Annotated in this window: 315 protein-coding genes, 1 tRNA gene, 7 pseudogenes and 1 riboswitch; of the genes and pseudogenes, 130 read left to right on the top strand and 193 right to left on the bottom strand. The window is 64.8% G+C overall.

All coding sequences use genetic code 11. The annotated features are described in order from the left end of the window. Positions 1-438 precede the first annotated feature (438 nt). Positions 439-696, top strand: a complete 258-nt coding sequence (locus BMY71_RS11055; RefSeq protein ID WP_430715326.1) for a hypothetical protein — start codon at positions 439-441, stop codon at positions 694-696. A gap of 127 nt (positions 697-823) precedes the next feature. Here the strand turns inward: BMY71_RS11055 and BMY71_RS11050 are convergent, their stop codons facing one another. The 3 genes and pseudogenes from BMY71_RS11050 to BMY71_RS11040 form a co-directional block, all read right to left on the bottom strand. After that, positions 824-1,135, bottom strand: coding sequence for a hypothetical protein (locus BMY71_RS11050; protein ID WP_092683672.1), 312 nt, complete (start codon positions 1,133-1,135; stop codon positions 824-826). 201 nt (positions 1,136-1,336) lie between these two features. Beyond that, a complete protein-coding gene (locus tag BMY71_RS11045; protein ID WP_430715324.1) occupies positions 1,337-2,506 on the bottom strand; it encodes a DUF2778 domain-containing protein in 1,170 nt (389 codons plus the stop codon). 431 nt (positions 2,507-2,937) lie between these two features. Then, positions 2,938-3,621: pseudogene (locus BMY71_RS11040) on the bottom strand (DUF899 family protein); the annotation flags it as partial. 126 nt (positions 3,622-3,747) lie between these two features. Between BMY71_RS11040 and cowN the strand changes: the two are divergent. Beyond that, positions 3,748-4,026, top strand: coding sequence for a N(2)-fixation sustaining protein CowN (gene cowN / locus BMY71_RS11035; protein WP_011502634.1), 279 nt, complete (start codon positions 3,748-3,750; stop codon positions 4,024-4,026). A 12-nt stretch (positions 4,027-4,038) separates the two neighbouring features. On the opposite strand, the gene BMY71_RS11030 is transcribed toward cowN, so the two are convergent. The 3 genes from BMY71_RS11030 to BMY71_RS11020 all read right to left on the bottom strand — a co-directional run bounded on the left by BMY71_RS11030 (position 4,039) and on the right by BMY71_RS11020 (position 10,169). Further along, entirely contained in the window at positions 4,039-5,748 is a 1,710-nt protein-coding gene (locus tag BMY71_RS11030; RefSeq protein WP_092683668.1) for an IlvD/Edd family dehydratase, read from the bottom strand. A gap of 164 nt (positions 5,749-5,912) precedes the next feature. Next, a complete protein-coding gene (locus tag BMY71_RS11025) occupies positions 5,913-7,343 on the bottom strand; it encodes an aldehyde dehydrogenase family protein (protein WP_011502632.1) in 1,431 nt (476 codons plus the stop codon). A 429-nt stretch (positions 7,344-7,772) separates the two neighbouring features. After that, positions 7,773-10,169 carry a transketolase gene (locus BMY71_RS11020; RefSeq protein ID WP_092683734.1) on the bottom strand — a complete coding sequence of 799 codons (2,397 nt, stop codon included), beginning with the start codon at positions 10,167-10,169 and terminating at the stop codon, positions 7,773-7,775. 132 nt (positions 10,170-10,301) lie between these two features. Between BMY71_RS11020 and BMY71_RS11015 the strand changes: the two genes are divergently transcribed. Next, on the top strand, positions 10,302-10,763 hold the full coding sequence (locus BMY71_RS11015; protein WP_092683666.1) for an Lrp/AsnC family transcriptional regulator: 462 nt from the start codon (positions 10,302-10,304) through the stop codon (positions 10,761-10,763). Between the two features lie 136 nt (positions 10,764-10,899). Here the strand turns inward: BMY71_RS11015 and BMY71_RS11010 are convergent, their stop codons facing one another. From BMY71_RS11010 to BMY71_RS11000, 3 genes are all read right to left on the bottom strand, one after another. After that, a complete protein-coding gene (locus tag BMY71_RS11010; protein ID WP_092683664.1) occupies positions 10,900-11,847 on the bottom strand; it encodes a DMT family transporter in 948 nt (315 codons plus the stop codon). 176 nt (positions 11,848-12,023) lie between these two features. Beyond that, entirely contained in the window at positions 12,024-12,869 is an 846-nt protein-coding gene (locus tag BMY71_RS11005; protein ID WP_011502628.1) for an aldo/keto reductase, read from the bottom strand. A 15-nt stretch (positions 12,870-12,884) separates the two neighbouring features. Then, complete coding sequence (locus BMY71_RS11000; protein ID WP_092683662.1) at positions 12,885-13,793, bottom strand: intradiol ring-cleavage dioxygenase; 909 nt, start codon at positions 13,791-13,793, stop codon at positions 12,885-12,887. A gap of 260 nt (positions 13,794-14,053) precedes the next feature. Here BMY71_RS11000 and BMY71_RS10995 point away from each other — a divergent pair, with 260 nt between their 5' ends. After that, positions 14,054-15,316: a serine hydrolase domain-containing protein gene (locus tag BMY71_RS10995; RefSeq protein ID WP_092683660.1), complete on the top strand. Its 1,263-nt coding sequence runs from the start codon at positions 14,054-14,056 to the stop codon at positions 15,314-15,316. Between the two features lie 29 nt (positions 15,317-15,345). Here BMY71_RS10995 and BMY71_RS10990 read toward each other — a convergent pair whose 3' ends face one another. The 12 genes from BMY71_RS10990 to BMY71_RS10935 form a co-directional block, all read right to left on the bottom strand. Beyond that, on the bottom strand, positions 15,346-16,800 hold the full coding sequence (locus tag BMY71_RS10990) for a hypothetical protein (RefSeq protein WP_092683658.1): 1,455 nt from the start codon (positions 16,798-16,800) through the stop codon (positions 15,346-15,348). 95 nt (positions 16,801-16,895) lie between these two features. After that, complete coding sequence (locus BMY71_RS10985; protein WP_092683656.1) at positions 16,896-18,434, bottom strand: class I adenylate-forming enzyme family protein; 1,539 nt, start codon at positions 18,432-18,434, stop codon at positions 16,896-16,898. 184 nt (positions 18,435-18,618) lie between these two features. Next, a complete protein-coding gene (locus tag BMY71_RS10980) occupies positions 18,619-19,398 on the bottom strand; it encodes an enoyl-CoA hydratase/isomerase family protein (RefSeq protein WP_011502623.1) in 780 nt (259 codons plus the stop codon). 12 nt (positions 19,399-19,410) lie between these two features. After that, positions 19,411-21,387, bottom strand: a complete 1,977-nt coding sequence (locus BMY71_RS10975; RefSeq protein ID WP_092683732.1) for an acetyl/propionyl/methylcrotonyl-CoA carboxylase subunit alpha — start codon at positions 21,385-21,387, stop codon at positions 19,411-19,413. Between the two features lie 11 nt (positions 21,388-21,398). Continuing rightward, positions 21,399-23,021, bottom strand: a complete 1,623-nt coding sequence (locus BMY71_RS10970) for an acyl-CoA carboxylase subunit beta (protein ID WP_092683654.1) — start codon at positions 23,019-23,021, stop codon at positions 21,399-21,401. Between the two features lie 165 nt (positions 23,022-23,186). Further along, a complete protein-coding gene (locus BMY71_RS10965; protein ID WP_092683652.1) occupies positions 23,187-24,791 on the bottom strand; it encodes an AMP-binding protein in 1,605 nt (534 codons plus the stop codon). 166 nt (positions 24,792-24,957) lie between these two features. Then, the gene (locus tag BMY71_RS10960) at positions 24,958-25,824 is read right to left on the bottom strand and encodes a beta-keto acid cleavage family enzyme (RefSeq protein WP_092683650.1); all 867 of its coding nucleotides are present in this window, start codon (positions 25,822-25,824) and stop codon (positions 24,958-24,960) included. Positions 25,825-25,953: 129 nt separating this feature from the next. After that, positions 25,954-26,781 carry a helix-turn-helix domain-containing protein gene (locus BMY71_RS10955; RefSeq protein ID WP_011502618.1) on the bottom strand — a complete coding sequence of 276 codons (828 nt, stop codon included), beginning with the start codon at positions 26,779-26,781 and terminating at the stop codon, positions 25,954-25,956. 163 nt (positions 26,782-26,944) lie between these two features. Continuing rightward, positions 26,945-27,595, bottom strand: coding sequence for a glutathione S-transferase family protein (locus BMY71_RS10950; RefSeq protein WP_092683648.1), 651 nt, complete (start codon positions 27,593-27,595; stop codon positions 26,945-26,947). Between the two features lie 128 nt (positions 27,596-27,723). Then, the gene (locus BMY71_RS10945; RefSeq protein ID WP_011502616.1) at positions 27,724-28,878 is read right to left on the bottom strand and encodes an acyl-CoA dehydrogenase family protein; all 1,155 of its coding nucleotides are present in this window, start codon (positions 28,876-28,878) and stop codon (positions 27,724-27,726) included. Between the two features lie 138 nt (positions 28,879-29,016). Next, on the bottom strand, positions 29,017-30,156 hold the full coding sequence (locus tag BMY71_RS10940) for an acyl-CoA dehydrogenase family protein (protein WP_011502615.1): 1,140 nt from the start codon (positions 30,154-30,156) through the stop codon (positions 29,017-29,019). 109 nt (positions 30,157-30,265) lie between these two features. Beyond that, positions 30,266-30,580: a c-type cytochrome gene (locus tag BMY71_RS10935; RefSeq protein ID WP_011502614.1), complete on the bottom strand. Its 315-nt coding sequence runs from the start codon at positions 30,578-30,580 to the stop codon at positions 30,266-30,268. A gap of 186 nt (positions 30,581-30,766) precedes the next feature. On the opposite strand from BMY71_RS10935, the gene BMY71_RS10930 reads away from it, so the two are divergent. Then, positions 30,767-32,884, top strand: a complete 2,118-nt coding sequence (locus BMY71_RS10930; protein WP_011502613.1) for a hybrid sensor histidine kinase/response regulator — start codon at positions 30,767-30,769, stop codon at positions 32,882-32,884. A 318-nt stretch (positions 32,885-33,202) separates the two neighbouring features. On the opposite strand, the gene BMY71_RS10925 is transcribed toward BMY71_RS10930, so the two are convergent. The 5 genes from BMY71_RS10925 to BMY71_RS10905 all read right to left on the bottom strand — a co-directional run bounded on the left by BMY71_RS10925 (position 33,203) and on the right by BMY71_RS10905 (position 37,716). After that, positions 33,203-33,688 carry a hypothetical protein gene (locus tag BMY71_RS10925; RefSeq protein WP_092683646.1) on the bottom strand — a complete coding sequence of 162 codons (486 nt, stop codon included), beginning with the start codon at positions 33,686-33,688 and terminating at the stop codon, positions 33,203-33,205. A gap of 152 nt (positions 33,689-33,840) precedes the next feature. After that, entirely contained in the window at positions 33,841-34,662 is an 822-nt protein-coding gene (locus BMY71_RS10920; protein ID WP_092683644.1) for a COG3904 family protein, read from the bottom strand. A gap of 13 nt (positions 34,663-34,675) precedes the next feature. After that, positions 34,676-36,058, bottom strand: a complete 1,383-nt coding sequence (locus BMY71_RS10915; protein ID WP_092683642.1) for a hypothetical protein — start codon at positions 36,056-36,058, stop codon at positions 34,676-34,678. A 136-nt stretch (positions 36,059-36,194) separates the two neighbouring features. Further along, positions 36,195-37,067: a DUF6662 family protein gene (locus BMY71_RS10910; protein WP_347336027.1), complete on the bottom strand. Its 873-nt coding sequence runs from the start codon at positions 37,065-37,067 to the stop codon at positions 36,195-36,197. A gap of 484 nt (positions 37,068-37,551) precedes the next feature. Beyond that, entirely contained in the window at positions 37,552-37,716 is a 165-nt protein-coding gene (locus tag BMY71_RS10905) for a Flp family type IVb pilin (RefSeq protein ID WP_244526025.1), read from the bottom strand. Between the two features lie 301 nt (positions 37,717-38,017). Between BMY71_RS10905 and BMY71_RS10900 the strand changes: the two genes are divergently transcribed. Both BMY71_RS10900 and BMY71_RS10895 read left to right on the top strand, forming a co-directional pair. Further along, entirely contained in the window at positions 38,018-39,142 is a 1,125-nt protein-coding gene (locus BMY71_RS10900) for an acyltransferase family protein (protein WP_092683636.1), read from the top strand. Between the two features lie 196 nt (positions 39,143-39,338). Further along, positions 39,339-41,666, top strand: coding sequence for a Tex family protein (locus tag BMY71_RS10895; RefSeq protein WP_092683634.1), 2,328 nt, complete (start codon positions 39,339-39,341; stop codon positions 41,664-41,666). Between the two features lie 79 nt (positions 41,667-41,745). On the opposite strand, the gene uca is transcribed toward BMY71_RS10895, so the two are convergent. From uca to BMY71_RS10835, 12 genes are all read right to left on the bottom strand, one after another. Then, positions 41,746-45,297 (bottom strand): urea carboxylase, encoded by a 3,552-nt coding sequence (gene uca / locus BMY71_RS10890; protein ID WP_092683632.1) that lies wholly within the window; start codon positions 45,295-45,297, stop codon positions 41,746-41,748. Between the two features lie 2 nt (positions 45,298-45,299). Continuing rightward, complete coding sequence (locus tag BMY71_RS10885; protein WP_092683630.1) at positions 45,300-45,935, bottom strand: urea amidolyase associated protein UAAP2; 636 nt, start codon at positions 45,933-45,935, stop codon at positions 45,300-45,302. A 2-nt stretch (positions 45,936-45,937) separates the two neighbouring features. Further along, positions 45,938-46,780, bottom strand: coding sequence for an urea amidolyase associated protein UAAP1 (locus BMY71_RS10880; RefSeq protein WP_092683628.1), 843 nt, complete (start codon positions 46,778-46,780; stop codon positions 45,938-45,940). Positions 46,781-46,819: 39 nt separating this feature from the next. Further along, a complete protein-coding gene (locus BMY71_RS10875; protein WP_092683626.1) occupies positions 46,820-47,611 on the bottom strand; it encodes an ABC transporter ATP-binding protein in 792 nt (263 codons plus the stop codon). Further along, positions 47,608-48,426, bottom strand: coding sequence for an ABC transporter permease (locus BMY71_RS10870; RefSeq protein ID WP_092683624.1), 819 nt, complete (start codon positions 48,424-48,426; stop codon positions 47,608-47,610). The genes BMY71_RS10875 and BMY71_RS10870 overlap by 4 nt, the downstream gene beginning before the upstream one ends. Before the next feature lie 33 nt (positions 48,427-48,459). Next, positions 48,460-49,530 carry a putative urea ABC transporter substrate-binding protein gene (locus BMY71_RS10865; protein WP_011502600.1) on the bottom strand — a complete coding sequence of 357 codons (1,071 nt, stop codon included), beginning with the start codon at positions 49,528-49,530 and terminating at the stop codon, positions 48,460-48,462. A gap of 74 nt (positions 49,531-49,604) precedes the next feature. After that, a riboswitch (guanidine-I (ykkC/yxkD leader) is annotated at positions 49,605-49,711 on the bottom strand. A 632-nt stretch (positions 49,712-50,343) separates the two neighbouring features. Next, positions 50,344-50,419, bottom strand: a tRNA-Lys gene (locus BMY71_RS10860). A 170-nt stretch (positions 50,420-50,589) separates the two neighbouring features. Further along, positions 50,590-51,222, bottom strand: a complete 633-nt coding sequence (locus tag BMY71_RS10855) for a Spy/CpxP family protein refolding chaperone (RefSeq protein WP_092683622.1) — start codon at positions 51,220-51,222, stop codon at positions 50,590-50,592. Between the two features lie 120 nt (positions 51,223-51,342). Next, positions 51,343-52,668 (bottom strand): TRAP transporter large permease, encoded by a 1,326-nt coding sequence (locus tag BMY71_RS10850; RefSeq protein WP_011502532.1) that lies wholly within the window; start codon positions 52,666-52,668, stop codon positions 51,343-51,345. Beyond that, a complete protein-coding gene (locus BMY71_RS10845) occupies positions 52,665-53,249 on the bottom strand; it encodes a TRAP transporter small permease (RefSeq protein ID WP_011502531.1) in 585 nt (194 codons plus the stop codon). The genes BMY71_RS10850 and BMY71_RS10845 overlap by 4 nt, the downstream gene beginning before the upstream one ends. A 127-nt stretch (positions 53,250-53,376) precedes the next feature. Continuing rightward, complete coding sequence (locus BMY71_RS10840; RefSeq protein WP_011502530.1) at positions 53,377-54,381, bottom strand: TRAP transporter substrate-binding protein; 1,005 nt, start codon at positions 54,379-54,381, stop codon at positions 53,377-53,379. A 176-nt stretch (positions 54,382-54,557) separates the two neighbouring features. Further along, on the bottom strand, positions 54,558-56,132 hold the full coding sequence (locus tag BMY71_RS10835) for a 2-isopropylmalate synthase (RefSeq protein WP_011502529.1): 1,575 nt from the start codon (positions 56,130-56,132) through the stop codon (positions 54,558-54,560). Positions 56,133-56,642: 510 nt separating this feature from the next. Here BMY71_RS10835 and bioB point away from each other — a divergent pair. Together bioB and BMY71_RS10820 are read left to right on the top strand one after the other, a co-directional pair. After that, positions 56,643-57,671, top strand: coding sequence for a biotin synthase BioB (bioB, locus tag BMY71_RS10825; protein WP_092683620.1), 1,029 nt, complete (start codon positions 56,643-56,645; stop codon positions 57,669-57,671). 9 nt (positions 57,672-57,680) lie between these two features. Beyond that, complete coding sequence (locus BMY71_RS10820) at positions 57,681-58,931, top strand: glycosyltransferase family 87 protein (RefSeq protein ID WP_175557650.1); 1,251 nt, start codon at positions 57,681-57,683, stop codon at positions 58,929-58,931. Here the strand turns inward: BMY71_RS10820 and BMY71_RS10815 are convergent. The 4 genes from BMY71_RS10815 to BMY71_RS10800 form a co-directional block, all read right to left on the bottom strand. After that, entirely contained in the window at positions 58,898-59,614 is a 717-nt protein-coding gene (locus tag BMY71_RS10815; RefSeq protein WP_092683618.1) for an NUDIX hydrolase, read from the bottom strand. The two genes, BMY71_RS10820 and BMY71_RS10815, sit on opposite strands and share 34 nt — an antisense overlap. 11 nt (positions 59,615-59,625) lie before the next feature. After that, positions 59,626-60,651, bottom strand: a complete 1,026-nt coding sequence (locus BMY71_RS10810) for an ABC transporter substrate-binding protein (protein ID WP_175557649.1) — start codon at positions 60,649-60,651, stop codon at positions 59,626-59,628. 55 nt (positions 60,652-60,706) lie between these two features. After that, positions 60,707-61,504 (bottom strand): ABC transporter permease, encoded by a 798-nt coding sequence (locus BMY71_RS10805; protein ID WP_092683614.1) that lies wholly within the window; start codon positions 61,502-61,504, stop codon positions 60,707-60,709. 94 nt (positions 61,505-61,598) lie between these two features. Further along, positions 61,599-62,417, bottom strand: coding sequence for an ABC transporter ATP-binding protein (locus BMY71_RS10800; RefSeq protein WP_092683612.1), 819 nt, complete (start codon positions 62,415-62,417; stop codon positions 61,599-61,601). Positions 62,418-62,519: 102 nt separating this feature from the next. Here BMY71_RS10800 and BMY71_RS10795 point away from each other — a divergent pair, with 102 nt between their 5' ends. Both BMY71_RS10795 and BMY71_RS10790 read left to right on the top strand, forming a co-directional pair. Further along, the gene (locus tag BMY71_RS10795) at positions 62,520-63,311 is read left to right on the top strand and encodes an ATP-binding cassette domain-containing protein (RefSeq protein WP_092683610.1); all 792 of its coding nucleotides are present in this window, start codon (positions 62,520-62,522) and stop codon (positions 63,309-63,311) included. Further along, positions 63,308-64,867, top strand: a complete 1,560-nt coding sequence (locus BMY71_RS10790; protein WP_092683608.1) for an ABC transporter permease/substrate-binding protein — start codon at positions 63,308-63,310, stop codon at positions 64,865-64,867. Before BMY71_RS10795 ends, BMY71_RS10790 begins: the two co-directional genes overlap by 4 nt. Positions 64,868-64,882: 15 nt before the next feature. On the opposite strand, the gene BMY71_RS10785 is transcribed toward BMY71_RS10790, so the two are convergent. Further along, positions 64,883-65,734: an SDR family NAD(P)-dependent oxidoreductase gene (locus BMY71_RS10785; protein WP_092683605.1), complete on the bottom strand. Its 852-nt coding sequence runs from the start codon at positions 65,732-65,734 to the stop codon at positions 64,883-64,885. 207 nt (positions 65,735-65,941) lie between these two features. Beyond that, complete coding sequence (gene ilvC, locus BMY71_RS10780) at positions 65,942-66,961, bottom strand: ketol-acid reductoisomerase (protein ID WP_011502519.1); 1,020 nt, start codon at positions 66,959-66,961, stop codon at positions 65,942-65,944. A 376-nt stretch (positions 66,962-67,337) separates the two neighbouring features. On the opposite strand from ilvC, the gene BMY71_RS10775 reads away from it, so the two are divergent. Continuing rightward, the gene (locus BMY71_RS10775; protein WP_011502518.1) at positions 67,338-67,736 is read left to right on the top strand and encodes a host attachment family protein; all 399 of its coding nucleotides are present in this window, start codon (positions 67,338-67,340) and stop codon (positions 67,734-67,736) included. Between the two features lie 10 nt (positions 67,737-67,746). Here BMY71_RS10775 and ilvN read toward each other — a convergent pair whose 3' ends face one another. The 3 genes from ilvN to miaA all read right to left on the bottom strand — a co-directional run bounded on the left by ilvN (position 67,747) and on the right by miaA (position 71,572). After that, on the bottom strand, positions 67,747-68,289 hold the full coding sequence (gene ilvN / locus BMY71_RS10770) for an acetolactate synthase small subunit (protein ID WP_092683603.1): 543 nt from the start codon (positions 68,287-68,289) through the stop codon (positions 67,747-67,749). 206 nt (positions 68,290-68,495) lie between these two features. Continuing rightward, on the bottom strand, positions 68,496-70,274 hold the full coding sequence (locus BMY71_RS10765) for an acetolactate synthase 3 large subunit (RefSeq protein WP_011502515.1): 1,779 nt from the start codon (positions 70,272-70,274) through the stop codon (positions 68,496-68,498). A gap of 362 nt (positions 70,275-70,636) precedes the next feature. Then, positions 70,637-71,572 carry a tRNA (adenosine(37)-N6)-dimethylallyltransferase MiaA gene (miaA, locus tag BMY71_RS10760; protein ID WP_092683601.1) on the bottom strand — a complete coding sequence of 312 codons (936 nt, stop codon included), beginning with the start codon at positions 71,570-71,572 and terminating at the stop codon, positions 70,637-70,639. Here miaA and serB point away from each other — a divergent pair. Next, entirely contained in the window at positions 71,571-72,464 is an 894-nt protein-coding gene (gene serB / locus BMY71_RS10755; protein WP_092683599.1) for a phosphoserine phosphatase SerB, read from the top strand. The genes miaA and serB overlap by 2 nt on opposite strands. Positions 72,465-72,531: 67 nt before the next feature. On the opposite strand, the gene BMY71_RS10750 is transcribed toward serB, so the two are convergent. Beyond that, positions 72,532-73,077 (bottom strand): hypothetical protein, encoded by a 546-nt coding sequence (locus BMY71_RS10750; RefSeq protein WP_011502512.1) that lies wholly within the window; start codon positions 73,075-73,077, stop codon positions 72,532-72,534. A 440-nt stretch (positions 73,078-73,517) separates the two neighbouring features. On the opposite strand from BMY71_RS10750, the gene BMY71_RS10745 reads away from it, so the two are divergent. From BMY71_RS10745 to BMY71_RS10690, 11 genes are all read left to right on the top strand, one after another. After that, positions 73,518-75,266 (top strand): ATP-binding protein, encoded by a 1,749-nt coding sequence (locus BMY71_RS10745; protein WP_011502511.1) that lies wholly within the window; start codon positions 73,518-73,520, stop codon positions 75,264-75,266. A gap of 86 nt (positions 75,267-75,352) precedes the next feature. Then, positions 75,353-75,934, top strand: coding sequence for a peroxidase-related enzyme (locus BMY71_RS10740; protein WP_041805873.1), 582 nt, complete (start codon positions 75,353-75,355; stop codon positions 75,932-75,934). A gap of 30 nt (positions 75,935-75,964) precedes the next feature. After that, complete coding sequence (locus BMY71_RS10735; protein WP_175557648.1) at positions 75,965-76,498, top strand: MgtC/SapB family protein; 534 nt, start codon at positions 75,965-75,967, stop codon at positions 76,496-76,498. Between the two features lie 174 nt (positions 76,499-76,672). Continuing rightward, entirely contained in the window at positions 76,673-77,005 is a 333-nt protein-coding gene (locus tag BMY71_RS10730; protein WP_092683596.1) for a hypothetical protein, read from the top strand. A gap of 167 nt (positions 77,006-77,172) precedes the next feature. Then, the gene (locus BMY71_RS10725; protein WP_011442233.1) at positions 77,173-77,454 is read left to right on the top strand and encodes an acyl carrier protein; all 282 of its coding nucleotides are present in this window, start codon (positions 77,173-77,175) and stop codon (positions 77,452-77,454) included. A 27-nt stretch (positions 77,455-77,481) separates the two neighbouring features. Next, complete coding sequence (locus BMY71_RS10720; protein ID WP_011502507.1) at positions 77,482-77,955, top strand: 3-hydroxyacyl-ACP dehydratase FabZ family protein; 474 nt, start codon at positions 77,482-77,484, stop codon at positions 77,953-77,955. A gap of 7 nt (positions 77,956-77,962) precedes the next feature. Then, positions 77,963-79,171, top strand: coding sequence for a beta-ketoacyl-ACP synthase (locus tag BMY71_RS10715; protein ID WP_041805256.1), 1,209 nt, complete (start codon positions 77,963-77,965; stop codon positions 79,169-79,171). Positions 79,172-79,199: 28 nt separating this feature from the next. After that, on the top strand, positions 79,200-80,480 hold the full coding sequence (locus BMY71_RS10710) for a beta-ketoacyl-ACP synthase (RefSeq protein WP_092683594.1): 1,281 nt from the start codon (positions 79,200-79,202) through the stop codon (positions 80,478-80,480). Positions 80,481-80,514: 34 nt separating this feature from the next. Further along, positions 80,515-81,537, top strand: a complete 1,023-nt coding sequence (locus BMY71_RS10705) for a zinc-binding dehydrogenase (RefSeq protein WP_011502504.1) — start codon at positions 80,515-80,517, stop codon at positions 81,535-81,537. Continuing rightward, positions 81,537-82,469 carry a lipid A biosynthesis lauroyl acyltransferase gene (locus BMY71_RS10700; protein ID WP_011502503.1) on the top strand — a complete coding sequence of 311 codons (933 nt, stop codon included), beginning with the start codon at positions 81,537-81,539 and terminating at the stop codon, positions 82,467-82,469. The genes BMY71_RS10705 and BMY71_RS10700 overlap by 1 nt, the downstream gene beginning before the upstream one ends. Before the next feature lie 575 nt (positions 82,470-83,044). Further along, positions 83,045-84,904: a B12-binding domain-containing radical SAM protein gene (locus tag BMY71_RS10690; protein ID WP_244526024.1), complete on the top strand. Its 1,860-nt coding sequence runs from the start codon at positions 83,045-83,047 to the stop codon at positions 84,902-84,904. A 12-nt stretch (positions 84,905-84,916) separates the two neighbouring features. On the opposite strand, the gene BMY71_RS10685 is transcribed toward BMY71_RS10690, so the two are convergent. The 9 genes from BMY71_RS10685 to BMY71_RS10645 all read right to left on the bottom strand — a co-directional run bounded on the left by BMY71_RS10685 (position 84,917) and on the right by BMY71_RS10645 (position 94,253). Next, positions 84,917-86,029, bottom strand: coding sequence for a polyamine ABC transporter substrate-binding protein (locus BMY71_RS10685; RefSeq protein WP_011502500.1), 1,113 nt, complete (start codon positions 86,027-86,029; stop codon positions 84,917-84,919). Positions 86,030-86,040: 11 nt separating this feature from the next. Continuing rightward, positions 86,041-87,195 carry an aminotransferase gene (locus tag BMY71_RS10680; protein ID WP_011502499.1) on the bottom strand — a complete coding sequence of 385 codons (1,155 nt, stop codon included), beginning with the start codon at positions 87,193-87,195 and terminating at the stop codon, positions 86,041-86,043. A 7-nt stretch (positions 87,196-87,202) separates the two neighbouring features. Next, positions 87,203-87,529 (bottom strand): rhodanese-like domain-containing protein, encoded by a 327-nt coding sequence (locus BMY71_RS10675; protein ID WP_011502498.1) that lies wholly within the window; start codon positions 87,527-87,529, stop codon positions 87,203-87,205. A 327-nt stretch (positions 87,530-87,856) separates the two neighbouring features. Then, entirely contained in the window at positions 87,857-88,678 is an 822-nt protein-coding gene (locus BMY71_RS10670) for an OmpA/MotB family protein (protein WP_011502497.1), read from the bottom strand. Between the two features lie 30 nt (positions 88,679-88,708). Next, positions 88,709-89,482 (bottom strand): motility protein A, encoded by a 774-nt coding sequence (locus BMY71_RS10665; RefSeq protein WP_011502496.1) that lies wholly within the window; start codon positions 89,480-89,482, stop codon positions 88,709-88,711. Positions 89,483-89,732: 250 nt separating this feature from the next. After that, positions 89,733-90,452, bottom strand: a complete 720-nt coding sequence (locus BMY71_RS10660; protein WP_092683588.1) for an RraA family protein — start codon at positions 90,450-90,452, stop codon at positions 89,733-89,735. Positions 90,453-90,605: 153 nt separating this feature from the next. Then, positions 90,606-91,475, bottom strand: a complete 870-nt coding sequence (gene pssA, locus BMY71_RS10655) for a CDP-diacylglycerol--serine O-phosphatidyltransferase (RefSeq protein ID WP_011502494.1) — start codon at positions 91,473-91,475, stop codon at positions 90,606-90,608. 75 nt (positions 91,476-91,550) lie between these two features. Further along, positions 91,551-92,249 carry a phosphatidylserine decarboxylase gene (locus BMY71_RS10650; RefSeq protein WP_011502493.1) on the bottom strand — a complete coding sequence of 233 codons (699 nt, stop codon included), beginning with the start codon at positions 92,247-92,249 and terminating at the stop codon, positions 91,551-91,553. Positions 92,250-92,297: 48 nt separating this feature from the next. Continuing rightward, the gene (locus tag BMY71_RS10645) at positions 92,298-94,253 is read right to left on the bottom strand and encodes an ABCB family ABC transporter ATP-binding protein/permease (RefSeq protein ID WP_092683586.1); all 1,956 of its coding nucleotides are present in this window, start codon (positions 94,251-94,253) and stop codon (positions 92,298-92,300) included. Positions 94,254-94,447: 194 nt separating this feature from the next. On the opposite strand from BMY71_RS10645, the gene BMY71_RS10635 reads away from it, so the two are divergent. After that, positions 94,448-95,047, top strand: coding sequence for an LOG family protein (locus BMY71_RS10635; RefSeq protein ID WP_011502491.1), 600 nt, complete (start codon positions 94,448-94,450; stop codon positions 95,045-95,047). 345 nt (positions 95,048-95,392) lie between these two features. Beyond that, positions 95,393-97,468 (top strand): c-type cytochrome, encoded by a 2,076-nt coding sequence (locus BMY71_RS10630; protein ID WP_092683584.1) that lies wholly within the window; start codon positions 95,393-95,395, stop codon positions 97,466-97,468. Between the two features lie 39 nt (positions 97,469-97,507). Here the strand turns inward: BMY71_RS10630 and BMY71_RS10625 are convergent, their stop codons facing one another. The 7 genes from BMY71_RS10625 to cysS all read right to left on the bottom strand — a co-directional run bounded on the left by BMY71_RS10625 (position 97,508) and on the right by cysS (position 104,660). After that, positions 97,508-98,917, bottom strand: coding sequence for an FAD-binding oxidoreductase (locus BMY71_RS10625; RefSeq protein ID WP_092683582.1), 1,410 nt, complete (start codon positions 98,915-98,917; stop codon positions 97,508-97,510). 10 nt (positions 98,918-98,927) lie between these two features. Then, on the bottom strand, positions 98,928-100,484 hold the full coding sequence (locus tag BMY71_RS10620) for an acetolactate synthase large subunit (RefSeq protein ID WP_175557647.1): 1,557 nt from the start codon (positions 100,482-100,484) through the stop codon (positions 98,928-98,930). A 180-nt stretch (positions 100,485-100,664) separates the two neighbouring features. After that, positions 100,665-102,263 (bottom strand): citramalate synthase, encoded by a 1,599-nt coding sequence (gene cimA, locus BMY71_RS10615; protein ID WP_011502487.1) that lies wholly within the window; start codon positions 102,261-102,263, stop codon positions 100,665-100,667. Continuing rightward, on the bottom strand, positions 102,260-102,769 hold the full coding sequence (locus BMY71_RS10610) for a GNAT family N-acetyltransferase (protein ID WP_092683578.1): 510 nt from the start codon (positions 102,767-102,769) through the stop codon (positions 102,260-102,262). Before BMY71_RS10610 ends, cimA begins: the two co-directional genes overlap by 4 nt. Positions 102,770-102,772: 3 nt before the next feature. Continuing rightward, the gene (locus BMY71_RS25435; protein WP_011442253.1) at positions 102,773-102,904 is read right to left on the bottom strand and encodes a hypothetical protein; all 132 of its coding nucleotides are present in this window, start codon (positions 102,902-102,904) and stop codon (positions 102,773-102,775) included. Next, positions 102,901-103,215, bottom strand: a complete 315-nt coding sequence (locus tag BMY71_RS24890) for a hypothetical protein (protein ID WP_092683576.1) — start codon at positions 103,213-103,215, stop codon at positions 102,901-102,903. The genes BMY71_RS25435 and BMY71_RS24890 overlap by 4 nt, the downstream gene beginning before the upstream one ends. Next, on the bottom strand, positions 103,212-104,660 hold the full coding sequence (gene cysS / locus BMY71_RS10600; protein ID WP_092683574.1) for a cysteine--tRNA ligase: 1,449 nt from the start codon (positions 104,658-104,660) through the stop codon (positions 103,212-103,214). The genes BMY71_RS24890 and cysS overlap by 4 nt, the downstream gene beginning before the upstream one ends. A 308-nt stretch (positions 104,661-104,968) precedes the next feature. Between cysS and BMY71_RS10595 the strand changes: the two genes are divergently transcribed. From BMY71_RS10595 to BMY71_RS10580, 4 genes are all read left to right on the top strand, one after another. After that, positions 104,969-105,277 (top strand): hypothetical protein, encoded by a 309-nt coding sequence (locus tag BMY71_RS10595; protein WP_011502483.1) that lies wholly within the window; start codon positions 104,969-104,971, stop codon positions 105,275-105,277. 184 nt (positions 105,278-105,461) lie between these two features. After that, the gene (locus BMY71_RS10590; RefSeq protein ID WP_092683572.1) at positions 105,462-106,607 is read left to right on the top strand and encodes a DUF2865 domain-containing protein; all 1,146 of its coding nucleotides are present in this window, start codon (positions 105,462-105,464) and stop codon (positions 106,605-106,607) included. Between the two features lie 209 nt (positions 106,608-106,816). Next, on the top strand, positions 106,817-107,080 hold the full coding sequence (locus BMY71_RS10585; RefSeq protein ID WP_041805867.1) for an antitoxin: 264 nt from the start codon (positions 106,817-106,819) through the stop codon (positions 107,078-107,080). Further along, a complete protein-coding gene (locus tag BMY71_RS10580; protein ID WP_092683570.1) occupies positions 107,077-107,490 on the top strand; it encodes a type II toxin-antitoxin system VapC family toxin in 414 nt (137 codons plus the stop codon). The genes BMY71_RS10585 and BMY71_RS10580 overlap by 4 nt, the downstream gene beginning before the upstream one ends. Before the next feature lie 40 nt (positions 107,491-107,530). Here BMY71_RS10580 and BMY71_RS10575 read toward each other — a convergent pair whose 3' ends face one another. From BMY71_RS10575 to rpiA, 6 genes are all read right to left on the bottom strand, one after another. After that, entirely contained in the window at positions 107,531-109,288 is a 1,758-nt protein-coding gene (locus tag BMY71_RS10575) for an NAD+ synthase (RefSeq protein ID WP_092683568.1), read from the bottom strand. Between the two features lie 44 nt (positions 109,289-109,332). Further along, entirely contained in the window at positions 109,333-109,686 is a 354-nt protein-coding gene (locus BMY71_RS10570; protein ID WP_041805865.1) for a diacylglycerol kinase, read from the bottom strand. Positions 109,687-109,737: 51 nt separating this feature from the next. After that, a complete protein-coding gene (locus tag BMY71_RS10565; protein WP_011502477.1) occupies positions 109,738-111,126 on the bottom strand; it encodes a class II 3-deoxy-7-phosphoheptulonate synthase in 1,389 nt (462 codons plus the stop codon). A gap of 177 nt (positions 111,127-111,303) precedes the next feature. Beyond that, positions 111,304-112,689 (bottom strand): glutathione-disulfide reductase, encoded by a 1,386-nt coding sequence (gor, locus tag BMY71_RS10560; RefSeq protein WP_011502476.1) that lies wholly within the window; start codon positions 112,687-112,689, stop codon positions 111,304-111,306. A gap of 36 nt (positions 112,690-112,725) precedes the next feature. Further along, on the bottom strand, positions 112,726-113,235 hold the full coding sequence (locus BMY71_RS10555; protein ID WP_011502475.1) for a DUF2059 domain-containing protein: 510 nt from the start codon (positions 113,233-113,235) through the stop codon (positions 112,726-112,728). A 24-nt stretch (positions 113,236-113,259) separates the two neighbouring features. Beyond that, positions 113,260-113,958: a ribose-5-phosphate isomerase RpiA gene (gene rpiA, locus BMY71_RS10550; RefSeq protein ID WP_011502474.1), complete on the bottom strand. Its 699-nt coding sequence runs from the start codon at positions 113,956-113,958 to the stop codon at positions 113,260-113,262. Positions 113,959-114,107: 149 nt separating this feature from the next. Between rpiA and BMY71_RS10545 the strand changes: the two genes are divergently transcribed. The 5 genes from BMY71_RS10545 to BMY71_RS10525 all read left to right on the top strand — a co-directional run bounded on the left by BMY71_RS10545 (position 114,108) and on the right by BMY71_RS10525 (position 119,193). Beyond that, a complete protein-coding gene (locus BMY71_RS10545; RefSeq protein ID WP_011502473.1) occupies positions 114,108-114,785 on the top strand; it encodes an HAD family hydrolase in 678 nt (225 codons plus the stop codon). Positions 114,786-114,948: 163 nt separating this feature from the next. Beyond that, on the top strand, positions 114,949-115,410 hold the full coding sequence (locus BMY71_RS10540; RefSeq protein ID WP_011502472.1) for a PEGA domain-containing protein: 462 nt from the start codon (positions 114,949-114,951) through the stop codon (positions 115,408-115,410). Positions 115,411-115,516: 106 nt separating this feature from the next. Beyond that, positions 115,517-116,551 (top strand): GTP 3',8-cyclase MoaA, encoded by a 1,035-nt coding sequence (gene moaA / locus BMY71_RS10535; protein ID WP_092683566.1) that lies wholly within the window; start codon positions 115,517-115,519, stop codon positions 116,549-116,551. Between the two features lie 169 nt (positions 116,552-116,720). Then, on the top strand, positions 116,721-117,314 hold the full coding sequence (locus BMY71_RS10530) for a TRAP transporter small permease subunit (RefSeq protein ID WP_092683564.1): 594 nt from the start codon (positions 116,721-116,723) through the stop codon (positions 117,312-117,314). A gap of 37 nt (positions 117,315-117,351) precedes the next feature. Continuing rightward, a complete protein-coding gene (locus tag BMY71_RS10525; RefSeq protein WP_092683562.1) occupies positions 117,352-119,193 on the top strand; it encodes a TRAP transporter large permease in 1,842 nt (613 codons plus the stop codon). A gap of 112 nt (positions 119,194-119,305) precedes the next feature. Here BMY71_RS10525 and BMY71_RS10520 read toward each other — a convergent pair whose 3' ends face one another. Together BMY71_RS10520 and BMY71_RS10515 are read right to left on the bottom strand one after the other, a co-directional pair. Beyond that, a complete protein-coding gene (locus tag BMY71_RS10520) occupies positions 119,306-120,394 on the bottom strand; it encodes a TRAP transporter substrate-binding protein (protein WP_011502468.1) in 1,089 nt (362 codons plus the stop codon). A gap of 219 nt (positions 120,395-120,613) precedes the next feature. Continuing rightward, on the bottom strand, positions 120,614-121,732 hold the full coding sequence (locus tag BMY71_RS10515; RefSeq protein ID WP_092683560.1) for an Mrp/NBP35 family ATP-binding protein: 1,119 nt from the start codon (positions 121,730-121,732) through the stop codon (positions 120,614-120,616). Positions 121,733-122,040: 308 nt separating this feature from the next. Between BMY71_RS10515 and BMY71_RS10510 the strand changes: the two genes are divergently transcribed. The 4 genes from BMY71_RS10510 to BMY71_RS10495 all read left to right on the top strand — a co-directional run bounded on the left by BMY71_RS10510 (position 122,041) and on the right by BMY71_RS10495 (position 125,483). Next, the gene (locus BMY71_RS10510; protein ID WP_283804815.1) at positions 122,041-122,925 is read left to right on the top strand and encodes an NAD(P)-dependent oxidoreductase; all 885 of its coding nucleotides are present in this window, start codon (positions 122,041-122,043) and stop codon (positions 122,923-122,925) included. A 172-nt stretch (positions 122,926-123,097) separates the two neighbouring features. Further along, positions 123,098-124,690 carry a sensor histidine kinase gene (locus tag BMY71_RS10505; protein ID WP_092683558.1) on the top strand — a complete coding sequence of 531 codons (1,593 nt, stop codon included), beginning with the start codon at positions 123,098-123,100 and terminating at the stop codon, positions 124,688-124,690. Positions 124,691-124,735: 45 nt separating this feature from the next. Further along, positions 124,736-124,942, top strand: coding sequence for a DUF1289 domain-containing protein (locus tag BMY71_RS10500; RefSeq protein ID WP_092683556.1), 207 nt, complete (start codon positions 124,736-124,738; stop codon positions 124,940-124,942). A gap of 10 nt (positions 124,943-124,952) precedes the next feature. Next, positions 124,953-125,483: a TIGR02281 family clan AA aspartic protease gene (locus tag BMY71_RS10495; RefSeq protein ID WP_011502463.1), complete on the top strand. Its 531-nt coding sequence runs from the start codon at positions 124,953-124,955 to the stop codon at positions 125,481-125,483. Between the two features lie 55 nt (positions 125,484-125,538). On the opposite strand, the gene dusA is transcribed toward BMY71_RS10495, so the two are convergent. The 6 genes from dusA to BMY71_RS10460 all read right to left on the bottom strand — a co-directional run bounded on the left by dusA (position 125,539) and on the right by BMY71_RS10460 (position 134,068). Continuing rightward, entirely contained in the window at positions 125,539-126,525 is a 987-nt protein-coding gene (gene dusA, locus BMY71_RS10490) for a tRNA dihydrouridine(20/20a) synthase DusA (RefSeq protein WP_283804814.1), read from the bottom strand. Between the two features lie 149 nt (positions 126,526-126,674). Continuing rightward, positions 126,675-127,244 carry a hypothetical protein gene (locus tag BMY71_RS10485; protein ID WP_244526023.1) on the bottom strand — a complete coding sequence of 190 codons (570 nt, stop codon included), beginning with the start codon at positions 127,242-127,244 and terminating at the stop codon, positions 126,675-126,677. A gap of 120 nt (positions 127,245-127,364) precedes the next feature. Continuing rightward, the gene (locus tag BMY71_RS10480; RefSeq protein WP_092683729.1) at positions 127,365-128,558 is read right to left on the bottom strand and encodes a patatin-like phospholipase family protein; all 1,194 of its coding nucleotides are present in this window, start codon (positions 128,556-128,558) and stop codon (positions 127,365-127,367) included. 310 nt (positions 128,559-128,868) lie between these two features. After that, positions 128,869-131,925, bottom strand: a complete 3,057-nt coding sequence (locus tag BMY71_RS10470) for an efflux RND transporter permease subunit (protein ID WP_092683552.1) — start codon at positions 131,923-131,925, stop codon at positions 128,869-128,871. Continuing rightward, complete coding sequence (locus BMY71_RS10465) at positions 131,922-132,995, bottom strand: efflux RND transporter periplasmic adaptor subunit (protein WP_011502457.1); 1,074 nt, start codon at positions 132,993-132,995, stop codon at positions 131,922-131,924. The genes BMY71_RS10470 and BMY71_RS10465 overlap by 4 nt, the downstream gene beginning before the upstream one ends. Then, entirely contained in the window at positions 132,992-134,068 is a 1,077-nt protein-coding gene (locus BMY71_RS10460) for an efflux RND transporter periplasmic adaptor subunit (protein ID WP_283804813.1), read from the bottom strand. The genes BMY71_RS10465 and BMY71_RS10460 overlap by 4 nt, the downstream gene beginning before the upstream one ends. A 96-nt stretch (positions 134,069-134,164) precedes the next feature. Here BMY71_RS10460 and BMY71_RS10455 point away from each other — a divergent pair, with 96 nt between their 5' ends. From BMY71_RS10455 to BMY71_RS10445, 3 genes are all read left to right on the top strand, one after another. After that, positions 134,165-134,785, top strand: coding sequence for a TetR/AcrR family transcriptional regulator (locus BMY71_RS10455; RefSeq protein ID WP_092683548.1), 621 nt, complete (start codon positions 134,165-134,167; stop codon positions 134,783-134,785). Between the two features lie 171 nt (positions 134,786-134,956). Beyond that, on the top strand, positions 134,957-136,477 hold the full coding sequence (locus tag BMY71_RS10450) for a helicase HerA domain-containing protein (RefSeq protein ID WP_011502454.1): 1,521 nt from the start codon (positions 134,957-134,959) through the stop codon (positions 136,475-136,477). Between the two features lie 215 nt (positions 136,478-136,692). Next, positions 136,693-137,802: an S-(hydroxymethyl)glutathione dehydrogenase/class III alcohol dehydrogenase gene (locus BMY71_RS10445; RefSeq protein WP_092683546.1), complete on the top strand. Its 1,110-nt coding sequence runs from the start codon at positions 136,693-136,695 to the stop codon at positions 137,800-137,802. Positions 137,803-138,127: 325 nt separating this feature from the next. Here BMY71_RS10445 and pqqE read toward each other — a convergent pair whose 3' ends face one another. The 5 genes from pqqE to pqqA form a co-directional block, all read right to left on the bottom strand. Continuing rightward, the gene (pqqE, locus tag BMY71_RS10440) at positions 138,128-139,315 is read right to left on the bottom strand and encodes a pyrroloquinoline quinone biosynthesis protein PqqE (RefSeq protein ID WP_092683544.1); all 1,188 of its coding nucleotides are present in this window, start codon (positions 139,313-139,315) and stop codon (positions 138,128-138,130) included. Further along, on the bottom strand, positions 139,312-139,620 hold the full coding sequence (gene pqqD, locus BMY71_RS10435) for a pyrroloquinoline quinone biosynthesis peptide chaperone PqqD (protein WP_092683542.1): 309 nt from the start codon (positions 139,618-139,620) through the stop codon (positions 139,312-139,314). The genes pqqE and pqqD overlap by 4 nt, the downstream gene beginning before the upstream one ends. A 9-nt stretch (positions 139,621-139,629) precedes the next feature. After that, positions 139,630-140,394 (bottom strand): pyrroloquinoline-quinone synthase PqqC, encoded by a 765-nt coding sequence (gene pqqC, locus BMY71_RS10430; protein WP_175557646.1) that lies wholly within the window; start codon positions 140,392-140,394, stop codon positions 139,630-139,632. Next, positions 140,391-141,317, bottom strand: coding sequence for a pyrroloquinoline quinone biosynthesis protein PqqB (pqqB, locus tag BMY71_RS10425; RefSeq protein WP_092683538.1), 927 nt, complete (start codon positions 141,315-141,317; stop codon positions 140,391-140,393). Before pqqB ends, pqqC begins: the two co-directional genes overlap by 4 nt. Positions 141,318-141,435: 118 nt before the next feature. Continuing rightward, positions 141,436-141,516, bottom strand: a complete 81-nt coding sequence (pqqA, locus tag BMY71_RS10420) for a pyrroloquinoline quinone precursor peptide PqqA (RefSeq protein ID WP_041798311.1) — start codon at positions 141,514-141,516, stop codon at positions 141,436-141,438. A 490-nt stretch (positions 141,517-142,006) separates the two neighbouring features. Here pqqA and BMY71_RS10415 point away from each other — a divergent pair, with 490 nt between their 5' ends. From BMY71_RS10415 to BMY71_RS10365, 11 genes are all read left to right on the top strand, one after another. Next, positions 142,007-142,738 (top strand): GntR family transcriptional regulator, encoded by a 732-nt coding sequence (locus tag BMY71_RS10415; RefSeq protein ID WP_092683537.1) that lies wholly within the window; start codon positions 142,007-142,009, stop codon positions 142,736-142,738. 135 nt (positions 142,739-142,873) lie between these two features. Beyond that, complete coding sequence (gene frc, locus BMY71_RS10410; protein ID WP_011502446.1) at positions 142,874-144,151, top strand: formyl-CoA transferase; 1,278 nt, start codon at positions 142,874-142,876, stop codon at positions 144,149-144,151. A 205-nt stretch (positions 144,152-144,356) separates the two neighbouring features. Next, the gene (locus tag BMY71_RS10405; RefSeq protein WP_175557645.1) at positions 144,357-145,370 is read left to right on the top strand and encodes a Bug family tripartite tricarboxylate transporter substrate binding protein; all 1,014 of its coding nucleotides are present in this window, start codon (positions 144,357-144,359) and stop codon (positions 145,368-145,370) included. A gap of 82 nt (positions 145,371-145,452) precedes the next feature. After that, entirely contained in the window at positions 145,453-145,950 is a 498-nt protein-coding gene (locus BMY71_RS10400; RefSeq protein WP_011502444.1) for a tripartite tricarboxylate transporter TctB family protein, read from the top strand. A 27-nt stretch (positions 145,951-145,977) separates the two neighbouring features. Beyond that, positions 145,978-147,510 (top strand): tripartite tricarboxylate transporter permease, encoded by a 1,533-nt coding sequence (locus BMY71_RS10395; RefSeq protein WP_092683535.1) that lies wholly within the window; start codon positions 145,978-145,980, stop codon positions 147,508-147,510. A 121-nt stretch (positions 147,511-147,631) separates the two neighbouring features. Then, positions 147,632-148,606, top strand: a complete 975-nt coding sequence (locus BMY71_RS10390; RefSeq protein WP_092683533.1) for a 2-dehydropantoate 2-reductase — start codon at positions 147,632-147,634, stop codon at positions 148,604-148,606. A 153-nt stretch (positions 148,607-148,759) separates the two neighbouring features. Further along, positions 148,760-149,545, top strand: coding sequence for a fumarylacetoacetate hydrolase family protein (locus BMY71_RS10385; RefSeq protein ID WP_092683531.1), 786 nt, complete (start codon positions 148,760-148,762; stop codon positions 149,543-149,545). Between the two features lie 248 nt (positions 149,546-149,793). Continuing rightward, positions 149,794-150,789, top strand: coding sequence for an NAD(P)H-dependent flavin oxidoreductase (locus tag BMY71_RS10380; protein WP_092683529.1), 996 nt, complete (start codon positions 149,794-149,796; stop codon positions 150,787-150,789). A gap of 27 nt (positions 150,790-150,816) precedes the next feature. Further along, positions 150,817-151,785 carry a quinone oxidoreductase family protein gene (locus tag BMY71_RS10375; protein WP_092683527.1) on the top strand — a complete coding sequence of 323 codons (969 nt, stop codon included), beginning with the start codon at positions 150,817-150,819 and terminating at the stop codon, positions 151,783-151,785. Between the two features lie 132 nt (positions 151,786-151,917). After that, the gene (locus BMY71_RS10370; RefSeq protein ID WP_011502438.1) at positions 151,918-153,297 is read left to right on the top strand and encodes a cation diffusion facilitator family transporter; all 1,380 of its coding nucleotides are present in this window, start codon (positions 151,918-151,920) and stop codon (positions 153,295-153,297) included. Between the two features lie 203 nt (positions 153,298-153,500). Beyond that, positions 153,501-155,816, top strand: a complete 2,316-nt coding sequence (locus BMY71_RS10365; RefSeq protein ID WP_092683525.1) for an ATP-binding protein — start codon at positions 153,501-153,503, stop codon at positions 155,814-155,816. Positions 155,817-155,976: 160 nt separating this feature from the next. Here BMY71_RS10365 and BMY71_RS10360 read toward each other — a convergent pair whose 3' ends face one another. Beyond that, the gene (locus BMY71_RS10360; RefSeq protein ID WP_092683523.1) at positions 155,977-159,447 is read right to left on the bottom strand and encodes an autotransporter domain-containing protein; all 3,471 of its coding nucleotides are present in this window, start codon (positions 159,445-159,447) and stop codon (positions 155,977-155,979) included. A 414-nt stretch (positions 159,448-159,861) separates the two neighbouring features. Between BMY71_RS10360 and BMY71_RS10355 the strand changes: the two genes are divergently transcribed. Continuing rightward, positions 159,862-160,875: a helix-turn-helix domain-containing protein gene (locus BMY71_RS10355; RefSeq protein ID WP_092683521.1), complete on the top strand. Its 1,014-nt coding sequence runs from the start codon at positions 159,862-159,864 to the stop codon at positions 160,873-160,875. Positions 160,876-161,007: 132 nt separating this feature from the next. Next, positions 161,008-161,298, top strand: a complete 291-nt coding sequence (locus tag BMY71_RS10350) for a hypothetical protein (RefSeq protein WP_092683519.1) — start codon at positions 161,008-161,010, stop codon at positions 161,296-161,298. 3 nt (positions 161,299-161,301) lie between these two features. Here the strand turns inward: BMY71_RS10350 and BMY71_RS10345 are convergent, their stop codons facing one another. The 4 genes from BMY71_RS10345 to BMY71_RS10330 form a co-directional block, all read right to left on the bottom strand. Beyond that, positions 161,302-164,271, bottom strand: coding sequence for a bifunctional [glutamine synthetase] adenylyltransferase/[glutamine synthetase]-adenylyl-L-tyrosine phosphorylase (locus BMY71_RS10345; RefSeq protein WP_092683517.1), 2,970 nt, complete (start codon positions 164,269-164,271; stop codon positions 161,302-161,304). Further along, complete coding sequence (locus tag BMY71_RS10340) at positions 164,268-165,731, bottom strand: sensor histidine kinase (RefSeq protein ID WP_092683515.1); 1,464 nt, start codon at positions 165,729-165,731, stop codon at positions 164,268-164,270. The genes BMY71_RS10345 and BMY71_RS10340 overlap by 4 nt, the downstream gene beginning before the upstream one ends. Then, entirely contained in the window at positions 165,715-166,395 is a 681-nt protein-coding gene (locus tag BMY71_RS10335) for a response regulator transcription factor (protein ID WP_041805859.1), read from the bottom strand. The genes BMY71_RS10340 and BMY71_RS10335 overlap by 17 nt, the downstream gene beginning before the upstream one ends. Positions 166,396-166,680: 285 nt before the next feature. Next, positions 166,681-168,261, bottom strand: a complete 1,581-nt coding sequence (locus BMY71_RS10330) for a Do family serine endopeptidase (RefSeq protein ID WP_092683513.1) — start codon at positions 168,259-168,261, stop codon at positions 166,681-166,683. Between the two features lie 350 nt (positions 168,262-168,611). On the opposite strand from BMY71_RS10330, the gene BMY71_RS10325 reads away from it, so the two are divergent. Further along, positions 168,612-169,517, top strand: coding sequence for a 2Fe-2S iron-sulfur cluster-binding protein (locus BMY71_RS10325; RefSeq protein ID WP_011502429.1), 906 nt, complete (start codon positions 168,612-168,614; stop codon positions 169,515-169,517). 68 nt (positions 169,518-169,585) lie between these two features. Beyond that, entirely contained in the window at positions 169,586-170,074 is a 489-nt protein-coding gene (locus tag BMY71_RS10320) for a ferritin-like domain-containing protein (protein ID WP_011502428.1), read from the top strand. 38 nt (positions 170,075-170,112) lie between these two features. On the opposite strand, the gene BMY71_RS10315 is transcribed toward BMY71_RS10320, so the two are convergent. Further along, positions 170,113-170,604 (bottom strand): hypothetical protein, encoded by a 492-nt coding sequence (locus BMY71_RS10315; protein ID WP_092683511.1) that lies wholly within the window; start codon positions 170,602-170,604, stop codon positions 170,113-170,115. A 401-nt stretch (positions 170,605-171,005) separates the two neighbouring features. On the opposite strand from BMY71_RS10315, the gene BMY71_RS10310 reads away from it, so the two are divergent. The 3 genes from BMY71_RS10310 (at position 171,006) to BMY71_RS10300 (ending at position 174,952) form a co-directional block, all read left to right on the top strand. Beyond that, entirely contained in the window at positions 171,006-171,656 is a 651-nt protein-coding gene (locus BMY71_RS10310) for a hypothetical protein (RefSeq protein ID WP_092683509.1), read from the top strand. Positions 171,657-171,803: 147 nt separating this feature from the next. Beyond that, positions 171,804-173,840 (top strand): M13 family metallopeptidase, encoded by a 2,037-nt coding sequence (locus tag BMY71_RS10305; RefSeq protein WP_175557644.1) that lies wholly within the window; start codon positions 171,804-171,806, stop codon positions 173,838-173,840. Between the two features lie 53 nt (positions 173,841-173,893). Continuing rightward, complete coding sequence (locus tag BMY71_RS10300) at positions 173,894-174,952, top strand: DUF389 domain-containing protein (RefSeq protein WP_011502424.1); 1,059 nt, start codon at positions 173,894-173,896, stop codon at positions 174,950-174,952. Between the two features lie 89 nt (positions 174,953-175,041). Here the strand turns inward: BMY71_RS10300 and BMY71_RS10295 are convergent, their stop codons facing one another. The 25 genes and pseudogenes from BMY71_RS10295 to BMY71_RS10170 form a co-directional block, all read right to left on the bottom strand. Next, positions 175,042-175,539 (bottom strand): cytochrome c-type biogenesis protein, encoded by a 498-nt coding sequence (locus BMY71_RS10295; RefSeq protein ID WP_092683505.1) that lies wholly within the window; start codon positions 175,537-175,539, stop codon positions 175,042-175,044. A 14-nt stretch (positions 175,540-175,553) separates the two neighbouring features. Beyond that, positions 175,554-177,536, bottom strand: a complete 1,983-nt coding sequence (locus BMY71_RS10290) for a heme lyase CcmF/NrfE family subunit (protein ID WP_011502422.1) — start codon at positions 177,534-177,536, stop codon at positions 175,554-175,556. Further along, positions 177,533-178,027 (bottom strand): cytochrome c maturation protein CcmE, encoded by a 495-nt coding sequence (gene ccmE, locus BMY71_RS10285; RefSeq protein WP_092683503.1) that lies wholly within the window; start codon positions 178,025-178,027, stop codon positions 177,533-177,535. The genes BMY71_RS10290 and ccmE overlap by 4 nt, the downstream gene beginning before the upstream one ends. 124 nt (positions 178,028-178,151) lie before the next feature. Then, complete coding sequence (gene ccmI / locus BMY71_RS10280; protein ID WP_092683501.1) at positions 178,152-179,255, bottom strand: c-type cytochrome biogenesis protein CcmI; 1,104 nt, start codon at positions 179,253-179,255, stop codon at positions 178,152-178,154. Positions 179,256-179,416: 161 nt separating this feature from the next. Then, entirely contained in the window at positions 179,417-180,817 is a 1,401-nt protein-coding gene (locus tag BMY71_RS10275; protein ID WP_092683499.1) for a hypothetical protein, read from the bottom strand. Positions 180,818-181,029: 212 nt separating this feature from the next. After that, entirely contained in the window at positions 181,030-181,551 is a 522-nt protein-coding gene (locus tag BMY71_RS10270; protein ID WP_011502418.1) for an RT0821/Lpp0805 family surface protein, read from the bottom strand. A 103-nt stretch (positions 181,552-181,654) separates the two neighbouring features. Beyond that, complete coding sequence (locus BMY71_RS10265) at positions 181,655-183,052, bottom strand: sensor histidine kinase (protein ID WP_011502417.1); 1,398 nt, start codon at positions 183,050-183,052, stop codon at positions 181,655-181,657. Positions 183,053-183,105: 53 nt separating this feature from the next. Beyond that, a complete protein-coding gene (locus BMY71_RS10260) occupies positions 183,106-183,780 on the bottom strand; it encodes a response regulator transcription factor (RefSeq protein ID WP_011502416.1) in 675 nt (224 codons plus the stop codon). A gap of 95 nt (positions 183,781-183,875) precedes the next feature. Then, on the bottom strand, positions 183,876-184,448 hold the full coding sequence (locus BMY71_RS10255; protein ID WP_011502415.1) for a 3TM-type holin: 573 nt from the start codon (positions 184,446-184,448) through the stop codon (positions 183,876-183,878). Positions 184,449-184,450: 2 nt separating this feature from the next. Next, positions 184,451-185,188 carry a glycoside hydrolase family 19 protein gene (locus BMY71_RS10250; RefSeq protein WP_011502414.1) on the bottom strand — a complete coding sequence of 246 codons (738 nt, stop codon included), beginning with the start codon at positions 185,186-185,188 and terminating at the stop codon, positions 184,451-184,453. 121 nt (positions 185,189-185,309) lie between these two features. Further along, positions 185,310-186,944 (bottom strand): DUF2793 domain-containing protein, encoded by a 1,635-nt coding sequence (locus BMY71_RS25110; RefSeq protein WP_210185059.1) that lies wholly within the window; start codon positions 186,942-186,944, stop codon positions 185,310-185,312. 12 nt (positions 186,945-186,956) lie between these two features. Continuing rightward, positions 186,957-190,808 carry a baseplate multidomain protein megatron gene (locus tag BMY71_RS10235; RefSeq protein ID WP_092683497.1) on the bottom strand — a complete coding sequence of 1,284 codons (3,852 nt, stop codon included), beginning with the start codon at positions 190,806-190,808 and terminating at the stop codon, positions 186,957-186,959. A 259-nt stretch (positions 190,809-191,067) separates the two neighbouring features. Continuing rightward, positions 191,068-191,511, bottom strand: coding sequence for a C40 family peptidase (locus BMY71_RS10230; RefSeq protein WP_092683725.1), 444 nt, complete (start codon positions 191,509-191,511; stop codon positions 191,068-191,070). A gap of 40 nt (positions 191,512-191,551) precedes the next feature. After that, positions 191,552-192,475, bottom strand: a complete 924-nt coding sequence (locus BMY71_RS10225; protein ID WP_092683495.1) for a DUF2163 domain-containing protein — start codon at positions 192,473-192,475, stop codon at positions 191,552-191,554. Between the two features lie 214 nt (positions 192,476-192,689). Then, positions 192,690-192,938: pseudogene (locus BMY71_RS10220) on the bottom strand (IS5/IS1182 family transposase); the annotation flags it as partial. 188 nt (positions 192,939-193,126) lie between these two features. Beyond that, entirely contained in the window at positions 193,127-193,807 is a 681-nt protein-coding gene (locus BMY71_RS10215) for a CerR family C-terminal domain-containing protein (RefSeq protein WP_011502408.1), read from the bottom strand. A gap of 55 nt (positions 193,808-193,862) precedes the next feature. Further along, entirely contained in the window at positions 193,863-195,224 is a 1,362-nt protein-coding gene (locus tag BMY71_RS10210) for a M24 family metallopeptidase (protein ID WP_210185058.1), read from the bottom strand. 312 nt (positions 195,225-195,536) lie between these two features. After that, on the bottom strand, positions 195,537-196,172 hold the full coding sequence (locus BMY71_RS10205) for a DUF2460 domain-containing protein (RefSeq protein WP_092683493.1): 636 nt from the start codon (positions 196,170-196,172) through the stop codon (positions 195,537-195,539). 87 nt (positions 196,173-196,259) lie between these two features. Continuing rightward, positions 196,260-196,826 carry a phage tail tape measure protein gene (locus BMY71_RS10200; protein WP_092683721.1) on the bottom strand — a complete coding sequence of 189 codons (567 nt, stop codon included), beginning with the start codon at positions 196,824-196,826 and terminating at the stop codon, positions 196,260-196,262. Between the two features lie 2 nt (positions 196,827-196,828). Beyond that, entirely contained in the window at positions 196,829-197,026 is a 198-nt protein-coding gene (locus BMY71_RS10195) for a rcc01693 family protein (RefSeq protein WP_092683491.1), read from the bottom strand. Next, positions 197,023-197,340, bottom strand: coding sequence for a gene transfer agent family protein (locus tag BMY71_RS10190; RefSeq protein WP_092683489.1), 318 nt, complete (start codon positions 197,338-197,340; stop codon positions 197,023-197,025). The genes BMY71_RS10195 and BMY71_RS10190 overlap by 4 nt, the downstream gene beginning before the upstream one ends. A gap of 7 nt (positions 197,341-197,347) precedes the next feature. Beyond that, positions 197,348-197,755, bottom strand: coding sequence for a phage major tail protein, TP901-1 family (locus BMY71_RS10185; RefSeq protein WP_092683487.1), 408 nt, complete (start codon positions 197,753-197,755; stop codon positions 197,348-197,350). A 13-nt stretch (positions 197,756-197,768) separates the two neighbouring features. Beyond that, entirely contained in the window at positions 197,769-198,179 is a 411-nt protein-coding gene (locus BMY71_RS10180; protein WP_092683485.1) for a DUF3168 domain-containing protein, read from the bottom strand. A gap of 72 nt (positions 198,180-198,251) precedes the next feature. Next, positions 198,252-198,581 carry a head-tail adaptor protein gene (locus BMY71_RS10175; protein ID WP_092683483.1) on the bottom strand — a complete coding sequence of 110 codons (330 nt, stop codon included), beginning with the start codon at positions 198,579-198,581 and terminating at the stop codon, positions 198,252-198,254. Continuing rightward, entirely contained in the window at positions 198,578-199,147 is a 570-nt protein-coding gene (locus tag BMY71_RS10170) for a head-tail connector protein (RefSeq protein ID WP_092683719.1), read from the bottom strand. Before BMY71_RS10170 ends, BMY71_RS10175 begins: the two co-directional genes overlap by 4 nt. Positions 199,148-199,209: 62 nt before the next feature. Here BMY71_RS10170 and BMY71_RS10165 point away from each other — a divergent pair, with 62 nt between their 5' ends. After that, the gene (locus BMY71_RS10165; protein WP_092683481.1) at positions 199,210-199,974 is read left to right on the top strand and encodes a S1 family peptidase; all 765 of its coding nucleotides are present in this window, start codon (positions 199,210-199,212) and stop codon (positions 199,972-199,974) included. A 254-nt stretch (positions 199,975-200,228) separates the two neighbouring features. Continuing rightward, positions 200,229-200,546, top strand: a complete 318-nt coding sequence (locus BMY71_RS10160; RefSeq protein ID WP_092683717.1) for a hypothetical protein — start codon at positions 200,229-200,231, stop codon at positions 200,544-200,546. A 99-nt stretch (positions 200,547-200,645) separates the two neighbouring features. On the opposite strand, the gene BMY71_RS10155 is transcribed toward BMY71_RS10160, so the two are convergent. From BMY71_RS10155 to BMY71_RS10145, 3 genes and pseudogenes are all read right to left on the bottom strand, one after another. After that, positions 200,646-200,888, bottom strand: a complete 243-nt coding sequence (locus BMY71_RS10155; protein WP_041805247.1) for a hypothetical protein — start codon at positions 200,886-200,888, stop codon at positions 200,646-200,648. Between the two features lie 191 nt (positions 200,889-201,079). Further along, positions 201,080-201,451 (bottom strand): DUF2019 domain-containing protein, encoded by a 372-nt coding sequence (locus BMY71_RS10150; protein ID WP_092683479.1) that lies wholly within the window; start codon positions 201,449-201,451, stop codon positions 201,080-201,082. Positions 201,452-201,596: 145 nt separating this feature from the next. Further along, a pseudogene (locus BMY71_RS10145) lies at positions 201,597-201,794 on the bottom strand (phage major capsid protein); the annotation flags it as partial. Between the two features lie 118 nt (positions 201,795-201,912). Here BMY71_RS10145 and BMY71_RS10140 point away from each other — a divergent pair. Next, positions 201,913-202,512 carry a ComF family protein gene (locus BMY71_RS10140; protein ID WP_092683477.1) on the top strand — a complete coding sequence of 200 codons (600 nt, stop codon included), beginning with the start codon at positions 201,913-201,915 and terminating at the stop codon, positions 202,510-202,512. Next, the gene (locus BMY71_RS10135; protein ID WP_092683475.1) at positions 202,509-203,066 is read left to right on the top strand and encodes a hypothetical protein; all 558 of its coding nucleotides are present in this window, start codon (positions 202,509-202,511) and stop codon (positions 203,064-203,066) included. The genes BMY71_RS10140 and BMY71_RS10135 overlap by 4 nt, the downstream gene beginning before the upstream one ends. A gap of 202 nt (positions 203,067-203,268) precedes the next feature. Here BMY71_RS10135 and BMY71_RS10130 read toward each other — a convergent pair whose 3' ends face one another. From BMY71_RS10130 to BMY71_RS10100, 7 genes are all read right to left on the bottom strand, one after another. Then, positions 203,269-204,525, bottom strand: a complete 1,257-nt coding sequence (locus tag BMY71_RS10130; protein ID WP_092683473.1) for a phage major capsid protein — start codon at positions 204,523-204,525, stop codon at positions 203,269-203,271. 115 nt (positions 204,526-204,640) lie between these two features. Further along, positions 204,641-205,021, bottom strand: coding sequence for a hypothetical protein (locus BMY71_RS10125; protein ID WP_092683471.1), 381 nt, complete (start codon positions 205,019-205,021; stop codon positions 204,641-204,643). A 28-nt stretch (positions 205,022-205,049) separates the two neighbouring features. Then, on the bottom strand, positions 205,050-205,814 hold the full coding sequence (locus BMY71_RS10120; RefSeq protein ID WP_139202624.1) for a hypothetical protein: 765 nt from the start codon (positions 205,812-205,814) through the stop codon (positions 205,050-205,052). A gap of 64 nt (positions 205,815-205,878) precedes the next feature. Then, positions 205,879-206,535: an HK97 family phage prohead protease gene (locus BMY71_RS10115; RefSeq protein ID WP_092683467.1), complete on the bottom strand. Its 657-nt coding sequence runs from the start codon at positions 206,533-206,535 to the stop codon at positions 205,879-205,881. A gap of 188 nt (positions 206,536-206,723) precedes the next feature. After that, a complete protein-coding gene (locus BMY71_RS10110; protein ID WP_011502387.1) occupies positions 206,724-206,906 on the bottom strand; it encodes a hypothetical protein in 183 nt (60 codons plus the stop codon). Positions 206,907-206,915: 9 nt separating this feature from the next. Further along, on the bottom strand, positions 206,916-207,134 hold the full coding sequence (locus tag BMY71_RS10105) for a hypothetical protein (protein WP_011502386.1): 219 nt from the start codon (positions 207,132-207,134) through the stop codon (positions 206,916-206,918). Positions 207,135-207,174: 40 nt separating this feature from the next. Beyond that, on the bottom strand, positions 207,175-208,350 hold the full coding sequence (locus BMY71_RS10100) for a phage portal protein (RefSeq protein ID WP_011502385.1): 1,176 nt from the start codon (positions 208,348-208,350) through the stop codon (positions 207,175-207,177). Between the two features lie 139 nt (positions 208,351-208,489). Here BMY71_RS10100 and BMY71_RS10095 point away from each other — a divergent pair, with 139 nt between their 5' ends. Next, positions 208,490-208,777 carry a GIY-YIG nuclease family protein gene (locus BMY71_RS10095; RefSeq protein ID WP_011502384.1) on the top strand — a complete coding sequence of 96 codons (288 nt, stop codon included), beginning with the start codon at positions 208,490-208,492 and terminating at the stop codon, positions 208,775-208,777. Between the two features lie 104 nt (positions 208,778-208,881). Here BMY71_RS10095 and BMY71_RS10090 read toward each other — a convergent pair whose 3' ends face one another. From BMY71_RS10090 to BMY71_RS10055, 8 genes are all read right to left on the bottom strand, one after another. Then, the gene (locus BMY71_RS10090; protein ID WP_092683465.1) at positions 208,882-210,153 is read right to left on the bottom strand and encodes a DNA-packaging protein; all 1,272 of its coding nucleotides are present in this window, start codon (positions 210,151-210,153) and stop codon (positions 208,882-208,884) included. After that, the gene (locus BMY71_RS10085) at positions 210,146-211,021 is read right to left on the bottom strand and encodes a hypothetical protein (protein WP_244526020.1); all 876 of its coding nucleotides are present in this window, start codon (positions 211,019-211,021) and stop codon (positions 210,146-210,148) included. Before BMY71_RS10085 ends, BMY71_RS10090 begins: the two co-directional genes overlap by 8 nt. 103 nt (positions 211,022-211,124) lie before the next feature. Next, positions 211,125-211,292 (bottom strand): hypothetical protein, encoded by a 168-nt coding sequence (locus BMY71_RS24885; protein ID WP_175557643.1) that lies wholly within the window; start codon positions 211,290-211,292, stop codon positions 211,125-211,127. 296 nt (positions 211,293-211,588) lie between these two features. Beyond that, the gene (locus tag BMY71_RS10075; RefSeq protein WP_011502380.1) at positions 211,589-211,723 is read right to left on the bottom strand and encodes a hypothetical protein; all 135 of its coding nucleotides are present in this window, start codon (positions 211,721-211,723) and stop codon (positions 211,589-211,591) included. 271 nt (positions 211,724-211,994) lie between these two features. Then, positions 211,995-212,162: a Flp family type IVb pilin gene (locus BMY71_RS10070; RefSeq protein ID WP_011502379.1), complete on the bottom strand. Its 168-nt coding sequence runs from the start codon at positions 212,160-212,162 to the stop codon at positions 211,995-211,997. A 179-nt stretch (positions 212,163-212,341) separates the two neighbouring features. Then, positions 212,342-213,736, bottom strand: coding sequence for a TAXI family TRAP transporter solute-binding subunit (locus tag BMY71_RS10065; protein WP_041805834.1), 1,395 nt, complete (start codon positions 213,734-213,736; stop codon positions 212,342-212,344). Positions 213,737-213,920: 184 nt separating this feature from the next. Next, positions 213,921-215,516, bottom strand: coding sequence for an MDR family MFS transporter (locus tag BMY71_RS10060; RefSeq protein WP_092683463.1), 1,596 nt, complete (start codon positions 215,514-215,516; stop codon positions 213,921-213,923). Between the two features lie 214 nt (positions 215,517-215,730). Then, complete coding sequence (locus tag BMY71_RS10055) at positions 215,731-216,027, bottom strand: hypothetical protein (protein ID WP_092683711.1); 297 nt, start codon at positions 216,025-216,027, stop codon at positions 215,731-215,733. 386 nt (positions 216,028-216,413) lie between these two features. On the opposite strand from BMY71_RS10055, the gene BMY71_RS10050 reads away from it, so the two are divergent. Then, positions 216,414-217,481 (top strand): linear amide C-N hydrolase, encoded by a 1,068-nt coding sequence (locus tag BMY71_RS10050; RefSeq protein WP_092683461.1) that lies wholly within the window; start codon positions 216,414-216,416, stop codon positions 217,479-217,481. A 421-nt stretch (positions 217,482-217,902) separates the two neighbouring features. Here BMY71_RS10050 and BMY71_RS10045 read toward each other — a convergent pair whose 3' ends face one another. From BMY71_RS10045 to BMY71_RS10035, 3 genes are read right to left on the bottom strand one after another with little or no spacing between them, the layout of a single operon-like run. Then, on the bottom strand, positions 217,903-218,412 hold the full coding sequence (locus tag BMY71_RS10045) for a YcgN family cysteine cluster protein (protein ID WP_011502374.1): 510 nt from the start codon (positions 218,410-218,412) through the stop codon (positions 217,903-217,905). After that, positions 218,409-220,430 carry an AAA family ATPase gene (locus tag BMY71_RS10040; protein ID WP_092683459.1) on the bottom strand — a complete coding sequence of 674 codons (2,022 nt, stop codon included), beginning with the start codon at positions 220,428-220,430 and terminating at the stop codon, positions 218,409-218,411. Before BMY71_RS10040 ends, BMY71_RS10045 begins: the two co-directional genes overlap by 4 nt. Continuing rightward, a complete protein-coding gene (locus BMY71_RS10035; RefSeq protein WP_347336028.1) occupies positions 220,427-221,458 on the bottom strand; it encodes a hypothetical protein in 1,032 nt (343 codons plus the stop codon). The genes BMY71_RS10040 and BMY71_RS10035 overlap by 4 nt, the downstream gene beginning before the upstream one ends. 444 nt (positions 221,459-221,902) lie before the next feature. Between BMY71_RS10035 and BMY71_RS10030 the strand changes: the two genes are divergently transcribed. From BMY71_RS10030 to BMY71_RS10020, 3 genes are read left to right on the top strand one after another with little or no spacing between them, the layout of a single operon-like run. Further along, the gene (locus BMY71_RS10030; RefSeq protein WP_011502372.1) at positions 221,903-224,155 is read left to right on the top strand and encodes a transglycosylase domain-containing protein; all 2,253 of its coding nucleotides are present in this window, start codon (positions 221,903-221,905) and stop codon (positions 224,153-224,155) included. Positions 224,156-224,186: 31 nt separating this feature from the next. Beyond that, entirely contained in the window at positions 224,187-224,765 is a 579-nt protein-coding gene (locus BMY71_RS10025; protein ID WP_011502371.1) for a DUF1214 domain-containing protein, read from the top strand. Then, entirely contained in the window at positions 224,762-225,325 is a 564-nt protein-coding gene (locus BMY71_RS10020; RefSeq protein ID WP_092683455.1) for a DUF1254 domain-containing protein, read from the top strand. The genes BMY71_RS10025 and BMY71_RS10020 overlap by 4 nt, the downstream gene beginning before the upstream one ends. 13 nt (positions 225,326-225,338) lie before the next feature. On the opposite strand, the gene BMY71_RS10015 is transcribed toward BMY71_RS10020, so the two are convergent. Both BMY71_RS10015 and BMY71_RS25240 read right to left on the bottom strand, forming a co-directional pair. Continuing rightward, positions 225,339-226,115 (bottom strand): hypothetical protein, encoded by a 777-nt coding sequence (locus BMY71_RS10015; RefSeq protein WP_011502369.1) that lies wholly within the window; start codon positions 226,113-226,115, stop codon positions 225,339-225,341. A gap of 14 nt (positions 226,116-226,129) precedes the next feature. After that, positions 226,130-226,330: a hypothetical protein gene (locus BMY71_RS25240; protein WP_080506322.1), complete on the bottom strand. Its 201-nt coding sequence runs from the start codon at positions 226,328-226,330 to the stop codon at positions 226,130-226,132. A 170-nt stretch (positions 226,331-226,500) separates the two neighbouring features. On the opposite strand from BMY71_RS25240, the gene BMY71_RS10005 reads away from it, so the two are divergent. From BMY71_RS10005 to BMY71_RS09995, 3 genes are all read left to right on the top strand, one after another. Next, entirely contained in the window at positions 226,501-227,016 is a 516-nt protein-coding gene (locus BMY71_RS10005) for a hypothetical protein (protein ID WP_092683453.1), read from the top strand. A 79-nt stretch (positions 227,017-227,095) separates the two neighbouring features. Then, the gene (locus BMY71_RS10000) at positions 227,096-228,142 is read left to right on the top strand and encodes a polysaccharide deacetylase family protein (protein ID WP_092683451.1); all 1,047 of its coding nucleotides are present in this window, start codon (positions 227,096-227,098) and stop codon (positions 228,140-228,142) included. Positions 228,143-228,392: 250 nt separating this feature from the next. Next, positions 228,393-229,364, top strand: a complete 972-nt coding sequence (locus BMY71_RS09995) for a DUF2336 domain-containing protein (protein ID WP_092683449.1) — start codon at positions 228,393-228,395, stop codon at positions 229,362-229,364. A gap of 132 nt (positions 229,365-229,496) precedes the next feature. Here BMY71_RS09995 and BMY71_RS09990 read toward each other — a convergent pair whose 3' ends face one another. The 3 genes from BMY71_RS09990 to BMY71_RS09980 all read right to left on the bottom strand — a co-directional run bounded on the left by BMY71_RS09990 (position 229,497) and on the right by BMY71_RS09980 (position 232,555). Beyond that, positions 229,497-229,844 (bottom strand): DUF1491 family protein, encoded by a 348-nt coding sequence (locus tag BMY71_RS09990; RefSeq protein ID WP_011502365.1) that lies wholly within the window; start codon positions 229,842-229,844, stop codon positions 229,497-229,499. Between the two features lie 94 nt (positions 229,845-229,938). Then, positions 229,939-230,739 (bottom strand): peptidoglycan-binding domain-containing protein, encoded by an 801-nt coding sequence (locus BMY71_RS09985; RefSeq protein ID WP_011502364.1) that lies wholly within the window; start codon positions 230,737-230,739, stop codon positions 229,939-229,941. Then, a complete protein-coding gene (locus BMY71_RS09980; protein WP_092683447.1) occupies positions 230,732-232,555 on the bottom strand; it encodes a sensor histidine kinase in 1,824 nt (607 codons plus the stop codon). Before BMY71_RS09980 ends, BMY71_RS09985 begins: the two co-directional genes overlap by 8 nt. Positions 232,556-232,956: 401 nt before the next feature. On the opposite strand from BMY71_RS09980, the gene BMY71_RS09975 reads away from it, so the two are divergent. Together BMY71_RS09975 and BMY71_RS09970 are read left to right on the top strand one after the other, a co-directional pair. After that, a complete protein-coding gene (locus BMY71_RS09975; RefSeq protein ID WP_011502362.1) occupies positions 232,957-233,361 on the top strand; it encodes a DUF5330 domain-containing protein in 405 nt (134 codons plus the stop codon). A 111-nt stretch (positions 233,362-233,472) separates the two neighbouring features. Next, positions 233,473-233,901, top strand: coding sequence for a SufE family protein (locus tag BMY71_RS09970; protein WP_041805242.1), 429 nt, complete (start codon positions 233,473-233,475; stop codon positions 233,899-233,901). A gap of 22 nt (positions 233,902-233,923) precedes the next feature. Here BMY71_RS09970 and BMY71_RS09965 read toward each other — a convergent pair whose 3' ends face one another. The 3 genes from BMY71_RS09965 to BMY71_RS09955 form a co-directional block, all read right to left on the bottom strand. Beyond that, positions 233,924-234,526 carry a DUF6456 domain-containing protein gene (locus BMY71_RS09965; protein ID WP_092683445.1) on the bottom strand — a complete coding sequence of 201 codons (603 nt, stop codon included), beginning with the start codon at positions 234,524-234,526 and terminating at the stop codon, positions 233,924-233,926. A gap of 231 nt (positions 234,527-234,757) precedes the next feature. After that, a complete protein-coding gene (locus tag BMY71_RS09960; RefSeq protein WP_011502359.1) occupies positions 234,758-235,174 on the bottom strand; it encodes a Ros/MucR family transcriptional regulator in 417 nt (138 codons plus the stop codon). Between the two features lie 171 nt (positions 235,175-235,345). Then, the gene (locus BMY71_RS09955; protein ID WP_092683710.1) at positions 235,346-236,254 is read right to left on the bottom strand and encodes a hypothetical protein; all 909 of its coding nucleotides are present in this window, start codon (positions 236,252-236,254) and stop codon (positions 235,346-235,348) included. A gap of 308 nt (positions 236,255-236,562) precedes the next feature. On the opposite strand from BMY71_RS09955, the gene BMY71_RS09950 reads away from it, so the two are divergent. Beyond that, the gene (locus tag BMY71_RS09950; protein ID WP_011502357.1) at positions 236,563-237,342 is read left to right on the top strand and encodes a class II aldolase/adducin family protein; all 780 of its coding nucleotides are present in this window, start codon (positions 236,563-236,565) and stop codon (positions 237,340-237,342) included. 289 nt (positions 237,343-237,631) lie between these two features. Here the strand turns inward: BMY71_RS09950 and BMY71_RS09945 are convergent, their stop codons facing one another. Next, positions 237,632-239,038, bottom strand: a complete 1,407-nt coding sequence (locus BMY71_RS09945) for a M20/M25/M40 family metallo-hydrolase (RefSeq protein WP_092683443.1) — start codon at positions 239,036-239,038, stop codon at positions 237,632-237,634. Between the two features lie 22 nt (positions 239,039-239,060). Further along, positions 239,061-240,671 carry a helicase HerA-like domain-containing protein gene (locus BMY71_RS09940; RefSeq protein WP_092683441.1) on the bottom strand — a complete coding sequence of 537 codons (1,611 nt, stop codon included), beginning with the start codon at positions 240,669-240,671 and terminating at the stop codon, positions 239,061-239,063. Between the two features lie 314 nt (positions 240,672-240,985). On the opposite strand from BMY71_RS09940, the gene BMY71_RS09935 reads away from it, so the two are divergent. Further along, the gene (locus BMY71_RS09935) at positions 240,986-241,369 is read left to right on the top strand and encodes a hypothetical protein (RefSeq protein WP_092683439.1); all 384 of its coding nucleotides are present in this window, start codon (positions 240,986-240,988) and stop codon (positions 241,367-241,369) included. Positions 241,370-241,388: 19 nt separating this feature from the next. After that, positions 241,389-241,796, top strand: a complete 408-nt coding sequence (locus BMY71_RS09930) for a DUF4332 domain-containing protein (RefSeq protein ID WP_011502353.1) — start codon at positions 241,389-241,391, stop codon at positions 241,794-241,796. A 261-nt stretch (positions 241,797-242,057) separates the two neighbouring features. Here BMY71_RS09930 and BMY71_RS24365 read toward each other — a convergent pair whose 3' ends face one another. After that, entirely contained in the window at positions 242,058-243,419 is a 1,362-nt protein-coding gene (locus BMY71_RS24365) for a hypothetical protein (RefSeq protein ID WP_139202621.1), read from the bottom strand. Between the two features lie 4 nt (positions 243,420-243,423). Next, positions 243,424-243,846, bottom strand: coding sequence for a hypothetical protein (locus tag BMY71_RS09920; protein ID WP_041805240.1), 423 nt, complete (start codon positions 243,844-243,846; stop codon positions 243,424-243,426). Between the two features lie 506 nt (positions 243,847-244,352). Here BMY71_RS09920 and folP point away from each other — a divergent pair. The 9 genes from folP to BMY71_RS09875 all read left to right on the top strand — a co-directional run bounded on the left by folP (position 244,353) and on the right by BMY71_RS09875 (position 252,414). Beyond that, positions 244,353-245,222 (top strand): dihydropteroate synthase, encoded by an 870-nt coding sequence (gene folP / locus BMY71_RS09915; RefSeq protein ID WP_092683708.1) that lies wholly within the window; start codon positions 244,353-244,355, stop codon positions 245,220-245,222. Then, entirely contained in the window at positions 245,219-245,596 is a 378-nt protein-coding gene (gene folB / locus BMY71_RS09910) for a dihydroneopterin aldolase (RefSeq protein ID WP_011502350.1), read from the top strand. The genes folP and folB overlap by 4 nt, the downstream gene beginning before the upstream one ends. Beyond that, positions 245,589-246,080, top strand: coding sequence for a 2-amino-4-hydroxy-6-hydroxymethyldihydropteridine diphosphokinase (gene folK / locus BMY71_RS09905; protein WP_092683437.1), 492 nt, complete (start codon positions 245,589-245,591; stop codon positions 246,078-246,080). The genes folB and folK overlap by 8 nt, the downstream gene beginning before the upstream one ends. Positions 246,081-246,203: 123 nt before the next feature. After that, complete coding sequence (locus tag BMY71_RS09900) at positions 246,204-248,075, top strand: methylmalonyl-CoA mutase family protein (protein ID WP_092683435.1); 1,872 nt, start codon at positions 246,204-246,206, stop codon at positions 248,073-248,075. Beyond that, positions 248,072-248,536, top strand: coding sequence for a GFA family protein (locus BMY71_RS09895; protein ID WP_011502347.1), 465 nt, complete (start codon positions 248,072-248,074; stop codon positions 248,534-248,536). Before BMY71_RS09900 ends, BMY71_RS09895 begins: the two co-directional genes overlap by 4 nt. 234 nt (positions 248,537-248,770) lie before the next feature. Continuing rightward, the gene (scpA, locus tag BMY71_RS09890; protein WP_092683433.1) at positions 248,771-250,930 is read left to right on the top strand and encodes a methylmalonyl-CoA mutase; all 2,160 of its coding nucleotides are present in this window, start codon (positions 248,771-248,773) and stop codon (positions 250,928-250,930) included. 35 nt (positions 250,931-250,965) lie between these two features. Continuing rightward, positions 250,966-251,280, top strand: coding sequence for a nucleotidyltransferase family protein (locus BMY71_RS09885; RefSeq protein ID WP_092683431.1), 315 nt, complete (start codon positions 250,966-250,968; stop codon positions 251,278-251,280). Position 251,281: 1 nt separating this feature from the next. Next, positions 251,282-251,626: a HepT-like ribonuclease domain-containing protein gene (locus BMY71_RS09880; protein ID WP_092683429.1), complete on the top strand. Its 345-nt coding sequence runs from the start codon at positions 251,282-251,284 to the stop codon at positions 251,624-251,626. Beyond that, positions 251,623-252,414 (top strand): DUF3298 and DUF4163 domain-containing protein, encoded by a 792-nt coding sequence (locus BMY71_RS09875; protein ID WP_092683427.1) that lies wholly within the window; start codon positions 251,623-251,625, stop codon positions 252,412-252,414. Before BMY71_RS09880 ends, BMY71_RS09875 begins: the two co-directional genes overlap by 4 nt. 6 nt (positions 252,415-252,420) lie before the next feature. Here the strand turns inward: BMY71_RS09875 and BMY71_RS09870 are convergent, their stop codons facing one another. Then, complete coding sequence (locus tag BMY71_RS09870; protein WP_092683425.1) at positions 252,421-252,900, bottom strand: SRPBCC family protein; 480 nt, start codon at positions 252,898-252,900, stop codon at positions 252,421-252,423. A 180-nt stretch (positions 252,901-253,080) separates the two neighbouring features. Between BMY71_RS09870 and meaB the strand changes: the two genes are divergently transcribed. The 4 genes and pseudogenes from meaB to BMY71_RS09850 all read left to right on the top strand — a co-directional run. Next, complete coding sequence (gene meaB / locus BMY71_RS09865) at positions 253,081-254,073, top strand: methylmalonyl Co-A mutase-associated GTPase MeaB (protein ID WP_092683423.1); 993 nt, start codon at positions 253,081-253,083, stop codon at positions 254,071-254,073. Beyond that, positions 254,070-254,717, top strand: coding sequence for a pyroglutamyl-peptidase I (locus BMY71_RS09860; RefSeq protein ID WP_092683422.1), 648 nt, complete (start codon positions 254,070-254,072; stop codon positions 254,715-254,717). Before meaB ends, BMY71_RS09860 begins: the two co-directional genes overlap by 4 nt. 114 nt (positions 254,718-254,831) lie before the next feature. Beyond that, positions 254,832-256,184: a TIGR03808 family TAT-translocated repetitive protein gene (locus tag BMY71_RS09855; RefSeq protein WP_092683420.1), complete on the top strand. Its 1,353-nt coding sequence runs from the start codon at positions 254,832-254,834 to the stop codon at positions 256,182-256,184. A 166-nt stretch (positions 256,185-256,350) separates the two neighbouring features. After that, positions 256,351-257,127, top strand: a pseudogene (locus BMY71_RS09850) (methyl-accepting chemotaxis protein); the annotation flags it as partial. A 107-nt stretch (positions 257,128-257,234) separates the two neighbouring features. On the opposite strand, the gene BMY71_RS09845 reads toward BMY71_RS09850, so the two are convergent. The 4 genes from BMY71_RS09845 to BMY71_RS09830 all read right to left on the bottom strand — a co-directional run bounded on the left by BMY71_RS09845 (position 257,235) and on the right by BMY71_RS09830 (position 262,374). Then, positions 257,235-259,301, bottom strand: coding sequence for a methyl-accepting chemotaxis protein (locus BMY71_RS09845; protein WP_011502337.1), 2,067 nt, complete (start codon positions 259,299-259,301; stop codon positions 257,235-257,237). Positions 259,302-259,870: 569 nt separating this feature from the next. Continuing rightward, on the bottom strand, positions 259,871-260,413 hold the full coding sequence (locus BMY71_RS09840; RefSeq protein WP_092683416.1) for a TIGR03809 family protein: 543 nt from the start codon (positions 260,411-260,413) through the stop codon (positions 259,871-259,873). 570 nt (positions 260,414-260,983) lie between these two features. Continuing rightward, positions 260,984-261,808 carry a hypothetical protein gene (locus BMY71_RS09835; protein ID WP_011502335.1) on the bottom strand — a complete coding sequence of 275 codons (825 nt, stop codon included), beginning with the start codon at positions 261,806-261,808 and terminating at the stop codon, positions 260,984-260,986. Next, the gene (locus tag BMY71_RS09830) at positions 261,805-262,374 is read right to left on the bottom strand and encodes a sigma-70 family RNA polymerase sigma factor (protein WP_011502334.1); all 570 of its coding nucleotides are present in this window, start codon (positions 262,372-262,374) and stop codon (positions 261,805-261,807) included. The genes BMY71_RS09835 and BMY71_RS09830 overlap by 4 nt, the downstream gene beginning before the upstream one ends. Positions 262,375-262,786: 412 nt before the next feature. Here BMY71_RS09830 and BMY71_RS09825 point away from each other — a divergent pair, with 412 nt between their 5' ends. Beyond that, positions 262,787-263,932 (top strand): GGDEF domain-containing protein, encoded by a 1,146-nt coding sequence (locus BMY71_RS09825; RefSeq protein ID WP_092683414.1) that lies wholly within the window; start codon positions 262,787-262,789, stop codon positions 263,930-263,932. A gap of 37 nt (positions 263,933-263,969) precedes the next feature. Beyond that, entirely contained in the window at positions 263,970-265,085 is a 1,116-nt protein-coding gene (locus tag BMY71_RS09820; protein ID WP_011502332.1) for a DUF2336 domain-containing protein, read from the top strand. A gap of 397 nt (positions 265,086-265,482) precedes the next feature. Here BMY71_RS09820 and BMY71_RS09815 read toward each other — a convergent pair whose 3' ends face one another. Continuing rightward, positions 265,483-266,121, bottom strand: coding sequence for an NrsF family protein (locus BMY71_RS09815; protein ID WP_092683412.1), 639 nt, complete (start codon positions 266,119-266,121; stop codon positions 265,483-265,485). A 2-nt stretch (positions 266,122-266,123) separates the two neighbouring features. Then, entirely contained in the window at positions 266,124-266,669 is a 546-nt protein-coding gene (locus BMY71_RS09810) for a sigma-70 family RNA polymerase sigma factor (protein WP_041805239.1), read from the bottom strand. Between the two features lie 214 nt (positions 266,670-266,883). Here BMY71_RS09810 and BMY71_RS09805 point away from each other — a divergent pair, with 214 nt between their 5' ends. The 3 genes from BMY71_RS09805 to BMY71_RS09795 all read left to right on the top strand — a co-directional run bounded on the left by BMY71_RS09805 (position 266,884) and on the right by BMY71_RS09795 (position 270,124). Next, on the top strand, positions 266,884-267,636 hold the full coding sequence (locus BMY71_RS09805; RefSeq protein WP_244526032.1) for a hypothetical protein: 753 nt from the start codon (positions 266,884-266,886) through the stop codon (positions 267,634-267,636). Positions 267,637-267,723: 87 nt separating this feature from the next. Next, positions 267,724-268,503, top strand: a complete 780-nt coding sequence (locus BMY71_RS09800; protein ID WP_011502327.1) for an enoyl-CoA hydratase — start codon at positions 267,724-267,726, stop codon at positions 268,501-268,503. A 202-nt stretch (positions 268,504-268,705) separates the two neighbouring features. Next, on the top strand, positions 268,706-270,124 hold the full coding sequence (locus BMY71_RS09795; RefSeq protein ID WP_092683411.1) for a TolC family outer membrane protein: 1,419 nt from the start codon (positions 268,706-268,708) through the stop codon (positions 270,122-270,124). Positions 270,125-270,428: 304 nt separating this feature from the next. On the opposite strand, the gene BMY71_RS09790 is transcribed toward BMY71_RS09795, so the two are convergent. The 6 genes and pseudogenes from BMY71_RS09790 to BMY71_RS09765 all read right to left on the bottom strand — a co-directional run bounded on the left by BMY71_RS09790 (position 270,429) and on the right by BMY71_RS09765 (position 278,803). Continuing rightward, on the bottom strand, positions 270,429-270,707 hold the full coding sequence (locus tag BMY71_RS09790; protein ID WP_244526018.1) for a hypothetical protein: 279 nt from the start codon (positions 270,705-270,707) through the stop codon (positions 270,429-270,431). Positions 270,708-271,001: 294 nt separating this feature from the next. Then, positions 271,002-271,253 (bottom strand): annotated as a pseudogene (locus tag BMY71_RS25235) (efflux RND transporter permease subunit); the annotation flags it as partial. Positions 271,254-271,599: 346 nt separating this feature from the next. Continuing rightward, the gene (locus BMY71_RS09780; RefSeq protein ID WP_092683409.1) at positions 271,600-272,997 is read right to left on the bottom strand and encodes a CoA transferase; all 1,398 of its coding nucleotides are present in this window, start codon (positions 272,995-272,997) and stop codon (positions 271,600-271,602) included. Positions 272,998-273,185: 188 nt separating this feature from the next. Beyond that, the gene (locus tag BMY71_RS09775) at positions 273,186-276,518 is read right to left on the bottom strand and encodes an error-prone DNA polymerase (protein ID WP_092683407.1); all 3,333 of its coding nucleotides are present in this window, start codon (positions 276,516-276,518) and stop codon (positions 273,186-273,188) included. A 13-nt stretch (positions 276,519-276,531) separates the two neighbouring features. Beyond that, positions 276,532-278,127, bottom strand: a complete 1,596-nt coding sequence (locus BMY71_RS09770; RefSeq protein WP_283804812.1) for a Y-family DNA polymerase — start codon at positions 278,125-278,127, stop codon at positions 276,532-276,534. Continuing rightward, the gene (locus BMY71_RS09765) at positions 278,018-278,803 is read right to left on the bottom strand and encodes an ImuA family protein (RefSeq protein WP_092683402.1); all 786 of its coding nucleotides are present in this window, start codon (positions 278,801-278,803) and stop codon (positions 278,018-278,020) included. Before BMY71_RS09765 ends, BMY71_RS09770 begins: the two co-directional genes overlap by 110 nt. Positions 278,804-278,970: 167 nt before the next feature. Between BMY71_RS09765 and BMY71_RS09760 the strand changes: the two genes are divergently transcribed. The 4 genes from BMY71_RS09760 to BMY71_RS09745 all read left to right on the top strand — a co-directional run bounded on the left by BMY71_RS09760 (position 278,971) and on the right by BMY71_RS09745 (position 284,703). Next, positions 278,971-280,209, top strand: coding sequence for a putative DNA modification/repair radical SAM protein (locus BMY71_RS09760; RefSeq protein WP_011502319.1), 1,239 nt, complete (start codon positions 278,971-278,973; stop codon positions 280,207-280,209). A 96-nt stretch (positions 280,210-280,305) separates the two neighbouring features. Further along, entirely contained in the window at positions 280,306-281,748 is a 1,443-nt protein-coding gene (locus tag BMY71_RS09755) for a UdgX family uracil-DNA binding protein (RefSeq protein WP_092683400.1), read from the top strand. Positions 281,749-281,920: 172 nt separating this feature from the next. Next, complete coding sequence (locus BMY71_RS09750; protein WP_011502317.1) at positions 281,921-283,156, top strand: ABC transporter substrate-binding protein; 1,236 nt, start codon at positions 281,921-281,923, stop codon at positions 283,154-283,156. Between the two features lie 266 nt (positions 283,157-283,422). Beyond that, complete coding sequence (locus BMY71_RS09745; protein ID WP_092683398.1) at positions 283,423-284,703, top strand: glycerate kinase type-2 family protein; 1,281 nt, start codon at positions 283,423-283,425, stop codon at positions 284,701-284,703. 157 nt (positions 284,704-284,860) lie between these two features. Here the strand turns inward: BMY71_RS09745 and BMY71_RS09740 are convergent, their stop codons facing one another. Then, positions 284,861-285,370: a DUF3124 domain-containing protein gene (locus BMY71_RS09740; RefSeq protein WP_139202618.1), complete on the bottom strand. Its 510-nt coding sequence runs from the start codon at positions 285,368-285,370 to the stop codon at positions 284,861-284,863. 123 nt (positions 285,371-285,493) lie between these two features. Between BMY71_RS09740 and BMY71_RS09735 the strand changes: the two genes are divergently transcribed. Beyond that, the gene (locus BMY71_RS09735) at positions 285,494-287,218 is read left to right on the top strand and encodes a cation:proton antiporter (RefSeq protein WP_092683396.1); all 1,725 of its coding nucleotides are present in this window, start codon (positions 285,494-285,496) and stop codon (positions 287,216-287,218) included. A gap of 21 nt (positions 287,219-287,239) precedes the next feature. Here the strand turns inward: BMY71_RS09735 and BMY71_RS09730 are convergent, their stop codons facing one another. Together BMY71_RS09730 and BMY71_RS09725 are read right to left on the bottom strand one after the other, a co-directional pair. Then, a complete protein-coding gene (locus BMY71_RS09730; protein ID WP_011502313.1) occupies positions 287,240-289,645 on the bottom strand; it encodes a bifunctional diguanylate cyclase/phosphodiesterase in 2,406 nt (801 codons plus the stop codon). A 173-nt stretch (positions 289,646-289,818) separates the two neighbouring features. Beyond that, positions 289,819-290,337, bottom strand: coding sequence for a MarR family winged helix-turn-helix transcriptional regulator (locus BMY71_RS09725; RefSeq protein WP_092683394.1), 519 nt, complete (start codon positions 290,335-290,337; stop codon positions 289,819-289,821). Between the two features lie 170 nt (positions 290,338-290,507). On the opposite strand from BMY71_RS09725, the gene BMY71_RS09720 reads away from it, so the two are divergent. From BMY71_RS09720 to BMY71_RS09710, 3 genes are read left to right on the top strand one after another with little or no spacing between them, the layout of a single operon-like run. Next, positions 290,508-291,548, top strand: coding sequence for a branched-chain amino acid ABC transporter permease (locus tag BMY71_RS09720; RefSeq protein WP_011502311.1), 1,041 nt, complete (start codon positions 290,508-290,510; stop codon positions 291,546-291,548). Positions 291,549-291,553: 5 nt separating this feature from the next. Beyond that, positions 291,554-293,323 carry a branched-chain amino acid ABC transporter ATP-binding protein/permease gene (locus tag BMY71_RS09715; RefSeq protein ID WP_092683392.1) on the top strand — a complete coding sequence of 590 codons (1,770 nt, stop codon included), beginning with the start codon at positions 291,554-291,556 and terminating at the stop codon, positions 293,321-293,323. Continuing rightward, positions 293,320-294,039, top strand: coding sequence for an ABC transporter ATP-binding protein (locus BMY71_RS09710; RefSeq protein ID WP_092683390.1), 720 nt, complete (start codon positions 293,320-293,322; stop codon positions 294,037-294,039). Before BMY71_RS09715 ends, BMY71_RS09710 begins: the two co-directional genes overlap by 4 nt. 99 nt (positions 294,040-294,138) lie before the next feature. Here the strand turns inward: BMY71_RS09710 and BMY71_RS09705 are convergent, their stop codons facing one another. The 5 genes from BMY71_RS09705 to BMY71_RS09685 all read right to left on the bottom strand — a co-directional run bounded on the left by BMY71_RS09705 (position 294,139) and on the right by BMY71_RS09685 (position 300,271). Continuing rightward, positions 294,139-295,296, bottom strand: coding sequence for an ABC transporter substrate-binding protein (locus tag BMY71_RS09705; protein WP_092683388.1), 1,158 nt, complete (start codon positions 295,294-295,296; stop codon positions 294,139-294,141). 83 nt (positions 295,297-295,379) lie between these two features. Further along, positions 295,380-295,799 (bottom strand): acyl-CoA thioesterase, encoded by a 420-nt coding sequence (locus BMY71_RS09700; protein ID WP_011502307.1) that lies wholly within the window; start codon positions 295,797-295,799, stop codon positions 295,380-295,382. 150 nt (positions 295,800-295,949) lie between these two features. Further along, entirely contained in the window at positions 295,950-297,857 is a 1,908-nt protein-coding gene (locus BMY71_RS09695) for a feruloyl-CoA synthase (protein WP_092683386.1), read from the bottom strand. A gap of 1 nt (position 297,858) precedes the next feature. Then, positions 297,859-298,665 (bottom strand): crotonase/enoyl-CoA hydratase family protein, encoded by an 807-nt coding sequence (locus tag BMY71_RS09690; protein ID WP_092683384.1) that lies wholly within the window; start codon positions 298,663-298,665, stop codon positions 297,859-297,861. A gap of 580 nt (positions 298,666-299,245) precedes the next feature. After that, positions 299,246-300,271 (bottom strand): TRAP transporter substrate-binding protein, encoded by a 1,026-nt coding sequence (locus BMY71_RS09685; RefSeq protein WP_092683382.1) that lies wholly within the window; start codon positions 300,269-300,271, stop codon positions 299,246-299,248. A 190-nt stretch (positions 300,272-300,461) separates the two neighbouring features. Here BMY71_RS09685 and pobA point away from each other — a divergent pair, with 190 nt between their 5' ends. Together pobA and BMY71_RS09675 are read left to right on the top strand one after the other, a co-directional pair. Then, positions 300,462-301,634, top strand: coding sequence for a 4-hydroxybenzoate 3-monooxygenase (pobA, locus tag BMY71_RS09680; protein ID WP_092683380.1), 1,173 nt, complete (start codon positions 300,462-300,464; stop codon positions 301,632-301,634). Between the two features lie 202 nt (positions 301,635-301,836). After that, positions 301,837-302,271, top strand: a complete 435-nt coding sequence (locus BMY71_RS09675) for a PaaI family thioesterase (RefSeq protein ID WP_092683378.1) — start codon at positions 301,837-301,839, stop codon at positions 302,269-302,271. A gap of 89 nt (positions 302,272-302,360) precedes the next feature. Here the strand turns inward: BMY71_RS09675 and BMY71_RS09670 are convergent, their stop codons facing one another. Together BMY71_RS09670 and BMY71_RS09665 are read right to left on the bottom strand one after the other, a co-directional pair. Beyond that, entirely contained in the window at positions 302,361-303,047 is a 687-nt protein-coding gene (locus BMY71_RS09670) for a DUF2848 domain-containing protein (RefSeq protein ID WP_092683376.1), read from the bottom strand. Further along, positions 303,040-304,389: an amidase gene (locus BMY71_RS09665; protein WP_092683706.1), complete on the bottom strand. Its 1,350-nt coding sequence runs from the start codon at positions 304,387-304,389 to the stop codon at positions 303,040-303,042. The genes BMY71_RS09670 and BMY71_RS09665 overlap by 8 nt, the downstream gene beginning before the upstream one ends. A gap of 425 nt (positions 304,390-304,814) precedes the next feature. Here BMY71_RS09665 and BMY71_RS09660 point away from each other — a divergent pair, with 425 nt between their 5' ends. From BMY71_RS09660 to BMY71_RS09650, 3 genes are all read left to right on the top strand, one after another. Further along, positions 304,815-305,228 (top strand): Zn-ribbon domain-containing OB-fold protein, encoded by a 414-nt coding sequence (locus tag BMY71_RS09660; RefSeq protein WP_092683374.1) that lies wholly within the window; start codon positions 304,815-304,817, stop codon positions 305,226-305,228. Between the two features lie 5 nt (positions 305,229-305,233). Then, the gene (locus tag BMY71_RS09655) at positions 305,234-306,373 is read left to right on the top strand and encodes a thiolase C-terminal domain-containing protein (protein ID WP_092683704.1); all 1,140 of its coding nucleotides are present in this window, start codon (positions 305,234-305,236) and stop codon (positions 306,371-306,373) included. A 133-nt stretch (positions 306,374-306,506) separates the two neighbouring features. Then, positions 306,507-307,421, top strand: a complete 915-nt coding sequence (locus BMY71_RS09650; protein ID WP_011502297.1) for an SDR family NAD(P)-dependent oxidoreductase — start codon at positions 306,507-306,509, stop codon at positions 307,419-307,421. A gap of 156 nt (positions 307,422-307,577) precedes the next feature. Here BMY71_RS09650 and BMY71_RS09645 read toward each other — a convergent pair whose 3' ends face one another. The 3 genes from BMY71_RS09645 to BMY71_RS09635 form a co-directional block, all read right to left on the bottom strand. Then, on the bottom strand, positions 307,578-308,882 hold the full coding sequence (locus BMY71_RS09645; protein WP_092683372.1) for an OmpA family protein: 1,305 nt from the start codon (positions 308,880-308,882) through the stop codon (positions 307,578-307,580). A gap of 311 nt (positions 308,883-309,193) precedes the next feature. Next, positions 309,194-311,995 carry a phosphoenolpyruvate carboxylase gene (gene ppc, locus BMY71_RS09640; protein ID WP_092683371.1) on the bottom strand — a complete coding sequence of 934 codons (2,802 nt, stop codon included), beginning with the start codon at positions 311,993-311,995 and terminating at the stop codon, positions 309,194-309,196. 97 nt (positions 311,996-312,092) lie between these two features. Further along, positions 312,093-312,953, bottom strand: coding sequence for a hypothetical protein (locus tag BMY71_RS09635; RefSeq protein WP_092683702.1), 861 nt, complete (start codon positions 312,951-312,953; stop codon positions 312,093-312,095). Positions 312,954-313,189: 236 nt separating this feature from the next. Between BMY71_RS09635 and BMY71_RS09630 the strand changes: the two genes are divergently transcribed. The 3 genes from BMY71_RS09630 (at position 313,190) to BMY71_RS09620 (ending at position 318,079) form a co-directional block, all read left to right on the top strand. After that, entirely contained in the window at positions 313,190-314,248 is a 1,059-nt protein-coding gene (locus BMY71_RS09630) for a YeiH family protein (protein WP_092683700.1), read from the top strand. Beyond that, positions 314,245-315,126 carry a LysR family transcriptional regulator gene (locus tag BMY71_RS09625; protein WP_092683698.1) on the top strand — a complete coding sequence of 294 codons (882 nt, stop codon included), beginning with the start codon at positions 314,245-314,247 and terminating at the stop codon, positions 315,124-315,126. Before BMY71_RS09630 ends, BMY71_RS09625 begins: the two co-directional genes overlap by 4 nt. A 154-nt stretch (positions 315,127-315,280) precedes the next feature. Continuing rightward, positions 315,281-318,079: an ATP-binding protein gene (locus BMY71_RS09620; RefSeq protein ID WP_347336026.1), complete on the top strand. Its 2,799-nt coding sequence runs from the start codon at positions 315,281-315,283 to the stop codon at positions 318,077-318,079. On the opposite strand, the gene BMY71_RS09615 is transcribed toward BMY71_RS09620, so the two are convergent. Both BMY71_RS09615 and BMY71_RS09610 read right to left on the bottom strand, forming a co-directional pair. Continuing rightward, entirely contained in the window at positions 318,027-319,601 is a 1,575-nt protein-coding gene (locus BMY71_RS09615; protein WP_092683367.1) for an acyl-CoA synthetase, read from the bottom strand. The two genes, BMY71_RS09620 and BMY71_RS09615, sit on opposite strands and share 53 nt — an antisense overlap. A 149-nt stretch (positions 319,602-319,750) precedes the next feature. Then, on the bottom strand, positions 319,751-320,563 hold the full coding sequence (locus BMY71_RS09610) for a crotonase/enoyl-CoA hydratase family protein (protein WP_011502289.1): 813 nt from the start codon (positions 320,561-320,563) through the stop codon (positions 319,751-319,753). 115 nt (positions 320,564-320,678) lie between these two features. Here BMY71_RS09610 and BMY71_RS09605 point away from each other — a divergent pair, with 115 nt between their 5' ends. The 3 genes from BMY71_RS09605 (at position 320,679) to BMY71_RS09595 (ending at position 325,903) form a co-directional block, all read left to right on the top strand. Beyond that, complete coding sequence (locus BMY71_RS09605; protein ID WP_092683365.1) at positions 320,679-321,551, top strand: SDR family oxidoreductase; 873 nt, start codon at positions 320,679-320,681, stop codon at positions 321,549-321,551. Between the two features lie 224 nt (positions 321,552-321,775). Then, complete coding sequence (locus tag BMY71_RS09600) at positions 321,776-323,353, top strand: fatty acid--CoA ligase (protein ID WP_092683363.1); 1,578 nt, start codon at positions 321,776-321,778, stop codon at positions 323,351-323,353. Positions 323,354-323,758: 405 nt separating this feature from the next. Next, positions 323,759-325,903, top strand: coding sequence for a methyl-accepting chemotaxis protein (locus tag BMY71_RS09595; protein WP_092683361.1), 2,145 nt, complete (start codon positions 323,759-323,761; stop codon positions 325,901-325,903). A 178-nt stretch (positions 325,904-326,081) separates the two neighbouring features. Here BMY71_RS09595 and BMY71_RS09590 read toward each other — a convergent pair whose 3' ends face one another. Beyond that, positions 326,082-327,356, bottom strand: coding sequence for an acyl-CoA dehydrogenase family protein (locus tag BMY71_RS09590; protein ID WP_041805233.1), 1,275 nt, complete (start codon positions 327,354-327,356; stop codon positions 326,082-326,084). A gap of 126 nt (positions 327,357-327,482) precedes the next feature. Between BMY71_RS09590 and BMY71_RS09585 the strand changes: the two genes are divergently transcribed. Then, the gene (locus BMY71_RS09585; RefSeq protein WP_011502284.1) at positions 327,483-328,262 is read left to right on the top strand and encodes an enoyl-CoA hydratase-related protein; all 780 of its coding nucleotides are present in this window, start codon (positions 327,483-327,485) and stop codon (positions 328,260-328,262) included. A 127-nt stretch (positions 328,263-328,389) separates the two neighbouring features. Here the strand turns inward: BMY71_RS09585 and BMY71_RS09580 are convergent, their stop codons facing one another. The 3 genes from BMY71_RS09580 to BMY71_RS09570 form a co-directional block, all read right to left on the bottom strand. After that, positions 328,390-328,764, bottom strand: coding sequence for a DUF6285 domain-containing protein (locus BMY71_RS09580; RefSeq protein ID WP_011502283.1), 375 nt, complete (start codon positions 328,762-328,764; stop codon positions 328,390-328,392). 70 nt (positions 328,765-328,834) lie between these two features. Then, positions 328,835-329,824: a phosphotransferase family protein gene (locus BMY71_RS09575; protein WP_092683359.1), complete on the bottom strand. Its 990-nt coding sequence runs from the start codon at positions 329,822-329,824 to the stop codon at positions 328,835-328,837. Positions 329,825-329,830: 6 nt separating this feature from the next. Then, positions 329,831-330,631: an enoyl-CoA hydratase/isomerase gene (locus BMY71_RS09570; protein ID WP_092683357.1), complete on the bottom strand. Its 801-nt coding sequence runs from the start codon at positions 330,629-330,631 to the stop codon at positions 329,831-329,833. 165 nt (positions 330,632-330,796) lie between these two features. On the opposite strand from BMY71_RS09570, the gene BMY71_RS09565 reads away from it, so the two are divergent. Then, positions 330,797-331,576, top strand: a complete 780-nt coding sequence (locus BMY71_RS09565) for an SDR family NAD(P)-dependent oxidoreductase (protein WP_092683355.1) — start codon at positions 330,797-330,799, stop codon at positions 331,574-331,576. Positions 331,577-331,704: 128 nt separating this feature from the next. Here the strand turns inward: BMY71_RS09565 and BMY71_RS09560 are convergent, their stop codons facing one another. Beyond that, positions 331,705-333,369 (bottom strand): flavin-containing monooxygenase, encoded by a 1,665-nt coding sequence (locus BMY71_RS09560; protein WP_092683696.1) that lies wholly within the window; start codon positions 333,367-333,369, stop codon positions 331,705-331,707. 250 nt (positions 333,370-333,619) lie between these two features. On the opposite strand from BMY71_RS09560, the gene BMY71_RS09555 reads away from it, so the two are divergent. Then, on the top strand, positions 333,620-334,753 hold the full coding sequence (locus BMY71_RS09555) for a nitronate monooxygenase (protein ID WP_092683353.1): 1,134 nt from the start codon (positions 333,620-333,622) through the stop codon (positions 334,751-334,753). A 127-nt stretch (positions 334,754-334,880) separates the two neighbouring features. Continuing rightward, positions 334,881-336,392 carry an acetyl-CoA acetyltransferase gene (locus BMY71_RS09550; RefSeq protein ID WP_092683351.1) on the top strand — a complete coding sequence of 504 codons (1,512 nt, stop codon included), beginning with the start codon at positions 334,881-334,883 and terminating at the stop codon, positions 336,390-336,392. A 201-nt stretch (positions 336,393-336,593) separates the two neighbouring features. On the opposite strand, the gene BMY71_RS09545 is transcribed toward BMY71_RS09550, so the two are convergent. The 4 genes from BMY71_RS09545 to ltnD form a co-directional block, all read right to left on the bottom strand. Further along, on the bottom strand, positions 336,594-338,285 hold the full coding sequence (locus tag BMY71_RS09545; RefSeq protein ID WP_011502276.1) for a methyl-accepting chemotaxis protein: 1,692 nt from the start codon (positions 338,283-338,285) through the stop codon (positions 336,594-336,596). A gap of 208 nt (positions 338,286-338,493) precedes the next feature. After that, on the bottom strand, positions 338,494-339,771 hold the full coding sequence (otnK, locus tag BMY71_RS09540; protein ID WP_092683349.1) for a 3-oxo-tetronate kinase: 1,278 nt from the start codon (positions 339,769-339,771) through the stop codon (positions 338,494-338,496). Beyond that, positions 339,768-340,550: a 2-oxo-tetronate isomerase gene (otnI, locus tag BMY71_RS09535; protein ID WP_092683347.1), complete on the bottom strand. Its 783-nt coding sequence runs from the start codon at positions 340,548-340,550 to the stop codon at positions 339,768-339,770. Before otnI ends, otnK begins: the two co-directional genes overlap by 4 nt. Positions 340,551-340,570: 20 nt before the next feature. Next, positions 340,571-341,485: an L-threonate dehydrogenase gene (gene ltnD, locus BMY71_RS09530; RefSeq protein WP_092683345.1), complete on the bottom strand. Its 915-nt coding sequence runs from the start codon at positions 341,483-341,485 to the stop codon at positions 340,571-340,573. Between the two features lie 90 nt (positions 341,486-341,575). On the opposite strand from ltnD, the gene otnC reads away from it, so the two are divergent. Beyond that, positions 341,576-342,238 (top strand): 3-oxo-tetronate 4-phosphate decarboxylase, encoded by a 663-nt coding sequence (gene otnC / locus BMY71_RS09525; RefSeq protein ID WP_092683343.1) that lies wholly within the window; start codon positions 341,576-341,578, stop codon positions 342,236-342,238. A 183-nt stretch (positions 342,239-342,421) separates the two neighbouring features. Then, positions 342,422-342,649 (top strand): annotated as a pseudogene (locus BMY71_RS09520) (ABC transporter substrate-binding protein); the annotation flags it as partial. Between the two features lie 31 nt (positions 342,650-342,680). Here BMY71_RS09520 and BMY71_RS09515 read toward each other — a convergent pair. From BMY71_RS09515 to BMY71_RS09490, 6 genes are all read right to left on the bottom strand, one after another. Next, a complete protein-coding gene (locus tag BMY71_RS09515; protein WP_092683341.1) occupies positions 342,681-343,385 on the bottom strand; it encodes an ABC transporter ATP-binding protein in 705 nt (234 codons plus the stop codon). Then, on the bottom strand, positions 343,369-344,103 hold the full coding sequence (locus BMY71_RS09510) for an ABC transporter ATP-binding protein (RefSeq protein WP_011502270.1): 735 nt from the start codon (positions 344,101-344,103) through the stop codon (positions 343,369-343,371). The genes BMY71_RS09515 and BMY71_RS09510 overlap by 17 nt, the downstream gene beginning before the upstream one ends. Next, the gene (locus BMY71_RS09505) at positions 344,100-345,086 is read right to left on the bottom strand and encodes a branched-chain amino acid ABC transporter permease (protein WP_175557641.1); all 987 of its coding nucleotides are present in this window, start codon (positions 345,084-345,086) and stop codon (positions 344,100-344,102) included. Before BMY71_RS09505 ends, BMY71_RS09510 begins: the two co-directional genes overlap by 4 nt. Next, positions 345,086-345,964 carry a branched-chain amino acid ABC transporter permease gene (locus BMY71_RS09500; protein WP_092683337.1) on the bottom strand — a complete coding sequence of 293 codons (879 nt, stop codon included), beginning with the start codon at positions 345,962-345,964 and terminating at the stop codon, positions 345,086-345,088. The genes BMY71_RS09505 and BMY71_RS09500 overlap by 1 nt, the downstream gene beginning before the upstream one ends. A gap of 131 nt (positions 345,965-346,095) precedes the next feature. Then, a complete protein-coding gene (locus BMY71_RS09495) occupies positions 346,096-347,346 on the bottom strand; it encodes an ABC transporter substrate-binding protein (protein WP_092683335.1) in 1,251 nt (416 codons plus the stop codon). A 56-nt stretch (positions 347,347-347,402) separates the two neighbouring features. Continuing rightward, positions 347,403-348,221 (bottom strand): putative hydro-lyase, encoded by an 819-nt coding sequence (locus tag BMY71_RS09490; RefSeq protein WP_092683333.1) that lies wholly within the window; start codon positions 348,219-348,221, stop codon positions 347,403-347,405. Between the two features lie 117 nt (positions 348,222-348,338). Here BMY71_RS09490 and BMY71_RS09485 point away from each other — a divergent pair, with 117 nt between their 5' ends. From BMY71_RS09485 to BMY71_RS09470, 4 genes are all read left to right on the top strand, one after another. Beyond that, positions 348,339-349,286: a LysR family transcriptional regulator gene (locus BMY71_RS09485; protein ID WP_092683331.1), complete on the top strand. Its 948-nt coding sequence runs from the start codon at positions 348,339-348,341 to the stop codon at positions 349,284-349,286. A gap of 69 nt (positions 349,287-349,355) precedes the next feature. Beyond that, on the top strand, positions 349,356-350,603 hold the full coding sequence (locus BMY71_RS09480) for a Zn-dependent hydrolase (RefSeq protein WP_092683329.1): 1,248 nt from the start codon (positions 349,356-349,358) through the stop codon (positions 350,601-350,603). 27 nt (positions 350,604-350,630) lie between these two features. After that, the gene (locus BMY71_RS09475) at positions 350,631-351,545 is read left to right on the top strand and encodes an NAD(P)-dependent oxidoreductase (protein WP_092683327.1); all 915 of its coding nucleotides are present in this window, start codon (positions 350,631-350,633) and stop codon (positions 351,543-351,545) included. Positions 351,546-351,678: 133 nt separating this feature from the next. Beyond that, positions 351,679-352,548, top strand: a complete 870-nt coding sequence (locus BMY71_RS09470) for a hypothetical protein (RefSeq protein ID WP_092683325.1) — start codon at positions 351,679-351,681, stop codon at positions 352,546-352,548. Positions 352,549-352,616: 68 nt separating this feature from the next. Here BMY71_RS09470 and BMY71_RS09465 read toward each other — a convergent pair whose 3' ends face one another. Continuing rightward, entirely contained in the window at positions 352,617-353,744 is a 1,128-nt protein-coding gene (locus BMY71_RS09465) for a tartrate dehydrogenase (protein WP_430715323.1), read from the bottom strand. 240 nt (positions 353,745-353,984) lie between these two features. Here BMY71_RS09465 and BMY71_RS09460 point away from each other — a divergent pair, with 240 nt between their 5' ends. Beyond that, positions 353,985-355,361, top strand: a complete 1,377-nt coding sequence (locus tag BMY71_RS09460) for a GH1 family beta-glucosidase (RefSeq protein WP_011502260.1) — start codon at positions 353,985-353,987, stop codon at positions 355,359-355,361. Between the two features lie 55 nt (positions 355,362-355,416). On the opposite strand, the gene BMY71_RS09455 is transcribed toward BMY71_RS09460, so the two are convergent. Continuing rightward, entirely contained in the window at positions 355,417-356,529 is a 1,113-nt protein-coding gene (locus BMY71_RS09455; RefSeq protein ID WP_011502259.1) for an SbmA/BacA-like family transporter, read from the bottom strand. Between the two features lie 134 nt (positions 356,530-356,663). On the opposite strand from BMY71_RS09455, the gene BMY71_RS09450 reads away from it, so the two are divergent. The 5 genes and pseudogenes from BMY71_RS09450 to BMY71_RS09430 all read left to right on the top strand — a co-directional run bounded on the left by BMY71_RS09450 (position 356,664) and on the right by BMY71_RS09430 (position 362,070). Further along, a complete protein-coding gene (locus BMY71_RS09450; RefSeq protein ID WP_092683323.1) occupies positions 356,664-358,097 on the top strand; it encodes an amidase in 1,434 nt (477 codons plus the stop codon). Between the two features lie 132 nt (positions 358,098-358,229). Next, positions 358,230-358,439, top strand: a complete 210-nt coding sequence (locus BMY71_RS09445) for a ferredoxin (protein WP_011502257.1) — start codon at positions 358,230-358,232, stop codon at positions 358,437-358,439. Positions 358,440-358,534: 95 nt separating this feature from the next. Beyond that, positions 358,535-359,734 carry a cytochrome P450 gene (locus BMY71_RS09440; protein ID WP_011502256.1) on the top strand — a complete coding sequence of 400 codons (1,200 nt, stop codon included), beginning with the start codon at positions 358,535-358,537 and terminating at the stop codon, positions 359,732-359,734. A 97-nt stretch (positions 359,735-359,831) separates the two neighbouring features. Next, a pseudogene (locus tag BMY71_RS09435) lies at positions 359,832-361,056 on the top strand (bifunctional alpha/beta hydrolase/OsmC family protein). Between the two features lie 48 nt (positions 361,057-361,104). Beyond that, positions 361,105-362,070 carry a fatty acid desaturase family protein gene (locus BMY71_RS09430; RefSeq protein ID WP_092683322.1) on the top strand — a complete coding sequence of 322 codons (966 nt, stop codon included), beginning with the start codon at positions 361,105-361,107 and terminating at the stop codon, positions 362,068-362,070. A gap of 643 nt (positions 362,071-362,713) precedes the next feature. Here the strand turns inward: BMY71_RS09430 and paaZ are convergent. Beyond that, positions 362,714-364,750, bottom strand: coding sequence for a phenylacetic acid degradation bifunctional protein PaaZ (gene paaZ / locus BMY71_RS09425; protein WP_092683320.1), 2,037 nt, complete (start codon positions 364,748-364,750; stop codon positions 362,714-362,716). Between the last annotated feature and the right edge of the window lie 56 nt (positions 364,751-364,806).

The following is a 364,806-nucleotide window of genomic DNA, read 5'->3' as shown; positions in this document are numbered from 1 at the left end:
GCCGGGGAGAGCACGACATAAGCCGTTAACACCATCGCGTGCGGAACGCCGGACGATGTTCGGCGTGACCGTGGTGACTAACTCGTGTGCTTTTTTACTATGCACACGAGGCCGCGGACGCGTCGTGCGTCCGGCGTTCCGCACGCCCTCTTGTTCGAGAGGGCGGAACGAACCTCGCAAAGCCCGGGCGCAGATGCGTCGCGGAAATGCGAGCGCTTGAGTTCTTGAAACGTGGCTGTTTGAAATTCGAAGATCGTTTGCGTGCGAGCCTATCCGCACAGATGGGCGTCATCCTCAGAGCCTGCTGCCAGCACCACCAAATCAGCACGCGATCGCTCGCGCCGCTTTGTCGCCATGGTTCCTTCACCTTCAATTCAGCTCGCCGTGATGAAAGTGGCGCGAGGTCAGCAAGACCGCATGATCATCCGACTGAGGAGAATGCTTGTGAAGAAATTTGCCTTCGGCGTGGCTGCCGCGATTGCACTGGGTCTGGGCGCGTTGAGTGCTCCCGCGTCGGCCGCGACTCCGGCACCGGCGACGTCCGCCGTAGTGGCGCCGATGACCGACATCTCGGCGCAGCGTTACATCGAGCGCCGCCGCATGATCCGCCGCGGCCCGGTGTGCACCGTGCGCACGGAAGTGCGCCGCGGCCCCTATGGCCGCCGCGTGGTCACCAAGACCCGCGTCTGTCGCTGAAGATTCAGCGGTGAACCGAGCGGTGGAGCTGCCAAGCTCCACCGCTCGGCAGGAGCGGCCACCGAGCCGCCCTGCCCTTATCTTTCGGCGTGAGCCTTCCGCCACGCCGACACGCGCTCGTGCGCTGTCACTGGTCCTCGACGTCCTCGACCTGCTGCTGTGGCGGACGCTGCTGGCGTCGCACCGTGCGCATCGGCGGCGCTCTGGTCTCGCTCGGCGGATGGAACACCACGTAGCAAGCCTGGCTCAGCCGCGGCCCGGCGTCACGCAGGCAGCTCTCGATCCGCCCCGCATCAGGAATGTACTGGCTGCACAGCCGCAACGCGTCGGGCGTGCAGGCTTCGCGCTGCGCCTCCGATCCCCGCTCCTGAGCCAGAGCCGCGCCGCTGCCAAGCAGCGTGGTCAGAGCAATTGCGCTGGTGAGTGTTCGTGAGGGCATGGCCGATCTCCAATGAGATCGACCAATCGCGAGCGCCGGGACAAAGTTCCGGAACCGCGATCACACATTGTAGAGAAGGTCGATTGTGAAGAAGGTCGATCGCGAAGTAACGCCGATCATGGCGAACGCCGATCCTGACCAACCACCGCAGCACCCGCGCGCTGCAGCGAACCCGGCCCGCGGCAGCGCCGCGCGCCGGCGTCAGCTCATGCTGGCGACGACAACGAGGCGCTTGACCTCGCCGCGTTTGAACGCCTGCAGGAAGGCGTTGTAGTCCTTGAACGACACGCAGCCGTTGGAGTCGCCGCGCGGCCCGAGCATGTAGGTGTGCGCCAGCAGGCCGGTGCGGCCGTGGATCATGTCCTCGCCGCCGACCGGCGTGAGACGGATCGCGGCGACGCCATGGAACAGCGCTTCGCGCATCTTCATGTCGTAGATGTGCGGCGGGGTCGCGCCGTGCATCCGGATGTTGACGTGACGCGGATCGTCCATCTTCGGGCCGAGCCCGGAATGCGCCTCGAGCTTGCTGCCGTCCGGCATGTACACGGTCTTGGCGGTGATGTCGTAGACCGCCGTGTAGCGATCGTCATCGGACGGGCTGAAGGCGTTGTCGCGCGGCTCGCCGGTGCTGGTGACGCCGGCCTCGGCGGAGGCGTAGGCGAGCGCCGGGGCTTCGGGCTTGCCGAACAGCTTGTCGAAGAAGCTCGACTTGCTCTCCGACTTCGCCGCCATCAGCGCCGCCTTGGCGCGGGCCACCAGCGCTTCCTGGCTGAACGGATTGCGGGTCGGGCCCGGTGCGACGCGGGCGGCGGCGGATTTGCGGTCCGGCGGCATCGGCACCGCCATCGCCAGCTTCACCGGCTGCGGCGGCGGGGCCACGCCGGCCTTGCCGGCGGCGTCGGCCCTGGCCCCATCGGACGGCACGGCGGAATTATTTTGCGCCGGCCTGAACCTGTCGGGCTCGAAACCGAACGAATAGTTAGCGTCGAGCAGAGCGTAATAGCGGTGACCGGATTTGGTTTGCGGCGGCGCTGCATGGGCGGCCTGCACGCTGGAGGTGACCGGGACGTCGCCCGGATCGGCGGACGCGACCTGCACCGGCGCGGCGCCCTGCTTGGCCATTGCGTTCTTCAACGCAAGATGCGCCATCAGCTTCGGCGCATTGGCGGCAGCGCCGGCGAGCGGCTCGAAGCGCGACGCGAAATTGGACCGATCTTGCCGGTTGAATTCTTGACGGCTGATCGGTTCGTCGCCCCAGGCGCCGACACTCGGATAGATGCTTGCGCCCACGGTGTTGGCGTACACCGTCCAGACACAGCCGATCACCGGCAGCGCAATGGCGATCGCGCCGAGCGATTTACGAAAACCCATAGACCGGGCCCCACGATGATTGGGCAGAGTACGCGCCCCCGTACCAACACTCATTCGCCTAGCATCCAGACTTGCCCCATTGCCTGCGGTGCTTCAACCGGAGAATCCGCATGGAGATGTGGCAGAACAGAGGAGCGCGATTAAGGCGGGTTTGAGTTAAATGCCGCTTAAGTTGCTCAGAAACCGACCATGCGCCGCGATGGTTAACGCTTGGTTACCGCGCCGGGCCGGACAATAACCCAATGAATTCAATACACTGGAGAAATTCGGGCGGGCCTGCGGTATCCAGATAACCGCCTCCCCCGCGGCCGCCAGCCCTGGCCCCGTAACCCTACGCGCACCACCCCGCCTTTCCGCCCGGCAAAGAAATTCGTGTTCCGACCGGCCTGGAGGCGCCCGGCAGGGCCCCCGGAGCGACTCAGCCGTAGCTCAATTTGGGGGTACCAATCGGAACCGCGGCCCTCCGGCGTGGTGTCCAGGATGGTCCAAAGCGGCATCAGATCCGGGGCGCCGCGCGAATCCTGGCCCGGATCGGCAGTGGCGGCGAACATCTCGCCGCCCCAGAAGTGCCGGATGCGGCCATCGCGGCGGCTGAACACGTTGAAGGCCGCGCCGTCGCCGCCGTCCGGGCTCAAGCCATGATAGTCGCCACTATAGGCGCCGGTCAGGTCGGTGAAGAGCGGCAGATGCCGCCAGCCCCGAGCCCGCTTGACCGCGACCAGACGCTCGATCGGCGAGCGCGCCACGATCGCCAGCGCCACCCGCTGGGTGATGTCCGGCGCCTCGCCGTCCCACGCACTCAGCAGCGAGGTGCACATCGGGCAAGGCTCGGCGCGCTGCGGGCCGAACATGTAGCTGTAGACGACCAGTGTCGGCTTGTCGCCAAACAGCCCCGCAAAGTCGGTCCGGCCCTGCTCGCCCTCGAAAGCGTAAGGCGTGGTCACCTCACCGCCTGGCGGCAACTGCCGGCGCTGCTCGGCGACCCGCTCGATATGGCGGCGTAGTTCGATCTCCTCAGCGAGCAGCGCCGTGCGGGCGCGGCGATACTCGGCGCTTTCGTTGGGATAGCGGGCGGCGCTGATGCGTGCGAGTTCCACGGCGGGCCTCAGGGTCATGACGCTTCTCCGGAATGTGAGCCTAGATCCAGGACGAACGACGTGGCCCCGATCCGACACACGGCGCAGTGCGCTCCATGGCATGTCGCTTGCTTACTAGACCCGCCAACATCTTTGGAGTTTGGAATGTCGGGTTCGTTCGATCGCTATGTCAGCTTCAAGAATTGCGATTGGAAGGTTCGGTCGGAACGGGTGATGGCGCGATTGCAGAGGCACATCGACGCCGCGGAAAATCCGTTCTGGGCCTATTTCGCGCAGAAGCGCACCGAGCTGCGCGAGAAACAGGGTCTCGACGATCTCCGCGTGCTGCATAATTATCTGCCGACGCTGCGCGAACTCCTGGAAGACAATGGCGACCTCGAAACGCTGGCGATGCTCGAAGAGCTCGAAGTCAACCTGATGTGAGCGTCGTTGCGCTCAGCGCGCGCTGCGCCCCGCCGCGGTGAGGAAGTCGAAATCGCAGCCTTCGTCCGCCTGCAGGATCGTGTCGTGGAACAGCTGCGCATAGCCGCGCGGCGGCCGCGCTGATGCGGACGATGGCAGCGCGGCGCGGCGCCGATCCAGTTCGGCGTCGTCGACCAGCAGATCGATCCGGCGCGCCGCGACGTCGAGCGTGATGCGATCACCATTCTCCACCAGCGCCAGCGGACCGCCGTCCGCGCTCTCCGGCGTGATATGCAGCACGATGGTGCCGAACGCGGTGCCGCTCATCCGCGCGTCCGAGATGCGCACCATGTCCTTCACGCCGGCGCGCGCGAGCTTCAGCGGGATCGGCAGATACCCCGCCTCCGGCATCCCCGGCGCACCGCGCGGTCCTGCATTGCGCAGCACCAGCACGTCGGAGGCGTCGACGTCGAGATCCGGATCGTCGATCCTCCGCGCCATGTCCTCGACCGACGAGAACACCACCGCGCGGCCGGTGTGCTGCAGCAGTTGCGGCGACGCCGCGGAATGCTTGATGACCGCGCCGCGCGGCGCGAGATTGCCCGACAGCACCGCCATCGCGCCTTCAGGCCGGATCGGATTGTCGCGCGCACGGATCGCGTCCTGCCCGGGCACGTCTTCCGCGAGAGCAACGACATCGCGCAAGCTCGCGCCGGTGATGGTCTTCGCGTCGAGATCGATCAGCTCGCCGAGCTGGGCCATCAGCTTCGGCACGCCGCCGGCGTGGTGGAAATGTTCCATGTAGTGCGCGCCGGACGGCTTCAGATCGACCAGCACAGGCACGTCTCGGCCGAGCCGGTCGAACGCCTCGGGGTCGATGCGATGCTGGGTGCGGCCGGCGATCGCGGTGAGATGGATCAGCCCGTTGGTCGAGCCGCCGATCGCCTGCAACACCACCTGCGCGTTGCGGAACGCGGCCGGCGTCAGCAACTCGCTCGGCTTCGGCCCCTTCGCCCTGGCCATCGCGGCCGCCACTTTGCCGCTCTCCTCCGCCGAGCGAAACCGTTCGGCGTGCGGCGCGGGAATCGTCGCGCCCATCGGCAGCGACAGGCCGATCGCCTCGGTGATACATGCCATCGTCGAGGCGGTGCCCATCACCATGCAGGTCCCGACGGAGGGCGCGAGCCGGCCGTTGACGGCTTCGATCTCGGCCTCGTCGATCTCGCCGGCCCGATATTTCGCCCACAGCCGCCGGCAGTCGGTGCAAGCGCCCAAAACTTCGCCCTTGTGATGGCCGACCACCATCGGCCCGACCGGGATCACCACGGTCGGCAGATCGGCCGACACCGCCGCCATGATCTGCGCCGGCAATGTCTTGTCGCAGCCGCCGATCACCACCACCGCATCCATCGGCTGGGCGCGGATCATTTCCTCGGTATCCATCGCCATCAGATTGCGCAGATACATCGAGGTCGGATGCGCAAAACTCTCGGCGATCGAGATGGTCGGGAACACCATCGGCATTGCGCCCGCCAACATCACGCCGCGCTTCACCGCCTCGATGATCTGCGGCACGTTGCCGTGGCACGGATTGTAGTCGCTGTGGGTGTTGGTGATGCCGACGATCGGCCGCTCCAGCGCATCGTCGGAATAGCCCATCGCTTTGATGAAGGCCTTGCGCAGGAACAGCGAGAAGCCGGCATCGCCATAGCTGGTCAGTCCCTTGCGCAGTCCGTCGGCCATCCGTGCTCCTCCTCAGTCCGCATCAATCGCCGTGCGCTCGCGCAATTGTCGTCACGCGATGATAGCAGACGCCGCGGGCCAATACGCAACCACGCGACAGCAAAACGCCGGGATGGCGGACCATCCCGGCGTCGATGATTGCCGAAAAGCTTGCGAGACAGGCGTTACGCGGCGTTGAAGCCGGCGATCGCCTTGACCTCGAGATATTCCTCGAGGCCGAACTTGCCCCATTCGCGGCCGTTACCGGACTGCTTGTAGCCGCCGAACGGCGCAGTGCGTTCGTTGGGAACGCCCTGCAAATTGACGTTGCCGGCGCGGATCTGGCGACCGACCTTGCGCGCCCGCTCGACCGAACCGGCCGAGACATAGCCCGCGAGGCCATAGGGCGTGTCGTTGGCGAGCTTGACCGCCTCGTCCTCGTCCTTCGCACCCATGATCACCAGCACCGGCCCGAAGATTTCCTCGCGTGCGATGGTCATGTTGTCGGTGACGTCGGCGAATACGGTCGGGCGGACATAGAAGCCCTTGTTGACGCCCTCCGGCAGGCCAGGGCCGCCGGCGACCAGCGTCGCGCCTTCCTCGATGCCCTTGTTGATCAACGACTGAATCTTGTCCCACTGGCCGCGATTGACCACCGGACCGATCGTCGTGCCCTCGCCGCGCGGATCGCCCGCCTTGGTCTTCTCCGCGACGCCCTTGGCGATCGCGGCGACCTCCTTCATCTTCGACAGCGGCACGATCATCCGGCTCGGCGCATTACACGACTGGCCGGAATTGTTGAACATGTGCATCACGCCGCCGGTCACCGCCTTGGTGAGATCGGCATCGTCGAGGATCACGTTCGGCGATTTGCCGCCGAGTTCCTGGCTGACGCGCTTCACCGTCGGCGCGGAGCGCTGCGCGACGTCGATGCCCGCGCGGGTCGAGCCGGTGAACGAGATCATGTCGATGTCGGGATGCTCGCTCATCGCGGCGCCGACCTCCGGGCCGAGGCCGTTGACCAGGTTGAACACGCCCTTCGGCACGCCGGCTTCATGCAGGATCTCGGCGAAGATCAGCGCCGAGGTCGGGGTGAATTCCGACGGCTTGAGAATCATGGTGCAGCCCGCGGCGAGCGCCGGCGCGACCTTGCAGGCGATCTGGTTCAGCGGCCAGTTCCACGGCGTGATCATGCCGACGACGCCGATCGGTTCACGCACGATCATCGCCGAGCCCAACGGCTCCTCGAAGGCATAATTCTTCAGCACGTCGAGCGTCGACATGATGTGGCCCAGGCCGGCGCCGGCCTGCATCTTCTCGGCCATCGGCAGCGGCGCGCCCATCTCGTCGGACACCGCGGCGCCGATTTCCTTCATCCGGCCCTTGTAGATCCCGATGATCTTCTCGAGCAGCGCGATGCGCTCCTCGCGGCTGGTCTGGGAGAAGGTTTCGAACGCACGCTTGGCCGCTGCGACCGCCTTGTCGACATCGGCCTTGGAGCCGAGTGCAATCTCATACATCGCCTCCTCGGTCGCCGGATTGACGACCGGCGTCGACTTCTTGACGACGGGATCGACCCAGGCGCCGTCGATGTAGAATTGCATGCGGTTGACCATCGTAAACCTCTTCTTTTGATTTTGATTGCGGTGGTGGGTGGGAGTCGACGCGGACAGATCCGCTGCATCACGGGAGCATCCTCGCCGTGAGCTGCGGAGCGAATTCGAGGCCCGCCATCTGCGAGCGAGTTGTATATAAAAACACTGCCATGGGAGGAGCAAGGCCGGGACGCACAATTGCGCGTGTAAACCGCATGCGATTTGCATCCAGACCACCTGCGCGTTGCACGCAGCGTACGGCGCGCGCGGAAATGCTGCGATGCAGCATTCATAATCAGGCCGCGATCGCCAGCGGGACGGCGCTTTGGTGCGACTGATGACGTCGCAATTCTCTGCGATCAGTGAGGCTAGTCGATCAGATGCCCGCGCTTGGTCGCAACCTTCACGGTCGAGACCCGTAGGCTGATTCCCGCGTCGACGTCAGCCGCGCTACACGGCCATCTTCCGATGCAGCACCGGCGCGCCGGCGACCAGGCTCTCGGCAGCGTCGATGATCGCGTTGGCGTCGATGCCGTAGTGCCGATACAGATCGGCGATGCTGCCGGTCTGGCCGAAATGCTCGACGCCGAGCGCCTCCATGCGATGGCCGCACACCGCGCCGATCCAGCCGAGCGTTGCGGGATGGCCATCGAGCACGGTGACGATGCCGCAGCTCCGCGGCAGCGGCGCCAGCAGCGTCTCGATATGGCTCGCACGACGCGATCCGCGATGCGCGCGACGCAACCGCCGCGCCGCGGTCCAGCCGGCATGCAGCCGGTCGGCGGAGGTGATCGCCAGCAGACCGACGTCGCGACGGCTGTCGCCGAGCAACCCGACCGCCTCGATCGCCTCCGGCGCGACCGCGCCGGTGTAGGCGATCACCAGCTCGCAATTCGACCCCGGCTCGCGCAGCCAATACGCGCCGTCGACGATCGCCTTCTGCAAGGCGGGGGTCATCATGCGCTGCGGCTGCTCGATGCTGCGCGTCGACAGCCGCAAGTAAACCGAACCGCCGGCGCGCATTCCGTCGGCGGCGTCACCACCCTCGATGTCGTCGCGCTGCATGTGCTCGAAGCCCCAGCGCATGATCGTCGCGACTTCGTCGACGAAGGCCGGCTCGAACGACGCGAGCCCGTCCTGCGCGATTCCGATCAACGGCGTCGCGATCGACTGGTGCGCGCCGCCTTCCGGCGCCAGCGTGATCCCCGACGGCGTCGCCGCCACCATGAAGCGCGCGTCCTGGTAGCAGGCGTAGTTCAAGGCATCGAGGCCGCGCTGGATGAACGGATCGTACAGCGTCGCGATCGGCAGCAGCCGCTCGCCGTTGATCGTATGCGAAAGCCCGAGCGCCGACATCAGGATGAACAGATTCATCTCGGCGATGCCGAGCTCGATGTGCTGCCCCTTCGGCGAGAAGTCCCAGTTGAAGGTCGTGGGGATTTTCTCGCTGCGGAAAAGATCGGCCTTCTCGGCCCGCGCGAACAGGCCCCTACGATTGACCCAGGCGCCGAGATTGGTCGAGACGGTGACGTCCGGCGACGCGGTGACGATGCGCGACGCCAGTTCGCTCTCGCTGCGCGCCAGTTCGTTGAGGATCAACCCGAAGCCCTGCTGGGTCGACATCTCCGGCGCGGGCTTGAACGACAAATGCTGCGGCACCTCGACCGCCGGTGCGCTCAGCCGGCGATCGCCGCCGGCATTGATCGGCGCCGCCTTCAGCAACACGTCGAGCGCCGCGGCATCCTGCGTCAGCCCCTCGAACCGGTCCCATTCATGTCCGGTACGGATATTCTGCGCCCTGCGATAGGTCTCGATCTGGGCTGGCGTCATCAGCCCGGCGTGGTTGTCCTTGTGGCCCTGGAACGGCAGGCCGACGCCCTTGATGGTGTAGGCGATGAAGCAGACCGGCCGATCATGGTCGATCGATTCAAACGCCTCGAGCATGCTCGCCATGTCGTGGCCGCCGAGATTGGACATCAGCGCCAGCAGTTCATCATCGCTGCGCGAGTCGATCAGCCGCGACACCTCCGCCTGATCGCCGATCTCGTCCTGGAGCCGCTTGCGGAACGCCGCCCCGCCCTGGAAACACAGCGCCGCGTACATCTGGTTCGGGCAGGTGTCGATCCAGCGCTTCAGCGCCTCGCCGCCCGGTTCGGCGAACGCCTGTTGCATCAGGCGGCCGTATTTCACGATCACGACGTCCCAGCCGAAATTACGGAACATCGTTTCGAACTTCTCCCACAATCCTTCGCGCACGACGGCGTCGAGGCTCTGGCGATTGTAGTCCACCACCCACCAGGTATTGCGCAGGCCGTGCTTCCAGCCTTCGAGCAGCGCTTCGAAGATGTTGCCCTCGTCCATCTCGGCGTCGCCGACCAGCGCGATCATCCGGCCTTCGCGGCGGCCCTTCATCCAGCCATGCGCCTTGACGTAGTCCTGGACCAGCGACGAAAACAGCGTCTGCGCCACGCCGAGGCCGACCGAGCCGGTCGAGAAATCGACGTCGTCGGCGTCCTTGGTGCGCGACGGATAGGACTGCGCGCCCTTGAAGCCGCGGAAATTCTCCATCCGCGCGCGGCTCTGCCGTCCGAACAGATACTGAATGGCGTGGAAGATCGGGCTCGCATGCGGCTTCACCGCGACGCGGTCCTCCGGCCGCAGCACTGAAAAATACAGCGCCGACATGATGGTCGCGAGGGACGCGGACGATGCCTGATGGCCGCCGACCTTCAACCCGTCGGCGTTGGGACGGATATGGTTGGCGTGGTGGATCATCCAGGTCGAGAGCCACAGCACCTTGCGCGACAACGCGTTGAGCAGGTCGAGACGTTGCTGGGTCTGCGGCATGGCGATCACCTCGTGTTCGATCCGCCGATTTTAGGCCGGATCGCCCGGCGTGACTTCTCAAATCCTGGCGACAAAACCGGAAGGATTGGGATAATCTGCCAATGCAGACCCTCATTCGGCGAATTCATCCCAATGCCCGAGCTCGACGCGATCGACCGCAAAATCCTCGCCAGCCTGCAGGCCGACGGCCGCACCACCATGCAGGAACTCGCCGACAAGGTCGGATTGTCGGTGTCGCCCTGTCATCGCCGGGTGAAGCTGCTGGAAAGCCGCGGCGTGATTACGCGGTACACCGCGCTGGTCGATCAAAAGGCGATCGGCCTGCATGTCAGCGTGTTCATCTCGATCAAGCTGGTGCGGCAGAAGGAAGAAGACCTCAATCGCTTCGCCCGCGCGATCTCGAAATGGGACGAAGTGCTCGAATGTTATCTGATGACCGGCAACCGCGACTATCTGCTACGCGTGGTCGCCGCCGACCTCGCCGCCTATGAGGCGTTCCTGAAGAACAAGCTGACCCGGCTCGACGGCATCGCCTCGATCGAGTCGAGTTTCGCACTCAGCCAGGTGAAATACTCGATCGCGCTGCCGGTGTAAGCGAACCATCGGAGGTCTTCGCTTCGCCATTGCGAGGAGCGAGCGAAGCGACGAAGTCATTCCGAAAGCGCCTGCCCGGCGCTGGATGGCTTCGCTTCACCCGCAATGATCGAGCTTCAATTCCGGCGCTACGGCCCTACGGGTTCGGATTCGGCTCGGCCGGCGCCACGTTCTGCTTGCGCCGCAGTCGCTCGCGATGGGCGATGTAGACGCCGCTGCAGATGATCACCACCGCGCCGACGAAGGTCCACGCATCCGGGATCTCGCTGAACACCGCGTATCCAAGAATCGTGACCCACAACAGCTGGCTGTAGGAGAATGGCGCCAGCGCCGATGCGTCGGCGTAGCGGAACGCCAGCACCACGATCCACTGCCCGATGGTCGACGCCAGTCCGACGCCGAGACCGATCGCGATGTCGGTCCAGCTCGGCGTCACCCAGACGAACGGCACCATTGCGCTCAGCGCGAGGAAGCCGACCAGCGCGGAAAACGTCATGGTGACCACGGCGCGATCGGCGCCGCTGATCATTCGCGTCAGGATCAGCGTGATCGCCCAGCACAACGCCGAGAGGATCGGCAGGATCACCGCGGGATTGAAGGTCGACGAGCCCGGCCGGATCACGATCAGCACGCCGATCAATCCGACCAGCGTCGCCACCCAGCGCCGGATGCCGATCGCCTCGCCGAGCAGAACGATCGACAGCGCGGTGACGAACAGCGGCGCGACGAACGAGGTCGCCGAGGCCTCGGCGATCGGCAGGAAGCGCAGGCCGGTGATGAACAGCACCGACGACGCCACCAGCGCCAGCGCCCGCAGCACCTGCAGCTTCGGCCGCACCGAGCGCAGCGGCGATTCCGACGATGCCAGCGCCACCGGCAGCATGATCAGCAGAAACACCAGAAATCGGATCCAGCCGATCTCGATCGGCGGCAGCGTGCGCCCGAGATACTTCGCCAACGTGTCGGAACAGGCGAGAAACACCGTGGAGGCGACGATCAGCGCAATGCCGCGCAACGGATGATCGGCATGGCGCTGGGTCAGGCGACGAGCGGCGTCGGTCACAGGTGGCGAGGTGATGGTCACGGGTCCAAAAGCGCAATGACGAGGGAAAATCGATCGGGCCGCAGGCGACGGACTATTCAAGTAACAATCCGACAAAACGATGTCTGGGTCCGCGGCGCAAGCGTGGAAATCAGGACTCGGCTATGCAACCGGCGGCGCTTTGGCCTCCCGCGCGGAGGCCGCCGCGCCGTCGCCGTTTACAGCATCGGCAGGCTGGCCGGCTCCGGCCCCAGCGGAAACGCCTGATCGATCGCCGCGATCTCTTCGTCGGAGAGCCGCAGCGAAGCGGCCGCGGCATTGTCGGCCGCATGCGCCGCATCAGCCGCCTTCGGAATCGCGAACAGCGACGGTCGGCGGGTCAGAAATGCCAGCGCCACCTGGCGCGGCGTCGCGCCATGGGCTCCGGCGATCGCCTGCAACAGCCGCCCCTCGGCGCTACGTGGTTCGGGAAACTCATCGTGACCGAATGGTGAATAGGCCGTGACCGCGACGCCGTGGGCCTCGCACCACGGGACCACCGCGTGCTCGATCGCGCGTTCGCGCAGATGATAGAGCACCTGATTGCAGGCGATCCTGCCCGGCCCCGCGACTTTGAGCAGTTCCCACAAATCGCCGGCGTCGAAATTGCTGACGCCCCACGACCGAATCTTGCCGGCGGCGACCAGTTCCTCGAACGCGGCGACCGTGTCCGCCAGCCGAACCTTTCCACGCCAATGCAGCAGATAGCAATCGAGCCGGTCGGTCTTCAGCCGTTTCAGCGAGCGTTCACAGGCCGCGATGGCGCCGCTGCGCGAGGCGTTGCTCGGCAGCACTTTCGAGACGAGAAAGACCTCGTCGCGCCGACCGTCGATCGCCTCCGCCACCAGCGGCTCGGCGTCGCCATACATCTCGGCGGTGTCGATATGGGTCATGCCGAGGTCGAGGCCGCGCCGCAGCGCGGCGATCGCCGCCGTTCGGTCACCCCGATCGATGTACCAGGTGCCCTGTCCGATCGGCGCAATCTCCGGCCCGCCCCGGCCGAATCTGCGCGTGTCCCAACTCACTGTGAACTCCCGTCTCTACTCCGCAGCAGCCGCCAAGATCGGCTTCGGCGCCGCGCCCCTGCCCGGCTTCAGCCGGAATTCATAGGTCATCAGATGCCACGGCCCCGGCGCCTCGCGGCCATCGGGCATCACCGCATCATTGCGCAATTCGATGGTCGAAATCAGGTCGTCCTTGACGCCGAACACGACATCGCTTTCGAGATATTTGTCGCCCTCGATGAACACATGCGTGATCAGCGGCTCGTATCCCGGCGCGTTGACCAGAAAATGCACATGCGCCGGGCGCATCGGATGCCGCTGCGTGGCGAGGATCAGATCGCCGACCGGACCGTCGATCGGGATCGGATAGCTGCACGGCAGGATGGTTCGGAACGTGAACCGCCCGTCGGAATCGGTGATGAACCGCGCCCGCAGCGACGGGCCGGCCTGCGCGTAAGACGGTTTCTGCGTATCGTAGAAACCGTCGTCATCGGCGTGCCAGACATCGATCGGCACGCCGGCCAGCGGCGCACCGGCAAGATCGGTGACGCGGCTTTCGACATACATCCGCTCCCCCTCGACGCCCTCGGAGATATCGGCGCCGTGCGGCATCAGCCTGTGCTCGCCGACATAGAACGGTCCGAGCACCGTCGTTTGGGTCGCGCCATCGCGCTCGCGATGATTGACCGCGTCGACCAGCATCGAGACGCCGAGCACGTCCGACAGCAGGATGAATTCTTGCCGGCTCGGCGAGCATTTCTGCCCGGTGCGGGTGAGGAAATCGATCGCCTTTTGCCATTCATCGAAGGTCAGCCCGGTGCGGCGAACATAGTCGTGCAGCGAGCGGACCAACTCGCGCATCAGGTGCTTCAGCCGCGGATCAGGCGTCTCGTCGAAGCTTGCGACGACCGCTTCGGTCAGTCCGGTCTCGTCGAATTGAGGCATATTGCATTCCCGGTTGGCATTGACCGAACGCTACACCAAGCCTTCCGTCGTGATAAGCGTACACCCTGCAGACCGGTCTGCACGGACGGACATTGCTGAAGATCGGATCAAGTGCTCAATTTCGTACAGATTCAGCGTGATCAGCTTCGGGCACGATAGAATGGTTTCGGCTTTTCCGTTATCAGATTGCCGAAGGCGCGCAACGGCCCGCGGCGGCGCGATGCGCTGATTGACCTTTCCATGCAGTGACGGAGCGTCGAATGCAGGCCCAAGCCCAGAAGCCTCGATCCCCCGCAACCGGCTCGGCCGCTAGCGCTGGCATGTCCGAGACGGCGCTGAAGCGGATCGACGATCACCTGAAGCGGGTCTACGTCGATCCCGGCAGGTTCGCCGGCGCCCAGACGCTGGTCTATCGCCGCGGCCAGATCGTTTATCAATCGTCGCTGGGCTACGCCGACCGTGAGCGCAAAGCGCCGATCAAGGACGACACCATCTTCCGGATCTATTCGATGACCAAGCCGATCACCTCGGTCGCGCTGATGATGCTGTTCGAGGAAGGTCGCATCCAGCTCGACGATCCGGTCGCGAAATACATTCCGGAATGGGCCAATCTCGGCGTATTTCAGGCCGGCATCGCGCCTGCGTTTTTGACCAGACCGCCGGCGCGGCCGATGCAGATCGTCGATCTGTTGCGGCATACGTCGGGCCTCACCTACGGCTTCCAGAACCGCACCAATGTCGACGCCGCCTATCGCGACAAGGGGATCGGCGCGTTCGAAAAGGCCGGCACGCTGGACTGCTGGATTGCCGATCTCGCCAGAATTCCGCTGGAGTTCTCACCGGGCGAGGCCTGGAACTACTCGGTGTCGACCGACGTGCTCGGCAACATCATTCAGAAGATCAGCGGCATGCCGTTCGAGCAATTCGTCAGGCAGCGAATTCTCGATCCGCTCGGCATGACCGACACCGACTTCTTCGTCCCCGAAGCGAAAGCGCACCGCCTCGCCGCCTGCTACTCCGCCGATGGCGAGGGCGGCATGACGTTGCAGGATGATCCAGCCACCAGCAGCTTCCTCGCGCCGCCCGATCTGATCTCCGGCGGCGGCGGGCTGGTCTCGACCACGGCGGACTATCTTGCATTCTGCCGCGCGCTGCTCAATGGCGGCGAACTCGGCGGCGTCCGCCTGATCGGCCCGAAGACCCTCAGGCTGATGACTACCAACCACCTCCCCGGCAATCGCGACCTCACCGAGATGTCGCGCTCGATGTTCAGCGAAGCAACCAATGCCGGCATCGGCTTCGGCCTCGGCTTCGCCGTCAACATGAACCCGGCCTCGACGCTGCTTCCCGGCAGTGTCGGCGAGTATTATTGGGGCGGCGCCGCCTCGACCGCGTTCTGGATCGATCCGGCCGAGGACCTGATCACCATCTTCATGACCCAGCTTCTGCCGTCGAGCAGCTATCCGATCCGCCGCGAGCTGCGCGCGCTGGTCTATGGCGCGATCACCGAGAGCAATCTCTAAAGTATGCCCCCCAAAAGTGGGGGCTGCGATCAGAGGCCGTCGCGCACATGCACGACGGCGATGTCGTCGGCATGGAGGCGACGCCAGCCGGGACGACGGTCCATCAGACCGACGATCGGCTGCTGCGCCGGCAGCAAGGTGGCATCGACATTGTAATTGTCGACGAGCCGATCGAGTGCGCCTGCATCGCGGCCCGCCGCGGCGCGGAACATGTCCATCACCATCGCCTCGCCATACAGCTCGGCGCGGCCGTCGATGAATACCGGGACATGACGGGAAATCAGATAGCCGCCGAACTCATAGGCATTCAGAATCCGCTTGGCGCCGTGCTGCTGCGCTGCGGCCAGCGCCTGCTCCGGAATCTGCGTCGCGACGAAGCGATAATTCAGCCGCGGCGCGACAGCGACAGTTGCGGCGATGATCGTGACCGCAGCCGTCGCGACGGCCCAACCGGGCAGCGCAAATTCGCTTCTGGCGACAGGCGGCGCAACGCTGCGCGGCGCAAGCTGCTCCGCCCATGGCCGCGCCAGCACAATTGGAACCAGCAACGCGAACGTCTCGACGCTGCGGATGTGGCCGAGCGCCATGTGCAGCAGCCCGAGCACCAGCAGCAGTCGCGGCCAAGGCAATGTCAGCCCGCGCCACAGCGCGACGCCGAACAGCGCCAGGATGCTCGCCTCGAACGGGCCGAACCGGCCGAAATCCGGCGGCGACCATTCCGCCACCGTCGTCAATACCTCGCCGAGGCTGAGGATCTTGCTGGCCGCGATCAGCGTGTTCCAGCCATAGGGCGTGGCGCAGCATGCAACCAGCGCGGCGACGCCGAAGGCGGCCCAGCGCAATGCCAGGAACAGACGTTGCGCCGGCGCCGCCTGGCGCAGCGCCTCGAGCGCGGTCGGCCCGATCAGCACCAGGCCAAGCCCGAATCCGCCATGGATGTTCGCCCACAGCGCGATCACGATCAGCAGCGGCCATCGCGGCGCGGCCTTGCGATCGGCGGCGTCGATCAGTCCGATGAACCATGCGACCAGCAACGGCAGCGCCAGCACGTGCGGCCGCGCTAACAGATGCGGCACCGTCAGCGCCACCGCGAGCAGCGTCAGCGCCGTTGTCAGCAGCGCACTCGCATGGCGTTCGAGATAGGCGGCAAACAGCGCGAACGCAGCCGCCGCCGCCAGCGCCGTCACGATCACCGGCCCGGCCCAGCCCGCCTGCATCGCGAGCGCGAAAATCACCTGCGCCAGCCAGGAGCTCGACAGCCATGGCGCGCCGGCTTTGGTGAACGAGAACAAATCGGCGGTCGGCACCGCGCCGTGCGCGAGAATCCAGCGGCCGGTCTCGATCTGCCAGAAGATGTCGGAGTCCTGCAGCAGCGCCTCGCCGGTGACCAGCAGGAACACCAGCACGCCGCAGCCGATCAGCAAGGGCAGCACGCCGCCTTTGGATCCGGCAGTCTCGGACGATTCCATCGCCTGAATGGTCACGGCAAAGCTCGCAGCAATCGGAGGATTGCCGCGAGTAAGCCATGCGTGGCGATAAGTTTCGGTTAACCGGTCGTTTACGACCGGTCAACGCGTGCTCAGATCTTGCGGTCTCGGCCCTGCCAGAACGGATCGCGCACCGCGCGGCGCAGCAGCTTGCCGACCGGGCTCTTCGGCACCTCGTCGATGAACTGCACCTGCTTCGGCACCTTGTAGCCGGCGAGCCGCTCGCGCGCGAAGGCGATCAACTCGGCATCCTCGGCGCTTGCCTCCTTGCGCAACGCGACGAAGGCCGCGACGGTCTCGCCCCATTTGTCGTCGGGCAGGCCCACGACCACCACCTCGCGCACCGCCGGATGCGCCGCTAGCGCATCCTCGACCTCGCGCGGATAGACGTTGTAGCCGCCGGTGACGATCATGTCGGAGGTGCGATCGACCAGATACAGATAGCCGTCCTTGTCGAACCGGCCGACGTCGCGGGTGCGCAGCCAACCGCCGGGCAGGAACATCTGCGCATTCAGCTCCGGCGCGTTGTAGTAGCCCTTCATCGCGAACGCCGTGCGCAGCGCGATCTCGCCGGCCTCGCCGGGCGCGACATCGTCGCCCTCTTCATTGACCAGCTTGATTTCGCAATCGATCGATGGGCGTCCACAGGAAGCCAGCCGCTGCTCCGCATCGGGGCCGACGTGATCCTCCTTGGTCAAATTGGTGATGAAGATCGGCGCCTCCGACTGGCCGTAATATTGCGCGAAGCGCGGGCCCCAGAGTTTCAGCGCGCGATGCATCGTCGGCCGCGGCATCGGCGACGCGCCGTAAATGATGCTCTTCACAGAAGAGAAATCCGCCTGCTCGATGCCGGGATGGTCGAGCAACATGCCGATCATCGTCGGCACCAGATTGAGCGCGGTCGGCTTCCAGCGCTCGACCGCATCGAGATAGCTCGCGGGTGTAAACCCCGGCAGCACCGCCGCGACCCCGCCCCGCAACCAATACGGCACGATGAAGCAACCGGAGGCATGGATCATCGAGGCGGCGTGCAACATCACGTCACCCTCGCCGATCTCCATGTTGATCAACACGTTGGTCGCCATCGCCGCCCAGCTCGCCTGGGTATGCTCCACCGCCTTGAGCTTTCCTGTGGTGCCGGAGGTGAAGATCGTGATGACGACGTCGTCGGGCTCCGCGGTACGCGCCGGCGGCGCATCGGATTGCGCCTGCGCGAGTTGCAGGAGATCGTCCGGATCGGCGCGATTTCCGACGCTGATCAGCTTGAGCTGCATCGCCTGCGCGAGTTCATGCGCGCGCTCGGTCAGATCGGTGCCGTGGATCAGAATCTCGACGCCAGCCCCCTCCAGCATCTGCTGCTGTTCGGCCGCCGACAATCGCGAATTCATCGGCACCCGCGACAACCGCGACTTCACGAAGCCGAAGTCGATCGGCAGCGTGTAGATCGAATTGTTCAGCAACATGCCGACCCGGCTGCCGACCTCGAGCTTGAACGTCTCGATGAAGACGTTGGCAATCCGGTTCGACAGCAGGTCGACCTCGGTGAAGGTCATCGTCTGATCGCCGAACATCACAGCCGTCTTCGGGCCGTGATAGATCGCACCACGCCGGATCATCTCGCTCGCCAACATTTCCGTTCACTCACCTTGTCCCGCCCGCCGCTTTTTGCGGCGTGGCTTATTGATTTCCCACCGATCAACCCGTCATTCCGGGGCGCTCACGAAATGAGCGAACCCGGAATCTCGCCGTCACAAGCTCGGGATTCCGGGTTCGCGCGTCGCGCGCCCCGGAATGACGAACGAGAGACTGCCCCTGTCACTTCCCCGGCCAGGTCGGCTTTCGCTTCTCGGCGAACGCCTTCAGGCCCTCTTTCGCATCCTCGGTCATCGCCAACAGCGCGATCTGGCTTTCGGTATAGGCGATGCTCTCGTCGAACGACATCGATGCGATCGCGCGCATCGCGTATTTTCCGCGCCGGATCGCCGTCGGGGATTTGTCGGTCAGCCGCTTCACCAGCCAGTCGACCTTGGAGTCCAGCTCGGCGCCCGGCACTACGTAGTTCAGCAAGCCGGCGTCGCGTGCGGACTGCGCGTCGAACGGTTCGCCGGTCAGCGCCCATTCGTTGATCAGCCGACGCGGAGCGATGCTCTGCAACAGGCTCATCACCTGCATCGGGAATACGCCGACCTTGACCTCGGGAAGCCCGAACTGGACATGATCGGCCGCCACCGCCATGTCGGTCATGCACAACAGGCCCATGCCGCCGGCCATGCAGGTGCCGTTGACGCGGGCAATCGACGGTTTGGTGGCATTCTGAGACAGCCGCAGCAGATCGGCGTAGTCGACATTCGGTTTGGAAAAATCGAACGCGAAGGCGGCTCCGGTCGATTGCAGATCGGCGCCGGCGCAGAACGCCTTGTCGCCGGCGCCGGTCAGCACGATCACGCGCACCGACGGATCGTCGTGCGCCTGACGCCAGCCGCGCGTGATGCCTTCGACCACGCCGGCATTGATGGCGTTGCGCTTGTCGGGACGGTTGATGGTGATCCACAGCGCCTGGTCGCGCGTCTCGATCACCACAGGAGAGTCGGTCATTGTCTTGCTCGTTTACGCGGGTTGGGTTTCAGCCTCGATCTCGGCGACGATGCGGCCGGTAGTCACCTGCTCGCCCTCGGCGACATCGATAGCGATGATGCCCGACGCCGGCGCCAGATGCACGTGCTCCATCTTCATCGCCTCCAGCGTCAGGACCGGCTGTCCGGCCGCGACGCGTTCGCCGGGCTTGACCAGCACCGCCACGACGCGGCCGTTCAGCGCGGCGCGCAGCTTGCCGTCGCCGCCGGCCGCCGCCGCACGCTGCGGAGCCGCGCGGGTGAGATCGACGATCGTGTTGCCGACGCCGAGCCGCTGCACGAACAGCCGGTCGCCGTCGCGGTGATACACCGCAGATTCGCTCAGGCAATTGGCCTGAAAGCGGATCCTGTCACTGGCGAGCTCTTCGATTTCGAACGTAATCGCACGGCTGTCATGTGTGACGCGATAGCTGCCGTCGCGCTCGCGGACGACCTCGCAGGTCTGCGGCTTGCCGTCGATGTCGATCCGCAGCTGCGTCGGAAACACCGCGGCAAGCGAGCGCCCCGGCCGATGCGGGGGCGCGTGGCGGTCGGTGACGTAGAGCAGCAGCGCCGCCACCGCGGCGGCCGGCACGGCATCCTCGGGCAATGCGCGCGTCAGGTCGTCGCGATTCTGCGCGATGAATGCCGTGGTCGCCTCGCCGTTCGCGAAGGCCTCGTGCCGCAGGCAGGCGGCGAGGAAGCCGCGATTGGTGGTCACGCCGAATGCGAAGGTGGTGTCGAGGCCGTGGATCAGCTTGCGCCGCGCTTCGTCGCGGCTGGCTCCGGTCGCAATGATCTTGGCGATCATCGAGTCGTAGTACGGCGGAATCTCGGAGCCGGATTGCAACGCGTGCTCGACGCGCAGTTCGCCCGGCATCCGCCACAGCGCCATCCGCCCGGATTGCGGCATGAAGTCCCTGTCGGCATCTTCCGAACACAGCCGCACTTCGATGGCATGGCCGTTGAACTTGACGTCGTCCTGCCGCAGCGGCAGCGGCTCGCCGGCCGCAATCCGCAATTGCAACTCGACCAGATCGAGCCCGGTGATCGCCTCGGTCACCGGATGCTCGACCTGCAGCCGCGTATTCATTTCCATGAAATAGAACTGGCCCTGCGCGTCGAGCAGAAACTCCAGCGTGCCGGCGCCCTCATATCCGATCGCCTTCACGGCGTTGACCGCCACAGTGCCCATCTGCTCGCGCAGCGCTTCGGACACAGCCGGCGACGGCGCCTCCTCGATCAGCTTCTGATGACGACGTTGCACCGAGCAGTCGCGCTCGCCGAGATGGATCGCATGACCATAGCGATCGCCGAATACCTGAATCTCGATGTGGCGCGGATCGACGATGGCGCGTTCGAGGATCACGGTCGGATCTCCGAACGCGCTTTGCGCCTCGGATCGCGCGCTGCGCAGCGCATCCGGCAGCGCGGCTGCGTCCTTGACCAACCGCATTCCCCGGCCGCCGCCGCCGGCGACCGCCTTGATCATCACCGGAAAGCCGATCTTGCCAGCCTCCGCGATCATCGCCGCGTCGCTCTGATCGGCGCCCTGATAGCCCGGCACGCACGGCACGCCGGCCTTGATCATGATCTCCTTGGCGCCGGCCTTGTTGCCCATCGACGCGATCGATTCCGCCGACGGGCCGATGAACACCAACCCGGCGTCACGGCAGGCCGCCGCGAAATCCTCGTTCTCGGCGAGGAAGCCGTAGCCCGGGTGCACCGCGTCAGCGCCGGCGATCTTCGCGGCTTCGATCAAAGCCGGAATGTTGAGATAGGATTGCGACGGCTGCGCGCCGCCGATCGCCACGGCTTCATCGGCCTCGCGAACATGCGCGGCATCGACGTCGGCGTCGGAATACACCGCGACCACGCCATAGCCCATCCGGCGCGCGGTGCGCATGACGCGCAGCGCGATCTCACCGCGATTGGCGATCAGGACCTTGGTGAAGGGAGTCGGTTTCAACATGCGCGTCACGTTCATGCCCGTGACACCGCGAATTGCATACGCTGAGGTTCGCGCGCCTCGCTTTCGCGGCAGATCGCCAGTACTTCGGCCAGCACCGCGCGGGTATCGCGCGGATCGATCACGCCGTCGTCGAGCATCCGCGCCGAGGTTGAAAACACGTCCATCTGGCCGTTGAACACCGCGGTGATACCAGCCTTCATCTGGTCGAGCTTCTCGCGATCGACCGGCGCTCCCTTCCGCGCCGCAGCCGCTTCCGTGACGATCGCCATGGTCTCGGCGGCCTGTTCGCCGCCCATCACCGCGGTCTTGGCGTTCGGCCACGAGAAGCAGAACCGCGGATGGAAGCCGCGGCCGCACATCCCGTAATTGCCGGCGCCGAACGACGCGCCGCAATAGATCGTGATCTGCGGCACCGACGCCGACGTCACGGCCTGGATCATTTTCGACCCGTGCTTGATCATGCCGGCTTCCTCATAGGCTTTGCCGACGATGTAGCCGGTGGTGTTGTTGAGATACAGGATCGGCGTCCGCGACTGGCAGCACGCCTGAATGAAATGCGTCGCCTTGTTGGCGCCGGCGGGATCGAGCGGACCGTTGTTGGTGATGATGCCGATCGCCTGACCGACGATGCGGGCATGGCCGCACACCGTCGCCGGGCCGTAATTCGGGCTCATCTCCGTAAAGTCGGAATCATCGACGATCCGCGCGATCACCTGGCGCATATCGACCGGCCGCTTGTGATCCATCGGCATGATGCCGAGCAACTCTTCCGGATCGTGCACCGGCGGATGATAGGTCGCGGGATCGGGTCCCGGTCCGGAACGGTCCCACGGCAGACCCGCCATAATATCGCGCGCGATCCGCAGCGCGTCGCGGTCGTCTTCGGCGAGATAGTCGCCGAGCCCGGAGATCGCGGTGTGCATCTCGGCGCCGCCGAGTTCTTCCTCGGTCGCGATCTCGCCGGTCGCGGCCTTGAGCAGCGGCGGTCCGGCGAGAAACGCCCGCGTCCGGCCGCGCACCATCACGATGTAGTCGGACAGGCCAGTCTGATACGCGCCGCCCGCCGTGGACGAGCCGTGCGTCACCGTCACCACCGGCAGCCCCGCCGCCGACAGCCGTGCGAGATTGCGGAAGATGTTGCCACCGCGAACGAAGTCCTCGACGCGGTAACGCAACAGATTGGCGCCGGCGCTTTCGACGAGTTGCACGAACGGAAGCTTGTTCTCCAGCGCCAGTTCCTGGATGCGCAGCGTCTTGTCGAGGCCGTAAGGCTGCAGCGCGCCGGCATCGATGCCGGAATCATTGGCGCTGATCATGCAGCGAATGCCCGCCACATAGCCGATGCCGCCGATCACGCCGCCGCCGGGCACGCTCTTCTCGGCATTGGCGGTGTCGAACATATAGCCGGCCAGCGTGGACAGCTCGATGAACGGCGTGCCGGGATCGAGCACCAGCGCGACCCGCTCGCGCGGCAACAATTGCCCGCGCTTGTGAAACCGCTCGGCGGAGCCGGCCGACGCGGTACGCGCACGGTTCTCCAGCATCCGCATCCGCTCGATCAGCGCCAGCATTCCGGCCTGGTTGGCCTTGAAGCCTTCGCTTCCCGGCGCGACGGTGGATTCAATCAGTGCCATTCGATGTTCCTTGCCATTCCGGGACACATCACTGCGCCCCGAAATCCCTCGCCTGTTGCTTCGTCATTCCCGGGCGCGAACACAGTTCGCGAACCCGGACTCTCTGATCGATTCGTCATTCCGGGGCGCGCGCAGCGCGAACCCGGAATGACGACAGTGATTCCGTCACCCCGTCTGCGCCATCGCGAAGTAATCCGTGAACTGGTTGCGCAGCTCGATCTTGCGGAGCTTGCCGGTCGCGGTCATCGGCATCTCCTCGACGATCCGCACCATCTTCGGAATCTGGAAACCGCCGAGCGATTTGCGGCAATGCTCGATGATCTCCGTCTCGGTCGCGGAGGCGCCGGGCTTGAGCTTGACGAAGCCCGACACCGCCTCGCCCCATTGCGGATGCGGCAGACCAACGACCGCGGCGTTCATCACCGCCGGATGCGCGAGCAAGGTCTCCTCGATCTTGACCGACGCGACGTTCTCGCCGCCGGACTTGATCATGTCCTTCTTGCGGTCGACGAACAACACCTCGCCATGCGCATCGATCATCGCCAGATCGCCGGTGTGATGCCAGCCGAACTTTCGGGCCGCTTCGGTGGCCTCGGGATCCTTGTAGTAGCCGAGCATCACGTTGGGACCGCGATGCACCAGTTCGCCGATCTCGCCGGGCGGCAGCAGGTTTCCGGCATCGTCCATGATCGCGGTCTCGTTGACCATGGTCGATTCGCCCCAGTAGTTGCCGAAGCGCGCGAGCTGGCGATCCGGCTGCGACATCGTGGTCGCCGGATACATTTCGGTCTGGCCGCTGGGCTGGACGAAATTCGGGCACAGTTCGGCGATCGCGCGCTCGAGCAATGGCCGCGGCATCGGCGCCATGGTGTAGATGCAGCATCGCAGCGTCGAGAGATCGAACTCCTTGCGCCGCAGATGGTCGAGGATCACCTGATACATCAGCGGCAGTCCGATGAAGACGCTGAGCTTGTCGCGCTGGATCGCCTCCATGCAGGCGACGGGATCGAAGCCGCGCATCAGCGCCATCTTTCCGCCGACCACCAGATAGCTCAGCAGCAGCACGTGCGCGGCGCAGTGAAACAGCGGGAACTGCCCGGTGATGCCGTCCTTGCGCGACAGCTGCAGCTCGATCGCATTGCTCATCACCGCCATCGTCACTGCGAGGTGGCAATGCATCGCCCCCTTCGGTCGCGACGTGGTTCCGGACGTGTAGATGATCATCGCCAGATCGCGGTCGTCGAACGCGACCTCCGGCTCGATCTCGGACTGCCCCGCGATCAGTTCGTTGAAGCTCTTCAGCCCGGCCTCGCCGGCCTTGCCGGTGAGGTCGACCGCGACCAGCGCGATGCCGCGCTGCTCGAGCGCCGAGCGGCGATCGGGCTGGCCGTGCAGATTGTCGTCGATCAGCGCGAATTTCACGCCGGCATGGTCGAGGATGTAGCCCATGTCGTCGGGGCCGAGCATGGTGTTGATCGGCACCCAGACGAGGCCGGCGCGGTGAATGCCGAACAGCGCTTTGACGAACTCGATCGAGTTGTTGCAGATCGTCGAAATCTTGTCTCCCGGCTTCAGGCCGCGCGAGACGAGGTAGTTCGCGAAGCGATTGGCGTCGCGTTCAAGCTCGTCATAACTCACCTGCCGCGCGCCATCGGTGAGCGCGATGCGGTCGCGAAACCGCAGCGCCGATTTCCGCAGGATATCGCCGATCGCGACCCGGCCGATCCGGCCCGGTCCCGGCACGCCGCCGGTTGCTTCAAGACTGGTCATGCTTCACTCCCTCGGTGCAAGGCAGCTCTTCCGGCTGCTTGTTCTGTGGTGCCTATCGGACTGTCGTTCCGCGGCGCGCGCAGCGCGAACCCGGAACATGATACAAGCAGAGCATCTCGGGATTCCGGGTTCGCGCGTGATGCGCGCGCCCGGAATGACGGCGTTGTCAGTGCAGCACGCCAAAGATCTTGCGCGCCTCGGCGGGACTGGCGATCTCTCGGCCGGCGCGGCGGGCGCAGCCGGCGATCTCCTCGATCAACTGCCCGTTCGAGGTCACCTTGTCGCCGTTGGCGAGATAGAACGTGTCCTCGAGCCCGGTGCGGAGATGGCCGCCGAGATCGGCGCAACGCTGATGCAGCGGCCAGATCTCGGAGCGGCCGATCGCGGTGACCTGCCAATGCGCCTCCGGGCGCTTCAGCTTCAACAGGATCGGCAGCAGCTCGGGATCGGACGGCATGCCCGACGCGACGCCCATCACGAAATTGTACTCGAGCGGGCCGCTATACATCCCGGTCTCGACATACATATCAACGCAACGGACGATACCGACGTCGAAGCATTCGAACTCCGGAATGGTGCCGGCGTCCTTCATCGCGTCGAGGAAGTCCTGGATTTTCTCGACCGCGTTGTCGAACATCATCGGCGGCCAGGCCCATGTCTTGTCGGCCTTCACCTTGAGATAGTTCAGCGAGCCGGCGTTGCAGGCGGCGATCTCCGGCTTGGTCTCGCGAATGCAGGCGAGCGGGCCAGCGTAGTTCGCGCCGGAGGTGCCTGAGGTGTGGTTGATGATGATGCCCGGACAGGCTTCGCGGATCGCCTGCTGGATCTCGCGCGACACCGCGACATCCCAGCTCGGCAGGTGCCCCTTGTTGGGCGCCTGATTGCGCAGATGGATGTGGACGACGGCGGCGCCGGCGTCATAGGCCGCCTTGGCTTCGCGGGCCATCTCTTCCGGCGTCACCGGAACGTGGTGCTGCTTCGGGTCGGTCAGCACGCCGTTCAGCGAGCAGGTGATCACGGCCTTGTCGCTCATTCCTTGTCAGCCCTTTCGGTGATGCTGCACCCGCGAGGATCGCGCGGCGCAAACCGTTTCGAGCGGAATGATGCGTGGGCCGTGCGAGCGCATCTTGCGTGCACGCGCTGCCGCCGTATCGGCGTCTGGTCAGGGCCTTCCCTGGCGGAATTCCGCAACGCTCGCAGCCCGCGGATCGCTGCGCCAGATCGCGAGATCGCGCGATCCGGAGAAGATGGCGCGCGGCTGCAGCCCGTAGAACCGCCGGATCGAATGGCTGAAGTGAGTCGAATCCGGATAGCCGATGTCCTGCGCCAGATGCGCGAGGTTGATATCGGCGTTGACGAAATGCAGCAGATGCCGCGCGCGTTTCCAGGCGCGCAGCGCGCGGAACGAGACGCCGGTCTCGTCCTTGAACAGATGCAGGAAGCGCGATTGCGACAGGTTGGCCGCGGCGGCGCAATCCTCGGCGGTGACCGCCGCGCCGGACACGTCGTTGAGCCGGGCGACGGCGCCGGCAATGCGCCGGTCGATCTTCCGCGCCGGCAGGGTTTCACCGAAGAACAGATTGTCGAATTCGGACGTGGTGAAGCCGTCGCGCCGTCCGGTCGCAACCAGGGTCTGATAGGCCTGTCGGATACGGCACGCGAGCGCCGCTGCGCCGCCGGAGCCGCCGATCCGCGCGCCGAGCGCCGCCATTGGCGAGTTCAGCACGCTCTCCGGCTCGATCACCAGCGCGATGACCGAGCGGCAGTCGCTTTCAACGTTGTGAGCGAGATAAGGCGGCACATAGGCCATTGCGCCGGCCTGCCCGGCCTGGCCCTCGATGGCGACCCGCAACTGCCCTTGCAGTGCAACATAAAACGTAAAGCCGCCAAAGCTCCGCCGCCGCGGCCGGCCCAACAGACCTGCATAGAAGACACGCTCAGGGCTGATCAACATCAGGCGTCCGGCATCCGGACATTCGTCGTCGCTCATCGTTCCTCCCGGGGCGGATGCCGCCCTTCTGCTGCATCCCTGCAGGGCTCTCTTGAGGAGCGCGTTGGACAATACAGCAAACCCGGTTGTTGTCACCGGGCGAGATGACGCGGAACTGCGCGCAATGGTAAGCCGTGGAGGCTGCTTCGTGTCGCCCGCCGCCTCAGGCGCGGCGCGCGACCTTCTGCTCGTCGCCGGCGCGAATCTCCGCCTCCAGCGCTCGGCGATAGCCCTCGCGCTGTTGCAGCCTCTGCCAATAGGCGGCGACGTTCGGACCGAAATCCTTCGCGAGTCCGAGATTTTCCGCGAGCCGCAGCGCATAGCCGATCACCACATCGGCAGCGGTGAAGCGCCCTGCGCACAGCCATTCGGTCTGGCCTGCGGCCGCCTCGACCGCACGCAGCCGGCCGAGAAACCACTTGGCGTAGTCCTCGACCACCTGCGGCTGCCGGCGCTCGTTCGGCTCGAGCGTGCTGTAGCGCAGCACGAGCGTCTGCGGAAAGGTCAGCGTCGCATCGCTGAAGAACATCCAGTTGAGATACGCGCCGTACTCCCGCTCGCCGATATCGAGCACCAGCGGCGTCGGGCCGTATTTGGAGCCGAGGTAGTGGCAGATGCCGGAGGACTCCGTCATCCTGGTGTCGCCGTCGATCAGGAACGGGATGGTGCCGAGCGGGTTGATCGCAAGATACTCCTTGGCGAACATCCGCGGCGGGAACGGCAGCATCTTCAACTCGTAATCGAGCCCGAGTTCTTCCAGCATCCACAGCGGCCGGAACGAGCGCGCGCCATGGCAATGGTACAGCGTGATCATGTGGTTTCCGTCCCTTTCGTTGTTGTTGTCGCCATCGATGACGTCGCCTTATAGCATAGCGCGCCCGTCTCCCCGCGTCCGGGGAGACGTCAGCTCCGCGATCAGTGCGACCGCACCTTCGGAAACGATCACTGTTTCCCTGGCAGCGTCCCCATCATCTTGCACAGGATGCCGAGCATCACTTCGTCGGCCCCGCCGCCGATCGACGTCAGGCGCGAGTCGCGATAGGAACGGCTGACCAGCGTCTCGTTCATGAATCCCATGCCACCCCAGAATTGCAGGCAGGCATCCGGTAGTTCGCGGCCGAGCCGGCCGGCGCGGAGCTTGGCCATCGTCGCGAGTTGCGTGACGTCCTGACCGGCGACCAGCGCTTCGGCGGCGCGATACACCAGCGCACGCAGCAATTCGACCTCGGTCTGCAATTCGGCGAGTCGGAAATGGATCACCTGATTGTCGAGCAGCGGCTTGCCGAACGCCTTGCGGTTGCGGGTGTACTCGATCGTCTCCTGGATCGTTCCCTCGTGCGCCTTCAGGCAGGCAGCCGCGCCCCATAGCCGCTCCTCCTGGAATTGCACCATCTGATAGGTGAATCCCAGTCCCTCTTCGCCGATCCGGTTGCGCTTCGGCACCCGCACCTCGTCGAAGTGAATCTGCGCGGTGTCGGACGAATGCATCCCCATCTTGTCGAGCTTGCGCGCGATGGTGACGCCCTTGCTGTTCATCGGCACGCAGATCAGCGACTTGTTGCGATGGATCGGGCCGTCCCCGGTGTTGCACAGCAGGCAAATCCAGTCGGCCTGAGTGCCGTTGGTGATCCACATCTTGCCGCCGGTGATGACATAGTCGTCGCCGTCGGAGCGCGCGGTGGTCTTGATTGCGGCGACATCGGAGCCGGCTCCGGGCTCGGACACGCCGATGCAGGCGACCATGTCGCCGGCGATCGCGGGCGCCAGAAACTCGCGACGCAATGCGTCGGAGCCGAACTTCGCCAGCGCCGGCGTCGCCATGTCGGTCTGCACGCCGATCGCCATCGGCACGCCGCCGCAATTGATGGCGCCGAGCTCTTCGGCCATCATCAGCGCGTAGGAGTAATCAAGTCCCTGCCCGCCATATTCAACCGGCTTGTTCAGCCCGAGAAAGCCGAGATCGCCGAGCTTCTTGAACAGTTCGTGCGCCGGAAAGATGCCGGCCTTCTCCCATTCATCGACATGGGGGTTGATTTCGGCGGCGATGAATTTCTGCAGGATGCGGCGGGGTTCTTCGTGATCGGCAGTGAACAGCATCTGATTTCTTCCCTGGTCATTCCGGGCGCACGCCGTAGGCGGGCGAACACGGAATCTCGGTTGTTGTTGTCGTTCGTGGTTATCACCGCGGGATTCCGGCTTCGCGCTGCGCGCGCCCCGGAATGACTCCCCTTGGCGCTAAAGCCCCATCTGCCGGCTGGCGAGATCCTTCATGATCTCTTCGGTGCCGCCGCCGATGGCGTTGACCTTGACCTCGCGGTAGATGCGCTCGACCTTGACGCCGCGCATGAAGCCGGCGCCGCCGAAGATCTGCACCGCCTCGGATGCGCAGAACGCCATGGTCTGCGTCGCCTGGTTCTTCAGCATACAAATTTCGGCGATCGGACTTTCGCCCTGCTGCACCCGCCAGGCCAGCAGCTCCAGCATCGCCTGCGACGCCGCGATCCGCTGCGCCATGTCGACCAGCTTGTGACGAATCACCTGATGCTTGGACAGCGGTTTGCCGAAGGTCACGCGCTCCTTCGCGTAAGCCGAAGCCTCGTCGAGGCAGACCCGCGATGCGGCGATGCAGCCTGCCGCCATCGACAGCCGCTCGCTGTTGAAGTTCAGCATGATGATCATGAAGCCGGCGCCTTCCTGCCCCAGCAGATTGCCGGCCGGCACGCGGCAATTGTCGAAATGCAGCGTCGCGGTATCGGACGCCCACCAGCCCATTTTCTTCAGGGACGTCCGCGTCAGCCCGGGCGTATCGCCCGGAATCAACAGCAGGCTGACGCCGCCGGGGCCGTCACCGCCGGTCCGCACCGCGGTGGTGATGTAGTCGGCGCGCATCCCCGAAGTGATGAAGGTCTTCTCGCCGTTGACGATGTAGTGGTCCCCGTCGCGCTTCGCGGTGGTGCGCAGATTGGCGACGTCGGAGCCGCCCGACGGTTCGGTGATCGCCAGTGCCGAGATCTTCTTGCCGGACAGAATCTCGGGCAGCACCCGCGCCTTCAGTGCGGCGGAGCCCGCGCGCGCGATCGGCGGCGCGCCGATCGAATGGCTGTTGAGGCTGGCGCTGACGCCGCCGGCGCCGGCCCGCGCCAGTTCCTGCGTAGCCACGATCCACATGAACTGGTCGGTCGGCGTGCCGCCGTATTCTTCCGGAAAGCCGAGACCGAGCAGTCCGATCGCCGCGGCCTTTTCGTATAGTTCGCGCGGAAAGCCGCCGGCCTCGTCCCACTCAGTGGCGTAAGGCTCGATCTCCTTTTGCACGAAGCGGCGCATCACGTCGCGGAAGGCGATGTGATCGGCGGTATAGAAGAGAGAGTTGGTCAATGTTGCACCCGCGAGCAGTCCGAGGACCGCGAAGATGCCGGGAAAGTGTCAACCTCACTTGCGTCGAGACGCTGACAGAGGCGCGTGGTTCAGCCGACGCGCGCTCGGCTCACGGCCGCTTCTGCTCGGCGATATAGGCGGCGAGGTTCTTGGTCTCGGTGCGGCTCAGCGCCATCCCGGACATTTTCGGATGCGGTTCGAGCAGGAAGGTGGCGAGCGTATGCTCATCGAAACCCGGCCGGGACGCGATCGAGGCGAAAGACGGTGCGAGGTCTGAGCCCTTGCGCTGCTCGTCCGAAACCACGTGGCAGCTGGTGCACCAGCGCTTGGCCAGCGTTTCGCCGTTGTCGGCGTCAGCCGCGAACGATGGAGTGCAAACGCCGGCGAGCAGCAGCAACGGAAGCCCGAAAGTCAAGGCGCGCATGACAACCCCCTCGTGCGGCGGTCCGGCAGGCGTCCGCGCAGAATCAAACCAGAATCATCGCCGCTGTGTACGGCAACTGCTTCTGGGAATAGCACCATGCCTGCCGGTGGCGTACAACAGTTTCCTGCAATGGCGAAAGGTGCTTAATTGACAGCCAATGGCAGCAAACTTCGTCCCTCGTGACCCATGCTGACGGCCCAACGCGATTCGCTTCGTCTGTTGCGCGCGATCCTGATCGCGTCGGCGGTGCTGCCGGTGGCGCTGTTCGGTTACGCGGCCTGGCTCGCCTACCGCTCCAACGACGCCAGCGCCGACGGGCAGATCGACAAGACCCGCGACATCATCACCGAACATGCGCTGAAGATCTTCGAATCGGTGGAGCGCTCGATCGCGGAAACCGGCGAGGTCATCCGCGACATGACGGACGATCAGATCCGCGCCAATGAGGGCGCGCTTCACGCCCGGCTGAACCGATTGGTTGGCGGCTCCGATCAGATCAAGTCGATGTGGATATTCGACAAGGACGGGCAGACGCTGGTCAACACCCTGCTTTACCCGTCGCCGCGAACCCAATTCTCCGATCGCGACTACTTCAAAGCGCATGTCGGCAAGGATATCGGCCTGTTCGTGGGCCGCGCGCTGCAGCCGCGCCCGCCCTATGGCGGCGCCCCGTTCTTCAGCGTCAGCGTGCGCCGCAACGCGCCGGACGGCAGCTTCGCCGGTGCGATCCAGACTTCGATTCTGCCCGAGTATTTCGAGCGCTTCTACGCCAAGGTCGGCCGCGAGAGCGGCAGCTATGCGGCGCTTGTTCGCGAGGACGGCGCCATCCTCGCCCGCTTCCCCGCCATCGAACGTCCCGACCTGACGGAGAAGTCGGACGGCCTGATCGGCAGCGCGATGACCGCCGGCAGCATCGAGGGCACCGTGACCCAGGTCTCCCCGCTGGACGGAATCGAGCGGCGCGTCGCCTATCGCAAGCTGCCGAAACTTCCCGTCTATGTGTATGCAGGGCTGGAGACCAAGGCGATCCGGACAACGTGGCTGTCGCAGCTCGGCGCCTATCTGCTGGTCGGCCTGCCTGCCACCGCCGCACTGATTGCGATCGTGATGCTCGCGCTCGCACGAACGCGCCGGCTCTATGAAGAAGCCAGCCGGCGCGAGGTGGCCGAGAACGCGCTGAAGCAATCCCAGCGCCTGGAATCGCTCGGCCGCCTCACCGGCGGCGTCGCGCATGACTTCAACAATCTCCTGATGGTGGTCGGCGGTTCGGTTCAGAAACTACGGCGGCGGCACAACGATCTGCAGGACCGCCGGACCTTCGACATGATCGATTCCGCAGTCGCCAAGGGCGCCGGCCTGACCAGGCAATTGCTGTCGTTTTCGCGCCGCCACAATGTCGCGGCCAAGCTGGTCGACCTCGGTGACAGCGTCACCAAATTCGCCGACGTCCTGCGCCAGTCGGTGCGCAGCGACATCGCCATCGAAATCGATCCGCCTGACGAACCGATCATTGTCCAGATCGATCCCAATGAATTCGAGATCGCGCTGCTCAACCTCGCGCTCAACGCCCGCGATGCGATGCCGGACGGCGGCCGTATCACGATTTCGATCAGGACGGAGACACTGAAGAACTTCGGGCCGCGCCGGCTGACCGGCGACTATGCCGTTCTCGGATTCGCCGACACCGGCTTCGGCATTGCCGAAGAGATCCGCGACCGCATCTTCGAACCTTTCTTCACCACCAAGCCGGTCGACCGCGGCACCGGCCTCGGCCTCAGCCAGATCTACGGCTTCGCTCAGCAGTCGAATGGGGCGATCACGGTCGACAGCCACATCGGTCGCGGCACGCGCTTCGACCTTTTCCTGCCGCGTTCGACGGAGCGCCCGGAACAGGATCCCGACGTCCCCGATGCGGCGCCCGCGCAGGCGAAGTCGTCGACGCTGCTGCTGGTGGAGGACCATCCGGATGTGGCGGCAATCGCCACCGACTATGCGGAGCAATGCGGCTTCACAGTCGTCAAAGTCAGCTCTGCGGAAGACGCGATCGATCTGCTCAACAAGCGCAAGGACATCGATCTGGTGTTCAGCGACATCGTGATGCCGGGAATGAGCGGGCTCGAACTCGGGCGACTGATCCGCGAACACCATCCGGAGACGCCGGTTGTGCTGGCTTCGGGTTACAGCGACCGCAGCGCATCCGCGCTGAGCGAAGGATTCCCGCTGCTGCAGAAGCCTTACACGCTGGAGACGTTGCGCAAGGCGCTGATCCTTGCGCTGCAAAGCGCAGAGACGACACATATCTAGATCAGGATGACTGATCTTCGAACCGTCATCCTGATCCAAGCTCCTGTTTGGGGATGATCATTTCCTGAAAACCGGGGTTCAATTTCGGTGTCAATTTTTTCTGTAGCGTTTTCGAGCGAAGTGGACACCGGTTCGCGTGCAGAAAATGCGTCAGAACAAAAGATAGAGCTCCGGTTTGATTCGATCAGAACCGGAAACGCTTTAGGCACGCGCCAGGAAAGAACAAGCGCCTAGAACGACCGAAGGCGGCAGCGCTGTGCGCTACCGCCTTCGGTTTCACGAGATCGGCTGAGCCGATCCCGCGCAGTTTCCCGGTGCTTACCAGTGGCGATGATGATGATGACCATGTCCGAACCGGCCGCCGATATGGCCGGCGCGGATCACGGGCGCACCGTAGTAACCATAGGACTGGCGATAGCCGCCATAGGGCCGGTAGTAGCCGCCGCCTCGGTAGTAGCCACCGCCTCGGTAATAGCCGCCACCGCCGTAGTAGACTGCCCGCGGACGGGCATAGTAACGCGGACCGGCATAACCCCAGCCACCGCCGCCATAATAGCCCGGGCTGCCATAGTAGCCGGCGTATCGCGGACCGTAATAGGACGATCGGTAATACGGCCCCCCGCCATAATAGCCGTAACCAGGACCATAGGCGTAGGAATTGGACGCGACGCCGGCGATCAGCGCGCCGGCTGCGAGCCCGCCGATCAGGCCGGGGCCGAAACCGTCATACGCCTGTGCAGGCGCCGAGGCTGTCGCCACCACGAAGGTGGCCGCAGCGCCAAGAACCAGAGCTGTCTTCTTCATGTCGAAACCTCATGCAACGTTGCCGTCGATCGATAACCGCAAGGAACTTCAAAAGTTGCGGGAACCCGGCGCAAGACACCCACAAAAAGTGTTGTTTGAATGGAAATCCGAGCGAAAAGCCGCGACACGTCGACGCGACCGCGAGCGGGATGCTACGGCTTCTGCGATGGCGCCGGCGGCTGGGCGGTGACGATGGCGAATTTTTTCAGCTCGTCCGGCTTGAACACGAACAGCCGATCCTTCGGCGTCTCCATTGCGTGGATCCAGACCTGAAGGTCGATTCCCATGTCGGCCAGATAACGCTGGCAACGCGCAGAGATTCGCTGCGCGTCGCTCATCTCGTCGCGGGGCATCGGGCCAGACGTCGCGGTTTTCGCCGCGAAGACCTGATGCACACCGATTGCGGCCTTGTCGCCGGCGCGGCGCTCGACGCCACCGAAGAACACCAGTGGACAGGACGACGCGCAATATCTGCCGGCCTCGACGAAGGTCGCGAGCTTGCGGTCGCGGATCAGTCGCCCCATCGTCAGCGCATCGCTGACCGAGCCGCCCGGCGAATTCAGCACCACGGTCTTGATGTACTCGCCATGACGCTCGATCGCCTTGGCGAAAGCCTCGGCCGTGCCGGGCGTGATCGTGCCGGTGGCGGTGAGCCGCCCACCGCTGACCAGTTCGAACGTCATTCCCTTGCCGAGCACGCCGTCCGGTTGCGGCAGCGGCGCGAGGCGATCGCCACCCGGCAGCCAAGGCGACAGGATCGCCGGCAGCGCCGGCAGATCGCCCGGCATGATCTCGCGTTGTTCGGCGGGCGTCGACGCCAGATCCGCCGGCGCAATCCAGCCATTAGCGCTGGCGAGATCGAACGCCAAGGCGCCGATCGAGACTGCGACCAGCCCACGGAACAGCAAGCGCAGCACCGCATCGTCCGGATTGCCGGCCATCCATTGCTGGAAGCGCTCCGCCATGCCGCCCATCGACCGACCGCGCTTACTTGACGTGCCGCGCTGACGACAGCGCGGTGACGTTCTCGTCCAACGCTGCGACAGCCGGCTCGGCAGGTGCCGCCGCCGGCGCCGTGGCCGGTTCGCTGACCCCCGGCTCGACCGGCGCATGCGCGGCGCGGCTCGCCTGCTCGACCTCGCGCGCCATCCTCAGCGCCGTCATCATCTCGGCCGCGGTCATCGCAGATGCGCTCGCTGCCGGCAGGCCCTCGCGCCGGATGGCGGCGTGTACGACGCACAGGATCAGCACCAGCACCGCAGGCATCAGATCGATCGAGATCGCGCCAGCCCAACTCGGAATGAAATCGCCGGCATAATGCAGCACGGCTTCGGCCGGCGACATCGCCTGGAACCGCGCCGACTCGATCCGCGGCATAGCGAGGATCTTGTCCGCGGCGCCCGCGAGCGACGCCGCCTGCGCCGCGATAGCGCTCTCGACCTTGCCGACCACCGCCGTCTGGCGTTCGGCGAGATCGGCGCTGCGGCCGCCGGCCGCGGGCGCGATGAACGACGACGACAACGAGGTCGCCGCCCGCCTGACTGCGGGCGCGACCGAAGTCTGCTGCAGATTGGCGATGACTCCCATCAGCGCCAGGGATTCGGTCGCGAAGCCGTCGCTGCGCTCGCTGATCGGGCCGCGGTCCGACACCAACTCGCGCATCTTGGCGAGGTGTTTTCCGCCCTCCTCGAACAGCGCCGAGACGCGCTTGCCCGAAGCTTCGACTTCCTTACCGAGGCTGTCGAGCTGGCCGGACATCTGGGTCAGAAGCTGCACCACCGTGCCCGATCCTGACGTACCCGTGAGCGAGCCGGCGCGTTCGGCGTCGGCCAGCTTGGCAAAGCGTGACGACGCGATCTGGATATCCGGCAGCAGCCCCTGCGCGGCGATCGCGTTGGTGTTGGCGGCGTCGAGATCGCGGGTGTAGTTCTGCACCGTGATCGCCAGATGCTGGCGGATCGCGGCGGCGCCGGCCAGCGCCGAGGCGTTCAACCAGGACGACATTGCCACGATCATCAGCGAGCCGAGAATCATGCAGCCGAACATCAAGGCGCGGCCGGTTCGATCGACGACATGCGGCATGAACTGCATCAGGAACACCCAGAAGGCGTAGATGCCGACCGACACCGCGACCGAATAGATCAGCGCCGCGAAGAACACCGTGGTCGGGCTGCCGTTGAGCAGCTCGCGCACGCCGAGATAAGTGTAGACGCCCGCGGCCAGCGCCAGGATCGCCGTGGTGAGCTTGAGCATCACCTCGAGCCGGGCGACGCCGCGCGACAGCAACAGCGACGCGGGAACTGGTGCCCCGACGGAATGCGAGTTCGTTGAGGACGACGGAACAGCGGCCGGATCGGCGGCAAGGGGCATGGGCATATCCGAATGGTGCGACACTGCGCACGACCAACGCCCCCGTGGGTTCGTACGCCGCAACGCTTAGTTGCGGAATCGGACCAGATTATGGTGACGCCGCAACAGCGCCATGCGTGAGAACGCCTTCGGTCGCTCAGAAATGCGCGTTGATCCGCAGCATCGCCTGATGGCGCTCGAAATGATCGAGGTTGAACCGCCGGCCGTCGCCGATCGCGCGGCCCGCGACCTGGACCTGCCAGGTGCCCGACAGCCCAAGTGTATGGGTGAGATTGTAGGAGAAGGTCGGACCGACATAGACCGCTTCGCCGGCGAGACGGTCGAGTCCGCCGCCCGCATAGCTGCGCAGGTAGCGTGTCCCGACGCCGACCACCAGGCCCGGCTCTATCTGGTAAGACAGCGCGCCGTGCAGCGCGAATTCGGAATCGTGAGCGCTGAGGCCGGTCGCAAGCTCGCGCGTGACGCCGGTCGCATACCAGACGTTGAACGCGGCGAACCAGCGATCGGTGACCAGTTCCCGGTCGAACAGAGCCGCAAACTCGCCGCCATATTGCTCGACGCGCCGGCCACTGGCGTCGTCGACCCAACTCCATCCCGGCTGCGCGTGCAGCGTCAGCCCGAACGGTGCGGTCGCGCGGTCGACGAGCTTGTAGCGGAACTCCATCGTCGCACCGTTAAAGCTGACATGGTGACGATCGTCGAAGCCCGCGACGCCGTCGATCCGCTGCGCGCCGATCGCAAAGCCCGGCGCAATCCGGAATCGATCAGTCAGGGTGTATTTGACCTGGTTGAGCGTCGCCAGCGTCGCGTAGCTGCCGTCGCGCTTGCCAAACGCCCCGACATTTTCCATCTCGAGTTCGACCTCGCCCGTTCGCCCGATGTCCGACCCCATACTGAAGCCGAAGATGTGCTCCGTGTCGACGTCGTCCGCATGAACCGAGGCCGCGGCATTCCCCGAAGGCTTGCCGCCAGTCGGCAATGCCAGGATCGGTTTGCCCCCGGCGCGCAAGGGCTCCTCCTGCCCGGCGAAGGCCGGCACAGCGCCGGGCAAACCGAGGAACAGCGTGGCTGCGGACAGGAGCGCCGTCAGCGCGCGCGGACATCGCAGGGCCGCCGCAACGGCGGTCAGGGGGCCAGACGATAACCTTTCCGTCGGAGCGACGGCGTCGAATTCCCACAAAAACCTCATATTATGCAGCATTATCAACTGCATCGACCTTCCCCACGGCGATTGTCGACTTGATCTTTCTTGCATATGCAAATCATTAGCATAAAGGAGTGGAACTGGAAAGCGATCATGACGTCCCGCTCTACGGCCCCGCAACGGGGCATCGAACGCTCGCCTCACGGAAATTGATAGTCGAAAAAGAAAGCCCCGGGGCTGGCGGGGAAAGCCCCGGGGCTGGTCACCGCCGACCGGGGGAGGTCTCGGCGCTGACAAATCGGCGCACTGCGCGTCGGATCAGATCATTCCGATCCAGGCCAGCAGGCGGCTATTGCAGAGAGCTGGCGACATTCGTGTACATCGCCCCGGTTTGCACCCCGAGACCGTTGACGACCGAGACGATGACCAAACAAATCCCGCCGGCAATGATGGCGTACTCGATCGAGGTGGCGCCGCGGCGGTCCGCGAAAAATCGGTTGAGAAGCGAACCCATGACCATTTCCTTTTCCGAGCACGGAGGTGATGCACCTCCGCTGCGGAAAGGGAAAGCGAGAGCTTTGAGGGTGGTTGGCCGGCTGCTAACCAACAGCGCGCGATGAGAGGCCGTGAATTTACTTGAAATCAATGCGCGCTGAACCGACAAAGCGCCCGCAACGTATCGACCCGAACGCAACCTGTCCCCTGCTCCACCCGATTGCGATTCGTCAGCATACGAATGGCTCCGGCCGCACCCTTTACGCACGCAGCCCCGCCCAATACCGTCGTTTTTCCGATCCTTTGCGGTGCATCTCCGAATGAGCCGAGCCAGCAGTTTCATCCCACGCCTCGAATCGATGCGCGGCGTCGCCGCACTGCTGGTCGCGGCGTCGCACGTGGTTCAGGCGCCGACGGGGGCGAATACCGGATTGCTGACCAACCCCGGCATCGAACTCGATGAGTTGAGCCGTTTCGCCTACCGGACGATCGTGCATTGCGTCGACGGGCTTCAGGCGGTGATCTTCTTCTTCGTCCTCAGCGGGTTCGTGCTGACCCGTTCATTGGCGAAAGAAACCCACCCGTCGTTTGCGCAAGCGGCGGACTTCGGGATCGCACGGCTGTTCAGGCTGTATCCGGCGATCATCTTTGCGATCGGCCTGTTCGCCATCGCGATGGCGCTCGCCGGCGCGACCATCCCGCTGTCCACCGTGCTGAAGAACATGGCGCTGATCGACACCTCGCTCAACGGCGTGATGTGGTCGCTGCAGCTCGAGATGCTCGCGATCCCGTTGATCTACACGATGTATTGTCTGCTGATCCGCCGCACAGCGCTCGGCATCACGCTGTCGATTGCGATCTCGCTGACCCTGGTGGTCGTGTCGTTCGATCCGGCCATCCACAAAATTCTCGGCGATCCGCCGCTGCAATTCTACTACGCCTTCACCTTCGGCTGTTTCTGCGCCGTAGCGTCGGGACGGCTGGCGTCGCGGCTGTCACCGACCCAGGTCAATGTCGCGCTCGCGGTCTTCCTTATTCTGTTCTTCACAGCGCGTCCGCTGCTGGGCCCCGCCTCGACCTGGCGCTTTCTGGTCAATTCAATGTGCGCGTGGATGCTGATCCATCTGGTCGCCTACGGTCCGCGCGCGTCCTTGCTCAATCTCCTCGATCATCCGATCGCGCATTGGCTGGGCAAGCTGTCGTTCAGCTACTACCTGTTCCATTTCCTGACGATCACGCCGGTGTGGAATCATCCGGAGTTTCTGATCTGGATGATCCAGGATGTCGGACTGCCGCGGCTGGTGGTCGCTCTTCTGCTCTTCGTCGTGAGCACGGCGGTCGCGTTGGCGCTTGCCAACATTTGCCACAATTTCGTCGAACTGCCCGGAATTCGCCTTGGGCAACGCGTCCGCGCCCTGCTCGTCCCGCGGCCGCCGGCGGGCTGAAGTCTGGGGAAAAGATTCGCCGGTCTCCGATTGCGGCGGCGCCTGCCCCCGTGCGCCCCGGCGTGCGCGCAGACGGCTGTGGGCCGCCGCACGGACGCCGTCCACCTCGATCCCGAGATGTCGTACGGTGCCTTCGATTCGCCGCGCATGCGGTGATCATATCGATCTCCTCGCCCACCCTTTCGAGAGACCTTCAGTGCCGAAAATCGCGTCCGTCATCGCTACAGAACTCGCCGTCCGTGAAGAGCAGGTCCAGGCCGCCATCGACCTGCTCGACGGCGGATCGACCGTCCCGTTCATCGCGCGATATCGCAAGGAAGCGACGGGGATGCTGGACGACTCGCAATTGCGGACGCTGGAAGAACGGCTGAGCTATCTGCGCGAGATGGACGCGCGCCGGATCACGATCATCGACAGCATCAAGCAACAGGGCAAGCTGACACCCGAGATCGAGAAAGCCCTGCTTGCGGCGGACACCAAGGCGCGGCTCGAAGACATCTATTTGCCGTTCAAGGAGAAGCGTCGCACCAAGGCGCAGATCGCACGCGAGGCCGGGCTCGAGCCGCTCGCCGAGATGCTGCTGTTGAATCCCGACAAGCATCCGGAGACCGAGGCCGCGGCTTACGTAAAAACCGACGGCGAGCATCCGGTTGCGGACGTCAAGGCCGCACTGGAAGGCGCCCGCTCGATTCTGGTCGAGCGCTTCTCCGAGCACGCTGACCTCACCGGCAGTCTGCGTGAAGCGATGTGGAGCCGCGGCAAGATCAAGGCCTCCGTTCGCGACGGCAAGAAGACCTCCGGCGCGAAGTTCGCGGATTATTTCGATTTCTCCGAGCCCTACGAGAAACTGCCGTCCCACCGAATTCTGGCGCTGCTGCGCGGTGAGAAAGAGGAGGTGCTGGCGCTGGATTTCGGCGACGGCGAGGATCCCGATTCGAAAGAGCCGACACAATACGAGAACCGCATCGCGGCGACTTTCAGCATTTCGCGCAAAGGCCGGCCGGCAGATTCCTTCCTGTCTGATTGCGTGCGCTGGGCGTGGCGCACCCGAATCAAGACCGGGCTTGCGCTCGACATGCGGATGCGGCTTTGGCAGCAGGCCGAGAAGGAAGCGGTGCGGGTGTTCGCCGCCAATCTGCGCGACCTGTTGCTCGCCGCCCCCGCAGGCGGACGCGCGACGCTGGGCCTCGATCCGGGCTTTCGCACCGGTGTGAAGGTCGCCGTGATCGACCAGACCGGCAAGTTCGTCGACCACACCACGATTTATCCGCACGAGCCGGCGCGAAAATGGAACGAGAGCATGTTCGAGCTCGCGCAGCTCTGCGTGAAGCACCGCATCGAACTGGTCGCGATCGGCAACGGCACCGCATCGCGCGAGACCGAAAAGCTCGTCGCCGACCTGATGAAACTCAAACCTGAACTGAAGCTCACCAAGGCGATCGTCTCCGAAGCCGGAGCTTCGGTGTACTCGGCGTCCGAATTTGCCTCCAAGGAGTTTCCCGATCTCGACGTCTCGATCCGCGGCGCGGTCTCGATCGCGCGGCGGCTGCAGGACCCGCTCGGCGAACTCGTGAAGGTGCCGCCGCAATCGATCGGCGTCGGTCAGTATCAACATGATCTCAATCAGTACACGCTGTCGCGCGCGCTCGACGCCACGGTTGAAGACTGCGTCAACGCGGTCGGCGTCGATCTCAACACCGCCTCGGCGCCGCTTCTCGCACGCGTCTCCGGCATTGGCGACACCCTCGCGACGAACATCGTCGCGCACCGCGACGCCAACGGCCCCTTCCCGAGCCGCGCCAAGCTCAAGGAAGTGCCGCGGCTCGGCCCGAAGGCGTTCGAGCAATGCGCCGGCTTCCTGCGGATTCGCGACGGCGAGAACCCGCTCGACGCGTCCGGCGTGCATCCCGAGGCCTACCCGCTGGTGAAGAAGATTCTGGCGGCGACCAAAAGCGACATCAAGGCGCTGATCGGCCAGACCAGCAAATTGAAGTCGCTGCAGCCGGCGTCCTTCGCCGACGACAAATTCGGCATCCCGACGGTGACCGACATTCTGAAGGAACTGGAGAAGCCCGGCCGCGATCCGCGCCCCGAATTCAAGACGGCGACTTTCCAGGAAGGCGTCGAGAAGATCACCGACCTCAAGCCCGGCATGATCCTCGAGGCGACGATTACCAACGTCGCGGCATTCGGCGCCTTCGCCGATATCGGTGTGCATCAGGACGGCCTGATCCACATCTCCGCGATGTCCGAGCGGCGCATCAACGACCCCCGCGAGGTTGTGAAGCCGGGCCAGGTGGTGAAGGTCAAGGTTCTGGAGGTCGACGTGCCACGCAATCGGATCGGGCTGACCTTGCGGCTTGCCGATCCGATTCCAGCGGCCGGCGAACGCCGGCAGAGCGGCGGCGGCGGCAACGCCAAGCTGGTCGAGCGCCATCGTCCGCGCCCCGAGCCGGCGGGCGGTGGCGCCCTGGCCGCCGCGCTGGCAAAGGCCGCCGAAAGCAGCAAGAACCGATCGAAGTAACCTGCAAAGCGGGCCGCCGCGGTCCTGAGACGTGAAAAGGCATCGCCGGCTATGCCGGCGACGCTGTATCCAAGTTACGTCACGCCGTCTCCAGAGCGCACAGGAGGTCGCCGGCGCGCAGGGTCTGGCCCGGCCGGGTGTGCAACACCCGGACGATGCCGCAGGCGGTTGCAGCGATGGCGATCTCCATCTTCATCGATTCGATCACGGCCAACGTCTGGCCGATCTCGACGCGCTCGCCCTCGGCGACAGAGAGCTTCCAGACATTGCCCGGCGCCTCGGTGAACTGGCCGATGCATCCGTCGGGGATGTCGCCGCCGGAGCCGAGCGCAGAGGCGGATTCATCCTCCACCACCTCTTCGATCCGGGTGTCGCGCCAGCGCTGCCGCTCGGCCTCGAACGCAGCCTGCTGACGTGCCTTGACGGTCGTGACGCTGTCGACCTCGCGCGCCAGGAACGCCTTGTAGTCCGCGTAGCAGAACGTGGTCTCCTCGATCTTCAACGGATAGGCGCCATGCGGAAACGCCGCACGCGCCTCGAGCAATTCGTCCGCCGTCACCGGGAAGAACCTGATCTGGTCGAAGAACCGCAGCAGCCAGGGATGACCGGGCGCGAATTCCGGCGTCGAGCGCCACGAGTTCCACATCTGGATGGTGCGGCCGAACAGCTGATAACCGCCCGGCCCTTCCATGCCGTAGATGCACATATAGGCGCCGCCGATGCCAACCGCGTTCTCCGGCGTCCAGGTCCGCGCCGGATTGTACTTGGTGGTCACCAGGCGGTGCCGCGGATCGACCGGCGTCGCCACCGGCGCGCCGAGATAGACGTCGCCGAGGCCGAGCACCAAATAGCTCGCGTCGAATACGATACGCTTGACCGCCTCCTCGTCGGCAAGACCATTGATGCGGCGGATGAACTCGATGTTGGACGGACACCAGGGCGCGTCCGGCCGCACCAGCTCCTGGTATTTGCGCATCGCCAGCACCGCCTGCGGATCGTTCCACGACAGCGGCAGATGCACGATGCGGCTCGGCACCTGCATCGCATCGACCGGCGGCAGGTCACGCTCCAGCTCAGCCAGCGTATCGAGCAGCTTGCGGCGCGACAGCCGGGTGCTGTCATAGTGAATCTGCAACGAGCGGATCCCCGGTGTGAGATCGATCAGCCCAGGCAGCTGCGCCCGCGTCACCGCCTCTGCGAGCACATGCACCCGCAGACGAAGCGCGATGTCCAGCTCCATCGGCCCGTATTCAACCAGCAGATTGTCGTCGCCGGCGCGGCGATACACCACTGGAATTTCGCTATCGTCGTGGCGGCCGACGATCGCCGAGCCGAGTTCGGCCGGCGCACGCATCACCGTAGGCCCCACCACCGGATCGTCCGCGCGCTGCACCGGCACGAAGCGAAGCTTGTCGCCGGGCTTGAGCTGACCAATCTTCCACAACTCCTCGCGCGCCACCACTGCCGGACAGACGAAGCCGCCGAGACTCGGCCCGTCGGGACCGAGGATGATCGGCATGTCGCCGGTGAAATCGATCGACCCGATCGCATAAGCATTGTCGTGGATATTGGACGGATGCAGCCCTGCCTCGCCGCCATCGGTCCGCGCCCATTGCGGCTTCGGACCGATCAACCGCACGCCGGTCCGCGCCGAATTGAAATGCACCTCGTAATTCGCCTCGAACAGCGTCGCGATGTCGTCCTCGCGGAAGAAGTCCGGCGCGCCGTGCGGGCCGTAGATCACACCGAGACGCCATTCGCGGGTGAGCGGCGGAAGCTCTGCCGGCGATGCGGCCCGCGGCGCCGGCAGCGAGACGTGAGGCGTCGCGATGTGCAGCACGTCACCGGCCTTCAGCGCGCCGGTCGCATGGCCTCCGAACGCACCAAGCATGAACACCGCGCGCGAGCCGAGGAATTCCGGCGCATCGAAGCCGCCGCGCACCGCGAGGTAGCAGCGCTGGCCGGGTCCATCGACCTTGCCGATCGCCAGCGTCTGGCCGGGCTTGATGGCGAGCGGCGCGTGATGCGGAACCTCGACGCCATCCAGCTTCGCAATCATCCGCGCACCGGCCAGCGCCACCACCGCCTCGGTATTGAAGCGCAGCGTCGGGCCGTTCACCGTCAATTCCAGCGCGGCGGTGGTCTCCGGATTGCCGACGATGCGGTTGGCGAGCCGGAACGAGCGCTCGTCCATCGGCCCGCTCGGCGGCACGCCGACATGCCATAGATGCAGCCGCCCCGGCAATTCCTGCAGCCCCGATTGTGCGCCCGGCGCCAGCACGTCGATGGTGTTCGGCGCAAACCCGAAATTCGCCAGCACATTGGTGGCGACACGGCCGCTCTGAAACACTTCGGCGGCGACGATCGCGCGCAAGTAATCGATGTTGGTTTCGATGCCTGCGACGATCGACCGATCCAGAGCATCGATCAGCTTCCGGATCGCGCGCGGTCGGTCCTCGGCATGAACGATGATCTTCGCCAGCATCGGATCGTAGAACGGCGTCACCTCGACCCCCGTCTCGATCCAACCGTCGATCCGCGCAGTTTCCGGAAACGACACTCGGGTCAGTCGGCCAGCGCTGGGGCGGAAGCCGGCGTTGGGATTTTCGGCGTAGAGCCGCACTTCGATCGCCGCGCCCTCGGGTTCGCGCGGCTTGTAGCTGACGAGCGGACTATCTCCAGCGGCCTGCCGCACCATCCATTCCACCAGGTCGATACCGAACACCGCCTCTGTAACCGGATGCTCGACCTGCAGTCGGGTGTTGACCTCGAGGAAATAGAAATCCTCACGCTCGACGTCGTAGATGAACTCCACGGTGCCGGCGGATTCGTAAGCGACGCTCTGCCCGAGCGTCACCGCGGCCTGATGCAACCGTCGGCGCATCTCTTCCGAAATGCCCGGCGCCGGGGTTTCTTCGACCACTTTCTGATTGCGCCGTTGCAGCGAGCAGTCGCGCTCGCCGAGCGCCACCACATGACCTTTGCCGTCGCCAAAAATCTGCACCTCGATATGGCGGGCGATCGCGACGTAGCGTTCGAGATAGACCCGCGCATCGCCAAAACTGGCGCGCGCGGTGCGCTGCACGGTGGCGAAGCGCTCGCGCAGCGTTGCTTCATCATGGCAAAGCTGCATGCCGATGCCGCCGCCACCGGCGGTGCTCTTCAACATCAAGGGAAAGCCGATCCGCGCGGCCTCCACCAGCGCGTCATCGATCGTCTCCAGCAAATCCGAGCCCGGCAGCAGTGGAACGCCACTTTGCTGCGCGATCTCACGAGCCTTGTGCTTCAGGCCGAAGGCATCGAGATGCTCCGGCCGCGGGCCGATAAAGGCGATGCCGTGCTGCGCAAGTCGTTCGGCGAAGCCACGGTTCTCCGACAGAAAGCCGTAGCCGGGATGCACCGCTTGCGCGCCAGTGGCGAGGCAGGCGTCGACGATGGCGTCGACATTGAGATAGCTCTCCGCCGCGGGCGCAGGCCCGACCCGCACCGCCTCATCGGCGTCGCGCACGGCGCGGGTGAAGCGGTCGGCGTCGGAATAGACCGCCACCGACGCGATCCCCATCCGGCACAGCGTGCGGCCGATCCGCGAGGCGATTTCGCCGCGGTTGGCAATCAGAACCTTGACGAACATGATCAGCCCTCGCTCGTCTCGTAGATCACCACCTGGATCGGCGTCGGAAAGAAGCCGTTGCAGGGATTGTTGACCTGCGGACAGTTCGAGATCAGGCAGAGCACATCCATCTCGGCGACCATCTCGACATAGTCGCCGGGCCTGGAGACGCCGTCGACCACGGTGAAATTGCCGGTGGGATCAATCGGTACGTTCATGAAGAAGTTCAGGTTCGGCACGATGTCGCGCTTCGACAGGCCGTGCTTGGCGGCCTCGATCAGGAAGTTCTCACGGCAGGCGTGCAGATATTTGGTCTGGTGGCCGAACCGCACGGTATTGCTCTCGCAGGAGCAGGCGCCGGCGGAGGTGTCGTGCAGGCCGCAGCTATCGACGACCATGCGCAGCATGGTGCGCCCCTCGGTCGACATGATCCGCGTGCCGGTCGAGACGTAGGCTGCGCCCTGGGCGCGCAACGTGTCCTGGCCGCTATAGCGTTCGCCGAAATCGTCGGCCGCAAAGAACAGCGTGTCGACAGCCTGTTGGCCGTGACTGTCGACAATCCGCAAGGTCTGTCCCTTGCGGATCGTCGCCGACCACGGAGCGCGGGCGGGAACGGTGGCATCGAGCACGATGCGGGCGGAAGCGGGAATCGGGGCCATGATCAAATCCTCCCCGAGACGCCGGCGGCCAGCCAGAACGCATTGTTCTCAAATGCGCGCTTGGCTTCCAGACTCACCGTGCGGCACAGATCGTCATCTTCAGGTTCGGGCGCCTGGTAACGCACGATTTCCACCTGTCCCGGCGCGTAGTCCGGAGATGGATCGAGTGGATGCGGACAATTCGAGAGAGCAACCAGCAGATCGAGTTCGGCGCGCAGGTCGACAAAGTCGTCCGGGTTGCGGCGCTCGCCCTGCCATTCGAAGCGCCCCTGCGCATCGACGCTGACCGGCGCAAAGAAGGTGATGCAGGGATGCACGTCGCGACGGTCGAGCCCGAGCTTTCCAGCCGCGAGGATGAAGTTATCGCGGGTGTTGCGGAAACTCCCGGCGCCATAGCGTGCGGCGTTTGTTGCAGCATTGGAGCCGCCGGCCAGCGTGTCATGCGCAGCGCCGCTGTCCTGGATGATCGAGAACAGCACGCGCCCCATATCGGACAGGATCACACGGCCTTTGCGCAACGAAGCGGCCCATTGCACTTTGATCGTGTCGGCGTGGTTCAGCCGCTCGCTCGGATCATCGGCATTCCAGGCCTGGATGCTGACGCAGGCCTTGCCGCTCGCGTTGACGATCCGCAGCGCTTCGCCGCGGTTGAGCTTGGTCACGGTGTACCAACCGCCGGGGATTACTTCGCGATGAATGATCGCATCCGCTGAAATCGGTGCGCCGTCGCGCGGCGTCGGCGGCGGCAACGCCTTCGAGGCCTGTTGCTGGCCCATCGCCTTGTGCTGTTCGTAACGTCGGCGGTTGGCTTCGACTTCGGCCTTATCTTGCTCGGTCAGGATCATGGATGTCCTCACATCAGACAAACGCCGGGTCGTCCCGGCTCATGCTCCCTGTTCGGCCGGGTCGTCCCGGCCGGAGCGGATCGAAAGCGGCGGCCTCGGCTGCGCCGTGCGCCGCGGATAGATCTCGAGATCGCGGGAAATGGTGGCACCGTAGCGCTCGCGCTCCTCCGGGCGGTTGCGATGACGCTCGAACGCGACCACCCGGCTGGCCAGCCGGAACGCTTCGCTGAGATCGTGCGTCACCATCACCACGGTGAGTTCGGTCTCGTTCCACAGCCGCTTCATCAGTTCGTGGATCTCGCTGCGGATGCCGGGATCGAGCGCGCCGAACGGCTCATCGAGCAGCAGGATTTTCGGCCCGCGCATGATCGCCTGCGCCAATGCCAGTCGCTGTTGCATCCCGCCGGACAGCGCCGAAGGATATTTGTCCTCGTGGCCCTTCAGTCCAACTTCATCAAGCAACACCATCGCCTGCTCTGTCGCAGCGCGCTTCGCCCCGCCGAACAACCGCCCGAGCCATTTCGACTCTTTCAGCTCGCGGCCAAGTAATACGTTCTGCAACACGGTGAGATGCGGAAACACCGAATAGCGCTGGAACACCACGCCGCGGTCGGCGTCGGGCTCCGGCCGCAACGGCTTTCCGTCGATCAGGATGCGGCCACGGGTCGGCGTCTCCTCGCCGAGCAGCATACGCAGGAAGGTGGTCTTGCCGCAGCCGGAGGGACCAACCAAAGCGACGAAAGCACGTGGCGCCACGTCGATCGTGATGCGCTCCAGCACGATGTGGTCGCCATATTCCTTCCAGACGCCGTCGAATCGGATCGCGCTCATTCCGCCCTCACCGACGCGAACCAGGGAAACGTCTTGCGCTGGATGAGCCGCAGCGCGAAATCCATCGCGAAAGCCAGCAGCGTGATCCAGGCGACGTAGGGGATGATCACGTCCATCGCCAGATAGCGCCGCACCAGAAATATCCGATAGCCGAGCCCGGAGTCGGACGCGATCGCCTCGGCCGCGATCAGAAACAGCCAGGCCGGTCCGAGTTGCAGCCGGAGGGAATCGATCAGTCGCGGCATGATCTGCGGCAGCACCACGCGCAGCGCGATCTGCCAGGTCGAGGCCCCGAGCGTCTGCGCCTTGATCAGTTGCTCGCGCGGGAGTTCGAGCACTTTCATCGCCAGATCGCGGATCATGCACGGCAGCGTGCCGATCACGATCAGCGCAATCTTGGCGTTTTCGCCGAGCCCCATCACGATGAACAGGATCGGCAGCAGCGCCAGCGGCGGCACCATCGACGTCACCGAGACAAAGGCGCCGAGCATCGCGTTCGCAGCCGGCAACAATCCGACGACGATGCCGAACAGCAGCGCCAGCGAGGTCGAAATCGCGAGCGCCGAGAGCAGGCGCACGAGGCTCGCGAATGTATCCGACCACATCAGGTAGCTGCCGGTACGGGCGTCGACCTGAAACGCCATCTGCTTCACGGCCTGCGCCATGCTGGACAGCGCAGGAAGTAATTTGTCGTTGGGGTTCTCCGCCAACCGCGCCTCGGAGCCGAGGACGTAGGCGATCGCCACCAGCACGAACGGCAACGCGGCCATGTAGAAGGCCAGTTGCCGTCCGGGTCTGAGATTGATGAGGCGCATCGCCACGCTCCGAATCTGCCTTGCGCTACCGGCTCACAGCTTGCCCTTGGCGGCGGCGTCCATGTAGGTCGCGTCGAAGCGCAGCTTTACGTTCGACTTGTCGCCGAGCACCGTCTTGTCCGCCAGTTCGATGCCGACCGCGTCAGCCGACTTCGCGCCCTTGCCGAGCAGGTCCTTCTCGAACAGGAATTTGCGGACGCGATCCATGGTCGTGCCGACCGTGGCGCTCCTGGTGAACGCTTCCGCCTCCGCAGCCTTGTCGAACAATTTGGTCGAGGCGAGCTGGCTGTCGAAGCCGGCGAGATCAGTGCCGGAGGCTTTCGCCATCGCTTCCTTGGCGGCCTTGCCCTCGTCGCCGGTCGCGTTCATCTTGGCGATAGTCTCGTACCAGATCCCGACCAGAGCCTTGGCGAAGTCCGGATTGTCCTTCACCACTGCGCTGTTGGCGACCATCAGATCCATGATCTCGCCGGGGATTTGCGAGGAGTCGAATGCCTTCTTGGCGTCGGGAGCGGACAGGATTTCCGAGACGATCGGATTCCAGGTAACCACAGCGGTGACGTCCGCCGTCTTGTAAGCCGCGGCGAGGTCGGCGTCGGAGGTGTTGACGACCTTGATGTCCTTCTCGCTGAGCTGCTTGCTCTCCAGCGCGCGCGCCAGCAGATAGTGCGAGACCGAGAATTCGACCAGGTTGACCTTCTGCCCCTTGATCGCGGCGAGATCGGCCTTGCCCTTCAGGATCACCGCGTCGTTGCCGTTGGAGAAGTCCCCCATCACCACGGCGGTGGTATCGACGCCACCCGCGGCGGGGATCGACAACGCGTCCATGTTGGTGATCGTCACCGCGTCATAGGCGCCGGCGGTGTATTGGTTGATCGACTCGACGTAGTCGTTGAACTGCTTCACCTCGATGGTGATGCCGTATTTGTCGGCCCATTTTTTGACGATGCCGGTGTCGGCGGCGTAACCCCACGGCATCCAGCCGACATAGATCGACCAGGCGACCTTGAAGTCCTTCTTCGGGGCAGCCGAGGCCCCGGCCGCGGAGAGCGCGACGATCGAGCCGGCGATGATCAGGGAATAGATCAAGCTAGGTTTCCGCATCGGTCAATTCCTCACAATCGAGTACAATGAGGAATTGAAACGGACCATCGTTTGCCAATTCCTCGGCTTACGAGGCCTCCCGGGCTTTTGTCCCGCCGTGCGTCCGAAGGATTTCTCCCTTCGGGGGGCAGCTCTCGGACCAGCGCCTTCAGACAAGGCCGGAACCCTAGCTACCAACTCTCTGTTATCGACTGTGCCTCAGCTAACAGGTGTTGGGAAGCGCACCCCGGCTCAAACAATGAGCAACCAACGACGCTTGTTTGGTCAACGCGGTGAAAACCTAGCCACATCCATCCAGCTCGCCCGGATCGCACCCCGAAGCTGTTTGGTTCTGATGGAATCACAATCAGAGCTGACAACTTGGCTTGCCGCGTTTTCTTCACGTGGACTGGTATCATGTTAGTTCGGCGCCGCTCTCGGACCCGGATTGACTCCGACCGAGGCGCGTCAACCCGCGTAACCTCCCGAACACAAATCAAGAAAGAGCCGGGATACGTTGTGCGCGCATCGCAGGATCCCCGAGCCATGACGGCAAGCCCTGGCGAGCGTGCTTGAAGCCGGATCGCGGCCACGGCTTCACCAGCGTCGATCTTTTCGACAACTGCGCTGCCAGGGCCGGGCACTCCAACTTGTTGGCCGGCCGCGACCACGCGCACGGCAGTTACCGACCCATGCGAAGCGCAAGGAGGAAACTGGCGTCAGCCTGCGCAGAAGCGCTGCACAGAAACGACGAATAAGGGTGACTTGTCCGAACAGCGGATGATCGACTTGTCCGAATGGACAGCGGAGATTCCGCGAAGTCTTTCACTTGAATGGTGGGCGCACCAGGGCTCGAACCTGGGACCCGCTGATTAAGAGTCAGCTGCTCTACCAACTGAGCTATGCGCCCGGAGCCGATCCGGAATTTCCCGTTCGGGACGGCTGCGTTTAGCAAAGCAGCCCGGGGATGTCCAGCAAGCCGGGCGACTTTTTCCTTCTTCGGATCGATCTTTTTCAGCCGCGGAAAAACTACCGGAGATTCGGCGGTTTCCGCGGCTGATTGAGGCTGTGGACGGTTGGTTACAGCCGGTTGGGGCCCGGTCCGTCGTCGATGCCGTCGCGGTCTTCCATCGCGCCGGGACGAGGTCCGGGACCCTGCCCCGGGCGGCGGTCACGGTCGCGATCCCAACGCGGGCCACGGTCATCGTCGTCGCGATGCATCCGCTGATGATGATGGCGATGCTCGCCCCAGCCGCCGCGGGAGCCCTCGAAATGCGTCAGCATGCGCAGCCGGCGCTTCTGGCCCTCGTCGAGCGACTTGTAGAGCGGATCGGCGGCGTCGACGATCTGCTTCATCGCAGCCGCCGTAGCGGCCATGGTGTCGGCGCGGTCGCGCAGCCGCGCCACAGGATCGGCGTCGCGATCCTCGTCCCGCGCCTTGACCCGCGCCTCGGCGCGGTCAATCCGCAGCTTGGCAAAATCCCTCACCGCAGCCTCGAGCGGCGGCCACATCTTTTCCTGGTCAGGCGTCAGCTTGAGCCCTGCCCTCACAGCCGCGATCCGCGCATCGGCGAAAGCGGTGCGATCCTCCACGCTGGCCCAGGGTCGACGATGGTCGCCGTCACGGTCGAACCAGCCGCGGTGATCGGCATAGGCCGCGGTCGAACCGGCGAGAACCAGTGCGGCGGCGCCAGCGAGCAGAACCTTCTTCATGACAGCCTCCTTGAAAGGTGGCTTCGAAGATGGGTCCAGGCCCTGCCCCGTGCAACTTAAGGTTTGGACAGAAACCGCTTGGTTACCAAGTTGTAACCAAGCGCACCCTGTTCGCCGCGCCTACAACATCCCAAGCATACGCGGCAACCACAGCGAGATTTCCGGCACATAGGTGACGACGCCGAGGAACGCGATCATGGTCAGCAGCCACGGCATCACCGCGACGGTCAGCTCGGTGATCCCCATCTTGGCGATGCCTGAGGCGACGTACAGATTGAGCCCCACTGGCGGGTGGCACATGCCCACTTCCATGTTCACCACCATCAGGATGCCGAGATGCACCGGATGGATGCCGAGCTGAACCGCCACCGGAAACAGGATCGGCGCCATGATCAGCACGATCGAAGTGGCTTCCATCACATTGCCGGCGAGCAGCAGCAGGACGTTCACCACCAGCAGGAACACCACCCAATTGACGCCAGCGGTCGACATCCAGTTGGCGATCTGCTGTGGAATGTTTTCGTTGGCCATCAGGAACGAGAACAGCACCGCGTTGGTGATGATGTAGAGGATCATCGCGCTCATATTGGCGGAGCCGAGCAGCACCCGTGGCACGTCGCGCAGGCCCATGTCGCGATAGACGAACACCGCGATCACGAAGGCATAGACCGCGCTGATCGCCGCGGCCTCGGTCGGGGTGAACAGGCCGGCATAGATGCCGCCGAGCACGATCACGATCAGCAGCAGGCCCCAAACGCACTTGCGGAATGCGTCGAACCGCTCCGCCCAGTTCGCCTTCGGCAGCCGCGGATAATTATGCTTCCAGGCGCGGTAGAAGGTGGTGAGGCCAAGCAGCGAAGCCAGCATCAAGCCGGGGATCACGCCGGCCATGAACAACTGCCCGACCGAGGCCGACGACACGCGATTCCCGGCCGGATCGAGCGCGATCGAGCCGCCGGTGGCGACCGCATAGACCACCATGACGATCGATGGCGGGATCAGAATGCCGAGCGCGCCCGACGTGGTGATGACGCCGGCGCCGAACCGCTTCGGAAAGCCCTGCTTCACCATCGCCGGCAGCATGATCGAGCCGATCGCAATCACCGTGGCCGGCGACGAGCCCGACACCGCGGCAAACAGCGCGCAGGCCATCACGCCGGCGAGCCCGAGGCCGCCGTGCCAGTGGCCGACCATCGAGGTGGCGAAATTGATCATGCGGCGGGCGACGCCGCCATGGGTCAGGAAATTGCCGGCCAGGATGAAGAACGGGATCGCCATGATCTCGAAATTCTCGATGCCGGTGAACAATTTCAGCGACACCGCCTCGATCGGCACATTGGTCATCAGGAAGACGAATGACAGCACCGTCAGACCGAGCGCGATCGAGATCGGCATCCCGGTCAACATCAGGGCGATCAGAAGCCCGAAGATGATCGCCGTGTTCATCGCACCGCCTCCGCCGCCGCAGCAGCAGAGCCGGGCATATGCGGGTCGTCGACCCCCTCGACATGGCTGTGATCATGATGCGGAAGATGGTCGTGACGCCAGAAGTGGTAGGCGACCTGCAGGAAGCGGAAGCACATCAGATACGACCCGAGCGGAATGCAGAGGTAGACGATCCAGCTCGGGATTTCGAGATCCGGCGAGGTCTGGTTGGTACCCATCAGTCCGTAAACGAACTTGGCGCCCATGGTGCCGATGATGGAGGTGAACAGCGCGCCGCAGAACAGCCCGAACAGGATCACCGCCTTGCGGATGTTCGGCCGGATGATGTTGACCAGCACGTCGACGCCGACATGGATGCCGGTGCGCACGCCGTAGGCGGCACCGAACTTCGCCATCCACACGAACATGTAGATGCACAGTTCCTGCGCCCAGGACAGGTCGATCGGGAACAGGATCGGATAGAGGAACGGCACACCGACCAGATAGCGGTGCATCACGGCGATGAAGATCAGCAGCGTGGCGCCGCCGATCATCGTCGCGATCAATATCTCCTCAAGCCGGTCGAGGATGCGCATCAACATTCATTCCCCCCGTATCGATCGGCTGGTCGTCAGGCAGATTAGTAACCACGGACACTGATGCCGGAACTGGAAGCAGAATTCCAGAAAATGGCGAGCACCCGGCGATGCGCGGGTGCTCGCTGTCGAACTACTTCGTCGGACCGCCGCCGCTCTCTTTCAGGAACTCTTCGATGAGCCCCTTGCCGATGCGCCCCGAGACGTCGTCATAGACCGGCGCCATCGCCTTGCGCATCGCCGAGTTCTGCTCCGGCGTCAGCGTGATCAGCTCGGTCTTGCCGGACTTCTTCATTTCCGCCAGCGCGTCGTCGTTTTCCTTCTGCGATTGGCTGTTGCCGAAGTCGGTGGCCTCGACCATCGCCTTGTCGAGTTGGGTGCGGATTTCGGCCGGGATACCGTCCCAGAACTTCTTGTTCACGATCACCGCGTAGCCGATATAGCCGTGATTGGTCAGGGTGGTGTACTTCTGCACTTCGTGCATCTTCTGCGTGTACATGTTCGACGGCGTGTTCTCCTGGCCGTCGACCACGCCGGTCTGCAGCGCCTGGTACACTTCCGAGAACGCCATCACCTGCGGGATCGCGCCGAGCGAGCGGAACTGGGCGTCGAGCACCTTCGAGGACTGGATCCGGAACTTGAGGCCCTTGTAGTCCTCGGGAGTCACGAGCTTCTTGTTGGCGCTCATGATCTTGAAGCCGTTGTCCCAATAGGCGAGACCGGTCATGCCCTTGGCGTCGAGCAGCTTGAACAGCTTGGTGCCGACCGGACCGGTGGTCACCTTGCGCAGCGCCGCGATGTCCGGAAGGATGTAGGGAAGATCGAATACCTCGAATTCCTTGACCCCCGCCGGACCAAACTTCGAGATCGACGGTGCCAGCATCTGCACCGCGCCGAGCTGCAGTGCGTCGAGTTCTTCCTTGTCCTTGTAGAGCTGGGAGTTCGGATAGACTTCGACCTTGACCTTACCCTCGGTGTACTTATCCGCGAGCTCTTTGAACTTCTCCGCCGCCAGTCCCTTCGGCGTGTTCGGCGCCACGACATGGCTGAACTTAATGACGATCGGTGATTGTGCTGCTGCCGGCCCGGCCAGGGCAAGCATTGCGGCCGACGCCGCGGACAGAATCAGCTTACGCATGGGACGTCCCCTATTTTTGTCGATGCGCGCTAGCCGCGCTACGTGTTGCTCGCCCCCAATACAGAGACTCGCCAATAAAAGCCATTGCCAGTTCGCAGGGGGCATTGCTGCGGCGCAAAAACGCAGCGCCGAAGCGCTGCGTTTGCGTTTATTGCATAATGCGTCGCGCGGACTGATCAGCCGGCCACCGCGACTGCGGGCGCGTCTTGACGGACGTCGCGCTGACGCTTGGCGACAATCTTATTCAGCGCGCCCAGATAGGCTTTCGCCGACGCGACCAGCGTATCGGGGTCAGCGGCGCGGGCCGTCATCGAACGGCCCTCATGCGACAGCCGCACCGAGACTTCGGCCTGCGCGTCGGTCCCTTCGGTGACGGCATGTACCTGGTACAACTCGAGCTTGGCGTCGTGCGGCACCAGGGCCTTGATGCAGTTGAACACCGCGTCCACCGGACCGTTGCCTTCGGCTTCCTCGATCCGGAGCTGGCCGTCCACGTCGATCTTCATGGTCGCGCGCTGCGGGCCGTGGGTACCGGCGATCACCGTCAGCGACTTCAGCCGGATCAGGTCCTGACCATGCAGCAACTGCTCGTCGACCAACGCCTCGATGTCTTCATCGTAGACGTCCTTCTTGCGGTCGGCCAACGCCTTGAACCGCACGAACACATCCTCGATCTGGTTCCGTGACAGCTTGTAGCCCAGCTCTTCCATCTTGTGGATCAGACCGGCGCGACCGGAGTGCTTGCCCATCACCAGCGAGGTGCCCTTCACGCCCACCGTCTCCGGCGTCATGATCTCGTAGGTCTGGGCGTTCTTGATCATGCCGTCCTGATGGATGCCGCTCTCGTGCGCGAATGCGTTGCGGCCGACGATCGCCTTGTTGTACTGCACCGGGAACGAGGTCGCCGCCGACACCGTCTTCGAGGCGTGCGTCAGCATCTTGCTTTCGATCCTGTTCCAGTACGGCACCTTGTCCTGCCGCACCCGCATCGCCATCACCACTTCTTCCAGCGCGGCATTGCCGGCGCGCTCGCCGATGCCGTTGATGGTGCATTCGATCTGACGCGCCCCGCCCTGCACGCCCGCGATCGAATTCGCCACCGCCATGCCGAGGTCGTCGTGACAGTGCACCGAGAACCGCGCCTTGTCGGCATTCGGCACGGTCTCACGCACCTTGCGGAACATTTCGCGATATTCCTCGGGCACCGCATAGCCGACGGTGTCCGGCAGGTTGATGGTGGTGGCGCCGGCCTTGATCGCGGCCTCGATGCAGCGGCACAGGAAGTCGAACTCGGTGCGGGTGGCGTCCTCGGCCGACCACTCGACGTCGTCGGTGTGGTTGCGCGCGCGCGTCACCGACGAGATCACCATCTCGTAGACCTGCGCGGCTTCCATCTGCAGCTTGTACTTCATGTGCACCGGCGAGGTGGACAGGAAGGTGTGGATACGGCCGCGCTCCGCCGGCTTGATCGCCTCGGCGCAGCGGTCGATGTCCTTGTGCGCGGCCCGTGACAATCCGCAGATCACCGAATTCTTCGAGCGCTTGGCGATCTCGTGCACCGCCTCGAAGTCGCCGTCAGAGGCGAACGGATAGCCCGCCTCGATCACGTCGACGCCCATCTCGTCGAGCATCGCGGCGACGTTCAGCTTCTCCTCGAAGGTCATGGTGGCGCCGGGGCACTGCTCGCCGTCGCGCAAGGTGGTGTCGAAAATGATGACGCGGTCCTGCTCGGACTTCGGGGTCGTGGTCATGAAAGAATTCCTTTGGTCGGGCGCCGTCCGGGCGCATAGGGGGTCTGGCGTTCGTGCGATCCCCTGAGTGCCCAGGCGCAAATGCCCAGACGGCCCTCAGGGGCAAATAAGCAGAAGCAGCCCGCCAAGCGCGAGGGTCTCGAGCGCAACAGCCTCGAGAGCAGGGGTCGGAGCCGGCGCAGCCGGAATCGCGGACGCAGCGAAAATCGCCGCCCCTTCCGTTCCCGACCTGCCACTGCGAATCGTCATACCCGACACCTTCAGGTCCACATCGTCGACGGCAACCATTGAAAGAGGGTTGACGCAAGAGTCGGACGAACCGGACCGCCATTCTTCTAGACGACCTCGCTATGGGTTCGCAACGCTAAATGATGGACAAAACCCACGATAAAGCGTCAGAAATCCTGACCTAACCAATCGTCGGCCCTCGCCCGACCGGCAGTGGGTTTCCTCCCCCACCGAAACGCCGTATGGCATTGCGAGCTGAACGACACAGCATGGAGCGCCGCGTTGAATTCGATCGATCTGCCGTCTTTGGCCCAAGCTCTCGCCGATTCCACCCCGACCATCCGCCACGACTGGACGCGCGAGGAAGCCGCCGCGATCTATCACGCGCCGTTCGCGGATTTGATCTTCCGGGCGCAGACCATCCACCGCCAGAGCTTCGACGCCAATGCGGTGCAGTGCAATCAGCTGCTCAACGTCAAGACCGGCGGCTGCGCCGAGGACTGCGGCTATTGCAGCCAGTCGTCGCATCACGACACCGCCCTGCCCGCCTCCAAGCTGATGGACCCGGCCAAGGTGATCGAGGGCGCCAAGGCGGCGCGCGACGCCGGCGCAACGCGCTATTGCATGGGCGCGGCGTGGCGCTCGCCGAAGGACCGCGACATGGCGCCGGTGATCGAGATGGTGAAGGGCGTCAAGGCGCTCGGGATGGAAGCCTGCATGACGCTCGGGATGCTGACCGATGATCAGGCCAAGCAGCTCGCCGACGCCGGCCTCGACTACTACAACCACAACATCGACACGTCCGAGGGGTTCTATTCGTCGGTGGTCAAGACCCGCAGCTTCGGCGACCGGCTCGAGACGCTGGAGAAGGTGCAGGACGCCGGCATCAAAGTGTGCTGCGGCGGCATTCTCGGCCTCGGCGAAAAGCCGACCGACCGCGTCGAGATGCTGCGCACCCTCGCCAACCTGCCGCAACACCCGGAGAGCGTGCCGATCAACATGCTGATCCCGATCGAAGGCACGCCGATCGCGGCGACCGCCACGCCGGTCGATCCGTTCGAATTCGTCCGCACCATCGCGCTGGCGCGGATCATGATGCCGAAGTCCGATGTCCGCCTCGCCGCCGGCCGCACCGCGATGAGCGACGAGATGCAGGCGCTGTGCTTCCTCGCCGGCGCCAATTCGATCTTCATCGGCGACACCCTGCTGACCACGCCGAACCCCGGCGACAGCAAGGACCGTGCGCTGTTCGCCAGACTCGGCATCACCCCGCGCGACGACCTCGGCGTTCACGCCCACGGTAACGCGTAGGCTATCACCATGTCGCCAGCGCCGTCGCCGAAATGGGGCCCGGTGGCGCTGGTGGTGCTTCCGACCTTTGCGCTCGCCACCCTGTACGGCTGGGCAGTGCTGGGCTCGACCGCGTTCAAGCCTGGCTTCATCGGCCTGAACCACATCGCGCTCGGCACCGACTGGGCGGTGTTCTGGGGCGCAATCCGGGCGATGCTCGACGGCAACCTGCCGCTGATCATGGACGGCGACCGGTTCACCGCCTTCCTCAACGACAGTCTGCGCGACTGGCTGACCGTGCCGCTGGCCTATCGGCCGTGGTTCTACCCACCGAGCTTCCTGGTGCTGCTGCTGCCGTTCGCGCCGCTCGGATTCATTGGCTCCTATTTCGCGTTCCAGATCGTTACCGCCGCAGCGCTGGTTGCTGCACTGCTGGTCGGCGCCGACCGGCCCGATCGTGCGCGCTTCGTCGCACTCGCGGCGCTGCTGTCGCCTGCCGCGGCGATCACCCTCGCCGACGGCCAATGCTCGTTTTTGGTCGCGGCGCTGATCGTCGCCGGATTTCGCGCGCTGCCGGATCGGCCGCTGCTCGCCGGCGCGGTGCTCGGCCTGCTGAGCTTCAAACCGCAATTCGCCGTGCTGATCCCCGTCGCACTCATCGCCGCCGGGCAGTGGCGCGCGCTGCTTGCCACGGCCGGCTCAGCGCTGGCGCTGGCCGCGGCGAGCGCGCTGATCTTCGGCCTCGACATCTGGATCTGGTGGCTGCCGAAGTTGATCGAGAACATGGTCAGCGCCGATCCGAAATGGGTGAGCTATGGCCGGATCTGGGGCCACAGCGTCTGGGCCTGCGCGAGATTGCTCGGCGCCGGTGAGACGCTCGCGTCGACGCTGCAAGCCGCGGCCTTGGTCGTTGCCGTGGTGATCACCGCCCTTTCCTTCCGCATCCGCGGCATGCCGGATCTGCGGCTCGCGGTCCTGCTGGCCGCGACGATCCTCGCCGCGCCGCATTCCGGCCCCTACGACGCGCTGCTGCTGGTCGTGGCGCTGACGCTCTGGTTTGCGTCGTTCACATCGACACCCGGACCGTTGCCATGGCTGGTCGCGACTGCGATCTGGGTGGTGCCGCTGGCAAGCCCTGCGGTCTACGTCGAAGCTGGCCGGTTCGCACCGCTCGCCACGCTGGCGATGATCGGGCTGATTTTCCAAGGGCTGCGCAGGAGCGACGCGTCCGCGGCCTCCCCCGCCTGTCAGTCGTCGCCGTCCAGCAGCATCGTGAGATAGGCGGTGACGAAGCGCGGCATCGCCGGGAGGAAATCCGCCTCCGACCGCACCAGGTGCACCCGGCTGAACTCCGGCAATTCATCGCGCGCGAGATGCGCCTCGATCCGTGACTTCAGCGCTTCGGCGGGGAGATAGACATCCAGGATACGCAGCATCGCCACGAATGAACCGGCCTCGACGCAGTGCCAATCATCAGCTGCGCGGTAGTCGAACCGGGACAACCCGGTCTCTTCCTGAACCTCGCGTGTGACGCTGGCGGCGATGTCGAGCCGATGGTTACGAACATCGGACGGATCCGGCGTGCCGCCGGCGAAATACACCTGACCGGCGTTGGATGTATGCGCGCCCATCTCGCCGAGGACGATCGCGCCGTCTTTGCTGCGGATCACGCCCATTCCGAAACCATTGAACACCGACGCGTCGGGGAAATCCCATTCCCGCCAGCACAGGAAACTGGCGAAGTCGGTCTCGAAGCACTCGGCACTGAACCGCGCGCCGTCAAATCGCGGCCGCCGCCCCAACAGCACGCGGCCGTTCCACAGCTTCGGCTGCTCCAACTGACGCGCGGCGAAATAGCCATCGATTTTCGACCGGTGCCTTTCTGTGAACGGCCACACATAGTCGCCGACCCACAGGTCGAGATGGGTCACGCGGTGGATCGTGACCGGCACGGACGCGCTCATGGCCGACGCCGTTACTTCGCCGCACCCGACGTCTTCGCCGCCTGCTCGACGAAAGCGTTGGTGTAGGTCTTGGTCACGTCGATATTGGCTTTCGCGACCTCGGGCGAGCCGACGCTGAACACCGCGAGCACCGCATCGGCGCCCTTCGGGTCCATCAACCCGGTGGTCGAATACATCGGAATCGTGTTTTTCAACGCGGCGACATATTGCGCCCTGTCCTTGCCGACGATGTTGGGCGGCATCCTGTCGGCGATCTCGTCCGCCGAATGCGTGTGAATCCAGCCCAGCGTATTCAGGATGGCGTTGGTCAGTCCCTGCGCCTCCTTCGGATGCGCCTTGATCCAGGCCACCGTCGCGTACAGCGCGCCGCCGGGATAGTCACCGCCGAACACCTCGCGGGTGTCGTGCTCGGTCCGCGTATCGCTGAGGATACGCAAATCAGCGTGGGCGCTCTGCAGAATCGTCACCGCCGGATCGAGCATCACCGCGGCGTCGATCTGGCCCTGCTGCATCGCCGCCACCGCGGTGGCGCCGAGGCCGACGCCGATCACCGACACGTTGTTCGGATCAACGCCGTTCTTCTTCAAAAGATATTTGAGAAAGAAATCGGTCGACGAACCCGGCGCGCTGACGCCGACCTTTTTGCCGGCGAGGTCCTTGATCGACTTGATCTCCGCCGTGTGCCCAGGCGAAACCGCCAGCACCAGCCCCGGATAGCGATCATAAACCACGAACGACTGCATCTCCTGCTTCTTGGCGGCGAGATTCACCGTGTGATCGAAGTAACCCGACACCACGTCGGCGCTGCCGCCGAGCACGGCCTTCAGCGCATCCGAACCACCCTTGAGATCGACCAGCTCGACGCTGAGCCCGGCCTTCTCGTATTCGCCGAGTTGCTTCGCCAGCACCGTCGGCAGATAGCAAAGGCATGCCCCGCCGCCGATCGCGATCGTCACCTTGCTCTGCGCAACGGCGAGCGTGGTGGTGAGCAACAGCGCCGACAGCATCGCGGCGAGTCTGGCGATTATTGTTTTCACGACGTTTCTCCCGGGACCAAGCGGCGCCCACGATAGGCGAAAGCGACGAAGGACTCTAGTCGGTCTGTTGCAGCGTTCCCGAGGGTCGCGGCCGCCAGACCAGCAGTCGCCGCTCCACCAGACTGACCGCCAGATCGATCACGATCACGAACACCGACAGCACGAACATTCCGGCGAACACGCCGGCGACGTCGAACGTGCCCTCGGCCTGCTGGATCAGATAGCCGAGGCCGGCGGCTGCGCCGAGATATTCGCCGACCACCGCGCCGACCACGGCGAAGCCGATCGCGGTGTGCAGCGACGAGAACATCCACGACAGCGCCGACGGCCAGAACACATGACGCATCATCTGCCGTTCGCTCATCCCGAGCATCCGCGCGTTGTCGACCAGGGTTCCGCTGGTTTCCTTGACGCCCTGATAGACGTTGAAGAACACCACGAAGAACACCAGCGTCACGCCGAGCGCGACCTTCGACCAGATGCCGAGGCCCAGCCACAACGTGAAGATCGGCGCCAGCACCACGCGCGGCAGCGCGTTGAGCATCTTGACATAGGGATCGAACACCGCGGCGACGCGCGGCTGCCGCGCGAACCAGAAACCGACCAGCACGCCCGCGACCGAGCCGATCACGAACGCCAGCAGCGACTCCCACAGCGTGATCAGCAGGTGCTTCCAGATCAAGCCCGACGCGAACCAGGCAAATACTTGCTTCGCCACATCGACCGGATTGGAAAAGAAGAACGGCGGCAACAGCAGCCGGCCGGCGACCGGCACGGTGGTGAAGAATTGCCAGATCGCCAGCGCGACGATCGCGACCAGCAGCTGCAGCGTCAGGAGCCTCATGCGGGACATGGCAAGGCCCCTGCGTACTCCCCTCCCCCTTGCGGGGAGGGGTCGGGGGTGCGGGTCGACAGGCAAGGTGTCGGTGGATCGTACAACGACACCATCACGCCACCGCCTGCCCGGCCTGAGCGTAGCCCTTCATCACCTCATCGCGCAGCACGCCCCAGATCTCGCGATGCAGCGTATGAAACTCGTGGGTCAAGCGAATCTCGAAAATGTCACGCGGCCGCGGCAGCGCCACGCGCCAGTCGCCGATGATGTGGGCGGACGGCCCCGCCGACATGATCACCACCCGATCGGCAAGCGCGATTGCCTCTTCGAGATCGTGGGTGACGAACAACACTGCCTTGCGATGCGCGCTCCATAATTGCAGCAACAGATTGCCCATGATCTGCCTTGTCTGCGCGTCGAGCGGGCCGAACGGCTCGTCCATCAGCAAGATTTTCGGATCGCGGATCAGCACTTGCGCGAGCCCGACCCGCTTGCGTTGGCCGCCCGACAGCATGTGCGGGTAGCGGCCCGCAAAGGCGCCCAGACCAACGGTATCGAGCCAGCCTTGCGCGCGCGCCAGCGCCTCGGCGCGCGGCGTGCCCGAGATCTCCAGCCCGATCGCGACATTGTCGATCGCGGTCTTCCACGGGAACAGCGCATCGGCCTGAAACAGATAGCCGGCATCGGCATTGAGCCCGGCGAGCGGCCCGCCGAATATCCGCGCCTCGCCCGACACCGGGCGCAGCAGCCCGGCGGCGACGTTCAGAAGCGTGGACTTGCCGCAACCGGTCGGTCCGACGATCGCTACAAACTCGCCGTCGGCAACGTCGAGCGACGCCTTCTCTACCGCGGTGTAGATGCGTCCGTCCGCAAGGCGGAACGCCACGCTCGCCTCCCGCAGCGCGATTGCCGTCGATGCTTCTCCGCCCACGCATCCGCCTCCGTTTCTGCGCGGACCATTCAACGGTGCGCGGCAAACTGCAAGCACCGCTTACGCTTTATCGCAGCCGACCGCCGTGCTAGGGCGGCAAGGATGAGCGACGCCCCGCCAATGATCGCCTATGCCCGCGTCGCCAAGACTTTCGGCGGCGGCCGGATCAAAGCGGTCGACGGCGTGTCGCTGAGCGTCGCGCGCGGCGAGTTCCTCGCGATCGTCGGCGGCTCCGGCTCCGGCAAAACCACGCTGCTGCGCCTCGCTAACCGGCTGATCGACGCCGACGCCGGCTCGATCGCGATCGAGGGCGCAGACGTCCGCAGCACCGACCCGATCGTGCTGCGACGCCGGATCGGAACCGTGTTCCAGGCCGGCGCGCTGTTCCCGCACCTCACCGTCGCCGGCAATATTGGGATCACGCCGAAGCTACTCGGCTGGCCTGCCGCAAAGATCGCAGCTCGGGTCGACGAACTGCTCGATCTGGTGCGGCTCGATCGCGCGCAGCATCGCGGGCGCTTTCCGCACGAACTCTCCGGGGGCCAGCGCCAGCGCGTGGGCGTCGCCCGCGCGCTCGCGGCGAAACCGAGCATCGTGCTGATGGACGAACCGTTCGGCGCGCTCGATCCCTTGACCCGCGATGCGCTCGGCGACGACTTCCGCGCGCTGCACGACCGGCTCGGGCTGACCACGATGCTGATCACCCACGACATCACCGAGGCACTGCTACTCGCTGACCGCATCGCGGTGATGCGGGCAGGACAATTGATCGCACAGGGCGCCGCTGCCGAGCTGGCGCATAGCACCGATCCCTATGTCGCCGAATTACTGCAGACGCCGCGCCGGCAGGCGAAGCGCCTCGGCGAATTGCTGCCGCGGGACGCCGGGACATGAGTATCTTCAGCGACCCACGCTGGACCGAGGCGCTGGCCAATCTGCCGGACTATCTCGGCAGCCATGTCCGCGTCAGCGTCGCGGCGCTGGGGCTCGGCCTCGCCGTCAGCCTGCCGCTCGCGATCCTCGCGCGCCACCGGCCGGTGTTGCGCGGCGCCCTGCTCGGCTTCGCCGGCATCGTGCAGACCATTCCGGGCCTTGCCTTGTTGGCGCTGTTCTATCCATTATTGCTGGCGCTGGCGGCGCTGACGGCAAGCGCTATCGGCGTCAGCTTCTCCGCTTTCGGCTTCCTGCCCGCGGTGCTGGCGCTGGCGCTGTATTCGATGCTGCCGGTGCTGCGCAACACCATCACCGGGCTCGCCGGCGTCGACCCGGCGCTGATCGAGGCTGCACAGGGCGTCGGTATGACTCCACGGCAGACGCTGACGATGGTCGAGCTGCCACTGGCGCTGCCGGTGATCATGGCCGGCATCCGCACCAGTGCGGTGTGGGTGATCGGCACCGCGACGCTGTCGACGCCGATCGGTCAGACCAGCCTCGGCAACTACATCTTTGCGGGACTGCAAACCCAGAACTGGGTGCTGGTGCTGTTCGGCTGTGCCGCAGCCGCTGTGCTGGCGCTGGCGGTCGATCAATTGTTGGCGCTGATCGAGACTGGCCTGCGGCTCCGCAGCCGGCTCCGCGTCGCGCTCGGCGGCCTCGGGCTCGCCGCGCTGGTGATCGCGACGCTGGCGCTGTCGCTCGCGTCGTCGAAATCGACCTATGTGGTCGGCGCCAAGACCTTCACCGAGCAATACGTCTTGGCGGCGCTGATTGCGCAGCAACTCGACGACCGAGGTCTTCCCGCCACGATCCGCGCCGGCCTCGGCTCCAGCGTAATCTACGACGCGCTCAAAAGCGGCGATATCGATGCTTACGTCGATTATTCCGGCACGCTGTGGGCCAACCAGTTTCACCACCCCGGCATCGCCGCGCGGGACCAAGTCTTGAGCGATCTGAAAGGCGACCTCGGCAGAGACGGCGTCACGCTGCTCGGCGAACTCGGCTTCGCGAACGCCTATGCGCTGGTGATGCCGCGCGCCAGAGCGGAAGCGCTCGGCGTCCGGTCGATCGCTGATCTCGTTGCGCGCGCGCCGCAGATGACGATCGCTGGCGACTACGAATTCTTCTCGCGCCCGGAATGGGCCGAGCTGCGCAGGACTTACGGGCTTTCGTTCAAGACCGAGCGGCAGATGCAGCCGGACTTCATGTATGCCGCCGTGGCCTCCGGCGAGGTCGATCTGATCGCCGGCTACACTTCGGACGGACTGATCGCGAAATACGATCTCGTCGTACTCGACGATCCGCGACAGGCGATTCCGCCTTACGACGCCGTGCTGCTGGTGTCGCCGAAGCGCGCCGGTGACACGAAGCTGCGCGACGCGCTCAGCCCCCTCGTCGGCCGTATCGACATCGCGGCGATGCGAGCGGCCAATCTCCGGGCCGCTTCCGGCGGCGGCACAGGCACGCCGGATGTGGTGGCGCGTGCGCTGTGGGACAGCGTGAAGCCGCGGTGAGCGACGGCCGCGGGCTTACTTCGCCGGCCTCAGCCCGAGCCGCCTGGCGACGATCTTGTCGACCCACCGCGGCGGCAGCTTGGTCGACAACCAGAACTGCAGCGGTCCGGGTGTGATGACGTCGTGCGCTTTCGGCGACGCCGAGGTCAGCCCATCGAACACGTGCTGCGCGATGGTCTCCGGCGGCAGGCCGCTTTCGTCCATCTGCGGCAGCATCGCGCGGATCTTCTGCAGCGCAGGGTAGAATGGCGAGTTCGCGAAGCGCGAGATGTCTTCCTGCTCGGCCTTGGCCCAGATCGGCGTCTTGACCGCGCCGGGCGCGATGATCACGACATCGATGCCGAACAGCATCATCTCGCGACGCAGCCCGTCCGACAGGCCGTTGAGCGCGTGCTTCGATGCCGAGTAAGCCGCCATCAGCGGATTGCCGAACTTCCCCGCGATCGACGACATCATGATGATCCGACCCGGCGGCCCGCGCAGCGTCGAATCGGTGCCGAGCAGCGGCGCGAACGCCTGCGTGGCAATGATCGGGCCGATCACATTGACCTCGAACTGCCGGCGGAAATCATCGGCCGACAGGTCCGTCACCGCACCCGACACCGCGATGCCGGCATTGTTGACCAGGCCCGCCAGCTTCTCACCGCCGAGCGCGGCGCGTACCTCTGCTGCCGCCGCGCGCACCGCGGCCTCGTCGGTGACATCGAACAGTAGCGGCGTGAAGGCGTCGCCGAACTGCTGCTTCAACCGATCCGCATCGGCCTGCTTGCGCACGCTGCCGAACACCCGAAAGCCGCGCTCCAGCAGCAGCTTCGCGGTGGCTTGGCCGATCCCGGTCGACGCCCCGGTGATAACAATGGATCGCATGGCAGGCTCCTTTGTGCACCGCAATCCTAGCACAAAACGAAACCGGACCGCGTTGCCGCGATCCGGTTTGTGAGTTGCCGTCATCCCGAGATGCGCACCTGTTCGGAACGCCGCGAAGGATGACCGAGCACAGCGCCTGCGGCCCATCCTTCGAGGCCGCCGCTTCGCGACGGCGCCTCAGGATGACGCCGGACCCGTCGCGTCGGCTCAGTTCTTCGTCTTGTCGACCAGCGCGCCCTTCTTGATCCAGGGCATCATCTCGCGGAGCTTGGCGCCGACTTCCTCGATCGGGTGCTGCGCCAGCTTGGCGCGGGTGGCCTTGAACGAGGTCTGGTTGACCTTGTTCTCGAGCATCCAGTTGCGGGTGAAGATGCCGTTCTGGATGTCGGCCAGAACCCGCTTCATCTCCGCCTTGGTCTCGGCGGTGACGATGCGCGGGCCGGTGACGTATTCGCCGTATTCCGCGGTGTTGGAGATCGAGTAGTTCATGTTGGCGATGCCGCCTTCATAGATCAGGTCGACGATCAGCTTCACTTCGTGCAGACACTCGAAATACGCCATCTCCGGCGCGTAGCCGGCTTCCACCAGCGTCTCGAAGCCGGCCTTGATCAGCTCGACCAGGCCGCCGCACAGCACGACCTGCTCGCCGAACAGGTCGGTCTCGCATTCTTCTTTGAACGAGGTCTCGATGATGCCGGCGCGACCGCCGCCGATCGCCGAGGCGTAGCTGAGGCCGAGGTCGTGCGCATTGCCCGACGAGTCCTTGTGGATCGCGATCAGCGAGGGCACGCCGCCGCCGCGCTGATACTCCGAACGCACGGTGTGGCCCGGGCCCTTCGGCGCGACCATCAGCACGTCGAGGTCTGCGCGCGGCTCGATCAGGTTGAAGTGGACGTTGAGGCCGTGGGCGAACAGCAGCGCCGCGCCCTGCTTCATGTTGTCGTGCAGGTGCTCGCGATAGATCTCGCCCTGCAACTCGTCCGGAGTCAGCATCATCATCACGTCGGCCCACTTCGCGGCCTCGGCGACTTCCATCACCTTGAACCCGGCGGCTTCCGCCTTCTTCGCGGTCGCCGAGCCCTTGCGCAGAGCGATCGCGACGTCCTTGACGCCGGAATCCTTCAGGTTCAGCGCATGGGCGTGGCCCTGGCTGCCATAGCCGACGATGACGACCTTCTTGCCCTTGATCAGGTTCAGATCGGCGTCGCGATCGTAGTAAACTCGCATCCTCGTTCCTCTCGTTCGGCGGCCCGTCCCGCCCCCTGCTATGGTGATCGGGCCACTCGCGGCCGACCGTGAAATTGCTGCCGGTTTCTAGGGCGCTAGGTGTCCTGAGACAAGCCCGCAGCAGTGTTTTGTGGCTGCGGCATGGCTGCCGCACTGCGAAGCGAGGGCTTCGACGACTTTCAGGCGGTCTCCGGCAGAGTCGGCCCGGCGCGGCCGTACAGCACTATGATGGCGAGGCCGGCGACCACGATCAGCATTCCGGCCCACGATAACGCATCCAAAACCGCGGAACGAAGCACGGCTCGACCTGTTGCCCCACAGCGCCGGCGTCGCCACCACGGCGGCCAGCCGATCGATTGGGAGGAAGAACCGTACCATGACCCTCATTCCGCATAACGCACTCATTGTCGTGGCAGACGGCGGCGGCGCGATCCTGCTTCGCAACGCCGGCAAACCCGGCGCCATCAGCTTGCGCGAGGAACGCCGGCTGGAGCCGAACAACCTCGACAATGACGGCCCGTCAGGATCGCGGCCTGGCGACCAGACCCAGAGCCAAACCGACGAGGCCACTTTCGCCAAGCAGCTCAGCAACGCCATCAACAAGATGAAGCTTGACGGCGAGTTCGAGAAGCTGGTGCTGATCGCGGACCCGCAGACGCTCGGTCAAATGCGTCCGATCCTGCACAAGACCGTCGAAGCCTCGCTGATCCGCTCGCTGGCGAAGGACCTCACCAACCACTCGTTCGACGACATCGCCGAGGCGATCGCGGTGTAGCGGCGGGCGATTACATCCCCTCGGCGCCGCGGCCGATCGCGGCGACGCCGGTGCGAACCACCTCGACCAGGCCTAGCGGGCGCATCAGTTCGATGAACTGGTTGATCTTGGTAGTGTTGCCGGTGATCTCGAACACGAAGCTCTCCGTCGACGCGTCGATCACGCGGGCGCGAAACGCTTCGGCAAGCCGAAGCGATTCGACCCGGTGGTCCCCGGTGCCGCGAAGCTTGACCATCGCCAGCTCGCGCTCGATCGCGCGTCCGGTCAGCGTCATGTCGACGACGCGATACACCGGGACCATGCGATCGAGCTGATGCTTGATCTGCTGGATCACCATCGGCGTGCCGGTGGTGACGATGGTGACGCGCGACAGGTGCTTCTGATTCTCGGTCTCCGAGACGGTGAGGCTCTCGATATTGTAGCCGCACCCCGAAAACAGCCCGATCACCCGCGCCAGAACGCCGGGCTCGTTTTGCACCAGCACAGACAGCGTGTGAGTCTCGTTGGGGTCGTGGCGCTCTTCCATGAAGTAGGCGGATGCGGGCTGGTTCATCTGAATTCCCTGTCGATCTTGGGTCCGGTTGCGTCGGACATTTCGGTTGCGCGCGGCGCCGCCTCATCCACTGCCGTCATCCCCGCGAAAGCGGGGATCCCGTATTCCAGAGCCTCGCCGTAACGACGCACGCTCTGGCATACTGGGTCGCCCGGTCAAGCCGGGCGATGACGGCGGCTGTGGGGCCGCCCCTGGTATCGATCACGTCACACCAGCGCCTTGCCGCCAGCGAAGGCGGCTGCGGTGGCTTCGTCGGTCGCTTCCGACGGCAGCAGCATTTCATTATGCGCCTTGCCGGACGGGATCATCGGGAAGCAGTTCTCGAGCGCTGCGACGCGGCAGTCGAACAGCACCGGCTTCTTCACCTTGATCATGTCCATGATCGCGCCGTCGAGATCGCCGGGCTTGGTCACCTGCATGCCGACGCCGCCATAAGCCTCGGCGAGCTTGACGAAGTCAGGCATCGCCTCGGTGTAGGAATGCGACAGCCGGTTGCCGTGCAAGAGCTGCTGCCACTGCCGCACCATCCCCATGTACTGGTTGTTGAGGATGAAGATCTTGATCGGCAGTTCGTACTGCACCGCCGTGGCCATCTCCTGCATCGTCATCTGCACCGAGGCGTCGCCGGCGATGTCGATCACCAGACTGTCCGGATGCGCGACCTGCACGCCGAGCGCGGCCGGCAGGCCGTAGCCCATGGTGCCGAGGCCGCCCGAGGTCATCCACCGCTTCGGCTGTTCGAAGCCGAAGAACTGCGCCGCCCACATCTGATGCTGGCCCACTTCGGTGGTGATGTAGGTGTCGCGGCCCCGCGTCGCCTCGTACAGCCGCTGGATCGCGTATTGCGGCATGATCAGGTCGTTGTTCTTCTTGTAGGCGAGCGAATTGCGCGCGCGCCAAGTCGCGACCTGCTGCCACCACGGCTTGATGTCGGGCTTCTTCGCCTCGGCCTTGAACATCGCGAGCAGATCGCCGAGCACGTTGGCGACGTCGCCGATGATCGGCACGTCGACGCGGATGTTCTTGTTGATCGACGACGGATCGATGTCGATGTGGATTTTCTTCGAGTTCGGCGAGAACGCGTCGGTGCGGCCGGTGATACGGTCGTCGAACCGCGCGCCGATGCACAGCATGACGTCGCAATCATGCATCGTCATATTGGCTTCGTAGGTGCCGTGCATCCCCAGCATTCCGAGCCAGTTCTTGCCGGACGCCGGATAGGCGCCGAGCCCCATCAAGGTCGAGGTGATCGGGAAGTCGGTGACCTCGACCAGTTCGCGGAGCAGCCTGCAGCCCTCGTCGCCGGAATTGACCACGCCGCCGCCGGAATAGATCACCGGCCGCTTCGCGCCGGCCAACAGCGCAACCGCCTTGCGGATCGCGGCGGGATCGCCCTTCACCTGCGGCGTGTAGGAAATATGCACGTCGGCCTTGCGCGGCGGATGATAGGTGCCGACCGCGAACTGAACGTCCTTCGGCACGTCGACCACCACCGGCCCCGGCCGTCCGGAGCTGGCGACGTAGAACGCCTCGTGCAGCACGCGGGCCAGATCCTTGATGTCCCGCACCAGCCAGTTGTGCTTGGTGCAAGGACGGGTGATGCCGACGGTGTCGCATTCCTGGAAGGCGTCGTTGCCGATCAGATGCGTCGGCACCTGGCCAGTGATGCACACCAGCGGGATCGAATCCATCAGCGCGTCGGCAAGCGGCGTCACCATGTTGGTTGCGCCGGGACCGGACGTCACCAGCACCACGCCGGGCTTGCCGGTCGAGCGCGCATAGCCCTCGGCGGCGTGGCCGGCGCCCTGCTCGTGGCGGACCAGGATGTGCTGCAACTGATCCTGCTGGAACAGCTCGTCATAGATCGGAAGGACCGAGCCGCCCGGATAGCCGAAAAGATGCTGCACGCCATGATCGATCATCGCGCGAACGATCATCGCGGCGCCGGTCATCTGGTTCGGATCGTGGCTCTTGGACTCGCTCATGTTGGGCTCCGGATGCGCCATCTGGCGCTCGACTGTCGGGTGGTTCGGGTCTCGGTTGTTTGGACGCTTAGCTTTCGGACAATAAAAAAGGGCCCTCGAAGGCCCTCAGCGCACCGTCCGTTCGCGGGATGGACTCTAGCCATCCCCGGCGGTGCGCCTGGGTACGATGACGAGAAGCAGATTGGAAATTTTGTTTCGCATAGATCGCTCGGGCTTCCCAAAGGTTGCGCGGGACCATACCGCTCAAACTTCCAATGTCAAGGCGGTGAAACGCCCTAAGGATCAGACCTTAGCCGGATTTCGGCACGGTCGCGAGCAGTAAATAGGTGCACTTGCTGCGCCGCAACGCCTCGCTCCGGCGCTTACGTCCCGAGCAGTCCGCTCTCGGCCTGTTCCGGCGTCACCCAGCGAAATTCAGGTAATTGGTGCCGGAACCAGGTGAATTGCCGCTTGGCATAGTGTCGCGTGTCGGCGGCGCCGATCGCGGCGGCCTCCTCTAATGACAGCTCCCCGCGAAAATGCCGGATCAGCGCCGGCACGCCGTGGGCCTTCATCGCCGGCAGCAGCGGGTCGAGGTTGCGTGCGGCCAGCGCCGCGACTTCCTCCAGCGCGCCCGCCTGCAGCATGGCCGCAAAGCGCGCGTCGATCCGCCCATACAGCGCCTCGCGCTCCGGCGCGAGAAACATGGCGACGAAGCCCTCCGGCGGCAGCAGCGGCGGCGACGCCTGATTATGCCAGTCGGCCAATGGCCGACCGGTGGCCAGGACGACTTCCAGCGCGCGGGCGATCCGGGAGCGGTCAGCCGGTGCAAGCCGCGCGGCTCCGGCGGGATCGTGCCGGGCCAGTTCGGCGTGCAGCGCCAGCACGCCGTCGCGGTCGAGCCGCAGCCGAACCGCGTCGCGCACCTCGGCAGCAACCGGCGGCACCGCCGAAAGCCCGCGGGTCAACGCCTTGAAATACAGCCCGGTGCCGCCGACAAAGATCGGCAACCGCCCGGCAGCGCGGGCTTCCTCCAGCGCGCCGGCGGCCGCCTCGACATAGGCGCCGGCGGAGAAATTCACCGCAGCGTCCACACTGCCGTACAGCCGATGCGCCGCCAGCGCCTCCTCTTCGGCCGTCGGGCGGGCAGTGATGATCCGAAGGTCGCGGTACATCTGCATCGAATCGGTGTTGATAACGACGCCGTCTCGCGCCTGCGCCAGCCGTAACGCGAGCGCCGACTTGCCGCTGGCGGTCGGCCCTGCGATAAGCACGGCCGCCGGCCCTTGCCCTGGCTGCCCCGGATCCGACCCGTTCATGTCGCTCGTCGCCACGCTCATCTGCAATCCGAACATTCCCGCGCTCGATTCCGCGGTGATCGAAGGCGCGCGCGCGGTGCTGCCGCAGCCGAACAAAGCGGTTTGGCTCCACAACGAGGTCGCCGCCGACATCACCTTCCGTAGCACCGAGGATGCGCTGGTCCTCGCGGACCGGCTGCGCGCCGCGCGGGGCGATCTGCCGATCGACGTCGTGGTGCAGCCTGAAGCCACGCGGCGCAAGAAGCTTTTTCTGGCCGACATGGATTCCACCATGATCGGCCAGGAGTGCATCGACGAGCTCGCCGATTTCGTCGGGCTGAAGGAGCATGTCGCCGCGATCACCGAGCGCGCGATGCGCGGCGAGATCGAGTTCGAACCGGCGCTGCGCGAGCGCGTCGCGCTGCTCGCCGGCCTGCCGCTCGACGTCATCGACAAGGTGCTCGACTCGCGGATCACGCTGAATTCCGGCGGCCGCGTTCTGGTGCAGACGATGCGGGCGCACGGCGCCTATACGTGCCTGGTCTCCGGCGGCTTCACCCAATTCACGCACGTTGTGGCCGAGCGGCTCGGCTTCGCCGAGCACCGCGCCAACGAACTGCTGACCGAGGGCGGCAAGCTCACCGGCAAGGTCGCCGAGCCGATCCTCGGCCGCGAAGCCAAGCTCGCGACGCTGCTGGAGCTGCGCGAAGCCGACGACCTCGATGCCATCGATACGCTGGCGATCGGCGACGGCGCCAACGATCTCGGCATGATCCAGGCCGCCGGCCTCGGCATCGCCTACCACGCCAAACCCGCCGTCGCAGCCTCGGCCCACGGCCGCATCGACCACGGCGACCTCACCGCGTTACTGTATGCGCAAGGCTACAAGCGCCTCGAATTCGTGGCTGATTGATCCGGCGTTGTCGCACCGCGTGGCGGCATGATGATGCGGCGCCGATACAAGAGGCGCCGAGGACGGGCTACGACATCAGCAGTTCGCGGCGATAGTGCTCGCGCACATCGGCCAGCATGACGCCGGACACGGTCATCATCGCATGGACGTGCAGCACGAACGCTTCCGGCGGTGAAAATACCTGCGCCCTCGCCAATTGCTCCAGCAGTTCTGCGGCTTCGCGGCCACCGCCCGCAATCTGCTCGCAGCGGAGCATCGTCGTCGTCGTCCGCCGCGGCATCAGCTCGGCGACGACGGCACCGAACGGGAGCGCGCCTTCGGCAAGCATTCGTCGGATCGCCACCGGCAGCCGCTGCGGCACGTACCAATTTTCGGCCTCGGACACGACCCGCTGACCCCATCTGAGCAAGACGCGGCGGCACTGAATCGTCTCGCCGGCGCAAGGCCGCAGCGGACCTTGGTATTCCCCCGGCTGCGCGACCCGGTCGCTGAGCAGCGTGACCGCCAGATCGTCTGCGCCGCGGCCATCGTAGCGCCGGCACCACGCGACGAGCGCAGCCGTGGCGGTGTCGTGGCCCTGTAGAAACTTCTCGAATTCGACGACGCTGGTCAACGACGTGGCTCTGAATGTGATGGGACTTCAACCGCCATTGAACGGACGGCGGCGGCACGGGTATCGCTATCGTCCCGCGCCGGGGATTTCGCCATTGACCTATTCTCCAACTCGGACATTAATCCTACTCACCTGTCCGTGAGGGCGCTTCGCGACGATGCTTGGGAAGCGGGACAGATCTGAACGCCGTTCGCGCAAACCAGATCGATCGCCTGCTGACGCAACGCAGCGCTCCCGGCCCCGCCGCCCCCCAAAGTCGACAATGGTCAATGCCACGTTAACGCAGGCGAACGCGATCGCGCCGAATTGCCAGTAAAAGCAGCGATTAGGTAGCCCGCAGCGCGGGTGCGTCAGCGAGCCGCGGCGCCAGACTTAACAATTTCTCAGCAACGGCCCCGCATAGTCGCGCCTTGAATAGAAAATCGCGTGAGTTTACGATAATGGCAGAAGCTGTTTCCGCTCCGGCGTTCGGCAAGATCATCTCGGTGCGCGGGTCGATGGCGCGCGCGGGCCTGTTGCCCGAAAAGCACCTGTCGCCTGCCGCAATCCGGGCCACGGTCGGCCGCTTCATCAGCATCCGTACGGCGAGTTCCACCATCATCGCGATCATCACCGAAGTATCGTGTGAAGACGTGGTCGGCGACCAGTACAGCGCCAGCGCCTCGGTCGATCTGCTCGGCGAAATCCTGCCCGGTCCGGCGCGCGCGAAGTTTCAGCGCGGCGTCACCAACTATCCGACGATCGGCGACGCGGTCGAAATGATCACCAGCGAAGACCTGCGCGTCGTTTATGCGCCGACCGGCTCCGACCAGATCAATGTCGGCACGCTGCAGCAGGACCCGTCGGTGATCGCCTATGTCGACATCGAGGAAATGCTGTCGAAGCACTTCGCGGTACTCGGCTCGACCGGCGTCGGCAAATCGACCGGTGTATCGCTGCTGCTCAACGAGATCCTGAAATCTCGGCCGGCCTTGCGCGTCTTCCTGCTCGACGTTCACAACGAGTACGGCCGTTGCTTCGGCGATCGCGCGCTGGTGCTCAACCCGCGCAACCTCAAGCTGCCGTTCTGGCTGTTCAACTTCGATGAAATCGTCGACGTGCTGTTCGCCGGCCGCCCGGGCGTTCCGGAAGAACTCGACGTCCTCGCCGAGGTGATCCCGATCGCGAAGGGCCTGTACGTGCAGTACACCAACGCCGACCGGATCGGGCTGAAGCGAATGGATCCGAAGTCGGTCGGCTATACCGCCGACACTCCGGTACCGTATCGGCTGGTCGATCTGATCTCGCTGATCGACGAGCGCATGGGCAAGCTCGAGAACCGCTCGTCGCGCATCATCTATCACAAGCTGATCTCGCGCATCGAGACCGTGCGCAACGACCCGCGCTACGCTTTCATGTTCGATAACGCCAATGTCGGCGGCGACACCATGGCGGAGGTGATCAGTCACCTGTTCCGGCTGCCCGCTAATGGTCGCCCGATGACGATCATGCAGCTCGCCGGCTTCCCGGCCGAGGTCGTCGACTCGGTGGTGTCGGTGCTGTGCCGGATGGCGTTCGATTTCGGGCTGTGGAGCGACGGCGTCTCGCCGCTGCTGTTCGTCTGCGAGGAAGCGCATCGCTACGCGGCCGCCGACCGTTCGATCGGTTTCGGCCCGACCCGCAAGGCGGTGTCGCGGATCGCCAAGGAAGGCCGCAAATACGGCGTCTATCTCGGCTTGGTGTCCCAGCGCCCGGCGGAACTCGACGCGACGATCCTGTCCCAGTGCAACACGCTGTTCGCGATGCGGCTCGCCAACGACCGCGACCAGTCGCTGCTGCGCTCGGCGGTGTCGGACGCTGCCGCCAATCTGTTGTCGTTCGTGCCTTCGCTCGGAACCCGCGAAGTGCTGGCGTTCGGCGAAGGCGTCGCGCTGCCGACCCGGCTGCGCTTCAAGGAAGTGCCAGTGCAGCAATTGCCGCGTTCGGAAGCGGCGATCTCGACCGTGCCGTCGGCGACCGCGGGCCACGACATGCATTTCGTCAGCGCGGTGCTGGAACGCTGGCGAGGCGCCACCTCGCATCGCGACATTCCGAACGATCCAGGCGTGGTCGAGCGGCCGCTGGCACGCACCATGGACGCTCCGATGCTGCAGCCCTCGCTCGGGCTCGATCCCGACCGTTTCTCGCTGCTGAAGAAGCCGCTGCGCTGAGCCGCCGACGATTGGGCAGGCGCTTTGCGCCGGCGTAATCATCGCTTAAGTTCGCGAGGCGCATGTCGCGCCTCGCGGAACCATCGATGACCTCTCCTGCAATCTCCCGCTTTGCAATTCCCTCGCTGGCCGAAATGCCCGACGACATCCGCACGCGCATTCTCGCCGTACAGGAAAAGTCCGGCTTCGTGCCGAACGTGTTTCTGGCGCTGGCCGCGCGGCCGGACGAGTTCCGTGCGTTTTTCGCCTATCACGACGCGCTGATGGAGAAGGACAGCGGCGTGTCGAAGGCCGAACGCGAGATGATCGTGGTCGCGACCTCGGCGGCCAATCAGTGCCAATATTGCGTGATCGCGCATGGCGCGATCCTGCGGATCCGGGCCAAGAATCCGCTGATCGCCGACCAGATCGCGGCCAACTATCGCAAGGCCGACATCACGCCGCGGCAAAGAGCGATGATCGACTTCGCGATGAAGGTCAGCCGCGAGGCCGAGGCCGTCGGCGACGCGGATTTCGATGCGCTGAAACGTCACAGCTTCAGTGAGGACGATATTTGGGACATCGCGGCGGTTGCCGCGTTCTTCGCTCTGTCCAACCGCATGGCCAACGTTACCGCCATGCGGCCCAACGACGAATTCTATCTGATGGGACGGCTGCCGAAGACATGACGCCGCCGATCGAACCGGGAGGTTGATGCGGTGCTGCCTTGGTCGGAGATTCTGTTGCGCCTTGGCGCCGCCGCGTTCGCCGGCGGGTTGATTGGGCTCAATCGCGATCTCCAGGGCAAGCCGATCGGGATGCGCACGCTGGCGCTGGTCGGCGTGGCCTCGGCGCTGCTGGTCGCGCTCGCCGACCAGAGCGCCGACCTTGCCCACGTTTCCGACGCGACCAGCCGCGTGATCCAGGGCATCCTCACCGGGATCGGCTTTCTCGGCGCCGGCGTGATCGTTCACACCGGCGGCCATCAGGACGTGCACGGCCTGACCACCGCGGCCTGCACCTGGCTGACAGCCTGTATCGGCATCGCCTGCGGCGCCGGCCAATGGCCGGGCGTCCTGGCCGCAATGGTGATCACGCTCGCCGTGCTGACCGGCGGCCACCGGCTGGAGGGCCTGCTACATCGCCTGCTCGGCGGCAAGGATTCCGCCAACGGCAAATCTGAGGAGAAGTCGGATCACAAGACTGAGAAGCACGACGCCGAAAACAAGGGGGTTGCCGCGGCGGAAGATTGACGCCGGCGCGGTTCGGTCGCCGACGCCAGCGGCGGATCGGCAATCGAACATATTGAGAAGGCTGCACAGCCCGCAGGCCGAGCCGTCGGTTCCGTCGCGTTGTGGAGTTGGCCTCACGCCCGGCATCGACTAGGATAGATTGCGCGATCAATCCGCCGTCTTGGGCCGGCAGCCATGAAAAACCACAGCCTCCCCCTCCCCGGCGATGAAGACCACCGCGTCTTGCAGTTCCAACCGCGCATCCCGCCCTCCCGGGCGCTGGCGGCCCATGGTCGACAGCTTCCGCCGGTTCAGACCGATTTGTCTCGCTACGAACACGGCGGCGACGAATCGCCTGACGATTTCAGCCACCGGATGCTGACCAACATCGCCGGCCTGGTCGTCACCATTGTGCTGACGGCGATCGGTTTTTGGCTGGCCACGAGCATCGCCGACCTTCGCAAGACACAGGATTGCGTGTTGATGGGCCGGCGCGACTGCGCAAACATCGCTATCCTGCCGGGCTGATTTCCTGCAACCTGCGAAAGGTGGCCAAAGCTGAGCCAAAAGGCGGTTGGTCCCCCCGCCATTGAACTCCGGGCAGCGCTCCGATATACGGGCATCCACCTGTCGTCACGACCACGGTCGCGCCCGGCGCGGACGGCCATTTCCGACAAACTTTCAAAGGCTTAATGATGACTTCCACATTCGATCGGGTGGCCACCATCATCGCGGAAACCTGCGACATCCCGCGCGATACCATCACCCCGGAGAGCCACGCGATCGATGATCTGGGAATCGACAGCCTGGATTTTCTCGACATCGCCTTCGCGATCGACAAGGCGTTCGGTATCAAGTTGCCGCTGGAGAAATGGACCCAGGAGGTCAATGACGGCAAGGCGACCACCGAGCAGTATTTCGTGCTGAGCAACCTCGCCGCGCGCATCGACGAATTGGTCGCCGCCAAGGGCGCATAGCGTGGCGGTCGAGAGCCCGCCCGCGCCATGAACCTCGAATATTTCCATCTGATTGATCGGATCGCCGACCTTCGTCTCGAGCAGCGCAGCATCACGGTCGAAGCGCGGGTGCCCGAAAAGAGCACCATCTTCGAGGGTCACTTTCCCGGCTATCCTTTGATGCCGGGCGTGCTGCTGATCGAGACGATGGCGCAGACCTCAGGCTGGTTGCTGATCGCGCTGATGCAATTCCAGCGTATGCCGTTCCTGGCTGCGGTCAAGGAAGCCAAGATGCGCAGCTTCGTCACGCCGGGCGAGACGCTGTCGGTCGAGGCATCGGTGATCCATGAGGGTTCGGGCTACACCATGACCGAAGCGAAGATCAAAAGCGGCGGCAAGCTGGCGTGCAACGCGACGCTGACCTTCCGCCATGTGCCCTTCCCCAACCCGGATTTACGCGGGCACATGGAAGCGATGGCCAAGCAGATCGGATTTCCGGAGCAGATGATCACCCATGACTGAGACGGAAATGGCTGACACGGAAACACAACGCAAACAACCGGCGGAAGCCTGGATCACCGGCATCGGCCTCGCGACGTCGCTGACCGAAGGCCTCGACGCGCATTGGGATGCGCTGGCGCAGCGCCGGGTCAACGCCGACGCGACGAGCTTTGCGCCCTACATCGTGCATCCGCTGGCGCCGCTCAGCTTCGATCAGCAGATCCCCAAGAAGGGCGATCAGCGCCAGATGGAAGCCTGGCAGCGGATCGGCACCTATGCGGCAGGCCTCGCGCTGGATTCGGCGGGCATCAAGGGCAACACCGAAATCCTGTCCCGGACCGACATGATCGTCGCGGCCGGCGGCGGCGAACGCGACCTCGCGGTCGACTCCGCTGTGTTGAACTCCGAGGCCCAGGGCGACTCTCCGCCCGGCGCGCTGAACGACCGGCTGATGAACGATCTGCGGCCGACGCTGTTTCTGGCCCAGCTCTCCAATCTGCTCGCGGGCAATATCGCCATCGTGCACGGCGTCACCGGCTCGTCTCGCACCTTCATGGGCGAAGAAGAATCCGGCGTCGACGCCGCCCGAATTGCGTTGGCGCGCATCGCCGCCGGACAGAGCGACATCGCGCTGATCGGGGCGGCGCAGAACGGCGAGCGCAAAGACCTGCTGATGCTCTACGAGTTCGGCGATTTCAATCTCAAGGACAACTACGCGCCGGTGTTTGCGCGCGGCCCGAAGGGCGGCTTTGCGCTCGGCTCCGGCGGTGCCTTTCTGGTAATCGAATCGAAGGCGCATGCGCAGGCGCGCGGCGCAAAGCCGTTTGCGCGGCTGACCAATGTCGTCGCCGACATGTCGCGCCGGCGCGCGCCGGGCGATATCACCATGTCGATGGACAAGCTCTGGGCGCAACTCGGCCCGCTGCACGACAACACTGCGATCATCACCGGCGCGACCGGCGCTGAGCCCGCGACGGCGGAGGAAGCCGCGTTCCTGCGCGCCCATCCCGATCATCCGGTGCGCGCCACGGGGACAGCGTTCGGCCACGTCATGGAAGCGCAGTTTCCGCTCGGCATCGCGCTCGCGGCGTTGTCGCTGTCGCGCGGCGCGCTGTTTCCTCCGAACGATCCGAGCGGGTTGGAGATTGAAACGGCGAAAGCCCCGGACCAGATTGTGGTGATCGGCGCCGGCCATTGGCGCGGCGAAGGCATGGCGCTGGTCGAGGCCATTCGGTGAGTTCGACCGACCGAGCGAGGGGAACGCGATGACCGCGATGCACGACAAATTCGGCAGGCCGATCGTGGTCGTCACCGGCATGGGCGTGGTGACCTCGCTCGGCGCCGGCAAGACCGACAACTGGACCAAGCTGACCGCCGGCGAATCCGGCATCCGCACCATCACGCGGTTTCCGATCGACGGGCTGAAAACCACGATGGCCGGCACCGTCGACTTCGTCCCGGTCGAGCCGTTCTCCTCCACCGTGCTCGGCGAGAAGCTCGCCGACATCGCCACCGAGGAGGCGATCGCGCAGGCCGGCATCGGCCACAAGGGCGACTTCCCCGGCCCGCTGTTTCTCGCCGTGGCTCCGGTCGAACTCGAATGGCTGCCACGGCAGGAGCTGGCGCGCGCCACCGGCGCCAACACCGCGATCGACTACGACGCGCTGCTCCGCGTCAGCGGCGGCGGACGGTTCACGCACTATCACCACCGCTTCCAGTTCGGCTCGGTCGCCGATCATCTCGCCGAAACGTTCGGCACCAAGGGCTCGCCGATTTCGCTGTCGACCGCCTGCGCCTCGGGCGCGAGCGCGATCCAGCTCGGCGTCGAAGCGATCCGCCGCGGCGAGGCCGACGCCGCTTTGTGCGTCGCCACCGATGGCTCGGTCAACGCCGAGGCGCTGATCCGGTTCTCGCTGCTGTCGGCGCTGTCGACCCAGAACGACCCGCCGCAGGCCTCGGCCAAGCCGTTCGCCAAGAACCGCGACGGCTTCGTGATGGCGGAAGGCGCCGGCGCGCTGGTGCTGGAAAGCTACCAATCCGCGGTGGCGCGCGGCGCGGCGATTCTCGGCGTCGTCGCCGGTTGCGGCGAACTCGCCGACTCGTTCCACCGCACCCGCTCGAGCCCGGATGGCAAGCCGATCATCGGCTGCATCAAGAAGACGCTGGCCGACGCCGGCCTTGGCGTCGAGCAGATCGACTACATCAACGCCCATGGCACCGGGACGCCCGAGAACGACAAGATGGAGTATCTCGGCATCTCCAGCATGTTCGGCGAACGCGCGTCCACCATTCCGGTGTCGTCCAACAAATCGATGGTCGGCCACACGCTGTCCGCCGCCGGCGCGGTCGAAGCGATCTTCTCGCTGCTCACGCTCGAGCATCAGCGGATTCCGCCGACCATCAACTACGACGTGCCCGACCCGGCAATTCCGCTCGACGTGGTGCCGAATAAGGCGCGCGACGCCCGCGTCACCGCCGTGATGTCGAACTCGTTCGGGTTCGGCGGCCAGAACGCTTCCCTGATCCTGACGCGCGAGCCGGTCTAGCCGCGCCAGGACGCAACCGCTTCGGACACGATTCATGCGCGCGCTCACTCTCGTTGCCGATCGCGATCTCGCGGTCTCCGATCTGCCGCCGCCCCCGCCGCCTGCGGCCGGCGAGGTGCAGATCCGCGTCGCCGCGGTCGCGCTCAACCACATCGACGTCTGGGGCTATCGCGGCATGGCCTTCGTCAAGCGCAAGCTGCCGATCGTGGTTGGCGCAGAAGCGTCGGGCACGATCGAGGCGGTCGGCGACGGCGTGACCCGATTCACGCCCGGCCAGAAGGTCGTGATGTACGGCGCGCTGACCTGCGGCCACTGCAAGGCGTGCCTCGAAGGCCGCGATAATTTCTGCGAGAATGTCGGCGGACTGATCGGCTTCCACGTCGACGGCTTCGCGCGCGAACTGATGAACATCCCTGCTCGGCTGGTGATTCCGGTCCCGGACGGCGTGAGCCTGCGCGACGCCGCCTGCGCGCCGATCGCGTTCTCCACCGTGCAGCACATGCTGTTCGACAACGCCAAGCTGCAGCCGGGAGAGACCATTCTGGTGCACGCCGGCGGCTCCGGCATCGGCACCGTCGCGATCATGATGGCGAAAGCGATCGGCTGCACCGTGATCACCACGGTCGGCGACGACAGCAAGATCGAAGGCGTCAAGAAGCTCGGCGCGGACTACGTCATCAACTATCGAAACGACCGCTTCGAGCACGAGACGCGAAAGATCACCAAGAAGAAGGGCGTCGACGTCGTATTCGAACACGTCGGCGCCGACACGTTCAACGGCTCGCTGCTGGTGATGAAGCGCGGCGGTCGCCTCGTGACCTGCGGCTCGACCTCCGGCCCGACCGCGACCATCAACCTGATGCAGCTGTTCCAGCAGCAGTACCGCATCTTCGGCTCGTTCGGCGCGACGATGACGAACATCGCCGAAAGCCTCGACAAGATGGCGGCCGGGATGCTGCCGGTGATCGACACGGAAGTATCGCTCGACGACGTCGGCGCCGCGCTGAAACGGATGGAAAGCCGCCAGGTGTTCGGCAAGATCATCGTTCACTTCTGATGAAATTGCATCTGCTCCGCGCCAAGCTGCGTGCGCAACGCGCAGCCAAGACCGCGCTCGGAAATGTCGCCGGTTCGGCGGCGATCGGCGCGTTGCATCTGGCGCGGAAATTCGACCCGACAAAGACCGCCGACTTCTTCGGCGCCCTGGTGCGCAAGCTCGGTCCGCGATTGCCCGAGCAGCGCATCGGCCGCGCCAATCTCACCGCCGCCTTTCCGGAGAAGTCAGCGGAAGAGATCGAAGCCATCCTCGCCGGCGTCTGGGACAATCTCGGCCGCTCCGGCGCGGAGTTCGCGCATCTGGATTCGGTCTGGGACTACGACCCCGAGCATCCGGAGCGCAGCCGGATCGAAGTGACTCCACGCTCGCTCGAATTGTTCGAGCAGCTCCGCACCGACGGCAAGCCGGCGCTGATCTTCGCCAGCCATCTCGGCAATTGGGAGCTGCCCGCCGTCGCCGCCGTCGCGCACGGGCTCGACACCGCGGTGCTGTATCGCAGGCCGAACATCAAGGCCGCGGATCGCATCGTCGAGGACATCCGCTCGGTCAAGATGGGCCAGCTGGTCGCCGCCGGCGGCACCGCGCCGTTCAAGCTGGCGCAGGCTCTCCAGGAGGGCAAACACGTCGGCATGCTGGTCGACCAGCATTACACCAGGGGCGTCGACGTCACCTTCTTCGGCCGCACCTGCAAGGCCAACCCGATGCTGGCGCGGCTGCTGCGCCAGATCGACTGCCCGCTGCACGGTGCCCGCGTCATCCGCCTGCCCGGCCACCGCTTCCGCGCCGAACTCACCGAGGAAATCCCGCCGGTCCGCAATGCGAACGGCGAGATCGATATCCAGGGCACGATGCAGGCGGTGACGTCGGTGATCGAAGGCTGGATTCGCGAGACGCCCGAGCAGTGGTTGTGGCTGCATCGAAGGTGGCGGTGAGAGGCGTTTTCGTGAGCGCTTCGATGTCACGACCACGGTCGAGAAGCCTACATCCTAAAGTCCTGGACTGCCCCATGCCGTGGAGATCGGCCCATGCGAGTCCAGTCCAATCCGCCAATACAGCGGACGGTGCTCGTGCTGAACGAAATAAAGGTCTGCGCCTCCCACGCGCGGGGTGACGAATTCCAGGCGGGCATTGTGCTGGCGAGCGCGCGAGGTAGTCCGAAGACTGAATTTGCATACCGAGAACGGCACTCGGCGACAGATCGCAAGCCATCCCCAGATCGGGCTGCTTGCTCGAATTAGGATCGAGGCCGAGACTACGTCAGCGGCGCAACTCGTGTGCGCTGGGAAACGCTCGGGCAGCTCATGTCCGACGATCGCACCAGACAGCTGTCGACTTGACCCACAGGTGTATTGATCTCACACTGAAACTATAACGAGTTCGGCAAGGGACGAGGCCCGACATGGAGCTTCCACGGCGTGCCCGCGGTGACGAATTGCTGGTCCCCGGGAAGATGACGGCCTTGCGAGAGCGGCTGCGACATCTTCCCGGAAAGCCGGACCTCGCGACGGTGATCGTCAGCGCCTTCGACCACAGAACCCGTGTCCTCCCCTTCATTCTTGCCGATACGCGCATGGCCCCCGGCGGCGTGCGGGCGATCGGTTCAGCGCTTGTGGATGTCGGCTTCGACAAGACGCGGATTGTCCTGCAGCAGTGGAACCGTAGTTTCAGTCCGCTGCACATGCGCCTCGATGGCCGCATCCCGGACCTCTTCATGATTTCGAGCATGCATCTGCATTCGGCGGAATGCGACCGGCTGATCCGGGAGGTTTGCCGGATCGAGCCGGACAAGCGTCCGCTGATCATGGTGGGCGGTCCGCGGATCCGGTACGAACCCTGGCACGCCTTCGGTGCTGACCCGAACGAGAATTGGGCCGCGGACGTCGCCGTCACCGGCGAGGAGTATGTTTTTCTCGAACTGCTGGAAGTGCTGCTGTCGATGCGGGCGGCCGGCGAATCGATGCGATCGGCATTCGCGCGCGCGCGTGACAGCGGCGCACTCGATGAAATTCCGGGGATCGTTTACGCGCGCAGAGCGCCGCGCGGCGGACCGATCGAGGAGTTGGTCGACACCGGCGTCCAGCGCCTGCTCGGCGATCTCGATGAATTACCGGACTCGGTCCACGGTTACAAACTGCTAGAGCCGCCCAGCAACCAAATGACGCTGGCGAGCCAAGCGTTGCCCGCCAATCGTGTGAGAAAGTACAGCCCGATCGCCGGAATCGTCATGACGGCCGGCTGCAAGTTTCGTTGTTCGTACTGTCCGATACCCGCCTACAACCAATCGCAGTTTCGGGCCAAGAGCGGCGAGCGCATCGCGGAAGAAATCGGGCAGATCGCCGAGACCTTCGGCCTCTATCACTTCTTCGGCGCCGACGACAATTTCTTCAACAACACCAAACGCGCGCTCGATATCGCGGGAACCTTGGCCCGCAAGGCCCGGGCCGGCAGGCCGCACTGCAAGGTCCGCCTCGGAACCGAAGTCACCGTGCACGACACGGTCGGCATACGCGATCACCTGCCGCTGATCCGCGACGCCGGATTTGCAGCGGTGTGGCTCGGCGTGGAGGACATGACGGCGACGCTGGTCAAGAAGGCGCAGGACAAGGACAAGACCGAACTCGCTTTCCGATTGCTGCGGGAAAACAACATTCTGCCGATGCCCATGATGATGCATCACGACAGCCAGCCGCTGGTGACCTGGAAATCGAACTACGGTCTTCTCAACCAGATCAGGTTGCTGCGAAAGGCAGGATCGATCACCACGCAAGTGATGATGCTGACGCCGGCGCCCGGATCCAAATGGTACGAGAACGTGTTCGATTCAGGGATGGCTTTCAGCAAGGCTGGCGACGTCGCGGTGGAGCCGCACATCATGGACGGCAACTACGTCGTTGCCTCGAAACATCCCCGCCCTTGGATCAAGCAGGTCAATCTGCTGATCGCCTACACCTATTTCTTCAATCCTGTTCGCCTGCTGGCCGCATTGATGTTCTCGAAATCGGCAGGGGTGTTCTCGAGCGCGGAAACCAGGCCCGCGGATGAGGTCAAGGATTTCTCTGCCGCCAAAAAGATGCGCCGCCGCGCCGAGCTCAGAGTGCGGGCCCATCTGATCGATGCCGGCGCCCAGATCTACGGCATGATCGGACTTTTCCAAACTTACCGCCGCACGGCCGGATGGGCATGGCGACTGTTTCGCGACGATATCGGGAGATACGACCGGGTGCCCGTCAGTCCGATTCCGATGCGTGGTGTCGGCGACAAGCCTTCCGATCACGCTCTTCCCGGGACGATCAATCTGAGCGCTCCCGGAAAGCCTGCCGTTCGCGAAGCATCTGCGCCGGACCTGGCGGGGACCCTTACCCACTGACCAAAGGCGGCTTCACCGTCCCGTCTTCACCCGCGTCCACAGCCGGTTGATCGATCGCTGGATTGCCGGATCGCGCGCCGTGATCACGAACAGCCGCGCCTGCATCGCCTCGTCAGGATAGATCGTCTTGTCGCTCAGCACGCGGGCATTGACGAATTCCTGGCTGGCCTTGTTGCCGTTAGCGTAGGACAGGAAGTCGGAATTGCGCGCAGCGATGTCCGGGCGATACAGGAAGTTGATCAGCTCGTGCGCCTCAGCAACGTTTTTGGCGTCGGCCGGGATCACCAGATTGTCGAAGAACATCTGCGCGCCCTCCTTCGGGATCGCATAGCGGATATCAACACCGTTCTTGGCCTCCGCCGCACGCGACTGCGCCTGCTTGATGTCGCCGGACCAGCCGACCACGAGGCAAATCTCGCCGGTGGCGAGCGCGTTGAGGTATTCGGACGAGTGAAACTTGCGGACTGACGGCCGCACCTTGGCGACGACGTCGGCGGCCTTCTCCAGATCGGGCTGCTTGGTCGAGTTGGGGTCGAGGCCGAGATGGGTCAGCGCCGCCGGCAGAATGTCGTCCGCCGAGTCCAGCATCTGGACGCCGCAATCCTTGAGCTTCGCCAGATTCTCAGGCTTGAAAACGATGTCCCAGCTGTCGATCACCGCATCGGGACCGAAAATCTTCTTCACCGCCGCGACGTTGTAGCCGATCCCGGTAGTGCCCCACATGTAGTTCGCGGCGTATTGATTGCCGGGATCGTACAGCGCGAGCTTCTTCGTCACCACGTCCCAGGCGTTCTTCAAGTTCGGCAGCTTGGACGCATCCAGCTTCTGGAACACCTTCGCGCCGATCTGGCGTTGCAGGAAATAGGCGGTCGGCACCACGACGTCGTAGCCGGACTTTCCGGCAAGAAGCTTGGCTTCCAGCGTCTCGTTGCCGTCGAAGGTGTCGTAGACCACCTTGATTCCGGTCTCGCGCGTGAACTCTTCCAGCACGCCCGGGGCGACATAGTTCGACCAGTTGTAGAAATTGACCACGCGTTCCTGCGCCAGCGCCGGCGCGTTCAGACCCGCGATCAACACGATCGCCGCGCCTCCCAAGCGCAGCCGCCGGTAGCAATTTTCCCGCATCGTCGAAAGCCCTAGCGCCCGTGCACTGCGACCGACAGACGCTCGAGGGCAGTGTCGAGCGTCTGGTCGTTTTTGGCGAAACAAAACCGTACCACCGAAGTGACCGGTTCTTCCTCATAGAACGCCGACACCGGAATCGCAGCCACCTTGTAGTCTTTGACGATCCGCTTGCAGAATGCCTCATCGGTCTCGTTGAGACCGAGCGGCGCAAGGTCGACGGTGAGAAAGTATGTACCCTGCGATTTGATCACAGGAAAGCCGATGCTGGCCAACCCCTGCGCCAGCCGGTCACGGCTTCGGGCGAGATCCTTGCGCATTGCGAGGAAGTAGTCATCGCACTTACCAAGGCCGTAGGCCACAGCGACCTGCAGATTTGGTGCCGTCGTGAAAGCGAGAAACTGGTGCACCTTGGCCGCTACCCGCAACAGCGGCGGCGCGGCGCAGACAAAGCCGACTTTCCAGCCGGTCAGCGAGAAAATCTTGCCTGCCGAGCCGATCTTGATGGTGCGTTCTCGCATGCCCTCGATCGAGATCAGCGGGATATGACCGAGGCCATCGAAGGTGACGTGCTCCCAGACCTCGTCGCAGATCGCGACGGCGTCGTACTCCTGACAGAAACGCGCCAGCAGTTCGAGATCCTCACGCGGATAGACCACCGCTGCGGGATTGAGCGGGTTGTTAAAGACGATGGCCTTCGTCTTGTGATTGAAGACCTCGCGCAATGCTTCCTCGGTCACCCGCCAATGCGGCGGTTCGAGCCGGACCAACCGCGGAATGCCGCCGGCCTGCCGGATGATCGGTAGATAAGAATCGTAGACCGGTTGAAACACGATGACTTCGTCGCCCGGCGAGACCACCGACAGGATCGCGCTCGCCAGCGCCTCGGTCGCGCCCGAGGTGACCATCACTTCGGTCATCGGATCCAGATTGACGCCGTGCCAATGCCCGTAATGGGTCGCGATCGCCTGCCTCAGCTCGGGGATCCCCATCATCGAAGGATATTGATTATAGCCGTTGAGCACCGCGTCCGCGGCAGCGCGACGGATATCCTCCGGCCCCGGATCGTCCGGGAACCCTTGTCCGAGATTGATGGCATTGTTGTCGCGCGCAAGCTGCGACATCGCCTCGAAAACGGTGACGGGCAGATCGGCGAAGACCCTGTTCATCGTCCGATCAGTGGCCCGATTTGGTCGGCAGGCCCGCCGCTTTCCAACCGAGGATGCCGCCGGCAAGGTGCTTGTTGTAGGCGAGTCCCGCGGCCTGCGCCGCCTGCGAGGCGGTGACCGAACGCTTGCCGGAGCGGCAGGCGAACACGACCTGCTTGCCGGCCGGATCGGGGATCAGCTTGGGGTCGAAGCCCGACAGCGGAACCACCACGGCGTCCGGATAGGCTTCCGCAGCCACTTCATTCGGCTCGCGGACATCGACCAGCAGGTAACGTCCCTCGGCAATTCCCTGGGCGACATCCTGCGGCGTCAAATCTTCAACCTGGCCTACCACTTTCGAATCTCCCGCGATTGCACTGTCCGGACCCAATTGCGCAACAACGAGGACGAAGCTCGGCCATTGCGCCGCCAAAGTCGCGCCTAAGGCGAGGAAAATCAAGCTTTGGAAACGGGTTGCGGTCATGTCTGCTGGATCGTCCTCCAGCGGCCGGATTGCATCGTCCATTGGTCGAACGCGGGCGGGCAAATCGTAACATTAGGCCGGACCACAACAAGGCGGTCGGCGCGTAGTCCGGATCGCAGGTCAGACCATGGCCGAGCCAGGACCGGGCGCGGCGGTCGCTTCTTCGAGCGGTCGATCAACTCAGTCCCGGCCTTGGATTTAGGGCTTGAGGCCCGGCGGCAATGCCGGGCTCTCGCGCATCAGCGTGATGGTCACCCGCCGATTTGCGGCGATCGAGGGATCTTCCGGAAACAGCGGCTGGGTGTCCGCCTTTCCGGTCACAGCGAAGATATGTGAAACCGGCAGGCCTTCCCGTTCGAGAATCTGCCGTACCACGTTGGCGCGATCGGCGGACAGGTCGAAACCGTTATAGTCGCTCCGCTGCGACACCGATCCCGCCGATGTGTGCCCGACGATGCTGACCCGCAACGGCGTCGCGCGGAGCGGCGCTGCTAGTCGCTGTAGCAACAGCCGCGTACGCTCGAACGGCGCCTTGGAGCCGTCAGCGAACATCGCCCGCCCGTCCTGGTCCATGATCTCGAGGTTGAGTCCCTGCTTGGTCTCTTCGAACATCACGTTCTTGGACAGTTCGGAAATCTCCGGCAAGTCCTGCAGCGCTTGCCGCAGCGATGCGGAGGCCAACGCGAATTCACGTTCCTCCTTAGTGTTGACCCCCTCGTCGCGGGTCACTTCGCCAGGCGCGGGCTTACTGGTCGACAATTCCGGATTGACGTGTTCGGTGTTCTTGACCTTGCCGCGGGTCGGCAGACCGTCGTTCTCGATGATGCCTGAGTAGCGCGAGTCGTTTTGTACGCCGAACGCTTCACGCATCGAGCCCGCGACGATTTTGAGCTTGTCTTTGTCCTGGGTGGAGAAAGCGACGAGCATCACGAAGAACGCGAGAAGCAGCGCCATCAAGTCGGCGAAGGTCACGAACCAGCCGTGACCGCCGTGTGCTTCCTCACGCTTCTTCTTGGCCATGGCTCGCTTTCCGGGCTACCCTCGCCCCGACTAAGCCGGAACGCTTTCGCCCTCTTCGTGGCGATGCTTCTCGGGCAGATAGGCGAGCAGCATTTCCCTGACCAGCGTCGGACTCTTCGAGTCGCGGATCATCAGGATCCCGTCGATGATCAACGTGCGGTTGGTTTCCTCATCGACCAGCTTGCCGTGAAGCTTGTCGGCGATCGGCAGACAGATCAGGTTGGCCACGACGGCGCCGTACAGCGTCGCCAGCAGCGCAACCGCCATGAACGGGCCGAGCTTCGAGGGGTCCGACATGTTTGAGAACATTTGCACCATGCCGAGCAGCGTACCGATCATGCCGAACGCCGGCGCGCAGTCGCCGATCGCGCGATAGATCTTCGAGCCTTCGTTGAGGTGCAGCAGGAAATTGTCGCGATCGCGTTCGAGATTGTCGCGGATGAATTCGAGGTCGTAGCCATCGGCGACGTAGCGGATGCCCTTGGCCAGGAACGGCTCGTCGGTCTCCACTTTCTCGAGGCCGACCGGACCAGATTTGCGGGCGATCTCCGCAATCCGAGCCAGTTCGTCGACCAGGTCGCGCGCCGAAAGACTGCTCATGGTGAAGGCGAACTTTGCGCCGAGCGGCAGGCCGTGCAACATCGCCGACAACGGAAAGCGGATCAGGGTCGCCGCGAACGAGCCACCGAAAATAATAATCACCGCGTGGATGTCATAGAACATCCCGAAATTGCCGCCCATCAGAATGAGCGTCGACACGACGATAACGCCCGCGACCAGGCCGATAAGTGTGGCGATATCCATCTTGTACTCCGACACGCGCACACGCGCGCCAGCCCGCGCTGGCGGCGGCGCAACTCATTCTGCGCTGCGCGGATTGACCGTAAGCAGCCGCCATTAAAGACGCGTAAAGGTTAAACGGCCGGTGCGAGGGAAAAGCCGTGCTAACCGCTCCCTGAATTAGAACCGACAGGGAGATAGGCGCTCGGCAGCGAAGCGCGGTGTGGCGCGTCAACTTTTTGATAACTATTTGGGGGCGACCAGGTACTTATACTTAGTGAATCTCCCCGGACCGGATCATCGCCTCGCGCAACCGCTGCAACGAAAAAGACGGATCGCGCGCGATCTCCAGGATCGGCACTTCCCGCCGCCCGCATAGTTCGGCCGCTGCCGGCAACTCCTCCGCGAGGTGATGCGGGATCACGATCGCTCCGTGGCTGTCGGCGTGGATCAGGTCGCCGTCCCGCACCGTCATGCCGGCGACACGGATCTCGGCGGCAAAGCCGGTGACGTGGACGTGGGCGTGCGACGGTCCGAGCGAGCCGGCAAGCGCCTGGAATCCAGGCGCCCATTGCGGGACGTCGCGGATCGAACCGTCGGTCACCACGCCAACGCAGCCGAGCGCCTTATGGACCGCACTGTTGACCTCGCCCCAGAACGCGCCGAAGCCGGCGTCGGGTCCGTCGATGTCCTGGATCACGCTGATGCGCGGGCCGTGGCCGGAGCCGACATATTCGTAATACGCCATGCGCCTCGCCTGTTGCTCGGCCGCCGGCAGGTCGGAGGCGACCGTTGCGCGGATGGTCGCCGTGCGGGCGTAACCGACGATCGGCGGCAGTTGCGGAAACGGACAAATCAGCGGGCGGGTGGTGAAGCCGATGGCGCGGCGCTCGGGCGCGACGATCTCCATCGCATTGCAGATGGTCGGGGTGTCATAGCGCGCCAGAGCTTCCAGAACGGCTGCAGGCAGCGCTTCGGTTTTGGGCTGAGACACGGGTTTCCTCCAGCGTCCCCGGACCCGGCCGTCTCATCGCGGAGGCCGTTCAGACCGAGCTAACGCACCCGCCTATAGCGAATTTCATGGAGCGCCCCAAGGGCACACGTTCAAACCGCCTGCAGACCTGCGTTAGCTGACACGCAGAAATGTTCAGTTCAACCGCGTGGGCCGATCGTCCTGCTGCGGCGGTTCCGGGACCACCAGCGTCGGATTGTTGCCGGGGGCTGCAGCGACAGGAGCCACCTGCGTGGCGGCATTGCGCTGATGATCGCGATAGGATCGCCAGCCGAGCGGCAGGCTGAGCAGATACAGCACCGAGCACGCCGACAGGATGTGCCACGGATAGCCGATCAGCAACGCGATAAACAGCACCACCGAGACGAACAGCGGAAGCACCATCTCGGGCGCCACCCTCATCCTCACGGTCTTGCCGGAGAACACCGGCAGCCGCGACACCATCAGGAAGGCGATCAGCAACGTATAAATCGCGGTCAGAACCGCGGGCGGCGTCGGCGCGCCGAGGAACGCCATGTACACCGGCAGCAGCACCGTGATGGCCCCCGCGGGGGCCGGAACGCCGGTGAAGAAATTTGCTGCGAATGCGGGCTTGTTCGGGTCGTCCATCGTGGCGTTGAAGCGCGCCAGCCGCAGGCCGCCGCTGATCGCAAAGATCATCGCCGCGATCCATCCGACATTGTTGAGGTCGTTCAGCTGCCAGAAATACAGAATCAGACCCGGCGCCACACCGAAATTGACGAAATCGGCGAGGCTGTCGAGTTCGGCTCCGAATTTCGACTGGCCCTTGATCATCCGGGCGACGCGGCCGTCGATGCCGTCCAAAACCGCGGCGAAGACGATCGCCGCGACCGCGAGCTCCATCCGGCCTTCCGTCGACAGCCGGATCGCCGTCAAGCCGGCGCAGATCGCCAGCAGGGTGATGACATTCGGCACCAGCATTCGCACCGGAATCGGACCGAATCGGCGGCGCGGCATTTCGGGAGGTTTCTGGTCGAATTGCATTGGCATCGCCCTGATCTAGCAACCCTCAGCCTGGGCCGCCATCGTGGCGGCCTTCGGGCCGATACCCGAGAAATCTCAATCGGCCCGGTAGGTCCGGCCGCCGTCGCCGAGATTGAAGTCCGCCAACACGGTTTCTCCGGCGATCGCGGTCTGCCCCTCGGACACTAACGGCTTGGCGCCTTCCGGCAGGTAAACGTCGAGCCGAGAGCCGAACCGGATCAGGCCGAACCGCTCGCCGGGCGCCAGCGTTTGACCTTCCCGCACGAACGAGACGATCCGACGCGCCACCAGACCGGCGATCTGGACCACGCCGATCTGCCCTGCGGGGGTCGAAATCACCATTGAATTGCGCTCATTGTCCTCGCTGGCCTTGTCGAGTTCGGCGTTAATGAACTTGCCCGGAGAATAGATGATCCGCTCGACCCGGCCGGCGACCGGGCTTCGATTGACGTGACAATTGAACACGCTCATGAAAATCGAGACGCGCGGCAGCGGCTTGTCGCCGAGCCCGAGCGCCGGCGGCGGGATCATCTGCACCACCATCGAGACGCGCCCGTCAGCGGGAGCCACCACCAGGCCCTCACGCACCGGCGTGACGCGCACAGGATCCCGGAAAAACAGCGCGCACCAGATCGTCAGCACCGTGCCGATCCAGCCGAGCGGGGCCCAAATCAGGAACAGAACCAGGGTGGCAAGCGCGAACGCGCCGATGAACGGATAGCCTTCCCGATGAATCGGCGGGATCTGGGCGCGGATGGATTTGACGACGGACATGGGAAGTCCCCTAACTTCAAAAGCGGATAGCCGGATGCTGCAACACGATTACTCTGCCGCCGCGGAAGTTGCCAGATCATCGTCGATGATGGCGGAACGAACCGGTGAATCCTGGTCCCCAATCATCGCCAGTCGCTCGCGGGCCTCTTCGGCCTCGCGCTGCCGATTCCACATGCTCGCGTAAAGGCCGCCATGTTCAAGCAGTTGGGCGTGCGTGCCGCGCTCCGAGATCCGGCCCTGATCGAGCACGATGATCTCGTCGGCGCCGACGATTGTCGAAAGCCGGTGCGCGATCACCAGCGAGGTGCGGTTCTGTGACACACGCTCCAGCGCGCCCTGGATCTCGTGCTCGGTATGACTGTCGAGCGCCGAGGTGGCTTCGTCCAAAACCAGGATCGGCGGCGACTTGAGAACGGTTCGCGCGATCGCGACGCGCTGCTTCTCGCCACCCGACAGCTTCAGGCCGCGCTCTCCGACTTCGGTTTCGTAACCCTTCGGCGACGCCTTGATGAAGGCGTCGATCTGCGCGGTCTGCGCCGCCTCTTCGACTTCAGCGTCGGAGGCGTTCCAGCGGCCGTAGCGGATGTTGTAGCGGATGGTGTCGTTGAACAGCACGGTGTCCTGAGGCACCATGCCGATCGCCGCCCGCAGCGATGTCTGAGTGACGTCGCGAATATCCTGACCATCGATCCGGATATGGCCGCCTGAGACGTCGTACAGGCGGAACAGCAGCCGCGAAATCGTCGACTTGCCGGCGCCGGAAGGCCCGACGATCGCAACCGTCTTGCCGGCAGGAACCTCGAAGCTGAGGCCCTTGAGGATCGGGCGGGACGGGTCATAGGCGAAGCGTACATCCTCGAACTTCACCACGCCGTCGGTGACCACCAGCGGCTTTGCGTCGGCCTTGTCCTGGACTTCGGGATTGCGCGACAGCACGGCGAACATCTTCTCGATGTCGATGATCGCCTGCTTGATCTCGCGATACACCATGCCCATGAAGTTCAACGGCTGATAGAACTGGATCATCATCGCGTTGATCATCACGAAATCGCCGACGGTGTTGGTGCCGTTGCGGATGCCGACGGCGCACATCAGCATCGTCGCCGTCAGACCGCAGGTGAAGATCACCGCCTGCCCCGCATTGAGCACCGCGAGCGACGTATAGGTGCTGACGCTGGCGTCCTCGTAGCGCTCCATCGACTTGTCGTAACGCCGCGCCTCGCGCTCCTCGGCGCCGAAATACTTCACGGTCTCGTAGTTCAAAAGCGAGTCGATCGCTTTCTGGTTGGCGTCGCTGTCGGAATCGTTCATCCGTCGCCGGATCGCGATCCGCCACTCGGTCGCCTTGTAGGTATAGAACATGTAGACCACGACGGTGACCATGATCACCGCGACGTACCGCCAGTCGAACTGCCACAGCAGCACGCCCATCACCAGCGTCAGCTCGACGATCGTCGGCACCAGTTGCAGGATCACCATGCGGACGATCACTTCGATGCCGAGACGGCCGCGCTCCAGCACCCGCGTCAGGCCGCCGGTCTTGCGCTCGAGGTGAAACCGCAGCGACAATTCATGCATGTGCACGAAAGTGCGATAGGCGAGCTTGCGTACCGCATGCATCGCGACCTGGGCGAACAGGCCGTCGCGCCATTGCGTCAGCAACGCCATCAGCACCCGCACCAGACCGTAGCTCAACGTCAGGAGAAGCGGCGAAGCGAACAGCCACAGCATCCAGTTCGAAGGCTCGATCGGCGCGGTGTCGGCGCCGGTGAGCGCGTCGATCGCCCATTTGAACGTGAACGGAACAATCAGCGTCGCCGCCTTGGCGACGAGCAGCAGCACCACCGACCACAACACCCGCATCTTCAGGTCGACCCGGTCGCCCGGCCAGATATACGGCCACAGGTGCACCAGCGTGCCGCCCAAGGTCGCCTTCTGCGCGACAGCGTCCTCAGGAATCGCGGCCGCGGGGCCGCTCTGCGAGTGCGAATGTGGGTGAGCCATTAATCATGCCTGAAGCAGCCCACGGCCGGAACGCGGCCGCGGAGGGATAATCCCGTCGGGTCCGCCTTCATATAGTGTTTCGCCCCCGCCGTGCACCCCGAGATGACGATTCTTTCCGTCATAACAGGCTGTTGCGCCGCGCAAACCTCAACGACCGTCTTGACGCTGTGATCCTGCGGTGCCACATCGCGAGCATGAGCGAAATCAAAACAGTCTGCGTCTATTGCGGCTCCGGCCCCGGCACCAATCCTCATTTCATCGAGGCGGCCCAAGCCTTCGGCAAGGACCTCGCCGAGAGCAGCGTGAGCTTGGTCTATGGCGGCGGCGCGATCGGGCTGATGGGCGCGGTTGCCAATGCGGTGCTGGACCACGGCGGCACGGTCACCGGGATCATCCCGGGCTTTCTCCGCACCAAGGAGATTGCACTCGACCGAGTCCAGGAATTGATCGTCACCGACGACATGCACGAGCGCAAGCGGCTGATGTTCGAACGCTCGGACGCTTTCGTGGCGTTGCCTGGCGGTATCGGCACGCTCGAGGAACTTGTCGAGCAGATGACTTGGCAGCAACTCGGCCGCCACACCAAGCCGATCCTGATCGCCAATATCGACGGCTTCTGGGACCCGTTGCTCGGGCTGCTGACGCATATGACCGAGACCGCTTTCATCCGCGCGTCGCTCTCGGTCAAGGTCCTCACCGCCAATTCCGTCAGCGAAATCTTGCCGAAGCTGCGCGCCGCGGCGGCGCCTGAACGTGCCAGGACGATGCCGCCGGAAATCGCGCGGCGCCTTTAGAGCTTTTTCGGTTCTGATTGAATCAAAACCGAAGCTCTAACTTGATGTTCTGACGCGTTTTCTTGACGCGAACCGGCATCCAGTTCGCTCGAAAACGCTATCGTCAATCAACCCATCTGCGTTCGCTGATGCTGTCTGTGACGGTCGCTCGTGACGTCACGGCGGCTTCTCAATGGCATCGCGGCAACTCGGACCTCTGCCGAGTGCGCTTCGCTTGCGCTGGCTCAAATCAGCAAATCGATGATGTGAGATTGAGAGTTTGCCATGGGGGATCGTGCCGAGGTGCTCCCCTCTGCCCCGCCTGACCTCCCCGCCAAAAAAGAAACGACCGGAATCCAAAAACTCATGACTGCGAACAAAAGCCAGCTCGTCAAACGCTTCGGAATCGTCGCTGCGGTCGCCATCGTTGCGATCGGCGGCGCGATCGCCTGGGTCATGCAGCCCCCGCCGATCGAACGCAACGATCCGGGTTTCGGCGCCACTGTCGATCCCGCACTGGTGGCGCGTGGCGAGTACGTCGCGCGACTGGGCGATTGCGTCGCCTGCCACACCACCGAAGGCGGTCCTGTCATGGCTGGCGGCCGGGCGCTGGAGACACCGTTCGGCACGGTGTGGTCGACCAATGTGACGCCGGATTCGAAAACCGGGATCGGGCAATGGTCGTTCGGCGCGTTCGACCGCGCGATGCGCAAAGGCGTGGCCGCCGACGGTCACAACCTGTATCCGGCGATGCCCTACCCGTCCTACGCGAAGATGACGGACGAGGACATGAAGGCGCTCTGGGCCTATCTCATCAAGGGCGTCGCGCCGGTCGAGAAAGCCAATCGCGCAGCCGAGATGCGGTTTCCATTCAACATGCGCGTCGGCCTCGCCGCCTGGAATGTCGCCTTTCTTGACGCGACGCCGTTCAAACCCGATCCGGCGAAGGACGCCGTGTGGAACCGCGGCGCCTATCTGGTCCAGGGTCTCGGCCATTGCGGCGCTTGTCACACGCCGCGCGGCATCGCTTTCCAGGAGAAAGCGATGAGCGACGCCGGTCCGGACGGGCGCTTCTATCTTGCCGGCGCGAAGGTCGAGAACTGGAATGCCGTAGAGTTGCGCGATCTATGGACCGTCAAGGACACCGTCGAGCTGCTGAAGACCGGACAGAACCGCTTCGCCACCGCTTCCGGCAGCATGACCGAAGTCATCCTGCATTCGACGCAGCACCTCGCCGATGACGATCTGACGGCGATCGCAACCTATCTCAAGGCGCTGCCCTCCGACCGTCCCAAGGCCGAGCCGCGGATCGTCTCGACCGAAGCGCCTGCGAACACCTTCACCAGCCGCGGCGGCCTCGGCTACGCACAATTCTGCACCGACTGCCACCGCCCCGACGGCGCAGGTGTGAGAGGCGTATTCCCGCCGCTCGCGGGCAATCCGACGGTCACCGCGAAAGACCCGGCGACGCTGGTCCATATCGCGCTGACCGGCTGGAAGACCACCGCGACCACCACCCACCCGCGGGTCTGGACGATGCCGGCCTTCGCCCGCCTCGCCGATCGCGAGATCGCCGAAATCCTGTCCTTCGTGCGCGAGAGCTGGGGCGAAGGCGCCGGGCCGGTCAGCACCGCCCAGGTGGCGGCAGCGCGCGCCGAGCTTGATCCGAAGATCGACAAGTCGCTGTTCGAGACTCCGCGCATCGCCGATCTGTTGTCGCAGCCGAACGCCGCCCAACTGGTTCGTGGCATGCGGCTCAACGCGGAGACGCGCGCGCTGCTGCCGAACCATGTCGGCGACGATCTCAACTGCGCCTCGTGCCACCTCAACGCCGGAACTGTTGCGGACGGCAGCCCCTATGTCGGCGTCTCGGCGTTCTTTCCCAGCTACGCGCCGCGCGCCGGTCGCGAGATCACGCTGGAGGACCGCATCAACGGTTGCTTCCTGCGCTCGATGAACGGCAAGCCGCTGCCGGTCGACGGCGCCGATATGAAGGCGATGGTGGCCTATTTCGACTGGATGAAGGGCGCGACCAAGCCGGAAGACAAGGTGGCGGGACGCGGCGTCGGCAAGGTCGACACCAGCCTGAAGCCCAATCCCGAGAACGGCAAGACGATCTACGCGGCGCAATGCGCTGTCTGCCACGGCCAGAACGGCGAAGGCCTGAAGGACGCCGCGGGACGCCTGGTCTATCCACCGCTGTGGGGCGAGCGTTCGTTCAACATCGGGGCCGGCATGGCCCGCACCTTCACCGCCGCGGCCTTCGTCAAGCGCAACATGCCGATCGGCACGCACGAGAAGTTTCCGCTCGGGCAAGGCGGCCTGACCGATCAGGAGGCGATCGACGTCGCGGAGTATTTCACCCACATGGAGCGGCCGGACTTCGCCGGCAAGGTCAAGGACTGGCCGAAGGATCCAAAGCCGAAGGACGCGCGCTACTGATCGCGTCCAAGACGCTACTCTCCAACGACCGGCGTCGGATCAGTCCGCGCCGGCCGCGGGATGGCGATCGAAGATCTTGCCCGGGTTGAGAATGCCCTTGGGATCGAGCGCGGCCTTCAGCGTGCGCATCAGCGCGATCTCTGCGGGGCTGCGGCTGACGCAGAGATACGGCTTCTTCTCCAGCCCGATGCCGTGCTCGGCCGAGACCGAACCGTTGCAGGCCGCCAGCGGCCGATACACCAGCGCTTCGATCTTCGGGCGGAGCGCGAGATAGTCCATCGGCTTGACCTGCACCACGACATGCAGATTGCCGTCGCCGAGATGGCCGAAGATCCAGAGCCTGTGCTCGCCGATCTCGCTGGCGAGCGTCGTGCGCAGGGTGTCGGCGTAGCCTTCCATCGCCGCGATCGGCAGCGAGATGTCGAACACCACCGGCATCCCGCCCTGCAGCACCTGACCGACGTCGTCCCGCAACGCCCAGAACGCCCGGCAATCCTGTTCGGATTGCGCGATCGCGGCGTTCGCGACCAGTCCCGCCTCATGCGCGGCCTCCATCGCCGCGTTGAAGCGCCTCGTATCAAGCTCCTGATCGGCGCCCTGGCTTTCGACCAGCACGTAGTAGGCATGATCCTGCGAGATCGGCGGTCGGCCTTTCGCCGGCGCCGTCGTCACCAGCCGGTAGAACGACTGCCACATCACCTCGAACGCCGACAGCGTGCCGCCGAGCGAACGGTCGATGTGCTTCAGAAATTTCGCGACCGCGTCGAAGCTGTCGAACCCAACCAACGCCATGTTGGTGGCAAGCGGCTTTTCCCGCAGCCTCAGCACCAGCCGCGTGATCACGCCGAGGGTGCCTTCCGAGCCGACGAACAGCTGCTTGAGATCGTAACCGGCATTGTTCTTGATCAGGGTGTTCAGCGACGACAGCACGGTGCCGTCGGCGAGCACGACTTCGAGGCCGAGGATCATGTCGCGGGTCATGCCATAGCGGATCACGCGATTGCCGCCCGCATTGGTCGCGGCGTTGCCGCCGAGCGTCGCGCTGCCCCGCGCGCCGAGATCGAGCGGAAACGCCAGATCGTGCCTGTCGACTTCCTCCTGCAACGTCTGCAGCACCACGCCCGCCTGCACCGTCGCGGTGCGCTGCTGCGGATCGATGTCCTCGATCGCGCGCATCCTTTCCAGGGACAGGATCACCTCGCCCGGATCGGCATCCGCGCCGTGCACGAGACCGGTCAGCCCGCCATGGGTAACGACTGATACGCCGTTGGCGTGGCACCAGCGCAGGATATCGGAGACCTGCTGCGTCGAGCTTGGCCGGACCAATGCGCCGGCTTTCAGCGTGTCGAACCGATAAGTGCCGGCCGAGCGTTTGCCGAGTTCGGCGGCGTCGAGCACGCCGCCGTCGCCGACGATGGTTCGAAGTGCAGTGACGAGATCAATGGACATTGCGGTCGCCTCAAATCAGCGCTTCGATCAGGCGCGGGCCGCGCTGGCTCATCGCCGAGGCGTATTGCGCGGCGAACTCCTCCGCCGTGGTGGCGCGGCTCGCCTCGACCCCGAGGCCTTCGGCGATCTTCATCCAGTTCATTTCCGGATTGTGCAGGTCGAGCATCGACAGCGCTTTCGATCCCGCACCCGACGCGCCGACGCGCTGCAATTCGACATTGAGAATGGCGTAGGACCGGTTTGCGTAGATCACGACGGTGATGTCGAGCTGCTCTCGCGCCATCGTCCACAGCGCCTGCATCGTATAGGCCGCGCCGCCGTCGCCATGCGGACACACCACTTTGCGGTCGGGTGCGGCGATCGCCGCGCCGATCGCCAGCGGCAGCCCCTGCCCGATCGAACCGCCGGTGAGCGGCAGATGCGTATGCGGCCGCGCCCGCGGCACGATCATCTGAAACGGCAGGCCCGACGTCGCTGCTTCCTCGGCGTAGATCGCGTGGTCGGGCGTATGATGCGCGATCACCTGCGCGACGCCGAGCGAATTCAGCTTGCCCTTGGGCAGATCTGGCAAAGCGAGTTGCGTGCGCGTCTTGGGCTCCGCCGGCGCATCAAGCGCGGCGGCGAGGTCATGCAGCGCCTGCGCGCCGTCCTCGTGCGGCTGCGCCAGATACTCGAACTGACAGCCGTCGGGCGCGCCCCAGCTCGGCTTGCCCGGATAGGCGAAGAACGACACCGGCGGTTTGGCGCCGACCAGCACAAATTGCTCAACGTCTTTCAGGAACGCAGTGATCTGTTCCGAGAAATACGGGATGCGCTCGAGCGGCACGCGGCCGGCGCCGAGTTCGGTTTGCGGCGCGAAGGTGTCGCACATCAGCCGGGCGCCGCATTTCGCCTGGATCCGCCCTGCCGCTTCAAGTCCCGCGCCCAGCAACGCATTGCCGCGTAGCAACAGCGCCGACTTCTTGCCGTTCGACAGCAGCTTCGCGACGGCCTCGATCGTATCAGCGTGCACGCGCGCCGGCCCATCATCGACGAGCGGCTGCGCGGCGCGCGCCGCGGCGTTCCAGGCAACGTCGGCGGGCATGATCAGTGTTGCGATTGCGCCCGGCGCAGCTTTCGCCGCCTGCACCGCGCGCGCAACGTCGCTGGCGACCGCACCTGCACTCTTCGACTCGACGATCCAGTTCGAAACCGGACGAGCAAAGCCGACGATGTCGGAGGTCAGCGGTGCGTCGTATTGCAGATGATGCGCGGCGTGGTCGCCGACGATGTTGACGATCGGCGTCGCGGCGCGGCGGGCGTTGTGCAGATTAGCGAGGCCGTTGGCGAGACCGGGTCCGAGATGCAGCAGGGTCACCGCCGGCTTGCCGGCGATCCGACCGTAGCCATCGGCGGCGCCGGTCACGACGCCTTCGAACAGGCACAGCACCGGCCGCATCCCGCTGACCGTGTCCAGGGCCGCGACGAAATGCATCTCGGAGGTGCCGGGATTGGCGAAGCAGACTTCGACGCCGCAATTGACCAGCGTCTGCACAACCGACTGTGCACCGTTGATGGTGTCGCCCACTGAACCGTCTCCCTGTCCCTGTCGCATTTTGTGTGTTTGATTGCACACATGTTGTCAGCGCGGACCAGCAATGACAACTGCGACGATACGACAAGGCTCACCGCGCGAGCGGTACGCGCTTACGGAAACAACGGATGGACGGCGACGCCGGTCACGGCGGCAATTGCGCCGCCGCAATACTCACGCCGGCGCGTTCGACTTCACCAGCTTGTAGACCACCGAATCCATCAGCGCCTGGAACGAGGCGTCGATGATATTCGGCGATACGCCGATCGTGGTCCAGCGCTCGCCGAGTTCGTCCTCGCTCTCGATCAGCACGCGCGTCACCGCTTCAGTGCCGCCATTGAGGATACGGACGCGATAGTCGATCAGCTTCAGGTTCTCGATGTACTTCTGATACTTGCCGAGATCCTTGCGCAAGGCGACGTCGAGCGCATTGACCGGGCCGTTGCCTTCCGCGGCCGAGATCAGCGTCTCGCCATCGACCTCGACCTTGACCACCGCCATCGCCACGGTGACGCGTTCGCCGTGCGAGTTGTAGCGCTGCTCGACATTGACGTCGAACTGCTCGACGCGGAAGAATTCCGGCACCTTGCCGAGCGTGCCGCGCGCCAGGAGATCGAACGAAGCGTTGGCGGATTCGTAGGCGTATCCGGCCGCCTCGCGCTCCTTCATCTTCTCGATCAGGCGGCCGAGCTTCGGATCGTTGCGGTCGAACTCGATCGTAGTACGCGACAATTCCGCCACCACGTTGGAGCGGCCGGCCTGATCCGATACCAGCACCTTGCGATGATTGCCGACCGATTCCGGCGTGACGTGCTCGTAGGTGTGCGGGTCCTTCATCACCGCCGAGGCATGAATCCCCGTTTTCGTGACAAAGGCGCTGCCGCCGACATAGGGCGCGTGCGGATTGGGTGCGCGGTCGAGAATATTGTCGAGCGCGCGCGACACCTGCACCAGCGTCGCCAGCTTGTCGTCGGACACGCCGATCTCGAATCTGTCGGCGAATTCCTTCTTCAGCTTCAGCGTCGGGATCATCGACACCAGATTGGCGTTACCACAACGCTCGCCGAGCCCGTTCAGCGTGCCCTGGATCTGTCGTGCGCCGGCGCGCACCGCGGCGAACGACACGGCCACGGCCTGTTCGGTGTCGTTGTGGGCGTGGATGCCGACATGGCTGCCCGGGATATGCTTCACCACCTCGCCGACGATCGCCTCGACTTCGTCGGGCATGGTGCCGCCATTGGTATCGCACAACACCACCCAGCGAGCGCCGGACTCATAGGCCGCCTTGGCGCAGTCCAGCGCGAACGCCGGGTTCTCCTTGTAGCCATCGAAGAAGTGCTCGCAATCGACCAGAACTTCGCGGCTTCTGTCCTTGGCGATCGCGACGCTGTCACGGATCGAGGCGATGTTCTCTTCGTTGGTGGTTTCGAGCGCGACGCGGACCTGATACTCCGACGATTTTGCGACATAGCAGATCGCATCCGCCTTGGCGTCGAGCAGCAGCGCGACGCCGGGATCGTTCGAGGCCGAGCGGCCCGGCCGCCGCGTCATGCCGAACGCCGCGAAGGTCGCGCGCTCGAGCTTCTGCTCGGTGGCGAAGAACTCGGTGTCGAGTGGATTGGCGCCGGGATAGCCGCCTTCGACATAATCGATGCCGAGGTCGTCGAGCAGCCCCGCGATCAGCCGCTTGTCGTGCAGCGTGAAATCGACGCCGTTGGTCTGCGCGCCGTCGCGCAACGTGGTGTCGTAGAGATACAAACGTTCCCGACTCATTGATCCGCTCCCGGCGCCGCGACATCCGCGAACGTCTTTTTCATCGAGGTGTTGGCGAGCCATTCGCCGTTGATCGTGACGGTGTTGCGCCGGGTCGCGGCATAGCCGCGCCGCGCGAAGAAATCGGCCGCATTGTCGCTGGCGTCGACGGTGAGCGCAGGAACGCCCCGCGCACCCGCGAGCTTTTCCAGCGCGTCGATCAGCGTCGCGGCGACGCCCTGTCCGACGAAATCCGGATGCACGTAAAGCATGTCGATGTGATCGGCACCCTGCAGCGACGCAAAACCCACCGGCGCGCCACCGAGCGTCGCGATCAGCGTGAGCTGCGAGGCGAGTTTTGCACCGAACGTCTCATCGTCATCGACCGCCGACGCCCAGGCTTCCTGCTGGGCCTCACTGTAGTCGTCGGCCGTGAGTTGCTCGATCGCCGCGACGAAGATCGCCGCGACGATCTCGGAGTCCTCGGGCAGATACGGCCGCAGCGCCGGTTTGGAATTCGCGTTCATCAGTCACCAGAAATTATACAGCTTCAACACCAGCGCCGTCGCGCCGGCGAGCAGCGCGATCTTGATGGCGATGTAGTACAGCCAATGCTTCGGGAACGGCGTGTCGGGGCGATGCGAGGGTTGTGGGTCGGTCATTGGATGAACTCCGGTTGGGCTATCTCGGCTTTGGCTCTTGCTACGCCAGACAGCCTCACGTTCGTCATTCCGGGATACGCCCCGCCAGGGGCGTAGACCCGGAATCCATACTCCCTGCAGGGGTTATGGATTCCGGGCTCGCGCTGCGCGCGCCCCGGAATGACGTCGGTGAGACGCAGTGCGGCCCCCCAAACACCACCGTCATGCGCGGGCTCGACCCGCGCATCCATCGAAAGAGAAAGCGCCGCGCTTCTGAGTTGATGGATTGCCGGTTCAAGCCCGGCAATGACGACCGAGGGGGCGCCGCTCATCGGGCGATCTCCCAGGTCGTCACCGGCTTGCCGTCTGAATCCTTGCCGTCCTTGATCGCGATGCCCATCGCGGCGAGTTCATCGCGGATGCGATCGGACTCCTTGAAGTCTTTTCGCGCGCGGGCGGCGGTGCGGGCTTCTATGAGTGGTTCGACCTCGTGACGGCTTGGTCCATCCCCAACGTCGTACCCGTAGCCGTAGATATCGTCGGTTCTTTCACCATTCCATATGCCCATAAACTTCATCGCTCGATGAAGCTTTTCAGCCGACTCTGGACTGTTTCTCGCTTCCTTATTGAGGCCGTGCATAACAGCAATCACCCCCGGCGTGTTGAGGTCGTCCTCAAGCACGGAGAGCAATTCATCGGGAGGTTCAAGGCTTTGAGGTTCCGTGCCGTAGGCCGTATCGATCCAATCTCTAAGAGACTTCCGAGCTTCTACAAGCCGCTCGATCGTCCAATCGATCGGTTGCCGGTAGTGAGCTGTCAGCATCGATAGGCGGAGTACATAGCCATGCCACTTATTCGAACCAAACGAACGCTGTCGTAGCAACTGATCAATTGTAAAGAAATTCCCCAGGCTCTTCGACATCTTCTCGCCTTCGACCTGCAGGAAGCCGTTGTGCATCCAGGTCTGGGCCATGCGCTCGGTGTGGAAGGCGCAGCACGACTGCGCGACCTCGTTCTCGTGATGCGGAAACACCAGGTCGATGCCGCCGCCATGGATGTCGAAGGTTTCGCCGAGATGCTTCCACGACATCGCGGAGCATTCGATGTGCCAGCCGGGCCGACCCTGCGTCGCGATACCGGCCGGCGACTGCCAGGACGGCTCGCCGGGCTTCGACGGCTTCCACAGCACGAAGTCGGTGGCGTCGCGCTTGTAGGGCGCAACGTCGACGCGGGCGCCGGCGATCATTTCGTCGAGCGAGCGATTGGCGAGCGCGCCGTAGCGCGGCAACACGCTATTGGCGGCGTTCATCGCGCCGGGCGAAAACAGCACGTGATCATCGGCGACATAAGCGAAGCCGCCTTCGACAAGCCGGTCGATGATCGTCCGCATCTCGCCGATATGCTCGGTCGCGCGCGGCTGGACGGTCGGCCGCAGGCAGCCCAGCGCATCGACGTCGTCGTGGAATTGCCGCTCGGTCTGCTCGGTGACCTTACGGATCGACTCGTTCAGCGGCAGGCCGGGATAGTCACGCGCGGCGCGGTCGTTGATCTTGTCGTCGACGTCGGTGATGTTGCGGACGTATTTGACGTGGTTCTCGCCGTAGAGATGCCGGAGCAGCCGGAACAACACGTCGAACACGATCACCGGCCGCGCATTGCCGATATGGGCGAAGTCGTAGACCGTCGGGCCGCAGACATACATCCGCACACGCGAGGGATCGAGCGGCGCGAAGTCGCGCTTCTCCTTGGTCAGCGTATCGTAGAGGCGCAATGCCATGGATTCCCGTCCCCTGCGGCCGGGCGTCCAGTGATCTCATGAGAGAAAAGACGGCCTCAGCCAGCGTTGAGCTAGCTCGTAATCTCGCGGCAAATGCCACAAATCGAGAAAAGACCGTTCATTGGCGCACCATGGCCAGCCACTCGGATGGCGTCAAGCCCGTCGAATGCCCTAAGCAACCTTCCCGACCGATTTCCGCCATGATCCGCGCCTAGGCCCCGCGCATCGGGCTCCCCCCATGGTTAACGATTCTTTACCGATTCACGACTAATGATTCGGGGGTCGACGCCCCTGTTCACCGGTGTCCCATGAAACTGATTTCCGCCTTTCTTGCCTGCGCGGCGCTGCTGTCCGCGTCCGCCGCATTGGCCGACAGCCGTGTCTTCATCATCGCCAATCAGCCGGACGGCTACGGCATCGATCGGTGCCTGGCCAAAAGCGAACGCTGCGGCGCTCATGCCGCCCTGGCCTATTGCAAGGCCCACGATTTCATCCAGGCAACTGAGTACCGGCGGGTCGATCCCGACGAGGTGACCGGCGCGGTGCCGAAAACCGTCGGCGCCGCCTGCGGCCGTGGCGGCTGCGACGAATACGTCGCCATCACCTGCCAGCGCTAGCAGCCTGAAATCGCCTGTGGCTCCGCCACACAGACGCCCCGGAAACGACGTGACGATGCCGCGAGAAGCCGTTAAGACGTGGATTACCGTCGCGGTTTCAACGGATTGCCCGACGGAATCGATCGTGCGGGTTTGCTGAGACGATTCGGCGGACGCCGATAAAAGATCCGCTCGGAATTCCTGAATGCCGGACATGTTCGAGACCGCGAGTTGCTTCCGCCGCCGGTTTGTGGCTGGCGCTGTGCTGTTCGCCGCTGTGCTTTTGGACATGGCGACGCTTGGCTCCGGCGCGAGCGCGCAGCAGGGCTATCCGCCTCCGGGCGGCGCGCCGCAAGCCGCGGTCAATCCGGTCTGCCCGCGGCTCGAGGCACAGCTCGCCTCGATCGACCGCGGCGGCGCCGACCCGGCGCGCGCCGAGCAGATCCGGCGCTACGAGGATTCCGTGAACCGCCAGCAGGCCGAGCTCGATCGGGTCACGATGCAGGCGAAGCGGATGGGCTGCGACAGCTCCGGCTTCTTCTCGCTGTTCAACGGCCAGTCGGCGCAATGCGGCCCGGTCAATAATCAGATCCAGCAGATGCGCGGCAATCTCGACCAGATGACCTCCGGCCTCGAGCGGCTACGCGGCGGCGGCCCTGGCGGCGGCGAGCGCGACAACCAGCGCAGGTCGGTGCTGATGGCGCTGGCGCAGAACAATTGCGGCCCGCAATATGCCGCGGCGGCGCAAGGCGGCGGCGGTTTTCTCGATAATCTGTTCCGCGGCAACCCTCAGGGCGCTCCCGGCGCGCTGCCCGATTTCAACACCGACTCCGGCACCTTCCGCACGGTCTGCGTCCGCACCTGCGACGGTTTCTACTTCCCGATCTCCTTCGCCACCGTGCCGGCACGCTTCGCCGATGACGAGAAGACCTGCAAGAACCTGTGCCCGGCGTCCGAAGCGGCGCTTTACGCTCACCGCAATCCGGGCCAGGACATGAACCAGGCGGTATCGATCAACGGCCAGCCCTACACCTCGCTGCCGGCAGCATTCCGCTATCGTCAGGAGTTCAACCCGGCTTGCTCGTGCAAGGCGGCGAATCAGAGCTGGGCGGACGCGCTGAAGGGCGTCGACGATACCTCTGCACGCGAACACGGCGACATCATCGTCACTGAAGAGAGCGCGAAGCGGATGGCGCTGCCGCCAGCGCAACGGGCGGCAGCCCAGCGCAAGGGCACCACCGCAGCGCCTGCGCCCGCAACCGGCGACGCCAAGCCGCCGGCGACGACGGGGTCGTCCGATCCGAACACGATCCGCTCAGTCGGCCCGACCTTCCTGCCGAAGATGCAGTAATATCAGCGTCCTTCTATCGCGACCTGTTCCCGCAGACGTCATCCTGAGAGCCTGCATCCTGAGAGCCTGCCCCGGACTTGATCCGGGCTGCGAGCGCACGAGCCTCGAAGGATGACGCTTCTGCGCGACCGCGCTCGCCTGCGAGCGAGCTTCCTTGATGGTGGACTTCCGTGATATATACCATGGTAGCTATCGGCATGGAGACCGCCATGACATCCCGGACCGCAAAGATCTTCACGACCGGCCGCAGCCAGGCCGTCCGGCTGCCGGCAGAGTTTCGCTTCGAGGGCAGCGAAGTCTACGTGCGCCGCGATCCCAAAACCGGCGACGTGATCCTGTCCCGCAAGCCGGATTCCTGGGACGGCCTCCTGGAGCTGCACGTTCGCGATGAGGCGCCCGACGACTTCATGAGCCCCGCCGATCGAAGCCAGCCGTCGCAGTCCCGCGATCCGTTCGAAGGTTGGCAGGAATGACCGCCTGGATGCTCGATACCAACATCGCGAGCCACATCATCAAAGGCGACCGTCCGGAGATCATCAATCGGCTGGTGTCGCTCCCGATCGCCGACGTCGTCATCTCGTCCGTCACCGAAGGCGAACTGCTCTACGGTCTGGCCAAGCGCGGCTATCCGAAGGCTCTGTCCGAACGCGTCCGGCAATTCCTGCTCCGGGTCGACGTGCTGCCCTGGGATCATGACGTGACCCAAACCTACGCCGACCTGCGCGCAGCGTGCGAAGCGAAAGGCGTCACGCTTTCGCCACTCGACCTGATGATCGCCGCCCATGCCACAGCCACCGAAGCTACGCTGGTCACGCGAGACAAGGGGTTCGCCCGCGTGCCTCACGACGCGCTGAGGATCGAGGACTGGACGGAGGCGACGTGAGGATCGCCGGTCCGATCGGTCCGCCAGCCTCAACTAACCCCTACCGCTCGAACGCCTCACTCGACGCCCGATTGGCGCGCACCAGCAGCGCTTCGTCGGGCGCAGCCAAAGGCTCGGCCTTGTCGCGGAACCGGTTGGTGATCGGATAGCGGCGGTCGCGGCCGAAATTCTTGCGCGTCACCTTCACGCCGGGCGCGGCTTGGCGGCGCTTGTATTCGGCGATGTTCAAGAGCCGGTCGATCCTCACCACGGTGTCGCGGTCGAAGCCTTCGGCGACGATTGTCGCCAGCGGCTCCTCGCGCTCGACCAGCCTTTCCAGGATGGCGTCGAGCACCTCGTAGGGCGGCAGCGAATCCTGGTCGGTCTGGTTTTCACGCAGCTCCGCAGTCGGCGGCCGCACGATAATGCTCTCCGGAATCACCTCGCCGTCGGGGCCGAGCGCACCGTCCGGCTTCCAACGGTTGCGCAGGCTGGACAGCCGAAACACTTCCGTCTTGTAGATGTCCTTGATCGGATTGAAGCCGCCGTTCATGTCGCCATACAGCGTGGCGTAGCCGACCGACATTTCCGACTTGTTGCCGGTGGTCACCACCATCGCGCCGGTCTTGTTCGAGATCGCCATCAACAGCGTACCGCGGGTGCGCGCCTGCAGATTCTCTTCGGTGATATCTCGCTTGAGGCCGGCGAACGGCTTCGCCAGAATGTCCTCGAAGCCGTTGACCGCGGCGGCGATCGGCAGCACCTCGTAACCAAACCCCAGCGCACTCGCGAGCCCGTCCGCATCATCGAGCGAGATCTGCGCGGTGTAGCGAAACGGCAGCATCACGCCGCGCACCTTGTCGGCGCCGAGCGCATCGACCGCGATCGCCGCGCATAGCGCAGAGTCGATGCCGCCGGAAATCCCGAGCAGCACGCCCGGAAAGCCGTTCTTGCGGACGTAGTCGCGGAGGCCCAGCACGCAGGCGGCGTAGTCGCCCTCGTCGCCGTCGAGCGTCGGCGCCACCGGACCGTCACAGCGCCAGCCCGACGCCCCCTTCTGCCAATGCAGAGTGGTGATGGACTCGGCGAATGCCGGCAATTGCGCCGCGAGCGATCGGTCGGCATTGAGCACGAACGACGCGCCGTCGAACACCAGCTCATCCTGCCCGCCGACCTGGTTGAGATAGACCAGCGGCAGATCGCTCTCGGTCACCCGCGCGACCTGCACCGACAGCCGCAGATCGCTTTTGCCGCGCGCATAGGGCGAGCCGTTCGGCACGATCAGGATTTCGGCGCCGGTCTCGGCGAGACATTCGACGACGTTCTCGTAATCCTCGGACTCCTCGAGCCAGGTGTCCTCGCAGATCGGCACGCCGACGCGCACTCCGCGGATGGTCATCGGACCGGAGACGGGGCCACGTGAAAACACCCGCTTCTCGTCGAACACGCCGTAATTCGGCAGATTGACCTTGGTGCGGATCGCAGCGATCCGGCCGCCGTCGAGCAGCGCGCAGGCGTTATAGAGCTTGCCGCCGTCGAGCCATGGCGAGCCGATCAGCATCGCCGGTCCACCGTCGGCCGTCTCGCGCGCGAGGTCTTCGACCGCCGCGCGGCAGGCCGTCTGAAACGCCGGCTTCAATACCAGATCTTCCGGCGGATAGCCGGAAATGAACAATTCGGGAAAGACAACAAGCTCGGCGCCCTCGGCGGCTGCCTGGGCGCGCGCGGCGCGCGCCATCGCGGCGTTGCCGGCGATGTCGCCGACCGTCGGATTGAGCTGGGCGAGCGAGATCGTCAAACGGGCGGCTGTGTCAGTCATGTCCGAGATTTAGCCGCCCCCTGCCCGCTTCGCAATTGGCCGAGCTAAAACACACCCATGCGCTCGCCGAGCGCGAACAGCCAGAACACTCCGGCCATCGCCAGCGCGACGCCGACGGCGGCCGATCCCATGTCCTTGACCCGCCCGATCTGCGGATCATGCTCGGTGGTGAGGCGGTCGGCGAGCTTCTCGATCGCGGTGTTCAACAGCTCGACCACCAGCACCAGCACGACAACCGCGACCAGTTCCACGCGGCGCATCGTCGTGATCCCGATCAGCCAGGCGGCGGGAACGGCCAGCGCCAGCGCGATCAGCTCCTCGCGGATCGCCTGCTCGGAACGGATCGCGAAGGCGAGTCCGTTCCGCGAGTTGATCGTCGCCCGCCAGAACCGCAGCAACGGCCTCATCCTTCGAGATGCATCCGTCGGATACTCAGGATCAGCGAGTTCTCACAGTCCCGCGGCGACCGGCAGCGGGCTCACCTTGCCGTCGCGGCCCTGCTTCAGCAGATCCGCAATCAGGAACGCCATGTCGATCGACTGCTCGGCATTGAGCCGCGGATCGCAGGCGGTGTGATAGCGGTTGTTGAGGTCCTCGTCGGTGATCGCGCGCGCGCCGCCGATGCATTCGGTGACGTTCTGCCCGGTCATCTCCAGATGCACGCCGCCGGCATGGGTGCCCTCTGCGGCGTGGATCGTGAAGAACGAGCGAACTTCCGACAAAATGCGGTCGAACGGCCGGGTCTTGTAGCCCGAGGTCGAGGTGATGGTGTTGCCGTGCATCGGATCGCACGACCACACCACCTTGCGGCCCTCGCGCTGTACGGTGCGGATCATCGCCGGAAGGCTGTCGCCAATCTTGTCGGCGCCGAACCGGCCGATCAGCGTCAGCCGGCCCGCCTCGTTCTCGGGATTGAGCACGTCGATCAGCTTCAGCAGCTCATCGGTCTTCAGCGACGGACCGCATTTCAGGCCGATCGGATTCTTGATGCCGCGGAAATACTCGATATGGGCGTGATCGAGCTGACGGGTGCGATCGCCGATCCAGATCATGTGGCCGGAGGTCGCGTACCAGTCGCCGGTTGTCGAATCGATCCGGGTCATCGCCTGCTCGTAGCCGAGCAGCAGCGCTTCGTGGCTGGTGTAGAAATCGGTGGTGCCGAGCGCGCTGTCGACCGCGAAGGTCAGGCCGCAGGCGCGCATGAAATCGAGCGCGCCTGAGACCCGGTCGGCAAGATCGGCATAGGCCTTCGACTGCGGACTGTCGCTGACCGACTGCAGCATCCAGCGGTGAACGTTCTCCACGCTGGCGTAGCCGCCCTTGGCGAAGGCGCGCAGCAGGTTGAGCGTCGCGGCGGACTGGCGATAAGCCTCGAGCTGGCGGCGCGGATCAGGCCGGCGCGCGTCCTCGGTGAAGGCGATGTCGTTGACGATGTCGCCGCGGTAGCTCGGCAGTTCGACGCCGTCGCGCTTCTCGACTGGCGCCGAGCGCGGCTTGGCGAACTGACCGGCGATGCGGCCGACCTTCACCACGGGCGAGGCGCCCGCATAGGTCAGCACGATCGCCATCTGCAAGAAGACGCGGAACAGGTCGCGGATGTTGTTGGCGCCGTGCTCGGCAAAGCTCTCGGCGCAATCGCCGCCCTGAAGCAGGAAAGATTCGCCAGCCGCCACGCTCGCCAGCGCCTTCTTCAGGTTGCGCGCCTCACCTGCAAAAACCAGCGGCGGAAAGGTCGACAGCTGCGCCTCGACATCGCCCAACGCCTTCGCGTCCGGGTAATCCGGCATCTGCTGAACCGGCTTGCTGCGCCAGCTATCGGGTGTCCAACGTTCGGACATGAGACCAACTCCTGAGGACCTGCCGCTCCATATAGGCGTGCGCGGAGGCCGCGTTATACACAGGGTCTCCGCCAGCCGCTAGTTGCAAATCGGCGTCAGAATACAACCCGTTGCGGAGAAAGCTCAATTCGCTTTGTCGAAGCGGCCGGCAGCCGGTCCGCGCCGCCGAGCCCTGCCTTATTCGGCGGCGTCCCGGCCGTACCGCACGGTGGGCGTCCGCATCGTCACCAGCTCTTCGGCAGCGGTCGGATGCAGCGCCATGGTGGCGTCGAAATCGGCCTTGGTGGCCTTCATCTTCACGGCGATGGCGATCACCTGGACCAGTTCGCCGGCCTCCGGACCGACGATGTGGCAGCCCAGCACGCGATCACTGTCGCCGTCGACGATCAGCTTCATCAGGGTGCGGACCTTGCTACCCGACAGCGTCGCCTTCAACGGGCGGAAGTCGGCCTTGTAGATGTCGACGCGGGGGTAGAGCGCGCGAGCCTGCGACTCGGTCAATCCGACCGTGCCGACCTCCGGCTGCGAGAACACAGCGGTCGGGATATCGGTGTAGTCGACCTGCACCGGCCGTTTGCCGAACACCGTATCCGCGAAAGCGTGGCCTTCGCGGATCGCCACCGGGGTCAAATTCATGCGATGGGTCACATCGCCGATGGCATAGATATGCGGCACCGAAGTCTGACAGAACTCATTAACCGCGATGCCGCCATTGTCCGGATTCATCGCGAGGCCGGCTTTCTCCAAACCGAGATTGGCGACGTTGGGATGCCGCCCGATCGCGAACATCACCTGGTCGGAGGCGACGCTCGATCCACTCGACAGATGCGAGGTGAACTCATCGCCGAGCTTCTCGACTTTGGCGACCGTGCAACCGGTCAGGATCGTGATGCCCGCCCGCTCCATTTCGGTTCGGACATGGGTACGGACGTCCTCGTCGAAGCCGCGCAGGATATTGTCGCCGCGATACACCACGGTGACGTCACAGCCGAGGCCGGCGAAGATGCAAGCGAATTCCAGCGCGATGTAACCGCCGCCCTGGATTAGAATCCGCTTCGGCAGCACCGGCAGATGAAACACCTCGTTCGACGAGATGACATGCTCGATGCCCGGGATCATCTCGCCGTGATTAGGCGCGCCGCCGGTCGCGATCAGGACGTACTTCGCGCGAACGGTCTCGCCCGTTGATAAGCGCAGTGTGTGCGGATCTTCGAATACGGCGCGCGCCTTGACGATGCGAGCGCCGGACTTCTCGACATTGGCTGCGTAGATCGCCTCGAGTCGCGCGATCTCCTGATCCTTGTTGGCGATCAGCGTCTGCCAGTCGAAATGCGCCTCGGGGATTGTCCAGCCGAAGCCGGCGGCGTCGCGAATATCTTGATGGATGTGGGAGGCGTAGACCATCAGCTTCTTCGGCACGCAGCCGCGGATCACGCAGGTGCCGCCGAAGCGGTACTCTTCGGCGATCGTGACGCGGGCGCCATGGCCGGCGGCGATCCGGGCGGCGCGCACGCCGCCGGACCCACCACCGATGACGAACAGATCCGTATCGAATTCAGCCATGTTCGCCCCGTAGCCGTCGGCCTTGTCGTGGCCGTATCAGATCGCCTTGCCGCGCTTGCGCATCTCGGCGCGGAACTGGCCGTTGACCTCCTCGGAGAAGGTCTGCGCCCACTGGTTCATGTACTGCATGCTGGCGGCGATCGCCTTCGGCTCCTCGTTCAGCAGCTTCTGGCCGAGCGGCGTCTTGTAGAACGCCACCAAATCCTTCAGCTCCTGTTCGGTGAAGTCCTGGGCGTAGATCTTCGCCATGCCGTCGCCGATTTCCTTCTCACGTCCCGCCAGGTTCTTGGCGACGACCGAGGCGACTTCCTTGAGGTCCTGCTGATAGTTCAGATTGGTCTGCATCAAGGTGTCCATTGTGCGCTGGACGATGCCGGGCACGGCGTTGGCATAGATCGTGTTGGCGCGCTTCAGCTCCAGGATTTCCTTGGCCGCCGCAACCGCCGCCGGCGTCGGCGGTTTGGCCTGCGCCATCGCATGTCCCGCGGACAATGCGATTCCCAGTGCCAGCCCAGTGGCCAGCAAAGCGTTCGATAGAAGTTTCATTTCCAATTCTCCTGGATTTCGGCGCTACGCCCGTTCGACAGTTCGAATTCCTTCGGTCCCCGCGAGCACCACCGTGCTGGCGATCCCGATAAACAACCCATGCTCGACTACGCCCGGAATCTCGGACAACAACTTGGCCAGGCGAGGAGCATCCGGTATCCGCCCGAGATGGGCGTCGACGATCCAGTGGCCACCATCGGTGACAAAAGCATGGCCGGCCTCGCCATCGCGAAGCTTTAGTTGCCCTGCCGCCCCGACTTGCGTGAAGGCCTTTTCAATCGCGCGCCGGGTCGCCGCGAGTCCGAACGGGATCACCTCGACCGGAAGCGGAAACTTGCCGAGACAGTCGACCCATTTCGATTCATCGGCAATCACGATCATGCGATCGGATGCGGCCGCGACGATCTTCTCGCGCAACAGGGCGCCGCCGCCGCCCTTGATCAATTCGAGGCGGGTATCGACCTCGTCGGCGCCGTCCACCGTCAGGTCGAGCCGGTCGATTTCGTCGAGGGTGGTCAGCCGGATACCACAGCGCTCAGCGTCGGCGCGGGTCACCTCGGAGGTGGGCACGCCGATGACATCGAGTCCGCCGCGGACCTTTTCCCCCAGCAGTTCAACGAAATGCCTGGCGGTCGAGCCGGTGCCGAGGCCGAGCTTCATACCGCTGCGAACCTCTTCCAAAGCCCGCGCTGCGGCCTGTCTCTTCAAATCTTCCTTATCCATCGGAATACCTACCCCCGCTCCCCACCGACCGTCTCCGGCGCAGCGCGGGCATATCTAGCGACGTTTGCCGCATAACAACAGGGCGGAATCTGTCGACATCCCGGCCCGGGCCGGTTGCGGAAATCCGCCGGGAACGCTAGCCCTCTCGCATGAGCACATCCCGCACCGTTGTTTTCGACCTGGACGGCACGCTGATCGATACGGCGCCCGACCTGATCAACGCCCTGAACTACATCCTCGTCCGCGAAGGTATGCCCGCGGTCCCGTTTGCGTCTGCGCGCAATATGATCGGGCAAGGCGCGCGGCGATTGCTGGAGCGCGGCCTCGAGCTTGATGGCCGCGTCATCAGCCCGGACGACGTCAACCGGCTCGCCGTCGACTTCATCGACTATTACGCGGCCAACATCGCCGTCGAGTCGCGGCCGTTCGAGGGGCTCGAAGCCACGCTGGATGAGCTCGCTGGCCAAGGCTACCGTTTTGCGGTTTGCACCAACAAGCTGGAATGGCTGTCGAAGCTGCTGCTCGACCAACTCGGCCTAAGCTCGCGCTTCGCCGCGATCTGCGGCGCGGACACCTTCGGCGTCGCCAAGCCCGATCCAGCGATTCTGCGCGAGACCGTGGCCAAAGCCGGCGGCGATCTGTCGTCGGCGGTGATGGTCGGCGACGCCGGACCGGACGTCGGCGTGGCGCGGCGGGCCGGCATCCCGGTGATCGGCGTCGAGTTCGGCTACACCGAAGTTCCCATCGCGGAACTCAATCCGGACCTGTTGGTCGGCCATATGCGGGACCTCCCCGGCGCAGTCGCGCGCCTGCTGCCGCCGGCATGACGCACCTAGTTCTATAACGCTGACAAACCACGACAATTCGCGCACGCGCGATGTCGATCCAACCAATACTTAAGATTGTACCTGATCCGGTTGCAAGCCCCCGCCGAGGCTCATATGGTCTCCGCGGGACTGTGGCTGATGGCCGCACCAAGGGTGGTGTCATATGCGTCGTTTCGTTGTCATTGCCGCGACAGGCTTGAGCCTTGCCGGCTGTTCGTCGTTGTCGTTTGACGCCTTCAAATCGGCGCCGCCGACTGTCACGGTGCAGCTCGACTCGGTGCCGCCCGGCGCCGAGGCGCTCACGTCCGGTGGCCAGAGCTGCAAGACGCCCTGCTCGATCACCGCGCCGGCGGCCGACTTCAGCGTGACCTTCTCCCAGAACAAGTTCCAGCCTGCGACCGTGCCGGTGCAGGTCGTCGTGAACCCGGGCGATTTCACCACCTCCGCCACCGCGACGGCCACACCGAACCCGGTGGTGGCCGAACTGCAGCCGGCGACGCCGGTGCGCAAGCGCAAGCCGGTGGTCAAGCGCGTGAAGAAGCCGAAGCCGGCAGCCGCCGCAACCACTGCCCCCGAGGAATCGTCTCCGTTCCCTGCCCCGGCTGCAGCCGCGCCGGCACGCTGAGCCTTCCGCACTGCAGCAAGTCGCACGATTGTGTGCGGCGCTCATCATGCTTAGATAGTGGCGAGCGACATGCCGCCACGGCGGCGCTTGTAACAGGCCTCGCCGGATGAGCAGTGCAGTGATGACTCCACCGACCGTCGGCGCTTCGGCGATGACCGATCCGTTCGGCCGGACGATCAGCTATCTGCGGGTGTCCATCACCGACCGCTGCGACTTTCGCTGTGTCTACTGCATGTCGGAAGACATGACCTTCCTGCCCCGCGCCGATCTTCTGACGCTGGAGGAACTCGACCGGCTCTGCTCGGCCTTCATCGCCCGCGGCGTCCGCAAGCTTCGGCTGACGGGGGGGGAGCCACTGGTCCGGCGCAACATGATGTCACTGGTGCGCTCGCTGTCGCGCCATCTCGGCACCGGCGCGCTCGACGAACTCACCCTCACCACCAATGGCTCGCAGCTCGCCCGGTTCGCCGAAGAACTACGCGACTGCGGCGTCCGCCGCATTAACGTCTCGCTCGATACGCTCGATCCCGAAAAATTCCGCGCGATCACCCGCTGGGGCGACCTCGACCGGGTCTTGGCCGGAATCGAGGCGGCGCGCGACGCCGGCCTCGCCGTCAAGATCAACGCCGTGGCGCTGAAGAACATCAATGAGGACGAGATTCCGTCACTCATGCAATGGGCCCACGGCCTCGGCATGGGACTGACGCTGATCGAGGTGATGCCGCTCGGCGAGATCGGCGAAGGCCGGATCGATCAATATGTTCCGCTGTCGCTGGTTCGCGCGAGGCTTTCGAACAACTACACCTTGACTGATTTGCCAGATAGCACCGGCGGCCCAGCCCGCTACGTCCGGGTCGATGAAACCGGCGGCAAGCTCGGCTTTATCACGCCCCTCACCCATAATTTCTGCGAATCATGCAACCGGGTGCGGATCACCTGCACCGGGACCTTGCACACCTGCCTCGGACAGGAGGATGCGTCCGACCTGCGCCGGCCGCTCCGCGCATCGCCGGACGACGATCTGCTCAACGCCGCGATTGATCGTGCGATCGGCCACAAGCCGAAGGGGCACGACTTCATCATCGACCGCAAGCACAACCGGCCCAGTGTCGGCCGTCATATGAGCGTCACCGGCGGCTGATGCAGCAGCGGCGTGCTGCCACATCAACCTTTCGACTTGTCACCAGATTGCCATTTTCCATTGACGGCGTCGCTATGCGCTGAGATGGTGCCATCGCTTCGCGCCCCCGGCTGTGAGAGCCTCTTCTCGCACGTCACGTAGACCGGGCGGAAACGGGAGGAGACCAGCGTTGCAGGCGTTGCTCGGACTGAGCCGGAAGATCGACGCGTTCAACACCCTGGTTGGGCGATGGTTGTCGTGGATGATCGTCCTGGCGGTGATCATATCTGCCGGCAACGCCGTTATCCGCAAGACATTCGACATGTCATCTAACTCATTGCTCGAGTTGCAATGGGTGCTGTTCAGCATCGTGTTTCTGCTGTGCTCGCCCTGGACGCTGCTCAGCAACGAACACATCCGCATCGACATCATCAATCACAGCCTCCCGCTGAAGTTGCGCGGGTGGATCGATATGATCGGCCACGTCTTCTTCCTGATGCCGTTCGCGATCGTCCTGCTGTGGTGGTCGATTCCGTTCTTCCTGGTGTCCCTGAGTCAGAACGAGCAGTCGTTCAGCGCCGGCGGCCTGCCACAATGGCCGGCGAAGTCGCTGATCATGATCGCCTGCTTGCTGCTGATCATTCAGGGCATCTCTGAGATCATCAAGCGCGCCGCGATGCTGGCGGGGGTGATACCCGACAGCAACGTGCTGCAGGGGGCGCAGCACGCCGCTGAACTCGAGGCCGAGCGGCTGGTGATGCATATCGGCGGCGACAAACTTTGAGAATAACAGTGGTCATTGCGTTGGGGAGCCGGTTCGTATGACCGCTATGTTTATTCACTACATGGCGCCGATCATGTTCGGCTCCCTGGTGATCTTCCTGCTGCTCGGCTATCCGGTCGCTTTCTCGCTCGCCGCCAACGGCCTGATGTTCGCGTTCATCGGCATCGAACTCGGGTTGTTCCGGCCCGATTTCATGCAGGCCCTGCCCGATCGCGTCTATGGCGTGATGAACAACGATACCCTGCTGGCGATTCCGTTCTTCACCTTTATGGGGCTTGTGCTTGAAAGATCCGGCATGGCCGAGGACCTGCTCGAAACCATCGGGCAGTTGTTCGGCTCGATCCGCGGCGGCATCGCCTATGCGGTGGTGTTCGTCGGCGCGCTGCTCGCGGCCACCACCGGCGTGGTCGCCGCATCGGTGATCTCGATGGGCCTGATCTCGCTGCCAATCATGCTGCGCTACGGCTACGACCGCCGCGTCGCCACCGGCGTGATCGCCGCATCGGGCACGCTGGCGCAGATCATCCCGCCGTCGCTGGTGCTGATCGTGATGGCCGACCAACTCGGCCGTTCGGTCGGCGACATGTACGAAGGCGCGTTCATTCCCGGCATCGTGCTGTCGCTGCTTTACGCCGGGTACATCTTCCTGGTGACGGTGTTCGCACCGAAGGCCGTGCCCGGTCTGCCGCTGGAAGCGCAGACCCTGCGCGAACACGGCACCCTGCAGAGCCCGATGATCCTGCCGCTCGCGGCGATCTCGGCAGCCGCCGCCTCCTATTTTTTCGCGGTGCATCTCGACGGATTCAGCTGGAGCATGCCGGCGTTCGACAAGGTCGGCCTGTCCACGCTGGTGATGCAGGGCTTCTGGTTCGTGATCCTGCTCGCGGTGCTGTTCCGGCCGTTCATCGGCCTGATCCGCACCATGACGACCTCGCTGTACCTGGTCGTGGTGTTGTCGACCACGATTGGCATCATCGCGATGCGCTACACCGAGGTGAAGAGCGGCGCGGACTACGTCGTGCTGACGATGTCGGTGACCGTCGGGCTGTCGTTCGTCATCGCCGTGATCAACCGGTTTCTCCGCCTGAAGCTGCTGTCCAAACTCGCCGAGCAGGTCGTGTTCGTGATGGTGCCGCCGCTCGGGCTGATCTTCCTGGTGCTCGGCACCATCTTCATCGGCGTAGCGACCCCGACCGAGGGCGGCGCGATGGGCGCCGCGGGCGCGGTGATTCTCGCGCTGATGAAGGGCCGGCTGACCTTCGACCTCACCCGCCAGGCCACCGAGGCGACCGCCAAGCTGTCGGCCTTCGTAGTGATGATCCTGGTCGGCGCCCGCGTGTTCTCGCTGACCTTTTACGGCGTCGACGGCCATCGCTGGGTCGAGGAACTACTGGTCGGCCTGCCCGGCGGGCAGCTCGGCTTCCTGATTTTCGTCAACGCTTTCGTGTTCGTGCTGGCGTTCTTCCTCGACTTCTTCGAACTGGCTTTCATCGTCATTCCCCTGCTTGGACCTGCTGCAGAGAAGCTCGGCATCGACCTGATCTGGTTCGGCGTCATCATGGCCGTGAACATGCAGACCTCGTTCATGCACCCGCCGTTCGGCTTCGCGCTGTTCTATCTGCGCTCGGTGGCACCGAAGGAATCCTATCTCGACAGGGTCACCGGAAAACGGATGGCGCCGGTCACCACCGGACAGATCTACTGGGGCGCCGTGCCGTTCGTGATCATCCAGCTGATCATGGTCGCCCTGGTGATCACGTTCCCGGCGATGGTGATGCACTACAAGGGCGTCGCCAGCACGGTCGATCCGTCCAAGGTGCAGATCGATATCCCGCAGATGGAGACCCCGCAGCTCGACTTCGGCCCACCGAAGTTCTGAGCACCCTGCTCGGCTGGCGGCGATAACGCCGCCGCCTTCCATCTCACCCCCTCAGCCAAATAAAAAACCCGGCCTTCTTTCGAAGGCCGGGTTTGTTGTTTCAGGCGTCGGATCAGCCGCGGGTGCGCGAGCGAATCATGAAGCTGTCGTAAGTGTATTCGGCGACCTGCCACCACAGATACTGGTCGGAGCGATAGGCCTGCATCGCGTCGATCGCCTTCTTGAAGTCGGCGTTCTTCGCCGAGATTTCGCCCCACAGCTCGTTGGTGGCCTTGAGGCAGGCATCGAGGATTTCGTTGGAGAACGGACGCAGCTGCGTGCCGCTCGCCACCAGTCGCTTCAACGCGGTCGGATTCTGCATATCATAGCGTGCCGCCATCCAGGTGTTGGTTGACTCGGCGGCGTTGGCCAAGATCGACTGATAGTTCTTCGGCAGCGCATTGAACTTTTCGAGGTTCGCGAAGGCATGCACGGTCGGGCCGCCTTCCCAGAAGCCCGGATAGTAATAGTACTTCGCGACCTTCTGGAAGCCGAGCTTCTCGTCGTCATAGGGGCCGACCCATTCGGCCGCGTCGATGGTGCCCTTTTCCAGCGCCGGATAGATGTCGCCGCCGGCGATCTGCTGCGGCACAACGCCGACCTTCTGAAGCACCTGACCGGCGATGCCGCCGATCCGCATCTTCAGGCCCGACATGTCTGCGACGGTCTTGATTTCCTTACGGAACCAACCGCCCATCTGGGTGCCGGTGTTGCCGCAGGGGAAGCCGACCACGCCGTGCTTCTTGTAGAATTCGTTGGCCAGTTCGTTGCCGCCGCCTTGATACAGCCACGAGTTCTGCTGCCGCGCGTTGAGACCGAACGGCACCGACGCGAACACCGCGAAGGTCGGATCCTTGCCGACATAGTAGTAGGAAACCGTGTGGCTCATCTCCACGGTGCCGTTCGACGTGGCGTCGAGCGCCTGCAGACCCGGAACCACTTCGCCGGCGGCGAACACCTGGATTTGGAATTTGTTGTCGGTCATCTCGGCGACCTGCTTCGCGAGATATTCCGCACCGCCATAGATCGTGTCGAGAGACTTCGGGAAGCTCGAGGTCAACCGCCACTTCACCTCGGGAGACGACTGAGCGATCGCCGGCGAGGCCACCGCCGCGACCGCGGCGCCGGTTGCTGATACTTTCAGAAAGTCACGACGTTTCATAAGGCATCTCCTTGTTGCCGGCGTTCCCGGATTCCTTGGCTTGCGTTTGACGGAAGAAGCGATCCGCACGAAGCCGCTTGGTGAAGCGTCTCTATCACGGATGGCTGGCGGCGGGAACGCCGCGGCGGGCATGAACGTGGAGATTAAACCAAAGTCGAAGGCGAATATTCTTTGCGGCTGCGCGCGGTCCTTTGCGGCACCGCGCGCAGCGCCCCTGCGTCAGATTGCTGCGGCGGTCTTCAGGCGATCACGGACCTGACCTGCGATAGCGCGATAGATCCCCGCATGCGGACCGTTCGGCTCGCTCTCCACCACCGGTCTGCCGGCGTCGGAGGCGGCGCGAATGTCGATGTGCAGCGGGACTTCGCCGAGGAACGGCACGCCCAGCCGCTCAGCCTCATGGCGGGCTCCGCCGTGGCCGAAGATATCGGACCGCGTACCGCATTCCGGACACAGGAAGTAGCTCATGTTCTCGATGATGCCGAGCACCGGCACATTGACCTTGGTGAACATCGCCAGCCCGCGCCGCGCGTCGATCAGCGCCAGATCCTGTGGCGTCGAGACGATCACCGCCCCTTTCAGCGGCACGTTCTGCGCCAATGTGAGCTGAGCGTCCCCGGTACCCGGCGGCATGTCGACCACGAGGACGTCGAGCTGCCCCCAATCGACGTCGCGTAGCATCTGGGTGATCGCGGACATCACCATCGGCCCTCGCCAGATCATCGGCGCTTCCTCTTCGACCAGGAAGCCGATCGACATGATCGACAGTCCGAAGCGCTTGATCGGGATCATCCGGCGGCTGTCGTCGAGCTGCGGCTTCTCCTGGATGCCGGTCAGTCGCGGCACCGACGGGCCGTAGATGTCCGCGTCCAGCAGCCCGACCCGCAGGCCGAGATCGCGCAGCCCGAGCGCCAGATTGAGCGAGGTGGTCGACTTGCCGACGCCGCCCTTGCCGGACGCCACCGCGATCACCGCGCGCACGCCGGGAATCTCCGCCTGCTTCGACATCGGCGACTGCGCGCCGCCGGCCGGCGCCGGCCGATGCGCCGCGGCCGGCGCGACGCCGGATCGTGGCGGCTGCGCCGCGCCAGGGCGGCGCTCGGCGGTCAACGCGGCGAGCGCGCTGGTGACGCCGGGAACCGCACGCACGGCCGCCTCGGCCGCGGCCCGCACGCTTTCCCAAGACCGCGCCTCGGCGGCATCGACATTGATCGAGAAATAGACCTTGCCGTCGGTTACCGCGATTTCAGACAGAACATCAGCTTGCGTGAGTGCCACGCCGCGCGGCGTCATCACCTTGGCCAGGCTGTCGCGAATCTGTTGTTGCGTCACGCTCAATGGACTTCTCCTCCGCCGATCCGCGCCAGACCGAACATATGGGGTGGTTGGGTTCAAGGACAGAATTCAACTCTCACCCGCCCTCGCCATCGTTACGGCTGGTCTTACAGCAGCGGATGATCTCGGCGAAACGGTCTTTTGCACTGCAAGAGATACGGCCCCAGCAATTCGATCGAAGACAATTGCCCCCGTCAGCCCCTTGCCCGTCGAGCCTCGCGGCCTATGCTGACTCACCTGCCGCGGGCCTGCATCAGGCTACGCTGACTGCCTCAACTCGATTCGGCCGGCATTCGATCGGGCCGCGCAATCTGAAGGGTACAGACATGGCCAAAGTCGCTTTCCTCGGTCTCGGCGTGATGGGTTTTCCGATGGCCGGACATCTCGTCAAAAAGGGAGGGCACGACGTCACCGTCTATAATCGTACCGCCGCAAAAGCAAAGAGCTGGGCCGATCAGTTTGGAGGCCGCACGGCGGCGACGCCGGCTGAAGCGGCCAAGGATCAGGACTTCGTGATGGCCTGCGTCGGCAACGACCACGACTTGCGGGCAGTGACCACAGGCGACGACGGCGCGTTCGCGGCGATGAAATCCGGCGCGATCTTCGTCGATCACACCACCGCGTCCGCCGAGGTCGCGCGCGAGCTGGATGCGGCCGCGACCAAGGCCGGCTTCGCCTTCATTGATGCGCCGGTGTCGGGCGGCCAGGCCGGCGCCGAGAACGGCGTCCTGACGGTGATGTGCGGCGGCAGCGACGGGGCCTATGCCAAGGCCGAGCCGGTGATCGCGTCCTATGCGCGGATGTGCAAGCTGCTCGGACCGGCCGGCTCCGGCCAGCTCACCAAGATGGTCAATCAGATCTGCATCGCCGGGCTGGTCCAGGGGCTGTCGGAAGGCATCCACTTCGCCAAGAAGGCGGGCCTCGACGTCAACGCCGTGATCGACACCATCTCCAAGGGCGCCGCGCAGTCCTGGCAGATGGAGAACCGGCACAAGACGATGAACGACGGCAAATACGATTTCGGCTTCGCGGTCGAATGGATGCGCAAGGACCTGTCGATCTGCCTGGCCGAGTCCCGCCGCAACGGCGCCAGCCTGCCGGTGACCGCGCTGGTGGATGCCTTCTACGCCGAAGTCGAAAAGATCGGCGGACGCCGTTGGGACACCTCCAGCCTGCTGGCACGGCTCGAACGCTGAGGCGCCGGGCTCACAATTGTCTGAGGATCGCGGTTTTCACGGCGCGGTAACCTCGATCATTAGCCAGTCGTTAACCGGAATATCTTTCCCTCTAAGGCTGCTCTTAAGGATTTGAAGCCAGATATAGGCTGATGTAACTGCGCGCGTTTTTGCGCTGGAATTGTGTTGGTTGATGAGTGAGTCCGCCGAAAAGCCCGAAGTGTTCCAGCTTCCGGCCGAGAGCCCGGTGGTCGCCCCGGCACGTAACCGGCGCGCTGCCGCGCAGCGCGTCCGCGAAGCTCGCGATCGGCTGACCTCGACCAGCGGCACCCGCCCGGCCTTCGATCACGAACTCGTCCGGCAATACGCGCAGACCCGGCTGTCGGCGTCCTTCGTCATCATGCTGCTGGTGGTCGTCACCGGCGCGCTGTTCGGAGTCTGGCTCGATCCGATCACTGCCGGCGCCTGGACCGTCGGGATGCTGTGCGTCCATGCCGTGGTGATCCGCAACTGCAACCGCTTCCTGCAGGAACCGGCCTCGCCGCCCCGCACTCGCGGCTGGCGGCGGCGCTTCGTAGCGCTCGATCTGCTGTATGGCCTCGCCTGGACCACGATCCTGGTGCACCCTCTCGGGCTCACTGTCGTCTCCAACACGCTGCTGATGTTCTTGATGCTGCTGGTGGTCGCGGTCTCCAGCATGCTGGCCGCGAGCCTGCCGATCGCGGCGCTGGCGACGACGGTGCCGGTGACCTGCGCGATCGCGTTGAACTTCATCCTCGGCGGCACCTTCGACAGCTACGTGCTGGCGGCGCTCACGGTCGCGGCCGAGGGCTATTTCGCCCTGCTCGCCCATCGCCTGCACTCGACGACGCTGGCGACCCTGGAAGCGCGCGCCGAAAAGGACGCGCTGATCGGCGAACTCGAACAGGCCAAGGCGATTTCGGACGAGGCGCGGCACCGCGCCGAAGCCGCGAACGTCGCCAAGTCGCGGTTCCTCGCGCAGATGAGTCACGAACTGCGCACGCCGCTCAACGCCATTCTCGGCTTTTCCGAAGTGATGAAGAGCGAAATTTTCGGCGCGCACGCCGTGCCGGTCTACAAGGACTACTCGGCGGACATCCACAATTCCGGCGTCCACCTGCTCAACCTGATCAACGAAATTCTCGACCTGTCGCGGATCGAGGCAGGCCGCTACGAGCTCAACGAGGAAGCGATCTCACTTGTCCATGTCGTGAGCGACTGTCACCACCTGCTGAAGCTGCGCGCCTCCAGCCGCGGCATCACCATCCACGAAGTTTTCGAACAAGGCATGCCGCGGATCTGGGGCGACGAGCGCGCCGTGCGTCAGGTCGTGCTCAATCTGCTGTCGAACGCGATCAAGTTTACGCCGCAGGGCGGCGAGATCTGGCTCAAGGTCGGCTGGACCGCGTCGGGCGGTCAATATCTCAGCGTCAAGGACACCGGCTCGGGCATCCCCGAGGAGGAAATCCCGATCGTGCTGGCCTCGTTTGGGCAAGGCTCCAACTCGATCAAATCTGCCGAACAGGGAGCCGGCCTGGGACTGCCGATCGCCAAGAGCTTGGTGGACATGCACGGCGGCACCTTCACGCTGAAGTCGAAATTGCGGATCGGCACCGAAGTGATCGTGACCTTCCCGCCAGAGCGTGTGATGTCGGCGCTGGCGCCGATGGCGGACGAAGCGCCGCTGCAGCCGAGCCTCGTCGAGACCGACGAGCGCAGCCGTGTTCGCGGCAAGCCGATCATGAACGCCGGCACCGGGCTGTAGCGATGGGGACTTGCGGGAATCGTCCAATGTCCGTCACGATCCAGTATGAGCATCGAGACGCCCTGCATCGCGGTCTGCCTGATCGATCCGCACACCGACTTGTGCTTCGGCTGCGGTCGCACCATGCCGGAGATCGCACGCTGGCATCGGCTCGCGCCAGACGAGCGGCTCGCGATCATGGCGACGCTGCCCGGTCGAATGGCCGAGGCCGGCCTGAAACCACCCAAGCCGCGCATGGATCGCACACCCTGACAGGTGTTCCGTGAGCCGGATCCTGCTCGTGCTCGTGGTGTTGCTCGGGACAGCGGGCGCGGTGGTTGCCTATGGCGATCCGAAGCGCATCTCGGACGCGGGCGATGCGATGTCGACCATGCTGCGCAATCGTGTCGCCGCGGCGACCGCCGCCACCGGCCATCGCCGCGTCGTGCAGATTCCGCGCGGCACCGGCGGTGAGTTTGCCCTGCGCGCGAAGGTCAACGGCGTCAGCGCCCCAATGGTGATCGATACCGGCGCGACCTCGGTCGTCCTCACTTATGAGACCGCAAAGGCGGCCGGGCTGCCGCTCGAGATTCTCGATTTCAACGTCGATGTGGAAACCGCGGGGGGGCGCACCCGCGCCGCCAGGCTGTCGCTCGACAGCATCGCGATCGGCAGACTGGTGGAACGCTCGGTGCCGGCGCTGGTGGTGCCGCGCGGCCAGATGAAGACCAATCTGCTCGGCATGAGCTTCCTCGACAGGCTGGAGAGCTGGGAAGTGCGCGCCGATCAGTTGCGGATGCAAGGCTATCCGTGACGAAGCTATCCGTGAGGTAGCTACCGACGGCGAGGCTATCCGTGCCCCGGCAGGATCACGCCGCCTCGGACGTCCTCTCTCCGACCGCGACCATCGCCTTTGCCAACACGCTGACGTCGGCGTCCGGCTTCACCCCGAATTCGGACAGATAGCGCCGGAAAGCCCGCGCGCCGGGCACGCCCTGATACGCGCCGATGAGATGCCGAGTGATCGCATGCAGCCGCACGCCCTGCGCGAGCTGATCCTCGATATACGGCATCAACGCTTCGAGCGCGTCTTTCATCGTGGCGTGGGGCGCAGCTTCGCCGAACAGCTCGGGATCGACGTCGAGCAGCCGCCAAGGCTCCTGATAGGCGGCGCGTCCAAGCATCACGCCGTCGACATAAGCGAGATGTTGCTTCGCCTGCGCGATGCTGGTGATACCGCCATTGATGATGATCGGAACCGCGGGCATCGCCCGCTTCAGCCGATACACCCGGTCGTAATCGAGCGGCGGGATGTCGCGGTTCTCTTTCGGCGACAGGCCATTGAGCCAGGCCTTGCGGGCATGGACGATCAGCGCATCGACGCCGGCCGCGACGACGCTTTGCGCCAGATTGTCGAGCGCCGTCTCCGGATCCTGATCGTCGATGCCGATCCGGCATTTGACCGTCACCGGAATCGTCACCGCTTGTTTCATTGCGGCGACGCAGTCCGCGACCAGCATCGGCTCCGCCATCAAGCAGGCGCCGAACCGGCCTTCCTTCACCCGATCGGACGGACAGCCGACATTGAGATTGATCTCGTCATAGCCAAAGTCTTCGCCGATCGTCGCGGCGGTCGCGAGGTCGGCCGGATTGGAACCGCCGAGTTGCAGCGCCACCGGATGTTCAGATGCGTCGAACCCGAGCAGCCGCTGCCGGTCGCCACGGATCACCGCGCCGCAGGTCAGCATCTCGGTGTAGAGCCGGCCGCGTCTGGTCAGCAGACGATGGAATACGCGGCAGCGCGTATCCGTCCATTCCATCATCGGCGCAGTGCAGAATTTCCACTTATCGACCAATGACTTCGTCCGCGGATCGGTGACACCAGATTTGATCGTGGCAGCGATACATGAAGCAGGAGATTATTTCCAGTTACATCATGGGCTTGGGCTCGCCCCAGGATGGCCCGTATGAACTGGCGCCGCTGCGGCGGTCGGCTGGATATCGCTCACGCAGGCGCGCGTAGCGCGCCATCGCTGACCGGATTCTCCGTATCGAGCCGCCTTCCCCGCTTATCGCGGTCCGCACGGATCACGATCTCCTTAAGCTCACCGTTGGAAACAACAACCACCACGAACACCAATCTGCCGCCGGCGTGGTGAAGCCCTGCACTGATCGCATTGCCAGGGCCGTATTTCTCGGCAATCGCAATCGCTTCGGAAAGAGCCATCCTCGATCGCTTGAAGTCGTCGATATTCCTCCGGTCTTCGCCGTGCAGGTCGGACGTCGACATCACCATCGCGGACCGAACGATCTGTCGTGTCGTGGCGTCGACCACGGTGTTCCAGATCCTGTCGCCGCGATAGGATTTGACGTCGAACGATGGCGCGGCGCCGTCGCCGTTGAAGCTGAGATCATAGACCCTGAATCCGATCAGGTTCTTTTCCACGATCCGGACAATGTCCGCGCCGGATCCGACGATCGGTCCGGCTTGTTCCTGGTTGGACGTCCCGGCCGGATCTTCAATTGCATCCGGAAGCTCAAGCGCGGAATGCACAACGGACGCCTGACCGAGCAACAGCAACGCCGTCGTCAGCGCTGTGAGAGCCATACGCACAGACATACCCGCCTCAATTCACTGGTCGATGAGTCATTGGTCCATGATGCGGCGGCCTGCCGCCGCATCGCCAGCGTTGGTTCAGTTCGCGCCGGCCAAACGCCGGACTGGCGCCGTGTCGGCGACGGGCGCCACCGCCGGACCAAGCGGGGGAGGCGATTTCGACCACGCATGGCCCGACCTCGCCCTGTCGTAGCCGTATTGAAACAACGCGCGCATGTAAGCGGTGTCGAATCCGGCTGGGGACGGTGGCCGCTCGGTTTCGATGTAGGTCAGGTTGAAACCGTATTTGTTGCGGCGGGCAAAATCATAGGTGGTGTAGAGGATCGAGCGGGTCTGCGCCTTGATCAGCGTCGACGACGACCGCGCCGCGATCTCGAGCGTCCGGTTCTGAACCACCTGGAATTCCGGTTCGATCTTGTTGTTCATGAGGATGTAGAGCTGCAGGTCCAACGATTTGCCCCATGACGCGTTGCGCAGCAAATAGGCCTCGGGCAGCGTCAGGACCGGCGCGGTCACACCGCCGTCGACATGCATCTCCTGAAACCGGACGCCAGCGGCTTGCGCATTCACCAGCATCGGCGGAAACACCGCCGGCAGACTCGCTGATGCGGCCACCACGTCTCTGAAAAGGTTGAGGCCTTCCATCGTGTGCAGCGAAGCGATCCGCCCCAGATTCCAGATCACCGCACGCTGGGAATCCAGATTGGTCGTCACAACGAACAACAATCGCCCTTTGGCGTGCTCGGCGGCCACTGCCGCCACGAAATCCGCGTCGATGTACTGAGCAACCAGTTCGCGCAACCGGGTGTTGCCGAACAAACCCGACCCGAAGATCGCATTGAACGGGTTCAGCGAGTCGAGCAGGCTCTCGGCGATGCCGCTGGTGTAGAACTCGCGCAAGGTCGGGTCGTATTGCGGACCGAGAAACGCAAAGGGCGCGATCAGGGCGCCGGTGCTGACCCCCGAGACGATCGAGAACGAGGGACGCGTGCCCGTCTCCGTCCATCCGTTGAGCACGCCCGCGCCATAGGCGCCGTCGGCGCCGCCACCCGACAGCGCCAGATAGGTGCGCGGCCCTGCGATCAATTTGTCGTCCCGGAACGCCGCCGCCGGCTCGTCGGCATAGCGCCGCAGGTTTGTAAGATCGAGAACCCGTGCATCGGCCGCCTCCGCGGCGGTGTACGGCACGCGCGGTTGCGATGCACACCCGGCCAGCAGCCCGCTCAGCGCGATGACGAGAGGGACGACAAGCGACCGTTGAATGTTACGCATGACCATACCCACACAATCGGAGAAAAGACTTAAGGATTTGACGAGGCAGCGCGATGCCGGGCAGCCCTCGGATCGGCGGATTGAGGAGGCGACTGCGTCGACCGGGGAACACGTTCGAGGTAATCCTGATGGATGGCCTGAATGGTCTTGCGGTCATCGAATTTGACCCTCCAACTGCTCGGAGAGCCCTGGCCCACAATCAGCCCTTCCCGATCGCCGTATTTGGGATGGCGGGCTCGTCCGAGCGCGCTCATCCGAACACGGGCGCCGCGACACAGCGACGGCAGCGAGGAGTCCAAGTCTTTACGTGTCATGCAGGCGCGCCTTCTTCGGGCATCTTGATACGGAACCACGCAACGTAGAGCGCGGGCAGGAACAGCAGCGTCAGAACCGTTCCGACGATGATGCCACCCATCATCGCGTAGGCCATCGGCCCCCAGAACACCTCGCGCGCGATCGGGATCAGCGCCAGGCTGGCCGCGGCGGCGGTCAACAGGATCGGTCGCATACGATGTTCGGTCGCCTCGACCACCGCTTCCCATGGCGGCTTGCCCTCACTGCGCAAATGTTCGATCTGCACGATCAGAATGACCGAATTGCGGATCAGAATTCCGATCAGCGCCAGCACGCCGAGGATCGCGACGAAGCCGAGCGGCGCCCCACTGGGTAACAATGCCGCGACGACGCCGATCAAAGCCAGCGGTGCGACGGCGAACACCAGAAACAGCCGGCTGAAGCTCTGCAGCTGCACCATCAGGATGGTCGCCATCGCGAACAGCATGATCGGCACGACCGCGGCGATCGGCGCCTGGGACTTTCCACTCTGCTCGACGCTGCCGCCTACCGCGACGGAATAGCCGACCGGCAGCTTCGAGGAGAATTCGGCGATCGGCGCCTTCAACTGCTGGACGACAGTCGCCGGCTGAACGCCATCCCGAATGCTTGCCTTGATGGTGATCGTCGGCAGACGCGACCGCCGCCAGATCGTCGGCTGCTCGAGCTCGTAGCGGAACGTTGCCACCGCCGCGAGCGGAACAGACTGTCCGCTGCTGCCCGACAATTGCAGATTGCGCAGCGTTTCAATCGAACCGCGCTCTGCAGCGTTGGCGCGGCCCAGCACCTTGACCAGATAGATGTCGTCGCGAACCTGAGTGATAGATACGCCGTCGACGATGCTGTTGAGCGTAGACGCGATGTCTTCAGAGGTCACGCCGAGCTGCCGCGCCTTGTCTTGCAGCACGTCGACCTTGACGACCCGCGCGGGCTCCATCCAGTCGAACACCACGTCGCCGAGATGCAGGTTGCCGGCAACGATGCCAGCGAGCTCGCGCGACAGGGCACGTACTTTTGCAATGTCCGGGCCGCTGAGACGATACTGGACCGGCCGCCCGACTGGCGGGCCGATGTCGAGCAGATTCACCAGTGCGTCGGTCCCGGGGAACGTCTTTTTCAGATAGCCCTGCAACTCGCCCCTCAGCCGGTCCCGGTCAGCCAGGCTTCTGGTCACGATCACCATCTGCCCAAACGAGAAATCCGCGGGTTGAACATCGAACGACAACACGAAACGCGGCGCCCCCTGACCGACATAGGTCGACCAGTGATCGATGCCGTCCTTACCCTGCAACGCCTCGCGCTCGAACTGCGCCATCTGCGCGCTGGTCTCGGCAATCGAGCTGTTCTTGGGGAGATTCCAGTCGACGATGAGTTCCTTGCGATCGGAAGATGGGAAGAACTGCTGCTGGACGAACCGCATCCCGACGATCGACAGCGCGAACGCTGCCAGCGTCACCGTGATCGTCAACCAGCGCCGCCGCATGCAAAAAATCAGCACGCGACTGAAGCCGGTCGAAAACCATCCTTTGTTCTCGTGATGGCTCTTCATCTTGTCCGGCAGGATGGTGACGCCGAGCAGAGGCGTGAACAGGACCGCGACGATCCACGATGTCAGCAGCGACACCGCGATCACGACGAACAGCGTGAAGGTGAATTCGCCCGCCGCGCTGCTGTTGAGGCCGATCGGGATGAAGCCCGCGACCGTCACCAGCGTGCCTGTCAGCATCGGAAAGGCAGTCGAGGTGTAGACGTAGGTTGCGGCCTTGGCGAGCGTGTCGCCGACCTCGAGCCGGGCCACCATCATTTCGACCGCAATCATTGCGTCATCGACCAGAAGGCCGAGAGCGATGATCAGCGCCCCCAGCGAAATCCGCTGCAACGAGATTCCGGAATAGGACATCACCATGAAGGTGATCGCCAGCACCAGTGGAATCGAGATCGCGACAACGAGGCCGGCACGCATTCCGAGGCTGATGAAACTGATCGCCAGCACGATGACGACCGCTTCGAATAGAGCCCGGGTGAAGCCCGAAACTGCGTCGTCGACGATCTGCGGCTGATCGGATACCAGATGAACTTCGGCGCCGACCGGCAGGTCGGCTGAGATCCGCGTCATCTCCTTCTTCAGCGCTTGGCCGAATTCGAGCAGATTGGCGCCGGCCTTCATGCCGATCGTCAAGCCGATCGCGGGCTCACCCTTGAACCTGAACAGCGACGTCGGCGGATCGGAATAGCCGCGGCGGATGGTGGCGACGTCGGTGAGCGGAAAGAACCGATCATTGACGCGCAAATTGATCGCTTTGAGGCTCTCCTCCGAGGTGAACTGCCCACTGACCCGCACGCTGATCCGCTCCGGCCCGGCTTGCAGCACACCGGACGGAGTGATCGCATTCTGCGCCTGGAGCGATGTCAGGATCGAACGCTGGTCGAGACCAAGGGCCGCGACTTTGCGGGTCGAGAACTCGAGAAAAATCACCTCGTCCTGCGCGCCGACGATGTCGACGCGGCCGACATTAGGCACCTGCAGGACCTGGGCGCGGACTTCCTCGACCTTGTCTCGCAACTGCCGCTGGGTCAGGCCGTCGCTGGTGAAGGCGTAGATATTGCCGAACACGTCACCGAAGCGGTCGTTGAAACCCGGTCCGATCACGCCCTCCGGAAAGTCACCCTTGATGTCGTTGATCATATTGCGGACGCGGACCCAGGTGGGCGTGACGTCGCGCGCCTTGGTGGTGTCGCGCAGATTGACGAACACCGTCGTCTGTCCGGGCGTGGTGATGCTCTTGGTGTAGTCCAGAGACTCCAGTTCCTCGAGCTTCTTCTCGATCCGGTCGGTGACCTGTCGCGTGGTTTCTTCAGCCGAGGCGCCAGGCCACTTGGCCTGGATCACCATGGTCTTGATGGTGAAGGCAGGGTCTTCTTCGCGTCCGAGCTCGAGGTAGGAGAACAGCCCGGCGAACATGAACGCGATCATGAAGTACCAGACCAGCGAACGATGTTGCAGAGCCCAGTCGGAGAGGTTGAAAGACTTCACGAGACGCTTCCCTCTTCGAACCGGACCTTCTGGCCTTGCTTGAGATGATGCACGCCCGCCGTCACGATACGCGCGCCGGCCTCGATTCCCTCGACGACATCGACCGAACCGTCGTCATTGGTCACGACCTGCACCTTGCGCTTGGTGACCGATTTGGCGGCGGGATCGATCATCCAGACGCTCGATTGGCCGCCCTCCGTCAGGATCGCCGTTGCCGGCAAGCGAAATCCCCGCGCCGGTTTCCCCGGAATGAGCGTCGTAATCGTGGATCCCAGCCGGAACGTCTCCGGCGGATTGTCGAGAGTGATGCGGATCCGGCGTGCTCGGGTCACCGGATCGGCTTGCGGCGAAATCTCACGCACTCTGCCCTCGACGCGGATTCGGGGATCCAGTTGCAGTGCCACCGTCAGCGGCATGCCGGTCCGCAGAACGCCAGCAAGATCGTCGGCGACGTCGATCACCGCCTCGCGGATATCCGGTCGTGCAACCGTCACCACGGTCTGACCGGGATTGACGACTTGTCCGACCTGCACGCCGACTGCGGTGACGACCCCGGCATATTCGTTTTCGAGCTTGGTGTAGCTCAGTTGTTCGCGCGCCTTGGTCAGGCTTGATTGGGCACGAATGACCGCAGCTTGCGCGGCCGAATTGCTCTGCTCTGCGGAATCCAGCGTCGCCTTGGTGGTCGCGCCGGTTTCGATCAGCGTTCGCTGGCGGTTGGCGGTGGCGTTGGCGTTCGCCAATTGCGCCTGAGCCGTCGCAACGTCGGCCAGCGCCGAGCGGACGGCCAGTTCCGCCGCGAACGGATCGATCGCAGCGAGCGCCTGCCCCTTCGAAACGACGTCGCCGATATTGACCGGCCGCGCGATCAGGCGCCCGAGTACACGAAAGCCGTAATCCGTCTTGAACTGAGGTTCGACGGTGCCGACCACGGCCAGGCTTGTTGCCTCCAGCGGCGCGACGACGGTCGACAGCACCGGCCGGATCGGTTCCGGTTGGCTGGCCTTCTCCTGGCAGCCGGCGACCAGCGCGCAGACTGCGATCACGCCAATGATCCGCGGCGAGGTCATGAGTTTTCCCCGTCATAGGTGACGATTTGTGCCGGCCGGAGCAGCTTGCCGCCGTCGACGACGACCCGCTCGCCGGCGGTGAGACCGCCGCCGACCACGATCGAATTGGTTTCGTAGCTCTCGATCACGACATTCTTGAGCGCCACCGCGCGGGTTTTTGGATCGACGACCCAGACGGCCGGCCCAGTGAGATTGGCGTTCAGGGCACTCCAGGGCAGCACGATCTTGTCGACCGGCCTGCCGCGCCCCTCGCCGGTCACGATGCTGCCGAGCGTCATCGCCGCCGGCGGATCTTCGATCGACAGCTTGACCCGGACGGCCCCACTCTTCTGGTCGACCGTGGGAGAAATCTCGCGCGGACGCGCGATCGCGCTGATCGACGGGTCCGACACCATTGTCAGCTTGACGGTGCTGCCCTCGAGCGGCGTCAGGAAGATCGACTCGTTGACGTCGAACACGGCGTCACGGGCGTTATCCTCGGCGAGTGTGTAAGCAGACTGGGCGGATTGCGCGACCTGACCGACCTCGATGTTGCGCGCAGTGATGATCCCCGCAGCGCTGGCCCGAAGCTCGGTATAGCTCAGCGCATCGGTGGCGATGCCCAACTGCGCCTTGGCCGTGTCGAGCGATCCTTCCGCGGTCCGCAACCCCTCTTGCGCCTGATCGAATGCCACCCGGGTGGTGAAGCCGCTGGCCATCAGCGACTTCTGCCGCTCGAAGGTCGCCTTGGCGAGACGCAATTGAGCCTCCGCAGCCGCCACTGCCGCCTGCGCGCCGACAAGGTCGGCGCGTTGCTCGGTCGGATCGATCCTCGCCAGCACGTCGCCGGCCTTCACATGGGCGCCGACATCCACAAGGCGCTCGATCACCCGCCCACTCACCCGGAATGACAATTCAGTGCTGACGCGCGCCTGAACGTCGCCGGTCAGACGAATGACGGTCTGCCGGGGCTGCAACCGCACGAGCTCGGTCTTGACCAAGGCCGCCGGCCGATTCTGGGGAGCTTCTTCACTGCAGCCCGCCAGCACCACGCAAACAGGCAGCCAAAGGACGTTCCGGAGCGAAGGGAGCATGAGGGATCGGCTCATTTGAACAATAGCATAGGCATTTGCTTACTATTGACTGACTCGAAAGTCAATAATATGATGCAGGTGAATGGAGTTCCCATAATGCCTCCTGAAACAAAGAAACGTGCCCGGCGCAAAGCCGAGCGGCCGGCAGAGATCCTCGACGCGGCCTTCGAGGAATTCGTGAAGCACGGCTACTCAGCGGCTCGTCTCGAGGACGTCGCCGCCCTCGCCGGGGTGACCAAGGGAACGATCTATTTTTACTTCGACACCAAGGAACGCGTGTTCGAGGAAATGGTCCGGCACAAATCCAACGAGTTTCTTCCGAATCTAAAAGACTACGCCCTCACCCTCGGAGGTTCGCACACAGAACGCCTGCGTGCATTGGTGATCTTCACTTATGCGCACATTGCGGAGAACCGGGCGTCCCGCGAGATCCTGCGCTTCCTGATCTCCGAGGGAGGCCGATTCCCCGGGCTGGTCGACCGGCATTTTGACGAGTTCGTCGAGCCGATGATGCAGCAGTTCAAGAATGTGATCGATTCCGGCGTCGCCGCCGGCGAGTTCCGCGACGCCCCCGCAACCGCGTTCACCGAAATCGTCATGAGCCCCGCGCTGCTGCTGAGCCTGTGGTCATTGCTGTTCGGCACACGGAGACAATTCGACATGAGCGCCTTCACGGAAGCCAGCATCGATCTCATCATGCGCGGCCTTGCCAAATGATCGGGCCGCTGCATGCGTGAAGCGGCCAGACAGAACGGCTGGCGCATGATCGGGTTCCACGGAACTCGCGGCAACCAGCCGTGCATAACAATGAGCCGAGCGCCCGCGGCGCTCGACGGGTTGCGCTCGGATTGTTAAGCCCGCCCCTCCGAAAGGAGAGTCGGCTGAGCCATGACCGTTGCGATCGAAATGGGGCAAACCACGGCGGGCGGATCGGCGACACTCGACCTCGAGGAATTGCTGGCGACCCGCCTTCTGGTGCAGGGCAATTCCGGCTCCGGCAAATCGCATTTGCTGCGCCGCCTGCTGGAGCAGAGCGCGCCATGGGTGCAACAGGCGATCATCGATCCCGAAGGCGACTTCGTGACCCTGGCCGAGCCGTTCGGCCACCTCGTCATCAATGCCGAAGACCACACCGAGCGCGGGCTGCAGGTTGCAGGTGAGCGCGCGCGTATCCATCGTGTCTCGACCGTGCTGAATCTCGAAGGGCTCGACGCCGAGAATCAGATGCGCCGCGCGGCGGCCTTTCTCGGCGGCATGTTCGACACCGCACGCGACCACTGGTACCCGATGCTCGTGGTGGTGGACGAAGCGCAACTCTTCGCCCCCGCTGTCGCCGGCGAAGTCTCGGACGAAGCGCGCAAGCTGTCGCTCGGCGCAATGACCAATCTGATGTGCCGCGGCCGCAAGCGCGGCCTCGCCGGCGTGATCGCGACCCAGCGTCTGGCAAAGCTCGCCAAGAATGTCGCCGCCGAGGCGTCCAACTTCCTGATGGGCCGCACCTTCCTCGATATCGACATGGCGCGCGCCGCCGACCTGCTCGGCATGGAGCGGCGCCAGGCGGATGCATTCCGCGACCTCGAGCGCGGGCAATTCATGGCGCTCGGCCCCGCATTGTCCCGCCGCCCGCTGGCGCTGCGGATCGGGCCGACCGACACCCACCCGCGCAACGCCACCCCGCGGCTGATGCCGCTGCCCGAAGCGGCGCTGCAAGACGCCCGCGCCATCATCCTCGCCGAACCGCCGCCCGAGACCGTGATGCGGCCGCAGCGCCGCTCTGCGCCCGATCTGCTGAGCCAGCTGATGGCGGCGAAGTCCGCCGCGCTGGAGGTTCGTCCGGAGCCGGTCGAGCAGCCGCTCAGTGCCGAGGAGTTGACGGCGCGCCGCGAGCGGCTCGACCGCATCCTGCGCGCGATCCTTGCCGAACCCGACGCCGGCTTTCGGGCCATCGGGGTGCTGTATCAGGAGTTTGTGGTGCGCTGCCGGATCGAAGGCCTGGTGGCGTCGGTCCCCGACATGACCGATTTCCGCCGGATGCTGACCCACGCCCGCGCCGGTCTCACCACCGAGGACATGGCGGACGACGACGGCTGGCAGGACGTCTCGATCCGCGCCGGGATGCTGCCCGAGGACATGCAGGGCGTGTTCATGATGATCGCGCGCGCGGCCAAGGAAGGCTGGCCCTGCCCTGGCGACGCCGCGATCGCCCGCGCCTATGGCACACACTCACTCCGCCGGGCGCGGCGGCTGCTGACCTATATCGAGGAACAGGGGCTGATCGTCTGCCAGTTCGACGGCACCGGCCGGCGCACGGTGACGCTGGTCGAACTCGCCTGGGCGACCGCGCCCGGGGACCCCAACGCCGCCGAAGAGATGCCGGCCGAAGACGCCTGCGACGCGCCGTCGGTTTGAAGCGGCCCCCGCGCGCTGTTCAGAATCGCTCGCCAAAAAACGGTTCCGGTCCCGCCGCCGATTTGCGATACCTATAGCGTTTTCGAGCGAAGTGGATGCCGGTTCGCGTCAAGAAAACGCTTCAGAACATCAAGTTAGAGCTTCGTTTCCGATTCAATCAGAACCGGAATAGCTGTAACGCCAGTCGAAGCAAAACTGATGCAGGGAGAATCGTCATGAAGACACGGGCCGCCGTGGCGTTCGAAGCCAAGAAGCCGCTCGAAATCGTCGAACTCGATCTCGAGGGGCCGAAGGCCGGCGAGGTGCTGGTCGAGATCAAGGCGACCGGCATCTGCCACACCGACGCCTACACGCTCGACGGCTTCGACAGCGAAGGCATCTTCCCCTCGATCCTCGGTCACGAGGGCGCCGGCATCGTCCGCGAGATCGGCCCAGGCGTCACCTCGGTGAAGCCCGGCGACCACGTCATCCCGCTGTACACGCCGGAATGCCGGCAGTGCAAAAGCTGCCTCAGCCAGAAGACCAATCTCTGCACCGCGATCCGCGCGACGCAGGGCAAGGGCCTGATGCCCGACGGCACCTCCCGATTCAGCTACAACGGCAAGCCGATCTATCACTATATGGGCTGCTCTACCTTCTCGAACTTCACCGTGCTGCCCGAGATCGCGGTGGCGAAGATCCGCGACGACGCGCCGTTCGACAAGAGCTGCTACATCGGCTGCGGCGTCACCACCGGCGTCGGCGCGGTGGTCAACACCGCCAAGGTCACGCCCGGCTCCAACATCGTGGTGTTCGGGCTCGGCGGCATCGGCCTCAACGTGATCCAGGGCGCGCGGATGGTCGGCGCCGACAAGATCGTCGGCGTCGATATCAACGACGACAAGGAGGAATGGGGCCGCCGCTTCGGCATGACGCATTTCGTCAACCCGAAAAAGATCGACGGCGACATCGTGCAACACCTCGTCGGCCTGACCGACGGCGGCGCGGACTACACGTTCGACTGCACCGGCAACACCACCGTGATGCGGCAGGCGCTGGAAGCCTGCCATCGCGGCTGGGGCGTCTCGGTGGTGATCGGCGTCGCGGAAGCCGGCAAGGAAATCTCGACGCGACCATTCCAGCTCGTCACTGGCCGCGTCTGGAAGGGATCGGCCTTCGGCGGCGCTCGCGGCCGCACAGATGTGCCGAAGATCGTCGACTGGTACATGAACGGCAAGATCGAGATCGACCCGATGATCACCCACTTGCTCAAGCTCGAGGACATCAACAAGGGCTTCGACCTGATGCACGAGGGCAAGTCGATCCGGTCGGTGGTGGTGTTCTAGGCACGTCCTATCGACGTGTCATTCCGGAATGCGCGCCCTTGGCGCGCAGACCCGGAATCCGAAGCGACTACACACCTCTCAACGTCATTCCGGGGCGCCGCAGCGAAGCTGCGGACGAACCCGGAATCCGATACAACGACATACCTCTCCGGTCGTCATTCCGGGATGCGCTGCGTAGCAGCGCAGACCCGGAATCCATACGCCCCGTGCTCTCGTTTACGCGCGGCCGTTGTCACTTCTTCAGTAAAGCATCAATTCCAGGGGCTATGGATTCCGGGTTCACGCTGCGCGTGCCCCGGAATGACGAACGAGAGATTTGAGCCGATCACGCCTCCGCCGTCCCGCCGGCGAAATTGCGATACAGGAAGCGGTCGCTGCCCTGCGCCGCTTCCGCCTCCGCTGTCTTGAAGATGCGCACGTGCAGCGGCGACAATGCGCAGGCCGGATCGGTCGCCGCAGCATCACCGGTGAGCGCAAACGCCTGACAGCGGCAGCCGCCGAAATCGATGTCCTTGAAGGCGCAGCTTGCACACGGCTGTTGCATCCAGCCGGTGCCGCGATAGCGGTTGAACGCTTCGGAGCTGCGCCAGATCTCCGCAATCGATTTGCCGCCCCGCACCGACTCGAATGCGAGGCCGGTGATGGTCTCGGCGGCGTGGCACGGCAGCACCCTGCCGCTCGGCGAGATGTTGAAGAACTGCCGGCCCCAGCCGCCCATGCACTTCTTCGGCCGCAGCGCGTAGTAGTCCGGGATGACGTAGTCGATCGCCAACACGCCCTTCAGCCGCTCGCGCGCCGCCTCCACGATCGCCGTGCAGCCCTCGATCTGCTGCAGCGTCGGCATCAGCGCAGCGCGGTTCTTCAGCGCCCAGCCGTAATACTGAACATTGGCGACTTCGAGTCGATCGGCGTCGAGTGCGACCGCCATCTCGATGATGTCGGGCAGTTGATGCAGATTCTGCCGATGCATCACGGCATTGACGGTGAGCGGCAGATCGAGCTCGCGGGTCCAGCGCGCGACTTCGATTTTCTTCGCATGAGCGCTGGCGAAACCCGCGACGCGATCGGCGACGGCCGGCTCGTTGCCCTGAAAGCTGATCTGGACGTGGCACAGCCCGGCGTCGGCAAGCGCCGCGAGGCGCTCGCGCGTCAGCAGCACCGCCGACGTGATCAAATTGGTGTACAGCCCGACCTCGCTGGCGTGCCGCACCAGTTCGTCGAGATCTTTTCGCGCGGTCGGCTCGCCGCCGGAGAAATGAATCTGCAGCACGCCGATCGCGGCGAGTTCGCTCAACACCCGCTTCCATTCGTCGGTCGACAGCTCCGTGCCGCCGCGCTCCAGCTCCACCGGATTCGAACAATACGGGCACTGCAGCGGGCAGCGATGCGTCAATTCCAGCAGCACCGCGAGCGGAATGCCGAAGCTCTCCGCGACCGAGCCGCGGGTTTCCAACACCGCGACGCCATCGGCTGGATCAACCGCGCTCGTCGGGCGATCGATCGAAGCGCTCATGGCGCGCTCTCCCGCGCCTCGGTGAGAAATCCCTTGTCGGCGAGGTCCTGCAACATCGCGACGACATCGGTTCCGATCTCGGCGCGATCGGCGGTGTACTTGGTCGCGAGCTGGTCGATGATCGCCGAAACGCTGCGCGCGCCATCGCAAAGCTGCAGGATCTCGACGGCGATGTCATCCGGCGCCAGCACGCGTTCGGGCGCGAGGATCACCCAGCGCTGCCGCGTCTCGTCGAACCGCAGCTTCGCGTGCCGCGGCAGCACCGGCCGGCTCACTTCGCTGACAATGATGTTGCGCGACGCCATCGCCTGCCCTCACCCGGCCTGCGGCACGAATGCGCCGGGCGGGATGTGGCCGTCGACATAAGCGTGGTGCAGCGCGTCGAGCTGCGCCCACAGCACGTTGGTCTTGAAGATCAGCGCGTTGCACACCGCCTCGCGCTCGGCCGGCGTGGCGGCATGGCGCTTGACGTAGTCCAGAGCGAAATCGGCGTCGCGCGGCGCTTGCGCGAGCCGGCGCTTGAAGTAGCTCATGATCTCCGGGTTGACGAAATCATAATGCGCCAACATGCCGGAGATGCGCTCCTCGTGCAGGTTCGGCGCGAATAATTCGGTCAGCGACGATGCGATCGCTTCCAGCGGCGTCCGGTCGCGGACGAAATGCACATAGGCGTCCACCGCAAACCGCGTCGCCGGCAGGATGCCTTCGGTCGATTCGACATAGGCGCTGTCGAGTCCGAGCCCTTCGGTCAGCTTCAGCCAGCGCTCGATGCCGCCCTCGCTGCCGATGTCGCCATCGTGATCTTCGATCCGGTGCCGCCATTCCACTCTTGTCGCGCGGTCGCGGAAGCGCGAGATCACCACCGCGTCCTTGATCGGGATCGTGCTCTGATAATAATAGCGGTTCAGCGCCCAGGCCTGCACCTGCCCCTTGGTCAGTTGGCCACCGTGCAACAGCCGATGAAACAGATGCAGATTGTGATAGCGCGCCGCGCCGATCTGCCGCAGCGCGGCTTCGAGTTCATCTGCGCTTCGCAGCGAGGCTGCGCCGTTGATCGAAAACGCGGTCATCGCATTCACAGCGTCACCTCCGTCCCGTCGGACGGGATTTCCCAACCGGCTCGCTCGGCAGCTTCACGCTCGGCGGAACAGCACAGCAGCGCAGGGTTGGAGTTATTGATATGCACGAATAGTTTTCGCGCAATGTCGAGGTCGCCGAGCGCGGCAATCGCACCGGCGTCGCCCGACATCGCGATGTGGCCCATCGCCTGCCCGGTCTTGTGGCCGAGCCCGGCGGTGATCAATTCGTCGTCGCGCCACACCGTTCCGTCGAACAACACCAGCGGCGCACCGGCGAGCCGCGCTTTCAGATCATCGGTCACGCGCGCACAGGCTGTAAGCACGTGGATGGATTGGCCAGTCGCCTTGTCGGTGATCGTCAGCCCGAGGGTATCGCCATCGGCCACATCACCGCCCGGGTGCGCCTGCCCTTCGAGATACCACGCGCCCTTTCCGGGAACCGCGAAAGCAACGACGCCGAGACCCGACGGCGTTCCGTCCGGCAGCGTCGGCTCGAACCGCCGATCGGTCTCGATCGGCCGACGCGACACCAGTTTCTCGTTCAGCACATTGAAGATGCTGTTGGCCTTCAGGATCGCCAGCACCTTGGCGTGAGCGTAGATCGCAAATGGAGATCCCTCGCGCATCGACAGCAGCCCCGCCACCGCATCGACTTCGCCATTGGTCAGGATCACGCCCGCAATCGGCGAATGGCGCAGGGCTCCCGGCTTTGGATGGAGCTGCGGCGTCGCGATCACCTGCTGGCGCAGATCGGGCGACGCGTTGATCAGGAACCAGTGATCGCCATCCGCGCTGACCGCCAGCGACGCCTGGGTGCGTCGAAGGTCACGATCGGCAAAGGCGGCGCGACAAACGGAGCAGCCGCAATTCCATTGCGGCACGCCGCCGCCGGCCGCCGCTCCAAGAACGACGACCCGCATCATCGGGAGCCTCCGCTCGCTAAGGAAATCCGCCGGATGCACCAAGCACGCGGTGAAAACGAAAGCAGCCGGCGTGGATGCGCCAGCTGCCTGCGCTCGTCACAAATCGCGCCGCTGTCGATTACTTGCGCACCGCGCAGGCGTACATGTTGATTTCCATGCCGACGGAAACTTCAACGATCGCAGGTTTCTTCCAGGCCATGATGTCCTCCCGAGGATTGCAGAACTATCGTCGCAATGTCTTGAAGATAGGTCCCGGATCGAACGCGTTCAAGCAGTCTGGCGACACGCGATCCGCAATCAGCACAAGGCACGGGGTGAACGGAAGATATGCACCGCGACACAATCTGCGCACTGCAACAAACTGGTGCGATGCGACACTCTCATCTCGCGGTCGCAACAATCCGATACAAGCCCTGGGTCCCGGCTTCGCGGCCATCGGCCGGAACCCGCCGGTGGCAGAACTGCAATCCGCTCGCGACGCCTCGGTCCGCGGCGATCGCTCACCGTCAATGAGGAGTTCCCGGCCCTCCCGGCGGCTCCCAGCGCCTGTTTTGACGGTTGGCATCCCAGGAAAAGGCCTGCGGCTAAGTGCTTCATTGCCAAAGCAGAGGCCTCGCCTTGACACTCTGGCATCTGGTATGCCAGTTGAGCCGCAGACGTCGTCCTTTCTGGATCTGCATGGAAGATCAATGGTCGCTCGCGCCCGCACCAGTTCGATGGACCTGATGGCCGAGCCGAATCTCGCGATAACGCCGCTGGCGCCCGAGGCCAGCTACAAGGCCAAGGCTTACCAGGCGCTGAAGCAGGCCATCCTCAAGATGGACATCTACACCACGCCCGAGCCCGTGATGCTCGACGAGCGCGCTCTGTCGGACAAGCTCGGCGTCAGCCGCACGCCGATCCGCGAGGCGATCGCGATGCTCGAGCAGGATGGCCTCGTGAAGGCGGTACCGCGCCGCGGCATCATCGTGGTGCGTCGGACCAAGGCGGAGATCGTCGATATGATCCGCGCCTGGGCGGCGCTGGAGAGCATGGCAGCGCGGCTGATCACCACGATGGCGCGCAAGCGCGATATCACCGCGCTGCGCGATGTATTCAAGGCATTCGGTCCCGATCACCTGCCGCAGGACTACATCGAGGAGTATTCCCGCGCCAACATCGTGTTTCATCAGGCGCTAATCTCGCTCAGCGAGTCCCAGGTGCTGGTCGACATGACCAACGACATCCTGCTTCACGTACGCGGTTATCGCCAGCTCACGATCGGCCGCAAGGAACGCATCGCGGCCTCGCTGCCCGAGCATCTTGCGATGATCGAGGCGATGGAGGAACGCGACACTGAACTCGCCGAGAAGCTGGCGCGCGACCACACCTTGCGCCTCGCCGCTTATGTCGAGGCGCACGGACAGGAATTGTTTGCTTGACGGCGCCGGCCAGCGCCTGAGGCGTCCACACGACGCGACTGAAAACACGTCCCGGCGCGCAACATCGCATCGGGAACCACGATTGGGAGAGATGTCGCGTCGCGCGCGCATCGGGATAACAGACGGAGCACGACCATGACCAAGGCGCTCGACGGCGTTCGCATTCTTGACTTCACCCACGTCCAGTCCGGACCGACCTGCACCCAGTTGCTGGCGTGGTTCGGCGCCGACGTCATCAAGGTCGAGCGCCCCGGCACCGGCGACATCACCCGCGGGCAATTGCAGGACATCCCGAAGGTCGACAGCCTTTACTTCACGATGCTCAACCACAACAAGCGGTCGATCACGCTCGACACCAAGAACCCGAAGGGCAAGGAGGTCCTCACCGCGCTGATCCGCTCCTGCGACGTGCTGGTCGAGAATTTCGGCCCCGGCGTGCTCGACCGGATGGGCTTCACCTGGGACAAGATCCAGGAGATCAACCCGCGAATGATCGTCGCGTCGATCAAGGGTTTCGGACCGGGTCCGTATGAGGACTGCAAGGTTTACGAGAACGTCGCGCAGTGCACCGGCGGCGCCGCCTCGACCACCGGATTCCGCGATGGTCCGCCGCTCGTCACCGGCGCGCAGATCGGCGACTCGGGCACCGGCCTGCACCTCGCGCTCGGCATCGTCACGGCCTTGTATCAACGCCAGCACACCGGTCGCGGCCAGCGCGTCACCGCCGCGATGCAGGACGGAGTCCTCAATCTGTCGCGCGTCAAGTTGCGCGACCAGCAGCGTCTCGCCCATGGCCCTCTGAAGGAGTACAGCCAGTTCGGCGAAGGCATTCCGTTCGGCGACGCGGTTCCGCGCGCCGGCAACGATTCCGGCGGCGGCCAACCCGGCCGCATCCTGAAGTGCAAGGGCTGGGAGACCGATCCCAACGCCTACATCTACTTCATCACCCAGGCGCCGGTGTGGGAGAAGATCTGCGACGTGATCGGCGAGACCGGCTGGAAGACTCACCCGGACTACGCGACGCCGCCGGCGCGGCTGAAGCACCTCAACGACATCTTCGCCCGGATCGAACAATGGACGATGACCAAGACCAAATTCGAGGCGATGGACATCCTCAACAGCGACGACATCCCCTGCGGGCCGATCCTGTCGATGAAGGAACTCGCCGAGGATCCGTCGTTGCGCGCCACCGGCACAGTGGTCGAGGTCGATCATCCGACCCGTGGCAAATACCTCTCCGTCGGCAACCCGATCAAGCTGTCGGACTCACCGACCGAGGTCAAGCGATCGCCGCTGCTCGGCGAGCACACTGACGAAGTGCTGCGTGAGGTGCTTGGATTCAACGATCATCAGATCGCCGAAATCCACGATTCCGGAGCACTTGCACCGCCGCGCAAGCAGGCCGCGGAGTAATCACCACGCGTCAGGCGAGGCTGGCAGCCTCGCCTCGCGACAAAACAGCGCTTGCCCGAATTTTCACGGCGCACCGGTTGAGATTTCTGCGTTTTTGTTTGCAAGCTTCGCTGGTTGATGGAAACATTCGAACCAAAGCGATGCGTATCCGAGGAAAAGCCGGCGAAGATCGGCTCCTCATATTTCGAGTTCAGGGGAGAGAAATATGAAGGGTGGAGCGACTCGAATTGCGTCCGGCGTGATCGCCGCCATCTGCGCCGCGAGCTGGATCGCACCGGCGAATGCCGACTGGCAGCCGACGCGACCGGTCGAATTTATTGTTCCCGCCGGCACCGGCGGCGGCGCCGACCAGATGGCGCGCACGCTGCAGGGCATTGTCACCAAATACAATCTGATGAAGCAGCCGCTGGTCGTGGTCAACAAATCGGGCGGCGCCGGCGGTGAAGGCTTCCTCGACGTCAAGATGGCGGCGAACAATCCGCACAAGATCATCATCACGCTGTCCAACCTGTTCACGACGCCGCTCGCAACCGGCATCCCGTTCGGCTGGAAAGACCTCACCCCGGTCGCGATGCTCGCGCTCGACGAGTTCGTGCTCTGGGTCAACGCCGATAAGCCCTACAAGACCGCGCAGGACTTCATCGACGCCGTGAAGAAGGCCCCCGCCGGCAGCATCAAATTCGGCGGCACCGGCTCCAAGCAGGAAGACCAGATCATCACCGTGGCGCTGGAGAAGGCGACCGCGTCGAAGCTCACCTACATCCCGTACAAGGGCGGCGGCGAAGTCGCAGTTCAGTTAGTCGGCAATCACATCGACGCCACCGTCAACAACCCGATCGAGGCCGTGGCGCAATGGCGCGGCGGCAAGCTGCGTCCGCTCTGCGTATTCGACGCCAAGCCGATGGACTACAGCGAACCGATCGCGGACGGCCAGGCCTGGAAGGACATTCCGACCTGCAAATCGCAGGGGCTCGACATCGAGTATCTGATGTTGCGCGGCATCTTCATGGGGCCGAAGGCGACGCCTGACCAGGTCGCTTATTATGTCGACCTGTTCAACAAGGTGCGCGAAACCTCGGAATGGAAAGACTTCATGAAGAGCGGTGCGTTCAACACCACCTTCCTGACCGGCCCCGATTTCACCAAATGGATCGAGACCGAGGACAAGCGACACGAGAGCCTGATGCGCGAAGCCGGCTTCCTGGCCCAGGCCAACTGATCAAGGCGACTGACCAAGCTACTGACATCGGCTCCGGCGTGGAGCATCAGCCCACGCCGCCTCTCCTGTCGGGAATGTTCTCATGTCTGCATCGACTGACGGCAACCTCGGTCCCTCGCACAAACTGGTCGAGGCCGGCGTCGCGTTGCTGATCGGCATCGCCGGGATCGTGGTGATCATCGGCAGCATCAAGGCCGGGATCGGCTGGGGCGCCGACGGGCCGCGCGCCGGCTTCTTCCCGTTCTATATCGGGCTGTTCATCGTGGTCGCCAGCGTGATCAACCTGATTACAGCGCTGCGTTCCCGCAACCATCATCTGTTCGCCGAATGGAGCCAGCTCGGCCATGTGATGAGTGTGCTGATCCCGAGCGCGCTGTTCGTCGGCGCGATGCCATTCGTCGGCCTCTACGTCTCGTCGTCGCTGTTCATCGGCTGGTTCATGCGCTGGCTCGGCAAATATCGCTGGCTGACCGTGCTGGCCGTCGCGATCGGCGCGCCGGTGATCACCTATCTCGTTTTCGAACGCTGGTTCCTGGTCCCGCTGCCCAAAGGGCCGCTCGAGGAATGGCTCGGCCTTTAGCGCTCTCGCATTTCAGGACCTCACCGAATGGAAGAACTCGCCAACCTGTTTCACGGCTTCTCCGTCGCGCTGATGCCGTTCAACATCCTGGTGATGGTCATCGGCATCGTGCTCGGCGTCATCATCGGCGTGCTGCCGGGCCTCGGCGGCGCCAACGGCGTCGCAATCCTGCTGCCGCTCACCTTCAGCATGCCGCCGACCTCGGCGATCATCATGCTGTCCTGCATCTATTGGGGCGCGCTGTTCGGCGGCGCGATCACCTCCATCCTGTTCAATATCCCGGGCGAGCCTTGGTCGGTCGCGACCACGTTCGACGGCTATCCGATGGCGCAGCAGGGCAAGGCCGGCGAGGCTTTGACCGCAGCTTTTACGTCGTCCTTCGTCGGCGCGCTGTTCGCGATCGTCATGATCACGCTGGTGGCCCCGCTGGTCGCGCGCTTCGCGCTCGAGTTCGGCCCGCCGGAAAAATTTGCGGTGTACTTCCTCGCCTTCTGCAGTTTCGTCGGACTATCGAAAGAACCACCCTTCAAGACCGTCGCGGCGATGATGCTCGGCTTCGCGCTCGCCGCCGTCGGGCTCGATTCGATGACCGGGCAGCTCCGGCTGACCTTCGGCTTCACCGAGATGCTGAACGGCTTCGACTTCCTGATCGCGGTGATCGGCCTGTTCGGCATCGGCGAAATCCTGCTGACGATGGAAGACGGGCTCAGCTTCCGCGGCAGCAAGGCCAAGATCAATCTGCGCGTCGTGCTGCAGACCTGGAAGGAGCTGCCGCGCTACTGGATGACGTCGCTGCGCTCCAGCGTGATCGGCTGCTGGATGGGGATCACGCCCGCCGGCGCCACGCCGGCGTCATTCATGAGCTACGGCATCGCCAAGCGGATGTCGAAGAACGGCCAGAATTTCGGCCGCGGCGAGATCGAAGGCGTGATTGCGCCGGAGACCGCGGCGCACGCCGCAGGCACCGCCGCTCTGCTGCCGATGCTGTCGCTCGGCGTGCCCGGTTCGCCGACCGCCGCGGTGCTGCTCGGCGGCCTCCTGATCTGGGGCCTGCAGCCGGGGCCGATGCTGTTCGTCGAGCAGAAGGAGTTCGTCTGGGGCCTGATCGCCTCGATGTATCTCGGCAACGTCGTCGGCCTGCTGATCGTGCTCACCTGCGTGCCGGTGTTCGCCGCGATCCTGCGGATTCCATTCAGCATCGTTGCGCCGCTGATCCTGGTGCTCTGCGCGATCGGCGCCTATTCGGTGCACAACTCCACCTTCGACGTGATGCTGATGCTGGTATTCGGGGTGATCGGCTACCTGCTGAAGAAATGCAACTATCCACTTGCGCCGCTGGTGCTCGCGATCGTACTCGGCGACAAGGCGGAGGAAGCGTTCCGGCAATCACTGCTCGCCTCGCAGGGCGCGCTCGGCGTGTTCTTCTCGAACGGGCTGGTCGGCACGATCATGGCGCTCGGGCTGATCGCGCTGTTCTGGTCGCTGATCAACGAGGGCTACGTCCGGCTGCGTTCCGCGGCGACCGGACGGCCGCGAGCGGCTGGCCCGGATTACGAATAACCGAATGAAGATGGCGCGCTTGAACCACGCGCCGATCTGACCGATAACCGCCGCACCGCCTCTTTCGCGGCTGCAGTCTCCACGATCGCCAGGCGTTCTGGCGTTGAGCCCAGGAAGTTCGATGAAAGTCTGTATCTACGGCGCCGGCGCGATCGGCGGATATCTCGGCGTGCAACTCGCGCAATCCGGCGCCGACGTGAGCCTGGTGGCGCGCGGCGCGCATCTTGCGGCGATGAAGGAGAACGGCCTGAAGCTGCTGATCGGCGACGAGGAGCGCGTGGTGAAAGTCCGCGCCACCGACACCCCGTCCGAACTCGGCGTGCAGGACTTCATTATCATCTGCCTCAAGGCGCATTCGATCACCGGCGCGATCGACGCGATGAAGCCGCTGCTCGGCTCACACACCCGCATCGTCACCGCCGTCAACGGCGTGCCGTATTGGTACTTCTACAAGCACGGCAATCAGTTCGAGGGTTCGACGCTGGAGAGCATCGATCCCGGCGGCCGGCAGTGGAAGGAACTCGGCCCCGAGCGCGGCATCGGCTGCATCGTCTATCCCGCCACCGAGCTCGAAGCCCCCGGCGTGATCCGCCACGTCTATGGCGACAAATTCCCGGTCGGCGAAGCCTCCGGCGAGACCACCGCCGACGTGCAGAATCTGTCCAAGCTGCTGGAGGCCGCCGGCCTGAAGGCGCCGATCCTCGACCGGATCCGCGACGAGATCTGGCTGAAGCTGTGGGGCAATGTCTGCTTCAACCCGATCAGCGCCCTCACCCACGCGACGCTCGACGTGATCGCGTCCGATCCCGCGACGCGTGCGCTGTCGAAGGCGATGATGCTGGAAGCGCAGGCGATCGCCGAAACCTTCGGCGTCAAGTTCCGCGTCGACGTCGAGCGGCGGATCGAGGGCGCGCGAAAAGTCGGCGCGCACAAGACCTCGATGCTGCAGGACCTCGAGCGCGGCCGCCCGATGGAGATCGATCCGCTGGTCACCGTGGTGCAGGAGATGGGCCGCATGACTAATATCCCGACCCCGGCGATCGACGCCGTGCTCGGCCTGGTGATCCAGCGCGCCAAGGTGGCGGGGCTGTACTAACTGGCGCCGTAGCAACGTCATTCCGGGGCGCTCGCGCAAGCGAGTGAACCCGGAATCTCGAGGTTGCTCGTACGCCGATCCCATCGAGAGTCCGGGTTCGCGCGTTTCACGCGCGCCCCGGAATGACCCGCATTGTTGAGGAGAACACCCGCCATGACCAAATGGGTTCGCTTCCGCGCCAACGGCGCGATTGGCTTCGGCACCATCGCACAATCCGACATCGCCGTGCATGACGGCGAGATGTTCGGTGCCAACAAGCCGACCGGACAGACATTGCAACTCGGCGATGTCGAGCTGCTTGCGCCCTGCGCGCCGGCGAAGATCATCGGGTTGTGGAACAATTTTCACGCACTGGCCGCCAAGCTCAATCAATCGGTCCCGCCGGAGCCGTTGTACTTCCTGAAGGCGACCACCAGCGTCGCCGCGCATGGCGCCGTCGTCGATCGTCCGGCCTCGTATGACGGCAAGGTGGTGTATGAGGGCGAGCTCGGCGTCGTGATCGGCAAAGAGTGCCGGGGCGTCTCCGAGGCCGACACGGCTTCGCACATTTTCGGCTACACCTGCGTCAACGACATCACCGCGGCCGACATCCTCAATCGCGACCCGAGCTTCCCGCAATGGTCGCGCGCCAAGAGCTTCGACGGCTTCGGCCCGTTCGGGCCGGCGATCGTCACCGGCCTCGATCCCGCAACGCTGTCGATCCGCACCATTCTGAACGGCGCCGAGCGGCAGAACTATCCGGTTGCGGACATGATCTTCAGCCCCGCGAGGCTGGTCAGCCTGATCTCGCGCGACATGACGCTCGAGCCCGGCGACCTGATCTGCTGCGGCACCTCGGTCGGCGTCGGCGTGATGAAGGAGCCGGTCAACAGCGTCACCATCGCGATCGAAGGTATCGGCGAGTTGCACAATGAATTCCGTCAGACAGTGAAAGCGTAACACGCCTCGCCTGTCCTCCGTCATTCCGGGGCGCGAACGCAGTTCGCGAACCCGGAATCTAGCGGTTGTTGCGCACTCGTTGTCTTTTCCCTTCGAGATTCCGGGTTCGCTCGCTGCGCGAGCGCCCCGGAATGACCAGGCACGCAGTCTCCCTCCCCATTAGACATTTCGTCGCCGGTTCGGCATCCTGCCGGCGTCACAACAGCAACAGGCGCGCGAGGCGCCGCGAATGTCCGAGGGATAGAGCCATGATCAAGACGCGTTTTACCGAAACATTCGGCATCCAGCATCCGATCGTCCAGGGCGGGATGCAGTGGGTCGGCCGCGCCGAACTCGTGGCCGCTGTCGCCAATGCCGGCGCGCTCGGCATGATCACCGCGCTGACACAGCCGACGCCGGAGGATCTCACCAAGGAGATCGCGCGCTGCCGTGACCTCACCGACAAGCCGTTCGGCGTCAACCTCACGATCCTGCCGGCGATCAAGCCGCCGCCTTATGCGGAGTATCGTCAGGCGATCATCGAGAGCGGCGTCAGGATCGTCGAGACCGCCGGCAACAAGCCGCAGGAGCACGTCGAGGAATTTAGAAAGCACGGCGTCAAGGTTCTGCACAAATGCACCAGCGTCCGCCACGCGCTGTCGGCGGAGCGGATGGGCGTCGACGGCATTTCGATCGACGGTTTCGAATGCGCCGGCCACCCCGGCGAGGACGACACGCCCGGCCTGATCCTGATTCCCGCCGCCGCCGACAAGATCAAGGTCCCGATGATCGCCTCGGGCGGCTTCGCCGATGGGCGCGGCTTGGTCGCGGCGCTGGCGCTCGGCGCCGACGGCATCAACATGGGCACGCGATTCATGTGCACCAAAGAGAGCCCGATCCATCAGGCGGTGAAGGAAAAGATCGTCGCCAATGACGAGCGCTCGACCGACCTGATCTTCCGCACCATGCGCAACACCTCGCGCGTCGCGAAGAACGCGATCAGCCAGCAGGTGATCGAGCTGGAGAAGCAGGGCGCGACCTTCGAGCAGGTCCGCGAACTCGTCGCCGGCGCCCGCGGCAAGATGGTCTACGCCACCGGCGACACCGATGAAGGCGTGTGGTCGGCCGGTCAGGTGCAGGGCCTGATTCATGACATTCCGAGCTGCGCCGAGTTGGTGTCGCGGATCATGCGCGACGCCGAGGCGATCATCCGTGCGCGGCTCGAAGCGATGCTGTCGGGCGGCCAGCGCGAAGCCGCCGAATGACGACCATGAGACACCGAGCGAGCTGAAATGAAGGCCTATGTCTATGGCGCCGGCGGCGCCGCCATCACCGACATCGACAAACCGGCCCCACGGGGACCGCAGGTCCTGATCCGCGTCCGCGCCTGCGGCCTCAATCGCGCCGACCTGGGCATGACCAAGGGTCATGCCCACGGCGCGGCCGGTGGCGGCGGCGCCGTGCTCGGCATGGAATGGGCCGGCGAGATCGAAGCGGTCGGTGACGAGGCCTATGGCTGCGAGGTCGGCGACCGCGTGATGGGCTCGGGCGCCGCGGCGTTCGGCGAGTACACGCTGGCCGATCACGGCCGGCTGTTCCCGATACCGGATGGCGTGAGCTTCGAGGATGCCGCCGCCCTGCCCGTCGCGCTCACCACCATGCACAACGCGCTGATCGCGGTCGGCAAGCTGCGCGCCGGCCAGTCCGTGCTGATCCAGGGCGCGAGCTCAGGCGTCGGGCTGATGGCGCTGCAGATCGCCCGGCTGAAGGGTGCCAAGCTGGTGATCGGCTCGTCGACCGACAACAGCCGCCGCGACCGGCTGCGCGAGTTCGGCGCGGACCTCGCGATCGATTCGTCGGGAAGCGGCTGGGTCGATCAGGTGCTCGCCGCCACCGGCGGCGCCGGGGTCGATCTGATCATCGACCAGATTTCCGGCAGCGTCGCCAACCAGAACCTCGCCGCGACCCGCGTGCTCGGCCGCATCGTCAATGTCGGCCGGCTCGGCGGCGCCCACGCCGATTTCAATTTCGATCTGCATGCGGCGCGGCGGATCGACTATGTCGGCGTCACCTTCCGCACCCGCAGCATTGAAGAGATTCGCGAAATCTTCCGCCAGGTGCGCGGCGATATCTGGCCGGCCGTCGAAACACGCAAGCTGAAGTTGCCGGTGGACCGCGTCTTCGCGTTCGCCGAGATCGACAAGGCCTTCGCACACATGGAGGCGAACCGTCATTTCGGAAAGATCGTCGTAACGCTCTGATCGTCTCCTGCGAGCACGCAACGCAACCGATTTAGCTAAGAACAAATTGCAATTGCAGCGGACGCGAAATCACAACGAGGTTCCGCATTCCTCGGCTTTTATGTTCGGGATCGGGCTGCTACACCGCAGCCTATGAGTAATTACGCCAGCACCAAATCGCGTGTGGCCGCGGTCTCCGTCCTGGCGAGCGCCAGCATGGCCGCGGCGAAATTCGCCATCGGCATCGCGATCGGATCGCTGGCGCTGATTTCCGAAGCGCTGCACAGCTCGATCGATCTGATTGCGACCATCATCACCTGGTTCGTGGTACGCGTCTCCGATCGCCCGGCCGACGATGTGCATCACTATGGCCACGGCAAGATCGAAAGCCTGTCGGCGCTCGGCGTCATCGCGCTGTTGTATGTGCTGGCGGGCGGCATCCTGGTCGAGGCGGTCACCCGGCTGCGCGAGGGCGCTCCGCCGCCGGCGTTCTCGCTGCTGGCGTTCGCCGTGCTCGGCGTCGACATCGTCGTCAATCTGTGGCGCGCCTGGGCGCTGCACCGGACCGCGGTCGCGACCAAGAGCCAGGCGCTCGCCGCCGACGCGCTGCATTTCGCCTCCGATGTGCTCGGATCGTTCGCGGTGATCGGCGGATTGTCGCTGTCGGCGATGGGCTTCGCCTGGGGCGACGCCGGGGCCGCGATCGGCGTCGCGGTGATGATCTCGATCCTCGGACTGCGGCTCGGCCGCTCGACGATCCAGACCTTGCTCGACCGCGCTCCGGAGGGCGTCTCGGAGAAGGCGCGCGAGGTGATCGGCGCGGTGCCGGGTGTCGTCGGCATCGAGCGGCTGCGGGCGCGGATGGTCGGCCCGACGCATTTCATCGACGCGCTGGTCGAGGTCCCCCGCACCTACCCGATCGATCGCATCGACGAGATCAAGCGTCGCACCGACGACGCGCTGAAACTCGCCTTCGAGGACGCCGACCTCACCTTCACCGCGATTCCAGTGGCGCGCGACAACGAGACCGTGCGCGAGCGCATCATGGTGATCGCGCGCAATTCCGGCCTCGCCGTCCACCACGTCACCGTGCACGACCTCGGCTGCAAGATCACCGTCAGCATCGATCTCGAGGTCGACGGCAACATGCCGCTGATCGAGGCCCATGACATCGCGCATGAACTCGAGAGGCACATTCGCGACGATTTCGGCACCGACGTCGAAGTCGACACCCATATCGAGCCGCTCGAGCCGGAGATGCCGCACGGCGCCGACGCGTCGCCCGCGCGCGTCGAGGAGATCAGCGGCGCACTGATCAAACTCGCCAGCGACGGCGTCATCCATCACATCCACAACGTCCGGGTCCGCGACACCGAGGCCGGCGAGATCGTCAATTTCCATTGTTACGCCGAACCCTCGCTCAGCGTCATCGCAGTGCACGAACACGTCGACGAGATCGAGCGCAGGTTGCGCCGCGCCTTCCCCACCGTGAAGCGCGTGATCAGTCACGCCGAGCCGCCGAACGCCGACTGAGACAAGTACGAGTCGTCGTTCCCGTTTCGGACTCGACTCACGCACAAATGAGCGCGCGATTCATCTTTGGATAAGAAATTTTCCGATCTGCCGAATCGTTGACTCTCGACAGCCCGACAAAAGTGGATTCAAATCAGGCCATGATTCGAACGGCAAAAATCGTTCGAACGGACACTGACAGACATTTTGGTGAGGGCCACGGTATGGCGCGCGTGCAGGCGGCGAACGCTTGCGTTCAATCCGATTCAATCAAGGGATTGGCGCAATCGATCGCTAAACCGGCCTACCATCGGCTGCTGACGGCCGAGCCGGTGCTCCGCCGCGCCGTCCCGATCCTGATCATCGCTTTCCTCGTGACCATCTGCTTCGGCGCCGCGGTTCAGGTCATCGACCAGAGCCGGCAGAAGCGCGCCGCGCTCAATCGCGACCTCTCCGCCCTCGCCGACCTGCTCGCGGAACGGCTCGAACATATCGGTGTGGTGCGGCTCGACCGCGCGGCGTCGATCGAACGCCTGCAGAGCCTGCTACCCGGCCTCGTTCCATCGTGGGGCATCGCCGCGGGACGGCATGTCATCGTCACCGGCGCCGATCAACGCGTGCTGGCGCGGGTGCCGGGCGATGAAGGCGCCAGCGCCGCCAACAGATTCCTCGACATCATCAGCGCCACGCCGACGCTGACGAAGTCCTCACAGCAAGGCGTCCTCAGCGAGATCACCTTGCCGAGCGGTGCCTCGGCGCTGGCGACGCTGCACACCATCAAGTCGTTGCCGGGCCAGGTCATCATCATCCAGGAAGATACCGGCTCGATCCTGCGCTCCGATGCGGCGCTGCAGATCACCCTGTCGGCCACCACCGGCTTCGTCGTGCTGATCCTCGGCTTTGCCTTCCACTGGCAGTCGACCCGCGCGCGCGAAGGCGATCTGATCAACGACGCGGTGCGCAGCCGGATCGACACCGCGCTCAATCGCGGCCGCTGCGGCCTGTGGGATTGGGACCTGTCGCGCGGCCGGATCTTCTGGTCGCAGTCGATGTTCACCCTGCTCGGCCTGGAGAGCCGCAACGACCTCCTGACCTTCGGCGAGGTCAACGCACTGGTGAACAGCGACGACATCGACCTGTTCACGATCGGCGACGAACTGATCGCCGGCGCCGCCGATCACATCGACCACAGCTTCCGGATGCGGCACGCCAACGGTCACTGGATCTGGCTGCGGATGCGTTGCGAGCTCAGCCAGGAATCGCCCACCGAAAACAAGCATCTGATCGGCATCGCGGTCGACGTCACCGAACAGAAGAGCCTCGCCGAACGCACCGTCGAAGCCGATCTGCGGCTGCGGGACGCGATCGAAACCCTGCCCGAGGCGTTCGTGCTGTGGGACTCCGACAACCGACTCGTGCTGTGCAACTCGCACTTCCAGCGGCTGCACAAGCTGCCGGATTCCGCAATTGCGCCCGGCACGTCCTATGAGACGGTGATCGAGGTCGGGCAGATGCCGGAAATCCGCACCCGGCAATGCGACGTCGGCGCGGGGTCGCCGCCCGGCGCGCGCACCTTCGAGGCGCAACTCGACGACGGAAGCTGGCTGCACATCAGCGAACGCCGCACCAAGGACGGCGGCTACGTCGCGGTCGGCACCAACATCACCCGCATCAAGGCGCACGAGCAGAAGCTCGTCGACAACGATTTGCGGCTTCGCGCAACCGTCGCCGACCTGAAAATCTCGCAGGTCAAGCTGGAGCGCCAAGCGATCGAACTCGCCGATCTCGCGCGAAAATACTCCGAGGAAAAAACCCGGGCCGAAGAAGCCAACCAGGCCAAGTCGAAATTCCTCGCCAATATGAGCCACGAGCTGCGCACGCCGCTCAACGCGATCATCGGCTTCTCGGAGATTATGGGCAGCGGCATGTTCGGCACGCTGGGCTCGGAGAAGTATCAGGAATACTGCCACGACATCATGACCAGCGGTCACTATCTGCTGGAGGTGATCAACGACATTCTCGACATGTCGAAGATCGAGGCCGGCCGCATGCGGCTCGAGATGGAGGAGCTCGATCTCGCCCGAACGCTCGGCGAATCGCTCAAGGTCGTCGCCGGTCGCGCCGACAACAAGCATCTCGAGCTTCGCGCCGAAATCGAGGACGGCATCCCGATCGTGGCTGATCGCCGCGCGATCAAGCAGATTCTGATCAACCTGTTGTCGAACGCCGTGAAATTCACCCCCGACGGCGGGCGGGTGACGGTGCGCAGCCGGACGCTGGAAGATTCCATCGTGATGATGATCGCCGATTCAGGCATCGGTATCGCCCCGCAATCGCTGCGAAGGCTCGGACAGCCGTTCGAGCAGGTCGAGAGCCAGCTCACCAAGACCTATCACGGCTCCGGGCTGGGTCTGGCGATCGCCAAGTCGCTCACCCGGCTGCATGGCGGCTCGATGCGTCTGCGCTCGACGCTCGGCGCCGGAACGGTGGTGATGGTCACGCTGCCGCGCGACTGCCAGAAGCGCCGGATGGCGGCCTGACCTCCGCGGTTTGTCGGCGTCGATCCACGAGCAAAGCCGTGGCCGGCGATGCTAAGTGAAAGCCGGACGGGTCCGCGCGACGACAAGGCGTCGACACCGGAAGCCGCAGCTTCGGTCCTGATTCAGTCAGAACCGAAACTTCTCCGGACGAAACCACCCCTCACCAGTTGAAGCGCGCCCCAGCCGACAGCTGATGGCTGATCGCATTGCTGCGGTACTCGCCATTATAGGCGGCGAACATCCGGAAAGTTTCGGCGCGCCAGCCGGAGATCTTGGCGCCGACCAGCGCCGCGTTGCGGCCGGGTTGGGCCGCCGAGACCACAAAGCCTTCATCCAGCAGGGCGGCCTGGCTGATCAGCGTCGTGTCGCGCAGATCGTAGCCCCATCCGACTTTGAGTTCCGGCATCAAGGTGGCGCCATCGGCGGTGCGCAGACGCGCACTCAGGGCGGCGCCAGCGGTCGTCGTCAGCTTCTCGTAGGTCTGCGCGGCGTAGACGAGACCGATCGGCTGCTGGCTTTCGCTGTAGCCGTCGCGCCGGAAGCCCTGCCAGCTCAGGCCGGCGAACGGCTTCAAGGTCACGTCGGGCGCGAGCGCGACACGATACCCCGCCTCCAGCGCGGTCCCGACGCCGACTCCGTTGGAATTGCCTTGCAGGCCGTTGGTCGCCAGCAAGATCTGGCGGCTGGTCGACATCTGGCTCGGACCGGCCGCGATCCGCCAATCGAACACCGCCGCCCCCGGCATCCAGCTGGCATAGGCTGCGCCGGCGTAAGTATCCGCGTTACCGCTGATATCGGTGCTGGTCGCGGTGGTCCGCGCGTAGCCGAACGCGCCACCGGCGACGAGACTGTTCGAGAACCAGCGATCGGCGCCGAGCGTAAAGCCGGCGCTGACGGCTTTTGAGCCGGCCAGATCCCCGGCGTCGCCGACCCGGCTGGTGCGACCGAAGCCCTGCCCCCACGTCGCCCAACCGTCGCGCACGCGCTCTGCCGGATTGATGCTGGCGAAAGCGTTAATGGCCGAATTCGTCTCGGCGCTCATCATGGTTCGACCGGCATAGTTCAACGCAAAGGATTGCGCCGTGCCGTTCTGCCCCTGCTCACCGCCGAGCGCCATCATATCCTGGCGGTCTCCGATCGCGCCGAGGAAGCCTGCAAACGCGTGCAGCGGCGCGCTCGAGATCGCGGGCTGGCCCGGCCCCGCCAGCTGCGTCAGAGCCTTGTCGAGCGCCGCTTCCGAATTCAGTTTGTAGAGCGCGTCGTACAAGGCCTTTTCAGACGCCAACGGCATCACGCCCGAAGCTGCTCGCTCATTGTCGAGAATACGGGCGACCGACCGTTGGTTGGGGCCGAGCTGATCGGCAATGGCGACGGCACTGAAGCTCGCCGGCGTCACCACCAGGGTGATCGAGGTCGGCTGGTAGATCAGATCGAAGCGGCCATTGGCCGGCAGGCCCGACGTCGGCTGCACCAGAGAGGAGAAACTTCCCGCCGTGCTCGCCCCATTTTGCGCCTGCACGAACGCGAACTCGGCGCCGATCGCAGGCGTGTAGTTGCTGACGGTGCCGACGCTGCCGCGCAGGACAGGCGTGAGCGTACCGGCCGCATAGAACACGTTGCCTGCTCCCGTGACATAGATCTTGTCATAGGTGCCGGGACCGCCGGGGACGAGCAGCGAGCCGTCGATGTCGATCATCGTATTGGCGGTCGATGTCAGCGTCACGTTGCCGTTGAAGGTCAGCGTGCCCACCGAATTGCCGTTCAGCACCGTGCCCGCGGGCACGACATTGTTCGCCACGAGGTCGCCGACATTTGCCATCTTGCCCGGCGAGAGCGTGCCCGCGATGCTGGTATCGCCGACGACGGTGCCGAAGCCGGCCAGCGTTGCAGGCTGGGCGACGGTGAGCCTGTTGCCCGCCGCCATCGTCAGCGTACCGTCCACCGCGAGCGTGCCGAGCTGCGCGAACACATTGCCGCCGGCAGTGGTGCGGCCGGAGATCGTGAGAATGCCGTCACCCGCCTTGCTGAAATCGCCTTGCGTGGTGAGCAGCCGGCTCCAATAGGAGGTCTGGCCGGCTGCCACGTCGACCGTGGAGTTCGCGGCCAGCGACGTCGGACCATCGGTCGCGCGGTCGAGACGGATCAGGCCGTAGCCGAACACGGCGTCGACGCCGGCCGCGCCCAGATCTTCCGTGGTCGAGAACAGCAGATTCGCGAGGTCCCGAGCATTGTAGCTCGGGTTGGCCTGGATCAGAACCGCGATCGCGCCCGACACGGTCGGCGCAGCCATCGAGGTGCCCGACTCGAACGCATAGGTGTTTTGCGGGACGGTCGAATAGACTTCCGCTCCGGTGCGATCGTCGCCCCCTGGCGCAGCGACGCACCAGCTTGCGGCGACGCCGCAGAGGTTCGAGTACCAGGCCGCCGCTTTGGTAATCCCGACCGACATCACGGCGATGATCTGACCATTCTGACGTTGCAGCACGGTTCCGTCGAGTTGCTGCCCCTGATCGTCGTAGACGCCGAGGCCGGCATGAGCAGGATTGAGAAACGGCAGCAGCGCAAGACCCGAGGGATTGTTGGCCGCGATCGGATTTGAGCCGCGGTCGTTGCCGTTGGCGGCGACGACGAGCTTGCCGGCGCGAAGCGCATTGAGTGCTGCATTGCCCTCGTCGGCGATGTTGCCGACCGTCCACCGGGTCAGGTTGGTGAAGTCGTTGAAGTTGGGGCCGTAGCTGGCATTGTAGACCATCGTTCCGGTCAAACCAGCGAAGTAGTTCAGCGCGCTTGCCGACGAGTCGCCGTCTCCCACGACGGAATAGCCGGCCGCGGTCAGAATGCGCAAAGGAATGACGCGCGCGTCATAGGCCACGCCGTGGGCGGCGACGTTGTCGAATTTCTCCCCCGCGACGATGCCGGCGACGTGCGAACCATGAATATCGGTGCCGGTCAGCGGCGTCAGTTCGTTCGGGTCGTAGGTCGTCCCGTCCTTGACGACGTAGTTGCGGCCGACACTGGTCACCAACCTGTTGACGAGGCCTGCATTGGTGACATCGAAGCCGGTGTCTGCGACGGTCACTTTGACGCCGGCGCCGGTGAAGCCGCGGTCATATGCAGCCGTCGCGCCGATCAGGTCGAGATTCCAGGTCTGCGCCTGAAGACTGGGCATCGGGCTTGGAAGATTCGGCGAGTTGTTCACCGCCGCCGCGACGTTCTGATAGGACCTCGCGCCGAGCCCGGACGCGGCCGCAGTCCCCGTCGACAAAACCTGTGCGGCGTTCGGGGCCAACGTCATCCGCTGACCCGACGTCAGCACCCCGAGATCGGCCGCGGTTGTGACGTCGCGGAGCGCCGCGGGCGACAGCTCGGACGCATAGTGAACGACGGCATTGCGCAGGCCGGGATTGCGGTAGGTGCTGTCATAGGCCTGCGCGATCAGCTCGCGTTCGCCTAGCCGAACGGCCTCGGCCAAACTCGACTTCAGGTCGGAAGGCAACGACGATTTTGCGATCGGCTTGTGCTTTGCGCCGGTTTCCGCGGCGTACAGCGCGGCGGAAACCGGCGCGCTCACGAGAAACGTCGTGCAGAGAAACAGCGTCGAGAGATTGCGAAAATGCCTGCCAGCGCCCACGGATAGTGCCTTTCCTCAGCAGAGCGCGCCTCGAGCCGCGCGCATCCTCCCCGTCAATCCCGGCACATCAATGCTCGTTCGAATGCCAGTGACCTCATTGAGCGCGCTTCTAGAACGGAGGCGGATGGGTGGAACAGTCCGGTGTCGACCTGGACGCCCCGCAAGCGGCGTTTTCCTTTGACCGAGCGTCTCAATTGCAGCGATGCCTCGCCCCTGTTCCGGGAGCCGGGCCGACACTCGCGCAGAAGCAGCACCGAACAAGCCGGCGGCCGCGCGGGCTTTCGCGGTGATTCAGTGCGCGGCAACCGACATATCCATCGTGTCCCGCCGGAACATGCGTTAGATTGGAAGCGGTTCGGACGCGGCATAGCCCCAGACGATCCAAAGGAAGTTACAGTCCCCTCATCGCCGGTCATGGTGTCCCTACCCCGCCTGTTTTACGTCACCTCCGGCCTCGACGAGGCCACCGCTTTTGCGACCTGGAGTGCGGTGATTTCGCCGCTGTTTGAACCTCGCCCGTGCCGCCCCGGCACCAAGACGCCCACCGGATCGGCCTCCGGAATCATCATCGGCGATCTCATCATCGCGAAGGTCGCATTCAATGCGCAGGACTTCGTGCGCGACGATCAGCGTATCGCCGCAACGCCGGATCACCTGTTGCTACAGCTCTACGTCACCGGCGGCTTCAACGGCATCGTCACCCGGCAGCAGACAGCTATCGGGCCCGGCAAGGTCGCGCTGATCGATCTGGCGCATCCGATCGCGACCCGTGCCTTCGCATCCAGCACGGTCTGCCTGATCGTTCCGCGCAAACTTCTCGGTGACCTGCGGTTAGACGGGCTCAAGCCGCGGCTCGATGCGTTCCGCAACAATCTGCTCGCAGCGCAGATGCTGTCGCTGCAGGAACGCAGCGCGCAATTGACCGAGGCGGACGTGGCGCGCACGATCGCCGAAACGACGGATTTCCTGAAACGGCTGCTTGCTCCCGCGCCGGACGATACGCTGGCCACGCAAAACGGAAGCGACGAGACGATCCTGACGCTCACGGAAGCACTGATACGCGACAACCTCGCCTTGCCCGAACTGTCGCCGGATTGGCTGGCGCAGAAGCTCGATGTCTCGCGCGCGTCGTTGTATCGCCTGTTCGCGGACCGTGGCGGCATCATGCGCCATGTACAGGAACGCCGGCTCCTCGCCGTTCAGGCGGCTCTGAGCGATCCGATCGAAACGCGGCGTCTGTCCCGCCTCGCCTCCGACCTCGGGTTCAAGAGCGAAGCGCATTTCAGTCGGAGCTTCCGCGCCCGCTTCGGCGTGACGGCCAGCGCGCATCGCAAAGCGCAACTCGACGCATCCGCTGCGATCAAACTCACCAGCCCGGCTGTGGTGCAACAATGGTGGACGGCGGTCGGTTCGACTTCGCGAGACTGAGGCAGGATCGCCGGCACGGATGTCGAGCGAACAGCGACCCGCCCTAACCCGCCCTGCCTAGCCGAATTCAGTATTGTGCGGTTTCGTCACCGGCGTGTATGAGCGGATGGTCCGTCCGCGGAGGGATCGGCGTTGAACTTCAGTGCGCTTTTCCATCAGTTTGCAACGTGGTCGTTCCGGGCCGCGATCCTGGGCGGCCTGCTCGGCGTCGTCTATCTCGCGATGCGCGGCGATGCCGACATGCCGGGCGCGCGGCTGGTCGCGTCGCAGGCGGGAACGCCGAACACACAGGTCGGCGACTTCGCCCCATGCCAGCCGATCGGCCAAACCGCGGACGGCGAGTTGGTGTATTCGATGGATTGCGAGCAGACTCCGGCCGAGCCGGTTGCAGGCACGCCTGCATCCGCGACGAGCGCGAAATAGCGCTTACGCGCTGTCGCCGCCGATCAGCCGGTTGAAGATCGCCCGGACCTCGGCCTGGGTCTCCTTCACGCGCGCTTCCAGCGAGGAGAAATCCGGCGCATCGCCGGCGCGCACCAACACCCGCAGCAAATCCTCGCCGGCCGTCTCGGGCTTGAACTTGTCGCTGACGCACAGCCGCAAGATCTGCGTGAGGTCGTGATACAGCCGCGCCGCGGGGCGCAGCACATCCGCATCGGACTGCGCCAGCACACCGAGCCTGGCTGCATTGTCGATCGCCCCCAGCGTGCTGACGCCGAGGATCTCCGGTGTCGCGGCGGCGTGCACGAGTTGCAGATACTGGGCGATGAAGTCGATATCGACCATGCCGCCGGCGGCGTATTTCATATCCCAGACGTCGTCCTCGCCCTTCTCCTGCGCGATCGCGCGGCGCATTTCGGCGACGTCGTTGGCGATGATCGCGGCGTCACGCGGCCGCGTCAGCACGGCGCGGATCACTTGTTCGATCCGCTCGCGGAATTCCGGAGACGCCGAGATCACCCGCGCCCGGGTGAGCGCCAGATGCTCCCAGGTCCAGGCCTCGACCTCCTGGTACTCCGCAAACGAGTCCAGCCGCGACGCCAGCGGGCCGGCGCGTCCCGAGGGACGCAACCGCATGTCGACGTCGTACAGCACACCGTAATTGGTGCGCGTGGTGAAAGCCGAGATCAGCCGCTGGGTGAAGCGGGCGAAATACTGCGCGCCTTGCAGCGAGCGTTCGCCGTCGCTGTCCGGCTGCTCGTGATCGAAATCGTAGATCAGGATCAGATCGAGATCGGACGACGCCGTCATCTCGCGACTGCCGAGCTTGCCCATCGCCAGGATCGCGGTCTGCTGATCCTTGATCCGGCCGTATTGCGAGATGAACTGCTCGCTGACGAGATCATGCACGGTGCCGACGATACCTTCGGCGACGTCGGCGAAGGCGACGCTGGCCTGCTGGGTCGATACCGTGCCGGAGAGAATCCGCGTGCCGATCAGGAACAGGCTCTCCTGCCCGAACAGCCGCAGCCGGTCGAGGAATTCCTCATAGGGGCCGGCGTCGGCAAGCGTCGCCGCGAGCCGCGCGGACAGTTCGGCGCGGTCGGGCATCGCACCGAAGAAGCGCGGATCGATCAGCCCGTCCAGGATCTGCGGCTGCCGCGCCAGCATGTCGCCGAGCCGCGGCGCCGCGCCGAGCACCAGCGCGACAAGCGTCAGCAGATCGCGGTTCTGGCTCAGCAGCGAAATCAGCCGGCCGCCGCGATGCAGCGCCTGCAGCAGACGGTCGAACGCGTTCACCGCATTGTCGGGCTCTTCGGCGCGCGCCAGTTCCTCGATCAGCATCGGCACAAATTCGTGGAATGCGCGCTGCGTCGTCTCGACCTTCAGGATGCGATAGCCGCCGGTCATCCATTGCTGCAGCGTGGTCGCGACCATCAGCGGTTTCTTGTAGCCGAGGCCATGCAGATGATCGAGCAGCCCCGTGTCGTCGGGACCTCCGGCGTAGTCGATCGGCAGCTTGACGGTGCCGGTCGGGTCGCCCTCGAACAGCTTGCCGTAATGGCCCTGCACGCAGTCGAAATACGCCAGCAGGTCACGCGCGAACGCCTCCCTGCTTTCATAGCCGAAGAATCGGGAGAACCGCTCCACCGCCTCGACGCTGTCCGGCAGCGTGTGGGTCTGCTCGTCGGCGATCATCTGGATGCGATGCTCGACGCGGCGCAGGAACTGATAAGCCACCGACAGCTCGTCACGCGCCTGATAGGTGATCCAGTCGCGCGCGGCGAGGATATCGAGCGCGGCGAGCGTCGCCCGCACCCGCAATTCCGGATGCCGGCCGCCGGCGATCAATTGCTGGGTCTGCGCGAAGAACTCGATCTCGCGAATGCCGCCGCGGCCGACCTTGACGTTGTGGCCCTCGACAGCGACCTCGGTCTGGCCGCGGAAAGTCTGCATCTGCCGCTTCATGTCATGCACATCGGACAACGCGGCGAAGTCGAGATGTTTGCGCCAGACGAACGGCGCGATGTCGCCGAGCAGCGCGTCTCCGGCGACCAGATCGCCGGCGCAGGCGCGCGCCTTGATCATCGCGGCGCGCTCCCAGGTGCGGCCCTCGCGCTCGTAGTAGTTCAGCGCCGACACCGTCGACAGCGCCACCGGCGTCGAGGCCGGATCGGGGCGCAGCCGCAGATCGACGCGGAACACGTAGCCGTCGTGCCGGCGCTGCTGCAGGATGCGGCTGAGACCTTGCGTCACCCGCACGAAGAACGGCTGAGGCTCGATGTCGGGCGCCAGCGTCGGCGCATCGAGATCGTAAAACACGATCAGATCGATATCGCTGGAGTAGTTGAGCTCGCCCGCCCCCATCTTCCCCATCGCCAGCACGACGAGGCCGCTGCCCTGTTCCGGCGCGTCGCTGTTCGGAGGAATGATGCGGCCGCGCGCCGCCTCCTGCCGCAGCAGGAAGCGCAGCGTCATCTGCACCGAATTCACCGCGAGGTCGGTCAGCGCCTGCGTCACCTGCATCACCGGCCACAGCCCGCCGATGTCGCACAGCGCGATCGACAGCGCTGCCTCCGCCTTCATCTTGCGGAGCACCGCCATTACCTCGGCCTCGTCGGATGCGGCGGCGACCGCAGCCGAGGCGCGGTCCAGCAACGCCACGAAGCCGGCTTCCGGATCGGAGCGCAGCAGGCTGAGCAGCCGCGCCGGATCGGCGCGGATCAGGTCGAACAGATAGGGCGAGGCTTCGGCGATCGACCGCAACGCAACGCCGACATGCGGATGGCGATCGGCGACAGAGCGGATCGCGCCGGCGAGGTCCGCCGGAACATCGCCGAGCCAGTCAGCCAGGCGCTTCTCCGCCTCTTCCGGGGCATGGAGCTGCGGTCCGGCGGCAAAGCGTGCGGCCAGTGCGGAGGGAGGAATGTCCGCGTCGATCGCGGAAGAATTCATGCTGGCGTCGGTTCTGGAGTTGTGTTGGCCGAAGCCAGTCCTTCGCCCGTGTGCGCCGGAATTGCAAGCGTGGCGCGCAAACCCGGTTGCGCGTCCGACAGCCTCAATTCGCCGCCATGCAGCGTCGCCACCGCGGAGGCAAGGCTGAGACCGAGCCCGGAGCCCGGCTGGGTGCGGCTGGCCTCGAGCCGCACGAAACGCTCGACCGCGTGTTTGCGATCGGTTTCCGGTATTCCGCGGCCATGATCGGTGACGCTGAGCAGCACCTGATCGCCGTCACGCCGCGCCTCGATCAGGATCACGGCATCCGGCGGCGGGTTCGGCTCGGCGCCCGGCGCCGCCAGCGCGAGCTGCGGCTGGCCATATTTGATGGCGTTCTCGACCAGATTGGCGAGCGCCTGGCTGATCAAATCGCGATTGCCGCGGACCGGCGCCGGTTCGCTCCTGGCCTGCAGCGTCAGGCCGTTGTCTTCCGCCAGCGGCTCGTACAGCTCGTGGATGTCGCGCGCGGTGTCGGCGGCGTCGAACGTATCCATGTCGCCGCGCGAATGCCCGGATTCTGCACGGGCGATCATCAGCAGCGCGTTGAAGGTGCGGATCAGCCCGTCGGATTCCTCGATGGTGCGCTCCAGCGCGGCGCGGTAGTCGGCCTCGCTCCCGGACTGCGCCAGCGCCTCCTCGGCGCGATTGCGCAGCCGTGTCAGCGGCGTCTTCAGATCGTGGGCGATGTTGTCGGAGACCTCCTTGAGGCCGTTCATCAGCGCCTCGATCCGCTCCAGCATCGCGTTGAGATTTTCCGCGAGGCGGTCGAGTTCGTCGCCGCTGCGGCCGACCGGCAGCCGGCCGGAGAGATCGCCGGCCATGATCCGCTGCGTGGTGCCGGTCATCGCGTCGATCCGTCGCAACACGCGGCGGGCGACGAAGATGCCGCCGCCCAGGCCCAGCACGACAACGATGAGCACCGACCATTGCGCCGCCGAGCGCACCACATTGAACAGCCGCCGGCGTTCCTCCAGATCGCGACCGACCAGCAGCCGGAAGCCGCTCGACAATTCGCTGACGCGAACCAGGGCCCGATGCTGGGCGCGATCCTGATCGTCGAGCCGGCGATAGAAGGTTTCGGTCCAGCCGGTGGTGCTCATCACGCCGGGCGCCAGCGAGCCGACATTACCGGCGACCGCCTGCCCTGCCGGCGTGGTGACGAGATAGAGATTGGCGCCGGGTCGCAGCGCGCGGCTCTCGATGGTGTACACCAGCCCGCGCAGCCCGCGCCGCGTATAGATCTCGTCGATCTCGCCGATCTCGGCGTTCACCGTGGTGGTGATCTGATCGGTGATCAGCCGGCGGGTGTTCCAGGCGAAGTACCCCAGCAGCGACGCCGCGAACAGCCCGAACAAAAACAGATAGACCAGCGTCAACCGAAACGCGGTGGTTCGGATCAGCTTACCGAATGCCGTCACGGATCATGTACCCCGCCCCGCGGATGGTGTGCAGCAGCGGCCGGTCGAAGCCCTTGTCGATCTTGGCGCGCAGGCGGGAGATGTGGACGTCGATGACGTTGGTCTGTGGGTCGAAATGATAGTCCCAGACGTTCTCCAGCAGCATGGTGCGGGTCACCACCTGGCCGGCATGCTTCATCAGATATTCGAGCAGCCGGAATTCGCGCGGCTGTAGCGTCAGTTCCTCGCCGCCGCGGGTGACGCGGTGCGACAGCCGGTCGAGTTCAAGGTCGCCGACGCGGTAGCTGGTCTCCTCGGCGGGGCCGCCATGGCGGCGCGACAGAACTTCGACGCGCGCCAGAAGTTCGGCGAAGGCGTAGGGCTTCGGCAGATAGTCGTCGCCGCCGGCGCGCAGGCCCTTGATGCGGTCGTCGACCTGGCCGAGCGCGGACAGGATCAGCGCCGGCGTGCGGTTGCCTTTCTCGCGCAGCGTGCCGATCACCGACAGGCCGTCGCGCTTCGGCAACATCCGATCGACCACCAGCACGTCGTAATCGCCGCTGTCGGCGAGCGCCAAGCCCTCTTCGCCGTCACTGGCGAGATCGGCGACGTGGCCGACTTCACGAAACGCCTTCACCAGATAATCGGCGGATTCGCGGTCATCCTCGATGATCAGCAGGCGCATATTGGCATCGGATTCGCTCAAGGGCTTCAGACTTTCTCGCACCATGGCGGGACTTCAACCTCCATGCAAGGCGGCAGGACGCGCCCTCTGAACATGAAAGCGGGCGATGGAGCTGGGGAAACTCCACCGCCCGCCTGACCTTCCGACGGAGGGGGGCTTGCTCCGGACGGAAGGTATAAGCAGGGACGGGCTGTTCACCCGTCCCCCGGAAAGCGCCGCCAGCGGGGGCGACATTGCCGGCGACACTCTCCAACTCGACCCGGCGCGGGCCGCTCGACGCTGGGCTCAGCCCTTGGCGGAGATCGGCACCGCGACGAAGCGCGACGAACCACCCGAGCGGACCCGGATCAGCACGCTGTTCTTGTTGTCGGCCTTGGCGGTGTTGATCGCCTCGCGAACATCGCCGGGGCTGGCCACGTTCTTGCCCGCGACCTCGAGAATCACATCGCCCTCCTTGAAGCCGCGGTCGGCTGCGGCGCTCTTGGGATCGACGTCGGTGACGACGACGCCGTCCTTGCCGGCGCCTGCGACCGAACTGGCCGGCGCGACCGTCAGGCCGAGCCTCGGCACCTCGGTGCCGCGGCTGGAACTGTTGCCATTGTCGCCACCATCATTCACCTTGGCCTCGACCTGGTTCGGCAATTGGCCGAGCGTCAAATTGAGCTCGCGGTCCGCGCCCTTGTGCACCACGGTGAGCTTCACCGTATTGCCCGGCGCGAAGCCGCCGATGGTTCGGGCGAGTTCGCGCGCGTCCTTCACCGGCGTGCCGTTGACTGCGGTGATGACGTCGCCGGATTCGATGCCCGCCTTCGCCGCCGGACCATTGGGCTGCGGCTCGGCGACCAGCGCGCCGTCGGGCTTCTTCAGACCGAGGCTGTCGGCGATCTCCGGCGTCACCGGCTGGATCTGCACGCCAATCCAGCCGCGGCTCACCGAACCCTTGTCCTTGAGCTGCTGCACCACCGTCTTGACGGTGCTGGCGGGGATCGAGAACGCGATGCCGACGCTGCCACCGGATGGCGAGTAGATCGCGGTGTTGACGCCCATCACTTCGCCGTTGGTGTCGAACGCCGGGCCACCGGAATTGCCCTTGTTCACCGGCGCGTCGATCTGGATGAAATCGTCATACGGACCGTTGCCGATGTCGCGGCCGGAGGCCGAAACGATGCCGGCGGTGACAGTGCCGCCGAGGCCGAACGGATTGCCGACCGCGAGCACCCAATCGCCGATCCGCGGCTTGCCCTCGGACAGCTTGGCGAACGGGAAGTCGGTGCGGCCCTCGGCCTTGATCAGCGCCAGATCGGTGCGCTGGTCGGTGCCGATGACCTTGGCCTTGTAGGTCTTGCCGTCGTCGGTGGTGACCTCGACCTTGTCGGCGCCGTCGACGACGTGATTGTTGGTCACGGCGTAGCCGTCAGCCGAGATGAAGAAGCCCGAGCCCTGCCCGGTCATCGTGCCGCCGCCGCGATGGCCGCGCATACCGGGGGGCATCTCACCGCCGAAGCGGCGGAAGAAGCGCTCCATCGGGGAGCCCGGCTGAAACGGCGAGTCTTCGGCGCGATCCTCGTTCTTCGCCGTCTTCTCGGCGATGTTGACCTTCACCGAGATCACCGACGGCTTCACCTTCTCGACGATATCGGCGAAGCCCACCGGCTGCTGCGCCTGGTTGACCTTGTTGCCGACCTGCGCATGCGCCGGCGTGCTGAACAGATCGACCGGCGTCGAGGTCTGCGACAGGCCGAACGCGCCCGCGCCGAGACCGGCGACCACCGAGGCCATCAACGCGAGTTTGCGCGCTGACAGCAGCGATCGGCGATCCGGCTGGTGGGACGGCTGCGAGGGAAGATCGGTATGTCGGTCGGTCATGCAAAGGGCTCCAGAACCATGAATTTGTGAGGGGCGAACGATCGCACCAACGGGTCTGAAGATGGGGGCTCGCGCCTTACAGCGCGCTGGATGACGAATTAAACTTCTGTAACTTGGCGGTAATCCGCCGCGACGCTTGGTCGCGCGTGCGACGGCCCGCCCCTCACGGTTTTGTCAACACTCATACATTTGTGTCGGAGTTCGATCGGCAGCCGATTGCGGCGGCGATCGCCGCGCACCTACCAACTACCTGATTTATCAAACGATCTGCGATGGCCTGCTTCTTGCCAAGGCGCTCACTAAGGACGCCGTGCGGCGTCGATCCCGGTCCCAGCTAACAGGAGCGCGCCTTGGCCAACATTACCTTCTCTTCGCCCGTGATGGCGAAGGACGTCACCGTCTACGCCGTCGCCGGCGATCGCGGCACCATTCTCGCCGTCGCCAAGGCACACAAGATTCCGATCCCGTTCGACTGCCAGGACGGCGAATGCGGCTCCTGCCTGGTGCAGGTCGAGCACTTCAATCCGAAGGCCAAGTCCGCCGTGGCGCTGACCGAGAAGGAGAAGGAAGTGCTGCGCCAGCTCGGCAAGATCTCCAAGGACGAGATCGCCAACGCCGAGGTCAACGACATTCCGCCGCGCTACCGTCTCGCTTGCCAGTGCTTCGTTCGCAACGAGGACATCATGGTGCGGTTCGAAGGCGACAAGACCCAGCCGCAGAAACTCGCCGTCACGCACGCCGCCGCACGCTTCAAGGGCGGCCTCGAGATCGCGACGCTGCCGGAGTTCTTCAGCTACGCGGCAAAGGTCGAGGAAGACGCCGCCCTGCACTACGACCAGCTCGCCAAGGCGATGGCGGAGGCCGGCAACAGCGCCGTAGCCAAGCTGTTCGCGCAGCTCGCCGATTTCTCGCGGTTGCATCTCGCCGAGGTGAAGTCGCGCGCCGGCAATATCGATCCCGGCAAGTCGGTGCCGCCGGATTACGCGTGGCCTGATCACGCCACGCCGGAGCGCGCCGCGGTGTGGGCGTCCGACACGACGATGACCCGCCTCGGCGGTCTGAAGGCGGCGCTGCAGGGCGAGCGCCGCGGCTACGAGTTCTATCGCGCGGTCGAAGCCACCACCAAGTCGCCTGAGGTCGCGGCGGCGGCGAAGGAATTCGTCGGCGAGGAAGCCGAGCACGTCCGCATCCTCGAAGCCTGGATCACCCAGGAAGAATGGTCGCTCAAGCACGCCAGGGCGGCTGAAAACGCCTGACGAGAACGTCCGACAATGGAGACGGCCGCCGTCGACCCGTCGGCGGCCGAACAACGAAGGATCATCACATGGAAACGGTCGAACAGTTTCTGGCGCACTCCATCCGCCTCGAGCAAGAAGCGGCGCTGCGGTTCGGTCAACTCGCCGACGCAATGGACTCCTGCGGCAACAAGGAAGTCTCGAAGCTGTTCCGGCAGCTCGCGGACTACTCACGGATGCATCAGGCCGACGCCCAGGCGCGCGCCGGTTTCCGCGACATCCCCGAGATGGAATCCGGCGATTTCAAATGGCCGGGGATCGAGAGCCCGGAAACCGCGGCGATCTGGGGTACCGACCCCTTCATCGGCCGCGACCTCGCTCTGGAAATCGCGCTCGAAGCCGAGACCGGCGCCTACGATTGGTACAAGAACGTGCTCGACACCACCGACAATCCGGAGATCAAGGCTCTGGCGCAAGAGTTCGTCGCCGAGGAAAGCGGCCACGTCGCCGAGCTGCATCGCTGGATCGCCCTGCACAAGGCCGGCAAGCCGCTGCCGATGGAGATCGTCCCGTTCTGAGGGCGCGGCCCGTCAGCGACGCCCTTCGTCTGGTCCGATTACGACAGTGAGCCGCTCGCGCTGGTGGTCTGGCGCCCGGCTGCTTGCGTCTGCGCGATCATTCGCCTGATCGCCTGAACGGTTTCCGACGAGAGGTGCTTGTGCGCACCGAGCGCGACGTAGAGCGCGTCGAGGGTGTTCTTCCGGATTTCCGGCGCAATCGAAATCTTGCCGCGTGGGCCCTCGGCGAGTCCGAACACGGCCTGAGCGGCGAGATCCAGATCGTATCTCCAGACCCAGCACCACAGCCTGACGGCGGTCGACCAGCCCCGGTGCAGCGTGCGAAGCGCCGTGCCGACCTCGAACAGAGCTTTCAAGGCGGCGTCCCGCTCGTCTTCGCTCGCACTCATGTCGACGTTGTAGTAGCGCTCGGCAACTTTCAGTGCCTCGAGCCGATTCTCCTGAAGCGCGACGACCGGCTTGCCGACGAAATAGACGGCAAACCATGCCGCCACCGCGACACCTGCACTCGCCAATAGATCCTGCATCATATCATCCTGACCCGGCAGACGCCGTGAAGCCCGTCACGATGCAAGTGTTACCTGTCTATTCAACGCCGCCGGAATAGTACTTCCGTCTGCCCTCTGCTCGATCCGGGCTTGCCGCAGCGCGAATTCGCCGTCGCGCGCGACCAGAACGTCCCGCACTTCAGTGATGTCGCCGGATCGCTCGCTCGGCAAGCTGTCAGATCAGCCGCCTTCGCCTGTCATTCGCCGAACCTCGTAGATTTCCTAGGCGCTATTCACAACGATCGACTTGCTGTCAGAACTCTCGTCTGAGTCGCTGGCGGCATGGTGTTTCGCTTGCACACGAGCAAGCTGATCTCGCCCTCTCTTGTGCGCCGAACTCGCCTCCGTCAGAATGCCTCGACAAAAGTTGGATCGAGCCATTCATGCTGACGTCGCGACACCTCATCGTCACTACGATGCTTCTCGGTCTCGCAGTCGGCTCCGCGAGCGCCGGCGACGCGGAGCGGAAGCTGACTTTCCCGCAGGGCGCGACCGCTACAAAAGTGGCCGGCAAGATCTCGGGGCGGAACGGTGTCAATCACCTCGTCGCGGCCGGAGCCGGACAAACCATGCAGGTGCTCTTCGCGCCGTCGAATCGATCCTGCTACTTCAACGTTTTCGAGCCGGGCGCCGCTGAAGCGGCTCATATCGGATCAACCGCCGGCAATGAGTTCGGCGTTGAGCGGACCAAAGCGGGCACTTACCGGGTGCAGGTCTACCTGATGCGCAATGCGGCTCGACGCAACGAGGTCTGCCGCTATCAGCTCTCGGTCGAACTCACCGGCGCACCGGGCGGTGTCTCTGCAGGCGTCTCCGACCGTATCAAGCAGGATGTCTGCAAGGCCGAGGCGGCCGGCATGTATGGCGTCGACCAGCGACGGATCGCTGTCGGCCCGGTCCGGACCTCCCCCCGTGGCTCAGAAATCGACGGGACCGCCGACAAACAGGCAGACGGAATCAAGAAGCTGCGCTGCATCTTCAAGGCGGACGGCAGCTTCGACCACATCATGGCCATGACCCCGGACGGAGAATAAGCGCGCATCGCAATCTGCGGCGGTCGAGGCATCCTCACAGCTCCGCCCCTGTTTCAAGGCTGTCTGATTTCAGAATGGCCATCACCACCTCCGATGATGCGATCGGAAGGCGCTGAAGGCCGCGGTTTCAACGATCTGGAGTTCATCATGCGCCGCCTCGCTTTCGTGTTGTTCGTGATCTCCCCGATAGTGACCCTCACCGCGCCTGCGCGCGCGGGAGACAAGCCGGTGCTCGGGAACTGGGGGGTCGAGACCCAGACGATTTCCGCGACGGTCCGGCCCGGTGACGACTTCTATCGCTACGTCAACGAAGGCTGGCTCAAGACCGCCGCGCCGCCGCCGGGAATGGCATATGCAAATTCCTTCGTGGATGCCTATCAGCGCACGCAGGGACAGCTTCAGAAGCTGATCGACGGCATCCTCGTTTCGACGCCAGCCCCGGGCAGCGACGAGGCCAAGATCGCAGCGCTGTACAGGAGCTATATCGACGTGGCTGGGCGCAACCAGCGCGGCCTGTCGCCGATCAAGAGCGATCTCGACTCGATCTGGGCGATCAAGACCCACGAGGACGCCGCCCGGCTGCAGGGCCAGCCGTTCTTCAAGTCACCGATCGATATCGGTGTCGTCACCGACGACAAGAAGCCGGAACGCTATGTGATCGGCGCAATGCAGGCCGGCCTCGGCCTGCCCAGCCGTGAATACTACCTCACCGCCGGCGAGCCCTTCGACGGCCATCGCGCCGCCTATCTGGCCTATGTCGCCGACATCTTCAAACGCGTCGGCGTTGCCGATGGCGGCGATCGGGCGAAGGCCATCCTCGCCTTCGAGACCCGTCTCGCCGAGGCGCAGTGGACCGCGCCCGAACAACGCGACCCGGTGAAGAGCTATCGGCTGCTGTCGATCGCCGAGCTTCAGGCCTACGCGCCTGCGTTCCCGTGGCAGATCTATCTTGAGGCGGCCGGCTTCAGCCGGCCGACCGAGCTGGTGCTGACGACGGACACGGCGATCCAGAAGAGCGCCGAGATCTTCAAGGCGACGGATATCGAATCCATCAAATCCTATCTCGCCTTCCACCTCGTCGATGATTTTGCCCCCAACCTGACCGAGGAACTGGATCGGGCCAGCTTCGCCTTCAACAGCACACGGCTTCACGGCGTCCCCGAGCAGGAAGCGCTCGAGAAACGCGCCCAGACTTTCGTGACGTCGACATTCGGCGAGATCTTCGGCCGGGCCTATGCCAAGGCCTATTTCCCGGAAAACTATCGCGCCAAGATGGACCGGATGATCGCCAACATCCGCGCAGCCTTCCACAAGCGGCTCGACGCCAATCCCTGGATGGACCAGGCGACGCGCAAGGCGGCGATCGTCAAGCTCGAGGCGATCGTCAAACATGTCGGCTATCCGGACCGCTGGCGCGACTGGTCGTCGGTCGCGTTCGACCCGACCGATCTGGTCGGCAACCGGCGCAAGGCCGAGGCGTTCGCCCGGGCAGACGCCATCGCCAAGCTCGGCGAGAAACGCCGCGAATGGCAGTGGAGCTATCCGGCCACCGACATCAACGCCGGCTACAGTCCGCAGATGAATTCGATTACCTTCCCCGCGGGCATTCTGCAGCCGCCGTTCTTCGATCCGAATGCCGACGACGCCGTCAATTACGGTGCGATCGGCGCCGTGATCGGCCATGAGCTCGGCCACGCGTTCGACGATCAGGGCAGCCAGTCCGACGCGACCGGCGCGCTGCGCAACTGGTGGACGGAGGTATCACGCGCGGAATTCAACAAACGAACCGCCGTGCTGGTGCAGCAGTTCAGCGGCTACTCGCCGCTTCCGGGCATGCGGGTGAACGGCGAACTGACGCTGGGCGAGAACATCGGGGATCTCGGCGGCATTACGATCGCCCATGAGGCGTATCGGATGCTCGTCGATCAGGAGCATGGCGGCAAGGCGCCGGTGATCGACGGCTTCACCGGTGACCAGCGCTTCTTCCTGTCCTGGGCGCAGGTTTGGCGGGATTTCACGACTCCGGACCAGGCCCGCCAGAACCTGCTCTCGGATGCACACAGCCCGAGCGAATTCCGCGTCAACGGCGCGCTGCGCAACGTCGACGCGTGGTACGCAGCCTTCGGCGTGAAGGATGGCGACAAACTCTATCTGCCGCAGGACAGTCGCGTCCGGATCTGGTGAAGGCCGGGCAGTGAACGACGTTTTCTGATGTCTGGATTTTGATCGCGCCAACCATGTCCGAGACTCCACAATCCTTTGCCGGCGCGGCTCTCAAGCTGTTGCCGATCGATCGTGAGGCGTTTTTCGACCTCTCCGAGACGCGGCAGGCTGTCGCCGCCGGTGCCCAGCTGTCGATCAGCTACCTGCTGATGAATGCGGCGGCGACGCTGATCGCCGGCTACGGGCTGCTGGCCAATTCGGAGGCGGTCGTCATCGGCGCGATGCTGATCGCGATGCTCTACGGTCCGATTCTGGGGATTGGGCTGGCACTCGCTGAACTCGACGTCAGGATGCTCGCGGGCGCGCTGGCGACCGAGATCGTCGGCGTCGTGTGGGTGCTGGCGATCGGCACGGGAATCGGGTGGTTGCACGACAACGTGCCGATCAGCGAGCAATTGCTGGCGCGCACCACGCCCAACCTGCTCGATATGATGATCGCGCTCGTCGGCGGCGCAGCCGGCGCCTACGCGGCCGCATCGCGCCGGATCAGCGGCGCCGTGGTCGGCGTCGCGATCGCGACCGCGCTCTGTCCGCCGCTCACCGCCTGCGGCATCCTGATCGCCCGCGGCTATTTCCAGCTCGCCGGCGGCGCCTTCGTGCTGTTCCTGACCAATCTCACGGCGATCTCCGCAGCAGCCATGGCCGTGTTCCTGGTGATAGGCCACCGCGCTCAAACCGTCGGGCCGTCGTTTCGCGCGACCTGGTCGGCCCGCCTGGTGCCGCTGATCGTGCTGGCAGTGCTTGGGACCTACCTCGTCGATGCCTTCAGGAGGAATATTGACGAGAGTTCAGTGCGAAGCAGTGTGCAGCGGGTTCTCGAGGAGGGCCTGATCACGCAGCCGGGCGCCCGGGTGATCGAAGTCCGACTGACCACGGAAGCCGGCAAGCGACTGGCGTTCGCCGTGGTCAGAACCCCCGAGTTCCTGACCGCCGAGACCGTTGCCCGTCTGAATGCAAAAATCGACGAGGTGACAGGCCGCGACATCGTCCTTCATGTCCGCAGCGTGCCGATCCAGGAAATGACCCGCGATGGTCAGGTGTCCTTTGGCCGCGTAAGCGGGTCGCGATTTTAGAGCGAAGTGGAAACCGGTTCGCGTGAAGAAAACGCGTCAGACCAAGAAGTCAGAGCTCCGGTTCTGATTTGATCAGAACCGGAAAAGCTCTAGTCGGACCTTGCCGACCCATCAGCCATCAGCCGGTCCAGCCTTGCCTGCTCATCGGCAGTGAGCGGCTGCGCTGTGTCCAGCGCCCGAGGTGCATTGCGGGCGCGCCGACGCACGTTCAGCCACAGCGCCAGCCCGCCGCCGATCAGCACAAGTGGCATCACCAGCCACAGCACCAAGGTGTGCAACTCGAACCGCGGCTTCAGCAGCACGAATTCGCCGTAGCGCGCCACCAGATAGTCCAGCACCTGGTTGTTGCTGTCGCCGGCCGCGATCCGCTCCCGCACCAGGAGCCGCAGATCCTTGGCGAGCGTCGCATCGGAATCGTCGATCGACTGGTTCTGACAGACCATGCAGCGCAACTCGCGCGACAACTCCCGCGCCCGGGATTCCTGCGCCGGATCGGCCATCACCTCGTCGGGCTGCACCGCATGCGCCAGTGGCGCGGCGAAGGCCGACGCGATCACGATCGAAACGATAGCAAGCAGTTTTCTCATCTCCGGCCTCCGCCCTACTCCGCCGGCTGCAGCGTACGCTGCGGCTTGGCCGGTTTCGGTGCACCGACGCGCAGGCGGCGGTCGGACAGCGACAACAGGCCGCCGAACGCCATCAGCAGCGGGCCGAACCAGATCAGCAGCACCATCGGCTTGTGATAGATCCGCACCGTCACCGCGCCCGCGGCGTCGATCTCGCCGAGCGAGACGTAAAGCTGGCTGAAGCCACGGGTCAGCAGTGCCGCCTCGGTGGTCGAGGTGCCGCGGGTGGTGAAGCTGCGCTTCGACGGCGTCATGACGCCGACCGGCTGGCCGCCCTCGCTGATCGAGAAGCGCGTCTCCAATTCGCGAAAATTCGGCCCCTGGCGCTGCATCGCGCCTTCGAATTTGAGTTCGTAGCCGGCGATCCGCGCTGTATCGCCCTCCTTCATCGCGGCGATATGCTCACTGTTCCAGGTGGTCTCGCAGACGATGCCGATCAGCGCCATGCCGACGCCGGCATGGGCGAACATCGTGCCCCAGGCCGAGCGCGGCAGCCCGCGCGCACGGCGCGTGGAGATCGACAGCGGGTTGCGGAACAGTCCGATGCGTTCGGCGATGTCGGCAAGCGCGCCCGCGATCACGAACACCGCGAGCCCGATCGCCAGCGGCGCCAGCACCGGGCCGCCGGTGGTCCAGGCCCAGACCAGGGCGACCGTCAGCAGCGCCACGACGCCGGCCGCGATCAGCCGCTGCGCCGCGCCGACGATGTCGCCGCGCTTCCACGCCAGCAGCGGCCCGAACGGCATCGCCAGCATCAGCGGCACGAACAGCGGCCCGAAGGTGAGATTGAAGAACGGCGCGCCGACCGAGATTTTGTCACCGGTGACGACTTCGAGCGCCAAGGGATACAGCGTGCCGACGAACACCGTGGCGCAGGCGGTGGTGAGGAACAGATTGTTCAGCACCAGCGCGCCCTCGCGGGAGATCGGTGCGAACAGCCCGCCCTGCTTCAACGCCGAAGCGCGCCAGGCGAACAGCGCAAGACTGCCGCCGATGAAGACGCAAAGAATTACCAGGATGAACACGCCGCGCGACGGATCGGTGGCGAAGGTGTGCACCGAGGTCAAGACGCCGGAGCGCACCAGGAAGGTGCCGAGCAGCGACAGCGAGAACGTCAGGATCGCGAGGAGGATGGTCCAGACCTTCAGCGCGTTGCGCTTCTCCATCACCAGCGCCGAATGCAGCAGCGCGGTGCCGGCGAGCCAGGGCATCAGCGAAGCGTTCTCGACCGGGTCCCAGAACCACCAACCGCCCCAGCCGAGTTCGTAGTAAGCCCAATACGAGCCCATCGCGATGCCGAGTGTCAGGAAGATCCACGCCATCAGCGTCCACGGCCGCACCCAGCGCGCCCAGGCGGCGTCGAGCCGGCCTTCGAGCAGCGCAGCGGCGGCGAAGGAGAACGAGATCGAGAAGCCGACATAGCCGAGATAGAGCAGCGGCGGATGCACCGCGAGGCCGATGTCCTGCAACACCGGATTGAGGTCACGCCCCTCGATCGGCGGATTGGGAATCCGCAGGAACGGGTTCGAGGTGATCAGGATGAACAGATAGAACGCACTGGCGACCCAGGCCTGCACCGCCAGCACATGGGCGCGCAGCGACAGCGGCAGATTGTTGCCGAATGCAGCGACCAGACCGCCGAACAGCGCCAGGATCGCGACCCACAGCAGCATCGAGCCTTCGTGGTTTCCCCACACGCCGGTGATCTTGTAGAGCAGCGGCTTTGCCGAATGCGAGTTCTCGTAGACATTGAGAACCGAGAAGTCCGAGGTGACGTTGAGATAAACCAGCGCGCCGAACGACGCCGCGACGAAGGCGAATTGTGCGAGCGCCGTGGAGCGCGCGACATTCATCAGGCCGCCGTCGTTCAGCCGCGCGCCGAGGATCGGCACGGTCGACTGGATCAACGCCAGCGCAAGCGCCAGCACCAGCGCGTAGTGCCCCGCTTCGGCGATCATCGCGACGGCCCCGCGGCGTCGGCGGAGGCCCCCGAGGCGCCGGGCGGCTTCTTCTCGTAATCGTCCTTCCAGTGGCCCTGCTTCTTCAGCGCGTCGGCCACTTCCTTCGGCATGTAGGTCTCGTCGTGCTTGGCGAGCACGGTGTCGGCCTTGAACACGCCGGCGGTGTCGAGCGCGCCCTCGGCGATCACGCCCTGCCCCTCGCGGAACAGATCCGGCAGAATGCCCTTGAACGCCACCGGCACGGTGGCGGCGCCGTCCGACACCTTGAACGACACCGCAAGCTGATCGCCGCGGTGCAGCGAGCCGGGTTCGACCACGCCGCCGAGCCGGAAGCGCGTGCCGGCGCCGATCTGCTGTTCGGACACCATCTTCGGCGTCGAGAAGAACACGATGGAACCGCGCATCGCGTTCAGCACCAGGCCCACCGCAACGACGAGCACGACGCCCGCGCCACCGATCATCAACAATCGCCGCTGTTTACGCGTCATGGTCAGCCTTCTTGTCGGCGTCCTGAGTGCCGGCGTCGCGATACGCCCGAACTGTGCGCCTCGCCCCCGCGCAATGATAGCCGGATGATTTTGTCGGAAAAGGGCATGCGAACCGGGCGCGCCCTCATCCGTCGAGCCCGAGGTTCTTGAGCCCGTCATTGAGCTGCTTGAGCCGCTCGGCGTTGCCGGCCACCGCCTGCCGCGCCTGCGCCTGCGCGCTCCTGGCCTTGTCGGCGTCGCCGAGCACCATGTAGGCGCGCACCAGCCGCAGCCATCCCTCGACGTCGTCGCCGTTCTGCTGCAACCGGGCGGCGAGCTTGTCGACCATGCCGCGGATCATCGCGTTGCGGTCGCCCTCGCTCATGCCTTGCGCCGATGCGATCGTGTCGTCCGGCAACGCCGGCAACGGCGTTCCCTCGAGGCGCGCGAGCTGCGCCTGCAGCATCGGCTTCCACGGCGCCTCGGCCGGCGCCTTCTCCAGCATCGCCCGCCAGATCGCCGCGGCATCCTTCGGCCGGCCGTCCTGCTCGGCGGCGAGGCCGAGGAAGTAGCGCGCCTTCGGGTCGTCGGCGTTCAGCTTCACCGCGCGCTCGAATTCCGACTTGGCCTCGGCGGTGATCACGCCGCCCGCCGCCATCGACAGCACCTCGCCGAGATCGGCGCGCCGATCCGCTGTCTCGCCGGCGTAGTTGATCGAATTGCGGTAGGCGCGCGCGGCGTCCTCGAAGCGGCTGAGCTTGAAGAGCACCGGCGCCAGCACGGTCCAGCCGCGGCCGTCGGTCGGGTTCTTCTCGAGATGCGCCTCGACCTGCGCCACCAGATTCTCGAGCGGCTGCGACGCCGCCGCGGTCTTGGTGCGCTGCGCCAGCGGATCGTCGCCCTGCATCGGCGAGCCGAGCGGCAGATATACCGCCAGCGCAAGCGCCGGCAGGCCGATCAGCGCGAACACCGCGACGCCCCGCCGCAGCCCGCGGCTCGTTGTGAACAAAGCCGGGCGTTCGACCTCGGCGCTGGCGAGCAACCGGCGTCCGATCTCGACGCGCGCGGCGGATGCTTCGGGGGCGCCGATCAGCCCGGCTTCGGCGTCGCGATCGACCTCGGCGAGCTGGTCCTTGTAGACGTTGGCCTCGGTGCCTTCGCGCAGCGTCCGGACGCCGCGCCCGAGCGGCCACAACACCGCGAACGCCGCGATGGCCGTCATGATCGCGAACACAAACCAGAGCGCCATAAGATTGGGGGTTCCGGGTGATAATGCGCCAACGCGGGACTGCGGCGCGTTCATAATCCGGGCGGGTTACACCATGGCCGGAGCGCGGGCGCAATTGACATTTGCGACACCGGATACCGGCCTTGCCGGGTTCAAACTTGATGTGAATCAAGCGCCGGGGTTTACCCCGCCCGGGCCGGCTTGCGGTCGACCACGACCATCGCGCTTTCCACCGCCCGGCGCATCAGCTGGGCATAGTCGTGGCCGAACAGCACCTCGCAGAACCGGATCGCGGCAAGCGCCTGCATGTGCCGGAACGGCCGCACCCGCGGATCGCAGCCGCGCAGCGACTGCACCAGCGCCTCGGTGGACTTCTCGACATATTGCTGCAGCTCGGAATAGGTCCGCAGCGTCATCTCGTTGATCGCCAGTTCGCTCGCGTAGTTGCGACAGATCGCAACGAAGTCGATCAGCGCCGCGGCTTCATCGACCTCGGTCTGGTCGATCCGGCTGTTGGCCGAGATGTCCTTGTCGGGCCGTTGCCGCAGCAACCGGCGCACACGGCCCGGAACGCTTTCGATCTCGGATTTCAGCGCGTTGGAAATGTCGACGCGGATCGCCGCGAGCCGCTTGCCCCAGGTCGAGTCGCTGCGGATATCGAGTTCGGTCCGCAGCCCGCGCACGCCGTCATGGACCAGTTTCAGTTTCTCGGCGACATTGCTGTAATGGCCCCGCTTGATCTCGTCCCGCAGGTCGGCGGTGAGCTGGGCGACGTCGTGGATCGCCATGGTGACGGCGACGCCATAGGGCGTGGCGGCGACCCTGATCTCGTCGTCGGAGCCGGCGACTTTGAGCGCCAGCCGGACGATCTGCCACGGCTGGGTCAGGTGGGCGAGGATCATCGTCAGCGCGAACGGCAGCATGGTCGGGGTTTGCAGCGCCGGAACGTTGAGCGACGCAATCATCGACGTGACCTGCGAGTCGCCGAACGCCCTGAGATTCGACGACAGCTTGGCGTCGAAGGTTTCGAGCGCCTCGCGGTTCTTGAGCACCGCGCCGATCGCCGGCAGATCCTCGACCGCCGATGGCGGCCCGACCCGCGCCATCGCGCGCTGCCGGTCGATCCCCGGCTCCGGATTGATCACCTTGTCGATCGCCTCGGCCGCCACGGCCTGCAACTTGCGCACCAGCGCGTCGATCTCGACGGCGGAGCCCTTGCGCAACCTGATCAGGTCGGCTTCGAATTCCCGGACTGGCGTGGGGATTCCCTCGCTCACCAGCCATTGCCAGATCGAGCTCAGCGACGCGCGGCGGATCTGGCCCGGCCGAGGCTGCTGGTTATTGTCGATCAGAAACGGCTCGAGCGAGCGGAACATCAGCCGCGCCGGATCGTCGGTCCGCGGCGCGGATTCTTCATCGGAACCGCGGACGATCTTGCGCAGCTCTTCGAGCACGAAGCTGGCCACGGCGACCTCCTCGCCACGCTCCAGCGCACGCTCGAACTCCCGCATCAGCAGCGCCTGCGACTGAGGCGGGAGCTGGGCGAGGTACTCCCTCAGCCGTTCGGTCGGTGTCTGGCTCATGCGCCCGATAATCTGCAAGCTTGCGATCGCGCCCGCCGCACGACGTGCCCGCCAAGGCGCTGTCCTCAGAGATAACAGGGGCGGTGTTAAGAAGGAGTTGAGGCAGACAAATGCCGAACCGGATTCAGGCTCCACATCAATCGCAACCGAACGTCGCAACTAATTGGCGATACTTGAAAATCGGGATTTTGGCAGACTTCCGCGCGGCGCTGTTAACCTGCTGCCGTCCAGGCGCCGTCCTGCATCCGGCAGGCGGTCGCGCGCGCGATCTCGAGTTGGCCACCGACAGTCACGGTATGTGAGAACCCGCGACAGGTCGCGCCCTGCTTGGCGTAGGCCGGACCCGGCACGATGTTGCCGTAGCGGCCGGAGGACGGATTTTTCCACGGAACCGGCGCACCGGACTCGCCGTGATCGAGCGCTTCCAGCTCGGCCGCATAGGCCAGCCGGCGATCCTCGGCGTTCAGCAACGCGCCGATCTTGGTGCCGATCAGGCCGCCCATCGCGGCGCTGTCCACCGCGGCGGCAGCGCCGTCGCCGGATCGACCGAAATCCGACCCGACATTGCTGGTGAAGGAATCGACCCGCGCCGCAAGGTTGGTGGTGCGATCGCAGCCCGCCAGCGCCAGCGCGGCCAGCAACAGCAGCGCAGCCGACCGCTTGGAGGCAAACGGCTTCACAGCGCAAGGCGTCAAAGCGCAAGGCTTCGCGGAGCACGACGTCGCAAGCTTCATTCCGGTCCCCAATCGATTTGCGGCAGGATCCTACCCCGAAAATCCTAACGCGCGTGGCAAAGGAGCGGCAAAATTGGGCGATGCTGTGGCAGTGGCTGGTTCGTTACGCCGCAGGCAACCTCAGTTCGGCCCGCAGGCCGCCGATCGGGGCGTGAGCGAGCTTCAGCTCGCCGCCGTAAAGTGCTGCAAGATCGACGACAATCGCGAGCCCGAGGCCGGAGCCCGGCTTGCTCTCGTCGAGCCGCTGACCACGGCGGGCGGCCTGGGCCCGCTCCGCCGCCGACAGGCCGCGACCGTCATCGTCGACGATGATGCGGACCAGCGGCGTCGGGCCGCGCTCGGCGGTCACGTCGATGAACACCCGGCTCACCGCCCATTTGCACGCATTGTCGACCAGATTGCCGACCATCTCCTCGAGGTCCTGTTTTTCACCGCGGAATTTGAGGCCGCTGGCGACCTCGGAGCGGACCAGGATGTCGCGGTCGCGATGGATCTTCTCCATCGTCCGGCGCAGCGCCTCGATCACCGGTTCGACCTCGGTGACAGTGCCGACCACGGTCAGCCGTGCTGCGATCCGCGCCCGCTCCAGATGATGCGTGACCTGGCTGCGCATGATTTCGGCCTGCTCCAGCACCTTGGCGGCGAACGGATCGCCACTCCGCGCGGCGGCTTCGTTGACCAGCACCGAGAGCGGCGTTTTGATCGCATGGGCGAGATTGCCGACATGGGTGCGCGAGCGTTCGACGATCTCGCGATTGGCCTCGATCAGTGCGTTGGTCTCGCGGGCCAGTGGCGCGATCTCGACCGGGAACTTGCCTTCGAGCCGCTCGGCGCGGCCGGAGCGGATGTCGGCGATCGAGTCGGAGATCCGTTTCAGCGGCGCGAGGCCGAACCGGACCTGAAAGATCGTGGTCAGCACCAGCCCGATCGACAGCGCGATGAAGGTGCCGGCGAGGTAATAGTCGAAGGTCCTTGTTTCCTCGAAGATTTCGCTGCCGTCGCCGGCCACCGTCACGACGAATTTGCCGTCGGCGCCGAGATCGACCGGGCGCTCGACCATGCGCAGGGTCTGGCCTTCCGGTCCCTCGACATAGCCTTGACGGACACCGGACGCGCCGAGTTCGACGCCCTGGTCCTCGAGCTTCGGCAGCTTGCGGTCCCATAGCGAACGCGAGGCGCGCGGATCGATCTTGTCGGTGTCGGTGCGGACGATCTGCCAGTACCAGCCCGACAGCGGCAGATCGAACAGCGGCTCGCCGATCGACTGGAACTGGTCCGGCGCGGCTTCGGGCGTCGCGACTTCGGCGATGATGGTGCGCAAATAGAGATTGAGCCGGCGATCGAACGCGCGCTCGGACGCCTGCCGATACACCGAGGACAGCACGATGCCGGTGATCGCCAGGATCACCACCACCCAGGCGGTCGCCGACAAAAACAGTCGCGTGGCGAGCGAGCTGCCACTACGGCGCGGCGGTTTGACGAGAACGGCCGGGCTCGCCATCAGCCCGGCTTCTGCGACGACACCCTGCCCCGCCTGGCTGTCACGGGCGGTCGCTAATGGGCGTCGGCCGGCGGCGGCGTCAGCAGATAGCCGAGGCCGCGCACGGTCTGGATGATATCGACGTCGAGCTTCTTGCGGATGCGGCCGACGAACACCTCGATGGTGTTGCTGTCGCGGTCGAAATCCTGGTCGTAGAGATGCTCGACCAGTTCGGTGCGCGACACCACCCGGCCGGAATGGTGCATCAAATAGGCGAGCAGCCGGTACTCGTGCGAGGTCAGCTTGACCGGATGGCCGCGGACGCTGACGCGGCCGGTGCGGGTGTCGAGCGCCACCGGGCCGCAGGTCAGTTCGGACTGGGCGTGGCCGGCGCTCCGGCGCAGCAGCGCGCGGATCCGCGCCAGCACCTCTTCGAGGTGGAACGGCTTGGCGACATAATCGTCGGCGCCGGCGTCGAAGCCCTGCACCTTGTCGCTCCAGCGGTCGCGCGCGGTGAGGATCAGCACCGGCATCGCGCGGGCGTTGCGCCGCCAGGCCTCCAGCACGGAAATGCCGTCCATCTTCGGCAGGCCGATGTCCAGCACCACCGCATCATAGGGTTCGGTATCGCCGAGGAAATGCCCTTCCTCGCCGTCGAAGGCGCGGTCCACCACATAGCCGGCGTCGGTCAACGCGGTGGTGAGCTGGCGGTTGAGATCGGGATCATCTTCGACGACGAGCAGCCGCACCTTGAACTCCGCTCTTTCGATTCACTGGCGTTGTTACCTGCGTGAAGATGAGCGGCGACGGCGTGAATACGCGATGAACAACACCGCCTCACGCGTTACTTTTTCTTAACAACCGCTTTCACCAGCTTCTCGACCACGCCGGGGCTGTCCTGCCCGGTTGCAGCGCAGACCTTTTCGCGGGTCCGGCCACTGACATAGACGCCTAGCACGCCGAACCGGAAAGCCCAATAGGTCGCCAGCAGCGCGGTGGCGCCGATCAGGGCGTTGATGGTCTGGATGTCGCCGGTCCAGAATTCGTGCACCAGCACGACCCACAGCGCCGCGCATTCCAGCGTCAACTCCCAGGCATAGGCCGGCCGCCACCAGCGCTGGATCGCATCGTTCGATGCGATCTCGGCGCGGATCGTGGCGTTGGTCTCGCTGATCGCGGTGCGCTGGGTCTCGGCCTCGGCGCGGATCGCCTCGGCCCAGCGCGCCTCCGCCTCCGCGATCCTGTCCGGATCGGCGGCGGGCAGCGAACTCTGCACCGCGGCGGGCGTCGGCGATTCTGCGCCCAGCACCTCGGACAGGATCTTCCCGGCCGCGCCGCCGAGCGGGCCGCCGAGCGCCGAGCCGAGCATCGGCGCGCCGAGCGTGATCACCTGTTTGGCGAGATCACCCCATTCCATGGTCAGCTCCTTTTGCAGGCCGCGACCAGCGCGGCGATCAATGTCTGAAAGCGAGACGCTCCGGCTTGCGGCTGCGGCAGCGCGGGCGCGACCGGCGGCGATGCGACGCGCGGGGCGTCGCGAAGCGCCGCCTGCCATTTCGCCAGCCACGCCTTGCGCTGTGCGAGCCCGATCGTGCCGCCGTTGAGCCTGCGGGTGACGCCGACGACGTCGTCGGCCTGCGCGTAAGGCAGGCAGCCGCAGGCGATGAAATCGGCGACGCCGCACGCAAGGAAGTGCTGCGGCTGATTGACGAGATCCGGCTGCCGTAGCAGGTCGAGCCCGGTCGCCTTGGCGAGCCGCGCATAGCCCTCGCGGCCGGTGGTCTGCGCCGCGCCGCGGCCGCGGAAATTCCAGCCGTCGTCGGAGCCCGGCCGATTGCCCATCCGGCCGTTGTAGACCTTGTTGGCGAGCGCGCGCGGATCGTGCGCGTAAGGCGCGGCGCTTTCCAGCGTCCGGAAACGCGTCGGCCACACCTGCATCATCCGCGCCGCCGTGTAGTTCAGATTCTCGACCACGTCGCGGCCGGCGCCGCATTCGTGACTGATCTGCGCCATCACATGCGCGACCAATTGCGGCGTGGTGATCGCGTAGCGCGCGAACACGCTGGCCGAGGCCGCGGCGACGCCGCTGGTCAATCCGGCGACACGGCAATCGCCCTGCGGCCACATCCGCCGCAGCATCGCTTCGTCGATTTTCATGGGACACCCAGAGCTTCAGCCGTCATTGCGCGAAGCGAAGCGGCGACGCTGTCCAGGGTCCGGCACGGCGCCCCGGATCGCGTCGCTTCGCTCGCACTGACGGAATGGAATTTGGAGGCGACTAACCGATCAGTCCGCGCGAGCCGAGCAACGCCGCCGGCTCGCAATACATCTGCACCAGCGCCACGCTGACCGCGCCGGCGCTGGTGCCGTTGTTCATCCACAGATGCGGCGTCAGAAACTGCGTGTTGACGGGCAGATTGGTCGTCACAACGCCGCTGGCGACGTCGCCGGAATTCAGCCGCTCGACGCGGTAGCGAACCTCACTGCCGTTCGGCTCGGCCGACAGCAGCAGTTCGTACAGGTCTTGTCCGCCGGTGGTCGGAAAGCCGGCGCCGAGGCCCGTCTTGGTCGCTGCGCCGCTGCCGTCATTGCTGATCAGCGACAGCGTCGCGTCGCCGGAATCGAAGCCGACGCCGATCAGGTTCGACAACGTGCTCGGATTGACGTTGCCGATCGCGCCAGCGGAGCCGACCAGCCCGGCGAACAGCCGGCAATTCGACTGGAACGTCTCGATGCCGAACCGCATCAGCAGATAGAAACCGCCGAGACCGCCGCCGTTGCCGCGCCACAACGTCAGCGCCGATCCGTTGACGCCAGCGCTGGCGCCGGCCGTGGCGGCGGAGTTGAAATCGAGCCGCGGGGCCGACAGAAACAGATTGCCCGACGACGGCGACACCGCGGTCGCGGCGCCGGTGATCGACGCGCCAAGCCCGATGCTGTCGAGCATGGTGCTGCCCGGCCGCGGCGACCAATGCATCGGCTGCCTGCGCCGCGCATCCTTGATGTCGAGCCGGCCGTGCAGCGCCGACCACGCCCGAAGTCCTGCGTAGTAATTCGCGGCGTCCGGCGTCACCTTCAGCGAAAAATCGTCGAGCCCGAGCAGGCCGAACAGCGCCTTGGTGCTGTAGTTGGTCTGCAGATACAAAGCGGCGTCGTGGGCCGTGGCGGCCTTGCTGAAGGTGAAGGAGAACCCGCCGGCGCTGTTGCTGAACAATGCGTTCGAGCCGGCGACCTGCAACGCATTGCCGCCGCTGCTCGGCGCGGTGCGGATGCCGACATTGCCGGTGGTCCTGTCGATCTGGATCGCATCGGTGAACGCAGAGCCGTTTGCGCTGACCTTGATGTGGAAATTGTCGTCGCCGAGCAGCCCGAGCTGCGCCCGCGTGCTCCAACTATTCTGCAGCGTCAGCCCGGCGTCTTTCGCCGCGTCGCTCTTGTTCAATGTGACGCGGACGTCGCCGCTGCCCGGGGTGACGTCGTCATTGCCGAACAGCACGCCGTCGGATTTCACCGCAAGCCGATTGCTCGCATCGGCGGTGGTATTGAGGCCGAACATCGGCAGGTTCTGAAACGCCGCCAGCGCGTTCACCCAGGCTGCGCCGGTCCACGCCAGCAGCGTCTGCGTCGCGAGATTGTAGGCGAGCCAACCCGGCCGGGGCGCGAAGAACCGCCAGCCGCCGTCGTACCAGGCCGCGATCTGCGCGGCTTTCCCGGCCCACGCGCCGCTCGCGCCGGCCGGCACGATCCAGCGCTCGCCATCGTCCGGCGAGGCCGGCGGCGTCGCCAGCGCCGCCGACAGCACGGCGAGTTGAACCTGGCCGTCGAGGCTGAACAGCGCCTCGTTGTGGGTGACGTGCTTCTGCGCCTGGCTCGCCGCGATGAAGGGCAATCCGAGATTGGCGGTGACGGTCATGGCGAAGCCTTTCTACAGCGCGAGCGTGGCGTCGGCGGCGAAGCCCGGACCGACGGTGGCGGAAAGCTGCGCGACGCGGATGCGCAGCGCGGTTTGCGGCGCGCCGAAATCGGCGATCTCGTCGGCGGTCGTGTAGAGCGCTTGCGGCGCAGCGGTCGTGATCGAGCGGACGACCGCCCCGCTCGGCGCGAGAATGTCGAGCGCATAGGCCTCGGACTCCTCGCCGAGCGGCGCCTCCCCGCTCCAGCCATCGCCGCCGATCCGGGTGCGGCGGATCCAGCTCAGCGCGATGCCGGCGGTCGTGCGCACGGCCTTCAGGTGCACCGGCGCGAATGGCCGCAGCGCGGTCGGGCCCGGCGTCACCGCCAGCGCCGTTGCGCTCGGATCGTCATGGCTGCGGCCCGCACCGACGACGCGGAGTTGCAGCGGCCGCCCGAGCGCGTCGACGCCGCGCGCCAGCTGCACCAGATGGCTGTCGAGCAGCACGAATGGCGCAGCCGCGGGCAACGAATCGCGCATCGCCTGCTCGCTGCCGGCCTGGCCGCGCAGCAGCCGCGACAATGCATAAATGTTGCCGTCGACCAGTTCGGCATTGGCGAATTGCAGGACCTCCCATTCGCCGTCGGGATTCTGCACCGCCGCCGCGTTGCCGCCATTGAGCACGCTGGCGTCCGACAGCGACGACAACGCGCCGCCATAGATCCGCACCCGCACGCGATTGCGGCGGTCCCACAACCCGAGCGGCCCGCGCGGCAACGGATCGAGCGTCTCGCCGAGGATCGCGCGCGCGGTCGCGCTCGCCAGCGGCTGGTAGCTCGCGCCGTCGTCGGAGGCGTAGATAAGCTCCGCGCCGGGCCAGGGATTGGCGAACACCGCGAGCCGCGTCAGCACCTCCGGCGCAGCGGCGTCGATCACCGGCAGATCGAGCGCCACGACATGCGCCGGCCCGAGCGCCGCGGGGATTTGCGGCGCGCCGAGGCGCGGCGCCCGCTGCGGCAGCGCGAATACTTCCGGATCGATGCTGCGCGCCTTGACCGCGCGCGAGGTCGTGTCGACCAATTCGCCGATCTCGAACAGCCGCCGCCGGCCGTTCAGCGTCAGCGCCACGACGTCGCCGGGCGCGAGCGACAGATGCGACAGCCCGAGCGCGAAGCTCGCGGTCTCGCGCCCGGCCCACAGGTCCTGCAGAAAGATTTCGGCGCGCCGCGCCGCCGCGGCGTCGTCGGTCACCACCGCGAGATCGGCGTGAACGATGCGGGCCGCGCCGCCGACCAGCCGGCGCGACGCCGCCGCCGAGCGGCGATAATCCGCAATCGCATCCGAGAAGCCGAACGCGACCTCGCGCGGCAGTTCGGTCTCCTGCGCGCGCGTCAGCCGCGACAGCGCCGCTCTGTCCGGCAGCACCAGATCGTCCTCGTCGAGTTCGACAACCGGCGCGCCGCCGCGCTGCACGAAACGAAGCGTACCGTCCGCGGCGGTGGCGTCGAACGCATAGGCCATCGCCAGCGGCTCGATCATCGCCCGCGGCGTCATCGGCCGGTCGACCACATAGCCGTCGCAACACTCCTGCAGCGCGCTGGAATCGACGCCGCCGACGCCGCTGTCGGACAACAGCCGCGCCACCAGCGCATCGAGCGGCGCGCCGCCGAGCCGTCCGGTCAGCCAATGCCCGATCTGCCAGTTCGGCGCGTCGCTCCACACCTCGTGCGCGGCCGGAAACACCGGATAGGGCCGCGCATCCCAGGTCCACAGATGGATCGCGGACGGATCGACCATGCGGCCGCCATAGACCGGCGACACCGGATTGCGCGCCTCGCTCGCGCCGAATACGGGATCGAACGCCGCGATGATGGTCTCGAGATAGCGGCGCTGGATCAGATCGTCGCGGTCGCCGCTGGAGAAATACGGCGCGAAGTTCTCGCTGGATTTCGGATCGGGAAACACGCTCGGCTGGTTGGCGCCCTTGTCGACCGCGGGGCAGCCGACCTCGGTCAGCCACACCGGCTTGCTCATCGGCGCCCACGCCGTCGGCGATGTCAGCTCTGCGCCGCCGACGCGTTCATAATGCGGCTGCGACCAGAAATTCCGGATGTCCTTGACCCGGAAGGTCCACGGCTTGCCGAGACCGTCGGTGATCGGCGCGCGGCTTTGGGCGGCGCGCGCGGCATCGTCCGGGTAGTACCAGTCGAACGCCTCGCCGCCGAACACGTTGCGATCGAGATAGGCGCGGTCATAGGTCGAGGTGGCCGCCGCTGCGTCGAGATGACCGGCGTCGTCGCGCCAGTCGGCGAGCGGCGCGTAGTAATCGATCCCGATCGCGTCGATCGCAGGCGACCCCCACAGCGGATCGAGCGGAAACCGCACCTCCGAGGCGTCGGCGGTGACGACGTCGGCGCCGTATTCGGTCCAGTCCGCGCCATAGGTGACGAGCGTGCCGCCGCCGACGATCGCCTTGACGTCGCTGGCCAGCGCGACGAGATGCTGCACCGCCGGATAGACGCCCGGGCCCGAGCGCACCCGCGTCAGCGCACGCAGCTCCGAGCCGATCAGAAACGCATCGACGCCGCCTGCGGCCGCGCAGAGTTGCGCGTAGTGCAGGATCATCCGGCGATAATTCCACGTCCCACCGGCGAAGAAGCTTTCGACCTGCGCCGCCGCGGCCGCGGTGCCTTGCGGCGATCCCGCCTGCCCGGGCGCCGGATCGCAGCTGATGCGGCCGCGCCAGGGATAAGGCGGCTGCGGCGCAGCGCCGGTCCACGGATTCGGCAGGCCGTTGCCGGCCGGCACGTCCATCATCACGAACGGATAGAAGGTGACCTTCAGCCCGCGCGCTTTCAGCTCGCCGATCAGATGCACCACGCTGTCGTCCGACGGCGTGCCGCCGAACGCCGGCCGGCCGTCGACCTGCGACACCAGCCAGGCGTCGGCGCGGGTCGCGCCGGCGACGGACCAGATCGCGCGATCGACCCATTTATCGCGGCTCTCGACGCCGGGCCGCACCGAGCATTGCCCGGCGCGCAGATCGGAGCCGAACCACGCCACCACCACGGCCACGCGTTCGAGCCGCGGGCATACGCCCTGCAATTCGTCGAGCGAGTCGACGACGTCGGAGGCGGCGTGCGCGACATGGCGGTTTTCCGGCATCGTGCTGCCTTTGCCGGAGATCTGCACCCGCGTCGACGGCTCGTAGCCGAATTCCGTGGTGCTGGGGATCAGCGTCACCGCGCGCAGCATCGCTTCCAGCCCGCCGATCGGCCGGACGATCTCGAACGAGAGTTGCGGAATCCGGTTGCCGTAGGCAGCCAGCGGCAGTCGCTCGAACACCACATAAGCGAGCCCGCGATAGGCCGGCGCATGGCCGGCGCCCTGTTTCGCGACGATCAGATCATCCGGGCTCTGGTCCTCACTGCCGCGATGAACGCGGACATTGAGGCCCGACAGGTCGAGCGGCTTGCCGTCGGCCCAGATCCGCGCGACGCGGCCGATCGGCCCCTCGCACAGCCCGACCGCGAAATTGGCGAAATACGCGTAGGTCGTCGTCGTGGTGGTCGGGCCGCCGAAGCCTTTACCGCCCGATGAACTCTGTTCGTTCGAAATCACTTCCTCGAGCTGCGTCGCCCAGATCACCTGGCCTGCCAGCCGCGCCCGACCATAGACGCGCGGGATCGGCGCGCCTTCGGTCGACGCCATGATGTCGAGATCGGCGAGCCGAGGCCCTTCGACGTTGCGGTCGCCGCCGCCGAGCAGCGCGTGGTCGAGCATACTGCCGGCGAGCGCGCCGGCGATCCGCCCGGCAATCGCGCCGACCGGCCCGAACAGCGCGCCGACCGCGCCGCCGGCGATGGAGAGGACGAGGGCTGCCATGGATTGTTACTTCGTGTGAGAGATCAGCGCCAAGGACGCGATCAGGAAAAATGAAAGCCACGACCGAACAACAGCCGCAGCGCACCCCCTCTCCCGCTTGCGGGAGAGGGCTGGGGTGAGGGCGAGCCGAACACTGATCAGCTACCCGCCGAGAGCCCCTCCCCAACCCGGATCGCTTCGCGATCCGACCTCCCCCGCAAGCAAGAGAGGTTAAGCAAGGCTCGGCTACGCGTGGCGGAGTGACGATGATGCCCCGCTATCACTCCACCATCCCCGGAAAGCTGAACGCATACGCCAGCCGCCGCCGCCACCACGGCGCGATCGCGATCTCGCAGACCGCGGCGCCGTCATGGGCATGGATCATCGTCGTCGCCGAACTCGCGATCGCGACGTGCTTGGCGACGCAGCTCTCGGTCCAGCGAAACAGCAGCACGTCGCCGGCGCCGAACGCCTCGCGCGCGATCGGTCGCAGGTGCCGCAGCGCCGCGTCCGCAAGCGCCTCCTCTCCGCGCGCTTCCGCCCAATCCGGCGCGTAAGGCGGCGGCGCCTCGGGTTCGTCGCCGATGCAGCCGCGCCAGACGCCGCGTACCAGCCCCAGGCAATCGCAGCCGACGCCCTTGAGCGAGGCCTGATGCCGATAGCGCGTGCCGACCCAGCCCCGCGCCTCGGCGACCAGAGCGTCGCGGGTGAGAACTCTGTCCATGGTGATCTCGTCCGTGAAATCAGGATCGCAGCCGGCGCGCTTAGCCGATGCCGCCGCCCCCGCCGCCGCCGCCACCACCGATCGAGCCGCCGCCATGTCCGGGCGTGCCGGGCACCGGATAGCTCACGACGAAATCATTGCCGGGGATCTGCGGGAAGCCGCGAAAATTGACGGCGTTGCCGAAGCAATCGCGACAGGTCGAAAACTGCTTGTCACAGCCGGCCGTGACCACGAAGCCATCGCCGGCCGCGATCGGCTCGGCCATCGCCTGCCACAGCGACAGCCGCACCTCGCCGGCCACGATGCGATGCTGCTTGATCTCGATCGCGCAGCCGGCATTGGCGCCGCTGATCCAGCTCAGTCGTCCGGCGCTGAACAATCCCGGCGCGTAGCCTTCCAGTCCGGACACCGCGACGGTCGACGTTCCGAACGCGGCCGCGACGCTGCCTGCGCCGCGCCACGCCGCGCTGGCGAGATCGACGCGGCAGCGGCCGTCGCCGAGATCGGCGCCGCAACTCGCGGTGTAGAGCCGGCCGCTTTCCTGCGACAACAGATCGGCAAGCCCGCGGAGTTCTGCGGTGAAAGCCTGTCCCTCGCGCCGCACCTCGCCGAGCGCGCCGCGCGCGATCAGCACGCGCAGCATCGGATCGCTCCAGTCGACCAGCCAGGTCTCGATCGTCGCGGCATCGTAGCGTCCCGCGGCGAGATCGGCCTCACTCAACAGATCGTCGGACAGCGCGCCGGAAATCTCCGCGCCGTCGACCGACAGATCGAACCGCTGCGACGCTTCCGATGCGGCGAAACCGGTGCCCGCCCGGCAGACCACGCCGTCGACGATCAGATCACGATCGTGATCGGTGAAGCCCAGCACCGCGCCGTCGCGCCGCCGCACGATCCAACACTCCGCCAGCGTGGTCACGCCTGAGTTGAGCTTGGCCTGCAGGGCGGATGGAATCGCGCGCATGGACGATCACCTGTTTGTTCCCTCTCCCCTTGCGGGAGAAGGAGGCTTACCAACCCACCATTTTACCTAGGAATTTTCGACCCTAGATGAGCTGTGTCGAGGCTGTGCAGTCGGGAGGGGGATATTCCTCGCTCCCTCTACGCCCCGCTCACATCGCGACCATGACCGATGGTTGCGTATTTTGGCATCACGTCGCTTCGCAGGGATGCGGCTAGGCGAAGAAGGCCAGGCCCTTGTTGGCGCCAGTCCAGCGCGAGGCCGGATCGGCCGGTGAGATGAACTTGGGCGTCACCGAGGTCGCGCCGCCGAAGGCCGCGTCGTCCAGCACGGCCAGATACTCGTCGATAGCGCGGCTGGCGGCCTCGGACCGCAGGCCTCCGTCGCCGGGCACGCAACGTCGGCGGTTGGCGTCGGCCTTGATCAGGCTGGCGTCGACGGCGAAGCCCTCGCCGCCGACCAGAAGCGAGGCGAAGTCGATCCCGATCTCGACCCCGAACGTGTCCCGCAGGATGGGATGGCAACCTGATTCCGGAACCGAATGCTCCGGCTGTTCTGGCTCGCCGTTGTCGATGCGAGACGGGCTCTGCCGAGACGCTAACCTGCAAATCGCAGGATCCCGCAGGCTTGCGGTTATTGAAGGCCGCGTTGTTCTTAGCGCCCGCTGAAGTCCGCAGATACTACTGCCATTTCAGATATGACATCGGCAATTTCTTCCACCTTGTCGAGCGACAGTTTGGAATTCTTCGATCGCATCAGATAGGAGTGTTGAGCTACAGCAAACGATAGAACTTGGCCGATGATCGCATGTGCCCGTATTATCGTGACCTCACTGTCGGCACGATCATCGTTCAGTCGGGCAACTATGCTGCCCACGGTCTTGTGTATCGGCTCAATGAAGCTTTTGAAAAGGTGATTGAAGTTTTCTGTCGGTCGAAGCTGCTCCCTGACGATCAGAAGGGTGCGGTCCGTAGATCGGCCTGGCGATAGAATCAGAATAGTGAAGGCTCGGATCAAGGCGCGGAGGTTTTTCAGGCATCGATCTCGCGACATTGTTTTGCCCTCCGCGGCGGACATCTGCAGCAGGCCAGTAGCGGCCAACCCATCTGCGATTTCCCTGGCGATTTCTTCAATCACCGCTCTGTAGACGCCGTCCTTGCTGCCGAAATGATAGGGTATTGCCGACTGATTGACCCCTGCAACCTCGGCCAGCGCGCGTGTTCGCACGCCGTCCATACCGAGCTCGGCAAAGAGCTTTAGGCCTGCCTCAATCAGTCTCTCGCGCGTCGCTTCCGAAGATTTGTTCTGTATCTCGATGCCGCTGCTTATCTTCATGTCTGGTGTCTCGCCTGAAGCCTGGCCGTGGGTTCGACCAGGCGTCAGACTCGTGTCAACCTGCTCTCATCACGTTGGTCGAGTTGCTGTTGAGCTCAATGCCCCCGTCCGAGCCGACAAGAACAGTACCACCCAGATTTGCCAGATGCCTGCCAAACGCACAATTCGTTTCGAAGGCGAAAGACATGCCTTCCTGCAGCGGCAGATCGCGCCAGGTCGTGGGAAGGCGTCCGATCGAGCCGTATGCCGATGCTTCGGGCAGGGATTCCGGCCCGGGAGCCGAACCAAAGCCGATCGGACCGTAAGGATTGATGCTGTGGATCAGGGGATGGACATGCCAACCGCCAGAGGCGATCAGGGGGGCTTCCATGATCTCCACCACTTCGCCGAACGTGCGTCCGGGACGCAGAGCCTGCAGCCCCTCTTCGTAACAGGCTCTCGCAACGGCTGCAGCCCGTTCAAACTCCGGATGCGCCTTTCCCACGGTTATGGCGGGTTGATGCTGGGTTTCGTACATGCCGTAGAAGGCGAAAACCTCTGCAAGCACCACGTCTCCCTCTTCGATGATTCTGGGCGGTTGGGCGCGATAGGTCCAGGGGGCGGGACCCCAGCCGATGAATTCCCTTCCGGATCCGAAAAGCACCTCCGCGGTAAAGCCGGCATTGCGCAGGCATTCCGCTGTAGTCGCGGCCACGATATCGGCTTCGGACGCGCCAGGCTTCGTCGCTACCCTCATCGCTTCGCACATCTTTTCGCCGATGCCAGCGGCATGCCGGATGAGAGCCAGTTCCTCCGCACTGTGCGCGGCGGTCAACATAAAGTATTCGCGATATACCGGCTTGAACTCGGCCTTTGGAAAGGCTTCCCGGACGGCATTCCATATACCGAAGGGAATGGCCCCGTCGAAATAGAAGGGTGGATAGGGTTCCAGGCCGATCACGCCGATCTTTCCTGTCAGGCCAATGCGATCGAGGAGGGAAACTAGGTGAGCGCCGCTTTTGCCGACAAAGATCTGCTTTGGCTCGAGCCACTGTTGGTCGCCTCGCAGACGGGCCTGCATGTGATCGGAGACAGCCATCGGGGCAAACGCAAGCACCACCGGTGGTTCGTCTCCTTTAAACACGACGATGGACCCCAACCGATCATTGGTAAAATAGCTGTCGGGAGAGAAGGGGGCCGGAGCGGAGGATTCCCTGTCTCCATAGACAATGAGCCCCTCGACACCTGCCGCCTTCATAATGTCGCGCGCCATCTTCCAGCGCCGGTCGCGTTCGGTCATCGAAAGACGTGGCGCCTTGTCTAGGTGCAGGTTCGATGAAGTAGCATCCATAGCTGGAGTTGTGTTGTTGGCATCGGCCACGGGCAGATTGCTCAGCATGGCTGCCGCGGACAGTCCCAAAAATTCTCGTCGTTTCATGGCATCCTCATAGAAGCACTGAACTTCGCTTGATTTAATTCATTTGAATGAATGAATCAAGTGTTTGATTTCTGGGGTGGTTGCTTGCGGCGTTGCCTCGCAGCCCGATTTTTCGAGAGCCGTGTGATCGGGAAAGCCCCGCTCAAGCCAAAGCGCATCAGGGCCCAAATCCTTGACTCTCCATGGGCTGGATAGACCCTGAGCAGGCCTTGAGCGTGGACAAATCTGAAGAGAAACAAACCCGTAACATCACCCCCTCTCCCCTTGCGGGAGAAGATGAGAGGCGCCTCCCCGCTCCCGTAGAGCGTGACGTCACACCCTGATCTCGATCACCGGGATGTTCGGGATCGCGCCGGCCGCGAACGCCGACAGATCGACTTCGAGATAATCGGTGTCGAACCGCACCGGCACGTCGAACTGATAACCCGCCGTCACCGCCGCGCCCGGCGGCGGAATGCGGCCGGCGGCGAACGTCACCACCCCGCGCGTCGCATCGACGGTGAAGCCGCCCGCCGCCTCGACACCGCCGACCGCGACGCGCACCGAGCCTGCCACCGGCTTCGTGATCCGCCGCGCATAGGGCTCGAAACCCGCGCCGTAGCTCTTCACCAGTTGGTAGTTCGCAGTGACGCCGTCGCCGATGCCGATACCCTGATCGAGCGGCGACGGCGGATGCCCAGGCGCCGCCGACGAACTGTCGAGCCGGTCGCGCCAGCGGAAGCCAAAGAGCTGGCCGCGCCGCTCCTCGAAGAACGCCACCACCGCCTGCAACGCCTCCAGCGTCTTGACGCCGTAGCCCGCATCGTAGCGTCGCCGCGACTCCGCCCAGCGCGCGTTGCGCTGCTCGCGGCCGGAGCCGAACGACACGATCTCGGTCCGCCGCTCCGGCCCGCCCGCGCTTTTCAGCGCGACATCGAGCGGAAACAGGACTTCATGAAATGCGGTCATGGCGTTGCTCGCAACAGAGGAGCCGTGATGCCGAGGCGCGCGCCCGAAAAACAGGCCTCGTAGCACGGCCGCGTCGTGTATCGTCGATCAAAGCCCGCGCCGCCCGCGCGCAACCGCCCGGGCGATCTGGCCGGTGACGTAGGTCTCCGAACGGCGAAAGCTGTCGGCGTCGGGCGTCGCGATCTGGATGTTGACCACGCTGCCGCCGCCATGGCTCGCGACGCCGAGCCTGCCGTCCGGTCCGCGCTGAAGCGGCATGATCGCTTCCGGCCCCGCCTCGCCGGCGAGGCCGACGCCGCCGCCGATCATCGGGAAGTAAGTCGGCGTGCCGATCACCCCGCCCGATGCGAACGGCTTGACCGCGCCGTTGGCCGCCTTGACGTCGCCGCCGAACAGCCCCGAAAACAGGCCTTGCAGGCCGGTCGCCAGACTGTTCTCGAGCGGCTTGAACGCCATCTTCACCGCGAGATCGGAGATCCGCAAGGCGAGCGACTTCAGCACGTCGTCGAACTGCTTGCCGCCGGTGATCGACGACGCGAACGCCGCGCTCATCGCCCGTGCGAAACTGTGAGCGCCGCTGGCGAGCGCCTGGGTCTTGAGGTTCAGCGCGTCGAGCGTCTGCGCCGCATCGAGCGCGTTGGCGTCGTCGATCATCGTCATCCTCCTCGCTGGTCGGGATAGCGCCGCAGCAAATCGTCGAGCCCGCCGCGATCGAGCGGCGCTACGACGCGGCCCCGCACCGCGACGATGGCCGACGCCAGTTCGCGCGGGGTCATCCGCCAGAACTGATCCGACGACAGCCGCAGGACGCCGAAGCCGAACTGCATCGCCTCGCTCCACGGAAACGGCGTCATCGCGCCGCTTCGCCGAAGGTCGCGGCGATCAGTTCGGCCGCGATCATCGCATAGCCGGTGGCGCCTCCCGCGACCGTCATCGCCGCGACCTCGTCGTCGCCGACCGCCTCGCCTGCGCCGCGCAGCCCCGCCCCGATGATCCGCGCGAGATCGCGCGCCGACAGATGTCCGCTGCCGAAGCGCTGCGCCAGCGCCACCAGATCGTCGGCGCCGAACGCGCTCTCGAGCTCCGCCAGCGCGCCGAGCGTCAGCACCAGCGTGCGGCGCTGGCCGCCGATCTCCGCTTCGATCTCACCGCGATGTTTGTTGGCCATAGCGTCCTCACAAGGTTGCAAAGCCGAGCGCGCCGGCGCTCTCCAGCGTGACGTCGAACGTCACCTCGCCATTGTGCTCGCCGGCGAATTCGAGGCCGGCGATCTGGAACGGTCCGCTGATCGTGCCGAAGTCGGGAACGATCACCTGACAATCGCTGATCAGCCCGTTGAAGAACGCCTGCCGTACCAGCGCGTCGGAGGCGGCGTCCTTGAACAGGCCGCGGCCGGAGATCGAGGCGCGGCGGATGCCGGCGCCGGCCAGAAGCTCGCGCCAGCGATCGGCGGATTCGGCGTGGGTGATGTCGACCAGCTCGGCGTTGAACGCGATCTTGCGGCTGCGCAAGCCGGCGACGGCGACGTAGGTCGCGCCGTCGTGGATCTTGATCAGCAGATCCTTGCCCTTCTGTGCGCCCATGGCTGTCCTCCGATCAGTTCGCGGGTTCGGTCACGGCGCGGAACCGCACCGATGCGTGATAGGTGCGGCCGTCGGCCTCGCGGCGGATGTCGGCGATCGCAAAACGCAGATTCACCAGGCGATGGCCGGCGGGCGACAGTGCCGCGTCGTCGAGCGCCTGCAGCAGCGCACCGGTGATGACATGCGCTTCCTTGTGCCCGCCCTGCCGCGACCAGGCGTGCAGCGTGAGCTGATGCTCCTGGGTCGGCCCGTCGTCGGCGGAGACGTCGCTGATCCGCGCCTCGCCGAGCGTGACGTAGGGAAACGCCGCGTCGCGCGGCGGCTCGTCATAGACCCGCGCCCCGCCGAGCGCGGCGACGAGGCCGCTGTCGGTGGTCAGCGCGCGATGAATGGCCGCGCGCAGCGCGGTGGTCGCAGTGGGCATGGCGAAGGTCCTCGATGGCAATGCGCCCGTCATCCGGCGATGCGAGCGCGGCGAGCGGCTGAGCCAGGCTCGTCAGGATGACGGTGACTGATGAAGCTCCGCGTCGATCTCGATCAGCGCGCCGTGATCACGCTCGCGCCAGGCGATGATGCGATAGATCTTCGCGCCGTCGACCAGCCGATGCGCCCGCGTCAGCGCGACGCCGCCGCGCAGCGTGATCGTGATGCGCAGCACCGCGCCGTCGGCGTCCGCCGTGACGCCCTCGCGCGCGGCGCGCGGCGCGAGCTGCGCCCACACCACATTCTGCGGCGCGAAGCTGCGCACCACGCCGCCCTGCCCGTCGCCGCTTTCGACCGGCGTCTCGAGCGTCAGCCGTGTGTTCAATTTCCCCGGATCGATCATAGCGACAGCACCCGGAAGCTCGCGATCATCGCCGCGACGCTGCCCGGCAGCATCGCCACGCTGGCGCCGATCGCGGCGAGCCCGCGGTTCTCGTACCAATGCGCCACCAGCGTCCGCACCGCATGGCGCAGCAGCTCCGGGACGTCCGACCCAACCGCGCCATAACCCAGCTCGACGTCGAGCGCGATCCCCGCAAGGCTGCGCCCCGGCTGCGGCAGCGACCACGCCGGCGCGGCGATCACGCCGTTCGCAGCGTCGATCACGAAACAATCGAGACCGATCGGATGCGCGACGCCCTGCGCATCGAACACCACCGCCGCGGTCAGGCTCCGCAGCGGCCCGATCCGCAGCGCGATGCGGCCGTCGTCCGGCCAGCCGTCGCGCAAAACGCGCCAGCGTTGCGCCAGCAGCGCGCGCCGCGTCATCGCCTCGATCTGGCCGCGCGCCGCGGCGAGTAGCGCCGCGATCACCGCATCGTCGTCATCGTGCGCGACCCGCAGGAACGCTTTCAACTCGGCAACCGTCCACGGCTCCACCGCCGGTCCCGCCAGCAACATCGCCGACATGCTCATCCCTCCGATATCGTCCGGTTGACAGCGCCGCGGCGGCGAGGCTCTTGAAGCCCGCCATGATCCGCACCTTGAAACTGATCCTGCTGCTGACCGCCCTCGCCACCCCCGCCGCCGCGATGGTCGGCGGCGCGCGCGAGAGCGACGATGGCATCGGCCGCGCCGTCGTCACCATCGTCGGCTCGCGCGGCAATTTCTGTTCCGGCGCGCTGATCGCGCCCGATCTGGTGCTGAGCGCGGCGCATTGCGTCGGCCCCGGCGCGGACTACAAGATCGTGCAGCTCGACGCAGAGCGGCGGCCGCAGCTGCGCGACATCCGCCGCGTCGCCGCGCATCCGCAATTCGATCGGCGGGCGATCGAGGCCAATCGCGCCAGCGCCGACGTCGCGCTGCTGCAGCTCGCGGCTCCGCTGCCCGGCAAGACGCCGCTGCCGATCGGCGCGCCGGGCGATCCTTTGGCGGCGGGGCAGAGCTTCACCATCGCCGGCATCGGCGTCGCGCAGCGCGGCGACGGCCGCAGCGGCGGCGTGGTGCGGAGCGCGCAACTGATCGCCACCGGCCGTCCGGGCCGGCTGCAGATCCGCCTGGTCGATCCGGCCACCCATAATGCGCGCGACGGCCTGGGAGCCTGCACCGGCGATTCCGGCGGACCCGCGCTGCAGGAGCAGAACGGCCGCGCCGTCATTATCGGCGTAGTGTCGTGGTCGACCGGCGCCGCCAATGCCAGCGGCTGCGGCGGCCTCACCGGCGTCACGCCGCTGACGCTGTATCGCGACTGGATCGTCTCGACCGCCCGCAGCTGGGGCGCCGCGCTGCCGCCATAGCCAAGCACAGCCGTCGCACAGGCGCTCCTGATGCGCACACTGCTGCGCCTCGCAGCGTCAACCTTTTGCACGCATTTGCGCGCCTCAAAGGCGTCCACCTGAGATGCGAGCGCAGCGCGCCTCGAAGGATGCCGACAAGCACCGCCCCTCGCCGCATCACCCTGCGCCGCCCGCTGCGCATCGCGGCGTCGCCCGATCGTTAATCTTTGTTAACCATGTTGCGCCACGATGCGGCCGGAAACCGGAGTCCTGTGATGCTGCGCCTTGCCGTTCTGTTCCTCGCGCTGACCGCCGCAGCGCCCGCGCGCGCCGCGGATCTGCCCGCGCGCGGCCGGATCGGCGAGATCTTCGCGGAGCCCGTTCAGCGGGGCCGAATCGTCGCCGAGGTGCCGCCGCCGCGGGCGATCGTCACCGGCTCGCCGGTCTATGCACCGGAGGTCGACATCCCGCCGCTGGTCAACGGCTATTACGGCAAGCCGAATTCCTATTACTACTTCAATTATTACGGCACCGCGCCGCTGGCGATCTACGGCCGCCTGCCCTACGCCTGCGGCTGGCACGGCTACTGCTGAGACGCTGTCGCGCGCCTGCGCCGTCGACCGCGCACGAGCAACCCGCGACGCAACCCGAGATCACAGCCGAGCAGCGCGCGTCGACCGCATCACGACCGCTCACCCCCTGGGGATGGGCCTGGTGCGCTGATACGGCCCGAGCTTGCGGCGCGGATACACCGCAGGCGGGGTGGTGTAAGGCTGCTGCAATTGCTCGCGGGATTCCTTCAGCCGGCGCTGATAGCCCGGCGAGTCCATGATGCTCGCCGCCCCGCCGCGCGCGAACGCCTCGCCGACGCCGGACACCGCAAGAACGACGAGCGCCGCGGGCAGCACGGCCGAAAGCCGGATCACATGCGTCATGGTCCGATGTCTCCCCAATGTCGATTCGCTCCCGATCGCGCCGATGCGACGCCGCTGGTGCAAAATCTTGCCTAGCATATTCGTTCCCGACCTGCGCTACGACGGGGAGATGGTCCGGCCGCAACGAAGCGGTCACCCATGAAACGCCAGGGCATTGAGCCCTTCCGATGCCGCTCAGCTGAGCAGCCGGTCTAGCCTGCCCGAAAGATGCCCCGATCGAGGTTGGACAGGCTCATGCCGGCGTCGCCGGCTTGTGGAAACCATTGCGTCTCTGCAATCGCTTCGAGCTGCTTGCGAGCCTCGATGGGCGCGACAGCGAGGGTCAACTTTGCGGCCTGCACGCGTACCTGCATGTTGGGATACTGAAAGAGAGCGAGCAACGCGCTCCGTTGATCGCCGTCACGACTCTTCAATTCATTGGAGATCGCCATCATCTCTGCGAACAGCCGGTTGAAACGCGCTCGCTGGCCTCCCAGCAGCGCCTCATCTTGGCCAACCACGACCTCGGCGAAATAGGCGACCAGCTCATCAGTGCTCGCTCTCGTCAATTGATAAGCCCTCATGGCGCCAGCACCTTGAATTTGATCAACGCATCCATTCCCAAACGACGTCTTTCGTCCCAACTCTTTCCCTTGAGATACTGCCTCGGAGTCAATCCATCAAAGTCGACATTTGGCGTCATATACCATCCCGTGATCTGATCGTGCTTCAGTTTCGGGATACTGACAAGACTACGCGCTTCGTCGAGTAGAACAGCATAGTGGACTTGGCGGTATACGGGACGCGCAGGACGCGGACGCCTCGGCGGTCGACGATCAAATAGCCGCGGCGGAAATCGCCGAAGGCGATCGCGAGCGAATTGGCGGCGATGTACGGCATATCCTCTGCCTCGACCGGCGCGAAGCCGCTCGCTGCTGTGTCCGGCAAGGTCCCGTCTTGCCATCGCGACAACAATCAGCGCTATCTACCTAGGGTCGCATTGGCAGCGCAACGCCGCTTATGGCTGTTCTTAGGAAATAGAGAAATGCGGGTCGCGCTTCGCCCTTTAACGGGCAACTGGGATTTGGGCTACGCGCTCCACAAACACATCATTTCAAGCATCCATCTCGGAAAAGACGAACATGGGCATGACCGGTTCGACAACACGAGATCGGAGCCAGGCGAAGCGCTATTCCAGCTCAAATACCGAAATGATTGGGTGCAAGTGCAGCCACTCGCGGAGCAGCTGCGCATATCGCTGCTACCGCTGCTTCCTGATGTCGGCCTGATCGTTCCGATGCCGGCCTCCGCGGCGCGCGCGCGGCAACCCGTGACGGAGATCGCCCGGGAACTTGGGCGGCTGGCAAATATTCCTATGTACGAGACGGTCGTGGCCAAAGCGGCTGCTCCTGCGGGTGCGCCGCAGCTCAAGAATTTGACCACGAAAGACGAGAAAGCGGCTGCCCTCGCCGGCCGTTTCACGGTAAATGATGTCATCCCCGCCGAGGGCAAATGGAACGTGCTGCTGCTCGACGATTTGTTCAATACTGGCGCTTCGATGGAAGCCGTCTGCGCCGCGTTACGCACCTATCCGAAGATCGGAAAGATCTACGCCGGCGCAATCACACAGGGACGCAACTCGTGACCACGGTCTTCATCGCAGGTTCGATTTCGATCAGCCGCCTCGACGCCAAGGTCAAGCAGCGCATCGCGACCATCGCGGCTTCCGACCTCGATGTCGTCGTCGGCGATGCGGATGGTGCCGACACGTCGATTCAGGCTTGCCTGGCGGAGAATGACGCGCTGCGCGTGACGGTGTATTGCAGCGGAGACGAACCGCGCAACAATGTCGGCGGATGGCCGGTGAAATCCGTGCATCCAAAGGCGGCGCCCGGCAGTCGCGCGTACTTCACCGCGAAAGATCTGGAAATGGCCCACTTCAGCGACGTCGGCCTGATGATCTGGGACAGCAAGAGCACCGGCACGCTGAGCAACGTCGTCGAACTCCTCGATCGCGACAAGAAGTCGGTGGTGTTCGTCAACAAGATGAAGGATTTCGTGACCGTCGGCGATGTCGCGGGATTGCAGCATCTACTGACGATGATGTCGGATCACGCGCGCGCCAAGGCCGAGGACAAGATCGGGCTCGGCGCGCGACTGCAAGGTCTGTCGCAGAAGCAGCTTTCGTTGGCGATCTGATCAAGTCATGCGAGCGGCCCCGCCGTAGCGTAGCCCGCCATGAGCGCAGCATTTTGCTGGTGGCTGCGTCCCGGATGGCGCTTCGCTTATCCGGGCTACGAGACTGCGCGCCTAACCTGACCGTCCGATCGCAGCGCCGTGGGCGGGGGGTCCCACCCCGGCCCTCCCCCGCAAGCGAAAGAGGGAGATCGGACGCCGTGCGTCAACTCCCCCCGAACTTCAACACCTTGATCGCGTCGAAATCCTGCACGCCGCCGCCGACGCGCTTCGTCGTGTAGAACAGCACGTAGGGCTTGGCGGAATACGGGTCGCGCAGGACGCGGACGCCCTGGCGGTCGACGATCAAATAGCCGCGGCGGAAATCGCCGAAGGCGATGGCGAGCGAATTGGCGGCGATGTCCGGCATGTCCTCGGCGTCGGCCAGCGGGAAGCCGATCAGGCTGGCGCGGCCCGAGGCGGTGGCCGGCGGCTGCCATAGATAGACGCCGTTATTGTCCTTGAACTTGCGGATCGCGGCTTGCGTCCGCCGGTTCATCACGAAGCTGGCGTTCTGCCGGTAGCCCGGCTTCAGCGCGAACATCAGGTCGATCAGCACGTCGGACGGATTGCTGGCGGGGAATGCGCCGGCGGCGCCGGTGGCGACGAAGCCGAGATTGCCCCAGCTCCAGGCGGCGTTCGCCACCGTCGGCGCGGCGAGAAAGCCTTTCGGTTTGTTGATCCCGTCGCCGGAGACGAAGGCGGCGCCCTCCTGCTCGGCGAACACGGTGTCGATCTCGCCGGTGAGCCAGTCGTCGAGATTGACCGCGGCATCGTCGAGCAGCGTCGCGGTCGCGGCCGGCATCGCATACAGCTCCATCGCCGGGAACGACAGCGCATCGAGCGTCGGCGAACTGGTCTGCGGCCGCGCCGCGGTCTCGCCGACCCAGCCGGTCGCAGGACCCGCGGTCATGAACGGCTTCTTGTAGACGCTGCCGGAGATCTGCCGCACCGAGGCCAGGCTGCGGATCGGTGAGATCGCACCGAGCCGCGCCGCGATGCTGCGCTCCAGCTCCTCCGGCACCAGATATCCGCCGTCCGGATTGGAGCCGACCGACAGCGCCTTGGTCTCGATCTGCCGCAGCGGCGACGCATCGCCAGAACGGATGTACGCCTCGAACGCGCTCTTGTGCTCGCGGCTGGCGCCGATCGTCTCGACGCGGCGACCATCGAGCTGCGGCCGCGCCTGCTTCAGCGCAAAGTCCTCGATCCGCTTCAGCCGCGCGTCGATCGCGTCCGAAATGCGATCGACCTTCTCCTCCAGCAACACGTCGCCGCGGCGACGCTCGAGTGCGGCGAGCCGCTCATCATTGGCCGATTTGAACTCCTCATGAGCGCGCAGCAGCTCGTCATGCGCGTCGCGATCGGCGGGGGCGAAGCCGGCCTTGGTTTCCGGCGCAGTGGTGGCGATCTCGTAGTCCATCTGGTTCTCCTGGGTGGGATGTCGGGAAGGCGCGCAAACGAAAACGCCGCGGCGGAAGGCCACGGCGTTGAACGATCTAGGGACGGAGGCGGTGAGCGACGGGCGATGCCGCCGCCTAGTCCGGCCGCGATCCCTCGTAGTGCAGGTGCTGATAAGCGGGCGGCAGCGCCCAGCGCTTCAAGCCGTCGACGATCTGGCCTTTGACAAGCGAAATGCCCATGCGCGGCCAATCGATCCCGCGTGGCGCGACGACCGCAACGGTGATTGCGAATTCCGGATATCCGTTGAGCAGGTCACGAAGTCCGTAGATGACTTGCGGCTGCAACAGATCGAGGTCCATGATCTCGACCTGGACAAGAAACAGGCCGAAATCGTCGTCAACCACCCAGAAATCCTTGTCGCCGAACGCATCAATGGTCTTCCCGAGGCTCTCGAGATAGGCAATGACGCGATCACGCAGCTCATTCCAAACCCTCAGAAATTCCTCGTCCGTCATCGACGCCCATCCCTTACTGCCTGCTCGGCTACTCGCGTCCCCTGCCCAATCGGAATATGCGCCGCAGCATCCGGATCGCACGGTTGTAATCTCTGATCTCCGGAATATCGGAGTCTCGGATGCGTGTCAGGAGCTGCCGGGCATGATCAGGCGTCATCATCTCTGATGTTAGTCGATTCTCCGACATGAAGCGCTCACTCAGCTCCTGAACGGCGTTGTTGTACCTGGCATGGGCTCCATTCGGTCCGTCCCAGTAATGGCCCCGTAGCAGGCCTTGGTCCGTCTCGATACGGGTCCCCGTAGCAAGCGATCCAGTTGTTGATCGATTGAATACCCGTTCAGTCTCGGGTCGCAACTCCCACTTCGTGTAGACTCCTCTCGGCATTTCGTGATGGCCGCCGGTTGCGTAGTAGGGAAGCCCATCTGCGTCAGTGACGGAACTCCCGACCTGAGCCAGTTGAACGTCAGCGGCCCGTTGCACATCCTGTCGATCGTCGACATCCGTCGGATTGACGGCCCACCGGGCGCTTGGGCCGCCATTCGTCCACTGCCCGCCATCCGAGTTTCCCGCCGGCACCCGCGGCTGGCTCGGACTGTATTTGCAGTCGAGCGCGGGGAAGATGGATGCCGGATCTGTCCCCGGCGCGAGAAAACGCGCGATGTCCGACCTGATCCAACGTTCTGCGTCCGGGCGCATCCAGCGCGCCGCATCGGATTGCATGAAGCGCGCGCGCTGATGCGCGGCATAGGTCCCGGCAGAGCCCTGCATCGGTTGTGCCTCGATGATTGGCAAATGATGGTCTGTGCGAGCGGCGCCCGTCCCTCGCGACCTTTGCGAGGAGACGCTGGAAATCCCCTCATCGGCTCCGGCTGACTCTTGCCAACGCCTGTTTGCGATCGGCGCGGGAGGACAGCGTCAAAGCCGTCCGCCCGCGCCGCGTCGGCAGCGCCGGTGCATCCGCGGCGCTGGCCGATTCCGATGCTGCGTTCTGCACGCCCCGCCACGCCGCTTCCGCGGCGCGACGCTGCAGCGACTGACGCGGCGTTTGCTTGACGGTCGAAACGCGCGCGCCATTCAGCAGCGGAAAGGTGACGATCGAGATTTCCCAGAGGTCGACCTGATACAGCCGCCGCACCCGGGTCTTCGGATCGATGATGCCTCGCACGGTGCGATAGCCGATCGACAGCCCGTCGATCGCGCCTTCGCGTAGCAGCGCCAGCAGCTCGCGCCCGCGCGCGACGTCGGGGATCAGCCGGCCGCGGGCGCGCAACCCGCGAAAATCCTCGGCGAGTTCGAGCCAGACCCCGACCGGCTCGCTGGGATCGTGCTGAAACAGCATCGGGATTTTTCGCAGGCCGCGGCTCTTCAGCGTCTGCGTGAACGCGCCGGGCATCACCATGTCGCGCGCCTGGTCGATCTCGCCGAACAGGCTGGCATAGCCCTCGACCGAGCCGTCGCTCGACAGCGACAGCCGCGACGGCGGCGAAACCGGATCGGACATCGGGGCAAGCATCGGCGGCCTCGTGAGAGTGAATGAATCAGAAGTGAGTTGAATGGGCTGCGTCGCCGGACGGCACGGCGTGCACGGCGGCGCCTCACCGTCCCCGCAGGGAGGCGATCGCAGACGAGACATTGCGATTTTTGCGACGACCCCCCTCCCCTGGAGGGGGAGGTGAAGAAGGCGCTGCACGCGCCACTCGATTACTTCGTCCGCTTCGCCGCGCGGCGGCGCGGGGCGGCGGCCTTGAGGCGCGGGCGTTTGGCCGGCGGCTTGCGCTGCGCCTGATCGACATGGCTGAGGAATTCGCGGAACACGCTGGCGGGGTTCTTGGCCGACTTGGTCTCGGTGCGGATCGCGCTCAGTACCTGGTGCAATCTGTCCATCGCGGGCTCCTAATCGTGATCGCGGCCGATCTCGTCCGGCGCACGGCGACGCCGCGCGCGACGGTTGAACAGTTCGAGCGCGTGGACGAAATCGTCGAACCGCCGCGACGCCGCCGCCATCTCGCGCAAGCTGAACCACAGCCCCGCCGAGGCCGCGCAGGCCCACAGCAGCAAGGCCAGATGAGCGAGGTCGCCGCGCTCGGTGAAAATCTTGATCAGATCGGACATCGGCAGCCTCGCATCGCGATGGCGCCGTCGGGCGCCGCCCTCACCCCAGCCGGTCGCCGCCCGCGATCGGGGCGTAGCCGACCGCTTCGCGTTTTTCGTTGAGCGTCAGGAACGGCGCGCTGCTGACGCGCTCCCACAGCGCGGCGCGGTCGGCGGACAGCGCGTCGATCCGGTCGGTGTCGATCACCAGCCGCACGCCGTCGCCGAATTGCGGCGCGAGCCACTGCGCCAGCGCATTGCCGACGCGGGTCGCCAGCGGCAGCACGCTCTGGCGGAAGAAGCAGCGGTTGGCTTCCTGATAGTTCGCGTAGGTGTTGTCGCCGGGAATGCCGAGCAGCATCGGCGGCACGCCGAAAGCGAGCGCGATCTCGCGCGCCGCGGCGTGCTTGGCCTCGAGAAAGTCCATATCCTTCGGCGTCAGCGCCATCGCCTTCCAGTCCAGCCCGCCTTCGAGCAGCAGCGGCCGGCCGGCATTGGCGGCGCCCTCATAGGTGGTCTCCAATTCGCGCTTCAGCCGATCGAACTGCGCGTCGCTCAGCAGCGCGCCCTCCGGCCCGGAATACACCAGCGCGCCGGAGGGCCGCGCCGAATTGTCGAGCAGCGCCTTGTTCCAGCGCGCCGCGGCGTTGTGGGTGTCGACCGCCACGGCGGCGGCTTCCAGCGGCGCGAGGCCGTAGTGATCGTCGAGCGGATGGAAGAACGTCAGATGCAGGATCGGCGGCACGCCCGGCGCGTGCTGATCGAACCGCACGCTGCGGCCGCCGACGCTGTAGTCATAGGCCTCGGCCCAGCCGTCCGGCCCGGGCGCGACCTTGATCCGGTCCGGCCGCAGCGCATAGAGTTCATGCACGGAGTCGCCCAGCGCCACCGCCTCGACATAGGCGTTTCCGGCGAGCAGCAGATGCGCATACAGCGTCTCGAACAGCGCGGCACCGTCCTGCCGCGGATTGGGCCGCGCGATCAGCTGCGCCAGCGGATGCGCGTCTTTCTCCTGCGCGCCGTCGAACACCAGGAAGGTGCAAGCCGCCGCGTTCTCGGCGATCAGCCGCACCGAGCGATGCACGATCGCATTCGACAGATAACCCTCGCGCGCCAGCGCCGCGTAGTCCCGCAGCGTCCAGCGCGGCTGCCCTCCCCCCTGAAACGCCAGCAATTGCGCGGTCCGCGAAGCCTTGGCTTCGGGCGGGGCGAGAAAAGCCTTCAGACGATCGAGCATGGCGGACTCCGTTTCCTTCGTGCCCCGGTTGTTAGTTTGATTTCATCCAAGAACCGGGGTCCCGCATCTGCGGCGCAACGCTTGCGCATTGCGCCGCGCGCGGGACACGGGCACTATTGGGCGTTTGGAGCGCGCCACGATGAGCCGGTCGTACGACGTCTACATCCTCGCCAGCCGCTATCGCGGCACGCTGTATGTCGGCGTCACGAACGACCTGCCGCGCAGGATCGCAGAGCATAAAGCCGGCGCCGCAGATGGCTTCACCAAGAAATACAACATCAAGATATTGGTGCACGTTGAAGAATATTCTTCGATTCTCGAAGCACGCACCCGCGAACATGTGCTCAAGCGTTGGCGCCGTGACTGGAAGATCGCGCTGATCGAAAAACTCAATCCAGATTGGCGCGATCTATCGAACGATCTGTGATCTACGTGCCCCGGACGCGACGCGGTACGAAGTACCGCTTCGCAGATCCGGGGCGCCGGTTCTCTTTGGACCACGGTAGAAACCGGGATCCGCATCAGCTCCGTTCAAAACATCCTGATCCGCGGCTCGGCCGCGCGCGGCGTGAAGGCCAGCGTCGTGACGGCCCAGACCATCGCGTCGAGGCGGTCGGGCGAGCGGCCGTTCGACAATCCCGAAGCGCCGAAATCGCACATTTCGTCCTCGAGCGCGGCGAAGCAGCCGGCGTGTTTGACGCGGCCCTGCTCGTACAGCGTCGCGACCGGCTCGGCGCGCAGCCACTTGCCGCGGAACGCGCGCACCGGCGTCACCGGCACGCTGCCGTCGACTTCGCCGATCACCGTCTTCACCATCTCGCCGCCCTGGTTGATCTCCACCACCAGCGCGTCGGCGCAGAGCCTGCGCCACAGCGCGATCGCCTTGTTGGCCCACAGCGACGGCGTCGCCGCCGCCACGCTGTCGTCGGCCAGCACATAGACGACGCCGCTCTCCGCAATGCCGGCGGCGACGATGCCGCAGCAATCTGCGCGCTTGCCCGACGACACCGGCGGGTCGACGGCGACGACGAGGCGCTGCAGCGGCGGCGCGTCGGCGACGCGGCAGGCTTCGATCAGCGCGCGCGACCACAGCGCGTCCGGCCGCTCCTCGATCAGTTCGCCGTCGAGTTCCTGACGCCCGAGCCGGGTGCCGGCGTAGCGCGCCATCACGGCTTGCAGGAATGTCGGCGCAAGGTTCAGCGCGTTGGCGCGGGTCGGCGCCCGCGTCGTCACCGCCGACGCATCGCCGAGCAATCGCTTCAGCAGCGTGCTCGGCCGCGGCGTCGTGGTGATCAATTGCCGCGGCTGCGCGCCGAGCCGCAGTCCGAATTGCAGCATGTCGAACGCCGCCTCCGCATAGCGCCACTTCGCCATCTCGTCGGACCACGCGCAGGAAAATTGCGGCCCGCGCAGACTCTCCGGATCGTCGGCGGAGAACGCCTGCGCCACTGCGCCGTTGCTCCATTCCAGTCGCTTGCGCGAGGGCAGCCAGTTCGGCCGCTGATCCGGCGGATGCACCGCGAGCAGCCCGGACACGCCTTCGATCATCACCTCGCGGACGTCGTGCTCGGTCTCGCCGACCAGCGCGATCCGCGCCGCCGGGACGCTCGCAAACGGCGGAAGCCCGAGCGCCTGGCAGCGGACCCATTCGGCGCCGCCGCGGGTCTTGCCGGCGCCGCGGCCGCCGATCATCAGCCAGGTCAGCCAGGGCCGGCCGTTCGGCGCAAGCTCCGGCGGGCGCTGATGATCATGGGCGAACACGTCCCATTGCGCGTCGAGAAACGCCAGCTCGGCCTCACTCATCCCCTGCAGCAAGTAGTTGCGTTGCGCTGGCGACCATCTGTTCCAGTCGTCGCGAAAGCGCGCGCCGTAACTCGTCGAGGTCTCGGGGGATGGCGTCGTCATCGAGCGGCCTCTTGCGCTCCTCGTCGCTGCGCAATCTGCGCACTTCGGCGAGTGTACGGGCGAGCGACGCCAGCGTGCGCGCGCGCCGTTCGGTTTCGGTGCGCTCGCCTTTCTTGGGGCGAACGCCGATGATTTTCTCGATCGCGCAGAGTTCGCGCTCGATCGATTGCGAGACCCGATCGATCAGCACCAGCCCGGCGGCGGGCTCGGGATCGTCGAGGCGCTCCACGGCGCTGCGTTTCTTGCGCGCCGAAGGCCGCGCCGGGCTGTCGGCGGCCGCGTGCGCAGCGTCCTGCCGCGCAATCTGCTGCGCGAGACCATCGATCGCCTGCGCGTCGCCGGGGTCGGTCGGCACGCTGCGCAGATCGCCGCGAAACGTCACGCGCTGCAGCGTCGCATTGCGCTTGGCGACGTTTGCGTCGCCGTTCGCTTTCGGGTCGCTGAGTTCGGCCGGCGTCGGCTTGATCGCCGACTTCTTACGCGCCGACGTCCCGGCAGATTTGGTCGACTTTGCCGACTTGATCGCCGTCGCAGGTTTGGTCGCCTTCGGAGCTTTGACCGACTTCGCAGGCTTCGTCGCCTTCGCAGCCTTGACCGACGTCTTTGCTGAGATCGTTTTCTTCGTCGTCTCGGTCGTGACCGCCTTGGCGGTCGGTTTAGCCTTCCCGGCCGTCGATCCGGCGGCCTTGGCCGGTTTCGCGGCGAGACTCACACGTCCAGCCCGCGCCGGTTTTGCTCCCGGCCGGGCGGATCGCTGCGTCGTCATGTCATGATTATCCCTGCGGACATCAGCCGCATCAGGCGTTGCGTGTCGTGGCGTTGAGCGTCGTTCGGATCAACGCAATCGTCGAATGTGCGTCAGCGCGTCCTCAGCCGACGCCTTCGACGCGGAACCAGACGAACCAGATCACGCCGAGAATGAGGACGGCAAGGCCTGTGCTCACCATCAGCAGCGCCAGCACGGACGAGCCACGCTCTCCCTGCCTTGCTTCGGTCGCTGTCGTTTCAACGACGCGGTCCTCTTCCTTGATGACCATGGCTGCCCTCCTGCTGATCGTCCCGATGCCTTGAGCGGCATCCTCGAACGGCCAACGCATCATCACCTGTGATGTTCCTGCGCGGCACCAAGGGCGCGGCAGCGCGCGACGCAGTGATTTGCCGATGATTCAAGGAGTTCGTGGGTGCGGAGCTGATTCGTCGGAGCTGGACGCCGCCGTCCCGCGAACCCAACTCTGGAGCATGTCCGAACCCTACTGCGGCAGCGTCACGCTGTCAAGGACTATTTTCCTGCGACAGGTTCCGAGACCGCCGCCGGCGGCCGCGCGTCAGACGATCAGACGATCAGCAGCACCAGCAGGCCGATCACCGGCGTGAGCAGCAGCGCGATTCCGGCCATCGCCAGCGAAGCCAGGATGTCGCCCTTGGTCAGTCGGCCGAACGGACCGGGATGAAGTTCGATCTGCTGCATCGTGCCCCCGCACATTCTTGTTTGCGGAAGCGTTGATAATGGCCGGGTCTGAAAATTGCCGTCGCGAAATCGCGAGGATTGCCGCCGCCATTGTCAGCGCCGCTTAACCATCGGCCACAGCTTCGCCACCGATCGCCGCGCAACGCCGGGCGACTGACGGCGCTGTCGCGCGAAGGCGGCGCCGGTTCGCGTGACGACGACGCGTCGAAGTAACAATCGAGAGCTCTGGTTCGGATTCGATCGGAGCCTGAAAAGCTCTCACGCTGCGCGGTTACTTGATCGCGGAGCTGACCGAGTCATAGCTGGAGTTCAGCTTGGTGCCGAGGCCGTTGACCACGCCGATGATGACGATGCTGATGCCGACGGCGAGAATTGCGTATTCGATCGCGGTGGCGCCGCTGGTGTCGGAGACGAATCGCGAAATCAGCCGTCGCAGCATCGTCTTCTCCTGGCTCGCCCGAATGCGGGCAGGCGCGGTTCCTTCCGCGCCGGAACGGAAAACTACGGGGGATTAGTTACCGGAGCGTTGACACGGTTCCATCCAGGCACAGCGTCCGTCGAAGGTCGCAGGGCCGCCTGCAGAGGCCCTTTGGCGACGTCGCCCGCCGCGACCGTCCGCTAGTCGCCCGGGACGCCGACGGTTTCGGGGTGCGACGGCGCAATGCCGGCGCTCGGCATCGTCAGCGTCTTGCGCCGATCGACCAGAGCGTTGTGGAACTGATCGAGCACCAGATTGAATGGCGCCAGATCGTCGATCGCGCCGTCGTCGTAGCAATCCAGCATGTCGCGTACGATGCGATCGATCTCGTGCTGCATGTGGTCGAGTTCGTCGAGCGAATTGGCCTTGCGCGCCTTCGCGACCATCGCCAGCGCGCGGTCGCGCATCCTGGCGCTTGCGGCGCGTTCGTCGCGGGTGACGTAGGACCGAAACCACGCGCCGGCCGAGCCGAGTCCGGACAGCAGCACCACCAGGCCCCAGATGTAGTCGCTGTTGCGCTCCATGAAGGTGCGCTCGGTGCCGTCGATGAAGGCGGCGGCGCCGCGATGCGCCGGCAGCGCTGCGGCCTTGTCGGTGTCGGGCGCCTCGATCTTGCCGGCGGTCGGCAGTTCGCGCGCGAGCTGCTGCCGCGCGGCGAAGATCTGCCGGGTGAGCTGCGCGACGGTGACGCTCGACAGCGCGCGCTTGGCGATGATCAGATGGTTGACGCTGACGGTGTCGACCTTGTCCTCCGGCCGCGCCGGCGCGGTCGAGAAGGTGCTGCCGGGGATCTCCTCGGAATCGTAGATCGGATACTTCTTGGCGATCGAGTCGCCGACATCGATCGGCAGGAAGCGTGGCTCGCCGCGGGCCTTCGCGGTGGCGGCGATCGCTTCCGCCGTGGTCTTGCTGTCGAGCGGCCCGACCGCCAGATAAGCGGCAAGCGACTCGTCGCGCGCCATCTCGGCGATCGCCGTGGTGGCGAATTGCTCGGTCTGCACCTTGTCCGGCGCCACGCCCGACTCGGACAGGATAACCTGGAGCAGCTTGACGTTGGCCGGGGTGCGGCCGATGACGCCGACCTTGCGGCCGGCGAGATCGGCAATGCTTTTCACCGTGCCGGATTTCTTGCTCTTGCCGGGCACCGACCACAGCGTCACGACGTTCTTGCGCAGGATCGCGACCGATTGCGCGTCGGTCGGCAGATCGAGATCGCCGCGGGTGACGGCGAGGTCGGCGTTGCCCTTGGTCCATTCGCCCAGACTCGGCGTCGCGCCGTCGGTGACCACCGGCGTCAGCCGCACCGAGCTGCGGTCGCGCGCGAAGGTCTGCGCCAGAGCCTGGATCAGCTTGATGTCGTCGCTGCCCTGCGGCCCGACCGCGATCCGCAGCGTCACCGGCCGCAGCTCGTAAAGCAGCACGCCGAGCGCGCCGGCCACGAGCCCGACCACGGTCAGCACCGTCGCCAGCATCAGCCGGGCGCGGTTGCGCCTGCGTCGCTTGCGCAGGGAGTCGCCGCCGTCAGGCGATGCCATCGCGGTCATCCGGTGCTGCCATCCGCTACTGTCATTCCGTTGGTCTCAGCCGGCGCGCGTGATGCGCGCCATTGTCGAGCGCCCTGCGACCCCCGAAAGGCGGTTCTGCGGCAGACTAATCATTTTTGACAAAGAATGTCGGAATTCCGCGAGGCTGCGGATCGGTCGCGGCGGCCGGGCCGCCCTACTCCGCCAGCTCCAGCGGCGGCGGCGGTGTGTTGTCCGGGCCGGCGAGCCGGCGCTCCTCCATGATCGCGACGCAGATCGCCGAGCCGGCCAGCATCAATGCCGCCGCGGCGAACACCCAGCGGAACGCCGCCACCATGTCGGTGGAGGCGACGCTGCCGACCGCGTGGCGATGCTCGACGCCGCCGAGCTGGATCTCGCCGCCGAACGTGATCAGCAGCACCGCGGTGAACGCCGCCACCGTGAACGACGACATCAGCGCGCGGAAGAAGTTCATCGCGCCGGTGGCGGTGCCGATCTGCGGTCGCGGCACCGCGTTCTGGATCGACACCATGCTGACCGGAAACACCGTGCCGAGGCCGAGCGAGAACAGCGACAGCAGCGTCAGGAACGCCCACAGCGGCAACGGCGTCAGCAGCGCGATCGCCGCCGCCATCAGCGCCGAGAAGCCGGTGCCGATGATCGCGATGCGCTTGTAATGATCGAGATGCGTCATGGCGCGGCCGGTGAACGCCGCGCCGAACACCGAGACCGCGGCGATCGGGATCAGCGCCAGACCCGAGGCGCTGGCGCTGAGGTGATACACCGCCTCGTAATACAGCGGGATGTGCACGGTGAGCCCGATCATCGCGCCCATCGCGAAGCCGCCCGCCGCCATCGCCCACGGCACCACCGTGCCGCCCATCAATTGCAGCGGCAGGAACGGCTCCGGCTCGCGCAGCGCGTGCCAGATGAAACTCGCCGCGAACAGCACCGCGCCGCCGGCGAGCGCCAGGATCACCGGCGACAGCCACGAAAACCGCGTGCCGCCCCAGGTCAGCACCAGCATCACCGCCAGCGCCGAGGCCATCAGCAGCACGCCGCCGAGCCAGTCGACCTTGCGACGGCGGTGATACACCGGAATCTTCGCCATCTTCGGCAGCAGCAGCGCCAGCGCGCCGATCGACAGCGGCAGATTGATCCAGAAGATCATCGACCAGTGCAGATGCTCGGCGAAGGCCCCGCCGAGCACCGGGCCGCCGATTCCCGCCGCCACCCAGACGCCGGAGAAATACGCCTGATACTTGCCGCGCTCGCGTGGGCTGACCACGTCGGAGATCACCGTCTGCACCACCGGCATGATCCCGCCGCCGCCCAGCCCCTGCAACGCGCGGCCGAGGATCAGCACCAGAACGCTCGGCGCCAAGGCGCACATCACCGAGCCGGCGATGAACAGGCTGAGCACCGCGATGATCGTGGCGCGGCGGCCGTAGATATCGCAGAGGCTGCCGAACACCGGCGCCACCGCGGTCGACGACAACAGATAGGCGGTGATCACCCAGGACAGATTCTCGACGTCGCCGAACTGCCGCCCGATCGTCGGCAACGCGGTCGCCACGATGGTCTGGTCGAGCGCGGCGAGGAACATCGCCAGCAACAGGCTCAACAGGATGGTGCGGACCTCGTCCGTGGTCAGCGGCGCCGACGGCGCCAGCGGCGGCGCATGGCCGAGATCGATCACGTCCGTGGAGCTGTGCGAGAGTTCCGCCGCCGCTTCGTCGGGCGACAAGGGCCGGCCGGCAGGTTCGCGGCTTTGATGCTCGGACATGCTCATGCGGACGTGAAATCTCGTCGGGCTGACAATGCGGGGAGATCGCTATTGAACTTCAATAGCGCATCAAATGCCGACCAAACAGCCATTCCGGCGCATGGGTGGTTCGCATACGCAGGGGTGGCGCGCGGCGCGGCCCAACATCCGCTGAAATCTCCCGCAGCACGGAATAGCCGATGCCGTGCGACAGCCGATTTCGGACCACGGCGTCTCGCCGCTATTTCGCAAACGGGATGTACTTCTGATACTCTTTCGGAACCGAGCTGCGGTAGCGCGACGGCACCGTGCGGGTGTCGATCGCATGCTCGATCTCCTGCCGCCGCGTCATCGTCTTCGGCTCCTTCTTCGGCGCGGCTTTCGGGTCGGCAGCCGTCGCAGGCTTGGCCTGCGCCGCGGCCGATGGCTTAGGCTTGGCCGCTCCCGCCTCCGGGGCGGTCTGCGCCTGCGCAACAGCGGGGACCGACAGCATCGCCGCGGCGGCAACCCTCGCCGCGAGGCGCGCAAGCGCGAACATCAGGACATCCTCCAACAGGACTCGTCGTGCGCGAAGCTTAGAGCATGATCCCGAAAAGTGGATGCCGGTTTTCGGAAAACATCATGCTCCATCGAGAAACGAGAGCAGGATTCGCGCACGGGCCGCGATTGAGTTCAGAACCGGTCCGGGCAATGTCCGGCGAAGGGATCGGGCAGCAGCGCGCCCGCTGATCCGCTCGATCATAGCGTCCTTCGCCGAACGCATCGACGAATCCTTAACGATCACTGTTCTGGCGCATTGATTTGTCGCACTGTCGTGCAACGCTCGTTGAACCGGCGATGCAGCGAACGGCGCGGGATCAATCGTCACCCCAGCCGTTCTCCTGTTCGACCGGATGAACTCAACCCGTCATCGGAGTCGCAGCCATGGTCCCGTTCAGGCGTCGTTTCGTCACCGCATCCGCCGCAGCGCTTCTGATCGGAGGCGCCCTGCTTCCGCCGGTGGCGCAGGCGTGCACCCGTCTGGTCTATCTCGGCGCCGACAATCAGGTGATCACCGCCCGCTCGATGGACTGGTCGCGCGACATCGGCACCAATCTCTGGATCTTGCCGCGCGGTATCAAGCGCTCCGGCGAGGCCGGGCCGAACTCGCTGCAATGGACCGCGCGTTACGGCAGCGTGATCGCCTCGGCCTATGACATCGCGACCTCGGACGGCGTCAACGAGGCCGGACTGGTCGCGAACGTGCTGTGGCTCGCGGAATCGACCTATCCGAAACTCGACGGCAGCAAGCCGGGTCTCGCGCTGTCGCTGTGGCCACAATATGTGCTCGATAGTTTCGGCACCGTGCAGGAGGCGGTCGAGGCGCTGGCGAAACAGCCGTTCACCGTCGTCACAGCCCAGTTGCCCGACGAGAACCGGCTGGCCACAGTACATCTGTCGCTGTCGGATTCGACCGGCGACAGCGCCATCATCGAATATATCGATGGCCAGCAGGTGATCCATCACGGCCGGCAATATCAGGTGATGACCAATTCGCCGACCTTCGATCAGCAGCTCGCGCTCAACGCCTATTGGAAGCAGATCGGCGGCACCGTGATGCTACCCGGCACCAACCGCGCGGCCGACCGCTTCGCCCGCGCGTCGTTCTATGTCGACGCGATCCCGAAGGCGGAAAACCCGGTCGAAGCGATCGCCAGCGTGTTCGGCGTGATCCGCAACGCCTCGGTGCCTTACGGCATCACCACGCCCGATCAGCCGAACATCTCCTCGACGCGCTGGCGCACCGTCGTCGACCACAAGCGCAAGCTCTACTTCTTCGAATCCGCGCTGACCCCGAACGTGTTCTGGGTCGACCTCACCCGGATCGATTTTTCCGCCGACAAAGGCGCGGTCAAGAAGCTCGACCTCGGCGCCAACCAGACCAACACCTTTTCGGGCGTGGTCAATGATCAGTTCAAGGTCAGTCCGCCGTTCAAATTTCTCGGGCTGTGAAGTCATCGCGCGACACGATGCGCTGCCTCATCGCCAAACCAGCACCTAAAAACCAGCACATAAAAAGGCCCGGTCGCCAATCGGCGCCCGGGCCAAGTCAAGGGAGGAAACGCCCCAAGGAAGGGGACCGCGACGCACTGCACCGCGGATGTCACCTTTGTCTCACAATCGGCGCGTGTGTACTATTTAGGATAGTCCCGAGCCGTAGTTTTACGGAGGTGCGGAACCGGTGCGTGGGAACCTGTCGCGTTTTCGTGCGCAGCGGACACCGCTTCGCGTGAAGAAGACGCGTCACAACATCAAGTTGAGCTCCGGTACCGATTCGATCGGAAGCAGAAGAGCGCTACGAGTTCTACCCATCAGCACGTTGCAGAGCGGCGCATCGCGTCGCCGCCGGCCAAGAGAGGCGCGAACGCTCACCTCACGCCGGCCGCTTCTTCAGCTTGGCGCGCCGCGGCAGCAGCGCCGGCCACGACACGATGTGGTCTTCGAGGTCCTCGACCGGAATCTCCGATTCGCTCGCCTCGACCCGCCCGCGCACCGAGACGCCGGCGTCATGGACCGTGTTCGGGTCGCCGGAGATCAGCGGATGCCACCAATACAGATCGCGCCCCTCGGCGACGAGGCGATAGCCGCAGCTCGGCGGCAGCCAGCTCAGCGTGCGGACATTCTCCGGCGAGAGCCGGACGCAGTCCGGCACCCGGTCCGACCGATTCGCATAGTCCCGGCACCCGCACGACTGGCCATCGAGCAGCCGGCAGCCGACATGGGTGAAATAGATCCGCCCGGTGTCCTCGTCCTCGAGCTTCTCCAGGCAGCAGCGCGCGCAGCCGTCGCACAGGCTCTCCCACTCGGCCGCGGACATCTCTTCCAACGTTTTGGTTTTCCAGAAGAAACCGTCCTGGTCGGAGATTTTTTGCGGCTTTGTCATGCGGTCTGGCGTTTGCGCGGCGGCCTGCCACGTTTCCGCGCGGGCTTGTCGGGAGTTGACGGGGATCTGTCCGAACGTGAGTTCAGCCAGCGGAAAATCGACTCGGCCGGTTTACGGATCTCCGGGCTGAAGTCCAGCAGGAACCGCTCGCCGCGCACGAAAGCGACGAAGGCCGCATAGACCGGCGCCCGCCGATCCGCCTGCCCGGACTGGTTGAACCATTCGATCAGCTTCTCGCCATAGCCGCGCTGCGCCGCGATCCGGAGCAATCGAAGCAGATCGTCGGAGAAGGTCGCGTTCAGTTGCTCCTGATCGCCGTTCAACGCCTGCTGCAAATGCCCCGTCGCGTCGCCGAAATTGTCTTGCACGAGCGCGCGCGCCGCATCGAGCAGCGCGCGGCCGACCGGATCGAGCTTGGTCAGCGCGGATTCGAGCGAGGCGATTTCCGACAACCGGCCCGAGGCGAGAAGTAGCCACGCCAGATTGGCCTCTGCGATCACTCGATCGCCGGAGATCGTCATTGCCTTCCGATAAGCAGCCTCGGCTTCGGCGGGATGTCCAGAATGGTCTGCAAGGATACTACCGAGCAAGGACCAACCGTCATAATTCGTCTGATCGCGCTCGACCCAATGGCGGACAATGTGCTCCGCCTCTCTAAACAGATCGCTCGACTTCCCAATTTGCGATGTCTCGACAGAGGGCTCTGGCACTGCAGCCCGCGCCAAGCTCCCACTCTCCTCACCGGCAGCCTCCAGCGCCTCACGATAGAACGGATGCAGCGACGCGCTCCCGCCGGCGATCAGCTCAGCCTTCATCTTCATCAGCTCGGCCGGTGCATAGAAACTGCTCAGAAACGCAGTCAACCAGGCGATCTTCTGCCGGGTACGGCGGGTGCCGTGGCGTATCAAATACCAGATGTTGAAGAACCGCTCGACGAGCTGATAGCCGGCGCGCGCGCCGGAAGTCTCGACCTCCTCGATCAGCCCGTCATTCTTCAGCCGATTGAGCTGCGACGAGATCGTGGTGACCTCGACCGCGGTGATGTCGCTCAGGCGGCTCGACGTGATCGGATGCCAGTGCAGTGCGATGGCGTCGATCACCGCGCGCTGCAGATCGGTCTGGTAGTCCTCGATCCGCGCCTTGTAATAGGGCGTCAACTGATCGAGCAGCACTTCGAGATCGCGGAACACGCTGTCGCTCTCGCTGCGCTCGAGCAGTTGATAGACCAGCGTCAGCACCCGCGGATTGCCGCCGGTCAGATTGTGCAGCGTGCGGATACGTTCCGGCTCGCGGTCGAGCACATCGAGGACCGGCTTGCCCAAATCGCCGCGCGCTTGCGCCAGCCGGGGCATGCAGTGCCGCAACTCGCTTTCGGAGAGTGGATGCAACATGTGCGGGTGAAAGAACTCGTAGAACGCCGCGTCGCGGTCGGCGCTCTGTCGCAGCATCTGCGTGGCGGCGCCGAATACGATCGGTCCGCCGGGTGCCTGCAGCGTGCGCCGCAGCTCCCAGTTCTGCTGCGGCGACAGCGCGTCGAGGATCAGATCGAGATTGTCGACGAACAGCACCGGCCGGCCGCCGAGCCGCTCGCACAGAGCGAGGAAAGCCTGAACCGCGGAGTTCGACTCGTGCCATTCCGCGCGCGACAGGCTGCGGTCGATATCGTCGGCGATCTCCTGCCGGCCTTGATCCTCGCACCATTCGGCGAGCGACTCGGCGCAGTTTCTCCAGAACGCATCGAGCGCGCGGACATTGTACTGCTCCTCGCGAAAACTCAGCGGAATGAAGCGCGCGCGCAGCGCGGGCTCCTCCGAGATCCCGATCGCGAGACGCCGCAGCAGGCTGGTCTTGCCGATGCCGCGCGGGCCGACGATCAGAAAATGCTCGCCGAGCTCCGGCATCCGGCGAAGCTTGTCGAGCAGGAAGTCGACGAAATCGCCCCGCGCCACGAAGCCTTTGAGGAAGGTTTCGGGATCGAGCCGACGCGGATCGTAGATGGCGATGCCGAGATTGCTCATGTGCAGATGTACTTCATCCAATAGCGCCGCAGCAGGCCGGAGCGGAACCGCCAGCGGTCGCCGACTTCGGCGACGAAGCCGTCATGGACCAGCGCGGACAACAGATTCATCAGGTTGCGGCGCGACAGCGAAGGATAATTCCGGCCGACCGAGGCAAGGATGGTCGCCTCGGTCTCGCCATCGGGGCGAACGCAACAGCAATCGAGGATCGCATACAGCAGCTCGCTTTCGGGCTTCGGGAAGTTCTTGTTGAGGTGCTCTTCCCAGGCGGCGAAGTAGTTGCGATACGATGGCCCCAGCAATTCCTCGAAAGCGCGATCGATGTCGGCTTTTGTCGGAACGGCAACGCCTCCGGCGTCCTGCGTTTGCACGTTGATGCGATCGGCGATCATGTCGAGATAATAGGGCGACAGCCAGCCCAGTTGCTCCGCGAGGTGATCGAAGCTCGGGTCATCGAGCACGAAATGCCACCGCACCCGACGCTCGGCGCATAAGGCGTCGATATAGGCGCGGGCTTCCTTCGCCGAGAACGGTTCGAGCGGAAAGATTGCAAGATCGAGCAGCGCGCCGCCGAGCTCCCACCGCCGCGCGACCACATCGAGTCCGATCGATCCCGTCAGCAACCACCGAACATTCGGATAGGATTGGTTCAGCTTCCGCAAGTGATACAAGAAGGCCTTGGCCGATTCCGGAGACTTCGCGATCAACGCTGATACCAACAGCGAAATTTCATCGACGAGAATCAAAACCTTCGGATGGTTGTCGTGAAGCGAACCGACCAAAGCGTCCGAGAACTGCTTGACGTCGACACGGCCGATCGCATTGGCGAGGTTGCCCTCGAACGTTGCGGACATCAATTGTCCGAGCCGATGCTTGATCTGTTCGAGCACGCGCAATTTGACCGTGCCCGCATCCTCGATCTTCCTGCAGAGGTCGCGAAGAAATTCGTCCTCGCTGCCCATCCCTTCGACGTCGCAAAAGATCGTGAGCCAGCCGTGCGGCGCCAGCTGCCGCTCGACGTCGCGCATCAGCCAGGTTTTGCCGACGCGTCGCGGCGCGAGCATCTGGATGCTCTTCCCGGATTCGAGCAGCCGAACAATTTCGCTGACCTCATTGTCGCGATGAGCCATGACAGCCCCTAACTTCAAAAATAAACTACGCAATAGGCCGATTTATTCATAAATGAATTTATTCGTCAATTGATAATTCCTCAAAACCCTGCGTACCTCGACACCAGTGGCTCCAACAATTCGCGGCCCCCATCAGGCCGGGCCGGAGTCGGCGAGTTTGAACGCGTCGCCTGCGATGATCCCTGAAAATTCCCTGCGCGGCCATTGGTGTAGAGGCGGCCCTCGGCTACAAGGAGGGAGATTCCTCAGGATTGCCGCAAGCGCCTTGGGTTTGCCGCAACGCTGCCGCAAGACGGATTGAGGCGCCCTGCCCGGCGTCCTTACGCGATTGGTCAAAGCCCGGTGCCGAAGATTCTGCCAGACCGTTGGAAGCAGCGAATCCGGAACCGGCTTCTGGATTTCGACGCGCGGATCGACTCGACGCTGTTCTCCTCCGCGGTCGGCATCCGCGAATTGTGGGAGCGCTTCTCCACGTTCATGGACCGTTTCTATGTCGGTCGCTGGAAGCGCTGGGTGTTCATCGAACCGCTGTCGGAAGCCGCCACGATCGGCGCCGGCGGGTTGTTAGTTCTGCTCGCGCTGGCGCAGCCGGCGTTCCGCGAAACCGCCGACGAGGACTGGCTGAAGAAATCCGACCTCGCCGTCACCTTCCTCGATCGCTACGGCAATCCGATCGGCAGCCGCGGCATCAAGCACAACGACTCGATCCCGCTGGAAGATTTCCCCGACAGTCTGATCAAGGCGACGCTCGCCACCGAGGACCGCCGCTTCTACGATCACTTCGGCATCGACATCGCCGGCACCGCGCGCGCGCTGGTCACCAACGCGCAGGCCGGCGGGGTGCGCCAGGGCGGCTCGTCGATCTCGCAGCAACTCGCCAAGAACCTGTTTCTGTCGAACGAACGCACGCTTGAGCGCAAGGTCAACGAGGCCTTCCTCGCGATCTGGCTCGAGACGCGACTCAGCAAGAACGAGATTCTCAAGCTCTATCTCGACCGCGCTTACATGGGCGGCGGCACCTTCGGCGCCGACGGCGCGGCGCATTTCTACTTCAACAAATCGGTGCGCGACGTGAACCTCGCCGAGGCCGCGATGCTGGCCGGCCTGTTCAAGGCGCCGACCAAATTCGCGCCGCACATCAACCTGCCCGCCGCCCGCGCCCGCGCCAATGTGGTGCTCGACAATCTGGTCGACGCCGGCTTCATGACCGAGGGCCAGGTGTTCGGCGCGCGGCGCAATCCCGCTTCGGTGGTCGATCGCCGCGACGAGAATTCGCCGAACTACTATCTCGACTGGGCGTTCGACGAAGTCCGCAAGGTCGTCGAGACGTTCCCGAAATCCTACACCGAGCGCGTGTTCGTGGTGCGCACCACGATCGACACGAACGTGCAACGCGCGGCCGAGGCCGCGATCGAAAACCAGCTTCGCCAGTTCGGCCGCGATTATCACGCCACCCAGGCGGCGACCGTGCTGTCCGATCTCGACGGCGGCGTGCGCGCCATGGTCGGCGGCCGCGACTACGGCTCCAGCCAGTTCAACCGCGCGGTCGACGCCTATCGCCAGCCCGGCTCGTCGTTCAAGCCGTATGTCTACACGACGGCGCTGCTCAACGGCTTCAAGCCCACCTCGATCGTGGTCGACGGCCCGGTCTGCATCGGCAACTGGTGCCCGCAAAACTACGGCCACTCTTACTCCGGCTCGGTGACGCTGACGCAGGCGATCACGCGCTCGATCAATGTCGTGCCGGTGAAGCTCTCGATCACGCTCGGCGGCAAGGCCGGGCCGAAGGCCGGCCGCGCCAAGATCGTCGAAGTCGCGCGCCGCTTCGGCATCAAGGCGCCGCTGATCGACACCCCGTCGCTGCCGATCGGCTCGACCGAAGTCACCGTGCTCGAACACGCCGTCGCCTACGCGACCTTCCCGAACAAGGGCAAGGCGCCGACGCCGCATGCGGTGCTGGAAGTCCGCACCGGCGCCGGCGATCTGGTATGGCGGTTCGATCGTGACGGCCCGAAGCCGCGACAGGCGATCCCCGCTTCGGTCGCCGCCGACATGGCCGGCATGATGAGTCACGTCGTCAGCGAAGGCACCGCGCGGCGCGCCGCGCTCGACGGCATTCCGACCGCGGGCAAGACCGGAACCACGAATGCTTATCGCGACGCCTGGTTCGTCGGCTACACCGGCAATTTCAGCTGCGCGGTGTGGTACGGCAACGACGACTACTCGCCGACGAACCGGATGACCGGCGGCTCGCTGCCGGCGCAGACCTGGCGCGACATCATGATCGCGGCGCATCAGGGCGTCGAGGTCTCCGAGCTGGCCGGCGTAGGCATGGGCACCAGGCTTCCTGCCTCGCCGGCCCAGGCCAATGCGCGCGCTGCCGATGACGACGCCAAGCCGGCGCCGCCGCCGGTGCTGACGCGGCGCGGCGCGGACATTCTGGCGCGCTTGGAAAAGATGCTCGACGACGCGGCGAAGGCGATAGACAAGACCGAGCCCGGCAAGCCGGTGTCGTCGACCACTGTCGGATTCCCGGACAACTTCGCGGCGGCGTCGCCAGGCGGAGCGCCGGCATCCGGACCGCGCAAGAACTGAAGGCCGCGGGAAGCGCAAGGACAATTGCAACGTGCGGCTGATCTTCTTCACTTTGCTGGCGCTGATCATCGCTGCGGGCGTCGGCGTCGGCGCGACCTGGATGACGGCGACGCGCGGCACCGATTTCGGCACGCTGACGATCGGCGCGTGGACCGCACGGCCGCGCGCCGGCACGGCCGAGATTGATCCTTATGCCCGCGCCGCGATCGCGCGCAGCGGCGAATTACCGATCGGCGCCGGCGACGGCATCGCCTTCATCGCCACGGCCGATGACAGCAAGCGCCCGCTCGACGGCCGCTGCGACGTCGAGGTCAGCGGCGTCACGCCGGCGGCGCGATTCTGGACTCTGACGCTTTACGATCCGCGCGGCTATCTGATCGCCAACAGCCTCGAGCGCTACGGCTTCACCAGCCAGGAAATTCTGCGCGCCGCCGACGGCGAGTTCAAGATCCGCGTCGCGGCGCGGTCGCGATCCGGCAACTGGCTGCCGACCGGCGGCGTCGATCGCTACATGCTGGTGCTTCGGCTCTACGACACACCGGTCGGCGTCGCGACCCGCACCAAGCGCGACGCGCCGATGCCGACGATCGCCACACTGGGCTGCCCATGATCCGGCTCCTGACCACCATCATCGCAGGCATCGTGCTCGGCGGCATCGTGCATCTCGTCAGCGTGCTGGCGCTGCCGCGGATCGCGAGCCAGGACGCCTATGCGCGGCTCACGCCGCTGACCAAGGTCAACGAGGTTTCGCAACTCCCACAGACGTCGCCGGACAACGCGCCGCTGCCGTTCCTCGATCCGGCCTTCGCCGTCGCAGTGTGCCGCTACGATCTGTCGAACGGTCCCTTGAAACTCACTGTTCCGATCAGCCAGGCCTACACCGCTGTGTCGTTCTACACCCGCAGCGAGGTCGCCTATTACGCGATCAACGACCGCTCCGCCGGCCGCAAGATCATCGAACTCGACCTGATGACTACGGAGCAACACGGCAATCTGCCGGAAGACGAAGACGTCACCGCCGCCGACCGGCTGATCATCGACTCGCCGAGTACTACGGGTCTGATCGTAATGAAAGCGCTGGCCTCGGAGCCCGGCCTGATGCCGCAGGCGCGCGCGGCGCTGAGTTCGGCGAGCTGCAAGGTGCAGCCCGAGCCGCAGGCGAAGTCGTGAGGAGATTGCGTGCTCAGCCGCCGACTTTGAGCACATGCCCCCTCGCCGGCCCCGCCGGGACTGACAGGTTCGACGCCTGCGCCTCGAGCTCGACGATCAGGCGGTCGGCATCGGCGGCGAGCGTGTCCGGGGCCATGATCACCAGCCGCTCCAGCCCCCAGCGATAGGACGCGACCCGGCGGTGGAGGCACTGCTGCACCCACTGCACGATCAGCGCGTTCTCCTCCATCCGGCCGATCGCATCGGCGCGCTCGCGCGGCGACAGGTCGGAGATGTATTTCAGCGCCGCGTTGCGCTTGCGGTCGAGTTCGATCACCCGCATCGCGGTGAATTTGAACGGCTCGAATCGCGTCAGGTCGTTGCGGATGTCCTCGCTTAGCGCGGCGTAGCGCGAGGTGTGCGAGCGATGCGGCTCGTCGACCAGCATCTTGCCGTAAGCGGTGCGATCAAACGGCGGTGCCTGCCGCCAGGGTGCTGCGATCGGCTGATAGTCGCCGAACACGGTCTTCCATGCCGGCCGCTGCCGTGGCGGCTCGATCAGCGGATAGGCCATGTCGCGCAGCGTGCGCTCTTCGTCGGTGAGCTGGAAGTCGGACGGCCGTGCGCCAACGCTTCCGGTCGCCTCGATGCCGACCCAGCGATGCATGTCGTCTGTGACGAAATCCCCCCGGGTTCGACCGAAATCACCTCCGGCGCAGCCGCCGAGGGTCACGCCGAGCAGCGCGAACAACAGGACTGGAAGCCGGACGCGATCATCCCGGACCAAAGCCGGTTTGCTGATCGTCCGCATTGCAATGACCGGTTTCAGGATCGAACGCGACGGCGGCGGGGGCGGCGCGGCGCATCACCCTGCCCCGGCCCGCCGTCGTCACGGGTCTCGGCATGGCGTTCGATCCGGACCACCGGCAGGATCAGAACCTTCGCGTGGTGGTCCGGCGGGGGGACCATAGTTGAGCCCGACCTCCGCGATGCCGCGTTCGCCGGAAATTCAATGATGGTGCCCATTTCGACCTCTCACAGCCCTTCCTGATCTGGTGGGATGCGACTCATTAAGTCCCGTTATGGTTAATGCAGTGTTAATGGAGAGCCCCAGGCGGTTGCAGCTCCCACGCGCAAAATGCTATTTTGTCGCGGTGGGTGGGGAACTTCACACGGACGCGAGGCTTGTGACGTCCATGACCGAGATTCCGCCGTCAGACTTCCGGTCCCGCGCCATGGCGACGATCGGCGCGCAGCCGATCGCCATCGCGGCAGCAGCCTTGGTGCTGATCATTTCCGGCATCGGCGCAATCTTCCTGTGGCGGGTGGCCACCGGCATGACACCCGAAACTGAGCGCGTCGCCGCCGGCCGTCAGGTCCAGGCGCGGGTTGCACAAACCTCCGAACAGATCATGGAAAAGGCCAAGGGCCTGGAGATGTCGCAACAGGAGTCGATCGACCAGTTGCAGGCCGTTCAGGACCAGCTTCGCGCGATCCAGCTCCTCGTCGCGGCGCAGCGCTCGGAAACCAAGAAGCTGTCGGAGCAGGTCGGAGAGATCGGCAGCAATCTCGACGGCCTGCGCCATTCGTTCGCCTCGACCCAGCCCGGCGACACCGCCGAGAAGCCAGCTGCACGTTCCAAACCTGCGGCCCGGAGTTCCCGGGCCCAGGCGAAGAAGTCCTTCCAAAAACGAACGAAGTCGCGCCGCTAGGTGGCGAAGCAAACCCGAGCTTAACCATTTTCCGAGCAAGTTGAAGTTTGCGAGCGGAAATCAGGTTCGGGAGTTGAGTATGCGTAAAGTTGTGGCGTTGACGGCAGGCTGCAGTGCCCTGGCCGTTCTGGTTGGCCTCGGTGCGGGACGCGCTTATTTCTCGGCCCCGAGCGCGCAGACTGTTGCGGCCTCCTCCGAACTCACCACCGGCGCGATCGCGTCGCGCTGGCCGACCCCGACCTCCGAGTCGTCCAAGGCGCCGGCGCCGACAATTCAGCCCGCCGTCGCCAGGGAGCCCGCAGCGATGCCTGCGCCTGCGCCGGCCCCCGCGCCTGTCCAAGCCTGCAACAATCCAGACGCGCTCGGCATCTCGCGCACCGTCGAGATCGACACCAATGGCGGACCGGGTCTCGGCATGTCGCAATATCGCGACTACGACTTCCTGCAGCCCGGCGAAGTCGCGCTGACCTTCGACGACGGTCCGTGGCCAGTGAACACGCCGGCGGTTCTCGCGGCGTTGGCGGCGCAGTGCGTCAAGGCGGTGTTCTTCCCGATCGGCAAACATGCCAGCTGGCATCCTGCGATCCTCAAGCAGGTCGTGGCCGCGGGCCACACCGTGGGTTCGCACACCTGGTCGCACGTCAATCTCGCGACCAAGCCGTTTGCGGACGCCAAGACCGAGATTGAAAAGGGCATCAGCGGCGTCGCGCTCTCGGCCGGGCAGCCGACCTCGCCGTTCTTCCGCTTTCCGCAGCTTCGGCAGACGCATGATCTCAAGGCCTATCTCGGCGAGCGCAACATCGCGACGTTCTCGATCGACATCGACTCCGAGGATTTCCGCATCCACAAGCCGGATCAACTGATCACCGCGGTGATGACCAAGCTGAAGAAGGCCGGCAAGGGCATCCTGCTGATGCACGATTTCCAGCAATCGACCGCGCAGGCGCTGCCCGAGTTGCTCGCGCAGCTCAAGGCCGGCGGCTACAAGATCGTGTTCATCACCGCCAAGGACAAAGTGAACACGCTGCCGGAATACGACGCACAGGTCGCCCCTGCGCAGCCGGCCGTCAGCAATGCGCGGCCGATCGGCAACGTGATCCGCACCGTCGGCGGCAACGCGAAGTAAGCACGACATCTATAGCGTTTTCGAGCGAAGTGGATGCCGGCCCGCGTCAGGAAAATGCGTCGGAACATCAAGTTAGAGCTTCGGTTCTGATTCAATCAGAACCGAAATAGCTTTAGTGACGTCAGAAGCAGTCGCGCTCCGCCGCACGCCTGACCTCGAGCGCGTCATCCGCCTTAACGAAGGATTTTACTTAACGCGCCATTAAACTCGGCGCGGTAGGTTTGTCGTAGTTGTCCTGCTTTGCGACGCCATGATCACACCTGCACCATTTCCCGGATTCGACGGTCTGATGGCGCTCTCGCATCGCGAGGGCGTCGACATTCGGCCGACGTTGCTGCGGGTCCTGACGGATCTGTATGTGCAGAGCGCCTCACATACCCGCGAAGAAGAGCAGCAATTCGTCGAACTGACGTCGCGGCTGATCGACGAGGTCGACGACGCGACGCGTGCGGTGGTGCGCGCGCGGCTGTCGATCTATCCGCACACGCCGCCCGCGATCGCGATGCGGCTGGCGTTGCGGACATCGGCCGAGCAGCGCGTGCCGCAGGCCGCAAAGATCGACGTCGCATCCTTCGAGCCACCTGCCCGGTCGGCGCGTCCGCCGACCGACGCCGAGCAGCGCGCGGCGAGCCTGCAGATGCAGCCTGAAGACGCCGCGCAGCTCAACGAGATGTTCTTCGCAGCGTCCACCCGGGAGCGCACGCTGATCCTGCACAATCTCGCCGAGGCGCCGCTGCGTCCGGCAGCGCGGATCTACGCGCCGCGGGCGGCGCGCGCGATCGAGACGCTGCACATGGCGGCTTATGCGTCGGACGCCGAGAACTTCACCCGCGAACTCGGCGATGCGCTGATCCTGTCGACCAACACCGCCGAGCGAGTGGTGGCCGATAGCAGCGGCGAACCGCTGGCGTGCGCGATGAAGGCGCTCGACATGCCGGGTCCGGTATTCGAGCAGGTGCTGATGTTCCTCGACCCGGAACTCGGCGCGTCGGTCGACCGGGTCTATCGTCTGTCGCGGCTGTACGATCGTCTCGGCGAACGCACCGCACTGATCATGTTGGCGGCCTGGCGCGGCGCCACCGTCGCGACAGCGCGCGCGAAGTATCGCTCCGCGCTGTATGACGACGAACGCCATCGCGCCCGCGCCGCGACGCCGCAAAGCGGCCGCCCAGCGGTGCAGCCGGGATCGGCGATGCCGACACGCACCGGCACCGATCGCTAGAGCTTCTCCGGTTCTGATAGAATCAGAACCTGAGCTACTCTTTATTCTGACGCGTTTTCTTGACGCGTACCGGTATCCACTTCGCTCGAAAACGCTATAGACGCCAGATTTCTCAGTTCGCTCGGAGCCGCCCTAGCTCTGCTTGGCGAGATCGAGGAAGTGCCGTCCGGCGCGGTCCTCGGTCTCGACGATCCAGACATCCGGATCGAACCGGATTTCCTTGGCGAGACGCTCGTCCACCGCGGCTTCGGCCTGCGGCTGCGGCGACACCGGCACGAAAACGCGCTCGAACGGCCGGCTGTCGTCGTAAGCGGTCTGCGGCGCAGGTACGTAAAGCATAGCGGTGCGGTCGGGCAGCACGACCTTGACGAACACCGCGCCCGCTTCCTCGGCGCCACGCCGGCTCACCGCGCCGAATACGCCCTCGGACTGGCACCGGCGCAGATAGGCCGACACCCAAATTGAACTCTTCAGTCTCATGGAGCGAGGCTTACAGCGTTTTCGAGCGAGTTGGATACAGCTTCGCGTAAAGAAAAGCGTGCCAGAGCAACAATCCAGAGCAGGCCGCGGAGAGTTAGTCGATCGGGCGACCCGTCACCACGGCGAGTTCACGCACCAGCCGGTCCGACATCTGCCCCGTGACCGGCATCCGGCGTGAGCGCTCGAAGCGCTGGATCGCGGCTTGTGTATCGGAGCCGACCGTACCTGTCGGCTTGAGCTGGCCGTAGCCGTAGTCAGTTAGCGCGCGCTGCACGGAGGCGACGCGCCGCGACGATGTGATCGTGTCGCCGAGCGAATCTCGCGCCGCGGTCGGGATCGACCCCGGAGGACGCGGAACGCCAGATGCGGCTGGCGCCGGCGCGGGCGCGCGTGACGGCGAAGTGTTGCGGACGAGATTGCCGAGCGGATCATTCGGATCGGCATCGGCGGTGCGAACCCGCGGATGCGGATCGGCACGCTTGGTTTCGGCAGGCCTGATGTCGATGTGCTTCGGCTCGACCGGCCTGGCCTCGACCGGCTTCTGTTCGGCGGCCTTCAGCTCGGTCACGCTCGGTTCGAGCAGCTTCTGATCGAACGCTTTGGTGTCAACGCGCGGGTCGGCCGGGCGCGGACGCGGCAGCGTCACCACGGACACCGAGGACGAAGCCGCGCTGCGGCCGAACATCGGCGACGGATGCTGGCCCGCCTGCATCAACATCGCATTGCTGACGATGGCGATGACCGCAGCGGATGCAAACATCGCGGCGATCACGTCCTTCGGGCTCCGCGTCAGAAGCCGCATCGCCAGACCGCGCTCGTCGCCGTCCGCGACGACCACTGCACCGGCGCCGCGACGCCGCCGCGGCGCGTCATCGTCGTTTCTCGTCTTAGGCACTCTTCTTCACCTGATAGTCTTGCAATTGAGGCTCGGCCGGCTGTGGCGGCTGCAGCGTCGTGACGTTGCACGGCGCCGAAGGCGCCAACGGCAGCGATATCGTCACGATCGTGCCCCGATCAACCTCGCTCGTCACGTCGATCTTGCCGCCGTGAAGACCGACCAGGCTCTTCACGATCGAAAGGCCGAGCCCGGTGCCCTCATGGCGGCGCTGATACGTCTTTCCGGCCTGGAAGAACGGATCGCCGATCCGTTTCAGGTCTTCCGCCGCAATGCCGACGCCGTTGTCGCGGACCCGCAGCACCAGCCGCGCCGCTTCAACGGCGGCTTCGACGGAGACGGTGCCGCCGCGCTCTGTGAACTTGATCGCGTTCGACACCAGATTGAGCAGGATCTGCTTGAACGCGCGCGCATCGCCGACGATCTCCGGAAGATCTTCAGGCGCGCGCGTCACCAGCTCGATGCCATTCTCGCGGGCCTTCAGCGCCAGCAGATTGCAGCAATTCAGCAGCGCCGGTCGCGGCGCGAACGGCTCCGGAACGATCTCGAAATTTCCCGATTCCATCTTCGACATGTCGAGAATGCCGTTGACGACCGACAACAGGTGCTGACCGGAATCGTTGATGAGCTGCGCATATTCCTTGCGCCGCTCCGGCGCGAGCATCAGCTCGTCTTCGTGCAGGATCATGTCGGAGAAGCCGATGATCGCATTCAGCGGCGTGCGCAGCTCGTGGCTCATGGTGGCAAGGAAGCGGCTCTTGCTGGCGTCGGCGCGGCTCGCCTCGGCGCGCGCCTGTTCCAGGGCCTGTTCCTGCAGCTTGCGATCGGTGACGTCGCGCATCACCGCGACCACGCCGGTCTCGCAGGCGGCCGACGATTGAGTGCCGGGTGCAAACGGGCGGCAGCGCATTTCAAGCCAGATGAATTCCGGTGCCGTCGGCCGGCCGCGATCATCGCGCGCAACCTCGCGGCGAACGCGGAACTCGACGCTGCGTCCCTCGCCGCCAAGGCCTGCGTCCGACAGCGCCTTGAGATAGGCTGGCCGATCGGCGACGTGGACCCGATCGAACAGGCCGTGCCCCGCGAGCCGAGCCGCAGGCAGACCGAGCAGGGTTTCGACGGCCGGTGAAATGAACTGCACCGCGCCGTTGCGGCTGTGGCGCGAGATCACATCGCTCATGTGAAGGGCGAGCAGCCGGTAGCGCTCCTCCTCGACGCTGAGCAGCGTGTCGCTGGTGCGCGCCAGCGATTCCGCGCCGAACGCGAGTCCGGCCGCGTACAGCGTCGCGGATGCGACACTGAACGCCATCAGCGTGCCGTGCGACACGTCGGCGCCGGTGGGCGTCGGAAGCCAGCCGAACTGACCGGTCGCGATCAGCGCCGCGGCGCAACCCAGCGCGAGCGCTGCGGCGAAGCTCACGACACGGCGCGACGCCGACAGCGCGGCCTCGAGCGGCACCAGCACCAGCCAGATCGCGGCGAAAGATGAAATTCCGCCGGTCTGCGCCGCGACGATCACGATCAGGCTCGCCAGCGACAGCGAGGACAGCACATGGGCACTACGATAACGGCCGGTGCGTGACAGAAACCACGACAGCAGAATCGGCGCGATCAGCCATGCGAACGCCAGCGCTTCGAGCGCACTCGGCGCGCCCCGGAGCACGAGGTAGATCGGGAACGCAGCGAAGGCGACGAGGCTGCCGAGCAGGCGAGGCGCAATGAACGCGCGATGACGCGCGCTCGCCAGCGCGTCGTATCGCGCCGACGGATGCAGCAATGCGTCGAGGCACTCGCTGATGATGTTGGATACTGCCACGCTGTCCGCGCTCGCTGTCGCCGTGTGACGGGAGGTAGCGCTCCCGTCTTTGGTTGGCCCAACGTGTCAGAGCGACCTTAAACGAACGCTAAGGCATCCGATCACCGCGCGACGCCACCGGATTTGTGCTGCGATCACGGTCGCATTCGGCACGGATGGTGAATGCATGGTTTCGAAATTCGCGGCGGTATGGTTTCGAAATGGTGGACGCGCAATTCGCACGAAACGAAATACCGTGACGCGTCAATCGAATGTTTACGCCGAATCGCTTCGACGTTTTGTTTTTAAGGATTTTCCTCGAATTGTAAGTAACCAGAACACTCCGAATTCATTGCCGATAGCTAAGGAAGGCTTGGATTGCGAGGTCAATCGCAACGGGATTTGGACGACGGGGTCGCGCGATGTTCTTTCTGCTTCGGTTGACGTTTTGGCTCGGTCTCGTCCTGGTGTTGTTGCCCCGGGAGAAGACGCCGGATTCCGAAAAGCTCCCGCAGATCGGCGCGTCCGAAGCGGTGTCTGCCGCGAGCGCAGCCGTCTCCGATTTCAGCCAGTTCTGCAAGCGCCAGCCCTCGGCCTGCGAGATCGGGGAACATGCCGCCACCGTGATCGGGCATCGCGCCCAGGAGGGCGCGCGTAAGATCTACAAGATCATCATCGACAAGCGCAGCAGCGATCAGACCGGTTCGATCGATGGCGTCGAAGGTGTCGACGAGCAACTGATCGGCTACGCGCCGCGCGACACGCTGAACCCCGACGACGTCAAGGTCGAATGGCGCCTGCGGGGTTCCGAAACCGCCGCCAACTGACATCGACTTTCAGTCGAAAGAGGCGGATATCGCTTTCGAGCGAACGTGATCCAATATATCTGTGAGGCATCGGGTTCCGTAGGGGACCGCGGCAGGCAGATACGGATCATGATGACGATCGACGAAATCAGGGACAATTTCGCACTGCTGGACGATTGGGACGATCGCTATCGTTACGTGATCGAGCTCGGCCGCACGCTCGATCCGATGCCCGAGGAGCAGCACTCGTCCGCCAACAAGGTCAATGGTTGCGCCAGCCAGGTCTGGCTGTCGCGCAAGCTGACGCGGAGCGCCGACGATGAGCCGGTGCTGAACTATCTCGGCGACAGTGACGCGCACATCGTCCGCGGCCTGATCGCGATCCTGCTGTCGATGGTGTCCGGCCGCACGCCGACAGAGATCCTTGCAGCGGAGCCGATCAAGGTGTTCGACGAACTCGGCTTTCGGGAACATCTCACGCCGCAGCGCTCCAACGGCCTGCGCTCGATGATCGAACGGATCAAGCTCGACGCGCACGAAACACTCGCCGCGTCGAGCTGAAGGCGACGTCGATCCGAGGAAATCAGGTCACCACGAATTCGGCATCCTCGGCGAGCCAACTCCGCATTTTCGGTTTCGCGTCGCTGGACCGCGGCGCAAGGCCGTAGTGCCGCGCCAGGCGGTCGAGCGCCAGTTGCAGCACGACCTTGGCCGAACGCGACGGCCAGCCACGCTCGCGCTCGACGTCCTCAAGCCCGTGCAGGAAGCAGCAAACATCCAGTAGGATGCCGGAGAATTCCGGCCCGCATGCGGTGATCGCGTGCTGCACGCGCTGACGCGAGGCCACGACCAGATCGGTCATCTCGCCGGCCCCGCGGCTGCCTGCCCGGCCGGTCGGCGCGCCCCAGTTCGAGGTCACCCGCGGCGACAGGTTTCCGCGCGTGAAGTCCGCGCGCAATCGCTCGCCGGCGACGAACTGGTGGCTGCTGATCAGGCTGCGTCCATCGCGGCCCTTGCGGCGTGCGAGCCACGCCAGCGGGCTTTCCCCGTCATCGATCGTGACGCTGGCGATGCCTTCCGCGGTCATGATCTGCCGCTCCGCCAACGTCAAATGCTGGGCGCGGAACGAGTCGATCTCGGCCTTGCCGGCTGCGCGAGTGGTCGGATTGCGATCGCGCCGTTTCATTGCACGGCCTCCGCACCGGCCGGCAACGGCCGCAACAGGCCTGCTCGAAAGCGCGATTGCCGAGAGGCGTTCGAAACTGGGAAGGACCAAGCGATCTGCAACATCGGACGAGCACTCCAAGAAAATTCCTGATAGGAAAATTTTCTCAGAATATTGATCGCCCTGCGAGCCCCTCGACGGCCTACTTGCGGATTTTTTTCCTCGACGGGGTCAGCCGGTCGGACGCAAAGGCTATTTTCGCCGCCGGCGCTGCTGCCCGAGCCCCATCTTCTTGGCGAGCTGCGAGCGCTCCACGGCGTAGTTCGGCGCGACCATCGGGTAGTCGGCCGGCAGTCCCCATTTCTCGCGGTATTGCTCCGGGGTCATCTTGTACTGCGTGCGCAAATGCCGCTTCAGCGATTTGAAGCGTTTGCCGTCCTCCAGGCAGATCAAATATTCCGGCGTCATCGACTTCTTCAGCGGAACCGCGGGCTTCGCCGGCTCCAGCGCCGGAGTCTCGGGGCGGCCGCTCGACAGCCGCTGCAAAGCGGCGTGCACCTGCCCGATCAGGCCGGGAATCTCGCCCGCCGGCGTCGGATTGTTGCTGACATAAGCGGAGACGATGGTCGCGGTCAGTTCGATGAAGCTCTTGCCCGCGGGGTCGCTCATGAAGGATCGTCCAATCGGATCAGGGCCGGCTGCGGATAGTCCGCGCGCCGCGCCGGTCGAATCTTGTCGGTTGCTCGATGATCGGCAGGCCGCGCCCGAAACGCAACAAAGACCTCGCCAATACAAGACTGTATTTCGCGCCCTTCAGTCGACGCAAGGTAGACCAAGAGCTTAAGTGCGCTGGTCGAGGTGGTCGCGCAGCTCGTCGATCGACGCGAACCGCATCATGCCTTCGGGCATCTGCGCCTCGATCGAGCCGTCGGAATACAGCGAATACGCCATCCCGTCGACGACGCCGGACTTCAGCACCGTCACCTCGGTCGTCTCCTCGCTGCGCGGCGCGGGCGTGCGCTCCGGCGACTTGGGACGCTCCGGCTCCGCGGGTGCGGGCTCACGCGCGTCACCGCCGCCGAACAGCGATCGACCACGGCGCGCGCCGGAATCGCCACGCGGCCGATCGGATTCCGGCCAGGCTTCCTCGAAAGTGCGCGGCGGGATCGCCGGTGCGGAAGAAGCAGGCTCGGGTGCGGTCCCCTCGGGCTCGATCGGGTCGCCCGATTTGGCGGCGGCGCGCTCGCGCTCCTTCCGTGACGAGGACGAAAACAGAAGATTGCGCTTCTTGGTGTTCGATTCGGCAGGCGGAGGCGGCAGAACAGCAGCCTCGGAGCCACGCGGGCGGAGGCGGTCGCGCGTGGCTGCCTCGTCCTGCCACGGCGGCGAGGAGCCGGGCCCCGCAGCCGCAGACCCGGCGGATGGCGCATCCAGATCGGGCTCAGAACGATCGCCTGGGAACAGCTGGCCGTCCTTGCTGTCGGCCTCGCCCGCAGACGCCGGCGGCGGAAACACCGGCCGAGGCTTGGCAGGAGGTTGCTGCGTCGCGGCGCTGGCCACCGCGGCCATTGCCCGAATCTCGCGGACGACGACGTGCAGGCCAAGCAGGATCGCGCCGGTGCACCCACCCGCGACACCCGAAAGAATCAAGGTATTGCCGAAGCTGAATTCCTTCACCGGGACGCCGAATATAATCGACGCCAGCCCGGCCAACAGGAAGCCAATCCCAGCCACCAGCAGAAAAACCATCCCAAACTCCAGTCCGCCGCTGCGCGCGGCGGTCGTCCGCGCCACGATAACGTCATATGATCGGCATCGGCAATCGCCGTTCCGCTTTGCAAACAACTTGTTGGGCGCGGTTTTGGGAGTTTTGCCGACGCCGGCGGCCGCCGATCACCGAGCGGGCGTCCCCGCCCCGCGCCGCCAGGCTCCCGGCGCCCCGCGTGGCAATCGCCGACCGGGAATCATGGCTGCCGCGCGCGCGGCGGCTTGCTGCAAAACATTCGCAGGACTAACCTCGGCGGCAAGCACTAACCAACCCCCAAGAGGAAACGGCCATGTCGCCAGCCGAAGCACGCCTGAGAGATGCGCCCTCGGATATGACGGAGGCCGAGTGGGAGCAGCGGGTCAACCTTGCCGCCTGCTATCGCCTGGTCGCCTATTACGGCTGGGACGATCTGGTCGACACTCACATTTCGGCACGCGTGCCCGGGCCTGAGCATCACTTCCTGATCAATCCCTACGGCCTGATGTTCGACGAGATCACCGCGTCCAGCCTGGTCAAGGTCGACCTCGACGGCAATCAGCTCACCCAGAGCCAGTACAAGATCAACCCGGCCGGCTTCACCATCCACTCGGCGATCCACGAGGTCCGCGAGGACGCCGGCTGCGTCATGCATCTGCACACGCCCGACGGCACCGCGGTGGCGAGTTGCATGGAAGGCCTGCTGCCGACGAACCAGACCGCGCATTTCGTCACCGGCGACCTCGCCTATCACGACTATGAGGGCGTCGCGCTGGATCACGACGAGCGGCCGCGGCTGCAGCGCGATCTCGGCAACAAGAACCACATGCTGCTGCGCAATCATGGCACGCTGACGGTGGGCCGTTCGGTCGCCTCCGCCTTCGAGCGGATGTATCATCTGGAGCGTTCCTGCACGATGCAGGTTCGTACGAAGATGCTCGGCCCGACCGCCTACCCGATCGAGAACGTGGTGATCGACAAAAACCACACGCTGATCGCCAACCAGGACGCGATGGAACTGCGTTCCACCAAACTGGTCTGGCCGCCGCTGCTGCGCAAGCTCGACCGGATGGATCCGAGCTACCGCAATTGAAACCGCGACGGAATTGATGTAGTCTTCAGCCACACACCCTCTACGCGATCTGAATCCAAACGCCGCCCAATTCCGGGCGGCGTTTTTGCGTGGGGCGATGCGTGGGTCGCCGTTCTTCGGCGCTCAGTTCGGGGCGCTGCGGCGACAACGCCCTCTCGTTCGTCATTCCGGGGCGCGCGAAGCGCGAACCCGGAATCCATAACCACCGAAGTCAGCGGCGAGAATGGTGTCAGTGCAGGACAAAACTTATTACTTCGCTCCCGCCTCGCTTTGCTGGACCGTTATCCTGCTACTTCGCCCTCTCCGCCAGCGCCGCCAGAATCCGCACCCAGGAACGGATGCCCTTCTGGAAGCTGCGCAGGTCGTACTTCTCGTTCGGCGAATGGATGTTGTCGTCGTCGAGGCCGAAGCCGATCAATACGCTGTCGATGCCGAGCGTGCGCTTGAAATCGGCGACGATCGGAATCGAGGCGCCGGAGCCGATCAGCAGCGCGTCCTTACCCCACTCCTCCGTCAGCGCGCGCTTTGCCGCCGCCAGCGGCTTCATATTCCAGTCGAGCGCGATCGCGGGGGCGTTGGAGTGATCGAGAAACTCGGCGCGGCAGTCGCCCGGCAGCCGCGCCGTGACGAACGCGCGGAAGGCGTCGCGGATCTTCTTCGGGTCCTGGCCCTCGACGATCCGGAACGACACCTTTGCGGAGGCCTCCGCCGCGATCACCGTCTTCGAGCCTTCGCCGGTGTAGCCGCCGACGATGCCGTTGATATCGCAGGTCGGTCGCGATGAAATCTGTTCGATCAACAGCCGATCGTCCTCGCCCGCCGGAAGCGACAGGCCGATCGGCTTCAGGAAGCTCTCGGCGGTGAGGTTGAGGCCCTTCCACTGCGCCAGAATATCCGGGGGCAGATCCTTTACGCCGTCGTAGAAGCCGGGAATGGTGATGCGGCCGTGCTCATCATGCAACCCGCCGAGAATCCGCGTCAGCACGCGGATCGGATTTTGCGCGCCGCCACCATAGACGCCGGAGTGCAGATCGCGGTTGGCGGCTTTGATCTTCACTTCCTCGTAGACGAGCCCGCGCAGCGAGGTGGTGATCGCCGGCGTCGACGGGTCCCACATGCCGGTGTCGCACACCAGCGCGAAGTCGGCGGCGAGGTCCTGCTTGTTGGTCTCGAGGAACGGCACGAAGTTCTTCGAGCCGACCTCCTCCTCGCCTTCGATGACGATGGTGAGGTCGATCGGCAGTTCGCCGGTGACGCTCTTCCACGCCCGGCAGGCCTCGACGAAGGTGGAAAGCTGGCCTTTGTCGTCCTGCGCGCCGCGCGCGACGATGATCTTGCGACCGTCGGCGTGATCGGTCACCACCGGCTCGAACGGCGGACGATGCCACAGCGCGAGCGGATCGACCGGCTGCACGTCGTAGTGGCCGTAGAACAACGCATGTGGCCGCTTCCCGGTATTGCCCTTGGCCTTGGCGACGATCGCCGGATGGCCCGCGGTCGGCTTCACTTCGGCGTCGAAGCCGATCGAGGCGAGGTCGGCAGCCAGATGCGTAGCGGCCGCCTTGCAGTCGGCGGCGAACGCCGGATCGGCGGAGATCGACTTGATCCGCAGCAGCGCGAACAGCCGCTCCAGCGCGTGATCAAAATCGGCGTCGGCGCGATCGAGCACCGCTTGTAGCTGCGAAGTGGCGGGCATTGCAGTTTCCTTGTGAATGAGATCAGCGGCGCAGCAGACTGCCGAGCGTACCGCGGACGATCGAGCGCCCGACCGATCCGCCGAGCGAACCGCCGACGCGCTTGCCGAGATCGGCGGCGATGCCGCCGATCACCGTGTTGGTGACGCTGCGCGCGACATTGCGCGCCACCACCTGCCCGGTGGTGAGCTTGCCGCGCGGCGCGCTGGTGCCGAACACGGTCGAGACGATGCTGCCGAGCTGGCCGAGAATGCCGCCTTCGGCCGGCGCGCCTTCGGCGCCCGCATTCTTGTTCTCAATGCGATCGCGCAACTTCTCATAGGCGGATTCGGAATCGATTGCGGTGTCGTACTTTCCCCTCACCGGGCTCGCGGCGATGATCGCCTTGCGCTCCTCCGGCGTGATCGGCCCGATACGGGCCGCAGGCGGTCGGATCATCACGCGCTCGACCATCGCCGGCGTGCCGTTGCCTTCGAGGAACGATACGAGCGCCTCGCCCTTGCCGAGTTCGGTGATCGCCTTGGTGGTGTCGAGCTTGGGATTGGGTCGGAACGTGGTCGCCGCCGCCGCGACCGCCTTCTGGTCGCGCGGGGTGAATGCGCGCAACGCGTGCTGCACCCGGTTGCCGAGTTGCGCCAGCACGCGATCCGGCACGTCGATCGGGTTCTGCGTGACGAAGTAGACGCCGACGCCCTTGGAGCGGATCAGCCGCACCACCTGCTCGATCTTGTCCATCAACGGCTTCGGAGCATCGTTGAACAACAGATGCGCCTCGTCGAAAAAGAACACCAGCTTCGGCTTGTCCGGATCGCCGACTTCGGGCAACTCCTCGAACAGCTCCGCCAACATCCACAGCAGGAAGGTCGCATACAACCTGGGATTGGTCATCAACTTGTCTGCGACCAGGATGTTGACGAGACCGCGGCCCTGATTGTCGGTGCGGATGAAATCCTTCAACTGCAATGCGGGCTCGCCGAAGAAACTTTCGCCGCCCTGATTCTCCAGCACGAGCAACTGACGCTGAATGGTGCCGACGGTCTGCTTGGTGACGTTGCCGAGCGCCTGCGCCGCCTGCCTGATGTCGGCGTTGACGTCGCCGTTCTCGGCGACCTTCGCGGCGATCGGCGCGATCGCATCGAGCATCGCGCGCAGATCTTTCATATCCACCAGCGGCAAGCCCATGTCGTCGGCGACACGGAACGCGACGTTGAGCACGCCTTCCTGCACGTCGTTGAGATCGAGCATTCGCGACAGCAGCAGCGGTCCCATCTCCGAGACAGTGGCCCGCACCGGATGGCCCTGCTCGCCGAACACGTCCCAGAACACTGTGCTGAACTGATCAGGCTGAAAAGCCAGACCCATCTCCTTCGCGCGCTTGAGGATGAAATCTTTCGCCTCGCCGGTTTCGGCGATGCCCGAGAGATCACCCTTGATGTCGGCGGCGAACACCGGCACGCCGGCGCGCGCAAAGCCTTCGGCCATCACCTGCAGCGACACTGTCTTGCCGGTGCCGGTGGCGCCGGTGACGAGGCCGTGGCGATTGGCGAGGCCGAGCGTGAGCCATGCCGGCTGCTCGCCCTTGCCGATGAAGATCTTGCCATCGATATCGTCGTGGCCGGTTTCGCTCGCCGTCATCGTGCCGTTTCCCCGCGCGCAGAAACAATCGAGCCGTCAGCGGCTCCTGCTTCGCATATCCTGCATATCGATGAAAACTGTTCAACGATCATTCGGCGCCGCCGCAATCCGACGTATCGGCGGCGCGAAATTCGCCGTCTTAATCTCTTGGTAGAGCTGCCCGGGCCAGAACGCTCTTGCAATGTTGCAACACTCGCGAATCGAATCTGGCGGAACAGCGGCTTCGCGTGCGCGCGTTGCTTGTGTTTCGGAACGTGGAAGATCAGGATAATGAGACAAGTACAATCCGGCAGACAACCGGCGGTGGGGGCGTAATGGACGAGTTGATTGAACGGCTGGCCGACAAGGCCGGCCTGGACAAAGCCGTTGCTGGCAAAAGCGTCGGCATCATCCTCGGCTTTCTCCGCAACGAGGGTCCGCAAGAACCCGTTCAGGCCCTGATCGACACCATCCCGGGCGCCGAAGCCGCGATCGAATCCGCAAATGAATCGCGCGGCGGGCTCAGCCGGCTGATGGGCTCGAGTCTGATGGGCGGCGGCGTGATGGCGATGGGCGCACGGCTGATGGGGCTCGGCCTCGGTATGGCCGACATCCAGAAGCTCGCGCACGAGCTGTTCCACATCGGCCGCGAAAAGATCGGCCCGGATCGGATGAAGACGATCATCGCCGAGACGCCGGGCCTTCGCCAATTCACGTGACACTTCAGTTCTGAGTAAAATGACATACCCCATCTCCCAGATTGACGGCATGACCGCAGCGGCAGCCGCCAAACTGAAATCCATCGGCATCCGCACCACCGAAGCCCTGCTCGAAGCCGCCCGCACCATGCGCGGCCGCAAGGCGCTCGCCACCAAGACCGGCCTCACCGAACAGCAGCTGCTGGAATGGGCCAACATCGCCGACTGCATGCGCATCCCCGGCATGGGCAAGGCCAAGACCGAACTGCTGCGCGCCGCCGGCGTCTCCACCCTGCGCGAATTCACCCACCGCAACCCGGCGCGGCTGGCGCAGAACATGAAAGAAGCCAACCTCAAGCGCAAACTCGTCCGCGCGCTGCCGTCCGAAAAGGAAGTCGGGCAGCTCATTGAGGAGGCGCGGAAGCTGCCGCTGAAGATTAGTTATTGAGGGGGGACGGCGTGAGGCTTGACGTCCTGCGATCATCGCCCGTTTGGGGGGCGCGGTTAACGAAGCCCACATGCGCCTCTTTCAAGACTCGCGGAGCGGAATGAAGCAAGACACAGTGTCATTTATTGCTGATTAGCGACCTTGACCACCAACACCCGAATTGCAAGCACCGACCGTTTCGACGCCGCCTGGTTTCCACTCAACATTGTCAAAGCCTCTGCTCTATGAATCGAACACCTACTCTGCGTCGAGAATGTCTGTTCATTTGCATGCTGGATTGCCTTGGGAAGCAACTCCGGGGGACTCGTCAGAAAAACCACGATCGATTAAGTATCCGGCCATCCTTTGCTGCAAATTTTCCAGATCGCCGTCAGGAATGCGATTTTCGAGGTAGCGAGTATCTGCGGGAGGTTGGCTAGGCGGACTCATTGCGAAGAAACCCTCCTGAATTTGCAGCACGATGCCGACGGCATCATCGCTAGTCAGACTCCTGTGCAGGAGAAATTGCATAACTATTTTTTCCCAGCGATTTGGATCACAGCGCGCTAGTGCGAGGCCTTTGATTTCGAAGCGGTAGAAGAATGGCGTATTATCGATCAGCCTTTGAACGCTGCCCGACGCTTCGAAATTCGGCCGCCGACGCCCTGCGAAAGAGAGCATCAGCCTCTGAAATTCACGCGATAGCTGGGCGTCGCGAACGTCGACGCTCCGCCTATCGTGAGAAACCACCTGCATGAAATTCTTTGAGCTCGTCGTGAGTGCAAGCGCGCCGGGACCAGCAGGAAGTACGACGACATCAGCGGATATGACCAGGCCGCTTGACGCAATCTTCGCTGCTGACCAGCTCTCGAGCAACGGCACGACATCAATTTCTTCGTCGAGAATTGGGACTCCGCAGCGATTAGCCGCGATGTCGTCTAGCACTGGTCTCGCACTAATGATTCGCAGGAATCTATTGAGGTCGCTGACTTTCGATGAATTGACGCGCACCTTGACTTTACCGGGATCAATACCGCCATCTCCACCAGATCGCGTGGGACGCCTCAGTTCCTCGCGGAAGGCGTGGGCGAGAGACATAGCTGCAAGCCTTCTTTGACGCCTCGTTGTTTTAGCAACTTTTTCCGCTTCCGCTGCTGGAATCTCTGAAAGGTCTATTGAATAAACCTCGGGTGACGGCTGCTTTGATGCGCCATCATTATCTTCCTTTCGTTCCGGCGGAGAAAAACTCCAGTGAGTCGAATCAAACTCGGTTGCAACATCGGAGGTCTTTTTGAATTCAAGCAGCCCAGCTCCGACGCCGAGATCTTCGAGGCCATTCAATCGCATGTAAATACTTCCGCCCAGGCCCTTATGGCCGGCTATTACCAAAGGCTGCCGCCTCCCTTTGAGACACAGATGCCCCTCGACAATCTCACCGGAACTTGAAAACTGCAAACGCGCGTAGCCGCGCCACAATTCACCTTCCAGCGGGTGCACAGATGAAGAGATGTCGGTTCGGAAATAGGAGACCTCCAACGACCAAGCCGGCAGCAGACCGGACATCAAGTCAGCAATCACGACAACGAATAGAATAAGATATCCGCGCACGCCGCCTCGGAAAAAACATCCACTGGACAACATCATTTGCTTAGTCCTTCGGGTGAGAACCAAACAGGCTTTCGATTAAGCTTCCAGTATACAGACCGAGAGCCGTCTCGAGTATGCCCAACGTCGTCTTCAAATCCTGAGTCGTAGCTATGCCTTGATGAATAAAGCTCAATAGCGTCGCTGGAACAGATACTGCGAATATGGTTGCAACCACGATCGCGAGGACTGCAAACAAAGGATGCACAGGCGTTGCATCCCAATTCTGTGTCATCAGTGAGCTGATTTTTCGGACAATAGCAGCCACGTAGACAGCGAATATTGGCCCGATGATGAGCGACACATCGACCCTCTCTTGAAGAGTTGCCACATTTGAGGAACTCAGTATTAGATAAAAGGAAAGAAGATGAGCCGCGATGATCGGCGTTGCAACAGCGAAGCGAAGCGCATCAATACTCGGACGCATGGCAATCTCTTTCTCATCAAAAACCGTACGTATAGATCAAGGCTCAAGCACGATTGCAGATCAACCTGCATGAAAACAGCCAGCTATTGAATCTTGGCGCTGGTCAAACGTCAATTTATTCGCCCTCTTACTGATGATTAGTAAGGCCGCCAAAAACTCGGAGCGCACCATTTCGACCATCAGAGGCGGGAGCTATCGTGGCCCGGGGAATCGCGAGCGTCAACACCGACAAATTCATCGCGGCAAAGGGGAAAATGGCGCGCCGCACAAGCCATGCTTCCATCGCATCCGATGATAGACCATGCGCCATTCCACCTAGTAGCGTCCTCCTGCCCCAAAGTGGCGCCATCCCCTGCAATGACGCGTCAGCTATCAAGCCTCAACAGACTAGAGCGCTTCGTGAGCCCAACGCTGGCCGCGATAGTTCCAACACGAATTGCCTCGACCACAGCCTTCCTCCCCACCCCCGCTTGACAGCCCGCCGCTTCCCGCGCAAAGCGCTTGCCATGAGCGCAGCGCAGCAAACTCCAGCGCCTCCCACCGCGACCGGCGGCGCCGCCGCGTTGCGGGCGTTGCTCGCGCGCCCGGTGCCGGCGGTGATGGGCATTCTCAACGTCACCCCTGATTCCTTCTCCGACGGCGGCGACTTTCTCAGCCCGGAGCGGGCGCGCGAGCATGCGGCGCGGATGATCGCGGACGGCGCCGACATCATCGATATCGGCGCGGAATCCACCCGGCCCTACGGCTCGACGCCGGTGTCGGCCGCGCAGGAATTGCAGCGCCTCCGTCCGGTGCTGGCGGCGGTCGCGGCGCTCGGCACGCCGGTGTCGATCGACAGCATGAAGGCCGAGGTGGCGGCGTGGGCGCTCGACAATGGTGCGTCGATCGCCAACGACGTCTGGGGCCTGCAGCGCGATCCCGGGATGGCCGATGTCGTCGCCGCGCGCGGCGCGCCGGTGATCGTGATGCATAATCGCGACGACGCGGATCCTGCGATCGACATCGTCGCTGATATCAACGCCTTCTTCGAGCGCTCGCTGGCGATCGCCGCCCGCGCCGGCATCGCCGAGGCCAACATCCTGCTCGATCCCGGCATCGGCTTCGGCAAGACGCCGCAGCAGAGCATGATCACGCTGGCGCGGCTCGACGCCTTCGCGCATTTCGGGCTGCCTGTTCTGGTCGGCGCTTCACGAAAGCGCTTCATCAGCACGGTGTCGCCGTCCGAGCCCAAAGAAAGAATCGGCGGTTCGATCGCCGCGCATCTGATCGCCGTGCACAACGGCGCGCGGATCATCCGCGCCCACGACGTCGCCGAAACCGCGCAGGCGCTGCAAGTCGCCCACGCCATCACGACCAGCATCGAGGACAACCGATGAACGACACCATCTTCATCACCGGCCTGGTGCTGCATGCGCGGCACGGCGTGATGGATCACGAGACCGAAGTCGGCCAGCGCTTCGTGATCGACCTCGCGCTGACCGCCGACCTCACCGAATCCTCGCGCACCGATCGCCTGTCCGACACCGTGTCCTATTCCAACGTGGTGGCCTGCGCCACCGCGGCCTTCAAGGACACCAACTACAAACTACTCGAACGCGCCGCCGGTGCGGTCGCCGACGCGATCCTGTCGGCGTTCGACAAGATCACCGCGGTGAAGATCACCGTGCACAAGCCGCACGCGCCGATCGCGGCGATCTTCGACGACGTCGGCGTGATCATCACGCGGCAGCGGCAGCCTTCGCATGGCTGAGGCGCTGATCGCACTCGGCGGCAATGTCGGTGATGTTCGCGCGACCTTCGAAAAGGCGATTGCCAACATCTGCGGCATGACCCAAGGCGAGTTGCTGGCGCGCTCCTCGGACTATGCGACCCCGCCCTGGGGCGACGAGCAACAGGACCGCTTCGTCAACGCCTGCATCGCGATCGACACCGCGCTCGATCCGATGGCGCTGCTGTACACCCTGCACAAGATCGAGAAGCGGTTCGGCCGCGACCGCGCCCACGAGCGGCGCTGGGGGCCGCGCACGCTCGATCTCGACCTGCTCGCCTACGCCGACGCGGCGATCGAGCGCCCCGACCTGACGCTGCCGCATCCGCGATTGTTCGAGCGCGCCTTCGTGCTGGCGCCGCTGGTCGAAATTCGGCCGGACGGAATGGTCGCTGGAAAATCGTTGAAACTGGCTCTGGCGGCGCTTTCCACCGACGGAATCGAGCGTCTGCCGCCGCGCGGCTGAGCGCAGCGCACAAGCAACCGCGTCCTGCGCCTATCGGCCTGAAACAACTGTTTGGCATAGCGGGCTGGGCGTGGCATTTTCCGGCCAAATCGAATTGTCATTCTCGGGAGCCCGATTTCCACGATGTCTTCTGCAAGCAAGGAGCTGCCGCTCGCCGCCGATTTCGCTCCGGCCGGCTATGACGACTGGCGCAAGCTGGTCGACGGCGTGCTGAAAGGCGCGTCGTTCGAGAAACTGGTCGGCAAGACCTATGACGGCGTCAAGATCGACCCGATCTATCCGCGGGCGCGCGACGCGGCGCCGGTGGCCGGCCGTGGTCCCGCGGAGCCGTGGCAGATCATGCAGCGGATCGATCATCCGGACGCCGCGCAGGCCAATGCACAGGCGCTGCAGGACCTCGAGAATGGCGCAACCGGGCTGACGCTGGTGTTCGCCGGCAGCGTCGGCGCGCGCGGCTTCGGGTTGCCGGGCACCAAAGACGCCGTCGCCAAGGCCCTGGAGGGCATCCACCTCGACGCCGGCATCGCGATCGAGTTGCAGTTCCCGCCGCAATCCTGCGACGTGGTTCGCCATCTCGTCGACCTGATCAAGAGCCGCGGCACCGATCCGGCCGCATGTGACATCCGCTTCGGCATCGACCCGCTGGGCGCGCGCGCCATGCAGGGATCGAGCCCGACCGATTGGAGCGAGATCGCGCGTGGCGTCTCCGAGGTCGCCACTGGCCTCGCAGGCACCGGCTTCAAGGCGCCCTTCCTGGCTGCCGACGGCCGCGTGATCCACGACGCCGGCGGCTCGGAAGCGCAGGAGCTGGCTTACGTGCTCGCGGCCGGCGTCGCCTATCTGCGCGCACTGGACAGCGCGGGCGTGCCGCTCGATCAGGCACGCAGCATGATCTATGCGCGGCTCGCGGCGGATGCCGATCAGTTCCTGACGCTCGCGAAATTCCGCGCCCTGCGGCTGTTGTGGGCGCGGATCGAGCAGAGCTGCGGCCTCGCGCCGAAGCCGCTGTTCGTCGCGGCGGAAACCGCGTGGCGAATGCTGACCCAGCGCGATCCGTCGGTGAACATGCTGCGCGCGACGGTCGCGACCTTCTCGGCCGCGCTCGGCGGCGCCAATTCGGTTCTGGTGCTGCCGCACACGCTGGCGATCGGTCTTCCCGATGCGTTTGCGCGCCGCGTCGCCCGCAACACTCAATTGATCCTGCGCGAAGAGTCCAACCTCGACAAGGTCGCCGACCCCGCCGCCGGCTCCGGCGGCATCGAGGCCTTGACCCGCGAGCTGTGCGACGCGGCGTGGCTGCAGTTTCAAGAGATCGAGAATGCCGGCGGCGCGTTCGCGGCGCTCAGCGGCAATGCGATCCAGCCCAAGGTGGCGGCGACACGCGCCGCGCGCGACAAGAACATTGGCAAGCGCCGCGACGTCCTGACCGGCGCCAGCGAATTTCCGAATCTGCACGAGGCGCGGGCGACCGTGCTCGACGCCAAGCCGGTCGCAGCGCCGTCCGACAGCGAGGCCAAGATCCATTTCGAGGCGCTCGCGCCGATCCGGATCGCGAAGCCATTCGAGACCCTGCGCGACAAGTCCGACGCCCGCCTCGCCGCCAAGTCAGCGCGGCCAAAAGTGTTCCTTGCCAATCTCGGCAGCGCGGCGGATTTCACCGCGCGCGCCACTTTCGCGAAGAGCTTCTTCGAGACCGGCGGCATCGAGGCGATCGACAACGACGGCTTCACCGATCCGCAGGCGCTGGCGGAGGCCTTCAAGGCTTCCGGCGCATCATTTGCGTGCCTGTGCTCCTCGGACAAGGCCTATGCCGTCCATGCCGCTCCGGCCGCGCAGGCGCTGCGCGACGCGGGCTGCGCGCGGATCTATCTCGCAGGCCGTCCAGGCGAGCAGGAAGCAAGCTTGCGCGATGCCGGCGTGCAGGACTTCATCTTCGCCGGCAGCGAAGCGCTGGCGATGCTGAACGACGCCTGGCAGCGAATCGAGGCGGCATGACCGCGACCGGCAAACCGGTGCTCACCGGCGGCTGCCAGTGCGGCGTGATCCGCTATGCACTCAGCGCGCCGCCGCTACGGGTCACGCTGTGCCACTGCCGGATGTGCCAGAAAGCGACCGGCGCCCCGTTCGCGTCGATGGCCGAAGTCGCCCGCGAGCACTTCGCCTGGACCCACGGCAAGCCGGCATCGTTCAAATCCTCGTCGCTGGCCGAGCGCGACTTCTGCAAGGCCTGTGGCACGCCGCTGAGCTATCGTCAGAATGACGGCACGAGCATCGAGATCATGACCGGAACGTTCGACCGCCCCGACCGCGTGGTTCCGACCGTGCAACTCGGCGCCGAGTCTCGGCTGGGCTGGGTCGGCGCGATCGCGAACCTACCGAGCAAGACGACGTTGCAGATTTACGGAGCCGAGAAGCTGTCCCAAGTGTTCAGCTATCAGCAGCCGGACCATGACTGAGGCCGACAAATGACGCGCTTAGCCGGCCGTGCTATAAACGCATCAGCGGCCGGTCGAGTTGAAGAGATTGCGATCTACCGAGGTCATCATGATCGGTGTGATCTGGGATCTGATCACATGGTGGTTCTGGGACAGGTGGACGTCGAACCTGTCGAGGGACTATCGAAACGACCCCGCCTACAAGAAGAATGTTAGCGGCTTGATCGAACGACATCGAGAATTTGAGAAAAAAGAATGACCAAGATTCCGAACTTCGCCGAGATCGCGTTTCAGACCGCCGGCACCGCCGCTCCTGCGGGGCGGGCCGAGCCGTGGCTGACGCCCGAGGGCATTCTGGTCAAGCCGGGCTACAGCGAGGCCGATCTCGAAGGCATCGATTTCCTTGATACCTGGCCGGGCCTCGCGCCATTCCTGCGCGGCCCCTACCCGACCATGTATGTCAATCAGCCGTGGACCATCCGGCAATATGCCGGCTTCTCCACCGCGGAAGATTCCAACGCGTTCTATCGCCGCAACCTCGCCGCCGGCCAAAAGGGCCTGTCGGTGGCGTTCGACCTCGCCACCCATCGCGGCTACGACAGCGATCATCCGCGCGTCGCCGGCGACGTCGGCATGGCGGGCGTGGCGATCGACAGCATCTACGACATGCGCACGCTGTTCGCCGGCATCCCGCTCGACCAGATGAGCGTGTCGATGACCATGAACGGCGCGGTGCTGCCGATCCTGGCGCTGTTCGTCGCCGCCGCCGAAGAACAGGGCGTGCCGCCGGAGAAACTGTCAGGCACCATTCAGAATGACATTCTGAAAGAGTTCATGGTGCGCAACACCTACATCTATCCGCCGACGCCCTCGATGCGGATCATCTCCGACATCTTCGCCTATACCTCGACGAAGATGCCGAAGTACAACTCGATCTCGATCTCCGGCTATCACATGCAGGAGGCCGGCGCGACGCAGGACCTCGAGCTCGCTTACACGCTCGCCGACGGGGTCGAGTATCTGCGCGCCGGCATCGCCGCCGGGCTCGACGTCGACCGCTTCGCGCCGCGGCTGTCGTTCTTCTGGGCGATCGGCATGAACTTCTTCATGGAAGTCGCCAAGATGCGCGCGGCGCGGCTGCTGTGGGCCAAGCTGCTGACCCAGTTCAACCCGAAGGATCCGAAATCGCTGTCGCTGCGCACCCATTGCCAGACCTCCGGCTGGTCGCTGACCGCACAGGACGTCTACAACAACGTGATGCGCACCACGATCGAGGCGATGGCGGCGACGCAGGGCCACACCCAGTCGCTGCACACCAACGCGCTGGACGAGGCTTTGGCGCTGCCGACCGACTTCTCGGCGCGGATCGCGCGCAACACTCAGCTGTTCCTGCAGCAGGAGAGTGGCACCAACCGGATCATCGATCCGTGGGGCGGCTCCTACTATGTCGAGCGGCTGACCCACGATCTCGCGGTGAAGGCCTGGGGCCACATCCAGGAGGTCGAGGCGCTCGGCGGCATGGCCAAGGCGATCGAGGCCGGTGTGCCGAAGCTGCGGATCGAGGAAGCCTCGGCCAAGACCCAGGCGCGAATCGATACCGGCCGGCAGTCGGTGATCGGCGTCAACAAGTACAAGCCGACCGACGAGGCGGCGATCGACGTGCTCAAGGTCGAGAACTCGACCGTGCGCCGGCTGCAGATCGACAAGCTGAAGCGTCTGCGCGGCGACCGCAGCCAGGCCGATGTCGACGCGGCGCTCGCGGCGCTGACACGCTCGGCCGCGGACGGCAACGGCAATCTGCTGGCGTTGGCGATCGATGCCGCACGGCTGAAGGCCACCGTCGGCGAAATCTCCGACGCGCTGGAGAAGGTCTATGGCCGGCATCGCGCCGAGATCAGGTCGATCACCGGCGTCTACAAACGGGAGGTCGCGGGCATGGCAAACCGGATGGAGCGAGTGCAGGCGCTGATCGATGCGTTCGAGGACGCCGAGGGACGACGGCCGCGCATCCTGGTCGCCAAGATCGGCCAGGACGGCCACGACCGCGGCCAGAAGGTGATCGCCTCGGCCTTCGCCGACATCGGCTTCGACGTCGATATCGGGCCGCTGTTCGCCACCGCCGAGGAAGCGGCGCGGCAGGCGGTGGAGAACGACGTCCACATTCTCGGCGTGTCGTCGCTCGCCGCCGCGCATCTGACCGCGGTGCCGGAGCTGAAGGCGGCGCTGAAGCAGCAGGGCCGCGACGACATCATGGTCATCATCGGCGGCGTGGTGCCGCCGCAGGACTACGACGCGCTGATCAACGCCGGCGCCGAGGCGATCTTCCCGCCCGGCACGGTGATCGCCGACGCCGCCGAGGAGCTGATCCACAAGCTCAACGCCCGGCTCGGCCACGCCAGCCAGGCGGCGGAGTAGCTGCGGGACGGTCGGCGATGTGCTAGCATCGGCGCATGACGACCGTCGCCGACATGCCACTGGAGACGATCCTCGCGAAGCTTCGCGAGCGATCTGATGCGCTCCAGCGCGAGGGCGTCGCGAAGCTCTACCTGTTCGGCTCCCGCGCCCGCGGCGACGCCCGGCCGGACAGCGACCTCGATGTTCTGGTGGAAGTCGCGCCGGATGCCCGCTTTTCGTTGCTCGATCTGATCGGCGTTGAGCACATCATCGAGGACGCCACCGGCCTGAATGCCCAAGCGACGATGCGCCGCTCGATTCCAACGGCGTTCGCCGAGCGAATCGCGGACAATATCGTCGAGGTCTTTTGACGTGCCTCCCCGCCTCGGAGATCGACTGAATCACATCGCGGCAGCGATCCACGACATCCGCGATGCCCTGGCCGACCGCGATTTCGCCGGTTTCCAGTCGGATCCGCTGCGGCTTGCCGCGATCGAGCGTTTCCTGGAAAAGATCAGCGAAGCGTCGCGGCATATTCCCGACGATTTGAAGGCGAGTGATCCATCGATCAATTGGCGCAGGCTCGCCGACCTCGGTAACTGGCTTCGTCACGCGTACCACGCGACAGACGCAGGCTTGTTGTGGGACATGATCCAGCGCGATCTCGAGCCGCTTCAGCAGTTCATCACGCGCGTGAGCAAGGAATCCGACCGTTGAACCTTTTGACCCTCAGGCGAAGCGCCCTGACTTTCACTTTCGCTTCTCTGCTGTTCTCCCCCGCCGTCGCCGAACCTGCGAAGCCCAAGCCCGATTTCGCGGTGAAGACCAAAGCGATCGACGCCAGCGTCACGCTGGACGCGCAAATCAAGGCCGATCCGAAACTCGCCGAGAACTGCCTCGCCGAAGGCAAGAAATGGATCGCCGAAAACCGCGCCGAGGCCGAGCAGGAATTCAAGAGCGATCCGGAACTGTTCCGCAACGGCGCGTGGACCTATGAGCGCAGCTACGCGACCTCGTCTCTGGTCGCGAACCGCTATCTCAGCATCCTGCGCACCGACTACAGCTACACCGGCGGCGCACATCCCAACACCGACACCAACACCATTCTGTGGGACAAGACCCAGGCCAAACGTATCAGCATCCGGCCGTTCTTCACCGAGACCGCCGATGGCGGCCCGGCGATGAAGGCGATGGTGGCGGGCGTGCTCGCCTCCTTGAAGGCCGAGAAAAAAGCGCGCGACATCGACGACAGCGACACCGACTACGTCAAGAGCATCGAGCCGAGCCTCTTGAAGATCGGCGCAGTGACTCTCACGCCGTCGACCGAAGCCGGCAAGAGCGCCGGCCTCACCTTCCACTACCCGCCCTACGCGGTCGGCGCCTATGCCGAAGGCGGATACACCGCCTTCGTGCCGTGGCAGACATTGAAGCCGTATCTGTCGGCGGAAGGCTCCACGATCTTCGCCGGCGAGCGGCCGAAGGGCGACGAGAACGGCGGGCAGTAGACGCCTTTACAGCTGATTAGCTGATTGCCGCGCCAAGGCCCTGGTCAGAGAGCCGCACCAGTCGGGTATCCAGGATTCGAACTGCGCGTGCCATCGATCGGCGTCGGCCGGTGCTGTTTCCAGCTCCACCCACCAGGCGATGAAGGTCCGATTGCCGTCGACCACCGGCATCAGCTGAATGGTTCCCTTGTAGTCGGTCGGCGCCGGGACGTCACCGCCCTCAGCTTCGGGAAACGACAGCGGCTCAAGACCTGAATAGGTCAGCGAATGGTCGTCGTCGGAGTGCGCGACGAGACGCTGACGGACCCAGTTGTGCAGATAGCAGAACCGCCGGACCGCGCCGACCTCGTCGCCGCGCTTGTCGTCCTCGATCACGCTCTCGGTCACGCCTTCGATATAGGCCGGGTAGTTGTTGAAATCGCGGACCAGCGACCACACGGTCGCCAGCGGATGATCGAGGACGGCGCTGTAATAGGCTTTGGTCATGTTCGGACTCCGGACATTGGCTGACGGTCGAGCACGCGATATGGCGTCAACCGCATCCACCACCCACCCGATTTCCGACCGCAGACCGGCGGCGCGCCCTGCTCCGTGCGACTGCGGCACTTGATCTCCCACACCTCCACAGGCCCTCGCCTGTCCGGCTGGACCGTTGTAAAGCAGGGCATGATTCATAAGACGCCGACTCCCCCCGACATTGCAGCGCGCGCCAAGGAAATCCGTGCCGGCAACCGCGCCGCGCTGGCGCGCGCGATCACGCTGATCGAAAGCCGCCGCGCCGATCATCAGGCCGCTGCGCGGGCGCTGGTGCAGGAGCTGTTGCCGGCAACCGGCCGCGCCATCCGCGTCGGCATCACCGGCTCGCCCGGCGTCGGCAAGTCGACCACCATCGACGCGCTCGGCATGTACCTGATCGAACAGGGCCACAAGGTCGCGGTGCTCGCGGTCGATCCGTCATCGGCGCGCACCGGCGGCTCAATCCTCGGCGACAAGACCCGGATGGCGCGGCTGTCGGCCGAGCCGCACGCCTTCATCCGCCCCTCGCCCTCCTCCGGCACGCTCGGCGGTGTCGCGGCGAAGACGCGGGAGGCGATGCTGCTGTGCGAGGCCGCCGGCTTCGACGTGGTGCTGGTCGAAACCGTCGGCATCGGCCAGTCCGAGACCGCGGTCTGCGACATGACTGACTTCTTCCTCGCGCTGATGCTGCCGGGGGCCGGCGACGAGCTTCAGGGCATCAAGAAGGGCCTGGTCGAGCTCGCCGACATGATCGCGATCAACAAGGCGGACGGCGACAACATCGCCCGCGCCAATCTCGCCGCCGGCGAGTATCGCGCCGCGCTGCACATTCTCACCCCGCGCTCGCCGCATTGGCAGCCGCCGGTGGCGACCTATTCGGCGGTGACCGGCAATGGCATCGCCGGATTGTGGCAAAGCATCCTCGACCATCGCAACGCCACGCAGGCGCCCGGCGAGTTCGACGCGCGGCGGCGCGAGCAGCAGGTGAAGTGGATGTGGACAATGCTCGAGGATCGCTGGAAGGCGCGGCTGAAGAGCGATCCGGCAATCCGCACCAAGGTGAAGCACACCGAGGCGGCAGTCGCCGAGGGCCGCATCACGCCGGCGATCGGCGCCGATCAGATCGCGGAGCTTTTGGCGTGAGCGCGCTGCGCATCCTGATGACGGGCTTCGGGCCGTTTCCCGGTGCGCCCTACAATCCGACCCCTGCGCTGGTCGAACGCCTCGTCGAATTGCGGCGCCCGGCCTTCGACACGATCGAACGCATCGGCCACGTCTTTCCGGTGAGCTATCGCGCGGTGGATCGCGAGTTGCCGGACCTTCTCGCGGCGCATCGCCCCGATGCGTTGCTGATGTTCGGGCTCGCTGCGCGCACGCGGCATCTGCGGATCGAAACCCGCGCCCGCAATGCCGTCACCACGCTCTGGCCCGACGCCGACCGGATCAAACTGCGCACAACATCGATCGCGCCCGGCGCAAGCGCGCGGCTGTTCGGCCCGCATTGCGCGAGGCTCACCCGCGCCGCGCAGCTGACCGGGATCGACGCCCGGGCTTCGCGCGATGCCGGGCGCTACCTGTGCAACTATCTCAGCTGGCGCGCGATCGAGGCGACGCAGACCTCAGACGGACCGCGGCTCGCCGCCTTCGTCCACGTGCCGTTGACAGCGCGCGATGGGTGCGCATGGCCCGGCAGCACGATCACCGCCGAGCACCTCGTCGATGCCGGCGAGGCGATACTTTTAGAGTTGATGAAGCTCGCGCGGCAAGGCAAGTGCCGTCCAGCCTGATCCAGGTTAACCCTACCGCCAAACATCGTCGTCATGCGACAGCGCCGCAACCCGTGTCGCGGAGGATTCTACGTTAATTCTGGGAGTGAATTCGCTCACCGAAAGGACGCGGACATGGCTCTCGACCGGCGTCGACTGATCGGATTAGCAGCCGCAGCGCTGACGCTATCGGCAACGCCTCTACGTGCGGCCCCGACCTCGCAACGCGGCCGCGACGCTGCGCAGCTCGGTGTTCGTCCCGACAGCTCTGACGACCAGACCGCGGCGCTGCAACGCGCAATCGACAATGCCGCACGCGCCCGCGTCCCGCTGGCGCTGCCGCCCGGCAATTATCGCACCGGTACCCTCCGATTGCCGTCAGGCGCACAGCTCAGCGGCGTCCGTGGCGCAACGCGCTTGATCTTCACCGGTGGACCGTCGCTGTTCGACAGCGCCGGCGCCGAGACGCCGACGCTGAACGGCCTCGTGCTCGACGGCGGCGCGATCCCGCTGCCGGCGCGGCGCGGCCTCGTACATGTCGTCGGCGCACGCAACCTGCGCATCACGGATTGCGAGATCACCGCCAGCGGCGGCAGCGGCGTCTGGCTCGAAACCACCTCCGGCGCGATCACCGACAACCTGCTGACCGCGATCGCGGTGACCGGCGTGGTGTCGTTCGACGCCAAGGGCCTGAGCGTCTCACGCAACGTCGTCATCGGAGCCAACAACAACGGCATCGAGATCCTGCGCACCTCGATCGGCGACGACGGCAGCATCGTCACCGGCAACAGAATCGAGAACATCAAGGCCGGCCCCGGCGGCTCGGGCCAGTACGGCAACGCCATCAACGCGTTTCGCGCCGGCAACGTCATCGTCAGCGGCAACCGGATCAAGAACTGCGATTACTCCGCCGTACGAGGCAATTCGGCGTCGAACATCCACATCACCGACAACAGCGTCAGCGACGTGCGCGAGGTCGCGCTGTACTCCGAATTCGCCTTCGAGGGCGCGGTGATCTCGGGTAACACCGTCGACGGAGCCGCGCTCGGCGTCTCGGTCTGCAACTTCAACGAGGGCGGACGGCTCAGCGTCGTGCAGGGCAACATCATCCGCAATTTGTTGCCGAAGCGGCCGATCGGCACCGCGCCGGACGACGACGCCGGGATCGGCATCTATGTCGAGGCCGACACCGCCGTGACCGGTAATGTGATCGAGAACGCGCCGTCGTTCGGCATCGTCGCCGGCTGGGGGCGATATCTGCGCGACGTCGCAATCACCGGCAACGTCGTGCGCAGGGCGTTCGTCGGCATCGGCGTGTCCGTCGCCGATGGCGCCGGCACCGCTACGATCAATGGCAACGTCATCGCCGAGGCGCCGCGCGGCGCAGTCGTCGGGCTCGATCACGCGCGGCCGGTGACGCCGGACCTGACCGCGCCCGGGGCAGCGCGGTTCGCCCAGATCGCGCTCGGCAGCAATTCGGTACGGTGACGACGCGCACCTCGGAAGCACCCGGGGCCGAGCCCGCCAGGGATTGGCGCTGCCGCTTTGCGGCCCAAAGAGACGCTTGATTGATCGCACCCCGTCACGACGGCTCGCGAAACTGATCGAGACCGGCGCGTCAGGCGCCTGCGAAAATCTTTAACAATCGCAATCGACCGCGGCCTCCACCGAACTCGAAGCGTCGGCCTCCGCTCTGACAAACACCGCGGAGAGAACCCAGCAGGTCAGCAACAACGTCGCTTCGGCTTCCGAACAGGCTTGCGCCAACGTCGAGTCGGTCGCGTCTGCGAGCGAGCAATTGTCGTCGATCGCGGAGATCAGTCGCCAGGTTCAGGAGTCGGGACGGATCGCCAGCATCGCAGTCGAGCAAGCGCGGATGGCCAACGATCGGGTCGGCGAACTGACCGGCGCAGCCGGCCGCATCGGCGACGTCGTCGAACTGATCAACACCATCGCCGGACAAACCAACCTGCTGGCCCTCGACGCCACGATCGAGGCAGCGCGCGCTGGCGACGCCGGACGCGGCTTCGCGGTCGTCGCCTCCGAGGTCAAGACGCTCGCCGAGCAGACCGCCAAGGCGACTGGTGAAATCGGCCAGCAGGTGACGAGCATCCGGAGCGCGACCGAGATTTCGGCAAGCGCAATCCGCGAGATCGGGACGACGATCGAACGCATCTCCGAGATCGCGGCGGCGATCGCCTCGGCGGTCGAGGAGCAGGGAGCCGCGACCCAGGAGATCTCGCGCAACGTGCTGCAGGCCGCCACCGGAACGAAGCATGTCGGCGCCAATATCATCGACGTTCAGAGAGGCGCGAGCGAAACCACGTCGGCGTCGAACCAGGTGCTGGCGGCGGCGCAGTCGCTGTCGCGCAACAGCAACGTATTGAAGAAGCAGGTTTCCGATTTCCTGGCCACGGTTCGCGCAGCCTGATCGATGGGTCCGGCTGAAGCAGGATGACTCATCTTCGAGTCGTCATCCTGCTCCAGCTTGTTGTTCGAGCTATCCCGAAAAGCGGAGTCCGCTTTCGGGATCATGCTCTACGCCGCACGCACCGTCTCGACAAAGCGGCTGACCTCCTGCCGCAGCAGGCCACTGTCGCGCGACAACGATTGCGCGGCGGCGAGGACCTGAGAGGAAGCCGAACCGGTCTCGGTGGCGCCGCGCTGCACGTCGGTGATGTTGGTCGAGACCAGGTGGGTGCCCTGCGCCGCTTGTTGCACGTTGCGGGAGATCTCCTGGGTCGCAGCTCCCTGCTCCTCCACCGCCGAAGCGATCGTCGAAGCAATCTCCGACATCCGCTCGATGGTACCGCCGATTTCACGGATGGCACCGACCGAGTCCTGCGTCGCCGCCTGCATGCCGCTGATCTGCTGGCTGATCTCTCCGGTCGCCTTGGCAGTTTGCTCGGCAAGCGCCTTGACCTCAGAGGCGACCACCGCAAAGCCGCGACCAGCGTCGCCGGCGCGCGCCGCTTCGATTGTGGCGTTCAGCGCCAGCAGGTTGGTCTGTCCCGCGATGGTGTTGATCAGGTCGACGACATCGCCGATCCGGTTCGCCGCCTCGGAGAGGTGGCCGATCCGCTGGTTGGTCTTGCGCGCCTGATCCACCGCTTCTCCGGCGATCCGCGCCGATTCCTGAACCTGGCGGCTGATCTCGGAGATCGACGACGCCATCTGCTCGGTTGCCGAGGCGACCGACTGCACATTGGCCGACGCCTGCTCGGACGCCGCCGCAACCGAGGTCGCGAGCTCCTGCGAGCGATCAGCCGTCGACGTCAGCGTGCCGGCAGAGGCTTCCAGCTCGGTCGAGGCCGAGGTGACGGTCTGGATGATCTGGCCGACTGCGCCTTCGAAATCATCGGCCAGCCGTCGCATCTCCGCCTTGTGCTCCTCGGCGACGCGCTGCTCGGCCGCCTCCTGCTCGACCTTCAACCGCCGGACGTCGAGCGCATTGGTCTTGAACACTTCGACGGTGCAGGCCATCAGGCCGATCTCGTCCTGCCGCCCCGAACCGGCGACGGCGACGTCGAGATTGCCGGACGCAAGCTCCCGCATCGTGTCGGAGATCTTCACGATTGGGCGCGACACCGCCCGACCGATCAGCCAGCCGAGCACGAAGCCGAGCAACTGAGCCGCGATGGTGATGATCAGCGTTTGGTACCTTGTATCCGCGACCAGCGCTCTGGTCTCATCTCCGATCTGCTTCTGCTCGGCGACGCCGGTCTGATTGATTCGCACGGCCGAAGCGGACAGCGACTGCGCGATCTGGGCCATCTCGCCGATCTTCGCCTCGACCGCACTGACGTCACGCGACGCCCGACGGAAGCCGTCGGAATACAGCGCGAGATCGGTCTCGATCGCGCCGATCTGTTTCTGCTCCGCGTCGGTGCGGAGCGACGTCTTCAGCGCCGACATCGTGATCTTCAGCTCCGACAGCGCCTTCTCGGCAGCGGTCGACGCATCCTTCTCGATCCGGATCCCCAGCACCTTGACGACGGCAAGCCGCATCAACAGGACCTGCTTCAACGCCTGCCCGACCAGCAGCGCGTTGCCGCTATTGCCATCGCCGGCCATTGTCGTGCTCTGCAATTGCTCGAGCTTGGTCATGATACGTTGGCCGACCGGACCGAGCACCTCGAGCGTCAGCTGGTTCTGACTCTGCCGCAGCTTGATGACCTCAGCGAACTGCATGCTGTAAGTGCCGAACTGTCGGCCGATATCGGCCATGACAGCTTGGGTCTCGGGACTCTGGATATGCCGCGAGCCCTGCGCGATGCTGTCGGCGAGCTGTTGCTTGCGCTGCTCCGCTTCGCCGAGCAGGGCGTCGTCTCCGGTCAGGCCGTATTCTTGCACGATGCTGCGGAAGGAGCCGAATCCGCGATCGATCCCGTGAGCGACGTCGACGACCTCGACGCGTTGACCGAACGACGTAAACGCCGCCCCAATCGTACCGAAGCTGGAGTAGTTCATGACGGCGAGCACTGCCATCAGCACCTGAAGGGCGGCGAAGCCGATCGAAATCTTGGTGCCGATCTTGAGATTGGTAAACAGTGCGAGGAGTCTGAAAGACTCTGGTGCGGCAATCGACTGGGTTGTGCGGGTCATGACCTGACTTTCACTGCGAGCGCGGAATCGGCGGTTTGTCGGCAACCGTTCGGGTCACGCCAAGCACCGATCCACCGCAACGCGTACCCAGTTTGAGTCGTCGCGGCAGATCTCCCTGGCGTGCATGTTCTGAGCGGAAGGCGACATCCGCACGCGAGCAGTGCGCCGAATTCCATATAAAACGTTTAACGAGGCGTGCGGTATGAATCGCAAATTGAATGATTGGTCGGATTCGCGACGCAGCAGCGGCGAACGCCGGGCGATTGATCCCAATCAAAACGAGCAACTCAAAGCCTTATTCCCGTTGTACTTGTTGACAGCACACGCCTCTCTTGATCGACCGCGCACGGTCTGTTCACTCCTACGCGGATGGTTTTCCTTTCGCCGAAAGTTTTAGAAGCTACTCGATTGGTCGCAGCGACAGGTCGCCGCATATCGAACAATCTGCTCGCCGATGCGTCGTATCGAGACCTCCGCGCGTCGGATGCCTCATTCCTAAAATTGAAAATCCTGTTCGCTGTAGTTGTCAGGCCGATGCAGACCACTACGGCCGATCCTGCGCGCGCGGCCTACCCCGCCTTGCGCAGCAAGGGATAGCGCTCTGCAAGTTGCCCAAGGTCGAGTGCATGCTGCCAGGCCGGCGGCTCGTCGGGTTGGGTCAGTTCGACGACATCCGGATCGATCGCAAAGTCTGGCTCGACCGACGCCACGATGCTCAGACGCGGCGGGCTCGGCTCTTCGTCGATCTCGATTGATGCACATGCCGAAGCCGGTGCAGCCGACGGCGATGCGAATCGACGGGTCTCGGCAAAATCAGCCGCGGTCTCATCGCTGAGATAGAAGATCGGGCGAGGCGGCAGATTCTTGTTGCGGCCGAGCCAGGACAGGTCGGCCGGCTGATTGCCGACAGAGGCCTCGCGATCGAGAAGATCGCGCCAGGTCTCGACCGCGGCCTTGGCTTCCTGAATGTTCTCCAGAAAAGCGACCTCGCTGAAGAAACGCCGCCAGCGGCCGGTTTCGAACAGTTCGGTGAGATATTCCAGCCGCTGTTCGGCGAGCACACACCAGCGCTCGACAATCGCGCGGCCGCGCGATGCGTCGGTCAGTTCCATATTCTATCCGCCAGATGATGGGGGAAACGGACGCACGCAACTCACGAATCGACGCAAGCATAGGAGACATTTTGTTAACAAAAATTTACCAAGTCCAGACGGATCGGTGCCCCCGTAGTGCCACGAAGTCGGAATTGCGATTGGAATCGAATCAGCGCCCCTCGCGCGGCTTCAAGCGCCGACATCGGGTCTGCAAGGACTGCGTGATGGCGGGATTGATGCGCCGCTAAAACGAAATGACCCGCCCGGGGGGACAACCGGGCGGGTCAAGCCATATTGGCGCTGGGGTGGATGGGCGCTCGCGCCGAATACAGCCTCGTTGGGGAGGGGCTTTCCGCTCCCACAACGATTTGTCAGCGGGCCAACGCCAAACGTTCAACGCGGTTGCGAATTTTTCGCGATCTTTTCTGCGGCCGGTGCCGCAACCCGTCACAGCGCGAAGAAGTGCCCCGAGCAGAGGTTCAAATCGTCGATTCCGACAACAGATGGCCGCGCTGCGGGAAGGTTCGCCGTTCAAATGAAATGATCAGCGTGGCGGCGCAGGGCGAAACGCGTCGCCTATCAAGCCTGCTACGGCGCTGGCAGCACCGTGCCCACGATCGCCTCATTCTGCAGGCGGGCGATCAACCTGTCATGATCCTGTTTTGAAATCTGTCCGGCGGCGAACTGCAGCCGGAACACGCCGCCTTTGCCGCTGTCGACGACCGAGGCCTGATATGCGTCCAGCAACGCCGCAATCTCCGATGCGCGCGCATCCGGCACGAAGCGGACGAAGGCGCGCAGGCTGCTTTCCGCGCCGAGGCTGCGGGTCAACGGCGCGGAGCGTTGCACCGCAGCGGGCGGCGGAGCCACAAGCGCGGGCGCCGGAACCGTAGGCGGCGCGGCCGGCCGGACAGTCTCGGCACGCGCTGCAGGCGCAACGTCGCCCGCCGGCGGATAAGACGCCGTTTCCGACATGCCGCCAGGCGTCCACGCCACCATCGCCCCGATCAACCCAGCCTGCAGCACCAGCGCCACACTGGCAGCCGAGGCGGACCAGGCCAGCACCTTCGGCGACAGGCCTTCAAAAAAGCCCGTGAAACGCGCGCCGAACCCCTGCCCCGGTTGCTGCGACACCGCCTGCGCCGGACGTGCCGGCTCTGCGTCGATCGCTGCGAACAGCTTCTGCATCGCCTTCGACGACGGCGCGCCGAGGCTCTCATTCAGCTCGATGGTCGCGGCATATTCATCAAGCGCCACAGCGTATTGCTTCGCGAGTTCCGGATCGCGCTCCAACGCTTCGGCAACCCGGCGGCTGTCGCGGACGTTCAGCGTTCCCGCGGCATACCAGGGCAGAAGCGCCTCGATGTCGCCCGGCTCCTGATGCTCGCGCATCGATTTGCTCATCGCCATCATGGCCAGCCTCGCTGCACGCCGGCTGCCTGCAGCAGATCGGCCAGTTTCTTGCGCGCATAGAACAGTCGGGTCTTCACAGTATTCTCCGGAATTCCGACGATATTTGCGACCTCCTCCACCGATTTTTCATGGTAGTAGACGAGATCGACGATTTCCCGATGGTCGGGCGAAAGTCCCTCGAGGCACTTTCGCAACACATCGCTCGTGTCCTTTTTCTGTACCGCCAGTTCCGGACCATCGGACGGATCCTCGATCGCAGCGGCGGCCTCATCATCCAGTTCGGCGTCTTTGCGGCGTCTCAGCGCAGACAGCGCCTTGAACCGTGTAATCGCCAGCAGCCAGGTGGAAACAGAAGACCGACCCTCGAACTTTCCCGCTTGGCGCCACACGTCGAGGAACACCTCGCTGACAAGGTCTTCCGCGACCTGTTCGTTCCGCACCAGCCGCAGCCCGAAGCGAAAAATCCGAACATGATGCCTGCCAAAGAGGACTTGCATCGCCGCGCGATCGCCACAGGCAATGCGGGTAATCAGAACCTCGTCCGCAGTCGCCTGCTTGGTAATCACTGGCCGTCTCGCACAATATGTCGGCTGACACCCGCGGAAGGTTCGACAGACAAAGGCAAATTCATCATCTTAGCCACGTGCCATAGCGCTTCTGTGAGGTCGAGCACAGAACTATGAACCCTGCGTCACTCCGAGCCCGAGCTGCTCGGACCTTGGTCCACGATCCCGACCGGGGCCACAAGCGATCCGACTCGAATCTTTAGCAGCCGCCGAAGAATTGCGCGACCAATCGGCGCGTCGAGCCGGAAGGTATCCAGTAGCGACTGGTTACTGGATACCTTTATCCATAATTTAATCCCTATTATCATAGACTTATGCGGGGGAAACTCCGGAGGCGCACAGTCTGGCCGGATACCAAACCTAAAGGCTTTTCCCCGTAAGTTCCCTTAACTCAAAGGCATTGAAGCGGACGATGGGATCAACTGCCGCGATTTCAGGCATACCAGCGAGCCAAGCGGACGGAGCCGAACAGGCTCGGACGCTCGCGGTCCGTGCGCGCAGGATGAAGCAGCGCCGCTACATGTTTGATCTGATCGCGGCGAGCTACCTGGCCGACGCCGCGCTGCTGCAGATCTACGTCTTCGCCGAGACGATTCCGCAGATCGTGGTCCCCGCTTATATCGGCTGCGGCTTCGCCATCGTCGTCGCCAGCATCGCGTTGTCGGAAGTCGGTTTTCACGATCGTTTCAAGGACCACTATCTGGTCTTGCCGACCACCTTGCTCAATCTGGCGCTGGTGATGGGCTTCAGCCTGTGGGCGCCGCAGGTCGCGTTCCTGTTCATTTGCTCGCTGTTCATCATCTTCAGCTTCGTCCCGCTGCGCGCGACCGCACGCCAAAGCGTGATCTGCTGGACTGCGATGACCGGCATGCTGATGGTGCTGTTCATTTCCACCGATACGCCGTTGGCGATGCCGCACGGATCGCTGCTGGAGCGGCTCGCGACCATGCTGGTGCTGGTCCTCACCGTCGGCCGCTGCATGTATATCGGGATGTACTCCAGCGCGCTGCGGGAGTCGCTCTACAAGCGCGGCCTGCAGCTGCGCGAGGCGTATCAGCGAATTGAAGAGTTCGCCGAGCTAGACGAGCTGACCGGTTCGTACAATCGGCGCTGCATCATGCGCATGCTCGACGACGAGATCGCCCGGGCCGACCGCAGCGCGGCGCCGCTGTCGCTGGCGCTGATCGACCTCGACTGGTTCAAACGGATCAACGATAGCTTCGGCCATCCCACCGGCGACGAGGTGCTGCGGACCTTCGCGATCACCATCTTCGCCAACATCCGCAGCTTCGACCGGTTCGGCCGCTACGGCGGCGAGGAATTCCTGCTGCTACTGCCCAATACCTCGCGCGACGAGGCCCATAAGATGCTAGACCGCCTGCGTGAGATCGTCGAGGAGCTCGACTGGACGGCATTCTCACCGGGGATGCGGGTGACGCTGTCGGCCGGCGTCACAGCGATGGCGCCGAACGAAACCGCCGAAGCCGTGCTTGCCCGCGCCGACCGCGCGCTCTACGCCGCCAAGGAAGATGGACGAAACAAGATCGCGACAACCTGAAGGACTCAGGTTCCTATCGTGACTCTAGGACAGAGTGATGAGTTCAAAATCGGCACTATCCGCCGCCAATCTTCTCGATGAACTGCAATCCACGCTCGCGCACGGCACGGTCGCCCGGCGCGTCGAAACATTGCGCCGGGTCACCGATCTGTATCTCGACGGCGAGGTCGACTACACCGAGGATCAGATCTCGGTATTCGACGATGTCTTCAACTGCCTGGTTCGGAACATCGAAACCAACGCAAAGGTCCTGCTGGCCCAGCGGCTCGCCCCGGTGAACGCGCCGCCGCGGATCATCCATCATCTCGCCTTCGAGGACATGATCGAGATCGCGGCGCCGGTGCTCACGCAGTCCGAACAGCTCGACGACGCAACGCTGATCGCCAATGCCCGCACCAAGGGACAGGGCCATATGATGGCGATCTCGAACCGCAAATCGCTAAGTGGCGCGGTAACCGACGTGCTCGTCGAGATCGGTAATCAGCAGGTGGTGCAGAGCACCGTCAAGAATCCCGGCGCCGAATTCTCCGACAACGGCTATTCGATGCTCGCCAGACGAGCCGAGCAGGACGACGACCTCGCCACCGAACTCGGCAAGCGCGCAATCCCGCGCGCACAATATCTCAAGCTGATCGCCATCGCGTCGGCCTCGGTGCGGACGAAGCTCAAGGCGGCGAATCCGACCGCCGCCTCCGAGGTGTCGAGTGCGGTGAAGAAAGCGACTTCGCTGGCGCGCTCTGCTCACTCGACGGTGAGCCGGCAAACCAACATCGCCCATGGCTTGGTACGTGCCCTGTTCGAGGACGGCCGCATCAACGAAGACCAGATATTCCTCTTCGCCAACGAACAGAAGTTCGACGAGATCAACCAAGCGATCGCCTGCCTCGCAGGGACATCAGTGGAAACCGTCGAATCAATGATGGTCGAGTCCCGCGACGAAGGCCTGCTGATTCTCGCCAAGGTCTGCAACTTCTCCTGGTCCACGGTGAACGCGATCATTCATATGCGCGACGAACTGACCGGGACCAGATCGGGCGATCTCGAGGAATGTCGCCTCACCTATGATCGGTTGCGCAATTCGACTGCGCAGCAGGTGCTGCGCTTCCACCGTATGCAGCAATCGACCGCGACCGCAAAGCCGCCGGCCGCCTGAGCAGACCGCTCACCAGAGGGTGCCGATATTGCGCGGCTGAGCGAACGCGACGTTACCGGCAGCCGCGCTTTCTGGTGAGGTCGAGTTGGACCGGCGATTGCGCGGCGAGTAGCGCACTGGCGGGGATCACGTTGAGCAGGAGCGCGTAGGCGGCCGCCCAATCCGCCATCGGTGCAATCACTCGCCGTCGTGAATGTTCATTCACAGCCGCATCCTCGGCCATTCTTGTAGCATGGCCGGCCGGCTAGAGCTTTTCCGGTCTGATAGAATCAGAACCGGAGCTCTAACTTTTTGTTCTGACGCGTTTTCTTCACGCGAACCGGTTTCCACTTCGCTCGAAAACGCTCAAATCATCCTCGCTCGCGACTCGAAAGTTGCCCGCTGTGGCTGGTCCGTCTCAGTAGCGCAACAGCCGCCGACCCGCGAGCGCGCCGATCGCCGCCACCACCGCAGTGGCGAGCGTGTACCAGGTCGCGACGAACAACGGTGAATCGTCGACACAATGCATCGCGTAAAGCGTGGCGGCAAAGCCGGCCGCGATCATTCCAGCGAGCGCCCCCGCCAACGTCGGGTTGGAAGGCGCACCGCGACGCAGGCCGATCAGCGCGGCGATCAGCAACGGCAGCGACAAGACGGGAATCGCGCCGAGGCACAGCATCGAATTGTGGCCGACCAGCCGCGTCATCATCGAACTACGCTGCGGCAACATCGCCTCGCCTCCGATCGCAAGACCGAGGATCGCCAGCGGCGCCAGCAATAGCAGACGCCAACCTCTTGCCGTCGCCTCCGGCCGCGACAGATGTAACGCGACGATGATCGCAGACAGTGCCAGCGCCAGCGTCACCACGAATTTCAGATCGAAGAACGGATTGGCGACCGCGTTCGCGATGTCCGGCCGCAGGCCGAGCGTCGATAGCAGCATCGCCGCCGATACCGGGAGCGCGACCAGCAGCGACGCCGCGAGCGCCTGCCCGACCGGACGTTCGCGCTGGCCGACATCGACCGCCAGGGTGTTGATGAACTGATCCGTATCCATCGTCAGACCGATCTCATCTTGGCTGCGAGCGCCGACAAGCCGCGATGCAGCGCCACCCGCACCGCGCCCTCGCTCATCGACAGCTTCCTTGCGGTGTCCTTGATCGAGACGCTGTCGACCGCGATCGATTGCAGCACCTCGCGTTGGCGCTGCGGCAGCGCCTCGAGGTGGCGCGTCACTTCGCCGGCCGGCAGCGTCTCCTGCGCCTGTTCGCTCGGGATCGTCTCGGCGAAATCGTCGATATTGACGAACACACGCCTTCCGCGGCGGCGCAGCGCGTCGATCAGCTTGTTGCGCGCGATCGCGAACAGCCAAGGCGCGAACGGCGCACTCGGATCCCAGGTGTGTCGCTTCAGATGCACGGCCAACAGAATATCCTGCACGATGTCCTCGGCTTGATCGACCGGCTGCCCGGCCCGCACCAGACCGCGGCGCGCGCCCGCCCGCAGAACAGGCGCGACGGCCATAAGCAGCCGCCGATACGCGACGCCGTCGCCGGCATTGGCCGACCGCATCAGGTCGGTCCACTCGTCGTCACGTCCGCGCACACACGCTCCCACAAGCCAATTCGGCGTCAAACTGAATTTGTTACGCGCCAGGCCGAATGATCACGGCAGCGTGAAGACAATCTGGCTGCAAGTTCCAACCTCGCGCGATCTTCCTTGGCGGCACGAGCGGCGGGCTTCACATTAAGGCAGGCGGCCCCATTGGTTGCCAAGATATTGCCCCGGGTCCGCGACGATTCCCCATTTTTTGGCCGCGGTGACGCCATTGCCGCAGAGGCATTCTGCCGCCGGGTTGGAAATTGGGGAGATTGCCATGAAACGCGAGGCCAGCGGGCGCTCGGCATTGATATTCGCAATAGCACTCTGCGCGTGTTTTTCGGGACCGATGCTGCCGGCAGCCGGCGTAGCTGCGCCCGCCGCATCGCAGGACGCCGCGTCGCCTGCTGCGAAAAAGAAGACCGTGAACGCTCACACCCCCCAGAAACCACCGCCAGCAAAACCGACCGCCGAAAAGACCAAGGATGCCAGCAGGTTGGACAGCGTGGCCACGACTCCCGCCGAGGTAACCCCGGAGGGCGCCATCGAGACCACGGCTCCAACCGCAATTGCGCCCCCATCCGCCGCGTTGGCCCCTTCTATAGCCAATGCCAATGCGCAATTTCCGCCGGTCACCCACGACGCTGCGTCGAGCGACGCAATCGTTTCGCAGGCGACGCCCGATCCGTCGCGCGCTCATCAAACCGCCGACGATCGCCACGTGGTCGCGCCCGACGAGGTCAACGAGCTCGACCGCGCCGCCGGCGATACGCCTCCGCCCGCCGTGATGGCCGCATCGACCACCGAGCCAACCATAGCTGCGCCGGCTCCGACGACCGTCGGCGCAGCGCAGGTCTCCTCGGCGACCAGCAACGATGGCGCCTGGGATAAGGCGTCGTTGATCGGCAAGATCTTCATCGCCGCCGGCGGCCTGCTGACGCTCGCTTCGGCAGCGCGGATGTTCATGGCCTGAGCCGTGCCATCGGCATCCCCTTGAAGCCGGTGCCGCCAGCGGGCAGATTGCCCGCGGCCGCGACCGGCCCTCAAGCGGGAATGCATCATGAGCAATTTTGAATTCATCATCGTCGAGCGCCAGAACGCAGTCGGCATCATCAAGCTTAACCGTCCGAAGATGCTCAACGCGCTGTCGTTCGGCGTGTTCGGCGAGATCGGCGCGGCGGTCGAGGACCTCGAAGCCGACGATGCGATCGGATGCATCCTGATCACCGGCAGCGAGAAGGCGTTCGCCGCCGGCGCCGACATCAAGGAGATGCAGCCGAAAGGCTTCATTGACATGTTCAACGAGGACTTCACCTCGATCGGCGGCGACCGTTTGGCCCGTTGCCGCAAGCCGACCATCGCCGCGGTCGCAGGTTACGCGCTCGGCGGCGGCTGCGAACTCGCGATGATGTGCGACATCATCATTGCGGCCGACAACGCGAAGTTCGGCCAGCCTGAAATCACCCTGGGAACGATTCCGGGTATCGGAGGTACTCAGCGACTCACCCGTGCGATCGGCAAGTCGAAGGCGATGGATCTTTGCCTCACCGGTCGAATGATGGACGCGCAGGAAGCCGAACGCGCCGGCCTCGTCAGCCGTCTCGTGCCGGCCGACAAGCTGATGGAAGAGGCGCTCGCCGCCGCCGAGAAAATCGCATCGATGTCGCGCCCCACAGCTGCGATGGCGAAAAGCGCCGTGAACCGTGCGCTGGAAACCACGCTGGCCGAGGGCCTCGCGATCGAACGCGATCTCTTCCGCTCGACCTTCGCACTGGAAGATCGCTCCGAAGGCATGGCCGCGTTCATCGAAAAGCGCAAACCGAACAACAAGAACCGCTGACAGCGACCTGACGGGCGCGGGTCGCGACGGCTTCAAAGCCGTGTGATGACACGCGCCCGATCGTCGCAGCGTTGCTGCATCACCACAGTGCAGCGTGCAAAGGCGGCCACCACCCCCGGACGGTTTGCGTCACACTGCAGCGCGTTCTAAACAAGCGTAGATGTCGGCGGGGGCGGATGTCCAAGGATTGCTGCGGGACCGCATGGATTGGTGGACTGGAATTATCAGCAACGCGGGAAGCGCTGCACGTCGTTCGTCCGCGGGACTTTGTGCCGCGGCGATCGGTGTCGCGCTGACAGGACCGGTATCTGCCGAGGGGCTCCCCGACGCACTTGCCAAGGCCTATCAGTTCAATCCGCAGCTCAATGCCGAACGCGCCCGGCAGCGCGCGACTGACGAGAACGTGCCGGCGGCGCTATCCGGCTACCGACCGCAGATCGTCGCCAGCCTCGGCACCGGGTTGCAGGCGGTTCGCAATCTGCTGCCCGACAACACCATTCAGACCGCGACGCTGAAGCCGTGGACCATCGGCGTCACCGTGACGCAGACGCTGTTCAACGGCTTCAGAACCGCCAACAGTGTGCGGGTCGCCGAGCTGCAGGTGAAATCCGGCCGCGAGGCGCTGCGCAATGTCGGCCAGGGCGTGCTGCTCGACGCGGTGACCGCCTACACTAACGTGCTCGCCAATCAGGCGCTGGTGGCGGCGCAGAAGTCCAACGTCGACTTTCTCGGCCAGACGCTCGACATCACCAACAAGCGGCTGAATGCCGGCGACGTCACCCCGACCGATACTGCGCAGGCCGAAGCGCGGCTGAATCGCGGCCGCGCCGATCTCAACGCCGCCGAAGTGAACCTCGCGGTCAGCGAGGCAACCTATGCGCAGGTGGTCGGTAACGCGCCGTCACGGCTCAGCCCCGCATCGCCGGTCGACCGGCTGCTGCCGCGGAGCCGCGAAGACGCAGTTTCGTTGGCGATGCAGGGTAATCCCGCGGTGCTGGCGGCGAGCTTCGACGTCGACGTCGCGACCACGACGATCAAGGTCGCCGAAGGCAGCTTATTGCCGTCCATCACCTTGCAGGGGAGCGCCAGCCGAAGCCGCGCCACCGATTCGACTCTCGGCAGCCAGGGCGTTGACCAAGCCTCGGTCGTCGGCCAGATCGCCGCGCCGATCTACGACGGCGGATTTGCCGCGGCGCAAACCCGGCAGTCCAAGGAAATCGCATCGCAAAGCCGGCTTGTGCTCGATCAGATCCGCAACCAATCGCGTACGGCTGCGATCGGCGCCTGGGTGAGCAATGAGGGCTCCAAGATTGCTGTCAGCGCCTCGGAATCGGAAGTTCGCGCCGCCGAAATCGCGTTGAAGGGCGTCAGCCGCGAGGCCCAGGGCGGTCAGCGGACCACCGTCGATGTGCTGAACTCACAGCAGGATCTGACACAGGCGCGGGCGCGTCTGATCGGCGCCCAGCGCGATCGCGTGATCGCCTCCTACACCCTGCTCAGCGCAATCGGCCGACTCGACGTCAAGACGCTCGGGCTGAACACGCCGGACTATCTGCCGGATGTACACTATCACCAGGTTCGTGACGCTTGGCATGGCCTGCGCACGCCGTCCGGTGACTAATACCAATTTGCCTTGCACCGTGACCTTCTCTCGCGGTCGTCCTGAGAGCCTGCCCCTGACTTGATCCGGGGTGCGAGCGTAGCGAGCCTCGAAGGATGCGGGCGACAGGCAATGTGGCTCATCCTTCGAGGTCCGGCATGTCGCGCAAGAGCGCAGCGTACCGGACACCTCAGGATAACGCTGAGCAGGTCGAGATTTAGGGCCTTTGGTATAATCACAAAGAGCATCCTGCGACCGCAGCAAAGCCGCCGCGCTGCAGCATTCTGCACGCGCTGCTGCCAGCGTGATCTCGATCGATATGAGTTCAGTGCGCCTTGGCGTGGTCGCCGGCCAGTGCCGCAACGGGTCGTGGGCTGTACGCATCGGCATCGCGCTGCACACCGATGCGATCACCGCTTCCCCTGATTTGATCCGGCGGAAAGGTGGGGCCATGCGTCGTCGTCGTCGCCTCGACACGATCGCCGAGCGCCCGTCCGGTCTCCACGCAGATGAAATGCTGCTGAGAACAGGCGAGACAAAAAACCAGCTCATAGGTCAGCCGATCTCCGCCCACGACTTCATCGGCGAGCCAGGTCTGTGTCATCAGACCATTTTGAGGACATCGGTACACCAATTGCCTAGCCATGACTGCATAGTGCCACGCCGTTCACGTGCGCCGATTGACCCAAATCAATCGCGGCGTGCACCGAACTGACGTCACAATCCCGACATCATCAAGTTATCGCACCGCAACAGAGCAATTCTGCTGATTTTACGGCGTTTTCGGCAACGAGCTACTCGCGAGCCCCCGCGCAACTACGAGCCAGCTAAGTAATCATCCGAGCCGACGACGCGAGAAGTGCGAAATCAACACCGGCAGGGTGATGAGAATTACGCACGGGCTGAGGATGTTGCCCGCGACGCCGGACAGCCTGAACAGCGGCAGAAACGCCGCAAATGATGATCGCGGCAGCAAAAAAATCGGCGTGATGCGTCGGCAGCGGCGCTGAGAAGGGCATGATGCTTCATGCCCATGACGGTCTCTGCGGAGATGTGGCTGCGCTTCTCCGCCGACAATGCGGTGGTATGCGACAATCGGCGGAAGATCGCCTCCACCATGATCACGGTAGCCGTCGACGATCAGGCCGAATCAATCGCGCCGACGACATCCCACAAAAAGCGAGATCAACCTGAACTCGCATCAATGTTGCAACGCACCACCTTGGCAACCACGGCCGGACCAGATCGGCGTGCTAACGGGCGGAACCTGAATGGTGGATTAGCCGAATCGAACTTCTGTACTAAGTGCATGATCCCGAAAAATACCCCCGTTTCGTTCAAACAAGAACCTAGAGGGGGATGACGACTCGTCGATAAGTCCTCCTGCTTTAAGTGCACGACTGCTTACTCAAACCGTGAACTGGCCAATCGATTTCGGCTACGTCCCAGAGTCGCACAACAAACCGCCGTGCCGGCAGTGCTGGATGCCCCTCTTGCTAGCCCTGCGCCGGCCAACGCGGCGGGTCGGTGCCGAGCGGCACGGCAGGCCGCGCCCAATACGCCCGCGTCTCCGACAGCATCGCCGCGTGGCGCACCGCTGTCAGCTGTCCGAAACCGGACAATGCCTGATCGAGAAACGGGACCGCTGCTACTTGCGCAATGTCCGGAGCGGCGAGCCCTTCTGCCAGCCGTCCCATCTCCCAAAGCCATTTGCCGGTGCGGGCGAGCGAGACCTGGACATGCCAACTACCGCCCTCCCGCGCCTGTCGCGCCTTGGCGATCATCGCGCCGAACGCCATCAGATAGCCGGTGGCATGGTCGAGGACCTGCATCGGCAGTTCCTTCGGCCCCGCGACGCCAGCCGCCTGCCCCTCGGCATGGTTGAAGCCGGTGGCGCATTGCACCAGCGAGTCGAAGCCGCGTCGCGTCGCCCACGGACCGCTGCGGCCATAAGCGGACAGCGACACATAGACGATACCCGGATTGAGTGTTGCCGCCTCCTCCGGCGAGAAGCCGAGCGCCGCCAGCGATTGCGGGCGATAACCCTGCGAGAAGATGTCGGCGTCGGTAAGCAGATCGCGCAGCGCGGCGTGGCCCTCCGTCGTGGTGAGATCGGCGAAGCTAGACAGCTTGCCGCGGCCGGTGTCGATCACCAGCCACGGAATCGACGGCAATCTCTCGCTCGACACCAGCATCACCTCGGCGCCGTGGGCCGCGAGTGTGCGGCCGGTGACCGGCCCGGCGATCACCCGCGACAGGTCGAGCACGCGCAGACCTGCGAGCGGCCGCTCGCCCGCCGGCCACGGTTTTGGCGCGGCGTCGCCGATCTTCGTGATTTCCACAAGCGGTAGCGCGTCGAGCGCGGCGGCCTGCGGCAGCGCCTGCCACTCCTCGCGCGACCGCATCAGCGCGACGACGCCACCCGCTCGATACGCGGCGGTCTCGAACGCCTCGCCGTCCCAATGCAACAACGCGACCTGCACGGCCTCGCGCTCGGACTTGCAGCCGAGCACCTCGCAAACGGCCGCGCGATGATGCGGAAAATTGGTGTGTAGCCGGACGTAGCGGCCTCCGCTGACCTGGTAGACGCCGGCGATCGGGTCCCACATCGGCGGCGGCGGTTCGCCGTCACGGCGTAGATAGCGCTCGGAGCGGCACTCGATCGCAGCGTGGCGGGTGTCGACGCTGACGGTTTGCGCGCGTCCGCTGCGCATCCGCCAGATCTCCGCCGCGGCAAGCCCGCTCGCGGCAATCGACACCTGCGCCGCGGCATCGCCCCGAAACGACGACGGCAGTTGCGGCTCGTCACCGGTGAGCGTCACGCGATCGAGCGCAGCGCCATCGCCGCCGACCGAGGTCCACAGTCCGGCGAGTAGTTCGCGGGGCGTTTGCATCAGCAGTCTTTCTTGGACATGTGGAATTCGCATGATCCGACAGAGCGCGACGACTATCACATCCTCGGCGTCATTCCCGGGCCTGACCCGCGCACCCATGATGTTTTGTCATCCATCGTTCGAGGCGCGCAAGTGCATTTACACAAGAGCATATACATCGAAATGACGATTCTTGCGCCGGGATTACTTCAATGAAAATCCCGCGACGGCGGCAGGATGCGGACGTCTCGGGGGTGGCGGATGCGCTGGGCGGGGTTGTCGGGATGCTCGCGGCGGTCATCGTTGAGCGGCTCGTGCAATTCGCCGAGCCGCGGCGCCGCGAGATTGTCGGACAGCCGCGTCATCTCGAAGCTGCGGTCGCTCAGGCGCTCGGCGACCAGATGCACCACGCCTTCCGGACTCGCCTGGATTCGGCCCTCGACCCACAGCAGCCGCGCACCCATCACCTCCTTGCGAAACGTCTCCATCACCGCCGGCCACACCACGAGGTTGGCGATTCCGGTTTCGTCCTCCAGCGTGATGAACACCACGCCTTTGGCGCTGCCCGGCCGCTGCCGCACCAGCACCACGCCGGCGCAGCGCATCCGCTGGCCGCTGACGCGGGACTCCGATATCGAGCGGCAGGTCACGACGCGCTCGGCCGCAAACAGCGGGCGCAAAAACTCCATCGGGTGCCCCTTCAGCGACAGCCGCACGGTTTGATAATCGGCGACGACGTGCTCGGCCGTCGGCATTTGCGGCAGCGGCGCTGCATTCTCATCGAGTTGCTCGGATGCGCTGGCGGCCTCGAACAGCGGCAGCGGCACGTCGTCGGGCAGTCGCCGCACCGCCCACAACGCCGCGCGGCGATCGAGCCCGAGCGAGCGGAACGCATCGGCATCCGCAAGCAGGATCAGCGCCCGCTTCGGCAATGCGGTCAGGCGCGCGAACCGCTCAAGCGAATTGAACGGCCCCCGCGCACGCGCCGCGACAATCCGCGCCGCCCAATCCTCGCTGGGCAGAAGTCCTGCCTCCCGCCGCACCCGCTCCTCATCCGGGTCGGCCCAGACGAAACCGTCGATCTGGCGAAAGCCGAGCCGCACCGCGTGATGCTTGCCGCAACGTTCCTCCAGCGTGCACTGGCCGTCGCTGAACGACACGTCGACCGGCCGCACCTCGACCTCGTTGGCTCGCGCGTCGCCGACGATCTGCGCCGGCGCATAGAATCCCATCGGCTGCGAATTCAACAGCGCGCAGCAGAACGCGTCGGGATGCTCGCACTTCATCCAGGCCGAGACATAGACCAGCTTGGCGAAGCTCGCAGCATGGCTCTCGGGAAAGCCGTAAGAGCCGAACCCCTTGATCTGCTCGAAGCAGTTCTTGGCGAACACCGGATCATAGCCGCGCGCCACCAGATTGCCGACCATCTTGCTCTCGAACTTTCCGATGGTGCCGACATTGCGGAACGTCGCCATCGCCCGGCGCAACTGATTGGCTTCGTCCGGCGTGAAATGCGCGGCCTCGATCGCGATCCGCATCGCCTGCTCCTGAAACAACGGCACGCCGAGCGTCTTGCCGAGAATAACTTCGAGTTCGTTGGCGTCGCCTGCGTGACCAGCCGGCGCGGGATACACCACCGGCTCCTGCTTGTTGCGACGGCGCAGATAGGGATGCACCATGTCGCCCTGAATCGGGCCCGGCCGCACGATCGCAACCTCGATGACGAGGTCGTAGAAACATTTCGGCTTCAAACGCGGCAGCATGTTCATCTGCGCCCGGCTCTCGACCTGAAACACGCCGATCGACTCGCCGCGCTGGAGCATCTGGTAGACGGCGTTGTCGTCCTCCGACTTGATGTCGGACAGCGCGTAGCGCACGCCCTTGTGCTGCGCGATCAGGTCGAACCCTTTGCGGATGCAGGTCAGCATGCCGAGCGCCAGCACGTCGACCTTCATCATCTTGATGGCGTCGATGTCGTCCTTGTCCCATTCGATGAAGGTACGACCCTCCATCGCCGCGTTGCCGATCGGCACGTAGCTGTCGAGCCGGTCCTGGGTCAACACATAACCGCCGACATGCTGCGACAGATGCCGCGGAAAGCCGATCAGCTCGGTGGCGAGTTCGACCGCACGCCCGATCAGCGGGTTGTGCGGATCGAGCCCGGCCTGCTTCACCTGCATCTCGCTCAGGCCCTTGCCCCAGCTTCCCCACACCGTATCGGCCAGCGCGGCGGTGACGTCCTCGCTGAGGCCCAGCGCCTTGCCGACGTCGCGGATCGCCGAGCGCGGCCGATAGTGGATCACGGTAGCGACGATCGCAGCGCGGTGGCGACCATAGCGGCGATAGATGTATTGCATCACCTCTTCGCGGCGCGAATGCTCGAAATCGACGTCGATGTCCGGCGGCTCGTCGCGCTCCTCGGAGACGAAACGTTCGAACAGCAAGTCGATCTCTGTCGGATCGACGCAGGTGATGCCGAGGACGTAGCACACCGCCGAATTGGCGGCCGAGCCGCGCCCCTGGCACAGGATGTCCTGCGACCGCGCGTAGCGAACGATGTCGTGCACGGTGAGGAAGTATTGCGCATAGCCGCGATGCGCGATGATCCCCAGTTCCTTGTCGATGGTGGCGTGTAGCTTATCGCTGATGCCAGCTGGAAAATATTCGGCGACGCCTTCCCAGGTCAGATCCTCGAGATGCTGCTGCGCGGTCTTGCCGGGCGGCACCGGCTCGTCGGGATAGTGATATTTCAATTCGTCCAGGGTGAAAGAGATGCCGGCGGCAAAGCGCAACGTCTCGGCGATCGCGTCCGGGTCCGCGCGGAATAGCCGGGCCATTTCGGCTGCGGGTTTCAGATGCCGCTCGGCATTCGCCTCCAGCCGCCGCCCGATCTTGTCGATCGTGGTCTTCTCGCGCACGCAGCTCAGTACATCCTGCAGCGCGCGGCGCTCGGGGTGGTGATACAGCACGTCGTTGGTGGCGATGCCCGGCACCCGGGCGGCCCACGCCACGCGCTTCAGCCGCGCCAGCCGCCGCTTGTCGTCGCCGCGATAATACGGCGTCAGCCCGAGCCAGACTCCGCCGGATTCGAGCGCGGTCAGACGCTGCAACGCGGCGGCGATGGCGCTGGCCTGGAAACGATAAGGCGGCATCAGCACCAGCGACAGGCCCTGACTGAACGCTTCGAGATCGGCGACGGCGAGATGGCATTCGCCCTTCGCACCGCGCAGCTTGCCGACGCTGAGCAAACGGCACAGCCGCCCATAGGCGGCCCGATCGACCGGATAAGCGAGCACGTCCGGCGTGCCGTCGGCGAACACCAGCCGCGCGCCGATCAGCAGCCTCGGCTTATGGATGAGGTCCTCATTGCCGAGTTCGCTATAGGCCCGCACCACGCCGGCCAGCGTGTTGCGGTCGGCGATGCCGATCGCCTCCAGCCCGAGCCGGCTCGCCTCGTGAACATAGTCCTGCGGATGCGAGCCGCCTTCGAGGAACGAGAAATTGGTGGTGACGCCGATCTCGGCATAGGCCGGGACCTTCATGCGACCGGCCTTTTCACGCGAACAGACCGTGCATGTACCAGCGCGGATGACCGCTGCCGTCCGTCTGCGGCATCATCTCGCGGCCGTAGAGCCCATCCCGGAACAGCCAGAATCGTGAGCCTGCATCATCCTCGACGCGAAAGTAATCGCGTGTCAGCTCCGGCGAGGCGGCGCGCCACCATTCCATCGCGATCCGCTCCGGACCTTCGGCGCGCGCCACCCGATGGGTGACCCGCCGCCAGATGAATTGCGCCGGCGGACCGTCCGGAACCCCGGCCAGCACCTCGATCGGCTCCGGCTGCTGCAGCAATCGCAACGGCCGCAGCGGCGGCTCATCGGTGCGCGCCGGCCACGGCGCATCGGCCCCATCGGGCGGGCAATGCTGCACCGGCACCGCGAGCGCGGCGCGTTCGGGAATGTGGGTGTCTTGCGGCAGATACCGGATCACCCGCCGCGCCCCGAGCCGCGCCGACAGCGTATCGGCGAGCGCGGCGACATCTTCAGCCTGATGCGCGGTGGTGTCGAAACCGCGCTGCGCCTCGGTGATCGTCACGCTGTGACTGGCCGCGAGCCGGATCAGGTCGAAGCCGAAGCCGGGATCGAGCGGATCAGCCAGCGCGTCGAGCTTTTCGGCGAACAGCCGTTCCACCACTTCGACTCGTGTCACCGGCTGCCCGGCCTCGACTGTGATGCACCGCACCGCGCCGTCGCTGCGGAAGAACGACGCCGTGAGCTGCCGCGCGCCTTTGCCGCCCCGTTCCATCGCGCCGATCAACAGCCGCGCCAGCTTCACCAGCGTCGGCATGATCACCTCGATCGTGGCGATCGGCTCAGGGAAGCGCTTGTCGACGACGTAGTCCGGCGCCGGCTTGCGCGGCGAAATCGGCGCGTCGTCTTCACCGCTGGCGCGGCGCAGCACTGCGACGAAGGCTTCGCCGAAGCGGGCGGCGAGTTCGGACGGCTGCCGCGCGAGCGCGTCGCCGATCGTCGTCAGGCCGGCGCGGCGCAGGCCGCGCACGATCGCCTCATCGACGCCGAGCGCCGCCACCGGCAGCGGCGCCACCGCGCCCGCCTCCTCACCCGGCGCGACAATCTTGCCCGGCGCACCGCGTGTCAGCGCCCGCGCCGCCACCGCAGTGCCGGCGATCGCCGCGCTCACTGCAAAACCTTGCCGCATCAGCGCAGCCGACAACATCGCCAGCAGTTCAGCCTCGTCGCCGAACAGATGCGCGCAACCGGTGATGTCGAGTAACAGCCCGTCCGCGCCGTCGAGCGCGACCAGCGGGGTGAAGCGATCGCACCAGTCGGCGACCGCCGCAAGCAGCGCGGCGTCGGCAAAGGGATCGTGATCGATCACCTCCAGCGCCGGATGCATTGCGCGTGCGGTGGCAAGCGGCATCCCCGGCATCAGCCCGCCTTGCGTCGCGTACGCATCGCAGGCGACGACCACCAGCGCGTTGTCGCGCTTGGCGGCGACCACACGTGGCGCGCGCGCGCCCTCAGCCGGCGAGGCGCTCGGGGGCGGCGACCTCCGTTCGATACGATCGGTCGACAACCGCGGCAGCCATAGGCCGAGGATGCGTCTGCGGTTCACGGAAGCGGCACGCATCACAATTCCATTCCATGATCCAGCGGCCGGTTGGGCCGTGACGATTGCGGATGAGCGAAGTTTCGAGCACCGGCGCGCCCCACCCTTCCACCGGCGGCGAATGCGCCGCGCGCACCACCCAGCGCGTCTCGGCGGTCGAGGCCTGCGGCATCGCGGAGATCCGCAGCATCAGCGCGGTGACGCCGGACTGCATCGACGCCAGCGTCAGCTTGCGCGACGCGACGAGATCGAAGGCGCGGGTCTCGCCCCATAGCTCGGTGACCACCGCGCCGAGCCCGTTGCAGGCGAGCGCGTCGGCGGCGGCGCGTAGCGCGCGGTCGGCATCGGGCGCGCGCACCAGCACGATGCGCCGCGGATCAAGCCCGAGTTCGGCGAAGCCTTCCATCGCCAGATCGCCGTTTTCGCGCGCGGAAAAATCCGGCCGGATCCACAGCAGAAAACGCTGCTCAGCCAGACGACGCGCCAGCCCCGCGACGAACCCCGTCGCCGCCGCGCTGTGGCGGCCGCCGTCTGCGAACACCTCGTGCAACGCGCCGAGCGCCAGGCCGCCCTGCAGCGTTGCGTCAGCTTCCGCGTGACCGAGCGGAGCGCGCCGGACGATCTCGGCCGTCCCGCTTTCGAGCCGGTCGATGGCGCCTTGCAGGCGCGCAAGCGTGTCTTGGCGCGCGCCGTTCATGCGCCGCTCCTTTTTGACTGCCGTTTCGAGATTCAATTGAACCCGTTGCCGGCTCATTTGTTCATGATATGTTCTAATAAAGCCCTAGCGTGGTGGGGAGTCAATCGGGATCGCACCGAGGTCCTGCGCCATTTTTTTTCGCGAGTTGAATCAAGGAGATTCCAAGCATGGACGTGCAGCGCAAGCTGGCCATTCTGGCGGATGCGGCGAAATACGACGCCTCCTGCGCCTCGAGCGGGACGGAGAAACGCGACAGCCGCGACGGCAAGGGGCTGGGCTCGACCGCGCCCGGCATGGGGATCTGCCATTCCTATGCGCCGGACGGCCGCTGCATCTCACTGTTGAAGGTACTGCTCACCAACGCCTGCAACTATGACTGCCTGTATTGCGTCAACCGTGCTTCGTCGAACGTGCCGCGCGCGCGCTTCACCGTCGACGAGGTGGTGCAGCTCACGCTCGACTTCTATCGCCGCAACTACATCGAGGGGCTGTTCCTGTCGTCGGGCATCATCCGCAGCGCCGACTACACCATGGAGCAGATCGTCGAGGTGGCGCGGCGCTTGCGGGAGGAGCACCATTTCCGCGGCTACATCCATCTCAAGACAATCCCGGAGGCCGACGACGCGCTGATCAGCAAAGCCGGCCGCTATGCCGATCGCCTCAGCATCAATATTGAAGTGCCTGAGGAGCAAAGCCTCGCCGCGCTGGCGCCGGAGAAGAACGTCCGCGCCATCCGCCGCACCATGGGGCGGCTGCGGCTGAAGCTCGACGAGGCCAAGGAGGCGCGCACCGCGCCGAGCCGCGCCAAGCCGCCGCGCTTCGCCCCGGCCGGCCAGAGCACACAGATGATCGTCGGCGCCGACGCCGCCACCGACCAGACCATCCTCGACACCAGCGCCAATCTCTACGGTTCCTACAATCTCAAGCGGGTGTACTACTCGGCGTTCAGCCCGATCCCGGATTCCAGCCGCGCCCTGCCGCTGCAGGCTCCGCCGCTGATCCGCGAGCACCGGCTGTATCAGGCCGACTGGCTGATGCGGTTCTACGGCTTCGACGCCGGCGAAATCATTGACCCGTCCGCAGGTATGCTGTCGCTGGAGATCGACCCGAAGCTCGCCTGGGCGCTGCGGCATCGCGAGCGCTTCCCGCTCGACGTCAACCGCGCCAGCCGCGAGGATCTGCTTCGGGTTCCGGGCTTCGGCCGCAAAGCCGTCGAGCGCATCATCGCAACGCGGCGACACAGCGCGATCCGCAGCATGGATCTCGCGCGCCTGCACATCCCGCGGAACAAGGCGCTGCCGTTCATCGTTCTCTCCGACCACCGCCCGACGCCGCATCTCCTCGACAGCGCGCGGCTGGCGGAACGGTTCCGGCCGAAGGCGCAGCAACTTGGATTTGGATTCTAATACAAACGAGGTCGTCATCCTTCGAGGCCGTCGCTGCGCGACGGCGCCTCAGGGTGACGAACTAACAGATTTAAGGGAGATAACAGAATCACCACCATGCATTCCATCCGGCTCGACAGCGACACCGATTTCCATGGCTGGCGCAAGGCGGCGCGGGAGCTTGTGCTGGCGGAGGTCGCGCCGGCTGATATCAGTTGGACGGTGGCAGGCGACGAGCCCGAATTGTTCGATGCGCTAGCGCCGCCTGCGCCCTCCCCGAGTGCGCCGTCGTCCGGCACCTTCAACGTTCCCGCCCGCTTCGTCGAGCTTGCGGCGATCGCGATCCTGCACCGCGATCCGCAGCGCTTCGCCTGGCTGTATCAAGCGCTGTGGCGGCTGCGCGCCAACCCGGAGCTGTTGCAGGTCGCGACCGATCCGGACGTTGCGCGACTGCAGGCGATGGTGAAGGCGGTGCGCCGCGATGAACACAAGATGCACGCCTTCGTCCGCTTTCGCGAGATCGGCCGCGAGCCGAAGTCGCGCTACGTCGCCTGGTTCGAGCCGGAGCACCATATCGTCGAAGCGGCGGCGCCGTTCTTCGCTCGGCGTTTCGCCGACATGGCGTGGTCGATCCTGACGCCGGACGTCTGCGCGCATTGGGATGGCCACGCCATTGCGGTCACGCCGGGCGTCGCCAAGGCGATGGCCCCATCCGAGGATCGATTGGAAGAAACCTGGCTGACCTACTACGCCAGCATCTTCAATCCGGCGCGGCTGAAGACCAAAGCGATGCAGGCGGAGATGCCGAAGAAATACTGGCGCAATCTGCCGGAAGCAGCGTTGATCAAGCCGCTGATCGAGCATGCCGAGCGCGCCGCGCACGCGATGATCGCGGCAGAGGCGACCGCGCCGAAGAAACCACAACGGCAGGAACAGCCGATGAGCCGAGCCGGACACGAAGGCGATAGGCTCGAAACCTTGCGCGAACAGGCGCGCGACTGCCGCGCCTGCGATCTGTGGAAGGACGCGACGCAGACCGTGTTCGGCGAAGGTCCCCCGCATGCAAGCGTGATGCTGGTCGGCGAGCAGCCCGGCGACAAGGAAGACCTCGCCGGCCACCCGTTCGTCGGCCCGGCTGGCCAGATGCTCGACCGCGCGCTGGCGGAAGCCGGGATCGATCGCGCCGAGACCTACGTCACCAACGCGGTGAAGCATTTCAAATTCGTGCCGCGCGGCAAGATCCGCCTGCACCAGAAGCCGGCGATGCCGGAAATCAAGGCGTGCCGGCCTTGGTACGAGCGCGAGCTCGCCGCGGTGCGCCCGCAGCTCGTGGTGGCGATGGGCGCGACCGCGGCGCAGAGCGTCCTCGGCAGGGCCACACCGATCAACAAGAACCGTGGCCATCTGATCGATCACAACGGCGGCCCGCAGGTGCTGGTCACGGTGCACCCATCCTATCTGCTCCGGCTGCCCGACGACGACGCAAAGGCCCGCGAATACGCACGGTTCGTCGACGACCTGAAGATCGCCGCCGCGTATCTGAAGGCTGGGGCGGCCTAGGAACCGCACAAGGCAGCGAGACTTGCCGTTCAACGCAAAGCGCATGAACTTCGGAAACTGTCCGCGATCCTTGCGGGTTGAGCAACGGCGCCGAACGGGCTAACCCTCACCACGCCTGCTACGCTGTCGCGCGGCAAGCGCACCGGGACCAACAACAAGCGAGGAAACTCTGATGTCGGCACTCTCCCGATCAATCGCGACTCTGGCAACCGCTGCCCTTCTGTCCGCCGCTGGCGGCCAAGCGATAGCGCAGAAAAAATACGGCCCCGGCGCCAGCGACACCGAAGTCAAGATCGGCAACATCGTGCCCTATAGCGGCCCGGCTTCGGCCTATGGCAGCGTCGGCCGGGCACAAGAAGCCTATTTCAAGATGATCAACGACAAGGGCGGCATCAACGGCCGCAAGATCGTCTACATCTCCTACGACGACGCCTATTCGCCGCCGAAGTCGGTCGAGCAGACCCGCAAGCTGGTCGAGAGCGACGAAGTGCTGTTCATGTTCAGCCCGCTCGGCACGCCGTCCAACACGGCGATCCAGAAATACCTCAACGTCAAGAAGGTGCCGCATCTGTTCCTGGCGTCGGGCGCCACCAAATGGAACGACCCGAAGCACTTTCCGTGGACGATGGGCTGGCTGCCGAGCTACCAGAGCGAAGGCCGGATCTACGCCAAATATCTGCTGAAGGAAAAGCCGGGCGCGAAGATCGCCGTGCTGTATCAGGGCGACGATTTCGGCAAGGACTATCTCAAGGGCCTGAGGGATGGTCTCGGCGACAAGGCGTCCTCGATCGTGGTCGAAGACAGCTACGAACTGACCGAGCCGACCGTCGATTCCCACATCGTCAAGATCAAGGCAGCGGCGCCCGACGTGCTGGTGATCTTCGCCACGCCGAAATTCGCCGCGCAGACCATCAAGAAGGTCGCTGAACTTGCCTGGAAGCCGATGATGATCGTGCCGAACGTCTCGGCCTCGACCGGCAGCGTGATGAAACCCGCCGGCTTCGAGAATGCCCAGGGCATCGTCTCCGCCTCCTACGCCAAGGACGCCACCGACAAGCAGTGGGAAAACGACCCCGGCATGAAGGAATACTACGACTTCCTGGCGAAGCACGCGCCGCAGGCCAGCCGCGCCGATTCGTCGTTCACCACCGGCTACAACATCGCCGAAACCGTCGCGATCCTGATCAAGCAGTGCGGCGACGATCTCACCCGCGAGAACGTGATGAAACAGGCCGCCAACCTGAAGGACATTCAGCTCGGCGGGCTGCTGCCGGGCATCAAGCTCAACACCAGCGCAACCGATTTCTCACCGATCGAACAGCTGCAACTGATGCGGTTCGAGGGCGAGAACTGGAAGCTGTTCGGCGACGTGATCGAAGGCGAAGTCGCCGCACCGACCGGCGGCTAGAGCTTTTCCGGTTCTGATAGAATCAGAACCGGAGCTCTCACTTTTTGTTCTGACGCGTTTTCTTCACGCGAACCGGTTTCCACTTCGCTCGAAAACGCTCTAGTCACGCCTTCTCTAACAGCCTCGTCATTCCGGGGCGCGAGCGCAGCTCGCGAACCCGGAATCCCGAAGTTGTCGACCGCCAGAGATTCCGGGTTCGGGCGCAAGCGCCCGCCCCGGAATGACGGACGTCTTGCCGCGCCGCGGCCCGCCTGCCACAACGGGCCATGACCGACCAACGCCCCCTGCTCCGCGCGATGTTCGACGCCGCCGTCGCGGCCGCGCATCCGGACAGCATTCTCGCCGCGCATCTGCCGCCGCTGCCGCCCGGCCGGATCATCTGCCTTGCCGCCGGCAAGGGCGCAGCCGCGATGGCTGCCGCCGCCGAACGGCACTATCTCGACGCGCTCGGCCTCGCATCGTCGCGGCTGATCGGCATCGCCACGACCCGCCATGGCCATCGCGTGCCGACACGCGCCATCGAGGTGATCGAGGCCGGCCATCCGATGCCCGATGCGGAAGGCTTGCGCGGCGCCGAAGCGAGCCTCCGACTGGCTGAAAGCGCGACCGCAGACGATCTGTTGCTGGTGTTGCTGTCGGGCGGCGGATCGGCGAACTGGATCCTTCCGGCCGAAGACATCACGCTGGCGCAGAAGCAGCAGACCACGCGGGCACTGCTGCGCTCCGGCGCGCCGATCGGCGAGGTCAACACCGTCCGCAAGCATCTGTCGCGGATCAAGGGCGGCCGCCTCGCCCGCGCTGGCGCCCGCGCCGCCGGGATCGTGACGCTGGCGATCTCCGACGTCCCGCGCGACGAACCCTCCGCCATTGCCTCCGGGCCGACGGTTCCCGATCCGACAACGCTGGCCGACGCCCGCGCGCTGGTGGCGCGCTATGCCCTCGATATCGACGATGCGGTGCGCGCCGCGCTTCATGACCCGCGCAATGAAAGCTGCAAGCCGGGCGACCCCGCCTTCGCCCGAGCGCGCTTCGACATCATCGCGCGCCCGCGGCAATCGCTCGACGCTGCGATCCAGGTTGCGCGCGAGGCCGGCTACGCAATCGTCGATCTCGGCGCCGATCTCGAAGGCGAAGCCCGCGACGTCGCGGCGGCTCACGCGAAGCTTGCGCGCGACGCCCGAGCGGCAGGCAAGCGGCTGGCGATCCTGTCTGGCGGCGAATTGACGGTGACGGTGCGCGGCCTAGGTCGCGGCGGCCCGAACCAGGAATACGCATTGGCGCTGGCGATGCATCTCAAAGATCTGCCGGACGTCGCCGCGCTCGCCGCCGACACCGACGGCGCCGACGGCGGCGCCGGCAACGCCACCGATCCCGCCGGCGCGCTGATCGACGCGCAGACCTTTGCGAGGATGGATAGTCTGAAGCTCGATCCCGCCGCCGCGCTCGCCGACAACGACGCCACCGCCTTCTTCGAAGCCACCGGCGACCTGCTCGTCACCGGCCCGACGCTGACCAACGTCAACGATATCCGGGTGATCTTGGTTTAGCTGCTGCCGGCGGGCGATGAGAAGCAGCTACAGCCAGAGATCGATATCTCGACGCGGGCCGCCTGGCATCACAGCACGCGCCAGCGTAACGCCTCCTCACCATCGGGGACAAACGCCGCAACGGGCTATCGGCCGCAGGAAGACGCGCTCTGAGGACTCAATCCTTGCCGGTGATCCGGATCGGGCGGCCCTGGGAGATGAAAGCGTAGTGACCGCTGGCGAAGCTGCCGAGCATCAGCGCTTCCATCACCGGCTCGGCGATCTCGCCGGACGCTGCCCAGTCGACAACGAAATTTGCGCCGGTGCCGCCGCGGACGTCGAGGTTGGGGACGAACGCCTCGATCGTGGCGAACGGCTTCAATGCCACCGGCGCCTTGAGATAGCTTTCGACCATCTTGCCGGAGCCGTCGAAATAGGCGACGCGTCGGATCACGAGCGGCTTGGTCTCGGAGGCGTTGTGGATGCTGAGCGTCACCGAAAAGTCCGCGCGCGCCTTGCCCTGGCTGAGCGACACGCTGGAATAGGCCGGCACATAAAATGAGCCGGCCACGTTCAGCGGCTCCGGCGCTGTGGTCAGCGCCCCCGCGAAGGCCTGCTCGATCCCAGGCCCGGCGCCGCGCCCCTGCGCCCAGCCCTGATCGGCCGACACCAGAAACAGGCCAACCATGACTGCGGCGACTCGCCCGCCGACACCAATCCGGCTGATCGAGCAAAGGTTTCGACTTATGTCTTTCAGAGCCATGTCATTACCTCTATTGTGCCGCCCGGCACTTCAACGGCGGCCGAGGGTATGCACGAACTGATTCGCGACATCACGCTGTGCATCCTGTTCGCCTGGATGCTCGGGCTGTCGGCGCATTTTTTCCGTCAGCCACTGATCCTCGCCTACCTTATCGCCGGCTTTGCGATCGGTCCATTCGGCCTCGGTCTGGTGCGATCGCAGGACTCGATCTCGGTGATCTCCGAGCTCGGTTTGATCTTCATGCTGTTCATGATCGGACTCGAGATCGACCTGAAGAAGGTCGTCCGCGCCGGCAGCGTGATTCTGGTCGCCGCCGGCGGACAGTTGATCGGCGGATGCCTGCTCGGCCTCGCGTTCTTCGTCGGCATCGGCCTGTCGATCGGCGGCGGACAGTTCGACGCGGTCTATCTCACCGTCGCCTGCGCGCTGTCCTCCACCGTCATCATCGTCAAGGTGCTGTACGAAAAGCGCGAGCTCGACACCCTGCCCGGCCGGCTCACGCTCGGCGTGCTGGTGCTGCAGGACATCTTCGCGATCCTGTTCCTGGCGGTGCAGCCGAGCCTCGCCGATCTGCAGGTCAGCGTGCTGCTGCTGTCGATCGGCCGCGTCGCCGTGCTGGTGGCCACGGCTCTCGTGCTGAGCCGCTACGTGCTGCCCTGGCTGTTCCACCGCATCGCGCGCACGCCGGAGCTTGTGCTGCTCGGCGCGCTGGCGTGGTGCTTCCTGATCGGCGAGATCGCCGAGCGGCTGCATCTGTCGCGCGAGATGGGATCGCTGGTCGCCGGCGTGTCGCTGTCGACCTTCCCCTATGCGCTCGACGTCACCGCCAAGGTGACGACACTGCGGGACTTCTTCATCACGCTGTTCTTCGTCGCGGTCGGCATGACGATCCCGATCCCGAACGGGTCGGTGATCATGCTGGCGCTGGCGATCGCCGCGTTCACGGTGGTGAGCCGCGTGGCGACCACCTTCCTGCCGCTGTATCTGATGCGCCAAGGCCTGCGCGCCAGCCTGCTGCCGGCGCTGAACCTGGCGCAGATCAGCGAGTTCTCGCTGGTGGTGATCCAGACCGGCATCGCCGCCGGCCACATCCGCACCGAGACCGCGAGCGCCGCGTCGTTCGCCTTCGTGTTGCTGGCGGTGCTGTCGACCTTCGTCATGGTGCGCAGTGATCCGATCACCCGCCGCGCGATCCGCTTGCTGAAGGCGCTCGGCCTGCGCGATCTCGACCACAGAGCGGCCGATCCCGAGGACGAGGCCAGCCACGGCGCGGTGCGTCGGATCGTGATCCTCGGCTTCTTCCGCGCCGCCAGCGCGCTGATCAGCGAGATTGAGCGCCAGAACGAGGAGCTGTTGAAGCAGATCAGCGTGATCGACTTCAATCCAAACGTCTATCGCACCCTCGTCGCGCGCGGCATGCACGTCATCTACGGCGACATCAGCAGTGCCGACACGTTGCTGCACGCCGGCGTCGGAAAGGCCGAGATCATCATCCTCAGCGTGCCGGATTCGCTCTTGAAAGGCGCGACCAACGAGCGGCTGGTGCGCCACGTCCGGGCGCTCAATCCGAACGCGCGGATCATCGCAACCGCGGATCTTCTGGCGGATGTCGCTACGCTATACGCGGCCGGCGCGAATTACGTCACGGTGACCCGGATCAGCGACGCAAACGAATTGTTCAGCGCGATCGAGGCCGCCGATAACGGCCTGCTCGACGACAAGCGAGCCGCGTTCGACGCCCGCCTCGCCGAACGGCGCGAAGTTTTGCCGTAGCGCCGACCGCCGGGCGGTCGATCAGACCGCGATCGACGCAGGCGTCGCGCTCTCAGCACTGGTCAAATCGCGATATGCCGCGGCCGGCGCAGGATGGCCGATCAGATAGCCCTGGAATTCGTCACACCCCAGAGCGACCAGGAGTTCGAATTGCGCGTTCGTCTCAACGCCCTCGGCGATGACAGACAGGCCGAGGCTGTGCCCGAGCCCGATGATCGCCCTGACGATCGCCCGCGACTGCGGATTGCTGCCGAGCTGCGCCACGAAAGTTCCGTCGATCTTGATCTTGTCGAACGGAAACGCCTGCAGATATGACAATGAAGAGTAGCCGCTGCCGAAATCGTCCATCGCCAGATGCGCGCCGAGATCCCTGATGCGGCGCAATTGGCTCATCGCGCGGCCGTCGTCCTGCATTAGGACGCCCTCGGTGATCTCGACGTTCAGGCGGCCCGGACTCAGCCCGGTCTCGAACAAGATCGACAGGATCATCGACGCCACGTCGCCGCGTCGGAAATCGATCGGCGACAGATTGACAGCGATCGACAGCGGCCTGTCCCACGACGCCGCCTCTCGGCAGGCCGCACGCAGGATCTGCTCGTCGATTCCGCTGATCAGCCCGGTCTCTTCCGCGAGCGCGATGAAACGCGCCGGCATCACCAGACCGCGGTTCGGATGACGCCAGCGCCCCAGCACTTCAAAGCCGACGACCTCCCCCGACGCCGTCACCTGCGGCTGGAAAAACGGCTCAAACTGTTCGGCCTCGACCGCCTCGATCAGTTCCTTGTGCAGCATACGCTTCTCGCGAAGGCTGGCGTCGAGCGTCGTTTCGAAGAACCGGAACGAGCCCCGCTGGTCGGCCTTCACCCGATAAAGAGCAGCATCGGCGTTCGCGATCAACTCTTCCGCGCTGCTGCCGTTGTCCGGATAGATCGCGACGCCGATCGAGCACCCTCCCTTGACGGCGCCACCTTTCAACTGGAAATCCAAATCGAACGCTCGGACGATCCGCCCGCACAGCTCTTCCGCGGCTCTCGGCTGGACGCCCTTTTCTACCACGATCACAAATTCGTCTCCGCCGATCCGGGCGACAAATGCGCCATCGCCCGCCGCGGTCAGCCGCCGCGCGACGTCGCGAAGAAACGCGTCGCCGGCGCCGTGCCCATAGACGTCGTTGATCTCCTTGAAGCGGTCGAGATCGACACAGATCGCCGCAAAACTCGACCGCGTCGCCTTGGCGCGAAGGATTGCTTCTTCGAGGTGCCTGTCGAAGGCGATTCGGTTTGGCAATTGCGTCAGGGCGTCGTGATGCGCCAGAAAGTCGATCCGGGCGCGGTTCTGCACCCGCTCGGTACAGTCCTCATGCGTGATGACCCATCCGCCATTGGCGATCGGCTGATAGGTGACGTGAATCTTGCGGCCATCCGGAAGCGCGGTCATCCAGTCCGCCGGAATCCGCTCGGCGATCGCCGCCGACAGATGCCCACAATGCGCGTCGACATCGCTGGGGCTCGTCCCCACCGCCGTCTTCAGATGCAGCAGACGATCGAGATCGTCGCCGCTCCTGATATCGCTTGCGCGCAGATTGTACATCTCCAGATACTGCGAGTTGAACAGCTGCACCCGACCACCGACATCGAACATGCACAGGCCTCGGCCCATATTGTTGAGGGCGACGTCGAGTTGCATACTACGCTCCGCGACCCGCCGATTGCTCCGACGATCGACCAGAGCGACGAGCAGAGCGGCAACGGCGATTGCGCCGGTCACGACAGCGATCGTCAGACACAGCGTCAGCGGCGAGATTCGACCGGTGGCGTCGTAGATCTGGATCGGGCGCAGAACGTCCATCGCGCCCATGGCGATGAAGTGATGTGAGCCGATCGCAAGCGCCAGTAGCCCAGCAGCGCCGGCCAAAGACCGCAGCGTCTCGCCACGCTGCGCGAGGGCGACCGCGCCGACCGACAGCGACAGTCCGAACAGAAGCGCGACGGCGACGAGGTCCCAATCCCACAGGGTCGCGAAATTGAGCGACGTCACGCCCATGAAGTGCATCGCGGCAATGCCAGCGCCGACCAATCCACCGCCGACGACCGTCGTCCAACGCGCTTCCCCGTAGGCCGCAACCGACAGACCGAGCGTAGCCATCACGGCGGCGACGATCAGCGAAGCGATCGTCAGACTGAAATCGAAATCGAAGTCGAACCCCGGCAGATAGGCCAGCATCGCGATGAAGTGGGTCGACCAGATGCCGACGCCGGTGACTACGCCGGCGGTGAGCAGCCAGGACAGGTTCGGCCGTTCGGTATCGCCGCGTGCGCGCTGATACAGATTGACGGCAGCGAGGCTGGTGAGAAAGCCGACGAGCCCGGCGACCAGAAGCAGTCGCCAGTCATGCTGTGTTTCGAGACAATTCCATACTCTGAGCATATCAATTCCGCCACCTTCCACCAACCGAGCTACCGTCGATGGACTACGCATCACTTAACGCACCCCGGCACCATTGCGAGTCGTCATGCATAGCGTTACCACGTCGTGAAGCGGAACCCGAAACACGCCCATATAACTTACGAAATCTGGAATATAGCTACCGCCGAGAGGCCTTAGAACTCGCGCGCAATCTTCGCGAGCATCGCCAATAGCGCAACGCGATTGTCCTCGCCGAGCAGTTCACTAAGTCGCGCCTCGTGGCGGGTCGCCACCAGTTTCTTGGCCCGCATCAATGTGGCGCGGCCGTGGTCGGTCAGCATCAGGATATGAGAACGGCGATCGTTCGACGATCGCGTGCGCTGGCACAGGCCACGACTTTCCAGCGCATCAAGCATCGCTACGAAGTTCGGCCGCAGGATGCCGAGAGTGGCGGCGATCTCGGTCTGATTGCGGCCCGGATTGTTGTCGAGCAGCAGCAACACCGAGAACTGCGCGGGCGTGAGCTGCACCGGCGCGACGCATTGCAGGAAGTCTTCGAACACCCGTAGCTGAGCCCGCTTCAACGCGTAGCCGAGCAACTGCGCGAGCTCACCCATCATCAACTCGCCGGCGACGGACGCAGGCTCGGCGAGCGTTTCCTTACGCGCGGCCCGGGGCGGCTTGGCGATTGGGGTGACTTTGGGAACGGTCATCGCCTTGGCTCAAGTTCTGATCGATTGCGGCAGCCCGATCCTGCACGCGGGCCTTGAGCTTATACCTAATAATTGTTATTCAACATATCAAAATGCCGGCGCAGAATTCAACTGCCTGGTGGGCGTGCGGCGGCGCTGCCGCAGTCTCGCACGTGAGGGGGAGCGTCCGTTTGAACACCACCATCTTGCTGTTCCTGCTGCAGGACGGCATCACCAACGGTGCAATCTACGCGCTGCTCGGGCTGGCGTTGGTGCTGGTGTTCGCCGTGACGCGGGTGATCCTCATTCCGCAGGGCGAATTCATCACTTTCGGCGCATTGACCTATGCGACGTTGTCCGCCGGAGGCGTTCCGGGCACCGCTCAGCTTGCGATGGTGATGGGCATTGTCGCCTTCTGCTTCGAACTGTTCAGGGTGCGAAAGTCGCTGTACGCCGGCAAGGTGATGCGGACCGCGCTGATCTATCTGGTGTTTCCGGCAGTCGTGCTCGGTCTGGCGATGGTGCTGCCCGGCACCAGGCCCGGCGTCGCCGTCAACATCGCACTGTCGCTGGCGATCGTCGCCGCGATCGGGCTGTTTCTATATCGCATCGCGTTTCAACCGCTTGCGCACACCTCGGTGCTGGTACTGCTGATCGCCTCCGTCGGCACCCATCTCGCCTTGCAGGGCTTCGGACTGGTGTTTTTCGGCGCTGAGGGCCTTCGCGGTCCGCCACTGTCCGACGCTGCCGTCACGATCGGGCCGTTGCGCTTCACTGGCCAGAGCATCGCGGTCTACGCCATCACCATCGCGCTGATGGCGGCGCTGTGGCTGTTCTTCGGCTACACCCGCACCGGCAAGGCGCTGCGTGCCACCGCGGTCAACCGACTCGGTGCCCGCCTCGTCGGCATTCGCACCTCGCTGTCGGGCCAACTCGCCTTCCTGCTCGCTTCGGTGATCGGCGCGATCTCCGGCATCCTGATCGTCCCGATCACAACGCTCTATTACGACACCGGATTCCTGATCGGCCTGAAGGGCTTCGTCGCCGCGATTATCGGCGGCCTGGTCAGCTATCCGCTCACCGCGGTCGCGGCGATCGTGGTCGGCGTCGTCGAGGCTTTCTCATCGTTCTACGCCTCGAATTTCAAGGAGGTTATCGTCTTCACGCTGATCCTGCCGGTGCTGGTGCTGCGCTCGCTCGCCGCCCCCGCGGTCGAAGAAGAGAAGGATTGAGCGCGATGCCGAGGTGGCTTCCGATCGCATGGTTCGCCGCCGTAATGGCGGCGCTGCCGCTGATCCCCGGCATTCCGCCGTTCTGGATCGTGCTGCTCGACAATATCGGGCTCGCCGCTTTGGTGGCGATGGGGCTCGTGCTGCTGACCGGCGTCGGCGGCCTCACGTCTTTCGGCCAGGCCGCGTTCTGCGGCTTCGGAGCCTACACCACCGGCTATCTGACCACGGTCTACGGCGTCTCGCCCTGGCTGACACTGCCGCTCTCGCTCCTCGTCGCCGGCGCCGCCGCGGTGCTGCTCGGGCTGATGACGGTGCGACTGTCGGGGCACTATCTGCCGCTCGGCACGATCGCCTGGGGCATCTCGCTGTATTATCTGTTCAGCAAGCTGGATTTCCTCGGCCGCAACGACGGCATTTCGCGTATTCCACCGCTGTCGATCGGCACGGTGCAGATGTTCGATCCAGAGACGATCTACTTCGTGATCTGGGCGATGGTACTGATCAGCGCACTGCTGACGATGAACCTGCTCGACAGCCGCACCGGCCGCGCCATCCGCGCGCTGCGCCGCGGCCATATCGCCGCGGAGGCGTTCGGCGTGCAGACCGCGCGGGCGAAGCTGTTGGTCTTCATCTACGCCGCGGTGCTGGCCGGCCTGTCCGGCTGGCTGTATGCGCACTTCCAGCGCAGCGTCAATCCGACGCCGTTCGGGCCGCAGGCCGGCATCGAGTATCTTTTCATCGCCGTGGTCGGCGGCGCCGGCTACGTATGGGGCGGCGTGTTGGGCGCCGCAATCGTCATTGTCCTGAAGGAAGTGCTGCAAGGCTATCTGCCGATGGTGTTCGGCGGCCAGGGCCAGCTCGAGATCATCGTTTTCGGCATTCTTCTGGTGGTGCTCCTGCAGCTCGCGCCGGGCGGCGTCTGGCCGTGGCTGAGCAACCTCATTCCGCTCAAGATCCGTCGGCCGCGCATCGATCCGGCTGCCACGCTGGCGCCGCGCGAGCGGACGCTCGCGGAAACCGGCACGCTGCTGAGGGTCGAACGCGCGCGAAAACAGTTCGGCGGCGTGATCGCTGTCAACGACGTCTCGTTCGACGTCCACGCCCGTGAAATCGTCGCGTTGATCGGGCCGAACGGCGCCGGCAAGTCGACAACCTTCAATCTGATCACCGGCATCCTGACCACGACCGGCGGCACGATCGAACTGCACGGCAGGCCGATCGACAATACCCCGCCGCAGCAAGTGGTGAAGCTCGGCATCGCCCGCACTTTCCAGCATGTCAAGCTGGTGCCGGACATGACCGTGCTCGAGAACGTCGCGATCGGTGCGCATCTTCGCGGCCATTCCGGCGCGCTGAGCAGTATGCTGCGGTTCGACCGCGCCGACGAGGCCAGGCTGCTCGCCGAAGCGACCCGCCAGATCAAGCGGGTCGGCCTCGCCGCTGAAATCGATCAGCTTGCGGGCTCGCTGTCGCTGGGCCAGCAGCGCATCGTCGAGATCGCCCGCGCGCTCTGCGCCGATCCGGTGCTGCTGCTGCTCGACGAGCCGGCCGCCGGGCTGCGCCACATGGAGAAGCAGCGCCTCGCCGCGCTGCTGCGGCAGCTTCGCGACGGCGGCATGTCGGTGCTGCTGGTCGAGCACGACATGGGCTTCGTGATGGATCTGGCCGACCGCATCGTCGTGCTCGATTTCGGCACGCGGATCGCGGAAGGCACGCCCGCTGCGATCAGGACCAATCCCGAAGTGATCAAGGCCTATCTCGGAGCCCTGGCATGACCGCGCTGCTCCAAGTGTCCGGCGTCTCGGTGTCCTACGACAAGGTCGAAGCAGTCCGTTCGGTCGACCTCGAGGTGCGTCCGCGCGAGATCGTCACCGTGGTCGGCGCCAACGGCGCCGGCAAGACGACGCTGCTCAGCGCCGTGATGGGCGTGTTTCCGCTGAAGGGCAGCGTCACCTTCGACGGCCAGAACATCGCCCGCCTCGACATCGAGGACCGCGTTGCAGCCGGCCTGTCGCTGGTGCCCGAGCATCGCGAGCTGTTCGCCACCATGACGGTCGAGGACAATCTCGAACTCGGCGCGTTCCGAATCGCGAAAGCCATCGCGGCAGTCTCGCAGGAACGGGTCTACTCGCTGTTTCCGCGGCTGAAGGAACGCCGCAAGCAGCTCGCCGGCACGCTGAGCGGCGGCGAGCAGCAGATGCTGGCGATGGGTCGCGCACTGATGGGCGCTCCGAAGCTGTTGATGCTCGACGAGCCGAGCCTCGGCCTCGCCCCGATCATCGTCGCCGACATCTTCCGCATCATCGGCGAACTGCGCGAGGCCGGCGTCTCGGTGCTACTGGTCGAGCAGAACGCCAAGGCGGCACTGCAGATCGCCGACCGCGCCTACGTCATGGAGCTCGGCGAATTCGTGCTCAACGGCCCCGCTTCCGATGTCGCGGCCAACGAGCAGGTGGTGGCGAGCTATCTCGGATTCTCGCCCCCGGCGTAGCGCGGTCGAGCCGGCCCTCCCGTCCATCCGCGCACAACTGCGGATATGACAATGGCCGGGTTTCCCCGGCCATTGCATCGTTCGTCGGTGATCCGGCGCTTACTTCACGATCACATACTTGCCGTTCTTCACCGTCAGCAGGATGCGCGAACGGTCGTCGAGGCCGTAGCGATCGGTTTCGGTGAAATTGTACACGCCCTGGCTCGCCGCGATGTCCTTCTCAGTGAGAAACGCTTCACGGAGCGCGTCGCGGAATTCCTGCGTGCCGGGCTTGGCCTTCTTCAGCGCAACCGGGACCACGCGCTCCAGCACCTTGAAGGCGTCGTAGGAGTGGCCCGCGAACTGGCTGCGGCTGCTCGGGCCGTACTTTTCCTCATAGACCTTCACCAGCGCCATGCCGGACTTCTTCGTCAGCGCGGTGTCGTCCTGTCCTTCGGGATCCATCACCGGACCGGACGCCATCAGCACGCCCTCCGCGGACTTGCCGGCGATCCGGATGAAATCCATCGAAGCGGCGCCGTGGGTCTGATAGATCAGCCCGTTATAACCTCGCTCACGCAGCGTGGTCTGCGGCAGCGCTGCGGCGGTGCCGGACGCGCCGACCAGGATCGCGTCGGGATTGGCGGCAACGAGCTTCAGCGCCTGGCCCGCGACCGACGTGTCGGGCCGCGCGAAGCGCTCCTCGCCGACGATCTTGAGGCCCATCGCCTCGCCCTGCTTCTTGAGATCGTTGAACCAAAGGTCGCCGTAGCTATCCGAATAGCCGATGTAGCCAACGGTCTTCACGTTGTTCTTCTTCATGTGCTCATAGAGCACCTTGCCCATAATCGGGATCGGCTGCGGCATCACCACCGACCACTTGGCGCGTTCCGGCGTGATCGGCAGCGGCGCGAGCGCGATATGCGGAATCTGCGCCTCGTTGGCGACGTTCGAGATCGCCACCGACGGCGGCGTGACCGACGAGCCCATGATCACGTCGGCCTTCGATTCCGTGACGAAACGTCGCGCATTGGTGGTCGCGGCGGTCGGGTCGCCGCCATCGTCGAGCACGATGATCTTGATCGGATGACCGCTGATTTCCTTCACCACGAATTCCAGCGCATTGCGCTCCGGAATGCCGAGCGCGGCGGCAGGACCCGTGGTGGTGACGCTGATGCCCACCGTGATTTCATTGGTTTCTGCGAGCGCGGCGCCGGACAGCGCCGGCAGTGCGATCGCCACGGCGAACGCCGCGACGGACAGCTTGAACTTGGTCATGTGCTCCTCCTCCCTCTTGTTGTTGTGGTCGACCGTTCGGCCTGATCTTGTCTCGTCTTCCTTACGGCATCCAAGCCGGCAAGTCAGCCCCGCATGAATTTCTCGATGATATTCGCCGGCACCGCCACGGATTTCAGCTTGTTCGGATCGCCGGGATCACGGCCGACCAACACCCGCGTTTCGAACGCCTCGATCGCCAGATCGTCGCCCTTGGTGACCTTGTGAATGACCTCGAAGCTCGAGCGGTTGAACTTCTCGATCCGGCTCTCGATCGTGATCCAGTCGCCGTGAGTCGAAGGAATGTAGAACTTGGCGCGGGTGTCGACGATCGGGATGCCGACCAGGCCGTAGACGCGGACGAGGTCCTGCTTCGAGCAGCCCGCCACTTCGAACAGCACCGAGGTCGAGTCGTCGAACATCGCGAAGTAGCGCGGGTAGTAAACGATGTTGGCCGGGTCGCAATCGCCCCACTGGATCTGCACGTCGCGGCGGTTGGTGAACATCGTTGTCGGCACCCGGCTCAATATCCGTACGCAAACTTTAAGTTCGTCATTCCGGAACGCGCCTCTTGGCGCGGACCCGGGCTCCATAACCCCGGTCTGTGAGTATGAATTCCGGATTCGCCGCTGCGCGGCGCCCCGGAACAACGGGGCTCATTCAGCATCCTCATCCAGCGCAATCACATGCGCCGGCGGCGGCACGGCGTAGAGGTCGCCGATCAGCGCGGCGCGTTGCTCCAGCACCGCGCGCTGATTGACCGACCCCTTGTCGGTCACTTCGCCCGTGTCGATCGACAGCGGCTCGCCGAGCAGGATGGCGCGGGTGATCCGGTTCGACGAGCCTGTCGCCTGCGTCAGCAGTCTGGCGAAGCGTTCGCGGAACGCCTCGCGGATCAGCTCGTCTTTAGCCATGCCGGCGAGATCGTCGAGCGGCAGAGTGGGATTGATCAGCTTGCAGCCATCGACATCGAGCACCACCAGCGCACTCACCTCGTCGCGATCGAGGCCGGCAATCACCACATCGCGCGCCAGCGGCGCGCAGGCGGCAATGAACTTCGCGCGCAGCGGCCCGACGCTGACCCAGGTGCCCGAGGCGAGTTTGAAGTCCTCGGAAATGCGCCCGTCGAAATCGAAACCCGCGGCGAGATCGTCCGGATCGACCGGCTTCAGCGCGTCGTTGAGCTTGTAGAACCCTTCCTCGTCGAACGCCTTGGCGGTGAGGTCCGGCGCGCGCCAATAGCCCGGCGTGATGTTCGGCCCCCTCGCCCGCACTTCGAGCTTGCCGTTGTTCGGTACCAGCTTGGCTTCATTGCCCGGCACCGGCAGGCCGACATGGCCGGAGCGGCTGGTCTGCGGCGTCACCGACATGAAGAACGGCGCAGTCTCGGTGGCGCCGAGCCCGGTGAGCATCGGCACCCGCGCGCCGGTCTCTCGCGCCCCCACCTCGTCGAGCCCTTCCCAGACATGGGCGGCGAGACTGGCGCCTGAAAAGAACATCGCGTGCAGCCGGCTGAAGAACATCTTTCGAAGCTCTGCGTCTTCGCGCAGCACCGGCAGCAGGGACTCGTAGCCCTTGGGGACGTTGAAATACACCGTCGGCGCGATCTCGCGCAGATTGCGGATCGTGGCCGCGATGCCGGCCGGCGTCGGCTTGCCGTCATCGATATACATCGAGCCGCCATTGAACAGCGTCAGCCCGATATTGTGGTTGCCGCCGAACGTGTGATTCCACGGCAGCCAGTCGACGATCACCGGCGGCTCGTCCTTGAGGAACGCCATCGCCTCGCGGATCATCACCTGATTGGCGCAGATCATCCGCTGGGTGTTGATCACCGCCTTCGGATTTCCGGTCGAGCCGGACGTCAGCAAGAACTTGGCGATGGTGTCGTGGCCGATCGCGTCATGCGCGACCGCCAGGCCCGGATGGTGAGGCGTGTTCATGAGTTCGTCGAGCGAGGTGACGCGACGGCCTGTGACCTCGCCGCGCGTCGCCGCGAGTTCGAATTTGCTCGGCACTGTGGCGAGGATCGCCGGCGCGAATGGGGTGATGTCATCGGCGAAGATCAGTCCGGGCGTCAGCAATCCGACGATGGAGCGCAACTTGCCGAAATCCTTCGACACCAACGAATAAGGCGGCGACACCGGGCACATCGCAACGCCAGCATACAGCGCGCCGAACATGATCTGGGCGTGGTCGATCGAATTGCCGGACAGGATCATCACCGGCCGCTCGGCCGACAGTCCACGCGCCAGCAGCGCCGAGGCGATCTTCTGCGCGGCGCTCAGCATCTCCGCATAGGTGATCCCGCGCCAGCCGCCATTGCCGTCACGCTCGGCCATGAACACGCGTTCGGGGGCCTGCTCTGCCCAATGATGCAGCCGATCGGTGATCCGCACCGGATAGTCAGCGAGCGACGTGGTGGAGCGGACGTAGATGGTGCCGTCAGGGCGGCGCTCAGTGGCGATCCCGATCTCGCCGAACGAGACGTCGCGTAGCGGATGAGTCTCGGCGCGCCTCACGGCATCGCCGGCGAATGCAGTCGGGTTTGCCATGGCATCCATCTCAAGTCGGTTTGACCTTTGCGGTCTTGTGATCGAGAAATGCACGAATCCGATTCTTGGCTTCCTGGTCGCTCTGCGCCACCGTCGCCATCAGCGATTCCATCAGCAGGCCCGTCTGCGGATTGGCTTCGGCGATCATCGGCAGCGCCTGCAGCACCGCGAAATTGGTCAGCGGCGCATTCTGGGCGACCCGGTTGCCGATCTCGAGCGCTTTGTCGTAGGCCGAACCGCTTTCGGTGAGATATTGCGAAAAGCCGTGGGCGACGCCTTCCTCTGCGGAATACACCCGCCCGGTCAGCATCATGTCCGCCATGCGCGCGACGCCGATCAGCCGCGGCAGCCGCACCGAGCCGCCACCGCCGACGAAGATGCCGCGGCTGCCTTCGGGCAGCGCGTAGTAGGCGGCCGGCTCGGCAACGCGGATATGCGCGGCGCAGGCGAGTTCGAGCCCGCCGCCGATCACCGCGCCCTTCAACGCCGCGATCACTGGAACGCGACAATACTGGATGCGGTCGAACACCCGGTGCCAGGTCTGCGAATGCACCAGCCCTTCGGTAGCGTCGCGCTCGCGCAGCTCGGAGAGATCAAGCCCGGCGGAGAAGTGATCGCCGACGCCGTGGATCACCACGGCGCGAATCTCATCGGGAAGATCGGTGAAACAGTCCTTCAGCGCGGCCATCAGGCCGTCATTGAGCGCGTTGCGTTTCTTGGGGCGATTGAGGCCGATGGTCAGCACCGGGCCGACGGTTTCGACGACCAGCGTCGAGGGATCCGCGATGGTCGCGGCCGAGGCGTTTCCTGTGAGCACTTATTACGTCCTGTGCAGAATAGTTATAGACTATAATGAATGCGGCGGGAGTCAATGTGGTCCGGGACCGCCGTCGATGAAACGTGCAACGAGAACTGCGCATCATCCCCCTCCCCTGGAGGGGGAGGGTCGGCGAACGTAGTTCGCCAGGGTGGGGTGAGGCCGCTGGCACGGCCCTTCCCTTCTCCTCTCGTGGGAGAAGGTGGCGCGGACGCAGTCAGCGCCGGATGAGGGGCGCCGCAAACGCCGTACCCGCGGCCCCCTCACCCGGCTCGCTTCGCTCGCCGCCCTCTCCCACGAGGGGAGAGGGTTAGTCGTTGCTGCGCGGAGACGCTGCCACCCCACCCCGCTCGCTGCGCGAGCAACCCTCCCCCTCCAGACGATCGGCCAGCTTGTCGAGGTCGGAGGCCATGGGGGCGTCCGTGGTTGGCTTGCTGGTCACAGACTTGCTGGTCACAGAGGAGACGTCATTCCGGGGGGCGCCGTCAGGCGCGAAACAGGATGCTCAAGATACTCTGAAGCTCTGGATTCCGGGTTCGCGAGCGGCGCTCGCGCCCCGGAATGACGACAGAGCGGCGCGCTACAGCCCGGCGTCGTACTTCTTCAGCGCGGCCTTGAGTTCGCCGTCGATCGCAGCCGCGTCGCCGCCGGCCTTCTTCACTGCTTCGGCCCAGGACTGGTTCAGCGGCTGCGTCGCCTTCTTCCATTCGGCGAGTTGCTCTGGCGTCAGTGGATAGACCTCGTGACCTTCCAGCGCCTTCATCTTGGTGCGGCCGTTGGCCTCGAATTCGGTCCACGGATCGGTGACCTTGGATGCCCATTCCGGCGTGCAATGGTCGTCGATGATCTTCTTCTGCCCTGGCGACAGCGCGTTATAGGCCTTCAGCCCGATATTGTAGGTGAATACCGTCGAATACAGCGGCACGTCCATGTGATACTTGACCACCTTGTCGATGCCGAACAGGAACACCGAGCCCCAGGGAAACGTGATCTCGTCGGCCACGCCGCGCTCGAGCGCATCACGCGCTTCCGGCGCGGAGGCCTGGACGTTGGTGCCACCGAACAGCTTCACCATCTCGCCGATGGTCGACTGCGCCGGGCGCACCTTGAGCCCTTTCATGTCGGCCGGCATCACGACTTTCTTCTTGCCGTGTAGCGCGCCCGGATCGTGGATGAAGGCGAAACACAGCTTGGTGTCCTTCATCTCCGTGGCTGCGTATTTCTGGTACCATTCGTTGAGCGCCAGCGTCCCCTTCTTGCCGTCCTTGAAAACGAACGGAAGCTGTCCCGCGGATACGATCGGGAATCGGCCGGGCTGATAGCCGGGATTGACGTAGGTGACGTCGGCGATGCCGTCGCGCGCCATGTCGTAATGGTCGAACGCCTTGCCGAGTTGCTCCGACGGGAACACCGCCATTTTGATCGAGCCGCCCGACGCCTTCTCGATGTCCTCGGCCCAGGCCTTGGTCGCCAGAACAAGTGGATGCGCCGGCGGCACCCATAGCGAAACCTTCCAGTTGACGGTCTTGTCCTGCGCCGGAGCTCCCTGCGCCAGGCCGGGCGTCACGGCGGCTGTGAGCAGCAGCGCGAGCAGCGTTTTCCTCATTGAGGTTACTCCCGTGAGAGGTTTACCTCCCGTGGTCGGCTCTGTAATGGCCGTTTCCTTGCATTGTCATCGGTTACACCTCCCAATGCAAGTGACCGGCTTGTAATAGCTGGTAGACGCCGGACGACAACTGGACGCCGGCCCAACCGTCCCGTAACGAGGCGACAAATCAACCTGTGGGGGAGCGCGCATGCGCACGCAAGTCGGCATCATCGGCGCCGGGCCGTCGGGTCTGCTGCTCGGCCAGTTGCTGCACACATACGGGATCGAGGCCGTCATTCTCGAGCGCAAGAACCCCGACTACGTGCTTTCACGCATCCGCGCCGGCGTGCTTGAACAGGGGATGGTCGATCTACTCGACGAGGCCGGGGTCGGCCGGCGCCTGCATCAGGAAGCGTTGGTGCACGATGGCTTCGAGATCGCGTTTTCCGGCCGGCGACACCGCATCGACCTCAAGCACTCCACCGGCGGCAGAACCGTCACCGTGTACGGCCAGACCGAGGTGACGCGCGATCTGATGGAGGCCCGGAAAGCCGCCGGCCTGACTACGATTTACGAAGCGGCCGATATCACCCTTCACGATTTCGACGGCGAACGCCCCAGGGTGCGTTACTTCAAGGACGGCGTCAGTCAGGAGCTCGCCTGCGATTTCATCACCGGCTGCGACGGCTTCCACGGAGTCGCGCGGCAGAGCGCGCCGGCCAACGCGTTACAGACCTACGAGCGGGTCTATCCGTTCGGCTGGCTCGGGGTGTTGTCCGACACGCCGCCGGTGTCGCCGGAACTGATCTACGTCAACCACGACCGCGGGTTTGCGCTGTGCTCGATGCGCTCGGCACATCGCAGCCGCTATTACGTGCAGTGTCCGCTGTCCGACGATGTCGGTGAATGGAGCGACGATCGGTTCTGGGACGAACTGAAACAAAGGCTCGGCCCGGAAACCGCCGGCCATCTCGTCACCGGCGCGTCGATCGAGAAGAGCATCGCTCCACTGCGTTCCTTCGTTGCCGAGCCGATGCGGTTCGGCCGGCTGTTCCTCGCCGGCGACGCCGCCCACATCGTGCCGCCGACCGGTGCCAAGGGCCTCAACCTCGCAGCCAGCGACGTGTACTATCTTTCGCGCGCGCTGCGCGAGTTCTATGATGAGGGGTCGAAAAGCGGGATCGATGCTTATTCCGCCAACGCGCTTCGCCGGGTGTGGAAGGCCGAACGTTTCTCGTGGTGGATGACGTCGATTCTTCATCGCTTCCCCGACAGCGACGCCTTCACCCAACGCATCCAGACCGCCGAACTCGACTATCTGGTCAGTTCGAAAGCCGCGACGACCTCGCTCGCGGAAAACTACGTCGGGCTGCCTTACTAACTGGGTACCATGCAGGCCACCCCTCATGCACGTCATTCCGGGCGCGAGCGAAAGCTCGCGGACCCGGAATGACGTGACGATTGTTGTGCGATCGCGGGCCGTTTCAAACGCCCTTTCAAAGCGCGCTTCAAACTTTGTCGGCGTTGCCCCGAGGTCATGAGTGCGGTCAAATGCCGGGCACGTTCCCGACGAAAGCAACCGCATGACCGACACCACATCCATCGCCGAAGGCATTCCCGCCGGCTTCGTGCGGCATACCCGTGCCAGCCCACTCACCGCGCCATGGGAGCCGCTCTATGCGAGGATCACTGACGACGCGGTGATCATCGGCCTTCGGATCGCCGCGCCACACACCAATTCGCGCGGCCTCGCCCATGGCGGCCTGATCACCGCGCTCGCCGACAATGCGATGGGACTAAGCTGCGGTCTCAAGCTCGGGGGCGGCGCGCGGCTCTTGACCGCCGGGCTGTCGATCGACTTCATCGGGCCGGCCAAGGTCGGACAATGGCTGCAGATCGAGCCCGAGGTGATCAAGCTCGGCGGGACGCTCTGCGTCGCCCAATGCTTCATCACCGTCGATGGCGAGCGCTGCGCCCGGGCCAACGGCACATTCAGCGTGGTGAAGCCGAAGGGGTGAATGGCTCCCTCGCGACCCAATCGGAATCAAATGTCGTTCGTCATTCCGGGGCGCGAGCTGAGCTCGCGCCTCGGAATGACGGCTTCCTCTCATCCCAGAATCGGCAACTCAATCACGTCGTAGCCGTGGCGGATGGTGCGGTTCAAAACGGGATCTTCGATCTCAAACTCGAACCGCGTCGCCGGGCGGATGCCGCCCATGGCGGCGAAGGTGCCGCCGAACATCGCGCAGCCATCGGGCAATCCGCCGCCGCCGAAGCCGCGCGCGATCAGCTCGCGCGCCGGCAACATGCCGTCGAGCCTGCCTTCCTGATACGGAACGCGTTCATCGCCGATCGTCGCGAACGAGCGCAGCACGATCTGGTCCCAGTGATCGGCCACTTCAGCGAAGTCCCACAGCTCCGGCGCGATCGGCTTGTCGCACATTTGTTTCGACACCGTGACGCCGTAGGCCTCGACCTTGCGATCGGTGTGATCGGAACCGACGCCGACCAGGATGCGGCCTTGCGTGCCGATCAGCACGAACTCGACCTCACCTGAGGACTCGACCCCCGACACCTCGATGCTGGGCGCGGTGGTCAGCCGCGCCGCGGCGACGCGATAGTAGATCGGCGTCGACGCCGGGCGCGCGATGCCGAGTTCTTCCAGCTCGGCGATGTGCTTGTCGCGCGCCACCGGATCGCGACCGGTCCAACCGGCGATCACCGCCTGCCGGATCGGCAGCGTGAGTTGGCTGCGCTGCCGGACGGCGTCGAGCGTGAAGGTCAGATCAACCACGGACCACCATTTCCAGTCCGGCTGCGATTTCGAAGATCTCACGATCGGCGCCATTGACGCCGGCGAGCATCAGCCCGACCGGCGCCTCGCCGTCACGATGGCACGGCAAGGAGATCGCGCAGCCGTCGATCATATTGATCAGCGTACAATTGCGCAGCGCCAGAAGATTGGCCTTGGTGAACGCCTTGTCGTCGGCGAGATCTGCGATCTTCGGCGGGGTGTTGGCGGTGGTCGGCATCACCAGGGCGTCATAGGGCGCAAGCCGGGCGCACGCGCGCGCGATCAGCGATTTGCGCGCGGTGATCAAATCGACATAGTCTGCCGCGCTCTGCGTTTCGCCGCGCAGAATGCGTTCGCGCACCCGCGGATCGTACACGTCGCCCTGCGCGACGATCAGATAGCGATGCCAGGCATAGCTCTCCGCCGCCGCAAAGCCGCCCTTCGCCATCATCGGCGCGACATCGAGGAATTCCGGCAGCTCGATCTTCTCGATGATCGCGCCGTGGCCGCTGAGCGTCTTCAGCGCGCGTTCGAACGCGACGCTCACCGCGTCGTCGAGTTCGTCGAGCGCCACCGTCGTCGGCACCGCGAGCCGCAGCCCCTTCAACGACCGCGGCGCGAGCGGCACGATCGGCGCGTCGGCCAGCACCGCGTCGAGCACAGCGCAACAATCGACGCTGCGCGCCAGCGGCCCGATCGAATCGAGCGAGAATGACAGCGGCACCGCGCCGTCGCGCGGCACGCGATGTTGCGACGGCTTGTAGCCGACGATGCCGTTGAACGCCGCCGGGATCCGGCACGAGCCGCCGGTGTCGGTGCCAAGTCCGGCATGGGCCATGCCGTCTGCGACCGACACCGCCGCGCCCGACGACGAGCCGCCGGGGACGTGGCCGGCATCGCGATTGAACGCCGCTTTCGGGGTGCCGTAATGCGGATTGATGCCGATGCCGGAATAGGCGAACTCGGTCATATTGGTGCGGCCGATCACCACGAAGCCGGCGCGGCGCAGCCGCGCCACTGCGGGCGCATCGGCCTCCGCCGGCGGATTGTCGTCGAGCGCGCGTGAGCCGGCGCGGGTGACCTGGCCCTTGATGTCGAACAGATCCTTGATCGAAATCGGAATGCCGGCGAATGGCGACGGCGCGGCCTTGATCTCGCGGAGCTTGTCCATCGCCTCGGCCGCCTTGATCGCAGCCTCGCGATCGACGTGGATGAAGGTGCGCGCGCCCTCGCCGGCTGGATCGGCGATCCGCGCCAGACAATCGTCGACCAGCTTGCGCGCGGTCGTGCGGCCGGCGTCGAGGTCAGCCGCGAGCGAGGCGAGCGTGGGATGTTTCGTCATGGCATCTGTTCCACTGGAGGGCCGATCGATCACGCCGGTCATGGCGCGCCGCAATCGCCGGACTGAGAGTTGACTTCCGTATTCTGTAGCGCGGAGCTCGACGTTTTGCCATGCGCAAGAAGCGCTGCGATCGCATCGGCCCCGCCGCCGGTCGCATTCTGCCCCACAAATTCGGCGCGCCGATATTGGGACCTTCGTCGTGGATAGCGGCGGCCTGGGTCGCGCCCCAACAGCCGCCGCCTGCTCCCCGGCGCCCGGCGCAATGATCAGGACAGGACACATAGGTCACTGATTGTTCGCGCGCCGGAATACGATTTACGCAAGCGGGCACGCGCCCGGCGCGTGTTGACGCTGACCGGTCAATGTCGCATCAAGACCGGAACAATGGGCCCACAAGCCAGGCAATCAGGGAGAAAACAACGACCATGGCAGAACCCGCACGCGCACGCCCCAAAATCACTCCGGAAACCCAGCACTATTGGGACGGCGCCAAGCAGGGCGAACTGCGGTTGCAACGCTGCGACTCCTGCTCGCATGCGTATTTCCCACCGAGGCCGTTCTGTCCCAAATGCGGCTCGCGCGGCGTCACGGTTTTCAAGGCCTCCGGCAGGGGCACGCTGTATAGCTACGTCATCAATCACCGCCCGTTGGCGGCCGGCTTCACCGCGCCTCACGCGATTGCCGTGGTGGAGCTCGAAGAAGGCCCGCGGATGATGAGCAACATCATCGATTGTCCGCAGACGCCCGAATCGCTCGAGCTCGACATGAAGCTCGAAGTCGCGTTCGAGAAGCTCGACGACACCATCACCCTTCCCCAGTTCCGTCCGGCGAAGGGTTGAGCACCATGCGTCGCAATCAAGTTGCTATCGTCGGCGCCGCCGAGACCACCAAGCTCGGCGTCATTCCGGACATGTCGCAGATCCAACTCCACGCCGACGCCGCACTCAACGCGATGGCCGATTGCGGGCTGAAGCCGTCCGATATCGACGGCGTCGCCACGGCGGTCGAGACGCCGCAGCAGATCGCGCATTATCTCGGCATCACGCCAACCTGGGTCGACGGCACGTCCGTCGGCGGCTGCTCGTTCATGCTGCACGTCCGCCACGCGGCCGCGGCGATCGAGGCCGGGCTTTGCAAGACCGTGCTGATCACCCACGCCGAGAGCGGCAAATCGATGATCGGCAAATTGCCGCGCTCGATTCCCGCCGACAGCCTGCAGGGCCAGTTCGAGGCGCCCTACGGCATCTACGGCCCGCCGAGCCAGTTTCCGATTCCGGTGCTGCGCTTCATGAAGACCCACGGCATCACCCATGAGCAGATCGCGTCGGTCGCCGTGGTTCAGCGCGAATGGGCGGCGAAGAACCCGCGCGCGATGATGAAGGAGCCGATCACGGTCGCGGACGTCCTCAACTCGCGAATGATCGCCTATCCGTTCCGCCTGCTGCAATGCTGCCTCGTCACCGATGGCGGCGGCGCGCTGATCATGACCTCGGCAGATCGCGCCAAGGACTTTCCGAACAAGCCGGTCTATGTGCTGGGCACCGGAGAGAGCGTCGAGACACCGATGGTCAGCCAGATGGAGAGCTTCAACTCGTCGCGCGCCTTCAAGGTCGCGGGTTCGACCGCGTTCCGCGAGGCCGGCATCACCCACAGCGACGTCGATCATCTGATGATCTACGACGCGTTTGCGCATCTGCCGCTGTTCGGCCTCGGCGACCTCGGCTTCATGCCCTATGAGGACACCGGCCCGTTCATCGCCGAAGGCAACACCCGCCCCGGCGGCAAGCTGCCGCTCAACACCAATGGCGGCGGCCTCAGCTACATGCATTCCGGGATGTACGGCATGTATGCGCTGCAGGAGAGCGTTCGCCAGATGCGTGGCATCGCGCCGGCGCAGGTCGAAGGCGCCAAGATCTCGGTCTGCCACGGCGTCGGCGGCATGTTCGCAGCATCCGGCACGATCATTTTCACGAACGAGAAGTAGTTAGTCGTCATTCCGGGGCGCGAGCGTAGCTCGCGAACCCGGAATCTCTCTTCGCCACACTTCGGGATTCCGGGTTCGCGCTGTGCGCCCCGGAATGACCGGCAGATACAACGAACAACAAAAAGGAAACCACATGGCCAAGGCACTCGACGGCAAAGTCATCATCGTCACCGGCGCGGGGCGCGGCATCGGCCGCGAGATCGCGCTGCTCGCTGCGCGCGAAGGCGCCAAGGTGGTGGTCAACGATCCCGGCGGCGCCGCCGACGGCTCGGGCACCGACGCCTCGCCGGCCGAGCAGGTGGTCGAGGAGATCAAGAAGGAAGGCGGCACCGCGGTCGCGAATTTCGAGACCGTCGCCGAGGCGGTCCCCGCCAGCAAGATCGTCAAACAGGCAGTTGATACTTACGGCAAGCTCGACGGCGTCGTGAACAATGCCGGCATCCTGCGCGACGCCATCTTCCACCGCATGAGCATCGATGCCTTCGAGCAGGTCATCAAGGTGCATCTGATGGGCTCGTTCTATGTGTCGCACGCCGCAGCAAGGCTGTACCGCGAGCAGGAAAGCGGTTCCTTCGTCCACTTCACCTCGACCTCGGGGCTGATCGGCAATTTCGGCCAGGCCAACTACGCCGCCGCCAAGCTCGGCATCGTCGGCCTGTCGAAGTCGATCGCGCTCGACATGCAGCGTTTCAACGTCCGCTCCAACTGCGTCTCTCCGTTCGCCTGGTCGCGGCTGATCGGCACGATCCCGACCGAGACCGAGGAAGAAAAGGCCCGCGTCGCGCGGATGCAGCAGATGGGTCCGGAGAAGATTGCGCCGTTGTCGGTTTTCCTGCTCGGCGACGCCGCCAAGGACGTCACCGGCCAGATCTTCGCGGTGCGGATGAACGAGATCTTCCTGATGGGCCAGTCGCGCCCGATCCGCTCGGTGCATCGCGACGGCGGCTGGACCTGCGAAACGCTGGCCGAGCACGGCATGCCGGCGCTGAAGGGTTCGTTCTACAAGCTCGACCGCTCCGCCGACATCTTCAACTGGGACGCGATCTGAGACGCGTCTGCTCGACCCTCACGCGACGAATACGACCCGCGACTGCATCATTGCGAGCGAAACGAAGCAATCCAGGGATGCCGAATCCCGCACTCTGGATTGCTTCGTCGCTTCAGTCGCCGCAATGACCAACTCTCGGGTCGAGGCCGACCTTGCTTACTTCACCGCGAACTCGATCCGGCGGTTCTTCGCGCGCGCCTCGGCGGTGTCGTTGGGGCCGAGCGGCTTGGCGGAGCCGTAGCCGACCGCAATCAGCTTCGCCGAGCCGATGCCGGCCTTGGTCAGACTGTCGGCGACCGCTTCGGCGCGACGCTTCGACAGGGCTTCGTTGGCCGCCTTCTTGCCGTTGGCGTCGGTGTGACCGGCCACCTCGATCTGCGCCGCCGGGCAATGCGAGATCACCGCGGCGAGCTGCTTCAGCACCGGCAACGAGGCCTGCTCGATCTCGGCGCTGCCGCGCTCGAAATTGATCTTCTGCGCAGCGACCAGCGTCGATAGCTTGCTCTGGCAGGCTTCCACGGACGCGATCGACGCGGCGCCGGCGGCATCGGCGGTCCTGGTCGCCACCGGCGGCGGAATTGACGCGGACGGCGCGGCTGCAGCATGTTTGGCGGCCTCTTCGGCTGCGGCCTTTGCGGCCGCTTCCTTCGTCGCAGCTTCCTTTGCTGCAGCGTCTGCAGCGGCCTTCGCAGCCGCTTCCTTCGCCTCTGCGTCGTCCTTTGCTTTGGCGGCAGCGTGCTTCGCAGCAGTCTCCTTGGCAGCCTTGGCAGCGGCTTCCCTGGCGGCCGCGTCCGCAGCCGCCTTCTCCACCGCGTCCCGCGCCTCGGCTTCAGCCTTGGCCTTGGCTTCGGCCTCCGCCTTGGCGGCGACTTCCGTTTGCAGCTTCGCCACCGTCTTCGCCGACAGCGCAGCGCCGGTCAGTTCCTCGACCTCGGACACCAGCCGCACGCCCGATACCTGCAGGATCTGAGCGCCAAGCTCGGCGCGCGCCTTGCCGAGGTCCTCCGGCAGCAGCACGTCGCGGCCGATGACGTCGAAATTCAGCGGGTCGGCTCCCGCCCCCTTCACCACCTCGGCAACGCGCTCGCGCAGGTCGGGCTCGATTTTCGGCATCGTGGTGATCCCGAAAACCAGCCAGATCAGGCCGGTCGCGAACAGGCCGACCCACCAGCCCTCGAACCGCGCCGGCAGCAAATGCGTCGCCAGACCGCCGGCAATGCCACCGATGATGTAGGCGGCGACCAGACCGGCGCCCGCCTCCAGCATCAGTTCCGGCTTGCCGGCGGCGAGCCGGGCCACGATGAACACCACGGCGATCGCCAGCACCACGCCGATGCGCTGCAGCCAGTAATCCGCGAGATCAGCGGCCCAGCCGAACCGATCTGCCAGAAACGGAGTCGCCACGCCGACGACCGCGGCGGCGGCCAGCCAGGGCCAATAGTGCATCACATAATAGATCATCGGAGTTCGTCCCCCACGACGGCCCGCGCGCGCCAGATCTTTGCAGATCGTTGCGCGCTGCGACGGTTGATTTCCGGCGATCAAGCTAACGCCAGCGAGGCCGTGACGACCATCTGACTTAAGTTCAGGCGCTCAGTTGCGAATGACGACAGAATGAGCAAGTCGCTGATTTGAGAGGCAGCGAGGGTCGTTCACGCACAAACTACAAGTATTGGAGTGCGGCGTCCGGCAAGGAAATACCGCGCAGCCGGACGGTCCACTGAGAAAATTATTCGCTGAAGAAGTTGGTAGCGAACGACCCCGGGGTCGCCTCACCCGCTATTCCGCAGCCCCGCCGAAATTCCGTTGATGGTCAGCTGAATCCCGCGCAGCACCTGCTCGTCGGGATCGTGGGTGCGGTGCTCGCGCAGGAGCTGCACCTGGACGTGGTTGAGCGGGTCGAGATACGGGAAGCGGTGGCGGATCGAGCGCTCCAGCAGCGGGTTGCCCTGCAACAGCCGCTCGTGGCCCATGATCGCGAGCAGGCTATCGACTGAGGCGTGCCATTCAATGCGGATGCGGCCGAATATCTTGTGCCGCAACTCCTCGTCCGGCACCAGATCGGCGTAGCGCGAGGCGATCGCGATCGAACTCTTCGACAGCACCATGTCCATGTTGGAGAGCAGCATGCGGAAGAACGGCCACTCCTGATACATCGACTGCAGGAACGCAGTGCCCTTGTCGGGATGCTCGGCGACCCAGGCCTCGACCGCGCTGCCGAAACCGTACCAGCCCGGCAGCATCAGCCGGCATTGCGCCCATGAGAACACCCAGGGGATGGCGCGCAGATCCTCGATCGCGCGGGTCTTCTTGCGCGATGCCGGGCGGCTGCCGATGTTCAGAGTCGAGATCTCGTTGATCACTGTCGACGACCAGAAGTAGTCGACGAATCCGTCGGTCTCGTAGACCAGTCCGCGATACGCCTTGAAGGCCAGCGCCGAGAGCTGCTCCATCGCTTCCAGATAGTCGTGGTGCGGCGCGCTGCGGCGCGGCTGCAGCAGGCTCGCCTCCAGCGTCGCCGCGGTGAGGATTTCCAGATTGTTGCGACCGACCTCGCGGTTGGAATATTTACTGGTGATGATCTCGCCCTGCTCGGTGATGCGAATCTGGCCATTCACCGCGCCGCCCGGCTGCGCTACGATCGCGTCGTAGCTCGGGCCGCCGCCGCGGCCGACCGAGCCGCCGCGGCCGTGGAACAGCCGCAGCCGAACGCCATGGTGCTCGAACACGTCGAGCAAGCCGATCTCGGCCTTGTAGAGCTCCCAACCGGATGTGACGAAGCCGCCGTCCTTGTTGCTGTCGGAGTAACCGAGCATCACCTCCTGCACGCCGCCGCGGCTGTCGACCAGGCGGCGATATTCCGGGATCGCCAGCAGCCGGTCCATGATCGCGGCGCAGGCCTGCAGGTCTTCGATGGTCTCGAACAGCGGCACGATGTTGATCGCGCAACGGCCCGATGGATCGATCAGCCCGACTTCCTTGAGCAGCACCGCGACCTCGAGCAGATCGGACACGCCCTTGGTCATCGAGATGATGCACTGGGGAATCGCCGCCTCGCCATAAATGGAGTGCGCCCGCGCCGCCTCGTGCAGCACCGCGAGTTCGCCGACGGTCTCCTCGCTATATTTGATGAAAATCGAGGTCAGCGGCCGGGCGCTGCGCAGTTCGCCGGTGAGCAGCGCGATGCGTTCGTCCTCATCGAGCGCCAGATAGGAGCTGGTCGGCCGCGCCGCGTCCATCAGCTCGCCCATAGTGCGCTCGTGCACCGCCGAGTTTTGCCGCATGTCGAGGCTGGCGAGATGAAAGCCGAAGCAGTCGGCGGCGCGGCGCAGCTGCCGGAGTCTGCCGCGCGCGATCACGCCGGCATTATATTTGGTCAGCGAGTAATGGATCGCATCGAGGTCGGCTTTGAACTCTTGCACGTTGGCGTAAATCTCGGCCTCGCCGACCGGAGCGCGGACGCTGTCGATCTTCAGCTTCGCCGCGGTGGCGGCGAGCCGCGCATAGATGCCTGACACCGCCAGCCGATAGGGCTCGTGGCGGCGATGCGGCGAATGATCGGGCGAACGTTCGGCCAGCAAGCGGACGTCTTCGGTGATCGGGGCGAGATGCGACGCCAGCGACAGCTCCGAGCCGAGCTCGTGCAGCTCGTCGAGATAGAACCGCAGCACGCGCGCGCTCTGCAACCGCAGCGTCCCCTGCAGCACCTCGGCTGTGACGAACGGATTGCCGTCGCGATCGCCGCCGATCCAGCTTCCCATCCGTAGGAAACTCGCCAGCTCCTCTTCCGCTTCGCCGCCCTCGCCGCCGCCGAGCTGATCCTCCAACGCGCTGTGCAGCCGCGGCACTTCGCGCAAGAAGGTGTAGTCATAGAACGACAGGCCGTTGGCGACTTCGTCGAGCACCGTCAGCTTGGTCCGGCGCAGCAGGTTGGTTTTCCACAGCGTCACCACCGCGCGACGAAGCTGCTCCTCGTTCTGCGCCCACTCGTCAGCGGTGAGCTGGAGGCGCTCGCGTTGATCCAGCAGCGCTGCGACCTCCATCTCGCGGTCCATCGTGCTCTTGCGGCGCACCTCGGTCGGATGCGCCGTCAGCACCGGGCTGACCAGCGCGGTCTTGAAGAATTCGCGCAGCTCGCGCGCGCCGATCCCTTCCTCGCGCGCATGCGCCAGGGTCTTGGCCAGCATCCCCGCGCGAGGCGCCGAGCCTGCCGTCGAGCCGGCGCGCATCTGGCGGATGTTGTTCTGATCTTCGGCGATGTTGGCGAGATGCGAAAAGTAGCTGAATGCCCGGACGATCTTCACCGTGTCCGAGGCCGACATGTCGTCGAGGATCGCTTCGAGTTCGCGTCGCGCCGGCTTGTCCTCGTCCCGGTGAAACCGGATCGAGGTCTGCCGGATGCGTTCGACCAAGTCGAACACCGCAGAGCCCTCCTGGCCGCGCACGGTATCGCCAAGTATCCGGCCCAACAGCCGTATGTCATTGCGAAGCCTGGTGTCCTCTTCGATAAAAGCGCTGTCGTCCGCCCGGTTCGGCAGAACGTCGGGGTCGGTCGGCAGGATCGTGGACGACATTGAGAGGCTCCAGAATGGCGAAAGCCATCCTGAAGTATTTTGTGCATCGCACGCAAGAGCGACAAACGCGCGGCGGCCCTATGCCGCCCGAACTTGCTCAACGACCTCCGAGAATATTTCGGACGTTGCCGTGCGGCGGCTCGCCATCGGACGCCGACGTATCCGATTTCTCTGAGTCGCGGATCGGTTCGCGACCGTCGTCGACGACCGCCATCGGCGCCGGGCGGTTCTGGGACGGCACTGGCTCAGCCGAGGCCGGCTGCGGCGCAGGGTCCGGCGCAACAGGCGCCGCCTCAAAAGGCTGCTCGAACAGCGGCGTCTGAGACACCGGCGCGGCCGGCGGCTCGGGGACAGCAGGCTCGGAAGTGACGATCGGCTCAGCCGCCGATGGTTCGTACAAAGGACGCGCGGGGCTGATCGGCTCACGCGAGCGCGCCCAGATGAACGGGACCGCAATCGCGACCAGCACGGCGATGATCAGCAGGATCAGCAGCGCGGATTGCTGCAACAACGCGACGGCCGGCACGCTGACGCCGAGAATGGCGCCGACTGCGCAGACCTTCCAGGATCGAATGAGCAGTCCGGCGGTGAAAGTACCGAGCGCGAGCAGGGTCAGCACGCTCAACGGTGAAGCAATGCCCGTGACTTGCCGCAGCACCTGCAGCGACATCAGCTCCATCGCGACCAGCACAGCGGCCCAATGGAGACCCTGCGACACCAGCAGATGCATCCGCTCCTCACGGCCCTCCACTTGCGGCCAGCGAGTGATCACGCACACCAGTCCGAACAAGGGTGTGAGCAGGATCCAATACATCTCTGTTTGGGTGAAGCTGGTATAGGCGACGCCGCCGAGCGACAGCAGCAGCATCAGAACATAGGGCCAGTCCCGCAGCAGGAATCCGCCGAAACCGGAATGCCATTTGCGCCACGGCGACGTGTCGTCATCCAGCATGGTCATGATCGTGCTCCAGGTCGGGTCCGCCTCGCATGCACGCGTCAAGGCAGCGTAGCCGCGCGCCATGCGTATTGGAAACGAACCCCGGCCGCGCCGGTTCCCGCGATCTTGCGCCGCATCATCCTGCCGGCAGCGACCGCCTGAATATTAATCGATTTTGCCGATCGTTATGACAATAATAATCCGTTTGATTGATTAATCGCGGCGGGCTGGATTGGCCGGAGAAGGAGCCAGCCGACATGACCTCTCGCACAAACGCAAAAGCGTATCAGCCCCACCCCCGCACCACACGGATCGGCGCACGCCTTGCTGCGATCGCGCCTGGCGTATTGCTGACGGCTGCGATTGCCGCCATCGCACTGGCGCTGCGCACAATCCCGGCGGCGGCCGGCGCAAGCCCGATGCTGCTCGCGATCCTGATCGGCATCGTCGCGCATAATGTCGTCGGTACGCCGCAATGGGCCGTGCCGGGCATCAAGTTCAGCCTGCGACGGGTTCTGCGCATCGCCATCATCCTGCTCGGGCTGCAACTGACGGCAGCGCAATTGATCGAGGTCGGAGGCCAAGGGCTGGCGATCATCGCCGCGACATTGCTTTCAACCTTCAGCTTCACGATCTGGCTCGGCCGCGTGCTCGGCGTCGACCGCAAGCTCGCAGAGTTGATCGCAGCCGGCACCTCGATCTGCGGCGCCTCCGCGATCATCGCAACAAATACCGTCACCAAGGCGGAGGACGAAGACGTCGCCTACGCCGTCGCCTGCGTCACCGTGTTCGGTTCGCTGGCGATGGTCGGCGCACCGCTGCTGCAGGGCGCGCTCGGCCTCGACGCCCACAGCTTCGGGCTGTGGACCGGCGCCTCGATTCACGAGATCGCGCAGGTCGTCGCCGCGAGCTTCCAGGCCGGCCCAACCGCCGGCGAATTCGGCACCATCGCGAAACTCGCACGGGTGATGATGCTGGCGCCGCTGGTGATCGGTCTCGGGATGCTGGCGCGCGCCCGCATTCGCCACCATGCCACCGCAACGGCGGCGGCGCCGCCGATGCCGTGGTTCGTGCTCGGCTTTGTGGCGATGATCGGCGTCAACCAGTTGATTGCGATTCCACAAGACGCGAAAAGCTGGATCGTCGCCGCGACCAGCTTCCTGCTGTCGATGGCGCTGGCCGCGATGGGGCTCGAAACCGATCTTCGCAAACTCGCCGCGCGCGGCCTTCGCCCTGCTCTGCTCGGCCTAACCGCGGCGCTATTCATCGCAGGGTTTTCGCTGAGCTTGATCAAACTCACAGGATGGCATGGATGACCCTGGAACAGCTCCGCATCTTCATCGCGGTCGCCGAGCAGCAGCATATGACGCGCGCCGCGAGCGGACTGAACCTCACCCAATCTGCCGCCAGCGCAGCGATCGCCGCACTGGAATCGCGCTACGATGTCAAACTGTTCAATCGCGTCGGTCGTGGCATCGCGCTGACCCAGGCAGGTCGCGAATTTCTCGACGAAGCCCGCGCCGTCGTCGCTCGCGCCAGGGCCGCGGCGAAGGCGCTCGACGATCTCGCGGGTTTGAAGCGTGGCGCGCTCAGCCTCGCCGTCAGCCAGACCATCGGAAACTACTGGTTGCCGCCGCGACTTCTCGACTTCCAGCGCACTTATCCAGGGATCGAGCTGCAGGTCTCGATCACCAATACGGAACAAGTCGCAAGAGCAGTGCGCGAAGGCCGCGCCGATCTCGGGCTGGTCGAAGGCGAGGTCGACGATTCGTCGTTGGCGAGCCGCCGCATCGACGGCGACAGCCTTGCTGTCGTGGTCGGCAAACGCCACCCTTGGGTCGGGCAGACGCGGATCTCGGCCAGCAAACTAACGACCACCGGCTGGGTGCTGCGGGAGCGCGGCTCGGGCACGCGGTCGATGTTCGAGGCTGCGCTGCACAACGCCGGCGTCGATCCATCCCATCTGGACGTCAAATTGGAACTTCCTTCCAACGAAGCGGTTCGTACCGCGATTGAGTGCTCAGACTACGCCGCAGCCATCTCAGATCTAGTCGCGGCACCGTCGCTCGCGGCGGCGACCCTGCATCGAGTCCAGTTCGATTTGCCGCGCCGTTCGTTCTTTGTGCTACGTCACAAAGAGCACAGCGACGTCCGGCCAGTGAACGCCTTACTCAAATCGTTACAAACAGAATGAACTAACAGGCGAACGCCTTGTTTGTTGATTGGGTTCCACCCTAGGTAATTATTATACAACGAATTTCGTTTGCCGGCAGCTCGGACTTGTTGTGACGCAGCTTCGCATTTGGCGTAGCATCGTCGACATTTGAGGACTTGTATTGCGAAACGGATTGAATTTATCGACGCGGCTTACGATTGCGATCGTCCCGCTCGTGGTGCTGACCGCCGCGAGCGTCGGCTATCTCGGCTATCGGAACCTCGCGACTGTTGCGATCGGGCGCACACTGGCGGCGATCGATACCACTGCGACCTCGCGGGCAATCGAGCTCGCGAGCCTGGTGAAGAACGTTCGTGCCGACGTGACGGCTTTTCGCGCTGCCATCGGCCTCGGCGAAATGACAACACTCAGTCGCAATCCTTCGCTGCAAACGACCCGCGGCTGGACGCTAGCGGAATGGCGCGCCGGGGTCGGACAACGGCTCGCTGGCGAACTCGAAGCCAAGCCCGATCTCCTCAAGTACCGCCTGATCGGATTGGCGGATGGAGGCCGCGAACTCGTTCGGGTCGAACGTCAGCGCAACGGCGCCGTTCGCGTCGTTCCGGACGAAGAATTGCAGCGCGCCAGCGAGCGCGATTTATTTGCGCAGGCGATCAACGTTGCCGAGGGAAAGAGCATCGTCTCGCCGGTCGAACTCGATCAGGATCATGGCGCGACGACAAAGCCACATGTGCCGGTGATCCGCGTCTCGGCGCCGGTGTTCGGGCCGGACGGAACGCAGTTCGGTTTGATCGTCGCCCATATCGATCTGCGCGCCGCCTTCGACCGGGTGACCGGTCTCGCGCAGCAGGGGCGGGTCGTCTACGTGATCAACAACAACGGCGACTATCTGCTCCATCCCGACAAGACGCGCGAGTTCGGCTTCGAACTGGGCAGGCCGGCCCGCATCCAGGACGACTTCCCCGCTCTCGTTGAAGCGATTGCCAAGAACCGGGAACGAACGTCGATTGTCGAGGATCGCAACGGAACGCCGTTCGGCGTGGCGCTCGAACATGCCGATGGCGTGGCACTGTCGATCGTCGAGACCATCCCACAGCGGATCATTCTCGACGCGATCATGACGGCCTGGCTGAGTTCCACCTTACTCGGCTGCGCTTTCGCGGTGCTGATCGCGATCGGGCTCGCGCTGGTCATGGCCCGCACCATGACCAGACCGCTGTCGCAGATGACCGCCGCGGTCTCGTCCTTCGCAGATGATCGGCCGATCGACCTACCGCTCGCCACCGGCGGCGAAATCGGTGTCCTGGCGCGCGCTTTTCAGAAAATGGCGCTCGATTCGCGTGACAAAACCGCGGCGATCCGCCGCGAGAAGGAGATTTTCGAGCGGATCATGAACGCGATGGCCGAGGCGGTCCTGCTGATCGACCGGAAGGGACAGGTCATCTACGAGAGTCCCGGCGCAGTGAAGCTGAGGTCGCCGACGCCCGGCCGCCCGGTGCGGCCCTGGGCAGAGGCGATCGACTCCTTCCTCGAAGACGGGGTGACGCCGCTGCCTCCGGATCGGCGCCCAGGCCAGCGCGCTTTGCAAGGCGAAACCGTCGACCAGATCGAACTGGTCCTGCACGTTCGCGACGCCGGCCGCAACGTCGAGGTCATCGGCAACGCCCAGCCTATCCGGAACGCCGCAGGCCGGATCAACGGCGCGGTCGTCGTTTACAAAGACGTCACCGAATTGAAGGAAGCCGAGCGCCGACTGCATCAGGCGCAGAAGCTGGAGGCGATCGGTCAGCTCACCGGCGGCGTCGCGCACGACTTCAACAACATGCTGACCGTCATCAGCGGGACCGCAGAGATCCTGCTTGAAGAACTCACCGACCGACCGAACCTCAGCAACATCGCCAAGATGATCGAACAAGCTGCAGAGCGTGGCGCCGACCTCACGCGGCAGTTGCTCGCCTTCGCTCGCAAACAGCCGCTGCAGCCGCGCAATGTCGACGTCAACGCGATCGTTCTCGAAACCGAGCAATTGCTGCGGGCGACCATCGGCGAACACATCCAGGTCGACGTCCGGCTGGAGCAGGACGTCGATGCGGCGCGGATCGATCCGTCGCAGCTCTCATCGGCATTGCTCAACCTCGCGGTGAATGCGCGCGACGCGATGCCGATCAGCGGCAAGCTGCTGCTCGAAACCGGCGGCGTGGTGCTCGACAACGACTACGCCCAGCAAAATCCAGACGTGCGCCCCGGGCGCTACGTGATGATCGCGGTCAGCGACACCGGCACCGGCATTCCCGCGGAGATGCGCGACAAGGTGTTCGAGCCGTTCTTCACCACGAAGAGCCTTGGTAACGGCACCGGCCTCGGACTCAGCATCGTGTACGGTTTCGTCAAGCAGTCGGGCGGCCACGTCAAAATCTACAGCGAGGAAAATCAGGGCACCACGATCAAGCTGTATCTGCCGCGCACCGACGCCGCCATCGACAGCGCGCCAATCGCAGCGCCCGTTGTGGGCGGTAGCGAGACCATCTTGCTGGTGGAGGATGACGAACTGGTCCGCCAATTCGCGATCGCCCAGCTCCAGGGCCTCGGCTATCGCACCATCGCGGTATGCGACGGTCCCTCGGCCCTGAAAGAGGTCGAGCGCGGCGCCGCGTTCGATTTGCTGTTCACCGACGTGATCATGCCCGGCGGACTGAATGGCCCGCAACTCGCCGAAGCGGTCGCGCGGATCAGGCCGGTCCGGGTGCTGTTCACGTCCGGCTACACCGAGAACGCGATCTTGCATCACGGCCGGCTCGATCCCGGCGCGCTGCTGTTGAGCAAGCCGTATCGCCGGTCGGATCTGGCGCGGATGGTGCGCGCCGCTCTCGACCAGGAATACTACGTTCCCGCCGAGCCGTCGGCCTGCGCGGTCGCGGCTAAATCACCCGACCAGCTTTGGCCCAGTACGGATCGCGCAGCCGGCGCTTGAAGATCTTGCCGGAGTCCTCGCGCGGCAACTGCGCCATGATCTCGATGTGCTTCGGAACCTTGTAGCCGGCGAGCGACAGCCTGAGCTGATCGCGGATATTGCTCTGCTCGAGTGTGACGCCGGGCTGCGGCTCGAGCATCGCCATCAGCGCCTCACCGAATTCGGCGTCGGGAATTCCAAACACCGCGCAATCGTGCACGCCTGGGATCGCGTGCAGCGCCGCCTCGATCTCGGCTGGATAGATGTTGACGCCGCCGGAGATCACCATGTCGCGCTTGCGGTCGCAGATGAAGACGTAGCCGTCCTCGTCGAGATAGCCCATGTCGCCCGAGGTGATGAAGCCGCCCCGGTCGATCTCCGCGCGTTTCTCCGGCTTGTTGTGATAGGTGAAATCCGGATTGCCGGGGATCCGCGAGAAGATCTCGCCGACCTCGCCCTGCGGCACCTCGTTATTGTCGTCGTCGACGAACACAAGCTCGGCGCCGGCGGCGATTCTGCCGACGGTGCCGGGCTTCTTCAGCGCATCTTCGGAGCTTGCGAACGTCACCGCGCCACTCTCGGTGGAGCCGTAGAATTCGTAGATCACCGGCCCCCACCAGTCGATCATCGCGCGCTTGACGTCCGGGGGGCACGGCGCCGCGGCATGGATGACATGGCGCAGCGACGACACGTCGTACGTGTTGCGCACCGCTTCCGGCAGCTTCATCAGCCGGATGAACATCGTTGGCACCATGAACACGGTATCGATCCGGTGTTGCTCGATCAGCTGCAGCAGCGTTTCGGGTTCGAACCGCGGCATCAGCGCCAGCACTCCGCCGAGCCGGCCGGCGCGAATGCCGAACGAATTCGGCGCGGAGTGATACAGCGGCCCGGGGCACAGCGCGCGGACGCCCGGCTTCAGGCCGTAGATCGCTGCGCGCATGGCTTCGGCGTTCGCCGACTGTTGCGGCGTCGGCGCGAACCGTTTGACGCCCTTCGGATGGCCGGTGGTGCCCGAGGTGTAGATCATGTTCTGCGGCTGCGGCAGCGCCGGGCCGTCATATGGCCTCTGCTGCGCGAGCCAGCGGTCGAGATCGATCGCGCCGGCGGGAGCCGCGCGATGATCGGGATCGATGCTGTAGCTCGCGAGGATTTCCGGCGGCGTCGGCACGCTCAGCATCGTGACCGCTGCGGGCACGATTCCAGCCGCGTGGTGCAGCAGATCGGCATGGCCGATCAAAACGCGCGTGCCGGAATCGCCCAGCACGTAGAGAACCCCTTCTGGTTTGAAGTGCCAGTTCACCGGGACCATGTAGGCGCCGAGCATCATGACCGCATAGGCGGATTCAAGAAAGGCGATGTCGTTGCGCATCAGGACGCAAACGCAATCGCCGGGTTTGACGCCAAGGCCCTGCAGCCCGCCAGCGATCTGCGCGGCGCGCGCATTGACCTCCTCGAACGACCGATGGCGGTCGCCACTGACGATGCCGTGAGAGAGATGGCCTTGGGTGATATGGCTTTGGGTGAGCTCGCCTTGGGACATTGTTGCGCTCCGATCTGCTGTCGGGTTGAGCCTCGCCTTGTGCGCGCGGGCGGCGCCGCGCGAAGCAAGATGACGGAGCGCTTATACGCGAAGACGCCGCGCTGTGCGCGCGGCTCCTCGTCGTCAAGTCATGTGATTACGACGTAGCGCTATGCGTCGACGAAATTCGGCCGCCGTTGCTCCATGTTGGCGCGCACCGCCTCGGTCTGGTTGGCCGAGCCGATCAGCTTCTGCTGCTCGACGCTTTCGGCAAGCAGCGCCGGGCCTGGATCGACCGACAGATTGTTGAACATGCGCTTTGCGGCTCGGATCGCGTCCGGGCTCTTGCCGGCGATCTCCAGCGCCATCTCCAGCGCGGCGGCGCGCGGGTCGTCGACGATCTTCGTGGCGAGGCCGTAAGACAGCGCCTCCTGCGCCGAGAAGATTCGCCCGGTGTAGGTCAGCTCCCGCAGGATGTCGTCACGCACCAGCGAGGCGAGGATCGGTGTGCCGGCCATGTCCGGCACCAGCCCCCATTTGATTTCCATGATCGACATCCGCGCATCCGGCGCCATCAGCCGGATGTCGGCGCCGAGCGCGAGCTGAAAGCCGCCGCCGAAGGCGACGCCGTGGATCGCGGCAATCACCGGCACCGGCAGCATCCGCCATCCCCACACCGCCTGCTGCGCCGCATTGGCCTTGCCGTGGGTGCGCTTGGTGAGGTCGCGAAATTCGCCGCCCGGAATTCCGTTACCGCCATTGTCGTTCATTGCGGCGAAACGCCCCATGTCGAGGCCGGCGCAGAACGCCCTACCCTCACCCGACAGCACCACGACGCGGACGCCCTTCTCATGCGCCAGCCGCTCGGTGGTCGCGATCAGCGCCTCGAACATCGCGGCGTCGAGCGCATTCATCTTGTCCGCCCGCACCAGCCGGACGTCGGCAACGCCGTCCGACACCGATACCGAAACGCGATCACTCATCGGGCCATTTCCCTACATGTGTTGTGGCTTGTGTTGTGGCGCTACAGAAAAGCGTTGTCGGAATTTAGTCAATCGCCTAATTAACGACAACCATCCATTTTCGCGGGCAATTCCCATGTTTACCGATCAGCTTCTCGCAGGCCGCCGCATCCTCGTCACCGGCGGAGGCACCGGCCTCGGCAAATCGATGGCCGCGCGCTTCCTGCAGCTCGGCGCCGAAGTCCACATTTGCGGCCGCCGCAAGGGCGTCTGCGACGAGACCGCGACCGAATTGATGGACGCCTATGGCGGCAAGGTGATGACTTACGGCGTCGACATCCGCGACGCCGGCGCGGTCGACCACATGGTCGAGACCATTTTCAGCGGTGGCCCCCTCACCGATTTGATCAACAACGCCGCCGGGAATTTCATCTCGCGGACGGAAGACCTGTCGCCGCGCGGCTTCGACGCCGTCGCCAACATCGTGATGCACGGAACGTTTTACGTTACCCACGCGGTCGGCAAACGCTGGATCGAAGGCGGCCATCGCGGCAACGTGGTGTCGATCACCACGACGTGGGTGCGCAACGGAAGCCCCTATGTGGTCCCCTCGGCGATGAGCAAATCGGCGATCCACGCGATGACGATGTCGCTCGCCATCGAATGGGGCCGTTACGGCATTCGCCTCAACACCATCGCGCCGGGTGAAATCCCGACCGAAGGCATGAGCAAGCGGATCAAGCCCGGCGACGAGGCCGGCGCGCGCACCGTCAAGATGAATCCGATGGGCCGGGTCGGCACCATGGAGGAACTGCAAAACGTCGCAGTGTTCCTGATCTCCGGCGGCTGCGACTGGATCAACGGCGAGACCATCGCGATGGACGGCGCCCAGGGCCTGGCGATGGGCGGCAACTTCTACCAGCTCCGCGACTGGAGCAACGCCGACTGGGACCAGGCCAAGGCCTCGATCAAGGCGCAGAACGAAAAGGACCGCGCGAAACGGGGGTGATCCCCGCGCAGCCAAGCAGATAGCGCTCAGACAGCCGTCATCCCCGCGAAACGGGGAATGACGCCTGTCGTCAATCCGACGCCGCACGCTGGATTTCGCATCGCGCGTACACAGGCCGCGACACAAAGCCCTGCTACTAACACTCACGCTTGTATTTGATTGCGAAGCGCGGCAGACTTTATGCAACCATAAGTAAGCACCAACAATCATCCCAGGGAGTGAAGATGTCCGAGTTGTCCGAGCCGAACACGCTGGCCGAGGTCGTCCGTGCGCAGGCCGAAGCCCGCGGCGACGAGATCGTTTTCGAATTCGAAGGTCGTATCACCACCTTCGCGCAATTCGACGCCCACACCAACCAGATCGCCCACGCGCTCAAAGCCTCCGGCGTGCAGCCGCGCGAGCGCGTGGCCTATCTCGGCAAGAACAGCGATATCTATTTCGAGCTGCTGCTCGGCGCGATCAAGGCCAATGTGGTGATGGCGCCGGTGAACTGGCGGCTTGCCGGTCCCGAGATCGCTTTCATCGTCGAGGACTGCAAGGCCGCGATTCTATTCGTCGGCCCGGAATTCGTCGATCAGGTCCGCGGCCTGAAGGATCAGTTGCCGGGCGTACGGCATATCATCACCACCGAGGGCGGCGCGCCGGAATGGACCGACGTCGCCAAATGGCGCGATGCGCAGCCGAAGGACGATCCGCAGGTCCAGATCGACCCCGCCGACATCGCGATCCAGCTCTACACATCGGGCACCACGGGAAAGCCAAAAGGCGCGATGCTGAGCCACGCCAACTTCCTGTCGCTGGTCCGCGCCGGAAAGGACAGCACGCCCGAGTGGAACAAATGGTCGACCGACGACGTCTCGCTGGTGGCGATGCCGGTGTTTCACATCGGCGGCTCCGGCTGGGGCGTGATCGGCATCTATCACGGCGCCAAGGGCGTGGTCGCGCGCGAGTTCGATCCGACCAAGGTGCTGGATTTCTTCGAGCACGCCAAGATCACCAAGCTGTTCATGGTCCCGGCCGCGATGCAGTTCGTAGTGCGGCAGCCGCGCGCCCGCGAGATCGACTTTTCGCGGCTGAAATACATGCTGTACGGCGCCTCTCCGATTCCCGCGGCGCTGCTGAAGGAGTGCATCGAGGTCTTCAAATGCGGCTTCGTGCAGATGTACGGCATGACCGAGACCACCGGCACCATCGTGGCGCTGCCGCCGGAGGATCACGTCGAGGGACTGGAGCGGATGCGTTCCGCCGGAAAGGCGCTGCCCGGCGTCGAACTCGCGATCCTCGATCCCGACGGCAATCGTCTGCCGCCGCGCCAGGTCGGCGAGATCGCCACCCGATCCGGCTCCAACATGGTCGGCTACTGGAATTTGCCCGAGGCGACCAAACGAACGATCGACGGCGACAACTGGCTGCGCACCGGCGACGCCGGCTACATGGACGAGGACGGCTACCTCTACATCCACGACCGCATCAAGGACATGATCATCTCTGGCGGCGAGAACATCTACCCGGCCGAAGTCGAGAGCGCGATCTGCGATCACCCGGATGTGGCCGAGGTCGCGGTGGTCGGCGTGCCGGACGATCAGTGGGGCGAAGCGGTCAAGGCGGTGGTCGTCATGAAGCCGGGCAAGGAGGCGACCTCGCAGGACATCATCAGCTTCACCCGCAGCCGCATCGCAGGCTACAAGACGCCGAAGTCGATCGACTTCATCCCCGCGCTGCCGCGCAACGCCTCCGGCAAGATCCTGCGCCGCAACCTTCGCGACCCGTATTGGACGGGGAAGGACCGGCAGGTGAACTGAGCGGGAGCGCCTGATTACCACGTGGCCTCGCCGAACGCGGCGCGCAAGCCCGACCACCATGCGCGGCCGGCGCTAGCGCATGATCCCGAAGCGTGGATACCGATTTTCGGCGAAGATCATGCTCAAACAAACAGCGGGAGCCGGATGACGATTCGACGACAAGTCATCCTGCTCTGACAGCAAAGAACCCGTCCAAAGTCTAAGCCCTAGAAGGCCCGTCCTCGTAGCGATACGAGGACGGGCCTTAATGCTATGCGAACTATCGATCGCTGAAATACGCACTGCCGGACTGCGTCTCGTCCCGTCCTGCCAACAAACCAGTCGCCAACGCCACCACAGATGGATCGCGCGCCGATCTGCCACTGGTGATGCCCGCCGTCCTTTTGCAAGCCACGGAGCTAGTGGATGCGCAACAATTTGCCCGTTACAACCGTCGAATATCCGATCCCCGACGACTGCTTCATTGTCAGCAAGACCGACGTCAAGGGTCGGATCACTTACTGCAATGACGCATTTATCGAGGCCTCCGGCTTCGCCGAGGACGAACTGATCGGCCAGCCGCACAACATCGTTCGCCACCCGGATATGCCGCCGGAAGCCTACGAGGATCTCTGGGCAACGCTGAAGGCGGGCAAACCCTGGTACGGCGCAGTCAAGAACCGGCGCAAGAATGGTGACTATTACTGGGTGATGGCGAGTGCCTCTCCGATTTGGGAAGGCGGCAAGCTGAGCGGATACATGTCGATCCGTACCAGGATCACAAACGACCTGCGCGCCGAAGCCGAACAGGCTTATGCTGAACTACGCGCGAAGAAGTCCACCAACTACACAGTTACGGCCGGGATCGTGCGGCGGCGGACTGTCTTCGACCGCCTGTCGCTGTTCACCGGGACGATGAAGGCGCGGCTGACCACGCTGGTCTCAGTCCAGGTCGCGCTGATGCTGCTGATCGGTCTGATCGGCATGATCTCGTCACATCAGGACAACAACCGGATCCAGTCGATCTACGAGAACAGCACAGCGCCTCTCGCTATGCTGCTCGATACCAGCGACCGGATGAAAGACAACATCGTCGCGCTTCACGACGCCGTGGTCAACGGCCGAGCGGGCAAACCGGTGGCGGATTTGATCACGAGGATCAACACCAATATCGACAATATCAGCAAGGCGGGTTCGAGCTATTCGCCGCGACCGGGCGAAGAAAAGACCATTGCCGATGCCTACGCCGCAAGACGCAATGAATTTCTCGATCGCGCCGTCAGGCCCGGACTGGCGCTGCTGGCAGAGCGCAAATACGACGAGCTGACGACTCTGCTGACCGGACCTGCCGAGGAGTTGTATGCGGCAGCACGTCAACAGCTGCAGCGCCTTGCGTCGGCCCAGGTCAACGCCGCCAAGGCTGAAACCAGCGAGGCGCATCGCCAATACGCCATCGCACTGCCGTTGGTGATCGGCCTGCTCTGTGTCGGCGTCTTCTACGGTGGATGGCTCGGCCTCCGGACTATTCAGGCGACGTTGCGACCGCTCGGCCGCCTGAACGCCGCGATGGACAGGATCGCGCAAGGCGATTTCAACAGCCGCATCCTGATCAAGCGCGACGACGAGATCGGAACCGCGCTACGCAACATCCAGGCGATGCAGGCCAAGCTCGGCTTCGATCGCGAGGTTCAGTCCGAGACTGAAAGGCGGATCACGAACGCGCGGAAGCAGGAGATGCGTAAGCTCGCTGAGGACTTCGAAAACGCAGTGGGCGAGATCATTCAGACCGTTTCGTCGGCATCGACCGAGTTGGAGAGCTCGGCTGGCACGCTGACGGAAACCGCCGACCGTGCACTGGAACTCACCAGCATGGTCGCGACATCCTCCGAGGAAGCCTCGGGCAACGTCCAGTCTGTCGCGCTCGCCACCGAGAAGATGACCGCCTCAGTCAACGAGATCAGCCGGCAGGTACAGGATTCGGCGCGAATCGCTGCCAGCGCCGTAGACCAGGCTCGCCGAACCAACGAGCGGGTGAGCGACCTGTCGAACGCCGCGAACCGCATCGGCGACGTCGTCGAACTGATCAACAACATCGCCGGGCAGACAAACCTTCTGGCGCTGAATGCAACCATCGAGGCGGCCCGCGCCGGCGAAGCCGGCCGTGGTTTTGCGGTGGTGGCAAGCGAAGTGAAGGCACTCGCCGAACAGACCGCGAAGGCCACCGGCGAGATCGCCCAGCAGATCACCGGGATGCAGACCGCCACGCAAGAGTCGGTCGACGCGATCAAGGAGATCGGCGACACCATCGGCCGGCTCTCGGAGATCTCGTCGATCATCGCCTCCGCTGTCGAACAGCAAGACGCCGTGACGCAAGAGATCACGCACAACGTCCAGGACGCGTCGAACGGCACCCGGCAGGTCACCTCGCACATCGGCGACGTGAAGCGTGACGCCAGCGAAACCGGCGCGGCCTGCCAGCAGCTGTTCGCCGCTGCACAGGCGTTGTCGCGCGACAGCAGCCGGTTAAGCTTGGAGGTCGACAGGTTCCTGTCGACGGTGCGCGCCGCCTGAGGCGATCTGCCGATGCCGCGCACGCCGCCGAGCCAACCAAGGCGACGTTGAATTCTCCCCTGGAGCAGGATGACTTATCTCCGAACCGTCATCCTGCTCCAGGTTCTCGTTTGAGAATGATCATTTCCGAAATCCGGCGTCCACTTTTCGGCATCATGCACGAAGGAGAGAAACGCTCTCACCGCTTGTTCGCGCCCATGTAGCCGAACAGGAATCCCGCGACCTTGCGCATCTGGATTTCCTCGCTGCCCTCGGTGATGCGATAGCGGCGGTGATGCCGGTAGATGTGCTCGAACGCCTTGTGCCGCGAATAGCCCATGCCGCCATGCACCTGCATCGCGCGATCGGCGGACTGACAGCACAGCCGGTTCGCCCAGTAGTTGCACATCGAGACCTTGTCCGACAGCGTGTGCTCGACCTGCGCCTGCGTCATCTGATCCATCTCCCAAGCGGTCTTGCGGATCAACAGCCGCAGCATCTCGGCCTGGGTCGCGAGTTCGACCAGCGGAAACTGGATACCCTGATTGCGCGCCAGTTCCTCGCCGAACGGTTTTCGCTCGCGCGCATACTTGACGCTCTCATTGATGCAATAGGTCGCCGCGCCGAGCGAGCTCGCCGCCTGGCGAATGCGGTTCTCGTGCACGAAGCACTGCGCCAGCGACAGGCCGCGGCCAATCTCGCCGAACACCGCATCTTCCGTCACGAACACGTCGGTGAACGACACCCGGGGATGGTCGGTCGGCATGTTGAAGGTCCACAAATATTCCTCGACCTTCACACCGGGCGCATCGGCCGGCACCAGGAAACAAGAAATGCCGCGGGCGTCGCCGTCATTGCCGGACGTACGGGCGAACAGCGCGCAATGCGTGGCGACGTGCATCCCTGTCGTCCACATCTTCTCGCCGTTGATCACCCAGCCTTTCTTGCCGTCGCGAACCGCTTCCTCGGCGCGCGTCTCCATATGCGTGGCGTCAGAGCCGTGATCGGGTTCCGTCAATCCGAACGTGATGCGATATTTTCCGGTGATCGAGCCTTCGATCATCGCCTTCTGGTCGTCGCGACCATATCGATCGAGCATCGTCACCAGCGGCAAGTTCCCGACGATCGAATGCTCGTTCTGCAGATCGTTGTGCAAGCCGAGTCCCTTCGCGGCGAAATGCTCGCGGATCACCGCCATCCACAAATTCGAACCGTCCCGCCCGCCATAGCGCTTAGGGATTGCGAAACGCAGATGCCCGGCATCGTCGGCGAGGTTTTTCGCTTGGCGCAGCAACTGTTCCCAGTCGTGACGCGGCAACCCGCCATTGTCGAAGTCGGTGCGCGCCCATTCGCGGCGGTGATCGAAGAAGCGGATGTTGTCGTCCGCGGCTTCCAGCGGCTTGATCTTCGCGTCGATAAATCGATCGAGTTCGGCGAGATAGGCAACCAGATCGGCCGGCAGTGAAAAATCCAAGGCGTGCTCCCAACGTCGAGTGTCATTGTTGATCTTGTTAAGCGACCGATTAACATGAGCATGTCTCGTCAAGTCAAGCGCGCGGTTGCGCGGCGATATTCTGTTCAACGAAAAAAGGAAACACCGATGGCGCTGCAGTTCTCCACCGTGACCCGCAAGGGGCCGATCACCATCGTCACGCTGTCGCGGCCGGAGGTCTACAACGCGCTGCACACCGACGCGCATTTCGAACTCGAAGGCGTGTTCAACGACTTCGCCGCCGATCCGGACCAATGGGTCGCGATCGTCACAGGCGCCGGCGACAAGGCGTTCTGTGCCGGCAACGATCTGAAGTGGCAGGCCGCCGGCGGCAAGCGAGGCTGGGGCGAGAGCGGCTTCGGCGGGCTGACCTCGCGGTTCGATTGCGACAAGCCGATCATCGCCGCGGTCAACGGCGTGGCGATGGGCGGCGGCTTCGAAATTGCGCTCAGCTGCGACCTGATCATCGCGTCGGAAAACGCCACCTTCGCGTTGCCGGAGCCGCGCGTCGGCCTCGCCGCGCTCGCCGGCGGCCTGCACCGCTTGCCCCGCCAGATCGGGCTGAAGCGCGCGATGGGCATGATCCTCACCGCACGGCACGTCCCCGCCCGCGAAGGCCTCGAGCTCGGTTTCGTCAACGAAGTGGTCCCCGCCGGAGAGGCGCTGGCCGCCGCCGAGCGCTGGGCGCAGACGATCTGCAGCAATTCGCCAATGTCGATCCGCGCCTCGAAACAGACGCTGTCGCGCGGCCTCGAAGTGTCGCTGCAACAGGCGATCGCCGAGCAGCGCGACTATCCCGCCGTGAAAGCGATGGCCGCCTCGCAGGACTACATCGAGGGGCCGAAAGCGTTCGCGGAAAAGCGCGCGCCGAACTGGACGGGGAAGTAGGTCAGGCGATCAGCACAACCTCACCACGTCATTCCGGGGCGCGAGCACAGCTCGCGAACCCGGATTCCACCGGTGCTGACCTCTGCGAGAGCCCGGTTCGCGCTGCGCGCGCCCGGAATGACAACAACTACTTACCTTCCAACTCCCGCCGATAGCTCGCATAGTTCGGTTGATCCACCGCGAGCTTGGCGAGCGTCGTGCGCCAGATATGATCCTTCAATCCCGGCGTCGACAAATCCATCTCACCCCTGGCGATGAGATCAGCGAGTTCGCTGTTGAGATCGAGCAGTGCGCCGTCCTTGTTCAGAAGCGCCCGCAGTCCTTCGATTTCCGCAGCGTCGCTCGCCTGGGTCAGCGTCAATTGCCGCGTGACCAGATCGAGCGCATTGATCCCGACGCGCAGCTTGAAGGCGGCGTGGCCGGACAGCTGCGGCGCGATCTGATCGCGCAAGAAATCGGCGACCGCCTTGATCAATTCGCTCGGCGTCGGTTCGTCCTGCATCTGAACCTCTCTTTGGATTGGGCATGATCCGATCAGAACACCGGACGACCACTCTTCGGGATCATCCTTGTCAAAGCGGCGCGAGTATCCGCAACAGATCGATCTCTGTTTCCGACGAGCGCCGCCCGATCATCGCACGCTCCATCGAGTGATCGGGCCCCTGGCGAAAGCGTTGCATCATGCCGCAGCACATAATGCCCCAGCGCAGCGTTCCCATCACTTCCCAGAACTTCACGCGATCGGCGTCGACATTTCCACCGCCGGCTTCATAGCCCGCGAACATCTCCTCGCGCGAACCCAATCCGCCGACCGGCTTGTCGATCTCGCCGAACCGCCACGAATTGACGCAGACCCAACCGAGATCTTCCATCGGATCGCCGAGATGAGCGAGCTCCCAATCGAGCACGGCGCGCACGCCATCGGGCCCGATAATCAGATTGCCGTGGCGGAAATCGCCGTGCACCAATGTGATCTTCTTCGACACACCGGGATCGTGACGGCTGAGCCAGCGCAGCGCCAGTTCGAACACCGGTCGCGGCCAGCCGAAGCTGCGATATTCCGCATCGAGCTGTGCAATTTCCTCGGTCGAACTCATCGTGCGCAGCGCCGGCAGAGCGGCAGATTCGATGCCGTGAATGCCCGCCAGGATCCCGCCGAGCTGACGCGCCAGCATCGGCCGCGCGGTTGCGAACTGCGCATCGCGCAGGATCTTGCGCGGGATGGTTTCACCCTCGACCCGCTGCATGATAAAGCCGGTGCCGCACTGATCGGCTTCCGTCAACACATGCAGCACCCGCGGCGACGGAACGCCGGCGTCATATGACAGCCGCATCAATTCAGCTTCGGCGTCGAGCCCGGCCGCGCGCGAAGGCGCGGCGCCATAACCCGGCGGCGCGCGACGCAGGATGGCGTCGATATCGCCGTCCGGCCGCACGATCGTGAACGCCCAGGTTTCCTGGCTTGCGCCGCCGGAGAGCTGCGCGGCGGCGCGAATGCCTGTCGCGCCCGCGCACCAATTTTGAACGCTGCGCGCGAGCGCATCCTCGAAGGCTGCGGACATTTCCGCTTATTTGCCCTTGAACTGCGCGGGGCGCTTTTCGAGAAACGCGCCGACGCCTTCCTTGAAATCGTCGGTGGCGCCGGCGATGCGCTGGGATTCGAATTCGAGATTGAGCTGTTGCTCGAACGAGTTCTCCGGGCTGTCCCAATACAACTTGCGGATCAACGACAGCGCAATCGTCGGACCATTGGCGAGTTCATGAGCGAGCTTGACGGTCTCCGCCCACAATTCCGAATCGTCGAACACACGGTTGACGAGGCCCCATTCCAACGCCTTCTCGGCCGGCAGCTTCTCGCCGAGGAGTGACAATTCGACCGAGCGTGCCTTGCCGACGAGACGCGGCAGCAACCACGTCGATCCGCAATCGGGCACCAGGCCGATGCGACGAAATGCCTGCAGGAAGTACGACGAACGCGCGCACAGGATCATGTCGCCCATCAGAGCAAAACTCATCCCGGCGCCCGCCGCGGCGCCGTTGACCGAGGTGACGATCGGACAATGCAGCTTGCGCAGCCGGCGCAGGAACGGATGGAACGCAGTCTCCAGCGCAGCGCCGGCGCCTTTTCCGCTCTGGCTCATATTGCCGCCCGAATTGCGGCCCTGCAGATTGGCGCCGGTGCAGAACGCGCGGCCCGCGCCGGTGATGACCAGGCAGCGTACTTCGGCGCGCTTCTCTTCGATCACGTCGAGTGCTTCGCCGAGCCCGCCCAGCATGTCGATCGAGACCGCGTTCATCACTTCCTGATGGTCGAGCTTCAGGATCGCGACCGGTCCGTCGAAATCGAGCGTGACGTGTTTGAACTGCATCTGTTTCCTCGCGAGATGGTCCGCGTTATTCCGCGGTGTGGAAGACCTCGATATCCGAAGCCATATTTGATTTTTGCGACACGCTTGTCCATGGTCGAACGACGATAACAGCGCGTAGCCGTGATGCACGGTTTAGCGCGCGACAATCAAAAATGGAAACGCTGTATGAGCATATTCGATCTGAGCGGACGCGTCGCAGTCATCACCGGTGGCAATGGCGGCATCGGGCTTGGTATGGCGCAGGCGCTGGCCGCGGCGGGTTGCAACGTCTCGATCTGGGGCCGCAATGCCGACAAGAACAAGGCCGCGGTGCAGAGCCTGGCTGGCGCGCCCGGCAAGGCCGAAGCGCATGTTTGCGACGTGACAGATCCGGCCTCGGTCAAGGCCGCAATGGACGCGACGCTGCAGTCCTTCGGCCGCGTCGACGGCTGTTTCGCCAATGCCGGAATCGGCGGCGGGGGGCGGCAGGCTTTCATCGATCGCACTGAGGAGCAGTGGCGCACGATGTTCGCCACCAATCTCGACGGCGTGTTCCATGCCTTCCAGGCCGCGGCGCGACACATGACCGAACGCGCCGCCAACGGTGATCCCTTCGGCCGTCTGGTGGCGACCTCGAGTCTCGCCTCGATCTTCGGAACTGCGCGCAACGAGCACTACGCCGCGACCAAGGCGGCGATCAACGCGCTGGTGCGCGCGCTCGCGGTCGAACTCGCGCGCCACAACATCACCGCCAATGCGATCTTGCCGGGCTGGATCAAGAGCGACATGACCGCAGGGATTCTGGGCAACGACAAGTTCGTGGCGAACGTCATGCCGCGCATTCCGGTGCGCCGGTTCGGCGAGCCGGAAGATTTCGGCGGCATCGCCGTGTATCTGATGAGCAAGGCGTCGTCTTATCACACCGCCGACACCTTCGTGATCGATGGCGGATACACGGCGTTCTGAGCAGCGCTGAACTGAAGGACGAAAACAATACCGAGCCGTACCCTGAGGCGCGAGCGAAGCGAGCCTCGAAGGGTGCGGCACCAGACAGCGTTTCCATCCTTCGAGACGCGCGCCGATGGCGCGGTCCTTCAGGATGACGCAGCAGCACGCTTCGTAATCGCATCGCCGCTCAACGCGAATCCCTGATAGCCACTCGTCGCGACATCGTTGCAAATCTGGCGGTAGACGCCGACGCCGCCGATATAGGGCATGAAGACGCGCGGCTTGCCGGGAACATTCGCGCCCATGTACCAGGAGTTTGCCTGCGGATACAGCGTGCCAGAGGCGACCTCGTTGACGTGAGCGACCCAGTTGTCCTCGGCTTCCTTGGTCGCCTCGATGCAGTCGAGCCCCTGCCGTCGCATGTCTGCGAGGCAATCGGCGATCCAGTCGACATGCTGCTCGATCGAGACGATCATGTTGCTCAGCACCGATGGACTACCGGGGCCGGTGATCAGGAACAGATTGGGAAAGCCCTCGCTCATCAGGCCGAGAAAGGTGCGCGGTCCTTCCGCCCATTTTGCGTTGAGGGTTCGGCCATTCCTCCCTTTAATGCCGATTTTCGCGACCGAGCCGGTCATTGCATCGAAGCCGGTGGCGAAGACGATGGCGTCGAGCGGATACTCCTTGTCGCCAGCGCGAACGCCAAGCCTCGTGATCTGTTCGATCGGGTCGGCGCGAAGGTCGACAAGCTCGACATTGTCCCGGTTGAAGGTCGCATAATAGTCGGTATCGACGCAGATCCGCTTGGAGCCGATCGGATGACTGTCCGGCTGTAGCAGCTTCGCGACCACTGGGTCCTTCACGATCTCGGCGATCTTGGCGCGGACGAAATCGGCTGCGGTGTCGTTCGCGGCCTTTTCCAACGCGAGATTGTTGTAGGCCGCCATGAAGGTCAGGCCGCCGCGCGTCCACCGGCCTTCGTAGTTTCGCCGCCGTGCTTCGTCGGGCTCGTCGAGTGCACCCTTCTCCGGCGGCGCGGTGACGATGCCGTTGCGCATCTCCTCGCGTGCGATGCGACGGATCTCCGGATAGTTGTCGCGAAACTGCTTGCGATCTTCCGGCGTCAACGGCGCATTGCGGGCCGGCACCGAGAAATTGGCCGTGCGCTGAAACACCACGAGCTGGCTCGCCTGTTCGGCGATGAGCGGGATCGACTGAATCGCCGACGATCCTGTGCCGATCACGCCGACGCGCTGACCGGTGAAGTCGATCGGCTCATGCGGCCAGTGTCCGGTGTGATAGGTTTTGCCTGCATAATCGGCGATGCCGGCGATATTCGGCATCCGGGCGTTCGACAGACAACCAGTGGCGAGCACCACAAATTGCGCGCTCGAGGTTTCACCGTCCGCGGTGGTCACCCTCCAGCGCCGCGCAGTCTCATCGAACACCGCGCTCTCCACGCGTGTGTCGAACTGGATATCGCGTCGCAGATCGAAGCGGTCGGCAACGTGGTTGGCGTAGGCCAGGATCTCGGGCTGCGGCGCGTAGCGCTCGCTCCAGTCCCATTGCTGCTGCAACTTGTCGGAGAACGAGTAAGAGTACTGCATGCTCTCGACATCGCAGCGCGCGCCGGGATAGCGATTCCAGTACCACGTGCCACCGACGCCGGAGCCCTGCTCGAAGACGCGCACCGAAAGTCCCTGCCCGCGCAGCCTGTGCAGCAAGTACAGTCCGGCAAAGCCCGCGCCGACAACGACGACGTCGTATCGCGCTTGCGGCTCGTTGCCCGTCCGAGTCTCGCCCATCGCCATGGTTCCGCTCCCGATCTTGTTGTTTGTTGACGGCAGCATTCCCTCGATGGCCGCAAAGCGCAAGAGGCAGTAATTTTGTGCAGCGGAAAACGATCACGCCGTCACCCCGGCGCGTTGGCCGGTGATGCCTTGGACTGTATCAGTTATGGTCACTCGACCGCCTTGGCATCGCCCGGCACGATGCGCTAGCGTCATGTGACAACCCGTCGCCACAGGCGGGAGCAATGATCTGCTGCGGGAGTGAACATCCATGAAATCGCCGATCTGCGAGATGCTGGGCATCGAGTTTCCGCTGCTCGCGTTCAGCCATTGCCGCGACGTGGTCGCAGCCGTCAGCCGCGCCGGCGGATTTGGTGTGCTGGGCGCCACCATTCACACGCCGGAGACCATCGAGCAGGAACTGAAATGGATCGACGATCATGTCGACGGCAAGCCCTATGGGCTCGACGTGCTGATCCCGGAGAACATCTCGACCGCCGGCGAAAAGGATGTCACCTGGCAGAGCCTCGAGACGCGCATCGGCCCGGAGCATCGCGATTTCACCCGCGACCTGCTGAAGAAGTACAATATCGATTTCAAGCCGGTGCCGGTCCCGGCGAACCAGCCGCAGCCGTTCGACGCGCAATGTGCGCTCGAAGTGCTCGAGGTCTCGTTCAGCCATCCGATCCGGTTGATCGCCAATGCGCTCGGCGTGCCGCCCAAGGCGATGATCGACATGGGCAGGAAACACGGCGTGCCAGTGGCGGCATTGGTCGGCGCCAAGGAACACGCGATCCGGCAGGTCGCGGCTGGCGTCGACATCATCGTCGCACAGGGCACCGAGGCCGGCGGGCATTGCGGCGAAGTGTCGACGATGGTGTTGGTGCCGGAGGTGATCAAGGCGATCAAACCGATCCGCGAGGTGCCCGTGCTCGCCGCGGGCGGCATCATGACCGGGCGGCAGATGGCTGCCTGCATGGCGATGGGCGCTGCCGGTGCGTGGACCGGTTCGGTTTGGCTGGCAACGGTGGAATCGGAAACCAGCGAGACGTTTCGCGAGAAGATGATCGCCGCCTCGTCACGCGACGCGGTGCGCTCGAAGGGCCGCACCGGCAAGCCGGCGCGACAGTTGCGTTCGGTCTGGACCGACGCGTGGGATCGCGGCCCGGACAGCCCGGGCGCGTTGCCAATGCCGCTGCAGTCCATCATCAGCCGCGACGCCTTCATCGCGATCGATCGCGCCGCCGCGGCCGGCAGTGCGCAGGCGCGTGATCTGGTCAGCTACTTCGTCGGCCAGGGTGTCGGCCTGATCGACAGCGTCAAGAGCGCCCGCGCCGTGGTGCAGGAATTCAAGCAGGATTTCGCCGAGGCGGTCGAACATCTCGACGCGCTGGTGGCGACTTGAGCATCACGCTGTGCTGAATAATGGATAGGCCCCCCTGAGCCCCCACCTCTGGAGCGCCCCCTCAGAGGCAACGGCAAATCAACCTCCGGCCAGTCGAACTGGTAACAAGAAGAAGCGACACAATAGAATGACAACCCAGCTTTCGCCTGATCGCATTCCCGTCATCGCCGGAATCGGCGAGATCGCCGATCACCCCAAGGACCTTGCGCAAGGATTGGAGCCGCTTGCGTTGCTGGAGCAGGCCGTGCGCCGCGCCGGAGCCGATGCCTGCCCCACCTTCATCGAAGAGATCGACTCGCTCGACGTCGTCAATTTCCTGAGCTGGCGCTATCGCGACCCCGAGAAGCTGCTGGCCGCGCGGCTCGGCGTCACGCCGCGCCATTGCCAATACGGCCCAGTCGGCGGCGAGAGCCCGATCCGCTTCATCCACGAGGCGGCGCTGCGGATCGCGCGCGGCGAAGTCAGCGTCGCCATTGTCTGCGGCGCCGAGGCGCAATCGACCGCGACCAAGGCGGCGCGCGCCAAGCTCGAACTGCCATGGACGCCATTCGCGACCGACGTTCCCGAGCCGAAGCGCGGCGCGGCATTCCAGAAGCCGATCGCAGGTCAGCTCGGCGTTGCGCGTCCGATCACGGTGTATCCGCTCTACGAGGCGGCAACCGCGGCGCATTGGGGCCAGACGCCGCGTCAGGCGCTCGCCGAGTCCGGCGTGCTATGGTCGCGCTACGCGGAAAGCGCCTCGAACAATCCGAACGCGTGGAGCAAGCGTGCGTTCGAGCCCAGGGAGATCACGACGCCCTCGCCCGACAACCGGCTGATCGCCTGGCCCTACACCAAGCTGATGGTCGCCAATCCCAGCGTCAATCTCGGCGCCGCAGTGCTGCTGACGTCGCTTGCGAAGGCGCGCGAGGTCGGCATCGCCGAGGACAGGCTGATCTACATCCACGGCGGCGCTTCGGCGGAAGAGCCGCGCGACTTCCTGAGCCGCGATCAGTTTCACCAGAGCCACGCGCAGAACGCGGTCCTGGAGACGATCAAGACGATGGTCGGCGGCGACGGCCGCGCCTTCGACGCGATCGAGCTGTATTCATGCTTCCCGGTGGTGCCGAAAATGGCGCGGCGGACGCTCGGCCTCGGCGACGACGTACAGCCGACCGTGACCGGCGGACTGACCTTCTTCGGCGCGCCGCTCAACACCTACATGACGCATGCCGCCTGCGCGATGGTGCGCAAGCTCCGCGACGGCGCCAAGCTCGGCCTGCTCTACGGACAAGGCGGATTCGTTACCAAGCATCACGCGCTGGTGGTGTCACGAACGCCGCCGCAGGGCGCGCTGAGCGACGATGTCAGCGTGCAGGCGAAAGCGGATGCTGCTTACGGTCCGGTGCCGCCGTTCATCACTGAAGCGTCCGGGAACGGCTCGGTGGAGACCTTCACCGTGATCTACAGCGGTCGCGGCGAAATCGAGCATGGCGTGGTTGTCCTTCGCACCACGGACGGCGCGCGGACGTTGGCGCGGGTGCCGGCGCAGGATCAGGCAACGCTGGCGTTTCTGACTGACATGGACCGCAGCCCGGTCGGCACGCACGGGACGATCTCGACCGCGGCTGACGGCGTACTGGAATGGCGCGCGGCGTAGTCCGAGCGCCGTCAGGTCGATGCGGCAAAGACCGGAAAACAGCTCAACGGCGGGACCGAATGACAACCCCGCCGTGACACTCAATCGAGCAAGGCTGAAAGAAACAGGGCCACTGAAAGAAACAGGGCCACTGGAATAGATTGAGCCACTCACGACACTGATCGTGAGTGGCCCGTTGACGTTGTCGTCGGTCGGCCGCGATCAGGCGGCGCGCACTGAATCCAGGAACTGGCCGACTTCGAGTTTCAACCGGTTGCTCTCGGTCGAGAGCGACTTCGCGGCCGACAACACCTGAGTCGACGCAGCGGTGGATTCGCTCGCGCCGCGTTGAACGTCGACGATGTTGGCGGACACTTGCTGCGTGCCCAGAGCTGCCTGCTGAACGTTGCGAGCGATCTCCTGAGTGGCAGCGCCCTGCTCTTCAACCGCGGACGCGATGGTCGAGGCAATCTCCGACATCCGGCCGATGATATCGCCGATGTCCTTGATCGCGCCGACCGAGTCCTGGGTGGCCGCCTGAATGCCGGTGATCTGCTGGCTGATCTCACCGGTCGCCTTCGCGGTTTGTTCGGCCAGCGCCTTGACCTCGCTGGCGACGACCGCGAAGCCGCGGCCCGCCTCGCCGGCGCGCGCCGCCTCAATGGTGGCATTCAGCGCCAGCAGATTGGTCTGACCGGCGATGGTGTTGATCAGCTCGACCACGTCCCCGATCCGCGTCGCGGCCTGGGCGAGCTCGCCGACGCGATCGTTGGTGCGCCGGGCCTGCTCCACCGCCTCGTTGGCGATCCGAGCAGAATCCTGCACCTGACGGCTGATCTCGTTGACGGAAGAAGCCATCTCCTCGGTCGCTGACGCCACCGACTGAACGTTGTTGGATGCTTCCTCGGAAGCAGAGGCGACGAGCGTGGTGATCTCCTGCGAGTGCTCTGCCGTCGAGGACAGCGAGCCGGCAGAGGCTTCGAGTTGGGTGGAGGCCGACGACACCGTCTGCACGATCTCGCCGATCATGGATTCGAATTGGCGGGTAATAGAGTCGACCCGCTGGCCGCGCGCGATCTTGGCTTCAGCTTCGAGAGATGCCGCCTCGTCGGCCGCCTTCTTGTCGATCAGCGCCTCCTTGAACACCTGCAGCACGTCGGCCATCGAACCGATCTCGGTCTTCTCGCCCCGGTGCGGCACCGTCGCCGTCAGGTCGCCGCGCCCCAGCGCCTGCATCGTCTCGATGATCGACGCGATGTTGCGGGAGACGTCGCGGACCAACATGACGCCGAGGCCGAGCCCAGCAATGGCAGCGAACGCGAGAATGCCGACCACGAGGTAGAGCGCGGATCGGAATGTGTCGGCTGCGGTTTTGCTGGCGTCGTCGCCGCCCTTGTTGTTGAGGTCGATGTCCTTCTGCAGCACTTCGTCGGCCCTCACCGCGATCGGATTGACGGTTTTGGCGTTGAAGTCAGCAGCTTCCTGCGAGACCTTGCCGATGTCGACACGGGACTTCGCGATCACCTGTTCAGCTCCCCGGACATATTCATCCCAAATCTGCGACCACTGGTTGTACAACGCGCGCTCTTCGGGCAACACGATCATCGCTTCGTAGGTCGCACGCGCCTTGGCGAGGCCGACCTTGACGGTCTCGAGCGACTTTTCCATCGCCTGCTTGTCTTCGACAGTGAATGACAGCATGTGCTGTCGGATGACGTTGCGATAGGTGATGCCCGCCGCCCGCAATTCGCCGAGGGCTCGAACGCTCGGAAGCCAATTGCTCGCGAGATCCACCGAAGTCGTGTTGATAGCCTGCATTTTCAGCAGAGCGAGACCGCCAAGGCTGCTCATCGTGACGAGCAGTACGGTGAGAACAATCGTGATCTTACTGCGGATCGAAAGGCGATCGAACATCGTCAGTTCCTTAGACAAATCGGGGTAGGTCAGGGAACGCGCCCGCCTCGCCCCCCGGCTGACGTCCGCGTCGCGACAGCATCCACCTGTCACTGAATTCAGGAATAGCGAATTATTCCTAACGCATAACTTACAAAGCCCCTCATCCGGTGCGAATGTCATTAGTAACTGCTCGGCGCCCTGAGACCTGCTCGCCCGACCGAGCTAACTAAGACATCAACCCGAGCGCATCCGTGAAAAAACGCGGACCGCCGAAATTTCCTGACTTCAAAGCCAACAGCATCCCGCTTCCGCAGGCGCCGACCGCACGCAGAACCGGAACACCGGCCGCGATTTCCGGCCCGACGAGAAAGCCTGGAATTGCAAGGCGATCGACGACCGCTCCAGAAGTCTCGCCGCCCGCAATCACCAGTCGCCGGACGCCGGATTCGACAAGCCGAACGGCGATATCTGCCATCACCTGCTCGATGGCATGCCCTGCAGCAACACGTCCGAATTTCGCCTGCACCGCCGCGACCTGATCGGGCGTGCCGCTGGACGCAATCAGCACCGGGCCGTCGGCGATCCGGGCGATCGCCCATTCCGCAGCGCGCTGTGCTTCGCCGTCACCGGCCACGATCGCAGACGGATCGAGCCGCAGCACCGGCATCGATCTCTCCGCATCAGCAACCTGTGCGAGCGTCGCACGCGAACAACTACCAACGAGACACGCTGCAAAGCCGCCGATCGACTCTCTATCGAATGCTTCAACCTGATTCAGTTCGATCCGGCCGGCGCCGACCAGTGCCCGTGCGAGGCCAAGGCCGAGGCCGCTGGCGCCGACCGAGACACGATGAGCCAGCGCCACAGCGCCGATGGTTTCCAGATCGCGTTCGAACACCGCATCCGCGACGACCGCACCGATGCCTCGCGTAGCGAGGTCATCAAGATGCTTCCGCAGCGCCGCCGGCCCCTGTGCAATGACGGAAAGATCTGCGAGGCTAATCTTGGTATGGCTCTGCCGCGCCAGCACCCGCACGAGATTCGGATCGAGCATCGGATTGAGCGGGTGGTCTTTCAGCGGGCTTTCATTCAACGGCGAAGCACCGACGAACAGATGGCCCTGATAGACGGTGCGCCCGGTCTCCGGAAAAGCCGGCGTCACCAGCACCATCGCGTCGCCGGCATCGGCGCGCAGCGCGTCCATTACCGGACCGATGTTGCCCTGATCGGTGGAATCGAATGTCGAGCAGATCTTGAACAGCACATGCGTTGCGCCCCGGCCGCGCAGCCATTGCTCGGCGGCGCGCGCCTTCGCCACCGCCTGATCAGCTGCGATCGACCGGCTTTTCAGCGACACCACCACAGCATCAACCTCGGGCAGCGCAAGGTCGTCCGCTGGCACGCCGATGGTCTGCACCGTACGCAGCCCCTGCCGTGTCAGCGTGTTGGCGAGATCGGAGGCGCCGGTGTAATCGTCCGCAATGCAGCCGAGCGCGAGCGTCACGTCCGTGTTCCTGCGTAGGGCGCGAACCAGCCGAGACCATCCACAGTCGCACCGCGCGGCCGATATTCGGCGCCGACGAATCCGGCGTAGCCGAGCCGGTCGAATTCCTCGAACAGGAACGGGTAGTTCAGTTCTTCGCTGTCCGGTTCGTTCCTTGAGGGAACGCTGGCGATCTGGATGTGGCCGACGATCGGCATCATCTCGCGCAGCCGCATGGCGACATCGCCGTGCAAAATCTGGCAATGATAGACGTCGAACTGCAGCTTCACATTGGGAACGTCGAGTTCGCGGATCAGATCGCGGGCGAACTCGAAATCGTCGAGGAAATATCCCGCGACGTCGCGCTTGTTGAGAGGCTCGATCACGACGTCGATACCGTGCGGGGCAAAGAAATGCGCCGCGACCGCGAGCGAGCGACGGAATGCGACCACCGCCGCCACGTCGTTCCGGTCGGCGATGCCGGCCATCAGATGCACACGCTTGACCCCAGTCGCCAACGCATAGGGCAGCGCGATGCGCAAACTCTGCTGCAGCTCCTCGAACTTGTCCGGTCGCGCAGCAAAACCCTTTTCGCCCGCAGCCCAATCGCCCGGCGGCAGATTGAACAGCGCCTGCACGAGATTGTTGCGCCTGAGCCGTTCGGCGATGTCCTCCGGGCTGTGGTCATACGGAAACAGGAACTCGACCGCAGTGAAGCCTGCCGCGGCCGCGGCGTCGAAGCGATCGAGGAAAGCGTTCTCGTTGAACATCAGGCTGAGATTTGCAGCGAAGCGCGGCATCGGTTCACACTCTCTCTCGATCAAGCCTTGTCGCCGGGCAGCTTGGTCCCGGTCACCTGCGCGTACATCTTAGCCACGGACGCGTCATCGTCGCGGCCCATGCCCGCGGCGGATGTCATCAGGAACATCTGCAGCGCCGCGGCCGACAACGGCACCGGGAATTTTGCGGCGCGCGCCATGTCCTGGACGATGCCGAGATCCTTCACGAAGATATCGACCGCGCTGCGCGGCGTGTAATCGCCGTCGAGCACATGCGGCACGCGGTTCTCGAACATCCAGGAATTGCCGGCCGAGGCGGTGATCACCTCGTAGACCTTGCGGATGTCGAGGCCTTGCCGGGCCGCGAAGGCGATCGCCTCGGACGCCGCGGCGATATGAACGCCGGCGAGAAGCTGATTGATCATCTTGAACGCCGCGCCCTGCCCGGCCGCGTCGCCGAGTTCATAGAGCTTCGCCGCCATCGCATCGAGCGCCGGCCGCGCCCTTTCGAAAGCCGCGGCGCTGCCGGAGGCAAGGATCGTCAATTCGCCATGCGCGGCCCGCTGCGCACCGCCGGAGATCGGCGCATCGAGATAATGTCGACCGGTCGCCTCGAGCTTGGCGGCGAGCCGCCGCGCCACGTCGGGATCCATGGTCGCGCAGGAAACGAACACGGCGTCGTTCGCCAAACTCGCCGCAACGCCGGTCTCGCCGAACAGAACGTCTTCGGTCTGCGCCGCGTTGACGACGACGCTGACGACGATCGAGACGTCCGTGGCTGCTTCGGCGGGCGTCGCCGCGCCGTGTCCGCCTTCAGCGGCGAAGCGCGCGACGGTCTCCGCCGACACGTCGCAGCCGGTGACGATGAACCCGGCGCGCCGTAACGATGCCGCCATGCCGAAACCCATCGAGCCCAGCCCGATGACCGCAACGCGCGGCCTTGCAGTCCCAGTCATGCGGCGTTTCCCGAATTGTTGCTTGCACTCTCGATAACATGGCTTGGCCGCGCCGCCAAAGCATGGGAAAACTTCGCCGGGAGAGCAGCCATGAGCACAGAGGCGAAACTTCGCGAGGAGATCTGCCGGCTCGGTCGCTCGCTGTTCGAGCGTGGATTGACGCCGGGCTCCTCCGGCAACATCAGCGTACGCTGCGACGCCGGCTTTCTGGTGACGCCGACCAACGCCTCGCTCGGCTTCCTCGATCCGGCCAGGCTGTCACTTCTCGATGCCGGCGGACGCCTCGTCTCCGGCGACGCGCCGACCAAGGAAGTGCCGCTCCACAGCGCGCTGTACGAGACCCGCGGCGCGTCGGGCGCAGTGGTGCATCTGCATTCGACCCATGCGGTCGCGCTGTCGATGCTGCCGGAGATCGACCCGCGCGCGGCGCTGCCGCCGCTGACGCCGTACTACCTGATGCGCTGCGGCGCGACCGCGCTGCTGCCTTACTATCGACCCGGCGACCCTGCCGTCGCCGACGCAATCAGGGGGCTCGCCGGCAGATACACATCCGTACTGCTCGCCAATCACGGCCCCGTCGTGGCGGGCGCCACTCTCGAAGCAGCCGTCTTCGCGATGGAAGAACTCGAGGAGACCGCGAAGCTCCATCTGCTGCTACGCGGCCTCAACCCGCGCTATCTGTCGCCCGCGCAAATTGTGGACCTCGCGACCGTATTCGGGCTCGACCTGCCGGACCATCTCCACAAGTCCTGATTGGCCGCTTCGCTGCAGCCGACACGACGCAGCCACGCGGACAATCGCCGAGACCGACGCGACACCGTTGCCAAGGCAACGACTTTGTGCGAACTATTTTGAACTAAGAGCGACCCAGTCGCCATGTTCCGGGAGGAGCTATGTTCGGCGCAGCAGCCGGCATTCGCAGGCTTGTACCTGCGAGTATCAGAGGTGAAGCGGGCCGCTGAATTCGGCATTCAGCAGAACGGCCAGAAGCTGCTGGCGTTCCTGCTGTTCATCAACGACCTGCACGGCATGGCCTGAAGGTGGCGCAACGGTTGCATCTGTGAGTCGTTCTACTGGGACATGGACGACGACACCTGCGCCTTCGCCAAACGCTTTGCCGCGCGTCCGGGCATGAACGGCAAGATGACGGGTGCCTACGCTGGCTCGCCTGATCGCCATGTTTCGCCAGCGCGTCTTACAATCCCAGATACGCCTTGCGAACGTCCGGGTTGTCCATCAACTCGGCGGACTTGCCCTGCATCAGCACCCTGCCCGTTTGTAGGATGTAGGCGCGGTCGGCGATCTCGAGGCATTCGGCCATCCGCTGCTCGACGATCAGCACCGTCATGCCGGCGTCGCGAATCTTCTTCACCGCCTGGAAGATCTCGCTGACGAGCTTCGGCATGATGCCCTGCGACGGCTCGTCCAGCATCAGCAGCCGCGGCCGCGTCATCAGCGCCCGGCCGATCGCCAGCATCTGCTGCTCGCCGCCCGACAGCGTCTCGGCGCGCTGCTCGAGCCGCTCCTTCAGCCGCGGAAACAGGCTGAACACCAGTTCCAGGGGTTGCTCGCGATCCGCCTTGCCGCGGAACAGATAGCTGCCGAGCCGCAGATTGTCGTGCACCGACAAACGCGGAAACAGCCGTCGGTTTTCCGGCACATAGGCGATGCCGCGGGCGGTGATCAGATGCTGTGCGGTGCCGTCGATCCGCTCGCCATCGAACGACACCTGCCCGGATCGCGGCCGCTCCGCGCCGGCGATCGATTTCAACAGCGTCGACTTGCCGGCGCCGTTGGCGCCGGCGACGCAAACGATCTCGCCCTTCTCGACCTCGATCGAAACCTGCGAAATCGCGACCAGGCCCTTATAGGCAGTGGTGACCTCACGCACCGACAGCATGACGATCCCCAAGATAGGCAGTGATGACTTTCGGATCACGCACGACGTCGGCCGGCTTGCCTTCGACCAGCACCTTGCCGAGATCAAGCACGATGGCGCGATCGACCAGCGGCATCACGATCTCCATGACATGTTCGACCATCAGAACGGTGACGCCGGTATCGCGAACGCGGCGAACCAGTTCGACGCCGGTCTGCGCCTCGGTCGGCGTCAGCCCGGTCAGCACCTCGTCGAGCAGCAACAATTTGGGCTCGGTGGCGAGCGCGCGGGCCACTTCGAGCCGGCGCTTCTCCGACGGGATAAGCTGGCTCGCCAGCACATCGGCGCGGGCATCGAGGCCACAGAACTGCAGCACCTCGTGCGCCTTGCGGCGGGCCTCGCGCATCACCGTGGTGCGGATCAGCGCGCCGACGATGACGTTGTCGATCACCGTCATCGACTCGAAGCTCTTCACCACCTGGAAGGTACGTCCGATGCCGCGGGCGCAGCGCGCAGTCGCCGGCAGCCTGGTGACATCCTCGCCGTCGAAGATGATCGAGCCCTGGGTCGGCGGCAGCACACCGGCGATCAGATTGAACAATGTCGACTTGCCGGCGCCGTTCGGACCGATCAGCCCGACGATTTCGCCGCGGCCGACCGAAATCGACACGTCGCTGTTGGCGATCAGGCCGCCGAAGCGCTGCCAGACGCCGCGGGTCTCGAGCAATGGCGCGGTCATTGCGACGCTCCCTTCGACTTTGGACGCCGCGAGAACAGGCCGATCAATCCCTCCGGCCGGGCCAGCGAGATCAGAACGATCACGGTGCCGTAGAGGATGAGATCGACGCCGCGGCCGGAGCCGCCGATGAACGAGCGCGTCAGTTCGGTGAGCGGGATCAGGATCGCCGCGCCGAGCACCGGCCCCCACAGCGTGCCGATGCCGCCCAACACAGCCGGCAAAGCCATCAGCAGCGAAAACTGGAAGGTCATCACGCTTTCCGGATCGATATAGGAAACGAACTGCGCGTAGAACGAGCCGCCGATCGCGGTGAGGAAGGCGGAGACGGCCGCGGCGCCCATCTTGGAGTTGAACACCACCACGCCGAGGCTTTCAGCGGCCTCCGGATTGTCCTTCACCGCCCGCCACCAATAGCCCCATTTCGAGTTTTCCAGCCACCACGTCACCAGCCAGGCGACGCAACAGAACACCAGCGCGAAGTAGTAATAAGGCAGCTTGCTGCGGGTGAACTGGAATTTGGCCCAACTGTCGCCGCGCACCGGAATGTCGATGCCGAGCGCCGCACCGGCCCAATCCCAATTGTGAAACAGCAGGAAGCCGATTTCGGCGATCACGATGGTGGCGATGACGAAGTAATGGCCGCGCAGCCGGAAGGTCGGATAGCCCAGAGCCATCGCGATCACCGCCGAGATCAGCCCACCGCCGAGCATACCGAACCACGGCAGCACGCCGAACTTGGTGAACAGCAGCGCGGTGGTGTAGGCGCCGAGACCAAAATACAGCGCGTGGCCGAGCGAGATCTGGCCGCAATAGCCGCCGAGAATGTTCCAGGCCTGCGACAGCGCCGCATACATCAGGGTCAGCACCATGATGTTCTGGACGTAGACATCCTTGACGAACAGCGGCACCAGCGCCGCGATGAGGGCGAGAACGGCGGCGACGATGAGGTCGCGGCGGCGGCGTTTGGCGTGAGCCTCGTCCATCAGATCGATCCGAACAGGCCACGAGGCCGAATGAACACAACGAGCAAATAGACCGCGTAGATGCCGACCGACTTCAGCGATGGCGGCAGCATCAGCGCGGTGGTCGCCTCGACGAGGCCGACGATGATGCCGCCGGCGAAGGCGCCGAACACGCTGCCGAAGCCGCCCAGCGCGACGGTGACATAGGCGATCAGCGCGAACGAGGCGCCGACGTCCGGATAAATGTAGAAGAACGTCGCCATCACCGCGCCGGCCAGCCCGACCAGCGCACCACCGAGGCCCCAGCCCAACGCGAACACCTTGTTCTTGTCGATGCCGACCAGCGCCACCGCGCCGGCGTCCTCGCGGGTCGCCTCAAGCGCGCGACCGAAATCGGTCTTCTTGATGAAGAAGTAAAGCGCCCCGAACGCCGCGAGCGAAACCAACGCGCCGACCAATTGCGGCACCGGCAGGAATATGCCGCCGAACGACACGGTCTTGCCGCCGAGCCAGGAGACGTTGATGCTGCGATAGTCCGGGGTGAAGAAATACTGCGCCAGCCCGCGCATCAGGATCGCCAGGCCGAAGGTCGTAAAGATCTGAACCATCCCGATATTGGCTTTGGCCCGCATCGCGAAGCGCACCACCAATAAATAAGCCACCGCCCCGAACAGGAACATCGCCGCGCCGACCAGTGGCGCGGAGAGCAATGGGTCGATCGCAAAGAAAGCGAACAGGAAGAAGGTGATGTACATCGCCAGCATCAGAAATTCGCCGTGGGCGAAGTTCGTGATGTCCATCAGGCCGAAGATCAAAGCGAGACCGACCGCGACCAGGCCGTACAGCAGTCCCATCAGCAGACCGCTGGCAAGTGACTGGATAATGGTTGCTGTCGTCAAATTGGCTGCTCCCGGAGTACGGCCGGCATTTTGAGGTGCGAGCTCTTGCGAGCGTCTAAGGATGACATCGTGTTGCGCCTGATCGTCCGAGGCCCACCGCAATGGCGGCGGGCCTCGGGATGAGCGTGTCGTTACGGCATCGGCCAGATCGCCTCGGCGACCGCGGCCTGTTCCGGGAAGATGGTGACGAATTTACCGCCGACATACTGCAGCAGCACCGGGTCGGCAAAGGTGTTCTGGCCTTCCGCGTCGAACTTCACCTGCTTCCACGGCATGATGGTCTTGTCGCCCGGCATATCGGTCGCGACCAGCGCTTCGCGAATCTTGTCGCCGTCGGTCGACTTGGCGCGGTTGATGGCGTCGGCCATCACGATCAGGCCCATGAACTGCCGCGACGAATAGTCGTTGAAGTCCTTGCCTGACCTCTCCTTGTACATGTCGTTGATCTTGCCGACCATCGGCCGCTTGGCCGCGAGGTCGATCGAGAACGAGCCGCGCGAGATCACGCCCGGGATCTTGTCGCCGACCGCATCGTACAGCGCCTTTTCGGAGAATCCGGCGTCCTGGGCGACGATATTCTTCGGCTTGTAGCCGAGTTCACCCATGGTGCGGATCAGAAGGATGCCGTCTGTCGTGTAGCTCGACGGCATCAGCACGTCGGCATCGGCAGCCTTGAGCTGTTGCACCTCTGCGGTCAGCGACGGCGAGTTGGCGCGATACTTGATGTCGGCGGCGATCTTGTAGCCGCGCTCCTGAGCGAGCTTGAGCTGCGCGTTGGACGAATCGGTGCCGAAGATGGTGTCCTCGTGGAACAGCGCCAGCGTCTCGATCTTCTGGCCCTTCTTCTTCAGCGCATCGAAGAAATCGAACATCGCCTGCGAAAACATCTCGTCGTGCGGCGCAGCGCGGAAGTAGAACTTCAGGCCCCGGCGATGCAAGCTCGGCGACGAATTATCGGCCGACAGGAACGGGATCTGGTAGCGCTCGCAGATCTGGCTGACGGTGACCGCGACCGAGCTTTGATAGGTGCCGACGATGGCGCTGACCTTCTCCTGCGTGATCAGGCGCTCGGCTTCGGCGCGGCCCTTCTGCGGGTCGGCCTGGTGATCGGCGAATACAAGTCGGACCTTGGCGCCGCCGAGCCCCGGAAGTCCCTCGTCGCGCGCGAGCGGAAGATCGAGATCGTATTTGTTGTTGATCAGCTCGGCCGCGGTCTGGAATGCCTTTTGGGCGTCGACGCCGATCTGCGCGCTGGCGCCGGACAGCGGATAGATCACGCCGATCACCACTTCCTTGGCCTGGGCGCGGGCGGTCGTCGCGAACGGCAGCAAGGCGGCGCTCGCGGCGCTTCCGAGCACGAGATTGCGGCGATTGATCTTCATGGCATGTTCCTTTGCTACCAGCGCTGATGGTAATGCGATCGAAGGTTCAGTTGGCCTCAGAGCACCGCAAGGTGCTTGTTCTTCAAGTCGGTGACAAGCATCAATCCGGGCGCGTGGGTGATTGCGAACGGCACCTTCGCAGCCGCGATCACCGCCTGCGGAGTGACGCCGCAGGCCCAAAATACCGGAAGCTCGTCGGGCGCGATCGGCACCGGATCGCCATAGTCGGGATTCGCGATGTCGGCGATACCGATCGACTGCGGCAGCCCGATATGCACCGGCGCGCCGTGAACCGAAGGAAAGCGTGAAGTGATCTGCACGGCGCGAATCGCATCCGCTGGCTTCAGCGGCCACATCGACACCACCATCGGCCCCGCGAACGGACCGGCCGGCGCGCAGGCGATGTTGGTGCGATACATCGGCACGCGCACCTTGCGTTCGATGTGCCGGATCGGAATGTCGTCCGCCAACAGCGCCTCTTCGAAGGAAAACGAGCAGCCGATCACGAAAGCGACCAGATCGTCGCGCCAATGCGCCATGACGTCGGTCGGCTCCTCGATCAGTTCGCCGTCGCGCCACACCCGGTAGCGCGGAAGATCGGTGCGAATATCGAGATCGAGGCCGAGCGCGGGAATCTGCGGATTGCCGACGTCGGACATGCCGATGATCGGGCAAGGCTTGGGATTGAGCTGGCAGAATCGATGGAATGCGGCGGCGAATTTCTCGGGCAGAATAGCCAGATTGCCCTGGACGAAACCCGGCGCGACGCCGGCTGTGGTGTCGGCCTGTCCGGCCCGGCAAGCAAGGCGCGCCTGGTAGGACGGAAGGCACTCCCCTTCCGTCTGGAACTGCTGCCCTGCCGGAAAAACAGTCATTCTTTCATCCTGCCTACTCTCTCGACAGTAATGGAGCGCAAGCCTAATATAATGTCTAATCTTTGTTTCTGATCAGAAACAATAAATTTTACTTATCTCTTGAGAAGGAGTCGCCTGATGGTGGACTTCAAGGCGCTTGAAACTTTCCTTTGGGTCGTGACGCTCGGCAGCTTTCGTGGCGCCGCCCAGAAACTCAACACCACTCAGCCCGCGATCTCGCAGCGGATTGCGCAACTCGAACGCGAACTCGGCGTCCGGCTGCTGCAGCGGGATCATCGCATGGCCTCCCCGACCCCGAGTGGTCGGCAGCTGATGCTGTATGCGGAAAAGCTGATCGGGTTGCGCACCGAAATGCTGGCGGCCGTTGGCGATCAATCGAGCATGCGCGGCGTGCTCCGGCTCGGCGTCGCCGAGACCATCGTTCACACCTGGCTGCCGGGACTGATCGAGCGGGTGAACCGGCTGTATCCGAACCTGTCGCTGGAGATCGAGGTCGACATCACGCCGAATCTGCGCGCACGCCTGCTCGCTCAGGAAATCGAGCTCGCCTTCCTGCTCGGCCCGATGACGGCGTCGACGGTGCGAAGCCGCGTGCTATGCGAGTATCCGATCGGATTTCTGGCGAGCCCCTCGCTCGGGCTCGGCGCCGGAGAGCTGGCGGTGCAAGATCTCGCCAAGTTTCCGATCATCACCTTCCCGCGCAAGACCCAACCCTACGAGATCGTGCGCTCGCTGTTCAACAAGCCGGAACTGCCGCCGATCCGGCTGCACGCTTCGGCGTCGCTCGGCACCGTCATCCACATGGCGATCGAAGGTCTCGGCGTCGCCGTGATCCCGACTGCGATCGTCGAAGACGAATTGGCCGACGGGCGACTGCAATTGCTGCAGACCAATCTGACGATTTCGCCGCTGCGATTCTCGGCGAGTTGGCTCGCCTCGCCGGATACGGCGGCGATCGAGCGCGTCGCCGAACTCGCGGTCGACATCGCCCACACTGGCGGCTTCATGCCCGAGGCTGCGCAGCTGGGCGCTGGCCTGCCCGCCGCGGAACCGGCGATAGGTTGACGCGCGCCGCGCGGCGTTGAACTCTTCGGCCCTGTCCGCGCCGCTCGGCGCCGTTCGTCCGGAGATCGCATGACCAAGCCTGCCTCGAACCTGCAGATCGATTCGTCGCGGCTGTGGGACACCATCCACACCACCGCGCAGTTCGGCGCGACGCCAAAAGGCGGCGTGCGGCGGCTGACGCTCGGGCCGGAGGACAAGCAGGTTCGCGACTGGTTTCGCACCGCCTGCGAAAAGGCCGGCCTCGAGGTGCAGATCGACGGGCTCGGCAACATGTTCGCGCTGCGCAAGGGCCGCGACATGTCGAAGCCGCCGATCGGACTCGGCTCGCATCTCGACACCCAACCGACCGGCGGCAAGTTCGACGGTGTACTTGGTACACTGGCAGCGCTGGAAGTGATCCGCACGCTGAACGACGCCGGAATCGAGACAGAACTGCCACTCTGCGTCACCAACTGGACCAATGAGGAAGGCTCGCGCTACGCGCCGGCGATGATGGGATCGGCCGCGTTCGTCGGCGATTTCACCGTCGACGACATCCTCGGCCGCGAGGATGCCGCGGGCATCAGCGTCGCGCAGGCGCTCGACGACATCGGCTATCGCGGCGACAAGCCGGTCGGCGCGCAAAAATTCAGCGGCTTCATCGAACTCCACATCGAACAAGGCCCGATCCTGGAAGCCGAGGGCAAGACCATCGGCGTGGTCGAGCACGGCCAGGGTGTGCTGTGGTACGACGGCAAGATCACGGGCTTCGAGAGTCACGCCGGCTCGACGCCGATGAAGCACCGCCGCGACGCGCTGGCGACCCTGTCGGAAATCGTGCTGGCGATCGAAACCATCGCCACCGAACTCGGCAACGCGGTCGGCACCGTCGGCGAAGCGGTGATCGCCGCGCCCTCGCGCAACGTCATCCCCGGCGAGGTCACCTTCACCATCGACACCCGCAGCGCCGACGCGGGCATCCTCGACCAGCTCGACCAGCGGATCCGCGCGGCTGCGGCCGGGATCGCCGCGAAACGCAAGGTCGAGGTCGCGCTCGACCTGGTCTGGCGCAAGGAACCGACGCATTTCGACACGACGCTGGTCGGCGCGGTCGAGAACGCGGCGAACGCGCTCGGCTACCAAAACCGCCGCATCACCTCCGGCGCCGGCCACGACGCCTGCAACCTCAACACCAGGCTGCCGGCCGCGATGATCTTCGTGCCGTGCAAGGACGGCGTCAGCCACAACGAGCTGGAAGACGCAACGCAGAGCGACTGCGCCGCCGGCGCCAATGTGCTGCTGCACACGGTGCTGTCGCTCGCCGGCGTCGCGAAGTAACAAGGCAGCCAAATCGGGGGGAAGCACATGCACGCGGTGTTCGTCGACGCCAGTGAAACGCTGGCGATGATCATGGAGCAGCAGGCGAAGCCGGACAATCCGCCGATGGTGATCCATCGCGATCCCGACGTGACGCCGGAGCAACTGCCCGGCGTGCTCGGCGACGCTGCGATCGCGATCATCGATCACACCTATCTGCCCACCGACATCGCCCGGCAATGCGTCGGCCTGAAACACGTGGTGTTCCTCGGCACCGGCGCGCGCAGCTACATGAACATCGAGGAACTGGCCGACCTCGGCATCACCGTGCATCTGATCCGCGGCTATGGCGACACGGCGGTCGCCGAATCCACGATTGCCTTGATGTGGGCGGCGGCGCGCAACCTCGCGCTGATGGATCGCGAGATGCGCGCCGGCCAATGGCTGCGCGAAGACGGCCTGCAACTCACCGGCAAGACGATCGGCCTGATCGGCTTCGGCGGCATCGCCGCGGAAGTGGCGCGGATCGCGCACGGCTCCGGCATGAAGGTGATCGCATGGAATCGGACGCCGAAGACTTTCGACGGCGTAACGTTCGTCGAGATCGACACGCTGCTGCGCGACAGCCACGTGGTTTCGCTGCATCTGTTGCTCAATGACGAGACCCGCGGATTCCTGACGCGCGACCGCATCGCCGCGATGAGGCCCGGCGCCATTCTCGTCAACACCGCGCGCGCGGCGCTCGCCGACGAGGCGGCGATGATCGACGCATTGCAGTCCAGTCACCTGCGTCACGCTGCGCTCGACGTGTTCGAAATCGAGCCGCTGCCGGCGGATCACCCGCTGGCCACGCTGCCGAACGTCACCCTGTCGGCGCACTCCGCCTTCCGGACGCCTGAGGCGAGCGAGAACCTGATCGCAGCGTCGCTGGCGCATTGCCGCCGGATCGCCGAGGCGGCGTAGCCGCCTCAATCACAGCGCGCGGGCGGCAATTAGTTACCACTTCGCGTTGATAATCGTCCAAGGCCGGTGATCCGAATCAACGCTCGACCGGCTATCCTCGTGCGACACTTCTGCGTCTGCAGGGAGCGCACACATGAAGGACTGGTTTGCGGTTTGCGCCGTCGGGCTTGTGATCATCGTCGGTACCGCCGCCGGACTCGGCGGCACTTTGGCCTTCTTGCTGGCGTTTGGCGTGACCTGGTACCTGCTCACAGCGCGGGATATCGGCTTCGCGCAAGCCCGCGATACGCTGGGCATCAAGCTGTTGCCGCCAATCTGGCGGCGCAGCAACTGGCGCTGGCTCGGAATCCTGTTCGACGACGGCGAGAAGCTGTTCAAGGCCGCGACGATCGCGCTCGTCGTAATCAGCGCGGCACTGATGTTCGAGCCGGACATCGTCTACGGCGCCGCCATGCTGATCGCCGCATTCTACGTCTCCGAGATTTTGCGCGGGAAGACCAAGCCGCCGCGGCGCCTTGTGCGGATTCTTGACGCCGGCGCCAAGGTCGCGGAGATCGAGAGCACGCCGGTCGCCGCGTCCCCTCAGGCGCCGATCGTCCAGCCAGTGCTCACCATGGCGGTCGAAGCTGCTCCCGAGCCTGCGCGCCCGACGTCAGATAGCACTGCCGTTGTGCCCGAGGTCGCGCGCCCGATTAGTCGGGTCATCGTCGCCCGGCTGCGCGCGGCCCGAAAGCCGCTGCCGCCGCGCCAGCGGCGCGTCGATCAACGTCCGCCCGGCGCGAAGCGCACCAATCCGGCGAAGCGCAGGCTGCGCAACAAGGCCAAGCGTCCGGAGCGAACCGCGTCGTCGTTGCCGAGCCGCAAGCCGGACTATCCGATTGCGATCCGGACAAGCAAGCCGCTGCGACGACTGCCGGGGGTTCGTCGGCGAACGATGCGCAAGCCAGTGACGCAGCTGCCACGCCGCTCGGCTGCGCAGATCACGGCCGCTGCCGAACGTTAGACCAGGATGACCTATCCTCGAGTCGTCATCATGCTTTCGACCAGACGCGGCAACTGAAGCCGGAGCGCCTACTCCAGCATCTCCGCCACCGCCTTGCCGCAGGCGGTCGTGTCGGCCTGACCGCCGAGATCACGGGTGCGGAGCGTCCGCTCGGCGAGCGTGCGTTCGATCGCCTTGACGATCGCGTCGGCGGCAGTCTTCTCGCCGAGATGCTCCAGCATCATCGCGCCCGACCAGATCATCCCGATCGGATTGGCGATGCCCTGCCCCGCGATATCCGGCGCCGAGCCGTGCACCGGCTCGAACACGCTCGGGAAATTGCCTTCCGGATTGATGTTGCCGGACGGCGCAATCCCGATCGTCCCTGTGCAGGCCGGACCGAGGTCCGACAGAATGTCACCGAACAGATTGGAGCCGACCACGACGTCGAACCAATCCGGATGCAGAACGAAATGCGCGGTGAGAATATCGATGTGATACTTGTCCAACTTCACATCGGGATAGCGCTTCGCCATCGCCTCGACCCGCTCGTCCCAATACGGCATTGTGATCGAGATGCCGTTCGATTTGGTGGCCGAGGTCAAATGCCGCTTCGGCCTCGACTGCGCCAGATCGAACGCGAATTTCAGAATCCGGTCGACGCCGGTCCGGGTCATCACCGTCTGCTGCGTCACGAATTCGCGGTCGGTGTCGGGAAACATACGGCCGCCGACCGATGAATACTCACCCTCGGTGTTCTCGCGCACCACCCAGAAATCGATATCGCCCGGCTTGCGGCCGGCGAGCGGCGACGGCACGCCCGGCATCAACCGCACCGGGCGCAGATTGACGTACTGATCGAACTCGCGGCGAAACTTGATGAGCGAGCCCCACAGCGAAATGTGATCGGGGATCTTCTCCGGCCAGCCGACAGCACCGAAGAAGATCGCGTCGTGACCGCCGATCGCTTCCTTCCAGTCGTCCGGCATCATCTGGCCGTGCTTTTCGTAGTAGTCGTAGCTCGCGAAGTCGAAATGATCGAACGCGAGCTTGACGCGGTGCTTCTTCGCCGCGGCTTCGAGCGCGCGCAGTCCCTCCGGCATCACTTCCTTGCCGATGCCGTCTCCCGGAATAACCGCGATCCGATATTCGTTCTTCTTGGTATTCAAGGCTTGTCCCTCGAATTCGTGAGCTGCGCAGTGATTCAGCGTCAGCATGTGGCCCAAACTGCGCGGGCAATCAACGCTGCACCGCACCAATCGATCGTCCAAAGGCGAATGCTGACCCCACGATTGCGCAAGGCAGCCATGATTGCAGCGCTGCGCCGTTCGGATGTATTGCGATCGCTTGATGCAAGCAGCGCTGGCGGCACAACGTCGCGGTTTGATCCAGCGCAAGCGCGGCGCTCGACGGCGGGGCGTATCAAAACTCAAACTCGCAATCCGGAGACAAGAGTCATGGACACGCTCACACCGCCGACCCAGATGCCGATGCCGGGTCATCCATCACTTTTGCACGTCAAGCCCGATTTCATCTGGGGCGTGTCCAGTTCGAGCTTTCAGATCGAGGGCGCCACCAACGAAGACGGCCGCGGCGCGAGCATCTGGGACACCTATTGCCGCACCGGACAAGTCGCCAACAACGACACCGGCGACGTCGCCTGCGACCATTATCATCGCTACAAGGAAGACGTCGCGCTGATGAAGGCGCTCGGCGTGCAGGCCTATCGTTTCTCCATTGCGTGGCCGCGCGTGCTGCCGCTAGGCGACGGCGCGGTGAACGAAGCCGGCCTCGCCTTCTACGACCGGCTGATCGACGAACTTCAGGCCGCCGGGATCGAGCCGTGGATCTGCCTGTATCACTGGGACCTGCCGCAAGCGCTGGAAGACCGCGGCGGCTGGCTCAACCGCGACATCGTCGGCTGGTTCGCCGACTATGCAAGGCTGATCGGCGAGCGTTACGGCAAGCGGGTGAAGCGGTTCGCAACATTCAACGAACCGGGGATCTTCAGCCTGTTCAGCCGCTCCTTCGGGGCGCGCGACCGCAGCGCCGACGACAAGCTCCACCGCTGGATCCATCACGTCAATCTCGCCCATGGCGCCGCGGTCGATGCGCTGCGCGAGACGGTGCCGGACGCACAGATCGGCCTGGTTACAAATTATCAACCAATCTTCCCATCGAGCGACAAGCCCGAGGACATCGCCGAAGCCGCGCTGATCGGCGACTACTGGAATTGTGCCTTCTCCGATCCGCAATATCTCGGCGAGTATCCGGCCCTGATCCGCGACGCGCTCGCGGCGCACGTCAGGCCGGGTGACATGGAGCAGATTCACCGGCCGCTCGACTGGTTCGGGCTGAACCACTACAGCCCGGTCTACATCAACTCCGATCCGAATGCGATCATCGGGCTCGGCTGGGGCGCGAAGCCCGACAGCATTCCGCGGACGCCCATCGACTGGACGATCGAACCGGACGCCTTCCGCGACACGCTGATCGAGGTCAGCCGACGCTACGGCAAGCCGGTCTACGTCACCGAGAACGGTTATGGCAGCAACATCGAAAAGCCGGACGACACCGGCGCGGTGATCGATCGCGGCCGCGTCGCCTTCCTGCACGACTACATCTCCGGCCTCGACGCGGCGATTGCCGCCGGCGCCGACGTGCGCGGCTATTTCGTCTGGTCGCTGCTCGACAATTTCGAATGGGAGTCGGGCTACGGCGTGCGTTTCGGCCTGACCTATATCGACTACGCGACGCAGCGGCGGATTCCGAAGGCGTCGTTCAATTGGTACGCGGACGTCATTCGTCAGGCCCGCGGCGGCGCGACCGCGTAAAGCAACGCGACGGCGGCGCGTCAGGCGCGTCGCCGTCGATTGTCGCGCCGCTCGATCAGTGCGGCGCGACTTCGCGGCTCTCGCTATTCGCGGCCGCCTCGCCCTGCTCGGGCATCCGGTCGATCGTCGACAGCAACGCCGCAACGCGGTTAGCCGATGATCGCCAATCCGCCAGCCGCTGATAGTTGTCGACCAGCCAGTTGACCGCGCCCTGCACGGTGACGAACGCCGCCGCGCTCTGCGTCACCTCACCGAGCGACATCGCGCCGCTGAGATATTTCGGAAAGCAGAGAAAATAAGCCGCGACCGGAGCGAACAGGAAGTTGGCGTGGGACACCAGCGTCATGTCGACCAGCTGCCAGCACAGGTTGCGCCAGGACCGCAGCACGGCCTGCAGCCGCAGATGCAACTGGTCCATCCATGACGCTACATCGGCCTCGCTCCCCGGATAGCCGCCGCGCAACACCTCGGCGGCAGCTCGAAACTCGGCCTCGTTCTGGTTGCGCTGCTCGCTGATGCTGGTCATCCGGCGTCCGAACCACAGCATCAGCGCGGTCATCAGCGTCGAGTAGCCCATCACGCCGAGCACCAGATATCCCGGAATTTCGATTCGGTGGCCGAACGGGCTGACGACGATGCTGCCGCCGACGCTCCACAGCACGCTGAAGAATGTCAGTGCCGTCAGCACCGAGGACAGGAAAGCGAGGATCAGATCCACCGGCGCGTCGGTTGCGACCCGGACGTCCTCGGCGAGTCTGTACTCGGGATTTTCAGCGCCATGATCCTGGCCGTTCATTGAGACGTCGTGCCGTTTGCGCGACCAGATCTCCAGGATCGCGCGCGTCATCGACTCGCGCCATTTACGGTGGCAGGTCATCCGCGCCCACACCGAGGTCGCAGTCAGGACGATGCTGGCGCTCGCCAAGACCAAAAACACCGAAGTTTGGGTCCAGAGTTCGCCAGCGTCCCGCCGCTCGAGCGCGTCGAAGAAGTGCCTGTTCCAGAGATTGAGATAAAACTGCACGAGAAGCTGCAGCAACACGACCGAGATCATCAGCACGATCAGCCCAGTCACCGAGGGCTTTCCCGCCAGCCAAAATCGTCGCGACAGCCGCCAGAATCCAGCGAGGGTGTGGCCGTTCGAGCCATTCTGTGAGAAGAGAGTCATGGTCCGATATAAGACTCGAACAGGCGACTTGGAAAGCCGGTCGGGCTACCCATTGCGTCGTAGTTGACGGCGTCCAATCAACGGTCTGCATTGCGCCCACATGGCCGGCCGATCAAGTCGGGAGAAACAACAGGATGGCGGCACATCAGGAGCTGATTCAGGCGACGGCTTGCGCGATCGTCGACAGGCTCGAGTCCGGCGACGTCACGCCGCTCGACCTGCTCGACGCGTTGGAGCAGCGCATCGCCGAAGTCGACGGCGCCGTCAATGCGCTGCCGACGCTGTGCTTCGATCGCGCCCGCGAACGTGCCGCCACCTTGATGAAAAGACCGAAAGCGCAGCGCGGTCTGCTGGCCGGCCTGCCCGTCCCGATCAAGGACCTCACCGCTGTCGAAGGCGTGCTGACCACGCAAGGCTCGCCGATCTACAAAGACCATGTGCCGGACCGCTCCGACCTCATGGTCGAACAGCTCGAAGCCAATGGCGGCGTGGTCTATGCGAAATCCAACACGCCGGAGTTCGGCGCAGGCGCCAACACCTTCAACGAGGTGTTCGGGGCGACGCGCAATCCGTGGGACCTGTCCCGCTCGGCCGCAGGATCGTCCGGCGGCGCTGCGGTTGCGCTCGCGACCGGCACCGCATGGCTCGCGCACGGCTCCGACATGGGCGGCTCGTTGCGCAACCCCGCGAGCTTCTGCGGCGTGGTCGGACTGCGCCCGAGCTTCGGCCGGGTCGCGCATACGCCGACGGCGAAGATCGATCGCAATCTCGGCGTGCAGGGTCCGATGGCGCGCAATGTCGAGGATGTCGCGCTGCTGCTCGACGCGATGAGCGGCGAGCACGCCGCAGATCCGCTGTCGCTGCCCTCGCCGGCGACATCGTTTCTCGCCGCCGCGCGCGCGCGCACCAAGCCGCTGCGCGTGGCCTATTCGCCCGATCTCGGGATCACGCCGGTCGATCCGGAAGTCGCCGCGATCACCCGCAGGGCGGCCGAGCGCTTCATCGAAGCCGGTGTCGCCGTCGAGGAGGCCCAGCCTGATCTGCGCGAGGCGCATGATTGCTTCCAGGTGCTGCGCGCATTCGACTTCGCGATCAGCAAGGCCGATCTGCTGCGCAGCAAGCGCGAGCTGCTGAAGCCGGAAGTGATCTGGAACATCGAACAGGGGCTCAAGCTCAGCGTCGACGAGCTGGCGAAGGCCGAAGCGCAGCGCGTGGCGATGGCGGCGCGCACGATCGAGTTCTTCAAGACCTACGATCTGCTGCTGTGCCCCGCGACGATCACCGCGCCGTTTCCCATCGAGCAGCGTTACCTCGCCGAATGCAACGGTAAGACATTCGACAACTACGTCGAGTGGCTGGGCATCGTCTATGCGATCACGCTGGTGTGCTGCCCCGCGCTGTCGCTGCCCTGCGGGTTCACCGCGACCGGTCTGCCGGTCGGGCTGCAGATCATCGCGCGGCCGCGCAACGAATCCGGCCTGCTCGCCGGCGCAGCTGTGCTCGAGGACATTCTCGGCCTGCGCGGCTCGACGCCGATCAATCCGCGGCCCGCGCCTGCAAGCCTCTGAGCGCTCGGCAAGTCTCAGAGCTTCGGCAAACCTCCGGGCTTTTCGACATGGGCTGGCGGTCGTGACGTGCTGTGCTAGTCTCGACGCGTCACAACAGATCCGCCGCCTAGGCGGACCCAAGGGGAACAGCCGATGTCGGAAACGCTCAAGATCCATGTCGATCAGGACAAGTGCCAGGGCCATGCGCGATGCAAGGCGCTTGCGCCCGAATTGTTCGATCTCGACGAATACGGCAACGCGCATGAGAAAGGCGACGGCAGCGTGCCCGCGTCACTGATCGACAAGGCGTGGCTCGCCAAGTCCAACTGTCCGGAAGTCGCGATCGATATCACGGAGGACTGAACGCCCAAGCCGATCCTCGAGTCGATCCCTCAAGTTGAACCACCAAGTCGCGGCGCAGACCGCAACAGCAACGAAAACCAGAGGAAACCGCGCGAATGACCGAGCGAACGCCTGTCACCGATTGGGTCAACGACTTCGATCACACCGACCCGCGTTGGACCGACGATCCCTTCCCGATCTGGAATGAAATGCGCTCTGCCGGCCCCGTCGTTCACACCGAGCGCTTTCTCGGTTGTTACATGCCGACCACCTTCGCGGCGGTGAAGGAAATCTCCTACGACACCGATCACTTCTCGTCGCGACGCGTCATCGTCCGCAACAGCCGGCCCGAACCGGTGCAATCCGCGCCACCGATCACATCCGATCCGCCGGAGCACAAGCCAGCCAAGCGGCTGCTGCTGCCGCCGTTCACGCCCGACGCCGTCGCCGCGCTCGAGCCGCGCGTGCGCGCGATCTGCAACGAGCTGATCGACCAGTTCATCGAAAACGGCAGCTGCGACGCGGCGGCGGACTACAGCAAGCACATTCCGGTCAAGACCATCTGCGTCATGCTCGGCATCCCGGAGAGCGACAGCGATCAGTTCATCCAGTGGATCCACGAGATCCTCGAACTCGGGATCAACGACGACGCGGTGATGATGAAGGCGATCCAGGAAATGAGTGTGTATTTCCTCGGCCACATCGCCAAGCGCAAGCAGCATCCGACCGACGACCTGATCTCGACGCTGATGAATGCGCGCGATGCGAGCGGCCAGCCGCTGTCCGACGTCCACGTGCTCGGCTCACTCCGGCTGCTGCTGATCGCCGGCATCGACACCACATGGAGCGCGATCGGCGCCACGCTGTGGCATCTGGCGACGCATCCGGACGATCGCGCGCGACTGGTCGCCGAGCCCGAGCTGATGCCGACCGCGATCGAGGAGTTCCTTCGCGCCTATTCGCCGGTGACGATGGCGCGCGAAGTGATGAAGGAAACCACGATCTCCGGCTGCCCGGTGAAGCCCGGCAACATGGTGCTGCTGTCGTTCCCCTCGGCCAACCGTGATCCATCGGTGTTTCCCGACGCCGATCAGGTTCGGATCGACCGCAAGGAAAACCCGCACGTGGCTTTCGGGCTCGGCATTCATCGCTGTGTCGGCTCCAATCTGGCGCGCATGGAGATGACGGTCGCGATCGAGGAATGGCTGAAGCGGATTCCCGAATTCCGACTCGATCCGTCACAGAAAGTACGCTGGTCGGAAGGGACGGTTCGCGGTCCGCGTAAACTGCCTCTGCTATTCGGTCGAGCGAACTGATCGACCTGATACCAGAGCGCCGCGTCGGACGATCTCATCCACGATTTCCTAATTCCGGGATGCGTGCATCCCGGAATCCCATCTCTGGAGCACCGCCTTGGCGATCGAACGTTTTCAGTTTCCTGGCACCGGCGGGCATCAGCTCGCCGCCGCGCTCGACCTGCCCGACTCCGCCCCCCCGCGCGTTCGCGCTGTTTGCGCATTGCTTCACCTGCAGCAAGGACAATCTCGCGGCGCGGCGGATCGCGGCGGGGCTGGCGGCGCGGGGCATCGCGGTGCTCCGATTCGACTTCACCGGGCTCGGCAATAGCGAGGGCGAATTCGCCAATGCGACGTTTTCGTCCAACGTCGCCGATCTGGTTCTCGCCGCGGATCATCTGCGCAAGCTTCACCGGGCGCCGTCGCTGCTGATCGGGCACAGCCTCGGCGGCGCCGCGGTGCTGGCGGCCGCGGCGCAGATCCCGGAGGCGAAGGCGGTTGCGACGATCGCCGCGCCGTCCGATCCGTCGCATGTCGTGGGCCTGTTCGCAGAGCATATCGATGCGATCCGCGCACAAGGCAGCGTCGAGGTCTCGCTGGCCGGGCGTCCCTTCACCATCAAGCGCGCATTTCTCGACGACGCCAGCGAGCACAATCTGACGGCGCAGATCGCGAAGCTGCACAGGGCGCTGCTGGTGATGCATGCGCCGGCCGACACCACCGTCGGCATCGACAACGCCACCAAGATCTTCATCGCCGCCAAACATCCGAAGAGCTTCGTCTCGCTGGACGGCGCCGATCACCTCTTGAGCAACCGTCGCGACGCGAGCTACGCGGCCGATGTGATCGCCGCCTGGGCGGAGCGCTACATCGAGGCGGAGCTGCCGCCCGCGACCACCGGTGCGCCGGAGGTGCCGCGCAACGTCATCGTTCAGGAGACCGGCGACGGCACGTTTCAGCAGCGGATCAGCGTCGGGCCGCATCGCCTGCTCGCGGACGAACCGGTCGCGGTCGGCGGCGCGGATTCCGGGCCTAGTCCGTACGATCTGTTGCTGTCGGCGCTCGGCGCCTGCACCTCGATGACGATGCGGCTCTATGCCGAACGCAAGAAGCTGCCGCTCGATCGCGTCACGGTGACGCTCAGCCACGCCAAGGTCCACGCCGAGGACTGCACCGACTGCGAGACCAAGGTCGGCCTGCTCGACCGGATCGAGCGCGTGATCGCGATCGACGGTGATCTCGATGCCGAACAGCGTAGCAAACTGCTCGAGATCGCCGACAAGTGCCCGGTGCATCGCACGTTGACCTCGGACGTGAAGATCGTCACCCGCGCCGCGGATTGACGGCGGCGCAGCTGCACGCGACACTGCCGAAAAAACAGGGAGGCCGCGATGCCGGCAGTGGCGCGTATCGATCCGAAGACGATCTTCAGCGCCGAGGAATGGGCGCGGCTGACGCGGCGCAGTTCGGCGCGCGGGGTGTGGCTCGTCGCACACGCCTGGGGCACGATCGCCGCCGCAATGGCGCTGGTGACGATCTGGCCCAATCCGCTGACCTGGCTGATCGCGGTGATGATCGTCGGCACGCGGCAACTCGGCCTCGCCATCCTGATGCACGAGGCCGCGCATGGTGGGCTGCATCGCAATCAAAAGCTCAACGAGTGGATCGGGCAATGGCTGTGCGCAGTGCCGGTCGGCGCCGATCTTGCGGCCTATCGCAGCTACCATCTGCAGCATCACAAATACACCCAGCAGCCGGAAGACCCCGACCTGTCGCTGTCGGCGCCGTTTCCGATCAGCAAACAGAGTTTTCTGCGCAAAGCGATCCGCGACCTCACCGGGCAGACGTTCGTCAAGCAGCGGCTGCCGTTGTTGAAAGCGCTGTTTGCGACGCGTCGCGCGCGCGAGGACGTGACGCATGAGAGCTTCGTCGCCAGCGGCGCAGACCGGACGAAGCGCTTCCTGGCCGCGAATCTCGCATTGTTCGTGGTGTTCTGGCTGTGCGGCGCCGGCGTCTGGTTCGTCGGCGTCTGGCTGTTCGCAATGGCGACCTGGCTGCCGCTGGTGACGCGGATCCGCAACATCGCCGAGCACGCCTGCACCTCGACCAGCGCCGATCCGTTCAGCCAGGCGCGCACCACGCTCGCCAACCCGCTCGAGCGTCTGCTGATCGCGCCGTATTGGGTGAACTATCACGCCGAGCATCATCTGTTCATGTACCTGCCCTGCTACAATCTCCCCGAAGCGCATCGGCTGTTGCGCGACAAGGCGCTGATCGGCCGCGTCGCGGTCGCGCCGTCCTATCGCGATGTGCTGCGACTTGCGATGTCGCAAGAGCGTTCCGCGCGCGCCGCGTGACGGCGGTCACGCCGGCGCTGGGGAGTACTGGGTCGCCCGGTCGAGCCGGGCGATGACGGGGCGTGAGTGATGGGCGCGCTGTGCCCCATCACGATCTCCGATTCAAATATCAAACAGCCACGGCAAATTGGCCTCGCGGCTCCGATGAGCCCGAGCTATGCGCCCGTCGCTGTCACAGCGAGGGGTGGGGGCGCGCCGGGAGGCGCGGGGTTTGGTGGTTGTTGCGATTACTTCAATGAAGCAATCGCGCTCGCCTCATCGGCGCGCCCACCGCGGCGTTCATGCGGCTTCGGGGCGGTGCTTCCGGGTGCAGGCGAGTTCATCGAACTCCATCCCGACGGTTTCCCGACGTTCGCCTGCGCCACGTTCAGCCGACGTCAGCGGCAGAGCCCCATAGTAGGCCCGGACCGTGACCCGAAGCCGCCCGGACGTGTGCTTGCGAGGCACAGCGCGCGGGCGCCGCATCCAACTCGTCCCCGCGAGCTCACGCTCGCTTCGCCGAGCCATTGACCCGGCTGGTTGCCCAGCCGAGTGATCTGTCCCGCTTCACAAGCGCCCTCGAGAAGCGCCCCTCACGGACAGGACGACGCGGACTATATTCACATTAGGAATTTTGTCAAGCGTCACTGTCTCTCCTGCGCCGCTATTTGGCCCGCGCGCTCATCGTCAGCAGATCGTAGCGGGCGACCGGCTCGTCGTTCTGATTGACCACCTCGACGTCCCAGCGCACCTCGCCATATTCCGGACGGCGGGCCGGCGATTTCTGCTTCACCGTCAACTTCACGCGGATGGCGTCATCGGGCGAGACCGGCTTGAGGAAGCGCAGATTGTCGAGGCCGTAATTCGCGAGTAGCGGACCCGGGGCCGGATCGACGAACAGCCCGGCGGCGAACGCCAGGATCAGATAGCCGTGGGCGACGCGGCCGGGGAAGAACGGGTTGGCCTTCGCCGCCGCCTCGTCCATATGCGCGTAGAACGTATCGCCGGTGAAATGCGCGAAGTGCTCGATGTCGGCGAGCGTGATCGGCCGGCTCGCTGTCTCGATGCTCTCGCCGACCACGAGTTCGTCGTAGTTGCGCGTGAACGGATGCACGGATGCGGCGGGAGCCGGCGCGCCGCGGCTCCAGGTCCCGGTCAACGCCGCAAGCCTGCGCGGCGAGGCCTGGATCGCGGTGCGTTGCATGTAGTGAGCCACGCTGCGCATCCCGCCGAGTTCCTCGCCGCCGCCGGCCCTGCCCGGCCCGCCATGCACCAGCGCCGGCAGCGGCGCGCCATGCCCGGTGGATTCCGCGGCGCAATCCCGATCGACGATCAGCAGCCGTCCGTGCCACGGCGCGATGCCGAGCGCGATCTGTTCGGCGACGCCATCGTCGTTGGTGAACAGCGACGCGACCAGGCTGCCCTCGCCGCGACGAACCAGTTCGATCGCCTGATCGACATCGTCGTAGGCGAGCACGGTGGCGACCGGGCCGAACGCTTCGGTGTCGTGGACCTCCAGCGCCTGCATCGGATCCCTGGCGCGCAGCAGGATCGGTGACATGTAGGCGCCCGCCTCGGTGTCGATGCCCTCGCCGCTACAGGAATCCGGATTGCCGAACACGATCTCGGCCTCGGTCGAGAGCGCGGCGATGGCGACGCGGACCGCGTCGCGCTGATCGCGGCTGACCAGCGGCCCCATCGCCTTGTCGTCGTGGCGCGGATCGCCGAGCCGGACCTCAGCGAATTTCGCCTTCAGCGCCTCGATCACCGCCGCCTCCTGCGCACGCGGCGCCAGCACGCGGCGGATCGCGGTGCATTTCTGTCCCGCCTTCGCCGTCATCTCGCGCACCACTTCGCGGATGAACAGATCGAACTCCGGATCGGCCGGCGTGATGTCGGAGCCGAGGATCGCGGCGTTGAGCGAATCCCGCTCGGCGATGAAACGGATCGAATGCAGGGCGATGCTCGGATGCGCGCGCAGCTTTTCCGAGGTCTCGATCGAGCCGGTGAACGCGATCACATCCTGGCCGCCCAGATGATCGAACAGATCGCCGAGGCCGCCGCAGACCAGTTGCAGCGCGCCGGCGGGCAGCAGGCCCGATTGGTGGATCAGCTTCACCAGCGCCTCGGTGACATAGGCGGTCGCGGTCGCCGGCTTGGCGATCACCGGCACGCCCGCGAGCAGCGCCGGCGCGAGCTTTTCGAGCAGGCCCCAGCACGGGAAGTTGAAGGCGTTGATGTGGATGGCAACGCCGTGCAGCGGCGACAGGATGTGCTGGCCGACGAAGCTGCCGCGCTTCGACAGGGACTCCGCCTCGCCCTCGGTGACGAAACGCGCGTCCGGCAATTCGCGGCGACCGCGCGACGCGTAGGCCGCGAGCGTCACCAGCCCGCCGTCGATGTCGATCGCGTTGTCACGGCGATTGGCGCCGGTGTCGGCCGCCAGCGCATACAGCATCTCCTTGCGCTCGCCGAGATAGGCGCCCAGCGCCTTCAACATGTCGGCGCGGCGGTGGAAGCTCATCTTGCGCAACGCCGGCCCGCCGAGGTCGCGCGCGTGTCGCACCATCGCGGCGAAATCCAGCCCCGCGCTGGAAGCGCGCGCCACCACGCGGCCGTCGACCGCGCTCGGAATATCGACAAGGCCGGTCTCCGGCGTGGTCCAGCGATCGAGCGCGAGGCTTTGCAGCGTGGTGGTCATGGTCTCTCCCTGTGGGCCGTCGGCAGGTCGCGCGATTTGACCCGCGCGCAGGCCGT

This window comes from Rhodopseudomonas pseudopalustris, assembly GCF_900110435.1.
In the GTDB taxonomy this organism is placed as follows: Bacteria; Pseudomonadota; Alphaproteobacteria; order Rhizobiales; family Xanthobacteraceae; genus Rhodopseudomonas; species Rhodopseudomonas pseudopalustris.
This window is presented reverse-complemented; position numbering and strand designations above follow the sequence as displayed.

Coding starts and splice junctions, on each gene's coding strand:
- BMY71_RS11055 (WP_430715326.1), top strand. CDS start 439: ATGCTTGTGAAGAAATTTGCCTTCGGCGTGGCTGCCGCGATTGCACTG.
- BMY71_RS11050 (WP_092683672.1), bottom strand. CDS start 1,135: ATGCCCTCACGAACACTCACCAGCGCAATTGCTCTGACCACGCTGCTT.
- BMY71_RS11045 (WP_430715324.1), bottom strand. CDS start 2,506: ATGGGTTTTCGTAAATCGCTCGGCGCGATCGCCATTGCGCTGCCGGTG.
- cowN (WP_011502634.1), top strand. CDS start 3,748: ATGTCGGGTTCGTTCGATCGCTATGTCAGCTTCAAGAATTGCGATTGG.
- BMY71_RS11030 (WP_092683668.1), bottom strand. CDS start 5,748: ATGGCCGACGGACTGCGCAAGGGACTGACCAGCTATGGCGATGCCGGC.
- BMY71_RS11025 (WP_011502632.1), bottom strand. CDS start 7,343: ATGGTCAACCGCATGCAATTCTACATCGACGGCGCCTGGGTCGATCCC.
- BMY71_RS11020 (WP_092683734.1), bottom strand. CDS start 10,169: ATGCCGCAGACCCAGCAACGTCTCGACCTGCTCAACGCGTTGTCGCGC.
- BMY71_RS11015 (WP_092683666.1), top strand. CDS start 10,302: ATGCCCGAGCTCGACGCGATCGACCGCAAAATCCTCGCCAGCCTGCAG.
- BMY71_RS11000 (WP_092683662.1), bottom strand. CDS start 13,793: ATGCCTCAATTCGACGAGACCGGACTGACCGAAGCGGTCGTCGCAAGC.
- BMY71_RS10995 (WP_092683660.1), top strand. CDS start 14,054: ATGCAGGCCCAAGCCCAGAAGCCTCGATCCCCCGCAACCGGCTCGGCC.
- BMY71_RS10985 (WP_092683656.1), bottom strand. CDS start 18,434: ATGTTGGCGAGCGAGATGATCCGGCGTGGTGCGATCTATCACGGCCCG.
- BMY71_RS10980 (WP_011502623.1), bottom strand. CDS start 19,398: ATGACCGACTCTCCTGTGGTGATCGAGACGCGCGACCAGGCGCTGTGG.
- BMY71_RS10975 (WP_092683732.1), bottom strand. CDS start 21,387: ATGTTGAAACCGACTCCCTTCACCAAGGTCCTGATCGCCAATCGCGGT.
- BMY71_RS10970 (WP_092683654.1), bottom strand. CDS start 23,021: ATGGCACTGATTGAATCCACCGTCGCGCCGGGAAGCGAAGGCTTCAAG.
- BMY71_RS10965 (WP_092683652.1), bottom strand. CDS start 24,791: ATGACCAGTCTTGAAGCAACCGGCGGCGTGCCGGGACCGGGCCGGATC.
- BMY71_RS10960 (WP_092683650.1), bottom strand. CDS start 25,824: ATGAGCGACAAGGCCGTGATCACCTGCTCGCTGAACGGCGTGCTGACC.
- BMY71_RS10955 (WP_011502618.1), bottom strand. CDS start 26,781: ATGAGCGACGACGAATGTCCGGATGCCGGACGCCTGATGTTGATCAGC.
- BMY71_RS10950 (WP_092683648.1), bottom strand. CDS start 27,595: ATGATCACGCTGTACCATTGCCATGGCGCGCGCTCGTTCCGGCCGCTG.
- BMY71_RS10945 (WP_011502616.1), bottom strand. CDS start 28,878: ATGCTGTTCACTGCCGATCACGAAGAACCCCGCCGCATCCTGCAGAAA.
- BMY71_RS10935 (WP_011502614.1), bottom strand. CDS start 30,580: ATGCGCGCCTTGACTTTCGGGCTTCCGTTGCTGCTGCTCGCCGGCGTT.
- BMY71_RS10930 (WP_011502613.1), top strand. CDS start 30,767: ATGCTGACGGCCCAACGCGATTCGCTTCGTCTGTTGCGCGCGATCCTG.
- BMY71_RS10925 (WP_092683646.1), bottom strand. CDS start 33,688: ATGAAGAAGACAGCTCTGGTTCTTGGCGCTGCGGCCACCTTCGTGGTG.
- BMY71_RS10920 (WP_092683644.1), bottom strand. CDS start 34,662: ATGGGCGGCATGGCGGAGCGCTTCCAGCAATGGATGGCCGGCAATCCG.
- BMY71_RS10915 (WP_092683642.1), bottom strand. CDS start 36,058: ATGCCCCTTGCCGCCGATCCGGCCGCTGTTCCGTCGTCCTCAACGAAC.
- BMY71_RS10905 (WP_244526025.1), bottom strand. CDS start 37,716: ATGGGTTCGCTTCTCAACCGATTTTTCGCGGACCGCCGCGGCGCCACC.
- BMY71_RS10900 (WP_092683636.1), top strand. CDS start 38,018: ATGAGCCGAGCCAGCAGTTTCATCCCACGCCTCGAATCGATGCGCGGC.
- uca (WP_092683632.1), bottom strand. CDS start 45,297: ATGTTCGTCAAGGTTCTGATTGCCAACCGCGGCGAAATCGCCTCGCGG.
- BMY71_RS10885 (WP_092683630.1), bottom strand. CDS start 45,935: ATGGCCCCGATTCCCGCTTCCGCCCGCATCGTGCTCGATGCCACCGTT.
- BMY71_RS10880 (WP_092683628.1), bottom strand. CDS start 46,780: ATGATCCTGACCGAGCAAGATAAGGCCGAAGTCGAAGCCAACCGCCGA.
- BMY71_RS10875 (WP_092683626.1), bottom strand. CDS start 47,611: ATGAGCGCGATCCGATTCGACGGCGTCTGGAAGGAATATGGCGACCAC.
- BMY71_RS10870 (WP_092683624.1), bottom strand. CDS start 48,426: ATGCGCCTCATCAATCTCAGACCCGGACGGCAACTGGCCTTCTACATG.
- BMY71_RS10865 (WP_011502600.1), bottom strand. CDS start 49,530: ATGCGGAAACCTAGCTTGATCTATTCCCTGATCATCGCCGGCTCGATC.
- BMY71_RS10855 (WP_092683622.1), bottom strand. CDS start 51,222: ATGAAGAAGGTTCTGCTCGCTGGCGCCGCCGCACTGGTTCTCGCCGGT.
- BMY71_RS10850 (WP_011502532.1), bottom strand. CDS start 52,668: ATGAACACGGCGATCATCTTCGGGCTTCTGATCGCCCTGATGTTGACC.
- BMY71_RS10845 (WP_011502531.1), bottom strand. CDS start 53,249: ATGTTGATGCGCATCCTCGACCGGCTTGAGGAGATATTGATCGCGACG.
- BMY71_RS10840 (WP_011502530.1), bottom strand. CDS start 54,381: ATGCGTAAGCTGATTCTGTCCGCGGCGTCGGCCGCAATGCTTGCCCTG.
- BMY71_RS10835 (WP_011502529.1), bottom strand. CDS start 56,132: ATGACCACGACCCCGAAGTCCGAGCAGGACCGCGTCATCATTTTCGAC.
- BMY71_RS10820 (WP_175557650.1), top strand. CDS start 57,681: ATGTCGCCAGCGCCGTCGCCGAAATGGGGCCCGGTGGCGCTGGTGGTG.
- BMY71_RS10815 (WP_092683618.1), bottom strand. CDS start 59,614: ATGAGCGCGTCCGTGCCGGTCACGATCCACCGCGTGACCCATCTCGAC.
- BMY71_RS10805 (WP_092683614.1), bottom strand. CDS start 61,504: ATGTCCCGCATGAGGCTCCTGACGCTGCAGCTGCTGGTCGCGATCGTC.
- BMY71_RS10795 (WP_092683610.1), top strand. CDS start 62,520: ATGAGCGACGCCCCGCCAATGATCGCCTATGCCCGCGTCGCCAAGACT.
- BMY71_RS10790 (WP_092683608.1), top strand. CDS start 63,308: ATGAGTATCTTCAGCGACCCACGCTGGACCGAGGCGCTGGCCAATCTG.
- BMY71_RS10785 (WP_092683605.1), bottom strand. CDS start 65,734: ATGCGATCCATTGTTATCACCGGGGCGTCGACCGGGATCGGCCAAGCC.
- ilvC (WP_011502519.1), bottom strand. CDS start 66,961: ATGCGAGTTTACTACGATCGCGACGCCGATCTGAACCTGATCAAGGGC.
- BMY71_RS10775 (WP_011502518.1), top strand. CDS start 67,338: ATGACCCTCATTCCGCATAACGCACTCATTGTCGTGGCAGACGGCGGC.
- ilvN (WP_092683603.1), bottom strand. CDS start 68,289: ATGAACCAGCCCGCATCCGCCTACTTCATGGAAGAGCGCCACGACCCC.
- BMY71_RS10765 (WP_011502515.1), bottom strand. CDS start 70,274: ATGAGCGAGTCCAAGAGCCACGATCCGAACCAGATGACCGGCGCCGCG.
- serB (WP_092683599.1), top strand. CDS start 71,571: ATGTCGCTCGTCGCCACGCTCATCTGCAATCCGAACATTCCCGCGCTC.
- miaA (WP_092683601.1), bottom strand. CDS start 71,572: ATGAACGGGTCGGATCCGGGGCAGCCAGGGCAAGGGCCGGCGGCCGTG.
- BMY71_RS10745 (WP_011502511.1), top strand. CDS start 73,518: ATGGCAGAAGCTGTTTCCGCTCCGGCGTTCGGCAAGATCATCTCGGTG.
- BMY71_RS10740 (WP_041805873.1), top strand. CDS start 75,353: ATGACCTCTCCTGCAATCTCCCGCTTTGCAATTCCCTCGCTGGCCGAA.
- BMY71_RS10730 (WP_092683596.1), top strand. CDS start 76,673: ATGAAAAACCACAGCCTCCCCCTCCCCGGCGATGAAGACCACCGCGTC.
- BMY71_RS10725 (WP_011442233.1), top strand. CDS start 77,173: ATGACTTCCACATTCGATCGGGTGGCCACCATCATCGCGGAAACCTGC.
- BMY71_RS10720 (WP_011502507.1), top strand. CDS start 77,482: ATGAACCTCGAATATTTCCATCTGATTGATCGGATCGCCGACCTTCGT.
- BMY71_RS10715 (WP_041805256.1), top strand. CDS start 77,963: ATGGCTGACACGGAAACACAACGCAAACAACCGGCGGAAGCCTGGATC.
- BMY71_RS10710 (WP_092683594.1), top strand. CDS start 79,200: ATGACCGCGATGCACGACAAATTCGGCAGGCCGATCGTGGTCGTCACC.
- BMY71_RS10705 (WP_011502504.1), top strand. CDS start 80,515: ATGCGCGCGCTCACTCTCGTTGCCGATCGCGATCTCGCGGTCTCCGAT.
- BMY71_RS10700 (WP_011502503.1), top strand. CDS start 81,537: ATGAAATTGCATCTGCTCCGCGCCAAGCTGCGTGCGCAACGCGCAGCC.
- BMY71_RS10685 (WP_011502500.1), bottom strand. CDS start 86,029: ATGCGGGAAAATTGCTACCGGCGGCTGCGCTTGGGAGGCGCGGCGATC.
- BMY71_RS10680 (WP_011502499.1), bottom strand. CDS start 87,195: ATGAACAGGGTCTTCGCCGATCTGCCCGTCACCGTTTTCGAGGCGATG.
- BMY71_RS10670 (WP_011502497.1), bottom strand. CDS start 88,678: ATGGCCAAGAAGAAGCGTGAGGAAGCACACGGCGGTCACGGCTGGTTC.
- BMY71_RS10665 (WP_011502496.1), bottom strand. CDS start 89,482: ATGGATATCGCCACACTTATCGGCCTGGTCGCGGGCGTTATCGTCGTG.
- pssA (WP_011502494.1), bottom strand. CDS start 91,475: ATGCAATTCGACCAGAAACCTCCCGAAATGCCGCGCCGCCGATTCGGT.
- BMY71_RS10650 (WP_011502493.1), bottom strand. CDS start 92,249: ATGTCCGTCGTCAAATCCATCCGCGCCCAGATCCCGCCGATTCATCGG.
- BMY71_RS10645 (WP_092683586.1), bottom strand. CDS start 94,253: ATGGCTCACCCACATTCGCACTCGCAGAGCGGCCCCGCGGCCGCGATT.
- BMY71_RS10635 (WP_011502491.1), top strand. CDS start 94,448: ATGAGCGAAATCAAAACAGTCTGCGTCTATTGCGGCTCCGGCCCCGGC.
- BMY71_RS10630 (WP_092683584.1), top strand. CDS start 95,393: ATGACTGCGAACAAAAGCCAGCTCGTCAAACGCTTCGGAATCGTCGCT.
- BMY71_RS10625 (WP_092683582.1), bottom strand. CDS start 98,917: ATGTCCATTGATCTCGTCACTGCACTTCGAACCATCGTCGGCGACGGC.
- cimA (WP_011502487.1), bottom strand. CDS start 102,263: ATGAGTCGGGAACGTTTGTATCTCTACGACACCACGTTGCGCGACGGC.
- BMY71_RS10610 (WP_092683578.1), bottom strand. CDS start 102,769: ATGAACGCGAATTCCAAACCGGCGCTGCGGCCGTATCTGCCCGAGGAC.
- BMY71_RS25435 (WP_011442253.1), bottom strand. CDS start 102,904: ATGACCGACCCACAACCCTCGCATCGCCCCGACACGCCGTTCCCGAAG.
- BMY71_RS24890 (WP_092683576.1), bottom strand. CDS start 103,215: ATGAGCGGCGCCCCCTCGGTCGTCATTGCCGGGCTTGAACCGGCAATC.
- cysS (WP_092683574.1), bottom strand. CDS start 104,660: ATGGCATTGCGCCTCTACGATACGCTGACCAAGGAGAAGCGCGACTTC.
- BMY71_RS10595 (WP_011502483.1), top strand. CDS start 104,969: ATGAAACTGATTTCCGCCTTTCTTGCCTGCGCGGCGCTGCTGTCCGCG.
- BMY71_RS10590 (WP_092683572.1), top strand. CDS start 105,462: ATGCCGGACATGTTCGAGACCGCGAGTTGCTTCCGCCGCCGGTTTGTG.
- BMY71_RS10585 (WP_041805867.1), top strand. CDS start 106,817: ATGACATCCCGGACCGCAAAGATCTTCACGACCGGCCGCAGCCAGGCC.
- BMY71_RS10580 (WP_092683570.1), top strand. CDS start 107,077: ATGACCGCCTGGATGCTCGATACCAACATCGCGAGCCACATCATCAAA.
- BMY71_RS10575 (WP_092683568.1), bottom strand. CDS start 109,288: ATGACTGACACAGCCGCCCGTTTGACGATCTCGCTCGCCCAGCTCAAT.
- BMY71_RS10565 (WP_011502477.1), bottom strand. CDS start 111,126: ATGTCCGAACGTTGGACACCCGATAGCTGGCGCAGCAAGCCGGTTCAG.
- gor (WP_011502476.1), bottom strand. CDS start 112,689: ATGGCTGAATTCGATACGGATCTGTTCGTCATCGGTGGTGGGTCCGGC.
- BMY71_RS10555 (WP_011502475.1), bottom strand. CDS start 113,235: ATGAAACTTCTATCGAACGCTTTGCTGGCCACTGGGCTGGCACTGGGA.
- rpiA (WP_011502474.1), bottom strand. CDS start 113,958: ATGGATAAGGAAGATTTGAAGAGACAGGCCGCAGCGCGGGCTTTGGAA.
- BMY71_RS10545 (WP_011502473.1), top strand. CDS start 114,108: ATGAGCACATCCCGCACCGTTGTTTTCGACCTGGACGGCACGCTGATC.
- BMY71_RS10540 (WP_011502472.1), top strand. CDS start 114,949: ATGCGTCGTTTCGTTGTCATTGCCGCGACAGGCTTGAGCCTTGCCGGC.
- moaA (WP_092683566.1), top strand. CDS start 115,517: ATGAGCAGTGCAGTGATGACTCCACCGACCGTCGGCGCTTCGGCGATG.
- BMY71_RS10525 (WP_092683562.1), top strand. CDS start 117,352: ATGACCGCTATGTTTATTCACTACATGGCGCCGATCATGTTCGGCTCC.
- BMY71_RS10520 (WP_011502468.1), bottom strand. CDS start 120,394: ATGAAACGTCGTGACTTTCTGAAAGTATCAGCAACCGGCGCCGCGGTC.
- BMY71_RS10505 (WP_092683558.1), top strand. CDS start 123,098: ATGAGTGAGTCCGCCGAAAAGCCCGAAGTGTTCCAGCTTCCGGCCGAG.
- BMY71_RS10500 (WP_092683556.1), top strand. CDS start 124,736: ATGAGCATCGAGACGCCCTGCATCGCGGTCTGCCTGATCGATCCGCAC.
- BMY71_RS10480 (WP_092683729.1), bottom strand. CDS start 128,558: ATGCGTAACATTCAACGGTCGCTTGTCGTCCCTCTCGTCATCGCGCTG.
- BMY71_RS10465 (WP_011502457.1), bottom strand. CDS start 132,995: ATGACCTCGCCGCGGATCATTGGCGTGATCGCAGTCTGCGCGCTGGTC.
- BMY71_RS10460 (WP_283804813.1), bottom strand. CDS start 134,068: ATGCTCCCTTCGCTCCGGAACGTCCTTTGGCTGCCTGTTTGCGTGGTG.
- BMY71_RS10455 (WP_092683548.1), top strand. CDS start 134,165: ATGCCTCCTGAAACAAAGAAACGTGCCCGGCGCAAAGCCGAGCGGCCG.
- BMY71_RS10450 (WP_011502454.1), top strand. CDS start 134,957: ATGACCGTTGCGATCGAAATGGGGCAAACCACGGCGGGCGGATCGGCG.
- BMY71_RS10445 (WP_092683546.1), top strand. CDS start 136,693: ATGAAGACACGGGCCGCCGTGGCGTTCGAAGCCAAGAAGCCGCTCGAA.
- pqqE (WP_092683544.1), bottom strand. CDS start 139,315: ATGAGCGCTTCGATCGATCGCCCGACGAGCGCGGTTGATCCAGCCGAT.
- pqqD (WP_092683542.1), bottom strand. CDS start 139,620: ATGGCGTCGCGCAACATCATTGTCAGCGAAGTGAGCCGGCCGGTGCTG.
- pqqB (WP_092683538.1), bottom strand. CDS start 141,317: ATGATGCGGGTCGTCGTTCTTGGAGCGGCGGCCGGCGGCGGCGTGCCG.
- pqqA (WP_041798311.1), bottom strand. CDS start 141,516: ATGGCCTGGAAGAAACCTGCGATCGTTGAAGTTTCCGTCGGCATGGAA.
- BMY71_RS10415 (WP_092683537.1), top strand. CDS start 142,007: ATGGTCGCTCGCGCCCGCACCAGTTCGATGGACCTGATGGCCGAGCCG.
- frc (WP_011502446.1), top strand. CDS start 142,874: ATGACCAAGGCGCTCGACGGCGTTCGCATTCTTGACTTCACCCACGTC.
- BMY71_RS10405 (WP_175557645.1), top strand. CDS start 144,357: ATGAAGGGTGGAGCGACTCGAATTGCGTCCGGCGTGATCGCCGCCATC.
- BMY71_RS10400 (WP_011502444.1), top strand. CDS start 145,453: ATGTCTGCATCGACTGACGGCAACCTCGGTCCCTCGCACAAACTGGTC.
- BMY71_RS10395 (WP_092683535.1), top strand. CDS start 145,978: ATGGAAGAACTCGCCAACCTGTTTCACGGCTTCTCCGTCGCGCTGATG.
- BMY71_RS10390 (WP_092683533.1), top strand. CDS start 147,632: ATGAAAGTCTGTATCTACGGCGCCGGCGCGATCGGCGGATATCTCGGC.
- BMY71_RS10385 (WP_092683531.1), top strand. CDS start 148,760: ATGACCAAATGGGTTCGCTTCCGCGCCAACGGCGCGATTGGCTTCGGC.
- BMY71_RS10380 (WP_092683529.1), top strand. CDS start 149,794: ATGATCAAGACGCGTTTTACCGAAACATTCGGCATCCAGCATCCGATC.
- BMY71_RS10375 (WP_092683527.1), top strand. CDS start 150,817: ATGAAGGCCTATGTCTATGGCGCCGGCGGCGCCGCCATCACCGACATC.
- BMY71_RS10370 (WP_011502438.1), top strand. CDS start 151,918: ATGAGTAATTACGCCAGCACCAAATCGCGTGTGGCCGCGGTCTCCGTC.
- BMY71_RS10365 (WP_092683525.1), top strand. CDS start 153,501: ATGGCGCGCGTGCAGGCGGCGAACGCTTGCGTTCAATCCGATTCAATC.
- BMY71_RS10355 (WP_092683521.1), top strand. CDS start 159,862: ATGGTGTCCCTACCCCGCCTGTTTTACGTCACCTCCGGCCTCGACGAG.
- BMY71_RS10345 (WP_092683517.1), bottom strand. CDS start 164,271: ATGAATTCTTCCGCGATCGACGCGGACATTCCTCCCTCCGCACTGGCC.
- BMY71_RS10335 (WP_041805859.1), bottom strand. CDS start 166,395: ATGCGCCTGCTGATCATCGAGGATGACCGCGAATCCGCCGATTATCTG.
- BMY71_RS10330 (WP_092683513.1), bottom strand. CDS start 168,261: ATGACCGACCGACATACCGATCTTCCCTCGCAGCCGTCCCACCAGCCG.
- BMY71_RS10320 (WP_011502428.1), top strand. CDS start 169,586: ATGGAAACGGTCGAACAGTTTCTGGCGCACTCCATCCGCCTCGAGCAA.
- BMY71_RS10315 (WP_092683511.1), bottom strand. CDS start 170,604: ATGATGCAGGATCTATTGGCGAGTGCAGGTGTCGCGGTGGCGGCATGG.
- BMY71_RS10310 (WP_092683509.1), top strand. CDS start 171,006: ATGCTGACGTCGCGACACCTCATCGTCACTACGATGCTTCTCGGTCTC.
- BMY71_RS10305 (WP_175557644.1), top strand. CDS start 171,804: ATGCGCCGCCTCGCTTTCGTGTTGTTCGTGATCTCCCCGATAGTGACC.
- BMY71_RS10300 (WP_011502424.1), top strand. CDS start 173,894: ATGTCCGAGACTCCACAATCCTTTGCCGGCGCGGCTCTCAAGCTGTTG.
- BMY71_RS10295 (WP_092683505.1), bottom strand. CDS start 175,539: ATGAGAAAACTGCTTGCTATCGTTTCGATCGTGATCGCGTCGGCCTTC.
- BMY71_RS10290 (WP_011502422.1), bottom strand. CDS start 177,536: ATGATCGCCGAAGCGGGGCACTACGCGCTGGTGCTGGCGCTTGCGCTG.
- ccmE (WP_092683503.1), bottom strand. CDS start 178,027: ATGACGCGTAAACAGCGGCGATTGTTGATGATCGGTGGCGCGGGCGTC.
- ccmI (WP_092683501.1), bottom strand. CDS start 179,255: ATGGCGCTCTGGTTTGTGTTCGCGATCATGACGGCCATCGCGGCGTTC.
- BMY71_RS10275 (WP_092683499.1), bottom strand. CDS start 180,817: ATGAGCCAGACACCGACCGAACGGCTGAGGGAGTACCTCGCCCAGCTC.
- BMY71_RS10270 (WP_011502418.1), bottom strand. CDS start 181,551: ATGAAGCTTGCGACGTCGTGCTCCGCGAAGCCTTGCGCTTTGACGCCT.
- BMY71_RS10265 (WP_011502417.1), bottom strand. CDS start 183,052: ATGGCGAGCCCGGCCGTTCTCGTCAAACCGCCGCGCCGTAGTGGCAGC.
- BMY71_RS10255 (WP_011502415.1), bottom strand. CDS start 184,448: ATGGAATGGGGTGATCTCGCCAAACAGGTGATCACGCTCGGCGCGCCG.
- BMY71_RS10250 (WP_011502414.1), bottom strand. CDS start 185,188: ATGAAAATCGACGAAGCGATGCTGCGGCGGATGTGGCCGCAGGGCGAT.
- BMY71_RS25110 (WP_210185059.1), bottom strand. CDS start 186,944: ATGACCGTCACCGCCAATCTCGGATTGCCCTTCATCGCGGCGAGCCAG.
- BMY71_RS10235 (WP_092683497.1), bottom strand. CDS start 190,808: ATGGCAGCCCTCGTCCTCTCCATCGCCGGCGGCGCGGTCGGCGCGCTG.
- BMY71_RS10230 (WP_092683725.1), bottom strand. CDS start 191,511: ATGGACAGAGTTCTCACCCGCGACGCTCTGGTCGCCGAGGCGCGGGGC.
- BMY71_RS10225 (WP_092683495.1), bottom strand. CDS start 192,475: ATGCGCGCGATTCCATCCGCCCTGCAGGCCAAGCTCAACTCAGGCGTG.
- BMY71_RS10215 (WP_011502408.1), bottom strand. CDS start 193,807: ATGAAGATAAGCAGCGGCATCGAGATACAGAACAAATCTTCGGAAGCG.
- BMY71_RS10210 (WP_210185058.1), bottom strand. CDS start 195,224: ATGAAACGACGAGAATTTTTGGGACTGTCCGCGGCAGCCATGCTGAGC.
- BMY71_RS10205 (WP_092683493.1), bottom strand. CDS start 196,172: ATGACCGCATTTCATGAAGTCCTGTTTCCGCTCGATGTCGCGCTGAAA.
- BMY71_RS10200 (WP_092683721.1), bottom strand. CDS start 196,826: ATGATCGACGACGCCAACGCGCTCGATGCGGCGCAGACGCTCGACGCG.
- BMY71_RS10195 (WP_092683491.1), bottom strand. CDS start 197,026: ATGACGCCGTTTCCGTGGAGCGAGGCGATGCAGTTCGGCTTCGGCGTC.
- BMY71_RS10190 (WP_092683489.1), bottom strand. CDS start 197,340: ATGGCCAACAAACATCGCGGTGAGATCGAAGCGGAGATCGGCGGCCAG.
- BMY71_RS10185 (WP_092683487.1), bottom strand. CDS start 197,755: ATGGGCGCACAGAAGGGCAAGGATCTGCTGATCAAGATCCACGACGGC.
- BMY71_RS10180 (WP_092683485.1), bottom strand. CDS start 198,179: ATGCCCACTGCGACCACCGCGCTGCGCGCGGCCATTCATCGCGCGCTG.
- BMY71_RS10175 (WP_092683483.1), bottom strand. CDS start 198,581: ATGATCGATCCGGGGAAATTGAACACACGGCTGACGCTCGAGACGCCG.
- BMY71_RS10170 (WP_092683719.1), bottom strand. CDS start 199,147: ATGTCGGCGATGTTGCTGGCGGGACCGGCGGTGGAGCCGTGGACGGTT.
- BMY71_RS10165 (WP_092683481.1), top strand. CDS start 199,210: ATGATCCGCACCTTGAAACTGATCCTGCTGCTGACCGCCCTCGCCACC.
- BMY71_RS10160 (WP_092683717.1), top strand. CDS start 200,229: ATGCTGCGCCTTGCCGTTCTGTTCCTCGCGCTGACCGCCGCAGCGCCC.
- BMY71_RS10155 (WP_041805247.1), bottom strand. CDS start 200,888: ATGACGCATGTGATCCGGCTTTCGGCCGTGCTGCCCGCGGCGCTCGTC.
- BMY71_RS10150 (WP_092683479.1), bottom strand. CDS start 201,451: ATGAGGGCTTATCAATTGACGAGAGCGAGCACTGATGAGCTGGTCGCC.
- BMY71_RS10140 (WP_092683477.1), top strand. CDS start 201,913: ATGCGGGTCGCGCTTCGCCCTTTAACGGGCAACTGGGATTTGGGCTAC.
- BMY71_RS10130 (WP_092683473.1), bottom strand. CDS start 204,525: ATGGACTACGAGATCGCCACCACTGCGCCGGAAACCAAGGCCGGCTTC.
- BMY71_RS10125 (WP_092683471.1), bottom strand. CDS start 205,021: ATGACGGACGAGGAATTTCTGAGGGTTTGGAATGAGCTGCGTGATCGC.
- BMY71_RS10115 (WP_092683467.1), bottom strand. CDS start 206,535: ATGCTTGCCCCGATGTCCGATCCGGTTTCGCCGCCGTCGCGGCTGTCG.
- BMY71_RS10110 (WP_011502387.1), bottom strand. CDS start 206,906: ATGGACAGATTGCACCAGGTACTGAGCGCGATCCGCACCGAGACCAAG.
- BMY71_RS10105 (WP_011502386.1), bottom strand. CDS start 207,134: ATGTCCGATCTGATCAAGATTTTCACCGAGCGCGGCGACCTCGCTCAT.
- BMY71_RS10100 (WP_011502385.1), bottom strand. CDS start 208,350: ATGCTCGATCGTCTGAAGGCTTTTCTCGCCCCGCCCGAAGCCAAGGCT.
- BMY71_RS10095 (WP_011502384.1), top strand. CDS start 208,490: ATGAGCCGGTCGTACGACGTCTACATCCTCGCCAGCCGCTATCGCGGC.
- BMY71_RS10090 (WP_092683465.1), bottom strand. CDS start 210,153: ATGAGTGAGGCCGAGCTGGCGTTTCTCGACGCGCAATGGGACGTGTTC.
- BMY71_RS10085 (WP_244526020.1), bottom strand. CDS start 211,021: ATGACGACGCAGCGATCCGCCCGGCCGGGAGCAAAACCGGCGCGGGCT.
- BMY71_RS24885 (WP_175557643.1), bottom strand. CDS start 211,292: ATGGTCATCAAGGAAGAGGACCGCGTCGTTGAAACGACAGCGACCGAA.
- BMY71_RS10075 (WP_011502380.1), bottom strand. CDS start 211,723: ATGCAGCAGATCGAACTTCATCCCGGTCCGTTCGGCCGACTGACCAAG.
- BMY71_RS10070 (WP_011502379.1), bottom strand. CDS start 212,162: ATGCTGCGACGGCTGATTTCGCGATTCGTCTCCGACACCAGCGGCGCC.
- BMY71_RS10065 (WP_041805834.1), bottom strand. CDS start 213,736: ATGGCATCGCCTGACGGCGGCGACTCCCTGCGCAAGCGACGCAGGCGC.
- BMY71_RS10060 (WP_092683463.1), bottom strand. CDS start 215,516: ATGAGCATGTCCGAGCATCAAAGCCGCGAACCTGCCGGCCGGCCCTTG.
- BMY71_RS10055 (WP_092683711.1), bottom strand. CDS start 216,027: ATGTTCGCGCTTGCGCGCCTCGCGGCGAGGGTTGCCGCCGCGGCGATG.
- BMY71_RS10050 (WP_092683461.1), top strand. CDS start 216,414: ATGGTCCCGTTCAGGCGTCGTTTCGTCACCGCATCCGCCGCAGCGCTT.
- BMY71_RS10045 (WP_011502374.1), bottom strand. CDS start 218,412: ATGACAAAGCCGCAAAAAATCTCCGACCAGGACGGTTTCTTCTGGAAA.
- BMY71_RS10040 (WP_092683459.1), bottom strand. CDS start 220,430: ATGAGCAATCTCGGCATCGCCATCTACGATCCGCGTCGGCTCGATCCC.
- BMY71_RS10035 (WP_347336028.1), bottom strand. CDS start 221,458: ATGCGCGACGTCGAGCGGCAGCTGGCGCCGCACGGCTGGCTCACGATC.
- BMY71_RS10020 (WP_092683455.1), top strand. CDS start 224,762: ATGATCCGGCTCCTGACCACCATCATCGCAGGCATCGTGCTCGGCGGC.
- BMY71_RS10015 (WP_011502369.1), bottom strand. CDS start 226,115: ATGCGGACGATCAGCAAACCGGCTTTGGTCCGGGATGATCGCGTCCGG.
- BMY71_RS25240 (WP_080506322.1), bottom strand. CDS start 226,330: ATGGGCACCATCATTGAATTTCCGGCGAACGCGGCATCGCGGAGGTCG.
- BMY71_RS10005 (WP_092683453.1), top strand. CDS start 226,501: ATGACCGAGATTCCGCCGTCAGACTTCCGGTCCCGCGCCATGGCGACG.
- BMY71_RS10000 (WP_092683451.1), top strand. CDS start 227,096: ATGCGTAAAGTTGTGGCGTTGACGGCAGGCTGCAGTGCCCTGGCCGTT.
- BMY71_RS09995 (WP_092683449.1), top strand. CDS start 228,393: ATGATCACACCTGCACCATTTCCCGGATTCGACGGTCTGATGGCGCTC.
- BMY71_RS09990 (WP_011502365.1), bottom strand. CDS start 229,844: ATGAGACTGAAGAGTTCAATTTGGGTGTCGGCCTATCTGCGCCGGTGC.
- BMY71_RS09975 (WP_011502362.1), top strand. CDS start 232,957: ATGTTCTTTCTGCTTCGGTTGACGTTTTGGCTCGGTCTCGTCCTGGTG.
- BMY71_RS09970 (WP_041805242.1), top strand. CDS start 233,473: ATGACGATCGACGAAATCAGGGACAATTTCGCACTGCTGGACGATTGG.
- BMY71_RS09965 (WP_092683445.1), bottom strand. CDS start 234,526: ATGAAACGGCGCGATCGCAATCCGACCACTCGCGCAGCCGGCAAGGCC.
- BMY71_RS09960 (WP_011502359.1), bottom strand. CDS start 235,174: ATGAGCGACCCCGCGGGCAAGAGCTTCATCGAACTGACCGCGACCATC.
- BMY71_RS09955 (WP_092683710.1), bottom strand. CDS start 236,254: ATGGTTTTTCTGCTGGTGGCTGGGATTGGCTTCCTGTTGGCCGGGCTG.
- BMY71_RS09950 (WP_011502357.1), top strand. CDS start 236,563: ATGTCGCCAGCCGAAGCACGCCTGAGAGATGCGCCCTCGGATATGACG.
- BMY71_RS09945 (WP_092683443.1), bottom strand. CDS start 239,038: ATGCCCGCCACTTCGCAGCTACAAGCGGTGCTCGATCGCGCCGACGCC.
- BMY71_RS09940 (WP_092683441.1), bottom strand. CDS start 240,671: ATGACGGCGAGCGAAACCGGCCACGACGATATCGATGGCAAGATCTTC.
- BMY71_RS09935 (WP_092683439.1), top strand. CDS start 240,986: ATGGACGAGTTGATTGAACGGCTGGCCGACAAGGCCGGCCTGGACAAA.
- BMY71_RS09930 (WP_011502353.1), top strand. CDS start 241,389: ATGACATACCCCATCTCCCAGATTGACGGCATGACCGCAGCGGCAGCC.
- BMY71_RS24365 (WP_139202621.1), bottom strand. CDS start 243,419: ATGATGTTGTCCAGTGGATGTTTTTTCCGAGGCGGCGTGCGCGGATAT.
- BMY71_RS09920 (WP_041805240.1), bottom strand. CDS start 243,846: ATGCGTCCGAGTATTGATGCGCTTCGCTTCGCTGTTGCAACGCCGATC.
- folP (WP_092683708.1), top strand. CDS start 244,353: ATGAGCGCAGCGCAGCAAACTCCAGCGCCTCCCACCGCGACCGGCGGC.
- folB (WP_011502350.1), top strand. CDS start 245,219: ATGAACGACACCATCTTCATCACCGGCCTGGTGCTGCATGCGCGGCAC.
- folK (WP_092683437.1), top strand. CDS start 245,589: ATGGCTGAGGCGCTGATCGCACTCGGCGGCAATGTCGGTGATGTTCGC.
- BMY71_RS09900 (WP_092683435.1), top strand. CDS start 246,204: ATGTCTTCTGCAAGCAAGGAGCTGCCGCTCGCCGCCGATTTCGCTCCG.
- BMY71_RS09895 (WP_011502347.1), top strand. CDS start 248,072: ATGACCGCGACCGGCAAACCGGTGCTCACCGGCGGCTGCCAGTGCGGC.
- scpA (WP_092683433.1), top strand. CDS start 248,771: ATGACCAAGATTCCGAACTTCGCCGAGATCGCGTTTCAGACCGCCGGC.
- BMY71_RS09885 (WP_092683431.1), top strand. CDS start 250,966: ATGACGACCGTCGCCGACATGCCACTGGAGACGATCCTCGCGAAGCTT.
- BMY71_RS09870 (WP_092683425.1), bottom strand. CDS start 252,900: ATGACCAAAGCCTATTACAGCGCCGTCCTCGATCATCCGCTGGCGACC.
- meaB (WP_092683423.1), top strand. CDS start 253,081: ATGATTCATAAGACGCCGACTCCCCCCGACATTGCAGCGCGCGCCAAG.
- BMY71_RS09855 (WP_092683420.1), top strand. CDS start 254,832: ATGGCTCTCGACCGGCGTCGACTGATCGGATTAGCAGCCGCAGCGCTG.
- BMY71_RS09845 (WP_011502337.1), bottom strand. CDS start 259,301: ATGACCCGCACAACCCAGTCGATTGCCGCACCAGAGTCTTTCAGACTC.
- BMY71_RS09840 (WP_092683416.1), bottom strand. CDS start 260,413: ATGGAACTGACCGACGCATCGCGCGGCCGCGCGATTGTCGAGCGCTGG.
- BMY71_RS09835 (WP_011502335.1), bottom strand. CDS start 261,808: ATGATGGCGATGAGCAAATCGATGCGCGAGCATCAGGAGCCGGGCGAC.
- BMY71_RS09825 (WP_092683414.1), top strand. CDS start 262,787: ATGGGATCAACTGCCGCGATTTCAGGCATACCAGCGAGCCAAGCGGAC.
- BMY71_RS09820 (WP_011502332.1), top strand. CDS start 263,970: ATGAGTTCAAAATCGGCACTATCCGCCGCCAATCTTCTCGATGAACTG.
- BMY71_RS09815 (WP_092683412.1), bottom strand. CDS start 266,121: ATGGATACGGATCAGTTCATCAACACCCTGGCGGTCGATGTCGGCCAG.
- BMY71_RS09800 (WP_011502327.1), top strand. CDS start 267,724: ATGAGCAATTTTGAATTCATCATCGTCGAGCGCCAGAACGCAGTCGGC.
- BMY71_RS09795 (WP_092683411.1), top strand. CDS start 268,706: ATGGATTGGTGGACTGGAATTATCAGCAACGCGGGAAGCGCTGCACGT.
- BMY71_RS09790 (WP_244526018.1), bottom strand. CDS start 270,707: ATGACACAGACCTGGCTCGCCGATGAAGTCGTGGGCGGAGATCGGCTG.
- BMY71_RS09780 (WP_092683409.1), bottom strand. CDS start 272,997: ATGCAAACGCCCCGCGAACTACTCGCCGGACTGTGGACCTCGGTCGGC.
- BMY71_RS09775 (WP_092683407.1), bottom strand. CDS start 276,518: ATGAAGGTCCCGGCCTATGCCGAGATCGGCGTCACCACCAATTTCTCG.
- BMY71_RS09770 (WP_283804812.1), bottom strand. CDS start 278,127: ATGCGTGCCGCTTCCGTGAACCGCAGACGCATCCTCGGCCTATGGCTG.
- BMY71_RS09765 (WP_092683402.1), bottom strand. CDS start 278,803: ATGAACGGCGCGCGCCAAGACACGCTTGCGCGCCTGCAAGGCGCCATC.
- BMY71_RS09760 (WP_011502319.1), top strand. CDS start 278,971: ATGGACGTGCAGCGCAAGCTGGCCATTCTGGCGGATGCGGCGAAATAC.
- BMY71_RS09755 (WP_092683400.1), top strand. CDS start 280,306: ATGCATTCCATCCGGCTCGACAGCGACACCGATTTCCATGGCTGGCGC.
- BMY71_RS09750 (WP_011502317.1), top strand. CDS start 281,921: ATGTCGGCACTCTCCCGATCAATCGCGACTCTGGCAACCGCTGCCCTT.
- BMY71_RS09745 (WP_092683398.1), top strand. CDS start 283,423: ATGACCGACCAACGCCCCCTGCTCCGCGCGATGTTCGACGCCGCCGTC.
- BMY71_RS09740 (WP_139202618.1), bottom strand. CDS start 285,370: ATGGTTGGCCTGTTTCTGGTGTCGGCCGATCAGGGCTGGGCGCAGGGG.
- BMY71_RS09735 (WP_092683396.1), top strand. CDS start 285,494: ATGCACGAACTGATTCGCGACATCACGCTGTGCATCCTGTTCGCCTGG.
- BMY71_RS09730 (WP_011502313.1), bottom strand. CDS start 289,645: ATGCTCAGAGTATGGAATTGTCTCGAAACACAGCATGACTGGCGACTG.
- BMY71_RS09725 (WP_092683394.1), bottom strand. CDS start 290,337: ATGACCGTTCCCAAAGTCACCCCAATCGCCAAGCCGCCCCGGGCCGCG.
- BMY71_RS09715 (WP_092683392.1), top strand. CDS start 291,554: ATGCCGAGGTGGCTTCCGATCGCATGGTTCGCCGCCGTAATGGCGGCG.
- BMY71_RS09710 (WP_092683390.1), top strand. CDS start 293,320: ATGACCGCGCTGCTCCAAGTGTCCGGCGTCTCGGTGTCCTACGACAAG.
- BMY71_RS09705 (WP_092683388.1), bottom strand. CDS start 295,296: ATGACCAAGTTCAAGCTGTCCGTCGCGGCGTTCGCCGTGGCGATCGCA.
- BMY71_RS09700 (WP_011502307.1), bottom strand. CDS start 295,799: ATGTTCACCAACCGCCGCGACGTGCAGATCCAGTGGGGCGATTGCGAC.
- BMY71_RS09695 (WP_092683386.1), bottom strand. CDS start 297,857: ATGGATGCCATGGCAAACCCGACTGCATTCGCCGGCGATGCCGTGAGG.
- BMY71_RS09685 (WP_092683382.1), bottom strand. CDS start 300,271: ATGAGGAAAACGCTGCTCGCGCTGCTGCTCACAGCCGCCGTGACGCCC.
- pobA (WP_092683380.1), top strand. CDS start 300,462: ATGCGCACGCAAGTCGGCATCATCGGCGCCGGGCCGTCGGGTCTGCTG.
- BMY71_RS09675 (WP_092683378.1), top strand. CDS start 301,837: ATGACCGACACCACATCCATCGCCGAAGGCATTCCCGCCGGCTTCGTG.
- BMY71_RS09665 (WP_092683706.1), bottom strand. CDS start 304,389: ATGACGAAACATCCCACGCTCGCCTCGCTCGCGGCTGACCTCGACGCC.
- BMY71_RS09660 (WP_092683374.1), top strand. CDS start 304,815: ATGGCAGAACCCGCACGCGCACGCCCCAAAATCACTCCGGAAACCCAG.
- BMY71_RS09655 (WP_092683704.1), top strand. CDS start 305,234: ATGCGTCGCAATCAAGTTGCTATCGTCGGCGCCGCCGAGACCACCAAG.
- BMY71_RS09650 (WP_011502297.1), top strand. CDS start 306,507: ATGGCCAAGGCACTCGACGGCAAAGTCATCATCGTCACCGGCGCGGGG.
- BMY71_RS09645 (WP_092683372.1), bottom strand. CDS start 308,882: ATGATCTATTATGTGATGCACTATTGGCCCTGGCTGGCCGCCGCCGCG.
- ppc (WP_092683371.1), bottom strand. CDS start 311,995: ATGTCGTCCACGATCCTGCCGACCGACCCCGACGTTCTGCCGAACCGG.
- BMY71_RS09635 (WP_092683702.1), bottom strand. CDS start 312,953: ATGACCATGCTGGATGACGACACGTCGCCGTGGCGCAAATGGCATTCC.
- BMY71_RS09630 (WP_092683700.1), top strand. CDS start 313,190: ATGACCTCTCGCACAAACGCAAAAGCGTATCAGCCCCACCCCCGCACC.
- BMY71_RS09625 (WP_092683698.1), top strand. CDS start 314,245: ATGACCCTGGAACAGCTCCGCATCTTCATCGCGGTCGCCGAGCAGCAG.
- BMY71_RS09615 (WP_092683367.1), bottom strand. CDS start 319,601: ATGTCCCAAGGCGAGCTCACCCAAAGCCATATCACCCAAGGCCATCTC.
- BMY71_RS09610 (WP_011502289.1), bottom strand. CDS start 320,563: ATGAGTGATCGCGTTTCGGTATCGGTGTCGGACGGCGTTGCCGACGTC.
- BMY71_RS09605 (WP_092683365.1), top strand. CDS start 320,679: ATGTTTACCGATCAGCTTCTCGCAGGCCGCCGCATCCTCGTCACCGGC.
- BMY71_RS09600 (WP_092683363.1), top strand. CDS start 321,776: ATGTCCGAGTTGTCCGAGCCGAACACGCTGGCCGAGGTCGTCCGTGCG.
- BMY71_RS09595 (WP_092683361.1), top strand. CDS start 323,759: ATGCGCAACAATTTGCCCGTTACAACCGTCGAATATCCGATCCCCGAC.
- BMY71_RS09585 (WP_011502284.1), top strand. CDS start 327,483: ATGGCGCTGCAGTTCTCCACCGTGACCCGCAAGGGGCCGATCACCATC.
- BMY71_RS09580 (WP_011502283.1), bottom strand. CDS start 328,764: ATGCAGGACGAACCGACGCCGAGCGAATTGATCAAGGCGGTCGCCGAT.
- BMY71_RS09575 (WP_092683359.1), bottom strand. CDS start 329,824: ATGTCCGCAGCCTTCGAGGATGCGCTCGCGCGCAGCGTTCAAAATTGG.
- BMY71_RS09570 (WP_092683357.1), bottom strand. CDS start 330,631: ATGCAGTTCAAACACGTCACGCTCGATTTCGACGGACCGGTCGCGATC.
- BMY71_RS09565 (WP_092683355.1), top strand. CDS start 330,797: ATGAGCATATTCGATCTGAGCGGACGCGTCGCAGTCATCACCGGTGGC.
- BMY71_RS09560 (WP_092683696.1), bottom strand. CDS start 333,369: ATGGCGATGGGCGAGACTCGGACGGGCAACGAGCCGCAAGCGCGATAC.
- BMY71_RS09555 (WP_092683353.1), top strand. CDS start 333,620: ATGAAATCGCCGATCTGCGAGATGCTGGGCATCGAGTTTCCGCTGCTC.
- BMY71_RS09550 (WP_092683351.1), top strand. CDS start 334,881: ATGACAACCCAGCTTTCGCCTGATCGCATTCCCGTCATCGCCGGAATC.
- BMY71_RS09545 (WP_011502276.1), bottom strand. CDS start 338,285: ATGTTCGATCGCCTTTCGATCCGCAGTAAGATCACGATTGTTCTCACC.
- otnI (WP_092683347.1), bottom strand. CDS start 340,550: ATGCCGCGCTTCGCTGCAAATCTCAGCCTGATGTTCAACGAGAACGCT.
- ltnD (WP_092683345.1), bottom strand. CDS start 341,485: ATGACTGGGACTGCAAGGCCGCGCGTTGCGGTCATCGGGCTGGGCTCG.
- otnC (WP_092683343.1), top strand. CDS start 341,576: ATGAGCACAGAGGCGAAACTTCGCGAGGAGATCTGCCGGCTCGGTCGC.
- BMY71_RS09515 (WP_092683341.1), bottom strand. CDS start 343,385: ATGCTGTCGGTGCGTGAGGTCACCACTGCCTATAAGGGCCTGGTCGCG.
- BMY71_RS09510 (WP_011502270.1), bottom strand. CDS start 344,103: ATGACCGCGCCATTGCTCGAGACCCGCGGCGTCTGGCAGCGCTTCGGC.
- BMY71_RS09505 (WP_175557641.1), bottom strand. CDS start 345,086: ATGGACGAGGCTCACGCCAAACGCCGCCGCCGCGACCTCATCGTCGCC.
- BMY71_RS09495 (WP_092683335.1), bottom strand. CDS start 347,346: ATGAAGATCAATCGCCGCAATCTCGTGCTCGGAAGCGCCGCGAGCGCC.
- BMY71_RS09490 (WP_092683333.1), bottom strand. CDS start 348,221: ATGACTGTTTTTCCGGCAGGGCAGCAGTTCCAGACGGAAGGGGAGTGC.
- BMY71_RS09485 (WP_092683331.1), top strand. CDS start 348,339: ATGGTGGACTTCAAGGCGCTTGAAACTTTCCTTTGGGTCGTGACGCTC.
- BMY71_RS09480 (WP_092683329.1), top strand. CDS start 349,356: ATGACCAAGCCTGCCTCGAACCTGCAGATCGATTCGTCGCGGCTGTGG.
- BMY71_RS09475 (WP_092683327.1), top strand. CDS start 350,631: ATGCACGCGGTGTTCGTCGACGCCAGTGAAACGCTGGCGATGATCATG.
- BMY71_RS09470 (WP_092683325.1), top strand. CDS start 351,679: ATGAAGGACTGGTTTGCGGTTTGCGCCGTCGGGCTTGTGATCATCGTC.
- BMY71_RS09465 (WP_430715323.1), bottom strand. CDS start 353,744: ATGCTGACGCTGAATCACTGCGCAGCTCACGAATTCGAGGGACAAGCC.
- BMY71_RS09460 (WP_011502260.1), top strand. CDS start 353,985: ATGGACACGCTCACACCGCCGACCCAGATGCCGATGCCGGGTCATCCA.
- BMY71_RS09455 (WP_011502259.1), bottom strand. CDS start 356,529: ATGACTCTCTTCTCACAGAATGGCTCGAACGGCCACACCCTCGCTGGA.
- BMY71_RS09450 (WP_092683323.1), top strand. CDS start 356,664: ATGGCGGCACATCAGGAGCTGATTCAGGCGACGGCTTGCGCGATCGTC.
- BMY71_RS09445 (WP_011502257.1), top strand. CDS start 358,230: ATGTCGGAAACGCTCAAGATCCATGTCGATCAGGACAAGTGCCAGGGC.
- BMY71_RS09440 (WP_011502256.1), top strand. CDS start 358,535: ATGACCGAGCGAACGCCTGTCACCGATTGGGTCAACGACTTCGATCAC.
- BMY71_RS09430 (WP_092683322.1), top strand. CDS start 361,105: ATGCCGGCAGTGGCGCGTATCGATCCGAAGACGATCTTCAGCGCCGAG.
- paaZ (WP_092683320.1), bottom strand. CDS start 364,750: ATGACCACCACGCTGCAAAGCCTCGCGCTCGATCGCTGGACCACGCCG.